The sequence below is a fragment of the Mycolicibacterium sp. XJ870 genome, from assembly GCF_053483975.1.
In genome coordinates, this window is the sequence record NZ_JBEFTI010000001.1 from 1,644,229 (window position 1) to 2,105,601 (window position 461,373).

Consider the following 461,373-nt stretch of genomic DNA (forward strand, 5'->3'; position numbering starts at 1 on the left):
GTGGCAATAAGGGCACGAATCATTTGGGGAATGCGTTCGACGCTGGTACAAAGCTCTGCTGCAAGGTTAGGGAGGGGACAGGACGATGGCTACCGACTACGACGCCCCGCGGCGCACCGAGACTGACGACGTTTCCGAGGACTCGCTCGAGGAGCTCAAAGCACGACGCAACGAGGCGCAATCCGCCGTGGTTGACGTCGACGAAACCGAGACCGCCGAGTCTTTCGAGTTGCCGGGTGCGGATCTGTCCGGCGAAGAGCTGTCCGTGCGGGTGGTTCCGAAGCAGGCTGACGAGTTCACGTGCTCCAGCTGCTTCTTGGTGCATCACCGCAGCCGGCTGGCGAGCGAGAAGAACGGCGTGATGATCTGCACGGACTGCGCGGCCTGAGCGAACTGCTCAGTCGCGCAGCGCCGCGAGCAAGCGGTCCGGATGACGGGTACTGATCAGCCAGTACGGGGTGGGATCGTCCGGATCGTCGAGTACGACCAGAACCATCGGGCCGACCCAGGCCCGGTGCACCACGTATGCGGCCGGATCCAGCTGACGGCCCAGCGCGGCCGATTTGGCCGACCGCGGCACCTCGGCGGTGCGGGCGATCGCGCTGGACGGCAGGTGCGCAGCACCGACCCAGACCTCGGTTTCGCCGGCTGTCGCGCCCACCACGCGCAACTCGGTCTTGCTGAACCACATCAGCACGGCCGCAGCGACCGGCAGCAGCACCGCGAACGGCAACCACATCGGTACTCCAGGGACCCCTTGGCCGACCTCGAGGGCGATCAGGGCCGCCAGCCCCGCTGCGGGCATGGTCCACCACCATGGCACCCACAACCGTTCGCGATAACGCACGGTTTGGGTGGTTGCGCGCGTGTCAGACACGCGGCTCAGAGTAATCTGTGACGTCGTGTCCAACTCTCTGGCGGTCGTCCGATTGGACCGCGACCTCCCGATGCCCAGCCGGGCCCACGATGGCGACGCGGGCGTCGACCTTTACAGCGCGCACGATGTCGAACTTGGCCCGGGACAGCGGGCGCTGGTGGGAACCGGGGTTGCGGTCGCCATTCCGTACGGAATGGTGGGCTTGGTCCACCCGCGGTCAGGTTTGGCTGCGCGGGTGGGGCTTTCGATCGTCAACAGTCCGGGCACGATCGACGCCGGCTACCGCGGTGAGATCAAGATTTCCCTGATCAACCTCGACCCGGACACACCGATCGTGGTGAACCGTGGTGACCGGATTGCCCAGCTGCTGGTGCAGCGGGTAGAACTGCCCGAACTGGTCGAGGTGACCTCTTTCGACGAGGCCGGCCTGGCTGACACCACCCGTGGCGCTGGTGGCCACGGTTCCTCCGGCGGACATGCGAGTTTGTGATGGCATTCGGAAAACGCAAGAACAACGACACAGATGACAAGAAGGCCGGTGCTGAGCCCTCGGCCGAGCCTGCTGCGACGGCAGCCGCGGATGCGGAGGTCGACGGCCCATTCGACATCGAGGACTTCGACGACGCGACGGTCGCGGCCCAGGGCCGGCTGGATCTGGGCTCAGTCCTGATCCCGATGCCCGACGGCGGACAGGTCCAGGTGGAGCTGAACGAGGCCGGAGCGCCCAGCGCCGTGTGGGTGGTGACCCCCAACGGCCGATTCACCATTGCCGCCTATGCCGCGCCGAAAACGTCCGGGCTGTGGCGTGAGGTGGCCGGTGAACTGGCGGACTCGCTGCGCAAGGACGCCACCTCGGTGAGCATTCAGGACGGGCCGTGGGGCCGCGAGGTGGTGGGTGTCGGCAACGGCGGCGTGGTGCGGTTCATCGGCGTCGACGGCTATCGGTGGATGGTGCGCTGCGTCGTCAACGGGGTGCCCGAGACGATCGACGCACTCACTGACGAGGCCCGGACATCTTTGGCGGACACGGTGATTCGGCGCGGTGACACACCGATGCCGGTCCGGACGCCGTTGCAGGTGCAATTGCCGGAGCCAATGGCCGCCCAATTGCGGGCCGCGGCGGAGGCTGCCGCACAGCAGGCCCAGCAGCCCCAGCCGGAGACGCAACAGCCAGCCGCGGAGCCGGTGGCCCGGCGCAGTGCGCAGGGTTCGGCGATGCAGCAGCTCCGCACCATCACGGGCGGGTAGATCACGCCGAGATCAACGGTATGGCTGGCGCCGCCGCGGCGGAGCGACCATTGCGTTGATCTCAGGGATGCGCGGCCCTGCGGCGCCCTCAGACCTCCTGCAGCGCGGCGAGACACGCCGCACCCAGCACGCCGGTGTCGACGCCCATCTGTTCCAGGGTGACGCTGCGCAGTGCCGCACGCGGCGCAGCGGCGACCCACTCGAATCCGACTTCCGCGGGGTGTACCGGGTCGTCGGTCGCCACGGCCACCCCCATCGGCACGGCGAGCCGCTCCAGTTCGGCGCAGCTCGGCGCGTGGTAGCCGGCCGCCTCATCCATCGCGTCGGGCAAGGTGGGCCACTGGCCTACCCACGAGCGCGTCAGTTCGTCGGCCAGCCACGGCGGGCTGGACTCCCGCATCTGTGCGACGGCCCCCGCAAGCCCGTCCCGGCGCAGCAGGTGGGCGGATTGGCGCGCCAGCAACGCCGCGGGGGCGTGCTGGGGGGATCCCATCCATGGGGGCAGAGCGGCCAGCACAGCGACGGCCAGGCTGGGGTGTGCAAGCGCCCACCTGGTGGCCACCACTGCGCCGATCGACACGCCGCCGACCGCGATGGGCCCTGACCGGGCCGCGTTGTCGAGAGCCTCCACGTACCCGGCGATCAGTCGGCCCGGTTGGGGCGACGGAGTCACCACCACGGCGTTGACCTCGTGCAGAGCGGTGGAAAACGCCCGGTAGACGTAGTCGTCGTCGGACCCGGTACCGGCAAGCAGAACGGTTGTGACACCGCGCAGGATGACGCCCATCACATGATCGTGCCTGGCCCGTCAAATCATCGGCGTGCCGACATACACCCCACGTGGCATTCGTCGAATAAGAGGTCTACCGTGGCGTTGGTTGGGTGGATCCACGGTGGATCCGCGGAAGGTCAGGAGAGCGCCATGGCTACGGCCGAAGGGTATTTGCGCCGGCTCACGCGACGCCTGACGGAGGACCCCGAGCAGCTCGATGTCGAACAGCTCAGTGACGAAGCGGCCAACACCGGCGCGCAGAAGGCGATCAACTGCCAGCGCGGCCAGGAAGTGACCATGGTCGGGACCCTGCGCAGTGTCGAATGTAACGGCAAGGGCTGTTCCGGCGGCGTCAAAGCGGAGCTGTTCGATGGGACGGACACGGTGATGCTGGTGTGGCTCGGGCAGCGCCGCATCCCCGGCATCGACTCGGGCCGGACCCTGCGGGTGCACGGCCGTGTCGGCAAGCTGGAGAACGGCACCAAAGCGATCTACAACCCTCACTACGAAATTCAGAAGTGAGCCACGCCGAAAAGAACGCAGGCAGCGCACCTCAACCCGCCGCGAGTGAGTCGGAGCTGACCCCTGCCCCGTCGCGTGGCGGTGGCCAGGCCGTGCTCGACCAGATGGGCGGAGTCAGCGGCCTCATCTACTCGTCGCTGCCGGTCGTCGTGTTCGTGCCGGTGTCGTCGGCGTTCGGCATGATGCCCGCCATTGCGGCTGCGCTCGGGGTGGCGACCCTCATCCTCATCTGGCGGCTGATCCGCCGCGACACCGTGCAGCCCGCGATTTCCGGCTTCTTTGCCGTCGGGGTCAGCGCGCTGATCGCCTATCTGGTGGGGGAGTCGAAAGGCTATTTCCTGCTTGGCATCTGGACGTCGCTGTTGTGGGCGGTGGTGTTCGGCGTCTCGGTGCTGATCCGCAGGCCCGTGGTCGGGTACGTCTGGGGCTGGGTGAATTCCCATGACCGGGCGTGGCGCGATGTGCGCAAGGCGGTAGTGGCGTTCGACATCGCCACAATGACCTGGGTGGTGGTGTTCGCCTCAAGGTTCGTCGTACAGGAGTACCTGTACGACTCTGACGAGACCAACTGGCTGGGTGTGGCCCGCATCGCGATGGGCTGGCCACTGACCGCGGTCGCCGCACTGGTGACCTATCTGGCCATCCGCACCGCACAGCGTGCGCTGCACGCGCATGAGGTGGCGCGAACCGTCGACTGACCGACGGCGCTCAGCGTGTCGCCGGGTGCAGGAGCCGCTCCCGCAGTTCGTCTTCGACCTCCGTGACTGCCACGAACAGCAGCTCATCGCCGCCCTCCAGGGGTTCATCGCCTTCCGGCACGATCACCCGGGCACCCCGCAGGATCGTCACCAGAGCGACGTCGCGGGGCAGTTCGAGGCGCTTGACCGGTCGGCCGCCCCACGGCGTGTCCTCGGGCAGGGTGATCTCCACCAGGTTGGCCTGTCCCTTCCGGAACTCCATGAGCCGCACCAGGTCGCCGACCGCGACGGCCTCCTCGACCAGTGAGGCCAGCATGCGCGGTGTCGACACCGCGACGTCGACGCCCCAATTCTCGTCGAACAGCCACTCATTGCGGGGATCGTTGACCCGCGCCACTACCCGAGGCACCGCGAACTCGGTCTTGGCCAGCAGACTGACGACGACGTTGACCTTGTCATCACCGGTGGCGGCGATCACGACGTCGAATTCCTCCAGCCGCACCGACTCCAGCAGCGTCAGTTCGCAGGCGTCGCCGAGCCGCCAGTGCGCCGCCGGAATGGCGTCGACGTCGATGTGGCCGAGGTTGCGTTCCAGCAGCGTCACCTCGTGATTGTTTTCGAGCAGTTCGCGGGCGATGGAGCGACCGACGGCACCGGCACCGGCGATGGCGACTTTCATTTGGACTCCAGGTCGTCGCTGGGCGGCAGCGCCCCGATGGCCAGCGCCTCGGCGATGTGGCCGGAAACCGCGGCCACGTACACCTGGTCGCCGGCTTGGATGACGGTTTTGGCGTCGGGCAGAAGACCCGTGCCGAACCGGATCATGAAAGCCACCCGCCCGCGAGTGGCGGCCTCCAGGTCGGTGATTCGATGCCCGGCCCAATTCTCGTGGAGCGGAATCTCGGCGACCCCGACACTGCCCGTCGGGTCACGCCATTTGGTGGTCTCGGTTTCCCGTGTCAGCACATTGAGCAGGCGGTCGGTGGTCCACGGCACGGTCGCCACCGTCGGGATGCCGAGCCGCTCGTACACGGCCGCACGTTTGGCGTCGTAGATGCGCGCGACGACACGTTCGACGCCGAAGGTCTCTCGGGCCACGCGCGCGGAGATGATGTTCGAGTTGTCGCCGGAGGACACCGCCGCGAAGGCGCCCGCCTCTTCGATTCCGGAGCGCAGCAGCACGTCGCGGTCGAACCCCATGCCCAGCACGCGTTCGCCGGGGAACTCTGGGGACAACCGGTGAAATGCCGTGCTGTCCCTGTCGATGATCGCGACGTCGTGGCCGATTCTGGCCAGGCTGTCTGCGAGCGATGCGCCCACCCGGCCGCATCCCATGACGACTACACGCACCAGACGTTCCTTTCCGGCGGCAGAAAGATTCAAGCTATCTCAACTTGTGCACTGACGAACGCTACAGCTTTGTGACGGCCATTCGTGTTCGGGCTTACTCTTGGCACTCGTGTCCAAGCTTTCGACCGCAGCACGCCGACTGGTCCTGGGGCGACCGTTCCGCAGTGACAAGCTGTCCCACACGTTGCTGCCCAAGCGGATCGCGCTGCCCGTCTTCGCCTCGGATGCGATGTCATCGGTCGCGTACGCGCCGGAAGAAATCTTCCTGGTGCTCTCGGTGGCCGGGCTGAGCGCCTACGCGATGGCGCCGTGGATCGGCCTGGCCGTCGCCGGTGTGATGCTCATCGTGATCGCCAGCTATCGGCAGAATGTGCATGCGTACCCTTCGGGTGGTGGTGACTACGAGGTGGTCACCACCAATCTCGGGCCGACGGCGGGCCTGACGGTGGCGAGCGCGCTCCTGGTGGACTACGTATTGACCGTAGCGGTGTCGATGTCCTCGGCAATGTCGAACATCGGCTCGGCAGTGCCGTTTGTCGCACAGCACAAGGTGATCTTCGCCGTCATCGCGATTCTGGTGTTGGCATCGATCAACCTGCGCGGCATCCGGGAATCCGGCACCGCATTCGCAATCCCCACCTACGCGTTCATGATTGGCATGTTCACCATGTTGGGCTGGGGCCTGTTCCAGATTTATGTGTTGGATCAACCGCTGCGCGCCGAGTCGGCCGGTTTCGAGATGCATTCCGAACACGGCGACGTGCTCGGCTTCGCGCTGGTGTTCCTGGTGGCGCGGGCGTTCTCGTCCGGTTCGGCGGCGCTGACCGGTGTCGAAGCCATCAGCAACGGTGTCCCAGCGTTCCGGAAACCCAAGTCGCGCAACGCAGCCACCACCCTGTTGTTGCTCGGCGTCATCGCGGTCACCCTCTTCATGGGCATGATCATGCTGGCCAAGGCGACCGGGGTGCAGATAGCCGAGCGCCCGCATGAACAGCTTGTCGGCGCGCCGCCCGACTACCACCAGAAGACGCTCGTCGCCCAGCTGGCCGACGCGGTGTTCCACGACTTCCCCGTGGGCCTTTTCCTCATCGCCGGCGTGACCGCGCTGATCCTGGTACTGGCCGCCAACACGGCATTCAACGGCTTTCCCGTGCTGGGATCGATTCTGGCCCAGGACCGGTTCCTGCCGCGGCAGTTGCACACCCGTGGTGACCGGTTGGCGTTCTCCAACGGAATCCTGTTCCTGGCGCTCGCGGCGATTGCATTCGTCGTCGCATTCCGGGCCGAGGTGACCGCCCTGATCCAGCTCTACATCGTCGGCGTGTTCGTATCGTTCACGCTCAGCCAGATCGGCATGGTGCGGCACTGGACCCGGCTGCTGCGCACGGAAACCGACCCCGCGGTCCGTCGGCGCATGATGCGCTCGCGGGTGATCAACTCGGTCGGTCTCACGGCGACCGGGTCCGTGCTCGTCGTGGTGGTGGTGACGAAGTTCGTCGCCGGGGCGTGGATCGCGATCCTGGCGATGGGCGGACTGTTCGTGCTCATGAAGCTCATCCGCAAGCACTACGACACCGTCGCACGCGAACTCGATGCCCAGGACGGCGAGGCGGGTGACATCGTGCTGCCGAGCCGTAACCACGCGGTGGTCCTGGTGTCCAAATTGCATCTGCCGACCAAGCGGGCGCTGGCCTACGCGCGTGCCACCCGTCCCGATGTGCTGGAGGCGATCACCGTCAGTGTCGACGACGCCGAGACCCGCGCTCTGGTTCACCAGTGGGAGGACAGCGATATCAGCGTGCCGCTCAAGGTGATTGCATCGCCGTACCGCGAAATCACCCGCCCGGTCCTCGATTACGTCAAGCGGGTCACCAAGGAGTCGCCGCGGACAGTGGTCACGGTGTTCATCCCCGAATACGTCGTCGGGCACTGGTGGGAGCAGGTGCTGCACAACCAGAGTGCACTGCGGCTCAAGGGCCGGCTCTTGTTCATGCCGAATGTCATGGTGACATCGGTGCCCTGGCAGCTCACCTCGTCGGAGCGGCTCAAAGCGCTGCAACCTCAGTCTGCACCGGGCGATGCACGCAGAGGATTCCTGGAATGACCGAGTTGATCCAGCCAACCCAGTTGACCCTCACCACCGGGCCCGCGGCCAACGGTGGCAGTTGCGTGGCCCGGCACGAGGGCCGGGTGGTGTTCGTCCGCTATGCCCTGCCCGGTGAGACAGTACGGGTGCGCGTGAATGATGAGCGCGGATCATATTGGCACGCAGAGGTTCTCGAAGTGTTGGAACCCTCCCCGGACCGGGTGGAGTCTCAGTGTCCGATTGCCGGAGTGGACGGGGCGGGGTGCTGTGATCTGGCATTCGCCGAACCGGAGGCGGCGCGCCGGCTCAAGGGTGCCGTTGTCGCCAACCAGTTGGCGCGGCTCGGCGGGTTTCAGTGGTGCGACGAGGATGCCGCGCGTGCCGAAGCCGTCGGTGCGTCCGGTACCACCGGTTGGCGCACCAGGGTGCGGCTGGACACCACCCCGGACGGCCGCGCCGGGTTTCACCGTTATCACAGCGCCGAGTTGGTCACCGATCTCGACTGTGCGCAGTTGCCGGACGGTCTGGTCGACGGGCTCGCCGAAGTCAGTTGGGCCGGCGGAGCGCAGCTACACGTAGCGCTGGACTCCGACGGGGTCAGGCACGTGGTGCAGTCAGGGCCCAAGAGCGGGCGCAAGAGCCCGACCCGGGTCGTCGAGGGCAACTACGAAGCGGTGCAACGCGTCGGGTCGCGGGTGTGGCGCGTGCCGGTGACGGCGTTCTGGCAGGCGCACCGGGACGCGGCGGGGCTGTACAGCGAGCTGGTCGCCGGCTGGGCGCAGCTGCAGCCCGGTATGACGGCGTGGGATTTGTACGGCGGTGCAGGGGTTTTCGCTGCGGCTCTGGCCGAAGGCGTGGGGGAGAACGGTCGCGTCGTCACCGTCGACACGTCACGCGGCGCATCCCGCTCGGCCCGCGCCGCGCTGGCCGACCTGCCCTGGGTCTCGGTGGTCACCGACTCGGTGCGCCGGGCGCTGTCCACGCAGGACGGGCGCGCTGACGTCGCCGTGTTGGATCCGCCGCGAACCGGGGCGGGTCGTGAGGTCATCGACCAGCTTGCCGCTGCGGATGTGCCGAGAATCATCCACATCGGATGTGAGGCGGCATCTTTCGCGCGCGACGTCGGACTGTACTTGCGGCACGGGTACGCGGTGGAGGAGCTTCGGGTGTACGACTCGTTCCCGCTCACCCATCACGTTGAGTGCGTTGCGGTGCTGACGCGATAGAGCCTCGGTGCTCAGTCCTGATTGTTGGGGCCGATGGTCGGGGTGGGGTAGTGCGCGTAGGTGGTCTGGTTGCCGCCCGCCGCCCTGGACTGGTTCATCGCGCGGACGGCCAGGTCGATAAGGGCGTCGATCACCTGCTCGACGGGCAATTCGATCAGCGGGCGCAGCGGACTGCAGGCGGTGCCGATGCTTGCCGTCAGCCGCATGGGGGTGGTGCTGATCGCGATCCTGATCCGGTCCACCAGGGGCGAGGGGTCGTTGGTCTTGAATACGTCGGCGATCAGGAATTCACTGTCGGAGACGTGTGCCAGCGGCACCCGGTGACGCACTGTTTCGCGCATCGCCTGCCCGACCGCGACCCGCGCATGGAAGGTGCTGTGGGTGCCGTCCATATCGCTCAGCAGGGGCATGTCGTCGATGCCGACGGCCACGATGACGAGGTACTGGTCATCGTGGCGGCTGTGCGAGCCCACCATCGTGGCGGCATGGATGTCGAAGGCTTCACGGTTGAGCAGCCCGGTCAGCGGATCGATCTCGTTCGGGTGCTGGACGTTGTCATGTTCGAGTAGCTCTACGGCCAGCCGGCACATCGCCGAGGTGGACACGATGACGAGCATTGCCATCGCGGCACCACACACAGCCAGCGCGATATCGGTGGCGGCGACCCGTGCGGCGAGTGCTGTGACGACGATCCCGGCGGCCAGCCACGACAACGCCAGCACTCGCCGGCTGTGCAGAAACGCCGCGTAATTGGTGACGAGGCTGAGCACGGCAGCGCTCAGCAAACCCACCACGGGGTTGGCCATCATGGCGCAGACCGCTGCGATGGCGACTGTGCCGATCGACACGACCAGCCAGGACTGGGTTCTGCTGGGCCATTGTCGACGCCACCACCACCAGGCCATGATCAGGCCGCAGGCGCTCACCGCGACCGCGGCATACCGCAACGTGCCTGCTGGGCCAGCGGGAGTGAAGATCAGGAGGAGCGGTACCCCGCTCACACAGGTGATCGTGAGAGCGACGAGTCGGCGCATCCTGGTGCGCTGCCCCTGCATCGCCAGCAGGGCCGTGCGCCCGTAGTAGTGATCAAATGGACTCAAATCCGCACCCCGGAATAATCGACGCCGCCCAACACCCTACGTAATCACGCCACGATCGGGCTATTGCAGGTTTTGCGTCGGTCAACTGATTCCGTAGGCACGGGCCGCACCGGCGGACGCCTGATCTTCCTCACGTGGCTTTGGCGGCGTTCAGTCCTTCACTGCCGATACAAAACGTTCGATGTCGATGGCCGCAAGGTCGCGACCGGCCGGCTTGAAATAGCAGGTGCGGTATTCCTCGTGACCGACCTGCTCGCGTTCGGTCCAGCCGTACCGTTGGAGGAAATCGCCGACCGTGTTCGGAGCCAGGCCGAACTGCCAGACCCTGTCGTTGACGACCCACTGCTTGTACGCCTTATCCCAGCCATCCAGCTTCTGACCGTCGAGGAAATCGCGCCGGATGTAGGTGAAGATCAGCCGGCTGGACGCCGGCGCAGTGGCCAGTGTGGTGAAGAGTCGGTCAATGGCGTCCTCGGTGAGGTATTGAGTGACCGCTTCGATGATGTACATTGTGGCGCGATCCGGCTGCAGTCCATGTGCCGCAAGGGAATCCGCGAGATCGTCGGTCTCGAAATCGACGGGGACCAGCTTGACGTGCTCGGGCACCCTGGTGAACAGCCGCTCCACAACCTGTCTTTTCCTGGCAATGTTGTCGGGTAGATCGACTTCGTACGCATCGGCGCCGGTCGGGGCGATGAGCCGGAATGCGCGGGTGTCGAATCCCGCGCCAAGGATCACGAACTGAGAGATGCCTGCGGCGAGCGCGTCCATGACCTGATCGTCCGCGTAGCGTTTGCGTGCCACCATGCCGCCCCAGAGTCCGGGCATCTGTTTGTTCAGTGACTTTTCGAGCAGGTTGCGCAACGGCTTTCGCCCGAGTGCGGGCACCGTCAGCCGCAAGGCGGGCGACAGCATCCGGGTGGCGAACTCATCCGAAATGATCCGTTGTCGTTGCGGGTAGTACATCTCCAACGCGGGAAACAACATCGGCCCATCGGCCGACCGTGCCTTGAATGGGCGTCGACGCATTCCGCTGGCCTCCAATCGATTTACGTGCGCGCATGGGGTAGAGGCGGCGCGCCCGCCAATGCCTGTTCCAGCCAGGTGAAGACTTCGATCGCGTCGCGCAACCGTTGCCCACGAGCAGTAGGCCCGGCCAGTTCCTCACCGCCCTGCAGGAGGCTCCGCAGCTGCGTCATCGACTCGATCTGCCGCTGGATCATCCGATCGAATGCCTGCGGGGCCGCCCGGTAGTAAACCGCGCGATCACCCGGTCTGGTGCGCTCCTCGAGAAACCCGGTCCCACTGAGGAGCCGGAGGTTGTTGGTCAGTGACGCCCGGCTGGCACCGATCGCTCGGGTGATCGCACCTGCGGTTTGCTCTGGCGGGTCGCAGATCATCAGCCAGGCGAAAATTCTGCCGGCGATCATCGGCATCCGATCCTGATCCCAGACATATTTGGCGACCTGTTCGACCCAGTCGAGCACGTCATCGTCGTCTGCCACGATCAATCATCCTAGTTCAGTTGTTGCAGTTATTACACTATCAACTGAAATCAATGCTCTGTTCAGATCGAGCACGCCAGGGCGGCGTCAAGGGTTATCGCGGACCTCGTTACACGTCGAAGCGAACCGGCTATGGCAGTGCCGAGAACTTCTCCACGAGATTGGTGGGGCCGGACACGATCAGCAGGTCTCCGCGCTCGACCATCGTCTCCGGACGTGCGTATGTGAAGTCGGTGCCGGGGCGTTTGATCCCGACGACGGTGATGCCGTATTTCGACCGTAACCCCGAGTCGGCGAGCGTCGCGCCCACGGCCTCCCGAGGTGTGCTGGTCTTGGCGATTGCAAATCCGTCGTCGAACTCAATGAAGTCGATCATTCGCCCGGTGACCAGATGAGCGACGCGTTCGCCCATCGCAGCCTCCGGGTACACGACATGATGCGCGCCAGTGCGCTCCAGGATCTGGCCATGCTTGGCCGTGATCGCCTTCGCCCAGATTTCGTCGACACCGAGTTCGTGAAGCGCGAGCACGGTGAGCACGCTGGCCTCGATATCGGTGCCGATGGCGACCACGCCACGCCTGAGGTCTTGGACGCCGAGCTGACGGAGCGCGTCGCTATCGGTCGAGTCCGCTTGCACGACGTGGGTGAGTTTGTCCGACCAGCGCTGCACCAAGTCGGCGTTCTCGTCGATCGCGAGCACTTCGTGTCCCAGACGGATGAGCGACTGCGCCACCGCACCGCCGAACCTGCCGAGGCCGATGACGACGATGGCGCCTTTGGACGTGGTGTTCCTAGCCAACGATCGGACGCTCCTCGGGGAAACGGTACAGCCTTTGCCTGCTGCGAAGTGCGAGCGCGGTGGCGACGGTGATACTACCCACCCGGCCGACGAACATCAGCACGATGAGGACACCCTGAGCCGGTGCCGGCAGGTCGGGTGTGATGCCGGTGGATAGTCCGACGGTGGCGAAGGCGGAGGCGGCCTCGAACAATACAACAGACAGTTCGAAGTCGGTGAGCGTCAGCAGGGCCATCGTGCCCAGTGCTACGAACGCGAGGCCCAGTAGGGCGACAGTCAGTGCCTGTCGTTGCGCGGCAACGGGAATACGTCGGCCGAAGGCGTTGGTGTCGGGGTCGCCGCGGATTTCAGCCCAGATCACGAACGCGAGTAGGAAGAAGGTCGTGACCTTGATGCCGCCCGCGGTGCCGGCGCTGCCGCCACCGATGAACATCAGCCCGTCGTGGACGACGAGCGTCTCGGTGGTGAATGCACCCACGTCGAGCGTGTTGAACCCGGCCGTCCGCGCGCTGACGGAGTGAAACGCGGACGCCAGCATTTTGTCACCGGTGCCGAGAGAGCCGAGCGTGCCCGGGTTGGTCCACTCCGACCACAGGATCGCGCCGAAGCCACCGACCAGCAGTAGGCCCGTCGCGGCCAGGGTGATCTTGGTGTGCACCGACCAGCGCGATGGCCGCCGTAAGTCGCGCCGCAGCTCGTAGAGCACGGGAAAGCCCAGCCCGCCCAGCACGATCGCCGCCATGATCGGTATCACGACCAGGGGATCAGCCACGAACCCCATCAAGCTGTCGGAGTACGTCGAGAAGCCTGCATTGTTGAAAGCCGATACTGCCTGAAACATGCCGTGCCACAAGGCCTCACCCCAGGTCTCGTGGTAGGCGGACCGGAGCCGCACAGTGAGGATCGCCATGACTGCCAACTCGACTGTCACGGTCGCCAGCAGTACGAGTCGGAGCACACTGGTCACGTTGCCGAGACCGAGGGTCTTGGTTTCCAGTTGCGCGACAAGTCGATCGCGGAGGCGGATCCGCTGAGTCACCAACAACCCGAGGAGAGTGGCACCGGTCATGATGCCGAAGCCTCCGATCTGGAACAGTCCCAGAATCACCGCCTGGCCAAACCCGGACCAGTACACCGGCGTGTCTTCGACGATCAGCCCGGTCACGCAGACAGCAGAGGTCGACGTGAACAGCGCGGTCATCGGTGGCGCCGATCCCTCGCCGGCCCGCGAAACCGGCAGCATCAGCAAAACCGTGCCTGCCGCAATCGCGACCAGGAACGCCAGTGGCACAAGTCGCGTCGGGTGCCGGAGAGAATCGCGCACGAGTGAGCATCCTCCCACTATCGGCAACCGGGGGAGGCACCTTGCGGACTGTTGCGCAAACGCGCGACATCGAAGGAAACTAACGCCGTGGCAGCCGAATCAGCCGTGGAACCCGGCGGCGGTAGTCGTCGTATTCAGCACCAAAGCGCCACTGCAGGCCCCGTTCTTCCAACGGCGATGCGATCGCCCAGATGCCGACGAATGCGGCCAAGCCTACAGAGACCGGGATACTGCCACAGCACGGCCCACCCCGCCCAGATCGTTGCCTGGCCAATGAACATCGGATTCCGCGACACCGCGTACGGGCCGTCCTGCAGCAGGTAGTCCGGCGTGATCTTGGCCTGGAGCCGCCAGCCATTCGGGATAGCGCGATAGTGACACGCAACGGTCGACGCGACCAACGCGCCGCCGGCTGTGATCGGTACCGCGCCAAGGAGATTGGCCGGGCCGGGCCGTCCGTTCTTCCAGCCGCGTCGCTTGCCCACCCGGGACAGCGCGACGGGCGCGCTGACGAAGAGCGGACCAAGTACCGCGTGCCAGACGACGATTGCCACCCTCCTGGGAACAGTGACGGTCATGAAGAATCGGGCCAGCCGAGAAGCCGCGCCCCGAACACGGCGACCTGCAGCGTGAAATTCTGTCGCGGCTCGTAAACCGAGTAACCCGTAAGTTGCTTGACCCGCTGCAGGCGGTAGGTGACCGTCCGGACACCCACGTGCAGGCGCTGGGCCGCAAAGGTCGCGGTGCCGCCCGCCATGAAGTACGCGGACAAGGTGTCCAGCAGCACAGCGGGACCGGTTCGCGCCGCCTGCAGCGGCTCGAGCACCGCCTCGACGAGATCCGCCAGCGCCGCGCTGTCGCGAATCAGCACCTGGTAGACGAGAAGATCGGAAGCGGAGTACACGGGACCGGGTAATTGCAGCCGATCACCGATGTCCAGAGCCTGCCGGGCCTGCTCGAACGATCGAACGGCGCCGCCGGGTCCACGCTGAGGGCGTCCGATACCCGCTCGCCAAGAGCTGCGCGGGCCCAATGCCTCGACGACCCGGTCAACGAACCTCTTCGGCACGTCCTGCGCGTCCGGGGCGACACAGACCAACAAGTCGTCCTTGGTCGTCACGAGGATGTCTCTGCTTGTCAGGCCGAAGTGCATCGCGGACTCGACCTGACGGGTGACCGGATCGCCGTCGACGAATGGGGGTGTGCCGGCCACCGCCACTACCACGTGGCTGTGCGCCAACCGCAGCCCATATCGTTCGGCTCGTTCCGCGAGGGTCTCGAGATTGCGGCCCTCGAGCAAGTCGTCGACGAATGCTCGCCGAAACGACTCCTCCTGGCGGACAGACCAGCGCTGCGCCTCCTCGTATCCGGTTGTCACCGCCATGACCGCGACTTCGGCTGCGCGGTAGACCGCCTCCCCGATGTCGCGAAGGGTATCGGTCCCTACGGCTGCCCGTACTCCGGGCAGCGACGGCCAAGCAACCCAGGTGGCACTCAGGTACAGCTCGATGAGCCCGCGCATAGGTACGCCCTGCTCGGCTGCTCGGGCACCCACGTCGCGTCGTTCCTGCAGGTCCTCTTGGCAAAGCCGGCCTCCCGCGCTGACCTTCGCAAGCACGGGCAGATATCCGTCCAGCAGCTCCGGTGGAGCGCTGTGAGCATGTTTGCCAGTGCGTGCGGTCAGCGCCGCGAGGTTTGGAAGCTCTGGGCCGGCTGAATTCATGTGCCTCCTTCGCGCCATTGACCCCCTTCTCCCTTTCCTGAGCTTCAGCCAGCTTGCGCGCTGCGCCACCACTGGCGGGGCAATAACTGGAAAATTCACATGGCAAACTGCCGACGATCGGCAATGAATCCCGACTTTCGCGGGCTGTGCCGAGCATTGGGCCCCGTCCTCCGATATCAGAGAATCGCGATCACAAGGTGAAAGAACTGGTGATCGTTTCGGCGACGGGAGAAGCTCGTGCACGCTGCAGACGTCACGGAATCGTTGCCCACAGTGCTGCCGAGCGACGACATCCTGGCCGCGATTCAGGTGGTCACGCAGCACCATCTGCCTGGTCTCGTGGTCGCCGATGAGCTGGGAGAAGTGGTCGGATGCATGTCGTCCGTCGACTTGCTCCGGCTGACGTTGCCGCGCTACGTGCAGGAAGGACCCGGCCTTGCCCGGGTTCTCGACGAGCGGCACGCTGACCGCATAGCCGCCGCGCTGACAGGCATCCGGGTGGGCGACGTCATAGGCGCGGGAAGCGCCCGCATTCCGATCGTCCGGCCGCAGGCGACGGTCATCGAACTCGCCGAACTGATGGCTGAGCGGGGTTGCCCGCTCGCCGTAGTGGCACGGGAGCGAGGCGGCACACTCGGCGTCGTCAGCGCAAACCATCTGCTTGAGCTGCTTATGGAGGCCATCGAGGGGACGACATGACCCGGGGAGACCAAGAGCGTTCGCGAGTGGAAGCACAGCGCCAACCCATCGGACGGATGATGCTGATGGTTCCACTGCTTGCCGCGTTCTGGCTCGTTCTCTCCGGCCATTTCGATCCGCTGATGCTGGCGCTCGGCGCCGTGTCGATAACCGTGGTGTGCGCGATGGCCTGGCGAGCGGAGCTGTCCCTGCACCGCGATCTGACGGTTCCGTTCATGCTGCGTCTACCGCGGTTCTTCGGGTGGCTGGGCGTACAGGTTCTCATCTCGTCGGTCGCCGTGGTGCGCAAGGTGTGGTCGCCTTGGCGCCCGCTATGCCCAGTGGTGGCAGCGACACCGGCGCAGGACCTACCGGAACTCACCCAGGTCGCGTACGCGAACGCGATCACTCTGACCCCCGGCACTTTGTCCCTGGATATCAGCGACAAGCTGATCCGGGTCCACAGCCTGGACCGGGCCGACATCGACGAGCTCCGGAACGGCGCGATGCTCGGCCGGGTGCCGCGACCGGGAGCGCGGCGATGATCGCCGCGGTAATGGCGGTGCTGCTGGCCACCATGGTTCTGGCACTGACCCGCGCGTTCGCGGGTCCCGGCCTGTACAACCGGATCTTGGCCATCAACACGTTCGGCACCAAGACCGTGCTTTTCGTGGCGGTGTCCGGCTTCCTCTTCGGCCGTCCGGAGTTCCTCGACATCGGAATCCTCTATGCGCTGGTCAATTTCGTGGCCGTCATCGCGGTACTCCGGTTGAGCCACTACCAGGACCTGGTGAGCGGCGGGCCAGAAGGTCCGAAAGGTGAGTCGACATGAACCCCATGGCGGTGGTCGGGTACGCGCTGATGGGTACCGGAGCCCTGTTCGTCTTCTCCGGCGGTATGGGTCTGCTGATCTTCCCGGACTTCTATACCCGCATCCACGCCGTCAGCGTCACCGACTCCGCCGGCGCCGGCCTCATCCTGGTCGGCCTGCTGCTGCTGCCGAGCGGTTGGGCGACAGAAGTCCGGCTGCTGATCATCCTGCTCTTCCTCATGCTCACCAGTCCGACCGCGACGCACGTCCTGGCGCACGCCGCACGCCGCGACGGAATCCAGATGTGGCGGGAGGGGGACCGACGCCGGTGACGACACCGCTATGACCGCCTTCACCCTGATCAACGTCACACTGCTCGCGATCCTCGCCGCGACGGCGCTGGCCATCGCGCGGGTACGCGCCCTTTACGAAGCCACCATGCTGGCCGCTCTGTTCAGCCTGGTCACCGCAACCCTTTTCGTGCTGCTGGACGCCCCAGACGTGGCATTCACCGAGGCGGCGGTCGGTGTCGGCATCAGCACCGTGCTGCTCCTCGGCGTACTCGCGCTGACCCGCTCACGGGAGGCCGTCACGCCGCCCCAACGGCGCCTGCCCGGGCTCGTCGCCGTAATCCTGGTCGGCGTCACGCTCGGCTACGCGGGCCAGGATCTGCCGTCCTTCGGCGCCGCCGGAAACCCCGTCCACGCTCACCCCGTGACAGACATCTACTTGTACCAATCCCAGGAGGATGTCGGGATACCCAACACGGTGACCTCGGTGCTGGCGAGTTACCGTGCGCTCGACACGCTGGGCGAGCTGGTCGTTGTCTTCACTGCGGGCGTCGCCGTCCTGTCGTTGCTCGGCCCGCTCGCGCGGCCGGAGGAGGCCCGGCCGGGAGCGGACTTCCACCTCGCCGACTACCGCGTCATTCGGGTGATCACCGCCCTGTTGCTTCCGTTCATCCTGCTGTTCGCGCTCTACGTGCTTTTCCACGGTGAGTATGGACCGGGCGGCGGCTTCCAGGCCGGCGTGATCTTCGCGTCGGGCGCTGTCCTATACAGCCTGGTGTTCGGGGTGGACCGGGCGCAGTATGTGGTGCCACGCCGGGCGTTGTGGTCTCTGGTGTCTCTCGGTCTGCTGGGGTATGTCGGGCTCGGCTTCGCGACGATGATGCTCGGCGGCTCATTTCTCGACTACGACGTGCTCGGCCCAGGCTCCGCCGAGTCCGGGCAACACCTCGGAATCGTGTTTGTGGAGGCAGCTGTCGGCGCCACCGTTTCCGCGGTGATGGCCGGAGTCTTCTTCGGCTTCGCGAGCTGGGGAGTCGCGAGCCGGGGCACGGCGTTGAGCGCGGAGTTGCCGCCGTGATCGCGACCCACTACATCTACTGGCTGCTGTTCGCCATCATGCTGACCGGCCTTTACGTAGTCATCAGCCACAGCAATCTGCTGAAGAAGCTCATCGGTCTCACCGTGTTCCAGGTCGGGATCCTGTTGTTCTTCATCAGCCTCGGAAAAGTCACCGGTGGAACCGCTCCAATCGTGTCGACCAGTTTCGAGACCTACTCCCATCCGTTGCCGCAAGTGCTGATGCTCACGGCGATCGTGGTCGGCGTCGCCACCCTCGGCGTAGGCCTCGCCCTGGCCGTTCGAATCTTCGAGGCGTACGGCACCGTGGAGGAGGACGAAATCCTCGAGCGTGACACTGCGGACGCGAGGAGCAAAACGGGTTCTGCGGGCGCGGACGACGACGTCACAGGTTGACTGATGACCGCCCAGCTACCGGCGCTGCAAGTGGCAATCCCGCTGATCTGCGCGCCGCTGTGCATGCTGTTGCGGTCCCGCGTCGTGGCGTGGCTGCTATTTCTCGTTGCCGCCGGCGGTTCGTTGATCTGTGCCGCCCTGCTCGCGCAGCGGGTGGCGCGTGACGGGACGTTCAGTTACGCGATGGGGGACTGGCCGGCGCCCGCGGGCATCGAGTTCGTGGTGAGTGGCTTCAACACTCCCATTCTGCTGTTGGTGTCGCTGATCGCCACCGTCACCGCGGTCTACGGCCGCTGCAGCGTCGGCGCCGAGATAGACGACAGGCGCACCGTGCTGCTCTACGCCTGCTTGTGCCTCACGCTGGCCGGGCTCCTGGGGTTGACCATCACCGCGGACGCCTTCAACGCGTTCGTGTTCCTTGAGATCAGCTCGCTGGCCACCTACACCATGATCGCCATGGGCCGCCGCCGGCACGCGCTGCTCGCCAGCTTCCACTACTTGGTGATCGGCACTGTCGGAGCGTTGTTCGTGTTGCTCGGGATCGGGTTCGCCTATGCGCTCACCGGCACGCTCAACATGCCTGATCTGGCCGAGCGGCTGGCGGACCACCACGGCAACCGCGCGCTGTACGCCGCCGTGGTGTTCGTCTTCGTCGGGCTCGCGATCAAGATGGCGCTCTTCCCGCTGCATGCCTGGCTGCCGGGGGCCTACGGGGAGGCGCCGTCGGCGGTGAGCATGTTCGTCGCCGCCACCGGAACCAAGGTCGCGATCTATGTGCTCTGTCGATTCGCCTTCACGGTGTTCGGGGCGGCGCTGGTATTCGGCGCGATGCCGATCGAGGAACTCGGCCTGGTGCTGGCCAGTCTGGCGATGCTCGTCGGATCTGCCGCAGCGTGCGTCCAAAGCGATTTCCGGTACCTGTTGGCCTGGTCGAGCGTCGCACAGATCGGTTACATCATCGCCGGCATCAGCCTTGCCACCGCGGCCGGCGTCTCGGCTGCGTACCTGCACGCGATCAACCATGCAATCACCAAGGCGGCACTGTTCGCTGGGGCCGGACTGCTGCTGATACGCCTCGGCTCGGTCCGGCTCTCCGCTCTGGCCGGTCTCGGCCGGCACATGCCCTGGACGTTCGCGGCGATCGTGGTGGCCGGGCTGGGGCTCGTTGGGGTGCCTCCGGCTGCAGGATTCGTCAGCAAGTGGGCCCTGGCGACGGCGCTGATCGAGCGCGGCGCGTGGCCCGTGCTGGTGGCGATGTTGGTCAGTTCACTGCTTGCGCTGATCTACATCGGCCGCGTCGTCGAGGTGGCCTGGTTCCGGGAACCACCTCCGGACGCCGAGCCCGCGCGCCCGCCGCCGTCCATGGCGGCGGCGACCTGGCTGCTCGTGATCCTGTCGGTGTACTTCGGCATCGACGCCACGCTGCCGGCCGGCCTCGCCGACGGCGCGGCGGCGGCGCTGCTGGGAGGTGGGTGACGTGCTCACCGACTGGACCACACCCGAGCCGGCCGTCGCGCTGCCGGTCGCGGTGACCCTTCCACTGCTGGCCTGCGGCACGGTGCTGCTCCTACGCAACCGGCCGATGGCACGGGACACGGCGTCAGTGATCTGGGGCGTGGCGCTGGCGGCCGTGGTGCTGTCCCTGTGGCCGGTGGCCAACGACGGTCTGCGCGTTGAACTGTGGACGTGGCTCCCCGGGTTCACTCTCGAGCTCACGCTCGAGCCGCTGGGCCTCATGTACGCCACGATCGCCGCGGTGCTCTGGCCGGTGACCACCGTCTTCGCGGCCGGCTACCTGCGCGCAAACCACGACAACGCCCAAGCGCGCTTTCACGTGTTCTTCGCGTTCACGATCGGCACCGCCATGTGGATTGCGTTGTCGGGCAACCTGATCACGCTGTTCATCGGGTACGAGGTGATGACACTGGCGACCTGGCCGCTGGTGGCGCACGAAGGTGGCGCGAACGCGCGCCGCGGCGCCCGGACCTACATTGTCGTGCTGCTGGCCACCTCCATCGGGCTGCTGTTGCCTGCGATCGTGTGGACATGGGTGCTGGCCGGCAGTACCGAGTTCACCCCCGGCGGGCTGCTCGCCGGCGCCGCCGGACCGGGGGTGCTGACCGCGCTGTTCGCGCTCTACCTGTTCGGTATCGGCAAGGCGGCATTGATGCCGGTGCACCGCTGGCTGCCGGCCGCCATGGTGGCGCCCACCCCGGTGTCGGCGCTGCTGCATGCGGTCGCCGTGGTCAAGGCCGGCGTGTTCGCGGTTCTCAAGATCGCCGTGTACGTCTTCGGTCTGGACACGCTGCGGGACACCGGCGCTGCGGCCCCGATGATGTGGGTGGCCGCGTTCACGCTGCTGGCGGCGGCGGTCATCGCGATCCGGTCGGACAACCTCAAGCGGCGGCTGGCCTACTCCACCGTCAGCCAGCTCGGGTACATCGTCCTGGCGGCCACCTTGGCCGACCGGGTCGCCGCGACGGGCGGTGCGCTGCACATGGTCACCCATGCGGCGGGCAAGATCACGCTGTTTCTGTGCGCGGGCGCCATCGCCGTCACCGCAGGCAAGACCCGGGTAAGCGAGCTCGACGGGCTCGGCCGCGCGATGCCGTGGACGTTCGCCGCGTTCTTGGTCGCCACGATCTCGATCATCGGCCTGCCGCCGCTCGGCGGCACCTGGAGCAAGTGGCTGTTGCTGCTCGGCACAGCCGACGCGGACCACGCAGTCATGTTCGTGGTCCTCGTGGTGGGCTCGCTGCTCGCAGTGGCCTACCTGATGCCGATCCCGGTGCGGGGGTTCCTGCGCCCATCCGCCGGACGACTGCTGCACGGTGAGGCCGCGCTCACCCTCACCGCCCCACTGATCTTGACCGCGTTCGGTTGTGTCGCACTGTTTTTCGGTGCCAACGCCGTGATCGCACCGCTGGCCGCGACCCTGGGACCGCCATGATCGATGACGAACGCCGCTGGCTGGACGAGCCGCGCACCGTGACCCGCATCGTGTACGGACTGACCGCGCTGTGTACGGCCGCGCTGATTGCCGACCTCTTCTACATCAAGCACCCGTACTTCGACATCGAGCGATGGCCAGGGTTCTACGCGGTGTACGGCTTCGTGGTAAGCCTGACGCTGGTTCTCACCGCCAAGCAACTACGGAAGGTGTTGCAGCGCAACGAGAATTACTACGAGTCACCCGAAGTTCCACCCGACCAGCCACCGCAGCGGGACGACGATGATCGCTAGTCCCGCTCTTCTGCTGATGCTCGGCGCGGTCGGCGTGCCGCTGCTGCGCGGCCGGGCGCGACAGGTGCTGATGGTGCTGTTACCGGTCGTCGCTCTGGCAGCCTTGTGGTCGCTGCCCGAGGGCGTCGGGGCCACCGTCGACATGTTCGGTCTTGAGCTGATCCTGTTACGGGTCGACGCGTTGTCCCGGGTGTTCGCAACCGGCTTCCTGATCGCCGCGTCTCTCACCGCGGTCTACGCGCTGCATCTGCGTGACTCCCTGCAGCAGACAGTGATTCTCGTCTACGCCGCGTCGGCGGTCGGCGGCTGCCTCGCCGGTGACCTGCTGACACTGTTCGTGTTCTGGGAGCTGGCCGGGCTCTCGTCGGCGTTCCTGATCTGGGCGGGCCGCACGGAGCGTAGCTACCGCGCCGGGATGCGCTACCTGATCGCGCAGGTGGTCTCCGGGCTGTTGATGCTGACCGGCATTGCGCTGCGGATCCACTTCGGCGCCGGCCTGGAGTTCGGTTATCTCGGGCTGGATGGTCCCGGCAGCGCGCTGATCTTGGCAGGCATCGGCGTCAAGTGCGCCTTCCCGGTGCTGCACGCGTGGCTGATCGACACATATCCGGAGTCGACAGTCGTCGGTGCGGTGGCATTGTCGGCGTTCACCACCAAGTTCGCGGTGTACACGTTGGCGCGCGGCTTCCCCGGCACGGAGCTGCTGATCTGGGTCGGCGTGGCCATGACGGTGTTCCCGATCTTCTATGCAGTCATCGAAAACGACCTGCGCCGGGTCCTCGCCTACAGCATGATCAACCAGCTCGGCTTCATGGTCGTCGGCATCGGCATCGGTGGCTCGCTCGGAATCAATGGTGCGAGTGCGCACGCCGTGGCCGACATCGTGTTCAAGGGCCTGCTGTTCATGGCGATCGGCGCGGTGTTACTGCGCACCGGCACCGCCAAAGGCTCAGAACTCGGCGGGCTGTACAAATCGATGCCGCAGACCACGGTGCTGTGCATCGTCGGCGCGGCGTCCATCTCCGCTTTCCCCCTGTTCTCTGGCTTTGCCACCAAATCCATGATCATGGAGGCGGCCGCGCAAGAGCACCGGACAGTGGTTTGGCTGCTGTTGTTATTCGCCTCAGCCGGCGTGTTCCACCATGCCGGGATCAAGATCCCCTACTTTGCGTTCTTCGCCCACGACCGAGGTCATCGGGTGGCAGAGGCGCCGCTGAACATGAGGGTCGCGATGGCGATCGCCGCGCTGATCTGTATCGGGATCGGGGTGGCGCCGGGCGTGTTGTACGGAATTCTGCCGTACGCGGTCGACTTCGTGCCCTACACGACGCCGCACGTGATCAACCAGTTGCAGCTCCTCCTGCTTGCCTCGATGGCGTTTACCGTTCTCATCCGCACCGGCCTATACCCGCCGGAGGTCCGATCAGTAAATCTCGACGCCGACGTCGTCTACCGTCGCCTTTTGCCGTCGACCTGGAATGCTTTGTCCCAGAGCGTGTTTCAGATGCGTGACAGGGTGGAACCACCGCTGCGTCGCGGCGCCGAGCGTGCATGGGCCGCTGGGCGAGCGTCCCTGCAGCCCGACGGGTGGCTGGCCACGCCGTGGTCCACCACCCGCATGGTTTGGTCGGCCACCACTGTGCTCGGCACCGTGCTCCTGCTGGCTCTGCTGTAATGCGGCCAGGTCGCGCTACCCGCCGGGATTCTCGTTCGCGTCAACAGCACGCTCCAGGCGCTCCAGTACGTCGCGTAGCTCTGTCAGAAGGCCCCGGAGTTCGTCCGGTGCCGGTACTGAATCGCCGGGCGGCGGCGCCGGGGGTACAGCAGCAGGCGGCGGCTGCTGTGCTGGTGCTCCGGTAGGTGTCGGTGGTGCGGACGCGGCGTCACCGCCAGGGGCCGTGGCGGCCCGCCCGGTGCCGGGGCCGAACACTTGGTCCAGCGCCTCGGCCAGGGTCGGCGCATAGCCGACCCGCACGCCGCCGCCGGCGCGGGGCTCTCGGACGCTCACCAGGACGCGGGACAACTGAGGGAACGTCGAGCTGTTCGGCGCCGTCGAAATCCGTTCGGTGTACAGCGGTTCCACGTAAAGCACGCCGCCGTCGGCTATCGGCAGCGTCAGGAGATTGCCGTAGTGGATCCGGTTGGACCGCTCCAGCAGCGTCCGCTCGGAGGCCACCCGGGTATCGGAGATCATCGAGTTCTGTATCTGCTGTGGCCCCTGGGTCAGGGTGTCGGTGGGCAGCTGCAACACCGTGAGTTTGCCGTAGTTCTCCGGATCCGACTGCGCCGAGATGTAGGCCGAGAGGAACTCCCGGTTGTAGCCGACCATCGCGGTGGCCAGCCGGAACGACGGCTTCGCGGTCTGCTGGTCGCCGACCAGGACGTAGAACGGCGGCTGAGTGGGGTTGGCGTCGTTGGTGGGATCGCTTGGCACGGACCAGAATGCGTTGGTGGTGAAGAACTCACGTGGTTCGTCGACGTGGTACTTCGCGAGCAGCTCGCGCTGCACCTCGAACAAGTCCTCGGGGTAGCGGAAATGGGCGCGTAGTTCGTCGGAAATCTCGGCTTCGGGTTGTACGGTGCCGGGGAACGCCCGCATCCACGCACGCAGCACCGGATCCTGCGGATCGAACTCATATAGCGTCACGGTGCCGTCGTAGGCGTCCACGGTGGCCTTGACGGAGTTGCGTACGTACGACACCTCTTTGCCGGGGCGCACGATGCCGGTGGCGGTGGTCACCAACCCTTCGAGCGAACTGCGCTGCGCGTAGGGATATGTGTCCAGCGTGGTGTATGCATCGACAATCCACACGATCCGCCCGTCCACCACGGCCGGGTAGGCGTTGTTGTCCGTCGTCAGCCACGGTGCGACCCGTTGCACGCGTTCGCGGGGATCGCGGTAGAGGAGCACTTTTGACTCCGAGCCGATTGCCCGGGAGAACAGGATCTTGTGTTGACCGAATATGGCGGCAAAGACCGTGCGGTTGAACCAATTTCCGATGGGCACACCGCCGGCGCCGGTGTAGGTGTACTTGTCTGTGTCGGTGTCGTACTCGCGGGGCCCGTTCGGGCCGCCGACGATGGCGTAGTCGGGATCGAATTGCGCGATCACCTCACCGAAATAGATGCGGGGTTGGTCGACCGGGATCAGTTGGCCCGACCCCTGCGTCGCGATGTCGCTGACGGTGTAGATCGGATAACCGCTGTTGCTCTCGGATGCCGCTGCGGCGTCGCGCACCGCTGCGTTCACCCGGTTCGCCGGAGCTGCCACGAAACCGTTGCCGTGGGTGTAGACGGTGTGCCGGTTGATCCAGTCCGTCTGATTTCCGGTGAGGCTGGTGGGGGACAGCTCCCGGACACCGACGACGTAGTCCCGCAACTCGCCGTCGATGCGGTACCGGTCGAGGTCCAAGTGGTCGGGGAAGCTGTAGAAATTCTTGAGCTGTTGTTGTTGGGTGAAGGTTCGCGAGAGCACATTCGGGTCGAGCAGCCGGGCGTTGGCGATGGTGGTCGCGTCCGCCGGAATGTCGCGGGGAGGTTTGGTGCCGATGCCCGGATACTCCCGGTATTCGACCCATTCGCCGCCGATCCGATACGCCTGACGGGTCGCGTCGATATTGCGTTGGATGTACGGGCGCTCGACGTCGGCAGCGTTCGGGCGCACCGAGAACTGCTCCATCAGCAGCGGCCATACGCCACCGACGAGAACCGCGGACAGCACGAGCAGCGCCGTCGCCATTGCCGGAATCCGCATGTCGTGCATGAAGATTGCCGCGAAGAACATTGCGGCACACAACACCGCGATCGCGAGCAACACGAGCTTGGCCGGCAACCCAGCATGGATATCGGTGTAGCCGGCACCGGTGAATGTCGGCTCCTTACGACTACCCGACAACAGCTGGTAGCGGTCGAACCAGTAGGCCAGTGCCTTGAGTAGCACCAGCGTGCCTGCCAGTGTCGCGAGTTGCACGCGGGCTGCCTGGGTGAGCATGCCCTTGCCGGTCATCAGCCTCAGGCCGCCGACCAGATAGTGCGTCACCAGATTCGCCACCAAGGCCAGGCACACGGCAACCAACAGCCAGGTGAGCACCGATCGGTAGAGAGGAAGCTCGAAGACGAAGAAGCCGATGTCGAGACCGAACTCCGGGTCGGTGATGCCGAACGAACCGCTGTGCAGGAAGAGTTGAACCGTCTCCCATTTCGACTGCGCGATCAAGCCACAGATGAGGCCGATACCGATTGGCACGCCCCAGCCCACCAGCCGCGGACGCCGCATCAGCTGGGTGCGGAACGACGAGATCGGATCATTCGGCGCTGCATGAACAAACGGGGGCCGCGCACGGTACGCCAACGTCAAGCCGAGCCCAACGATCCCGCCTACCACCAGAGTCACCGCGGCGAAAACTGAGAGTCGGGTGAGCACGACGGTGACCCATACCTCTCGGAAGCCGACCTCACCGAACCACAGCCAATCGACGTACGTGCTCAGAAGGGGCGGAACGACGAACAGCGATATCACTATGCACACGGCGATGCCGAGGAGTATGCGGGCGCGTCGCGATACCGTCGGGACCTTGTCGGGCGAACGTGTGCCCATAACATGCTCCGAAGCTCGGCAGCGCGGTTGCTCTGAGCGAGCAGCGGCGGGCCGACTCGTTGTCCGGTGTCACGGATTCTACGCTCCCGGACCCCGGGACACTCAGGCCAAGACGAAGTAGCGCAGCCACAAGTAGACCGCCGACAACGCGATCGACACCACGGTGACGAAGATGCCTTTGCGGGTGAACTCCCAGAACGAGATGGGATTGTCTGCCCGACGCGCGATTCCCAGCATCACGACGTTGGCGCTGGCGCCGATGGCGGTCATGTTGCCGCCGAAGTCCGCGCCCAGCGCGAGCGCCCACCACAGGACGTTCGGGTCGGTCGGACCGGTCAGGCCCGACGCCAGCTCCGCGACGATCGGCGTCATCGTCGCTGTGAAGGGAATGTTGTCGATGATTCCCGAGACCGGCGCGGAAATACCCAGTATCAGCATGACCGTCAGTAACGCGTCCCCGTCGGTGATCTCGGTTGCCGTCCTGGCCAGCTCTTCGACCACCCCGGTCTTGACCAGTGCGCCGACCATCACGAACAGGCCTGCGAAGAACAGCAGCGTCTCCCATTCGACGCTGCCGAGGTAATCGCGCTGCTCCAGCCGGGAGATCAGGATCAGGACACCGGCGCCGACCAGCGCGACGACGGAAGGCTCGATGTGGAGGAACGAGTGGCCGATGAATGCCGCGAAGACGCCGAGCAGGACGGCTCCGCACTTGATCAGCAACCTCGGATCGCGAATGGCCTCGCGTTCGTTCAGTGACATCACGTCCGCGACCCGTGAGGGGTCGACGGTGAACGATCCGCGAAAAAGAAGCGGCAGCATCGCGATGAACACCACCATGACGACTGCCACGATCGGCAGCATGTGGATGAGAAAGTCGTTGAAGCTCAACCCGCCACGGCTCGCGATGATGATGTTGGGCGGGTCGCCGACCAGCGTCGACGCCCCACCGATGTTGGACGCGAATACCTCCGCCATCAGGAACGGGATCGGGTTGATGGCAAGCCGTTCACACACCAGCAGCGTCACCGGTGCGATCAGCAGCACCGTGGTGACGTTGTCCAACATCGCGGACGCGACAGCCGTCACGATAACCAGCAGGATCATGATCTTCAGCGGAGAACCGTTGGCGCGCTTGGCAGCCCAGATCGCGATGTATTCGAATACGCCGGTCTGCCGCAGCACCCCGACGATGATCATCATCCCGAACAGCAGAAAGATGACGTTCCAGTCGATCCCGGTTTCGTGGGAGAAGAACGCGTCGTCGGCGTCGACGATGCCGAGCACAAGGATGATCGCGCCTCCGCAGAGCGCGACGAGTGTCTTGTTGATGCGGTCGCTGGCGATGAGAGCGTATGCCACCACGAATATGGTGACCGCGACGATTGCCATGGACCGATTAGTGTTTCAGCGCCGTTTCGAGCAGCCGTGAAGCGGTGATCACGCCGTGCAGTTTGCCTTCCTTCATCACGGCGATCAGCGGACTTCGGTACCGAGCCATGAGTGCGGACACCTCGACGATGGTGTCGTCTGCATTGGCGGCCGGCACGTCGGTCAGGTGTTCGGGCAGGACATCACGCACGGTCTTGCCGCCAAGTTTGTCGGCGACCCGGTCGGCCATCGACTCGTCGAGTACCCCGGCCAGCGACGGGTCGTCCTGGACGTACTGCGGGACGATGAATCTGACCACTTGTGAGGCGGGCAAGATCGCGTACGGTCGGCCGGAGTTGTCGGTGACGACGATGCCGGGCAACCGGTGCTGGGCGAGGGTGCGTGCGGCGTCCAGGGCATCGGAATCAACGGTGATCACCGGAAACTCCTCTGCCATCTCCTCGGCATGCATACCGCTACCCTACGACTCGCGCCGCGTCCGGATCGGGTTGTTCCCGCAGCAGCCGCTGAATAGGTCCGAGCACGGCCTCGACACTGATTGCCCGCATCGCGACCTCGCGGACCAGGGCGAGCATCCGACTGCGGTGAAACATCATCTTGGCCAGACTGCGTGAATTGTCTTGCGCGGCCTCGACGCGCGGGCGCTGCACGGTTTCGTAGGCACGCAGGAGATCGCCGAGCCGCGTGCGATCCGCGCGGCGCAACATGCGGGCGAGCACCCACGCCGATTCCATCGCCATTCCCGCACCAATCCCGGCGGTGGGAAGGAAACCGGCAGCCGCGTCGCCGAGCAGAATTGTCCGCCTGGTGGCCCAGACCGGCGAGCGGCAGTCGGTCAAGGACCAGAAGAAAGGGTCGGGGTCGTCGGCAACCGCTCGCAGCGCGTTGTCCATCCGGGGGTCAATCGTCTTGAGCGCCCGGCGGATCCGTCGCACAAACGTCGCCGGTCCGACCGTCATGTCCTCCCGCGGGCCGCCGACGAACACGCCGATCCGGCCGAGAACCGGGTATGTCCCGATGAAAAAGCCGGCACCCCAAAGCTCTTCGCCCAGGTGGGTATCGGAATCCTCTGGCGCCCATGCCACCCAACCGGCCCACTTTGAGTCGAATTCGCCGACCTGGCGCCCGTCCAGCACCAGATCGCGGGTGGTCGAACCGATTCCGTCGGCAATGATGACCAGGTCGAACTCCAACTCCTTCGCCACGCCGCCCGTTGTCACCGTCACGCAAGTCGCGTCGGAACCCTCGGTGAGGGCGGTGACCGTGGAGTCGAAGGTGATGGCGCAGGCGTCGCCGCTCAAGACGTCGATCAGGTCGCCGCGCGAGATGCCACGGTAGTCGCCGTAGCGCCCCAGGATGGTTTCCATCGAATCCACGCGCAGCATGCGGCCGGTGTGGGAACGCAGGCCGTACCGATCCAACGGAATGCTGGCGCAGCGGTAGCTTTCCCGCACCCCGAGATCGTCCAGGGCGACGTCCGCCATCGGCATCAACGCGAGCATGTACCCCGGGTGCGCGCCATCGACGGAGCGCTCGATGAGCACGGGATGGCGTCCGTGGATGCGCAGCAACTGCGCGGCGGTCAATCCAGCTATGCCTGCGCCGACCACGAGGATTCTCATATCGTCGGAAGCGGCCTGATCATATTGATCTTCGACGCTGGTCGGGCTGAACACTGGCGCTCCTTTCGACGCTTCTGCGCCGACGCTACCATTGGCTGGACCGGGTGGTCCACACTGTTATTATCGACGCATGCACATTGGGCGGCTCACGCGCATGCCTGCCGAGCGTCGGCAGCGATTGGTGCACGTAGCGGCGGCGGAGTTCGCATCGTCGGGATACCGGGACGCCTCGCTGAACAGGATTATCTCGCTTTGCGGCATGAGTAAGAGTTCGTTCTACTACGTGATCGATTCAAAGAGCGATCTGTTTGATTTTGTGGTGAGGGAGTTGCTCTCCGAAATCGGGCCCGATATCGGTGCAGACGGAGTAATTCCGGATCCGGAACAATTCGAGGGAGAGCATTTTTGGGCGCGGACCGCAGAGTTTTTCACGCACCTGGTCTCCATAGCGGAGAAACACCAGTCGTTCGCGATGCTGGGCCGCATGTTCTACAGCGATGCGCCCAACGATGCCAAGGATGCAATCAGTGGTGCGCTGAACGCGGTGCGGGACTGGGTTGAGCGCCTGCTGCGCGTCGGTCGGAGCTGCGGTGCGGTACGTGACGACCTGCCGGAAGCGTTGCAGTACCGGCTTGTTGTAGGCGTCCTACAGATCTTCGACGAGTGGACGGTGCAGCACTACGGCGACTTCACCCCGGCCGAATTGAACACCCTCGCCGACAGGCAATTCGCCACGTTGAAGCGGCTGGTGGCGGGTCCCGGCCCGACGGTGCACACAAGCATCGGCTAACTTGGACTGCGGTGTGCCGGGAAGTCTGGTCGGCGAAGTCAATCGCCGACCCCGGGAGTTTTTGAATGGTAGATCGTCGTGGTCCAATGGGCCGCCGGCTCCTCATCCGTACCTCATGGCCCGAGTGGCAACGGGTTTCGCAATTGCTGCGGATGGAGACCGTGGGTGGATCCCTGTTGCTGGCGGCCGCCGGCCTGGCGCTGGTGTGGGCAAATTCACCGTGGTCGCAGTCCTATCATCGGCTGTCTGGGTTCGTCGTCGGGCCGGAATCGCTGCACCTGAATCTCAGCCTTTCGGCATGGGCTGCCGATGGCCTGCTGGCCATCTTCTTCTTCGTCGTCGGGCTCGAACTCAAACGCGAGTTCGTCGCCGGCGATCTGCGGGATCCCGCCCGAGCGGCACTGCCCATCGCCGCCGCGATCGGTGGGATGGTTGTGCCCGCCGGAATCTTCATCGGGATCAACCTGCTCAGCGGCCACCCGGAGAACCTGGACGGCTGGGCTGTGCCGATCGCGACGGACATTGCGTTCGCGCTTGCGGTGTTGGCTGTCGTGTCAACGCATCTCCCATCGCCGCTGCGCATTTTCCTGCTCACGCTGGCGGTGGTCGATGACCTGCTTGCGATCACGATCATCGCCGCTTTCTACACCGACCACCTGGCCCCGGGGCCGTTGGCGGCGGCGTTGATCCCGATCGCCCTGTTCGCCGTGGCCGTGCAGCGCGGTCTGCGGCAGTGGTGGATCCTCCTGCCGCTTGCAGTGGCGGCATGGGCGCTGGTGCACGCCAGCGGCGTGCACGCGACCGTCGCCGGTGTGGTGCTCGGCTTCGTGGTGCCGGTGTTAGGGCCGCATGCGGCCGGCGAGCGGCTCGAGCACCGCTGGCAGCCGATATCGGCCGGCGTGGCGGTGCCGATGTTCGCGTTCTTCGCGGCCGGGGTGACGGTTGGGGGATGGTCCGGATTCGCTGAGGCCTTGTCGCATCCTCTGACCATCGGCGTGATCGTCGGCCTGGTGGTGGGCAAACCCATCGGCGTGTTCGCGACCACGTACCTGCTGGCCAGGTTTACCCACGCCACTCTCGACGAAGACCTGGCCTGGCGCGATGTGTTCGGCGTCGCCTTGCTGGCGGGGATCGGTTTCACCGTGTCGCTGTTGATCGGGGAACTCGCGTTCGAACAGAGCCCGGTTGCCGACGCCGATGTCAAGATTGCGGTGCTCATCGGCTCTGTTGTTGCCGCGGTGCTTGCTGCCGCGGTGCTGGTGTCCCGCAACGCGGTCTACCGTCGAATCCACCTCCTGGAGACCGTCGACACCGACCACGACGGTGTGCCGGATATCTATGAACCTCGGCAGGACTGAGCCCGCGGTCCGTGCGTACACTGACGGAATGCTTGAACAGGTCCGCGGTCCCGCAGATCTGCAGCACCTGTCGCAATCACAGCTAAGTGCATTGGCGCAGGAGATCCGTCAGTTCTTGATCCACAAGGTCGCTGCAACCGGTGGGCATCTCGGCCCGAATCTCGGGGTCGTCGAACTGACGCTTGCGCTGCATCGGGTGTTCGACTCGCCGCACGATCCGATCATCTTCGACACCGGGCATCAGTCCTACGTCCACAAGATGCTCACCGGCCGCAGCCAGGATTTCGACACCTTGCGGATGAAGGACGGGCTGTCCGGGTATCCCTCGCGCGCCGAGAGCGAGCACGACTGGGTCGAGTCCAGCCACGCCAGCTCGGCGTTGTCGTATGCCGACGGTCTGGCAAAGGCCTTCGAGCTCACCGGCCACCGCAACCGGCACGTGGTTGCCGTCGTGGGCGACGGCGCCCTGACCGGCGGCATGTGCTGGGAGGCTCTGAACAACATCGCCGCGGCGGGCCGCCCGGTGGTCGTCGTCGTCAACGACAACGGACGCAGTTACGCGCCGACGATCGGCGGGTTCGCCGACCATCTGGCCGGCCTGCGGCTGCAGCCCGCCTACGAGCGGCTGCTGGAGGAGGGCCGGAAGGCCGTCCGCGGCGTGCCCGTCATCGGCGAGTTCTGCTACCAGTGCATGCACAGCATCAAGGCCGGGATCAAGGACGCGGTTTCCCCGCAAGTGATGTTCACCGATCTCGGTCTGAAGTACGTCGGCCCGATCGACGGCCACGACGAGCACGCGGTGGAGAACGCGCTGCGCCACGCCCGTGGTTTCAACGCCCCCGTCATCGTGCATGTGGTGACCCGCAAGGGCATGGGCTATCCGCCGGCCGAGAACGACGAGGCCGACCAGATGCACTCGTGCGGCGTGATCGACCCGGAGACCGGGCTGGCCACGAAGGCCGCCGGGCCCGGTTGGACCTCGGTGTTCTCCGACGAGCTGATCAAGATTGCCGCCAAGCGTCGCGACGTCGTGGCGATCACCGCGGCCATGCCCGGTCCGACCGGGCTGAGCGCGTTCCGCGACCGGTTCCCCGATCGCTTCTTCGACGTGGGCATCGCCGAGCAGCATGCGATGACCTCAGCGGCCGGTCTGGCGATGGGCGGGCTGCATCCGGTGGTCGCGATCTATTCGACGTTCCTGAACCGGGCCTTCGACCAGCTGATGATGGATGTCGCCCTGCACAAGCTGCCGGTGACCATGGTGCTGGACCGGGCCGGTGTCACCGGTCCCGACGGCGCCAGCCACAACGGGATGTGGGATCTGTCGATGCTCGGCATTGTCCCCGGCATCCGGGTGGCGGCTCCGCGCGACGGATCGCGGCTGCGCGAGGAGCTCGGCGAGGCACTGGCCGTCAACGACGGTCCGACCGCCATCCGGTTCCCCAAAGGTGATGTAGGCGAGGACATTCCGGCCGTCGAACGTCGCGGTGGGGTCGACGTGCTCGCCGTGCCGGCGTCGGGGCTGAGCGACGATGTGCTGCTGGTCGCGGTGGGATCGTTCGCGGCGATGGCACTTGCCGTGGCCGAACGGCTGCGCAACCAGGGCATCGGTGTGACAGTGGTCGATCCGCGCTGGGTGCTTCCGGTTCCGGAGATGCTCGGCGAACTGGCCACGGCCCACAAGCTGGTGGTCACCGTTGAGGACAACGGGGTACACGGCGGCATCGGATCGTCGGTGTCGGCTGCGTTGCGCCATGCCGAGATCGACGTGCCGTGCCGCGACATCGGCGTGCCGCAGGAGTTCCAGGACCATGCGTCGCGCAGCGAGGTGCTCGGCGAGATCGGGCTCACCGACCGGAATATCGCGCGGCAGATCACCGGCTGGGTGGCCGCGATCGGTGCGCCGGTCGCTGAATCGCAGATCAGCCAGTAACTGCTGCACACACCCTCCTCGGGCGCCGAGTGTGCGGTTTGATCCGCGCGCATCGGCGAGCCGCGTACGAAACCGCACATCGACACAAAATTTTCATCCTCCACCACGGCAGTGATCTGTCTCACAATCAGGGCGTGCGTTGTCACAAACGAGGCGGCGCCGGGGTCTCAAGGGCACCACACGCAAATGAGCAGGAGATCCTCGTGACTGATCAGCGCACACACGTCGTCGTCATCGGTGGCGGCTATGCCGGAACACTGGCGGCCAACCGTCTGCTGCAGAACACCGACATCGACATCACCCTCGTCAACCCGCGCCCGAAGTTCGTCCAGCGCCTGCGGCTGCATCAGTTCGCGGCCGGGACCGGTGACGCCACGGCCGACTACGGCACGCTGCTCGGCGACGGCGTGCGCCTGGTTGTCGACAATGCCATCCGCATCGACGCAGCCGCACGGACCGTCCAGCTGGAATCGGGCGATGCGTTGGACTACGACTACGCCATCTACGCGGTCGGCAGCACCGGGACGACGCCGGCGTCTGTGCCCGGGGCAAGTGAATACGCTTATCCCATAGCCGAACTGGAGCAGGCGGCGCGGCTCCGCTCCGCCGTCGCCGCGTTACCCCCGCACGCCTGGATCACCGTTGTGGGCGGTGGGCTCACCGGGATCGAAACTGCCGCCGAGCTGGCCGAACAAGGCCGCAAGGTGGTTTTGGTCTGTGGAGGTCAGCTGGCTCCTTCGTTTTCAGAGCCCGCCCGGCGATCCGTGGCCAGGTGGTTGACCAAGCACGACGTCGCCGTGCTCGAAGCCGACGTGGTGGCCGAGGTTCGGCCGGATGCGGTGGTCTTTGGCGACGGCGCAGTGCGTCCGAGCGCGGTCACGATCTGGACGGCGGGGTTCGGCGTGCCCGAACTTGCCGCCCGGAGCGGCCTGCCCACCGATGCGTTGGGCCGGCTGCTCACCGACGAGACGCTGACCAGTGTTGGCAATGACCGCGTCATCGGCGCGGGGGACGCCATCGCGCCGTCGGGCCAGCCGCTGCGGATGGCCTGCTACACCGCCGGACCCACGGGTGCCACGGCCGCCGACACCGTCCTGAGCCTCATTGCCGGCGCGGAACCGGCCGTGCTCGACCTGGCGTACGCGGGGTCCTGCGTCGGCCTCGGCCGGCGGGCCGCCACGATGCAGTTCACCCGCACCGATGACACGCCCGTGAACGTCTATCTCGGCGGCCGGATCGCCGGCCGGATTGTCGGCTCATTCAAGGAGGCGGTGACCAAGGGGTCGCTGTGGGGCATCCGTCGCGAGGGCCGCAAACCTGGTTGCAGCGTCTGGTACAAGCGGGGTACACGACCCGAGCAGGTGGTGGCGCGCATGGAATTTGTCCCTAGTAGCTGAACAGGTAGAGCCGATCGAATCGTCGGACCCATGGCACCCAGCCGAGTATGCGGAACAGGTTGCGGTAGAAGCGAGGCGGGATCTCGGCGTGGTGCGTCCACGGAGGCGTGTCCTTGAGATGGCGCAGTCGCGGATTCCACTGCTCGACCTGCTCGCCGGTGCGCACTGCCGATTTGAACAGTTTCACCATCCGCGCCAATGACGGCGGCATGGCGTCAAAGGCGATTTCCCCGGCGGGGAACCGGTCGGTGACCCGTTGTAGCAGCGACCGAAACTCGGCCTCGGTGAGGAACATGACGAGCCCCTCGGCGATCACCAGTGTGGGCTTGTCCGTGGGTACTTCGTCGAGCCACTCTTCGTCGGTGACCGATGAGCCGACCATCCGGTATCGCGGGTTCTCGTCGATGAGTCGGCGCCGAAGTGCGATCACCTCGGGGGTGTCAACGTCGTACCAGCGTGCGGTGCTGGGGACGTCGAGCCGAAAGGCTCGGCTGTCCATTCCGCAGCCGAGGTGCAGCACCGTCGCGTCGGGATGACGGTTGAGAAAGTCCTGCGCCCACTCGTCAAGCTGGCGCGCTCGCAGCACGACGTTGAACTGATTGGCTGACGGATTGCAGCTGCGCTCAACGCGTTGCCAGTCGTACTCGATGCGCTCGACGAGTTCGGCAGCCGCGTGGTCACGCAATATCGAATGCTCTGAACGGCTTTCGTAGGCACGCAGGTACAGGGTGACGAGCATCGTCCAGGGCACGGAATTCCATTCGATCCCCGTGAAGTCGACTTTGGTCATTCTCCGCTCTCCTGGATGGCTTGGTTCTGCATGGCGGTCAGTTCGGCGCCCGAATTCACCAGCGATAGCGGACGATCCAGACGCCACGCCGGGCCTGGGCGCGCCAGTGCGCGAACCATCGGGCGACCATCCTTGTGGGCCAGGCAAACTGGTCAGCCTCGGGGGCCTGGGCACCGAGCTGCTCCTGGATGAACGTCAGCCGTGGATTGAGCCGCTCCACTTCGTGCGGATCGTCGAAACCGAAGCCCCGGTAGCCTTTTGGTATCCCCAGCGCCCGTAACATGCCGAATGCTCCGATCATCCGGGCGGCGATGCGGGTATACGCGACGAATGCCAGCTCACCGCCTGCGGTGAAGTAATCGGTCAGAGTGGTGAGGATCTGCTGGTTATCGGCCTCAGTGAGAAAACCGAGCACACCGTCGGCAACTGCGATCGTGGGTCGATCCCGCGGAATGCCGTCCAGCCAGCCAGGCTCAGTAAGTGACGCCGCGACCAGGTGCGAGCTCTGCAGTTCCGGAAGCGCACGTTGGCGCAACGCGATGACATTGGGCAAGTCGACGTCATACCAGTCGACCGTCGCCGGCGGCGCGATCCGGTGCAGTCGGGTTTCCAGACCACAACCAAGCTCGACGACGACGGCGTTCGGATGCGCGGCAATGAATCCGCCGACGATCCTGTCCAGCATCTTGCTACGCACTGCGGTTGCGATCGTGACGGTGCCCGACAGCTTTATGGCGTCGTAGGCGAGTCGGCCACGCACGGTGTCGGCCAAGCGATCTCCGAGCAGCGGTCTCTTTTTCCGGGCGTCCAGAGCGCGGCCCGTGAGCGTGACGAGCAACGTCTTCTCGATCGGCGTGAGGTGATCAATGGTCACCGTCATCGAGTGCCTTCCTTGTCGTCGTGATACTGGGCGACGGCTTCCGTCATCATCCGTCCGGTATCGGACGTCGCGAATTCGCCCATCGCGGCGTACAACTCGACCATCGCCAGGCCGATCCGGGTGGTATCGGGCCCGTCGAGATCTACATTCATCTGCCTGGCGAGCTGGTCGCGCAGCACGATGACACCTGTGTGCATCGCGCACATCACGGCCGCGGAGTCGCGGGCCTGCTGGCAGCCTGGGGGGAACCGCTTCGGCCAAGTGCGGCTGAGGAACTCCTCGGCACCCGACGCCAGTTCGTCGAGCACCGCTGCCGCCGCCGGCCCGCCGTCCACCGCTGCCCGTGCCAGGTAGCGGAGCAGTGGCGGGCTCGTCTCGTAGAGGTCGGCGATGAATTCCGGCCTGGTGATCGCGCCGGTGGCTGCGCCGTGGGTCGTCCGATGCCGGAACACTTCGATGACCATGTCGTCGCACGCCTGCCGCAGGTTCTCCTTGGTGCGGAAGTGGTGCTGCACCAAGCCGATCGAGACACTTGCGCGCGCGGCGATGCCCTTGAATGTCGCGCCAATGAATCCACGCTCACCGAATTCGAGCAATGCCGCATGCCTGATCCGCGCGCGCGTGCTGAGATCCGCCGCCGTAAACCCACCCGACGATATAGACATATTGGTAACAATACGCGCATATTGCCGAAGGTGGGGCTAACCGTCCTCGGGTTTGTCGCAAATGTGGTCGGCGCCGTTGCGCTGTAGCCGCAGCACGAAGATGGCGACCGCGAGGACGAGCACAAGGGCGCCGAGCACACCGACCGAAACGATGGCGCGGGCGAACTCCGGCCCCTTGTCGAGCAGCTTGGCCGCATCCACCGACAGCACCACGATCTCTTTGATGCAGGCCAGGATGCCGACGATCAGGAACGGCTCGGCGACGAGCTCACGGGACCGCAATGAGGTCCGCACCGCGTAGAGCAGCTCCACAAAGATGAAGACCAGCAGCAGGCCGTCGAGCACCTCCAGCATGATCTGGGCGGCCGGTGTGCTCCCCAACCGCAGCATGACGTTGACCTGCGCGACGATCAGCACGACACACCCGGCGAGCAGGAGCGCGGCGATCGACCAGTAGACCGCGTCCTCGGCGATGCTCACGGCACGGTCGGCGAACCGCTCCCGCTCTTTGTCGCCTTCGGTTTCTTTCTGCTGCGCCACCGCAATGACGTTAGGCGAGTCCAAGGTGACCAGACGCAAAATTGGCGTTCACGTCACTCGTCGACAACCGCTTTGGTGAGTGCTGTGGTCAGCACCGGCACCGTCAACTCCCGCTGCCACGGCCGCACCTGGTTTGCGACCAGGAATTCCTCGACCGCCGACGCGACGTCGGAAACCGGCTGCCAGTCCCAGCACAGCCGCCGCACCACCTCGGGCGTGATGAGGTTCTCGGTCGGTACCACCACCCGCGCGGACAGTTCGGCCAGGCCGGCCCGAGCAGCCTCGAGCCGGGCAGCGGCCTCCGGTTTGCGCCGCGCCCAACGGGCGGCCGGCGGTGGGCCGTTCGGAGTTTCGGCGGACTGCGGGGGGTCGGGATTGTCCCGGGCCCGGTTCAGCGCATCCAGCCAGATCTGTGCGCTGCGCCGTTGTTTGGCGCCACCGAAGACCGGCAGCGCGGTGAGCTCGTCGAGCGTCTTCGGGTCGACGGTGGCGGCATTGACGATCGCGGCATCGGGCAGGATCCGGCCCGGGGCGATGTCGCGGCCACGGGCGATGTTGTCGCGGGTGGTCCATAGTTCGCGCACCGCGGCCAGGGCGCGCGGGTCGCGTACCTTGTGGATGCCCGACGTGCGTCGCCAGCGATCCCGCCGGGTGGGCTGTGCGACGTAGGTCCGCAGGTACTCGAATTCCTGTGCCGCCCAATCGGATTTGCCCTGCTCATCGAGCACCGCGGCGATCGCGTCGCGCAACTCCAGCAGAACTTCGACGTCCAGCGCGGCGTAGTTCAGCCATTCCGGTGGCAGTGGGCGCATGGACCAGTCCGCCGCGCCGTGGCCCTTCATCAGTTGCAGTCCCAGTAGCCGTTGCACCATGGCGGCCAGATTGACCCGCTCGAATCCGGCGAGTCGGCCCGCCAGCTCGGTGTCGTACAGCTTGCCCGGCCGTAGACCGATCTCGGCCAGGCACGGCAGGTCCTGGTCTGCGGCGTGCAGTACCCATTCGTCGTCGGCCAGCGTCGCCGACACCGGGGCCAACGCGTCGATGGGGGAGCCACCATGATTCACCGGGTCGATCAGCACGGTGCCTGCCCCGGCCCGGCGAATCTGGACCAGGTAGGCCCGGTTGGAATAGCGGAAGCCCGACGCGCGTTCCGCGTCGATGGCGAACGGTCCGCTACCTCGGGCCAAAAGTGTTGCCGCAGAGGAGATTTCCTCGGCAGTAATGCACAACTCGGGCACCCCGTCGGCCGGTGCAAGAAGCGGAGTCGCCTCTTCCACCTCTTCCGCCTCGGCGGCATCGGTACGTTCTATGTCCCCGTCGGTCATCTCACGCGCGAGTGCGGGAACTCAGGTCGGTGACGCCGGCCGGTGGCAACCCGGCTGCGTGCTCGAGAACTTCGCAGAATGCCTCCACGTGCGGACCCAGCTCCAATGTGGTGGCTGTCCAGGACGCCCGCAGCTCCAGCTGGTGTGCCCGCGGCGGGCCGGAGATGTCGCCATAGCGCACCGAGGTGGTGGCGGTGACGGTGCCGCCCAGCGCGGTGACGTGCTCGGCGCGGGTCTCCAAGGCGTCCACCAGCCAGCTCCAGGCGACTTCGGGCAGCAGCGGATCGACGGCTTCGCTGGAATCGAGGTCGGCCTGGATGTAGGCGACCAGCCGCATGGTGCCGTCCCAGGCCTCGGCGCCCTCGGGGTCGTGCAGCAGAATCAGCCGGCCGAATGCGTCACCCTCGGAGCGTTCCGGGACGATTGCGGTTTCCGGATGTCGGACCTCGGCCCCCAGTGCGTAGCTGTAGGGCGCCAGCCGCTGCGGCGGGCGGATCGGGCCCAACTCGATTTCCGGCCGCACGGTGGTGGCATTCATCGCCGCCACCGCCGTCCGGAACTGAGCCGGTTCGGCAGAGGTCACGGCGTTTGACGCTAGTCGATCTGGCCAGGACAGGGGGCAGGCGCGCCGTAATGATGCCGCCATGCGCGCGCAACGCCGTCGCGGAAACCGCTCGTGGCACCATAGGAGCCGATGAATACCCGTCGTGACCTGCCTGAGTCGCCTTATCTGGCCGCCGCAAGTGGCCGCACCCCGCACCGAGTGCCGGTGTGGTTCATGCGGCAGGCCGGCCGCTCGCTGCCTGAATACCGGGCGCTGCGTGCCCAGCACCGGATGTTGCAGGCCTGCTTCGACCCGGAGCTGGTCTGCGAGATCACCCTCCAGCCCGTGCGCAGGCACGGCGTCGACGCAGCCATCCTGTTCTCCGACATCGTGGTGCCGCTGAAGGCTGCGGGCATCGAGCTGGACATCGTGCCCGATGTCGGGCCGGTCATCGACCACCCGATCCGCACCATCGGCGATGTTCAGGCGATGAAACCGCTTGACCCGGCCCAGGTTTCGCCGATATCCGATGCCGTGCGGCTGTTGGTCCCGGCGCTGGGCGAGGTACCGCTGATCGGTTTCGCCGGTGCACCGTTCACGCTGGCCTCCTACCTGGTGGAGGGCGGGCCCAGCCGTCACCACGATCGCACCAAGGCGATGATGCTGGGCGAGCCCGCCACCTGGCACGCGTTGATGACCGCGCTGACGGACCTGACGATCGCGTTTCTGCAGGCACAGGTCGACGCCGGCGTCGACGCCCTGCAGGTCTTCGACTCCTGGGCCGGCACGCTGTCGCTGGCCGATTACCGCGACTACGTGCTCCCGCACAGCAGTCGGGTGTTCGCCAGCATGGCCGCCGCCGGGGTGCCGATGACCCATTTCGGGGTGGGAACCGCCGAGCTGCTGGGCGCGATGTCCGAGGCCGTGGGGCCCGCGCCCGCCAAGGTGGTCGGGGTGGACTGGCGCACCGCACTGGCAGACGCGGCCCCCCGAGTCGCGCCGGGCACCGCCCTGCAGGGAAATCTCGATCCGGTGGTGCTGTTGGCCGGCTGGCCGGTGGCCGAGCCCGCAGTGCGCCGCGTAGTCGAAGACGGTCGCCGCGCCGTTGCCGCAGGGGCGGCCGGTCACATCTTCAACCTGGGCCACGGTGTGTTGCCTGCGACCGACCCGGGCATCATCACCGAGGCGGTGACGTTGGTGCACTCGCTGTGAGTGCCGCGTATTGCATTGTCGGCGGCGGCATTTCGGGCCTTGTCGCGGCATATCGACTGAGGGTGGCCGCCGGGCCGCACGCGGAGATCACGCTGCTGGACCCCGCCGACCGGCTCGGCGGGGTACTGCGCACCGAGCGGGTATGCGGGCAACCGCTCGACGTCGGGGCCGAGGCCTTCGTGACTCGTCGCCCCGAGATGCCTGCGCTGCTTGCCGAGCTGGGTCTGGCGAGCCGGCAGATCGGCACCACCGGGGTCCGCCCGCTCATCTACAGCGGGGCTCGGCTGCACCCAATGCCGCAGGGCACCCTGCAGGGCATTCCCGCGCAGGCGTCAGCGGTGCTCGGACTGGTCGACGACGCCACCGTCGCCCGCATCCTCGACGAACGCACCCGACCGCTGCGTTGGCGCCGCGGCGCCGATCCCACGGTCGCCGAACTCGTCGCCGACCGGTTCGGCGTGCAGGTCGTGGAACGGTCCGTCGACCCACTGCTGGCGGGGGTGTACGCCGGCTCGGCTGCCAGCATCGGGCTGCGATCGGCCGTTCCGACGTTGGCCGCCGCGCTCGATCGGGGCGCACGAAACCTCACCGAGGCTGTCCGCGAGGCATTGCCGCCGCCCAGTTCGGGATCGGTGTTCGGTGCGCTCGACGGTGGCTACACGGTGCTGCTGGAGGAACTGCGCCGCAGGGCCGCGGTGCGGTGGGCGCAGGTGGCCGCCGTGCGGGTGGACCGCGGGCCCAGGGGTTGGGAGGTCCTGGACGACGAGGGCACGCGATGGCGGGCCGACGCCGTGGTGCTTGCCGTGCCGGCGCCGCGGCTGCCCGACCTGATCGGGCACATCGCGCCACGCACCGCCGCAGCGGCCCGGCGCATCGAGGTGGCCTCGGTGGCGGTGGTGGCGGTGGCACTGCCCGGCGGCACACCGCTGCCGCAACAGTCGGGTGTGTTGGTGGCGGGCGGCGGACGCGAGGAGCAGAGAGGATCCGGCGGACGCCTCAACGCCAAGGCGGTGACACTGTCATCGCGCAAATGGGGGCGACGCGGAAACGTCGAACTCGTGCGGTTGTCGTTCGGCCGCTACGGCGACGCCCCCGAAACCAGCGCAGCCCGCAACACCGGCGACGAGGATCTGCTGGCCTGGTCCGCGCGCGACCTGGCCACTCTGTTCGGCGTCACCGTGGACCCGGTCGATTGGCACGTGCACCGGTGGATCGACGCGATGCCGCAGTACGGCCCCGGGCACGGGGATCTGGTCGCCGAATTGCGGGCGGGGCTGCCGCCGACGCTGGCGGTGGCGGGCGGTTACCTGGACGGCATCGGGGTGCCCGCATGCGTCGGGGCGGCTACCCGTGCGGTCGCGACGCTGGCGAAAAGCGGCGTGGCACGATAGGCGTATGGCCAAGCTCGACTTCGACGCACTGAACTCCACCATCCGCTACCTGATGTTCTCTGTGTTCTCGGTGAACCCGGGTGAACTGGGCGAAGATCGCGCCGAGGTCGTCGACGAGGCCGCGACCTTCTTCAAGACGCAGGAGGACCGCGGGGTCGTGGTCCGCGGCCTGTACGACGTGGCCGGTTTACGGGCGGACGCGGACTTCATGATCTGGACGCACGCCGAGACCGTGGAGGCGTTGCAGGCGACCTATTCCGACTTTCGGCGCACCACCACGCTGGGCCGTGTCAGCGACCCGGTGTGGAGCAGCGTCGCGCTGCACCGGCCCGCCGAGTTCAACAAGAGCCATATCCCGGCGTTCCTGGCCGGCGAGGAGCCGGGCAACTACATCTGTGTGTACCCGTTCGTGCGGTCACTGGACTGGTATCTGCTCGAGGACGACGAGCGTCGTCGCATGCTGTCCGAGCACGGCATGGCCGCCCGGGGTTACAAGGATGTGCGCGCCAACACCGTGCCGGCGTTCGCGCTCGGCGACTACGAGTGGATCCTGGCGTTCGAAGCGCCCGAGCTGCACCGGATCGTGGACCTCATGCGCGACTTGCGGGCGACCGATGCCCGGCGTCACGTTCGGGAGGAGACCCCGTTCTTCACCGGGCCGCGCGTCGGCGTCGAGGACCTCATCGCCAAGCTGCCCTGATTCGCGCGCGCCACCCGAGTCGACTGACCAACCGCGCTACTCGGCAGGCACCAGCCGTAGTGAGATCGAGTTGATGCAGTACCGCTGATCCGTGGGCGTGGGGTAGCCCTCACCTTCGAATACGTGTCCCAGGTGGCTGTGGCAGTTGGCGCACACCACCTCGACGCGGCGCATGCCCAGCGAGTCGTCGCTGCGCAGGATCACCGCGTCGGAGTTCGCGGGGTCGAAGAACGACGGCCACCCACAATGGGATTCGAACTTCTCGCTGCTGCGGAACAGCTCGGCACCACACGCCCGGCATTGGTACACACCCTCGGTCTTGGTGTCGGTGTACTCCCCGGTGAACGGCCGCTCGGTGCCCGCCTGGCGCAGCACCGCGAACTCCTGAGGGTTGAGCTTCTCGCGCCATTGGTCGTCGGTCAGTTCCAGCTTGGGACCTGGGGTCGTCATGTTTCCAAATTACGTGGTGTCCGCCGATGCGCGCCAGGTACGACGTTCGCCCCCAACACCGAAATTGAACTCAGGGACAAATCTGGCGCGGATTCTGTCCCTCAGTGCAATCTCGATGAGAACCATGACCGGGTTAGCCTGCAGTATGCGCGGTGCGTGGGTCAGTCGGCCCGGCCAAATGGTCGTGGCGGGGTCGTTCGGCGACATCGAGGCGCACCATCATCCTGCCGTCCAGGTCGCGGTCGGAATCGACGGTGCCCTGGAATTGGTCGCGGCCGACGGCACAGTCCAGCGGTGCGATGTGGCGGTGGTGGCCGGCGGTGTCAGGCACGCGCTGCGGACGCGAGGCGCGACTGCCGCATTGTCGATCTACGTCAGCCCCGAAACTCCAACGGCGACAGTGCTGCACACGCTCAGCATGGCTCGTGGTGCGGTGCCCGGTGTATGGGGAATCGATGATGCAGCTGCACTCGCAGAGGCGGTAACCGCGGCGGTGCAGGCCGAGGATCTGGCGGGTGCCGCAGACCTCGTCATCGATGATTTGCTCGGGAACGCACCGCACGGCACCTCAGTGCATCCGCAGTTGCGCCGGGCCATTGAACTCGTCGCGGCACGGATGCCCGGCCGCACCGATCTCGGCTCGATCGCCGAGGACGTCGCACTGTCGTCGGACTACCTCGGCCGGTTGTTCAAGCGCCAGACGGGGGCATCATTCGCGGCGACAACCCGGTGGGCACGGCTACTGACCGCACTTGAACACCTGGCACGAGGCGAATCGATCACCGATGCCGCGCATCTGGCCGGATTCGCCGACGGCGCGCACGCCGCCCGGGTATGCCGGGAGCTGACGGGGATCGCACCAAGCGAGCTGGCTCGCGTGCTCGGTTAGAACGGATCCGTACAAGCGCTGCGCGAATGCGCGCGGGATGCTCGGGGGAGTAACCGTACCCGGAAGAGGGAGTCCACATGCCAGCGATGTCTGCGGTCGAGCGCGCGTTCTGCAAGGGAGTGCTGTGGCGCGGCAGCACCGGCAACGCCGTCGTCGGGCTCCTGCCAGTCGAGCGGCTGGGCCACGATGTTCTCGAAATCGGCTCGGGCAGTGGTGATATCGCGGCCAGGTTGCGTAACGCTCAGCCGGGTTTGGCCATCACCGCGACCGACTTCGACCCGGCGATGGTCAAGGCGGCGTCCCGTCGCTTGCAGGCCTACCCCGATGTCACCGTGCTCGGTGCCGACGCCACCGACCTGCCGTTCGCCGACGACTCATTCGATTCGGTGGTGAGCTGCCTGATGCTGCATCACATCGTCGAGTGGGAGAAGGCGATCGCCGAGATCGCGCGGGTGCTCAGGCCGGGTGGCGTGTTCGCCGGCTACGACCTGGTGCGCAGCCCGTTGGCGACGGCGATTCACCGGCTCGACCGGTCCCCGTTCCGGTTGGTGAGCCCCGGCGAACTCGAAAACGCCTGCGCGCAGCACGGCTTGGAGCTACAGATCGGGGCCAAGCTGGCTGGTCAGGTCATGCATTTCGCGTCACACTGATTCGGCGACGCGCGGCCGGCTCAGCCACACCGGGTCGATGCCCTCATCGAGTCGCCCGTCGTCCTTCGCGTTGAGGTACCGGAAGTACAGCACGCAGAACACCACCACCAGCATCAGCGACCAGCCGTAGGTGATCTTCATGTACTCCAGGAACCGGCCCGTGGTCGGCCAGTGCCCCATCAGCCAGCGGTCCATCGTCATGAACCCGTAGATCGCCAGCCACGCCGGCCAGTTGCGGATCGCCGAGTTGGGCAGCACCACCGTCATGAGGAACGGGAAGAGCATCATCGAGTAGTAGCCCTGTCCAAGGGACAGCACCAGGAAGGACGCGATCAGCAGCACGCCCGAGGACGTCAGCATCCAGAACAGCGGGTCACGTTGCCGGTAGTAGCGATAGAGCAGCCACAAGCTGCCTGCCGTGAGCAGCAGGAAAATTACGCGCAACAACATGATCAGCCACATCGGCAGGCCGTAGTAGATGCCGTTGCCGAGGATCGAGCTGTTGAAGTAATCCCGGGTGGACAGGAAGTAGGGCACCGTGTTGCGGATGAATCCCATCGGATCCGACACCAGGAACCACCCGACCGCGTTGAAGACCAGAGGCACACCGAATGCCGTGATGAACGTGTAGAACTGGCGGTTCAGCAGCGGTAGTAGCAGAAGTGGCGCGAGCGAGGGTTTGATCACCAGGGTCAATCCGATCGCCGCCCCGGCGAGCAGTTCGTGGCTCACCCGTCCGTCGAGCATCCACCGGAAGAACAGCACGGCACCGAGCAGCATGCAGCCGTTGATGTTGGTGAACACCAGGGTGTTGGTCACCGATTCGGTGCAGAACATGGCCAGCAGCAGAGCGGGCATGGCCACCGAGGTGAACGAGTACTTGAACAACCGCACCAGGAAGTAGGCCGCCAGGATGATCGCGACGGTATTGATGAAGATGAACCAGTACCGCGACGCGTCCACCGGCAGGTAACCGAACGGGGCGAGCAGCAGCGTCCCGCCGGGTGAGTACAGGTAGTGCGGATCAACGTATTCGAAATGCTCGTTGTAGATGTCGAGCCCGAGCTTGAAGTTGACCACCGCGCGGTACACCGGCCCGAAGTCGTCGGTGATGTAGCCGTTGGTGCCCAGCACGTAGCTGCGATGAATGATCGAGAGGATCGCGACCGGCCACAGCACCGAGCGCAACACCGTGGCGATGCTGGGCGGGGAGGTGCGCGGACGGAATGCGTTGAGGAGACTGGTACTCACGCGATTTGCCGTGGAATCTGTCGCTGCCACCAGCGCACCGTACACCGACCGATATTCGGCGAGGCGTCAGGCAGGACAGTACGTGTCGGTCTCCGGTGGTTTGCCGTTCTCGAGGTATGTGGTCACCGGCGACAGCGCGCAGGGGGTGTAGATGCTGGCACCGTGGCCGATGCCCTGCCACATCACCCGCCGGTTGGTGGTGCCCGCGTTGATGATGGTGGCGGCGACGGCTGCGACGCCCTCGTTGCCGACGATCGGGTCGTTCTGCACACCGAGCAACAGCACCGGGATTCTCAGGTTTTGCGGATCCTTGGGGGCCGAACCGCTCGGCCAGTTGAGGCACTTGACGAGATCCAGCGCGGCGACGGTGCCGAATTGCGGGTAGAGCTTGCCCCACGCGACCACGAGTTCGCGGACCCGGTCGGGCGTGGGTCGGTTCAGGGCGTCGCTGCAGGAGTTCACGAACTGACCGTCGGTCTGCCGAAGGGTGTCGGACTGGGTGATCAGATTGGCGAGCAGATTGGGGTCGCCGTTGCGGGCCGCGGCCAGCGCCGCGGCCAGGTCGTTGGTGGACGCCACCCGGTCGCCCCGCGGGAAGCCCAGGGCGGTGGTGATCGCATCGGCCAAGGTGGCCAGCGACAGGCCGCCGGGACCGCGACCCGCCCTGGCGTCCGCCAGCAGGGCGTCGACCGCGCCCTTCGGGTCGGGACCCAGCGCGCAGTTGGTGGCGACGCACTGCGCGGCGAACGCGTCCAGCGCTGCCTGCTGACCCTTCACCCGTTGTTCGGCGGCGGCCTCGGCGCCGATGGCCAACGGCAGCGGGGAGTCGAGCACCAGGCGGGCCACCTTGTCCGGATGCGAGCCGGCGTAGGCCAGCGCCACCTGGGCGCCGTTGCCGATGCCGAGCAAGGCCAACGTCGGCACATCCCAGGTACTGCGGAGACGCTCCAGATCTTCGGCGGCATGCGCGTTGTCGTACGCGGAGTCGCCGGGGGCGATCGTGTCGGTGCAGCTCGTCGTGGCTGTCACGGTGATCGCGCTCAGATTGGCCACCGGATCGTCGCCGGCCTGGAATTGCGCCTGGTCGAGCATTTCCTGGCGGTCGTACAGGTCGCGACAGTCGATCGCGTCGGACATGCCGATACCGCGGCGGTCGACGGCGACGATGGGGTGCGCCTTGAGGACGTCGCTACCGGACCGGGACAACCACACCGGCAGTTGCGCCGAGGACGGGACGTCCGATCCCGTCGTCATCACCAGCGGACCGGCGTCGCCCGGGGTCTCAGCGGAACGCGCCCGCACCACGCCCACTCGCACCGTCCCGGTCGCGCCATCGATGGGATCGAGGTCGGCGTCGTAGCCGGTGCAATCCAGCGTGACTCCCGGCACCGGCTCAACGGCCGCATCGCTGAACACTCGGGAGGTGCAGTCCTGCCAGCCCGTCAGCTCGTTCTTGGGCGTCTCGATGGCAGGCGGCCCGGCCGGGGCGTCGGCGCTGGTCTCCGGTTGGCCCTGTGGGTGCGCGCCGGAATCGGTGGCGTACCTGGGGTCGGCGGCGAACATCGGCGTGCATGCGGTGAGCAGTGCCAGTGAAAGAACAGGGGCGGCGACAGTCGACTTGCTCAGGGCCCTCACCAGCTGATGACGCATGTTGACCACAGTAGCGACAGGTTCGGGTCGGCTAGCCCCGGCCGTAACGGGTGTACAGGTAGCCCTCGTCGTCGGTCAGCAGGTGGATCGGACGCATTCGGGTATGTGCCTGGCCGGGGCCGGTGGCAATGCGGCGGGCCACGCCGCCGACGAGGATGGGGGCCACGGTCAGGCACAGTTCGTCGAGCAGATCATTCTCGATCAGCAGGCTCAGGAGCTGCGGGCCTCCCTCGGTCAGTACCCGGAACAGCTTGCGCTCGGCCAGGATCCGCAGGGCCACGGCCGGGTCGACCCTGCCGGGGTCCGCACCGGATGCGTCGATCACCTCGGCAACCCCGCCAAGCCGGCGCCGCGCGTCTGCGACGGTGTTGCTACACGTCAGGATGAGTGGGGCCACCTCGGTGCGAGTGAAGAACTTGGCGTCGTGGTCGAGCTCGGCAGATGCGGTGATGACGGCGATGGGAGGCACCTCGGCCTGGCCGCGGCGCTGCCTGGCCTCGCGTTGAGCGACGGTGAGTTGCGCGCCCGAGTAGTTCTCGATCCGCACGGTTGCCGCTCCGACGAGGATGACGTCGGCGGCGTCGCGCATGAGATTGAACACAGCGCGGTCTCCCGCCCCGGCCAGCCCGCCTGCCTTACCGTCCTCGGTGGCACCGCCGTCCAGGCTGGCGATCATGTTGCCCCGCACCCAGCATTTCTGCAGGTCGTTCGGATATGCGTAGAGGTCGCCGAGCCGCCCGTCATCGATGTGATCGACCTGTCCAAGCACTGTGAGGTGGGTCCCAGCGGCGTCATCGGGCATAACCAGAATTTGAGCACGTGGCTACGCTGCCTGCATGCACGGGTCCAGCGGTGTCGCCCGCCTCGCCGATCGGCGTCCCACGGTCACGCCGGAGCGGTTGGTCGCCCAGCTGATCCCGCCGCCGACGTTTGCCGATGTCAGCTTCGACAGCTACCGGCCCGATCCGGCCGAGCCGTCGCAGGCTGCGGCGGTGCAATCATGCCGCCAGTTCTGTGAGCAGGCCGCGACGCGGCGGGCCGGCAAGAAGAAGTTGTTCGGCAAGCGTGAGGTGCTGCCGGGGGTCGGGCTGTACCTCGACGGCGGGTTCGGCGTCGGCAAGACCCACCTGCTGGCGTCGACGTACTACACGCTTTCGGAATCGGGTGACGCACCGACCGCGTTCGCGACGTTCGGCGAGCTGACCCAGCTGGCCGGGGTGTTCGGCTACAACGAGTGCATCGACCTGCTGGCCGGGTACGTGGTCGTGTGCATCGACGAATTCGAACTCGACGATCCGGGCAACACCACCCTGATCTCCCGCCTGTTGTCGGCACTGGTGGAGCGGGGAGTGTCCGTCGCGGCCACCTCGAACACATTGCCCGAGCAACTCGGTGAGGGCCGGTTCGCCGCCCAGGACTTCCTGCGGGAAATCCACACGCTCGCCGAGATTTTCACCACGGTGCGCATCGAGGGGCCCGATTACCGGCACCGCGACCTGCCGCCCGCACCCGAGCCGCTGACCGATGCGGAGGTGGCCGCCCACGCCGCCGCGGTCAGCGGCGCCACCCTCGATGACTTCGACGCGCTGTGCGAGCACCTGGCAACGATGCACCCGTCGCGCTATCACGCGCTGATCGAGGACGTGACCGAGGTGTTCATCACCGGCGTCCATCCGATCGAGGACCAGAGTGTGGCACTGCGGCTGGTAGCCCTGACCGACCGGCTCTACGACGCCGGTATCCCGGTTCTGGCTTCCGGCACGAAGCTCGACACCATCTTCAGTGCGGAGATGCTCGCCGGCGGGTTCCGCAAGAAGTATCTGCGGGCGACATCACGCTTGTTGGCGCTGACCGCCGCGGCTCAGTCTGCTCGCCGTCAAAGCGGGCGCACCATCACGTAGTCCTTCTCGATGCCGGCGCCGAGCTGAAATGTCTTGGTGCCGTTGATCCTGAAGCCGTGTTTGGCGTAGAAGCGCTGGGCCCGACGGTTCTCCTGGTTGACGCCGAGCCACAGGCAGCTGACACCGAGGTCGACGGCCCGTTGCAGCGCCGCATTCATCAATGCCGACGCCGCGCCGGCACCGTGGTGGTCGGGCAGCACGTAGATCTTCGACAGCTCTAGCGCCGGACGGCGGGGGACCGCGCGTTGTACGTCGTCGTCCTCGGGCAACCCATGAATCAGCATGGCGTAGCCGGTGATTGCGCCGGCGATCTCGCTCCTCGCGTGCGCGGCCTCGCGCGCAACAAGCACGATCCGCTCAGGGTCGCCCAGGTAGCCCCCGAACCGTTCCTCGGAGAGGTTCTCGGCGATGAATGCGGCGATGTTGTCCGGCGTTGCCGACGGGGGACAGGCAAGCGGGAAGGTGGTGGCCGCGACGGCGGCCAGTTCGGGTAGATCAGCCGGCAGCGCTACGTCGACAACCACTTCGGCTCCTCGCGTAAGCGCTCGTCGTTGCATGCGGCTTACGGTAGCGGCGCGCCCGGCTGCCACAGATTCCACTGGGCGAGGTGTTTACCGGTCTTGGGATTGATCAGCACCACGTTGGTGACCAGTGCGCGGTAGACGTCCCAGTACACGTCGCCGTTGACGGTGGCGCCGGGAGGTGCGTTGCGCAATGCATCCTCCAGCGCGTTGGGGGCGTCGGTGTGCTTGGACTGGTACGCGTCGGCGTACGGCGTGACGCCGCTGAAGCTGAACCCCACGGCCATCGCGTACGGGTTGGGAGCCTGGATGGTCGTGACCGTCACGGGTGCCCGCCACGGGCCGCCCTGAGCGCGCCAGCGCGGTGAGCCGTTCCAGCCCCAGCCGGGCGGGACTTCGCTGGGAAGCACGTCATGCACGGTCACGTCGGCGACGATGCCGTCGTAGTCGACGCGCAAGGTTTCCCCGATCCGGCCGATCGGGGTGCCGTCCGCCGCGGCCGCCTGGGGAGCCAGTAGGCCGGCGACAGCCGTCAGCGCGGAAACCAAGAGAACAAACCAGCGAGGCATGCCAGGCATGATCGCACAAACTGAAACGTGTTACAGCCGGTTGGCCGTCACGACACCCATGGTCCGACTCCGCCGACCTTGTCGATGCGGATCCGGGTGAGCCAACCCGGCGGCGCGCCGTCGGGCGGGAACTGTGCATCCGGGTGTGCCAGGGTCTGGGCCAAATCGCTGAGCAATTCGGGGGCGCCGCCCTCGACGATGCGGGCGGTGCCGTTGATCGCGAGGTACGGCCGCATCACCTGGCCGACCCGGCCCGGGTCGATGATCGTCACCGCGACTCGAGGATCACGGCGGACATTGCGCACCTTCTTGTGTTCGGAAAGGTGAGCGGTGACGAGTTCGTCCCCGTCCGGCGTCGACTGCAGTGCCACCCACACCAGGGTGACCTGTGGGCTGCCGTCCGGATTGAGCGTGACCAAGGTGGCGTCGGCACCTGATCCGATGAGTTCGCGCGCGGAATCGTCGAGTATCACGCCCAGATCTACGGTTGGGGCGACGTTTTCATTCCCCGCCGGTGTCCTGGTTTTTGGTGAACGGTTCCAGCGCGGCGGCCAGTTCCGTCTCGAACCGTTCGCGGTCTGCGCCGAGCCGGTGCAACGGCCCGTCCTCGGCCTCGGCTTCCAGCAGCGCCAGCAGTATGTGTTCGGTGCCGATGTAGTTGTGGCCCAGGCGAAGCGCCTGTCGGAACGTGAGTTCCAGGGCCTTCTTGCTTGCATTGTTGAAGGGGATGAGCGCGCCTGCGTCTCCGGTGGACGGCGGCAGGGTGACTGTGGCGCGGACGGTTTCGGCGTCGATGCCCTGGTTGCTCAGCAGTCGGGCCGCGAGGCCGTCGGGTTCGGCGAACAACGCCAGCAGCAGATGGTCCGGAGTGATCTCGGGATTGCCGGCGTCGTGGGCGGTGTTCTGTGCGACGACCACGACATTGCGGGCGCGCGGGGTGAACCGTCCGAAACCGGCGTTGGGGTCGATGGTGGTCGGGTCGAAGTCGGGAACCTTGGGGACGAAGCGCTTCTGGGCCGCCTGCTTGGTGACGCCCATGCACTTGCCGATCTCGGTCCAGGACGCCCCGGAGCGCCGGGCCTGGTCGACGAAATGCCCGATGAGGTGATCGGAGATCTCGCCGAGCGCGTCGGCGGCGATAACTGCGTCGATGAGCTGTTCGAGCGGCTCGGAGTGCGCCTTCTTGATGGCGCCGATGAGGTCGTCGAGTCGGACGGGGTTGCTGATCTTGACTGGCTCGGTCATATCGTCAACTTTAGGTTGACGATATCGAACCGTCAACCATCAGTTGACGATTGTGCGGCAGTCGGGCCCACCTATGCGCATCGGGCAAGATAGCGCCGGTGAACTTCGAAGAGCGCGTGATACAGCTGCTGAGGCCGGTGCTGCGACCGGTGATGCGGGTGTTGTCGCTGCGCACGATCGTCATCGTCGCTGCGCTTGCGGTGGTGGTCACTGTTCTCACGCTCGGGACCTGGGTGTGGATCGGCGTGACAAACGATCAATACAGCCAGCTCGACCGCCGGCTGGACTCGCTGAGCAGCCTGGGCGACGTGGGCACCCTGCTCAACAATCCCAAAGTCACCGCCGACGAATCCGCCCCCGACGACGGTGGGCTGGTGCGCACCGCGCGCATCGGCGGAGTCACCGTCTCGGTGCCCAGCGACATCGTGTTGCCGCAACTCGACAACGGCTACGCCGACACCACCATCGACGGCGTCGAGTATCGCGTCCGGACCTTCAACGCGGGGCCGGCCTCGATCGCGCTGGGCGCTCCACTGGCCGAAACCCAACGCCGGATCGACGAACTGCACCTTCGGGTGGTCCTGATCTGTGCCGGTGTCATCGGCAGCACCATCGTCGTGGGCTGGGTCATCTCGCTGGTGATGATCAACCCGTTCCGACTGCTGGCGCAGCAGGCGCGCGCCATCAACGCCCAGTCCAACCCCGACGAGGTGCAGGTGCGCGGCGTGCGGGAGGCGGTGGAGATCGCCGAGGCCGTGGAGGGCATGCTCGCCCGGATCGGCAATGAGCAGGAGCGTACGAAGGCTGCCCTGGAATCGGCCCGTGACTTCGCCGCGGTCGCCTCCCATGAGCTGCGGACGCCGTTGACCGCGATGCGCACCAACCTCGAAGTGCTCTACACCCTGGACATGACCGCCGACCAGCGCCAGGAGGTGATCGGCGACGTCATGCGCACCCAGACCCGCATCGAGGCCACGCTCACGGCGTTGGAGCGCCTTGCGCAAGGGGAGTTGACGACCATCGAGGACTTCGTGCCCATGGACGTCACCGAACTGTTGGATCGGGCCGCCCACGATGCCCTCCACACCTATCCGGGCCTGCGCGCCTCGCTGATGCCGTCGCCGACCGTGCTGATGTTGGGAATGCCTGCCGGGTTGCGGCTGGTGATCGACAACGCCATCGCCAACGCCGTCAAACATGGCGGCGCCACCGAAATAAGGCTCAGTGCGGTCAGTTCCGCAGACGACGTGCAGATCGTGGTCGACGACAACGGATCCGGGGTGCCCGAGATGGAGCGCGCCGAGGTGTTCGCGAGGTTCGCCCGCGGATCGACCGCATCCCGCTCAGGGTCCGGTCTGGGCCTGGCGTTGGTCGCGCAGCAAGCCGAATTGCACGGCGGCTCAGCATCTTTGGAAGCGAGCCCGCTCGGCGGCGCGCGGTTGCTGTTGCGGCTGCCGTTCCGGCGATCCCGGATGGAAGACGCCCCGTTCTGATCAGGGGTGCACGGGCTCAGCAGTCCTTGGCCGGGTTCTGTGCCAGCAATTCGTCGAGGAAGCCGCCTGCTTCGTGGCCGGCCCGCTCGACGTCGCCGGCGGCGATCGCGTCGACCAAGCCGTCGTGCGGGAACATTCCCGTCGGCATGGTGCTGGCGGTGGCGACGCTGGCGGTGATCGCCTCGATGAGTCCGCGGTAGAGCTCGATCAGCACGCTGTTGTGCGAGGCGCGCACCACGGCGAGGTGAAACTCGGTGTCGGTGCGGGCGAATTCGTTGCGGTCGGTGGTGTCGCGGCGGTCGAGGTAGGTACGCAGCCCGGCCAGATCCTGTTCGGTGCGGGCCGCGGCGGCCAGCCGGGCACCCTCCACCTCAAGGCATCGTCGTACCTGCAGCACCTCGCGCAGTTCCGATCCACACAACCGGCGCAGGGCGCCCGATACCTCGCTGGTGGCGCGCACGTAGGTGCCATCGCCCTGGCGTACCTCCAGGATGCCGCTGTGGGCCAGGGCGCGGACTGCTTCACGCACGGTGTTACGTCCGACGCCGAGCGCGTCGACCAATTCGGATTCGGTGGGAATCCTCGCGTCGACAGACCATTCGCCGGAGCTGACCAGCGCGCGCAGTTGATCGATCACCTGGTCGACAAGCCCGGTGCGTCGGGTAGTGACGAGCGGCACGTGAAAACCCTTTCATCCAATCATGGGATGTATGGCACCCTAGCTGAGTGAACCGGAACGCGCGCGTGGATGCACACGACAGCTACGAGCACGATCTCGAACTCGAGCTCGACGGCGCCACAGAGCTGCGTCCGGGTGCGATGGCCGCGGGCGGGGCTCTGCTCGTCGTCGCCGTGGTGCTCACCGCCCTCAACCTGCGCCCGGCGATCACGAGCGTCGGGCCGCTGTTGGGCGACATGCGCGAATCGCTCGGGGCTTCGGCCGTTTGGGCCGGCGCGCTGACCACACTTCCCGGGCTGTGTTTCGCCGCCGCCGGATTGGGCGCACCGTGGATGGCGCGGCGAATCGGCCTCGGTCATGCGATATCGGTGGCGATGGTCGTTCTCAGTGTCGGCCTGCTGCTGCGGGTGCTCGACGGCCCGTACGTGGTGATCGGTGGCACCTTGGTGGCCACGGCCGGCATCGCCTTGGTCAACGTGCTCATTCCGGTGGTGATCAAGGGCTCGTTCCCGGCCCAGATCGGTTTGATGACCGGCATCTACACGGCAGCCCTGCAAGGCGGCGGGGCACTCGGCTCCGCTGTGACCCCGGCGCTGGAATCGGCCCTCGGCGGATGGCGCTGGGCGCTGGGCAGTTGGGCCGCGTTGGCGGTCCTGGCGCTGGCGTTCTGGCTTGTCGCGGCGCGCGGTATCAACGATGCCCACGCAACAGGACCCTCGACTGCCGGCCGGGCTCGCTCGATGCTGCGCAGCCCACTGGCCTGGACGGTCACCCTGTTCTTCGGTTGCCAGGCATTTCTGGCCTACGTGGTGATGGGCTGGCTGCCTGAGGTGTTCATCGACAACGGCGTGAGCAAGGGCGACGCCGGATTGCTGGTCGGGTTGTCGTCCGTGCTGGCGGTGCCGATCAGCCTGTTCATCTCGCCGTTGGCGGCTCGGCAGAAGCATCAGAGCGGTTGGATCGTGGTTCTGGGCGTGATCGGCTTCGCCGGGATGATCGGTTTGTTGATCGATCCCGGGGCGGCACCGCTGCTGTGGACTGTGCTGGTCGGGCTCGGAATGAGCGTGTTCTCGTTGGCGCTCACCGTGATTGCGTTGCGCGCCCGCAACGCCGAGGACACCGCGCAGCTTTCCGGCATGGTGCAGGGTTTCGGTTATCTGCTCGCCGGGGTGGGCCCCTTCCTGTTCGGGCTGCTACACGAAGTCACCGGCGGCTGGACCGCGCCATGGACCATGGTGTTGGTCGTCTACCTGGTGCAGATGGTGGCCGGCGCCTTCGCGGGCCGCAGCCGCTACGTGTAGGGCGACGGCGCTCGCTCACAAGAGCGCCTTGTGACGCCACAAGGCGGTGACGGCTACCGGGGCCGGCGTCGAACCACCAGCATTGACCAGGTGAGCACATTCGTCGCCCCGCGGCCATTCCACACCGCGCTCTACACCGAACTGGACCGCACCGGCGTGACGTTCCGGCACATCACGCCCAACTGGTTCGCGTCGGTGATGGGCACGGGCATCGTCGCTACCGCGGCAGCCACCCTTCCGGTGCATGTGCCCGGCCTGCATGAATTCGCCACCGTCGTCTGGCTTCTCGCCGCGGTTGTGTTGGTCGCGCTGACCGGGGCGTTCGTCGTGCACTGGATTTGTCACCGCGAGCAGGCCAAAGCCTATGCCGCGCATCATGTGATGGGTCAGTTCTACGGTGCGCCCGCGATGGCATTGCTTACGGTCGGCGCAGGGGCGATGCTGCTCGGGCCGAGCGTCATCGGAGAGCCGGCGGCACTGGCCGTCGGGGTGGCGCTGTGGATCGCCGGCACGGTGTTGGGATTGGTTGTGAGCGTGTGGCTTCCGTTCGCGATGATCACCGGTCACGATCACGCCCAGGTGGACGCGGTGCCGGCCTGGATGATGCCGGTGGTCCCGCCAATGGTCTCAGCCTCCACGGGTTCGTTGCTCCTGGCACACCTGGCCGTCGGACAGGCGGGGATGACGCTGCTGGTGGCGTGTTACGCGATGTTCGGGCTGAGCCTGCTGGCCGGCCTGATCACCATGACCATGGTGTACTCGCGGTTGGTGCACGGCGGAATTGCCGAGGTGCAGGCGATTCCCACGGTCTGGATCGCGCTCGGCGTTGTCGGCCAATCGATCACCGCCGCCAATCTGCTGCCCGCACATGCCGGTTCGGTGTTGACCGATCCGGCGACCTTGTCGGCTTTGCACGCCTTCGGCGTCGTGTACGGGTTGGTGATGGGCGGGTTCGGCGCATTCGTGTTCTGCCTTGCGGCCGCACTGACCGTGCACGGCGCGAGGCGCGGGCTGTCGTTCACGCTGACGTGGTGGAGCTTCACGTTTCCCGTCGGCACGTGTGTCACCGGGGCGTCTGCACTGGGTGTGGCGACGGGGGCGCTTGCGGTGTCCTGGCTGGCGGTGGCGCTGTATGTCCTGCTGCTGGCGGCATGGGCAACCGTCGCCTCGCACACCTTCCGCGGAGTGTTGTCGGGCCGGCTGTTGCGGGGCTGAGGTCGCGCGAAGTCAACGGCCGGCGGCGATGTGGCTGAGCAGATCACGCACTGCTCCTGCGGGAGGGGTGCGGCCCCCACCCAGCCAGATGGCGCGCAGTTCGCGCTGAAGATCCAGCTCGGCGATCGGGACAGCGTGCAGCCGGCCCATGGTCAGATCGTCCTCGACCGCGAGTCGGCTCATCACCGCCGGACCGGCGCCGGCCAGGACCGCGGCCCGCATCGCGGTAGCCGACGACAGCTCGATCGCCGGATTTGCCTGGTGTGTCGCATCTCCCAGCACGTTGCGCAGCGCTGCGGTCAGCGCATCCCTGGTGCCGGAACCGATTTCCCGCGATACCAGCGGGGTGTTGTTGAGCTCGGTCGGGCTGACCGGGGCCGAACGGCGGGCCCACTTGTGGTTCGGTGGCACGACCGCCACCAGTTCGTCGTGCGCCACCACGCGGCTGTGCAAACCTCTTGGCGTACCGGGAGATTCGATGAAGCCCAGATCGGCGGAGCCGTCGCGCACTGCGGTGATCACCTGATCGCTGTTGGCGGCGGTGAGAATCACCTCCGCAGCAGGTGCGCCTCGCCGCTGCGCGTCGGCCTGCAGGGATACCAGCCAGCGGGGCATCAGTTGTTCGGCGATCGTCAGGCTGGCTGTGACGGTGATGCGCTTGGTGCTTTCGTTACGCATCGCCGCGAGTCCGGCGTCGACGCGCCGTGCCACATCGAGCAACTGATCGGCCCATTCGGCGACGACCATTCCGGCCGGCGTCAGCCGCGACCCTCGCGTGCTGCGCTGCACCAGCCGTACACCCGTCTGCGCCTCGATCGAGGCCAGCCGGGACGACACCGCTTGCTGCGTCAGGCCCAGTTCACGGCCCGCCGCGCCGAGGCTGCCGGTGCGCGCGATCGCCAGCAGCACCTCGAAGGCTGCCAACTCGGGCATCCGGGCAGTGAGCGGCATGGCTCGGATCGTAACCTCGGTCACAAACGCACCTTGTGAACGAGCCGATTGTGGGCGGCCGCGCGCGGTGGTGTAGCCTGGCCGCCGTGACTATCGGTGTGCGTGCCGGCTATTGGCGCTTTATCGAGGCTCCGGGCGGAGCCGATAAAGCGCTGCACTAAGCGCGCATCCACCCGGAGCCCAGGCAGTGACCATCAGGTCGCTGCCTTTTGTCATTCAAGGGCGCCGGAGTTGATACAGGTGCCCGTCACCAGGAAAGGCACCTGAACATGAATCTGGCGCAGATCGCCACCCCGCCCGCGACGTCCGACCGGCGAATCCGCAGTTTCAGCGCGATTCCCAGCCCGCATGACGTGCTCAGCGAGTTCCCGCTGGGCGCCCGCCGTGCTGAGCGGGTGGCCCGCGACCGCGATGAGGTCGCCGACATCCTGGCCGGTCGCGATGATCGGCTGTTGGTCGTGGTGGGACCCTGCTCGGTGCATGACCCCGCGGCCGCGCTGGACTACGCCAGCCGTCTGGCGAAGGTCGCCGACGAGCTGAAAGATCAGCTCAAGATCGTGATGCGCGTGTACTTCGAGAAGCCTCGCACCACCATCGGCTGGAAGGGCCTGATCAACGATCCCGGCATGGACGGCACCTTCGACGTGGCCCGTGGCTTGCGGATCTCCCGTCAACTGCTGCTCGATATCATCGACATCGGCCTTCCGGTGGGTTGTGAGTTCCTGGAACCGACCAGCCCGCAGTACATCGCCGACGCGGTGGCGTGGGGCGCGATCGGCGCTCGCACCACCGAATCGCAGGTGCACCGCCAGTTGGCGTCGGGACTGTCGATGCCGGTCGGTTTCAAGAACGGCACCGACGGCAACATTCAGGTGGCGGTCGATGGCGTGAAGGCTGCTGCAGCTCAGCACGTCTTCTTCGGCATGGACGACATGGGGCGCGGTGCCTTGGTGACCACGGAGGGCAATGAGGACTGCCATGTGATCCTGCGCGGCGGCACCGACGGGCCGAACTACGGCGGCGATTCAGTGCATGATGCCGCGGCCAAGCTGACGGCGGCCGGATTGCCGGGCCGGGTCGTGATCGACTGCAGCCACGCCAATTCCGGCAAGGACCATGTCCGGCAAGCCGGCGTCGCAGCAGAGGTTGCGCAGCTCGTGCGGGACGGGCTGCCGGTCAGCGGTGTGATGCTGGAGAGCTTCCTCGTCGCCGGGGCGCAGGCGCCCGAGGCGCGGCCACTGACCTACGGCCAGTCGGTCACCGACAAGTGCATGGATTGGGGCACTACGGATCTGGTGCTGCGGGAGCTCGCCAAGCGGGGTTAGTCCCCGGTCGGCTGCGAGTATTTCGCAGAGTTGCGGTCGAACTTGGGCTGTTTGGTGAAGTCGAGTTCGATCAGTACCTCGCCGTGCGGATCATGCGGTGCGCGCATGACCACCACGGCCGTCCCGGGGCGCGGTACCCGCTTCGTGGTGGTGACCATGTTGGCGGTGGCCCGTCGCGCGCCGGATTCGGTGGTGTACTCCACGATCACCCTGAACAGAGGCTGGCTGTCGTTCCACTGCTCGAGGAAGGTGACGTCGCGGAGGGCACCGGGTGATCGCTTGCCGTACTGGCGCATCGCGGCCATCCACGCCTGACGCTTTCGGGTGTACCGGATGCCCGCCCACGCAGCTATCGTGGCGATTCCCGCGCCGACCGAACTTGCGACGCTGGCCAAAGCGATCACCCCGCCGCGGAAACCGCCGACCCACAGCGCCACGATCAACAGCCCGACAGCGACTCCGGCGAACGGGGGGATCGCGGCAATACGGTTCGCTGTGGCTCGCTGACCGAATCTGTCGCGGGCCGCGTCGGCGGTGAGGCCGATGAGCATTGTCGGCAGAAAGGTGTACAGGATGGTGAGAACCCACTGCCACGCCGCCGGCGGGTTGTGCTCACTCACACCGTGAAAGAAAACCGCGGTGCCGATTGCGGACGGCATCCACAGCACAAACGTCACCACAGCGACAAAGCCGAACATCCCCGGCGTGTTGAGGGGCGGCGCGGTGATGCGGTTTCCCTTCTCGCTGACGGAGAAGTGCGGCAGGGTGTCCGCCCAGGTGGGAGCCTCGGTGGGGGTAGTCGTGGTTTCGCAGGTCACGCGCGGCTCCCTTGCAACCGATGGACGAATCCCCACAGTGCCAGCAGGTGGTGCGATAAGAGAGCGGAGACCGCCGATTCTCCGCGATTCTCACGAAATGCTCACAGGTTCAACAGAGTTCAACGTGCTGCGAGGTCAGTCGTCGGACGGGGTCGCCTCGGGTTCAGTAATCCAGGTGCCCGGCATCATCGGGACCGTCGTACCGCTGCCGAACGAATCGTCGGCCAGGGTGGTCAGCCCCGCCGGGTTGGCGACGGTGGCTTTGGCTGCGGTGCCGGTGAATCCGAGATTTCCGGCGCCCTTGTGTGAGGCGGCGGTGGCGGCGTGTTCCTGCGGCAGCGAGGCGGCCCCGTCATCCATGCTCATGTACTCGTAGCGGTAGCCATGCTCTTTGACGTCGGCGCCGCGTCGCTTGCGGCTCTTCGCCTTGCTGCGAGAGGCAGCCGACGCCGCGGCCGTCGCCGACGCCGCGGCGCTGCTCGAGGCATGTGACACATCGGCAGCACTGCTGCGCATCGTCGGGCCGAATCCGAAACCGGGACCGGCGCCGACCGCATAGCCGGCGGTCTCGGCTCCGGTGACCGCCGGGGTGGGGGCCGGCGCCGGTGCAGCGGCGGTGGATGTCGGCGCGGGAGACGTGGGTGCCGGTGCGCTGGCGACGGTGCTCGGGGAGCCGGATATCGGGGCTACCGCGGCCGGTTCGGTGGGCTGATTGACCGCGGCGGGCGCGGGTGCATCGATCGGGATGTTGTAGTTCTGCGCAAGGCCGATGATGCCGAGCAGGCCGAGCATGGCAGGGGACACCGCGCCGATCACCGCGGCATAGAGCGGAGTCCCGAGCAGGGCGAAGACTGCCGAGTACGCACCGAGGAAGAACACGTTGATATATGTCGTGAACAGCAACGACGGGTCGGCAATGATCTCGGCGAGGATCTGGGGAATCCTCCAAGGCTCCAGGATCAACTCCTTGAGTTGCACATACATCCCGTGGAAATGCTCGGAGTTCTCGGCGAGCCATTTCTCGATGGGATCTTCGAAGGTCAGGGCAAGGCCCGACTCCATTGCCCGCGCCTGCGCCGACGTCTGCATCAAAGTGACTGCCGCCGAGCTTGTTTCGCCGACGCCGGGTGCGAGAACCATCGGTGCGGGGGTGGACTGCGGCGCCGTTGTCAACGCTACTTCGGAGGTCGCCTGGTAGACCGTCATCGTGGTTGCGGCCTGGATCCACATCCGCATGTAGTCCGCCTCGTTGACCGCGATGGGGATGGTGTTGATGCCGAAGAAGTTGGTCGACACCAGGACACCGAGAGTGGTGCGGTTGGCCGCGAGCTCGGCAAGAGTCGGCATAGCCGCCAGGGCTGCGCTGTAGGACGCCGCCGCGGTCTCGATTTGAGCTGCTACGCCGGCACTGGATGCGCTCGTCTGCGCCAGCCACGCCAGGTAGGGCACATGTGCTGCGGTGTACCGTTCGGCGCTCGGCCCCTCCCACGCGCCGGCCTGCACTGTCCCCAGCACGGTGCTGAGTTCAGCTGCGGCCGAAGCATATTCGGTACTGAGCGAGCTCCAGGCGCCTGCGGCCGCCAGGAGCGGTCCGGGGCCCGGCCCGCTGCTGAGCAGGGTCGAATGCACCTCGGGCGGCAGGGCCATCCATACCGGTGCGGTCATCCCCGTCTCCTCTCGATAGATTCCTAGACTGACTCAGCAAAGTGTGGTTAGCATAAGCTAACTTACCGAAATTTGCGGGTGCGTTGTTTTCTACGCCGATGTGGATCTGCTCAGCGACGGTATGCAGGCAGGTTGTCGGTGAGTTCGTCGAACAATGCCTGGTTCAGGCCGAACGCCACTTTCACCTCATCGACCACGCGGTCGATCTCGTCGCCGTCGAGGCCCAGTCCGTCGAGGCGGGCGCGGTAGGCGTCCTTGTAGGGCTTGGCCCGTACCGGAAAGTCGTAAATCGCCAGGCCGGCGCCCGCGAGGCCGAACGTGCGGTCGAGTATGCGACCGATGGCCTGGCCGCCGGAGAGGTCGCCAAGGTAGCGGGTGTAGTGGTGGGCGAGAAGCGCGCCGCCCCACGTCGCCCCGGTGATCCGGGCGCAGTAGTCATGTGCCGCAGGGGAATTCAGCTCGCGCGCGGAGCTGGGCGCCCAGTGATCGAGGTCGGCGTCGATGGCGGCCAAGCGCTCCAGCTCCGGGTCGTACACGACGGCGACCACCGGGTCGTCCCGGCGCGCGCGCACGGCATCCTCCAATGCGCGATACACCGCGCGCAACCGCACGAGGTAATCGGCGTAGCCCTCGGCGTTGACCCGCCCGGCGAGCAGTTCCGACATGAACGACGACTGCTCGGCGGCGGCGTGCTCGGTTCTCGAGTCCTCTCGCATTGCGACGGACAAGGCTCGGATGGCCTGGGGGACAGCGGCGGCGCTCAACGGCATGCTTGGCTCCATGTGGTTTGACGACAGGTTGTCAACATGATGCCGACAACCTGTCAGAAAATCTAACACCGCCGCGCCGGTCGTGGGGTCCTACGGTTTGGCACCCAGCGCACGCAGGACGAATCGTTCGATCGCCGCCACCGGGAGGTGGCGTGGCGCGAGACACGCATGAATCAACGACATGGTCGCGGCCTCGTCCTCGACGACGAATTGCCGTACGGCCACACCGTCGCTCAAGATCTCCCGCAACACGTCTTCGACCACCACCACGTGCTCACGGATCGCCAGCATCGTGCCCTCCGACAGGGCGCCGTACAGCTGCATTCCCAGCCCCATGTGGAACTGCTGACCGGCGTCGAGTTGATGCCGGATATAGACCGCGAGGCGGCTGACCGGATCGCCGGCTTCGGCCAACGCAGCCCGCAGCCCATCCAGATAGCGACTCGTCTCGTGGGATGCGAACGCGACTACGACCGCTTCCTTGTCGGCGAAGTGGTGATAAATCGCGGTTCGCCCGATGCCGGCGACCGCAGCGAGCTTTGCCATCGTGATCGCGTCGAAGCTGTGGTCGGACATCAGCGTGGCGAAGGCGTCGAAGACCCGCTGTTGGACCTGCTCGCGGTGCTCCTCGACGGACGAAGCGCTGATCCTGGGCACGCCCGACTCTACCGCTGCCTTGGTATGCCGCTTGTACCGGCGCGCACCTTGTCGCGGTGCCCGTACGTCACCGAGAAATGAGGTAGTCGACTACCCCATCCGAGCGTGCTCGGCGGACTCGAAAATGTCCCCACAAGCGTAATGCCGACTGGCACCGGCCTCATGAAGGGAACACACATGTTCCGACTTTCGCGGTTCGCAATGACCCTGATCGCGTATAGCGGTCTTAGCCTGGCCGGCTTAGGCCTGGCTGCTGGTGCGGCCCAGGCGGCACCGCCTTCCGGGCCCTACACGTGGTGCCCGGGGGACGACCCTGGTGGCGGGCCCGGTGGCCCGTTCAATTCCCCAGGTCCACCGAATTGGGACTGGAATGTCTGCCACACCTTCTACACCGTGAACTGGGGCCAGGGGAACGTTTCCCTGACCATCTGGGACGGCCCGAACCCTCCACCCGACAACCGCGGCCCCATCTTGGGCTGCTCCCTCCTCGACACCAGGGGTTGTCGCTAGACCCGCCATGGAAGTGATTGCAGCAGAAGGATTCTCGCCAAGATGTCGGTAGTTCGCGCTCAGGGGGATTCCGTCATCCGGCGAGCTTCCGATTCAGTCCGCTTGATGAACTCCGCCATCAGCGCTGCTGCCCGTGCCGCGTGCGTCTCCAAGAGGAAGTGTCCGCCGTCGAGGACATGAGCTTCCATTCGCGGCAGAGCCTGCATCCACGACAGGGTTTCGGCGATGTCGAAGAAGGCATCATGACGGCCCCAGACCATCAACGCCGGCGGCTGCCGGGACTCGAGATAGTCCGCGATTTCATCGAACCGTGCCACGTGGTTGGCGTAGTCAGCGACCAGCGCCCGCTGGGTGTCCATCCGCCCCGGCAGGTTCATCACCCGCCAATCCTGCGCCCAAACGTTCGGGTCGATCCGGGCGGCCACTTCCGGCGGGACTCCGGCAATGTATTGGTCGCGAATCCCCTCGAACGTCAGATGCGCGGTGGCCGCAGCCTCGTTCTGCGGCGTGGGCTGCGAATAGTAGGCGAGGGTGTCGTTCCACCCCGGCCCGAATCCTGTCCTGTGCGCATTCGCGTTCTGGATGATCAGACCGGAGACGAGCTCGGGTGCGCTCATGGCGATTTCAAGGCCGACGGGCGCCCCGTAATCATGCAGATAGACGTAGCGCGGCCCGACGGAATAGCGGTCGAGCATCTCGGAAATCACAGCGCTCATCGCCGAGAAGGACGGAGAAGGCAGCACATCGGAGTGGCCGAAGCCGGGGAGGTCGGGCGCGATCACGTGAACCGTCTCCGCGAGAACCGGAATGATTTTTCGGAAGGTTCGCGCGGAACTCGGGAATCCGTGAAGGAGGAGCAAGGCTGGATTTGTGGGATCGCCCGCCGTCGTGACGGCGAGTTCCGTTCCATCCGACAGACGTAATCGTTGTTGAGTCGCTGGGTGCATAGACCGGTCCAGGGATTCGGTGGCTAGAGCAGAATCTATGAACAGGCTACCGGTGGGCGGTGCCCCGCCACGGCTCTGAACTGCAAAAATAATGGTGCGCGATACTGGGATTGAACCAGTGACCTCTTCCGTGTCAGGGAAGCGCTCTCCCGCTGAGCTAATCGCGCCGGTCGAAAACATGCTTGGAGGTGGAGACGGGAATCGAACCCGTGTGCACGGCTTTGCAGGCCGTTGCCTCACCACTCGGCCACTCCACCGCTGGGGTTGATGCCATTGCACCTTCGAGCGGATGACGGGATTCGAACCCGCGACCCTCACCTTGGCAAGGTGATGCGCTACCAACTGCGCTACATCCGCGCGCCACGGGCGAGATCGTCGCCCGTCGCGAAGCAGAACATTAGTCCACCGAGGTACAGGGACACAAATCCCCATGACGGGAGGGGAACGGGCGGCCAAAAACGGCGTTTGAGGACCCGGGCCAGCCGGTCGCAGGGATGGCAATTCTGGCCGCCGGGTCAACCGTGCTAGTCTTCGACGTCGTTCCCCGGTCTCGTAGCTCAGTGGGAGAGCGTCCGCCTCACACGCGGAAGGTCGCTGGTTCGAAACCAGCCGGGACCACCATCAGACAAGACGGCTTCGGAGTCATCCGGGGCCGTTTTTTCGTGGCCGGACACACAGTTCGTGGTGACCGCGGGTTGTCGGTCGGATTCGGTAGGGTCCTCCGACGTGACTCAGAACGTCAGTGCCGTGAAGTCCGTAACCGCCCGCCTGGCTGAAGAACTCGCTGTGGGCGAGGGGCAGGTGATTGCTACCGTCCGGCTGCTCGACGAGGGCTCGACCGTTCCGTTCATCGCCCGGTACCGCAAGGAGGTCACGGGCAGCCTCGACGACGGTCAACTGCGCACGCTGGAGGAGCGTCTCGGCTATCTGCGTGAGCTCGACCAGCGTCGTAACGCGGTCCTGGCCTCCATCGAGGAGCAGGGCAAGCTGACCGACGAGCTGCGCGCCGCGCTGATGGCGGCGGAGACGAAGTCGAGGGTCGAAGATATATACCTGCCGTACAAGCCGAAGCGGCGGACCAAGGCGCAGATCGCCCGTGAGGCAGGCCTGGAGCCCTTGGCCGACCGGCTGCTGGCCGATCCGACCGTGGTTCCCGACGAGGCGGCCGGGAAGTTCCTCAACGACGACGTCGCCGACGCGGCCGCAGCGTTGGAGGGCGCGCGGCACATCATCATCGAGCGGGTCTCCGAGGACGCCGAACTGGTCGGTGCCACCCGGGAGAAGTTCTGGGCCGACGGCGCCCTGCGCACCGCACCGTTGTCAGATGAGGCTGCGAAAAGCCCAGCCGCACAGAAGTTCCGCGACTACTTCGAGTTCTCCGAGCCTCTGGAGAACATGCCGTCACACCGGGTGCTCGCCGTCCTGCGCGGCGAGAAGGAAGAGGCGCTGTCACTCACCTTCGACGGCGGTGACGACGAGGCGTATCAGGCCATGATCGCCCAGTCCCTCGGTGTCGATATGACCTCGAAAGCCCCCGCGACACCATGGCTGGCCATGACCGTCCGGTTGGCGTGGCGCGCCAAGCTGATGATCTCCGCCTCGGTCGACGCCCGCATCCGGCTGCGCCAACGCGCCGAGGAAGACGCGGTGGCGGTGTTCGCTCGCAACCTCAAAGATCTGCTCCTGGCCGCGCCGGCCGGTACCCGCACCACCCTCGGGTTGGACCCGGGCTTCCGCACCGGGGTCAAGGTGGCCGTCGTCGACGCCACCGGCAAGGTCGTCGACACCTGCGCGATCTTCCCGCACCAGCCGCAGAAGCAATGGGATCAGGCCAAGGCGACGCTGGCGGCGCTGGTCGCGCGGCACAATGTCGAGTTGATCGCCGTCGGCAACGGCACGGCGTCCCGCGAGACCGACGCGCTCGCCGCCGAACTCATCGCCGACATCCGAACGGCGGGGGCCAAGGCCCCGGTCAAAGCCATGGTCAGCGAGGCGGGCGCGTCAGTGTACTCGGCCTCCGAGTACGCCTCGCACGAGTTGCCCGACCTCGACGTGACGCTGCGCGGCGCGGTCTCGATCGCACGACGGCTGCAGGATCCGCTGGCCGAACTGGTGAAGATCGACCCGAAGTCGATCGGGGTTGGGCAGTACCAGCACGACGTGACGCCGGGCTCGCTGGCCCGCAGCCTCAACGCCGTGGTCGAGGACGCCGTGAACGCGGTCGGCGTCGACCTCAACACGGCGTCGGTGCCGCTGCTCGCTCGCGTCTCCGGGGTCACCGAATCGTTGGCCGAGGCCATCGTCGCGCACCGCGAGAGCTCCGGCGCCTTCCGCAGCCGCAAGGCCCTGTTGAAGGTTCCCCGGCTGGGCCCCAAGGCATTCGAGCAATGCGCAGGCTTCCTGCGGATTCGGGGCGGGGAGGATCCGCTCGATGCTTCCGGTGTCCACCCCGAGTCATATCCCGTGGTCCGGCGCATCCTGGATCGCTCGAACGTCACCCTGGCCGAACTCATCGGCGACGAGCGGGCGTTGCGGTCGCTCAAGCCCGCCGACTTCGCCGACGACCAGTTCGGCATCCCCACCGTGACCGACATCCTCGCCGAGCTCGAGAAGCCGGGACGCGATCCGCGGCCTGCGTTCTCGACGGCCACGTTCGCCGCCGGTGTCGAGAAGGTCGGTGACCTGAAACCCGGCATGGTGCTCGAAGGCGTGGTGACCAACGTCGCGGCCTTCGGCGCATTCGTCGACGTGGGCGTGCACCAGGACGGCCTCGTGCACGTCTCGGCGATGGCCGATCGGTTTGTGTCCGACCCGCACGAGGTCGTGAAGTCCGGTCAGGTGGTCCGAGTGAAGGTCCTCGAGGTAGACGTGGACCGCCAACGGATCGGGCTGACCCTGCGTCTCAATGACGACCCGCAAGCCGGCAAGCGCCAGGACCGCGGGAACAGCCCAAAGCGTGACGGCGGAAACCAGGGCAAGGGAGATCGGCGAAACCAGAATCGCCCCAAGAACTCCGGCCGTCGGGAATCCAGCCAGCCCACCGGGTCGATGGCCGACGCACTACGTAACGCCGGCTTCGGGAAGTAGCCGTCTACGGGGTGGGCTCCGGGGCGCGATCGCGGTTACGCCAGGACCGGTAGCCGTGGTGCGCGGCGAACGCCCCGATCACGGCGGTCACGCACCACACCCCGATCGCCGTGTACGCCAGCGGTGCTGACAGATCGCCGATCGATGCGCCGAGTGCGGTGTAGACGAATGCGCGCGGCACCGACCCGATGAAGGCGCCGACGGCCATCTGCCACAACGGAACCCCGAACGCGCCGAAGGCGTACGAGGCGAGCGCGTCGGAGATGCCCGGGACGAACCGTTGTCCGACGACGGCCCACAGCCCGCCCCGTTCGATCTGACGGTCAAGCCGGTCGGCGCGTTCCGTCCCGAGCAGAGCCCGGGCGCTGTCTCGGCCCGCCCGACGGCCGATGAGGCTGGCGATCGTCGCCGTCCCGACCGTCGCACCCAGCGTGACGAAAGTCCCCAGAACCGGGCCGAACAACACGCCGCTGCCTGCGGCCAGCAGCGGCCCGGGCACGAACAGCGCACCCAGGCAGGCCGACACCACCACGTAAGCCGCCGGTGCCGCAGGCCCCGTGGCCGCGACCGCGCCGCGGATCTCCTCGACATCGACGACGCCTGCAACGGCGACCAGGTAGAACAACCCGAGCAGAAATGCCGCGAACACCGCGAGCCGCACGATGTGGGGCCGTCGGCTGGGAGAACCGTCGCTTTCACTCATATTGCCGACGATTGTCCCGTAGCTCCCGCGCACGTCCGAATCGAACCTTGAGGCCATCAGCGCCAGTCGCGGAACGCGTCAAGCAACCGAGCCCGGAATGCCGGGTCCAGATCGTCAGCAGCAACCCGTCCGAGGGTGGCGGCGGTGGCCCGCAGTTGCTGCAGATAGTTCTCGCAGCCGTCGCATTCGAGCAGGTGGGCGTCGAAGCGTGCTCTGGTGTCCAGATCGAGCGAACCCTCGAGGTAGGCCGTCACCAATTCGACCAGCTCGTTGCAGGCCATCGACTCAATTCCCGAGTTCACGCTGTCTCCTTCAGATAGTCCTCAAGCACCTGCCGCACCGTTGCCCGGCCCCGGTGCAGCAGCACCCGCTGATTGGCGGCGGTGATGTCGAGTAGTTCGCAGACCTCGGCGGAGTCGAAACCGAGCACATCGCGCAGGGTCACCACATCGCGTTGCCGGGCCGGAAGTTTGTCGAGTTGGCGGCGGACGACGCCGATCAGTTCGTCGCTGAGGACCGAGCCTTCCGGGGTATCGGGAAACGGTGCAGGCGCCTCCTGCTCCTTCCAATGCCCCGGCCATTCGTCGCCGGACTCCCGGAACCGGGCCGGGTCCACCGTGCCGCCCGTGGCCGCTAAGACCTGCAGGTCGGTGTTGCGTCGCTCCCGCACCCCGCGGGCCTTGGCGATATTGATCATGATCGTGAAAAGCCAAGTGCGTAGCGATGATCGGCCCTCGAACTTGTCGATGCCCTTCAGCAGTGCGATCCAGGTTTCCTGGACGACGTCTTCGGCCATCTCGTAGGTTGATACATACCCTCGAGCGACCCGGAGCATGGCAGGCGCGTGGCGGTCGACGAGACCGGCGAAGGCTGCCTCGTCACCTGCGCGCAGCGCAGCGACGAGGACGGCTTCATCTTGCGCCGAGGTGCTCATCCGGCTGAATCGTAACGGTTCAAGTATTTTTCGACCGGCGGGCGGCCAACGCATCGGCCAGGGTCCAAACCGAAATTCCCAGTAGCGGCACATCTTTGATGAGGAACAGGCCCGTTGCCGACAGCATCGGAAAACCGCCTGCGGCGTCATCGCCTATGCCGGGGGTGCTGAACAAGAAGGTGGTGGTGGCGATGAACAGGCCGATGGCCAGCACGCTGCCGATCGCCGACGCCCGCGGCAGCCACGGCTTGACGGCCAGCAGCACGGCGGCCGAGACTTCGAACACCCCGAGCAGCGTCGAGAACATGGTCACCGAGAAGATCCCGTACAGCCAACTCATCAGCGGACTGTTCGCCACCAACGGTTCAATCGCGTGTGCCTCGTACGCGGTGAACTTCATCAATCCGATCCACCCGATCACCAGCACGAGTCCGTACCGCATCAGGACCGCGCCTACAGACCTGGCGGTGGATTCGACGTGGAGGTCACGTGTCGTGAGCGACTTGTGAGTGATGCTCATCAGCGCCACATCCTTACTGAGTTCGTACCAATGGTTACCGAACTCAGTGCATGCTGGGCGGTCAGGCGTTACACGTGCGGTGTGGCCAGGCCGAGATGGTCGCGCAGGGTGGTTCCCTCGTAGTCGGCACGGAACACGCCACGCTCCTGCAGCAGCGGCACCACCTTGTCCACGAACGGGTCCAGACCGCCCGGCGTCACGTGCGGGACCAGGATGAACCCGTCGCTGGCGTCGGCCTGCACCAGGTGATTGATCGACTCGGCGACGGTGCTCGCTGACCCGATGAAGTTCTGCCGCCCGGTCACCTCGACGATCAGCTCACGGGTGGTCAGCTTCTCCGCCTCGGCCTTGGCCCGCCAATCGTTGGCGACGGCGATCGGGTCGCGGTGCATCCGCACACTGGCCCGGCCCCGCGCGATGGTGTTCTCACCGACGATCGGATCCACCGAGGGCAGCGGGCCGTCGGGGTCGTGGTCGGACAGGTCGCGGTTCCACAGCTGTTCGAGGAACTTGATGGCCGTCGCCGGTGACACCTGCGCCAGCCGGACATCGTGGGCGATGTCGGCGGCGTCGGCGTCGGTGTCGCCGAGCACGAACGTCGCGGCCGGCAGTATCAGCAGTTGGTCGTGACGGCGGCCGTACTTCGCGAGCCGTCCTTTGACGTCGTTGTAGAACGCTTGGCCGGCCCGCAGTGTGCTGTGCCGGGAGAAGATCGCGTCGGCTGCGCGGGCCGCGAAGTCGCGGCCTTGGTCGGAGTCGCCGGCCTGGAAGATCACCGGTCGGCCCTGCGGACTACGGGGGACGTTGAACTGGCCGGCGATGTCGAAATGGGCGTCGGCATAGGAGAATTTGCCCGCGCCTGGGTCGGACAGGAATACCCCGCGGTCTTTGTCGGCGACGATCTCGTCGCCGTGCCAGGAGTCGAACAGGGTGTGGGAGGCGGCGAGGAAGCTCTCGGCGCGTCCGTAGCGCTGGTCCTCGGCGAGGAAGCCGCCGCGACGGAAGTTCTCTCCAGTGAAGGCATCCCAGGACGTGACGACGTTCCAGGCGGCGCGGCCATCGGAGAGGTGGTCGAGAGAGGCGAATTGCCGTGCCACTTCGTAGGGTTCGTTGAACGTCGAGTTGATGGTCCCGGCGAGGCCGAGGCGGTCGGTCACTGCGGCCAGGGCGGCCAGCACAGTGAAGGTGTCGGGCCGTCCGACGACGTCGAGGTCGTAGATCTGACCGTTCTGCTCACGCAGGCGCAGTCCCTCGGCGAGGAACAGAAAGTCGAATTTGCCGCGCTCGGCGGTCTGCGCGAAGTGGACGAACGACGCGAATTCGATGTGGCTGCCCGAGGCCGGGTCGCTCCACACCGTGGTGTTGTTGACGCCGGGGAAATGTGCGGCGAGGTGAATTTGCTTGACGGGCTTGCTCATCGGGATTCCTGGGCGGTGGCGTACCGGTTGGTGGGGCGCGGCAGGCCGAGGAGCCCGCGCAGGGTGGTGGCCTCGTAGGTGTTGGGGAACGCCTGGCGGCGCTGCAGTTCGGGCACGAGTGCGTCGGTGATCTGGAGCAGATCGTGGGGGAGTGTGGCGGGCCGCAGCCGGAAACCCGACGCGCCGCCGGCCTGCCACTCTTGCAGCAGGTCGGCCAGATCTGTGGGAGTGCCGACGAAAACCTCGGCATCACTGCGGTATTCACGGCCGAGCCGGTTGTCGAGACGCTGCTTGCGGGTCTCGGCCGCGGCGACCGTGTCGCCGAGGAAAACCACCAGATCGACGAATACCTGTACGGGGGCGGCGATTTCGCCGGTGATGGCCGTGGTCTCGGCGGCACTGTGCGGGGTGATGAAGCCGATGTCTGCGCTTCCGGCGATCAAGCGGTAGGCGGTATCGACGTGCCCGAGAGCAGCAACGATCGGCTGGCCCTGCGGCGGCCGTGGGGTGATCGACGGGCCCTTGACCGAGAACTGAGCGCCCTCAAAGTCTATGTAATGCAGTTTGTTTCGGTCGATGAACCGTCCGGTGGCGACATCGCGGATCTCGGCGTCGTCCTCCCAGCTGTCCCACAGCCGCCGCAGTACCTCCACGTAGTCGGCAGCTTCGTCGAACAGCTGTTGAGTCAGGGCGCGGGAGTCCGCGGGGAAATCCCGTCGACCGAAATGCGCCGCCGCATCGCGCCGCGACGACACCTGGACCCGGATCCCGGCGCGGCCGGAGCTCACATAGTCGAGGGTGGCGATGGCTTTCGACAGGTGAAACGGCTCGGTGTGGGTGACGATCGCCGTGGGGATCAAGCCGATATGACGGGTACGGGGCGCCACGCGGGCGGCGATCAGCACCGCGTCCAGCCGGCCACGCGCCCGGTCCGTCCGGTCGTCGGCCCGCCACGGGCGGTCAGATTGCAGCGTGAATCCGTCCTCGAAGGTGATGAAGTCCAGGAGCCCGCGTTCAGCCTGCACGGCCAGATCAGTCCAGTAGCCGGGTTTGAGCAGGTCGGCCGGCCGGGCGTCGAGCTCACGCCAGGAAGCCGGATGCCAGCCCGTGCCGTCGAGTGCGACGGCCAGGTGGAGGTGTGCAGGTGCAACTGACACAGCCGTTTCTCACTTTCGTGCGTGGTCTCAGCGGCAACGTGTGCGCTTCTGTGCTCATTCCCACCGCGCGCGGCCGGCGGATATCAGTGTCACGCGTTACCCTGCGTGTTCAAGAGATCAACGCACGGCGATTCGGTCGACGGCGTCGTGGTGTGCTGACGCGGCGGCGCTCGACGCATTCCTCACCGCACCGTACTGGCCTTGCTCCGGCTCGTACGACAGACCGCATCCACGACCATTGCCTCTCGGCAGCGGGCGGAATACATTGCTGCACAGAATGGTAACGAACTCGGCGCAGTTTTCGGGTAACCCGCCCCGGTGAAGGCCTTGATCCTCAGCCATGGCACCCGTGGTGATGTCCAGCCGTATGCCGCGTTGGCCTACGCCCTGCGGGAGGCTGGGCACGAGACCCTGCTGGCCGCACCGAATGCCTCGGCGTCGCTCGCCGAGCCGTACGGCATCGCATTCGCTCCGCTGTCGGACGACATGAACACCGGCATGGACGATCCGAGAGTCCGGGAGGCCATCGAGACGAACTATCGCGGCCTGCGAGGCAAGCTCACCGCCATGCGGTTGATACGGCAGGCGAGAGCGGAGCTCCGGAAGCTGTACGACGAGATGACCGCGGTGGCCACAACCGACGTCGACGTCGTCGTCCATGCGATCAACTCGCCCATGCAACACCTCGCCGAGAAACTGGGCGTTCCCTCTGTGGCGGTCGGCCTGCAACCGGGTTGGGTACCCACCGCGTCGTTCCCGAGTCCGCTCGTTCCGTTTCAGATCCCGAAGGCGTTCAATCGCGCGAGTTATCAGTTGAACAAACCGATCTTGCGGGCACTCGTCGGCGCCGGTGGGCGCTGGCGTGAGGAGACGCTCGGGCTGCCCCGCCGTCGGCACCAGAACGACGCTCTGCGTACCCCGGACGGCCGGCCGGCCACGGTGCTGCAAGCGTTCAGCAGACATGTGCTGCCCACGCCATTGGAATACCCGAGCGGGACCTATACCACCGGTTACTGGTTCCTCCCGGCCGCGCACGACTGGACTCCGCCGACGTCGTTGTGCAGGTTCCTGGACGCCGGCGAGCCTCCGGTCTACGTCGGGTTCGGCAGCATGGCTGGTACTCAGCCGGATCGAGTCGGGCGCGCCGTCATCGAAGCTGCCCGACTCGCCGGGGTCCGCGTCGTTCTCGTCACGGGGTGGGGCGGCATCGACGCCGACAGCGACGCCGGCCGGATCCTCGTTCTGGACCAGGCACCGCACGACTGGCTTTTTCCCAGGGTTGCGGCCGTCGTCCACCACGGTGGCGGCGGTACGACCGGCGCGGCTCTGGCCTCGGGCCGGCCACAGGTTGTGTGCCCGTTCATCGCCGACCAGCCGTACTGGGCCCGCCGAATGCAGGCCGTCGGCGTAGCTCCTGAGCCGATTCGGCAGCGCCACCTCTCCGCCGACGCCCTGGCGGCAGCCCTCCGTCGGGCGGTAACCGACCGGGCGATGGCCAACCGGGCCGCCGAACTCGGCGCGAAGATTCGCGCGGAGAACGGTGTCGGCAATGCCGTCACACTGATAGAACGCTCGATCACCACGTGACCAGCCCTGGCACCACGCCGCTTACATCGCGAATCTGGAAGCTACGTTCACACCGCTCTTCAAAGTCATTCTCGACAACCGGGATTCGTTGTTCGGCGGCTCCGACCGGCGTGTCGCCTCGCTGATGACGTGGCATTTCGTGGAGGAGATCGAGCACCGCAGTTCGGGCCTCATCTTGTACCGGCACCTCAGCCCCGACCCGTGGTACCGCGTCCGGAACGTCCGGAAGACCTTCCAGCACATCGGTGAAGTGGCTGCAGCTATCGCGCGCACCGTCGACGAGGTCGTACCGTTCGAGGCGCGAGGTACGTCGGCAGAGGAATTGATGTCGATCGGCATGATCGTCGACGAATTCAAGTACCGCGGCCCGGGCGGCCGGGGAGGCAAGGTGCGGCGCGGCGGTCCGGCAACGCTGTTCGACGCGGTGCCCACCGGCGACCTCGCGAAGATGGTGTGGCGACTTGCGTTGTCCCAGATGCCCAATCACAACCCAACTGACCAGCCACTGCCGGCGTGGGCCGACACCTGGATGGCGGAGTACGAGCGGGGCACCGATATGACGGCGTTCGCGCCGCGATGAGACTGTTGCCTGGTCCGGGGTGCGCGACGAGCGGGCGGGTAGCTTCGTACCCGTGGACAAGCCGGTTGCCGTCGTCACAGGAGCGAGTCGCGGCGCAGGCCGCGGGATAGCCGCGGCGCTGATTGCGTGCGGTTGGCAGGTGTATGTCACCGGCAGAACGGTCACCGACCCGGGTGATGGAGCCATCCCCGTACGTGTTGACCATTCTGACGACGCAGCCGTGGCCGCGCTGTTCCGCCGGGTCGCCGACGAAGCCGGCCGGCTCGATCTGTTGGTCAACAATGCCGCCGCGGTCCATGACGACCTGGTCAATCCGAAACCGTTCTGGGAGAAGCCGATTGAGCTGGCCGATGTCCTCGACGTCGGTTTGCGTTCGGCCTATGTGGCGTCATGGCATGCCGCGCCTCTGCTGCTGGCCAACGAAAAGGGCCTGATCGCGTTCACGTCGTCACCCGGGTCGGTGTGTTATATGCACGGGCCGGCGTACGGCGCTCAAAAGGCAGGGGTGGACAAACTGGCCGCCGATATGGCCGTCGACTTCCGTGACACCGGGGTGTCCACCGTGTCGATCTGGATGGGCATCCTGCTGACCGAGAAACTGCGGGCCGCGTTCACCGGACATCCAGACGCTCTCGCCGAAACCGCCAAACACGCCGAAACCCCGGAATTCACCGGGCATCTGATCAACGCGCTGTACCACGATCCAAACCTCCCCGAGCTGTCCGGGCACACCGTCATCGGTGCTGAGCTCGCAAGCCGCTACGGCATCACCGACGAGGGTGGACGAATCCCGCCGTCACACCGGGAGATGCTGGGCGCACCACGCGAGCCCAGTGCGACCGTGGTGCGCTAGTCACCGGCGAAAGCCGGTGTGGCTGCGGATCAACGGCAGTGTCGCCAATGTGGCGAATCCCGGCTCGGCCTCGCACACCTCCGGCACCGCGTTGAGCACCTGCATCGCGGTCGCGACATTGGCCGACCGGACATGCTCGGCCATGGTGGCCTCGCGGGTGAAACTGGCCAGGCTGAAGAAGTGTGTCTGCATCGACGGGTCACCTTCGATGGTCAGCGTCCAGCCGTGCCGGGGCCGCGGCCAGTGATCGGGATACTCGTTGCCGACGGTCCACAGTGTCTCGATCTCGATGAGCGGCTCGCCGTCGCGCACTCCCACCCAGTTCCATCGCTGCCCGGCCGTGGTTCCGGCCTGCAGCACGCGATCGAAGATCTGATGGTCGGCCCGGGCGGTGACGGCGTCCACCGAGGACGTCACTTCGTCGATGTCCGCGCCGAGCGCATCGGCCAGTAGCCACACCTGCTCGGTGAACAGCTCGTTGTTGAACGCCAGGAACTCGGTGGCGTCGACCCTGATGTCCTCGACCGGCTGCCCAAACGACATGTTGTCAAACGTGATCGAGGTGCTGTCGTAATCCGACCAGTCGGCCCGTTCCTGCAGGGTGATCTTGTCGATGGTGCGGCTCATCCCGGACAGCACCAGGGGCAGAGCACCCGACAGATTGCCCGGGTTGATCCCGCTGCCGTGTACCGTCGTCGCACCCGCCTCACAGGCCGCCATCAGCCGGTTCCGGTCCGCCTCCGGGAGCCGCTGCGGGTGGAACAGGAACGCCGTCGTCACGACGTTCTTGCCGCTGGACAGAAGCGCGCACACGTCGTCCAAGCTGGTGATGCGCGGCGTGTAGATGACGCAGTCGGCCTCGGTGGCCATGATCGCGTCGACGTCGGTGGTGGCTTTGACGCCGACCGGTGCCCGGCCCAGCAGTTCGCCTGCGTCCACGCCGTCCTTGGCATCGGAGTACACGCGCACCCCGACGAGCTCCAGATCAGGGCGGTCATCGACGGTCGCCGCCAGCGTCTCCACGCCCACCGCGCCGGTGCCCCACTGAATCACCCGGTATGCCATACGTTTCCGCCTCCGATGTCGCCGCATTGCGATAGTTCGACACGCTAGCCAATTCGCCCACCCCGCGGTGGGGATCGCGACGATTACCTCCCAAGTAATCGAACGTGCAGCATCAAGGCGGGCATACTGGCGCGGTGACCGATAGCGCGGCAAAGCCCCCGATTCTGTTCCTGCACGGTGTGTTCGGCAGTCCCGCACTCTTGCAGCCATGGCTCGGATTCTTCGAAACGGCCGGCTATCAATGTCATGCTCCGACGTTGCCCGGTCGTGATCCCGCTGACGACGCGGTACTGGCCCGCACCGGCATCCAGGACTGCTACGAGGTGGCACTGGCCGCCTACGACGCGCTGCCCGAACCGCCCGTGGTGATCGGACACAGCATGGGCGGACTGCTGACGCAGAAGATCGCGGCGGCACGCACCCCACGCGCCGCGGTACTGCTGGCCTCGATCCCGCCCGGCACGTTGTGGCCGCAGCTACGCGCCTTGCCCCACCTGTTCCCGCTGCTACCGAAGATCCTGGCCGGAAAGCCGTTTCTGCCGTCGCCCAGAACGATGCGGGAAGTCCCGTTGAGCACGTTGCCTGCCGCCGAACAGAACGAACTGATCCCGCGACTGGTGCGGGATTCCGGTCGGGTGTTCCGGGAGATGTCGATGGGCGCGCCGGTGACCAAGGTCGACGCGCGCGCCGTCACCTGTCCGGTGCTATGCGTGAGCGCGGGCGAGGATCGCAATGTGGCGCAATGGATTTCGAGGCGTATCGCGGCCCGCTACCACGCCGAGCATCAGGTCCATCCGGAGAAGCCACACTGGATCATCGCGCAGTCCGCGCTCGACGAAGTGGCCCCGCCAGTCCTGGCGTGGCTGCAACGGGTCGTGAGCTGAGCGGCCCGAAGCCGGTCTCGTACCGGTAACGCGCGGCGGCGTAACGTCGAAAATATGGGTATGAACCGGATGACAATTGCTGTCGCTGCCGGCGCCGTCACCTTGAGTGCATTGTTCGTCGGCGCCACCGCCGCAGCAGGTACCGCCGACGCCGATCCGTGGAAGTGCGAATCCTGCGGGTTCCCGTTCCCGAAGATTCCGGGTCCGGGGGATATCCCGCACTGGGGTGGTGGACCAGGGTGGGGCAACATGGTGCCCTGGGGACATCTGCCGGAGGGCTGGCACTAACCGTACGGTGACCGGCGCGGCCGACGCGCGGGATACGGTAGGGATATGACAGGCCACGAGCTACTCGTGGGCCGCTACGAGCTGCGCCGCGTGCTGGGCTATGGCGGAATGGCCGAAGTCCGTGACGGCTGGGACCACCGCCTGGATCGCGCCGTCGCGGTGAAGTTGATGCATCGGGCGGTTGCCGCGCAGCCCGACACGCGGCGACGCTTCGAGAGCGAGGCGCGGGCGGCGGCCAAGTTGTCGCATCCCAACATCGTTGCGGTGCACGATTTCGGTGAGCACGAGGGCACACCCTTCATCGTGATGGAGCGCCTGCCCGGCCAGACCTTGGCTGATGTGATCGCCGAGGGCCCACTGCCGCAGGAGCGGGTACGGCCTGTGCTCAACGATGTGCTGGCTGCGCTGGCCGCTGCACACGCTGCCGGTGTGCTCCATCGCGACATCAAGCCGGGAAACATCCTCCTCACACCCAGCAGGAGTATGAAAGTCGCCGATTTCGGCATCGCCAAAACCGCTGGTGACGTGCAGACAATGGCGGGCCAGGTGCTGGGAACCATGGCCTACATGAGTCCCGAGCGCATCGCGGGCGCGCCCGCATCCGTCAGCGACGACCTGTACGCCGTTGGCGTGATGGGCTACGAAGCACTGCTGGGGGGCCGGGCGTTTCCGCAAGAAACACCCGGTGCACTGGCCCGCGCGATCATGGACGCCCCACCCCCGCCGCTGAGCGCGGTGCGCCCCGATGTGGACCCTGTCCTGGCCGGCGTGATCGACCGCGCCATGGCCCGCGATCCTGTTCATCGGTTCGGCAGCGCCGAGGATATGCGGTCGGCACTTGCCGGATATCCCATCCCAGCAGTCGTCGGCCCGGCTGTTCTCGGCGGACCACCCCGGCCGGCCACCAAGGTGTTCACCCACTCTGCGATAGCCCCGGCTGCCACCTACTTCGTCCCATCGGCACCGCGACACAGACTCGCCGGCCCGACCCGCAAGTTTCTGCTCGCGGCCGCGATCGTCGTGGCCTTCACCGTCGCGGTTCTGGCCGTCGCCATGGACCCGTCTTCCAAGACCCAGGTGCCCGACCCCGTGAGCACCAGTACCTCGGTGCCGACCCCGACCACCACCGCGCCGCCGGTCGTCCCGGTGGTCGAGGAGCCCGAGGAGAAGAAGGACAAAGAGAAGAAGGACGAAAAGAAAAAGGACAAGGAAGAGGACGAGGGCCGCGGCAACGGCAACGAAGGCAACAGGGGCCACGGTCAAGGAAACGGCAAGGGCGACAAGGACAAGCGCGAATGATGCGCCCTCAGCGCAGAATCAACGCGCCGACCGCTAGACCGCCTTCAGATATCGCTGGGTGACGGCACGCTGCGCCAACCGGGTGATCGGGCCACCCAACCTGCTCCACCACGTCGCCGGCCGGGAGAACGCCGCCACCTCGGCATGCACCGTGTCGCTGGCGGGGTCGTACCGCACCGAGAACAGTTCCTCACCCGACTCCGGATGGCCCGGCAAGGTTCCGTAGGCGAAGCCGCGCCGGTCGGGTTCGTCGAGCACGTACACCACCCGGCACGGCGCCGGGATGGGGCCGAGCCGGACAAGAAGTTCGGTGCCGATCGCCGCGACCTCGCTGGTCGCCTGTACCCGCAGGCCCGCACCTCGCTGCATGCCCCAGCGCAGGACCGCATCACCGGCTCCTTTGAATCGGTCCCGGCCGGTTCCGATCACCGCCGAGGCCCGCGCGTGGTGATAGCCGGCAGGCAGTTCCCCGGCTGTCGCGCCCACCTCCGGATACGTCAACGGCAGCGCCGCGAGATCACTCAGTTTCACGCCCACCACCATGGCATTTCCATCATCGTCGGCAACAGGCAATACGGTGGCCGCGTGGCCCCTGACAGCAACCAGCCCGGCAAGCACCCCGGCGGCGGGTTCAATCCACCCCAGCCCACCGACCGGGGCGGCCCCGATTACGGCCGATTCGTCGAGGCGGTGCGCACCCTGCAGGACCACGCCAGGGGAGCCGACGCACCTGACGAGGTGATCGCCGAGGCCGCTGACCTGATGGAAAAGGTTTCGGCGATGTTGGCCCCGTATGACGCCGACGAATGGAATTCACCGTCGGGACGACGCCTGGACCTACCGAACCGTGGCAACGTCAGCTCGGTTCCGGTTCAGTTGGATGTGACACCCGAGGGCCGGATCGCGGGAACCGCGTTGTTCCGGCGATTCCATCTCGGCCGCAACGGCGCAGTGCACGGTGGCGCGCTGGCTCTGTTGTTCGACTCGCTTCTGGGTTTCACCGCTGCCAAACTGACCCGCAGCCCGTATCAACGCACGGCGTATCTGCACGTCAACTACCGCAAGATCGCGCCAATCGAGAAGGAACTGCAGGTGGACGCTGGCATCGACCGGATCGAGGGACGCAAGATCTTCGTGACGGGACGACTGCGCGACGGAGATGACGTGCTCACCGAAGCCGACGCCCTGTTCCTGCGGCTCAAGCCGGGCCAACCGTGAACATCTCGGAGGCCAAGCGGGCCTGGGCCAGTTGGCGCGATCGGCTGCGGGAGCGGCGGATGGCCGATTTCGTGTACCGGATCGTCGTCGGCGTGGTCGGTACGGTCGTGCTCTGTGCCGGCATCGTCGCGATCCCGTACCCGGGCCCGGGGTGGGCGATCGTGTTCCTGGGCCTGGCCATCCTGGCCACCGAGTTTCGGTTCGCCCAAGTGGCGCTGCATCATGTCCGGCTGCGCTACGACACGGTGATGGCGTGGTTCGCCCGCCAGCACATCGCCGTCAAGGCGTTAAGCGCGGCCTTCACCACCTTGGTGGTGATCGCCAGCCTCTGGGGATTGGGTGCGCTTTACTTCGTGGGTGACCTGATCGGCTTCGAACCGCCCTGGCTGAAGAGTCCGTTGGGCATCGGGTCCTAGCGTTCCGGACCCGTCCACCCCGATAGCATGGTCGCGACCACCCGATCCTTTCAAAGTTCGCACACCGTACAGGAGAGTTTCCGATGACCGCCGCCGCCAGCCCAGCCCCCGCAGCCCCTATCCGGGTGCCTGCCGGGACCACCGCTGGCGCAGCGGTCCGCGAAGCCGAATTGCCAGGGCGTGGAGCCACCGACGCCATCGTGGTGGTCCGCGATGCCGAGGGCCGGTTACGTGACCTGTCCTGGACCCCTGAAACGGACGTCGAGGTCACGCCGGTGGCCGCCGACACCGACGACGGCCGCAGCGTCATTCGGCATTCCGCGGCGCACGTGCTGGCCCAGGCTGTGCAGGAACTGTTTCCCCAGGCCAAACTCGGTATCGGCCCGCCCATCGCCGACGGCTTCTACTACGACTTCGACGTCGCCGAGCCGTTCACCCCGGAGGATCTGGGAAAGCTCGAGAAGCGTATGCGCCAGATCGTCAAGGACGGTCAACTGTTCTCACGGCGGGTCTACGAGTCCAAAGACGAAGCGCGCGAAGAGCTTGCCAACGAGCCCTACAAGCTGGAACTCGTCGACGACAAGTCCGGCGCGGACGATCCGGAGGTCATGGAAGTCGGAGGCGACGAGCTGACGGCTTACGACAACCTCAACGCCCGCACCAAGGAACGGGTCTGGGGCGATCTGTGCCGCGGTCCGCACATCCCGACCACCAAGCACATCCCGGCGTTCAAGCTCACTCGCAGCTCTGCGGCCTACTGGCGTGGTAACCAGAACAACGCCAGCCTGCAACGCATTTACGGCACCGCATGGGAGTCGCAGGAGGCGCTGGACCGTCATCTCGAGCTGATCGAGGAGGCTCAGCGTCGCGACCACCGCAGGCTCGGCGTAGAGCTCGACCTGTTCAGCTTCCCCGACGAATTGGGTTCGGGCCTACCGGTTTTCCACCCCAAGGGCGGTGTGGTGCGCCGGGAACTGGAGGACTATTCGCGGCGCAAGCACCTGGAGGCGGGCTACGAGTTCGTCAACACCCCGCACATCACGAAGGAAAACCTGTACATCACCTCAGGTCACCTGGAGTGGTACGCCGACGGCATGTTCCCGCCGATGCACATCGACGCCGAGTACGACGCCAACGGCGAGGTGCGCAAGCCCGGGCAGGACTACTACCTCAAGCCGATGAACTGCCCGATGCACCACCTGATCTTCCGGTCGCGGGGCCGCTCATACCGGGAATTGCCGTTGCGGCTCTTCGAGTTCGGTTCGGTGTACCGCTACGAGAAGTCCGGCGTGATTCACGGCCTGACCCGGGTGCGCGGCATGACCCAGGACGACGCGCACATCTACACCACGCGCGAGCAGATGCGTGACGAGCTGACCTCGCTGTTGCGCTTCGTGCTGGACCTGTTGTCCGACTACGGCCTTGACGAGTACTACCTGGAGCTGTCCACAAAAGACCCGGAGAAGTACGTCGGCGACGACGACGTGTGGGACGAGGCAACCGAGACGCTGCGCGAGGTCGCCGAAGCGTCGGGCCTGGACCTTGTGCCCGACCCGGGCGGCGCGGCGTTCTACGGACCCAAGATCTCCGTGCAGGTCAAGGACGCGCTGGGCCGCAGCTGGCAGATGTCGACGATCCAGCTGGACTTCAACATGCCCGACCGGTTCGAGCTGGAATACACTGCCGCGGACGGGAGCCGGAAGCGCCCGGTCCTGATCCACCGGGCGCTGTTCGGATCGATCGAACGGTTCTTCGGGGTGCTCACCGAGCATTACGCGGGCGCGTTCCCGGCCTGGCTGGCCCCGGTTCAGGTGGTCGGCGTCCCGGTCGCCGACGCGCATGTTCCGTATCTGGAAGAGGTTGCCGCGCAATTGAAGTCGCGCGGTGTGCGAGTGGAAGTCGACATGAGCGACGACCGGATGGCGAAGAAGATCGTCAATCACACCCACCAGAAGGTGCCGTTCATGCTGCTCGCGGGCGACAAGGACGCCGAGGCGGGAGCGGTGAGCTTCCGGTTCGGTGACCGCACCCAGATCAACGGCGTGCCGCGCGATGAAGCCGTCGATGCCATCGTCAACTGGATCGCCAACCGGGAGAACGCCGTACCGACCGCCGAACTCGTGAAGGTGGCGCAGCGATGAGCGCTCGCGCGAAGAGCCAGTTGGTGGGCGAGTGACCGACTCGCCCTGGCGCGACGTGCCAACAGACGAGCCGGACGAGCGGAGCATCGTCGATCACGGCGTCGGCGACCCCGACCACCTTCAGCGCCTGTGGACCCCGCACCGGATGAGCTACATCGCCGAGGCCCCGATGAAAAAGCGGGACCAGGGCGGGTCGGCGGCGTCGTCAGAACCCTTCAGCGACATTCCCGAGATGTCCGATGAGGACGGCTTGATGGTTGCCCGCGGTGATCAGGTCTACGCCGTGCTCAACCTGTACCCGTACAACCCGGGACACCTGATGGTCGTGCCGTATCGCCGGGTCTCGGAGCTGGAGGATCTCACCGACGCCGAGAGCGCGGAGCTGATGGCGTTCACCCAGAAGGCGATTCGCGTGATCAAAGCGGTTTCCCGGCCGCACGGTTTCAACGTCGGTCTCAACCTCGGCACGTCCGCGGGCGGATCGCTGGCCGAGCACCTGCACATGCATGTGGTGCCGCGCTGGGGCGGTGACGCGAACTTCATCACCATCATCGGTGGCTCCAAGGTGATTCCGCAGTTGTTGCGGGAGACCCGGGAACTGCTCGCCACGGAGTGGGCTCGTCAGTCTGAGCGACGGGCAATGGACCCGTGAGCGACTTTTACCTCATGACCCGCGCGGCCTACGCGAAGCTCTCCAGGCCGATCGCCAAGGCCGCGTTGCGCGCCGGACTCACGCCGGACAGCGTCACCCTGCTGGGCACTGCGGGCACGGTGGTCTCCGCCCTCACCCTGTTCCCGATCGGACAGCTGTGGTGGGGCGCGTTCGCGGTGAGCATCTTTGTGCTCGCCGACATGCTCGACGGTGCGATGGCCCGGGAACGCGGCGGCGGCACCAGGTTCGGCGCGGTGTTCGACGCGACCTGCGACCGGATCGCCGACGGCGCGGTGTTCGCCGGGTTGCTGTGGTGGGCGGCATTCGGGTTGGACAGCGCCGCGCTTGTGGTCGCGACCATGATCTGTCTGATCGCCTCTCAGGTCATCTCCTACATCAAGGCGCGGGCCGAGGCTAGCGGCCTGCGTGGAGACGGCGGCATCATCGAACGGCCCGAGCGGTTGGTCATCGTGCTGGTCGGAGCCGGGCTCTCCGGGGTTCCGTTCCTACATGTGCCCTGGCTTCTGCACGTGGCGATGTGGCTGCTCGCGGCGACCAGCGTGGTGACGCTGCTGCAGCGGTTGCACACCGTGCGGACCTCTGAGGGCGCGATGGATCTCCTGCGGCGGGCGTCACCCGATAACGGCGAGAAGCCGGGGACGAGCGAGCCGTGATCGATCGCGGCCGCATGTCGCTCGGCGGGCAGCTGACGGACTTGGGCTATGCGGCCGGCTGGCGCCTGGTGCGGGCCGTGCCTGAGGTCATGGCGCGCAACATATTCGGTGCAGGCGCGCGCTACGCCTCCCGCAACGGCGGGCCCGATCAGCTGCGCCGGAATCTGGCCCGGGTGACCGGTGTGCCGCCGTCAGAGGTGCCCGACACGCTGGTTCATGATTCGCTGGCTTCCTACGCCCGATACTGGCGGGAGGCTTTCCGGTTGCCGGCCATGGATCACACGAAACTCGGCGAGCAACTCTGGGTGCAGGACATCGAACTGGTGTGGGCGGCGCTTGAGCAGGGCCGCGGTGCCGTGCTGGCCCTTCCGCACAGCGGCAACTGGGATATGGCCGGAGTGTGGCTGGTGCAGCACTACGGCACCTTCACCACCGTCGCCGAACGCCTGAAACCCGAGTCGCTGTACCGACGGTTCCTCGATTACCGGGAAAGCCTGGGTTTCGAGGTGCTACCGCTCAACGGCGGCGATCGACCCGCCTTCGAGGTGCTCGCCGAACGGCTGACCGACAACCGGCCGATCTGCCTGATGGCCGAACGCGATCTGACCCGCAACGGCGTGCCGGTCGATTTCTTCGGCGAACCCACCCGGATGCCCGCCGGACCCGCGAAACTGGCTATTCAAACCGGGGCGGCACTGCTACCGGTGCACTGCTGGTACGAGGGCGACGGGTGGGGGATGCGCGTCTACCCCGAAATTGACACCTCGTCGGGTGACGTCACCGCCGTCACCCAGGCGCTGGCCGACCGGTTCGCCCAGAACATCGCCGCATACCCCGCCGACTGGCACATGCTCCAACCGCAATGGCTGGCCGACCTATCCGATGAACGCCGCGCCCGGTTAGGCACCTGAGCGATGCGTATCGGGATGGTCTGCCCCTATTCGTTCGACGTGCCAGGCGGCGTGCAATCCCACGTACTGCAGCTTGCCGAGGTGATGCGCGCGGGCGGGCACCGCGTCAGCGTCCTGGCGCCCTCGTCACCACACGTCAAGCTGCCCGATTACGTGGTGTCGGGCGGCAAGGCCGTGCCCATCCCGTACAACGGTTCGGTGGCGCGCCTGCGATTCGGGCCGGCGACTCACCGCAAGGTCAAGAAGTGGATCGCCGAGGGTGAGTTCGACGTGCTACACCTGCACGAGCCCAACGCGCCGAGCCTTTCCATGCTCGCGCTGCAGGCCGCCGAGGGGCCGATCGTGGCGACCTTTCACACGTCGACGACAAAATCGTTGACGCTCAGCGTGTTTCAAGGGATCCTCCGCCCGTACCACGAGAAGATCGTCGGCCGAATCGCCGTGTCGGATCTGGCACGGCGGTGGCAGATGGAGGCTCTCGGCTCGGACGCGGTGGAAATCCCCAACGGTGTCGACGTGCGATCCTTCGCCGAGGCGCCGCTGCTGGAGGGCTACCCGCGCCCGGGGCGGTCGGTGTTGTTCCTGGGCCGATTCGACGAGTCACGCAAGGGCATGCCGGTCCTGTTGGGTGCACTGCCCAAACTGGTTCGGCAATTCCGCAACATCGAGATCCTGATCGTGGGGCGAGGCGAAGAGGACGAGTTGCGCGAGCAGGCCGGAGAGTATGCCGGACACCTGCGGTTCCTCGGCCAGGTCGACGACGCGACCAAGGCCGCGGCCATGCGCAGCGCCGACGTCTACTGCGCCCCCAACCTCGGTGGCGAGAGCTTCGGCATCGTGCTGGTCGAGGCGATGGCGGCCGGGACCGTCGTCGTCGCAAGTGACCTGGATGCATTCCGTCGCGTTCTCGACAACGGCAAGGCGGGCCGGTTGGTGCCCATCGACGACGCCGACAGCCTGGCCAGTGCCCTGATCGAGGTGCTGGACAACGACGAGGTGCGGCGACGCTATATCGAGGGCGCCGAAGCGTGCGTGCACCGCTACGACTGGTCGGTGGTCGCCGGCCAGATCATGCGGGTGTACGAGACCGTGGCCGGTTCCGGGACCAAGGTGCGGGTGGCGCCGTGAGCACCTGGATCCTGATCACCGCCCTGGTGGTACTGCTGGCGGTGTTGCTGTTGGTCGGCGGGTGGGCCTACCAGACCGCCAACCGGCTCGACCGGCTACACGTCCGCTACGACCTGTCCTGGCAGGCGCTGGACAGCGCACTGGCGCGCCGGGCGGTGGTGGCGCGCGCGGTCGCGGTCGACGCGTATGCCGGCGGGCCGCAGGGCAAGCGGTTGGCCGAACTGGCCGACGTTGCGGAACGCGCACCGCGGTCAACGCGCGAGACTGCCGAGAACGAATTGTCCGCGGCACTGGCCGCGGTCGACCCCGTAGCGCTGCCGGTAGCGCTCGTCGCCGAGCTGGCCGACGCCGAGGCCAGGGTGCTGCTGGCCCGCCGCTTCCACAACGACGCTGTCCGCGACACCTTGGCGCTGCGCGAACGGCCGGCGGTTCGCCTTCTACGTTTGGGCGGAACTGCCGCGTTGCCAAGCTATTTCGAGATCGTCGAGCGGGCCGACGCGCAGCCGGGGCCCACTCCGGTGAGCCGGCGGACGTCGGCACGGGTGGTGCTACTGGACGAAGCCGGCGCGGTGCTGCTGCTGTGCGGCAGCGACCCGGCGATCGACGATCCGCACAACCCCGCGCCGCGGTGGTGGTTCACCGTCGGCGGCGCCGTGCAGGAGGGCGAGGACCTGCCCGCAGCTGCGGGCCGTGAACTGGCCGAGGAGACCGGTCTGCGGGTCCAGCCGGAAGACTTGATCGGACCGGTGTGGCGGCGCGACGCCGTCATCGACTTCAACGCGTCGGTGATTCGCAGCGAAGAGTTCTTCTTCATCCACCGCACCCGGCGGTTCGAGCCGTCGGCCTCGGGTCGCACCGCACTCGAGCGGCACTACATTCACGGGCACCGCTGGTGCGATGCGACAATGATTGCTGAGCTGGTTGCCGGCGGCGAAACCGTGTATCCGCTTCAACTGGGAGAACTGTTGGCTCAGGCCAATGAACTGGCTGGACGGTCGGCAGGAATGCCGGCGAACGCGCGTGGACCCGTGTATCGCGAGCTGCAAGCCATCCGGTGATTGCGGATTTAATGGATTTGGCGGCTCCACTAGACTGAATCAGTAGGCATTTGGAGGAGATTGCGGTGGATATCGTCGGGCAGGAGCGTAGCGACCGGGGAATCGGCGGTGCAGCGCACAACGGTTCGCAGAACGGTTCGAGCAACCAGACCGGTACCGCGCGGGTGAAGCGTGGCATGGCGGAGATGCTCAAGGGCGGGGTGATCATGGATGTGGTCACCCCCGAGCAGGCGAAGATCGCCGAGGGTGCGGGTGCGGTGGCGGTGATGGCCCTGGAGCGGGTGCCTGCCGATATCCGGGCCCAGGGCGGGGTGTCGCGGATGAGTGATCCCGACATGATCGAGGGCATCATCTCCGCGGTCACCATCCCGGTGATGGCCAAGGCCCGGATCGGGCATTTCGTGGAGGCCCAGATTCTGCAGAGCCTCGGGGTGGATTACATCGACGAGTCCGAGGTACTGACCCCGGCCGATTACGCCAATCACATCGACAAGTGGCGCTTCACCGTGCCGTTCGTGTGTGGGGCGACCAATCTGGGTGAGGCGCTGCGCCGGCTCACCGAGGGCGCGGCGATGATCCGCTCCAAGGGCGAGGCCGGCACCGGTGACGTGTCCAATGCGACCACTCATATGCGCAAGATCGGCGGGGAGATCCGCAGGCTGACGTCGATGTCCGAGGATGAACTGTATGTGGCGGCCAAGGAGCTGCAGGCGCCCTACGAGCTGGTGGTCGAGGTGGCCCGGGCCGGCAAGTTGCCGGTGACGATGTTCACCGCGGGCGGTATCGCCACCCCGGCGGATGCGGCGATGATGATGCAGCTCGGTGCCGAGGGCGTGTTCGTGGGTTCGGGCATCTTCAAATCGGGCAATCCCGCCCAACGTGCGGCCGCGATCGTCAAGGCCACCACGTTCTACGACGATCCCGATGTGCTGGCCAAGGTGTCGCGCGGGCTGGGCGAGGCCATGGTCGGCATCAATGTCGAGGAGATCGCCGCGCCGCATCGGCTCGCCGAACGCGGCTGGTGATGAGCCGCTTGCGCGAAGAGCAAAGATAACCGCATGGCAATCGAGGAGATCCTTGATCTCGAGCAACTCGAGGTCAACATCTATCGCGGTGGGGTGTTCAGCCCCGAGTCCGGCTTCTTGCAGCGCACCTTCGGTGGGCACGTCGCCGGGCAGTCACTCGTCTCGGCGGTACGCACCGTCGACCCCACATTCCAAGTGCACTCGCTGCACGGCTATTTTTTGCGGCCGGGAGACGCCCGGGCGCCCTCGGTCTACACCGTCGAGCGCATTCGTGACGGCGGATCGTTCTGCACCCGCCGGGTGAGCGCGATTCAGCACGGGCAGACGATTTTCTCGATGTCGGCCTCGTTCCAAACCGACCAGACCGGCATCGAGCATCAGGACCCGATGCCCGTCGCACCGTTGCCCGACGATCTGCCGGGATTCCGGTCCGGAGGAGCGTTCGACGACGCCGGGTTCGCCCAGTTCGACGAATGGGATGTCCGGATCGTGCCGCGCGACCTGGTTCAGCGACTGCCGGGCAAGGCGTCCCAGCAGCAGGTTTGGTTCCGCCATCGCGACCCACTGCCCGACGACCATGTGCTGCACATCTGCGCGCTGGCCTACATGAGCGATCTGACGCTCCTGGGCTCGGCGCAGGTCAACCATCTCGACGTGCGCAAGCACCTGATGGTCGCGTCACTGGACCACGCCATGTGGTTCATGCGGCCGTTCCGTGCCGACGAGTGGTTGCTTTACGACCAGTCCTCACCGTCGGCGTGCGGCGGCCGCTCGCTGACCCAGGGCAAGATCTTCAACCAGTACGGCGAAATGGTTGCGGCGGTCATGCAGGAGGGACTGACCCGCTTCCAACGCGACTTCACCCCCGATGCGCAGTGAGCTCCCATGTGGGGGTGCTCGCTCTGCAAGGCGACACCCGAGAACACCTGGCTGCGCTGCGGGAGGCGGGGGCCGAAGCGTCGACCGTGCGCCGGTTGTCCGAACTCGACGCGGTCGATGCGCTGGTCATTCCCGGCGGGGAGTCCACCGCCATGAGTCATCTGCTGCGTGAATTCGATCTGCTCGAACCGTTGCGGGCGCGCATCGCCGACGGCTTGCCGTGTTACGGATCCTGCGCCGGGATGATCCTGCTCGCCACCGAGATCAAGGACGCCGGCACCGAAGGCCGGGTCGCCGTGCCGTTGAAGGGTATCGATATGACGGTGCGGCGCAACGCCTTTGGTCGTCAGGTCGACTCCTTCGAGGGCGACATCGACTTCGTGGGGCTCGACACCCCGGTGCACGCGGTTTTCATCCGGGCGCCGTGGGTGGAGCGGGTCGGGCCCGAGGTGCAGGTGCTGGCGCGCGCGGCCGATCACATCGTCGCCGTGCGCCAGGGCGCGATGCTGGCGACGTCATTCCACCCCGAGATGACCGGCGATCGTCGCATCCACAAGCTCTTCGTCGACTCGCTGTAGCTTCCCGCTCCGAAACAAAGGCGGTCCTCGTGATCGGTAGACGCCGTCGGGCTGAAGTATCGGCCTGGTGAACATGAGACGCTACGTCAGCGGCGGCAAGTACTACTGGAAGACGCCAGGGGAAGGCGCCTGGCTCCCGAAGGAGTGGGCCTACACGCCAAACGAACTCGATGCCGTGTCCACTTTCACCACGACGGAGCGGTCGAGCCGGTGGTTCATGAGAACGCTCCTTCGCGCAGACACCTTCGCCGAGCGCGTCGCCAGAGAGCGGCTCGCAATGACGGCGGTGCGCCGGTACGAGCAGGCCTATGCCCTCAACCTCGTAGGCGCTCCGACACGTACTGCCGCTGTCGTCGCCGTCCAGGACTCCGGGGTCTCCGTCGACGCCCGCTCGTCGCCCGGGGCGCATGTGATCGCTGACGCCTCGGTCGTCACGGTGCAGATCGACATCGACGGTGACCGGTGGGATGCGGTGACGCTTCTGCCCCGGACGGCTGTCATCACACCGGCGCAGGCGTTCCGCGTTGTCGATCACCCCGACGATCCGATCCCGATCTGGGCCGGCCGATAGCGTCGAACCCGACGCATTGGTCGATCCGCGCGCTTGGGACAGCCATTGCGTCGGTCTCGGCGAGTGCGCACGTAGACTGAACAGCCGGAGTTTGACCAGAAAGAGGGCGTACCTGCATGAGCGGCCATTCCAAGTGGGCCACCACCAAGCACCAGAAGGCCGTCAAAGATGCCCGCCGCGGCAAAGAGTTCGCCCGGCTGATCAAGAACATCGAGGTGGCGGCCCGTACCGGCGGCGGCGATCCGGCCGGAAACCCGACACTCTACGACGCCATCCAGAAGGCCAAGAAGACGTCGGTGCCCAACGACAACATCGAGCGCGCGCGCAAGCGTGGTGCCGGTGAAGAAGCCGGCGGGGCCGACTACCAGACCATCATGTACGAGGGCTACGGCCCCAACGGCGTCGCCGTGCTCATCGAATGCCTCACCGACAACCGCAACCGTGCTGCCGGTGAGGTCCGGGTCGCGATGACCCGCAACGGCGGCAACATGGCTGATCCGGGTTCGGTGGCCTACCTGTTCTCCCGTAAGGGAGTGGTGACACTGGAGAAGAACGGGCTGGCCGAGGACGACGTGTTGACGGCCGTGCTCGAGGCCGGGGCCGAGGAAGTCAACGATCTCGGCGACGCGTTCGAGGTGATCTCCGAGCCCACCGATCTGGTGGCGGTTCGTACGGCACTGCAGGACGCGGGCATCGACTATGACTCGGCGGAGGCCAGCTTCCAGCCGTCGGTGACTGTCCCCGTCGACCTCGAAGGCGCCCGCAAGGTCCTCAAGCTCGTCGACGCGCTGGAGGACAGCGACGACGTCCAGGACGTGTACACCAACATCGACATCCCGGACGACGTCGCAGCCCAGCTCGACGAAGACTAATTCCCTAGAGCGCCTCGGCAATCGGGGTGTCGCCGGCGATGACCTCGAAGGTCCGGCCTGCGGTATCCGGGTTGTCCAGTACCGCAAGCAGAACGTGCGCGACGTCGACGCGTGGAATGCTGCCGCGCCCGGTCGAATCGGCGATTTGCACCTTGCCCGTGCCCGGCTCGTTGGTCAGGCCGCCGGGGCGCACAATCGTCGTCCGCAGCCCACTGCGCTCCCGCACATTCGCGTCGGCATCGGCCTTGGCCCGGATGTAGGCCAGGAACACCTCGTCGTAGGAGTCGTCGAGGGAGCGGTCGTCGGCGGAAATCGCAGAGACCATCACGTAGCGGCCCACTCCCGCGGCTTCGGCCGCATCGGCCAGCAGGATCGCGGCATCGCGGTCGACGGTCTCCTTGCGGGCCACACCGCTGCCGGGACCGGCACCCGCCGCGAACACCACGGCATCGGCCCCGCGTACCGCCTCGGCCACCTCGGCGACCGAGGCCTGCTCAAGATCAAGCACGATGCCCTGGGCGCCGGCGGCTTCCAGGTCGGCGGTCTGTGCCGGATTACGGATGAGCCCGGACACCGAATCGCCCCGGTCGGCGAGCAGCCGCTCCAGGATGAGCGCGATCTTTCCGTGTCCACCGGCGATTACGACGCGCAATGTCTCTACCTCCTGTGAGGCCACCGTCAGGCGGCGAATACCTGGGAACGTTCGTAACCAACTGCCACAGCAGCAGCCTACGAGCCGATCCAGCGTTATGCCTTCGACAGGATCGCGAAGCCCTGTCCCTCGGTCCGCCGAACGGGTTCACCATGTGGTCCGTCGACGATCTCGCCGCGGGCGGGGTTACCGGATAATTCGGCAAACGCACCCGCCACCTGCTGCACAAACGCCCGATCGACGTCGGCGACGAGATTGTGGCCGACGAATGCCTTCACCACCGGTAGCTCTGCCAGCGATGCCAGCGACGCTGCGAACACTGACACATCACTGTCGGGGAGGTGGGCCCAATATGTCGTCGTCAGCAGGGTGTCACCGCAGAAGAGGATTCCGGTCCGCTCTTCCCACAGGCACAACGAATCCGGCACGTGGCCGGGAGTGTGCAAGGCGGTGAGCTGCCGGCCGCCGAGGTCGACGGTGTCACCGTGGTCGAGTCCGCGGGTAGGTGGCGTTGCCGGGATCGCCCAGGCGCTGAGGTCGGGGATCGGCCGCATGGTCAGGTCGTCGGGACTGAGGAAGAACTTGACCTTGTCCAGTTCTCGGAAGCGGCTGTAGGTGGCGAACGTTCGTTCCGCTCCGTCGAGATACGCTGCGAGCTCCGAAGCGGGAATCTCGCCGTAGAGGCCGAGACCCGATCGGTGACACATGAATTCCTCGGCATCGAGGTGCTGATTTCCGCCCCGGTGATCGAAATGGTGATGCGAGTTGACCACCACCAGCGGCAGCTCAGTGACGCGACGTATGACCTCGCTTATGTCGCTGATCCCCAGTCCGGTGTCGAAGAGCAACGCTCGCTCGGACCCGACGATCAGATAGCTGTTGACATGCCCCGGTTCGGAGATGAGGTAGACCCCGGAACCGTAGTCGCGCAAGGCAAACCATCCGACCGTCACGTCCACTCCTGGAAGTCGGCCTTGCGCATGACCGTGTGGCAGCCCTTCACCTGGTCCACGACCTGTGAGATCCGTACATCGGCCGCGGCACTGAGGTAGGCGTAGGCGAAATGCCGCGGAACCTCGTATCGATAAGCCAGGAGATCCAGTGCCGCCCGGACACTCTCACGGCATGCTTCATCCAGATCGGCGTCGAGACCGATGCTGATGAGCAGGTCGTCGGTCTCGGCGAACGGTCGTCCGTTCACGGTGCGGGCGGCTCCCGGCACAACGTCGACCCTCAGGGTGCTCCGCAGCGGGGCCTCGAATGCGGTCAGCGCGACCTCGCCATCGCCTTGCGCGTAGTGCGGGTCACCAACGTAGAGCAGTGCATCCGGCACCTGCACCGGCAGGTAGAGCGTCGCCCCGACCCCGAGAAGGGTGATGTCGAGATTTCCGCCGTACAGCCCCGGTGGCACGGAGTTGGGACGTACGGAGCCGGCTGCAGCGACGCCGATGATGCCTAGAAAGGGCTGGAGCGGAAACCGGATCGATCGGCCCGTACCCGCGTATGCCGATTCATTCTGCGCCAGTGGCAGAAAGCCGAGATCGCCCGCGGCCCTGCAGAACACACTGGTGATCTCTCCAGCGGGAAAGCTTTCGGGCAGTGCGCCTTTGCCGTGGCGCGACGACACGATCCCGTAATCGGCACGTCGTTTGAGATCTACGACGGTGATCGCAAGGAGGTCCCCGGGATTGGCGCCCCGCACTGCGATGGGGCCCGTCACCACATGCGGGCCGATATCGCTGCCCGCGCGCAGGGACGAGGCGGCGATATCGACGGAATCGGGCAAGACATCGCGGAAGGGGACGCCGAATTGGGCGAAGAACCGCCGCGGATCGCCGCCTTGGTCGGGAAGGATGCCCTCGTGGCTCACTGTATCGATCGTGACTAGCTCGCCGGGCCGCATGGCGGTGACCGGCGCGTCGTCAGCACACGGCAGTTCACCCCACAGCACCGTGTCGGGGGTCGATGCCAGGTGATGGGTGGTGGCGGTCCTCACTCGGCCGTGGCCCCGTACGAGGTGGCGAGCACGGCAACGTCGTCTGCGGTCAGATCCGTCGGGGTTCCGCGGAGGATGAGGTCCTCGAAGCCGCCGTCGTTCTCCATAACTGTGATGGTGTACATCTTCTCGTCGTCCGAGGTGTTGACGATGCGATGGACTGATCCGGGAGGGAGCACGATCACCGACCCGGCACTGAGTTTCGCAATATGTTCGTCGCTGTGCGCAACGCCATTGCCGCGCAGAACCACAAAGGTCTCGGTCGACTCGGGGTGTGAGTTGTCCGGCTGCGAGCCGCCCGGCTCCCAGATCTCGAAACATACGGTGGTGTCCGAACCCGATGTCTTGGGGCCGGACAATACGACGAGTACGACGGTGTCACTCGAACTGATCTTGTAAGCCATCAGACCGGCGACGTCGTGCACGATGGGGGCAGTGGTCACGATTCCTCGATTCCGGCCACCAACGCGTCGAGATGTGCTGTGAATCCGTAGCATTGGCGGACGTTGTAGACGGTGGCATCCATGCAGTACGACGGCGAGGTGGTCGCGACGGCGTCCTCGAGCATGATCACGTCGTAACCCAGGCAGGCCGCATCAACCAAAGTGGCGTAGACGCACTGATCGGCGTTGACGCCCCCGAACAGCAGGGTGTCGACCCGGAGATTTCGCAGGATCGACTCGAGCTCGGTGTCGAAGAAGCCGCTCATGCGGTATTTGTCGACGAAAACGTCATCGGCGTCGGGCTTCAGTTCCGACGTGACGGCTGCACCCCAACTCCCGCGAGTGAGAACGGCTTCGGACCTGTCAGCCTTGTCGCCGATCCCGCCTCCGACGCCCTCTGCGTCGTACACATGTAACACGCCGGGTGGAAGGTTTGCCCTGTCGATCCGGTTGCCCCAATTCACCCAGATCACCGGCACCCCGGCTCCCCGAAGTATCGGCAGCCCCTCGTTGAGTGCGTCCACCGCTCCTGCGGCGCCGGAGACGTCGACACCGATGGAATGCAACCATCCGCCTTCGGTGACGAAATCGTTCTGCATGTCGACGACTATCATCGCGGTCCGGGCGAGATCAATGGTGACGCTTGATGATTCCGCGGGAAAATTGAGCGGACACGGCGCACGGTCCTGGCGGCGGAGGTCGGCGTGGCCGGGTGTCAGCGTCCAGACGTTCCTGCTCATCACCGGGCCCGGGCAGGAAAGTTGAACGCACGGACCTCCAGCAGGGATTCGGCTAGTTGTTCGGCGGCGGACGCCAGAATCGCCTTGCCGACGTCGACGCTGGCGTTGGTCGGGTCGCCGATGGTCCCAGAATTCGAGATGTCATCAGTGAGCCACGCGGTCGGCAACACACCCTCCAACGTCAGATGCTTGTACTTTCCGAATTCGGCTGCGGCCGCCTGCCCGTCGGCGAAGGCGCGTTCGTGGTGGACGAGTTCGGGGGCGATCGCCATCATGATCGACGTCTCGCCATACCCACCGTGAATGTCGAATCCGTCTTCGTTGCGATCCACCTCGGGAGGGGTTGGGAAGCGCATCGGCATCACCGGGAAAACCTCCAAACCGGTCTGATGGCGGATGTCGCGGGCGACCACATCGAGCAGGCCGGGTTGTCCGCCGTGTCCATTGACGAAGACGAGCTTGCGGAAACCGCTGGCGGCAAGTGAATTGCCGAGATCCATGCAAACCGCCATCAACGTGGCAGCGGACATGGCGATGGTGCCGCAGCGGCCGAGGTGTTCGGTGGACTTGCCATAGTGCAGGGTCGGCAGCACCCAGATGTTGCAGTCGTCGGGGAGGCTTTCCACCGCAGTGGCGGTGATCACCTCGGCGTGCATGGCGTCGGTGATCAGCGGCAGATGCGGCCCGTGCTGTTCGACAGCCCCGATGGGCTGGACGACCACAGCATCGGACTTGTCGATCGCCTCGACATCGGTGGTGGTCAGGTGGGCGAGCTGGAAGATGCGTGTCATGTCAGTTCCTTATTCGTCATCGGGCAGAGCGGATTCGTGCCATCGAGACAGCAGCAGTCGTTCGAGCACCACCACGAACCCGAACAGCACCAACGACACCACGCTGGCCATAACCACGGCGACGAACAGTTGCGGGGTGCGAAGCTGCACGGCGCTCTGGGTGATGATGTAGCCGAGACCGCCCTCACCGCCGCCGACACCGGCGACGAACTCGCCGACGATCGCGCCGATCACCGATGACCCTGCGGCGATACGCATTCCGGTGAGGATCGACGGCGACGCTCCCGGCAGCCGCAACGAGAACATCGTCACCCGGGGCGGCGCCCCCGCCATCGAATAGAGCTGCACGAGGTTGCGGTCGACCGACTTGAGCCCGTGCAATGTGTTGGCGGCCACCGGGAACAGCGCGATCATGGCACCGACCAGCATGTTGGTGATCTGTCCCGGACCAATCCACACGACGAACAATGGTGCGATCGCAACGATGGGAATCGTCTGCAACACAATCAGATACGGGTAGAAACCGCGCTCGGTGATGTTCCAGCGCGCCATCACCAGCGCGATCGCCACGCCGGCGACGGTGGCCACCAAGAACGCCAGATAGGACTCCTGAACTGTCACCCAGGTCGGCTGCCAGATCGTCGTCCGTTCTTCCCAGAGCGTTTCGAGCAGCGCCCACGGCGAGGGCAACATGTACGACGGGATGTCGAAGACGACGATGATCAACTGCCACAGTGCGATGGCGAGAACGAACGCGCCCATCGGCGGGAGCGCCCGCCGTAGACGATCGCCCAGGGTGCGGGATTCGGTTGGCCTCGTGGTCGCTCTGGGTTTGACCATCTTCGTCAACAGTGAGGGTGAATCGATGACGGTCATTCGCGAAAGCTCCCTAGCTTGACGGAGATCTGTTCTTGCAGCGCTCGTAGAGCACGCTCGTCGCGCTCGACGTCCGGGTCGAGGGACGGGGGACTGGGCGATTTGATGACCTCGACGACGTGACCCGGGCCGGTGTTCATGATCGCGATCTGATGGCCCAGCGTGCATGCCTCGTAGATGGAGTGCGTGATGAACAAGACGCTGAATTGTTTTTCGCGCCACAGGCGGAGTAGTTCGGCGCCCATCTTCTCGCGAGTGAATTCGTCGAGCGCGGCGAAAGGTTCGTCCATCAGCAGTAGTTCGGGGTCGCTGGTCACCGATCTGGCCAGCGACGCCCGCATCTTCATGCCGCCGGAAAGTTCGCGCGGATAGGACTTCTGGAATCCGTCGAGTCCGACCATCTTGATCGCCTGATCGGCTCGTTCCCGTCGCTCCCGGCGCGGCACTTTCTGGAGTTTGGCGATCACCTCCACGTTGGCCTGCACGTTCCTCCAGGCCAGAAGAGTGGGATCCTGGAACACATACGACATCCGATCGGTGTCGCGGGTCATCGTCCCGGACGTGGGATCCGTGAGCCCCGCGGCCATCCTCAGCAGCGTCGTCTTGCCGCAGCCGGAGGGACCCACCAACACCGTGATCTCGCCCCGCCGTACCGACAGGTCGATGGGTGCCAACGCCCGGAACCCGTTGCCGTAGACCTTGTCCGCGGAGTGGAAGGCAACCAGGTCCTCGCCGGTCCGTTGTGAACCCGTTTCGGTCATCGTCATGGTCACCGATTCACCGCCATGTCCTCGTGGTTGATGATCGAGGCACGTCGTGCGCGCAGCGATCGATGGATGTCTCGCCGGTCTACGGTGAGCGCCTCGCCGTCTCGGATCACCTGCTCACCGTCGACCCACACACTTCGGACGTCGGCAGGGGTGCCGGCGAAGACCAGGCCGCGCCGCAACGTCGATGACCCGGAGTAGGCGGGGGACTCGACGTCGATGGTGACGAGGTCGGCTCGATACCCGGCGCTCACCGCGCCGAGCGCGTCGTCGAGACCGACGGCCCGGGCGCCGCCCCGCCACACCATGTCGAGTGCGTCGATCTCACTCATACGACTCGCATCGAGGGTGCGGAGGCGATCAGAGAGCACCGACCACTTCAGAGCCTCGAACATGTTCTGCCCGTTGTTGCTTCCGGGCCCGTCACAGCCGATCGCTACCGGTACGCCCAGCGCACGTAGCTCGGAGACGGGGGCCGGCCCTGATGCGAGATACGCGTTGGACGTCGGACAGGTCACGACGGTGGCGCCGAGTTCGGCGATCCGTTCGCGCTCGTCCTGCTCCAGCCACACGCAGTGGACGAGCTGAGTGGCAGGGCTCACGAGTCCGTGTGCGCGAAAATAGTCGACTTCTCGCAGCCCGTGGTTGTCCAGGGTGGAGCGCACACTGGCCCGGGTCTCGGCGCAATGTGCGTGCAGGCCGATTCCCGTGCGCGCGAGGTGGTCACCGACGCGGTCGCAGAGCTCACGAGAGGCGAGCCAGGTCGTCTGGATGGCGGCTTCACACCGGATCCGACCGGATGCGGCACCGTCCCATGCCGACGTGAATGCCGTCAGGTTCTCTAGGTATTCGTCGACAGTTTCCAGGCGGGACATCCGGACGCCGGTGGTGTCCATGTCAACCCCACCCCGTGCGATGAGGCCACGGATGCCGATATCCCGGAAGGCGCGAGCGACGTGGTCGGTGTTGTCGAGGTGATGGTGGACGTACTGGTTCTCCAGCACCGTGGTGACACCGGATCGCAGGTTCTCCAACAATCCCGACATGGCTGCCAGATACATGTCCTCGGGCCGGAGCCGGCCGGTGTACGGCCAGATGTCGTTGGCCAGCCAGTCCTCCAGACACTGTGAGGTGTTGATGCCTCGCAGCATCGACTGGAAGAGATGACAGTGGGCGTTGATGAAACCGGGTATCACCGCATGACCGAAGGTGTCGACGATGCGGTCGGCGGTCGCCAACAGATCCTGCGGAGCTTCTCCGCCGCCGACTTCGGTGATCACACCGCCGTCGACGACGACGAAGCCCGACGGCATCTCGGAGTAGGCGTCGACCACGATCGCGCCTCCAGTGAATACCGTTCTCATAGCCGATTTCCCAGTCATTCTCGGTGACCGCGCTCAGTTCGCTCCCGCGGGAGCGGGGGGCAGATCGGTGGGAGCTGCGATCGTGGGTAGCAGGCTCGCATCGAAGAGATCGGCGGGCGTGACGTCCTTCTGAATGTGGCCCAGCTTCTTGAGCTGATCGATCAGTGTTGACCAGCGCTGGTCGGTCATCGCACCGAGCTGTGCGGCGCCGTCACCGGAGACGACATATTTGCGCTGCGCATCCCACGCGTACCACACCGATTCCTTGGACTGCTCGTTGTTGGCCTTGAGGATCGCCTCGTTCGCCCGGGTCGCGACGTCCACGTCGGACATGTAGTCGTGCCAGCCTTGAATGCTGGTTTCCAGGAACGTCTTCAGTTCCGCTTTGTGGGATGCCAAGTAATCCCTGGAGGTGAAGACGACATCGTTGTACGGATTGAAACCGGATTCCGAGTAGGCGACGAAGTTCACCGGGACCCCGGCCTCCTCGGCCTGGCGCACCTCATTGGTCGGCCATCCCTGCTGCAGCAGCGTCGGATCTTTGAGGAAGTTGGCGATGGAGCCCTGATACTGCATCGTCTTCAGCGGAATGCCGAGCTCCTTGTCCAGCCACACCGGGTAGAGCGCGCCGGCCTGGCTGACCAGGGCGCGTCCCTTCATCGCGTCGAACGACGTGATGTTCTGGTCCTTGTGTGACACGATGCCGACGGGATTGTCCTGGTAGAGAGCGGCAATCGCGACAACCGGGATGCCCTGCTGCTGGGCCTGCACGATGCCGGCGGCGTCGGTGTGGCCGATCTGTGCCCGTCCGGATGCGACCAGCTGGGTGGCCGACACCTGGGGGCCACCTGGCTGCAGAGTGACGTCGAGATTCTTGTCCTTGTAGAGGTTCTCCGATTGCGCCGCAAAGTATCCGCCACCTTCGGGGTCGGCATACCACGGCAGCACCACGGTCATCGCGATGGCTCCCGAACCGGACGGCGAAGAGCCGGAGCCGCATGCGGCGGTGCCCAATGCCAAGGCGGACGCGACAGCCGCGACTGCCACGCGGCGCAGCCGCCGACGGGGACGTGCTTTCTCCATGGGACAACTTTCTGTGGGTGGTGGACGAATCGGTGATCGACGTTGATCAGAACGACGGATGGTGCGATCGGGTCATCTCGGCTACCTCGGAAAGGTGTTGCAGCATCGCCTGTCTCGCAGCCTTCGGGTCATGGTCGCGCAGCCGCAGGTAGATCCGCTGGTGCCCCTCCTGGGACAGGCGGCGCGAAGGCGCGTCGGCGTGCGAGAGTGCTCGTGTGGTTGCAGTCCATTCGTTGGCCAGCGTGCCGAGCGCCACGAGCAACCGATTCTGGGACGCCTGCGCCACCAACATGTGAAAAGCGATGTCCTGCTTAATCGATTCTTCCTGAGTGAGCGGTTGCCGCGATCCTTGGAGGACGGTTTCCAACGCGATAAGGGTCGAGTCGGTGATGCGGCGCGCCGCGAGTTCGGCGAAGCGCGGCTCGATGGTCTCGCGCAGTTCGGCGACATCCCGAAGCGTGCGTTCGGCGTCAGAAATACGTTCGTACAGGTCATTCGCCCTGCTGGTCGGCTCGGTGACGATGGTTCCCCGGCCGGGCCGCCGGGCCACCATGTTCTTGACTTCCAACTCGTGCATGGCCTCTCGCAGGGAGGTCCGGGAAACGTTGAGGGAGGAGGCCAGATCCCGCTCGGAGGGCAACCGAGTTCCCGGGGCCAGCTCGCCGGTGCAAATCAACCGCTCGAAGTGCGCGACGATCTCGACGCCGATCGACGTGGAGCGACGCGCGAAGCCGCCCAGCTGCGGAAGCTCAGTCACAGGGATCCCGTCGACGATTGAGTGGTTTGGTCTGATTGGTCGGACCATCTGATGAACGCATCGTATGGCGGCGATAAGTGCGTTCGCGCGGCGAGAAGCGGGATGCAACAAACTCTTGACGCGTGGAAATCTCGGCGTAACAGAAGAGCCCGCACCAGAGACGGTGCGGGCTCTTCGGATTGAGGGTCAGAGGTGGAATCGCAAGTGGTGGTTGGCGAATCGCAGGAGGGCGTGGTCGCCGTCCGGCGCTCCGATGGCACTGAGACCCGCCGGAGCGTCGCCAACGGCGAGACATGGGGCCGAGACTGCCGGGCGCCCCGACAGGCTGGCCACACAGGTCAGATGGAGGGTCGCGGTGCGGGCGCGTTCTGCCGACTCGCTCCTGCGCAACGGTGCGACGCTCGATGCGCTCGGCAACAGGAGTGCTGTGGTTGCACCGAGTTGTGATGACAGGTGGTCGCGAGCCGCGGCGATCACTGTGCGTGCGACATCGGCCTCGGGTGCGGTCACAGTCGACGCAGCCCGGAAACGTTCGGCCACGTCGCCGGTCACTGCGTCCGGATGTCTGGTCAGGAAGTTCCCGTGCGTCTGCCACGCCTCATAGGCCTGCACGGTGCGGAATGCTCGGAACCATTCCTCCAGTCGGCCCGCGGTGATGTCTCGTTGGGACACCGGCATGAACTCGGCGATCTTTCGTGTGCTCGACCAGAAGGCCTGAGCTACCTCGGGTTCCGCATAGGCGAGCAGCGTCGGATCGATGACGACCTCGTCGATGTCGTCTGCTGGTTGTGGCGGGACGAGCGCGTTGACCCCGAGCGTAAGGGTGTCGAGGCTGCGGGCGAGCAGTCCGACGGTGTCGAAGGATGGTGCCATCGGTAGCAGGCCCGTGGAGTCGATTACGCCATGGCTCGGGCGGAAGCCCCAGATGCCCTGGTAGGAGGCCGGGACGCGAATCGATCCCGCCGTGTCGGTACCGAGCCCCAGGTCGACCTCCCCAGCGGACACGGCAACCGCCGGCCCGCTCGATGATCCTCCCGGAATACGCTCGGGCGCAGCAGGGTTCGGAGGTGTCCCGTAGTATGGGTTGATCCCACCGAGGCTGTAGGCGAGTTCGTCGGTATGTGCGATCCCGGTCACCGAGGCGCCCTGGGCGAGTAGCGCAGCGACCGCGGCGGCGTGCTCGGACTCGATTGGTGAATGCTTCAGGTAATGAGGTGTGCCCCCGCCAACTGGCTCACCGGCAATGGAGTAGAGGTCCTTGACCGCCACTGACAGCCCCGTCAATGCGCCGTCACCGGTGGCATGTACTAATGGTGCGCCCACCTTGCGCCAGACTGTTGCGTCGCGTGCCGGCCCGGCACTGACGTGTGCGTAGGCCACCTTCCACCCGTCCTCGGTAAGCCGCCAAGCCTGGGTTTGCAGACCGCGCGCACCGTTGGGTCGACAGGTTTCCGCCAGGATCAAGGTGCTGCCCTCCGACAGCTCCCGAACATGCACCGCGGTGATGGTGCGGGCAGGGGCGCCCTGAGTGCGGGACGCTCGGAAGCGGGCGATCGCGTCATGACCGAGCAGAACTGCGGTGTGGTCGGCGCGAACGGTCTCCTCGTCATTCCAGAACAAATCATCCAAGGCTGCAACGTCATTGGCCATCAATGCTGACTCGTAGCGCCAAAAGGACTGCATGAGAGCGGGATTGGCGTCATCAACCGCCAGGACTGAGGATTCGACACTGGTGCTCATGAGCACAGAGTGCACCCCGATTGTTTCACCCGCGTGACAGATCCGTTCAACATGTCTGACATGTGCTAGCGTCGCCGGCATCGCATGTGGCTGGGAGGTGACCGATGAGTTCTGTTGTCTCGACACGGCAGATCCTGATCCAGACTCTTGCCGAGGAAGCGTTCGCGCCATTTGGTGCGGTGCTGTCCGCGGTTCCCGACGGTGAGGCTCCCCGCCCGGGCGAGCGCCTGCTCGACTTGTCACGAGGTCGGCCCCGCTTCTACGTGATGGCGCTGCAGAACCGCCCCGCACGCTTCACCTCCCTGACGCGACACCGGAGTGTCACGCAGACGTTGGCCGCGGTCGGAGGCGGAGAATGGATGATCGCCGTGGCACCCCCCGGCGCCGTCGATAAATCTGAGGCGCGGCCGGCAATCGAGCAAGTCGCGGTTTTTCGCGTTCCCGGGCACGTAGCGGTGCTGCTCCACAGAGGCACCTGGCATGCCGGCCCGTTCTTCGAAGGCGACGCCATGTCGTTCTTCAATCTTGAGCTGGAAGACACAAACGAGGTTGACCATCAGAATTATTCGTTCGAAGGAGTCGAATTCGTGGCGGTTGCGGAACCTCGCCCATGACGCGCGACGTGCCTGTCGGACTGCTGTATCAAATGTGGGAGACGCCCGACGTCTCCACGGCGGCCCTCGTGGATCGAGCCCTCGCTGACTTCGGGCTTGCGGCGGATTTGGGCTTCGACGCGGTGTGGGTCGGCGAACATCACTTCGTGCCGTCGGGGCGAAGCTTCTATGGGCGGATCGCGCACCCGGAGATGCTGCTCACCAAGGCGGCCACGCAGATACCGCGGATGCGGTTCGGCACTGGCGTGAAGGTGCTGCCCGACATCAGCGCGACTCGTGCTGCCGAGGAAATGTGCATGCTTGATCTGCTCACGGCTGGGCGTGCGGATTTCGGAATCGGGCAGGGGACTGGCTACGTGGGCGACGAGCGATCACGGCGTCAACATATCTTTCGGGCGAGGCTCGACGAGATCCTGCGGCTGCTCGATGGGGAAGCATCCGATGCTCTGCCGACACTCACGTTCGATGACGGTGCGCGTGTCAGGGCAAATCTGTGGGCGGCCTGCCGGGATGAGGCGTCGGTGGAGCATGCCGCCCGTAACGCACTGAACTTCGTTGTCGGGCAGGCAGAGAACGCCCACGCGCAGGCTGAACATATTCGTCGCTATCGGGCGGGCGGTGGCGTGGGTCAGATCCGCGGTGTGCGAGCCGTCCACATTGCGGAATCACGTGAGCGGGCCTGGGCAGAATTCGAAGCCGCCTTCGAGGTGTACAGCGTGTTGATCGCCGGACCGGATGCCAAGTACGCAAGGGAGGCCATCGCGGCCGGATTGCTGCTTGAACGGCCGCAGACGGTCGACGAGTGGCTGTACCAAGCCAATGTGATCCTCGGGACACCCGACCAAGTGGCTGAGGCGCTTTCAGCGTACGTGGACATCACGGGTGTGGATCGTCTCGATCTGTTGGTGCAGTTTCCGCGACTTCCGGCTGAGTGCACGCGCAGATCATTGCAGCTTTTCGCCACCGAGGTATGGCCCAAGCTCGAGCCGGTGCTGGTCGCGTCGTGAGGACGGCTATCTGCGAACAAGCCGGATCACGGTGTGCTGAAACGCATTTGTCGAATGAAGCTCAGATGCCCAGTAGGCGGTGAAGCCCGCGCGGTTGACCCCCACGACTTCCATGGTGAGCGCTGGGTTGCCTTCAGGCATGTCGAGCAGTGTCGAGTCGCGAGCTGAGACTGCGGTCGCTGACGGATAGACGATCTCCCATTCGGTGTCACCGAGGCCGAACTCCGCGGCGATGTCGAAGACCGGTCTGGTGGCGTCGATCTCAGCGGGAGCCGAGTCGGGTAGCACGATCGAGTCGTTGGCACGGATGACCGGCTTGCCGTCGGCATGCCACACTTTGGTGGTCCTCAGCACTCGAGCGTCGGCAGCGACCTCGTACTGCACGACTTCTTCGGGACAAGGGGAATCGATCCGGTTCTCCACCAACGTCATCGAAGCTTGTCGACCCGTGGATGCGATCAGCTCGGATCGGTCGATCTGTTCGTCGATCCGGGCAGAGACGTCCAACATCCGGCGGTTGATGGTGGTGTCGGCACCTTGGCGGCGACGGATGTAACCGCGTTCCTCTAGTCGGACGAGGGCTTCGCGGACGGCCGGTCGCGACACTGCCAGCCGCTCGGCGAGCGCCGGTTCGGCGGGCATGTATGAACCTGACCGGGCGGACTCCAGCCATACCTCCTCGAGACGTGCCCGCAGGCCGGTGCGGCCGTTCGGGGACGGACGAGGTGCCGGAGTCATGGCGGAAGTGTAGTTCTCGGTTGTCTGACAGGTAGTGGACAAGCGAAACGCTGCAGCCTACGCGTCGGTCAGGAACCGGCCGATCTCCCGCGCGGTACGTTCCGGCTGGTCGAGCATGACGAGCACGCTGGCGTCGTCGACGTAGCGCAGCTGTCCGCCGGTCAGTGTGGCGAGTCGTTCGGCATGGTCGTCGGGCATCACCCGGTTGCGGCCCCACAGGACGAGGACGTCGCCGGGAAACTCGGCCAGCCGGTTGGTGGCTCGGATCAGGTCGGCTTTGGCGAACGTGGTTCTGCTGTATTTCAACAGGTCGGCGCGGATTCGCCGGTCGGCGATACCGGCCGACAGCCAGCTCTCGGCAATGTCTTGTGGGATGGGCTTTTTCGTCATCATCCCGAAACCGAACCAGCGCCGCCGCACCCACGGGACACGCAGCTGACGCATGGCGAGTCCCAGCGTCCCGGTGGTTCTGGTCCCGAGCCACACCACCTTGCCCGGTAGTCCCGGCGGGAAGTTGTCGAAGGCCTCCGTCGGGCAGATCACCATCCGCGCGACCCGCTTGTCACGGCCCCTGTCGGTGAGGAAGAGCGGCCCGCCCCAGTCGGTGACCACCAGCGTGACGTCGGTGAGATCGAGCGCGTCGAGGAAATCCGCGACGACGCCGACCATCCCGTCGAGGGTGAGATCGGCGTCCTCCCGCATGGGGACTCGGTGTCCGCCCATCGGGAGGACGGGCAGTAGATAACGAAAGCCGTTGGGCAGCAACGGTAGTGCCAGGTCCCACTGGGTGTCGTTCATCAGCAGGCCGTGCAGGAGCACCACGGGTGGGTCCGCGGAGTCTCCTTCCTCGCGGTATTCGACGGTTCCGGCGTTGAGTTCGACGGATTTCATAGCAACCTTCCTGGGCTAGAACACTGATTCTAGAATATATGCTCTAGTCTGTCGGTAGGAGGTTCCCATGGCAAGGTCCACGCGAGAGGCAATCCTCACCGCCACGGCGGAGCTGATGCGGCACAAGGGTTACGCCGCGGTGGGCATGAAGGACATCGTGGCCGCCTCGGGCGCGCCGATCGGTTCGCTGTATCACCACTTCCGCGGCGGGAAGCTGCAGATTGCGCAGGAAACGCTGGTCAACTCGGGTGCCGCGTACGCGATGCTCATCCCGACGACCGTCGACAACTTCGACGACCTCGGCGACGCGATCGAAGGGGTGTTCCGTCAGGCTGCCGAGGACATGGCCGCGACCGGGTTCGCGAACATGTGCCCGGTGGGCACCGTCGCCGCCGAGACCGCCGATACCGTCGAGGATCTGCGGCAGACCGCTGCTGAGGTGTTCACCGGCTGGTTCGACGGGGGTGCCGCGTATTTCGAGCGGCGGGGCCTGGATCCCGCGGGCGCGAGAGAGGTCACCATCGCGTTGATCGCGGCACTCGAGGGCGCATTCATCCTGGCCCGCACTCTGCGTGACGTCGAACCGCTGCTGGTAGCCGGCCGGGCGCTTAGCCCGCGCTACCGGGGCGTGTCCCTGCGCGATCCCGTCGCCGCGGCGCGTTAGGCTATCGAACAGGTGTTCTGACGAAGGGGCTGGCGTGCGAGTGATGGGAGTCGATCCCGGGTTGACCCGCTGCGGCCTGTCGGTGATCGAGAGCGGTAAGGGCCGACAGGTCACCGCGCTCGATGTCGACGTGGTCCGTACACCTGCTGACGCGCCGCTTCAGAAGCGGCTGCTGGCGATCAGTGAGGCCGCCGAATACTGGATGGACACCCACCTTCCCGACGTCATCGCTATCGAGCGGGTGTTCTCGAATCAGAATGCCAACACCGCGATGGGCACCGGGCAGGCCGGTGGTGTCATCGCGTTGGCCGCGGCAAGACGCGATATCGACGTGCACTTCCACACCCCGTCGGAGGTCAAGGCCGCCGTCACCGGAAATGGCCGGGCCGACAAGGCACAGGTCACCACGATGGTCACGAAGATCCTTGGACTGCAAACGAAACCGACACCTGCCGACGCCGCGGACGCGTTGGCGCTCGCCATCTGTCACTGCTGGCGTGCTCCGATGATCGCGAGGATGGCCGTCGCCGAGGCCAAGGCAGCCGAACAGCTTCGCAAATACCAAGCCAAACTGAAGGCGGCAAGGGCATGATCGCCTCGGTTCGCGGTGAGGTCATCGACATCGCACTCGATCACGCCGTCATCGAAGCGGCCGGCGTCGGCTACAAGGTGATGGCGACTCCGTCGACACTGGCGAACCTGCGCCGCGGCTCTGAGTCCCGGTTGATCACCGCGATGATCGTCCGCGAGGATTCGATGACGCTCTACGGGTTCACCGACGGCGACGCCAGGGATCTGTTCCTGACGCTGCTGGGTGTGTCCGGTGTGGGCCCGAAGATCGCCTTGGCGACGCTGGCGGTCTACGACCCGCAGGCACTACGGCAGGCTCTTGCGGACGGCGATGTGACTGCGCTGACGCGAGTTCCGGGCATAGGCAAGCGTGGCGCCGAACGGATGGTGCTCGAACTGCGCGACAAGATCGGTCCGGTCACGCCGGGAGTGGGAGTCGGGTTCGGGGGCCATGCCGTGCGGGCGCCGGTCATCGAAGCGCTTGTTGGCCTTGGGTTTGCGGCAAAACAAGCCGAGGAAGCCACCGACAAGGTGCTCGCCAACGAACCTGAGGCCACCACCTCGAGCGCGTTGCGGGCCGCGCTGTCGATGCTTGGTAAGAAGTAGCGATGGGCCGGTTTGAGAACGACGCCGACGAACCCGACGACCAGTCTGACCGGGAGATGTCGCCGGCGCTCACGGTGGGCGAAGGCGATGTCGACGCCAGCCTGCGCCCCCGCTCGCTGGGGGAGTTCATCGGCCAGCCCCGGGTGCGGGAACAGCTCCAGCTGGTTCTCGAGGGCGCCAAAAACCGCGGCGGCACACCGGATCACATTCTGCTGTCCGGCCCGCCCGGGCTGGGCAAGACCTCGCTGGCGATGATCATCGCCGCTGAACTGGGCACCTCGCTGCGGGTCACCTCCGGCCCCGCGCTGGAACGGGCCGGGGACCTGGCGGCGATGCTTTCCAACTTGGTCGAACACGACGTGCTGTTCATCGACGAGATTCACCGCATCGCCCGCCCGGCCGAGGAGATGTTGTACCTGGCGATGGAGGATTTCCGCGTCGACGTGGTCGTGGGGAAAGGCCCTGGCGCCACCTCGATTCCGCTTGAGGTGGCCCCCTTCACCCTGGTCGGCGCCACGACCCGGTCCGGCGCGCTGACCGGTCCACTCCGAGACCGATTCGGGTTCACCGCGCACATGGATTTCTACGAACCGGTGGAGTTGGAGCGGGTGCTGACCCGGTCGGCGGGAATCCTCGGGATCGAACTCGGGACCGAGGCGGGCGTGGAGATCGCGCGGCGCTCCCGCGGCACACCACGCATCGCCAACCGGCTGCTGCGCCGGGTCCGCGATTACGCCGAGGTGCGCGCCGACGGCGTCATCACCCGCGACATCGCCAAGGCGGCCTTGGAGGTCTACGACGTGGACGAATTGGGCCTCGATCGGCTCGACCGCGCCGTACTTTCGGCGCTGACCCGCAGTTTCGGCGGCGGGCCCGTGGGGGTGTCGACGCTCGCGGTGGCGGTCGGGGAGGAGGCCGCCACGGTCGAGGAGGTCTGCGAGCCGTTTCTGGTTCGTGCGGGCATGGTCGCCCGCACCCCGCGGGGCCGGGTCGCCACACCGTTGGCCTGGACGCACCTGGGCATGCAGCCGCCGGTTACCGGGCTGGGCCAAACCGGACTGTTTGAATAAGCCGTTCTCCTGCCGAGCAGCTATCCGCGGGCTGCGCCCCGTGGTGGGGATGAAAAATCGTGTCGAGTGTGCGGTGACCGCCTCGCGCATCAGCTCGCGCAGCGTACTGATTGGCCGCGGTCCTGGTGGGACCGCGGCCGCTCAGGGGATCTTCCCTTGTGGGGAAGGCTTTTACAGCAGACCGAGCTGCTGCAGGTTGGTGATGTACTTGACGATGACCGGTGCCGTAATGTGCGGGATGTCCTTGTCGGGCCCGATCTTGGCTTCCTGCACTGCGGCACGGAACCGATCGGTCGGCGCACCGGCACCGAGCATCGGATGCGACGGCTGCTGGTAGTTGTGCAGCAGCGGCAGCAGCGAAACCTGGCGCTGCTTGTCCGGCAGAGCCCGCAACGCGGTCTCGAACCGCTGCAGCCAGGTGGCGTAGTCGTCGACCCGGTGCACCGGGTAACCGGCCTCGATCAGCCAGTCCACGAACTCGTCGAGTCCGATGCCGTCGTCGTACGGGTTCATCACGTGGTAGGTCTCGAAACCCTCGGTCACATGGGCACCCAGCGTCGAGATGGCTTCAGACACGAACTCCACTGGCAGCCCGTCATAGTGGGCGCGCTGCCGGTCGCCGTTGGCATGAAGTTCGTAGAACGATCCGGGCGCGATGCCGGTGGCGACCAGACTCATCATCATCCTGGTGAACATGTCAGGCAGGTTCAGCTGGCCGGAATACGTTGTGTCCGCAAGGATCATGTCGCAGCGGAACACCGAGACGGGCAGTCCGCAGAGGTCATGTGCCTCACGTAACAACACCTCACCGGCCCACTTGCTGTTGCCGTAGCCGTTGGCGTAGCTGTCGTCGACCTGGCGCGTCGAGCTGATCACCCGGATATCGGCATCCTCGACGAATTTGCCGGGCTCGATACCCCAACCCACACCGATCGTCGACACATAGACGAACGGCTTGATCTTCGTCGTCAGCGCGATGCGGATCAGTTCGGCGGTGCCCAGGGCATTGGGCCCGAACATCTGGCTGTAAGGCAGCATGTGGTTGACCAGGGCGGCCGGGTCGACGATCAGGTCGACGGTGTCGGCCAGTCGCTGCCAGGTGTCATGGTCGAGACCCAGATCGGCTTCACCCTTGTCGCCGGCGATGACCTCGAGGTGGTCGGCGGCCAATTCTTTGTAGTGGGCAAGGAGTTTCGCGTCGCCGACATCGAAGGTCTTGTCCAGGCGGGCCCGTGCCTCGTCATTGCTGCGGGCACGGACCAGGGCGATCACCTTGCCGTCGACGAGGTCCATGCGTTCTAGCCATTCCAGGGCCAGGTAGCGGCCCAGAAATCCGGTAGCGCCGGTGAGCAACACCGTGCGGATCTCGGTGCTCGCCTTCGGAAGGTTGGATGCGGCAGCCAGGGTGGCGCTGTCGATGAACTTGTCCAGCGTCAGATCCCGGGCATGCACCTCGGTGGCGCCCCGGCCGTGCACCGACGCGTACGTCGGACGCTTCGAACCGTGCCGCTCACCGTCGATGTAGGCGGCGACGCCGGCCAGATCGGTGGCCGGGCTGACGATCACGCCGACGGGCACGTCCACGTCGAAGATCTCGTGCAGCAGGTTGGAGAAGGTCAACGCGGACAACGAATCTCCACCGAGATCGGTGAAGTGGGCGTCGGGCTTCAGATCGCCGGCCGACGCCCCGAGCAGGGCTCCGGCGGCGCGGCTTACGGTGTCGATCACCGGTCCGGTGGCGCCGTTGCGGCGCAGCTCACGCAGTTCATCGGCCTGGCTGTCGGCCAGCTCGGTGTAGAGCTGCTCCAATTGAGCGCTGTAGTGCGCCTTCAGTTTCGGCCGGGCCAGCTTGCGGATCCCGGTGAGCAGACCGTTCTCCAACGTGAACGGTGTTGTCTCCACGAGGAAATCGCGGGGGATCTCGTAGGACTGCAGGCCGGCGGCACGTGCCGCGTCCTGCAACGAATCGCTGATGGCTTGCTTCGACGCGGTGGGATCGGTCGGCACCACCACGGCCAGCAGATACGACCGGGCGCTGTTGCCGTAAATGTAGATCTGCCCGACCAGTGGGCTGTCGCCGAACACCGCCTCCAGCTTGGAGACCGTGACGAACTCGCCCTGCGACAGCTTCAAGACGTTGTTGCGGCGATCCAGATACTCGACCTGATCGGGGCCGAGCTCGGCCACGATGTCGCCGGTGCGGTAGAAGCCGTCCTCGTCGAACATCTCGGCGGTGATCTCCGGACGCTTGTAGTAACCAGGGAACATCTGCTCCGACTTGACCAGGAGTTCGCCGCGCGGATGCGGCTGATCGGTGTGGAAGTAGCCCAGGTCCGGGACGTCGACGAGTTTGTAGTCGATCACCGGCGGGCGTTGGATGTGTCCGTCGACGAACACCGAGCCGGCCTCGGTCGAGCCATAGCCTTCCAGCAGGTGCATGTCGAGCAGGTTCTCCACCCAGCTCTTCATCTCCGCGGAGATCGGCGCCGAACCCGTCATCGCGGACACGAACCGGCCGCCCAGCAGATCCTGGCGGATTTCGGCGAGCACCTCGTCCTCGGGCGCTCCGCTGCGGTCGACACGGCTCTGGTACTCCTGAAACAGCATGTCCCAGATGCGGGGCACGAAACTCAGCTGAGTGGGCCGGACCAGGGCGAGGTCCTCCAGGAAAGTGGACAGGTCGCTGCGTGCCGCGAAGTAGGCGGTGCCGCCGCTGCTGATGGTGGCGTACAGAATCCCGCGGCCCATCACGTGACTCATCGGCAGGAAGTTCAGCGTGATCGCGGGCAGCACGCTTTGGTTCTCATCCCAGCTGGCCTTCGAGGCGATGCGCCACATGTTGGCGACTTTGCTCTCCGGGTACATCGCACCCTTCGGCGTACCGGTGCTGCCGGAGGTGTAGATCAACAGGGTCAGCGGATCGGCTTGGCCGGTCACGTACAGCGGCGCGTCGGCGAGCGACCTGCCGCGGTCCAGCACGTCGGCCATGGATTCGACGACCACTTCGGTGTCCGCCAGTGCGATCCTGGCCGATTCGAGAGCTTCTCGCTGATCATCGACCTCGGACCGGTAGTCGAACACCACCAGGCGGGCCGGCGCAGGCCCGGACTTGATCAATTCGATTGCCTCATCGAGGAAGTCGATACTCGAGGCGATCAGCTTCGGCTCGGTTTCAGCGAGGATGGGGCGAAGCTGGGCGAGCTGTGCGCTGGTCTGCAGCGGCACCGACACCGCGCCGAGTTCGATGAGCGCGACATCGATGGTCGTGTAGTCGACGCTGGTGAAGCCGAGGATGGCGACGCGGTCACCGGGCTTGACCGGATGGTTGTGCCAGGCGTTGGTCACGGCCTGAACGCGGCTCCCGAGCTGGCGGTAGGTGATGGTCTCGAACCGGGGGAGCAGCTCGGCCGATGTACGGCCGTTGGCGTCGGTGACGAGCTCGACGGCGCGCTGCCCGAGCGCAGGGCGATCGGCATAGCCGACCATGACCTCTTTGACGACCGCGGGTAGGCGCAAGTCCGGGTTGGCGGTCTTGGCGTTCACGGCATCGCTGGGTCGGGCATCGGCGAACTGCTGATCGGTGGCGTAAAGGTTTGCGATCCGGCGTTCGTACCGGTCATCGCGTGTTTCGGTCGACATAATTGGTCCCCTGAGCAAATCAAATCTTCTATGTCGGCGCTCGACGGCGCCTAGAAAATACTACGTTAGTAAAACTAAATAGATTCCCGATATGCCGGCTGAACCGCTGCGAGATGCATCACGCCGCCGACGCCCTGATGCGTTGGCTCTGCGTTCTGGGCGCAGAAGTGCGAGTGGGATGCGCCGCAGACGCAGAGCCAACGGAAAGCCGGAACGGCTGAATCACTCAGAGCAGCCCGAGCTGCTCCAGGTTGGTGACGTACTGCACGATGATCGGCGCCGTGACGTGCGGAATGTCCTTGTCAGGACCGATCTTGGCGTCCTGCACCGCGGCGCGGAACCGGTCGGTTGGGGCCAGCGCGCCCAGCATCGGCCGTTCCGGCTTCTGGTAGTTGTGCAGCAACGGCAGCAGCGATGCCTGCCGCTGCTTGTCCGGCAACGCTCGCAGGGTGTTCTCGAAACGCCGTACCCACTCGCGGTAATCGGCGATCCGCTCGATCGCGTAGCCCGCGTCGGTCAGCCAATCGACGAACTCGTCCATCCCGATGCCGTCGTCATACGGGTTCATCACGTGATACGTCTCGAAATCCTCGACCGAATGCGCCCCGAGGGTGGACACCGCCTCGGCGATGAACTCGACGGGCAGCCCGTCGTAGTGCGCGCGTTGCCGGTTGCCGTCAGCGTCGAGCTCGTAAAACGAGCCGGGGGCAATGCCGCCGGCCACCAGGCTCAGCATCATCCTGGTGAACATGTCCGGAAGGTTCAGCTGACCCGAGTAGGTCGTGTCGGCCAGGATCATGTCGCAGCGGAAAACCGCCACGGGCAACCCGCACAGCCCGTTGGCCTCGCGCAGCAGAACCTCGCCGGCCCACTTGCTGTTGCCATAGCCGTTCGCGTAGCCGTCGTTGACCTGGCGTGTTGCACTCATGACGCGGACGTCGGCATCTTCGACGAATGTGCCCGGCTGGATCTGGTCGCCCACGCCGATCGTCGACACGTAGGTGTACGGCTTGATCTTGGTGGTCAGCGCAATCCGGATCAGCTCGGCGGTGCCGACAACGTTGGGGCCGAACAGCTCGCGGTAGGGCAGCACATGGTTGACCAGCGCCGCCGGGTCGACGATCAGGTCGACGGTGTCGGCCAGCCGCTGCCAGGTCTGCCGATCCAGGCCGAGGTCAGCCTCACCCTTGTCTCCGGCGATCACTTCGAGGTGGCCCGCGGCCAATTCCTGGTAGTGCGCAAGGAGTTTCGCGTCGCCGCCGCTGTTAGATCCAGCACTGTCGAACGTGGCGTCCAGCCGGCGGCGGGCGTCCGCATCGGATTTGGCCCGCACGAGGCAGATCACCTTGCCGTCGACCAGGTCCATCCGCTCCAACCATTCCAGAGCGAGGTAGCGGCCCAGGAATCCCGTTGCGCCGGTGAGCAATACTGTCCGTACCTCGGCGCTTGCCTTCGGCAGGTTCGGTGCCGCGGCGAGAGTCTGCTCGTCGATGAACTTGTCCAATGTGAGGTCGGCTGCGCTGACCTCGCCGGCATGCCGGCCGTGTACCGATGCGTAGGTCGGGCGCTTGGAACCCGGCTGACGTTGCGCCTCGATGTAGGCGGCGATCGCGCTCAGGTCATTCGCCGGGCTGACGATCACGCCGACGGGCACGTCGACGTCGAAGACTTCACGTAGCAGATTGCCGAATGTCAACGCGGACAACGAATCGCCGCCGAGGTCGGTGAAGTGGGCGTCGGGCTGCAGGTCGCCTGCGGAGGCGCCGAGCAGGGCGCCCGCGGCGCGGCCGACCGTCTCGAGCACCGAGGTGTCGGCGCCGTGTGCGCGCAGCACCTGCAGTTCGCGAGCCTGGCTTTCGGCCAGCTCGGTGTAGAGCTGCTCAAGTCGAACGCCATAGTGCGCCTTGAGTTTCGGCCAGGCCAACTTGCGGATGCCGGTGAGCAGACCGTTCTCCAATGTGAAAGGTTCTGTCTCCACAAGAAAGTCGCGGGGGATCTCATAGGACTGCAGGCCGGCATCTCGAGCCACCTTCTGCAGGGACTCGGCTATCTGGCTCTTGAGCTCGGCGGCCGGCCACCGCTTCAGAGCATCATCGGTAGGCACCACGACCGCAAGCAGATACGGCTGAGCGCTGTTGCCGTAGACGTAGATCTGGCGCACCAGGGGGCTGTTGCCGAACACGGCCTCGAGCTTTGCCACGGTGACGAATTCGCCCTGCGCGAGCTTGAGCACGTTGTTGCGTCGATCAACGTATTTGAGTTGATCCGGGCCGATCTCGGCGACGATATCGCCGGTCTTGTAGAAGCCGTCCTCGTCGAACACCGCGGCGGTGACTTCCGGCCGCTTGTAGTAGCCGGGAAACAGATTCTCGGTCTTGACCAGCAGCTCGCCACGTGGATGCGGCTTGTCGGTGCCGAAGTAGCCGAGATCAGGCACGTCGACGAGCTTGTAGTCGATCACCGGGGGACGCTGTACCTGATCGTCGAAGAACACCATGCCGGCCTCGGTCGAGCCGTAGCCCTCCAGCACGTGGAGGTCGAGGAACTGTTCCAGCCAAGCGCGAAGGTCGGCCGAGATCGGTGCCGACCCGGTCATCGCCGAGATGAACCGGCCGCCGAGCAGGTTCCGGCGCAGATCGGCCATCACCTCGGCTTCGACGGCGGCGCGATCGGAGTCCGCGGTGACAAGGTGGTCCACCCGGCTCTGGAACTCACCGAAGATCATCTCCCACACCCGTGGCACGAAGTTCAGCTCGGTGGGCCGCGTCAGGGCAAGGTCTTCCAACAAGGTGGAGAGGTCGCTGCGGGCGGCGAAGTAGCAGGTGCCGCCGGCTGCGAGCGACGCGTAGAGGATGCCGCGGCCCATCACATGGCTCATCGGCATGAAACTGAGGTTGATGGATGCGGTCGTCGGCGCCAACCATGCCGCGCTGTTGCGGCGCCAGAACTTGGCGACCGCACTCTGCAGGTACATCGCGCCCTTGGGGGCGCCCGTGCTGCCCGACGTGTAGACCAGCAACGCAAGCTGGTCGGCCTCGTCGGTCTGCGGGGCAGGCGCCTGCGGAAGGTCCCTGCCCTGATCCAGCAGGTCGGCGAAGGTGTCGATGAGCACCGGGGAGCCGGCTTCGGTCAGCTTGACGTTGGCCGCTGCCAGCGCGTCGCGATGGTCGTCGAGCTCAGGATGGTGATCGAACACGATCACCCGGGCCGGGGCATGGGCGGTCAGGGCCAGTTCGACGGCGTCGGCGAGGTAGTCGACGCTCGCGGCGATCACGGTGGGTTCTGTCTCCGCCACGATGGGTGCCAGCGCGCCGGCCGACGAGCTCGTCTGCAAGGGCACCGACACCGCTCCCAACTGACCCAGCGCGGTGTCGATCGTGGCGTAGTCGGCGCTGGTGAATCCCAAGATCGCGACCCGATCGCCGGCGGCCACGCCCGATTCGTACAGCGCGCTGGTCAGTGCCCGCACCCGTTCCCACAGCTGTCCGTAGGTGATGGTGTCGAAGCGGGGGAGCAGCCGCGCCGTGGTCCTGCCGGTCGCGGGGTCGACGACGAACTCGACGGCCCGCTCGCCGAGAGCCGGGCGGTCCGCATAACCCTGCAGTACGGCCTGCACTATCTGCGGCAGCCGGAGGCCGGGTTCGTCGACCGCCGCGGTAACCGCCTCGCTGGGGATCGCGGCCGCGAACTGCGGATCGTTGGCGGTCAATTCGGCGATGCGGCGCGCTAGCCGCTCTTCACGCGTATCAGTCGACATCAGATGGTTCCTCTTGGCGATAGCTAAGTATTTGCGGCGCTACGCTGCACCCGGCAACTACTACGTTAGTAAATCTAAACTTATTTCCCGATCGCCAGTTCTGCAGCTGCCAATATGCTGTGAATCCGCTGAATCAGCTCACAAGAATGTCTGAAGTGCTGTAGCCCAACGGAATTCGCATTGCCGCCGAGCTGGTCAGCGGATTGTCGGAACGGCAGCGCTCGGCTCTCTGCGGCCGGCCAGCACCTCTACCGCCGCCGTCGGGTCGGGTACTGCGATCAGCAGATCGCGGGTCGCCGCTAATGCCGGAGCGGAAGGTGCCACACCGCCCACCGCATCGGCGAAGTCCAGCAGATGCACTGTCGCCTCCATGAGCGCGAGCTCGGCCACCACGGCCAGGGTGGTGCTGTCGACGATCGGGTACCGGATCACGGTCTCGCGGGCCGACGTCATTTCCGGCAGTCGACGCATCCGCGTCGCGCATTCCCGGAATCGGGCCGCTGCCGTCTCCGCGGTCAGCTCGGTCGCCTCCGATACCGCACGTTCCGCGATCTGGTCGGCGGTGGTGTTCGCCACGCCGTCGGGTTCGTTGAAGATGCGCAGCATCGCAGCCGCGTCGGTAACCGCCGCCGGGCCGTCCAGTCTCGCGACGGCCAGCTCGTCGAACATCGTCGGCTCAGGACAGAGATGGGCCACGAGAGCCTGCACATTCCACGCATCGAGCCGGGTATCGGCAGCCCACTCGCGGGCGGTGAGTTCGGCGCATCTTCGCGCCCACCGCTCCCATGCGTCGGCCAGCACATCGCGAAGCATGCCGTCATCGAGACGCATTACTTCAGCTTAGAAGCGTTACGCCTCGTCTCGATCTGGGTACCCGTTCCCCGACCAAAGGAGGCGTCATGACTGAAATCGATACCCGCCGTCGCGGCGGCAGGATGCGGATGCCGCGAAGCCGCGGGGCAGCCAGTGGGCTCCTGCTCGTACTGCTCGGAATCTGGGGTGCCCTGATTCCATTCGTCGGGCCGTACTTCGACTTCGCGTTGTCCCCGGATCAACCGTGGGTGTGGACGGCCGCGCGGGGCTGGCTTGAGGTCTTGCCGGGCGCCGTCACCGTGCTCGGTGGCCTTCTCGTGCTCGGCTCACGCAACCGCGCCACGGCGATGCTCGGCGGTTGGCTGGCGGTAGTGGCCGGCGCCTGGTTCGTTGTGGGCCGGGCGGTGTCGGCGACCACGGCCATCGGTGACCCCGGGATACCGGTAGCCGTCACCGACGCCAAACGAGTGGCGATCGAGCTGGCGTACTTCTCAGGCCTGGGCGCGGTGATCGTGTTTCTCGGTGCGATGGCGCTGGGTCGGCTGTCGATCCGTGCCGCGCGCGACGTGGAGTTCGCCGAGCGGCCGGTGATGACAGAGCCGGCTCCGGCGACAGTCGCTCCGGCGTCAGCAACGGCCGCCGACGCTCCGACCACGGAGGTCCCGGCTGCGCCGAAGCATCGGGGCATGGGCGGGCTGTTCGGCCGGCGCCACACCCACGCGCACTAAACGGACAGGTCGCGGAGGATCAGTTCGAGCACGTCGAGACCCTCGACGAGCAGTTCGTCGCTGATCGTCAACGGAGGTAGGAAGCGCAGCACGTTGCCGTAGGTGCCACAGGACAGCACGATCACCCCGGCAGCGTGCGCGCCCGCGCACAGCGCCTTCGTCAGCTCGGCATCGGGTTCGGTGGTGCCGGGCTTGACGAGTTCCATCGCGATCATCGCACCGCGGCCGCGCACGTCGCCGACGCGATCGTCCTCGGCCTGCAGCCGTCCCAACCGGTCCTTCATCAACACTTCGATTTGGGCAGCCCGCTCGACCAAACCGTCGGCCTCGATGGTCTCGATCGTGGCCAGGGCCGCCGCGCAGGCGATCGGATTGCCCCCGTAAGTGCCGCCGAGTCCCGAAACGTGCGGGGAATCCATGATTTCGGCGCGACCGGTCACCGCCGACAGCGGCAGCCCGTCGGCGATACCTTTCGCCGTCACGATCAGGTCTGGATCGACTCCTTCGTGCTCGCAGGCGAACATCGCGCCGGTCCGGGCGAAACCGGTCTGCACCTCGTCGGCGATGAACACCACGTCGTTGCTGCGGCACCAGTCCAGCAGCGTGGACAGGAAACCGTCGGCCGGAACGATGAAGCCGCCCTCACCCTGGATGGGCTCGATGATGACCGCGGCCAGATTGTCGGCGCCGATCTGCTTGTCGATCACATTGATCGCGCGCCGGGCCGCGAGCTCGCCGTCCGTGGCCATCTCCTTGCCGAACTCGGCGTCGCGGAACGGATAGGACAGCGGGGCGCGGTAGATCTCGGGTGCGAACGGCCCGAAGCCGTGCTTGTAGGGCATCACCTTGGCGGTCAACGCCATGGTGAGGTTGGTGCGGCCGTGATAGGCGTGATCGAACGCGACGACCGCGGATTTGTGGGTGTACGAGCGGGCGATCTTGATGGCGTTCTCGACGGCCTCGGAGCCGGAGTTGAACAGTGCCGACCGCTTCTCGCCGTGCACCGGAGTGAGACGGTTGAGATGTTCACAGACCGCGACGTACTCCTCGTACGGCGTGACCATGAAGCAGGTATGGGTGAACTTGGAAGCTTGAGTCGCCACGGCGTCCACCACCCGCGGGGAGGCGTTGCCGATCGTGGTCACGGCAATCCCGGAGCCGAGATCGATCAACCGGTTACCGTCGACGTCCTCGACGATGCCCCCGCCGGCCCGCGCTGTGTAGACCGGCATGGTGGTGCCGACACCGCGGGAAACTGCTGCGGATTTCCGATCGATCAGGGCCTGGGAATTGGGGCCCGGGATGGCGGTGGCCAGATGACGGCTCTGCTCTGGATGGCTCAACACTGACTCCTGCGAACGTATTGCGGCGCGGCGAAACAGTCCGTATTTGAGACTAGTCGGCCCGGTACGGGGTCAATTGGTTTTGCGTTCGATCGTTGATGCGCACCGGCCAGGTGCGGCGTTTAGTTGGGCTAATTGCTGCGTGGGACGACCGGGCCCGCGGGTCCGCACCGGTGCAATGGCAGACTGGACAACTATGAGGTGCCGCGGCCGTGTGGCCGGACACCGTGACAACGACTCGATACGAAAGACAGTGCTGCCATGGATCTGGTCATCTTCCTGCCCCTACTGATCATCATGGGCGCATTCATGTTCTTTGCGTCGCGTCGCCAGAAGAAGGCGATGCAGGCCACGATCGACCTGCACAACTCGCTGCAGGTCGGTGACAGGATTCACACCACGTCGGGCCTGCAGGGCACGATCGCCGGAATCTCGGACGACAACGTCGACCTGGAGATCGCACCCGGCGTCGTCACCACCTGGATGAAGCTGGCGGTGCGCGACCGCATCGAAGCCGACACCGACGACGATGACGATGACATCGAAGACGACGCACTCGGCGCCACCGAACTGACCGAGAGCACCGGCGTGACGGACCAGGACGGTCTGAAGAAAGACTGACAGCAAGACCACCCAGGAAAAGCACGTACCCTTTGCGGTGCTGACGAACTGATCTCAAGGAGACCCAAGCAACGTGGCATCGTCTTCGGCGCCGGTGCATCCTGCCCGCTACCTGACGCTCTTTCTGGTGCTGCTTGTCGGCGTCTACCTACTGGTGTTCCTCACCGGTGACAAGCAGGCCACCCCCAAACTCGGCATCGACCTGGAGGGTGGCACGCGGGTGACGCTGACGGCGCGCACCCCCGATGGCTCGGCACCCACCACCGAGGCCCTCAACCAAGCCCAGCAGATCATCAGTTCCCGGGTGGACGGCCTCGGCGTCTCCGGCTCGGAGGTCGTCATCGACGGCGACAACCTGGTCATCACCGTGCCCGGCGACGGCGGCAACGAGGCGCGCGCCCTTGGCCAGACGGCGCGTCTGTACATCCGTCCGGTCATCCATGCGATGCCTGCCAAACCCGCTGCTCCACAGGACGGTCAGCCACCGGCGGAGGCGCCGGCAGCACCTGGTGTGCCTGGTGTACCGGGTGTCCCCGCAATCCCGGGTGCCCCGGGCGCGCCGGGTGCGCCGGCAGTTCCAGGACTTCCGGGCCTGCCCGGCATGATCCCGCCGGGAGCCCCGCAAGAAGCGCCGCCCGCGGCCCCGCCGGCCGGTGAGCAGCCCACACCTCAGCCCCGGCCCTATCCGTTGGAACCGCCACCGACTCCGGGTCAGCCGGCTCCGGGTGAGCCCACTCCGGCACCGGCTCCGGGCGAGCCTGCACCTGCCACACCCGGGCAGAACCCGGACGGCCCGGAGCCCGCGCTGGCCGACCGCATCGCCGACGAGAAGGAACTCCGGCAGAGCACCAATCCGTCGGTTCAGATCCTGGCCCTGCAGTACCAGGCCACCCGCTGTGGCGAAGACGATGTGCTGGCAGGCAATGACGACCCGAATCTGCCGTTGATCACCTGCTCGACCGACGGGCAGACGGTGTACCTGCTCAACAAGTCGATCATGAGCGGTGAAGAGATCCAGAACGCCAGCTCAGGGCTGGATCAGCAGCAAGGCCAGTATGTGGTCGATGTGGAGTTCAAGAGCGGCGGCGCGACGACCTGGGCGGACTTCACCGCCGCCAACGTGGGCACCCAAACGGCGTTCACCCTGGACTCGCGTGTCGTCAGCGCCCCGGAGATCCGTGAGGCCATCCCGGGCGGCAACACCCAGATCACCGGTCAGTTCACCGCGGACTCGGCGAAGGAACTGGCCAACGTGCTCAAGTACGGTTCGCTGCCGTTGTCGTTCGAATCCTCGGAGGCTGAAACCGTTTCGGCGACCCTGGGATTGGCGTCATTGAAAGCGGGCTTGATCGCAGGTGCCATCGGACTGGCCGCCGTGCTGATCTATTCGCTGCTGTACTACCGCGTGCTCGGACTGCTGGTGGCGTTGTCACTGGTGGCCGCCGGCGCTGTCGTCTACGCCATGCTGGTGCTGCTCGGCAGATACATCGGCTACACGCTGGATCTGGCCGGCATCGCCGGTCTGATTATCGGCATCGGCACCACGGCAGACTCGTTCGTGGTGTTCTTCGAACGCATCAAGGACGAGATCCGCGAAGGACGTTCGTTCCGGTCGGCAGTGCCGCGAGGCTGGGCGCGCGCCCGCAAGACCATCGTGTCCGGCAATGCGGTGACCTTCCTGGCCGCCGCCGTGCTCTACGTCCTGGCGATCGGGCAGGTGAAGGGCTTCGCGTTCACCACGGGCCTGACCACCATCCTCGATATCGTCGTGGTGTTCCTGGTGACCTGGCCGTTGGTGTTCCTGGCGTCCAAGTCCGCGTTGATGGCCAAGCCGGCGTTGAACGGACTCGGCGCGGTGCAACAGATCGCGCGAGAACGTCGGGAAACCGCACATGCGACCGCGGGACGGGGATAGCCACATGGCCGCGAGAAACAAAGAACACACAGAATCGACCACTGCCGTCGAGGCCGACAGCATCGAATCGGCGACTGCGGCCGGGGCGAACCCGCTGCAACACGGGTTCTTCGTCCGGCTCTACACAGGAACCGGCGCGTTTGAGGTCATCGGTCGCCGCAAGCTCTGGTACGCGGTCAGCGGCGTCATCTTCGCCATCGCCATCGCCAGCATCCTGCTGCGCGGCTTCACCTTCGGTATCGACTTCGAGGGCGGCACCAAGGTGTCCATGCCGGCGGCGGGAGCCAACGGCACCGTCTCCGTGCAGCAGGTCGAGGACGTGTTCAGCCGGACGCTGGGGCGTGGACCCGACTCGGTGGTGACAGTCGGTAGCGGGGGATCGGCGACGGTACAGATCCGGTCAGAAACGCTGACGAACGACGAGACCGAGAAACTGCGCACCGCGCTGTTCGACGCGTTCCAGCCCAAGGGCAGTGACGGGCAGCCCAGCAAGCTGGCCATCAGCGACTCCGCGGTGTCGGAGACCTGGGGCGGCCAGATCACGCAGAAGATGCTGATCGCGCTGGTGGTGTTCCTCGTGTTGGCGGCCATTTACATCGCCTGGCGATACGAGCGGTACATGGCGATCGCGGCGCTGACGGCGATGTTCTTCACCGTCATCAGCACCGCAGGCATCTACTCCCTGGTCGGGTGGGAGGTAACCCCTGCCACCGTGATCGGGTTGCTCACGATTCTGGGCTTCTCGATCTACGACACCGTCATCGTGTTCGACAAGGTCGAGGAGAACACCAACGGTTTCGAGCACACAACCAGGCGAACGTTCGCCGAACAGGCGAACCTTGCGGTCAACCAGACCTTCATGCGGTCGATCAACACGAGCGTGATCTCCGTGCTGCCCATCATCGCTCTGATCGTGATCGCGGTCTGGCTGCTCGGCGTCGGCACGCTGAAGGATCTTGCCCTGGTTCAGCTGGTCGGCGTCTTCACCGGCGCCTACTCGTCGATCTTCTTTGCTACACCGTTGCTCGTGTCGCTGCGGGAACGCACCGACCTGGTGCGCAAGCACAGCCAGCGGGTGCTCAATCGGCGCGACAAGTCCAGTGCCAAGGTCACTGCCCCGACCGACACCTCGGGTTCCGACGAGGTCGCTGACGCCGAGACCGAAACCGTCTCGGCCGCGGCCACGAGCGAGCCCGCACCCGCCAAACCCGCTCCGGGAGTGCGGCCTTCGCGTCCGTCGGCCGCCAAGACGGGCCGTCCGTCCGGCAAACGGGCCCCGCGGCGGTAAACCGGATGGCTCAAGGCGGGGCCATCGCCCGAGTGCGCACAACAGTGCTCGTAGCGACCCTGTGTCTGTTGGCGGGTATCGGTCTGTCGAGTTGTGCCGGTGGCTCAGCCGAGGAGATCGACTATGCGGTTGACGGTGCGCTGAGCACCTATAACACCAACACCGTCGCGGGTGCGGCGTCTGGCGGGCCGCAGGCCTTCGCCCGTGCGCTGACCGGTTTCACCTACCACGGTCCGGACGGTCAGGCCGTCGCAGACCACGACTTCGGCTCGGTCGCTGTGGTGGGGCGCGCTCCGCTGATACTGGATTACGTGATCAGCGACAAGGCGGTGTACTCCGACGGCAAGCCGATCACCTGTGACGATCTGGTGCTGGCCTGGGCCGCGCAGTCCGGTCGGTTCCCCGGGTTCGATTCGGCCAGCCGCGCCGGCTACCGCGACATCGGATCCGTCGACTGTGCACCGGGGGAGAAGCGGGCCAGGGTGTCGTTCGCCCAGGACCGCGGATTTCTCGACTACGGCCACCTGTTCTCCGCGACATCGCTGATGCCCTCGCATGTCATCTCCGACGAACTCGGCCTCGGGGACGGCGGGGTGGCCACCGCGTTGCAGACCGCCGACCTCAACGGGATCGAGCGCATCGCGAAGGCCTGGAACACTATCTGGGACCTCAAGCCCGATGCGGACCTCAAACGGTTCCCGTCGTCGGGTCCCTACCGGCTCGAATCGGTCTCCGAAGACGGCTCGGTCGTGCTGGTGGCCAACGACAAGTGGTGGGGCACCATGCCCGTCACCAACAAGATCACCGTCTGGCCACGTGGCGCAGACATCCAGGAACGGGTCAACGAGGGCTCGTTCGACGTCGTGGACATCGCCGCAGGTTCCTCGGGTCTGCTCAATCTCCCCGACGACTACGTCAGCACCGACTCCCCGTCGGCAGGCATCGAACAGCTCATCTTCGCCCCTGGTGGTCCGCTGGGAGCCACCCCGGGGCGACGCGCGGTGGCGTTGTGCACCCCGCGCGACATCATCGCCCGCAACGCCGAGATGCCGATCGCCAACGTGCGGCTGAGCCCGGTCGCCGACGACGCCTACAGCGCTGCCGAGGGCGCCGCGGAAGGCGGCCAGTTCAGCGTCGCCAATCCCGGCGCCGCCAGGGCGGCGATCAACAACGAGCCGTTGACCGTCCGCATCGGATACCAGACCCCGAATGCCCGGTTGGCGGCGACGGTCGGTGCGATCGCGAAATCGTGCGCCGCGGCCGGGATCACCGTGGAGGACGCCGGGTCGGAGACTGCCGGGCCGGTTGCGCTGCGCAACAACGAATTCGACGCTCTGCTGGCCAGTACCGGCGGTGCGGCCGGCAGTGGGTCCTCGGGCTCGTCGGCGATCGATGCGTACACGTTGCGCGTCGGCAACGGCAACAATCTGTCCGCTTACAGCAACGAGCGGATCGACGGCATCATCGACGCCCAGGCTGTCACATCGGATCCAAAGGAGCTGGCCCGGCTGCTGGGCGAGGGTGCCCCGATTCTGTGGGCGGACATGCCGACCCTGCCGCTGTACCGGCAGCAACGCACGGTGCTGCAGTCGACCAAGATGTATGCCGTGAGCAGTAACCCGACCCGATGGGGCGCCGGCTGGAACATGGACCGCTGGAAGCTGTCGGAATGACCGCAAAAGAGGCCGACATCACCGATATCTCAAGGTTGATCGCATCGATGACCCGGGAGGTTGCCGATTTCCCAGAGCCAGGTGTGCAGTTCAAGGACCTGACCCCGCTGCTCGCCGACGCGCACGGCCTGCGCGCCGTGACCGATGCGCTTGCGGCCACGGCCGCAGGCGCTGACCTGGTCGCCGGTCTGGACGCTCGCGGTTTCCTGCTGGGTGCGGCGGTGGCCACCAGGTTGGGCACCGGCGTACTGGCGGTCCGCAAGGGCGGGAAACTGCCGCCGCCGGTGCGCAGCGCGACATATCAGCTGGAGTACGGCACGGCCACCCTGGAGATCCCGGCCGAGGGGATTGATATCGCCGGGCGCAACGTTGTGATCATTGACGATGTGCTGGCGACGGGAGGAACCCTGGCCGCGGCGGCGAAGCTGCTGAGAGAGGGCGGAGCCAACGTGACAAGTGCCGCCGTGGTGCTCGAGTTGACCGCCCTGGGTGGTCGCGACGTCGTCGCACCGCTGGCCGTTAGCAGCTTGCACACGGTGTGAGGGATAAGCTCGAAATCTGACAGGTAGCAGGAGGTGACGACGGTGGCCGACGATCCGGGTACGGGCCAGGCCGTGCAGTCACCCCCGACGCTGCCCGAGGCGGCTTCGCCCGACATCGCCAAGACCAGCGCGTCGCGTCGGGTGCGGGCCCGGTTGGCCAGGCGGATGACCGCCCAGCGCAGCGCTTTGAATCCGGTCCTCGAACCGCTGGTTGCCGTCCACCGGGAGATCTATCCGAAGGCCGATCTGCAACTTTTGCAGCGCGCATACGACGTGGCCGAGCAGCGGCACTCCGACCAGCTGCGCAAGTCGGGCGATCCCTACATCACCCACCCGCTGGCCGTGGCGAACATCCTGGCTGAACTGGGCATGGACACCACCACGCTGGTCGCCGCCCTCCTGCACGACACCGTCGAGGACACCGGCTACACGCTGGAGGCGCTGACCGCGGAGTTCGGCAGCGAGGTCGGCCACCTGGTCGACGGCGTCACCAAGCTGGACAAGGTGGTGCTGGGTTCGGCCGCCGAGGGCGAAACCATCCGCAAGATGATCATCGCGATGGCCCGTGATCCGCGGGTGCTGGTGATCAAGGTGGCCGACCGGCTGCACAACATGCGCACCATGCGGTTCCTGCCGCCTGAGAAGCAGGCGCGAAAGGCCCGCGAAACGCTGGAAGTCATTGCGCCGCTTGCGCATCGGCTCGGGATGGCGACGGTCAAGTGGGAGTTGGAGGATCTGTCCTTCGCGATCCTGCACCCCAAGAAGTACGAGGAGATCGTGCGGCTGGTCGCTGACCGGGCACCGTCGCGTGACACCTACCTTGCCAAGGTGCGGGCTGAGATCGGGGTGGCGCTGAGCTCCATGAAGATCAACGCCGTGGTGGAGGGCCGGCCCAAGCATTACTGGTCGATCTACCAGAAGATGATCGTCAAGGGCCGGGACTTCGACGACATCCATGATCTGGTCGGAGTGCGGATCCTGTGCGACGAGATCCGCGACTGTTACGCCGCGGTGGGCGTGGTCCATTCGCTGTGGCAACCGATGGCGGGGCGGTTCAAGGACTACATCGCTCAGCCGCGCTACGGGGTTTACCAGTCATTGCACACCACGGTTGTCGGCCCGGAGGGCAAACCGCTGGAGGTGCAGATCCGTACCCGCGAGATGCACCGCACCGCCGAGTACGGCATCGCCGCGCACTGGCGTTACAAGGAAGCCAAGGGGCGCAACGGCATTCCGCACAGCCACGCCGCCGCCGAGATCGACGACATGGCCTGGATGCGCCAGTTGCTGGACTGGCAGCGGGAGGCCGCCGACCCGGGTGAGTTCCTGGAGTCGTTGCGTTACGACCTTGCGGTAAAAGAGATCTTCGTGTTCACCCCCAAGGGGGACGTGATCACCCTGCCGACGGGCTCCACCCCGGTCGACTTCGCGTACGCGGTGCACACCGAGGTCGGCCACCGCTGCATCGGGGCGCGGGTCAACGGCCGGCTGGTGGCGCTGGAACGCAAACTTGAGAACGGCGAAGTGGTCGAGGTTTTCACCTCGAAGGCGCACAACGCCGGGCCGTCGCGGGACTGGCAGACCTTCGTGGTGTCGCCGCGTGCCAAGGCCAAGATCCGGCAGTGGTTCGCCAAGGAGCGCCGCGAGGAAGCTCTCGAATCGGGCAAGGATGCGATCGCCCGAGAGGTGCGCCGTGGCGGACTTCCGTTGCAGCGCTTGATAAACGCCGAAACCATGGGAGCGTTGGCCCGGGAACTTCGGTTCACCGACGTGTCAGCGCTCTACACCGCGGTCGGCGAGGGCCACGTGTCGGCCCGGCATGTGGTGCAGCGGCTGCTCGCCCAGTTCGGCGGCGATGACGCCGCGGAGGATGAACTCGCCGAGCGGTCCACGCCCGCGAACATGCCGGTACGCCAGCGCAGCACCGACGACACCGGGGTCGCGGTGCCGGGTGCGCCCGGCACGTTGACCAAGCTCGCCAAATGCTGCACCCCTGTCCCGGGCGACACCATCATGGGTTTCGTCACGCGCGGCGGGGGAGTCAGCGTGCACCGCACCGACTGCACGAATGCGGAGTCGCTGCAACAACAATCGGAACGCATCATCGAGGTGGAGTGGGCACCGTCGCCGTCGTCGGTGTTCCTGGTGGCGATCCAAGTGGAGGCACTCGATCGGCACCGGTTGCTGTCGGATGTGACGCGTGTGCTCGCCGACGAGAAGGTCAACATCCTCTCGGCTTCGGTCACGACGTCCAACGACCGGGTGGCGGTCAGCCGGTTCACCTTCGAGATGGGCGATCCCAAACATCTCGGGCATCTGCTGAGCGTGGTGCGCAACGTCGAAGGCGTCTACGACGTCTACCGCGTCACCAGCGCGGCCTAGCCCCGCTCCAGCACGGCACGCAGGAACGTGCGGGTCCGCTCGTTCTCCGGATCGGTGAACAGTTTCTCCGGCGGGGCATCCTCCACGATCTTGCCGTTGTCGAACATCATCACCCGGTCGGAAACATCGCGGGCAAAGTCCATTTCGTGCGTCACGCACAGGAAGGTGATGTCGGTGGTGTTCGCGATGTCCCGCAGCAACGCGAGCACCCCGGCGATCAGCTCCGGGTCCAGCGCCGAGGTCACCTCGTCGAGCAGTAGCACCTCCGGCTGCATGGCCAGGGCGCGGGCAATGGCGACGCGCTGCTGCTGCCCGCCGGAGAGTTCGGACGGGTGCGCGTCGGCCTTGTCGGAGAGCCCGACAAGGTCGAGCAACCGGTGCGCGGCCTCCTCGGCCTGCGCGCGGGACTGACCGAGCGAATGGATGGGCGCCTCGGTGATGTTCTGCAGCACACGCATATTGGGGAACAGATTGAACTGTTGGAATACCATGCCGATCCGCTTACGCACCTGCCGCAGGTACTTCTCGTCGGCGGGCACCTCCCGATCGCCACGCGGCATGTGGCTGAGGCACTGACCGTCCACGTAGATGCGTCCCTCGCTGACCTTTTCCAACGTCATCAGCAGGCGCAGAATTGTCGTCTTGCCCGATCCGCTGGGCCCGATCAGAGTGACGAATTCGCCGGGCTGCACTGCAAAGTCCAGTCCATCGAGCACGACGTGCTCGCCGAACCGCTTGACGACACGAGAGAAGCGGATCATCTCAGTTGTGGATTGCGACACGCCTCTCCAACCATCGAACCAATAGGGACGCTGAGTAACTCAGCACCAGAAACAGGACGCCCGCGATCGTGATCGGCTCGACGTAGCGGAACGCGCGGGAGCCGACCTGATTGGCTGCACCCACGATGTCCAGCACGCCGATCATGAGCAGCAGCGGCGTTTCCTTGAGCATGGAGATCGTGTAGTTGCCGAGGGCAGGCAGAACTCGCGGAATCGCCTGCGGCAGGATCACCGCGGTCCATGTGCGCCTGGACGGCAGGTTGAGCGCGACGGCGGCTTCCCACTGCCCGGCGGGTACCGCCTCGATACCGGCCCGGTACACCTCGGCGGTGTACGTCGAGTAGTGCAGGCCGATAGCGATGATACCGGTGGTCAGTGGATCGAACTTCAGCCCGAAGCTGGGCAGTACGAAGAAGAAAAAGAAGATCTGCACCAAAAGCGGTGTACTGCGGATGAATTCGATAAAGCCCCAGGCCGCGGTGCTGACCACGGCGATGCGCGACCGGCGTAACAGGGCCAGGGCCAAACCGAGGGTATAGGCCAGCAGCGAGCCGAAAACCGTTGCCACCAGCGTGACCCGCAGTCCGTCCACCACGATCTTGGGCAGGATCTCCCAGGCGAACTCCCAATCCCAGATCACCCCCGGGCCCCCTGACCGAGCATGGCCAGCATGCCCCGGCGCCGCAGTGGCGTACGGCCCACCAGTTTGGCGGCCCGGCGTTCCAGGGCCCGCATACCGACAGTGATGAGGACTGCCAGTGCCAGATAGAACAGCAGGACGATGGTCCAGATGACGGCTGCCTGCGAGATGAAGTTGTTGATCAGTACCTCACGTGCCTGATAGGTCATCTCGTGCACGGTGATCATGGTCAGCAGCGCGCTGCTCTTGAGCAGCTGGATGAACAGATTGTTGAACGGCGGCACCATCTCCACCAGCGCCTGTGGCAGGATGACCCGCCGCATCCGTTGAGCGGGAGTGAAGTTGAGCGCGACGCAACCGTCGTACTGAGCTCGGGGGACCGCCAGGATGGCGCCGCGCACGATCTCGGCACCATACGCCCCGTGGTTCAGTCCCAACACGGCGATACCCGCGACCAGCGGCACGATCTGGTATCCCACCAGCACCGGCAGCACGAAGTAGATCCACATGAGCTGGACCACCTCGGAGGTGCCGCGCCAGACCTCAACGTAGATCCGGGCCAGCGCCCGCACGATCCGTGACCGTGACAGCATCGCCAGCCCGGCGACGAACGACAGCACGGCAGCGATCAGGATGCCCCCGGCTGTCGCCTCAACGGTCAGCAGTAGGCCCCGGGAGATGGTCTCGACGAACAACCCGACGTTGTCGAACATTCAAGGCCGGCTCTCAGGCGGCCTCACACAGCTGCTCGGTCGTCACGTCGTCCGGCACCAGGTTGTCCTCGGTGAAGCCGAACGGGGCGACGATATCCAGCCACGCACCTGAGTCCTGCAGCTTCTTCAATTCGGTGTTGAACTGCTCGACGAGTTCGTCGTCACCGTTGCGGAACACGAAACCGCCCGCCTGAATCTGCTTCTGGCCGTCGACCACCGGGACGAAGCCCTCGGTGACTTCCAATGGGGCGGTCGGGTTGTCGGCCACCATGCGGCGTAGCGAGATGTCGGTCAATGCCCCGCAGTAGGCCCGCTGGTCGAGCAGGGCCTGGAACATCTCCGGCTGGCCGGCATAGGGCTGGATCTTGTCGGCGGGGATGCCGAGCGCGTGGGCGACCGACTCCTCGACTGTGCCCGACAGCACGGCAAGGGCGAGGCCCTTGGCCTTGACGTCGTCGAAGTTGTTGATCTGCTGCGGGTTTCCCTTGGGAACCAGCAACGCAGTGGGGGTCACGTAGTCGACCGCGGAGAACTGAGCGTTCTGGCACCGCTCCGGCAGTATCGCCATGCCGGCGGCCACCATGTCGTACTGGCTGGCGTTCAGCGCGGGTATCAGCTGGCTGAATTCCACCTGAGTCGCCTCGACCTGGTTGATGCCCATGGCCTTGAACACTGCCTTGGCGACTTCGGGTGCCTCGCCGGTGACCCTGCCGTCCGCGGTGTAGCCATAGGGCACCTCGCCGGCGATGCCGATTTTGATCGAGCCGGCATCCTTGATCCGTTGCAGGGTGCCGCCCTCGCCGGCGTCAGGCACTTTCGAACAACCCGCCAGCAGTGCCGGTGCGCCGAGCGCGACAGCCCCGGCCGCCGCCCCCGCGTGCAAGAAATCCCGTCGTGTCCAGTTTCTCATCGTCAGTCCTTGTCGTATCCACGTTCACACCAGTAGCGACCAAAGTTCGATCTGAACGTATGCGGATAGTCCGGACAGGTCAAAACTTTGGCGGATCCACGACGGCACGTGCAGGGTCGGACCCGCGGCGCGTCAGGTACACCACCGCGCCGAGCACAAGGAGAGCCAGTCCGATTCCGGCTGCGATGACCAGGACCCGAAGGACGATGGAAATGGTTGTGGCGGGTAGTTTTTCAGATCTCGACGACTCGTAGGCCAACGACACCGGCAATGAGCCCGACGCGAGCATGCTCGCCATTTCGCGCGCCGAATCAGCATCGAAGGTTCCGCTGATCTGGGTCCGGCCGTCGGGAATCGCCTCCCTGATCTCCGGGGCAGCGGCAACCTTGGTGTCCAGCGAGAAAGCCGTCTGTGTGCCGATGTTCGCGGCCGTGAAGTTCGCCCAGGTGCGTGCGGCGTCGTCGTCGAACTGCAGGTCCACCACATACCGGTCGCCCTGGGACTCCCGGTCGGAGGAGGCGTCGCGGATCTGCGCGCCGCTGAGGATCGACTTGTTGAGCAGGTACACCGTCGACCCGTCGGCCGAGCAGGTGACCAGCGGCAGTTTCGGGTCGTCGTAGCCGGCCAGCACATCGTCTTCACCGCAGCGGGTGGCCTGGAACTGCAGGGCAAGGATCTGGATCGATGCGTCCGTGCTCTGCCGGAGTTGTTTCTCGTCCGCGATCCGCTGATTCTGATCGCTGGGCGGCGGCCCTTGCGATGCCGCCGGCGGCGGCGCCGAGGGGGTCTGCACCGGCATCGCGTGAATCACCGGGCGCACGTACAGCTGTCCTGTTCTGAACAGGACACCCACCGCGTCGACGTCGAGATCGTGGCCGGGAACTGTGACGGTGACACTGGTGTCGTCGGCGGCGGCCTCGGCGCCGGAGAGACCCAGTCCGTCCAGCCGTTCCTCGATGATGGCCGGCACCTGCGCGACGACATCAGGCGATGGCGTTGAGCCGTCAAGCATCCGCGCCGCGAACGTCACCTGTGTGCCGTCGCGCTCAGCCCAGATGTCCCTGGTGAGGAAGACGGCCAGTAGGTAAGCGAGTAAGAGCAGCGCCAGCACCAACGCCACCACGAGTCGGACCGCGGCCGTGGATGGGCTGCGGTGCGGGACCGGTGGGAATTCCTGCTGGGGGATCGCCACGGAGTCTCCTCAGTCCAGCCCGGCAGAGATGATCCTCACCGGCGTCGCCGGTTCGCCGTCCTGGCTGCCACCGGCGACGCCGCCCTCGGCGATCCGATCCAGGGTGGCCAGGCCGGTGTTGTCGACGGTGCCGAAGACCGTATAGGCGGGTGGTAGCAGCGAATCCTCGTACACCAGGAAGAACTGGCTGCCGTTGGTCCCCGGGCCGGCATTGGCCATGGCGAGTGTGCCGCGCGGGTACACCACCGGCGTCAGCTGCGCCGAATCCGAGAGCTGGTTGGTGGGGTACTCGTTGGCGAACTGGTAGCCGGGCCCGCCGGTGCCGCTCCCCGACGGATCGCCGCACTGCAGCACCGACAGCGATCCCGTGGTGAGCCGGTGGCACGGCGTGTCATCGAAGAAACCCTGCTGGGCCAGGCTGGCGAAATTGTTGACGGTGCACGGCGCCTGCCCGTTGGCCAACTCCAGTCCGATGTTGCCGCGGTCGGCGGTGATGCTGGCGGTGACGGTCGCGGGATCGGTCGGCACCCTGCCCGTTCTCGGTGGCTTCGCGGGCTTGGCGGCCGTTCCTTCGGCCGGATACTGACAGTTGGCGCCGAGGTTGGCCGGCGGGTCGAAGGCAGGAAGTGAGCCGTCGGATTGTGGTGCCGCGCTGTATGTTTCGGTATCCGGACGGCGTTCCTCAGTCTTGTCCCCCGCCGCCACAACGAACAGCGCGAGGACGACCGCGACCACCACCGACACCGCCGTCATCACGTAGCTCAAGACCAGACCGGCCATCGCCATGCCGCGGCCCTGCTCCCCGCTGCGGTTGATCTGCGACAGCGAGACGTGCCCGAACACGATGCCAAGGGGCGCGAACAGGAACGCGCACACCAGCGACGCGACCGCCATGCCGTTCGTGCGCGGCGGCGGAAGGCCGGGCTGATAACCAGCCGGATATCCGGAGTGCTCCGGTTGGTATCCGCCGTACGGCGGTGGGAAGGTCACCGGTCCGATCAGTCCAGCGCGACTGACTTCAGTTGGACGTCGAGCGCGGGCTTCCCGTCAGGCGCGCCGTCGACGGCGCCGGCCGCGGCGATCTTGTCCAGGGTGGCCAGGCCGGTTTCGTCGATCTTGCCGAACGCCGTGTAGTTGGGCGGCAACTGCGAGTCCTGATACACCAGGAAGAACTGGCTGCCGTTGGTGCCGGCCCCGGCATTGGCCATGGCCACGGTGCCGCGCGGGTAAAGCACCGGCTCGTTCAGCGCCGGGTTGTCCGGCTGGTACTGATTGGTGGGGTACTCGTTGGCGAACTGGTAGCCGGGCCCGCCGGTACCGGTGCCCGTCGGGTCACCGCACTGCAACACCGAGAGACCGCCGGTGGTCAACCGGTGGCACGGGGTGTCGTTGAAGTAGTTCTGTCCGGCGAGGCTCGCGAAGCTGTTCACGGTGCACGGCGCCTTGGCGTTGTCGAGCTGCAGCCCGATGTTGCCCTGGGTGGTGACCATGCTGACGCTGACGGTGGCCGGATCGGTGGGGACCTTGCCGGTGCGTGGCGGATTGACCTGCTTGCTGGCCGCGGCTGCCGCCGGGTACTGGCAGTCGGCGCCGAGATCGGCCGGGGCCACGAACGCCGGCAGCTGCCCCGGCGCGGAGGGCTCGGCGGGCGACGTGGTCGACGCCGAGGCCGTGGTGCTGTTGGAGTCCTTATTGGTGATCACATACGTGGCCACGACGGCGCCGATGACGACGACGGCGGCCAGGGCCGAGCCGGCGATGGTCATGATGCGCCGTTTGCGTGCCTGCGCTGCGCGACGCTCCAGCTGGCGTTCCAGCTTGCGCTTGGCCGTCGCACGCCGTTGTTCGTTGGTCGGCATTGCGGCAGTCCTCCTCGTGTGTTAGGTCGGCAACGAGTGTGCCAGGCGATGCTGAGTGTGGCCTAACGACCCGCGCGAACCGCAGACGGCAACTCGGCCATGGGAAACTGGCACTGTGTTCATCGCCGGATTTCCTGCCGGGATGTTGGCATGCAACTGCTACGTCCTGGCACAGCGCCCGGGAGCCGACGCGATCGTCGTCGACCCCGGACAGCGCGCGATGGGTCCGTTGCGCAAGATCCTCGACGAGAACCGCCTCACCCCGGCGGCGGTCCTGCTGACCCACGGACATATCGATCACATCTGGTCGGCGCAGAAGGTCGCCGATACCTACGGCTGCCCGGCCTACGTCCATCCCGAGGACCGTTTCATGCTGACCGACCCGATCAAGGGGTTCGGGCCCCGCCTCGCGCAGATCGCGTTCGGGGTGCTGTTCTCCGAACCAAGGCAATTGGTCGAGCTCGACCGTGATGGCGACAAAGTCGAGCTCGGCGGGATGAGCATCGCCGTCGACCACACACCCGGGCACACCCGTGGGTCGGTGGTGTTCAGAGTTGCCAATGGGCCTTCTGACGTCGTCTTTACGGGCGATACGCTGTTCCGGTCCTCGGTGGGACGCACTGACCTGCCCGGCGGCAGCGGACGTGACCTGCTCGGGTCGATCGTGACAAAACTGTTGGTGCTCGACGACGACACCGTGGTACTACCGGGGCACGGTCCGCGCTCGACGATCGGGCACGAACGCCGCACCAACCCATTTCTCGAAGGTTTGACTCTGTGACTGAGTTCTCCGCATTCCAGGCGCCCAAGGGCGTACCCGACTACCTGCCGCCGGAGTCGGCGCAGTTCGTCGCGGTCCGCGACGGCCTGCTGGCAGCTGCGCGTCGCGCCGGCTACGGCGATATCGAGCTGCCCATCTTCGAGGACACCGCGCTGTTCGCCCGCGGGGTGGGGGAGTCCACCGACGTGGTCTCCAAGGAGATGTACACGTTCGCCGACCGCGGCGACCGGTCGGTGACACTACGGCCCGAAGGCACCGCCGGGGTGATCCGGGCGGTCATCCAGCACCGCTTGGACCGCGGGGCGCTGCCGGTCAAGCTCTGCTACGCCGGGCCGTTCTTCCGGTATGAGCGACCGCAGGCCGGCCGCTACCGCCAGCTGCAGCAGGTGGGGATCGAGGCGATCGGCGTCGATGATCCCGCGCTGGACGCCGAGGTGATCGCGGTGGCCGATGCGGGCTTCCGGTCCCTGGGCCTGGACGGGTTCCGGTTGGAGATCACCTCGCTGGGCGACGACACCTGCCGCCCGGCGTACCGGGAGCTGCTGCAGGAGTTCCTGTTCAAGCTCGACTTGGACGATGAGACCCGGCGCCGCGCGGAGATCAATCCACTGCGGGTGCTCGACGACAAGCGGCCACACATCCGCGAGATGACCGCCGACGCGCCGCTGATGCTGGACCACCTGTCCGACACCGCCAAGGCGCATTTCGAGGTGGTGCAGGCACATCTCGACGCGCTCGGCGTGCCGTATGTGATCAATCCGCGGATGGTGCGTGGGCTGGACTACTACACCAAGACGACGTTCGAGTTCGTGCACGATGGCCTGGGCGCGCAGTCCGGAATCGGCGGCGGTGGCCGCTACGACGGGCTCATGCGTGAGCTCGGCGGCCAGGACGTGTCCGGTATCGGCTTCGGGCTCGGGGTAGATCGCACGCTGTTGGCGCTGCAGGCCGAGGGCAAATCTGTTGCGGGCGTGGGCGGGGTTCAGGTCTTCGGGGTGCCGCTCGGCGACGCCGCCAAACTGGAACTGGCCAAACTGGCAGCGCAACTGCGGGCCGGCGGGGCTCGGGTGGATCTGGCCTATGGCGACCGCGGGCTCAAGGGTGCGATGAAGGCCGCCGACCGGTCGGGTGCGAAGTTCGCCCTTGTGGCCGGCGACCGCGACATCGAGGCAGGCACCGTCGGTCTCAAGGATTTGTCGACCGGCGAGCAGGTCGATGTTGCCGCGGGTTCCGTTGTCACCGAGGTCCTTTCCCGGTTGAGCCGGTAGGGATCGGCCTCACCCAGCACCGCGAGCGTGCGGGTCTGCTGCCCGACACGCCGTGATTGGGCAGCATTTTGCGCACGCTCGCGCGGTGCCCGGTGGGCTTCGATCGACACGGGTTGGGGAGGAACGACAATGTCGGCGGATGACGACGAAGCCCGGATAGCCGATCTGCCCGGGCTGCGGTGAACCTTCAGTGGGAACCGTTGGTGCAGGCCGACTCTCAGCCGACCTGTTGATCGCCGTTCTCGGCGTCGACCAGCTGTACTGACCGTGAAGGACGGCTGCGCCGCGAGCGTGCGCAAACTGCTGCTGTTTGACGGCGTGTCGGGCAACAGACCCGCACGTTCGCGGTGCAGGGGGACCAGGCAGGGGACACGTGCAGGGGGACCAGGCAGGGGCGGCGACCTAAATGGCCATGGCGGCGCGGACGTCGGCCTCCGACGCCGAACCGCCGGTGCCGCTGGACGTGATCCGTCCGGATTCCAGGATGTAGTAGCGCTGCGCGGATTCCAGCGCGAACCCGATGTGCTGCTCCACCAACAGCACGCCGAGATCACCGCGAGCGGTCAGCGCCGTGATCGCCGCCTCGATCTCGGCGACCACCGACGGCTGGATGCCCTCGGTCGGCTCGTCGAGGATGAGCGTCTTGGGGCTGGTGATCAGGGCCCGGGCGATGGCCAACTGCTGGCGTTGTCCGCCTGACAGCAGGCCGGCGCGGCGCGTCAACAATTCTTTCAAAGCCGGGAACAGATCGAGCTGCTCGTCGATCAGCGTCTTGCCGTTCTTGCGGCCATCGGCGACGACTTGCAGATTCTCCGCGGTGGTCAGCTGGCCGAATGACTGTTGACCCTGCGGCACGTATGCCAGTCCGCGTGCCACCCGGGCGCTCGGTCGCAGTTTGGTGATGTCCTCGCCGTCGAAAAGCACTTTGCCCGCAGTGCATTTGAGCAGCCCGACGGCCGCCCGCAGCAGCGTGGTCTTGCCGGCGCCGTTGTGTCCCATCACCGCGGCGACACCGTCGGACGGCACCTCGACGCTGGCGCCGTGAATGACTTCCGACCGGCCGTAACCGGTACGCACGTCGACGAGTTCGAGCATCAGGCGATTCCTTCCACGCCGGCGGCGGCAGTGCCCAGATAGACCTCTTGCACCTTCGGATTGGCCTGCACCTCTGCCACCGAACCCTCGGCGATGACCTGGCCGCGCGCCAGCACGGTCACCGACGTGGCGAACGCCCGCATGAAATCCATGTCGTGTTCGACGACGACCACGGTGCGCGCTCCACCGATGCGACGCAACAGGTTTCCGGTCTCCTCACGCTCCTCGTGGCTCATACCGGCCACCGGTTCGTCGAGCAGCAACACGTCGGCGTTCTGCACCAACAACATGCCGATCTCGAGCCACTGCTTCTGTCCGTGCGCCAGCACGCCGGCCGGCTTGTCGGCAAGGTCGGTGAGCCCGGTGGTCTCCAGCGCCTCTTCGATCGACGGCAGGATGCCACGCCTGCGACGCAGCAGCGTCCATGGCGATCGGCCGGCGCCCGCGGCGATGTCGAGGTTCTGCAACACGGACAGCTGCTCAAACACGCTGGCAGTCTGGAAGGTACGCCCAACGCCGAGCCGGGCGATCTGGTGCACCTTCTTGCCGAGCAGTTCCGCCCCCGACTTGTTCACCGAACCGGTGGCCGGCACCAGCCCGGTGATCGCGTCGATCACCGTGGTCTTCCCCGCGCCGTTGGGGCCGATGAGAAAACGCAGGTCACCCTGAAACAGGGTCAGGTTGACGTCGCTGACGGCTTTGAACCCATCGAAATCGACGGTGAGGCCCTGTACTTCGAGGTATTCGGCGCCCATGCCGGCGTTGCCGCCTGCTACCGGTTCCGGTGTCTGCTCTCGCTCGGTCACGGTGTGGCACCCACTTTCTCGGCGTCGGAATCTGTGTCCGGTGCGGGCGCGGTGTCCGCCGGCTCGGGCGGCGGTCGTTTCGGTCGTCTGCGCCGCCGGTGCAGCAGCACGCCCAGACCGGCCAGACCGGCGGGAAAGAAGCCGACGACGACGATGAACAACAGGCCCTGCGCATAGGTCCACTCCGACGGAAAGCGTTCGGAGAACAGGGTTTGCGCCCACGCAACGCCGATTGCGCCGAGCACCGGGCCCAGCAGGGTGGTGCGTCCGCCGATGGCCACGCCGATCAGGAACGCGATGGACGGCACGATACCCACCTGCGAGGGCGCGATGAAGCCGACGATCGGTGCGAACAGTGCGCCGGCGATGCTGGCGAACAAGGCCGCCAGCGTGTAGGCGACGACCTTGATGTTGGCCGGGTCGTAGCCCAGGAACCGGACGCGTTCCTCACCGTCGCGCACCGCCACCAGCAATTCGCCGTAACGGCTGTTCATCAGCTGACGCACCACGGCTACCACGATGAGCAGGGTGGCGGCGGCGATGAAGTACAGCATCTGTTTGTTCACCGGGTCGTTGAGGGTGAACCCGAAGAACGTGCGGAAGTTGGTCAGCCCGTTGCTGCCCCCGATGCTGGTCTGGCCGACCAGCAGGATCGCCAGCGCCGCGGCCAGGGCCTGCGACAAGATCGCGAAATAGGCGCCTTTGACACGTCGTTTGAACACGCCGAAGCCCAGCAGGGCGGCAATCCCCGCGGGTATCACCAGGATTGCGAACAAGGTGAAAGCGGGGGACGCGAACGGTGCCCAGTAGCCGGGCAGTTCGCGCACACCCGCGATCTGCATGAAGTCAGGCACATCATCGCCGCGGATCTGGGCGTCGGCGATCTTGAGGTGCATGCCCATCATGTAGCCGCCGAGGCCGAAGAAGACGCCTTGGCCCAGAACCAGCATTCCGCCTCGGCCCCAAGCCAATCCGATGCCGACGGCGACGATCGCGAAGCACAGGAACTTGCCGAGCAGGCTCAGCCGGAAATCCGACAGCACTGCCGGTGCCACTCCGAAAAGCAGCACCGCAGCGACACCGAAGCCGGCCAGCGTAACAACCTGAGTCTGCCAGCGTCCAAGGATGGTCATACGAGACTCCTTGTCCTCACGGTGAACAACCCCTGCGGACGCACCTGCAGGAAGATCACGATGATCACGAACACGATCACCTTCGCCAGCGACGCAGTGGTGCTGTACTCGATGAACGAATTCAGGAAACCCAGCGCCAGCGCCGCGATGACAGTGCCCTTGATCTGGCCGAGCCCACCGACCACCACCACCAGGAACGCGTCGATCAGGAAACTCTGACCGATAGTCGGGCTGGTCGAGCCGATCAGCGTCAGCGCCACACCGGCGACGGACGCCAAACCCGATCCGATGAAGAAGGTCGTGATGTCGGTCTTGCGAGAGGAAATACCGCTGGTTTCAGCCAGATCCCGGTTGGCCACCACAGCCCGGATCCGTCTGCCCATCGGGCTGGTCTTGAGCACTGTGGCCAGCACCGCCACGCACACGATGGCGAGCACCAGGATTAAGATGCGGGTCTTGGGGACGACAGCGCCCAGGATTTCGACACCGCCCGACAGCCAGGCCGGCGCCACCACGTTGACGGCAGGGGCGCCGAAGATGTCGCGGGCGATCTGCTGCAGGACCAGGCCGACACCGAAGGTCACCAGCAGCGTGTCCAGCGGCCGATCGTACATTCGCTGGATCAGGGTGACCTCCAGCAGCGCACCCATCGCACCGCCGACCACAAAACCCACCACCAGTGAAATCAGCAGTGAGGCACCGGCGTCGGAGATGACCTGTTGCACCACGTAGGCGGTGTAACAGCCGGCCATGATGAATTCGCCGTGCGCCATGTTGATGACGCCCATCTGGCCGAAGGTGAGGGACAAGCCCAGTGCCGCGAGCAACAGGATTGAGCCGAGACTCAATCCCGTTGCCAGCTGGCCGATCAGAATATCCATCCGCTACGTGATTCCCGTCGCTTCGCTCGCCCCGGCTTCAGCCGGACAGCCCGGCGGCCCACGGGTAGGACTTCAGGTACGGATCCGGATCGATCGCCCCCTTCGACTCCCAGACGGTGTAGATCAGGCCGTCGGGACGGATCTCGCCGATGCGGGCGGTCTTGGTGATGTGGTGGTTCTCGCCGTCGATGGTGACCTTGCCCTCGGGGGCATCGAAGCTCACGCCGTCGGCATTGTCCTGAATTGCCTTGACGTCGAATGACTTCGCCTTCTCGACGGTGTTCTTCCACAGGTACACCGACACGTAGGCCGCTTCCATCGGATCCGAGGTCGGCTTCTTGGGATCCTTGACGAAGTCCTTGTATGCCTTGACGAACGCCTTGTTGACCGGGGTGTCGATCGTCTCGTAGTAGTTCCAGGCGGTCAGCTGCCCGGTGACGTTCTGCACGCCGATACCGCCGACCTCTTCTTCGGCGATGGACACCGAGACCACCGGCATCTCCTGTGGTGTCAGGCCCACATTCTTGTACTCCCGGAAGAACGCCACGTTGGAGTCGCCGTTCAGGGTGTTGAACACGGCGTCGGCGTTCGCGCCGCGGACCTTGTTGACGATGGTGGAGAAGTCCGTCGAGCCCAGCGGGGTGTAGTCCTCGCCCTTGATCTCGATGCCGTTGGACTCTGCGTACGCCTTGATGATCCGGTTGGCGGTCTGCGGGAAGACGTAGTCGCTGCCCACCAGGTAGAGCGATTTGATGCCCTTCTCCTTGAGGTAGTCCAGGGCGGGCACGATCTGCTGGTTGGTGGTGGCACCGGTGTAGAAGATGTTCTTGCTCGACTCCAGGCCCTCGTACTGCACCGGGTAGTACAGCAGTGAGTTGGCGCTTTCGAACACCGGCAACATGGCCTTGCGGCTCGAGGACGTCCAGCCGCCGAACACTGCTGCGACACAGTCGCTGCTGATCAGCTTCTCCGCCTTCTCGGCGAACACGGTCGGCTCGGACGCGCCGTCTTCACCGATGAGCTCGATCTGCTTGCCCAGCACGCCGCCCTCGGCGTTGATCTCCTCGACCGCCAGTTTGATGGAGTCGCGGACCGTAACCTCGGAGATCGCCATGGTGCCCGACAACGAGTTCAGCGAGCCGACCTTGATCGTGGCGCCGGACGTGTCCACGCACGACTCTGCATTTGCTGCCTCGGTATCGCTTGCCCTGCTGCCGCATCCCGCCAACAGCAGGCTCGCAACTGTGATCACGCTTCCGGTGGCCAACGCCGACTTTCGGAATGTGGCGGGTACTGGTACTCGCATGAACAACCTTTCCCTTTAATTGCAGCGCTTATCGGCCGATCACCATCGGGGGCGGCGCCGGAGGCTAAACACACTGTGCGGGTGTCGAATCGGGACGTTAGAGCGCCGGTGTTACTGCGAAATGTCTGTATGTGACGAACAAATTAACGCTATGGCCAGGCTGCGTTCGTTTGCCGTTCGGCGGACATCCCATCACCCATTCGTCGCAGCTGTAACAAGCCGGTAGCCTGCGTCGATATGACAAACATGCGAAAAATGACAACCAGGGTCGGTGGGATCGCCGGGGCGGCGGCGATGGTGGTCGGCATGGGTGTGAGCCTCGGTTCCGCGACGGCGAGCGCGGACCCGGCGGGCCAGCACGTCAGGTACACGGTCACCTCAGGCGCTCCTTACGATTTCGACCTCTACTACTTGGCGACGCAGCCTCCGAGCAAGGAGGCCTACGACGCAGACCCGTACGCGTTCCTGCAGAAGGCCGAGGTGAACGTCGCGCCGGGCGCCCCGTGGGTGTTCGAGACGACGCTCGCGGACCCGCAGTGGGCGATCCTCACCGTCGCCAGCACCACGCACGGCGGACGGGGCGCGCCGAATGCCCACTGTGATATCGCCGTCGACGGTCAAGTGGCTGTCCAGAACGATCACCCCTACAGCCCGAGGTGTCAGCTCGGCCAGTGGTAGGTGGCCCGGACTTCTGCGGGTTGACAAACGGGTCGAACAATTGTTCGATATGAGCAGCGTGATGATGCGGCAACGAACCATCGCGATGTGCTTCGTATCGGACCGCCACCGCAGGTGGCTCGGTACGGATTGACTGGGCGAGCGCCCACGGCGAGCGCCGGTGCCGTACCCGAAACCGCGGCATCGGCGCACCCAGTCTGTCGTTCGAACCCGTCGGAGAGGCACTCGACTCCGACACGCGTGGAATTACCTTGACAGCACCATCGAACGGATGTTCGATAGGTGCATGCGGTGGGATGGGCAGGCTGTCGACGTCGATGACGGTGCCCTGCCCGGCTTGCAGCGGGTGGGCTTCGTCCGCACTGTGCGGTCACCGCAGTTCGACGGCATCACGTTCCATGAGGTGCTGTGCAAGTCTGCGCTGAACAAGGTGCCTGCGGCTTCGGCGTTGCCGTTTCGTTTTACGGTCAATGGCTACCGCGGTTGTAGTCACGCGTGCCGGTACTGCTTCGCCCGCCCGACGCACGAGTATCTGGATCTGGATTGCGGTGCGGACTTCGACACGCAGATCGTGGTGAAGACCAACGTCGCCGAGGTCTTGGGCCGGGAGCTTCGCCGGCGGTCCTGGACGCATGAGACGGTGGCTCTCGGGACCAACACCGATCCCTATCAGCGGGCCGAGGGCAGATATGCCCTCATGCCGGGAATTATTGGGGCGCTGGCTGATTCGTATACGCCGTTCTCCATCCTCACCAAAGGCACGCTGCTGCGCCGGGATCTGGGACTGATCGCCGAGGCGTCGCGCCGGGTGAATGTGAGCATTGCGATCTCGCTGGCCATCGGAGATGCGGACCTGCACCGCGACGTCGAGCCGGGCACCCCGTCGCCGCAGGCGCGGCTGGGATTGATTTCTGCGGTCCGTGATGCCGGTCTGGACTGCCATGTGATGGTCGCACCGGTCCTGCCATATCTGACCGATTCCGTCGATCAACTCGACTCGTTGCTCGGCCGGATCGCTGCTGCGGGCGCCACCGGGGCGACCGTATTCGGACTGCACCTTCGCGGCTCGACCAGGGGCTGGTTCATGTCGTGGCTCGCACGTTCGCATCCCGAACTCACGTGGCGTTACCGTCAGTTGTACCGGCGCGGCGCATATCTGCCTGCTGACTATCGCGACATGCTGCGGGACCGGGTACGGCCGTTGATCGCTCGATATGGGCTGGTGGGGCCGTCGAGGATGGAGGCGCCGCCTGCGAGTCCCGCCGCCAAGAAGTCCGTGCAGCCCACGTTGTTCTAATGCCGAAGCACACGTGACCGCGATAGGTTGGCCCCTGTGGACTCACAGACCGGAGGTCGCGTTCTGATCACCGGTGGTCGCGGCTTTATCGGCCGTGCTGTCGTGAATGGGTTCCAACACAGGGGGATTCCCGTCACGGTCGTCGACCGGCAGGCTCCCGACGGGGCGTGTGACGGCGTGACCTCCGTCATCGGAGACCTCCGCGAAAACCATGTCCGTGAAATGGCGGTGGCGCCCGGCACGGTCGGCATCGTCCACCTTGCGGCGTCGACATCGGTTCTGCGCTCGGTGGAGCGGCCCACGCAGACGTACGCCGACAATGTCGCCGTGACCCAGGAGCTGCTCGAACTGGCCCGTAGCAGGGGGGTGAGTAGGTTTCTGCTCGCGTCGACGAACGCGGTGGTGGGCGACGTGGGTACCTCGACGATCACGGAACAGCTGCCGTTGCGGCCACTTACGCCCTACGGCGCCACCAAGGCTGCCTGTGAGATGCTGCTGTCCGGTTATGCGGGCGCATACGGGATGGCGACGTGCGCGCTGCGGTTCAGCAACGTGTACGGACCGGGTATGGCGCACAAGGACAGCTTCGTTCCGAGACTGATGCGCGCGGCGCTGTCAGGATCGACGGTGCGGATCTTCGGAGACGGAACGCAGCGCCGCGACCTCGTCCACGTCGACGACGTCGTACGCGGTGTGCTGCTCGGTTGGGAGAGCCGCTACACCGGCAGCGCGATCATCGGATCCGGGCGCTCGGTGTCGGTGCTCGAACTGGTCGATACCGTTCGCCGTGTCACCGGCCGGCCGCTGCCGGTAGAACATTCTGCGGCACAACAGGGTGAGATGCCTGCGGTCGTACTCGACCTTTCACACAGCGCGGATGCCATCGGTTACCGGCCGACCGTCGACCTCGCGGACGGGCTCGCGAGCACGTGGCGCTACTTCCGCGACGAGGTCCCGGGCGCGACTGCGTGAGGCTGCTTGCCGACTACCCCGATGAGGTCGACGCCGTCGCCGTCGCGGAGTTCCACCGGCACTATCGGCACCCGCGTCACTCGGGGTTGGTGGTGGTGATCGCCGCGTACAACGAAGCCGCCGGTATCGGCGCGGTGTTGCAGGACTTGCCGAATCAGTGCTGCGGCATGCGGGTGGATGTGCTGGTCGTGGTCGACGGAGCCACCGACGACACCGCCGAGATCGCGCGCCGCCACGGCGCCTACACCTGCGTCGCAGCGCGCAACCGGGGGCAGGGCGCGGCGCTGCGGCTGGGCTACCGGCTTGCCGCGGACTGCGGGGCACGCTACATAGTGACCACCGACGGCGACGGGCAGTACGACAATGCGGAGCTGGATACCCTCGTCCGGCCGTTGGTCGAGGACCGCGCCGATTTCGTGACCGGGTCACGCAGGCTGGGCCGCCACGAGGTGGACAGCCGGCTGCGCTGGATCGGCGTGCGGGTCTTCGCGGCGTTGGCTTCCCTGCTGACGTGGCGGCGAATCACGGACACGTCGTTCGGATTTCGGGCCATGCGGGCCGATCTCGCTTGCTCTGTACGACTTTTCGAGCCGCAATACCAGTCCTCGGAGCTGCTGCTGGGGGTGATGGCCCACGGCGCGCGCGTACTCGAGGTGCCCATGACGATGCGACGACGGCGCCACGGCGCCAGCAAAAAGGGCGGTGACCTGGTCTACGGCATGCGTTACGCGCGTGTCATGGTGCGGACGTGGTGTCGGGAGTATCTGCTGCGCGGTCGACGAAAATGAAGCGGTCGAAAAGCACGAACTTCAGCACGAACATGGCGCCGTACGTCGCCAGGAATGCGGCACCGACGAGGGCAACCTGCCAACCATGTGCGGCCACATGGTCACGAACCCAGTGGTCGGCGACCGTGGTGACGACGATCGCGGTGAGCGCGGTGACGACGATGATCACGATGTACGGCAGGATCTCCCTGGTGCCGTGCGGGCGTCCGCGGCGCTGCCACGCCCAGTAGCGGTTCATCAGATAGTTCGGAACCGCGCCCGCGATGAACGCGAGCAGGCTCGCCAGCACGGGGACGGCGCTCAACCAGTAGGTGACGAGGAAAACGACCTCGCTGATGATCCCGGCGACCACGGACGCGCCGGCGTAGCGCCTCCACAGCAGAAATCGTTTGCGCGACAGTGGGATCAAGGCTCACCCCGCTTGCGGGCCACACACAGCACCGATTGGCCGAACGGAATCCGCACCAGGCGCTCCAACGCCTTGGTCACCGGCACGACGCAGCGATCGAAGACCGCGGCCAACCGCGAGTTCGGTGATGTGCTGCCGCCCTTGCGAACCACCAACCACCAGGCAATGCCACCAAGCAGGTTCACCGGTTTCACCAGTTCGACGTCGAGTCCCGATCGGCTGACGACGTCGGCGAGAGAGTTCGGCGTATAGCGGCGGACATGGCCGACTCTGCGGTCGAACTCGCCGTACAACTGCTGGTAACCGGGCACCCAGAGGACCAGGCTGCCGCCGATCTCGATGGCCTTGGCCAGCGATCGCAGCGCACCGACATCGTCGTCGATGTGTTCGAGCACGTTGATTGCCACCACCGATGCAACGGGGTACTCAAGATCCGGCGGTTTTCCCAGATCGAGTTGGGTCACCTGCACTTCGGGACGCCCGGCGAAGCGACGCGCCATGACCGCGACGGCGGCCGGGTCGGCATCGGTGACTATGAGTCGGTCCAGATCGCCGAACTGCTCCGCGAATTCGCCAAGTCCCGCACCGACTTCGAGGATCGACCTCCCGCAGTGCGGCGCGATCAACTCGTACTGGTAGCGGCGATACTGAGGTTTGTCGTGACCTGCTAACTCGAGCTGGCGACCGGTGGCCGCGCTGAACGCGCCGCTGTGATCGTGCATGTGTCAATTGTGCACGCCGCGATTGGCAAGTCTTACGCTCATCGCGATCATCACATGGTTAAGGTGTGGTGGATGCGAGTAATGGTTCTCGGCGGAGACGGATACCTCGGCTGGCCCACCGCTCTGCATCTTTCCGACCGCGGGCACGATGCGGCGGTGCTCGACAACTTCGCACGGCGCGGTTACGACGAGGAACTCGGCGTGTGCAGCCTGGTCCCGATCGAAGACCTCGACGTGCGAGTGGCGGCGTGGCAGGACACGTCCGGTAAGCACATCGCCACGTATGTCGGCGACTTGCTCGACGCGGACTTCGTATACGCCACGCTGCGCGATTTCCGCCCCGATGCGATCGTGCACTTCGCCGAACAGCGGGCGGCTCCATATTCGATGATCGACCGTGCGCACGCCGTGTACACCCAGCACAACAACGTCATCGGAACGCTCAATCTGTTGTTCGGCATCGCCGAGACCAACCGCGATATCCACCTGGTCAAGCTGGGCACCATGGGGGAGTACGGGACTCCCAATATCGATATCGACGAGGGTTGGCTCGACATCGAACACAACGGACGCAAGGACCGTGTCCTCTTCCCGAAGCGCCCCGGGTCGTTTTATCACCTGACCAAGGTGCACGACTCGCACAACATCGAGTTCGCCTGCCGGAACTGGGGTTTGCGCGCGACCGATCTCAACCAGGGCGTCGTGTACGGACAACAAACCCCGCAGACCGCACTGGATCCGCGGTTGTCGACCCGCTTCGACTACGACAGCGTGTTCGGAACCGTACTGAACCGATTCGTCATTCAAGCCGTGCTCGGCGAGCCGCTGACGGTATACGGAACCGGGGGGCAGACCAGGGGACTGATCGATATCCGGGACACCGTGGAGTGCATCAGGCTGGCAGTCGAGAATCCGGCCGAGCCCGGTGAGTTCCGGGTGTACAACCAGTTGACCGAAACCATGTCCGTACGCGACATCGCAGACGTGGTCGCCAGGCAGTTCCCCGGCCCGGTTCAGATCGAGCACCTGGACAACCCGCGCACCGAGGCCGCCGAGCACTACTACAACGTCAAGCACACTGGCCTGGTCGAATTGGGGCTCCAACCCCATCTGCTGTCGGACACGTTGATCGAGTCGATGTTCGGCATCGTGGAGGCCAACAAGCACCGGGTCGACGTCGAAAAGTTGTACCCCACCGTGCAGTGGTCGCGCGCCAACAACGCCTGACCGGCATGGCCAGGCTCGCGCGCGCGGCTGGAAGGCTGGTGGTGCGGCACTGGTTGTTCGTCGTGCTGGTGGTCGTCGGCGTGACGCTGAGGGTGCTGGCTTGGTTCGCGTACCAGCCCGCGTTGATGTTCGGCGATTCGTTCCGATATCTCACCAATGTCGGCACATACGACCCCGGCGGCCTGCACCCCGTCGGGTACGAGCTGTTCGTCTTGACGCCCACGCTCGCGGTGGACGGGTTGGAACTGGTGACGGCGGTTCAGCACATTGCGGGAGTGGGCGCGGCGGTCGCGTTGTACGCATTGGCGTTGCGGCACGGGGCAAACCGGTGGCTGGCCTCGGTTGCCGCCGCACCGCTGCTGCTCGACGGATACCAGATTCAGATCGAGCAGCTCATCATGTCCGATACCTGGCAGCAGGTGCTCCTTGTCGCACTCCTGTGGGTGCTGCTCGGCGTCGGGGCGCCGAACCCGCGCCGGGCCGCGCTTGCCGGGCTGCTGCTCGGTGTGGCGGTGATGTTCCGGCTGGTGGCGATTGTGCTGGTGGTACCGGCGTTGTGTTACCTCGTCATTGCCGGCGGGATATGGCGAACCTGGGCGGGTTGGCGCACAGTGGGAGCGCGCACGCTCGCGTTTGCCGCGGCGTTCGGCATCGTCATCGTCGGCTACGGCTGGTACTTCCACGCGCAGACCGGCCAGTGGGGCCTGACCCGCACGACGGCCAACGTGCTCTACGGCCGCGCCGCCGTCGTCGCGGATTGCGACAGGCTGGAACTCGATCGGCTGACGGCGCTGGCCTGCCCGGAGGAGCCGTTGGGACAGCGTAGGAAGCTGGACGACTACGCCCACATCCAGCGTGAGGCGGGCTGGCGCGCGCGCTTTCCCGCCGGCACTGACTTGTTCGCGGTGCAGCGGGAGTTCGGCAGGGCCGTGATAGAGCAGCAGCCGCTGGATGTCGCCCGCGCCGTTGCGCTGGACTTTCTGAAGGGATTCCGCCCCGTACGGACCGATGCCCCCGGCGATACCAGCGTGGCTCGATGGCAGTTCAAGTCCGAGTATCCCGCCGTCGATCTGGATCACAGCACCAACGCCTCGCGCGAGTTCAGCGGGCGAGACCCTACTGCCGTGCTCCCACTCGCCGCGTTCCTTCGCGGCTACCAGCTCAGCGTCGGCTACACCCCCGGAACGTTGTTGGGGATGTTCGGCGTCGTGGCCCTGCTGGCCGGACTCGGGCTTGGACGTGCCCGGACCAGTGGCATCCGGTCGGCAACGCTGCTGGCCGTCGGCATGGCGGTGACGATCCTGCTCGCGTCGGCCGCGTTCGAGTTCTCGTGGCGCTATCAACTGCCGGGCCTGGTGCTCCTGCCATTCGCCGGTGTACTGGGGATCACCGCACTAAGGGGACGACGACGGGCCTCGACCTATCAGTGATCGTGCACTCCTGTCACGTCCCGGTATCCCGCGATTGCTCGCGATAAGAGTTACCCCTTGTTGCGCTTGACCTGATTGAACGGGACACCGCGGTCGGCGGCGAACTCGCGCGGGAAACCAAGGATCCGTTCGCTGATGACGTTGCGGGCCATCTCTGAGCTGCCGCCCCCCAAAGACCCGGTCTGCCGGGACAGGTAACGCACGCCGATCTCCTGCAGGCCGTCCAGATCGCCACCTTCGTCGACGACGCCGGCCGTGCCGGCGATGGCCAGCGCGGTGTCGACTTCGAGTTCGGTGGTTTCGGCGTGGAACAGCCGGATCAATGTGCCTGCATTCGGCGGCAGCGAGCCGTTGCCGATGGCGCTGCCCACGTGGTCGATGAGCTGTTTCTTGACGATGCGCCGCACGAGGGCCCGTCCGGCCAGGTCCTGCACCCTGGCATCGTCACCCTGCCCGGTGGCCTCGGCCAGCCCGATGTGGTCGGGCGGCATTTCGTTCGCGTTCTCGGCGCCGGTGCCGCTGGCGAACTCGGAACCGCCACCGACAGCGCGGCGTTCGTGGTGGAGCTGGCGGGAAGCAACGGTCCAGCCGTCGTTGACTTCGCCCACCACGGCATCCGCGGGAAGCTCAAGGTTGTCGAAGAATTCCTCGCAGAACTCTTCGTTACCGTTCACCTCGGTGATGCGCCGCATGGTGATACCCGGGGAGTTCAGCGGCACCAGGAACATGGTCAGGCCCTCGTGTTTGGGCACGGTCCAGTCGGTGCGGGCCAGCATCAGCCCGTAGTCGGCGGCGAATGCACTGGTGCTCCAGGTCTTGGCGCCGTTGATGATCCACGTGTCGCCGCGGAGCTCAGCCTTGGTGATCACTCCGGCCAGGTCCGACCCGCCACTGGGTTCGGACAACAACTGGCAGAGAACTTCATCGCCGCGGATCGCCGCCGAAATGCGTTCGCGCTTCTGTTTTTCGCTACCCACGTCGAGAATGGTCGCGGCGCAGATGGTGAACGACGGTGTGTTGAGGATCAGCGGCATCTCGTAGTGAACGCACTCATCGTTGAATGCCTTCTGGTAGGCATAGTCCAGGCCCAGGCCGCCGTATTCCCGCGGAAAGCAGATGCCTGCGAAGCCACCTTCGTAGAGCCGCTGCTGGAGTTCCTTGGCGCGCTCCCACGACTCGATTTCTGCGCGAACCGCGAACGGCGGATTATCCCGGTCGATCGCAGGCAGGTTGTCGGCCAACCACTTCCGGGCACGGAGGACGAACTCCTCGACCGACTCTGTAGTTGCGCTCGTGCTCACGGTCTCGGTCATGCCCCAACCTCCTCGAGTGCGCGGGTCTTGCTGATCGCGTACACGGCGCGATGGTGATCCTCGGGTGAGCCGTACATCGCCCGGTACAGCGCGACCCGTCGCAGGTACATGTGCAGATCGTGTTCCCACGTCACGCCGATGCCGCCGTGCAACTGCACGCAGTCCTGCAACATCACTGGCGCACGTTCGGCCACATAGGCTTTCGCGACGCTGACGAGCTTAGGTGCTTCCGGTGAGCGTTCTGAAACCGCAACCGCGGCTCCCGCGGTGGTGCCGCGTGCCGCCTCGAACCACATCTTCATGTCGGCGGCGCGATGCTTGAGGGCTTGGTAGGAGGCCAGTGGGCGACCGAAGCTGTGGCGGTCGGACAGCCACTGGTTGGTCATCGCCAGCACCGCGTCGAGGATCCCGACAATCTCGGCGCACTGCAGGAGCAGGGCCACCTGGCGCTGGCGTTCGATGCAGGCAGTGGTCTGCTCGACGGTACCCACAACGGCCGCCCCGTCGACCTCGACACCATCGAATCGCACACGGGCGTAACGCTTGACCATGTCGACAGAACCCTGAGCTTCGACGCTGACCCCGGGCGCGTCGGTCGGGACCACGAACTGGCGAACCGCGCCCTCGCACCTGGCGACCACCAACAGCAACGTACTTTCCGCACCTGCCTCAACCCGGTCCTTGGCCCCGTCGATGCGATATCCGGTCGCGGTCGGGGTTGCGGTCAGTCCGGGGTCCAACGGCGCCCAGGCCTTGCCCGGCTCGTAGACGGCCCATGATGCGACGGCTTCGCCGGAGACAAGCGATTCGATTGTCGCCTCATGATTTTCGGGCGCCTCGACCAGCCCGGCCAGTACCACGCTGACCGGGTGCAGCGGGCCGGGCGCGACGGTACGACCGCCCTGTTCGGCGAGAAGCGCCAAATCGGCAACGCCATCCCCGGACGGGCTGCCGCCGCCGAGTTCCTCGGGCACCAGCAGGCTGGCCCAACCGAGCTCGGCCGCACGGCGCCACCATGCGGGGTCGAAGGAGACGCCGTCGGCGTGCAGTTGACGCACCCTGCTCAGCGGCACTTCCTTCTCCAGGAACGCCTGCGCCGTCGAGGCGAACAACATCTGTTCCGGATTTGCCACATCAGTCATGAAATCGACTCAGCCTCTTTGTGGTTGAAGGTGCTCGAAACAACGGGTTGTGATCAGCTCAGGACAAGCGCGGGAACGTCAGGCTTGTAGACCACCTTGTTCTCGACCTTGAACAGGTCGACCATGTTGCGGCCCATCACCTTTCGGACGCCTTCTGCGTCGAGGCCGTGGGCCTCGAGGTCGGCGACCAGATTGATCGGATCGGCCAGACCCTCCGGGTGCGGCCAGTCCGAGCCGAAGATGATGCGGTCGATGCCGCACAGCTCGGCCATCTGCTTGAAGTTGTCCTCCCAGAACGGGGCGACGTACACGCAGCGTTTGAAAGCCTCGATCGGGTCTTCCGGGAACTCCTGCGGCATCTTCGAGTAGACGTCCTTGAACTGGTAGTGCAGGTAGGGAACCCACGATGCACCGTTCTCGATGGACAGGATGCGCAAGTCCGGGTTGCGGGTCAGAGCACCGTGGCAGACCAGTGCGGCCATGGTGTCCTCGATCGGACGCTTGCCCATCGCCACCATTCGGAATGACGTCGGCTTGAACGGCAGGAACTCGTCGGCAGGCTCCCAGTCGTTGAGGTACTGGGCGTATCCGCTGTCGGAGGCGTGCATCGCGACCGGGATGCCGGCCTTGACGCAGGCGTCCCAGAACGGGTCGAACTCGGGCAGGCCCATCGAGCGGGTGCCGCGGTAGCCGGGCACCGGCGCGGGCCGCACGAGCACGGTCTTGGCGCCGCGTTCCAGGCACCACTCGAGTTCTTCGAGCGCTCGGTCGACGTTCGGCAGGGTGATGACCGGCGTGGAGAAGATCCGGTCCTCATAGTTGAACTGCCAAGTCTCATACATCCATTGGTTGAGCGCGTGGATGATGTCGTGGATGAGGTCGGGGTCGTCCTTCAACCGTTCCTCGACGAGCGAGGCCAGCGTCGGGAACATCAGCGTGTAGTCCAGGCCGAGCCCGTCCATCACCTCGAGGCGGGCCTCCGGGTTGCGGAACGCCGGGATCGCCTTCATGGGCTTGCCCATCACCTCGCGGTAGCTCTTGCCGCCGCTGCCGTGGCGGAAGTACTCCTCCTGGGCGCCGGGACGGGCGACCACCTCGAAAGTCGGGTTGGGGATGTAGTCGCTGATGTGGTTACGGACCATGATCTTGGTCCGCCCGCGGACGTCGATGTAGTCGATAACGCCCTTGCGGTTGTCCGGAAGGAATTGCGTCAGCGCTTCCTTGGGCTCGTAGAAGTGATTGTCGGCGTCGAACACCGGGTAATCGAGGATGCGCGAGGGCATGTTCGCCTCCTGGGAGAGTGCGGTTATCGAAACTGGTAATGACGTTACCACGGTTTGGCCAGCGCAGACGAGCCCCTTGGCGGGCCCGGCGACGGAACGGAAAAGTGCAGGTCAGAATGCTTGGGAAGGGTTTGCCAACCCGCGCACGCAGAAGTCGTAGATGTGATCGCCGTCGATGGGCACACCGTTGAGTTCGGCGCCTAGCGAGCGCAGCCGCATGCAGCCCAGTACCAATTGCATGATCAGCGCCGCGGTGCTCGGTACGTCCATGCCCTCACGGAGGGTTCCCTCACTGATGCCGCGCCGGAGAATGTCCTGCAAGAGGTGATGGAGCGGAGCCAGGACCCGGGCATATTCGCGGGGCAGTGACTCAGCCAGATGATCGTTGTAGAACGTCAGGCCGCGGTTGATGCTGTCCTGCGTGCTCGAGGCCGGTGCCACGGTGATCCGGTCGATCAGCGCCCGGAGCGCCTGCGGCCCCGGCAGGTCGGCGGTCTCGGAGCGCCAACGCTGCGTGGACTCGGCCATGATCTTCTCGATGAGCGCGAGCAGCAGCTCGTCCTTGGTGGAAAAGTGCTGGTAGAACGATCGCAGTGAGGTTTTGGACCGCTCGACGACCTCCAGCACGGTGAAGTCGGTGCGTCCGGTTTCACCAAGGATCGCCAGTGCCGATTTCATGAACCGGCTGGCGCGCTCCCCGGCTTCGGCGCGCGCGCCGTCCGACGGTCGTCCGGCTGGCCTGGCCATTGCGGCACCACCTCCGTCATGCTGCACTTGTGGAGAATGACGTTACCGTTTCTGTAGAAGCAATAGGTGGCTAGTGATTACTGTGTTGCTCCGATGAGCGAATGGTTTCTGTTTCTCCCGCAGGTACGGCTGCAGATCGGCGACATCGTCGAGCGGGCGCGGGTCGCCGAGGACGGCGGGTTCGATGGCATTGCGTTCATCGACCACCTTGAGCCGCCCGGCGCGACGCACCAAAGCATTTGGGAGGCAATGACCGTCGCCACGTGGGTGGCGGCGCGCACCGAGCGGCTGCGGATCGGCCACCTCGTGCTGTGCGACGCGTTCCGGCATCCCGCGGTGTTGGCCAAGCAGGCTGTCACGTTGTCGGAGGCGTGCGACGGCCGATTCGAACTTGGATTGGGCTCGGGCTCGTGGCCGCAGGAGTTCACCAGGTTCGGCATCGAGGGCGGTGACGACGCCGCGGCGCGGGTGAGCAGACTCGGCGAGGATCTGGCGTTGCTTCGCCAGTACTGGGATGACGGCGACGCCGCGCAGCTGCCGCGTCCGGAGCACCGAATTCCCTTGGTGCTGGGGGGAACCGGTAAGCGCATGATGGAACTGGTCCGCACTTATGCGGACTGGTGGAATGTCCCCTCGCATCAGCTCGACCGCTTGCCGCGGCTGTTGCCGACAGTGGGATCGGCGCGGGTGTCGCTGCAGCAGATGGTCGGTTTCGTGGGCCGAGATGCAGATCGCGCGGCGGTCACCGAGCGCAGCACTCGGCTGTTCGGGCATCTCGGCGACGGTTTGGTATGTGGCGACGCCTCACAGCTTGCCGATCACTTCGCCGGGCTGAGCGCACAAGGCGTCGAACGCTTCTACGTCTGGTTCTCCGATTTCGCAGCCCCGCAAACACTTTCCGAATTCGCCGACACCGTCATCAATGCGTGACAGAGAGGAAGATCAATGACCACCGAATCAAAAGAGGCATCCACCGAGGCAGCAGAATCCACGTGGACGTTGCAGATGCTGCTGGACCTGTTCGATGCCGAACCGGCCGGGGAGAACCGCTACACCGTACCGACCGGTATCGCCGGCGCTGACGAGCGTCAGGTCGTCGAGGGCACTCAGATCCTCGCGGGTGCGATCGTCGCGGTGGCCAAACGCTTCCCGGAGAAATCGATACGTTCGGCGCACGCCGTGTTCGCCAGGGCTGTTGTGGTGGGCCCGCCGGTCGAACTCGACATCGATGTCATCAGTGAAGGGCGGTCCACCGCCACCGCCGTGGTGGCGGCCTCGCAGAACGGCAAGCGCTGCATCACGATCACGGTGTTCACCGATGTGCCGTCGGGCGACGTGATCCGCCATCACCTGCCGCGGCCGCAGGTCGCCGGACCCGCCGACTCGAACCCGTCACCGATGCCGATGACCGGCCGGGAGTTGCGGCTCGTCGACGTCCTCGACGTGAACAGCCCCGACGAGGTCGGCCCGCCGGAACTGTATGCCTGGCTGCACTACGACCCGATCCCCACGCGCGACGACCTGGCCAAGGCGTTGATCGCGTATTTCACTGGGCACCTCGGGATTTCGACCACCATGCGGGCACATGCCGGCATCGGCACCGCGCAGGCGCATCTGACGGTCTCGACCGCTCCCATGACGGTCACGGTGAGCTTTCACGAACCGGTCCGCTGGGACGGCTGGGTCCTGTACAGCCACGAGAGCACCCAGGTCGGCTCGGGCATGTCCTACGTGCGAGGCGCGGTCCACACGGAAGAGGGCGAGCTCATCGCGTCGTTCAGTCAAGACGGGTTGATCCGCCCGCTGCGTACCACCGACACGAACATTTCGGAGCACTCGCGGCTGTAGCGGCTCAGATCTTCAGATAGCCCTTGTCCGCCGGAATCTGTGCGGCCGTCACCAGCGACGACGCATCGCCGGCCAGCCACACCACGATGTCGGAGATGGTGTCCGGTGGGGTCAGAGAATCCGTCGGTAGCGCGCCGGGGGAGAAGCTGTGGATGTAATGCGGGTGATCCTGGAACACCTGGTACATCGACAGGTCGTTGCCCATCGGAGTGTCGGTGCCGTACGGGTGGATGGAGTTCACCCGGATTCCGAACTCGCCCAACTCGACTGCGAGTGAGTTGGTCAGCCCGACGACGCCGAACTTGCTGGCGCAGTAGTGCCCACAGCCGGGCACGGCCTTGATGCCTGCCGCCGAACTGATGGTGATGATCGACCCGCCGTTGCCTGCCGCGATCATCGGTGGCACCACCGCCTGCACGGTGTTGAACACCCCGGTGAGGTTGACATCGAGGATGTCCTGCCACTGCTGGGCCGAGATCTCCCACAGCCGACCCCAGTTGAGCACGCCGGCATTGGCGACGACGATGTCAAGGCGCCCGAACTGTTCGACCGCGTCGGCCACCACGCGGCGCTGTCCCGCGGCGTCACGGACGTCAACTTGCGCGGCCAGGATCTTGCGACCCTCACCTTCGACGAGGGCTACCGTCTCGGCCAAGTCGTCCGGGGTGGCGGCCGGGTAGCCGTTGTGTTCGGCGACGGGTGCGCAGGCGTCGATCGCGACGACATCCGCTCCGGCCCGGGCGAGCCTCACACAGTGCGAGCGGCCCTGTCCGCGGGCCGCGCCCGTCACGTAGGCGACCCGCCCGGCCAGTGGGGTATCGGCGCTCATGCAGACTGCTCCTCGCGTATGGAAACGGAATGTGTTCGGAGCCGGGAGAACCGGTAGTCCGTGAGTGCGGAGTGGCGCGCGAACCGGCGGGAACCGGTGATCGTCTGCGGCCGGTAATACGGGGTCTCGTGCTGTGAATTCACGAAGTAGGTGTTCAGGCCGGACGTGGCCGTGTAGTAGAGGTGCGCGACTCGGCCATCCCGTCGCATCCGCTCGTTCCATGCGTTGAAGGCGTCCTGACCGACCTCCACCACACCGGCGCCGCGGTGCCTGGCCTCGTCGATGATCCGCACCGCGTGCGCGGCCATGGTCTCGACGTAATCAAGCCAGGCGAATCCGACGAACCCGAGCGGCCCGACGATCTCCCATCGGTTGGGCAACCGCGGATGCGCGGTCCCTGCATAGCTGTGCAGGCCGTGCGCGCGATAGTACTGGGCGAGATCGAATCCGTTGGGCCCCAGGACGGTTCCCGGGCGGTACGTTTCCGGATCGATCCACAGCTCGTAACCGGTGGCCGGCACCAGGAGGTCGGCGGGACGTTCGACACCGTCGGCGGTGAGGATGCCGGTCGGGGTGATCCGTTCGATGGGCGTGGTGATCAGATGGGTGTTGGGGTTGTTCAGCGCGGGTAGGAACGCACTCGAGATCACCGGCCGCTTCGCCAGGATTCCATAGCGCGGGACCAGCTTCCGTCGAGTCTGCGGATCGTGGACGACGGTGCGCAGCAGCAACCGGTAGAGCAGCCTGCACCAGGCGTCGTACAGCGGCATGATCCGCATGAGCACTTTGTCGGGCAGTCGGGCGAATACATGCACGATGGGCGCGACCATGAAGATGTCCATGGCAAGCCGGCCCGCTGCGTCAACGGCACGCAGAACGCCGGGCAGTCGCAGGACGCCCCGCATCAAGGGCGGGATGTCGAAGTCGACTTTCGGAAGCACCCACGCCGGGGTGCGTTGGTAGACGTCCAGGCCGGCCGCCTCGGCGGACAACGCGGCGGCGATCTGAACCCCGGACGATCCCGTCCCGATCACCGCGACCCGCTTGCTGCGGGTGTCGTAGGAATCGTCCCACGCGTTGGGCCGCAGGATGGTTCCGGCGAAGTCGTCGAAACCCTCGATGTCGACCGTGGGTTTGGCGTTCACATATCCGCCGACCGAGCTGATCACGAACCGCGCGGTGATCGGCGACCGGTTCCGGATCCGCAACTGCCAGAGCCCGTCTTCGTCGTCCCACTGTTGTTGGGTCACTTCGGCATTGGCTTGCAGGTGTTCGTACAGACCCAGCGTGGTCGCCGTGTCCTGAAGGTAGCGGTGGATCTCCGGACCCGGCGCGAACAGCCGCGTCCAGTGCGGGTTCGGCGCGAAGGACAGCTGATACCACAGTGTCGGGATGTCGACCGCGAGCCCGGGGTAGTGGTTGTCCCGCCAGGTGCCGCCGAAGTCGGCGCCGCGCTCGATGATGACGAAGTCCTCGATACCTTTCTGGCGCAATAGATGCGCGGCCGCGATCCCGCCGGGGCCCGCACCGATGATGGCTACTTCGTAATCAGGTTGAGGCATCGTTACCTTTCAAGTCCGCTGACAATGTGTTCGGACACGAACCGTTTGACCGCGCGTGGGCTGTTGAGGTTCACGCCCATCGGCGGCAACAGTTCGAAGCTGAACAAAAGGCGGACGATCCATTCGGCGGCCCGCGCGGGGGCTACCCCGGCGCCCACCTCGCCGCGCTTCTGCGCTGCACGCACCAGTGGTTTCCACAGATCGATCGAGCGCTGCATCAAGTCGTCTCCGGTGTTCCGCAGCAACAACACCAGAATGCTCTCGTTGATGCCGCCCGGGGTAACCGAGTCGGAATGCCTGCGATGGGCGCAGATCACCACCGCGGCCTCGGCGACCTGATCGGCCAGGCTGTCCGCACGGTGGACTTGGGTGGCCAGCGCCTCGATGAACCCTGCGGCGAGCTGTTCCAGCGCTGTCTCGATGGCGTTGTCCCGGCTGCCCAGTGCGTTGTGGACGGTGCCGCGGGATACGCCGGCGGCTTCCGCCACCGCGGTGAGGCTGAATTGCCGGGGCCCTAAACGCCTTAACGTGTCAACCGTGGCAGCGAGCAGCGCGGGGGACACGGTGCGGCCCGGCTCGCTCATTTGCACACATTAGCGATATGTGTTCAAGCTGGTCAATGGCTGAGGCCGGTCGATCAGTCGGCGGCCAATGCCGAGGTGAGCACATCGAGTGGCAGACCACCCAGATCGAGTGCCCGGCTGTGGAACTCCCGCAACGACGCGCCACGGAGCAAAGTCTCCTCGCGCAACTGGTGCCAGATCCGCTGCCCGATGGCATACGAGGGTGCTTGTCCGGGCCAGCCCAGGTAGCGGTCGAGCTCGAAGCGGAGATGCTCCTCGGACATGGCCGAATGGGAGACCAGGAAGTTCCATGCCCGTTCGGCGTCCCACACTTCGCCGTCCGGTGCGGTCAGTCCGCAGTGCACACCGATGTCGAGGACCACGCGGGCAGCTCGGAAGCGTTGCGCATCAAGCATTCCCATTCGGTTGGCGGCATCGTCGAGCCAGCCAAGGTCGGCCATCAGCCGTTCGGCGTAGAGCGCCCAGCCTTCGCCGTGTCCGGAGACCCAGCACCCCAGCCGTCGCCAGCGGTTGAGCTGGCCGGCCAAAGCCACGGCGCGGCCGATCTGCAGATGATGGCCGGGAACACCTTCGTGGAAGACGGTCGTCGTCTCCTGCCAGGTGTGGAACGTCTCGACACCGGCCGGCACCGACCACCACATCCGCCCGGGCCTGCTCCAGTCCTCGGAAGGACCGGTGTAGTAGATGCCGCCGGTATGGGTGGGCGCGATCCGGCACTCCAAGTTCCGGAGCGGACCGTCGATGTCGAAGTGTGTGCCTGCCAACGAGTCCACGGCCCGGTCCGACAGGTCCTGCATCCAGGCCTGCAGCGCATCGGTGCCGGTGACGATGTAGCGGGGGTCCTCGTTGAGTCGGCGCAAAGTCTCGGCCACCGTCGCCCCGGGATACAGCTGCTGCGCGATCGATTCCTGCTCGGCAACAACGGCGTCGAGAAGCCCCAGACCCCAGTCGTAGGCCTCGTCAAGGTCCACGCTGGTGCCGAGGAACGACCGTGACAACAATTGATAGGCGTCGCGTCCGCAGGCATCGGACACGCCGGCGCGCGGCGCGATATCGTCGTGAAGCACATCGCCGAGGCGTCGGTACGCTTCGGCGGCAGCCGCGGTGCGCTGTCGTAATTCTGCGTGCAGCGCCGAATTTCCGGCCGCTGTCTCGATGACCATGTCGGTGAACAACTGGGCGGTCTGCCGGGCCTGGGCGATGCCGCGGCTGACCTGACGGATCGCCGGGGGATGTGCCCCGGCCACTGCGGCCCGCAGCGCCCGCGCGTAGCCGTCGGCACGGTCAGGCACTTTGGCCAGCCGGGCGGCGATCAGTGCCCAGTCGTCCTCGGTGTCGGTGGCCATCAGGTCGAACACGTCGCGCATCGTCTGCAGCGGGGAGGCGATCACGTTGAGCTCGCCCAGATCCAATCCGGCATCGTGTAATTCGACGGTCACGCCCAGGCGTTCGCGCATCGCGGCGACCGTCACCACATCCACGTCGTCAGCCGGGCTGACGGTGTCCAGTTCGCGCAGCGCGGTGCGAGCCGCGTCGGCGCGGGCGGCAACGCCTTCCTGCGAGTAGTCGGTGACGTCGTCGTCGTAGCCGGTGATGCCGAGTTCGGTTGCGGCGCACGGGTCCAGGCGGGCGTAGGTCTCGAGGTAGCGCTCGGCTACCGCGTCAACCTGAGTCTGGGTCCTACCCAAGGTCATTCGTCGCGAAGGTGTCGCACTTGTTGGGATCGCCGGTCCGGTATCCCTCGGTGAACCACTTCTGCCGTTGCTCGGATGAGCCGTGTGTCCACGCCTCCGGGTTCACCCGGCCGGTGGCCGCGGCCTGGATCCGGTCGTCGCCGACCGACGATGCGGCCGACAGGGCATCGGCGATGTCCTTGTCGCTCAATGGTTCCAGGAATGGCACGCCGGTGCTCTCCTGGCGCGTGATGGAGGCGTAGTGCGCCCAGACACCCGCGTAGCAGTCGGCTTGAAGCTCGGTACGGACGCCGCCGCCGGTCGCGCCCTCGGGATCCTGCTGCGCGCGGCCGAGCACACCCAGCAGGTTCTGCACGTGGTGGCCGAACTCGTGGGCCACCACGTACTCCTGCGCGAGCGGCCCTCCACTGGAGCCGAACTGAGTCTTCAGAACATCGAAGAAGTCGGTGTCGAAGTACGCGGTCTGGTCCACCGGGCAGTAGAACGGGCCGACATCACTGGTGGCAGGACCGCACCCGGTTTGGACCTGACCGGAGAACAACCGGACGTGCGGGCGTTGGTAGCCCTTCAGAAGCTGTTGCCACACACCGTCGACGGAGTTACCGGTCGCGACCACTCGACACTGCACGATTTCGTTGGCGTCCGCGCCGGTCTTGCACTGGCTCAGATCGAAGCCCTCGGCCTCGGCGCCCTGGGTGTTGATCTGCTGCTGCTGCGGCATGACCGTGCCGGGGTCGATGCCGAGGAACAGCGCGAGCACCAGGACCACCAGACCACCGAGACCGCCGCCGATCGCGATCCCCCGGCCCGGGCCGCGACCCCCACCACTGCTCGATGTGGTGCTCGTGTCGATCTGCATACCCTCGTTGAAGGTCATCGCGTCGCTCCATCGCATTCGCCGGTAGGTCGTGCTCGACAGCCCGTTTAGCTTCCCACACTACGATTCAGGACGTGTCCGTCGTCGCGGAACGTTCGACTATCGCCCACACGTCGCTGGGGCGACTACGCGGCACGCTCGAGGGCGGTGTCGGGGTGTGGCGGGGTGTCCACTACGCCCAGCAACCGGTTGGGGCACTGCGCTTCGTCGCGCCGCAGCCGTTGACTGCCTGGGACGGCGTGCGCGACGCGAGGGACCACGGTCCGTTGCCGCCGCAGGGCCGGTCGTTCGTCGGAGGTGGGCGCGACGATCCGAAGATCCGTGACGAGGCCTGCCTGACGGTCACCGTGTGGTCCCCGGACACAGCCGGGTCATTGCCCGTCATGGTGTGGATTCCCGGTGGCGCCTTCGTCTACGGCGCCGGCCAGCTGCAGCTCTACAACGGATCGCGGCTGGCGGCCAACGGCAATGTGGTGGTCGTCAACGTCACGTATCGCCTCGGCGTGTTCGGCGGTTTCGAATTGGGTGATCTGGGCTCGGGATTCGATGACAATCTCTGCCTACGGGATCAGATCGCGGCGTTGCGCTGGGTTCGCGACAACATCGCGGCGTTCGGCGGCGATCCGGAACGGGTGACGGTGTTCGGTGAATCCGCGGGTGCGACCTCGGTGTTGGCGTTGCTGGCCAGCCCGGCCGCCGAAGGTTTGTTCGCCCGGGCCATCGCGCAGAGCCCGGCGTTGCCGTTGATCGCCGATCGCGAGACCCGGGCGCGTCAATCGCGCCGGTTCATGAACTTGCTCGGGGTCGGGGCCGAGCAACTCAAGGTGCTGCCGCAGCGGCAACTGCGTCGCGCCGCGGGACAGCTGCAGCTGGAAAGCGCGCAGCAGACGCCGACGTTGGCGTACGGATTGACCCACGGTGTCGACCTGCTACCGATGCACCCGATCGACGCCGCGAGGGCCGGCGCGGTGCTGCCGGTGCCTCTCATCGTCGGCACCAACAGTCACGAGGCAACGATGTTCGCGTGGGGTAAGCCGCCGATGCTGCCGACCACGCTCGAGGGCGTGGAGGGTTACTTCCGTCGCCGGGCACCGCAGGCGCGCGACCGGGTGCTGTCCGCGTATCCGGCGTTCCCGCGTCGCGGGGCGCTGGTCGCCTTCGGTTCCGACGTCATGTTCGGCGCGCCGACATGGGCGTTCTCCGACGCCTACAGCGCGCACGCGCCAACGCACGTGTACCGGTTCGACCACACCACCTGGACGCTCAAAGCGCTGGGTCTCGGCGCCACCCACGGCAGCGAGATCGTGCACATCCAACACAGCTACAGCTCGTATCTGGGCCGCAAGATTCACCCGCTGGGCCGGCGGGTACAGCCGTCGGTCGGTCGGCGCATGCAACGCACCTGGCTGGATTTCGCCGGCGCCGAAGTGGCCGACTGGCCGCGCTACGACATCGAACGGCGGCTGACCAGGGTGATCCGGTCAGCCCGCGATGAGACGGTGGAGGATCCCGACGCGGTCAGGCGGATGGCCTGGGAGGGCCTGTACTAAGCCGCGAAGCGCTCGTCTGTATAGCGGCGCAGGTTGTGCAGGAACCGCTGGAACAACCACGCCATCACCGGCTTGCCCAGCGTCATCCCGAGCCGCCCGGCCAGGCCGTTTGGCTTCATCGCCATCACCCACGTCAGGTGGCAGCCCTGTCCGGTCTCGACGACGCGGTAATCCTCGGCGAATGCCGAGATCGCGTTCGACGTGCTGGTGTTGAAGCGGAAAGCCATGTGGGAGAAGGGTTCCCAAGCCAAGAATTCCTCGTCGCCGACGATGTTTCCGCGCATCGTGACGGTGCGGGTGGTGCCGATGCCGCGGGGTTCGGGGCTGGTCCACTCGACGTTGGTGATGACCGTCGCCCAATGCGGCCACGATGTCTCGTCGGCCAGCACCTCGAAGAGCTGTTCGGGCGTGATCGCCAGGTCGACAGTGCTGACGAAGCGGAACGGTGCGCGGTCGATGAAATCCAGCTCGACGCGCTCGCACTCATAGATCCTGGCCACGGGTAGACACTCTAGGTCAGAGTGTCTACTGGCGCGTCAGCCCGGGCCCTCGCTGGCCGCCGCCAGCAGCGGCACGACGACATCGCTGATCGGTGTGGGCAGGCCGTAGGCGGCGGCCTTGCGGCGGATGACCCCATTACGGATGTCCCACTCCAATGGTCGACCCGCCTCGCGGTCGGCCAAGATCGAGGTTCCTGTGTCGGCAGGTACGCCGGCGAGCAAACCGGTGATCTTGTCGATGTCCGCGTCGCTCAGATCTGCACCGTCGGCCCGGCCCACCGCCACACATTCGGCGACGTAATCGCGGGCCAGCGCGGCGACGTCGTCGCGGCTGAACATCCCCGCGCGACGGCCCGTCAGGACCAGCAGTCCGAACACGGCGTTCACCAGCAGCTTGCGCCACGCCTCGGTGAGGTACTCCGGGGTGGTCTGCACCGTCATGGCCGGAACGTCCAGTAGCGGAACCAGGTTGCGGGCCGCGTCATTGTCGGGTAGCACCATGCGGACGTCGGTGCGCAGCCACACCCATCCCGGTGGCTGGGTCTCCGCCGTGAACCACAGGACTGCGGGAACGACCGTCGCGGATGGGCAGTACGGGCTCAGACGCTCCACCTGTTCCACGCCGTTCTGGAGCGCGCACACCACGGTGCGCCCGTCGCACAGCCGGTCCAGCCAGCCGGCAGCGTCTGCGTACTGGGTGTCTTTGACCGCGAGCAACACCACATCAACCGGACCGTCCACATCGGTGGGGTCGGTGTGCACCGGGCCGGGCACCACGATCGGATCTCGATCGTCGGGTCGCACCTCGATCGCACTACGGGGAGTCCGTCCGCATAGGAGTACGGGCCGTTCGGCAGCGTGCAAGAGTGCCGCAACGGTGGACCCGATGGCGCCGGGGCCGACGACCGCGATCGTGGAGTTCACGATCGCCAAACTACCGGCGACGATGCTCCCTCTACACTTGTCACTCGTTCCACACCTCTTCCATTAGGAGTTTTCGTGCTGCGCACTCACGCCGCCGGTTCGTTGCGGCCCGCCGATGCCGGACACACGGTGACGCTGGCGGGATGGGTGGCGCGCCGTCGTGACCACGGCGGCGTGATCTTCATCGATCTACGCGATGCGTCGGGAGTGTCGCAGGTGGTGTTCCGTGAGGGCGACGTGCTGGCCGCCGCGCATCGGCTGCGCGCCGAATTTTGTGTCGCGGTAACCGGTGTCGTCGAGGCTCGCCCGGAGGGCAACGAGAACGCCGAGATTCCCACCGGGCAGATCGAGGTGAATGCGACGTCGCTGACCGTGCTGGCGGAGAGCGCTCCGCTGCCGTTCCAGCTCGATGAGACTGCCGGCGAGGAAGCGCGGCTGAAATACCGCTACCTTGACCTTCGCCGGGACGGCCCGGGTAACGCAATCCGGTTGCGGTCCAAGGTGAGTGCGGCCGCTCGGGGAGTGCTGGCAAGCCACGACTTCGTCGAGATCGAGACGCCGACGCTGACGCGGTCGACGCCGGAGGGCGCCCGCGACTTCCTGGTGCCTGCGCGGTTGCAGCCGGGCTCGTTCTACGCGCTGCCGCAGAGCCCGCAGCTGTTCAAACAGCTGCTGATGGTCGCCGGGATGGAGCGCTACTACCAGATCGCCCGGTGCTACCGCGACGAGGATTTCCGCGCCGACCGCCAGCCGGAGTTCACCCAGCTGGACATGGAGATGAGCTTCGTCGACACCGAGGACGTCATCGCGATTTCTGAGGAGATCATCACCGCGCTGTGGGCGCTGATCGGTTACGACGTTCCCACGCCGCTGCCGCGGATGACGTACGACGACGCGATGCGCCGGTTCGGGTCGGACAAGCCAGACCTGCGGTTCGGCCTGGAACTCGTCGAGTGCACCGAGTACTTCAAGGACACCACCTTCCGGGTGTTCCAGGCGCCGTACGTGGGCGCTGTGGTCATGCCCGGCGGTGCGTCGCAACCGCGGCGCACGCTGGACGGCTGGCAGGAGTTCGCCAAGCAGCGCGGGCACCGCGGCCTGGCCTATGTACTGATCGGCGACGACGGGACCCTGGGCGGTCCCGTCGCGAAGAACTTGACGGATGCCGAGCGTGACGGGTTGGCCGCACATGTCGGCGCGTCGCCGGGGGACTGCGTGTTCTTCTCGGCGGGCCCGGCGAAGCCCTCGCGCGCCCTGCTCGGCGCGGCCCGGATCGAGATCGCCAAACGGCTCGACATGATCGATCCCAATGCCTGGGCGTTCACCTGGGTGATCGATCCGCCATTGTTCGAACCCGCCGACGAGGCGACCGCTTCCGGTGACGTGGCCGTCGGTTCCGGGGCATGGACCGCGGTGCACCACGCGTTCACCGCGCCCAAGCCCGAGTTCGCCGACCGGATCGACACCGATCCGGGTGCGGTGTTGGCCGACGCTTACGACATCGTGTGCAATGGCAACGAGATCGGTGGCGGGTCGATCCGTATCCACCGCCGCGACATCCAGGAGCGGGTGTTCGCGATCATGGGCATCGACCATGACGAGGCGCAGGAAAAGTTCGGCTTCCTGTTGGAGGCCTTCGCTTTCGGTGCTCCGCCGCACGGTGGCATCGCTTTCGGCTGGGATCGCATCACCGCGCTGTTGGCCGGCGTTGACTCGATCCGCGAGGTGATCGCGTTCCCGAAGTCCGGTGGCGGCGTCGACCCGCTGACCGACGCACCCGCGCCGATCACCCCGCAGCAGCGCAAGGAGTCGGGTATCGACGCAAAGCCGAAAGAAGCCGGCAAGTCCTAGGCGGACACCAGCCCGTGCCGAGATTGAACGCAGGGACAGAAGCTGCGTCGAATCTGTCCCTGGCTGCAATATCGGGAATAGACCGCACGATTGAGAGGCTGGTCCACACATGTCAGATATCGACAAGGACAAGATGGTCGCCGCCACCAAGGAGCTCGAGGACTTCAACCGCCGCATCACCGAGGAATTCCGCGCCAACGGTGGCAAGGTCGACGGCTTCGGCGCGAACCTGCTCTTGCTGCACACCACCGGCGCCAAAACGGGGCAGCCTCGGATGTCACCGCTGGCGTTTCTGACGATCGACGGCAAGACGATCATCTTCGGCTCCTACGCCGGCGGGCCGAAACATCCGGCGTGGGTGCACAACGTGCGGGCCAATCCCAAGGCCCGTATCGAGGTGGGCACCGAGTCCTACGACGTCACCCTGCGTGAGCTTGCGGACGATGAGCGGGCGGCGCTGCTGCCGAAAGTCATCGAGCTGGCGCCAGTATTCGCCGAGTACCAGGCGAAGACCACACGGACCATCCCGCTCTTCGAGCTGACCCGCGTCTGACTTTCACCGGAATAGCATTCCCGGTCGTTAAACGCTCGCGTTTACGACCGGGAATGCTATTCCGCGGCTGGTTAGAGCCGTTCGATGATGGTCGCGTTGGCCATTCCGCCGCCTTCGCACATGGTTTGCAGTCCGTAGCGTCCACCGCGCTGCTCCAGGGCATTGACCAACGTCGTCATGATTCGCGCCCCGCTGGCGCCGAGCGGGTGCCCGATCGCTATCGCCCCGCCGTTGACGTTGGTGCGTGCGAGGTCAGCGCCCGTTTCCAAAGCCCAGCTGAGCACCACTGGCGCGAACGCCTCGTTGACCTCGAACAGGTCGATGTCCGCCAACGTCAAACCTGCGCGCGCCAGGACCTTTTCGGTGGCCGGGATGACTCCGGTCAACATGTACAGCGGGTCAGAGCCCACGACGGTGGTGGTGTGAATACGTGCGAGCGGGCGCAGACCGAGCTTCTTGGCGGTCTCGCCGCCGGTGATCATCACGGCCGCGCTGCCGTCGGACAGCGGTGAGGAGTTGCCCGGGGTGATGTCCCAGTTGATCTGGGGAAAGCGCGTCGCGTACGCCTCGTTGTAGAACGCCGGCTTGAGCCCGGCCAGGCTCTCCACCGAGGTACCGGGACGGACGATCTCGTCGGTCGACAGCCCGGCGATCGGCGCCAGCTCGGTGTCGAACAGCCCGTCTTTGGTTGCGCGCGCCGCCTTTTCGTGGCTCGCGGCGGAGAACTCGTCGAGCTGGGTGCGTGACAAGCCCCATTTGGCGGCGATCAGCTCAGCGCTGATGCCCTGTGGAACAAGGCCTTCGGAGTAGCGTTCGGCGAACGCGAGCCCGAACGGATCGCTGCCGGGGAGTACGGAGGTGCCCATCGGGACCCGTGACATGGACTCCACTCCAGCGGCGATCACGATGTCGTACGCGCCGGCGAGCACCCCCTGGGCGGCGAAACTGATTGCCTGCTGCGAACTTCCGCACTGGCGGTCCACGGTGGTCCCGGGAACGGACTCAGGGAAGCCGGCGCCCAGCAGGGCATTGCGGGCGATGTTGACGGCTTGGTCGCCGACCTGCGTCACCGCGCCGGCGATGACGTCGTCGACCTGAGCGGGGTCCACGCCGGTGCGCTCGATCAACTCGCGAAGACTGTGTGCGAGCAGGTCTGCGGGCAGCACGCCGTGCAACGCTCCGTTCGCCTTGCCCTTGCCGACCGGGGTGCGAACCGCTCCCACGATGACTGCATCCCGACCTGCATATCCGGCCATCTCTGCCTCCTGAAGCTCAACGCTGAGTATTATGATGTAAACCCAGCTATACCACCTGGGTATAGTTAAAACAACTCAGGGGCGAGGTTGATTCCGTGGGAATGCTGCAGGGCGCACTGGCCGACCGTGACTCCTGGTCGGCGGTCGGGCACTGCCCGATCGAGAAGGCGATGACGCTCGTCGGAACCAAATCGGCGATGCTGATCATGCGGGAGGCCTATTACGGCACCACTCGGTTCGAGGATTTCTGGCGCCGGGTCGGCGTCACGAAAGCCGCGGCGTCGGCCCGGCTGACCGATCTCGTGGAGGCCGGGCTGCTCGAACGTCGGCCCTACCAGGAGCCCGGGCAGCGAAGCCGCGACGAATACGTGCTGACCGAGGCCGGCGTCGATTTCATGCCCGTGGTGTGGGGACTGTTCGAGTGGGGCCGGCGGCACGTGCCCAACCGTTCGCCGCTGCGGTTGGCGCACGACGGTTGTGGCGCGCGCGCGACAGTCGAAATACGTTGTGACGAAGGGCACCTCGTGCCTGCCGATGAACTGGTCGTGAAGGTGGATCGGCGGGACTCAGTGTGAGTCTGCGTCGTCGAGGTACTGCTTCGCCACGGTCTTGGGTGCCTGCGCCAGCCACGCTTCGGTGATCAGTTCGGTCAACTCGGGAACGCCGATCGTGGCGAGCTTGACCAGAACCGCCGGGTAGCCGTCGAAATGCGGCGTGGTGAAGTACACCGACGGATCGTCGGCGATCAGCGCGAACTTGACTCCTTCGTCGGGTACGTGAGCTCCGAGAACGTCGCCGTCGGGCGCGTTCTCGCCCAGCGCCTCGTAGTCGGCCTTGCGCAGCGGGCGTTCCCACACCACGAGCTTCTTGCGCACCCGCCATGTCCGGGGCGTTGCCTCGCTGGTTTCGGGAAGAGCCGCGGTAATGCGGGCCACGTCATCCCAGTTCGCCACGTGCTGAACGTTACTCTCGGCCCGTGCTGCACCTACGTGTGATCGCGCCGGCCGAGCTACGGAATCCGATCCTCAACGTGTTGGACCGCGAGCCCGGGGTGACCCACATCGTGATGCATCCCGGTGCGGCAGTGGAACCTGCCGGCGATGAGATCACCGCCGACATCGCGAGGGAGGCCGCAAACGGCGTCGTGGAGCGTCTCAAGGCACTTGACGTCCATCACTACGGCGCGATCACCATGGAACCGCTCGACACCGTGCTGTCGTCTTCGGCCTACCACGCCGAGGACGAAGCCGCCGGTGATGCCGCCGACGCGGTCATCTGGGACGAACTGGTCTCGCGGACCCGCGAGGAATCCCATCTGAACGTGACGTTCGTGATGTTCCTCTGCATCGCCTGCATGCTCGCGGCAGTCGGCGTGCTCACCGATTCCCCGGTCACCGTGGTCGGGGCGATGGTGGTCGGTCCGGAGTTCGGGCCACTCGCCGCGCTGGCCGTCGCGCTCGTGCAACGCCGGATGTCGCTGGCGCGTCGCGCCGCGGCGGCTCTGGTGATCGGATTCCCGCTGGCAATGGTGGTGACCGCAGCCGCCACGCTGGCATTCGAGGCGGCGGGCTGGGTGATGTTGACCAGCACCAGCCAACTGAGCCATGTCGACTTCATCTTCCGCGTCGGCCCATTCTCGTTCGTCGTCGCGTTGCTCGCGGGCGCCGCCGGAATGTTGTCACTGGTATCGGCGAAGTCAGCGGCGCTGGTGGGTGTGTTCATTTCGGTGACAACGGTGCCCGCGGCTGGTTTCGCGGTGGTCGCCGCGACCGTCGGGGAGTGGGACGTCGCGGGCTGGTCCTTCCTGCAGCTCGGCGTGAACCTGGTGGGCATCACACTGGCCGGGGTGCTTGTGTTGGTTGTCTACCAGCGGACCAGGGTTTCCAGACCGGTCAGAGGTGGCTGATTCCCAGCCCGACGAAGAACACGCCGACCGCACCGGCGATGACAGCCACCACCAGCCGATGGTGGATCCGCATCCAGCTGTAGATCCGCTCGACACCCGAGCGGGTGGCGTCAGGAGCGACCCAGAAACTGATGATCGGAATCAGGGCCGCGCCGAATCCCACCAGATTGAAGACGACGAGCGCGGCCAACTGTTGGCCGACGGAGACACCCGCCGTGATTGCCGCCGCCATCGCTGCCAGGTAGTACGGGGTGGGAATCCCGTTGCTCAGGCCGAGCAATCCGGCGGCCCATGCGGCTTCGCCCCGAAGCGCCGCCTTGATGCTCTCCGGCAGCTTCGCGACGATCGGCAAGGAGTCCAGCGTCGGCGGCGCGACGTGCCCGGTTGCCTGCTCACCGACCCCAGCGCCGACGACGGCGCGTCGGCCTCGGACCCGCCGGACCATCCGCTCCAGCGAACCCGTCGCCGACAGCACCGCGATCAGCAGCGCGAGCCCGCCGATCGCGATCTCGACCGCCGGAGGGATCGCGCCGCCGCCGACGGCGGTGTTGCGCAGGACGAACACCACCACCGCCCCCACTACGAGGTTGACGGTGAATCCGACGACGAAGAACGGGAGCAGCAGCCGTACCGGCCGTCGACGCGACACCATGTAGGCGACCACACCGATGCGCAGGGGATCGGTTCCGGCGACTACCGCCATCACCAGCACCGTGCTCCACATGGCGGTGTCCACATCCCTTCGGCCAGTTATCTCAATGCTGAATTGAACCAGCGCTGCCGGGGTCCGGCCCGCGCGGCATGTCTGGAACGCGGCGCCGTGGGTGGAGTGCGTACCGTTCTGTCCTGATGGTTCTTCGTGCGAACAGCTCACTCGACGCCGACGGCGTTCTGGCGGCGTACCGCCGTATCAGGGCACAGCAGTCGCTGTTCGACGTCCGGGACTCCCGCCCCGGGTCGGGCTATGACGAGTTCGTCGACGCCGCCGGAAACGTCCGGCCGGCCTGGCGCGAACTCGCCCAATGCATCGACGAGCGGGGCCGAGCCGGCCTCGACCGGTTGCGCGCCCAGGTACGCGGCCTGGTCGACAACGACGGGATCACCTATATCCAGGTGGACCGGCACGGCGAAATGATCACCGACGGCGACGGCACCGCTGTACCGGGGCCGTGGCATCTCGACGCGCTTCCCCTGATCATCTCGGCCGAGGATTGGGACGTCCTGGAATCGGGACTGGTGCAGCGCTCCCGGCTGCTCGATGCGGTGCTCACCGACCTGTACGGGCCGCGGCGCTCGATCATCAGCGGGGTGCTGCCGGCCAAACTGCTGTTCACCCATCCCGGGTACCTGCGCGCCGCGCAGGGGATCGTCGTACCCGGCCGCCACCAGCTGTTCCTGCACGGCTGCGACATCAGTCGCAGCGACGACGGGTCGTTTCTCGTCAACGCGGATTGGACGCAGGCACCGTCGGGGGCGGGTTACGCCCTGGCAGACCGCCGCGTCATCGCCCATGCCATCCCCGACCTGTACGAGCAGATCAGCCCCCGGCCGGCCTCGCCGTGGGCGCAGGCGCTGCGGCTGGCGCTCATCGATGCCGCGCCCGAAGCCGCCGAGGAACCGGTGGTCGTGGTGCTCAGCCCCGGGAGCCAGTCCGAAACCGCCTTCGACCAGGCCTATCTGGCCGGCGTTCTGGGCTTTCCGTTGGTGGAGAGCGCGGACCTGGTGGTGCGGGACGGCAAGCTGTGGATGCGATCACTGGGCACCCTCAAACGCGTCGACGTGGTGCTGCGCCGGGTCGACGCCCACTACGTCGACCCGCTGGACCTGCGACCCGATTCCCGTCTCGGCGTCGTCGGGCTCGTCGAGGTGCTGCGGCGCGGCGCGGTGACCGTGGTCAACACGCTGGGCAGCGGTGTGCTGGAAAGTCCCGGGCTGCAGCGGTTTCTGCCGCAGTTGGCGGAATTGCTGCTCGACGAAACCCCGCGGTTGGAGACGGTTCCGCTGTACTGGGGCGGCATCGACATCGAGCGCTCGCATCTGCTCACCAAGTTGGAGTCACTGTTGATCCGGCCTGTCGATGGCGGCGCGCCGATCGTGGGGCCGGAGCTATCGGCGGCGCAGCGCGAGGCGCTGGCGGCGCGGATCGAGGCCGACCCGTGGCAGTGGGTGGGCCAGGAACTACCTCAATTCTCCACCGCACCTACCGATTACCGGTCGGGGGGACTGTCGGCGGGTAGCTTCGGGATGCGGTTGTTCACCGTCGCGCAACGCGGCGGCTATGCACCGATGGTCGGTGGGCTGGGCTACCTGATGGCACCCGGAACCGCCGCATATCGGATGAACAGTGTTGCCGCCAAAGATATCTGGGTGCGAATGTCGACGCGGGTGACTGCCGAGCGGATCCCGCCTCCCGTCGAGTTGATCTCCCCGGCGATGACGCCGAGCCCCACCCGATCGGTCAGCTCCCCGCGCGTGCTGTCGGACCTGTTCTGGATGGGCCGCTACTCGGAGCGTGCCGAGGGCATGGCGCGGTTGCTCAGCGTCACCCGGGAGCGCTATCACGAATACCGCTACCGGCAGGACGTCGAGGAGAGCCAATGCGTGCCGGTACTGCTGGCCGCGATCGGTGCCATCACCGGCACCGATATGGGCACAGCCGGCGACGATCACGAGATGATCGCCATCGCTCCGACCACGCTGTGGGCGGTCACCGCCGACCGGCACCGGCCCGGCTCGCTCGCGCAATCGGTCGAACGCCTGGGCTTGGCAGCCCGCGCGGTCCGCGACCAGATGTCCAACGACACCTGGATGGTGCTTGCCGGCGTGGAACGAGCAGTCCTGCGGCCGACTGCTGCACCGGCGGAGTCACAGCCCGCCGGTGAGGCCTATCTTGCGACTGCCCACAACCAGGCGCTGGCCGGCATGCTCGCGCTGTCAGGGCTGGCCGCCGAGTCGATGGTGCAGGACGTCGGCTGGACGATGATGGACATCGGCAAGCGCATCGAGCGCGGCCTCGCGCTGACTGCGCTGCTGCGCGCCACGCTCACAGAGGCGCGCACCGCAGCCGCCGAGCGCACCGTCACCGAGTCGGCCCTGGTGGCCTGTGAATCGTCGGTGATCTACCGGCGGCGCAACCCGGGCCGGGTCAGCGTGGCCGCGGTCACCGAACTGATGTTGTTCGACGCCGAGAACCCGAGATCGCTGATCTATCAACTGGAGCGACTGCGCGCCAAGCTCAAAGCGCTGCCCGGATCGTCCGGATCGTCGAAACCTGAGCGTCTGGTCGACGAGCTCGCGACCCGACTGAGGCGGCTCGTCCCGGCCGACCTCGAGAAGGTCACCGACGGTAAGCGCGCCGAACTGGCCGATTTGCTGGATGGCATGCAGACGGGCTTGCGCGACCTGTCGGGCGTCATCACGGCCGCACACCTGTTGCTGCCCGGTGGGATGCAACCGCTGTGGGGCCCCGACAAACGCCGGGTCGTGCCGTGACCGGCCCTGACGCAGGCACCGGGACCCGGTGTTACGAGATCACCCATCGCACTGTGTACCGCTACTCCGACGATGTCGCCAGCTCCTACGGTCGCGGCTTTCTGACGCCCCGTGATCTGGCCTGGCAACGCTGCCTGGCCCACGAACTGGTGCTCGATCCGGAAGCAGCCGACAGCTCCACCAGCCGCGACGTCTACGGCAACGTCAGCTCGTACTTTCACATCACCGAGCGCCACCGCAGGTTGAGCGTCACCAGTCATTCGGTGGTGGAGGTCGACCCGCCGCCGCCCAACGGTGCCTCGGCCAAGGCGCCGTGGGAGCTGGCCCGCCCGGTCGGTGCCGATGGTGCGCTGGCCGCCGAGTTCGCTCTTGACCTGCAGCCGCCGGAGATCACCGACGCGGTGCGCGCCTACGCGGCGCCGAGTTTCGTCGCAGGCCGGCCGCTGGTCGAGGTGCTGCGTGACCTCACGTCGCGCATCTATTCCGATTTCACGTACCGGTCCGGGTCGACGACGGTGTCCACCCAGGTCGCCGAGGTGCTGCAGGCGCGGGAGGGGGTGTGTCAGGACTTCGCGCGGTTGGCCATCGCATGCCTGCGCGCGAATGGCCTGGCGGCCGGTTACGTTTCGGGCTACCTGGCGACCGACCCGCCGCCCGGCAAGGAACGCATGATCGGTGTCGACGCGACACACGCCTGGGCGTCGGTGTGGACCCCGCAGAACCAGTGGCTGGCGTTGGATCCCACCAACAACCAGATGGTCGACGAGCGCTACATCGTGGCCGGTTACGGCCGGGATTACGCCGATGTGCCACCGTTGCGGGGCATCATCTACACAGACTCGAAAAGCAGCGCGATCGAGGTTTCGGTGGATGTGGCGCCATTCGAGCGCAGGGAAGGGGGGCTCCTGCATGCGTGATTTCAACTGCCCCAACTGCGGTCAGCGCCTGGCGTTCGAGAATTCACGCTGCCTGTCGTGCCGCAGCGCATTGGGTTTCTCGCTCGACGATATGGCGCTGCTGGTCATCGCCGAGACCGACCAGAGCAACCATGCCGGCGCCGTCGATCAAGATCGGTATCAATTGTGTGCGAATCTGTATGCCGCAGAATGCAATTGGCTGGTGCGTATCGGTCCGGGCGAACAGCTGTGCGCATCCTGTGCGCTCACTCGCACCCGGCCGGCCGATGCCGATGTGACGGCCATGGTGTCGTTCGCCGAGGCGGAGCGGGCCAAGCGCAGGCTGATCGCCGAATTGCACGAACTGAAGCTGCCGATGGTCGGCCGCGATGAGGACCGGCAGTTCGGCCTGGCCTTCGACCTGCTGTCGAGTGCGACCGACAAGGTGTTCACCGGCCACCAGAACGGCGTCATCACACTGGATCTCGCCGAAGGTGACGATGTGCACCGGGAGCAGTTGCGGGTCGCGATGGCCGAGCCGTACCGCACACTGCTGGGCCACTTCCGGCATGAGATCGGGCACTACTACTTCTACCGCCTGGTGTCACCGTCGGCCGACTACACCGCGCGGTTCGGGGAACTGTTCGGCGACCCGGACACCGACTACCAGGCTGCGCTCGACCGCCACTACGCCGACGGGCCGCCGCCCGGCTGGGAGGACACCTTCGTCTCCTCCTACGCCAGCATGCACGCCGCCGAGGACTGGGCTGAAACCTTCGCCCACTATCTGCATATCCGCGACACCCTGGACACCGCTGCGGCATTCGGCTTCGCGCCCGCCGGGGCCACGCTCGGCCGGCGCGTGCTGGGCCCCAGCGGATTCGACACGATCATCGAGATGTGGCTGCCGCTGGCGTGGGCGCTGAACATGGTGAACCGCTCGATGGGTCACAGCGACCTGTATCCCTTCGTGCTGGCGCCGGCCGTGCTGAAGAAGATGAAGTTCGTCCACACGGTCATCGACGAGACCACCGCCTGACTTGACCCCGCGAGCAGACACAAACTCGCACTGCAGACGCCTGATTTGTGCGAGTTTGCGTCTGCTCGCGCTACGTTGTGGCCCGCAGGTATGCCCGCCCGCGTGGGGAGATCCGGTAGCCGACGTCAAGGCTGATGGTCAGGCCCAGGCCCTTCAGTTGGCGCACCCGGCGCTTGAACCGCGGCACATCCAACCCCACCCGGTCCGCCAGGTCCGGTGCCCGCACCGCCTCATTGGCCGCGATCATCGCCAGGTACTGCCGCGTCCACGGCTCGGTGGTGGCCGCATCCCAGCGATCCAATCGTGCACTGATTGTGGCGACGTCGGCCTTGCTCAGCGCGTCGTCGGCGGCCAAGTCGGGCCGTTCGTCAGGCGCCAGGTAGGACACGGTGATGACGTAGGTGTGCTGCGCGGGCCTGCGGTCCAGGTCGGCCTGTGCGGCCTGGGCGTCGGGATACCCGGCGGCGCGGGCATGTGCGGCGCTGACCCGGTAGTCGCCCGGATGCTCGGCGACGTCGTCGATACGGACCGTCCCCGTCGAGGTCCGCTGCGTCCCACCGGCCTTTGCGCGGGGCGCGTCCCACCGTCGCAACACCAGGGTGATGGTGCCGTTCGCGATGCCTTCCGCGGTCGGGCGGTTTAACAGCACGATCACGATCGTATGTCGCAACACCGATGTGGCCGTCGGCGTTCTTAGGATCGGCCGGTGACTGATCGCTACGGTTCCGACATATTGGCCCGAAACCCGCACACCCCCAAGAGGACCCGCTCGACCGAGCAGCCCGTGGAGATGGGCATGGTCGTCGAAGACGCCCAGAGCGGCTATGTCGGTGCGGTGATTCGGATGGAGCAGGGCCGCGTCGAACTGGAGGACCGTCGCGGCAAGGTCCGGGCCTTCCCGATGGGACCGGGTTTTCTTCTCGACGGTAAGCCGGTCATCCTCACCGCCCCGAAACGCTCGAACGCACCGGCCCGCACGGCGTCGGGTTCGGTGGCGGTAGCCGGTGCGAAAGCCCGGGTGGCGCTGGCCAGTCGGATCTATGTCGAGGGCCGCCATGACGCGGAGCTCGTCGAACAAGTGTGGGGCGCCGATCTGCGAATCGAGGGTGTTGTCGTCGAATACCTCGGCGGGGTCGATGACCTGGCCGGCATCGTGGCGGAATTCCAGCCGGGCCCCGGCCGTCGGCTGGGAGTCCTGGTCGATCACCTGGTTGCGGGCTCCAAGGAATCTCGTATTGCCGACGCCGTGCGCCGCGGACCCTGCGGTGAGCACACGCTCGTGGTCGGGCATCCGTTCGTCGACATCTGGCAGGCCGTGAAACCGGCCAGGCTCGGCATCCAAGCCTGGCCGGTCGTCCCGCGCAGCGTCGAGTGGAAGCACGGCATCTGCGACGCGTTGGGCTGGCCGCACAGCTCACAGGCCGACATCGCACGGGCCTGGCAACGGATCCGGGGCCGGGTACGTGACTGGAACGACCTGGAGCCGGCACTGATCGGGCGGGTCGAGGAGCTGATCGACTTTGTGACGGCGCCTGCGTAGCCGACGGTCGTTGTCGTGTCGGCGTGGTATGCCTGAATCGTGTCCGACAGCTTGTTCGACGTGCCCGGCGACGCCACCCCAACGGGACCCGGCGCCGGGGTTCCTGCGTCGGCGCCGCTGGCGGTTCGCATGCGTCCGGCCAGTCTGGAGGAAGTCGTCGGGCAGTCTCACCTGTTGCAGACGGGCTCGCCGCTGCGCCGGCTGGTCGAGGGGTCGGGCGCAGCATCGGTCATCCTCTACGGGCCACCCGGCACCGGTAAGACCACGCTCGCCTCGCTGATCTCGCAGGCGACGGGGCGGCGGTTCGAGGCGCTGTCGGCCTTGTCGGCGGGTGTCAAAGAAGTCCGCGCAGTGATCGACACCGCCAGGCGTGCAGCCATGCACGGTGGTCAGACCGTGTTGTTCATCGACGAGGTGCACCGGTTCTCCAAGACTCAGCAGGACGCGCTGCTCGCGGCGGTGGAGAACCGCGTGGTGCTACTGGTCGCGGCCACCACCGAGAATCCGTCGTTCTCGGTGGTGGCTCCGCTGCTGTCGCGATCGCTGATCCTGCAGTTGCAGCCGCTGACCGCCGCGGACGTGGAAACCGTGGTGCGCCGGGCCGTTGCCGACCCTCGGGGCCTGGGCGGCAAGGTCGAGGTCACCGACGAGGCCGTCGACCTGCTGGTGCAATTGTCGGCCGGTGATGCGCGGCGCGCGCTGACCGCCCTTGAGGTGGCCGCTGAAACAGGTGACAAAGTCACTGTCGAGACCATCGAGCAGTCGCTGGACCAGGCCGCGGTGCGCTACGACCGCGATGGCGACCAGCACTATGACGTGGTCAGCGCATTCATCAAGTCGGTGCGCGGCTCCGATGTCGATGCAGCCCTGCATTATCTGGCCCGCATGCTGGTGGCGGGGGAGGATCCGCGGTTCGTGGCGCGCCGCCTGATGATCCTGGCCAGCGAGGACATCGGGATGGCGGACCCGAGCGCCCTGCAGACGGCGGTGGCCGCCGCGCAGACAGTGCAGTTGATCGGCATGCCCGAAGCCCAACTGACACTGGCGCACGCGACCGTGCACCTGGCCACCGCGCCCAAATCCAACGCGGTGACGACCGCGCTCGGTGCCGCGATGAGCGACATCAGAGCGGGTAAGGCCGGGCTGGTGCCGCCGCACCTGCGCGACGGCCACTACTCGGGAGCCCAGAAGCTCGGCAACGCCGTGGGCTATCGCTACTCCCACGATCACCCCGATGGCGTTGTACCGCAACAGTATCCGCCCGATGAGCTCGTAGGCGTCGACTATTACACGCCGACCGGGCGTGGGCTGGAACGCGAGATCACCACCCGGCTGGACAAGCTGCGCGCCATTATCCGCCGCAAACGCTGAATCAACCGTTGACACCCTCGGCACCGTCTTCTACATTGGTAATCAACCAAATCATTGATCAAGTAAAAGGTTGACTATTGGAGAGTGATGACGGTGCCGATACGAGACTGGACCGCGCCTTCATGGCCCTGGCCGACCCGGTGCGACGGGCGATCGTGGCACGGTTGTCGCGGGGTCCGGCCACCGTCAATGAGTTGGCTGCGCCGTTCGACATCACGAAACAGGCTGTCTCCAAACACATTCAGGTGCTCGAACAGGCGGGCCTTGTCACCAGGACCCGCGATGCGCAGCGTCGGCCGGTCCATCTCGACGCCGCCGCGTTGGAAGGGCTGACCGCCTGGATCGACCGATATCGGCTCAATGCCGAACGGAGCTACCGCCGGCTGGACGACCTGCTGGCTCGAATTTCGCCGAACACCACTCAGGAGGAAGAGAAATGACGAACGCACTGGATCTACGCGCGCCGGTCGACACGCTGGCCATGGAGTTCACCCGGGACTTCGATGCCCCGGCCGCGGCGCTGTTCCGCGCCCACGCGGAACCCGATCTGGTCAAGCAGTGGCTGGGTCCGCATGGCCTGGAGATGCTGATCGACCGGTGGGATTTCGAGACCGGAGGCGGCTACCGCTATCAGCATTCAGACGAGTCCGGCTCCTACAGCTTCAACGGGGTGTTTCACACCGTGCGCCCCGGCGAACTGATCATTCAGACTTTCGAGTTCGAAGGTGCCCCGGACATGGTGAACATCGAGTTCATGTGGTTCGAAGACCTGGGCGGTGGTCGAAGCCGGCTGCGTGGTCGGTCGATCTGTCCGAACACCGAGGCCCGCGATGCACTGCTGTCCTCGGGCATGGAGGGCGGCATGACCGAGGGCTACGACAAGCTCGACGCGCTGCTGGCCACGTTGTAGGACACCCCAACGGTCCCGGCCGCAATGCGAGCCGGGACCGTTGGGGATGCGACGTCAGTGGGTCAGGCCGGAGCGCCGGCCACCCGTCAGTCCAGTGCGCCGACGTCCCATCAGAGCCGCCACCAGTGCCACGCCGATGACCGCGACGACGAGCTGGACAAGCAGCTCGAGCCAGTCGATGCCGCTGGTCATCGTGGGGATGCCCAGCGCGCGTGCGATGGCGCTGCCAATGAACGCAGAGACGATTCCGACGAGGATCGTCACCAGGATCCCGATTGATTGTCTGCCGGGAACAATCAACCGGGCGATCACGCCGACGACGATGCCGATGAGAATCGCGCTGATAATGCCGGTGATGGTCATTTTTCCTCCAAGACTTGTTGGCTGGAAGTTGAAGTACCCAACGTGGTTGCCGCGCAAACGGAGCCGTCAATTGCTCCTTGTGCTCCGCGGAAGCGGGTGGGTCAGGCCATTTCCGGAACCCGCAGGTGGGCAAGGGCCAACTCGAACTCGCCGACATCGAGTTGGTCGGCGCCCAGATCGCGTAACCGGGCCGTACGCAGCGACCGGGCCTGGTCCCGATTGCGTTCCATCGCGGCCATGCTGTCGAACGTCGCGGAGGACACCGCCCGGCCCGAATTCCGGTCCAGCATCAGGCTGGCACTGCAGAAGCCTTCGAGTTCTTCCATCGACGGCAGCACCGATGTCCGGTAGAACTCGACCGCGCGGTCGAACTGCTCGGGCCGGGCGCGCAGCCAGGTGGCCCGCACGCAGGCGCCCGGCCCGGTGTACTGCTCCCGATGCACCAGTGCGATCTCCCATTCGTCGACTGTGGCGCTGCCGGCGAACACTTCGACCGCGCGATGCCGAACCGGCTCGAGAATGGGCTCACTGGCGTGCATGGCCTCCTCTGAGTGCCAGGCTGTGGTGGCGATGCATCGGCCCGATTCCCGGTCAACCATCAATGACAGGCCGACACATCCGTCTATGCCCTCGAGGGCGGGCATGGCCTCGTCGCGGATGTGCGCGATGCCGGCGTTGATCGCCTCGGTATGCGCCGCGATCGTGGTAGAGCGTGCGAACACGATCCACCCCTTCCTGTCGGGGCGGCGCCCCGGTGGCGCCACCGGTTCATTCACTACCTTCCTCCGCTGCTTCGCAGCTGGCAATGGGTGCGGGCAGGCCTCGTAGGCTGGGGAGATGGACAGCAATGTGATCGACGTCGACACCGCTCGACGCCGCATCGTCGATCTCACCGACGCAGTGCGCCAGTTCTGCGGCGGGTATCGGGACGGGCTGTGCAACGTCTTCGTCCCACATGCCACGGCAGGTGTGGCGATCATCGAGACCGGCGCGGGCTCTGATGACGATCTGGTCGACACCCTGGAGCGGTTGTTGCCGCGCGATGACCGCTACCGCCACGCCCACGGGTCGGCCGGTCACGGCGCAGACCATGTGCTGCCCGCCCTGGTGTCACCGTCGGTGACGCTGCCGGTGCAGGCAGGCCGGCCGCTGTTGGGAACCTGGCAGAGCGTCGTGCTGGTCGACCTCAACCGGGACAACCCGCAGCGCTCGGTCCGGCTGAGTTTCCTGGGAGCGTGATGTGCGCCTGTTCAGTGTGAAAGCGCTGACCGGTAATGTAAGGCGGTCGAATTAGTGTCGCCGTTCGGCAGCAGGACGACTATTTCTTCGAGACGACTCAGACCATCGCGACCATCTACGACCACGAGGACACAAGCGACGTGCAGACACACGAGATCAGGAAACGCTTCCTCGATCATTTCGTGAAGGCGGGCCACACCGAGGTACCCAGTGCTTCGGTGATCCTCGACGACCCCAATCTGCTGTTCGTCAATGCGGGCATGGTGCAGTTCGTGCCGTACTTCCTTGGCCAGCGGACCCCGCCCTGGAACCGGGCCACCAGCGTCCAGAAGTGCATCCGCACACCGGACATCGACGAGGTGGGCATCACCACCCGGCACAACACGTTCTTCCAGATGGCCGGCAACTTCTCGTTCGGCGACTACTTCAAGCGTGGTGCGATCGAGCTGGCCTGGACCCTGTTGACCAATCCGGTCGCCGAGGGCGGGTACGGGTTCGACCCGGAAAAGATCTGGGCCACGGTCTATCTCGACGATGACGAGGCGATCGGCCTGTGGCAGGAAGTTGCCGGCCTGCCCACTGAGCGGATCCAGCGCCGCGGGATGGCCGACAACTACTGGTCGATGGGTATCCCGGGGCCCTGTGGCCCGTCGTCGGAAATCTATTACGACCGGGGACCGGAGTACGGCGTCGACGGCGGCCCGGTGGCCAACGAGGACCGCTACATCGAGATCTGGAATCTCGTCTTCATGCAGAACGAGCGCGGTGAGGGCACCTCCAAGGAGGACTTCGAAATCCTTGGCCCGTTGCCGCGCCAGAACATCGACACCGGCATGGGTATCGAACGGGTGGCGTGCCTGTTGCAGGGTGTGGACAACGTCTACGAGACCGACCTGCTGCGGCCTGTCATCGACGTGGTGGCCGCGGTCGCTCCCCGTCACTACGGCGCGGGCAACCATGACGACGATGTGCGGTACCGCATCATCGCCGACCACACCCGCACCGCGGCCATCATCATCGGCGACGGCGTCAGCCCCGGCAACGAGGGGCGCGGCTACGTACTGCGGCGGCTGCTGCGACGCATCATCCGGGCCGCCAAACTGCTGGGTGTCGATCAGCCCGTGATGGGTGAACTGATGGTCACGGTCCGCGACGCGATGAGCCCGTCCTACCCGGAACTGGCCACTGACTTCGAGCGCATCCAGCGCATCGCCGTGGCCGAGGAGACGGCGTTCAACCGCACTCTGGCGTCGGGCTCACGGCTGTTCGACGAAGCCGCCGCGAAAACGAAGCGCGCGGGAGTGTCCAGGCTCTCCGGCTCCGACGCGTTCACCCTGCACGACACCTACGGTTTCCCGATCGACCTGACCCTGGAGATGGCGGCCGAGGCCGGCCTGTCCGTCGACGAGGCCGGCTTCCGGACCTTGATGGCCGAGCAGCGCAAACGCGCCAAGGCCGACGCCGCGGCTCGCAAGCAGGCCCACACCGACCTGACCGCCTACCGGGAGCTTGTCGACTCTGGCCCCACCGAATTCACCGGATTCGATGAATTGGCTTCCGAGGCAAAGATTCTCGGGATATTTGTGGACGGTAAGCGGGTTCCCGTGGTGTCGCACGAGAGCGTGGAAGCCGAGCGGGTCGAGCTGATCCTGGACCGCACCCCGTTCTACGCCGAGTCCGGCGGTCAGATCGCCGACGAAGGCGCCATCAGCGGGACGGGATCCTCGGCGACTGCCAGAGCCGCCGTCACCGACGTCCAGAAGATCGCGAAAACGTTGTGGGCACACCGCGTCAACGTCGAATCCGGCGAGTTCGTCGAGGGCGACACCGTCACCGCGGCCGTCGACCCCCAGTGGCGCCAAGGCGCTACCCAGGGCCATTCCGGTACTCATATGGTGCACGCTGCCCTGCGACAGGTGCTGGGGCCCAATGCAGTTCAGGCCGGTTCGCTCAACCGTCCCGGCTATCTGCGGTTCGACTTCAACTGGCAGGGGGCGCTGAGCGAAGACCAGCGTTCGCAGATAGAAGAAGTCACCAACGAAGCCGTCGTCGCCGACTACGAGGTGCACACGTTCAACACCGCGCTGGACAAGGCAAAGGCCATGGGCGCGATGGCGTTGTTCGGAGAGAACTATCCCGACGAGGTGCGGGTGGTCGAGATCGGTGGCCCGTTCTCGCTGGAACTGTGCGGCGGTACGCACGTACACAATTCGGCCCAGATCGGCCCGGTGACCATTCTCGGGGAGTCGTCTGTCGGGTCCGGCGTGCGCCGGGTGGAGGCTTATGTCGGTCTGGAGTCGTTCCGGCACCTGGCGAAGGAACGCGCGCTGATGGCCGGGCTCGCTTCGACTCTGAAGGTGCCTTCGGAAGAGGTGCCCGCCCGCGTCGCCAATCTGGTGGACCGGCTCAAGGCGGCTGAAAAAGAGCTCGATCGTGTCCGGTTGGCCAATGCCCGGGCAGCGGCGGCGAATGCCGCTGCCGGAGCCGAGGTAATCGGAAAGGTCAGGGTGGTCGCACAGCGAATGGCCGCCGGTGTTTCGGCCGGCGATCTGCGCAGCCTCGTCGGCGATATCCGGGGCAAGCTCGGCGCCGAACCCGCGGTGGTCGCACTGATCGCCGAGGGCGAGGGGGATTCGGTGCCCTTCGTGATAGCAGTCAACCCGGCCGCGCAGGATCTCGGATTGCGCGCCAACGAACTGGTGAAGCAATTCGGCGCCGCGGTCAACGGCCGCGGTGGCGGCAAGGCCGATCTGGCACAAGGGTCCGGTAAGGGGGCGGCGGGTATCGACGCGGCATTGTCCGCGCTACGCGCTGAGATCGGCCGGGGATAGTTCGTGGCTGAAACCCCTTCCCGCTCTGCTCGTCTCGACACCGACGAGCGGCTGCCCGACCGTCCCGGTGACGATGATCCGGGACGGGGTCGGCGGATCGGCATCGACGTCGGAACCGTCCGGATCGGGGTGGCCTCGAGCGATCCCGACGGCATCCTGGCCACGCCGGTCGAGACGGTGATGCGGGACAAGCGCGACAAATCCGGCAGGCATCTGCGCAGGCTGGCCGCGCTGGTCGAGGAGTACGACGCGATCGAGGTCGTGGTCGGGTTGCCTCGGACGTTGGCCGACCGGGCCGGAACCTCGGCTCACGATGCCGTCGACCTGGCCGATCGGCTGGCCCACCGGATTGCGCCGACACCGGTACGGCTGGCCGATGAGAGGCTCACTACTGTTTCCGCACAGCGGTCGCTGCGGGAAGCCGGGGTTCGGGCAAAAGGACAGAAATCGATGATCGACCAGGTTGCTGCGGTCGGCATCCTGCAGAACTGGCTGGATCAGCGGCGTGCGGCCCTGGGCGCACGCGGAGAGGGCACGGATGGCTGACGACTGGAGTGCCGACCGAGCGCAACCGGTGGCGGTGGGTCCACCGCGACGCGGGATGAGCCGAGGTGACCGGGTCCGGCGGTCCCGCGCCAATCGAAAGCGACGTATCGCCCGCGGGCTGTCGCTGATGTTGCTCATCGTGGTGGCCGTCGGCGCCGTCTTCCTCGGCTCCAAACTGTGGCACAGCATGTCCGGCAGCGGCAGCGACTACGCCGGTGAGGGGGTGACCGACGTGGTGATCCAGGTACGCGATGGTGACTCCACGACGGCCATCGGTGAGACGCTGCAGGACCACAAGGTCGTGGCCACCGTCAAAGCGTTTGTCGACGCCGCGCAGGGCAACGATGCGATCTCGGCGATCCAACCCGGTTTCTACAAGGTGCGTACCGAGATTCCCGCAGCGAACGCCGTTGAGCGGCTTGTTGATCCGGGCAGCAGGGTGGGCAAGCTGACCATCCCGGAGGGGCGTCAGCTCGATGACATCGCCGACGTCAAGACCAACGCCGTCACCGATGGAGTTTTCAGTCTGATCTCGAAGGCGTCGTGTGTCGAACTCGACGGCGAGCAGCGCTGTGTGTCGGCGGAGGACCTGAAGGCGGCCGCCGGATCGGCGCCACCGGCCGCATTGGCGGTGCCGGACTGGGCGGCCGGGCCAGTCGTCGCGATGGGTGCCGACCACCGCAGGCTGGAAGGACTGATTGCGCCGGGGACCTGGAACGTCGACCCCGCGGCCTCCGCTCAGGACATCCTCTCGACACTGATTGCCGGCAGCTCGGCCGTGTACACCCAAGGCGGGCTTCTCGATACCGCCGCGGCGATGAGCATGTCGCCGTACCAAATCCTCACGGTGGCCTCACTGGTACAGCGTGAGTCCAAGCCGCAGGACTTCGCCAAGGTGGCACGGGTGATCTACAACCGGCTGGCCGAGCACCGCAAGCTCGAGTTCGACTCCACCGTGAACTACTCGTTGGACCGCCAAGAAGTAGCGACCACCGACGCCGACCGGGCGCAGGTGACGCCGTGGAACACCTATGCGAGCGAAGGCCTTCCACAAACGCCGATCTGCTCGCCCGGCGCTGACGCGCTGGCCGCCGCCGAACATCCGGAGCCGGGGGACTGGTTGTACTTCGTGACGATCGACCTGCAGGGCACCACCCTGTTCACCCGGGATTACGACGAGCACCTGGCGAACATCGAACAGGCTCAGAACAACGGTGTCCTGGACAGTGCCCGATAGGCGGCCCGCCGCGGTACCCGATAGCGCCCGCAAGGCCGCGGTGCTCGGCTCGCCCATCGCCCACTCACGTTCGCCGCAGCTGCATCTGGCCGCATACCGGGCGCTGGGTCTGCCGGCGTGGACCTACGAGCGCATCGAGTGCACTGCGGAGCAGCTTCCTGCCCTGGTAGGCGGCCTGGGGCCGGAGTGGGTAGGGCTGTCGGTGACCATGCCAGGGAAGTTCGCCGCACTGCAGTTCGCCGATCAGCACACTGACCGTGCCAAGCTCGTGGGCTCGGCCAACACCCTGGTGCGGCTCCCGGCCGGTGGATGGCGCGCCGACAACACCGATGTGGACGGGGTGGTCGGGGCGCTCGGGGCTGCAGGCGACGCGGCACTGGTGGTCGGCTCCGGCGGCACCGCGCCGGCCGCCGTGGTCGGCCTGACAGAGCTTGGCGTGCAACGGATTACCGTCGTGGCGCGCGATCCGGGCAAGGCGAGCCGGCTGGTCGAACTCGCGGAAAGCTGTGGCGCGCACAGCAAATGGTGCGATATCGGCAGCCCGCAGCTGGCCGAGGCGGTGGCTGAGGCGACCGTGGCGGTCAACACGATTCCAGCCGACGCGGCCGCGGTCTACGCACCGACGCTGGCCGCGGTACCGCGACTACTCGATTCCATCTACGACCCGTGGCCGACGCCGTTGGCGAAAGCGGTTCAGTCGACCGGTGGTGAGGTGATCAGCGGACTGCACATGCTGCTGAACCAGGCCTTCACCCAAGTCGAGCAGTTCACCGGGATGCCCGCGCCCAAAGAGGCGATGAGGGCGGCCCTCCTGGGGGCTTAGCCTCGGATCGTGGGGGCGGCGGTCGCTGGGATTGTCTGGCTCGGGGCGCTGAGTGCATACGACATTCGGCAGCGCCGGCTGCCCAACTGGCTGACCCTTCCTGGCGCGGCCGTGATATTCGTCGTCGCAGCACTGTCGGAACGCGGTGGGGCTGCCTTGGCCGGGGCGGCAGCGCTGGCGGCGCTGTACGCCGTCATGCATCTGGCCTCGCCGCGGTCGCTGGGAGGCGGCGACGTCAAACTCGCACTCGGCGTCGGCGCGATGACCGGGGCCTTCGGGCCCGACGTCTGGCTGCTGGCGGCGATCGGTGCGCCGCTGTTGACCTCGATGCTCGCGCTTGTCGCGGCGATGCGCGGCGTGACGACCGTGCCGCACGGCCCGTCGATGTGTCTGGCCAGTGCGGCGGCTGTGGCGTTGGTGGTGGTTTAGTCGACGTCGATGACCACGGATTTCAGCCGGCAAACCGTGACGTGGGAGAATGGCGTCCGTGTTGCGTTGGACCACAGCAGGTGAATCCCACGGCCGCGCCCTGGTGGCCATGCTCGAAGGGATGGTTGCCGGCGTGCCCATCACTTCCGACGACATCGGGGCGCAGCTCAAGCGTCGTCGTCTCGGATATGGCCGCGGCGCCCGGATGAAGTTCGAGCAGGACCAGGTCACCATGCTGGCGGGGGTCCGCCACGGCCGCACCCTCGGTGGGCCGATCGCCATCGAGATCGGGAACACCGAGTGGCCGAAATGGGAGACCGTGATGGCTCCCGACCCCGTCGATCAAGCCGAACTCGACGTCGCGCGCAACGCCCCGCTGACCCGGCCGCGACCTGGCCACGCCGACTACGCGGGCATGCTCAAGTACGGCTTCGACGATGCCCGCCCGGTGCTGGAGCGCGCCAGCGCCCGGGAAACCGCGGCGCGCGTGGCGGCAGGCACCATTGCCAGGGCGTTCCTGCGCGAGGCGCTCGGGGTCGAAGTCATCTCACACGTCATCTCGATCGGCGCGTCCAAGCCCTACGACGGTCCGCCGCCGCAGGCCGCCGATCTCGCTGCCATCGACGACAGCCCGGTCCGGGCGTTCGACAAGGCCGCCGAAGAAGCGATGATCGCCGAGATCGAGGCTGCCAAGAAGGACGGCGACACCCTCGGCGGTGTCGTCGAAGTGGTCGTCGAAGGCCTGCCGATCGGGCTGGGCTCCTTCACCAGTGGCGAGAACCGCCTCGACAGTCAGTTGGCCGGTGCCGTGATGGGCATCCAGGCGATCAAAGGTGTGGAGATCGGCGACGGCTTCGAGACCGCCCGCCGCCGCGGCACCGTGGCCCATGACGAGATGTACCCGGGCCCGGACGGTGTGCTGCGTTCGACTAACCGGGCCGGCGGCCTGGAAGGCGGCATGACCAACGGCCAGGCCCTGCGGGTACGTGCCGCGATGAAACCCATCTCGACCGTGCCGCGGGCACTGGCCACGGTCGACATGGCCACCGGCGACGAGGCCGTCGCGATTCACCAGCGCTCCGACGTGTGCGCGGTACCGGCTGCCGGCGTGGTGGTCGAGACCATGGTCGCCCTCGTGCTGGCACGCGCCGCCCTGGAGAAGTTCGGCGGGGATTCACTGGCCGAGACGAGGGCCAACATCGACGCCTACCTGCGCGCGGTGCACACGCGAGGGGCCAATCCGCCGGACGGCCACCGCGAGCCGGCGGCACAGGCGCTGGGCTGATGGCTCCCCGGGCGGTACTGATCGGCCTGCCGGGTTCGGGCAAGTCGACAATCGGTCGTCGCCTGGCCAAGGCCCTGGACCTGACCATGCTCGACACCGATGCCGTGATCGAGGAGACCACCGGCCGCACCATCGCCGACATCTTCTCCAATGACGGGGAACAGGAGTTCCGCCGGATAGAGGAAGAGGTCGTCCGCGCGGCGCTGGAGTCCCATGACGGTGTGTTGTCGCTCGGCGGCGGCGCAGTCATCACGCCGGGGGTACGGGAAGCCCTGGCCGGGCACACGGTCATCTACCTGGAGATCAGCGCCGCCGAAGGTGTGCGTCGCACCGGTGGGACCACGGTGCGCCCGTTGCTGGCCGGCGACCGGGCCGAGAGATTTCGCACCCTGATGGCACAGCGGGTGCCGATCTACCGGCGGGTGGCCACCATGCGGATCAACACCAATCGCCGCAACCCGGGCGCGGTGGTGCGGACGATCGTTGCGCGGCTGGAGAATCCGCAGCCGCCGAAGCCCACCCCGAACAAGCCACGCCGACGCCGCCGCCCACCGTGGCGGCGCGGTCCGGCAGACTCCGACAGCACTGCCGGAGCAAACCCCATACCCACCCCCGCGGCCCTGGCCGCCCGCAACGCGGAGCGACACATTGACTGACCCGGTAATCGTCGAGGTTCTCGTTGACCGTCCCTACCCGGTCATCATCGGTACCGGGCTGCTGGGGGAGTTGGGCCGCACACTGGCGGGCCGGCACAAGGTCGCGATCCTGCATCAGCCGGTGCTCGCGCAGACCGCCGAAGCCATCCGAAACCACCTCGCCGACAACGGAATCGACGCCCACCGCATCGAGATCCCCGATGCCGAATCGGGCAAGGAGCTGCCGGTCGTCGGGTTCATCTGGGAAGTACTGGGCCGCATCGGCATTGGGCGCAGGGACGCCGTCGTCAGCCTCGGCGGGGGAGCGGCCACCGACGTCGCGGGTTTCGCCGCCGCCACCTGGCTGCGCGGAGTGGACATCGTGCACGTGCCCACCACCCTGCTCGGCATGGTCGACGCAGCGGTCGGCGGCAAGACCGGTATCAACACCGACGCCGGCAAGAACCTGGTCGGCGCGTTCCACCAGCCCGCCGCGGTGCTCGTCGACCTTGCCACGCTGGAAACCTTGCCGCGCAACGAGATTGTCGCGGGGATGGCCGAAATCGTGAAGGCCGGGTTCATCGCCGATCCGGTGATCCTCGACCTCATCGAAGCCGACCCGGAAGCCGCGCTCGACCCGGCCGGGACGGTGCTGCCCGAACTCATCCGCCGCGCGATCGCCGTCAAGGCCGAGGTCGTCGCCGCGGACGAGAAAGAGTCGCAGCTGCGCGAGATCCTCAACTACGGCCACACACTCGCTCACGCCATCGAGCGGCGTGAGCGGTACAAGTGGCGGCATGGTGCAGCCGTGTCGGTGGGGCTGGTGTTCGCCGCTGAGCTGGGCCGGCTTGCCGGCCGGCTGGACGACAAGACCGCAGATCGCCATCGCTCGGTGCTGACCGCGCTGGGCCTACCGGTCAGCTACGACGGCGACGCGCTGCCGCAGCTGCTGGAGTACATGGCCGGCGACAAGAAGAACCGGTCCGGGGTGTTGCGATTCGTCGTGCTCGACGGGCTGGGCAAGCCGGGACGGCTGGAAGGTCCAGATCCGTCACTGCTGGCCGCGGCGTACGCGGAAGTGGCGCGGGACTGATTCCCGCGCCACCTGCGCTCATACGCTTTTACTGACGCGGTTGCTCTGGATAATCCACGGGCGTGGTCTGCGTGTTGTCCTCGGCGCCGTTGGCGCTCACCGCGGCGAACACATCGGTGTCGGCCCGCTCGTCGGTGGCGTGGCTGCCGTGATGCCGAACGACCTGGGGCGTATGGCGATCGATCATCCAGCGGCCGATCGTCACACCGGCCACCGCGACCAGGAACACCAACAACGCGGTGAACGCGGCGAACGTCGTGACCTCGTTGAGCAGCGCCTCGGTGTAGATGCTCTTGTAGAACAAGCCGATGAACCACGACACCACGCCGCTGAGGATGCCGGCGCACAGCCCGGCCAGCAGCCACGTCATGGCCAGATCGCTGCGGCGATCCGGGTCGGGGTTGTTGCGGGCGTCAGCGCGGCCGTCGAGCAGACCCCAAATCGCCACCCCGATCCCGAACACCACAAGCAGCGCCACGCTGAACAATATGGCGTTGGCCGGCGACGCGTTGATCAATGCTCCCTGCAGTAAGCGCACTATGACCATCGCTGTTGCGAACACCACTCCGCGCAGTAACCACTTGCTCATGGGGGCACAGCGTAGCGAGTAGCGTCACAAACTGTGACTATTTCCCAGCGCAGAGACCGGCTACGGCAGCGGCTGGCAGCTGCGGACTTGGACGCCATGCTGGTAACAGACCTGGTCAACGTGCGTTATCTGGCCGGATTCACCGGATCGAACGCGGCACTTTTGATACGTGTTTCCGACGCCACACCGGTGCTGGCGACCGATGGGCGCTATCGAACGCAGGCCGCGCAGCAGTGCCCGGACGCCGAAATCGTGATTGAACGAGCCTGCGGTCCGCATCTGGCCGGACGGGCCGCATGCGACGGCGTCCGCCGGCTGGGCTTCGAAAGCCACGTGGTGACCGTCGACGCCTATACGGCCTTGACGAAGGCCGCCGGTGAACGCGTTGAACTGGTACGGGCGGCGGGCACTGTGGAAGCACTGCGCGAGGTCAAGGACGCCGGTGAGATCGCGATGCTGCGGCTGGCGTGCGAGGCCGCCGACGCCGCCCTTGCCGATCTCTTGGAACGCGGTGGGCTTCGGCCGGGGCGCACCGAGCAGGAGGTGCGCCGCGATCTGGAAGCGCTGATGCTCGACCACGGCGCCGATGGCCCGTCGTTCGAGACGATCGTCGCGACCGGAGCCAACTCGGCCATACCGCACCACCGGCCCACCGATGCGGTGCTGGCTGTCGGTGACTTCGTGAAGATCGACTTCGGCGCCCTCGTGGAGGGCTATCACTCCGATATGACGCGGACCTTTGTGCTGGGCCAGGCCGCGCAGTGGCAGCGGGAGGTCTACGACCTGGTGGCCACCGCCCAGCGGGCGGGTCGGGAGGCATTGGCGCCCGGCGTGGCGCTCAGCGCCGTCGACGCGGCATCCCGCCAGGTCATCGCCGACGCCGGCTATGCGGAGTACTTCGGCCACGGACTCGGACACGGCGTCGGACTGCAGATCCATGAAGCGCCGGGAATCAACTCCGCTGCCGCCGGTACACTGCTTGCTGGCTCTGCGGTGACCGTTGAGCCAGGTGTCTATCTGCCAGACCGCGGCGGCGTCCGAATCGAGGACACGCTGGTCGTGACTGGCGGCGAATACGCCGCGAACCACGCCGAATACAACACGGCGGAACCTGAGCTGCTTACCCGGTTCCCGAAGGAACTGGCCATCGTGTGACAGAAAGCTAGGAGCTATACCGACCATGGCATCGACTGCCGACTTCAAGAACGGACTCGTCCTGCAGATCGACGGCCAACTGTGGCAGATCGTCGAATTCCAGCACGTCAAGCCCGGCAAAGGCCCGGCCTTCGTGCGGACGAAGCTGAAGAACGTGGTGTCCGGCAAGGTGGTCGACAAGACCTACAACGCCGGCGTCAAGGTGGAGACCGCCACCGTCGACCGACGCGACGCGACCTACCTGTATCGCGACGGCAGCGACTTCGTGTTCATGGATTCCGAGGACTTCAATCAGCACCCGTTGCCCGAGGCGCTCGTCGGCCGCGCGGCGGGCTTCCTGCTGGAGAGCCTGCCCGTGCAGATCGCCTTCCACGACGGTGTTCCGCTGTACCTGGAACTGCCGGTCTCGGTCGAACTCCTGGTCAGCCACACCGAGCCCGGCCTGCAGGGTGACCGGTCCAGCGCGGGCACCAAGCCCGCCACCATGGAGTCCGGTGCCGAGATCCAGGTTCCGTTGTTCATCAACACCGGCGACAAGCTCAAGGTCGATACCCGCGACGGCAGCTATCTGGGTCGGGTGAATGCCTGACCGTCGTGGTGACCGGGGCCGTCACCAGGCCCGCAAACGCGCAGTCGACCTGCTGTTCGAGGCCGAGGCACGTGGCCTGACCCCGGAGGCGATCGCCGATTCGCGATCCGCGCTCGCCGAGGACGAGACCGACATTTCGCCGCTGAATCCGTACACCATCGTGGTGGCCCGCGGAGTGACCGAACATGCCGCCCACATCGACGATCTGATCTCCGCGCACCTGCAGGGGTGGACGCTGGAACGGCTGCCTGCGGTGGACCGGGCGATCCTGCGCGTTGCCGTGTGGGAGTTGCTCCATGCCGAGGACGTTCCCGAGCCCGTCGCGGTGGACGAAGCCGTCGAGTTGGCAAAGCAACTGTCAACCGATGACTCACCCGGATTCGTCAACGGCGTGCTCGGACAGGTGATGCTGGTGACCCCGCAGATCCGGGCCGCATCGCAGGCAGTGCGCGGTACGTCGGACGGCTAAAGCGTGTCGAACGACTCTGGTGAGTGTTGGGCACCGCCCTTCTCGGGCGTCTTCGGTTCAGGCCGCGGGTGCGGTGTGAACGTCGGTTCCCGCGTCTTTCGGTCTGGTTTCACCACACACACGAGGGTGTTGGTCAGAGCCGTCCCGTCGGCGGGCATTGGTGGCCCGGCCTGCTGCTTGGGGGTCCGGGGATCGAGGAAGGTCATGGGTGTGGCCCCAGCGGGCCAGATTTACCGCGGCGTTGGTGTCGCGGTCGGCGCAATGCCCGCACGCACAGGTGAACACGCGGTCGGCCAGCGTCATCTCAGTGTTGACCGTCCCGCAGTGGGGACACAGGCGAGTCGAGGGATACCAGCGGTCGGCTTCGACGAGCCGCCCGCCGCGCCACGCCTGCTTGTAGGTGAGCATCCGGGCGAACTCCGACCAGCCCGCATCGGAGATAGCCCGAGCCAGCCGATGGTTGGCCAGCATGCCTGCCACGTTGAGGTTTTCGATGACGAGCCGGTCGTGGGTCTTGACCAGCTCGCCTGATATCTGGTGCAGGAAATGGCGTCGAATGTTGGCGACACGGTGATGATGGCGGCCCAGCCGGGCGGCGGCATCCTTGCGGTGCTGTGATCCTTTCTGCTTGCGGGACAACGACTTGGCTAACCGTCGCTGCTGTTTGAGCCCAGCAGCCAGGGCTTTGGGTGCATCGCTGATGCGGGCGACTTCGGTGCCGTCGGCGGTGGCGGCGACCAGGAACGCCGATAGGCCGCGGTCCACCCCCGCCCAACCGCCGGCATCGTCGGTGCGGGTCGGGTGCTGCTGGAGCGGGTGCAGGTCGGCGGCCTCGACATTCAGCGATATCCACCACCGGCCGCCGTGGTAGCTGATCGTGGCGAACAAGATTTTTGCCCGACCCTTGGCGAGCATCCGCCGCAGAGGGCGGGTGTCGTCATGCACCCCGATCAACCCGATGCCGGGCAGCGTGACCGAGCGTGGCCGGTTGTCATCGCCGACCCGGATCGCCGGCGGTCTGCCCTGGGAATGCTTGTTGCGCAGCCGAAACGACGGGATGTTCCCGGTCTTCTTTTTGAATCTCGGGAAGCCGACACGGCGGCCTTTGCGTGTGCCGGATCGGGAATCCGACCAGGCTTTCAATCCTTTACCGAGGTCGACGGCGGCTTCCTCGAACACCTGCTGACACACCTCACGCCGCCAGGACAGGCCCGTCACCGCCACCTCGACGCCGCCGTGGGCGTCGACGGTGAAGACCCGGCCGGCGGCCTCGGTTTTCTTCCACGCGTTGAAAGCGTTGATCAGATCAAAACCGGTCCACGGCACCGCCGCGCCCGGATCGGTGCGACGTTGTGTCAGCGCGGTTTTCACGATGCGTAGGCACTGGTTGAACGCGAACCGGGCCGCCCCGGCATGCCGGGCCACCACCTCACGCTGCTCGACCGTCGGGTCGAGACAGAAACGGAATGTGGTGTGCCGCGCCATCAACGATCAGCGTCACACACGCCACCGACAAGTGCGGTGGCCAGCGCAGATGTGGCGGCACCCATCATCACTACGAATAGTCAGGTGACCCGAAACCAGGTCAACGGCGCCGACGGTACCGTTGCGATCTGTCCGACACCGCGGGCACGCACATCACCGGCTTCCTTCTCCCACGCACCGCAAGGGCCGGCGGCGCTGGCCGACCGCAGGCGAAGCCGATCGCGCCCACCATCAGCCACGTGTGGGTGGACGAGGGCTACACCGGGCAGGCTGTCACCACCGCAGCGGCCAAGGCCGGTGTCACCGTCGACGTGGTCTGCGGGCCGAAACCCGGCCACGGCTTCATCGCCCCACCGAGACGTTGGGTGGTCGAACGCACCAACGGCGCGATCAACCACTGCCGCCGCATCGACCGCCACTACGAAACCACACCGGCGGCCTACGAAGGCTTCGACTACCACAGCCAATCGGCCTAACACTCCGCAGACTCGACCGCAACCAGTTGTTCGACACGCTCTAGTCGCGCCACACCTCGTCGACCACGTCGAGGAACCGCTGTGCCGTCGGCGGCGGCTGTTCCCCGGGCCAGGCGATGGCCATCGGAACTCCCGGTGTCCCAACGACTTCACGGAACACCACGCCGGGACGGGTGGCCAAAGCCACTCCCCGGGTGACGAATCCGATGCCGGCGCCGGCGGCAACCAATCCCGCCAGTGTCGTCACCGGTGTGGCTTCCTGCACGACGTCGGGTTCGACACCCGCGCTTCGGAAACAGCCGATCAATTTGTCGAACAACACCGGGCCAACGCTCCGCGGCGCCGTCAATAGCGATTCGCCGGTCAGATCACCGAACGTGACGGATGCGTGTTCGCAGAGTCGATGGCCGACCGGCATGGCCAGCATGAGTGGTTCATCGGGGAGTGCTCGACACCGCAATTGCGTTCGCGCCAGAGGGGGGTGCAGCAGACCGATGTCGATCTCGCCACGATCGAGCGCCTCTTCGACTGCGGGAGAGTTGATTTCGACCAGGTCGATCGTGATGTCGGGGAAGTCGCCGCGGAATCGCTTTACGGCCCGCGGTAAGTGGGTGTACGACGCGATAACGGTGAACCCGAGCCGCAGCCGCCCGTGCAGTCCGTGTTCCGCTCGCCGGGCGATATCGATCGCATGGCCGCCATGGGCAAGCATGGCGCGAGCGGGTCCCTGGAACGCCAACCCGGCCGCGGTGAGCCGGACACCGCGCCGGTCTCGGTCGAGCAGAGTGGCACCCACGTCGCGTTCCAGCGTCCGGATGCGCTGGCTCAGCGCGGGCTGGCTGAGGTGCAGGTCAGTAGCGGCCCGGCCGAAATGCAGCGTTTCGGCTACGCGGAGGAAGCATTCGACCGACCGCAGATCCATACCTGTGATCGTATTTCACTATCACACATATCCAACTACCGATTGATCCTGAATCAGCACTCGTCGAGGCTCATGGCATGACCGCAATGCGTACGTGTGCCATCTGCCTCACGGCCCTCCTCGCCGTCTCTGCCTGCGCTGCCCCGCAGGGTGAGCCGTCAGGGGTGACGATCGAACGACTCGTGACACTCTCGGACGGAGACCATCTCGCGAGCACCTACGCCGACGGAATCTTGGCCCCCGCTCAGGCCAACCATCGCGATCTGTTGAGCACCGTCAGTGTGCGCGACGGCGTGGTGACCGCCGGTCAGGTCGAGGTGTCGAACTCGGTGACTGCTGCGCCGGAAGTACTGGCGTTATCACCCGACGGCGCAACTGCATTCGTCGCCGAGAGGCTGAAGCAACGCGGCCCTGGCGACATGCGGGCGCAGCAACTGGTGGCGGGTGATCAGCTGTTCGCGGTGGATATCTCGGATTGGCAGAACCCGGTGATCGCCGACGTCGCCACGATCGGGCAATCGCCAGAGGCGCTGGCCGTGCACCCGGACGGCACTTATGTTGCCGTGGTGTCGAATACCGCCGACGCATCGATGTTGCAACTCGTGGAATGGGGCGCAGACGGATTCGGCGAAGTCGAACAGTTCGATCTGGCCGGACTGGGGGTGAGCGGTGAGGCGGGGATGCCCCGCGGCGGTGTTACGGCGACCAATGTGCACTGGCATCCGAGCGGCCGTGCGCTGGCTGTCAATGTCAACACCCGGGACCTGGTGGCGTTCTTCACCGTCGACACTTCACAGCCGGGTGGTGTGCAGCCGTGGGGTGCGCCGGTGGTCACCGGAGCGGATCCGTTCGTGGGCCGGTTCACGCCGGACGGGCGCCACTACGTCACGTCGGACTGGGGCCGCGACCTCAACGCGACCGACCTGGCCGGGCGGTTACCGACGGAACCGTCGAGACTCACGGTGATTCGGGTCGGTGAACCTGGCGGCGAACCGCCGCGGGCGGTCGGTTCGGCGGAGTCCGACAAGTCGGCGGAGGGGTTGGCGATCAGTCCTGACGGCCGGTGGGTGGCGACAGTGAATATGCGTGGCACCGCGATACCAACCGGCTCACCAGGATACGACGACCATGCAACCGTGAGTTTATTGCAACTGGATGAGCACAGCGGTCGGCTGTCGAAGGTCGGCGACTACCGTTTGGACGGAGTGCTACCGGAAGGTGGCGCCTTCGATAGCAGCGGACAGTACTTCATGGCGACGGTGTTCGAGGGCGGGCTCGGCTCCGGGGTTCAGGTCTACCGCGTCGGCTCGGATGAATCCCCGGGTCTGACTGCAGTGCAACATATTCCGCTGCCGCACGGCGTACACCACGTGGTGGTGGGCTGACCCGCTACGTGCCCCGCTCAGCTTCGCGAGGCCGTCGTCTGGTCCGGAACACGCTTGAGGCCGCCGGCCGTCGGAGCCGATGTCCGATCGCGCATATCCTCCGCGTGCCGATCAGAACGTAAGGGCACCAACCGAAATTTGGAGTAGGCGACTACGCGTGTCGCCGTGCCTGCGCATTCGTAGCGTTTCCTGCATGACTGCGGCGAAACGGCTGCAGGCTCCTTGCCGAACAGAAAGTGGAACAACTACATGACGATCAACTTGAAACACCAGACAATGCTGCCGTTGACGGTACTCGCGCTTGCCGCACTCGGAGTCATCGCCGGTCCTGTGTCGGCACATGCCGATCCACTACGAGCCGAGCAAGGCACCTGTCTGGAGGGCGAGGTCGAACTCCGACAAGTTTCGCCCGACGGGAAGGTGTCCTTCAAATGCCTTTCCGGAAGGCAGAATACCTGTCTGGAAGGCGAGGTCGAACTCCGCCAAAGTTCTCCCGATGGGAGGGCGTCTTTCAAATGTCTACCTGGAAGACAGGCTCCCGCACAGCAGGCTCCTGCGAAGGCAACCGCAACCGTCGCCGGCGACGTGGATGTGTACAACGCCAAGAATGAACCGGACGGTGCCGGACAGGTTGTCGGCATTCTGCGTGTCGGCCAGGAAGTTGGGCTGGTGGGAAATTGCTCGCCTGAGGCGTGGTGTCAGGTCACCGGCGACACCGTTCCCGGTGGTACCGGTTGGGTGTGGGGGCATCTCCAACTGCCGTAGGTGAGTAAGCACCCGTCCACGCGTCCCACTTGCCGTCGTAACGGGATATCCTTACTTGAGGGGACAGGTAAGGAGCCTTGATGGACGTTGCGGCGAAGGTGACTTCAAAAGGTCAGGTCACGGTCCCGAAGCCGGTGCGCGACGCGCTCGGCATCAAGGAGGGTGACGAGATCATTTTTCGGGTGGAGGGCCAGCGAGCCGTGTTGGCCCGGACACCCAACTTCCTCAGCCTTGCCGGCACGATCCGGGTACCCGCGGCGAAGCGCAATGTCGCGTGGGACGAGGTGCTGCAGCGCACGAGGTCGGAGCGGTTGGCGAATCGGCGTTGAGCGCATTCGTTGACACCAACGTGCTCGTGCGTCATTTGACCGGCGATCCACCGGCGACGGCGGCGCGGGCAACCGCCTATCTCGGTACCGAACGCGACATATTGCTAACCGACCTCGTGTTGGCAGAGACGGTTTACGTTTTGGAGTCGTTCTACGAAGTGCCCCGCGCCCAAGTCGCCGAAGCGATGCGGTCGCTGGTTGCTTTCGACTCGATTGTCTGCGTCGACCCTGCACTTCTGTTGCGCTCCATCGAGGTCTACGAAACCGACCGCATCGACTTCGCCGAGGCGTATCTGGTGGCGTGCGCCGAGACCACAGCGGTCGGCAAGGTTGTCTCGTTCGACCGGTCGATCGACCGGGTCAACACCATCGAGCGGATCGAGCCACCACCTGTGACGAGTTGACCCTGCGGTGAGGGCACAGGGCACTCGCACTTTCCCGCCCGCACCGCAGGATCAACGCTCTAAAGGTCGAGCGCCTGATACGTCCGGCGGACGAACTTCGGTTGCGCCGTCTGCAGTTTCGCCAGTGAGGTGTTGCCGGAGATCGCGGCGGCATCCACCGACATTTCCGGATGGTTCTGGATCAGATAGATCAGGATCATGTCCGCCGACGGGTCGGCCTGCCACCAGGTGCCGTAGGCGCCCGGCCAGCTGAACGTGCCAAGCCCGCCGGGACCGAACAGCTGCCGCGACTTCGCGGGATCGGTCACCACCGACAGGTTGAGCCCGAAGCCGCGACCCATCCAGAACGGTGCGCCCAGGAACGGGTACTGCTTCTGCTCAACGGTCAACCGGTCGGTGCGCATCAACCGCGCCGACTCCTCCGACAGCACACGGACGCCGTCGACCGTGCCGCCGCCCAACAACATTCGGGCGAACTTCAAATAATCGTCGGCGGTGGAGAACAGTCCCGAGCCGCCGGTGCAGAACGGCGGATCGGTGATCGGCGGCGGGCCCATGACGTCGTGGGTCAACTTGTTCTCGGCGGTGAGCTTGTACATCGTCGCGGCCCGACGCCGGCCCGCGGCATCGACGGAGAAGCCAGTGTCGGTCATGCCCAGTGGCTCGAAGATCCGCTCGGCCAGCACCTGTGCCAGCGGCTTGCCCTCGATGCGGGACACGGCTATACCCAGCACATCGGTGGCGTGGCTGTAGGTGAGGCGCTCGCCGGGCTGATGTGCCAGCGGCAGCCTGGCCACCTCGGCCAGCCACCGGTCCTGGTCCTGGCGCAGCGACAACTTCCCGTACGCCGATGCCAGCGGCCCCAGCACCGAGAACACGTACGCCAGGCCACTGCGGTGGGTCATGAGGTCGTCGAACGTGATGGGCCGCCGTGCCGGTTCGGTCTGATCAAGCGAACCGCGTGGTTCGCGCAGCACCCGCATATCGGACAGCTCCGGCAGCCACTTGGTGACCGGATCGGTGAGCGCCAGCTTGCCTTCCTCGACCAACGCCATCGCCGCGGCCACCGTGACCGGTTTCGTCATCGACGCGATGCGGAAGACGGTGTCGCGCTCCATCGGCAATCCGGCGTCGACGTCGCGGTTGCCCAGCGCGTTGACCTGCAGAACTTTGCCCGCCTGCCACACCAGGGTGACCGCACCGGCGAGCAGGCCGGCGTCGATCGCATCCCGGATGGACGTCTGATTGCCATCGAGGTTCACTCGGTCAGGGTAGTCAGCGGCGCCGGTGCAGGGGTCCAGTGGTGGCCGATGCCGCGCTGCAGTCCGGAAATGTCGAGTTGTCTGCCGAAGATCGGTCGACACCTCTACGGTGCGAATAGCGATTTACATCTCACCTCGCCCGCGCTGTGTCGAACTGTGTACGGGGGAGTGCGTATGACGTGCCAGCGGACCGAAGGGGTATATCGAATGCAGAACCACGACAGCAACTACATTGACGGCAAGTGGACCGTGTCGAGCGGAACCACCCGCATTCCCGTCACCAACCCGGCCAATGACGAGGTGATCGCTGAGGTTGTGGCAGGCACGGCCGCCGATGTCGACGCTGCGGTCGCTGCCGCCCGCGCAGCCTTCCCGGCCTGGTCGGCCACTCCCGCCGGCCAGCGCGCCGATTACCTCACCGCGATCGCAGGCAAGCTGGCCGAGCGCGCCGAGGACGTGGCCCGCATCATCACCTCCGAGATGGGTTGCCCGATCTCGATTGCCCGCAAGATCCAGTTGCCGCTGCCGATGAACAGTTTCGCCGAGGCGGCGAACATCGTGCGCGAGTACGAGTTCGAAAGCGAATACCGGGGTTCGACGATCGTGCGGGAGCCGTTCGGTGTCCTCGGTGCGATCACGCCGTGGAACTACCCCCTGCACCAGATCGCGCTGAAGGTCGGCTACGGGCTGGCCGCGGGCAACACCGTGGTGGTCAAACCGAGCGAGGTCACTCCGCTGTGCGCGATCGCGCTGACCGAGATCGTCGACGAGATCGGCCTTCCCCCAGGGGTGTTCAACGTCGTGTTCGGTACCGGTGCGGATGTCGGGGAGGCGATCGCCGGGCATGACGACGTCGATATCGTCAGCTTCACCGGATCCACCAGGGCCGGCAGGCGAGTGCAGGAGGTGGCCGCCCGCACGGTCAAGCGAGTCTCGTTGGAACTCGGCGGCAAGAGTCCCAACATCATTCTCGACGACGCCGACCTGGAAAAGGTGGTACCTGCGTCGGTGAAGTCGATGATGCTCAACTCCGGGCAGACGTGCTCGGCGCTGACCCGCATGATCGTTCCGCGCGACAAGCTGGCTGAAGTGGAGGCACTCGCGAAGGCGACCGCCGACAGGCTGCCAGTCGGCGATCCTGCCGACGACGGAACTGCGCTGGGCCCGCTGTCGTCTCGGGCGCAGCAGAAGCGCGTGCTCGGCTACATCCGTACGGCGATGGACGAAGGTGCGCGGCTCGTCACCGGCGGCGACACCGACACCGACGCCCCTGGCGCCTTCGTCCGGCCAACCGTGTTCTCCGATGTCACCGAAGACATGACGATCCACAAGGAGGAGGTCTTCGGCCCGGTTCTGGCTATCGAGCCCTACGACTCCGAGGAGGACGCGGTCCGCATCGCCAACTCCACGGATTACGGCCTGGCAGGCGCAGTCTGGTCGGGGTCGCAAGATCGGGCCGAGAAGATCGCCCGCCGGATCCGTGCCGGCCAGGTCCAGGTCAATGCGGGCGGATTCAACGCCAACGCACCGTTCGGCGGATACAAGCAATCGGGCAACGGGCGCGAGGCCGGCGTGTTCGGGCTCGAGGAATTCCTCGAGGTCAAGTCGATCCAGCGCTGATCCGCTCGGCCTGCAGCAGCCAGAAGGTGGCTTCCGCACCGTTGTGCGGGAGGGTGGTCACCTCGGTCGTGAGTGAGGTGATGTCCCAGCCGGCCTCACCGAGCGTGGTGCGCAGCGTCTCTTCGGACACCGCGGGCGCCTCCCAGTCCGGCTGCGCCAGGTTGGCGTCGGAGAACGCCCCGAGCAACAAGGTGGCGCCGGGCCTGGTGGCGCGGTGCACGGCGGCGGCGTAACTGCGCTTCCCGTTGTCGTCGAGGCAGTGGTACATCCCGCTGTCGATCACCGTGTCGAAGGCGCCGTCATATCCGTCGAGCCGAGTCGCGTCGGCAACGGCGAACGTGACTTTCACCCCGGCATCGGCCGCGCGGCGCTCGGCGGTGATCAGCGCGGTCGGGGAGATGTCGAGGGCGGTCACCGGGTAACCCTGCTGTGCGAGGTACACCGCGTTGTCACCGAGCCCGCATCCGATATCGAGAACCTTGCCGTGGACCAGGCCGGCTTCTTGCCAGGCGACCACATTCTCCTTGGGTGCCTTCGTGTCCCACGGCGCAGAGGTGACGGCCGGCACACCTTCGGCAGGACTTTCGCCGCGGTACAGGGCGTCGAAGTCGAAGTCGGAACCAGTGGGGCCTGTCATTGGATGCTTGCGGCGTGGATTTACCAGCCCTGGTCGAGGGGGGACGCCGCATCTCCTTTCGGTGTCGGTGGTAGCCGTTATGTTGCCAGGGTGTCGCGCTTTCGGTTGCTTCCTACTGCTGAGCAGGCGGTGGTGTTGGCCGAGCATTGTCGTCACGCGCGGTATGTGTGGAATCTGGCTGTCGAGCAGCAGCTGCATTGGGGGCCGGGACGCCGCGCGCCTGGCTATAACGAGCAGTGTGCTCAGTTGACCGCGGTCCGCGCTGAGCATGATTGGTTGGCGGCTGGGTCGCAGACGGTGCAGCAGCAGGCGTTGCGGGATTTCGCCCGGGCTATGCGCAACTTTTTCGTCGGTACGCACCGTCGTCCGACGTGGCGTAAGGCGGGTGTGCATGAGGGTTTCAGACAGGTCGGCGTCAAACCGCATCAAGTTGAACGTGTGAATCACCGGTTGGCTCGGGTATGGGTGCCCAAGGTTGGCTGGGTGCGTTTTCGTCTGTCGCGCCCGGCGCCGCAGGGGGTGAAGTCCTACCGGGTCACTTGTGATCGAGCGGGACGGTGGCATATTGCGTTCGCACACGTCCCTGATCCGATCGCCGGTCCGGGTGACGGCTCCGTGGTGGGTATCGATCGTGGGGTTGCGGTGTCGGCGGCCTTGTCGACCGGCGAGTTGCTGCACGTCCCGGGGTTGAGTCCAGGTGAGGCCAAGCGGTTGCGGGTGTTGCAGCAGCGGTTGGCCCGGGCAGAGCGCGGTTCCAAGCGGCGGGCGCGCACCAAGCGCGCGATCGCCAGGTTGAAGGCCCGTGAGGCCGATCGGCGCAAGGACTGGGTGGAAAAGGCCAGCACGGACATCGCGCGGCGCTTCGACACGATCCGCATTGAAGCCCTTAACGTGAGGGCGATGACGCGCAGCGCCCGTGGCACGGTCAAGCAGCCCGGCGTGCGGGTGGCGCAAAAGCGGGGTCTCAACCGGGGCATCCGGCGCAGTGGATGGGGATTGCTAGCTGCGCGCTTGCAGCACAAGGCTTCTGGTCGGGTCGAGCAGGTCCCGGCCGCGTGCACGTCGCAACGCTGCTCGGCGTGTGGGCACCTCGCTCCCGGAAACCGCAAGAGCCAAGCGGTGTTCGAGTGCGAAGCTTGCACCGCGGGGCCGTGCAACGCCGACGTGAACGCTGCACGCAACATCGCCGCCGGGCGGGCGGTGACAGCACGGGGAGACCTCGGCGCTAGCCGGTCTGCGAACCGTGAACCTCAACCCCCTCCTGTCGCATCGGTAGTGGGTGGGGTTGAAATTCTCCGGATTCAGGGGGAGGACGCCAATTTCGCCAGGGTAGTCCGGCTCTGTTAAGCTGCCCGGCAGTTCGACGTCCTTTAACGATCCGTCCCGAGAGGCGGAGAAGGAGGTCAGAGTCACATCATGGGCTCTTCAGGTTCCGACCGGGAATTGCTGTCTGCGGCGGACGTCGGCCGCACCATTTCCCGGATCGCGCATCAGATCATCGAGAAGACGGCGCTGGACGATCCCGCGGAGCGGGCCCACGTCGTATTGCTGGGCATCCCGACCCGCGGCGTGATACTGGCCTCCCGTTTGGCCGAGAAGATCAACGAGTTCGCCGGTGTCGAGCTGCCGCACGGCGCACTGGATATCACGCTCTATCGCGACGACCTCAACTTCAAGCCGCCCCGGCCGCTGGCCTCCACTTCGATTCCCGCCGGCGGCATCGACGATGCCGTGGTGATCCTCGTCGACGACGTGCTCTACTCCGGGCGCTCGGTGCGCTCGGCCCTCGACGCGCTGCGCGACATCGGCCGCCCGCGCAGTGTGCAGTTGGCGGTGCTCGTCGACCGGGGCCACCGGGAGCTGCCCATCCGCGCCGACTACGTCGGCAAGAACGTGCCGACCTCCCGCAGTGAGAGCGTTCACGTGTTGCTTTCCGAACATGACGACCGTGACGGAGTAGTGATATCAAAGTGACGACGCGCCACCTCCTGTCGGCAGCGGATCTGTCCCGCGACGACGCGACCGCGATCCTCGACGATGCCGATCGGTTCCGGGAGGCGCTGTTGGGCCGCGAGGTCAAGAAACTGCCCACCCTGCGCGGCCGCACGATCATCACGATGTTCTACGAGAACTCAACGCGTACCCGGGTGTCGTTCGAGGTGGCCGGCAAGTGGATGAGCGCCGACGTGATCAACGTCAGCTCCTCGGGATCCTCGGTGGCCAAAGGCGAATCGCTGCGCGATACCGCACTGACCTTGCGGGCCGCAGGGGCCGACGCGCTGATCATCCGCCACCCCGCATCGGGTGCCGCGCAGCAGCTGGCGGAGTGGACTCTGGAGGGCGAAGGCGACGGACCCAGCGTGATCAACGCCGGCGACGGCACACATGAGCATCCGACCCAGGCCCTGCTCGACGCGCTGACCATCCGCCAACGCCTCGGTGAGATCGAGGGCAAGCGGGTGGTCATCGTCGGGGACGTGCTGCACAGCCGGGTGGCCCGGTCGAATGTGACGCTGCTGGCGACCTTGGGGGCCGAGGTGGTGCTCGTGGCGCCGCCGACGCTCCTGCCGGTGGGAGTCGACGGCTGGCCGGTGTCGGTCTCGTACAACCTCGACGCTGAACTGCCGGCCGCCGACGCGGTGCTGATGTTGCGCGTACAGGCCGAACGGATGAACGGCGCGTTCTTCCCGTCCGCACGCGAATACTCAGTGCGGTACGGACTGTCCGAGAAGCGGCAGGCCATGCTGCCGGACCGCGCCGTGGTGCTCCATCCCGGCCCGATGCTGCGCGGCATGGAGATCGCATTCCCGGTGGCCGATTCATCGCAATCCGCGGTACTGCAACAGGTTTCCAATGGCGTGCATGTACGGATGGCGGTGCTGTTCCATCTGCTCGTGGGCGCAGACCGGGAGGCGATCAGCGTATGAAGCAACAGGTACTGATCCGCGGAGTGCGGCTCTACGGCGAAGGTGACGCCGTCGACGTATTGATCGACGACGGGCAGATCGCCGAAATCGGTTCCGGGCTAGCGATTCCCGACACCGCCGACGTGATCGACGCCGCCGGTCAGGTGCTGCTTCCCGGGTTCGTCGATCTGCACACCCACCTGCGTGAGCCTGGCCGGGAGTATGCCGAGGACATCGAGACTGGTTCGGCGGCAGCGGCGTTGGGCGGCTACACCGCGGTGTTCGCGATGGCCAACACCGATCCGGTCGCCGATTCCGCAGTCGTCACCGACCATGTCTGGAACCGCGGCCAGCAGGTCGGTCTGGTCGACGTGCATCCGGTGGGCGCGGTCACCGTGGGGCTGGAAGGCAAGCAGCTCACCGAAATGGGCCTGATGGCAGCCGGAGTCGGGCAGGTGCGGATGTTCTCCGACGACGGACTGTGCGTGCACGACCCGCTTGTGATGCGTCGCGCGCTGGAATACGCGACGGGCCTCGGGGTGCTGATCGCCCAGCACGCCGAGGAACCGAGGCTGACAGTCGGTGCTGTCGCGCACGAGGGCCCCCACGCCGCCAAGCTCGGTCTTTCGGGCTGGCCGCGCTCGGCCGAGGAGTCGATCGTCGCCCGCGATGCGATCCTGGCCCGTGACGCAGGCGCCCGGGTTCATATCTGCCACGCCTCCACCGCGGGCACCGTCGAACTCCTGAAATGGGCCAAGGCGCAGGGCATTTCGATCACCGCCGAGGTCACCCCGCACCACCTGCTGCTGGACGACACCCGCCTGGCCTCCTACGACGGCCGCAACCGGGTCAATCCGCCGCTGCGGGAGGCGGGAGACGCGCAGGCACTACGCCAGGCGCTCGCGGACGGTGTCATCGACTGTGTGGCAACCGACCACGCGCCGCACGCCGAACACGAGAAGTGCTGTGAGTTCTCGGTAGCCCGGCCCGGCATGCTGGGACTGCAGACTGCGTTGTCGGTGGTGGTGGACACCATGGTGCGCCCCGGGCGCCTCACCTGGCGCGGCGTGGCCAAGGTGATGAGTGAGGCCCCGGCGGCCATCGTGGGCCTGCCCGATCAGGGCCGGCCGCTGGAGGTCGGCGAGCCGGCCAACCTGACGGTGGTCGATCCGGAGGCGACGTGGACGGTGGCCGGCACCGAGCTGGCCAGCCGCTCCGACAACACCCCGTTCGAATCGATGGAGTTGCCCGCCACGGTGACTGCGACCCTGCTGCGTGGTCGGATCACCGCGTTGGACGGGAAGTGCAAACCGTGAACACGCCTACGCTGATCGCGTCGCTGGTGATGGCTGCGTTGATCGCGGTCCTGATCGCGGTCCTGATCCGCCAGATGATGCGCGGCTGGCTGCGCCGTGCGCAGCGCCAGGCGGAGTTGATCGGCAGTTTGCCTGCGCTGCCCGACACAGTCAGTGCGCCGACAGTTGGAGCCACCAAGGGGCTCTACGTCGGCAGCACACTCGTCCCGCACTGGAACGACAAGGTCGCGGCCGGCGACCTCGGGTTTCGGGCCAAGGCGGTGCTGACGCGTTATCCCGAGGGAATCATGATGCAGCGCAGCGGCGCCGGGCCGATCTGGATTCCCGCCGATTCGATCACCGCGATCCGGACCGAACGGGGCATCGCGGGCAAGGCACTCACACATGACGGCATTCTGGCGATCCGATGGCGGCTGCCGTCGGGCGCCGAGATCGACACAGGTTTCCGCGCTGACGACCGCGCAGAGTACGACCGCTGGTTGGAGGAGAAGGCATGACGAACAGCGAGAAGCGGAGCGGATCGCGCATCAGCTCTGTGGCTGTCCTGGTACTTGAGGACGGTCGCGTCTTCACTGGCACCACATTCGGGGCGATCGGTCAGACGCTCGGCGAGGCAGTGTTCTCCACCGGCATGTCGGGCTATCAGGAAACGCTCACCGACCCCAGCTACCACGGCCAGATCGTGGTCGCGACCGCACCGCAGATCGGCAACACCGGGTGGAACCGTGAAGACGGCGAAAGTCGGGACGACAAGATCTGGGTGGCCGGCTATGCGGTGCGTGATCCGTCACCGCGGGCATCGAATTGGCGGGCCAGCGGCACGCTAGACGACGAGCTGGTGGCCCAAGGCGTCGTCGGCATTGCCGGCATCGACACCAGGGCCGTGGTGCGCCACCTGCGCACCCGCGGATCGATGAAGGCCGGGGTGTTCAGTGGGGTTGCTGCAGAAGCTTCCGCTGACGAGCTGCTGGCCCGGGTGCGCAGCCAGCCTTCCATGCTGGGGGCGAATCTGGCCGGGCAGGTCAGCACCAGTACGCCCTATATCGTTGAAGCAGAAGGCGCGCAACGCTTCACGGTCGCCGCCATCGATCTGGGCATCAAGACCAATACGCCGCGGAATTTCGCCCGCCGCGGCATCCGCAGCCACGTGCTGCCGTCGGCGGTGGAATTCGAGCAGATCGCCGACCTCAAACCTGACGGAGTGTTTCTGTCCAACGGGCCGGGAGACCCCGCGACGGCCGATCACATCGTCGGCGTGACCCGCGAGGTGCTCGGCGCGGGAATCCCGTTGTTCGGCATTTGTTTCGGCAACCAGATCCTCGGTCGGGCGCTCGGCCGGTCCACCTACAAGATGACGTTCGGTCACCGCGGCATCAACATCCCCGTCATCGACCACATCACCGGCCGCGTCGCGATCACCGCGCAGAACCATGGGTTTGCCTTGGAAGGAGAAGCGGGGGAGTCCTTCAACACCCCGTTCGGCACCGCAGAAGTCAGCCACACCTGCGCGAACGACGGTGTGGTGGAAGGTGTCCGGCTCGTCGGCGGCCGAGCCTTCTCGGTGCAGTACCACCCGGAGGCCGCGGCGGGCCCGCACGACGCCAACTACCTGTTCGACCAGTTCGTCGACCTGATGTCTGAGAGCAAGGCGGGAAAGAAGTGATACGTCCCACCGCGACCGTGCGTGTCTGTTGCCCGACGCGCCGTAATTCCACCTGCAAATGCGCACGTTCGCGCCGGACTGGAGGTGCGCACAATGCCACGTCGCTCTGATCTCAATCACGTACTGGTCATCGGATCGGGCCCGATCGTCATCGGCCAGGCCTGCGAGTTCGACTACTCCGGAACCCAGGCCTGCCGGGTGCTGCGCGCCGAGGGGCTGCAGGTCAGCCTCGTCAACTCGAACCCGGCCACGATCATGACCGACCCCGAGTACGCCGACCACACCTACGTCGAGCCCATCACACCGGCGTTCGTCGAGAAGATCTTCGCCCAGCAGGCCGAGCGTGGGAACAAGATCGACGCGGTGCTGGCCACATTGGGCGGGCAGACCGCGCTGAACACCGCGGTCGCGTTGCATGAGTTGGGTGTCTTGGAGAAGTACGGCGTAGAGATGATCGGCGCCGATTTCGAGGCCATCCAGCGCGGCGAGGATCGGCAGAGGTTCAAGGACATCGTTGCCAAGGTCGGCGGCGAGTCCGCCAAGTCCCGGGTCTGCTTCACGATGGACGAGGTGCGCGAGACCGTCGCAGACCTCGGTCTTCCGGTGGTCGTTCGGCCCTCCTTCACGATGGGTGGGCTGGGCTCCGGCATGGCGTACTCGATCGAGGACGTGGAGCGAATGGCAGGTGAGGGCCTGGCGGCGTCGCCGACGGCCAACGTGCTGATCGAGGAATCCATCTACGGCTGGAAGGAATTCGAGCTCGAGCTGATGCGTGATCACCGCGACAACGTCGTGGTGGTCTGCTCGATCGAGAACTTCGACCCGATGGGTGTGCACACCGGCGATTCGGTGACCGTCGCGCCCGCGATGACCCTGACCGATCGCGAATACCAGCGGATGCGCGATCTCGGCATCGCGATCCTGCGTGAGGTCGGCGTCGACACCGGCGGCTGCAACATCCAGTTCGCGATCGACCCGAAAGACGGCCGGCTCATCGTCATCGAGATGAACCCGCGGGTTTCCCGGTCCAGTGCACTGGCCTCGAAAGCCACCGGTTTCCCGATTGCGAAGATCGCCGCCAAGCTGGCCATCGGCTACACGCTGGACGAGATTCTCAACGACATCACCAAGGAAACCCCGGCCTGCTTCGAGCCGACCCTGGACTATGTCGTGGTCAAGGCACCGCGGTTCGCGTTCGAGAAGTTCCCAGGCGCCGACGCCACCCTGACCACCACGATGAAGTCGGTCGGTGAGGCGATGTCGTTGGGCCGCAACTTCATCGAAGCGCTCGGCAAGGTCATGCGGTCACTGGAGACCAGCCGCGCCGGATTCTGGACCGCGCCGGACCCCGACGTCACCGTCGAACAGCTGCTGACGAACCTGCGGACGCCGATGGACGGCAGGCTCTACGACATCGAGCACGCCCTGCGGTTGGGCGCCGGTGTCGAGCAGGTTGCTGAGGCCTCCGGCGTCGACCCGTGGTTCATCGAGCAGATCGCCGGTCTCGTCGGGTTGCGCGCCGAGCTGCTCGACGCACCGGTCCTCGACGAGGAGTTGTTGCGGCGGGCCAAGCACAGCGGTCTGTCCGATCGCCAGGTCTCGGCCCTGCGGCCGGAACTGGCCGGGGAATCCGGTGTGCGGGCATTGCGCCAGCGGCTCGGCATCCACCCGGTGTTCAAGACCGTCGACACCTGCGCGGCGGAATTCGACGCCAAGACGCCGTATCACTACAGCAGCTACGAACTCGATCCGGCGGCCGAAACCGAAGTTGCCCCGCAGGCCGAGAAGCCCAAGGTGCTGATCCTCGGCTCCGGCCCGAACCGTATCGGCCAGGGCATCGAATTCGATTACAGCTGCGTACATGCCGCGACCACGTTGAGCCAGACCGGTTTCGAAACGGTGATGGTCAACTGCAACCCCGAGACGGTGTCCACCGACTACGACACCGCAGACCGCCTGTACTTCGAGCCGCTGACGTTCGAGGACGTTCTGGAGGTCTACCACGCCGAATCCGCTTCGGGCGCCGGCGGTCCCGGCGTCGTCGGCGTGATCGTTCAGCTCGGCGGCCAGACTCCGCTGGGGCTGGCGAAACGCCTGGAAGAAGCGGGTGTGCCGATCGTCGGCACCAGCCCCAACGCCATCGACCTGGCCGAGGACCGCGGCGCCTTCGGCGAGGTTCTCACCACGGCCGGTTTGCCCGCGCCGCGATTCGGCACGGCGACGAGTTTCGAACAGGCCCGCCGGATCGCCGCCGACATCGGTTACCCGGTGCTGGTCCGGCCGTCGTACGTCCTCGGCGGCCGCGGTATGGAGATCGTTTACGACGAGAAGACCCTAGAGGGCTACATCACCCGCGCCACGCAACTGTCGCCCGAGCATCCGGTGCTCGTCGACCGCTTTCTCGAAGACGCCATCGAGATCGACGTCGACGCGCTCTGCGACGGTGCCGAGGTGTACATCGGCGGCATCATGGAGCACATCGAGGAAGCCGGCATCCACTCCGGGGACTCGGCGTGTGCACTACCGCCAGTGACCTTGGGCCGCAGTGACATCGAGGCGGTGCGCCGCGCCACCGAAGCGATCGCACACGGCATCGGGGTGGTCGGGTTGCTCAACGTCCAGTACGCGCTCAAAGACGACGTGCTCTACGTGCTGGAGGCCAATCCGCGGGCAAGCCGGACCGTGCCCTTCGTCTCGAAGGCCACCGCGGTTCCGCTGGCGAAGGCCTGTGCCCGGGTGATGCTGGGCGCCACCATCGCCCAGTTGCGCGACGAGGGTCTGCTGGCCAAGACCGGTGACGGCGCCCATGTCGCACGCAACGCCCCGGTCGCCGTGAAGGAGGCTGTCCTGCCCTTCCACCGGTTCCGCAGAGCCGATGGTGCACAAGTTGATTCACTGCTCGGCCCGGAGATGAAGTCGACGGGCGAGGTGATGGGCATCGACCACGATTTCGGTACGGCATTCGCCAAGAGTCAGACTGCCGCGTACGGATCGTTGCCCGCCGAGGGCACGGTGTTCGTCTCGGTGGCCAACCGGGACAAGCGTTCGTTGGTGTTCCCGGTCAAGCGCCTCGCCGATCTCGGCTTCCGGGTCCTGGCGACCGAAGGAACCGCGGAAATGCTGCGCCGCAACGGTATTCCGTGTGACGAGGTACGCAAGCACTCCGAAGAACCCAGTGAAACCGATCGTCGGCCGTCGGCGGTGGACGCCATCCGTGCCGGGGAGATCAACATGGTGATCAACACGCCGTACGGCAACTCCGGCCCGCGCGTCGACGGTTACGAGATCCGTTCGGCCGCCGTCTCGATGAACATCCCCTGCGTCACGACCGTGCAGGGAGCGGCGGCTGCGGTGCAGGGCATCGAGGCGGGCATTCGCGGCGACATCGGCGTGATGTCACTGCAGGAGCTGCACAGCGAGCTGGAATCCCGCTAGCCATGATCGGGTTCGGGCAACGGCTGGCGGACGCGGTTTCGGCCAGGGGACCGCTGTGTCCCGGTATCGACCCACATCCGGAGCTGTTGCGCGCGTGGGGCCTCGGCACCGACCCCGACGGCCTGCGGGCATTCTGCGACATCTGCGTGAGCGCGTTCGCCGGCTTCGCGATCGTCAAGCCGCAGGTGGCTTTCTTCGAGGCATACGGGACGGCGGGTTTCGCTGTACTGGAGCACACGATCGCCGCGTTGCGCGACGCCGGCGTGCTGGTGCTGGCCGATGCCAAACGTGGCGACATCGGCTCGACGATGGCCGCCTACGCCGCAGCATGGGCGGGTGCGGGCCCGCTGGCAGCTGACGCGGTGACCGCTTCGCCGTATCTCGGGTTCGGTTCGCTGCAACCACTCCTGGACACCGCAGCGGCACACGGCCGCGGAGTCTTCGTCCTGGCCGCAACCTCCAACCCCGAGGGCGCCGGTGTGCAGCGCGCCATGGCAGGGCCCCGCACAGTCGCACAGTCGATCGTCGACGCCGTCTCGGAGGTCAACCGCACCGCGGCCCAGGCCACGGGGTCCGTCGGCGTCGTTGTCGGTGCCACGGTGACCGAACCGCCCGATCTCAGCATGCTGGGCGGTCCGGTGCTGGTGCCCGGCGTCGGCGCCCAGGGCGGCCGCCCCGACCAGCTGGGTGGCCTGGGCGGCGCCAAACTGCTCTTGCCCGCGGTGTCGCGCGAGGTGCTGCGAGCGGGGCCGGCCATACCGGATCTGCGCGCCGCGGCGGAACGCCTGCGCGACGCCGTTGCCTACTTGGCCTGAGGTCGCACGGCCCCACGCCCGACGGCCCAGGGCGCTCCCGTCTCCCGTGTGTAGCGCCAGGGCGGTAAATCGGCTGGAAAATCACCCTGGCGCTACGTGCGCGAAACCGGGCTGTCGATTGAATAGTGCGCGCTCACTAAAACATTGAGTACTTCGACGCCGGATCGCTCACAGCGGAATCCAGATGCCGAACAGCCAGAAGCCCCAGTTGTTGAACCCCGGATCGAATATCGGGGTCACCCAGTGTCCGTTGTAGTTGAACGGCTGATGGTCGAAGCGTCCCTGGTCCATCCCACGCCATCCCAGGCCTGGCGGCGGGGGAGGTGGTGCGTCCCAGTGACCGCCGGGCCCGCCCGGCCTACCCGGACCGCCCGGCCCACCGGGCCGATCCGGAGCGCCGGGACCACCGGGCCCACCCGGACCACCCTGCCCACCTGGACCGCCTGGGCCTCCACCGGGACCTCCAGGCCCCTGGCAGTTGCCGAAGTCACATGACGGCGGCCCGGGTTTAGCGGCCGCCACTCCGACTCCGGCGCTCAAGGTGGCTGTTCCGATGGCGACGGCAACCGCGGATGCGCAGGTCAGACGCTTGATATTCATATCCGGCTTCCCTTCGAACGGGCTGGTACCCGACCCGAGAAGGCTATTTAGCTCAGCTGTGTATTCACTATGCATGCGTTAGGTGGCCGCTGGGCGCCGGAAGGCGCTGATATTGACGTGTTCGTCATCGCTCGACACGCCCGACACGCCGTGACCAGCGAAAATTTTCTCGGTGGGCCCGTGGCCACGGTCGTCGTCGGTGGTTGCCGGGGAGTCGCATTTTGTGACGATGGGCCAGCGGTGCCCCGAAAACCGTTGACATGCAGGGATATCCGAATCAGCCAGGTGCTTTGAGCGTGCCCGCGGGGCGCCGGCGGCGACTTTGCGCTGGGCGCCTGGGCGCACTACACGCTGGGCTTTTAGCGCCGCAACCAGGGGGTGGGGTTAGCTTTCGTCAGCCTGCGTGGGTACGGTCGTCGTCGCTGGCTGGTTGTGCTCCAGCCGAGACAAAACAAGTGATGGCCGAAGAAAAAATTGCCAGGAGACGGAGGAACCCGTGGCCCTTCCCCAGTTGACCGACGAACAGCGCGCGGCAGCGTTGGAGAAGGCTGCTGCCGCACGTCGAGCGCGAGCTGAACTCAAAGATCGGCTCAAGCGTGGCGGCACCAACCTCAAGCAGGTGCTCACCGACGCCGAGACCGATGAGGTCTTGGGCAAGATGAAGGTTTCCGCACTGCTGGAAGCCCTGCCCAAGGTCGGCAAGGTCAAGGCGCAGGAAATCATGACAGAGCTGGAGATCGCCCCGACCCGCCGTCTGCGCGGCCTCGGCGATCGTCAGCGCAAGGCCCTCCTGGAGAAGTTCGACCAGTAGAGACGCCCGCATTGTGCGCAGGTAGAGGGGCTGGGCAACACACCGCGACGGCTCCCGTCGTCGTGTTGTCCGGTCCCTCCGCCGTCGGGAAGTCGACGGTGGTGCGTTGCCTCCGGGAGCGGATTCCCGACCTGTATTTCTCCGTGTCGGTCACCACCAGGGCCCCACGGCCCGGGGAGGTCGACGGAGTCGACTACACGTTCGTCTCCGCTGAACAGTTCCAACAGCTGATCGACGACGGGGCCCTGCTGGAGTGGGCCGACATCCACGGCGGTCTACACCGTTCAGGAACGCCTGCCCAGCCTGTACGGGACGCGACGCGACAAGGACATCCGGTTCTGATCGAGGTCGATCTGGCCGGCGCGAAGGCGGTCAAGCAGGCCATGCCGGAGGTGATCTCCGTCTTCCTGGCCCCGCCGAGCTGGGAAGAACTGGTCAGCAGATTGTCCGGCCGGGGCACCGAGACGCCCGAGGTGATGGCCAGGAGACTGGAGACCGCCCGGGCCGAAATGGCCGCCCAGTCTGACTTCGACCAGGTGGTGGTGAACCGTCAGTTGGATTCGGCATGCGCCGAATTGGTATCCTTGCTGGTGCGCAGCAGATGACTCATAGTGCCGGGACCGAACCGATCGGGTCCGCGAGCCACCAGCACGCTGTTCACCACTGCATTCAGGGCATTCGTGCCATCAACCGCCAGGAGACTTTTTCGTGAGCACCCCGCATGCCGATGCGCAGCTGACCGCTGTGGACGACCTGGGTATCGATTCGTCCGCTGCCAGCGCCTACGACACGCCGCTGGGCATCACCAACCCGCCTATCGACGAGTTGCTGGACCGCGCGTCGAGCAAATACGCCCTGGTGATCTACGCCGCCAAGCGTGCACGCCAGATCAACGACTACTACAACCAACTCGGCGACGGCATCCTCGAGTATGTCGGCCCGCTGGTCGAGCCCGGCCTGCAGGAGAAGCCGCTCTCGATCGCGCTCCGGGAGATCCACGAGGACCTGCTCGAGCACACCGAGGGCGAATAGTCAGGCTAGGGCCCGCCCGTGAGCGCGCGTAAGCGAATCGTCGTTGGTGTGGCCGGCGGCATTGCCGCCTACAAGGCGTGCACCGTGGTCCGCCAGCTCACCGAGGCCGGGCACTCCGTGCGGGTCGTCCCCACCGAGTCGGCGCTGCGCTTCGTCGGGGGCGCCACGTTCGAAGCGCTGTCGGGCAACCCGGTTCACACCGGGGTTTTCGAGGACGTCCATGAAGTGCCGCACGTCCGGATCGGGCAGGAAGCCGATCTGGTCGTCGTCGCGCCGGCCACCGCGGATCTCCTCGCGCGGGCAGTCGCCGGCCGGGCCGATGATCTGCTGACCGCGACACTGCTGACCGCGCGATGTCCGGTGCTGTTCGCTCCGGCCATGCACACCGAGATGTGGTTCCACCCCGCAACCGTCGACAACGTCACCACACTGCGCCGCCGTGGCGCCGTCGTGCTCGAGCCCGCGTCGGGCCGGCTCACCGGCTCGGACAGCGGTGCGGGCAGGCTGCCGGAAGCCGAAGAGATCACCACCATGGCGCAGTTGCTGCTTGAGCGCGGCGACGCATTGCCCTACGACCTGGCCGGGGTGAAGGCGCTGGTGACCGCCGGCGGGACCCGCGAGCCGATCGATCCAGTGCGGTTCATCGGCAATCGCAGCTCCGGCAAGCAGGGCTACGCGATGGCTCGGGTGATGGCTCAGCGCGGCGCCGAGGTCACGTTGATCGCCGGCAATACCGCCGGGCTCATCGACCCTGCCGGTGTCGAGGTCGTGCACATCGGCTCGGCAACGCAGCTGCGGGACGCGGTATCCAAGCACGCCCCCGCCGCGAATGTTCTGGTGATGGCCGCCGCGGTCGCCGATTTCCGGCCCTCTCAGGTGGCGACCAGCAAGATCAAGAAGGGCGCATCCGAGCCGAGCTCGATCGACCTCACCCGTACCGACGACGTGCTGGCCGGCACGGTGCGGGCCCGCACCGATGGTCAACTGCCCAACATGCGGGCGATCGTCGGGTTCGCCGCCGAGACCGGTGACGACAACGGCGACGTGTTGTTCCACGCCAGGGCGAAGCTCAAACGCAAGGGCTGCGACCTGCTGGTGGTCAACGCGGTGGGGGAGAACCGCGCGTTCGAGGTGGACCACAACGACGGCTGGTTGCTGAGCGCCGACGGAACCGAGTCCGCACTCGAACACGGTTCGAAGACATTGATGGCCACCCGTATCGTGGACTCGATCGCGGCCTTCCTGCAGAACCGTGGCGGGTGATCGGCGAACGCATCCCGGTGCGGGTAAGGCTTGCGCGACGGCGTCCCACACGCTTGGGTTCAACAGGGCAGCGATATAATTCGCCTAACTAAGTAGTCTCCATAGGTTGTTTCAAGGAAGGATGCGGACCGTGAGCAAAGGTCGCCTGTTTACCAGTGAGTCGGTAACCGAGGGGCACCCCGACAAGATCTGTGATGCGATCAGCGACTCTGTGCTCGACGCGCTGCTCGCGCAGGATCCCAAGTCGCGCGTCGCGGTGGAGACCTTGGTCACCACGGGCCAGGTGCATGTCGCCGGTGAGGTCACAACCTCCGCGTATGCCGACATCCCGAAGATCGTGCGGGATCGCATCCTGGAGATCGGTTACGACTCCTCCACCAAGGGTTTCGACGGTGCATCCTGCGGCGTCAACATCGCCATCGGCGCCCAGTCGCCCGATATCGCGCAGGGCGTCGACACCGCACACGAGACCCGCGTCGAAGGCAAGGCCGACCCGCTGGACCTGCAGGGCGCAGGCGACCAGGGCCTGATGTTCGGCTACGCCATCGGCGACACCCCTGAACTGATGCCGCTGCCGATCGCGCTGGCGCATCGGCTGGCCCGCAGGCTCACCGAGGTCCGCAAGAACGGGGTGCTGGACTACCTGCGCCCTGACGGCAAGACCCAGGTCACGATCCAGTACGACGGCAGGACGCCGGTGCGCCTGGACACCGTGGTGCTGTCCACTCAGCACGCCGACGGTATCGACCTGGAGGCCACGCTCACGCCGGACATCCGCGAGAAGGTCGTCAACACCGTGCTCGCCGACCTGGGCCACCAGACGCTCGACACTTCCGACTACCGGCTGTTGGTCAACCCGACCGGCAAGTTCGTGTTGGGTGGGCCGATGGGCGACGCCGGCCTGACCGGCCGCAAGATCATCGTCGACACCTACGGCGGCTGGGCCCGCCACGGCGGCGGCGCCTTCTCCGGCAAGGATCCGTCCAAGGTGGACCGTTCGGCCGCGTACGCGATGCGCTGGGTGGCAAAGAACGTGGTTGCCGCAGGTTTGGCGGAGCGCGTCGAGGTGCAGGTTGCCTACGCAATCGGCAAGGCCGCCCCGGTGGGCCTGTTCGTCGAGACCTTCGGCAGCGAGACGGTTGACCCGGCCCGCATCGAGAAGGCCATCAACACCGTGTTCGACCTCCGTCCCGGCGCGATCATCCGCGATCTGGACCTGTTGCGGCCGATCTACGCGCAGACCGCGGCCTATGGCCACTTCGGGCGCACCGACATCGAACTGCCGTGGGAGCAGACCAACAAGGTCGACGAGCTCAAGGCGTCCGTCTAGTTCCGTCTAGTTCCATCGCCGAGCAGACGCAAAAGTCCCCCGGAATGCGCATTCCGGGGGACTTTTGCGTCTGCTGGCGCTAGGAACTGAACGCGTAATCGTCGAGAGGGAACCGGCGGCTGCGCCAATACGCCTCGAGCGTGGTGGACGGCCGCAGCGGCACATCCCCGTTGCGATCGAAGTAGTAGCTGTTGGCCAATGAACAGCTGTCCTGCCAGAAGATCTGCCGGTGACGCTTGCGCATCATCTCGGCGAAGTAGCGGTCGTTGGCCTCCTGCCGAACCTCGACGCGTCGGGCGGCGCGGCGGTCGGCGCGCTCGATGCAGCGCACCAGATGGTGGGTCTGTGCCTCGATCAGCGCGAAATATGACGACCCGACATAACCGTAGGGGCCCATCACACTGAAGAAGTTTGGGAATCCCGGGACGCTGACCCCCTCGTAGGCCTGCATCCGGTGGTGTTCCCAAAACTCACTCAGCGACTGCCCATTCGACCCGACGATGTCGAAGGTCAGGGCGTCGACATCCATCACCTTGAACCCAGTGGCCAGGATCAGCACGTCGACGTCATGGCTCTCGCCGTCGGTGGTGGCGACGCCGGAACCGGTGACCTTGTCGATCGGCTCGGTCACCAACCGCACGTTGTCGCGATTGAACGTCGCCAGATACGTGTTGTGGAAGCCTGGCCGCTTACACCCGACGGCGTAGCGGGGCGTGAGCTTGTCGCGCACCTCTGGATCGCGGACCTGTTGGCGTAGGTAGGCCCGGCCGGCCGCGCCGGCGCGCTTGGCGAACGGGTTGATCGTGAAGTACTGCGCGGCCAGCGGGAAGGTGAACTCCACGTACGCCTGGCTGATCAGGCGATGTAGCGTCCGGCCGCCCGGCAGCCGCATCAGCCTGCGGGCGATCGGCGGGATCGGCACGTCCAACTTCGGGAAACACCAGATCGGTGTGCGCTGAAAAACGGTGAGCTGCTTGACCTTCGGCGCGATCTCGGGAATCACCTGGACCGCCGAGGCTCCGGTGCCGATGATCGCGACCCGCTTGCCGGCCAGCTGCTGGGTGTGGTCCCAGCGCGCGGTGTGGATGGTGACGCCGGCGAACGAGTCGACGCCGTCGATGTCGGGAAGCTTCGGGATGGTCAGCACTCCGCTGGCGTTGACCAGGAAGCGCGCCGTCAGTGAATCTCCCGTCTCGAGATCAACCCGCCACAGATCCTCGGCATCGTCGAACACCGCGCGGGCGACTGTGGTGTTGAACTGAATCCGGGGCCGCAGGCCGTACTTGTCCACGCAGGTGTTGGCATAGTCCCGTAGCTCACGGCCTGGCGCGTAGGTGCGCGACCAGTCCCGTGACTGCTCGAAGGAGAACTGATAGGAGAACGACGGAATATCCACCGCCACACCGGGATAGGTGTTCCAGTACCAGGTGCCCCCCGCGCCGTCACCGGCCTCGACGATGAGGTAGTCACCAAGACCGGCCTCGTCGAGCTTGATCGCGGTGCCGATGCCGGAGAAGCCGGCACCGACGATGAGGGTGTGATAGTCCGGCATCTACGCCGCCTCCCGTCGGTGTGCGATGACGTGGAGCCCGTTCTTGGGACGCAACGTCAGTGTCGCCTCGAGTTCTACCGGATGGTCGGCGCATACGTCGAACGTGAAGCGCTGGCTCATGATCGCTGCCATCAGCACCATCTCCATCAGCGCGAAGCTCTGTCCGATGCAGATGCGTCGTCCGCCGCCGAACGGCAGATAGGCGGACCGCGGCCGGTCCTTGGCAGCCTCACCGAGGAAACGATTCGGGTCGAATGTCTCCGGGTCGGGCCACCAGCGCTCGTCGTGGTGGATGTGGTGGATCGGGATCAGTACCGTTGTGCCCGGGCGGATGTGGTGGCCGTCGATGAGGTCGTCCTCGATCGCCTCGCGCGCCAGCATCCACACCGCGGAGTAGTAGCGCTGCGATTCCTGAATGCAGGCGGTGGTCCACGGCAACCGGGCCAGGTCGGCTGCGACCGGACGATTGCCGCCGAGTACCTCGTCGATCTCGGCGATCATCGCGTCCCGCGCATGAGGATTTCGCGACATCAGGTACCAGAACCACGACATTCCGTTTGCGGTGGTCTCGTGGCCGGCAAGCATGAACGTCAACGCCTCGTCGCGGACACGCTGCCGTGGCCAGGTGCCGTTGTCGGCGTTGAACAGAACGTTCAGCAGGTCTGGGGATTGGGTGGGATGCGCGATGCGCTCGTCGAGCAGCGTGTTCACCGCGTCATCGAGGGCCAGGGCGATCTTCTGGCCTTCCCGCACCGGCGGTGGCAGGGGCACGCCGGAAAACGTGCACCAGGTCAGCGCGTCGTAGACGGGCCGTGGCATCAACCCCCAAAGCCCGAGACGGGCCAGTCGTTCGGTGCGGCGCAGGCCCCGGGTGGTGAGGTCTTTCATGGAGTGCACGAGCGGGCCGAAATCTTGGCTGAACAACGCATTGGCGACGACGCGCAGCGTGGCCTCGACCATCGCCGTGTGCATGTCGAACTCGGTTTCCGGCACCACCTCGGCGGTCACCTGCTCGATCGGATCGATCATCAGATCGACGATCTCGTTGAGGTGACGCCGTGCGAAGGTGGGGTTCAATGTGCCGCGATGGGCGGCCCATGAGTCGCCTTCGTCGGTCAACAGATTGATGCCCGCCGCGGCCCGGATGGCCTCGTACTCGTTGGACTTGACGTACTTCAGCCTGGCCCGATGCAGTACGTGGTCGACAAAGTCGGGGTGAGCAACGGAAACGAAACGTCTTCCACCACAACGAAATCGGGCTATATCGTGACCGCTTACGTGGCCCATGAACCCACCGGTGGCGTCGAAACCGACGGTGATGGCGTCGCGCGTCATCGTCCAGGTGCTCAGCCGCTGCGCTGGTGCTGACATGAATCAACGGTATGGCTGACGAATCGCATCTGGAATGGGATTATCGGACACAGAGTTGGGAGTTTGGGACATGGCGCATAGTCAGGCAGCGACGAAGTGGTCACCTGATCTCAGGCGTCCGGTGTATACGACACGCGTGCTGTGCGAGGTCGCGAGCGAGCGCGGCGTCGCCCCACCTGACATTCTGGAGGGCACCGGCATCGACGTGCGTGACCTCGACGACCCCGACGGCGTCGTCGCGGCCTCCGATGAGATCGTCGCGGTGCGCAGGCTGCTGGCCGCGGTGCCTGACAACGTGGGTCTAGGCATCGACGTCGGTAGCAGATTCCGGCTGACTCATCTCGGCTTGTTCGGATTCGCGGTGATGTCCTGCGCCACCCTGCGGGAACTCTTCGGCATATCGATGCGCTACTTCTCGCTGACAATGCTCAACATCGGCGTGAACCTGTTCGAAGGCCCGGACAACTGCCTGTTGGAGTTCGAGGTCGACCACCTGCCTGCCGACGTCCGGGGCTTCTTCCTCGAGCGCGACGTGGCCGGAATCGTCATGACCGTACGTGATTTCGCGCTGACGGTCCTCGCCCGGTATGCCGATCAGGTGCGCGTCGAGGCGACCCTTGACAGCGAGGTCGTCACGCCGCTGTTGGACCTTCTGCCGGACGTGAATAGAGAGTTCGGCCGCGCACACAACCGCCTGCACTTCCCGCGCTCCATGCTCGACGAGCCACTGCCACAAGCGGACCCGCACACTCTGAAGCTATGCGTGGCCCAGTGCGACCTACTGATGCAGCGCTCTGAAAGCCGACAAGGCATCACGGCGGTGGTGCGCTCCAAGCTGTTTCGCGATACCGGGCAGTTCCCGGCGTTGCCGGAGGTGGCCGCCGAACTCGACATGCATCCGCGGACTCTGCGCAGGCAACTCGCCGACGAAGGCACCTCATTTCGCGCACTGGTCAACGAGGCGCGGTCGGCCCTCGCGGTCGATCTGCTGTGCCAGGTCGGGCTGACCGTCGACGAGGTATCGCGGCGGCTGGGCTACACCGAGACATCCACGTTCTGCCACGCGTTCAAACGCTGGCACGGTATGCCGCCCAGTCAATATCAGCGGTTCAGCGCCTCCCGCAACGCCGAAAGCCCGCGGTCGAACGCCTCGGTGGCGGCGGGCACCACCCCGGAGTAACCGAGGTAGCCGTGTACGAGTGTTTCGGCGTTGTGTAGTTCCACCGGAACGCCGGCGGCGGCCAGCAGCTCGGCGTAGCGGCTGCCGTCATCACGTAGCGGGTCGTGGCCGGCGACCGCGATATAGGCCGGTGGCAGGCCGGCGAGCTCCTTCGCCCGGGCGGGGACCAGTGTGGGCGGGGGATCGGACAGGTCGACGTGACCGGCGTACCAGCGGGAGAACCCCTTGACCGCATCGAGCGCCAAGATCGGCGCCTCGGCGTTCTCGATAAACGACGGCAGGGTGGTGTCCCACGTGGTGGCCGGGTACCAGAGCAGCTGGAACCGCAGGGCTGGCCCGCCTGCGTCGCGCGCCAACAATGCGGTCACCGCGGCCAGATTGCCGCCTGCCGAATCCCCGGCGACGGCCATCCGGTCGGCGTCGGCCCCCAATTCGGCGGCGTTTGCGGCCACCCACTGGGTCGCCGCCCACACGTCGTCGACTGCCGCCGGGTACGGATGTTCGGGTGCCAGACGGTAATCCACCGACACCACGACCGCCTCGGCGCCGACGGCGTGTCGCCGTGCGGTGCTGTCGTAGCTGTCGAGGTCGCCGACTGACCAGCCACCACCGTGGATGAACACCACGATCGGCAGGGTCACCCCGGCGGGGGTCGGGGGTCGGTACACTCGGACCGGGATAGGCCCGGCCGGGCCGTCGACCACCCGATCCTCGACGCGCAGTTCGGGATGGATCTCGACACGTGGCAGCTCAGAGAACCGCCGCCGGGCCTCCTCGACACCGTCGTTGGTTGACAGTTGGAACGGGACCACCTGCAGTACCTTCAGCAGAATGGCATCGACAGCCGGCTTGGCAACAGACACACCGACACCGTACGCACCGCGGTGGACGCTGCGGCTGTGGGTGGCCGCTGCCGCCGTCGCCGCCTGCTACGGCGTCTTTCTGGTCGTCACGGCGCTGCGCCTCCCGGCGGGCGCGGACCTCACCGGCCAGTTTTTCGGGCAGCCCGCGGTCAAGGCGCTGGCCGCGGTGCTGCTGGCCGCCGCCGCGTTCACCCATCCGATCGTGCGGGAGCGCCGCTGGCTGATCGGTGCTCTGCTGTTCTCCGCGGCGGGTGACTTCCTGCTGGCGATGCCGTGGTGGCAGCCGTCGTTCGTGCTCGGCCTGGCCGCGTTCCTGGTTGCCCATCTGTGCTTCCTGGCGGCGTTGCTGCCGCTGGCGCGCCGCTCTACGCCCCGGCTGATCGCCGTTGCCGTCACCGTCCTGGCGTGTGTGGGTCTGTTGGCGTGGTTCTGGCCCCGGCTGGTCGAGCAGGGGATGGCGGTACCGGTGACGGCCTACATCGCGGTCCTCGGCGCGATGGTGTGCACTGCACTGCTGGCCCGGCTGCCCACCGCGTGGACGGCGCTGGGCGCGGTGTGTTTCGCGGTGTCGGACGCGATGATCGGGATCAGCGAGTTCGTCCGGGGCGACCAACTTTTGGCAGTGCCGATCTGGTGGGCCTACGCCGCCTCGTTGTTGCTCATCACGGCGGGATTGTTCTTCGGCCGCCATAAAGCGCCGTAACCTGACGCACCATCGGCACTAACACGACTGAAACGTCGCAGCGCTAGCTTCCCGCAAGAACATTGGGCAGCGACAGGAGCGCAGGTGACCGAAGTATCCGGCATGGGACGCAGGGGATTTCTACAGACGGCAGCTGTGGGGTTTGGCGTAACCGCGGTCGCGGCGGCGTGTTCGAGAGACTCACCGCCTGCGGTAGCCGCCGCTGAGGTGCCGTATTCGACGATCACCGTGCTGCAGCCCGGACAAGGCGATCGCAGCGGTGATCACTATCTGTCCTCGCTGCCCGATCAGGTGCTGTGGGGCTACGTGCCGACGGTCCACGCTGCGCCGGTGCTGCGCATGCGGTCCGGGCAGACCGTCACGATCGACACCGTCTCCCACGAAGGCATCCTCGAAGATCAGGGCCGCAACCCGGTGGAGTACTTCGGCACCAACGGGATCCGGGCTTCTGATGTGCTCGAGGACGCGAAAAACATTGCAGCCGAATATGATCGGACTGCCAGAGATTTCGTCAAGGACGGGCCGCACGTGGTCACCGGGCCGATCTTCGTCGAGGGTGCCGAGCCCGGTGACGTCCTCAAGATCGAAACCCTTGAGGCAGTTCCGCGGGTTCCCTACGGTGTGGTGTCGAGCCGTCACGGAAAGGGCGCCCTGGCGCTGACCGGGGACAAGGCCGCGCCGGCGGGTATCGATCTCGCCGAGGTGATGCCGCTGGCAGCCACCGACGGACGCTCCCGCCCCGACCCCACCACCTGGGGCAACGTGTCAGTATTCACACCGATCGAAGAAGGCCGGGGCGTGTTGCCCGTCGGCGCCAGCGGCGCTGCGCGGTTTCCGCTGAACCCGTTCATGGGCATGATGGGCGTCGCGTACGCGCAGGACCCCGGCCTGACCTCACCTAACGCGAATTCGGTCCCGCCCACGATCGGCGGCGGCAACATCGACATCAAACTCCTGGGTGTCGGCTCGACGTTTTACCTGCCGGTGTTCGCACCCGGCGCGCTTTTCTACGTCGGCGACCCGCACATGGCCATGGGCGACGGGGAGGTGGCGCTGACGGCGATGGAGGGCTCGCTGCGCGGCACTTTCCGGCTCACCGTTTGCAAGAGGGGTTCCGGCGACGCGCCCAGTGTGGCCTTCAAATATCCGTTCGCCGAAACCCCGGACTCGTGGATTCCGATCGGCCTGTCCGACCCCGACGGTGCCGTGGGCGGGCAAGGCAGCGATCTCGACGTCGCCATGCGGCGCGCGGTCGTCAATGCGCTGGACTATCTGGAGCACGATCGTGGGATGGATCGGGCCACCGCCTACGCTTATCTGTCCGCAGCCTCCGACTTCACGGTCTCGCAAGTGGTCGACAAGACCGTCGGCGTCCACGGCCAAATCTACAAAGAACATTTCTCGCTGTAGACCTGCGACCGGTCCCCGTCGGGTGACTCTGCTAAACCTGGCGAGTGACCATCACCCGGCGTGCCGCCGAGCACGAACCCATCGCGCGGGTGCTGCCGATGCTTTCGGTGCCGCATCTGGACCGGGAGTTCGACTATCTAGTGTCGGCCGAGCAGTCCGATGACGCGCAGCCCGGGGTGCGGGCGCGCGTGCGCTTTCACGGCCGGCTCGTCGACGCGTTCATCCTGGAACGGCGCTCCGACACCGACCACGTCGGCAAGCTGGGCTGGCTGGAGAAGGTGGTCTCGGCCGAGCCCGTTCTCACCACCGAGGTGCGGCGCCTGGTCGACGCGGTCGCTGCCCGCTACGCAGGCACCCGGCCCGACGTGCTGCGGCTCGCGGTCCCGCCGCGGCATGCCACGGTCGAAAAGCAGGTGCCCCCGGATCCGGAAGAGATCCAGGTGGCCGACGTCGACGCGACCGGATGGGCGCGGTACGGCGGTGGTGAGCAGTATCTGAAAGCGCTCGGTGAGGGGCGCGCGGCCCGTGCGGTGTGGCAGGTGCTGCCCGGTGAGGACTGGCCGCAGCGATTGTCCGAGGCTGCCGCGGTGACGGTCAACGCGGGCCATGGCGTGCTCGCGATCATGCCGGACCAGCGCGACGTGGACGCGTTGTACGCGGCCACCGTCAGCAGTGTTCCAGAGTCGCGGGTGGTGGCGTTGTCGGCGGGTCTTGGTCCGGCGCAGCGGTATCGGCGTTGGCTGGCGGTGTTGCGCGGGCACGCTCGGGTGGTGATCGGCACCCGCAGCGCGGTGTTCGCCCCAGTTGCCGACCTCGGGTTGATCCTGGTGTGGGACGACGGCGACGACAACCTCGCCGAACCGCGAGCGCCATACCCGCATGCTCGTGAGGTGGCCATGCTGCGCGCCCACCAATTGCGTTGTGCCGCAATAATCGGCGGCTACTCCCGCACCGCGGAAGGCCAGGCGTTGGTGCGGACCCGCTGGGCGCATGACCTGGTCGCGACGCGGTCGGTGGTTCGGGCCGCGGCGCCGCGCGTCGTCGCGCTGGAGGACAGCGGGTACGCCCAGGAACGTGACCCGGCGGCGCGCACCGCGCGGCTGCCGTCGATGGCGCTGCAGGCCGCCCGCTCGGCACTGCAGGCCGGGCGTCCCGTGCTCATTCAGGTACCCCGACGCGGGTACGTGCCCGCGCTGGCCTGCGCCAAGTGCCGCACCGTCACTCGGTGCCGGCACTGCACCGGACCCCTGGCGCTGGCCGGCGACAGCTCCGCCGCGGAATGTCGGTGGTGCGGTCGCGCCGAACCCGCATTGCGTTGCGCTCGTTGCGGTTCCGACGCCGTGCGGGCCGTCGTGGTCGGGGCGCGGCGCACCGCCGAGGAGCTCGGCCGCGCGTTTCCCGGCACGACGGTGATCACGTCGGGTGGGGACGCCATGGTGGCCACGGTGGAGGACGGGCCGGCGCTGGTGGTCTGCACCCCCGGCGCGGAACCGGCCGCCGACGGTGGTTACGGCGCGGCGCTGCTGCTCGACGGCTGGGCGTTGCTGGGCCGCCAAGATCTGCGCGCCGCCGAGGACACGCTGCGCCGGTGGATGGCTGCGGCGGCCCTGGTGCGGCCGGGCAGCGACGGCGGTGTGGTGGCCGTCGTCGCAGAATCCGCCATCCCTACTGTGCAAGCGCTGATCCGCTGGGACCCGGTCGGCCACGCCGACATCGAGCTCGACGGCCGCGGCGAGGTGGGCTTGCCGCCGGCTGTCCACATGGCCGCCGTCGACGGCGCCTCGGAGGCGGTCAAGGCGCTGTTGGAGACCGCGCAGCTACCGGAGGCCGCCGAACAGCTCGGGCCGGTGGAGTTGCCGCCCGGGGCCCGCAGACCGCCGGGTGTGGCCGCCGAGGCCGAGGTCAGCCGGATGCTTGTGCGAGCGCCGCGCGACGGGGGCCTGGCGCTCGCGGCCGCGTTGCGACGGGCAAGCGCGGTGCTGAGCGCCCGCCACGATCAGGAGCCGTCCCGCGTGCAGATCGACCCGCTGCACATCGGGTAGGGGAACAGGGCAGACGGTACCGGTGGGTGTGTCCCACTGTGCATCCATAGACTGGGCCGGTGCGTCTCGTCTTCGCTGGTACACCCGAGCCGGCAGTGCCGGCCCTACGGCGACTGATCGAATCTCCCAACCACGATGTGGTGGCGGTGCTGACCCGCCCGGATGCGGCGGCCGGTCGGCGCGGCAAACCCGCACCGTCACCAGTGGCGCGGCTGGCCATCGAACATGACATCCCGCTCCTGCGTCCCGCCCGGCCCAACGGCGACGAGTTCGTTGCCGAGCTGACCGACCTGGCGCCGGACTGCTGCGCCGTGGTGGCCTACGGTGCGCTGCTGAGCAAACGCCTGCTGGCGGTTCCCCGGCACGGTTGGGTCAATCTGCACTTCTCGTTGCTACCTGCCTGGCGCGGGGCGGCGCCGGTGCAGGCCGCCATCGCAGCCGGTGATTCGGTCACCGGGGCGACAACGTTCCAGATCGAACCGGCGCTGGACTCCGGCCCGGTATACGGCGTTGTCACCGAAACCGTCCGGGGTACCGATACTGCGGGCGATCTTCTTGACCGGCTTGCCGTTTCAGGGGCTGCGCTACTGGAGGCCACGTTGGACGGCATCGCTGACGGGTCGTTGACGGCGGTGCCGCAGCCCGTGGACGGGGTCACCGTGGCGCCGAAGATCACCGTCGAGGAGGCCAGGGTGCGCTGGGATCTGCCCGCACATGTCGTCGATCGTCGCATTCGCTCGGTGACCCCTAATCCCGGAGCCTGGACGATGATCGGCGACCTTCGCGTCAAGATCGGCCCGGTCACCGTGGAGGAGTCGGCAAATCCCTTGCCGCCCGGTGTGATTCAGGTGGACCGGAACATCGTCCAGGTCGGAACCGGCTCGCATCCGGTGCGGCTGGGTCAGATCCAGCCGCCGGGGAAGAAGCTGATGAACGCCGCCGACTGGGCTCGCGGCGCTCGTCTTGAGGAAACGGTGCGAGCGTCATGACCAGACCTTCTGATCGGCGGCCGGGCAAACGTCCGACCCGGCGAAAGCCGCTCGATCCGGCCAGGCAGGCGGCGTTCGACGTGCTGCGCGCCGTCTCGGAACGGGACTCGTACGCCAACCTGGCGCTGCCCGCGCTGCTGCGGGAACGCGGCATCGAGGGCCGGGACGCCGCCTTCGCCACCGAGTTGACCTACGGCGCGTGCCGGACCAAGGGCCTTCTCGACGCAGTCATCGAACGGGCTGCCGGTCGTCCGGTCGAACGGATCGACCCGGTGCTGCTCGAACTGCTTCGGCTCGGCACCTATCAGTTGCTGCGCACCCGGGTCGAGCCACACGCCGCGGTGTCCACCACCGTCGAGCAAGCCGGCATCGAATTCGATTCCGTCCGTGCGGGTTTCGTAAACGGTGTACTGCGCACCATCGCGTCGCGCGACGAGCAGTCGTGGACTGAGGAGTTGGCCCCGTCCTCCGCCACCGACCCGGTCGGGCACGCCGCATTCGTGCACGCGCATCCGCGGTGGATCGCCCAGGCATTCACCGATGCGCTCGGTGCTCAAGCCGGACAGCTCGACGCCCTCCTGGCCAGTGATGACGAACGGCCCGTCGTGCACCTTGCGGCCCGGCCCACCGCGATGTCCGCCGACGAGTTGGCGGCGCAGACGGACGGCACCGTCGGCCGGTATTCGCCCTACGCGGTGTACCTGTCCGGAGGGGATCCGGGGCGGCTGCAGGCTGTTCGCGAGGGCGCCGCTTTGGTCCAGGACGAGGGCAGCCAGTTGGTGGCGCGGGCGCTCACGATGGCCGAAGTCGACGGGCCGGACAACGGCCGCTGGCTGGACCTGTGCGCCGGACCGGGCGGCAAGACAGCGCTGCTGGCCGCTATCGGCGCAGCCTCGGGAGCAGGGGTGACCGCGGTCGAACCGGGGGATCGGCGCGCCGACATGGTCGAGGAGAACACCCGCGGGCTCGACGTGGACGTGCATCGGGTCGATGGCCGCGAATCCGGGCTTGAGCCGGGCTTCGACCGGGTGTTGGTGGATGCGCCCTGCACCGGGCTGGGAGCGTTGCGCCGCCGCCCGGAGGCACGCTGGCGTCGACAGCCCGGCGACGTTCCGGGGCTGGCGAAATTGCAGCGTGAGCTTCTGGCCGCTGCCATCGAACTGACTCGCCCGGGTGGTGTGGTGCTGTATGCCACCTGCTCACCGCACTTGGCCGAGACCGTTGGCGTGCTGGCTGATGCGGTCCGCCGCCACCCGGTGACGCAGGTGGATGCGCGACCGTTGTTCGCTCCGGTGGATGGGCTCGGAGACGGGCCCCACGTCCAGTTGTGGCCGCACCTGCACGGGACCGATGCGATGTTCGCTGCCGCGCTGCGGGTCCAGTGAGCGTAGGCCCGAAGATCAGAACGATAGGCTGAGCGCCATGGCAGAAACCCGCGCACGCCAGGAGCGAAAGACTCCGCTGATCGCGCCCTCCATCCTGTCCGCGGACTTCGCGCGGCTCGCCGACGAGGTTGCCGTGGTGGGCGGCGCCGACTGGCTGCACGTCGACGTGATGGACAACCACTTCGTCCCCAACCTGACACTCGGCCTGCCGGTCGTCGAATCGCTGCTCAAGGTCACCGATATTCCGATGGACTGCCATCTGATGATCGAGGATCCGGAGCGCTGGGCACCGCCGTACGCCGAGGCTGGCGCATACAACGTCACGTTCCACGCCGAGGCCACCGACAATCCGGTCGGGGTGGCGCGTGACATCCGCGCTGCCGGTGCCAAGGCGGGTCTGTCGGTGAAACCCGGCACGCCGCTGGAGCCGTACCTGGAGATTTTGCGGGAGTTCGACACCTTGCTGGTGATGTCGGTGGAGCCAGGTTTCGGTGGGCAGAGTTTCATCCCCGAAGTGCTCGCGAAGGTGGGCACCGCACGCCGGCTCGTGGATTCCGGTGAACTCACCGTTGTGGTGGAAATCGACGGTGGCGTGAACACCGATACCATCGAGCAGGCCGCCGAAGCTGGGGTCGACTGCTTCGTCGCCGGGTCGGCTGTGTACAGCGCGGCGGATCCGGCCGCGGCGGTGAAATCGCTGCGCCAGCAGGCCGCGAGCGCATCCAAGCACCTGACATTGTGACCGCTGAACCCGAGGCCGTGATGCGGCTGGCCATCGAGCAGGCCGAGCGGGTCAAGGGTTCTACATACCCCAATCCACCAGTCGGCGCGGTGATTCTAGACCGCGATGGGCAGGTCGCCGGAGTAGGCGGGACGCAGCCGACGGGCGGGCCGCACGCCGAGGTGATGGCATTACGGGAGGCAGGTCGGCGCGCCACCGGTGGCACCGCAGTCGTCACCCTGGAACCGTGCAACCATCACGGCCGGACTCCGCCTTGCGTGAAAGCCCTTGTCGAGGCAGGGGTTTCGAAAGTGGTCTACGCCTGCAGCGATCCGAACCCGGTCGCGGCAGGCGGCACAGCGCGGCTGGCCGAAGCGGGCATCGAGATCGTCTCCGGGATGTTGGCCGACGAGGTGGCGCGTGGCCCGCTGCGGGAATGGCTGCACAAGCAACGCACCGGACTGCCGCATGTCACGTGGAAGTTCGCCACCAGTGTGGACGGCCGAAGCGCCGCCGCTGACGGCTCAAGTCAATGGATCACCAGCGAAGCCGCCCGAGCGGACGTGCACCGCCGGCGTGCGGTTGCCGACGCCATCGTGGTTGGTACCGGAACCGTCTTCTTCGATGATCCGTCCCTGACCGCACGGCTCGCCGACGGCAGTTTGGCGCAGCGGCAGCCGCTGCGCGTCGTGGTGGGCGAGCGGGAAATCTCTTCGGACGCAAGGGTACTCAACGACGACTCGCGTACCATGGTGATCCGCACCCACGACCCGCGCGAAGTGATGAGGTCACTCGCCGACCGCACCGACGTCGTGTTGGAGGGCGGGCCCACGTTGGCGGGTGCCTTCCTGCGCGCAGGACTGGTTGACCGCATCCTGGCGTACGTGGCGCCGATCCTGTTGGGGGGACCGATAACTGCGGTCAACGACGTCGGGGTCCTCAGCATCGTGCACGCTCAGCGCTGGCGGTTCGACGGTATCGAGTCGCTCGGTCCGGATGTGTTGTTGAGCCTGGTGCCCAACTGACCTGTCCGGTCAGCGGGGGGCGTCGAACAACGACCTGTTGAACGCTTGGTGAACCGTGGGTTACCCACTGCCCAACGCGAACAGCCGGATTCACGCTCCACGCTTGCGGCCGACATCTCGGTACACTCGTGCCAAAGCGCGTTCACTGCTGAATTTGCGCTAAGTGAACACGAGCAAAGGACCACCACCATGACTGCACTGCAGGACTGGCTCAGTACATCTCCGCTGACGCCGCGTGCTGTTCGGACACTGGTGTGCGCGCCGCTGCGCATCGCGTTTCCCGACAGGCCGCCGCAGCCCGAACAAGAACTGCGGCGGCTACGCCCCGGGGTGGAACGCTGCTGACCTCACCGAGCGCGGTGCCGGCCCGGCGGTTCCTGTTCAGGTAGCTGAACCGTGTCGTCCGCGGCGTGTGACGGAAGTACCTGCGTCGGCAGATCCAGCAGCTCGGTCGGCGGGTCCTGATCGACGGCGAGCGGGCCCGTGCGCGGTGGCAGGGCCTCGTCGTCGGCGTGCTCGTGCCGCCCACTGATCAACAATCCCAAGAGCGCGCCGACGATACAGACGACGGCGGCGATAGTGAAGATGTCGCCGTACATCATCACGTAGGCCTCGCGATACCGCCCGGCCTGAGCGGACAGCCGCTCGGCCAGCGACATGCTGCCCGTGTTGCTCGCGGCGGCCAGACTCGCCAGATGCTGATTGAACCGGTACAGGCCCCATGCGGACAGTGCGGCGATGCCGATCAGCATGCCGATCATCCGTGAGACCACCACGGCCGCCGAAGCGATGCCGTGCTCCGCGGCGGGCACCACCCGCAGTGTGGCCGAGGTGAGCGGACCGATCACAAGACCCAGCCCCAGACCCACGATCGCCAGATCCGTGTCGAGCACCGGGAGGCTGAACAGGCCGAGATCGTGGCGCGCGGCCAGGACGTCCACCGTCCATTTCGAGACAAGCCAGAAGCCGCCTGCGGCGATCATCAATCCGAGGAACGTGACGATCCGATCGCCGATCCGGGTGGCCAGCCAACCGCCGATCAGCGCGCCGATGGGCAGCGCGATCAGGAAACGCAGCAGCAGGAAGGCAGCGTGGTTCTGGTCCTGACCGAGCACGCCCTGCCCGAACAGTTCGACGTTGACCAACGTGACCATCAACGCCGCACCGGCGCACAGCGACGCGGCCAGCGCCGCCAGGAAGGGTCGGAAATGCACACCCGCGGGGTCGATCAGCCGGGTCTTGGCGACCTTCTCCCACGCGAAGAACGCCACCGCGGCGACCAGCGCACCGATCAGTACCGGCAGGCCCCAGCTGGGCAGCACCTGCTTGCCGTCCGGGGCCGGGTTGTACAGGCCCACGACGGCCAACCCCAGCGCGACCGCGAGTAGCAGGCCGCCTACGACATCGACCTTCTCCGCTGGCCGGTCCTTGTCCCTGGGCGGCAGGCTGAAGTGGATCATCACCATCGCGACGACGGCCAGCGGCACGTTGACCCAGAACACCGCCTGCCAATGGTTGAACAGCCACACCAGCGCGATGCCGTACACCGGGCCCAGCACGGCGCCCAACTCCTGGGCGGCACCAACCCCGCCCAGCACGCCGGCGCGGTTGCGGGCCGACCACAGATCGGCGGCCAGCGCCAACGTGACGGGCAGCAGGGCACCGCTGGCGGTGCCCTGGATGACGCGGCCGATGACCAGCATCGTCAAGTCGCCCGACAGGGCGGTGACGATCGAGCCGATCGCGAATCCGGCCAGGCCCACCTGGATCAGCATCTTGCGCCCGAACCGATCCGATGCCCGGCCAAGCAGCGGCATGGCCGCGATGTAACCGAGCAGGTAACCCGTGATGATCGGGGTCACCTTCTGAATCTGGTTTATCGCGATGCCGACGTCTTTCATGATGTCGACCATGATCGTGATCACGACATAGGTGTCGAGGGCGCCGAGCAGCACCGCAAGGCTGCCTGCGCTGATCGCGATCGTGCGGTTCCCGCGGGATGTCACCGCTTCAGCGGCACGCATCAGGGAGCGGGCTTGGTGACGGTGACCTGCTTACCCCAGTCGGACAGCGTCATGGTGACGCTGTTGCCGGGCGACGGCTCCAGCTTGGCCTGCAGCAGCGTGTGGTCCCCGTCCTCGGTGATCCATGCCGCTGCGGGGACCGGGCCGGTCGCCTCCAGCTGCGGGGCGATCTTGTTCACGGCATCAGCGCTCACATTGCCGGTCACGCGGACCGCCTCGGTGCCGTTGATGGCTTCGCGGCCGTCGGATTTGGCATCGGAGAAGTTCGCCAACACATTGGCCAGACCGGTATCGGGGTTCAGGATCGCCGAGACGTCGTAGATATTGGCGGCCGGCCCGTAGTTGGACAGCGGATCACCGGGCGTCAGCGCCGCGTACAGGTCACCTTCGGCGACCACGAACTGCGCGTCGGCGATCCGCTGGCCGAACGCGATGAGGTCCGCGGTGCCCTGCGCAGCGACAGCCGGGGCGTTGGTCAGGTCACCGTCGAGCTTCTCGACCGGCAGTCCGTCGATCTTTCCCTGCACGGTGAGCAGCAGGTGAACGCTCTGATGGCTCTTGGTCGTCGCCGTGGAATCCTGCAGCAGCGTGGCGGCGTCAGGCAGCGGGGCGTCGGACGTCTCCGAGGACGACGAACACCCGGCGACCAGCGCAACGGCGGTGAACATGATGGCGAGTAAGGACTGGACTGCGAAGCGTGGGCGCGTCTGCATGACTGCATCGTAGAGGCTTCCTACGACCGACTGTTTTCTCCAACCGGTCGCCCACTGAATACTCTGGTCGGCGTGTTCACCGGAATCGTTGAAGAGCTGGGTGTCCTGGTCGACAAGACAGAGTTGGCCGACGCCGCCCGTTTCACCATCCGCGGGCCCGTCGTCACGGCCGACGCCGGCCACGGCGATTCGATCGCGGTGAACGGCGTCTGTCTGACCGTCGTGGAGGTCTTGCCCGACGGTGCGTTCACCGCCGACGTGATGGGGGAGACCCTCAATCGTTCCAGCCTGGCCGATGTCGGGGTGGGTAGCCGGGTCAACTTGGAGCGGGCCGCGGCCGTCAACAGCCGGCTCGGTGGTCACATCGTCCAGGGCCACGTCGACGGTACCGGCACTGTGATTTCGCGCACGCCCTTCGAGCACTGGGAAGTGGTGCGGATTGGGCTTTCGCCCAGCCTGTCGCGCTATGTGGTGGAGAAGGGCTCGATCACCGTCGACGGAGTGTCGCTGACGGTCTCTGCGGTCGGTGGCGATTGGTTTGAGGTGTCGTTGATTCCGACGACGCGTGAGCTCACCACACTCGGTCAGGCGTCGGTGGATACGACCGTGAACCTCGAGGTCGACATCATCGCGAAGTACGTCGAGCGGTTGATGGCCGGTCCCGGTCAGTAAGAGCTGGCAATAACCACGGGTTTTCGGTGGTTCATACTGGAGTCGATGGCGAGGGTTCCACGATGGAATCCGGCAGTGAAACAAGCAAGGTGGCAAACATGACCAGGCTCGATTCCGTCGAGAGGGCGATAGCCGACATCGCGGCGGGCAAGGCCGTGGTCGTGATCGATGACGAGGACCGCGAGAACGAGGGCGATCTCATCTTCGCCGCGGAAAAGGCTACCCCCGAACTGGTTGCGTTCATGGTGCGCTACACGTCGGGATATCTGTGCGTGCCGCTCGACGGCGAGATCTGTGACCGGCTGGGCCTGCTGCCGATGTATGCGGTCAACCAGGACAAGCACGGCACCGCCTACACCGTCACCGTGGATGCGAAAAAGGGTGTGGGGACTGGTATTTCGGCCTCCGACCGGGCCACAACCATGCGGGCACTGGCTGATCCGGCCGCCGTCGTCGAGGACTTCAGCAAGCCTGGTCACGTGGTTCCCTTGCGCGCCAAGGACGGTGGAGTACTGCGCCGCCCGGGCCACACCGAAGCCGCGGTCGACCTGGCGCGGTTGGCGGGGCTGCAGCCTGCGGGGGCGATCTGCGAGATCGTCAGCCAGAAGGACGAAGGCGACATGGCCCGCACCGATGAATTGCGGGTGTTCGCCGATGACCACGATCTGGCGTTGATCTCGATTGCCGACCTGATCGAATGGCGGCGCAAGCACGAGAAGCACGTCGAGCGCATCGCCGAGGCGCGGATCCCCACCCGGCACGGTGAGTTCCGTGCGGTGGGATACAAGAGCATCTACGAGGACGTCGAGCATGTCGCGTTGGTCCGTGGCGAGATCGCCGGGCCGCACAGCGACGGTCACGACGTTTTGGTGCGGGTGCACTCCGAATGCCTGACCGGTGACGTGTTCGGATCGCGGCGCTGCGACTGCGGGCCGCAGTTGGATGCGGCGATGGCGATGGTGGCCCGGGAGGGCCGCGGCGTGGTGCTCTACATGCGCGGGCACGAAGGGCGCGGCATCGGCCTGATGCACAAGTTGCAGGCCTACCAATTGCAGGACGCCGGTGACGACACCGTCGACGCCAACCTCAAACTCGGATTGCCTGCCGATGCGCGCGATTACGGCATCGGTGCACAGATACTCGTCGATCTCGGTATCCGGTCGATGCGCCTGCTGACCAACAACCCTGCCAAACGGGTTGGGCTGGACGGATACGGCCTGCACATCATCGAACGGGTGGCGTTGCCGGTGCGGGCCAATGCGGACAACATTCGTTACCTGATGACCAAACGGGATCGGATGGGCCATGACCTCGTGGGCCTGGACGACTACGACGAAGCGGTGAGCATGGACGACTACGACGAGGCCGTGTACCTACTCGGTGACCGGCGGCCGCAGAGCCCGACGGATTCCGAGGGAACGGCGAGCGGCGTCGTCGGAGACGACAAATGAGTGGAGGCGCAGGAGTTCCCGATCTGCCTCAGCTCGACGCGGCGAATGTGAAGCTGGCGATCGTGGCCAGCACCTGGCACACCCAGATCTGCGATGCCCTGCTCGACGGTGCGCGCAAGGTCGCCGCCGATGCCGGTATCGCTGAGCCGACCGTGGTGCGGGTTCTGGGTGCGATCGAAATTCCGGTGGTGGCACAGGCTTTGGCGGCAACTCATGACGCGGTGGTGGCGCTGGGTGTGGTGATCCGCGGTCAGACACCACACTTCGACTATGTGTGTGACGCGGTCACCCAGGGCCTGACCCGAGTGTCGCTGGATGCGTCCACCCCGGTCGCCAACGGGGTATTGACCACCGACAACGAGCAGCAGGCGCTCGACCGGGCAGGTCTGCCCGCGTCGACCGAGGACAAGGGTGCGCAGGCGGCAGCGGCGGCGCTGTCGACCGCGCTGACGTTGCGCGAACTGCGCGCACGCGCGTGACCGGTCAGATGACGGAAGAAACCTGGGACGTCGAGATCCGGCCATACCGCACACCGTTTTTCGCGTACGGCGCGGCGCTGGTCATCTTCGCGGCGCACGTCACTGTGGGGGCGCTGCTGAAAGTCGGATCCAGCGGTGTCGTCTTTCAGACTGCCGATCAGGTGGCGATCGCATTGCTCGGGGCAATCATCGCCTGTGCGGTGACGATGTTCGCCCGACCGCGGTTGCGGGTGGGGCCGTCCGGGGTGTCGGTGCGGAATCTCGTGAGCTACCGGCTGATTCCGTGGCCCGATGTCGTCGGCGTGTCATTTCCACAGGGCGCACGCTGGGCCCGCGTCGATCTTCCGGATGACGAGTACATCCCGGTGATGGCGATCCAGGCGATCGACAAAGGGCGTGCGGTGGAGGCGATGAACCGGGTCCGAGAGTTGATCGGCCGGTACCGGTCTGACCTCAGCTGACCTTCAGCGTCATCGCCAGTTCTTCGGCCGTTGTTGATGTCTGAGCATCGGACACGCCGAAGCCCAGGCTTTCGTACACCCAGCGGGCGACCGTATTGGCGCTGGCGACCCGCAGTCGCACGGTATGGGCGTGGCGCCCGCGCGCCCATTCCACCGCGGCGTTGATCAGCTGGCGAGCCAGGCCGTAGCCGCGGGCCGTCGGATCGACCCAGAGCGAGTAGAGGTAGATCGTCTCGGCCTCCTGCTGCTGGGCGCCGATGAGGCCCACCGCCCTCCCGTTGACCATCACGGCGAACTGGGCGTGGTCGCGTAGCCGCCTGCGCCATTGCGCCGCAGTGAATCTGGCTTCCTGCCGATAATGCGGATCCTTGATGGTCAAGGAATCTGCCAGGGCACGCAAGCGAAGGTGGGAGAACAGGCGCCAGTCCGCCTCGGTCAGTCGTGTCACCTGTGTGATCGGGCGGGCGTGCATCAACCGGGATCGCCCATCACCAGTCCCTCGCGACGCGGGTCGGCTCCGCCCACCCAACCTGGTTGGGCGCGCACGATCACCGAGAGTCCGCTGGACTGGTCGGCGAGGTCGACATCGTGGCCGAGGGCACGCAGACCCTGTACCAGCGGGTCGTGGTTCCCGTTGTCGGCGGTGTTGACGATCGGATGTTCGCCACCGACATTCGTCTTGGGCGTGTTGGCGGCACCGAAGTCGACCATGGAGACCGCCTGCTGCGGGTCGAGCCCCCAATCCACGAGGCCGACAATGGTTTTGACGACGAACTGGATGATGACCGAGCCGCCCGGCGAACCCAGCACCGCATACAGCGGGCCCCTGGACCCGGGCGGGTGGGCCGCTCCCTTGTCGAAAACCAACGTGGGGGCCATGGTGCTGCGCGGTCGTTTGCCGGGTTCCACCCGGTTGGGGACGGGAGTGCCTTCCGGGCTGATCGGCTCGGCGGCGAAGTCGGTGAGTTGATTGTTCAGCAGGAATCCGTCCACCATGTGGAACGAGCCGAACGCGGATTCGACGGTGGTGGTCAGGGCTGCCGCGTTGCCGTAGCTGTCGACGATGCTCACGTGGCTCGTGCCGTGTTCGGGCGGTGGAGGAGCGGTGATCGGGGGGCCGAAGTCGCCCGGCTGCGCGACGCCCATCGTGTGTTGCTCGGATATCAGCGCGGCGCGCCCGGTGAGGTAGGCGTTGCTCAGCAGAGTCTCGGGCGATCCGCCTGGCAGCGGGACGAAGTCGGTGTCGGCGACAAAACGGTCCCGGTCGGCGTAGGCGAGGCGTTCGGCTTCGGAGATCAGATGCACGCCCAGAACGTCGGGCCGTCCGCCGTTGAGGTCGATGTCGGTGGGCTTGTGTTCGCTCATCGCGAAGTGCTCCAGCATCCCGAGGGTCGCGGCCACCGCTATGCCTCCGGACGATGGTGGTGGCATCCCGCAGAGCTCGCGCCCGCGGTAGGTGGTGCACAACGGGTCACGCCGTTTGACGGTGTAGCCGGCGAGGTCTTGCTCGGTCAGAAGCCCAGGGGTCCGTCCGCCCGCCGTGTCGCCGGCCGACGCAATGATCGCCTGCGCGATGTCGCCGGTGTAGAACGCTCGGGCCCCTTCGGATGCGATGGCGCCCAGGGTCTTTGAGTACGCCGGGTTGGTCAGGCGGGTGCCTACCGGCTTGGGGGATCCGTCCGGGTTCAGGAAGAATTCGGCCGCGGCCGGATCCAGCCGAAGTTGGGCTGCGGCATCTTCGATCGCGGCGGCCAGGCGCGGGCTGACGTCAAAGCCGCGATCGGCGATCGTCACGGCTGGAGAGAACAGGTCACGCCACGTTTTCTTGCCGAACTGTCGATGCACCTCGTCGAGCAAACGCACGATGCCCGGCACCCCGATCGAGCGTCCCGACGCCCTGGCATCGGGCCGCGGTGCGGTGCGGTCGGTGTCGGAGATCCACCGGAGGTAGTTCTCGGTGGCGGCGGCGGGGGCGGTCTCACGGCCGTCGTAGGCGTGTACCTCGCCCGCCGCGGCGTCGAAGTACAGCAGGAAGCCACCGCCGCCGATTCCGGACGCTTGCGGCTCCACCAGTCCGAGCATCGCCTGCGCGGTCACCAGCGCGTCGGCCGCGGTGCCGCCATCGCGCAGCACCTTGCAGGCCGCCTCGGTGGCCAGCGGGTTGGCGGTGGCGACTGCGTATCTGGACGTCCGCACCGCGGTCATATCGCTGCGGTAGCCGGTGGCGACTTCGGGTTTGGTAGCCAGGTCGCGTGACGTCGGCGGTGCCGACAATTCGGGAGGTGTCGGCGGTGCCGACAATTCGGGAGGTGTCGGCGGTGCCGACATTGGGGGTGGTGTCGTGGGTGCCGACAATTCGGGTGGCTTGGGTATGGGGGTGCCGTTGGACGCGATCTCGCACGGGCCCGCAACGGTCCTGGTAGGACGCTGGGGGCTGTCGGCGCACCCCCCGGCGATCAGGACCAGACCACTGAGCAGGGCGATGACCGAACGTGTGGACGCCAGCAATCGCACTCTTCGACGGTAGCGGAGTTCCGTCGGATCGCGGCAGTAACCTGGAAACCGTGCCCGATCCAGCGACGTACCGGCCGGCGCCCGGATCGATACCGGTGCAGCCGGGTGTGTACCGGTTCCGGGATCCACACGGGCGGGTCATCTATGTCGGGAAGGCCAAGAGTCTGCGAAGCAGGCTGACGTCGTACTTCGCCGACCTCGCGGGCCTGGCGCCGCGCACCAGGCAAATGGTGATGACCGCGGGCAGTGTCGAGTGGACGGTGGTCAACACCGAAGTCGAGGCGCTGCAGCTTGAGTACAACTGGATCAAGGAGTTCGATCCGCGATTCAATATCCGCTACCGCGACGACAAGTCGTATCCGGTGCTGGCCGTGACCCTCAACGAGGAGTATCCCCGGTTGATGGTGTATCGCGGTCCGCGCCGCAAGGGGGTCCGGTACTTCGGGCCGTACTCGCACGCCTGGGCCATCCGCGAGACACTTGACCTGCTCACCCGAGTGTTTCCTGCGCGGACGTGCTCGGCTGGAGTGTTCAAGCGGCACAAGCAGATCGACCGGCCCTGTCTGCTCGGCTACATCGACAAGTGCTCGGCACCGTGCGTCGGCCGGGTCACTGCCCAGGAGCACCGCCGGATTGTTCTGGACTTCTGCGATTTCCTGGCGGGCAAGACCGACCGGCTGGCCCGCGATATGGAAACTCAGATGGTCGCTGCGGCTGAGGAATTGGACTTCGAACGGGCGGCGCGCCTGCGGGACAACATCTCTGCGCTGAAGCGGGCCCTGGAGAAGCAGGCGGTGGTGTTCGGCGACGGCACTGACGCGGACGTGGTGGCGTTTGCCGACGATGAGCTTGAGGCGGCCGTGCAGGTGTTCCACGTCCGCGGCGGCCGGGTGCGCGGCCAGCGCGGCTGGATCGTCGAAAAGTCCGGTGACCCGGAGCAATCGGGGCAGGAGCAGTTGGTCGAGCAGTTTCTCACCCAGTTCTACGGTGAGCAGGCTGAACTCGGCGGCGCCGCAGACGAGGCCACCAATCCGGTGCCGCGTCAGGTGCTGGTTCCGGTGTTGCCGCCCAATGCCGAAGAGTTGGCCACGTGGCTGTCGGGGCTGCGTGGTTCGCGGGTCAACTTGCGCGTCCCGGTGCGTGGGGACAAGCGTGCATTGGCGGAGACGGTGCAGCGCAATGCGCATGAGGCGTTGACGCAGCACAAGCTCAAGCGTGCTGGAGATTTCAACGCGAGATCGGAAGCATTGCAGAGCATTCAGGATTCACTCGGCCTCGCCGCCGCGCCACTGCGCATCGAGTGTGTGGACATCAGCCATGTGCAGGGCACCGACGTGGTGGCGTCCCTGGTGGTGTTCGAGGACGGGTTGCCACGCAAGTCGGATTACCGCCATTACGCGATCCGCGAAGCGGCCGGCAGCGGCCGGTCCGATGACGTCGCCTCGATCGCGGAGGTGACCCGGCGGCGCTTTCTGCGGCATGTTTCAGACACACAGCCCGACGTCAGCGCTGAGCACCGTCCCCGACGGTTCGCCTATCCGCCGAACCTGTTCGTGGTCGACGGCGGCGCCCCTCAGGTCAATGCGGCGGCGGCAGTGCTCGACGAACTCGGCGTGGACGATGTCGCGGTTATCGGTCTGGCGAAACGGCTCGAGGAGGTGTGGGTACCCTCTGAGCCGGATCCGGTGATTTTCCCGCGCAACAGTGAAGGCTTGTATTTGTTGCAGCGGGTGCGCGACGAGGCGCACCGGTTCGCGATCAGCTACCACCGCAGCAAACGGTCGAAGCGAATGACGGCGTCTGTGCTCGATTCGGTTCGCGGGCTGGGGGAACATCGCCGCAAGGCGCTGGTGGTGCATTTCGGGTCGGTTGCCCGGCTCAAGGAGGCCACAGTGGAGGAGATAACCGCAGTGCCGGGTATCGGGGTGGCGACGGCACGGGCCGTCCTCGCGGCGCTCGGCGGCGAGCCGCCAATCGAGCCGAGCGGCGAGCCGCCGATCGAGCCGCAGGCAGGCCAGGACGACGGGCTGAGCGATTCAGGGGCGCCCGCAACGGTTATCGAGGATGATCGACTCAGGGTTATGACAGGTTCGGGGATGAACGACGGCGAGCAGGCCGATCGCGCATGACCGGAAATTTGCACGGCGGCAGCCACGACAGGGGCATTGACAGCGGCATGGCCAACGGCGACGAGGAGTCGGGTATCGACGTTGTGCTGGTGACCGGACTGTCTGGTGCCGGGCGCGGTACGGCGGCCAAAGTACTGGAGGACCTCGGCTGGTATGTCGCAGACAATCTGCCGCCGGAACTGATCGCCCGCATGGTGGAACTTGGATTGGCGGCCGGATCCCGCATCACTCAGCTGGCGGTGGTGATGGACGTGCGGTCGCGGGGATTCACCGGTGACCTGGACTGGGTGCGCAATGATCTGGCGACCAAGAACATCGCACCGCGGGTGCTGTTTCTGGAGGCTTCCGACGACATCCTGGTGCGCCGATACGAGCAGAACCGGCGGAGTCATCCGCTGCAGGGCAATCAGACCCTGGCCGAGGGGATTGCTGCCGAGCGGGCGATGCTGGCGCCGGTGCGCGCGGCGGCGGACCTGGTGATCGACACCTCGAAATTGTCGGTGCCCGCGTTGCGGGAGAGCATCGAGCGGGCTTTCGGCGGTGAGACCGTTGCCTATACGAATGTGACGGTGGAGTCGTTCGGCTACAAGTACGGCTTGCCGATGGACGCCGACACGGTGATGGATGTGCGGTTTCTGCCGAACCCGCATTGGGTCGATGAACTGCGCCCGCATACCGGCCAGCATCCCGATGTGCGGGCGTACGTGCTCGGTCAGCCGGGCGCCGGGGAGTTTCTTGCCACCTACCATCGGCTGTTGGACGTTGTGATCGCCGGATATCGCCGAGAAGGGAAGCGCTATATGACCGTCGCCATCGGCTGCACCGGCGGCAAACATCGCAGCGTCGCGATCGCGGAAGCGCTGGCGGAGCAGTTGGAGGGTGGAGACGGACTTACGGTGCGGGTGCTGCACCGGGACCTGGGCCGCGAATGAGCCCACGAATCGTCGCTCTGGGTGGTGGGCACGGGTTGTACGCCACGTTGTCGGCCGCCCGTCGGCTGACTCCCCATGTGACCGCTGTGGTGACAGTCGCCGATGACGGCGGCTCGTCGGGGCGGCTGCGCGGTGAGCTTGACATCGTGCCGCCGGGTGATCTGCGAATGGCGTTGGCGGCGTTGGCGTCTGACAGTCCGCACGGTCAATTGTGGGCGACTATCATCCAGCATCGGTTCGGTGGCAGCGGTGCGCTTGCCGGCCATCCGATCGGGAACCTGATGCTGGCCGGTCTCAACGAGGTACTGGCCGATCCGGTTGCCGCCCTCGATGAGTTGGGGCGCATCTTGGGCGTGAAGGGCCGGGTGCTGCCGATGTGCCCTATCGCACTGCAGATCGAGGCGGACGTCGCGGGGCTGGAGTCCGACCCGCGGATGAGCCGGGTGATTCGCGGTCAGGTGGCGATCGCGACGACGGTCGGCAAGGTGCGCCGGGTGCGGCTGCTGCCGGGTGATCCACCGGCCACCCGACAGGCGGTGGAGGCGATCATGGCCGCGGATCTTGTGATCCTCGGCCCCGGATCATGGTTCACCAGCGTCATTCCGCATGTGCTCGTGCCGCAGTTGGTGGCGGCGCTACGGGCAACCACCGCCCGGCGTGCACTGGTGCTCAATCTGGCAGCGGAGCCGGGTGAGACCGCCGGATTCTCAGCTGAGCGGCATATTCACGTGCTCGCGCAGCATGCCCCCGAGTTCACCGTGCATGACATCATCGTCGATGCCAGCCGGGTCCCCAGTGATCGCGAGCGTGAGCAGCTCAGCAGAACGGCGAACATTTTGGAGGCCCGCGTCGAGTTTGCTGACGTATCGAGACCTGGTACACCTTTACATGACCCGGCGAGGTTGGCCGCGGCTCTGGAGGGGGTCCGGCTGCGTGCGATGGCGCCCGGTCGGACCGTGCAGGAGCCCACCGTTCCCACGCCCGCCGCCAGATCGGTCGACGTCCCGCGTCAGGAGCCGGCACCGAACAGATCGAGAGGGGACGACCCGTGGCGATGACAGCCGAGGTGAAGGACGAGCTGAGCCGCCTCGTGGTCAATTCGGTCACCGCGCGTCGCGCCGAGGTGGCGTCGCTGTTGCGCTTTGCCGGCGGGTTGCACATCGTCGCAGGCCGGGTGGTCGTCGAGGCGGAGGTGGACCTCGGCATCATCGCGCGCCGGCTGCGTAAGGATATTTACGACCTGTACGGCTACAACGCCGTCGTGCATGTGCTGTCCGCCAGCGGGATTCGCAAGAACACCCGCTATGTGGTGCGGGTGGCCAACGACGGTGAGGCGCTGGCCCGACAGACCGGTCTGCTCGATCTGCGCGGGCGCCCGGTGCGGGGATTGCCCGCGCAGGTTGTCGGCGGAAGTGTCGGCGATGCCGAGGCCGCGTGGCGCGGGGCATTCCTGGCGCACGGCTCGTTGACCGAGCCGGGACGTTCGTCGGCGTTGGAGGTCAGCTGCCCCGGCCCGGAGGCCGCGCTGGCTCTGGTTGGTGCGGCGCGCCGGCTGGGGGTCAGTGCCAAGGCCCGTGAAGTGCGGGGTAGTGATCGCGTGGTGGTGCGCGACGGCGAGGCGATCGGCGCATTGCTGACCCGGATGGGCGCCCAGGACACCCGGTTGACGTGGGAGGAACGGCGGATGCGCCGTGAGGTGCGCGCAACCGCCAATCGACTGGCCAACTTCGATGACGCGAACCTGCGTCGTTCGGCACGCGCCGCGGTGGCAGCAGCGGCGCGGGTGGAACGGGCGCTGGACATCCTCGGCGACGGAGTGCCCGACCATCTCGCCGCTGCGGGCAAGTTGCGGGTCGAGCACCGTCAGGCGTCTCTGGAGGAACTTGGCCGGCTTGCCGATCCGCCGATGACCAAAGACGCTGTGGCAGGACGGATCAGAAGGCTCCTGTCGATGGCCGACCGCAAGGCGAAACAAGATGGAATTCCCGATACCGAGTCGGCTGTCACCGCGGATCTGCTCGACGACGCGTAATCCGGACCGCGAGTCGTGCCGCCCAGTGTGAAAGCGAAAGCGCCCCAACGGGTGTTCTCGACGGTGATCGACGCACCGCGCGACGAGGTGTTCGCCTGGCATTCCCGGCCGGGAGCGTTCCTGCGGCTCGCCCCGCCGTGGCAGCCGGTACGAGTGGCTGCGGAGGCCGAGTCGCTCGCGGACGGTATCGCCCGCCTTGCGCTGCCGGCTGGCCTCAGCTGGGTGGCTCGCCACGAGCCTGATTCCTATGATCCGCCAAGGCAGTTCGTGGACACGATCGGCAGCGACGGCCTGACCTCACTGCCGGTGCGCATCGTGGTGAGGTGGCGGCACACGCACGAGTTCGACGAGGTTGGCGACGATCGGACCCGGATGACCGACCGAGTCGAGACGCCCGTGCCTACGTCGGCGCTTCGGCCCATGTTCGTCTATCGGCATCGCCAGTTGGCCGACGACCTTGCGGCACACCGGCAGGCCCGGGCCCGGGGTCTCGCCCCGCTGACCGTCGCCATCACCGGATCTTCCGGACTCGTCGGTTCCGCGCTGGCAGCATTTTTGAGCACCGGCGGCCACCGAGTCGTCAAACTCGTGCGCCATCCGACGGCCAAACCGAATGAACGCCAATGGGATCCAGCCGATCCCAGCCCGGATCTGCTCGCCGGGGTGGATGCGGTCATTCACCTTGCCGGTGCGTCGATCGCGGGCCGGTTCAGCCACGCTCATCAGCGCGCGATCCGCGACAGCCGGATCGGCCCGACGCGGCGGCTGGCCGAACTCGCCGCTCGGACTGCCGGCGGACCTTCGGTGCTGGTCTGCGCGTCCGCGGTCGGGTTCTACGGCAACAACTCCGGGGAGCGACCGGTGACCGAGGACAGCGAGCGGGGCGACGGCTTTCTCGCCGATGTGGTCGCCGAGTGGGAGGGTGCGACGGTGCCCGCCGAACATGCCGGGCTGCGGACCGTGCGGGTGCGCACCGGCATCGTGCAGTCGCCCCGCGGTGGGGTCCTTCGGGTGCTGTACCCCCTGTTCAGGCTTGGCCTCGGCGGCCGGATCGGCGACGGGACGCAGTGGCTGTCGTGGATCGGCGTCGATGACCTTCTCGACGTCTACCTCCGCGCGCTGTGGGATACCGACTTGTGGGGAGCAGTCAACGCCGTGGCTCCCGAACCTGTTCGCAACATCGAGTACACCCGCGTACTCGGTCGGGTTCTGCACCGGCCGACGGTGCTGACGGTGCCGGCACTGGCTCCCCGGCTTCTGCTGGGGGAGAAGGGCGCCCGCGAACTGGCCGTTGCCAGCCAACGCGTCGTCCCGGCCCGTCTTCACCAACAGGGGCATCGATTCCGGCACCCCACGCTGGTCGATGCGTTGCGGCACGTGCTCGGCCGCGCACGTTGACGCTGAGCAGAGCGCGTTACGGTGATCTCATGAGCACGCTGCGGGTTGGTGTGGCGGCACCGGAACCACCGTTCAACGGCATGGCCGACGGCGGGGGACTGGACGTCGACCTGATCACCGCGATCGCGGAAAAACTGGGCGACACAGTCGAGTTCGTCGAGTACGCCGGAACCGACTTCGAGGGCATCTTCGAAGGCTTGGGTCCAGGGGTCTACGACTGTGTCATCTCCGGCACCACGGTCACCCCGCAGCGGCAGCGCATGTCGGCGTTCGCGCCGCCGTACCTGGTCACCGGGCAAGCCCTGGCCGTGGATACCAACCGGCTGCCGCATGTGCGGTCAGTTGATGATCTGGTCGGACTGACCGTCGGCGTCGAGCGGGGCACTACCAGCCAGCCGATCGCCGAACGGCTCGTCGCCCGGGGCGGGGCAGCCCGGGTGCGGGTGTACGACTACGGCAGCGTCCGCGACGCGCTGCGGGATCTGAGGACCGGTGGCTGTGATGCGGTGATCAAGCTGACTCCGGTGCTCAACGAGCTGGTCAAGCCGCTTCCCGGGGTGGAGATCGTGCAACGCAGACTGTCCACCGAGGACATCGCGGTCGCGGTGGCGGCTCCTGCCACCGAGCTGCTGGAGCGGATCACCGCTGCACAGGCCGATTTGGAAGCCGACGGCACGCTGCAGCGGATCCGCCGGAACTGGCTGGGCAACCCGTTCACCGACCAGCACCTGGCCGCGCTTTGACCGGGGCAATGACCAGCCCGCACGTGCCCGCAACGGCACTACTAGGCTGACTGACGAGCAGTTACCGGCAACTTTCCCTCGACGTTTAGGAGAGACACGTGACCATCCGGGTGGGCGTTAACGGCTTCGGCCGCATCGGGCGCAACTTCTACCGGGCCCTGGCGACGCAGAAGGCCGAGGGCAAGAACACCGACATCGAGATCGTGGCGGTCAACGACCTCACCGACAACGCCACTCTGGCGCATCTGCTGAAGTTCGACTCCATCCTCGGCCGGCTGCCGCAGGACGTCAGCCTCGAGGGCGACGACACCATCGTCATCGGCGACACCAAGATCAAGTCGCTCGAGGTCAAGGAAGGCCCGGCGGCCCTGCCCTGGGGCGACCTCGGCGTCGACGTCGTCGTCGAGTCGACCGGCATCTTCACCAACGCCGCCAAGGCCAAGGGCCACCTCGACGCGGGCGCCAAGAAGGTCATCATCTCCGCGCCGGCCACCGACGAGGACATCACCATCGTGCTCGGCGTGAACGACGACAAGTACGACGGCAGCCAGAACATCATCTCCAACGCCTCCTGCACCACGAACTGCCTGGGCCCGCTGGCCAAGGTGCTCAACGACGAGTTCGGCATCGTCAAGGGCCTGATGACCACCATCCACGCCTACACGCAGGACCAGAACCTGCAGGACGGCCCGCACAAGGATCTGCGCCGCGCCCGCGCCGCGGCGATCAATATTGTGCCGACCTCCACGGGCGCCGCCAAGGCCATCGGCCTGGTGCTGCCGGAACTGAAGGGCAAGCTCGACGGCTATGCGCTGCGGGTGCCGATCCCCACGGGGTCGGTGACCGACCTGACCGCCGAGCTGAGGAAGTCGGCCACCGCGGCCGAGATCAACGCCGCGTTCCAGGCCGCCGCGGAGGGTCCGCTCAAGGGCATCCTCAAGTACTACGACGCGCCGATCGTGTCGAGCGACATCGTCACCGACCCGCACAGCTCGCTGTTCGATTCGGGTCTGACAAAGGTCATCGACAACCAGGCCAAGGTCGTCTCCTGGTACGACAACGAGTGGGGCTACTCCAACCGCCTCGCCGATCTGGTCGCACTCGTCGGTAAGTCGCTCTAGTCCTCATGGCTGTCAAGACGCTCGCCGACCTGTTGGCCGAGGGCGTAGAGGGTCGGGGCGTGTTGGTGCGCTCCGACCTGAATGTCCCGCTCGACGACAACGGCGACATCACTGATCCGGGTCGCATCATCGCGTCGGTTCCGACGCTGAAGGCGCTCGCAGAGGCCGGTGCCAAAGTCGTCGTCACCGCACATCTCGGCCGCCCGAAGGGCGGACCGGACCCCAAGTTCTCGTTGGCGCCGGTCGCTGCGGCGTTGGCGGAGAATCTGGGCCGGCACGTGCAGTTGGCCGGTGACGTGGTCGGCACCGACGCGCTGGCCCGCGCCGAGGGCCTGACCGACGGTGACGTGCTGTTGCTGGAGAACATCCGGTTCGACCCGCGTGAGACCAGCAAGGACGACACCGAGCGGCTGGCCCTGGCCCGGGAATTGGCCGGCCTCGTCGAGGGCGCCGACGGTTCGCCGGGCGCGTTCGTGTCCGACGGCTTCGGCGTCGTGCACCGCAAGCAGGCGTCGGTGTATGACGTTGCCACGATCCTGCCGCACTACGCGGGAACCCTGGTGGCCACCGAGGTCAAGGTGCTCGAACAGCTGACCAGCTCAACCGAGCGCCCGTACGCCGTGGTGCTCGGCGGGTCCAAGGTGTCGGACAAGCTCGCGGTCATCGAGAACCTGGCCACCAAAGCCGACAGCCTCATCATCGGCGGCGGCATGTGTTTCACGTTCCTTGCCGCACAAGGGGTTTCGGTCGGAACGTCGTTGTTGCAGGAGGAGATGATCGAGACCTGCAAGAAGCTTCTCGACGACTACGGTGACGTCATCCACCTGCCGGTGGACATCGTGGTGGCGGACAAGTTCGCCGCAGACGCCGAGTCCGAGACGGTGGCCGCCGACCGCATCCCCGACGGCAAGATGGGTCTGGACATCGGACCGGAGTCGGTCAAGCGGTTCAGCGTTCTGCTGTCCAACGCCAAGACGGTGTTCTGGAACGGTCCGATGGGCGTGTTCGAGTTCCCGGCATTCGCCGCAGGCACCAAGGGTGTCGCCGAGGCCATCATCGGCGCGACCGCCAAGGGCGCCTTCAGCGTCGTCGGCGGCGGTGATTCGGCTGCGGCCGTGCGCCAACTCGGCCTGCCCGAGGACGGCTTCTCGCACATCTCCACCGGCGGTGGGGCGTCGCTGGAATACCTTGAGGGCAAAGATCTGCCCGGCATTGACGTACTCAACTAGGAGGGGTTCGTGTCGAAAGCCGCACGGAAGCCATTGATAGCCGGCAACTGGAAGATGAACCTCAACCACTTCGAGGCCATCGCGCTGGTGCAGAAGATCGCATTTGCGTTGCCGGACAAGTACTTCGACAAAGTCGACGTCACGGTCATCCCGCCGTTCACCGATCTGCGCAGTGTGCAGACGCTGGTCGACGGGGACAGGCTGCGTCTCACCTACGGCGCCCAGGACGTGTCACAGCACGATTCGGGTGCCTACACCGGTGAGATCAGCGGGGCGTTCCTGGCCAAGCTGGGTTGCAGCTACGTCGTCGTCGGGCACTCCGAGCGGCGCACCTATCACCACGAGGACGACGCGCTGGTCGCCGCCAAGGCGGCCGCGGCGTTCAAGCACGGCATCACCCCGATCGTGTGCATCGGTGAGCACCTCGATGTCAGGGAGGCCGGCAACCACGTCGAGCACAACGTCGAGCAGTTGCGGGGTTCTCTGGCCGGACTGTCGGCCGAGCAGATCGGGCAGGCCGTCATCGCCTACGAGCCGGTGTGGGCGATCGGCACCGGCCGGGTGGCCAGCGCGGCCGACGCTCAGGAGGTCTGCAAGGCCATCCGGGACGAACTCGGGAACCTGGCGACGCCGCAGATCGCCGCGGGCGTGCGGGTGCTCTACGGCGGGTCGGTCAACGCCAAGAACGTCGGTGAGATCGTCGCCCAGGGTGACGTGGACGGCGCCCTGGTGGGCGGGGCATCGCTGGACGGGGAGCAGTTCGCGACGCTGTCGGCCATCGCCGCCGGTGGACCGCTGCCGTAACCCCGAGCCAGGGAGGCCAGCCTGACCAGGTAGTCTTGCGGCCATGGAATTTGCGCTGCAGATCGTCCTGGTCGTGACCAGTGTGCTGGTCGTGCTCTTGGTCCTGCTGCATCGCGCCAAGGGTGGCGGCCTGTCCACCCTGTTCGGCGGTGGCGTTCAGTCCAGCCTGTCCGGCTCCACGGTGGTCGAGAAAAACCTGGACCGGCTCACCTATTTCGTGACCGGGATCTGGGTGGTGTCGATCATCGGCGTGGCGCTGCAGATCAAGTACGGCTAAACAAGCGCACCGCCTCGTCAACGGTGTTCGAGGCGAAAAATCGGGATCTGACGGCCGACTGACGCCGTCATGACGCGATAGTCGCGCCACCCCGCGTACACCCGCTCGGCGAGCGCGAACAAGCGGGCGTACTCGTCCGGATCCGTGACCTCGGCCGCGGAAAAGGGTTCGCCGCCCAGCTCGCAATCCGGATGAGCGATCAGGTTGTAGTACCACTGCGGATGTTTCGCGCCACCGTAATTCGAGGCAACCGCGATCGCATCGCGCCCATCGTGAAAATAGGTGATCTGCACCTCGCGCGGCTGACCCGACTTTGCGCCTGTGGTCGTGAGTGGCGCCGTCACGATGGTCCCCAACGTTGTCGCGAAGCGTCCACCGGTTATGCGGTACAACCACGGGTCGATCCGAGCCGCCACATGCCGGACGAACAACTGACCGGTGCGAGAACGCCCAAACCGCACCATCGCCCCATACACCGGACCCCGCTTCTTATGCGGATCGACGTGACGCAGCATGTGCCTATCCCACAGGACCCGGGAGGATGGCAGTCGGCAGCGGAGCCCGTGGCACCTTCGGCCAACCACGCGTCGGCTCTTTCATGATGTCGTCCTTGCCCTCGTGGTTGTAAGCAGCGTGCGCTTTAACTGCAGGTCAGGTCAAGGCCGGACGCCCCTCGCGATGCGGCCCGTTCGGCATGCGTCGATACTTGAGGGCATGGCTGACGGTCCGGACACCGCACTAGAACCGATCGGATCGGTGCATCGCACGCCTGTTGGGCGCGAAGCCACCGAGCCGATGCGTGAAGACATCCGGCTGCTGGGTGCGATCCTCGGCGATACCGTGCGCGAGCAGAACGGCGAGGCGATCTTCGACCTCGTCGAGCGTGCCCGGGTGGAATCCTTCCGGGTGCGCCGCTCCGAGATCGACCGTGGCGAACTGGCTGGGTTGTTCGCCGGTATCGACGTCCACCAGGCCATCCCGGTGATCCGGGCGTTCACCCACTTCGCGCTGCTCGCCAACGTCGCCGAGGACATCCACCGTGAGCGCCGCCGGGCGGTGCATGTGGCGGCCGGGGAACCGCCGCAGAACAGCAGCCTTGCCGCAACGTATCTCAAGCTTGATTCCGCTGAGCTCGATACGGCCGCCGTCCGCGACGCCCTGACGGGTGCCCTGGTCTCGCCGGTCATCACGGCCCACCCCACCGAGACCCGACGCCGCACGGTCTTCGACACCCAGCACCGCATCACCGAACTCATGCGGCTGCGCATGCGCGGGCACACCCATACCGACGACGGCCGCGACATCGAAGTGGAGCTGCGCAGGCACATCCTCACGTTGTGGCAGACCGCGCTGGTGCGGTTGTCCCGGCTGAAGATCTCCGACGAGATCGAAACCGGCCTTCGCTACTATCCGGCGGCATTCCTCGAGGTGATCCCGCAGGTCAATGCGGAGGTGCGTGGTGCGCTGCAGGCACTCTGGCCCGGCGACGGACTGCTGGAGGAGCCGATCCTGCGACCGGGTTCCTGGATCGGCGGTGACCGCGATGGCAACCCGAACGTCACCGCCGACGTGGTGCGACTCGCCACCGGCAGCGCCGCGTATGTCGCGCTGGCGCACTACTTCGCACAGCTCACCGCCCTGGAGGAAGAGCTGTCCATGTCGGCACGGCTGGTGAAGGTCACCGATGGGCTGACCGCGCTGGCCGACGCCTGCCATGAACCGGCACGGGCCGACGAACCGTACCGGCGGGCGCTGCGGGTTATCCACGCCAGGCTCACCGCCACCGCGGGCGAAATTCTCGACGAGCAACCCGAACACGAACTGGATCTGGGTCTCGAGCGCTATCAGACGCCTGCCGAATTGCTGGCCGACCTCGACACCGTCGACGCCTCACTGCGCGCCAACGGCAGCGCGGTGCTGGCCGATGACCGGCTGGCGTCACTGCGGGAAGCGGTGCGGGTCTTCGGGTTTCATCTGTGCGGCCTGGACATGCGGCAGAACTCGGACGTGCACGAGCAGGTGGTCGCCGAGCTGCTGGCCTGGGCCGGTGTGCACTCCGACTACGCGTCGCTGCCGGAACCGGAGCGGGTCGAACTGCTGTCCGGCGAGATCTCCACGCGCCGTCCGCTGATCGGCGACGGTGCGGAACTGTCGGAACTGGCACGCAAGGAACTGGGGATCGTCGCAGCCGCGGCGCGGGCCGTCAAGGTGTTCGGGCCGCAGGCGGTGCCCAACTACATCATCTCGATGTGCCAATCCGTTTCAGACATGCTGGAAGCTGCGGTTCTGCTCAAAGAGGTCGGCCTGCTGGACGTTTCGGGCGATCCCTATGCGCCGGTCGGCATCGTGCCGCTGTTCGAGACGATCGATGACCTGCAGCGCGGATCGTCGATCCTGGAGGCGGCACTGGACCTGCCGGTCTACCGGCGCATGGTGGCCGCGCGGGGTCAACAACAGGAAGTGATGCTGGGCTACTCGGACTCGAACAAGGACGGCGGCTATCTCGCCGCCAACTGGGCGCTGTACCGGGCCGAGCTCGATCTCGTCGAATCGGCGCGCAAGACCGGAATCCGGTTGCGGCTCTTCCATGGCCGCGGCGGCACGGTGGGCCGCGGTGGCGGCCCCAGCTACGACGCCATCCTCGCCCAGCCGCCGGGTGCGGTAAACGGTTCGCTGCGGATCACCGAGCAGGGTGAAGTGATCGCCGCCAAGTACGCCGAGCCCAGAATCGCCCACCGCAATCTGGAGACGCTGCTGGCCGCGACGCTGGAATCCACCCTGCTCGACGTCGAGGGGCTCGGAGTCCAGGCCGGCCCGGCCTATCAGGTGCTCGACGAGCTGGCCGACCTGGCGCAGCGCGCGTACGCCGAATTGGTCCATGACACACCGGGTTTCGTCGAATACTTCAAGGCGTCGACACCGGTCAGCGAGATCGGTGCTCTCAACATCGGCAGCCGTCCGACCTCACGCAAACCCACCACGTCGATCGCTGATCTGCGTGCCATCCCGTGGGTGCTGGCCTGGAGCCAGTCACGGGTCATGCTTCCGGGTTGGTACGGCACCGGAACAGCGTTCGAGGAGTGGATCGCCGAGGACCCGGAGAACGAGGGAGCGCGGCTGGCCGTCCTTCAGGATCTCTACGAGCGCTGGCCGTTCTTCCGTACGGTGCTGTCCAACATGGCTCAGGTGCTGGCCAAATCGGATATGGGGCTGGCAGCGCGCTATTCGGAGTTGGTCGGCGACGAAGATCTTCGGTCGCGGGTGTTCGACAAAATCGTCGCCGAGCATGATCGGACGATCCGGATGCACCGTCTGATCACCGGCCAGGACGATCTGCTGGCTGACAATCCTGCTTTGGCGCGGTCGGTGTTCAACCGGTTCCCCTATCTCGAACCGCTCAACCATCTGCAGGTTGAACTGTTGCGGCAGTACCGGTCCGGGGACACCGACGAGCTCGTGCAGCGGGGCATCCTGCTCACCATGAGCGGGTTGGCCACCGCGCTGCGCAACAGTGGCTGAATTGTTGCTGTCGCAACGGTGGCCGAATTGTTGCTGTCGCAACGGTGGCCGAGACAGTCGATCACGCGATCGCCGCGGCGAATCGGCGGCGGAACATGACCAACAACATGATCGCGGCGGTGGCGAGGCCCGCCGACAAGCCCAGCCACATCCCCAATGCCTTGAGGTCGGCGACGTAGGCCAGCAGCAGGCCGACGGGCAGGCCGACCACCCAGTAGCCCACGATCGTGATCAGGAAGCTCGACGACGTGTCGTGCAGACCCCGCAGCAGTCCGATCCCGATGTTCTGGGCAGAGTCGACGAACTGCTGGAATGCCGCCACCGCGAGCAACGACAGGGCGATGGCCAGTGCGGCCCGGTCATCGGTGTCCATGAACAGGCCGAGCACCTCCTTCGGAATCGCCGCGTAGACGAGGGCGACCACGCCTGCCACAGCCGCACCCTGGCCGTACGCGAGCCAGGCGATCAGGCGGCTCTGTGCGGCCTCACCGAGTTCCACCAACCGGCTCACCAGGATCGACGCACCGTGCGAAATCCCGACAGACACCTGAAAGACGATGTAACTCAATTGGTTCACCACGGAATGGGCGGCCAACGCCGGCGCGCCGAATGTGCCGATCACGATTGCGGTGACCGAGAACAACCCGGCCTCACTGCCGTAGGTGCCGGCGATCGGAATGCCCAGGCGCAGGATCTGCTTCACCGCGGACAGCGGCGCACGGTGCACTGCGACACTGAAGAACGGCGACAGTTCGGGGTCGGCCCGAACCATTACGGCGAATGCCATGAACGTCAGTAGGTACACCAGCGACGTCGCAGCGCCGATACCGGCCAGACCCATCTCCGGCAGTGGGCCGGGGCCGTAGATGAGGGCGGCGTTGAGCACGATGTTGAGGGCGACTGACGCCAGTGTGATGAGCAGAAGCGCCTTCGGCCGTCGCATCCCGACGGTGAATTGCCGGACCACCTGAAACCACAGGCACGGCACCAGTCCCGGGGCGAGCGCCGCCAACATCGGCAGCGTGCCGTCGAGGACAGCGGCGTCCTGGCCCAGCCACCGCAGTACGAAACCCAGCCCCACGAGCAGCAGCCCACCGACAATCCCCGCGACGGTCGCCACAAGGAAGCTGGCGCGCACCAGGTCGCGAGTCTCGCGCACGGACGCGTCCCCGGTGATCTGATCGCGTTCGGACCGGCTCGCGGCGGCCGACACCAAATTGCCCACCGAGGTGAGCAGGCCCACGCCCATCGTGCGGAGCTGATTGAACAAGGTGATCGACAGACCGCCCGCGGCCAGCGCGGCCACACCCAACGGTCCCATCATCACGAGGTCGGTGGTGGTGAGCGCGACCTGCGCGAGTTGTGTCAGCGCGATCGGCCCCGCGAGGCGGGTGAGTTCGCGTCCCGTCGCGGCGACCGTCATCGAATAACACCGTATAACCCGGGCGCCGCAACGCGAATCACCCCGTCGGCGCGCCGAGGTTAGGCGAACTTAAGCTAGGGGTACAGCACTGCAGCCAACGCGGGCGAATCGGCGAGGGGGAACCAGGTGCCGCAGTTGAACCGCAGGTCGTTTCTCGGGGCATCACTGGGGTTGGGCGCGACGGTGACCCTCGCTGCGTGCGGGGCAAACTCGCCGAGCTCCAGTTCCGGTGCAGGCGAACCCAAACCCGGTGGGACGTTGCGTATCGGCGCACTCGGCCAGGCTTCGAACGTGGTCTCGGATCCATTCGGGCTTCTCGCCAACGACTCCGACATGCTCATCATGTCGCTCGTATACGACCCGTTGACAGTGCCGGCGAAATCGCCGAACGTGACGGGCCGGCTGGCAGCCTCATGGGACACCGACGAACGACAGCAGGGCTGGACGTTCACCCTCGCCGAAGGGGCTACCTTCCACGACGGCAGCCCCGTGCGTCCCGCCGATGTCGCGTGGTCGCTGAAAACCCTCGGAGAGATGACGCCGTGGAAGGTTCCGGTCGATCTGACCTCGATCCAACCGTCAGGTCCCAGCTCGGTGGCCATGCGCGCGACGACACCCAACAGCCAACTTCCGCTGCTCCTGCGCCTGATGACGTTCACGGTCAAAGAGGGCAGCACCGACCGGTCGGATTTCGTCGGCACCGGACCGTTCCGGATGGAGGCAGGCAGCTACCGCGACGGCAACGCGACGCTGGTGCGCAACGACACCTGGCACGGCGACAAACCGCTGCTGGACCGCATCGTGGTGACGCGATTCGAATCCACCGATGCACTGGCGAACGCGATCATGGGTGGGGAGATCGATGTGGCCTCCAGCGTCGGGCCGCTGGCCGCGCGCAGCGCATCGGCCAGACCGGATCTCATCCTGGTTCGCAGGCCCAACGACCTGTCGATGCCGATTGCCATCCGTACCTCCGACGGACCGTTCACCGACGCCCGCGTACGCGAGGCGATCCGACTGGGAATCGATCGGCAGGCGATGGTCGAGCAGGTTCTGTCCGGTTACGGCAGCGTCGGCAACGATGTTCTGGGGACCGGAGATCCGACATTCGTCGACCGGCCGCAGCGGGTCCGCGACGTGACGCGGGCCAGGAAACTGTTGGCCGACGCCCGCTTCGACACGTCGCAGAGTTATCCGCTGATCACCAAGCGTGAGGTCTTCAATGAGGTCGAGGCAGCGCAACTGTTCGCCGCGCAGTTGCAGGACATCGGACTCAAGATCGCCGTCGAGGTCAAAGAATCGGCCGACTTCTACGACAACTTCTGGGCGAAACCGTCGGCGCCGTTGGCGACCGCCAGCTGGCCGACCAACGATTCGGTGATGTTCTTCGCCAGCAAGGTTCTCAACTCCGAATCCACAAGCAACGAAACCGCGTTCAAGGACCCCGATTTCGACGCGGCATACCACGCGGGCCTTGCCGCCGCCCCGGATTCGACCGACTACCGCGACGCTTCGGCGGACCTTCAGCGTATTCAGTTCGACCGTGGCGGTTACGTGCTGTGGGGGATGGCCGACGGAATCGACGTGGCCCGGTCGAACGTGCGCGGCCTGCCTGAGTTGCCGGGCTGGGGGCGGGCCCAGCTCGAGAACACGTGGCTCGAAAGCTGACCCGCGCGGCGCGGCCGGCCGCCGCAGTGCTCAACCGTACTGCGATGCTCGTGGTCGCGTTGTTCGCGGTGATGCTGGCGATGGCGCTGTTGCCGGGCAACGGCGTGCGTGCGCTGCTCGGCCGCGACGCCACCGAGGACCAGGTGCGTTTGCGGGAACAGGAACTCGGGCTGGACCGTCCGGTCGTGGTGCGGTTCTGGGAGTGGCTGTCGGGGCTGGTGCGCGGGGACTTCGGGACCACACTGCGCGGTGAACCGGTGAGCGACCTGTTGGCGGCGAAGGTGCCGAACACCTTGATCCTGACGGGCGCGGCGCTGCTGGTGACGGTTGTGGCGGCAACACTTTTGGCGGTCTATTGGACCAGCGGCGATCGTCCGGTGTTCGGGCGCATCGCGTCGGTCGGGTCGATCGTGGTGATCGCGCTGCCGGAGTTCGTGGTCGCGACGGTTGCGGTGCTGGTGTTCGCGCTCGCACTAGACGTGCTGCCCGCCGTGACGGTGCAGGACTCCTCCGGTGCGCCTCGTGATCCGTCGATGTACATCCTGCCGGTGATCGCCCTTGCGCTACCGCAGATCGGTTGGAATACAAGGGTATTCGTGGCCGCGATCCGGGAGGCGCGGGCCGTGCCGTATGTGCATTCCGCGGAGCTCGACGGTGTGGGCGAGGCGGCACTGTTTCTCCGGTATATCGCGCCTCGGGCACTTCCGACGATGATCGCCTCCCTCGCAACGACGGTGGGCATGATCGTCGGTGGTTCGGTGGTGGTGGAATCGCTGTTCAACTTCCCCGGTGTGGGTGCCGTGGTTGCCGGCTCGGTCAGTACCCGTGATGTCAATGTCGTTGCGGCCGTAGTCGCCTGTACCGGCGTGGTGATCCTGCTGATGCTGCTCGTCGCCGATGCCACGCGAGCCTGGGCCAAGGCGCGTGCCGAATGACGCGGCAGCGCTGGGTTCTGGTCATACCCGCCGTGACGGTGCTGATCGTGGTGGCAGCGGGCCGACTGATCGCACCCGATGTCGAGGGACAGGGTTCCGGTGTGCCGTTCGCGTCGCCGTCGTCTGCGCACTGGCTCGGAACCGACGCGCGCAGCGAAGACGTACTGGCCAAGCTCGCCGCCGGCGGTTGGACATTGGCGTGGATCGCCGCCGTCATCGCGGTCGGCGTGACGGTGCTGGCGGCCACCCTGGGCGGTCTGGTCGCGCTGAGGCCGCGTCATGCCGCGACCGTCGGCTGGTTCACCGATGTGACCATGCTCGTGCCGCCGGTTCTGTTCATTCTCCTGGTTTTGGTGTCTTGGCCACAGGGCGGGATCTGGGCCCTGATCGTGCTCGCGGTGGTGATCGGCACGCCCTACACGACTCGCGTTCTCGCCGGTGCGGCCTCGTCGGTCGCGGCGAGCGGCTACGTCCAGGTTGCCGAGGCGGCAGGCGAACGGCTGCCATATCTCGTCTTCGGTCAGGTGCTGCCCAACTTGCGCGACACCATCGCAACGCAGTTCGGGCTGCGGTATGTCGAGGCCATCTACGTGGTGAGTACGGCAGCCTTCCTGCAGCTCATTCCCGCTGTGGGCGCGTCGAACTGGGCGGTCATGGTCCGCGAGAATGCGGCGGGGGTTCTTCTCAACCCGGCCTCGGTGGTCGCCCCGGCGCTCGCGATCGCCGTGCTCGCGGTGTCGGTCAATATCGCTGTTCTCGGCAGGAATTCGCAGCCGGGGACGCAGCGGTGAGCGTCGTTGTCGCGCGGGCGCTCACCGTCGTCGCGGACTCGGGAAAGACACTCGCGGGACCCGTCGATCTGGATCTCGAGGCGTCGACGGTTACCGCGTTGGTCGCCCCCTCGGGCGGCGGCAAGTCACTGGTGTGTCGCAGCCTGGTCGGCGATCTGCCTGCAGGCACGACGCTGACCGGTGGTCCGCATGTCGGTGGCGTCGACGTCGCCGCGCTGGATCGTCGTGGTCTGCGGCGGTTGCGTCGGGATCAGGTCGCCTATGTGGGGCAAGATCCCGGGTCCGCGCTCAACCCCGCCGCGACGGTGGAAAGCCTGCTCACCGAGCTCGCGCACCCCGATGCTCCGTCGGTGCACGAACTGTTGGACATGGTCGAACTGGATCATGGGCTGGCGACACGTCGTGCGGCACGGCTCTCGGGCGGCCAGCAGCGCCGGGTGGCCCTCGCGCGTGCCATGTCGCGGCTGACCCCGGTGCTGGTGCTCGACGAACCTTTTGCCGGGCTACACGAATCACTGCGCGCCGACATCGCCACGATCATCCGCGCTTGGGCGAGTCACCGGCAGGTTGCCGTCCTCGTCACGGCGCATACGACCCGCACGGCAGGGACCGTCGCCGACCACGTCATCGAACTCGCGTCCTCCCCGGCGCTGCCCGGACCTTCGACGAGCACACGCGAGCGCGGGCATGTCGGTCAGGACGTCCTGGACGTACGCCGCCTTACCGTGACGTTCGGCGCACACCGTGTGCTCGACGAGGCAGACCTGCGCCTCATGTCCGGTTCGGCTGTCGCGCTGATGGGGGACTCGGGCGCGGGGAAGTCGACGTTCGCACGGGCGTTGACCGGCCAGGTTGTCGCCGACAGCGGCGAGATCATCCTGGGCGGATCTGCGCTGGCGCAGCCGCTGAGCCGTCGCTCGCGCTCGGACAAGATGGCGATTCAGCTTGTGCCGCAAGATCCGTCGTCCACGCTCAATCCGAGGCGTACCGTCGGCGCAACCCTCAGTAGGGCGTTACGCAGCAACGGCAATCGCGGCGCGGTGGCCGATGTGCTGGCCAGGGTGGGGTTGGCCGAAGACTACGCACAGCGCTATCCGCACGCGCTGTCCGGTGGGCAGCGCCAGCGCGCCGCCATCGCGCGTGCGCTCGCGTACTCGCCAAAGGTGTTGGTGTGTGACGAGATCACCTCGGCGCTGGACCCGGTTGCGGCCACGCTGGTGATGGAGGTGCTGGAGCGCGAGATGGATCGAGGCCTGGCCGTCCTGGTCATCACCCACGACGCCGAACTGGCCGCCAACTCCTGTGCCCGAACGCTTCGGCTGGCAGATGGCCGCTTGTCTACAGGTGAGCCCGATCGCGAATCGCCTTGACCGCGCCGCGAACCGCGTTCTCGGTCACTGCGATCGGCGACATCACGGCTTCGCCGATCCCGACCATGGCCTCGACGCGGTCGACGATGGCCTCCAGGCGTTCGACCACGCCGATCAACCGGGGCGCGAGTTCGTCGATACGGGTGATGGTGGCGTTGAACCGGTCGAGGGTGTCGTCCAGACCGCTGGTCGACTTGTTCAGATCGACCAGGGTGCTGCTGAGGTCGGTGAGGATGGTTTCGACCTGCTCGACCGTCATATCGGCATTGAGTGCGGCCTGCGTCAGTGTCTTGATGCGCTGTCGTCCGGATACCGGACGGGCTCGACCGTCTCCTTTGTCTGCCATGTCAACAGTGTGACAGGTAGGCTGCTGACGGTCGGCCACCAACCGGCGTGGTCAGGCTTCGATCGTTTCCACACCCACGGTGCTTAGGTGCTCGCGCCAAGTGGCGTCGAGTTGATTGGTGACGAAGAGGTCGATGTCGGTCCAGGGGGTCGACCCGGCGATCGCACGCTGACCGATCTTCGACGCGTCAGCGAGAATCGCCACCCGCCGCCCCTGCCGGGCCATCGCACTGGCGATCTCAGCGTCCATCAGGCTGTTGAATCGCACACCCAGATCGAGATCGACCCCATCGCAACTGAGGAACGTGATGTCCACGCTCAGTTGGGATATCGCGGTGGTAGCCAACGGGCCGCTGGTGCCGAAGGAGGACGCGCGCAGTGCACCGCCGATCACGATCACCTCGAAGGACGGAACACTCGCAAGCCGTTCTCCGATGTTGAGTCCGGACGTGGCGACCCATAGCGGCTGGGCCTGCGATGCGAGTTCCTCGGCCAGTGCAAGCGTGGTGCTGCCGTCGTTGAGCAACAGCGACGAGCGGGGTTTCACCAGGCCGGCTGCCGCAACTGCGATGGCGCCCTTCTCCCGTGCGTTACGGCGCCGCCGGAGATCGAACGCCTCATCCAGGGTGCTCGACGCTGCGGCCAGCGAGGCCCCTCCGCGGACTCGTCTGATCAGTCCGCGGCGTTCGAGCTGGGACAGGTCGCGCCGGATCGTCGGCGTGCTGGCACCCGTCGCCCGCTGCATGTCGTCGAGCGATGCGAAAGGCTGACGCGACAGCAGGTCGAGCAAGTGAGCGTGACGTTCCTCGGCGTGTTGTTCCGGCACAGCCAAACACTGTACTGAGAATCAATTTCGATCATAAGGTTGTTATAACTGATCGATTATGATTCGATCTGTTGTCGTTATCTCTTCGCGGTGGAGGTTGTTGGTGGCATCACAAGAATTCCCGGCAGCAGAGGCGTTGGTAACGCCGACGCCGCTGACGCGTCACGGTCGGGTGACCCGGGTATGGGCCGGAATCGACCAGGGCACCACGAGTACCCGCACAAACCTGTACGACGATGCCGGACAGTGTGTCGCAACCGCCCGGCGGCAATCGATCACCACGCACCCGTTTCCCGGCTGGGACGAGCAGGATGGCAATGCGCTGGTCTGCGCCATTGACGAGACTGTGCGCGAAGCGATGGCCTCGGTGCCCGGGGCGGACCTGGCCGGCATCGGCCTGGCCAATCAGGGCGAGTCCATCATCGCCTTCGACAGGCGCACAGGGGAACCGCTCTCGAAGGCGATCTTGTGGTCGGACCGCCGTGCCGGAGCCATTGTCGAGGGGTTCGCCACCACTGCGGCAGCATCGCGCGTCGAAGAGATCACCGGGCTGCGACCTGATCCTTACTACTCGGCTCCCAAGATCGCCTGGGCACTGCTCAACGAGCCTGCGGTCACCGCCGCGGCCGCCGCCGGCACACTCGCAATCGGAACACTGGACGCGTTCTTCATCTTCCGGCTCGCGCATGGCGTGTATGTGACCGATCCATCCACGGGCAGTCGGACGCAGTTGATGGCCCTCGACGAATTGCAGTTCGACGACACGTGCGCGGCGGCATTCGGCATCGACGTCAATGTGCTTCCGAAGATGGTCGACACCGTCTTCGCCGAGGGTCTGCCGACGACCTTGGGGGCACCGCTGTATGCGACCGCGACCGACCAGTTGGCCGCGATGGCCGCATTAGGCGCAGTCGCACCTGGTGACACCAAGATGACCTACGGCACAGGATGTTTCATCGACACCAACGTCGGGCCGAATCCACGTCGCCCCCGCCACGGACTTATGCCGACCTATGGCTGGACCATCCCCGGCGAACCCAAGGCGTGGGCCATCGAGGGGGGTGTGTTCAGCGTCGCCACCGCCGTCGACTGGTTGGTGGGCTTGGGCATCGCTGAACGAGCCTCACAGGTAGGCGATCTCGCCGCGACGAGCGCCGCGGCGTCGAACTTCGATCTGCGCATGCAGCACCCGCTCTTCCTGCCCAGCTTCACCGGTATCGGGGCGCCGTGGTGGCGTTCGGAGGCAGCAGGCGTATTCGCCGGCCTACGGGCCTCCACGGACCGGCACGACATGTCGTTTGCGGTCCTCGACGGCATAGCCCAGCGAGTGTGCGACGTGGTCAGCGCCGTCGACGCCGAACTCCAGACGCCGGCGAGCCTACGTGCCGACGGGGGACTGAGCGTCAACAAGACCCTCATGCAGCGGCAAGCGGATTTGTGCGGGCGGCCGATCGCCATCGCCGATCACCACGACAACACCGCCGCAGGCGCCGCCGGTCTGGCTGCAATCGGTGCCGGTGAACTCGACCTGGCCGGCCTGGCATCGCGAAGCAAGTTCACTCATACCGTGGAGCCGAATCTGCCCGATCGGTATCGCGAACTCGAGCGCGCTCGCTGGATCGAATTCCTGGAATCCACATCGGCACTCGAACCACCGGCGTTGACCGAAGCCGCCCACCGGCGAACCGAGGAACAGAAGTGATGAGCTCACAGCGCTATGACATCGCGATCATCGGAGCCGGCGTCATCGGCGCGGCGATCGCCTCCGAACTATCAAGGCACTCAGTCAGAGTTGGATGGTTCGAAGCCGCCCACGACGTCGCCGAAGGCGCCAGCAAGGCCAATTCGGCGATCGCCTGTAGTGGCTACGATCTGCCACCAGGCAGTTTGGAATCGGACCTCATTCTGGAAACCAGCCCGCAGTGGGAGACGATCTGCCAGGCGCTCGACGTCCCGTTCCGACGCATCGGCGCCTTGTCACTGGCCTTCGACGACAGCGAAACTGAATCGCTGACGCAGCTGATGGCACAAGCTGCCGACGCCGGAGTCGACGCGGAAATGGTATCTGGCCAGGCGTTGCGCCGACTGGCTCAGACAGCAGCACCTACTGCCGTCGACGGGTTGCACGTACCGGCCGAGGGCATTATCGATCCGATCAGACTGACGATCGGATTGGCAAAGCTCGCCGTTCGCAACGGAGTAGACCTGCGCCGATCGACGCCCGTCACTGGCTTCTGGCACCACTCGTCCGGTGAGATCAGCCATGTCGTCACCCCTTCCGGCGCCATCGCGGTTGGCGCTGTGATTAACGCGGCCGGCGTGAACGCAGACCTCATCACCGATGCCGCTGCCGCTGAACCGTTCACGATGTGGCCCCGAAAAGGGCAGTTCCTATTGCTGGATCGCGCAGTGGGCCATCTGGTGCCCAAAGTCATATGCACCGCGCCGACCCCGCACACTCGTGGAATCTATGCCGTGCCGACCACGAATCGGACGGTGCTTGTGGGGCCGACCGCTGATGATGGGCAGGACCGCACAGACAAGTCCACCGACGGGGACACCCTTGACCGGGTGTGGGAGCGGGCCAGGCGGCTGCTGCCCGACGGCATCGACCGCCGCTACGTGACTAAGGCGTTCTCGGGTCTACGGCCGGCCAGCGACCGCACCTACCGGCTCGAGGTATCGCCGAAGACACCGAATTTGGTGCACGCCGCGGGCATTCGATCGACCGGTGTCTCTGCTGCACCAGCGGTTGCTCGCTATATCGCGAACCTCGTCTCCACCGAAGTCATGGCGCTGAATCCGAAACCGCGTGCAACCGAGTCGATTCCGGCGCTACCCAGATTGGCCGAGGCGACCACCGACGGCGCGGCCGATGAGTTTGCGAGCAGGCCGGGTGCTTCGCCCGACCAGCACCCAATGGTGGTGTGCGCGTGTGAACACGTGACGGCTGCCGAGATCGCAGCCGAATGCCGCGGACCAGTGCCGGCGACATCAATTGACGGCGTACGCAAACGTACGCGAGCGACCGCTGGCCGTTGTCAGGGCGCGTACTGCTCGGTGGGCGTCAGCTTCATTCTCTCGGCGGCCACCGGCGAAAAACCCGGTGAAATCCGTCAGGGCGAACCCGGATCACAGTGGGAGACCGGTGCCGAATGACCACAACCAGACCGCGCATCGCCATCGCCGGTTCGGGGCTCGCAGGCCTGAACTGTGCGGTGGGCCTCGCTCCATCGGCAGATGTGATCGTCTACGAACGACTGCCCCTCGCAGGTGGTGAGCACTGGGAAGAACCGCATCACCGCACGCTCGTTCGGCAGGCTCGCCTCGATGGCGTCCGATTCGCCGCGGGCACCCAGGTCGTGCGGTGGGAAGGCGACCGGCTGCTGGCGGTGGGCGAAGGCGGCGGAATCGCAGCCGCAGACGCGCTCGTCGTTGCCACCGGTCACCGGCCGCCCACCCGTACAGAATTGCGCATCGATGGCAACCGATGTGCCGGGGTGGTCCCCGCCACGCTCGCACTGCATCTGCTCCAACAACGGGTCCGCCTTGGACGTCACGTCGTTATCATCGGCGACTCGCCGTGGGCGGCTGAATGCATTGCAACGATGAAGTCCGGCACGAACTGTGATGTCCAGATCGCGTGGGTCGGCGGCCCGCGTCGATCTACGCATCCGGATGTGACTGTCATGCCGGAGGCCAGAGTGAGCGCAACCCATGGAATGCCGCGAATCACGGGTGTCACCGTCGGGTCCGCGACCACGGCCGAGCACCTCATTTGCGACAGCTTGATTCTCGCTGGACCGGCAGTCCCGTACCGGAACATCGACGGTGCCGTCCTGGACGACGAACCCGCGATCTATGCGCAGGGAAGCCCAGCCGTCATGGCGAATCCCGCTCAGATCGGCATGATGGCTGCCCGCCGTGCACTGGAATACGCCCAGGCTGAACCCCATTCCCACATACCCGTGCTTCCCAGGATTGGACTGCCCCAATGAAAGTAACCTCACCCGTCGGCGAGTTCCCCTACACCTTTGAGCGGATCCGCTTCGAAGGAACACGCATCGTGGCCGAAGGGCGAATGGGAACTTGGCCTGCTCGGATCGAAGCGGGGGTGTCGGACATTCCTCGTGCGATCCGGATCGGTGCCGCCGCCACCGCACTCGGCGTTCTGATCGGCGGAGGCATCCGGCGACGCCGAAATTTTAAGAGGCTCAATGGGTAGCCGATCGAATCCGGCGCCTACCTCCCAGATCCCTCCCTGGTCGACCTTTCAGAAAGAACAACGTCAATGGCCACATTAGGAAACATCGTCATCTATCTCATGATGGCGTTCGTCGTGATCGGTGCATGCGCGCTGGCCTTCCGCGGTGATCGAGGAATCGGCGGAGAATTCCGCGAGGGCATCTACGCACTCGGCCCGCTTTTCGTTCCGGTCGCGGGAATCATGGCCGGGCTGCCGTACCTGTCCTGGTTCGTCGAACATGTACTCGGCAAGGTCTATGCCCCCTTCGGTGCGGACGCCGCCATGGCGGCAAGCACGCTGATCGCCAGCGATATGGGCGGTTATCAACTCGCGCACGCGACGGCGGATTCCACTGGGGCCTGGATGACGGCCTCGATCACCGGCTTCCTCTCCGGAGCCACCATCTCGTTCATCATCCCGGTGGGCCTGGCCATCTTGAACGTACGTGACCACAAGTACTTCGCCCTCGGCATCATGAGCGGCATCCTGACCGTTCCGATCGGCGTGCTGGTCACCATGACGATCCTGATCACCACCCACTCGCCGGTGCGTGACTCGGTCACCACAGACGGCGCATCGACAGCGTCCCTCGACGGTTTCGGTATCGGTGACGTTCTGATCAACATGCTGCCGGTCATCATCGTCACCGTGGCCATCGCGGCCGGACTGTATTTCGCGACTCGTGCCATGATCACCGGGTTCATCTGGTTCGGGCGCGTCCTCAACGCCGCGATCTATCTGGTGCTGGCCGTCTCCATTGTCGATCACGTCACTGGGGTCTTCAGCTCGTGGTTCAGCTGGTGGGGATTCGAACCGATCATCGCGACAGCGGATGATCAGATGCGGGCGCTCGAGGTCGTCGGCAACATCGCCATCATGTTGGCCGGGGCGTTCCCACTGGTCTATGCGATCCGCACATACGTGGACAAGCCACTCACGGCGATCGGCAAGCGGCTGGGCATCAGTACCGAGGGCACGGCCGCCCTGCTGGCCGCCACCACCAACATGCTCGCGGCATTCCATCTCATCCGCAGAATGCCGGCCAAAGACAAGGTGCTCGTGGTGGCCTTCGGCACGACATGCTCGGCACTGATCGGCGACCACCTCGCGTTCACCGCCAACTTCCAGCCAAACCTGATCGCGCCGTTGATGATCGGCAAGATCGTAGCGGGTATCACAGCAATGCTGCTGGCGCTGTGGATAGCGGTGCCGACGGCGAAGCGACTGGAGCGTGAGGAGGCCGAAGCCGAAGGTGTCGATCTTGACGGAGGTGCGCCACTCAGTGATGACGACGAAATCCAAGCGCCTGAGCCCGCCCAGTCTTAGCGGCGCTCGGGAACCAAACCGCCCTGCGGTGCGTCTGAATGATTGTGCGGCAATTCTGTGAACCCCCAGCCCGGTCGGCCGTTGCGGCCGACCGAGATTCCGCCAACCGAATGTTGGCTGACTACATGGCCGGCTATGCCGAGGCGCTCGCGGACAGCCAGCCCGACCGGCAGCGCGGCGTGGTCACCGACGATTGAGCGGTCCGCTCAGAGCTTGCCGGCAGCAGCCTCGTCGAGCAGCCACACGGTCTTCTCACGGCCGGCTGCGCCTGCGGCGGGCACGTCCTTCGGATCGGCGCCGCCGATCGCGGCGGCCACCGCATCTGCCTTGGCCTCGCCCGACACCACGAGCCACACCTCACGCGAGTTATGGATGGCGGGCAGCGTCAAGGTAATTCGCCGGGGCGGTGGTTTGGGGGAGTCGGAAACGCCTACGACCAGACGACTGGTCTCCCGCACGGCCGGGGTGTCTGGGAAAAGCGAATTGATGTGTCCCTCGCCGCCCATGCCGAGCAGGTGTACGTCGAACTCGGGCCCCGGAGCGTCGAAATTGGCGACCAGGACCTGCGCGTACCCGTCGGCGGCCGCGTCGAGGTCGTCTCCGAACTCGCCGTCGCTGGCGGCCATCGCATGCACGTTGACGTCCGGTATCTCGACGTGGTCAAACAGCGCCTCACGGGCCTGCTTGTCGTTGCGTTCGTCGTCATCTTGCGGCACGAAACGCTCGTCGCCCCAGTAGATGTGGACCTTGTCCCAGTTGATCTCGGCGCTGCGCTCTCGGACGCGTTTGAGCAGGCCGACGCCGGTGCCGCCACCGGTCACCACGATCGCCGCCTGACCGCGCGCGTCGATCGCAGATTTGATGGCGTCCACCAGTCGGTCACCGGCGGCCGCCACCAGCGCCGCGCTGTCGGGATAGCGTTCGATCTGCGTGCTCATGCGTACCGGACCTTGTCGATGCCTTGCAGTGCCTCGTGAAAAATCTCGTCGGCGTCCAGCCGTCGGAGGTCCTCGGCCAAACATTCCTTGGCTTCTCGCCGCGCCAACGGCAGCAACGCGTCGGGCCTTCCGGTACGGGACAGGGTCGCGGTGATCCCGGTCTGCGGACGCGCCAGCGTCACGGTTTCGCTGGCCCGGTTGAGTTCCACCTTCAACTCGCCGACCGCACGCGTCACCGGCCCGTCGATCCGGCTGGCCAGCCAGCCGGCAAGGAGGTCAAGGGCGGGTTCCTCTTTCAACCCAGACACCACCGCGGACGAGATCGGCTCGTAGGGCGGCTGGTCGATCGTCGAGGCCAGCAGCGCCCGCCAATAGGTGATGCGACTCCATGCCAGATCGGTGTCGCCCGCGGTGTAGCCGGTGCGGCGGCTCTTGATGCTGGCGAGCGGATCGGCGCCGTTGGTGGCGTCGCTGATCCGCCGAATCGCCAGCTTCCCCAACGGATCCTGCGCCGGAACCGCCGGTGCGGTCGCGGGCCACCAGGCCACCACCGGGGTGTCCGGCAGTAAGAACGGCAGCACCACGCTGCTGGCGTGATCGGCCAGTTCGCCGGACAACCGCAGCACGACCACCTCGCCGGCACCCGCGTCATGGCCCACTCGCAGTTGCGCGTCGAGACGTGGTGCGGCGGCCTCCCGGTCCCCGGCCACCACGACGATCACCCGGCACGGGTGTTCGCGGCTCGCGAAATTGGCGGCCTCGACGGAATCCTCGACTATCTCCTCCGAGTCGGCGGCGATGACGAGCGTCAGGACCCGGCTCAGCGTGAGTGCGCCACCCTCTTCACGCAGGCCGGTGATCTTCTTGTTGACCTTGTTCGTGGTGGTATCGGGCAAGTCGACGATCATTGCTCGACTCCTCCTCGCTCGTCCCTCGCTGCGATGCTCACTCGTCGTCGCCTTCGCGGCATCACGGACGCCTCCATTCGCGGCCCGTGCGGTGCAGCATCTCGTCTGCCGACGCCGGACCCCAGGTGCCCGATTCATACTGCTCGGGCTTGCCATCGGCGGCCCAGTAGTCGAGTACGGGATCAAGGATCTCCCAAGATAATTCGACTTCGGCGTTGACCGGGAAGAGCGACGGCTCCCCGAGCAGCACATCGAGGATGAGCCGCTCGTAGGCCTCGGGAGAATCTTCGGCGAAGGCCGAACCGTAGGAGAAGTCCATGTTGACGTCACGGACTTCCATCGCACTGCCAGGCACTTTTGAGCCGAACCGCAGGGTGATGCCTTCGTCGGGCTGTACCCGGATCACCAGCGCGTTCTGGCCCAGTTCCTCGGTCATGGTGGCGTCGAACGGCAGATGCGGTGCCCGCTTGAACACCAGGGCGATCTCGGTGACCCTGCGGCCCAAGCGTTTTCCGGTGCGCAGGTAGAACGGCACGCCGGCCCAGCGGCGAGTGTCGACCTCGAGTGTGATCGCGGCATAGGTTTCGGTGGTGGAATCGTGGGCGAAGCCCTCCTCGTCGAGCAGCCCCACCACCTTCTCGCCGCCCTGCCAGCCGGCGGCGTACTGACCGCGGGCTGTCGTTTCATCCAGGGGCTCGGCCAGTTTCACCGCGGAAAGGATCTTGATCTTCTCCGACTGCAGCTGGTGCGGGCCGAAGTTGACCGGCTCCTCCAGCGTGGTGAGCGCCAGTAGTTGCAAGAGGTGGTTCTGGATCACGTCGCGTGCGGCACCGATGCCGTCGTAGTACCCGGCTCGGCCACCCAGGCCGATGTCCTCGGCCATGGTGATCTGCACGTGATCGACGTAATTGTTGTTCCAGATCGGTTCGTACAGTTCATTCGCGAACCGCAGCGCCAGGATGTTCTGGACGGTTTCCTTCCCGAGGTAGTGGTCGATGCGGAACACCGACTCCTCGGGGAAGACGCTGTTCACCACGGCGTTGAGCTCGCGTGCGCTCTTGAGGTCGTGGCCGAACGGCTTCTCGATGACCACCCGGCTCCACCGGTGGTCGCGGGGCTGGGCCAGGCCCGACTTACGCAGCTGCTCGCACACCACAGGGAACGCATTCGGCGGAATCGACAGGTAGAACGCGTGATTGCCGCCGGTTCCACGCTCCACGTCGAGTTTGTCGAGCGTCTCCGCCAGCCGCCCGAACGCTGCCTCGTCGTCGAATGTGCCCTGAACGAACCGGAATCCCTCGGCCAGGCGGTCCCACACCTCCTGGCGGAACGGGGTGCGGGCGTGTTGCTTGACCGCGTCGTAGACGACCTGGCCGAAATCCTCGTCAGCCCAGTCCCTGCGGGCGAAGCCGACGAGTGCGAACGAGGCGGGCAGCAGCCCGCGGTTGGCCAGGTCGTAGATCGCCGGCATCAGCTTCTTGCGCGCGAGATCGCCTGTGACACCGAAGATCACCACACCGCAGGGGCCGGCGATGCGCGGCATCCGCTTGTCCCGTTTATCGCGGAGCGGGTTACGCCAGGCAGTCGCCGGCCGGTTGCTGACCGCGGTCATCGCCATCCTCGGCTCTTCGCGCAAGCGCTCATCGCGCGGCGGCAGCGAGTTGACCCTGCGTCGCGTCGAGCAGTTCCTGCCACGACTTCTCGAACTTCTCGACACCCTCGTCTTCGAGCACCTTGAACACGTCCGGCAGGTCGATGCCGATCGCAGCGAGCTTGTCGAAGACCTCCTGGGCTGCGCCCGCGGTGCCGCTGACGGTGTCACCGGTGATTTCACCGTGGTCGGCGACGGCCTCAAGGGTCTTCTCCGGCATGGTGTTCACGGTGTCGGGAGCGACAAGCTCGGTCACGTACAGCGTGTCGGAGTAGTCCGGGTTCTTCACCCCGGTCGATGCCCACAGCACGCGCTGCACGCGTGCGCCGTCGGTCTTGAGCGCGGCGAACTGGTCGCCGCCGAAGACCTCTTCGTAGGCGGCGTAGGCGAGCCGCGAGTTGGCGACGCCGGCCTGCCCGCGCAGCGCCAGCGCATCCTGGCTGCCGAGCTTGTCCAGCCGCGCATCGATCTCGGTGTCCACCCGGGACACGAAGAACGATGCGACAGAATGGATCTTGGCCAGGTCGTGGCCCGCCTCCCTGGCTTTCTCCAGGCCCGCGAGGTAGGCGTCCATCACCGCGCGGTGCCGCTCCACCGAGAAGATCAACGTGACGTTCACCGAAATGCCTTCGGCGATGACGGCGGTGATCGCAGGCAGGCCGGCCAGCGTCGCGGGGATCTTGATCAGCAGGTTGGGCCGGTCGACGATCTTCCACAGCTCGATGGCCTGGAGGATCGTCTTGTCGGTGTCGTGTGCGAGGCGGGGATCCACCTCGATCGACACCCGGCCGTCGACGCCGCCGGAGGCCTCGTACTGCTTGGCCAGCACGTCGCAGGCATTGCGAACGTCGTCGGTGGTCACGGTACGGATGGTGGCGTCCACGTCGGCACCGCGCTCGGCGAGTTCTTTGACCTGCGCGTCGTAGGCGGTGCCCTTGGACAGCGCGGCCTGGAAGATCGACGGGTTGGTGGTGACGCCGACGACGCTGCGGGTGTCAATCAGGTTCTGCAGATTGCCGGTCTGCAGCCGCTCGCGCGACAGGTCGTCGAGCCACACGGACACGCCCGCGGCACTCAGCGCCGCGAGATTCGGGTTCTGAGTCATGATTCGCCTTCTCTACTAGTTCTCGAGTTGTCGGTTAGTTCTCGAGCGATCGCTCCGCTGCGGCTGCCACGGCGTCCGGGGTGAAACCGAACTCGCGGAACAACGTCTTGTCGTCGGCGGAGGCACCGTAGTGCTCGATCGACACGATCTCCCCGGTGTCACCGACCAGCTTGTACCAACTCTGCGCCACCGCGGCCTCAACCGCCACCCGGGCGGACACCGCGGGCGGCAGCACCGAGTCGCGGTAGGACGTCGGCTGCGATTCGAACCACTCCACGCACGGCATCGACACCACGCTGGCGGTGATTCCCTTGTCCGCCAAAATCTTCTGAGCCGCAACCGCAAGCTGCAGCTCGGAACCGGTGCCGATGATGAGCACGTCCGGGTTCTGGTCCGGGGTGCCGCCGAGCACGTAGCCGCCACGGGCCACGCCCTCGGCGCTGGTGCCTTCCAGCACCGGGATGCCCTGGCGGGTCAGGATCATCCCGACCGGGCCGCTGCTGGAGCCGCGCTCAATCACCGTCCGCCATGCGTAGGCGGTTTCGTTGGGATCGCCAGGGCGCACCACCGACAGGTTCGGGATGGCCCGCAGCGCTGCCAGATGCTCGATCGGCTGGTGCGTCGGACCGTCCTCGCCCAGGCCGATCGAATCGTGCGTCCACACGTAGATCGGGTCGATGTCCATCAGGGAGGCCAACCGCACGGCCGGCCGCATGTAATCCGAGAACTGCAGGAACGTCCCGCCGTAGGCGCGGGTCGGGCCGTGCATCACGATGCCGGACAGGATTGCGCCCATCGCGTGTTCACGAACGCCGAAGTGCAGGGTGCGGCCGTACCAGGTGGCGTTCCAGTCGTCGGTGGAGATCGAGGGCGGGCCGAACGAGTTGGCGCCCTTGATCGTGGTGTTGTTGCTGCCTGCGAGGTCGGCTGAACCACCCCACAGCTCGGGCAGTTTCGGTCCGACCGCCGCCAGAACCGCTCCGGAGGCGGCGCGCGTCGCCACCGGCTTGGAATCGATCTCCCAGTGCGGCAGATCGGCGTCCCAGCCCTCGGGCAGCTCGTTCGCGATCAGGCGATCGAGGAGCTTCTTGCGCTCCGGCTCACGCTTGGCCCACGCATCGAAGTCGACCTGCCATTCATCGTGGGCCTGCTTGCCGCGAGCCACGAGCTCACGGGTGTGGGCGATGACCTCGTCACGGACCTCGAAGTTCTTGTCCGGATCGAAGCCGAGCACCTTCTTGGTTGCCGCGACCTCGTCGGCGCCCAGGGCCGAGCCGTGCACCCCGCCGGTGTTCATCTTGGTCGGTGCCGGGTAGCCGATGATGGTGCGCAGTGAGATGAACGACGGTTTGTCGGTCACCTTCTTGGCTTTGGCGATGGCCGCTTCGATGCCGACGACGTTCTCGCCGCTCTCGACTTCCTGGACGTGCCAGCCGTATGCGCGATAGCGGGCGGGAACGTCTTCGCTCAGCGCGATGTCGGTGTTGTGCTCGATCGAGATGTTGTTGTTGTCGTAGAACACGATCAGGTTGCCGAGCTGCTGGGTGCCCGCCAGCGAGGACGCCTCGCTGGTGACACCTTCCTCGATGTCGCCGTCGGAGGCGACGACGTAGATGTAGTGGTCGAACGGGCTGGTGCCCGGAGCGGCATCCGGATCGAAAAGGCCGCGCTCATAGCGGGCGGCCATCGCCATGCCGACCGCCGACGCCAGCCCCTGGCCCAGCGGTCCGGTGGTGATCTCCACACCGTCGGTGTGCCGGAACTCGGGATGCCCGGGTGTCTTCGAGCCCCAGGTGCGCAGCGCTTCGATGTCGGAGAGTTCCAGTCCGAACCCACCGAGATAGAGCTGGATGTAGAGGGTCAGGCTGGAATGCCCGCACGACAGCACGAACCGGTCGCGGCCCAGCCAGTGGGTGTCGCTGGGGTCGTGGCGCAGTTGCCGCTGGAACAGCGTGTAGGCAAGGGGGGCCAGGCTCATCGCCGTTCCGGGATGGCCGTTGCCGACCTTCTGCACCGCGTCGGCCGCGAGCACGCGGACGGTGTCGACCGCAAGGCTGTCGAGCTCGGTCCAATCGTCTGGATGGTTGGGCTGCGTGAGAGCGGTGATCTCTTCGGCAGTGGTCACGAGCTCGCTCCTAAAGTTCTGCTGATGTCTGCACGCTTGACTTGCTGCTACTCCAAACACCCTAATGGGGGCGACTCATCCAATGCAGACAGGTTGGGCACGATTACCGCTTCGTTCACCCAGGGCGGCGACCCGATCGGACCCTGCGATGTGGAGTCTGTCCGGCCGCCGTCTACCATCGTGTGTAGTAGAAGCCGCGTGCCGCCATCCGAGGAGTTAATTGCGTGAGCATTCGCGAGCGCTGGCAGATCAGCGGGGCGCCGAGTCACCTACGCGGCAAATTCCTGGCGTATCTGGCATTGACGAAGCCGCGAGTGATCGAGCTGTTGCTGGTCACCGCAATTCCGGCGATGCTGCTCGCCGATCGGGGCACTGTTGACCCGCTGCTGATCCTCAACACATTGATCGGCGGCATGCTGGCTGCGGCCGGGGCCAACACCCTCAACTGCGTCGCCGACGCGGACATCGACAAGATGATGAAGCGCACCGCCAAGCGGCCGTTGGCCCGGGACTCGGTGCCCACTCGACATGCCCTGATCTTCGGTTTGGTGCTGTCGGTGACGTCGTTCTGCTGGCTGTGGTGGACCACCAACCTGTTGTCGGGTGTGCTCGCGATCGCGACCATCCTTTTCTACGTCTTCGTCTACACGCTGCTGCTCAAGCGCCGTACCTCTCAGAACGTCGTGTGGGGCGGGGCTGCCGGGTGCATGCCGGTGATGATCGGCTGGTCGGCGGTCACCGGGACGATTCAGTGGCCCGCCCTGGTGATGTTCGCGATCATCTTCTTCTGGACGCCGCCACATACCTGGGCGCTGGCGATGCGTTACAAGGACGACTACAAGGCCGCCGGGGTGCCGATGCTGCCCACGGTTGCCACCGAACGCCAGGTCACCAAGCAGATCCTGATCTACACCTGGCTGACCGTGATCACCACCCTGGTGCTGGCACTGGCCACCGGTTGGCTGTACGGATCAGTCGCGCTGCTGGCCGGTGCCTGGTTCCTGGTGATGGCCCACCAGCTGTACTCCGGGGTGAAGCGCGGTGAGCCGGTGAAGCCGCTGCGGCTGTTCCTGCAGTCGAACAACTACCTGGCGGTCGTGTTCTGCGCACTGGCCATCGACTCTGCCCTGGCGTTGCCGACCCTTCTCTAGCCGCGAGCAGCTATCCGGGGCTGCGCCCGTGGTGGGATGAAAATCGTGTCGAGTGTGCGGTTTCATACGTGACTCGCCGCTGCGCGCGTATGAAACCGCACACTCGCTCGGCAGTTGTCAGGGCACCAGCACGATCGAGCCGAATGTCTTGCGGCCCTGCAGGTCGGTGTGGGCCTGAGCCGCCTCGGCCAGCGGGTAGCGGCCACCCACCGTGATGGTGATCGAGCCGTCGGCGATGGCATTGATCAACTCACCTGCCCGCCACGAGAACTCGTCGGGAGTGCGGGTGTGGTGCGCCAACGTCGGCCGGGTCAAGAAGACGGATCCGGCCGAGTTGAGCCGCTGCGGATCGACCGGGGGAACCGGTCCGCTTGCCGCGCCGAACAATGCCAGCGTGCCACGCACGGCCAGGCTGGCCATGCTCGCGTCGAACGTCGACGCCCCGACCCCGTCGTACACCGCTGCGACGCCTGCGCCTCCGGTGAGGTCGCGGATCTTCGCCGCGAAGTCCTCTGGGTCTTCGGGGTAATCGAGTACCTCAACCGCGCCGGCCTGCCGCGACAGTTCTGCTTTCTCCGGCGTCGACGCTGTGGTGATCACCCTGGTCCCCAGGCTGGTGGCCCACTGCGTCAGGATCAGCCCGACCCCGCCGGCTCCGGCGTGTACGAGGATGGTGTCCGATGGCTGCACCGCATAGGTGGACTTGATCAGGTAGTGCGCCGTCATGCCTTTGAGCAGGGCTGAAGCGATCGCTTCGGGCGCAACTTCGTCGGGCACGTAAGCCGCGAAATCGGCTGGGGCGACGCAGAAGTCGGCATAGGCACCGACCGCGTTGGCGGTCACCACCCGGTCCCCGACCGCCAGCGCCGCCACATCGTTGCCGACGGCGGCCACCGTGCCGCAGACTTCGGTGCCGACGATGAACGGCACCTCGCGCGGGTAGAGCCCCGATCGGAAATAGGTGTCGATGAAATTCACGCCGATCGCGTCGGCCTTGATCAGCACCTCACCGGGCCCGGGGGAGGGCTCGGGGCGCTCGACATAACTGAGGACTTCGGGTCCGCCGGTCTCGGCGACTTCGATGGCATACACGCCCCCTATCATCCACAACGTGAAGCTCGCCCGTCCGGATGTGTTCCATCCCCGCATCGTGTTCGCCGGTTGCGCGGCCCTGCCGGAGGGGGACGGCGACGACGACGGACTGCTGACCGCTCTGCGAAACCGCGGTCTGCACGCCAGCTGGTTGCCCTGGGACGACCCGGCCACACTCGATGCCGACCTGGTGGTTCTGCGAGCCACCTGGGACTACACCGACCGGCTCGACGGATTCCTCACCTGGACCCGGTCGGTGCGTAACCTCCTCAACGCGCCGGAGCTGGTGGACTGGAACACCGACAAGCGATACCTCGACGATCTGCGGCGCCTCGGCGTGCCGGTGGTTCCGACCCGGTATTTCGAGGTCGACGAGCCGGTGCGGGTGCCTGCCGGCGAAGTGGTGGTGAAACCTGCAGTAGGGGCCGGTTCGACCGGTGCCCAACGCTTCGTGGACGCGACGGCTGCCGCTGCCCATGCCGCGGGGCTGCAGGCCCAGGGCAAGGCTGTGCTGGTTCAGCCCTACGACCCGAGGATCGCCGACGGGGAGACGGCGCTGGTCTTTCTGCGCGGCGAGGAGTCGCACGCGTTCACGAAGGGCCCGATGCTGCCGCCGCCGGGGGACACCGCTGCGTTCGACGAAACCGGCACCTATGCCGAGGAGTCGCTGTCCCCGGCCGATCCCGACGACGAGGTGTGGCGCGTCGGCCGGCTCGCAGTGTGGGCGGTGACCCGGTTGTTCGACATCGAGCCCGACGAACTGCTGTACGCGCGGGTGGACGTGATCGGTGGGCCGGATGATCCGCGGCTGCTCGAGCTGGAACTCGTCGAGCCGTCCCTGGGATTCCGCCAGCTCGGCGAGCCGGCGCGCGAGCACGCCGAGCGGCAATTCGCGATCGGCGTGGAATCAGCCCTGGAGCGGTTCGGGCTCGGTCCGCTCTCGCATCGACGCCCATAGCGCGGCGGTCGCCGCCGTGCAGAGCGCGGCACCGGCGACGTGCACGGCCACCAGCGCGGCAGGCACACCGGTGAAGAACTGCACTGTGCCCACCAGGCCTTGTGCGCACACGAGGGCAACGAGCACGCCCAGCCTCACCATGATCGGCCGGGCAGCCCGCACCGCCATCAGCGCGAAGCCCAGCGCAATCACCACCGACAGGTAGGCGATCAAGAGCGACGAATGCAGATGCACCAGCGTCGTGATCTCGATCTGCAGGCGCGGCACCGGGGCGTCGATGCTCTTGTCGCCGGCGTGCGGGCCGGCACCGGTCACCAGGGTTCCCGTGACGAGGACCGCGGCGAGAGCGATGCCGCTGAGAACGGTCAACTGGCGCAACGGCTTAGGTACCACGGCGGCGGTGACGCCAGTATCTGGCTGGCCCACCTTGACGTAGAGCAGCACCGCCAACCACACCATCGCCATCGAAGCCAGCAGATGGATGGCAACCGTCCACCACAGCAGGCCCGTCAACACCGTGATGCCGCCGATGACGGCCTGCACGACCGTCGAGGCCGGCATCAGCCAGGCGTAGATCAGCACTTCGCGGCGGCGTCGGGCCCGGGTCACTGCCAACACCGCAGCGGCTGCGGTCAGCACCACCAGGAAGGTGATCATCCGGTTGCCGAACTCGACCACCTGATGGACCACGGCGACCTCGGCGTGGGGGACCGGTGTGAAACTGCCGGGGAAGCATTGGGGCCAGGTCGGGCAGCCCAGGCCGGATGCGGTGACCCGCACGATCGCGCCGGTGACGGCGATGCCGCCCTGGGTGAGGATCACAAGGAACGCGATGATCCGCTGGACCCGGAGACTGGGCATGGGCAGCAGGTCGACCAGACGCAGGAAAAGTCGTCCGACGGGCACGGCCTGATCGTAGATGACCCGGAACTACAGCGCGTAGTAGGGCTGCCACTCCCTCGGTGATCGGGTCAGGTGAAGCGGAACCAGCGCAGCGCGCACACCGCCGCGACAGCGCCCCAGACCGCCAGCACCGCAAGGCCGAACCAGTCCACCGACAGCGTCATCGCCTGTGTCAGGGATTCGGTGAGCGCACCCGACGGCGTCAACCTGGCCGCCCACGCCACCGCGGACGGCACCGCGGGACCGTCGTGTCCCTGCACGGTCAGCGCACCCAGCCCGGCGAAGACGAACCACAGGAGGTTGGCCAGCGCCAGCACGATCTCCGAGCGCAGGGTGCCGCCGAGCAGTAGGCCCAGCGCGGCGAACCCCGCGGTGCCGAGGGCAATGATCAGGGCGCCCAGCGCCAGACCCGCCAACGGGGGACGCCATCCCAGTGCCACGCCGATTGCGCCGAGTAGCAGTGCCTGCAGAAAAACCACGGTGACCACGGCCAGCGACTTGCCCGCGATGATTCCCCAGACCGGAAGTGCCGTGGCGCCAAGCCTTTTGAGCGCACCGTACCGGCGATCGAAGGCCACCGCGATGGCCTGTCCGGTGAACGCGGTCGAGATGACCGCCAGCGCCATGATGGCCGGTGTGAAGGTGCCCGCACGATCGTCGCCGAATGCGCCCAGCGGTAGCAGCGTGAGGCCGATCAGCAGCGTGATCGGGATGAACATGGTCAGAAGCAGCTGCTCGCCGTTGCGCAGCAGCAGCCGCAGTTCCAGGCCGAACTGCGCGGTCAGCATCTTGGGCACCGTCGCAGGCCGCGGATCGGGGGAGAAGGTCCCCGGCGCGAATCGATTGGTCATGCCGCGGCACCCCTCGCTGGATGTGCATCCAGATCGCAATTCCGGCCGAAATCTCGATCTGGGCGCACCGTCGATGTACGTGGCGTCATGACCGCAGCTCCCGTCCGGTCAGCTCGAGGAACACGTCCTCAAGGCTGCGTTGCTCGACGCGCATATCGGTGGCGAGCACGTTGACGCGGGCGCACCAGGCCGTCACGGTGGCCAGCACCTGCGGGTCGATGTGGCCCTCGACCAGGTACTCACCCGGCGCGGTCTCGGTCGCCTTGTAGTCCTCGGGCAGCGCCGAGACCAGTAGCGACAGATCGAGTTTGCGCGGGGCGCTGAACCGCAGCTGGTTCTCGGCTCCGCTGCGCATCAACTCCGCGGGCGTACCGGAGGCGACCGCAACGCCATGGTCGATGATGACGATTCGGTCTGCGAGCTCCTCGGCCTCGGTGAGCTGATGGGTGGTGAGCACCACCGTCACACCATCGCGGCGCAGCGCATCGATCAACTCCCACACCACAATTCGGGCGTGCGCATCCATCCCCGCGGTGGGTTCGTCGAGGAAGACCAGTTCCGGGCGCCCGACGACGGCACACGCCAGCGCGAGCCGCTGCTGCTGACCGCCGGAAAGCCGCCGGTAGGTCGTGCGCGCGGAATCGGTCAGGCCCAGAGTGTCCATGAGCCAGGCCGGGTCGAGCGGATTGGCCGCATACGATGCGACCAGGTTGAGCATTTCGCCGGCCCGGGCCGCGGGGTAGCCGCCGCCGCCTTGCAGCATCACCCCGATCCGTTCGCGCAACCGGGCGTTGTCGGTGACCGGATCGAGCCCAAGGATCGTGATGCTGCCGGCGTCGGGGCGGATGAAGCCTTCGCACATCTCCACGGTGGTGGTCTTGCCGGCACCGTTGGGCCCGAGCAGGGCCAGCACTTCGGCGTGCTGCACATCGAGGTCGAGTCCGGACACCGCCGTCGTCGACCCGTACTGCTTACTGACCCCGCTCAGCAACACGGGGACGGAACGCGAGGTCACGGGGATTCAGCGTAGGCGTCGGTGGATTCGGCCGGTGCCGCCGGTGGCCGTGCGGGGGCCCGGGGTGGCGCACGCCACGGCAGCCGGCGGTAGGTCAAGCCCATCAGGATCAGAACTATGCCCGCGCTGGCGAGGGTGGCCATGACGATCTGGAACAGGGTGAACCTGTCGCCGTTCGCGGTCGGACCGAAGATGCCGACCACGAGCGTGATGGCGATCGTCGCGCCGCGGAACCCCGGCCGGGTGGCCCACGCCGCCAGCGGAATGATCGCCCACAGCAGGTACCAGGGCTGCACCACGGGGAACAGCAGCACAGTGCCGCCCAGCGCGACCCCCAGTCCGCCGACCGGGTGCAGGCGGCCGCGAAGAACGGCGAACAGCAGCCAGCTGACCAGGATCGCGATCATGAACACGCCGATCGCACGGGTCAGGGCGAGCACGGCGGTGGTGTGATCGCCCAGCCCGAGCAGTATGCCGACCTGCCCGGTGCCCAGGGCGAGCAGCGTCGGCGGCGACATCCAGCTGCGCACCACGTTGGCGGTGCCCAACGTGTAGATCCAGCCGAAGCCCAGGCCGCTGGCCCAGCCGATCACCGCCATCACCGCGAGCGACACCGCACCCAGGGACGTGCCGGCCAGCAAGAGGGCCTTGATCGTTCCGCCCAGACGCCAGGCCAGAGCCATGGCGACGAACCCGAGCGCCAGCAGCGATGGCAGTTTCACCTGGCTCGACAGGGTGATCAGCACGGTGCCTAGCAACAGCATGCCGACCGGGTGCCACGGCCCCCATTCGGTGCTGTTGCGGGGCCAGGTCAAGGGTCTGGGCAGCAGCGGCCTCGCCGAATCTATGCCGCGCAGAGCGAATTCCGTGCCGGCGAGCATGAGGCCGAGCATCAGGGCTTCGTTGTGGATCCCCGCCACCAGGTGCATGAACAGCAGCGGATTACATGGCCCAAGCCACAGTGCGCTGACTTCGGCGACGCCGCACCGCTGGGCCAGCCGCGGAGTGGCCCACACGATCAGCCCGACGCCCACCAACACGACAAGTCGATGACACAGCACCGCGGCGACGATGTTGTCGCCGGTCAGCGCCGATATGCCCTGGCCGATCCACAGGAACAGTGGACCGTACGGCGCAGGGGTTTCACGCCAGAGGTTGGGCACCGACAGGGTGAACACATGGTCGAGACCCAGTCCGGTCGCCGGGCCGACTCGGTATGGGTCGAGTCCGAGCAGCGCGATCTCGCTCTGCGCCAGATACGAGTACACGTCGCGGCTGTACATCGGCGGCGCGATGAGCAGAGGCAGCGCCCACAGCAGGAGGGTGCGGTCCACCTGACTGCGCGACATGCGTCGCGGGCCCAAGGCGAACCGGCCGAGCATCAGCCAGGCCAGCGCCATCATCACCGCACCGGTGGTGGTCATGGTCAGCGAGACGGTCTGGATGCGGGACGGCAGATTGAGCAGCCGCACCCCGAACGTCGGATCCTGTACCACCGGGCGGGCACCCGCGCCGAGCGCACCGATCGCCATCAGCACTGTTCCCGTTGCCCCGAATAGCCGAGTGCGCCGCATGGCAACGACTTCGGCATCGTTGAGGGGGGACCCGACCGCGCGTTCGTCGCCGTGCCACCGGGCGATCGACGAGCTGAAGGACGACAGGCGGCTGGCCATCACAGCAGCGTAACGGTCGGCGATCGCGGCTCCCGCCGGGCAACGGTGGCCCAGGTCACGTAAGGGTGCCCTTGCTAGAACCCGGCGGGGAATTCCGTCACAATGGTGTTGTGAAAATACGTCGGGAGACCGCGGGCTCGGTGTCGAGCTCAGCTTCGGCCAGGGTGCCGAAGCCGGTCAACGACGTCGTACCCGTGACCGACGGGCAGACTCGCCGAGCCATTATCCAGCTGTTGCTGGAGGGTCCGATCACTGCGGGTCAGATCGGCGAGCGGCTTGGTATTTCGGCGGCCGGGGTGCGCAGGCACCTCGACGCCCTGATCGACGCCGGCGACGCGCAGGCCAGCGCCGCTGCAGCCTGGCAGCACAACGGCAGAGGCCGGCCGGCGAAGCGTTACCGGTTGACGGCAGCGGGCCGGGCGAAGCTCGGCCATACCTACGATGACCTGGCGGTCGCCGCGATCCGGCAGTTGCGGGAGATCGGCGGCAAGGATGCCGTACGGACCTTCGCGCGGCGCCGTATCGACACGATCCTGGCGGGAGTAACCGACGGGGGCGATGACGTTGAACAGACTGCCGATAGGGTGGCTGCCGCCCTGACCAAGGCCGGATATGCGACCACCACGACACCGGTGAGCGGGCCGATCCACGGTGTGCAGATCTGCCAGCACCACTGCCCGGTGTCGCATGTCGCCGAGGAGTTCCCCGAGCTGTGTGAGACGGAGAGCGAGGCGTTCGCCGAGATTCTCGGCACGCACGTGCAGCGTCTGGCCACCATCGTCAACGGTGACTGCGCCTGCACCACCCACGTTCCACTCGATCCAGATAACCCAACAGCTGTTCGGGATGCAGCCCATCCCAGAGCGACCACCGCAATCAACCAAGGAGCGGCGAAATGACCATCACGCCCGAAACGCCATTGACCCAGGAAGAGACGATCGCCTCGCTGGGCAAATACGGCTACGGCTGGTCGGACTCTGACGTCGCGGGCGCCAGCGCGCAGCGTGGCCTGTCCGAGGCCGTCGTGCGTGACATCTCGGCGAAGAAGAGCGAGCCCGAGTGGATGCTCGAGATGCGCCTCAAGGCCCTGCGCACGTTCGACAAGAAGCCGATGCCGAACTGGGGCTCCAATCTCGAGGGCATCTACTTCGACAACATCAAGTACTTCGTCCGCTCCAGCGAGAAGCAGGCCGCCACGTGGGACGACCTGCCCGAGGACATCAAGAACACCTACGACAAGCTCGGCATCCCCGAGGCGGAGAAGCAGCGCCTGGTCTCCGGTGTCGCCGCGCAGTACGAGTCCGAGGTGGTCTACCACTCGATCCGTGAGGATCTCGAGGCGCAGGGCGTCATCTTCCTGGACACCGACACCGCGCTGAAGGAGCACCCGGAGCTGTTCCGGCAGTACTTCGGCACCGTGATCCCGGCCGGCGACAACAAGTTCTCCGCGCTGAACACCGCGGTGTGGTCGGGCGGTTCGTTCATCTATGTGCCGCCGGGCGTGCACGTCGACATCCCGCTGCAGGCATACTTCCGGATCAACACCGAGAACATGGGTCAGTTCGAGCGGACGCTGATCATCGTCGACGAAGGTGCCTACGTGCACTACGTCGAGGGATGTACTGCGCCGATCTACAAGAGCGACTCGCTGCACTCGGCGGTCGTGGAGATCATCGTCAAGCCCGGTGGCCGCTGCCGCTACACGACCATTCAGAACTGGTCCAACAACGTCTACAACCTGGTCACGAAACGAGCGCGGGCGGAAGCCGGCGCAACCATGGAGTGGGTTGACGGCAACATCGGCTCCAAGGTCACCATGAAGTACCCGGCCGTGTGGATGACCGGTGAGCACGCCAAGGGCGAGGTGCTCTCGGTGGCGTTCGCCGGTGCGGGTCAGCACCAGGACACCGGTGCGAAGATGCTGCACCTGGCACCGAATACGTCGTCCAACATCGTCTCGAAGTCGGTGGCCCGCGGTGGCGGCCGGGCGTCCTACCGCGGCCTGGTTCAGGTGAACAAGGGTGCGCACGGATCCCGCTCCAGCGTGAAATGTGATGCGCTGCTTGTCGATACGATCAGCCGTTCGGACACCTACCCGTACGTCGACATCCGTGAGGACGACGTCACGATGGGTCACGAGGCCACCGTGTCCAAGGTCAGTGCGGATCAGCTGTTCTATCTGATGAGCCGCGGTATGACCGAGGACGAGGCCATGGCGATGGTGGTGCGCGGGTTCGTCGAGCCCATTGCCAAGGAGCTGCCCATGGAATACGCCCTGGAGCTCAATCGGCTCATTGAGCTTCAGATGGAAGGCGCGGTCGGCTGATGGGGAACCACAGCCTGACAACGGCCGTCGAAGGCCAGAACAAGGGCGAGGTGTTCACGTCGTTCGACGTCGACGCCTTCGAGGTGCCCGGCGGCCGCGACGAGATTTGGCGGTTCACCCCGCTGAAGCGGTTGCGTGGCCTGCACAACGGCACGGCGCCGGTTACCGGAAGTGCGTTGATCGAGGTCTCCGAACGTCCCGGCGTGACGGTTGAGACCGTGCAGCGCGGCGACGAGCGCCTCGGACAGGCCGGGGTACCCGCGGACCGGGTTGCCGCCCAGGCCTTTTCGTCGTTCGGGCACGCCACGATCGTCACAGTCGGCCGCGACACCCAGGTCGGCGAGCCCATCGAGATCACCGTCAGCGGTCCGGGCGAAGGATCCACTGCCTACGGCCACCTGCAGGTGCGGGTGGAGGAACTCGGTGAGGCCGTGGTGGTCATCGACCAGCGGGGCAGCGGAACGTACGCCGACAACATCGAATTCGTCGTCGGGGACGCGGCACAACTCAAAGTGGTGTCGATCGCCGACTGGGCCGACGATGCGGTGCACGTCAGCATGCATCACGCCGCGCTCGGCAAGGACGCGGTACTGCGCCACTTCGCGGTGACCCTCGGCGGCGACGTCGCGCGGTTGACCGGTCGGGTGCGGTTCTGCGCGCCGGGCGGGGACGCTGAACTGCTCGGTCTGTACTTCGCCGACGACGGCCAGCACTTCGAATCGCGCCTGCTGGTCGACCATGCGCAACCGAAATGTCGCTCACATGTGACGTACAAGGGTGCGCTGCAAGGGGATCCGGAGTCGGAACAGCCCGACACCCACACCGTGTGGATCGGTGACGTGCTGATTCGCGCCGAAGCCGAGGGCACCGACACCTACGAGGTCAACCGTAATCTGGTGCTGACCGACGGGGCGCGGGCCGACTCGGTTCCCAACCTGGAGATCGAGACCGGGGAGATCGTCGGCGCCGGGCATGCCAGCGCGACCGGCCGATTCGACGACGAGCAGCTGTTCTACCTGCAGGCGCGCGGTATCCCCGAGGACCAGGCGCGCCGCCTGGTGGTTCGTGGATTCTTCGGAGAGATCATCCAGAAGATCACCGTGCCCGCCGTGCGTGAACGCCTCACCGCCGCCATCGAACACGAACTTGAGCTAACTGAAGGAATCAAGCACCAATGAGCACACTGGAAATCAAGGATCTGCACGTCAGCGTCGCCGCAACCGATGCCGCTGAGGCGATTCCGATCCTCAAGGGCGTCGACCTCACCGTGAAGTCGGGGGAGACCCACGCATTGATGGGCCCCAACGGATCCGGTAAGTCCACGCTGTCCTACGCCGTCGCCGGTCACCCCAAGTACGCCGTCACCTCGGGCTCGATCACGCTCGACGGGCAGGACGTGCTGGAGATGAGCATCGACGAAAGGGCGAGGGCCGGACTCTTCCTGGCGATGCAGTACCCGGTCGAGGTGCCCGGCGTGTCGATGTCGAACTTCCTGCGCACCGCGGCCACCGCGGTCCGCGGCGAGGCCCCGAAGCTTCGCCACTGGATCAAGGAAGTCAAGGGCGCGATGGACGAACTCGACATCGACCCGGCGTTCGGCGAACGCAGCGTGAACGAGGGCTTTTCCGGCGGTGAGAAGAAGCGCCACGAGATCCTCCAGCTGTCGCTGCTCAAGCCCAAGATCGCGATCCTCGACGAGACCGACTCCGGTCTGGACGTCGACGCCTTGCGAGTCGTCAGCCAGGGCGTCAACCGCTACGCCGAGGAAACCCACGGCGGTGTCCTGCTGATTACGCACTACACCCGCATCCTGCGTTACATCGCACCGCAGTTCGTGCATGTGTTCGTCGGTGGCCGGATCGTCGAATCGGGTGGGCCCGAACTGGCTGACGAACTCGAAGAGAACGGATACGTGCGCTTCACCCAAGCCGTCGGAGCGTGATATGACGCGGACGCGAGGAGCAAGACGATGACTGCCTCTGCGCAGACGTTGGATCTCGTGAGCATCCGGGCCGACTTCCCGATCCTGAGCCGGGTCATGCGTGGCGGAAAACAGTTGGCATACCTGGACTCCGGGGCGACATCGCAGAAGCCGCTGCAAGTGCTCGACGCCGAACGCAACTTCCTGACCACTTCCAACGGCGCGGTGCACCGTGGTGCGCACCAGCTGATGGAGGAGTCCACCGACGCCTACGAGCAGGGCCGCGCCGGTATCGCGGCTTTCGTGGGCGCCGACACCGATGAGCTGGTGTTCACCAAGAATGCCACCGAGGCCATCAACCTGGTCTCGTATGTCTTGGGCGACAAGCGTTTCGACCGTGCCGTCGGTCCCGGCGATGTCATCGTGACCACCGAACTGGAACACCACGCCAATCTGATTCCGTGGCAGGAACTGGCTGAGCGCACCGGGGCGACCCTGCGCTGGTATTCGGTCACCGATGACGGCCGGATCGACCTGGATTCGCTGCAGCTCGACGAGCGCGTGAAACTGGTGGCGTTCAGCCATCATTCGAATGTCACCGGCGCAGTCGCCCCCGTCACTGAGCTGGTTGCGCGGGCCCAGGCGGTCGGCGCCCTCACCCTGCTGGATGCTTGCCAGTCGGTGCCCCATCAGCCGATCGATTTCCACGCTCTGGATGTCGACTTCGCCGCGTTCTCCGGTCATAAAATGCTCGGCCCCACCGGAATCGGCGTGCTTTACGGCCGTCGTCAGCTGCTGGACGCGATGCCCCCGTTCATCACCGGCGGGTCCATGATCGAGACCGTCACGATGGAGAAGACCACCTACGCACCCGCGCCCCAGCGGTTCGAGGCCGGTACTCCGATGACTTCGCAGGTGGTCGGGTTGGCAGCTGCGGCACGGTATTTGACCGACCTCGGCATGGCCGCGGTCGAGGCGCAGGAAGCCGAACTGGTCGAGGCTGCGCTGACCGGCCTGCGGGAGGTGCCGGGCGTGCGCGTCATCGGTCCGAAGTCGATGGAACACCGGGGATCCCCCGTGAGTTTCGTTGTCGACGGCATCCACGCCCACGACGTCGGGCAGGTGCTCGACGACGAGGGCGTCGCCGTGCGCGTCGGGCATCACTGCGCCTGGCCGCTGCACCGTCGGTTCGGCATCGCGGCCACCGCGCGCGCGTCGTTCGCCGTGTACAACACGCTCGACGAGGTCGATCGACTGGTCGCCGGCGTCAAACGGGCTGTGGAGTTCTTTGCGTGAGGCTCGAGCAGATGTACCAGGAAGTGATCCTGGACCACTACAAGCATCCCCACCATCGCGGGCTGCGCGAACCGTTCGGTGCCCAGGTACATCACGTCAATCCGACTTGCGGGGATGAGGTGACGCTGCGGGTCGCGCTGTCCGAGGACGGCGAGACCGTCAGCGACATCTCCTACGACGGGCAGGGTTGTTCGATAAGCCAGGCCTCGACGTCCGTGCTGACCGATCAGGTGATCGGTCAGAGTGTGGGCGATGCGCTCAAAACCGTCGCGGCATTCACCGAGATGATTTCCTCGCGCGGCAACGTTGTGGGGGACGAAGATGTCATCGGGGACGGCATCGCGTTCGCCGGTGTCGCCAAGTACCCGGCACGGGTGAAATGCGCGCTGCTGGGCTGGATGGCTTTCAAAGATGCTTTGGCGCAAGCCAGTGAGGAGACAGACGATGAGCGACACCGAAGCGCCTGATCAGGAGCTGCTGGCCGATCTGGAAGAGGCGATGCGCGACGTCGTGGACCCCGAGCTCGGCATCAACGTGGTCGACCTTGGACTGGTGTACGGGCTGAACGTCGAGGACGGTGACGCCGGGACCGTCGCGCTGATCGACATGACCCTGACATCGGCGGCCTGCCCGCTCACAGATGTGATCGAGGATCAGTCGCGCACCGCGTTGGTGGGTGCCGGCCTGGTCAATGAGATCAAGATCAACTGGGTGTGGAACCCGCCGTGGGGCCCGGACAAGATCACCGACGACGGACGCGAACAGCTGCGGGCGCTCGGTTTCACGGTGTAGGCGCCGCGGGACGTCGACAATGACCGTGTGGTCACGGTCCCTGCTCCTGTGTGGCGAGGCGGTTCTTTTAGTCGTGCGTTGATCACCGGCACCAGTGCGGGGCTCTTTTTCGGTGTGCTGGCGTGGCTGGATTCCGGGTTCTTCCTGGCCGGTGTCGTTGTCCTCGTGATTGTCGGCGTCTTCTACGGCATCTGGATGGCGCGGCGGATGGTCCGGTACTGGCCGGCAGCCAAGCGACTCGGCGGCCCCGATCGGATCGCGGTCGTGCGCGCGGCCCGACAGGGCGAACGCCTCGATGACCCGCGGCTCGCACAGGCCGTCGTCGACTACACCCGCGGCATGCATGCCGCAGCGGAGACCGCCCGCCCTTTGCGCTGGGTGTTGGTGATCGTCCTTGGCGTCGCGGTGGTTACGGCAGTGTGGGATGCCGCCTTCGGTTCGATCGGCAACGCAGTGGTGTCTTGCATCTACCTGGCGCTGCTGGCGATCGAGCTGTTCTGGTGGCCGAAAAAGCAGGCGCAGCTGTTGGCCAATTGCGACCGGGCCTGTGGATAACTTCCCGATTCGGGGTCTTTTCGGGGCCGGTTTGTCGGAGTGGCGCCGTTAGCTTCTGCTCGACGGGGGACAGCCGAGTCGCCCGCACGATCAGAAAGAAGCCTCCGATGAACACCGACATTGAACTCTTGCGCGCCGCGTGTGACCACGACTTGGGTGACCCCGCATTCTGGTTCAGCCCCGACGGTTATCCAAATTCCCTGGCGCTGTGCGCGATTGACGCGATCTACTCGACCGGGGCGCGATATGGGATGGTCGGGAAGGTGATCGGTCGGTACCGCAGTTATCGGGCCGAGCAGGGTGGCGACGCCGACACGGACGGCATCCCAGAGCTTCTGGCCACCATTCACGAGCTGGGCGGACCGGACCCGTGGGCATCGCAGATCGGCAACCGGCGGCCCACCTCCACCGCGGCGAACGCGCCTTTGAGATCCGTTGCCATCTTCCAGGTCGCGGAAGCGCTTGCCGCTCTGGAGATCCACACCACCGAGAATCTGCGCGCTGTTGCCGACGATGATGAGCGCCGGGACCGGGCCGAAGCGGCGTGGTGTGCCGCACCAGGTCAACGGTCCGGAATCACTTGGGATTACGCGCAGATGCTCGCGCAGATCCCCGGCGGCAACGCCGACCGCGTGGTGGTTGGCTACGTGGCCCGGGTGATCGGACCGGTCGATGCGGGCCGGGCGGCAGAGTTGGTGCGTGGTGTGGCGGACGCCGCGGGCTGGAGTGCGACTGCGCTGGACCACGCGATCTGGCGGTTCGAGTCGGGACGGCCCCATCAGCGGGCGGCCTGACCTCTGGTCGTCGCGATCAAAGACTTCCAGTGAGTAGAAAGGAATCCTCCTGGTACGCGAGGCGTTGCACCGTCTTGTGACCGATTGCCGAAACGACTTGTTCAGCCCGCTCACGGTGGGCTCGCTGCAGATCCCGAACCGCTTCGCGATGGCTCCCATGACGCGGCAGGCATCGCCGGGCGGAGTTCCCGGGGCGGACGTCGGCGCCTATTACGCGCGGCGTGCCGAGGGTGGTGTCGGCCTGATAATCACCGAGGGAGTGCGGTTGGCCGATCCGGTCGCCGGGTGGCCATTCGGCATTCCGACACTGGCCGGCGCCGACGCGTTGGCCGGCTGGCGCATCGTGACCGACGCCGTGCACGCCCACGGCTCGGTCATCGCCGCGCAGCTGTGGCACCAGGGCGCCGAACGGGACGACAGCGATGGACTGGTCCCGGTGAGCCCGTCCGGAGTCAACAGCCTCGGGGTGGCGAAGGGCCGGGCGTTGCAGACCGCCGAACTCTCGGGCATCGCAGCCCAATACGCCGAGGTGGCGCGCAACGCCACGGATGTCGGCTTCGACGCGGTCGAACTGCACGGTGCGCACGGCTATCTGCTCGACGAGTTCCTCTGGGAGAAAACGAATCAGCGCACCGACGGGTATGGCGGTTCGGTCGCCGGCCGGACACGGTTTCCGGCCGAGGTGGTGGCGGCTGTGCGTGAGGCCGTGGGACCCGGTTTTCCGATCATCTACCGGTTCTCGCAGTGGAAGGCCAACGCCTACGATGCGCAATTGGCCAGTACCCCAACCGAATTGGAGGCTGTGCTGCGGCCACTGGTGGAGGCAGGGGTGGACGTCCTGCATCCGTCGACAAGGCGACACTACCTACCGGCGTTTCCCGGATCCGAACTGAGCCTGGCCGGCTGGACCAAGAAGATCACCGGTCTGCCGGTCATCGGCGTCGGCTCGGTCGGTCTGGCCACCGAATTCAAGCCGGGACGGGCCGACGGCAATGTCATCACCGCCGCGCCGGTGGACCGACTGCTGGAACAGTTCGCGGCCGGCGAGTTCGACCTGGTGGCCATCGGCCGGGCACTGCTGGCCGATCCGGCCTGGGTGAACAGGTTTCGTAACGGCACCCTTGACGGGTTCGCCGGGTACCACGCTGAAACTGCGCTTGCCGGCCTGCGTTGACCTACCGTGGGAACAGGCCGCATCACCAAGACGTTAGGAAGACTGTGAGCACGCAAGACATCACCGCAGACCAGTTCAACGACATTGTCACCGGCAACGAGATCGTGCTGGTCGACTTCTGGGCGTCGTGGTGTGGTCCGTGCCGCGCGTTCGCCCCGACGTTCGCCGCATCCTCCGACAAGCACCCCGACGTGGTGCACGCGAAGGTGGACACCGAGGCCGAGCAGGGTCTGGCCGCCGCTGCCGAGATCATGTCGATCCCGACGTTGATGGCCTTCAAGAAGGGCAAGTTGGTCTTCAACCAGGCCGGGGCGCTGCCGCCGGCGGCGCTGGAAGACCTGGTGCAGAAGATCAAGGAGTTCGACGTCGATGCGGCCATGAAGGCGCAGGACGCGCAGGACGACGGCCAGCCAGAGTGAGATGGCGCACGCGATAGCGTGCTGTCCGTGACTGACGACAAGCAATTCGTCCTGGTCGATCGTCCCCGGCCGGACGTCGCCCTGGTGACTCTCAACCGGCCCGAGCGGATGAACTCGATGGCGTTCGACGTCATGGTCCCGCTCAAGCGGATTCTCGAAGAGCTTCGGTACGACAACTCGGTGCGCGTCGTGGTGCTGACCGGTGCGGGCCGGGGCTTCTCGTCGGGTGCCGATCACAAGTCGGCGGGTTCGGTGCCGAACGTCGACGGACTGACCCGGCCGACGTTCGCACTGCGCTCGATGGAAGTGCTCGACGATGTGATCCTGGCCCTGCGCCGGTTGCACCAACCCGTCATCGCCGCGGTCAACGGCGCCGCGATCGGCGGCGGTCTCTGCTTGTCGCTCGCCTGCGACATCCGGGTGGCGGCCGACAGTGCGTACTTCCGCGCAGCGGGTATCAACAACGGTCTGACCGCCAGCGAATTGGGACTGTCTTACCTGTTGCCACGGGCGATCGGCGCCTCCCGGGCATTCGAGATCATGCTGACGGGCCGTGACGTCGACGCCGACGAGGCGCAGCGGATCGGCTTGGTCTCCCGCTCAGTGCCGGACAGTGAACTGCTCGACACCTGCTATCAGATGGCCGAGGCCATGGCGGCGTTCTCGCGGCCTGGAATCGAGCTGACCAAGCGCACATTGTGGAGCGGGCTGGACGCCGCGAGCCTGGAGGGGCACATGCAGGCCGAGGGCCTGGGCCAGCTCTACGTGCGCCTGCTCACGGCCAACTTCGAGGAAGCCGTGGCCGCCCGAGCCGAAAAGCGCGATCCGGTTTTCACCGACGAGCGTTAGCGCCCGACGGCGCTAGCGAAAGCCGTTGTGTGTTCTCGGTCCCGTCCGGCACCACCGGTGAGATTTGTCTCAGGAGGGCGCTAGCGCGTTGTCTGGACCGTTATCAAGTTGACCCAACGCACGCTATGGAGTGGACTGGACGCCGCTAGCCTGTAAGGGCAGGCCGAGGGCTTGGGACGGTTCGTGCTCTGCTCGCCACCAAGTTCGCCGGTGGCGGTTGTCGGGCGCGAACACCGGGTTTGGACTCCACCTTTCGCACCAGCTATCAACATTTAGGAGTAGAGCAGCGTGATCACCGCAACGGACCTCGAGGTCCGCGCCGGCGCGCGCACTCTCCTGTCCACCGACGGGTCCGCGCTGCGGATTCAGCCGGGTGACCGCATCGGGCTGGTCGGGCGCAACGGCGCCGGCAAGACCACGACGATGCGCATCCTCGCCGGGGAAGGCGAGCCGTACGCGGGAAGCGTCGCTCGCACCGGTGAGATCGGTTATCTGCCACAGGATCCCAAAGAGGGTGACCTCGACATGCTGGCCCGGGACCGGGTGCTCTCGGCGCGAGGTCTGGACACCCTGCTGTCCGACCTGGAAAAGCAACAGGCGTTGATGGCCGAGGTCGCCGACGACGCCGCCCGCGACAAAGCTGTGCGGCGCTACGGCGTCCTCGAGGAGCGTTTCGCCGCACTCGGCGGTTACGCGGCCGAAAGTGAGGCCGGCCGGATCTGCGCCAGCCTCGGCCTGCCCGACCGCGTTCTCGGGCAGCCGCTGCGCACCCTTTCCGGTGGTCAGCGCCGTCGCGTCGAGCTGGCTCGCATCCTCTTCGCGGCCTCGGACACCGGATCCGGTTCGGACACGACGCTCCTGCTGGACGAGCCGACCAACCACCTCGACGCCGACTCCATCGGCTGGCTGCGGACATTCTTGATGAATCACAGCGGCGGTCTCGTCGTCATCAGCCACAACGTGGAGCTGCTCGCCGACGTCGTCAACAGGGTGTGGTTCCTCGACGCCGTCCGCGGTGAGGCCGATGTCTACAACATGGGCTGGCAGAGATATCTCGATGCCCGTGCCACCGACGAGCAGCGCAGGCGCCGGGAACGCGCGAACGCCGAGAAGAAGGCAGCCGCGCTGCGCACCCAGGCCGCCAAGATGGGCGCCAAAGCCACCAAAGCGGTTGCAGCACAGAACATGTTGCGCCGTGCGGATCGGATGATCGCCTCGCTGGATGCCGAGCGGGTCGCCGACCGCGTCGCCAAGATCAGGTTCCCCACGCCCGCCGTGTGTGGCCGCACCCCGCTGGTGGGGAAGGGCCTGACCAAGACCTACGGCTCGCTGGAAGTGTTCACCGGCGTCGACCTGGCCATCGACAAGGGGTCCCGCGTCGTCATCCTCGGGCTCAACGGTGCAGGCAAGACCACACTGCTGCGCATCCTTGCCGGAGCCGAGTCGCCCGATGCCGGCCAGATCGAGCCAGGTCACGGCCTCAAGCTCGGGTACTTCGCCCAGGAGCACGACACCATCGACGGGATGGCGACAGTCTGGGAGAACATCCGCCACGCCGCTCCGGACACCGGAGAACAGGACCTGCGGGGCTTACTCGGTGCGTTCATGTTCAGCGGGCCGCAGTTGGACCAACCGGCAGGCACGCTGTCGGGCGGTGAGAAGACCCGGTTGGCCCTGGCCGGTCTGGTGGCCTCGACGGCCAACGTGCTGCTGTTGGACGAGCCGACCAACAACCTCGACCCCGCGTCGCGCGAGCAGGTGCTCGACGCGCTGCGCAGTTACGTCGGCGCGGTGGTACTGGTGACCCACGACCCGGGCGCTGCCGAGGCGCTCGACCCGCAGCGGGTCGTGCTGCTTCCAGACGGCACAGAGGACTTCTGGTCCGACGAATACCGGGATCTGATCGAACTCGCCTGACCGAAAACGTAAGCAGTGTCCTATTTTCGGGTACGTAAATCTAAGACCTTGGACAAATCCTGCTATCGGCGTGTGACTGGTTTCTACTCTGGGTATGCGTCGGGAGATCCACAGCGGGGAGATGTCGATGAAGGAAATGAACAAGACTCGAGATGAGCTGTTGACCGAGTTGCGCAGCGCCTACGAAGGAGGCGCCAGCATCCGCTCGCTGGTCGAACGAACCGGGCGCTCCTACGGGTCGATACACAGCTTGCTGCGCGAGTCGGGCACCACGATGCGCAGCCGCGGCGGACCGAACCATCGGACCAAATCGCGGGCTTGACGGAAACCGGTTGCCGGTTTCAGTTTTCGGTGCTCGGCGGGTTCTGCTGCCGCACGGAGGCCTCGACGAGGTCGAGGACCGCGCTGAGATTTTTCGGATCCTCACCGGCGGCCAGGCGCGCGACCAGGCCGTCGAGCACCAGGTCCAGGTAAATGTGCAGCACCGCGCTCGGCACGTCGTCGCGTAGCCGGCCCGCCTGCTTCTGTCGGCGCAGCCGTTCAGTCGTCGCCGCCGACAACTCGGCCGACCGCTCTGCCCAGCCCTGGTGAAAAGCGGGATCATTGCGGAGTTTTCGGGCGATCTCGAGCCGAGTGGCCAGCCAGTCGTACTGCTCGGGCGCGGCGAGCAGATCCCGCATCACCTGGATCAGGCCTTCGCGGGCGGCCACATCGGCCATCCGCTCGGCATCTTCACGGGCCAGTTCGAAGAACAGGGTGTCCTTGTCCCGGAAGTGATGAAAGATTGCGCCGCGCGACAGCCCGATGGTTTGTTCGAGCCGCCGCACGGTCGCACTCTCGTACCCGTACTGGGCGAAGCAGCGCCGGGCGCCGTCAAGTATCTGACGGCGCCGGGACGCGAGATGATCGTCGGTTACCCGGGGCACTGGTGTCCCTGCGCTGCTTCGATCGGTCCGGCCGGTCTACTTCGACTTCAGCATGTTGCGCAGTACGTACTGCAGGATGCCGCCGTTGCGGTAGTAGTCGGCCTCGCCGGGGGTGTCGATGCGGACGACCGCGTCGAACTCGACTTTGGAACCGTCTTCCTTCGTCGCCGTCACGTGCACGGTCTTGGGAGTCTTGCCCTCATTGAGTGCCTCGATGCCCGTGATGTCGTACGTCTCGGTGCCGTCGAGCTTGAGGCTCGCGGCCGACTCTCCGGCCGGGAACTGCAGCGGGATGACGCCCATGCCGATGAGGTTCGACCGGTGGATGCGCTCGAACGACTCGGTGATCACGGCCTTCACCCCCAACAGCACCGTGCCCTTGGCCGCCCAGTCCCGCGACGAACCCGATCCGTACTCCTTGCCACCGAGGACCACCAGCGGGATGCCGGCCTCCTTGTAGTTGACCGACGCGTCGTAGATGAACGCCTGCGGCGCGTCTTTGGCACTAGCCGACTGGGTGAAGTCGCGGGTGTAGCCGCCGGACACGTCATCGAGCAACTGGTTCTTGAGGCGGATGTTGGCGAAGGTGCCGCGGATCATCACCTCGTGGTTGCCGCGCCGTGAGCCCAGCGAGTTGTAGTCCTTGCGTTCCACGCCGTTGGCGTCGAGGTACTGCGCGGCCGGGGTGCCCGGTTTGATCGCACCGGCCGGGCTGATGTGGTCGGTGGTAACCGAATCACCCAGCAGAGCAAGCACTCTGGCGCCCTTGATGTCGGCGACAGGTTCCGGATCGGCCGGCATGCCGTCGAAATACGGTGCCTTGCGCACGTAGGTGGACGAGTCGTCCCACTCGAAGGTGTTGCCTTCGGGTGTCGACAGCGACCGCCAGCGGTCGTCGCCCTTGAACACATCGGCGTACGAGTCGGTGAACATCTCCCGGTTGATCGACGAGGCGATCGTCTCCTCGATCTCCGCGGCCGTCGGCCAGATGTCTTTCAGGAAAACGTCGTTGCCCTCGTTGTCCTGGCCCAGCGGGTCGGTCTCGAAGTCGAAGTCCATGGTTCCTGCGATGCCGTATGCGATGACGAGCGGCGGCGACGCCAGATAGTTCATCTTGACGTCGGGGGAGATGCGGCCCTCGAAGTTGCGGTTGCCCGAGAGCACCGCGGTGACCGAAAGATCATTCTCGTTGATGGCCTTGCTGATCTCGTCGGGCAGCGGGCCGGTGTTGCCGATGCACGTCGTGCAGCCGTAGCCACCGAGGTAGTAGCCCAACTTCTCCAGGTAGGGCCACAGGCCGGCCTTGTTGTAGTAGTCGGTGACCACCTGCGAGCCCGGCGCCATGTTGGTCTTCACCCACGGCTTGCTGGTCAGACCCTTCTCGACAGCCTTCTTGGCGAGCAGGGCCGCACCGAGCATCACAGTCGGATTGGAGGTGTTGGTGCACGAGGTGATTCCGGCGACGACGACCGCACCGTGGTCGAGCACGAACTCGCCGCGTTCCTCGGAGGTGACCTTCACCGGCTTGGACGGACGTCCCTCGGCACCGTTGGCTGCCGACGGGCGCGCGTCGACCGCACCGTCATCGGCGAAGGACAGCGTCGCCGGGTCGCTGGCCGGAAAGGACTCCTCGACGGCCTCGTCGAGCTGGGTGTGCTCGGCCGGGTGGTTTTCCTCGACGTAGTTGTGAATGTCCTTGCGGAACGCGTTCTTCGCGTCGGACAGCTCGATGCGGTCCTGCGGGCGCTTCGGACCGGAGATCGACGGCACCACGGTGGACAGGTCGAGTTCCAGGTACTCGGAGAAGACGGGTTCCTTCTCGGGTTCGTGCCACATGCCCTGCGCCTTGGCATAGGCCTCCACCAGCGCCAGCTGATCATCGCTGCGCCCGGTCAGCCGCAGGTAGTTGATGGTCTCCTCGTCGATGGGGAAAATCGCTGCGGTGGAACCGAATTCGGGGCTCATGTTGCCCAGGGTCGCGCGGTTGGCCAGCGGGACCTCCGCCACGCCCTTGCCGTAGAACTCGACAAACTTGCCGACCACGCCGTGGCGGCGCAGCATGTCGGTGACGGTGAGCACCACGTCGGTGGCGGTCACGCCCGGCTTGATCTCACCGCTGAGCTTGAAGCCGACGACGCGGGGGATGAGCATCGAGACGGGCTGGCCGAGCATGGCCGCCTCGGCCTCGATACCTCCGACTCCCCAGCCCAGCACACCCAGGCCGTTGACCATGGTGGTGTGGCTGTCGGTGCCCACACAGGTGTCGGGATAGGCCTTACCGTTGCGAACCATGACGGTGGGGGCGAGGTATTCGATGTTGACCTGGTGCACGATGCCGGTGCCCGGCGGCACGACCTTGAAGTCGTCGAAGGCGCCCTGGCCCCAGCGCAGGAACTGGTAGCGCTCGGAATTGCGCTCGTATTCGAGTTCGACGTTGCGCTCGAATGCGCCGGCGTTGCCGAACACGTCGAGGATCACCGAGTGGTCGATGACCAGCTCGGCCGGCGAGAGCGGATTCACCTTGTCGGCGTCGCCGCCGAGGGCGGCGACAGCCTCACGCATGGTCGCGAGGTCCACGATGCACGGCACACCGGTGAAGTCCTGCATGATCACGCGCGCCGGCGTGAACTGGATCTCGATGCTCGGATCGGCGGACGGATCCCAGTTGGCGATCGCCTCGATGTGTTCTTTGGTGATGTTGGCGCCGTCCTCGGTGCGCAGGAGATTCTCCGCGAGCACCTTGAGGCTGTAGGGAAGTTTCTCGGTACCGGGTACCGCATCCAGACGGTAGATCTCGTAGCTTTGGTCCCCGACTGTCAGGGTGTCGCGGGCACCAAATGAGTTAAGGGCCGAATTCTTCGTATTTTCGCTGCTCACATCAACTCCCGGCTCAATCTCGCCGCGACGGGCTGTGTCGACGGCGTTCCGATGCTAACAGTACGCTTGTCCTGCAAGACGCTCCAGGCCGGGGTCGATTCTTATTCGGATTCTGCGATCCCACCCGGTCGGCCGTCACGCCGGAGTGGCGTGCGGGGCACGGGACGATGACGATGCCGGTTTCGACCGGCAGTGTCGATTCCACACATATTGCGGGACGGGTACCGTGCCGGTGTGACCGGACCGCATGTCATCCCGTTCCTGCCGGCCTACATCCCCGTGGAGGTATGCGGCACGGTTGGTATCGACCCAGCCCAACCCGACGCGGTGCGCAAGTGCATGGACGCCGTACAGACCGATGTGCGTGACGACGGCGTGAGTGCGCCGGCAGGTGACGTCGCTGCTCTGCGCCAGGTGGTCAGCAACGCGCGCCAAGAAGGCATCGACCTCAAGATCGTGGTGGTGCCGACAAATCCGGGAATCGACACACCTCTGCGGGATATCGCCACAGAGGTGGGGCATGCCAATCCCGGATCGACCGTGCTGGCACTGAGTCCGTCATTCGCCGGTACGTACAGTCCGGCGATCGATCGGGTGACTTTGGAGGCCGGCCAAGACGTGGCCAAGACCGGGAACCCGGTGCTGTCCGCGCAGAACTTCGTCGGTGAGATAAGAACCCCGGATTTCCCCTGGATGACGCTGACGATCCTGCTGACTCTGGGAGTCGCCGCGGCGGCTGTCCTCACCCGGATGCTGCAGGTACGCAGCAAACGTTCTCTCTCGCCGAAGGCTGCGCCGGCCGCATCAACTGCCGCGGACAATTCCCTCGAACATTAGTTCGGTATTTCGCGCGAATATTACTAATCGGTCACGCTACCTGCAATTACATTATTGTAATTTGTGACTAAAGTTTCTTTAGCTTCAGATGTGACGTACGGTGCAGTCGGTGCCAATTGTTGTAGTTGTGCTTCTTGTGACTCCTGCGCATAGGCACTGAGCAAATCTGCCGGGCCTCGTTGAGCCATAGGAGACTTGAGTCGAATGAGACGCACCATTCGGGCTTTGCGAACGCGAGGAGCCCAGCGCGCTTCGCGGACGCGAGGAGCAGATTGGGTCTCTGCGTCCCGACTGTGCGGACGCATCTTCGCCGTACCGGTGATACTCGGGATGCTCATGGCCACGGCGTTGGTGGGCGGTGGTCCCGCGGTCGCCGACCCGGGTAGCCCCGATCACGTTGCGTCGCTCGTCGCTGCCGTCGCCAACGCCGATCAGAAGTTGCAGGATCTCGGAGCGGCCATCCAAACGCAGCAGGAAAGCGTCAACAAGGCGATCGTCGACGTCCAGAATGCGCGTGACGCCGCCGCGACGGCGCAGCGTGAAGTGGATGAGAGTCAGCGCGGCCTTGCGGATGCCAACGCGGCGATTACCGCCGCGCAGAAGCGTTTTGACACGTTCGCCGCGGCAACCTATGTCAGCGGCCCCTCCAGTTCGTACCTCACGGCGTCGGATCCCGCTGACATCGTCAACGCCACTGCCACCGGTCAGGCCCTCGCCGCGAGTGCCGATCAGGTGATGGCCGGGCTGCAGCGGGCCCGGACAGAGCAGGTCAACCGGGAGTCGAACGCCCGGTTGATGAAGCAGAAGGCCGATCAGGCCGCGGTGGACGCGCAAACCAGCCAGGACACCGCGGTGTCGGCGTTGCAGGATGCTCAGCGGACCTTCGGCGCGCAGCAGGCCGACCTGCAGCGGCTGACCGCCGAACGCGCCGCCGCGCAAACCCAGCTCAACCAGGTACGCAAGGCTTCGGCCCCAGCCGCGCCGCAGTCCGGACCACGGCCCGCGCCCGCACCGCAAGCGGCGGCAGGGGATTGGGATCGCGCGCCGGACGCCCCGGTCCAGACGGGGCAGAACTGGGACACCGCTTGGGATCCCACGCTTCCGGCGATTCCCAGCGCATTCGTCAGCGGTGACCCGATCGCGATCATCAACGCCGTACTCGGCATTACCTCGACCTCTGCTCAGGTCACTGCGAACATGGGCCGGACCTTCCTGCAGAAGATGGGAATCCTGCCCACGCCCACCGGCTTCACCAACGGGGCGATTCCGCGCGTGTACGGACGGCAGGCGGTCGAATACGTCATCCAGCGAGCCGGGTCGCAAATGGGTGTTCCCTATTCATGGGGCGGCGGGAACGCGGCCGGGCCCAGCCGCGGTATCGATTCGGGCGCAGGCACCGTCGGCTTCGACTGCTCGGGTCTGATGCTGTACGCCTTCGCGGGTGTCGGCATCAAGCTCGAGCATTACTCAGGTTCGCAATACAACGCAGGACGCAAGATTCCGTCCTCGCAGATGCGCCGCGGCGACATGATCTTCTACGGACCCAACGCCAGCCAGCACGTCGCGCTGTACCTCGGTAACGGGCAGATGCTCGAGGCGCCCTACACCGGCTCGCACGTCAAGGTCTCACCTGTCCGCACCAGCGGCATGACGCCATACGTGACCCGCCTGATCGAATACTGATGGGATTACCTTGCGTTCCTTCCTCTTACGTTGCCTGACTGTTATCGCGGCACTCGCCGTGGCGGCGATCGGGTTGGTTGCCCCGGTCGGGGCCGCCCCCGATGACGGGCAGTGGGACCCGACGCTGCCCAAGCTGATCAGCGCGGGCGCACCGGGCGATCCGCTGGCCATTGCGAACGCATCGCTTCAAGCGACCGCACAGGCCACCGAGGTCACCATGGGCTTGGGGCGCAAGTTCTTGGCCAGCATCGGCCTCGTCGACGAAGCGCCCGCCGCTGTGGCGGCCGGGCGGGTGCGTGGCCCTCAGGCGATCGAGTACGTGATCCGGCGCGGCGGTTCGCAGCTCGGAGTGCCGTACTCCTGGGGCGGCGGCAAGCCCTCCGGACCGAGCCGCGGCATCGACTCCGGAGCCAACATCGTCGGCTTCGACTGTTCGGGGTTCACGCAGTTCGCCTACGCGGGTGTCGGCGTGCTGATCCCCAAGTATTCCGGCGATCAGTACAACGCCGGCCGCAAGGTCCCGGTCGCGCAGGCCAAGCGCGGAGATCTGCTGTTCTGGGGGCCCGGCGGTAGCCAGCACGTGGCGATGTACCTGGGCGGCGGAAAGATGATCGAAGCTGCCGGAAGTGCGGACAAAGTCACGGTCAGCCCGGTGCGTAACGCGGGGATTCAGCCCTACGCGGCCAGGATCATCGAATCCTGAGGGGAACCTGAGCACATCCGGCCAGCGTCGACGGATTCCGAAGTGCCTGGAATAGTTGACTGCGGGCACCCGATTGCCCGGCTACGACCAGCGTTTGCAGAGGACCATTGCTGCAGTTGAAATATGTGGGAGGAAGTTGATGACGTCACCGAGTGGACCGCCGCAGGGCGCCGGAGGGTATCCCGGCTCGAGCCCAGCGCCGGGCTTTCCGCCCGGGCCGACCGGCTCCCATGCCGCCGCGGCCGCACCGCAGCCCGCCAACAACGGCGGGCTACAGGCTGAGGTGCACACCCTTGAGCGGGCGATCTTCGAGGTCAAGCGCATCATCGTCGGCCAGGACCAGCTCGTGGAGCGGATGCTGGTCGGGCTGCTCGCCAAGGGTCACGTGCTGCTGGAAGGGGTGCCCGGCGTCGCCAAGACGCTTGCAGTGGAGACCTTCGCCAAGGTGGTCGGCGGAACTTTCGCCCGCATCCAGTTCACGCCCGACCTGGTCCCCACCGACATCGTCGGTACGCGGATCTACCGGCAGGGCAAGGAAGATTTCGACATCGAGCTGGGTCCCGTGGTGGTGAACTTCCTGCTCGCCGACGAGATCAACCGTGCGCCCGCCAAGGTGCAGTCGGCCCTGCTCGAGGTGATGGCGGAGCGCAAGATCTCCATCGGTGGCAAGACGTTCCCGCTGCCCAGCCCATTCCTGGTGATGGCCACCCAGAACCCGATCGAGCAGGAGGGCGTCTACGCGCTTCCCGAAGCCCAGCGCGACCGCTTCCTGTTCAAGCTCAACATCGACTACCCGACCCCCGAGGAAGAGCGCGAGATCATCTACCGGATGGGCGTCAAGCCACCGGAACCCAAGCAGATCCTGCAGACCGGTGATCTGCTGCGGCTGCAAGATGTCGCTGCCAACAACTTCGTGCACCACGCGCTGGTGGACTACGTGGTGCGGATCGTCACGGCGACGCGCGAGCCCGAGAAGTTCGGCATGCCCGACGCCAAGGCGTGGATCGCCTACGGCGCCTCACCGCGTGCCTCGCTCGGCATCATCGCCGCATCGAGGGCGCTGGCGCTGATCCGAGGCCGCGACTATGTGGTTCCGCAGGACGTCGTCGAGGTCATCCCGGATGTGCTGCGGCACCGCCTGGTGCTGACCTATGACGCGCTGGCCGATGAGATCTCCGCCGAGACCGTGGTGAACCGGATCTTGCAGACCGTGGCCCTGCCTCAGGTGAATGCGCTTCCGCAGCAAGGGCATTCGGTTCCGTCCGCCGTTCCCGCCGCGGCTGGCGCGGCCAGCGGTCGGTGACCAGTTCCCGACGCACCGTCGACCTGCCATCGTTGAAGCGCGGGGAGATCCGTGACCCCGCGTTGACAGCGGCGCTGCGCAAGCTGGAGCTGACGGTGCGCCGCAAGCTCGACGGCGTACTCCACGGTGACCATCTCGGCCTGCTGCCTGGCCCGGGATCAGAGCCGGGGGAGTCGCGGATCTACCAGCCCGGTGACGATGTGCGCCGAATGGACTGGTCGGTGACTGCCCGCACGACGCATCCGCACGTCCGGCAGATGATCGCCGACCGGGAACTGGAGACGTGGCTGGTGGTTGACATGTCGGCCAGCCTGGACTTCGGTACCGCGGGCTGCGAGAAGCGTGACCTGGCGGTGGCTGCCGCGGCCGCGATCACGTTCCTCAACAGCGGCGGAGGCAACCGGATCGGCGCGATCATCGCCAACGGCGAGTCGGTGCGACGTGTCCCGGCGTTGTCGGGCCGCATGCACGAGCAGGAAATGCTGCGCACGATTGCCACGATGCCCAAGGCGCCGACGGGCGTGCGTGGCGATCTGGCCGAGGCCATCGACGCGCTGCGCCGTCCCGAGCGCCGGCGCGGTATGGCGGTGATCATCAGCGATTTCCTCGGACCCATCAATTGGATGCGCCCCCTGCGGGCGATCGCCGGCCGCCACGAGGTGCTCGGCATCGAGGTGCTGGACCCGCGGGACGTCGAACTGCCCGATGTCGGCGAGGTCATCCTGCAGGACACCGAATCCGGAGTCACCCGGGAGTTCACCATCGACGCCCAGCTGCGCAGCGATTTCGAGCAAGCCGCGGCCGCGCACCGCCAAGAAGTGGCCCGCACCCTGCGTCGCTGTGACGCCCCGCTGCTGAGCCTGCGCACCGACCGGGACTGGATCGCCGATGTGGTCCGGTTCGTTGCGACCCGGAGGCGCGGCGCCCTGGCCGGCCGGTAGATGCCAATACAACCTGAAATGACAAGTAGCACATGACTTTACCGTTACTCGGACCGATGAGCCTGTCGGGCTTCGCGCACGCGTGGTGGTTCTTGTTCCTCCTCGTGGTGGCGGGCCTTGTGGTGCTGTACATCTTGGTGCAGCGAGCGCGCCAGCAGCGGATCCTGCGGTTCGCCAACATGGAGTTGTTGGAGAGCGTGGCCCCCAAGCAGCCGACGCGCTGGCGGCATCTGCCCGCGATCCTGATGGTGGCTTCTCTGCTGCTGTTCACCGTCGCGATGGCCGGTCCTACCAATGACGTCCGCATTCCCCGCAACCGGGCAGTGGTGATGCTGGTCGTCGACGTGTCGCAGTCGATGCGCGCCACCGATGTCTCGCCCAGCCGCCTGGTCGCCGCGCAGGAGGCCGCCAAGCAGTTCGCCGACCAGCTCACACCGGGTATCAATCTCGGATTGATCGCCTATGCGGGCACCGCGACCGTGCTGGTGCAGCCGACGACCAATCGTGAGGCCACCAAGACCGGCCTGGACAAGCTCCAGTTGGCCGACCGCACTGCCACCGGTGAGGGCATCTTCACCGCACTGCAGGCGATTGCCACCGTCGGTGCGGTGATCGGTGGCGGCGACGAGCCGCCGCCGGCGCGAATCGTGCTGATGTCCGACGGCAAGGAGACCGTGCCGTCCAATCCGGACAACCCCAAGGGTGCCTTCACCGCGGCGCGGACCGCTCACGATCAGGGCGTGCCGATCTCCACGGTGTCCTTCGGTACCCCGTACGGCTTTGTCGAGATCAACGATCAGCGCCAGCCGGTGCCGGTCGACGACGAGATGCTCAAGAAGATCGCGCAGCTCTCCGGCGGTGACGCCTTCACCGCGTCCAGCCTGGAGCAGCTCAAGGCGGTGTTCACCTCGCTGCAGCAGCAGATCGGGTACGAGACCATCAAGGGTGACGCAAGTCTCGGCTGGCTCCGCCTCGGCGCGGTCGTGTTGGCGTTGGCCGGGGTGGCGGCGCTACTGATCAACCGCCGGTTGCCTGGCTGAGCGGACGACGAGAGTGACGTCAGGGTCATGAATTCGCGCGGACAGCAGCCCTGGTGTCGATTTCGGCGATCAATGGGCGACACGTTAAGTTGACGGGCATGACTGAAACGCCTGGCGGTCGACCGGCCTTCGTTTCCCGTTCCGTTCTGGTCACCGGTGGGAACCGGGGGATCGGTCTGGCGATCGCGCAGCGGCTGGCCGCCGACGGCCACAAGGTGGCCGTCACTCACCGCGGATCCGGGGCGCCTGACGGTTTGTTCGGCGTCGTGTGCGACGTGACCGACAACGAGGCCGTCGACCGCGCCTTCAAAGAGGTTGAGGAGCATCAGGGTCCGGTCGAGGTGCTGGTCTCCAACGCAGGCATTTCGCAGGATGCTTTCCTCATGCGGATGACAGAGGAGCGGTTCGTGAACGTCATCGACGCGAACCTCACCGGCGCGTTCCGGGTGGCCCAGCGTGCCTCGCGGAGCATGCAGCGCAAGCGCTTCGGCCGGATCATCTTCATCGGTTCGGTGTCCGGCATGTGGGGCATCGGCAACCAGGCCAACTATGCGGCCGCCAAGGCCGGCCTGATCGGCATGGCCCGCTCGATCTCCCGGGAACTGTCGAAGGCCGGCGTCACCGCGAACGTCGTCGCCCCCGGTTACATCGACACCGAGATGACCCGCGCGCTCGATGAGCGGATCCAGGCCGGAGCCCTGGAATTCATCCCGGCCAAGCGGGTGGGCACCGCCGAGGAAGTCGCCGGGGCGGTCAGCTTCCTGGCGTCCGAGGACGCGAGCTACATCGCCGGCGCGGTCATCCCCGTCGACGGCGGCATGGGCATGGGCCACTAAGAGAGAGAAGGATTTTCACATGGCAGGTCTGCTCGAGGGTAAGCGCATCCTCGTCACCGGGATCATCACCGATTCGTCGATTGCGTTCCACATCGCCAAGGTTGCACAGGAGGCGGGCGCCGAGCTGGTGCTGACCGGCTTCGACCGGATGAAGCTGATCCAGCGCATCGCCGACCGGCTGCCGAACCCGGCGCCGCTGTTGGAGCTGGACGTGCAGAACGAGGAGCACCTCTCGACGCTGGCCAACCGCATCACCGAGGTGATCGGCGAGGGCAACAAGATCGACGGCGTGGTGCACTCCATCGGTTTCATGCCGCAGACCGGGATGGGTGTGAACCCGTTCTTCGACGCGCCGTATGAGGACGTCGCCAAGGGCATCCACATCTCGGCATACTCCTACGCATCGCTGGCCAAGGCGGTCCTGCCGATCATGAATCCCGGCGGTGGGATCGTCGGCATGGACTTCGACCCCACCCGGGCGATGCCGGCATACAACTGGATGACGGTGGCCAAGAGCGCGCTGGAGTCGGTGAACCGGTTCGTCGCGCGCGAGGCCGGCCAGGTCGGTGTCCGGTCGAATCTCGTTGCAGCCGGCCCGATCCGGACACTTGCGATGAGCGCGATCGTCGGCGGCGCTCTTGGTGACGAGGCCGGTGCGCAGATGCAGCTGCTGGAAGAGGGCTGGGATCAGCGTGCGCCGCTCGGCTGGAACATGAAGGATCCGACGCCGGTCGCCAAAACGGTGTGCGCCCTGCTGTCGGACTGGCTGCCTGCCACCACCGGCACCATCATCTACGCCGACGGCGGCGCCAGCACCCAGCTGTTGTAAGCGGAATGAACTGCTCGGATCCTTTTGAGGCCGTCCTGCTGCTGTCGTTCGGCGGTCCGGAGGGCCCCGAGCAGGTGATGCCGTTTCTGGAGAACGTCACGCGTGGGCGTGGCATCCCCCCGGAACGGCTCGCGGACGTCGCCGAGCACTACCTGCACTTCGGTGGGGTTTCCCCGATCAACGGCATCAACCGCGCGCTGATCGAGCAACTGCGGGCCGAGTTGCCCGGTGTGCCCGTATATTTCGGTAACCGCAACTGGGATCCGTTCGTTGAGGACACGGTTGCGGCGATGCGTGACAACGGAATTCGTCGTGCGGCCGTGTTCACCACGTCAGCCTGGGGCGGGTACTCCAGTTGCCGGCAGTACGTCGAGGACATCGCGCGCGCTCGTTCAGCGGTGGGATCGGGCGCACCGGAACTGGTCAAGCTGCGGCAGTATTTCGACCACCCGCTGCTGGTGGAGATGTTCGCCGACGCGATAGGTGCGGCCGCACAATCGCTGCCCGCCGAGCTGCGTCGCGAGGCCAGGCTGGTGTTCACCGCGCATTCCGTGCCGATCGCAGCCGACGAGCGGCACGGCCCCCGGCTCTACAGCCGGCAGGTCGGTTACGCGACCCGGTTGGTGGCCGCCGCGGCGGGTTACCGGGATTTCGATCAGGTCTGGCAGTCGCGGTCGGGACCGCCGCGCATTCCGTGGCTCGAACCCGACGTCGCCGACCACTTGAACGGGTTGTCCGAGAAGGGGACCCGTGCGGTCATCGTGTGCCCGATCGGTTTCGTCGCCGACCACATCGAGGTGGTGTGGGACCTCGACTACGAGCTGCGGACCCAGGCCGAGCAGGCGGGCATCGCGTTCGCGCGGGCCGCGACCCCCAACGCGGACCCGCGGTTCGCGCGACTGGCGGCGGGGCTGATCGACGAGGTGTGCAACGGCACGCCGCAACAGCGAGTCACTGGCCCAGATCCGGTGCCCGGCTATGGCTTCAGCGTGAACGGCGCACCGTGTTCGCCGAACTGCTGCGGTTCGTAGGATTGCGGCCCCGGGTCTAGGCGGGCCAGGGCGAGCGCAGGATCGCGCCGAGCGCGGCCAGCCGTGCCGAGCGGACCACCTGTGCCAACGGCCGTAGCGCGTCGCCGGCCAGTTGCACGTCCGACGAGCTCTGCAGCCCGATCGGCATCAAGCCCGCGCTCACGGCGATGATCGCGTCGACGTGGGCCGCGTTCTCCAGTACCCGCACCGCGCGGGTGGGCGCGTGGTCGGGGATCCGGTGCAGCCGGTTGGCCTCGAGTATCTGCTCGACCATCCCGCGTGGATCGTCGACGTCGATTCCCACCCCGGCGCGTAGCGCGCCCAGGGCTTCGGCCGCGGATCGGACGGCCGAGCGCAGTTCGTACTCTGCCTCGCCGAGGTCGAAATGCTCGACAACCGGCATCTCCGGTACCGAGTACACGGTCCAGGACAGCGCCCGAGGCTCCGGCTCGAACGTCGAACTCGTATCCGCGTCGTCGAATTCGAAGTATTCGAACTCGGGCACCAGCCCGACGGCGTCCAGGTCGTCGTGCGTCACGATCACGGCTTCACCGACGGCAAGTGCGTCCCGCTGGAACTGCGTGCCGGCGGGCAGCCCTCGGACGTCGCCCGGAACCGGCTGTGCAACGGTGATCGCGGGCTTCGCCGTCGAGCGCCCCACCGCGGTGCGCAGCGTCTGCAGCAGCGACACCGAGCCGGAATCCTCCAGTTCCGGCCAGGGCAACCCGGTTCGGGCAGCCGCCCCGGAATCGTATGCAGTCACAGAATGCATTGGCGCCCACTGCGATAGCGCGTCGAGAACATCATCGGGCGCGGCGGCACCGGCGAGCCAGGCATTGGCCCACACCGACAGCGTTGCACTTGGACACCACATGATGCTGGCAGTGTAGTTGTCGCTCGCGAACCCGGCTGGATTCGCTAGGGTGGGAATATGCCTGTTCCGCTGATCTGGCTCATTCTGGCGCTGGTACTGGCCGGGGCAGAGGCGCTGACGGGCGACCTGTTCTTGCTGATGTTGGCCGGCGGCGCGCTGGCGGCAACCGGCTCCAGTTGGCTGCTGGACTGGCCGATCTGGGCCGACGGTTTGGTATTCCTTGTGGTTTCGGTGTTGCTGCTGGCTTTGGTCCGCCCCGCGCTGCGGCGACGGTTCGAGGTGGGCAAGGGCCTGCCGGAGCCGGTCAAGGCGCTCGAGGGTAAGTCCGCGCTGGTGCTCGATCGAGTCGCGCAACACGAGGGCCAGGTCAACTTGGACGGTGAAGTCTGGACGGCGCGACCGCTCAACGACCACGATGTGTACGAACCGGGTGATCACGTGACAGTGATGCGGATCGACGGTGCCACCGCGGTTGTTTTCAAAGCTCTGTAACCCTCAGGAAGGGATTCACCATGGAAGGCGCTGTAGCCGGCCTGATCTTTCTCATTGTGCTGGTGGTCTTTGCCATCATCATCGTGGCCAAATCGGTCGCGCTCATACCCCAGGCCGAGGCGGCGGTGATCGAGCGGCTCGGTCGTTACAGCCGGACCGTGAGCGGCCAGCTGACCCTGCTGATCCCGTTCATCGACAAGATCCGGGCTCGGGTCGACCTGCGTGAGCGAGTGGTGTCCTTTCCGCCGCAGCCGGTGATCACCGAGGACAACCTGACGCTCAACATCGACACCGTCGTCTACTTCCAGGTCACCACCCCGCAGGCGGCCGTGTACTCGATCAGCAACTACATCGTCGGTGTTGAACAGCTGACCACCACCACGCTGCGCAACGTGGTCGGCGGCATGACGCTGGAACAGACGCTGACCTCGCGCGACCAGATCAACGGCCAACTGCGGGGAGTGCTCGACGAGGCCACCAACAAGTGGGGGCTGCGCGTCGCCCGGGTGGAACTGCGCTCGATCGACCCGCCGCCGTCGATCCAGGAGTCGATGGAGAAGCAGATGAAGGCCGACCGCGAGAAGCGGGCGATGATCCTGACCGCCGAAGGTGTGCGGGAGTCCTCCATCAAACAGGCCGAGGGCCAGAAGCAGTCCCAGATCCTGGCCGCCGAGGGCGCCAAGCAGGCGGCGATTCTGGCGGCCGAGGCCGACCGGCAGTCCCGGATGCTGCGAGCTCAGGGCGAGCGGGCGGCCCAGTACCTGCAGGCGCAGGGCCAAGCCAAGGCGATCGAGAAGACCTTCGCCGCGATCAAGGCGGGCCGGCCAACACCGGAGATGCTGGCCTACCAGTATCTGCAGACGCTGCCGCAGATGGCCAAGGGCGAGGCCAACAAAGTCTGGCTGGTGCCCAGCGATTTCGGTTCGGCACTACAGGGATTCACGAAGATGCTGGGGGCTCCGGGCGAGGACGGGGTGTTCCGCTACACGCCGTCACCGGTGGAGGAGGACCTGCCCAAGCCGGAAGACGATTCCGACGAGGTCGCCGATTGGTTCAACACCGAAACCGATCCGGAGATTGCCCGGGCTGTCGCAAAGGCGGAGGCCGAGGCGCGGAAGACGACCCCGCCGCTGGGCGCGCCGACTCCGGAGGCACCATCCTCGCTGGAGGAGCCGTATTCGCCGCAGGGGTTGCCCGGTGGGACCCATCGCGCGCAATAGGTGTTGACGTCGGGCCGTGCCTCATTAGCGTAGGGGCATGGCGCTCCCCAAAACCTATGCCGTGCTCGCCGCGATCCAGGCCGGCGATGCGGTGGCATGCGCGATCCCGTTGGCATCGATCACCAAATCTCTGGATACCGTTGGCCTGCCGCCGAAGATCCGGTGGGTGCTGCCAGTGGTGAAGACGGCGTCCGCGGTTGGGCTGTTGTCCGCCGGGCGGTATCCGGCGCTGGCGAGGCTGACCACGTTGCTTCTGACGGTGTACTTCACGCTGGCGTTGGGTGCCCACATCCGGGTGAAGGACAAACCGGTCAATGCCCTTCCCGCGGCCGGGTTTCTGGTCACATTTGCGGTGTTGACGGCCAAGGGCCCTGGGGGCAGCGAGGCGTCGCCTGCAGGACCATGATCCCGCGCGTCGATTGAGCACCACATAACCTGTGCCTGCCCGGTCGGTATTCGCCCAGCAGGACAACGCATTTCGACGTCACGACCCACGCTCGCACCCAACCGTGCGGTGGGCGTCGGCCGTGACGTCGAGAATCACCCCGGCGCAGGCACCGAAAAGTTTGCGCAGGCACGCGTTCGACGAAAACCCCGCCGCGATAGTCGATAAGTGTGCCCACATCGCGGCATACGTCCCAGCCTGTCCGCCATCGCTTTGGTAACGCTTCTGCGAGGTGGAGCTTGTGATCCGGCTCTCAGTTGCTATTCTCACCCGACAACTTCACGCAACGGATCGAGAAAATGACAGCGGTCAGCGACGCGGACGGCATACGAGAGGACCTCTACATCGACAAGGTGGAGGCCCTCTCTCGTGCGACGGCTCGATTGCGTTTCGATCCGGACGTCGATATCGACTGGGACGCCCCAGAAAACGCCTTGGACGTGGACGACCCGCGTTGGCAGCTGGACCCAGACAGCGCTCCGCTCGCCGCTACCCAGTGGTACTCCGAGCAACCGTTGAGCAAGCGCATCGAGATGGGCCGCTGGGTTACCGCGAACACCCTCAAGGTCACATTGCAGTTCGAGATGATGTTGATCCGCGGAGTGGTCCATTACGCGGGCAAGTTGCCCAACGGCTCCCCGGTGTTTCGGTATCTCATCCACGAACTGGTCGACGAATGCAACCACATTCAGATGTTCCAGGAATTCGTCAACCGCAGCGGCGAGAATGTTCCAGGAATGCGGCGAGGCGCCCGGTTCATCGGGCCGATCCTCGGCTTTATCGGGGGCTACGCCAACGTCATTCACTTCATCGGGGTGCTCTGTGGTGAACAGCCGCTGCACTTCCAGCAGACTCTGCAACACCGTGGCGCGGCTCAGGTACCCCCGCTGCTCAACAAGATCACCTACATTCACCTGGCCGAAGAAGCCCGGCACATATCATTTGCCGACGACCATCTGAACCAGCGCTTGCAAAGCACTGGGCGTTTGAAACGGGCGTGGTACGCGTTTCTTTTCCCCTTCTTTCTCCGGTGGTTGATCGGCGAGATGATGGGACAGCCACGCACTTTCGCCCGGCAGTTCGGGGTTCCACGACGTGTCTTCAAGGACGCGTACTGGAGGAGCGCCCAATCGCGCGGGATGATGGCCGAGTCGGCCGCCGACGTTCGACGAGTCGCCGAGGACCTCGGTCTGCGGACGGCATGGTCGCGTTGGATATGGAGACTGCTTGGTATCGACGGGCGGTTGCCGCGGTACCGCGGTGAGCCGGACCGCAGCCCCTCGGCCCCGCGCGTGGCCCAGCTTCGAACTGTGGTGGCTGCGCGCGTCATGGCCGTAGCGATCATGGCCGGCGTCGCCCTGCTGGCGACGCCGGACGGATTGCGGATCATCGCCGCCGCCGCAGCCGGGGCGGGCGTGTGGGCGCTCTACCACACTGTCCGGGAACGTCGCGGTGGCGTGATGGGCCACCAGCCATTTGAATGGCCGAGATTTTTCATCTGGTTGACGGTCTGCCTGATCATGATTCCCGTCGGTGGGTTGATCGGGCTCGCGCTGGTGGTGTTCATGATTCTTGCGCTTGCCGAATTCATGCCCACGCTGTGACCGGGTCCTCGGCGCCCGCGGGTAGGGCGATCAAAACCAACTTCAGGCTGCCGCCATCGATATCGAGCCGGTTCGTGATAGCGTCCGCGGATGCCTGACCTCCCTTACTTTGACCTGCTGTTGGACGAACGGCAGGAGGGTGGCGAGACCGGACAGCTGTGGGAAGCCCAGGTGCACTGGGGCTATTGGGAAGATCCCAAGGCCGCCGAGGGCACTCGAGCCGACTACGTCGCGGCCATGGAGCAGATGAACGCCGTGCTGTTCGAGGCTGGCAAGGTCGCTGACGGGCAACGGCTGTTGGACGTCGGCTGCGGGTTCGGCGGGACGATCCAACAGATCAACGGCACGCATTCCGACATGGACCTCACCGGACTGAACATCGACCCGCGTCAGCTCGCTGCCGCGGAGGCTCAGACCAAGGCCACCAACGGCAACCGCATCGCCTGGGTCGAAGCCGACGCATGTCAGCTGCCCTTCGAGGACAACTCCTTCGACCGCGTTCTGGCCGTCGAGTGCATTTTCCACTTCCCGTCCCGTGAGCGGTTCCTCGCGGAGGCCATGCGGGTGCTCAAGCCGGGTGGCTACCTGGCGGTGTCCGATTTCGTTCCGGCCGTTGCGTTGTTCGGTAAGACCCCGTTCTGGTGGGCGATTCGAACCCGGATCGCGAAGTCATACGGAACGCTCGGCAATGTGCCCCTCAGGTCTTATAAATCGATGGGCAAACGCGCGGGCCTTCAGCTCGACGCGAACCGCAATATCCGGAAGAACACGTTGCCGACGTACCCTTTCCTGATCAAATTCTTCCGCGAGCAGGGGTCCGCGGATGCCCAGAAGGTCATGATCGTGGGCACCCGATGGATGAAATGGCTGTCCAAGCTCGGCCTCATTCAGTACCGGGTGTACAGATTCCAGAAACCCGCCTGACGTTCTCGGGGCAGTGACGAGTGTCCGCCCGTTGAAAGAGACGCCATGCCTGACGACCGCCTCAAGAACTACGTCCTGACTCGTGCCGATGCGGACGCCGCGTTGACTGAGCAAGCGCGCTTGGTGGTGCTCGCGGCGTTGGAAAGTGCCGGTGATCTCGTCGACGTGCTCGGCGAGAGCGAGACCTCCGCGGCGGTCATCGAATCGCTCACCACCACCGTCGATCACGGCGCCGTCGAACCCGTCGGCGCCTACCTGAGCGCCATCACCGTGCAGAGTTTTCGCGGCATCGGTCCGAAGGTGACACTGGCGATCCCGCCCGGCCCGGGCCTGGTGGTCATCGCCGGCCGAAACGGATCGGGTAAGTCGACGCTGGCCGAAGCACTCGAACTGGCCTTGACCGGAACCAACTCTCGGTGGAATGACAAGGCCGCAGTCTGGTCGCGCACTTGGCGCAACCTGCACGAGTCGCTGCCGGCCCAGATCCGGATCGGGCTCACCGAGGAGGGAGCGGGTTCGTCGACCATCGGAGTGGATTGGCCGGCCGGGGCCGACGTGGCGGTCACCGAGCTGAAAAGCTGGGTACAACGCGATGGGCAGAAGCGTCAGGACATCGACGTACTGGGCTGGTCGGCGGCTCTCGAAATGTACCGGCCGCTACTGAGTTACGACGAACTGGGCTCCATCCTGGAGGGCCGGCCGAGTGATTTCTACGATCAGCTCTACAAGTTGCTGGGGCTGGAGCAGCTCACCACGGCGATGACGCGGCTGGACGCCGAGGTGAAGCGGCTCAAGCAGCCGGCCGTCGAACTGCGCAAGGCACGGGACGCGTTGAAACCGGTCCTCGAAGCTCACGGTGATCCCCGGGCCGCAACGGCATTGGCCCAAGTGAAGAAGATCAAACCCGATCTCGAGACCGTGAGGCCGTTGATCACCGAAGGCGGGGCGTCGGTCGCGGCGGCTTGGCGGCAGGCCGAGCGCCTCACCGCACCCGCGTATGACGCCATCTCGCCCGGATGCGAAGCGCTGCGCGCGGCTGCTGCTCGAGAACGCGAGGAGTCGGCCCGGATGGACGGCCTGGTGGCCGATCGAGCCCGACTTCTTGAGTACGGCTTGACATTTCATGAGCAGCACCCGGGCCGGCAGTGCCCGCTGTGCGGGCAGGGCGTCCTGGATGACAGCTGGGCCGGGGCCGCCCGGGCCGCGCTGGAGCGCGACCAGGCGGCGGCTCAGGACCTCACCACCGCTCGGGCGGCGACCCACGAGGCGCGGTCTGCACTCATCGCCGCGGTGCGCGACGTTGCGCCACCTCCGCAGGCCGATGCGGATCTGACGACGCTGGCCGACGCATGGAGAGCCCATCAGCGGTTCGCAGCGCTGCCGCCCGACGGAGATCTCGCCCTGGCATACCACGTCGAGGAAACCTTGCCTGCCCTTCATCAGGCGTATGCCGCACTGCGGCAGGAGGCGTCGGCCTTGATCCGTCAGCGTGAGGACGCCTGGAGCCCGGTCGCCTTACAGCTCGCCGACTGGCTGCGCAAGGCCGACGACGCCGCGCGGGCCGACCCGCAGTTGACTGTCGCAGCCGAGGCGCAGAAGTGGTTGCAGGCCAACGCCGGTGAGCTCCGCAACCAGCGCATCGCGCCCCTGGCCGACCAGGCCAGGCAGATCTGGTCGACGCTGCGCCAAGAGAGCAATGTCGAGCTGGGCAAGATCCGGCTGGAGGGCCAGAAGACCAGCCGCCGCGTCGTGTTGGAAGCCGCTGTCGACGGTTCTGACACCGAAGCGTTCGGCGTCATGAGCCAGGGCGAACTGCAGGCCTTGGCGTTGTCCATCTTCATTCCGCGGGCGACCGCGCCGGAAAGCCCATTCCGGTTCCTGGTGCTCGACGATCCGATCCAGGCCATGGACCCGTCGAAGATCGACGGCTTCCTGCAGGTGCTCACCGCTCTGGCCGCCGATCGGCAGGTCATCGTGTTCACTCACGACGACCGGTTGCCGTCGGCGATCCGCCGTTCCAACGCACCGGCTCGAATCGTCACCGTCTGCCGCGGGGCCAACTCCGCGGTGACCGTTTCCGAGGGCAGCCACCCGGCTACGCGGCTGCTCGACGATGCCTTCGCCATCGCCGCCGATGATGCCGTGCCCGCAGAGATCAAGCGCGCCGCTATCCCGGTGCTCTGCCGTGAGGCCCTCGAAGCCGCAGCGTGGGATGTGTTCGCCGCCAAGGCGTTTGCGCAAGGGTGGACCCGCAGCGCGGTCGAGGAGGACTGGGAGGAGGCGGCAGGCACCAAACGACGGATGGCACTGGCATTGCACCCGCAGGACAGCGCGGCCGTCGACAAATGGGTTTCAGGCGGCCCGGCCCGCAAGGCCACGATGGCCGTCGTCACCAAGGGTGTGCACTCTGGGGTATCCGACTTCAAGGCTGCGGTGAACGCGGCCCGGCTGACCGTCGACGATCTGCGGCGGGTCGCACCATGACCGACCGGGCCGCGTTGCTCGACCATGCCGATCAGCTGCTGGACGGGAAGGTCGACCTCGGTATGCGCGGCGCCCGGACCGCGGCTCTGCTCGCCCGGTGCGCACTCGAGGACTGGCTCGACGACCACAGTGCGAGCTGGCCGAAAGTGCCAGGGAAACGCCCGACCACCCGATCCAAGCTCGTGGCGCTCGGTGCGCAACGGGACGCGGACACCCGCGAACGGGCGAAACGGGCATGGCATGACCTCAGCCGCGCCTGCCACCACCATGCGTATGAACTGCAGCCGTCGGTCAGCGAGGTGCGTCTGCTGGTTGCGCAGGTACGTCAGCTCAGCCGGTGACAACTGGTTCGGCGCTGGATTCGGCTGCCTCGGCGGCCAGACGTTCGCGGCGGTGACTGCGGATCTCGAACACCAGCCCGGCCGCCCCAAGCCCGGCAGTGCACAGCGACACCACGAACAGCAGCGGGCTCACGTTGCCTGTCAACGCATCACCGAGGATCACCACGGCAGCGGTGCCGGGCAGGAGGCCGGCGATCGTGGCCAGCGTGTACGGCAGCACCCGCACGGCCGACGCCCCGGCCGCATAGTTGAGAACCGAGAACGGCACGGCCGGGATCATGCGCATCGACATCACCACCGGCCAGCCCCGCTGCTGCAACCGGCCATCCACCAAATCGACGCGTGGGTGGGAGACCAGCCGGTTGAGCTGCCAGCCGGCGGCCCGGATCAACAGCAGCGCGAGCACGGCGCTGACCGTGCTGGCCACCACGGCTATGGCCACCCCGAGCGCCGGTCCGAACAGCAGGCCCGCTGCCAGGGTGAACGCCGTGCGAGGGAACGGAAAGACGGTGACGACGATGTGGGCGCAGAGGAATGCCAGCGGGAACCACGGACCCACCGAGGTGGCCCAATCGCGCAGCTGCATGGCAGTCGGAAGCGGAATGAGCAACGCGACTGCGACGAGAATCACAATGCCCGTCAGGATGGCGATGATTCGCCGCGGAGGTAACTGCGAAGCCGTCGCGATTACCGCAGCGCGCACGGTACGCAGGGTGCTGACGACGGGTTTCACGATTACCAAGAGTACGGGCGCCGGGTGACCAAGACCGCTTTGCCGCGGTGTGAGTCCGATGCCCACCGGTCAGCGCGGTGATGGCGATCATTTAGCCTGAGGGGCAAGTGGGTAGGTCACACGCTGCGACAACAGGAGATGCGGGTGTCATTACAGGGGTCCAGTACGGTCGAATCGGACCGCCAGAGGTGGCGCACGGCTGTCGCCGGGGTGCTGGCCAAGAGCAGCAGGCGCGATCCGGCGGAGCTGCCGCCCGAGCCGGAACGATTGCTGGATTCGCCGACGTATGAGGGGTTCGGGATCCGGCCGCTCTACACGAGCCTGGACGCTGTGGCCGAGCTCGCCCTGCCCGGCCAGTGGCCATTCGTTCGTGGCGGTGACGCACTGCGCGATGTGAAGTCCGGATGGAAGGTGGTCGAGGGGTTCCCGCAGATCCCCGGCACCGGGGTGGACACCGTCAACGGTGCGGTGTTGGTGGCGCTCACCGAAGGAGCCAGTGCGCTCGCGCTGCGGATCGGCGGCGACGACGGGATCAACCCCGACGAGCTCGACCGGCTGCTGGACGGTGTGTTCCTGGATCTGGTGCCCGTGCTTTTCGACAGCGGCGCGGACTTGCGGGCAACCGCCGATGCGGTGCTGCCGCTGCTGACCGGTCTCGACGAGGACCAGCGCGCACGGCTGTCCATCGATCTCGGCGCGGACCCGCTGACGGCCCCGCTGTCCGGACGGGCCACCAGCGCGGAGCTGCTCGACACCGTCGCCGAACTGACCGAATACTCCGGCCGGGTACGCGCCATCACCGTCGACGGCCCGGCGTTCCACAACCTCGGCGCCGGCGCCGCCTGGGAGCTCGCCGCGTCGGTGGCGGCTGCCGTCGGCTACCTGCGCCTCCTCGATGACGGCGGCATCGCGGTGGCGGATGCGCTGCGCCAGATCAGTTTCCGGTATGCCGCCGACGACGATCAGTTCATGACCATCGCGAAACTGCGCGCGGCGCGGCAACTGTGGGCCCGGGTGGCGGAGGTGGTCGGTGAGCCCTCGACCGGCGCGGCCACCGTGCACGCCGTGACGTCTTTGCCGATGATGACCCAACGTGACCCCTGGGTGAACATGCTGCGCACCACGCTTGCCGCGTTCTCGGCGGGCGTCGGGGGAGCCGACACCGTGCAGGTGCTTCCGTTCGACGTGGCGATCCCGGGTGGATTGGACGGCACCTCGGCGACTTTCGCGCGGCGCATCGCCCGCAACACCCAGCTGTTGCTGCTGGAGGAGTCCCACATCGGGCAGGTGCTCGACCCGGCAGGCGGGTCGTGGTTCGTCGAGGACCTCACCGCCGAACTCGCCCGGCAGGCCTGGGCGCACTTCCAGGACATCGAGGCACGCGGCGGGTTCGTCGCAGCCCGCGACTACATCGCGGGCCAGATCGCGGAAGTCGCTGCGCGCCGCAGCGAAGACATCGCGCAGCGCCGCACCGCGATCACCGGTGTCAACGAATACCCGAACCTGGCTGAAAAGCCTTTGGTGCAAGGGCTTTCGAGCGCTACCGTCGCGCGCTACGCCGCCGGATTCGAGGCGCTGCGGGACCGCTCGGATGCCTTCCTGGCCAACTCCGGGGCGCGGCCGCGGGTTCTGCTGCTGCCGCTGGGACCTCTCGCCGAGCACAACATCCGTGCGACCTTCGCGTCGAATCTGTTGGCGTCGGGCGGGATCGAGGCGGTCAACCCGGGCACCGTCGACGCTGCCGATATCGGTAAAGCCGTCTCGGACGCTGGGTCGCCCAACGTCGCGGTGTTGTGCGGCACCGACGCCCGCTACGGCACCGATGCCTCTGCGGCGGTGGCCGCCGCCCGCGCCGCCGGCGTCGGCCAGGTTCTGCTGGCCGGGCCGGAGAAGGCTGTGGCAGAGGCAGATTCAAAACCCGACGGATATCTGACCGCGAAGATCGACGCGGTCGAAGCCCTGTCGAACCTGCTCACCGGACTGGGAGCCTGATATGACCACCACAACCGGCACCGGAATCGGCAGCTTCGCCGACGTACCCCTGAACGGAGACGGTGCGGGGCAGCCCGCGACTCCTGACGCGGTCGAAGCCCACGTCGCTGCGGCCGCAGCAGCACACGGCTACACCGCAGACCAGCTGACCTGGGCCACTCCCGAGGGCATCGACGTCAAGCCGGTGTACGTCGGCGCCGACCGTGACGCCGCGGTCGAGGCCGGGTATCCGCTGGACAGTTTTCCGGGTGCGCCGCCGTTCGTGCGCGGGCCCTACCCGACGATGTACGTCAACCAGCCGTGGACCATCCGGCAGTACGCCGGATTCTCCACCGCCGCGGAATCGAACGCCTTCTACCGGCGCAACCTGGCCGCCGGCCAGAAGGGCCTGTCAGTGGCGTTCGATCTGGCCACCCACCGCGGCTATGACTCCGATCATCCGCGGGTCCAGGGCGATGTCGGCATGGCCGGTGTCGCCATCGATTCCATCCTCGACATGCGCCAGCTGTTCGACGGGATCGACCTGTCGACGGTGTCGGTGTCGATGACCATGAACGGCGCGGTGCTGCCGATCCTGGCGCTGTATGTGGTGGCCGCCGAGGAGCAGGGCGTGCCGCCGGAGAAGCTCGCCGGGACCATCCAGAACGACATCCTCAAAGAGTTCATGGTCCGCAACACCTACATCTATCCGCCCAAGGCGTCGATGCGGATCATCTCCGATATCTTCGGCTACACGAGCGTCAAGATGCCGAAGTTCAACTCCATCTCGATCTCCGGCTATCACATCCAAGAAGCCGGGGCCACAGCGGATTTGGAGCTCGCCTACACGCTGGCCGATGGTGTCGAGTACATCAAGGCCGGCCTGGCTGCCGGCCTGGACATCGACAAGTTCGCCCCGCGGCTGTCCTTCTTCTGGGGCATCGGCATGAACTTCTTCATGGAGGTCGCCAAGCTGCGTGCCGGTCGGCTGCTGTGGAGTGAACTCGTCGCGCAGTTCGACCCCAAGGACGCCAAATCGCTGTCTCTGCGCACACATTCGCAGACCTCAGGTTGGTCGCTCACCGCTCAGGACCCGTTCAACAACGTGGCCCGCACCTGTATCGAGGCGATGGCTGCCACCCAGGGCCACACACAGTCGTTGCACACCAATGCATTGGACGAGGCGCTGGCACTGCCCACCGACTTCTCCGCCCGTATCGCCCGCAACACCCAGCTGCTGTTGCAGCAGGAGTCGGGCACCACCCGGCCCATCGACCCGTGGGGCGGCTCGTATTACGTGGAGTGGCTGACGCACCAACTCGCCGAGAAGGTCCGTGCCCACTTCCGCGAGGTCGACGAGCACGGCGGCATGGCGCAGGCCATCGACGACGGCATTCCCAAGCTGCGCATCGAGGAGGCCGCCGCACGCACCCAGGCGCGCATCGACTCCGGTCAGCAGACGGTGATCGGCGTCAACAAGTACGTGGTCGATGAGGACCAGGAGATCGAGGTCCTCAAAGTCGAGAACAGCCGCGTGCGCGCCGAGCAGATCGCCAAGCTGCAGCAGCTGCGTGCCGACCGTGACGAGGCCGCCACTCAGGCGGCACTGGCAGAACTGACCCGCGCGGCCGAGGCAACCGGGCATGCGGGCGCAGATGGACTGGGCAACAACCTGTTGGCCCTGGCCATCAACGCGGCGCGGGCCAAGGCAACGGTCGGGGAGATCTCCGACGCGCTGGAGAAGGTTTACGGGCGCCACCAGGCTGAGATCCGTACCATCTCCGGGGTCTACCGCGACGAAGTCGGAAAGGGCAGCAACATCGCAAGTGCGACGGAGCTGGTGGGGAAGTTCGCCGAGGCCGATGGCCGCCGGCCGCGCATCCTGGTGGCCAAGATGGGGCAGGACGGGCACGACCGCGGTCAGAAGGTGATCGCGACGGCGTTCGCCGACATCGGTTTCGACGTCGACGTGGGCTCACTGTTCTCCACGCCGGAGGAGGTGGCCCGCCAGGCCGCCGACAACGACGTGCACGTGGTGGGGGTGTCGTCGCTGGCCGCCGGACATCTGACCCTGGTGCCCGCGCTGCGCGACGCCTTGGCGGAAGTGGGCAGGCCCGACATCATGATCGTCGTCGGCGGCGTCATCCCGCCCGGAGATTTCGATGAGCTGTACGAGGCGGGGGCGACCGCGATCTTCCCGCCCGGCACAGTGATCGCCGACGCCGCGATCGGCCTGCTGCACAAGCTGGCCGGTCGGCTCGGCTATCAGTTGAGCTGATGAGCCGATCGGTTCTCGAACTCGCGGCGGCCATCCGTGGCGGGGACCGCGCCGCGCTGGCGCGGGCCATCACCCTGGTCGAGTCGACGCGGGCGGACCACCGGGACCAGGCTCAGCGGTTGCTGCTGGAGTTGATGCCCGACGCCGGCTCGGGGCTGCACGTCGGTATCACCGGAGTGCCGGGCGTCGGCAAGTCGACCGCCATCGAAGCGCTGGGTATGTATCTGATCGAGGCCGGCCACCGGGTCGCGGTGCTGGCCGTGGACCCGTCGTCGACCCGGACCGGCGGTTCGATCCTGGGTGACAAGACCCGGATGGCCCGGTTGGCGGTGCACCCCGATGCCTATATTCGACCGTCACCCACCTCGGGCACACTCGGCGGGGTCGCCAAGGCCACCCGCGAGACCATCGTGTTGCTCGAAGCAGCTGGTTACGACGTCATCCTCGTCGAGACGGTGGGCGTGGGACAGTCCGAGGTCACGGTTTCGAACATGGTGGACACCTTCGTGTTCCTCACCCTGGCGCGCACCGGCGACCAGCTGCAGGGCATCAAGAAGGGCGTGCTGGAACTCGCCGACATCATCGTGGTGAACAAGGCTGACGGCGAGCACGCAATCGAGGCGAAGTCGGCCGCACGTGAGCTGACCGGTGCGATCCGGCTGATCTATCCCCGCGAAACACTTTGGCGCCCACCAGTTCTCACTATGAGCGCGGTGGAGGGTACCGGCCTGGTCGAGCTGTGGGACACGGTGCTCAAGCATCGGCAGGTGCTCAGCGAGGCGGGGGAGTTCGACGCCCGTCGCCGCGCACAGCAGGTGGACTGGACCTGGTCCATGGTCCGCGACGCGGTGCTGGACCGGTTGATGTCGCATCCCGACGTCCGCAGCATCCGTGCCGACGTGGAACGCCGGGTGCGCGACGGCGAACTCACCCCGGCGCTCGCGGCGCAGCAGATTCTCGACGCGGCGAACTGATAACCGAAAGGCTGGACGAATGCGGATGAGGGATACGAAATCGAGACTCCGCGTGTTGATCGTCGGCGCCGCGGTCGTGGGCACCTTGCTGACCGGCTGCGGGGGTGCGTCCGACGTCGGTAGCCATCAGGTGGTCGCCAAGGCGAAACTGCAGGCGATGGTCAAGGAGGAACTGCAGGCCGCAGCTGGGCGCAAGGTCAAAAAGGTGGAGTGTCAGGACGACATCGCCGGCGAAGTCGGCGCCACCCAGCGTTGCGAGCTGACGGCCAACGACGGCTCCAGGATTGGGCTCACAGCGACGGTCAAAGCCGTCGAGGGCGAAGGCAGGGACGCCAACGTCAACATCGACGTCAAGGTCGACGACAAGCCGGTGGGGTGACGTTGCGGCTGAGTGGTCTTAACGGATCGGTAACGCATAGAAAATTTGCCGGGGATCCAGGTAAATTCAAAGTGTGACCGGTCCCAGCCGGGGGCGCAACGTGGCGCTCCCACACGGTGTCGAGGGCGCGGCGGACGGAAATTTCTCCTGTACCGTCCGCGGCTTCTCGCAGCTGTTCCCCGGTCGCCGCTTCGGCGGCGGGGCATTGACGATCTACCAGGACGGTCAGCCGGTCGTCGACGTGTGGACGGGCTACTCCGACCGGGCCGGAACCATGCCGTGGACCGCCGATACCGCCGCTATGGTTTTCTCGGCGACAAAGGGAATGGCCTCGACAGTCATCCACCGCCTCGTCGACCGCGGGCTGATCGATTACGACACCCCGGTGTGCGTTTACTGGCCGGAGTTCGGGGACAAGGGCAAGGCGGCAATCACCGTCCGTCAGGTCATGCAGCACCAGGCCGGTTTGTCCCAGCTGAACGGCGTGAGTAAGGCGGACTTGCTCGACCACCGCTTGATGGAAGCCCGGATCGCGGCCACCCCCGTCAACCGTCTGCTCTACGGCAGATCGGCCTACCATGCGTTGACCTACGGCTGGTTGTTGTCCGGCCTGGCTCGGGCAGTGACCGGTCAGGGCATGCGCGAGCTCTTCCGCACCGAACTTGCCGAGCCCCTGCGCACCGACGGCATTCATCTGGGCCGCCCAGCATTGGGCGCACCCACCCGGACTGCTCAGATACTGATGCCTCAGCGCACCTGGCCCAATCACCTGTTCGATTTCGTCGCGCCGAAGATCGCCGCGCTGGAGTTCTCCGGTTTCTTCGGATCCCTGTACTTCCCAGGCGTGATGTCCCTGGTGCAGGGCGAGACACCGTTCCTGGATGCCGAGGTGCCCGCCGCGAACGGGGTCGCCACCGCCCGCGGGCTGGCCAAGATGTACGGGGCGATCGCCAACGGTGGACGGTTCGACGGCGCGCAGTTCCTTTCCGCGCCGACAGTCGCCGGCCTCAGCGGCAAGCCGAACCTGCGTCCGGATCGGAACCTGGTGGTGCCGTTGGCTTTCCACCTCGGGTATCACTCGGTGCCGTTCGGGGTCATGCCCGGGTTCGGGCACGTGGGCCTCGGCGGTTCGGTGGGCTGGGCGGACCCGGCCAGCGGGCTCGCGATCGGATTCGTGCACAACCGGCTACTGACCCCGATGCTGCTCGACATGGGTACGTTCGTCGGTCTCAACGCGCTGATCCGCAACGATGCGGCCCGCGCCCGCAAGCGCGGCTATGAAGCGGTGCCCGACCTGGGAGCGCCCCCGAGCGAGATTTCCAAGCCGGTCGCCGGCTAGTCGCTGTACCCGCTCAGCCGCTCGATGTGTCTCGCAGCGAACTGCCCTTTCGGCCTCAGCTACTTTCCGAGCGAGCCGTACCCGCCCCGAAACCGCACGACAGTGATCTACATCACGTGCATGTCGGTTTTGGGACAGTGGTCCCGTTTTTGGCAAACGAGCTGCTCGCTAAGAGGGGCGAATTTGCCGCTTGCGTAAATTGTGGCCCGGGCCACTCGATCCGTTGCGTTGTGGGCTGCATCCCTGGAGGCGGTCGATTGGCAAGGTGGTTTCACTGAGGCGGGGCACCGCGGATAGCGTGCCGTACATGTGGTCGCGCATCTACTGAGGTCATACAACTATTGCATGCCGTAATGAGTTAGCTAGAAGGGTTTGCGTTGACCGTTCGCAAAAGTAATGAAATGGCCGAGTAATTAAAGTTGACAGTAGTTCTTCCACTGGTCGCGTTGTTTGCGTCCCGCTGGTCAGCTAACTATCAATGCAACGCCGCCGGAGCGGCTGTATGCCACATGAGAATCGGCATTCGGCATGCGAAGGTAATCACAATTTGACAGTGGCTATTGTCAGATCGGCAAGGGAGCACGAGGCCGCCAGGTATGTTGTGGAGGCCTGGACGGATGTCGTGTCAGTATCTATTGTGCTGTGCTGCAACCGTTGTCGCGTTGAGTAGGCAGGTGCAATCCGCGCCTCGCGTGGCCACGGCGCCGAAATGGCACACCCAACTGTGGCCATGAGATGAACGTGTAGTAAGAGCTTGGCCACAATTGTGCGATCAGATGTTTCCAACATCGGTGCTGGGGGAGCGCTACGCTACGCACGCGAGTTGGCAACAACTCTGACCGGATACGGGGATCCGGTAGCGTACTTCGACGTCGACGTGGCGCACATTAATTTCCGCGTTTTGTTTGTTCATCGATGCTTTGCCCATCGATCACATCGAAAGAGGTGAGCCGACTTGGCCGATACTTCTGCCACCCCGATTGCTGTGATCGGTATGGCCTGCCGGCTGCCGGGCGGGATTGAATCCCCTGACCAGCTGTGGGAGGCACTGCTGCGCGGTGCGGACCTGGTAACCGAGGTGCCGGCTGACCGGTGGGACGTCGAGGAGTACTACGACCCCGAACCGGGAGTCGCAGGCCGCTCGGTGTCCAAGTGCGGCGCTTTCCTCGACGACGTCGGCGGATTCGACGCGGACTTCTTCGGTATCAGTGAACGCGAAGCCATCGCCATCGACCCTCAGCACCGCGTGCTGTTGGAGACCGCGTGGGAGGCTGTTGAGCGGGCCGGGCTCGACCCTGCATCGCTTGCCGGTTCCAAGACCGGCGTGTTCGCCGGCGTGACGCACAACGACTACGCCTACCTCGCGGCCGATACCGGATCGCTCGAGGGGCCCTACGGCTTCACGGGGACGAGCTTCTCCCTGGCGTCGGGGCGGATCGCCTACGCGCTCGGCGCCCACGGACCCGCGGTGAGCGTCGACACCGCATGTTCGTCGGGGCTGACGGCGGTGCACCTGGCGTGCCACAGCCTTCTCGACGGGGAGAGCGACATGGCCCTCGCCGGTGGAGTGTCGGTCCTGCTTGAGCCCCGCAAAGCCGCGTCTGGTTCAGCGGCAGGCATGCTGTCCCCCAGCGGGCGCTGCCGCGCGTTCGACGTCGACGCTGACGGTTTCGTCTCCGCCGAGGGCTCCATCGTCGTGGTGCTCAAGCGGTTGTCCGACGCACAGCGAGACGGCGATCGGGTTCTTGCCGTTATCCGCGGTGTGGCGAGCAACCAGGACGGCCACACGGTCAACATCGCGACCCCGTCGCGAGACGCACAGGAGTCGGTCTACCGGGCCGCCCTCGACGTTGCCGGAGTCGATGCGGCGACCGTCGGAATGGTGGAGGCTCACGGCACCGGAACACCGGTCGGTGACCCACTGGAGTACGCCAGCGTCGCGGCGGTTTACGGGACCGCCGGGCCATGTGCACTGACTTCGATCAAGACGAACTTCGGACACCTGCAGTCCGCCGCAGGCACCTTGGGTCTGATGAAGGCGGTGCTGGCCGTCCAGCACGGCATCGTGCCGCAGAACCTCCATTTCACCGCGCTGCCCGACGAGATGGCTGCGCTGGAGACGAAACTGTTCGTGCCCCAGACAGCGACAAAATGGCCGACGAACGGTGGTGCGCCGCGCCGCGCCGCGGTGTCGTCCTACGGCCTGTCCGGGACGAATGTGCACGCCATCGTCGAGCAAGCTCCGGAGGAATCCACGGCAGACCCGGTGCAGGCGGCGCCCACGACCGCAGAACCGATGGTCTTTCCGATTTCGGCGAGTTCGGCGGAGGAACTGAAGCGAACCGCTCGGCAACTGGCCGACTGGGTGACGGACAAACGCGTCGGAACCGCCGACGGCCCCGCGCTGGCCGACCTGGGCTACACCTTGACCCGCAGGCGGGGCCATCGCACGGTGCGGGCCATGCTGACTGCCACCGATGCGAACGGGCTGGTGGCGGCGCTGAATCAGGTCGCAGAAGGCGACACCGTGAGCGAGCCGGCGGTCGGACAGGGCGACCGCGGACCGGTATGGGTGTTCTCGGGCCAGGGTTCGCAGTGGGCCGGCATGGGCAGCGAACTGCTCGCCAAAGAACCCGTGTTCGCCGCCACTGTCGCACAACTGGAACCGCTGATCGAGGCGGAATCAGGGTTCTCCGTCACCGAAGCGATGTCGGCAAGCGAGACGGTCACCGGAATCGATCGCATCCAGCCGACCATCTTCGCCGTGCAGGTGGCCCTCGCGACGACCATGAAGTCGTACGGTGTCGTGCCGGGAGCCGTCATCGGCCACTCCATGGGCGAGGTGGCGGCCGCCGTCGTTTCGGGCGCTCTATCTCTCGAAGACGGCGTGCGGGTCATCTGCCGGCGGTCCAAGCTGATGCTTCGACTGGCCGGCGGCGGCGCCATGGCCTCCGTCGAACTGCCTGCCGCACAGGTACTTTCCGAGCTCGCCGCACGTGGTATCGCCGATGTGAATCTCGCGGTCGTCGCGTCACCGCAGTCGACGGTCCTGGGTGGGAACGCAGAATCGATCCGCAACTTGGTCGCCGCGTGGGAGGAACGCGGCGTGATGGCGCGCGAGATTGCGGTCGACGTGGCATCGCACTCCGCCCAAGTCGATCCCATCCTCGACGAGTTGGGGGAACAGCTCGAGGAGCTCACCCCGACCGCACCGAAAGTGCCCTACTACTCGGCCACGTCCTACGATCCCCGCGACGTCATCGAGCTCGACAGCTGGTACTGGGCCGACAACCTGCGCCACACAGTGCGGTTCGCGGCCGCCGTCCAGGCCGCGCTTGAAGACGGCCACCGCGTCTTCGCCGAGCTGTCACCGCATCCGCTTCTCAACCACGCGGTCGACCAAACCGCCCGCAGCCTGGACATTCCGCTCACGGTGTTGGCCGCGATGCGGCGTGAACAGGAACTACCGTTCGGGATGCGTGGATTGCTGGCAGACCTGCACAGTGCCGGCGCCGCAGTCGATTTCTCGATGCTGTACCCGGCCGGGCGTGTGACGGATGCGCCGCTGCCGACTTGGACCCATCGCACGCTGTTGCTCGATCGGGACGGCCATGAGTCCGGTCGCGGAGCCGCCAGCGTTGTGGTGCATCCCTTGCTCGGCTCGCATGTCGTGTTGCCCGAAGAGCCGGAACGCCATGTGTGGCAGGGCGAGGTCGGTACGGAGGCCCAGCCATGGCTTGCCGATCACCAGGTCCACAATGTCGCCGTGCTGCCCGGCGCAGCGTATTGCGAAATGGCATTGGCGGCCGCCCACAGCGTGCTCGGCGACTCCGGTGAGGTCCACGACATCACCTTCGAAGAGATGCTGCTGCTCGACGAGGAGACGCCTTTGTCCGCGGCAGCAACCGTGGTCTCCGAAGGCGTCGTCGAGTTCGCCGTACAGACCTACCTCGCCGGCCAACTGAGCCAGCGGGCCACCGCGACCCTGCGCGCCGGCGCATCCGACGAAGACGCGCCGGTCCGCGACATCCAGCGGCTCCGGGACGCCCACCCGGCGCGGGTCGAGGGTGAGGACCTGAGGTCAGCGTTCCGAGCTGTCGGCGTTCATCACGGTGCAGCGTTCGCCGGACTCGCGGCCGCTCACACCGGAGACGGTGGGACCGTCCTGGCCGAGGTCGCCCTGCCTGGCCCACTGCGTTCTCAGCAGGGTGGCTACGGTGCGCACCCCGCGGTGCTGGATGCCTGCTTCCAGGCTGTAGTGGCCGATGCCGGCGTGCAGGCGGTTGCCAACGGCAGCCTCTTGCTGCCGCTCGGCGTGCGACGGCTTCGGCTGTACAACACGACCCGGCACGCGGCGTTCTGTCTGGTTCGCGTGACCGGCACCGACACCTCTGGGGTGGAGGCCGATCTCGAGGTGCTCGACGAGAACGGCACCGTCCTGATCGAGGCGCAGGGCCTGCGGCTCGGTACCGGAATGTCGGAGGGTGGCCGCGCTGATCAGGTGCTCAACGAACGGTTGCTGACGGTCGACTGGCTGCAGCGAGATCTGAAGGAACCCGAGCATGACCAGCCTGGCGCCTGGTTGCTGATCGACCGCGCCGGTGATCGAGATCCATTGACCGCCAATCTTGTTGCTGCATTGAAGGCAAACGGTGCCGATTGCACTGTGGTGCCGTGGACGGAGGCGGACAAGCAGGCGACCGCACACCAGATCACCGCGCTGCTGGGTGAGCATCTCACCGGTGTGGTCATCGTGGCGGGTCCGGCCTCGACAGAGGTCGACTGGCAGGCCTGCCGTCGCGGCGAGCAATCCGTCCACGATCTTGTGCACATCGCACAGGCCCTGGTCGGCGTGCACGATGAACTGCCGCGGATGGTCGTACTGACACGCAACGCGCAGCACGTGACGGATGGCGACGTCGTCAACATGGAGCAGGCGGCGTTGCGCGGCATGATGCGAGTCATGGCGATGGAGTATCCGCACAGCCGCCTCACCCAGGTCGATGTCGACGCCGACACCGACGTGGATCTGGTGGCCAAGCAGGTGCTGAGTGACTCCGCGGAGGACGAAACCGCCTGGCGCCAAGGGAAGTCGTATGTAGCCCGGCTGTGCCCAGCGCCGCTGCAGGCCGACGAGCGTCGGGACAAGGTGATCGAGAACGACCGCGCGGGCATGCGCCTGCACGTTCGGAATCCGGGCGACCTCGAGTCCCTGGAACTGGTGTCATTCGATCGGGAAGAACCGGGTCCCGGCCAGATTGAGGTGGCGGTCAGCACCTCCAGCATCAACTTCGCCGACGTCCTCGTCGCCTTTGGGCAGTGCCCGAGCTTCGAAGGCCGCCTGCCCGAGCTGGGGACAGATTTCGCGGGCGTGGTGACCGCAGTGGGGCCGGGCGTGACGCGACACAAGGTCGGCGACCGCGTCGGCGGCGTCTCCGGAAACGGTTGCTGGGGAACCTTTGTCACCTGCGATGCCGATTTGGCCGTCACGCTCCCCGAAGGATTGACCGAGGCGCAGGCAGCGGCAGTGGCCACAGCAGCAGCCACAGCGTGGTACAGCCTGCACGACCTGGCCCGGATCGCTGAGGGCGACAAGGTGTTGATCCATTCGGGCACAGGAGGCGTCGGACAGGCGGCGATCGCGATCGCCAAGGCCGCCGGTGCGCAGATCTACGCCACGGCTGGCAGCGAAAAGCGTCGACAGTTGTTGCGCGACTGGGGAGTCGAGCATGTTTACGACTCACGCTCGGTCTCGTTCGCCGAGGAGATCCGCCGCGATACCGACGGATACGGTGTGGACATCGTGCTCAACTCGGTGGTGGGTCAGCTACAGCGCGCGGGTATCGAACTGCTTGCATTCAACGGGCGATTCGTCGAGATCGGCAAGCGCGACATCTACGGCGACACCCGGGTCGGGTTGTTCCCATTCCGGCGCAACCTGACCTTCTACGCGGTCGATCTGGCGTTGATGTCGGTGACACACCCCGCCGTCATGCGAGCACTGCTGGAAAAGGTCTTCCAACTGACTGCGGACGGTTACCTGCCGATGCCGCGCAACACGCACTACCCGCTTACCGACGCGGCTACCGCAATCCGCGCGATGGGCGGTGCCCAACACACCGGGAAACTTCTGCTCGACGTTCCCCGGACCGGGCAGAGCACGGTCGTCGTTGCACCCCAGGATGTTCCGGTCTTTCGGGAGGACGGCGCCTACATCCTCACGGGCGGTCTCGGCGGCCTGGGTCTGTTCCTGGCCGAGAAGATGGCTGCGGCCGGGTGCGGCCGAATCGTGCTGAGCTCGCGCAGTCGGCCGACCGACCACGCACTCGGGATCATCGAGTTGATCCGCGCTGCGGGTGGCGACATCGTGGTCGAGTGCGGTGACATCGCCGAGGACGGGACGGCGGAGCGTCTGGTCGAAGCCGCGACAGCCACGGGGCTGCCGCTGCGTGGAGTGGTGCACGCGGCCGCAGTGGTCGAGGACGCCACGCTGACGAACATCACCGACGACATCATCGAACGGGACTGGGCGCCCAAGGTTTACGGTGTGTGGAACCTGCACGAGGCCACCGCAAAGCTACCGCTCGACTGGTTCTGCGTGTTCTCGTCCGCGGCGCCCTTGGTCGGTTCGCCCGGGCAGGGTGCCTATGCGGCGGCCAACAGCTGGGTCGATGCATTCACCTTCTGGCGGCGGTCGCAGGGTCTGCCCGCCACGACGATCGCCTGGGGTGCCTGGGCCGAGATCGGCCGCGGTGTGGCGATGGCGGCAGGGGACAACTCGATAGCACCCGACGAAGGCGCCTACGCGTTCGAGTCTCTGCTGCGCTATGAGCGCCCCTACACCGGATACGCGCCGATCATGGGTGCCCCGTGGCTGGTGGCATTCGCCGAAAGGACGCCATTCGCCGAGATGTTCAAGCCGGCGGCGCAAAGTGGTTCCCAGGGATCCAAACTGCGGGCCGAACTGAACACCTTGCCGACCGACGAGTGGCCGACCCACCTTCGGCGGGTGATCTCCGAACAGGTCAGCCTGCTGCTTCGCCGGGCGGTCGACCCTGACCGTCCCCTGCCGGAGTACGGGTTGGATTCCTTGGGCAACCTCGAACTGCGTACCCGCATCGAGGCCGAGACCGGCGTGCGGATCAACTCGATGGACATCACCACGATCCGGGGTTTGGCCGATCACTTGTGTGAGAAGCTCGCCGGCCAGGAACCCGCGGTGGCTGTCTCGTGATCGCCGTGGGCTGTGAGGCGTTGATGACCATTCGGCGGGGGCCGGACCTCGGGAGTCGCGAATGCTGTTAGGCCCAGTAGAGATCGCATCTATCGAAGAATGGTCACCTGAGCCGGGTTCGCTGATTTCCTGGCAGCCGACTGAGGCCGCTGTGGCCAAAGCGCTTCAGGCGCCGGAGAGCCCGGTGCCCGCGAGCTACATACAGACGCGGCACTTGCGCAGTTTCGTCGATCAGGGCAGCCGGGGAGTTGATCACTCGCGCCTGTTCATCGCTGCCTGCGATATGCCGGGCCGCTGCGACATCCGGGCGATGACGTACGTGATCAACGCACACCTGCGGCGCCACAGCACCTATCGAAGCTGGTTCGACTACCGCCGAGCCGACGACGGGGACACCGTTGTCCGGCATACCCTCACCGATCCCGCCGACATCGAATTCGTGCCCATGCGTCACGGTTCGTCCGACGCCGAGAAACTGCGCAGTCACGTGGTGGCTACGCCGGATTCGTTGCAGTGGGACAGCTTTCGGTTCGGGGTGATCCAACGTGAGGACATGTTCACGTTCTGGTCCAGCATCGACCACCTCCATGTCGACGGCCAGTTCGTCGGCGTCGGGCTGCTGGAATTCCAGGCGATGTACTCCGCCCTGATCTCCGGTGCGCCGCCGCTGCAGCTTCCCGATGCGGGCAGCTACGACGAGTACTGCCTGCGGCAGCGTGAGGTCACGTCCTCACTCACGCTCGATACACCAGAAGTGCAGACCTGGATGTCGTTCGCAGAGAAGAACAATGGGACATTTCCGGTGTTCCCGCTGCCGCTCGATGACGGATCTGCTTCTACTGGTGGCGATCTCGTGGCGGTGAAGCTGATGGATCGGCAGCAGACCGAGCGATTCGAAGACCTTTGTGTGGCGGCTGGTTCCCGCTTCATCGGCGGGCTGTTCGCACTGGTGGCTCATGCCCTCCACGAACTGACCGGGCTCGAGACCTACTACGGGCTGACGCCGATCGATACGCGTACGCCGGAGGAGTTGACGACACAGGGTTGGTTCACCGGTCTGATACCCGTCGTCGTACCCGTCGCCGGTACCTCGTTCACCGACAGCATCCGCGCCGCCCAACATGACTTCGATACCGGCAGATCCGCGGCGATGGTGCCGTTCGAGCGGGTTGTCGAGCTGGCGCCGCACCTGGTGCCGCCGCGGCCGCTGTTCCCGATGTTGAACTTCTTCGACGCCAGTTCCGGTCCGATGGCACCGCTGCTCACCAATCTGCAGGACGGCGTCAGGATCGCCACGCTGAGCGATGGCCGGGTCACCTATCCGCTGAGCACCCTTGTCGGTCGGTTCAACGAGACCTTCGCAACCGTCGTTTTCCCCAAGAATCCGGTGGCCCGAGACTCTGTCGACCGATACGTGGCTGCACTTCGACAGGTCTGCGACCGTGTCACCGGAGGCCGTGAGTCGATGGTGCCTGCTAGTCGAAACGGGGCTGCGCGCCACCCCGTGCACTGACCAGTGCAACTGGATGCAAGAGCACGTCGGCGTACTATTTTGAGGGTCAGCAGAGTTATCAGGCGGTTTCGAGTGGCGCGGCGAAGGGATCCGGCCGACGCAGGCATCGGTGTCTTCGCCCGTCTCGGCGACGTCATCGTGCGGTTCCCCTGGCTCGTGATCGCGCTGTGGCTCGCCCTTGCGGTATGCCTGCCTGCCGTGTCCCCGACGTTGAAGGAAATGGCCGAAAGACGGCCGGTCGCAATCCTTCCTGACGACGCTCCGGCGATGGTCGCCAGCAAGCAGATGCTGACGGCCTTCCAACAATCCGGGACGGACAGTTTCGTCGTGGTCGTCTTGACCAACGACGACGTTCTGAGCCAGTCCGACGAGGCGGTGTACCGAAAACTCGTCGACGCGTTGCAACGCGACACCGGCGACGTGACAAAGCTGCAGGACTTTTTGAGCGCACCGCCGCTGCGCGAGGTGATGACGAGCAAGGACAACAAGGCGTGGCTGTTGCCGATCACCTTGCCCGGCACCCTCGGCACACCACAGTCGAAAGAGGCCTACGCACGGGTCGCCGAGGTGGTCGAGCGCGAAGTCACCGGAACCACCCTGACCCCGCACATGACGGGTCCCGCGGCCACCGTGGCCGATCTGAACGTCGTGGGGGAGCGGGACCTCAAGGTGATCGAACTCGCGATCACCATCCTGGTGCTGTTCATTCTGCTGATCATCTATCGCAACCCGGTGACCATGGTGGTGCCGCTGGCGTCGATCGGCGTCGCCGTGGTGGTGGCGCAGGCCGTGGTGGCCTGTGCGGCGTTGTTGGGTCTGGGCATCGCCAACCAGACGATCGTGTTCATGAGCGGCATGATGGTGGGCGCAGGCATCGACTATGCCGTGTTCCTGATCAGTCGATATCACGATTACCTGCGCCTGGGTGAGAACTCCGACAACGCGGTCCGAAACGCGCTGACATCCATCGGCAAAGTGATCGCGGCGTCCGCGGCCACCGTCGCTGTGACATTCCTCGGCATGTCGTTCACCAAACTCGCGCTTTTCTCCTCTGTGGGACCGGCTCTCGCCATAGCAATCACAGTGGCGTTCTTGGGAGCGGTGACACTGCTGCCCGCGGTCTTGACGATCGTGGGACGTCGGGGTTGGATCGCGCCGCGACGCGATCTCACGACCCAATTCTGGCGACGCTCCGGTGTCCGGATCGTGCGTAGGCCGGTGGCTCATCTGATGGCGAGCCTGATCATCTTGGCCATCTTGTCCGGCTTCGTCCTGGTGACGTCGTACAACTACGACGATCGCAAGGCACTGCCCGCCAACGCGACCAGTTCGTTGGGATACGCCGCGCTGGAACAGCACTTCCCGCTGAACTCAATCATTCCCCAGTACCTGGTCATCAACTCCACGAAAGACCTCCGCGAACCGCAGGCCCTTGCCGACCTCGAACAGATGGCCCAGCGGGTCAACCAGCTGCCGGGAATGGGACCGGTCCGGGGCATCACCCGTCCCACAGGCGAGCCGCTGGAGCAGGCGAAGGTCTCATATCAGGCTGGCGAGGTGGGCAAGCAGCTCGGCGCGGGATCCGAGCAGATCGTCGAGCGGACACAAGATCTCACCCGGCTCAACTCCGGGGCCGATGAGCTCGCCGACAGCCTCAGCACGGTTAGAGGACAGGTGAACCAGGCGATCACCCGAGCCCGGGGCATGCTCGACACGCTCTCCGCAGTCCAGAACACCCTGGGTGGCAGCAAGACGCTCCGTGATCTCGACAACGCGACCAAGTTCGTCGCCAACATGCGGTCGCTGGGCGAGTCCATCGGGGTGAACGTGACCAACCTGTCGCAGAGCTTCGAATGGATCGCGCCGGTGCTCAATGCGTTGAACGCGAGCCCTGTGTGCGATGCCGACCCCGGTTGTGTCACCGCCCGAGATCAGTTGGTGCGGCTGTCTGTGGCGCGCACCGACGGGACATTCGACCGACTCGCTGAGCTGGGCCGGCAGTTGCAATCCACGCAGGCCGCACAGTCGTTGGAGAGCACGACGGCGGGATTGCGGCGTGCTATCGACACGGCGTCGACTGCGATGCGTTCGTTGGGATTGAACAATCCGAGTGGTGTCGACTCGCGGTTGTCCAGCGTGGCGGACGGGGCCGACAAGCTGGCAGACGCCAGCCGGCAGGTGGCTGACGGCGTGCAGCAGCTGGTGGGCGAGACCCTGAAGATGAGCGGCAGCCTCGCGGAGGCGTCGGCGTTCCTGATGACTCTCAAACAGGATGCCGACACTCCGGCGATGGCCGGATTCTATGTTCCGCCAACAAGTTTCGGTGTCGAGGATTTCAAAAAGGCAGCGCAGCTCTTCATCTCACCCGACGGGCACTCGGTCAGATACCTGCTTCAGACGGATCTGAACCCGTTCAGCGTCGAGGCGATGGACCAGGTGAACGCCATCATGGACACCGCCCGTGGGGCACAACCGAATACCGAACTGGCGGATGCCTCTGTGTCAGTGGTGGGGTTCCCCGTGGTACTTCGAGACACCCGCGACTTCTACAACCACGACATTCGGTTCATCGTGGTGGTGACCATCCTGGTGGTGTTGCTGATCCTGGTCTTGCTTCTGCGGGCGGTCGTGGCGCCGATCTACTTGATCCTGTCGGTGGTGATCTCATACCTGGCGGCCCTGGGAGTTGGCACTCTATTCTTCCAGTTCCTATTGGGGCAGGAATTGCATTGGAGCGTACCGGGATTGACGTTCATCATCCTGGTGGCGGTCGGAGCCGACTACAACATGCTGTTGATATCGCGGATCCGCGAGGAGTCCGGACCTGGTCTGCGACTCGGTGTCATCCGTACGGTCGGGGCGACGGGCGGCGTGATCACCGCGGCCGGGCTGATCTTCGCCGCCACGATGTTCGGCCTGGTGTTCAGCAGCATCAGCACCATGGTGCAGTCGGGATTCGTGGTCGGTGTGGGACTGCTGATCGACACGTTCCTGGTGCGGACCATCACAGTGCCCGCCGCAGCGACATTGGTCGGGAAGGCCAACTGGTGGCCGTCACGCGCAGACGCAGTGGGTCCGGGGCACGGCCACTGACCGAGGCGCGGTGGCCGTCAGCGCTTCTTCTTGCCCTTCGGCAGTAGCGGAATTCCGTTCTTCGGCAGCGGAATACCCTTCTTCGGCAACTGAATGCCGTTCTTGGGAAGCAGTTTGCGCGCCTGGTTTGCGATGTTGACCGCGTTGACGGCGTTGGAGGCAACATTGGTGGCGGTCGAAACGGCGTTGATCGGAACCGAGATCGGGGTGGCGATGTTGCCGGGGTTGATACCGCGAAGGTCTGCCAGTTGCACTCCCGGTTGCGCCGGGGGCGGTGGCGGGCCGTAGGCGCGATTGACCATCGGCGTCAGGACTCGGTTGAGCTCGGCAGCCGCTCCCGGTGAGATGCTTCCGTTCTGACTCAAGTATTCGATCAGCGGAAGTTGCTCTGCCGGAAAGAAATAGGTTGTGGTGGTGGCACCTCGGCTGTTGGTGGTCACTGTCACGTTCTGCGGCGGGGCGCCTGCGGGATTCGAGAATGCGGTCGCGGTGTGGTCGGTGCCGCCGGCTACCACTGCGTTGGCAAGCGCCAAGAGGTTTCCGGGTCGATCCAGCGGATCGCTGAAGATGTCGTACTGGGCAACGACTTCCACGGTGTCGTACTGGCTCTCCACCGGGGTCGGGACGGTGTAATCGAGAACCGGGACAGTGGTGCCGGGTCGGAACCACTTGGTGAACAGGCGATCGGGGTTGCCGGTTTTGACGAAGGTCAGCTCGTCGGCGGCCGGAGCGGTGGGGTCGTTGGCGAGGCGCGCCTGCTCGGCGTTGAGCGCCAGTACACCCTGCGACAGTCCGGTCACGGTGACACTGCCGTCCGTGTTGCGAATTCGTGTGTCCAGATTGTTGGTGCCCTCATTGACGGACTGCCCGAGCGTCAGCGAGTTCTCACCCGTGATCGGCCACAGGCTCCCCGGGTACGGAACGACTTCACGCGTCGCGCCGGCGCTGTCGTAGTAGTTTGCGCCGATTGCCGTTCGGGTCTCCGGATCGAAGTGATACAACGCGCGCAGAGCGGGATACGGTGACGGCGCTGTGCCCGGAACGATGAACGCTGTCTCCGCCGACGCCACAGCGGTGCCGAAGGTGGTCAGCGAACCGACCATTCCCGCGGCGACGGCCGCCACGAACAGTCTGTTCATACATCCTCCTGCCAGCGGGCAACGGCAATCGCCCGGCACATCCGCGTCTTGGTGATCGTAACCTGTACGAGCAGCAGGATCGAGTCCTCGTCGTCAACGGACGGGCCGTCGTGGTCGAGGTGCCCGGAGGTGAGATGCGCCGAATCGGGCGGGATTTCGACATCGACAGTTTCAGCAAACTTCGTCGGCACAGCGGGGTACAGCGGTCAGGGCCGGAACGTCGCCGTTACAGGTGTACAAGCCCCATTGCCAGCATCAGACATCCCCCAGCGGCGACCACGACGGCCATGTCGCGCCGTGGTCGCTTCTGCAGCCATTCGTGCAGCGACGACAGCAGTGTCTGAGTTCTCTTGGGTGCGGCGATGTATGCGATCAGCGGAATCTCGACCAGGGTGAAGGCAACGATATTGAACAGCAGCAGTGCCTGGGCCTGGGCGACCGGAGTCTCACCGGAGGCCAGGATCACCGCCATTGCGCCCATGAAATTCGCTGACGGCAATGCGGTTCCAAGGCCGCTCACCCACGCGACCCACAGTGAATCACCCGCCAGTAACCGGCGCAGTCGGGTCGACATGTGATCGCGGCGCCTTGTCGGATCCGCCTCGGGTGAAATCACTGCCGGTCCGGCGGCGACCGCCGGGCGCCGGCGAAGCCTGCTCATCGAGATGTTCGAGGCCAGCGCCGCAGCAACCAGCAGAGCGATGACACCGACGGTGATCTGCACCGACGGGAGCGTGAAGCGTCCTGCCGCCAGGGGCGTGGAACGCAGGAGGAACAGGACGATGAGGCCGACACCCATTCCCATGGTGAAACCGCCGCACAGGAACGCCAGCAGTTGCAGCAGAGGGCGCGGCCGATTGAGCATCAGGACAGCGAGTCCGATGCGAATCGGTTCGAAGATCACCGCGAAGGCCATGACCAACACGGTTGCCCACATGAGCAAGCACCGTACCCTCCGGCTCGGCGACGTGCCTTATGTTGCCAAACGGTACGAATGAACCTTCGGACCGCAACACAGTTGCGGGATTCGCACGCCTGTGACGCTGTGAGAGCGCATTCGGTGCGCCTTCACATGGTTTGTCCAGCGTACGAGCCCAATGGCCACCTGCAGCGGAAGCCGTTCGTGCAACGTCGAATTCGTTGCGCTCACCGTGCGGTGCCGACAAAGACGGCGGAAAGTTCGATCGAGGGTTGGGCGAGATTCTGGTTGCTGCCCTAGGGTGGTTTGCGGTCCGGTCGCGCTCTCGGGGAGTTGCGCATGTGCCAATGCGGATGAAGGAGACGAGTGTTCGGCGAAGACCTGCGCATATCGTGCGTTGATGGTGGCAAGAGCAATCACGATGCCGTCAAAACGTGATGCCACACCAAAGTAGAAGCATGGGCGTCGCACGCTCGGTTGCGGCGGTTCGTTGTGTCGGATAATCCGTCCTCATATCTGGTCCTGGCCTCCCAGCGCAGCGGCAGCACCCTGCTGGTCGAGTCGCTGCGCTCAACCGGACTTGCCGGAGATCCCGAGGAGTACTTCCAGTATCAACCGTGGACGAGTCGGGCTCCGCAGCCGCGAGAATGGTTCGCCGGCGTCGAGGACGACTCGATATTGCGCCTGCTCGATCCGTTCGATCCTGGAACACCAGACCTTGCCCCGGCCCAGATCTGGCGGGACTACGTCCGCACGGTGGGCAGAACTCCCAACGGAGTTTGGGGCGGCAAGTTGATGTGGAATCAGACCTCGTTGCTGCTCAACCGCGCCAAGGATCTTCCTGACCGGTCGGGGGACGGGCTGCGGGCTGCGATCCGCGATGTGCTCGGCGAGGAACCGATATTCGTGCATGTTCATCGCCCTGACGTGGTGTCGCAGGCGGTGTCGTTCTGGCGTGCTGTGCAGACCAAGGTCTGGCGGGGAAAACCGGAGCCCATCCGCGACGCGCACGCCCAGTATCACGCCGGCGCGATCGCCCACCTGGTGCGCATGCTGCGCGCGCAGGAGGAAGGTTGGCGCGGCTGGTTCGCCGAGGAGGACATCACTCCCATCGACGTCGCATATCCCGTACTGTGCAGCGATTTCACGGGTGTGGCCGGTTCCGTGATGTCTGCGCTCGGGCTTGATCCACGGTTGGCGCCGGATCCGGTGTTGGAACGGCAAGCTGATCGCCGCTCGGACGAGTGGGCGAATCTGTACCGGGCCGATGCCGAAAAGCAAGGCCTGCCGACCTGATCCTGCTGCGAACTGGCAGCGGAAGCCACTTGCCGGATCCGGCACATCTTTGCCGAATTGCTCTGTGGCCGTTGCGCGAACGTCGATGTACAGCGCGCCGGACGTGGCCGACAGCGGGAAACGATATTTGACGTTGGCGTCACGCGACTGGCTGTGCGGTGCGCATTCTCTGCGCAATTCTGTGCTCCCATTCTCGGTTCATGCCGGCGCCGTCGGCCCGCGGTCCCGACGTCTTCGGCTCCCTTGCTTCGGGAACGCATATTCGAGTTGTCCTCGAAATGCCTTCATTGGAGGCCGATGAACGACACTCGGGCATGTCCGGACGAACTCCGCCAGGGTGCGAATCAACGTGATTCTCGCTGTTGCGGCGGCGAGGATTCGATGGCGATCAGACATGGCACCCGCAATCGCGGCCGTGTCAGGTCTGGCACAGGACCGACGAGTATTCGCGCCCAGCGGTGCTGTGGCTAGCCCGTGGAGGAGGCCCAGTAGCAAAGTGGTGTGGGGTGTGTCCGCGACAGGGATGTTTTGTCAGGCCACGCGGCACGGTACGTATTCGTACTTCACTCCGCCGGCCGAATTCTATTTCCGCCCGAAGGTGCGCACTATGTGTCCTTGCGCCGCGGCGTACACACTCAATTGCTTCCACTCGTATTGCCCACCGTGGAATTGGCTGTGCCAATGATCGAGAATTTCTCCTGCCGCTTATTCGTGAACGAGTCGAAATGGCGTAGGGGATTCTCAATCCTGCTCTCCTGCTATATGCATGTCAGTCGACGACTGAATTGGTCGACAGTTCCGGGAAAAGGGCTTGGTGGCGCAGTACGCGCGGGGGTGCGGTCGATCGCCGGTGCTCAGAGCCCTGCTTTGCCCGGATCGGACCGGCGTCGTCGGCGGGCGGCCACAATTTCTGGTGCCAGATGTAATGGGCCGAAGTTGAGAACCGGAGTTGTCATTTATGCGGGGCAAACACGATTCGGTCCGAACGCCCGCTCGCTATGCCGTCGCGAACCCTACGTAACATCGACGCAAGCAACAGCCTGTAGGCTCCCAAATTCTATAGTCCTCTGGTTAGGTGTGACACAGTGAGAACTTCGCGCCACAACGAAGTGCGTGGATCCACGGAACAGCAGGAGAGGCAGAGGCTGGCACGTGCCGGATCAGATGGCTAGATCGGTGTCCCTGCTGACATCTGCTGAGCGAAGAGTCGTCGTGGGCCTGCAGCGGCATGGTGCGGCCCCCGGCCTGTCGGGCATGTGCGCCGGTCGTTTGGATGCCTGTTCGAAGGAGGCTGTGTGTTTGGGATAGCGACGATTGACGAGTGGGAACCGAGCACGGGTTCTGTCGTGTGTTGGCATGCGTCGCCCGCGTCCTGCGCCAAGGCGAAGAAGGCACCGGTCAACGCTGTCCCGCCGAGCTATCAACAGACACAGCACTTACGCCGCTTCGCCGACCACGCCGCGCGTGGGCTCGATATGTCCCGGCTGATGATCTTCACGTGGGATATGCCCGGCAAGTGTGACGTTCGAGCGATGACATACGTTCTCAACACCCACCTTCGCCGCCATGACACCTATCGCAGTTGGTTCGAGTTCGACGACCCTGAGCGCATCGTTCGCCACACCATCGGCGATCCTGCGGATATCGCGGTGGCGCCGCAGCGGCACGGCGATCTGAGCGCTGCCGAATTGCGCGAACACATCCTGACAACACCGGATCCGCGGCACTGGGATGGCTTCCGCTTCGGGGTGATCCAGCGTCGGGATCACTTCACGTTCTATGCCAGCATCGCTCACCTCTACATCGATCCGATGATCATGGGGGTTCTGTTCGGCGAGATCTACATGATGTACGGCGCGTTGGTACAAGGCGCTGCGCCAGTACAACTTCCGCAGGCGGGCAGCTACGAGGAGTACTGCCTGCGGCAACGCGACTACACAGCAGCACTCACCGCGGAATCCCCGGAGATTCGCGCGTGGCTCGACTTCGCGGCGAACAATGACGGAACCCTGCCGGCATTCCCGTTGCCTCTCGGCGATCTGTCTGTGCCGTGTGATGGTGACACGATGACCGTCACGGTGCTCGACTCGAGCCAGACCGAGCGGTTCGAAACTGCTTGTGTTGCAGGCGGAGCTCGATTCAGCGGTGGTGTGTTCGCGTGTGCGGCGCTGGCCAAGCGGGAACTCACCGGCGCGGACTCCTTCTATGTGATCACCCCCACCGACACTCGCACGACCCCGACGGAACTGGTCACCACAGGTTGGTTCACCGGCCTCGTCCCGGTGAGCGTCCCGGTCCCGTCGATGTCTTTCCCGGATGCCGCACGAGCGGCCCAGGATTCGTTCGACTCGGACACCCAGCTCGCCAAGGTGCCCTTCGACAGGGTCATGCAGCTGGCCCCACCGAATCGGGGAGTCAAGAGTCCTCGGCCCGGCAACTTCGTGATGTCGTTCCTGGACGCCAGCATCGCACCCCTGTCCACCGTCGCGAGCTCTGATCTGAACTTCCAGATTTACAACGAAGGCCGTGCGTCACACCAAGTTTCGATGTGGGTGACGCGGCTGAAGAACGAGACGGTGGTGACCGCGTTGTTCCCGGGAAACTCGACTGCCCGCAAGTCGGTCAGCCAGTTCATCGAGACCATGCGATCGGTATACGTACGCGTCGCTGACGGCCGGCCGAGCACCGCCTACGCCCAGAACGTCGCCGTATAAAGGTTTTCGCAGGCGCCGGGGCAGGTCAGGACCCGCCCCGGCGTCGTCTCAAGCGTCCAGTCGTGCGAACTCATCCTGGCGGTACTGCTCGACGCAGGATGCTCTGCGCACCTTACCGCTGGTTGTGATCGGGATGGATCCCGGCGGAACCATCACCAGGTCGGTGATTTTGAGCCCGTGTGATTTCGAAATCGCCGACGTGACTTCCCGTTTGACGGAATCCAGCCTTTCCAGGGCTTCCACTTCGGAGTCGCCGCGCTTCTTGTGTTCGATGATCACCACAAGATGTTCCGTTCGGTCATCCGGCACGGATATGGCAGCCACCCGGCCGCGGCTGATCTCCTGAACGGTCGCCTCGATGTCGTCAGGGGAGTGATTGCGGCCGTACACGATCAGCAGATCCTTGATGCGGCCCAAGATGTAGAGTTCCCCGTCTGCCACGAAGCCCAAATCGCCGGTGCGCAGCCACGGGCCCTCGGGTGTTCCTTCGGAAGGGTTGTCCATCGTTGCCCGGAACACCCGTTCACTGTCCTCGGGTTTCTGCCAATAGCCCAGTGCGACATTGTTGCCGTGCACCCAGATTTCGCCCGTGGCACCGTCCGGTCGCTCGGTTCGGGTATCCGGGTCGACGATTCGCACAATGGGCGACGTCGGTAGGCCGTATGCGACAAGCGGGCTGCCACTTGAGGTTTCGGTCGAAACGGCGTGGCCTTCCGACAACTTGTCCGGATCGAAATTGACGATGAGCGGTGGCTCGCTCGGCTTACGTGTCGCCACGTACACCACGGCCTCCGCGAGACCGTATGACGGTTGAATGGCCGCGGCGGGGAAGTTCAGGGACGCAAAGCGGTCGGTGAAGCGCCGCACAGTCGCTGCATGGACCCGTTCTGCGCCGCTCATCAAATACATCACGTTGCCGAGATCCAGACCGGCCATGTCTTCGTCCGACGTGCGTGCAAGCGCCAGTTCGAATGCGAAATTGGGCCCGGCGGACAGAGTTCTGGGATGAGCGGCCAGCAGTTGCATCCATCGGGCCGGGCGCTGCAGAAAGGCGACAGGGCTGGTCAAGACCGTTCGAATGCCACCGAGAATCGGCACACAGATGCCAAGCATCAGGCCCATGTCGTGATAGAAGGGCAACCACGACACGAATGTGGTGTCCGGCGGCGCCACGTTTCCATGATCGCCGAAGAATGCGGCCATCATCTGCTCGAAGTTGGTGGACAGGTTTCCATGTGAGATCTCGACACCGGCGGGACGGCGTGTTGAACCCGACGTGTACTGCAGGTAGGCGATCTCGGGGCGTCGCACCCGAGCGGGGCGTGCGCCCTTCTGATCGAGGTCGAGCTTGTCCACTTCGATCACGACGGACTGATGGCCGTTCGCATTGGCATACTCGCTGACCGTTGCCGACATCGCGGATGTGGTCAGGATGATCGCGGGTGCAGTGTCGTCGATCACCGATGTGGTGCGCTCGTCGTGGGCTCCGCCGTGTGGCGCCGAGAGCGGCACCGCAATGACGCCCGCCTCCAGCGCAGCGACGAACGCGATGAGGTAGTCGAGGCTCTGGGGCGCCAGGATCACTGCGCGGTCGCCGACGGCGGCGTTGGCGCCGATTACCTGGGCGAGGTTCAGAGTCCTGCGATATAGCTGAGCCCAGGTGAGCGTTTGCTCGACGCCGTTCCAATCCTGCTCGTAGTCGACAAATGTGAACGCGACATCGTTGGGTTGAAGACTTGCCCGCTCACGCAACACGGCCGGGATGGATGACTGACTCATTCGCGCCCTCTCGAAAACTCCTGCTCGGAAACGAATAGCCGAGCGTAGGCGCATCGGAGCTTACCGGTTACCCACTACACATGGGCACGCTGCCGGGTTGCCGGCCCTAGAGGCGACTGGCGACGAAGTCGGCCGCCTCTGTCGTTGCGCCCACTTGGACATACGCCCCGTGTACCGGGAGATTGACTCCATTCGAGCAGATGGGATCGCCGATCGCGCACAAGTCGATGCTCTTCGATCCATAGAGGGAGTTCGTCTGCGCGAACGGACCTCTGCCGGATTTCCGGGACGGATTGCCGAACAGTGCGACGGCGGCGACGTGATCGGCGACTGTGACGGGCAACGGCGCGAAGTAGCCCCAGGCGGCACTCTCGGTGCCGGTGACGAGTTCGATGACGTTCGCTCCCTGCGAGAAGCCGCCCAGAACCAACTCGGTTCCGGGGCACTCGGCCACCATGGTTTGTAGATGTGCGCCGGCGTCATTCGCGCCAAGGGTCGAGGAGTTGTTGAACGCGATGCCCGCGGGATAGTCGACTGCGTAAACCCCGATCGTCTTCGTCGGCACCTGCTTCCTCAGTGAATCGACGAACGCCTGCCCGACGACGCCGATACCGGGCGCAGCGCCAGTTCCCCGAGCAAACACGACCTCGACATCGGGGCAGGAATCGGCATGGGCCAACGGCTGATTTGCTGTGAGCCCGACGGACAGAAGGAGCGAAACGGCGCCGGTGAGCAGCAACCCGGTTGCCGTGATCTTCCTGCGGTTCCTGGACACCCGATGATCGTCACACACGCGAACATCCGATGGCGGGTCGGCAGCGGGTCAGTTCCGGCTGGGTGTCAGCCACTTCGTCTTGATGCGCCAGGAATGCGCCGCCGCCAGCGCGAACACGGCGCCACAGATGCACGCGAAAATCCATACCAGCCGGCCGTTCTCGATCGTCTGGAGCTGTGGCACAAAGGCCGTCACGACTCGAACGACGCAGGCCAGAATCCCGCTGACCGAGGCGAACAGGTAGATATTGGCGATCTTGCGTGACCGTGGATCCTTGCGGAGCACCAACATCGCCCGCACGCCGTAACAGAGGAGATAGATCAGGATGCCGCAGAGCAGCAGCCAGTAGACGTTCAGCCAGAAATCGGTGGGCACCTGGAAGAAGTCAGGTCGGTAGATCGCCGCGCCGTTGCCGAGCGAGAACGCGGCCAGCAGCAGCGGGATGCAGACCGTGGCCGGGCGCTCGACGTACTGCTTGAACGTCTGTTGCATCGCGTGGTCGTCCTGCAACCGGCCCAGCGCGTTGTAGACGACCGCAGACGCCGCGACGATGTAGCAGTCGTGGCCGATGTAGTCCTCGAGGTTCCATTTTCCGGTCAGCTGATACAGCAGCTGACCGATGGTTTCGGACGCAATGGGTGACATCAGCAACACTGCCAGGCCCTGAAGTGCGATGTTGAGGGTGGCGGCGACCTCCCACCGGCACGTCCAGGTGACACGCCGGATCCACAAGCTCCACGCAATGCAGAGCAACGTGATGGCGATGAGTATGGCTACGGACATCAGATTTCGCTTCGGGCGGGTTTGCGTTCGGCAAGCACTCGACTAGAGGGGTGGGGCATCGGGGCGCGGTGTCAGCTCCGAGAGTTTCTTGGGCCGGCTCACGCGGGTCGCGGTCTCGACCGGCGCCACCGTCACCGGAGCCGACTCCATGTAGTGCCAGACCTCCTGCCGACTCATCAGGCCGAACCTGATCTGCAGGTCGGGATAGCTGAGGTGGAATCGGTCGGCGACTTGTCGCAGCTCCTCGGCATTGGGGTAGTCGGCTTCTTTGATGCGCCGGTAATAGGTGCTGCTCGACACACCGAGGGCGGTGTAAATCGCCTTGGCGTCGATCTCGCCGTCCAGCAGATAGTCCAAGAGGGCTTTCAGCTGCCTGCCATTCTCGTCGGTGCGCGGCACCCCAACACCATAAACCCGATTGCTGGAAGCGGGAACCGCTAACCATGCCGATCAATTCTCTTCCCAAATTGACAGTGATGTCAGACTTTTGGCACTCCTCTCCCATTTCTGGGACATCATGGCTACGGTGGGGCCCATGGCTGCTCCCTTGATGACCAGTGTGTCGGGCGTTACCTGCTGGATTGCCGATCACGCCACCAGTGCGCCGCCGCGTCCGTCCGACGTGACGACACTGTCGGAGTCCCTCGACAGTGTTTTGGCTGCCGAACTGGATGGCGCACCGATCGCGTTGGGATGCAGCACCGAAGATCTGCTGCTCGCGGCGCTCGGCCGGACTGTCGCGCGAACGATCGGCGACGGAATGCTGGTCGTGGAACTGGATGCCACCAGCGCGGCGCCCTGCTGCGTCGCGATTCCCTGCGTGTCGAAACGTCAGCTGTCGGGGTCTGAACTCCTGGCGGCCACCCGTTCGGGCGCCGGCAACAGCACCGGATACTCCAGGGCCGATGTGGCCTTCGGATACAGCGAGGGTGCTGTTCGGCCGGCAGTGGGGCAGCACGTGCTGGCGGTCCACGTGCATCGCGGCTCCGATGACGACGTGCGCGTGGACTGGTCATACGACGCGCGTAGCTTCGACCGTTACACAGTGGCGGAGTTGGCCGAACAGTTTCCGCTGGCCCTGATCGAGGTCACCTCCGGCTAGGCGATGCCTATCTGATTTGCATCAGTAACTAGAATCGACACATCGGCGCTGATCCGGCCATCACCGGGGAGCCTTCGGAAGAACGGCTGCGATAGCCCAGTAGAACCGAACGGATGGGCCCGTCATCGCCCGATAGTTGAGCGGCGCGCGGATTCCCGCGCGCAAGCGGGGTGGTACCGCGGCGCTCGCGCACCTGCGCAGCGTCGTCCCCGTGCCTGAACAGACGTGGCTTCCGAGGCCGGAAGCCGACACAGGGCACAGGAGACGAGACGCACGTGACCGCTTATCCCAAGCCGGCCGCCCCGAATTTTCCCGAGCGGGAACTTGAGGTCCTGGACTACTGGGCCGGCGACGACACCTTCCGCGCCAGCATCGCGCGACGTGACGGCGCCGAAGAATATGTCTTCTACGACGGGCCGCCGTTCGCCAACGGCTTGCCGCACTACGGTCACCTGCTCACCGGCTACGTCAAAGACATCGTTCCCCGCTACCGCACCATGCGTGGATACAAAGTCGAGCGTCGCTTCGGCTGGGACACTCACGGGCTGCCGGCCGAACTCGAGGTACAGCGCCAGCTCGGCATCACCGAGAAGGCCCAGATCGAAGAGATGGGCATCGAGAAGTTCAACGACGCTTGTCGCGCCTCGGTGCTCAAGTACACCGGCGAATGGCAGGCTTACGTCACCAGGCAGGCCCGCTGGGTGGACTTCGACAACGACTACAAGACGCTGGACCCGGGCTTCATGGAGTCGGTGATCTGGGCGTTCAAACAGCTGTGGGACAAGGGCCTGGCCTATGAGGGCTATCGCGTGCTCCCGTACTGCTGGAATGACGAGACCCCGCTGTCCAGCCACGAGCTGCGGATGGACGACGACGTCTACCAGAGCCGCCAGGATCCGGCGCTGACGGTCGGGTTCACCGTTGTGGAAGGCCCGCTGAAGGGCGCCCACGTGCTGATCTGGACGACGACCCCGTGGACCCTGCCGTCGAACCAGGCCGTCGCTGTCAATCCCGACGTCACCTACGTCGAGGTGGCTGCCCCCGACGGCCGGCGTTATGTGCTGGCGCAGGCCCGCCTTGCCGCCTATGCCCGTGAACTCGGTGAAGAGCCCGAGATCCTGGCCTCCTTCACCGGACGGGATCTCATCGGTACGCGCTACCTGCCGCCGTTCCCGTATTTCATGGACTCGCCCAACGCTTTTCAGGTGCTTGCCGCAGATTTCGTCAGTACCGAGGACGGCACCGGCATCGTGCACATGTCGCCTGCCTACGGCGAGGACGACAAGGCCGTCGCCGACACCGCCGACATCGTGGCCGTCACCCCGGTCGACTCCAAGGGCCGGTTCGACGACACCGTGCCGGACTACGCGGGCCAGCATGTCTTCGACGCCAACCCGCAGATCATCCGTGACCTGAAGAACGGCGACGGGGCGGCGGCCCCCAACGGCGCGGTGCTGTTGCGCCACGAGACCTACGAACACTCCTACCCGCATTGCTGGCGATGCCGTAACCCGTTGATCTACCGGGCCGTATCGTCGTGGTTCGTCCGGGTCACCGAGTTCCGCGACCGCATGGTCGAACTCAACCAGCAGATCACCTGGTATCCCGAGCACGTCAAGGATGGGCAGTTCGGCAAGTGGCTGCAGGGCGCCCGGGACTGGTCGATCTCACGAAACCGCTACTGGGGCACCCCGATTCCGGTATGGAAGTCCGATGACCCGGCCTACCCGCGGGTCGATGTGTACGGCAGCCTCGACGAGTTGGAGCGCGACTTCGGGGTCCGGCCGACGAACTTGCATCGGCCGTACATCGACGAGCTGACCCGGCCCAATCCCGATGACCCGACCGGGCGCTCGACGATGCGGCGCATCGAGGACGTGCTCGACGTGTGGTTCGACTCGGGTTCCATGCCGTACGCGCAGGTGCACTATCCGTTCGAGAACACCGAATGGTTCGACACGCACTTCCCGGGCGACTTCATCGTGGAGTACATCGGCCAGACCCGCGGCTGGTTCTACACCCTGCACGTGCTGGCCACCGCGCTGTTCGACAAGCCTGCGTTCAAAACCTGTGTGTCGCACGGGATCGTGTTGGGCAATGACGGCCAGAAGATGAGCAAGTCGCTGCGCAACTATCCGGACGTGACCGAGGTCTTCGACCGCGACGGTTCGGACGCCATGCGGTGGTTCCTGATGGCGTCACCGATCCTGCGCGGCGGCAACCTCGTGGTGACCGAACAGGGCATCCGCGAGGGAGTGCGCCAAGTGCTGCTCCCACTGTGGAACGCCTACACGTTCCTGGCGCTCTATGCACCGAAAAAGGGTACGTGGCGCACTGATTCGGCGAACGTGCTTGACCGGTACATCCTGGCCAAGCTCGCCCAGCTGCGCGACGATCTCACGGCTTCACTGGACGTCTGCGACATCTCCGGTGCCTGTGACCAGTTGCGGCAGTTCACCGAGGCGTTGACGAACTGGTATGTGCGCCGGTCCCGTTCGCGGTTCTGGGAGGAGGATGCCGACGCCATCGACACGCTGCACACCGTGCTGGAGGTGACGTGCCGGCTCGCCGCTCCGCTGCTGCCGCTGGCGACAGAGGTGATCTGGCGTGGTTTGACCGGTGAACGCTCGGTTCATCTGACCGATTGGCCCGAGGCCGACGTGTTGCCGAAGGTTCCCGACCTGGTGGCTGCGATGGACCAGGTTCGCGAGGTGTGTTCGGTGGGTTCCTCGCTGCGCAAGGCCAAGAAGCTCCGAGTGCGTCTACCTTTGCCGAAACTCACTGTGGCAGTCAATAATCCGGATGCGTTGGCGCCTTTTACCGATCTGATCGCCGACGAGCTCAACGTCAAGCAGGTCGAGCTCACGGACGACGTACCGGCTTACGGCCGGTTCGACCTGGCGGTGAACGCCCGGGTAGCCGGTCCGCGCATCGGCAAGGACGTCCAGGCGGCCATCAAGGCGGTCAAGGCGGGGGAGGGCGTGGTGAACCCAGACGGCACCCTGACCGCCGGACCGGTGGTGCTGCAACCGGAGGAGTACACCTCCAAGCTCGTGGCGGCCGATCCTCCGGAGACGGAGCGCAGCGGAGCTCGACCGACGATTCAGTGGACTGCGGCGCTGCCGGACGGTGCGGGTCTGGTGGTGCTCGACGGCACGGTGACCGAGGAACTGGAAGCCGAGGGTTGGGCCAAGGACCGGATCCGCGAGTTGCAGGAGCTGCGCAAGTCGACCGGGCTGGAGGTGTCAGACCGGATCGTCGTGCGGATGTCGGTGCCGGCGCAGCATGACGCCTGGGCACGCGCGCACCGAGATCTGATCGCCGGCGAGATCCTGGCCACCAGTTTCGAATTCGCCGATGTCACCGACGGAGCCGAGATCGGCGACGGCGTTCGGGTGGCGATCGCCAAGGCCTGATACGCCCAGGTGTCAGCCGCCCGCGACGACGCGGGCGCTGCGACCGCCCAGCGAAACCTCGTCGCCGGGGTGTAGTTGCCTGCCGCGCCGAAGGTCGACCTCGCCGTTGACGGTCACCAGACCGTCTGCGATCACGGTTTTGGCGTCCGATCCGGTGTCGATCAGGTCGGCCAGTTTGAGAAACTGGCCCAGCCGGATCGAAGCATCTCTGATCGGCACCTCGTCCACGTGCGTCGCCATGTGGTCAGGATGTCACGGCAAATAGCATTTGGGTGTGCGCTGGGTTCTGCATCTCGACATGGACGCGTTCTTCGCGTCGGTCGAGCAGCTGACCCGGCCGACGCTGCGCGGCCGACCGGTGCTGGTCGGCGGCATGGGTGGTCGCGGCGTGGTGGCCGGCGCGAGCTACGAGGCACGGCGATACGGCGCCCGCTCGGCGATGCCGATGCATCAGGCCCGCCGCCTGGTGGGCGCCCCCGCGGTGGTGCTCCCGCCCCGCGGGGTGGTCTACGGCGTCGCCAGCCGTCGCGCACTGGAGACCGTGCGCAGCATCGTCCCGGTGCTTGAGCAACTGTCGTTCGACGAAGCATTCGGCGAACCAGCGGAACTGGTCGGGGCTACCGCGACCGACGTCGAGGTGTTCTGCCAGCGGCTGCGCGCCGAGGTGGCCGAACAGACCGGTCTGGTGGCATCGGTCGGAGCGGGTTCGGGCAAGCAGATCGCCAAGATCGCCTCCGGTCTGGCCAAACCCGACGGAATCCGGGTGGTCCGCCGTGAGGAGGAGGCGGTGCTGCTCGACGGGTTGCCGGTGCGACGGCTGTGGGGGATAGGGCCGGTGGCCGAGGAGAAACTGCACCGGCTCGGCATCGCCACCGTCGGTTCGCTCGCGGCGCTGTCCGACGCCGAAGCGGCCAGCGTGCTCGGCACAACCATTGGGCCCGCACTGCACCGGCTTGCCCGCGGCATCGATGACCGGCCCGTCGCAGAACGCGCGGAAGCCAAACAGATCAGCGCGGAATCGACGTTCCCGGAAGACCTCACCACGCTGGCCCAGCTGCAGGACGCCATCGGCCCGATCGGTGAACACGCGCATCGGCGCCTGGAGAAAGACGGCCGCGGCGCACGCACTGTCACGGTCAAGCTCAAGAAGTCCGATATGAGCACCCTCACCCGTTCCGCCACGCTGGCCTATGCCACCACCGAGGCCGCCACCCTGATCGGAACCGCCCGGCGACTGTTGCTCGACCCCGTCGAAGTCGGCCCGATTCGTCTTGTCGGCGTCGGGTTTGCGGGACTCTCCGACACCAGGCAAGAATCGCTGTTTCCGGATCTGGAGCAGCTGCAGGAGGTGTCGGACACTCAACAGTCGGCGTCCTCAGCCGAGCCGGCCGCCCCGGCCGCCCCGGCCGCCCCGGCCGCACATTCGATATGGCGTATCGGAGACGACGTGGTGCACCCCGACCACGGGCACGGCTGGGTCCAGGGAGCCGGACACGGGGTCATGACCGTGCGGTTCGAGACCAGGGCGTCCGGACCGGGGCCGGCACGCACCTTCGGCGAGGAAACTCCCGGGTTCCGCCTGGCCGATCCGGTCGACAGTCTGGACTGGGCCGATTACCTCAGCGGACTGACGGACTACCAGAGCACGCCGTAGCCACCGGCAACTGTAAACCCGTGGTGCCCATAGGTTTTGCACGTCACCGTGCCTTGGTAGCCGACCCCGCAGCTGGCGCCCCAGTTCTCCAACCGGTGCCCTTCGGCCAGGACGTCGACGTCACGGGTGAACGACGGATTGTCGGAGAACCGGTAGGCGGCCGGTGATCCGCTGGTGACCACGGTCTGGTTGGTGCCCGGCGGCGCGTCCATCGGCACGGCGTCACAACCGACGGGGCCGCCGTTGGGCCCGATCCCGCATGCCCGGCCGTCGGGAGTCTTGAAGAACACCCAGTAGAAGTCGGTCGGCGAAGTGTAATTGCCCTGGGCGATCGGGAAGCGGTCGATCGCGTCGGCTCCTGGTGGCGGCTCGGCAGCGGCAGTCGGGGTGGCCGCGAAGGCCACTATCCCGGCCGCGATGAACGTCGCGCTGCGATACCGCATGTTTTCCATTGAACCGACTCGGTCAAGCCCACTGGTCGACGACGTCGGCGGGCCGGTTCGCGGGCTGGAGCACAGGCCACATTGTCCTGCACCGGCTGTTTGGGATGATGGGGGAGTGACTGATGAAACGTCAGGCCCGGCCGAGCCGGTAACCGACGCACCCGGGGACGCAAAATCCCCCGCACCACGGCGGCGGCTGCGCCTGTTACTCACAGTCGCCGCAGTGGTGCTGCTCGTCGACGTCGTGACCAAGGTGCTTGCGGTTCGGCTACTGACGCCGGGTCAGCCGGTGTCCATCATCGGCGACACCGTGACCTGGACGTTGGTGCGCAACTCGGGGGCCGCGTTCTCCATGGCCACGGGTTACACGTGGGTTCTGACGCTGATCGCCACCGGTGTGGTGATCGGGATCGTCTGGATGGGGCGCCGGTTGGTGTCGCCATGGTGGGCGCTCGGGCTCGGCATGATTCTGGGCGGCGCGACGGGCAACCTGATCGACCGATTCTTCCGGTCGCCCGGCCCGCTGCACGGCCACGTGGTGGATTTCTTTTCCGTGGGCTGGTGGCCGGTGTTCAACGTGGCCGATCCGGCCGTGGTGTGCGGGGCGATCCTGCTGGTGGCACTCTCGTTGTTCGGCTTCGACTTCGATACCGTCGGCCGCCGTCGACCGGACACCTCGTCCGGCGGGGAAGGGCAGGCGCCGGACCCGCCGGCCGATGACACCGCCCCGGCCTCCGACGATCCGAGCGCGGTCGGCCGCCAGGCCGAGCCGTCATAGTGGCGACCCGGTCGATGCCGGTCCCGGAAGGACTGGCCGGGATGAGGGTCGACGCCGGGTTGGCCCGGTTGCTCGGCCTGTCCCGCACCGTGGTGGCGGCACTGGCAGAGGCAGGCGGGGTCGACCTCGACGGCGCACCGGCCGGCAAGTCCGACAAGCTGGTCGCCGGGGCGTGGCTGGAGGTCCGACTGCCGGAGGCCCCGGCACCCGTCGAGAACACCCCGGTCGACATCGAGGGCATGGCGATCCTGTACTCGGACGACGATCTCGTCGCTGTCGACAAACCGCCCGGGGTCGCGGCGCACGCAACGGTCGGCTGGCATGGGCCGACCGTGCTGGGTGGGCTGGCGGCCGCCGGATACCGGATCAGCACGTCGGGCATCCACGAGCGTCAGGGCATCGTGCACCGACTCGACGTGGGCACCTCCGGCGTCATGATCGTCGCGCTGTCGGAGCGGGCGTACACGGTACTCAAACGAGCGTTCAAGCAGCGCACCATGGAGAAGCGCTATCACGCGTTGATTCAGGGACACCCTGATCCGTCGAGCGGAACCATCGACGCACCGATCGGCCGGCACCGCGGCCACGACTGGAAGTTCGCGGTCATCGAGGACGGCAGGCACAGCGTCACCCACTACGACACCATCGAGGCGTTCCAGGCGGCCAGCCTTCTCGACATCGAACTGGAGACCGGGCGCACCCACCAGATCCGCGTGCACTTTGCCGCGCTGCATCACCCCTGCTGCGGCGATCTCACCTATGGCGCCGACCCGACACTGGCGAAAAAGCTCGGGCTGGAACGGCAATGGTTGCATGCGCGATCGTTGGCCTTTGCCCACCCTGCCGACGGGCGCCGCGTCGAGATCACCAGCCCGTACCCGGCCGACCTCCAGCACGCACTCGACAAACTGCGCCGTCACGAGCTGTGAGCGAACACCCCCGGTCCGGAGTGCTGTACGGCGCTGGCGCCTACATCTGGTGGGGGCTCTGCCCGGGGTTCTTCCTGCTGCTTCTGCCCGCGGGTGCCCTCGAGATATTGGCGCACCGCATCGTGTGGAGCGCGGTGTTCCTGCTGCTTGTACTCGCAGTGGCGCGCCGCCTCGGTGACCTGCGGAGGCTGACGCTACGGGCCTGGCTGCAGTTGCTGGCCGCGGCGGCGCTGATCTCAATCAACTGGGGCACCTATATCTACGCCGTAACCACCGGACACGTCGTCGACGCAGCCCTTGGATACTTCATCAACCCGCTGGTCAGCGTGGCGCTCGGGATCGTGGTGTTTCGGGAACGCATCAACCGCTGGCAGGCGGTAGCCCTGACAATCGCCGTGGTGGCAGTGGCGATACTCACTGCCGAGGTGGGTGCGCCGCCCTATATCGCGGTGGTGCTGGCGCTGTCCTTCGGCGTCTACGGTCTGATCAAGAAGGTGGTCCAGGCCGACCCCCGGGTGAGCGTCGCTGTCGAGACACTGCTTGCGTTGCCGGTGGCCGCGGGTTACCTCATCACACTGGAGCTACTCGGGCGCGGACACTTCCTCAACCACGGCACCTGGCACACAGTGCTGTTGCTGCTGGCCGGACCGGTCACCGCGATCCCATTGCTGTTGTTCGCCACGGCCGCGCAGCGGCTTCCGATGGTGACACTCGGCCTGTTGTTCTACCTGAACCCGGCGTTGCAGATGGCCTGGGGAGTCTTCATCGGGCATGAACCGATGCCGGTCGGACGCTGGATCGGGTTCTCGCTCATCTGGTTCGCGCTGGTGATCATGACGCTCGGTGCGTTCAGGGGGAAAGCCGCGGAATCCGTGCCGGGAACTGTCGATCGAGTGGAGCCGGAATCGTCATCACGGTGACAAGCTGTCATCGACCACCGGGAGGACACCATGCAGTACTGCCTGCTCATGCACTACCAGGAAGGCCCGGACGCCGGCCTGACGGACGAAGACATGGCGGCCGGGCGGGCCGCGTTCGACCAATATGCCAACGATCTCGACGAGGCGGGCGTGCTCATCGCCACCCATGTGCTCCAATCAGCATCGGCGACAACCACTTACAGTGCGCGCACCGGTAACCCGGAGATCCAGGACGGGCCGTTCGCCGACACCAAGGAGCGGCTGGGCGGCGTGTTCGTCCTCGACGTGCCCGACCTTGATGCCGCGCTCGCGTGGGCCAAGCGCTGCCCCGCCGCGCAGTGGGGTTCGGTTGAGATCCGCCCTGTCGCGGTGACGTATCGCAGCGGCCATGGCTGGTACGCACCCTGACCGCCGCCGACCGGATCGCACAGATCACCCGGGAGTCCTACGGGCGGCTGCTGGCGATACTCGCGGCGCCGGGCCGCGATATCGCCGCGGCCGAGGATGCGTTGGCCGACGCATTGGAACGCGCGTTGCAACGCTGGCCACGAGACGGTGTGCCCGACAATGCCGAGGCGTGGATCCTCACCGTTGCCCGCAACCGGCTGCGAGATCTGTGGAAGTCCTCGGCGTATCGGCTCACCGACCCGCTGCCGGTCGACTACGACGAAGACGCATTCTCCGTCGACCCGAGCGACCTACCGGACCGACGGCTGGAACTCATGCTGGTGTGCGCGCATCCCGCGATCGCCGCAGACATCCGTACCCCGTTGATGCTGCAGGCCGTCCTCGGGGTGAACGCAAGTGATATCGCCGCGGCGTTCGTCGTCGCCCCCGCCACCATGGCGCAGCGCCTGGTGCGGGCGAAAAAACGTATCCGCGACGCGGGCATCCCGTTCGTCGTCCCGGAACGGGCCGATCTGGCTGAGCGGCTACCGGCTGTGACGGAGGCGATCTACGGCGCGTATGCCATCGACTGGCAACTGCTGCCTGCGGGTACGGCGATCGAATCGCTGTCGGGCGAGGCGCTGCGGCTGGCGCTGATCCTGGCGGACCTGCTGCCGGACGAGCCCGAAGTGCTGGGTTTGGCTGCGCTGCTCTGCCTCTGCGAGGGGCGCCGTCCCGCGCGGCGGGCCCTCGACAGCACGTTCATTCCGCTCGACGAACAGGACACGAACTACTGGGATGGCGATCTGATCGATCGGGGTGAGCGATTACTTCGACGCGCACATGCATTCGGCCGGCCCGGCCGGTTCCAGTACGAGGCGGCGATCTCCTCGGCGCACTGCGTCAGACCGGTTGATCGGCCCGCGCTGCGCAAGTTGCACCGCGCGCTGCTGCGCGTGGCGCCGTCCCTGGGCGCAGCGGTGGCGCTCGCCGCCCTCGACGGCGAGGTCGACGGACCCGAAGCGGGATTGAACGCGCTGGACGGGATCTCGAACCGGTCGATCGATCGCTTCCAGCCGGCATGGGTCACCCGCGCACACCTGTTGGCCGCCGCCGGCCGGGTCGATCAGGCGGCCGAGGCCTATCAGAGGGCGATCGCACTGACGAGTGACGCCGGCGTGGCTGATCATCTGAGCCGGCAGCTTTCGGCCCTCCGGCCGTGATGCCGACGAGCCTCACCGTTTGTCGATCGCCTCGGTGCGTGCACTCGTGGAGCGGCCGAGCGCGGTGACTTCGGCATCCATTCTGGGAAGCAGGTCCTCGGCGGATTTGCGCATCGCGGTCTCACCTATCCGGCTGGTCAGCAGCGGCTTGAGCCAGCGGAACAGACCGACCCAGCCCGGGCAGTAGATCCGGTCCTTACGTCCTTCGATGCCCTTCACGAACGCCTCGGCACACTCGGCCACCGACGTGGTCTTCTTGAGGGGCCCGGTGGCCAGCATCTCCCGGAACACCGGTAAGTCATCCTTGGTGTCGCGGATGAGCGCCGTGTCGATCCAGGACATGTGGGCGGAACCGACATCGACGCCGCGGTAGGCGACTTCGAGCCGCAGCGCATTGGCGAGGTGCTCGACGCCGGCCTTCGACGCGTCGTACGAAGCCATCCCGGGGGCGGCGGCGAAGGCCGCCAGCGACGAGACGATCAGCACATAGCCGCGACGCTCGATCACCGACGGCAGTGTGGCGCGCACGGTGTTGAACGCGCCGACCACGTTGACCTCGATCACCCGCTTGAAAGCATCGGGATCGACTGCCAGCACCGACCCGTAGCTGGCGATGCCGGCGTTGGCCACGACGACGTCGATGCCGCCGAAGCACTCGATCGCCTTATCGGCGGCCCGCTGCATCGCCGGCAGATCGCGGACATCCGCGGTCACTGCCAATGCTGTTGCGTCGCCCCCGAGTTCGGCGGCCAACGCGGTCAACGACACGTCGTCCACATCGGTCAGGACAAGCCTGGCCCCCTTTGCGTGGAGCAGCCGGGCGACCGCGGCCCCGATCCCGCAGGCGGCACCGGTTACGAATACGACTTGCGATTTCAGGGATGTCATCGGCCACCTTCGTGCTGGGCGATCCGGCGTTCGATATCACCGACCAGTTCAGCCACGTCGCTCGTGACGTAGAAGTGATCGCCGGGAAGGACGCGGATCGCGAATTCGGACGTCGTGAAGTTCGACCACTGCGCCACACTGTCGTAACTGACCGCCGTGTCGTCCGCGGCGGCGTAGGCGTAGATGGGGCAGGAAACCGTTGTCCCCGGGGGACAGTCGTACTCTGTGATGGCGCCGTAGTTCCGCAGCGTCCGCAGAATCGTCGAACCGAATCGGTCGCCGAGGAAGTCGGAGTCCGTGCCCGTCATGTCGGCGACCATCTTCAAGAGCTCACCGTCGGAGCCCTGGTGCAGCTGTTCATAACCACCGTGGCCCGGCGCCGGTGATGCCGACAGGAACAGCGCAGCGATCTGATTCCCCGCCGCCTCGAACCGGCGGGCGACCTCGAATGCGATCAGCCCGCCCATACTGTGGCCGAAGAATGCCACCGGACGGTCGGGCGGATTTGCCGGGGCCAGCATCTTGTACACATCTTCGGCGAGCGCAGCGACGCTGCTGATCTCGGGTACGTCGTGTCGTTCGGGATGGCCCGGGTACTGGACCGCGATTCGCTTCACGTCGGTGGAAAACGCTCGGGCGAACGGTATGTAGGAGCGGGCAGACCCCCCGGCATGCGGGAAGATGTAGAGCACCACGACGCCCATTAGTTGCTCCCACCACCCGGATCCGAAGTGGATCATCGCGGTCAATCATCGTGGATGAGAACTGATTGGGTGGGGCAATCGCCGAATATGCCAACGCATTTCCGATAGCCAGACTATCGACTTGATCTAGTTCTGCGCACGGGTCGCGCGTCCTTCGGAATTCGTTGCCGGAATCAACTGACCACGTCTGATGTCAAAACAACGCCGACGGGGAACGGAATCCGTTGTCGGCTCGTGGGATCCGCGCGGTGGCGGCCGGCGCCGGTACAGCCACGGGGCGTCGTTACCGTAGCTTCACCGAAACGATATGCGTTGGGGATCAGAGAGTTTCGTTCTCCGGTCATGGTAGCGAACCTCGCACTCCATCGGTTGTAGCGCCTGCTGCGGTATCCGCAGCAAATTACGCCGGTGCCGTTGCGCCCGCCGCGTCTCTGGCTGGGTGTACTCATCATGATCGGCTGCCAGCTACCTTGCGACTGCAAACAAACACTGCCAAGTCGAGACGCAAGTGCCGAAAGTTGCTGACACTGGGCAACAGCTGGCGTAAATTTTCGCCATACACGCAGCCGGGGGCTGTCCACGCAGGCCAGTGCGGGTCTGAGTGCGATACAGGGCGTGGTTTCCGCCGCCACAAGTGGTCGGGAGCCGGCCTGCGGGGGCTAACCAGAGCCTGATCTTGAGAAGACCGAATCTGACCGCAACGAGCATCATCCAGCGAACAGGTAGTGCACTACTCGTGCGCATGGAACGTCGCGCTGAAAACATGAACCGGAGCTAATGAAGGGAACCGCTCATGGTGGGACTTTCTCTGCCGGCGCTGCTTCAGGAGCGAGCGAATCAGCGACCTGACAGCACCGCGTACACGTTCGTCGACTATTCGATAGACCCGAATGGGTTTGCTGAACACCTCACATGGGCGGAAATCCACCGCAGATCCTGCGCTGTCGCCGATGAGCTGAGGATGTGCGGGGCGAGCGGAGACCGGGCCGCAATCCTTGCGCCGCAAGGGCTTGAGTACATCGTCGCGTTCCTTGGCGCCATGCAGGCCGGCTTCATCGCCGTCCCGCTCTCGGTACCGCAGTTCGGCGTTCACGACGAACGGGCGTCCTCGGTACTACGAGACTGTGCGCCGTCGGTCATCCTGACGACGTCGGCGGAGGTCGGCGGTGTCGCTCCGTATGCACGAAGTGAAGGCGGCGCCCCCGCACCGGTCATTGTCGAGATCGACGCGCTGGACCTCGAATCGCCCCGGGAGCCGACTCGGGTTCCGTCTCACACTCCACGAATTGCGTACCTGCAATACACGTCGGGCTCGACCCGCACGCCTGCCGGCGTGATTGTCACGCACCGGAACGTAATAGTGAACGTCGAACAGGCGCTACACGACTACTTCGGGCAGGAAATGCCGGCTGAAACGGTATTCGTGTCCTGGTTGCCCTTCTATCACGACATGGGGTTGATCAAGGGAATCTGTTCGCCGCTGGTCTCCGACCGCAGTGCGGTTTTGATGAGTCCGATGTCATTCTTGCAGCGGCCCGCGCGCTGGATCCAAATGTTGGCTACCAACAAGGGGGCTTTTTCGGCCGCGCCGAACTTTGCTTTTGAACTTTCTGCCCGCAGAACTTCCGACGCCGATATCGACGGCCTGGACCTCGGTGATGTGCGGGCGATCTGCAGCGGAAGCGAACGCGTCCACGCCGCGACGATCAAACGCTTCACCGAGCGATTCGCGCGCTTCGGCCTGAAGGGCTCGGTAGTCCGGCCGTCTTACGGTCTGGCCGAGGCGACCGTTTATGTCGCGACTTCCGACCGCGGCGCGTCACCCTCCATCACCCCGTTCGATTACGAAAAGCTCTCAAGTGGTCATGCCAGGCGATGCGAGGAGGAGGCCGTCGGCAGCACCGAGCTGATGGGGCACGGAACCGCCCGCTCTACCACATTGCGGATCGTTGATCCCGAGGCCAGAACGGAGAATCCGGCGGGGCAGGTCGGCGAAATCTGGGTACACGGGGACAACGTCGCTACCGGGTACTGGCACAAGCCCGAAGAAACCCAACGGGTTTTCGGTGGACGACTCGTGAACCCCTCAGCCGGCACCCCAGATGGCCCATGGCTGAAAACCGGGGACCTGGGCGTCATTTCCGATGGCGAGCTGTACATCATCGGTCGGATCAAGGACCTGCTGATCGTCGACGGTTCCAATCACTATCCCGACGATATCGAGGCGACGATCCTGGAGATCAGCAACGGCAGGACCGCGGCGATATCGGTGCAGAAGGATCGGACTGAACAGCTGGTGGTGATCGTAGAAGTCAAACGCCGCGGTGAATCCGATGACGAGCATATCCAGAAACTCCGCTCGCTAAAGCGGGAAATCGTTTCTGCGGTATCAAATATCCATCGGCTGCGCGTCGCTGATCTTGTCTTCGTCGCTCCTGGCTCCATACCGATCACTACCAGCGGTAAGGTCCGGCGCTCTACATGCTCCGATCTGTACCGGCAGGATGAATTCGAGCGGTGGGAAAGAAAATATGAATTCAGCCGTTCCTGATGGCGCGGGGCTCAGAAACTGGTTGGTCGATTATCTGATCGCCAATATCGGCTGCAATCCCGAGGAGATCGATTTCGATCTGTCGCTCAACGATCTCGGGGTCGGTTCGCGGGATGCGGTGGTCTTGTCGGGTGAGCTTGGTGAGCTGCTCGGCCGACCAATCTCACCGGTCGATTTCTGGCAGCACCCGACGATCAACGCTCTGGTGGAGTTCCTCACCACGGCGGCCGCGGACTGCGGTGCCGATCTGGGGTCCTCGACGGATCGAGGTTCGATCGACGAGCCGGTCGCGGTGATCGGTCTGGGATGCCGTTTCCCCGGTGGCATCTCGGGGCCTGAGGCGCTCTGGCAGTTCCTGTGGGATGGCCACTGCGCGGTCGGTGAAGTTCCTGTCGATCGCTGGTCGCCGTTCGATGACAACTCGCCCGAGGTGGCCGCTGCGCTCGCCCGCACGACGCGATGGGGTTCGTTCCTCAGCGACATCGACGGCTTCGATGCCGAGTTCTTCGAGATCTCGCTTCGGGAAGCCGCAAAGATGGACCCGCAGCAGCGGCTGCTGCTGGAAGTGGCCTGGGAGGCGCTCGAACACGCTGGGATTCCGCCGAATTCACTGCGACGGTCGCAAACCGGGGTTTTCACCGGCGCCTGCTCCACGGAGTACGGCTACCTGGCCTCTACAGATCTTCCTGCCGTCGATGCGTGGAGTAACACCGGTGGTGCGCTGAGCATCATCGCGAACCGGCTGTCGTATTTCCTGGATCTGCGCGGTCCGTCGGTGACCGTGGACACGGCCTGTTCGTCGTCGTTGGTGGCGATTCATCTCGCGTGTCAGAGCCTGCGCATGCGGGATTCCGACATGGCGCTGGCAGCCGGCGTGAACATGCTGTTGTCACCCGCGGTTTTCCACGGATTCGACCAGGCCGGTGCGCTGTCGCCCACCGGACGCTGCCACGCATTCGACGCCGGTGCGGACGGGTTCGTGCGGGGCGAGGGTTGCGGCGTGGTGGTACTCAAGCGACTCAATGATGCACTGCGCGACCATGATCGGATCCTGGCGGTGGTGCGGGGTTCGGCGATCAACCAGGACGGCCGATCGAACGGACTGATGGCACCCAACCCGGCCGCGCAGATGGCCGTGTTGCGGGCGGCGTATGCGAACGCGGGAGTTCAGCCGCACGAGGTGGACTATGTGGAAGCCCACGGGACCGGAACGTTCCTCGGTGACCCGATAGAGGCTCGCGCGCTGGGGACCACACTGGGGCGTGGACGCCCCGAGCAGTCGCCGCTGTTGGTCGGCGCCGTCAAGTCCAACCTGGGCCACCTGGAGGCCGCGGCGGGCATCGCGGGGTTCATGAAAGCGGTCTTGGCCGTGCAGCGGGCACAGATTCCGGCGAACCTCGGCTATCAGACGCCGAATCCGCACATCCCGTTCGATGAGCTGCGATTGAAAGTCGTGGCCGACAACTCGGACTGGCCGTCCACGGGGCGTTCCCGGCGGGCCGGCGTGTCGTCGTTCGGTTTCGGCGGGACGAACGCTCACGTGGTGATCGAACAGGTACCTGAACCCGCTGCCGTCGCCCCGCCACAAGACTCGGCGGTGAGCACCCTGGTGGTCTCGGGGAAAAACGCGGATCGGATCGCATTGACAGCCGCGGTGTTGTCCGACTGGATGTCCGGTGCCGGCTCCGGTGTGGGTTTGGCCGACGTGGCGCACACCTTGAATCACCACCGTGCCCGACATTCCACTTTCGCCACCGTATGTGCCCGTGATCGTGCTCAGGCCATCGCCGGCTTGCAGGCGTTGGCCGACGGTCTGCCTGCAGACGGGCTGGTCGGCCCGCACGAAGGCGTGTGCGGGTCGGGCACGGTCTTCGTGTATTCGGGGCAGGGCTCGCAGTGGGCCGGTATGGGTCGCCAGTTGTTGACCGACGAACCGGCGTTCGCTGCGGCAGTGGCCGACCTCGAGCCGCTGTTCGTCGAGCGGATCGGCTTCTCGCTCCGGGCCGCCCTGGCCGGCGGTGATCCGGTGTGCGGCGATGCCCGGGTACAGCCCGTCATCATGGGTCTGCAGCTGGCGCTCACGGAGTTGTGGCGGTCGTACGGGGTTGAGCCGGATGCGGTGATCGGGCATTCGATGGGGGAGGTCAGTGCGGCGGTGGTCGCCGGGGCACTGACCGTCGACGAGGGTCTGCGGGTGATCTCTGTCCGCTCCCGGTTGATGTCACGGCTGGCCGGTCAGGGCGCCGTCGCGCTGCTCACGCTGGACGCAGAGCGGGCCGCGGCGATGGCCGCCGACTACCCGGGAGTTGACCTCGCCGGATTCCTGTCACCGCGCCAGACGGTCGTGGCGGGCCCGCCCGCGCATGTCGATGCCCTTATCGCCGCGGTCCAGCAGCAGAGCCGCTTCGCCCGTCGGGTCAACATGGAGGTGGCGTCGCACAACGTGCTGATGGATCCGATCCTGCCCGAGTTGCGCGCTGCGCTAGCCGATTTGAGGCCGTCAAGCCCGGCGATACCGTTCCTGTCCACGGTGGACAATGGCGCCACAACTGCTCTGCTCGACGCTGACTACTGGGCCGCCAACGTCCGTCAACCGGTGCGGTTGAAAGATGCCGTCACCGCCGCCGCGGCTGAGCACACGACATTCGTCGAGATCAGTCCGCATCCTGTGCTGGCCGGCGCGATCACCGAAACGCTGGGGGACAGCCATCACCACAGCGTCGGCACACTGTGGCGCGAGGGCGACGACGCGGTGAGTTTTCACACCAACCTGAACAGGACACACACCGCCCAACCCCCGAACACCGCACACCCACCGGGTCCGCACCCCGAGCTACCGACCACACCGTGGGTGCACACCCGGCACTGGGTAGCCCTCGCACCGCTGGCACGTCGCGCAGAAAACGTTGGCAGGTGCGATGTTTCGCCGGCATCTTCGGCCGGCGAAATCCCGGCCGAATGGTACTGCGAACTGCGCTGGCCGGCCCAGGAGCTCGCGGCCGAACCGGCCGGCTTGAGAAGTTCCTGGCTGGTCGTCGGCGACGACGCACTGGGTGCGCAGATCCGGCTTCTGGAGGGGGTGGGCGCTCAGGTCACGGCCGTGGCCGAGAACGCCGACGAGGCCACCGTCACGGATGCGCTGACCGGCGTGGACTATGTGCTCTACGCACCCGACGCGGTCGACCCGTTCGATGACGGAGCGGGATATCGGCTGTTCAACACCGCCAGACGGCTGAGTGTCGTGCTGGCCGGGATGGCCTCGCCGGCAAAGCTGTTCATGCTCACGAGGAATGCCCAGCCGCTCGGCGAGGGGGACCGCGCGAATCCGGGGCACGCCACGCTCTGGGGCCTGGGCCGGACAATTGCTCTGGAACACCCCGAGATCTGGGGTGCGGTGATCGACGTCGACGAGTCGGTACCCACGCAGCTGGTTGCCCGCTACCTGGTCGCCGAAGCTCATAGCGATGCCGGAGAGGACCAGATCGTGTACCGCGCCGGCGTTCGGCGCGTTGCCCGGCTACAACCGACAACACCACCGGCTGCGTCGGCGGATGAACTGGACCCGCAGACCTGCTATCTGGTTGTCGGCGCAACAGGCAACATCGGCCCTTACCTGATCCAGCAGCTCGCCGATATGGGCGCCGCGACCATCGTCGCGGTCTCGCGGAATCCCGGATCCCGACTGCAGGAATTGACCAAGTCGCTTGCGGACCAATCCACGACGTTGGTGACAGTGGCCGCGGACGCGTCCGACGAAGCGTCCATGACGGAGTTGTTCGGCCGCTTCGGCGCTGATCTGCCTCCGCTCGGTGGAATCTACCTCGCGGCATTCGGCGGCGGCCCGATCACGCTGGCGGACATGACCGATGACGACGTGGCGTCCATGTTCACGCCGAAGCTGAATGCTGCCCTGGTACTGCACAAGCTGTCGTTGACGTCGACTCTGCGTCAGTTCGTGTTGTTCTCGTCGATCTCCGGGCTGCTGGGCTCACGGTGGCTCGCGCACTACACCGCCACCACCACATTCCTGGACACCTTCGCCTACGCACGACGTGCGGCCGGTCTGCCGGCGACGACCGTCAACTGGGGTCTGTGGAAATCTCTGGCGGACAACCAAAGCGAAGACGAGCGCCAGGTCACGCTAGGTTCCGGACTCGAACCGATGCCCGATGAGGTCGCCATCCAAGCACTGTGGTCGGTGGCTGGACCGAACGCGCCGGTCCGCTCCACCGTGGTGGCTGCCGACTGGGCCGGTCTGGCCGCCGCCTACCGCACCCGCACCGCGCTGCATATCGTCGACGACTTACTGCCCACCGACAACACCGACGAGGTCGACGCCGCGGGCAGCCCATCATCGTTGCCCAAGACCGAATTCCGGCAGAGGTTAGGCGTTTGCGAACTCGCCGGACGCCATGGTCTGCTCGCTGAGCACGTATGTGAGCTGGTTTCCAAGGTGATGGGGCTGGCCTCACCGCAATTGCTGGATACCTCGGCGGGTTTCTTCCAGTTCGGGATGGACTCGCTGATGAGCGTGACGCTTCAACGCGCCTTGTCCGAGAGCCTCGGTCAGCCGATGCCGGCTTCCGTGGTGTTCGACTATCCCACGGCAGACGCGCTCACCGAATATCTGGCCACCATCCTCCCAGAACTGATCGAGGCTTCCGAAGACGAAGAAGTCGACGAGTACGACGACTTCACGGAAGCCGAACTCTTGCAACAACTGTCGGAAAGGCTGAGCTGAGCCTGATGACTGCTGCACCCTCTGATCGCCGGGCGATCATCACTGAAGCACTGCACAAGATCGATGAGTTGAGCGCGCGTCTGGAGATTGCCGAGAAGGGGGAGACCGAGCCGATTGCTGTGGTGGGCATGGGTTGTCGGTTGCCCGGCGGGGTGAACAGTGCCGATGAGTACTGGCGGTTGTTGCAGGACGGGCGTAGTGGAATCGTCCGCGTTCCGCCGGAGCGGTGGGATGCCGAATCGTTCTATTCCGACGACTATTCAGTGCCGGGCACGATTTGTACGCGGGATGGTGGTTTCATCACGTCGTGGCGGCCTGATGAGTTTGATGCGGAGTTTTTCGGGATTGCGCCGCGGGAAGCGGCGGCGATGGATCCGCAGCAGCGGTTGTTGCTCGAAGTCGCTTGGGAGGCCTTGGAGAACGCCGGCATCGCCCCGCACACCATCCGCGGCACCCAGGCCTCTGTTTTCATCGGCATGACCACCAACGATTACTCCCTGACCTTCGCCGGACGAATGCGGCGAGAGGACATCGACGCCTACGTCCCGTTCGGGAACGCGGCGAATTTCGCTGCCGGGCGATTGTCCTACTTCCTCGGCGTGCGCGGTCCTGCCGTCGTCGTCGACACGGCCTGCTCATCGTCGTTGGTGTCGGTGCATCTGGCTTGCCAGAGCCTGCGTCGGCGGGAAAGTGACACCGCACTGGCCGCCGGCGTGAATCTGATACTGAGCCCCGAGAACAGCATTGCCTGCTCCCGGTTCGGGATGCTGTCGCCGGATGGCCAGTGCAAGACCTTCGATGCCGGCGCGAACGGGTATGTGCGCAGCGAGGGTTGCGGGGTGGTGGTGCTCAAGCGCCTGAGCGATGCACTGCACGATGCCGACCACATCTTGGCCGTGGTCCGTGGTTCTGCGGTCAATCAGGATGGTGCCAGCAGTGGGCAGACGGTGCCCAACGGGCCGGCGCAGCAGGCGTTGATGCGTCAGGCGTTGGCATCGTCGCGGCTGCAACCGTCGGACATCGACTACATCGAGGCCCACGGCACCGGCACCGGGCTGGGCGACCCGATCGAACTCGACGCTCTGAGTGAGGTTTTCGGCGACCGGGGCGATTCGGCGCCGTTGGTGCTGGGCTCGGTCAAGACCAATCTGGGGCACCTGGAATCCGGGGCCGGTATCGCCGGGTTCATCAAGACCGTGCTCAGCGTGCGGCACGGCCACATCCCCAAGCATCTCAACTTCAAGACGTTGACCCCACATGCCGGCGAGGGTGCGTCTCGCTTCGCCATCGCGGCCCAGGCGATGGAGTGGCCCGCGGTGAGTCGGGCACGCCGGGCCGGCGTGTCGTCGTTCGGCGTCAGCGGTACCAACGCCCATGTGGTGATTGAACAGGCGCCCGCACCGGAACCACTTATGTGGGAACCTGATCCGCCGGTCAGCACGCTGGTGGTCTCGGCCAAGACGCCGGAGCGGATCGCGACGCTGGCGGGTTCGCTCGCAGACTGGATGGCGGGACCGGGCACAGGGGTGACTTTGCCCGATGTGGCCCACACGCTCAACCACCATCGAGCCAGATACCCCAAGTTCGCCACCGTATGCGCTCGCGACCGCGCTCAGGCCATCGACGGCCTGCGCGCCTTGGCCGACGGCCAGGCAGCGGTGGGCGTGGTTGGCGCCCATGAGGGAACGTGTCGCCCGGGCACGGTGTTCGTGTATTCGGGGCAGGGCTCGCAGTGGGCCGGAATGGGCCGCCAATTGCTCACTGACGAACCGGCTTTCGCCGCTGCGATTGCCGAGCTGGAACCGACATTCGTCACCGAGGTCGGCTTCTCCCTGCATCGTGTACTCGCCGAAGGGCAACTCCCGGTTGGCATTCACCGTATTCAGCCGGTACTCACAGGACTTCAGCTGGCGCTGACCGAACTGTGGCGGGAGTACGGAGTGATCCCGGATGCGGTGATCGGGCACTCGATGGGGGAGGTCGGAGCCGCGGTCGTCGCCGGCGCCCTGACCGCAGCCGAGGGACTGCGGGTGATCGCCACCCGGTCACGGCTGATGTCGCGGTTGGCCGGTCAAGGTGCGATGGCGTTGGTCGAGCTGGATGCGGAATCCACCGCCGAACTGATCGCCGGATATCCCGCCGTCACGCTCGCGGTTTATGCATCGCCGGGGCAAACCGTCATCGCCGGCCCTCCCGGCGACATTGACGCCCTGATCGGCGTGGTGGCCCGGCAGAGCCGATTGGCCCGACGCATCGACGTTGACGTCGCCTCGCACCACCCCACCATCGACCCGATCTTGCCGGAGCTGCGCTCCGCCTTGGCCGGCCTGGCGCCCAAACCGCCTGCGGTTCCGATCATCACCACCACATACGACCGTACCTGCACGCCCGCACCGACTTTCGACGCCGATCACTGGGTCGCAAATCTGCGCCAACCCGTGCGGTTTACCCAGGCTGTCACCGCTGCCGCCGACGACCACGCCACCTTCATCGAGATCAGCCCGCACCCGATGCTGACGCACGCCATCGACGATGCGCTTTCCGGTACCCATCACCACTGTGTGGCCACCTTGCAGCGGGACGCGCACGACACCCACGCATTCCACACCGCTCTCAACGCCACCCACACCATCTACCCCCCGCAGACCCCGCATCTCCCTGAACCCCACCCGGTGCTGCCCGCAACGCCCTGGCATCACACCAGCCTGTGGATCAATGTGCCGGCGCGGCGGTTCGGCCATGCGCTCAGTGGCGGGAACGATGACCTGTCCCGTCCATTGAGTGCCGCAGAGGCCGTGGGAGACGGCTCCTGGCTGTTGATCGCCGACGACATTCTCGCCGCGGAGTTCGGACGCGCTCTGGGCGAGCAACCTGCCGTCACCGTCCTGTCACCGTCGGTGCTGGCGGACGACACCGGCAGAACCGCACTGGCGGACGCCCTCGGACAGGTGGCCAATGTGGGCTACCCGCTGGACGTCTCGTTGACCGACTTCGACACAGAGGCAGGTTGCCGCTTGTTCAGCGGAGCGAGGCGACTCACCGCAGCCATGGCAACGATGGCATGCCCGCCGCGGTTGTTCATCCTGACTCACTCGGAAGCTTCTGATGATGAACGAGTGGCACCGGCTCACGCGGTCCTGTGGGGCCTGGGTCGCGCGCTGGCCCTCGAGCATCCCGACATCTGGGGCGGCATCCTCGATGTCGACGACTCCGGCCTGGCCGAACCCGAAACCGCCTGCGACACAAATACAGCAGTCGCGGGCGAAATCAAAGATGTGTGGCGGATGTGCGATCCCGAGCAGCGCCGCGCCCTACTGCGCGATCACGTAGGCATGTTGGTCGCCGCAGTGATGGGGTTGGGCTCGCCCCAGGCGCTGAATCCGTCCGCAGACTTCTTCGACCTCGGGATGGACTCGCTGATGAGCGTCATACTTCAGCGCGCACTCGCCGAAACCCTTGGCGAGATCCTGCCGCAAACCATTGTTTTCGACTACCCCACGGTCGAGGAGCTCGCCGAACACCTCGCCGAAATCGGGGACGCCGAGCAGACGTCTCTTGACACATACGACCTCATCGAGGCCGATCTCTCGGAAAAGGTGGGTTGAGCTTATGACTGCTGCACCGTCTGATCGCCGGGCGATTATCGCTGAAGCATTGCACAGGATCGATGAGTTGAGCGCGCGTCTGGAGATTGCGGAGAGGGGGGAGACGGAGCCGATTGCGGTGGTGGGCATGGGTTGTCGGTTGCCTGGCGGGGTGAGCAGCGCCGATGAGTTTTGGCGGTTGTTGCGGGAGGGGCGTAGTGGGATTGTGCGGGTTCCGCCGGAGCGGTGGGATGCCGATGCGTTTTATTCCGAGGATTATTCGGTGCCGGGGACGATTTGTACGCGGGATGGTGGTTTCATCACGTCGTGGCGGCCTGATGAGTTTGATGCGGAGTTTTTTGGGATTGCGCCGCGGGAGGCGGCGGCGATGGATCCGCAGCAGCGGTTGTTGCTCGAAGTGGCTTGGGAGGCCTTGGAGAACGCCGGTATCGCGCCGCACACCATCCGCGGCACCCAGGCCTCCGTCTTCGTCGGTATGACCGCATATGACTACATGCTCACCCTGAGCGACAAGCTTCGGCCCGAAGACTACGACGCCTATGTCCCGTTCGGGAACGCGGCGAATTTCGCTGCCGGGCGGTTGTCCTATTTCCTGGGTGTGCGCGGTCCGGCCCTGGTGGTTGACACGGCCTGCTCGTCGTCGTTGGTGTCGGTGCATCTTGCTTGTCAGAGCTTGCGTCGGCGGGAAAGTGACACCGCACTGGCCGCCGGAGTCAACCTGATGCTCAAACCTGAAGCCAACATCGCGCTCACCCGGTTCGGCATGCTGTCGCCAGACGGCCAGTGCAAGACCTTCGATGCCGCTGCCAACGGGTATGTGCGCAGCGAGGGTTGCGGCGTAGTGGTGCTCAAGCGCGTGAGTGACGCGCTGCGTGATGGGGATCGGGTGCTGGCGACGGTGCGTGGTTCTGCGGTCAACCAGGATGGTGCCAGTAGTGGGCAGACGGTGCCCAATGGGCCGGCGCAGCAGGCGTTGATGCGTCAGGCGTTGGCATCGTCAAGACTGCAACCGTCGGACATCGACTACATCGAGGCCCACGGCACCGGCACCGGGTTGGGCGATCCGATCGAACTCGACGCTTTGAGTGAGGTTTTCGGGGACCGGGGGGATTCGGCGCCGTTGGTGCTGGGCTCGGTCAAGACCAATCTGGGGCATCTGGAGTCCGCTGCCGGTATCGCGGGCTTCATCAAGACGGTGCTCAGCGTGCGGTACGGCCACATCCCCAGGCATCTCAACTTCGAGACGTTGACCCCACATGCCGGCGAGGGTGCGTCTCGCTTCACGATCGCCGCCCAGGCAATGGAGTGGCCCACGGTCGGCCGTCCTCGTCGGGCCGGCGTGTCCTCGTTCGGGGCCAGTGGCACCAATGCCCATCTGATCATCGAGCAGCCGCCCGTGGCGGAACCTGTTGTCCGCCAGCCTGACCCGGTGGTCTGCACCTTCGTCGTCTCGGGCAAGAATTCGGAGCGGATCGCGTCGACCGCGCGTGAGCTGGCCGGGTGGATGGAGGGCGACGGCTCCGGTGTGGGGTTGGCGGATGTGGCGCACACCTTGAATCATCACCGAGCGCGCCATCCCAAGTTCGCCACCGTTTGTGCTCGCGACCGCGCTCAGGCCATCGACGGTCTGCGGGCGTTGGCCGACGGGCGGCCCGCCGACGGGGTGGTACGGCCGCACGAAGGCGTGTGCGGATCGGGCACGGTGTTCGTGTATTCGGGGCAGGGTTCGCAGTGGGCCGGCATGGGCCGCCAGTTGTTGACCGACGAACCGGCTTTCGCCGCTGCGATCGCCGAGCTGGAACCGACATTCGCGACCGAGGTCGGCTTCTCACTGCATCGTGTACTCACCAAGGGGCAGCCGGTCAGCGGAGATGCGTGGGTACAGCCGGTGATCATGGGTCTGCAGTTGGCGCTCACGGAGTTGTGGCGGTCGTACGGGGTCGAGCCGGATGCGGTGATCGGGCATTCGATGGGGGAGGTCAGTGCGGCGGTGGTCGCCGGGGCACTGACCGTCGTCGAAGGTCTGCGGGTCATCTCGGCACGGTCGCAATTGATGTCGGTGCTGGCCGGTCAAGGTGCCGTGGCTCTTTTGGAGCTCGATGCCGACGCGACGGGGGCGTTGGTCGGTGACTATCCGGGGGTTGACCTCGCCGGGTATCTCTCGCCGCGCCAGACGGTGATCGCCGGGCCACGTGCGCAGGTGGACGCGCTGATCGCCGAGATGCAACGGCGCGACCGGTTCGCCCGTCGGGTCAATATGGAGGTGGCGTCGCACAACGCGCTGATGGATCCGATCCTGCTGGAGTTGGCCATTCAGCTGGAGGATCTGACGCCCAGGACGCCGGCGATCCCGTTCCTGTCGACTGTCGTGGACAGTGCCGCGTCGCCACCGGTCCTCGACGCGGACTATTGGGTGGCCAATGTGCGTCGACCGGTTCGGTTGAGCCAGGCGGTCATCATCGCGGCCGAGAAACACACGACGTTCGTCGAGATCAGCCCGCATCCTGTGTTGACCCACGCGATCACCGAGACGTTGGGCGAGGCCCACCACCACACCGTGGGGACGCTGCGGCGTGATGCTGACGACACGGTCAGCTTCCATACCAATCTCAACGCGACCCATGCCGTCGAGGCCCCGTCGACGCCGCACCCGCCCGGCCCGCATCCGGTACTTCCCAGCACGCCGTGGCACCACACCAGCCACTGGATCAACGCGTCCGCCGAGCGCAGCCGGGAAACTGTGGAGCGCCAGTCGGATTCACCGGAATCGATCGCCGGGGTGATTCCACCGGAGTGGTTGTGCGCACTTACCTGGCCGGCTCGTCGACTCCCTGCCCTGGACACCACCGTGGAGTCATCGTGGTTGGTGGTTTCCGATGGCGATGTGGGCGCAGCGATCGGTGCCACGCTCGGCGACGACTCGCACGTCACGGTGCTGCCTTCCGCGGTGCTCTTCGACGACGCCAGTGCGGAATTGTCCGATGTGCTCACCGGGGTCCAGAATGTGGTGTTCGCACCGGAGGTCCCGATGCGCAGCCTGGACCCCGCTGCGGGCTTCCGGCTCTTCAACGCGGTCCGGATGCTGACGGCATCTCTGGTCGCCATGCCGGGGCCGGTGCGGTTGCATCTGTTGACCCGCAACGCTCAGCCGATCTCGGAGGGGGATCGGGCCAACCCCGCTCATGCGGTGCTGTGGGGCCTTGGCCGGACACTCGCGCTCGAACATCCCGAAATCTGGGGAACTGTCATCGATGTCGACGAGTCGGTGTCTGCCGAACGCGCGGCAAGCTATCTACTGGCCGAGGCCAACGGTGGCGACGGAGATGACCAGGTCGTCTATCGGGCCGGCATTCGTCATGTCCCGCGCCTGGAAAGGCGGAGCCCCGTGTCGACGGGCCGCGCCGAGATCGACGAGCACAGCAGCCAACTGGTGATCGGCGCCACCGGAAACATCGGACCCCATCTCGTCCAGCAGTTGGCCGATATGGGCGCCAGGACGATTGTCGCGGTATCCCGGAATCCGGGTTCGCGACTCGACGAACTGGCCGCCAAGGTGTCCGCCGACGGAACCAAATTGATCACGGTGGCAGCCGATGCGGCCGATCCGACCGCGATGACGGCGCTGTTCGAGCGGTTCGGCGCGGACCTTCCGCCCCTTGGTGGCGTCTATCTGGCGGCATTCGGCGGTGGGCCGGTGACGCTCACCGACATGACCGACACCGACGTGCAGATGATGTTCCGGCCGAAGATCGACGCGGCGACGTTGCTGCACACCCTGTCGATGAAACAGCCGGTACGCCACTTTGTTCTCTTCGCGTCGATCTCCGGGCTGCTGGGGTCACGGTGGCTCGGTCACTACGCCGCCACCACGACGTTTCTGGACGCCCTTGCCTATGCCCGGCGAGCAGCCGGATTGGCAGCCAGCACCGTGAACTGGGGATGGTGGAAATCGTTGGCGGACAGTCAATCCGACGAGTACCAGCGGGTGACGATCGATTCCGGCCTTGAACCGATGCCCGATGAAGTGGCCATCCAGGCACTGTGGTCGGTGATGGGTGCAGACGCGCCCGTCCGCTCCACCGTTGTGGCCGCCGACTGGACACGGTTGGCCGACGCGTATCGGACCCGGGCGTCGCTGCACATCGTGGACGAGCTACTGCCCGTCGACGAACCGGAGGATCCGTCCGGCAGCGTGGACGACTGGGCAGGCATGGAGGGACTTGCTGACCTGGAACCCCTTGACGCCGAGCGCATCATCGGCGATCGACTGTGCACGCGCCTCGCCACCATCATGGGGTACGTCGACCGTTCGGCCCTCAGCCCGTCGACGCCGTTGATCGAACTCGGGATGGACTCCCTGATGGCGGTGCGGATCCGGAACACGACGCAGGCGGACTTCGGTGTCGAACCGCCGGTGGCCCTCCTGCTGCAGGGTGCCTGCCTGAACGACATCACCGCGGACGTCATGTGCCAGCTGGAAATCACCGAGGAAGGCAACGCGACCGTCGACGCTGTTCGATCGAACGCCAATCGCCGGGCCGCCGCGCGCCAAGGTGCCGTACATCGCCGTAAGAGAGGACAGCGAGCGTGAACAACTCTTCGTCAACGGATACGCTGCCGCCCAACGCCATTGCGGTCATCGGCATGGCCGCCCGGTTCCCCGGAGCCGACTCGATTTCGGCGTTCTGGGACAACCTCCGCCGTGGCGAGGAGTCGATCGTCACGTTGTCGGAGGAGCGGCTGGCTGCGGCGGGTATCACCGAGGAGGCTCTCGCCGATCCGGCCTACGTCCGACGTGCGCCCACCCTCGACGGGATCGACGAGTTCGACGCGGAGTTCTTCGGATTCCCACCGCAGGTCGCGCGGATGATGGATCCGCAGCATCGGCTGTTTCTGCAGACCGCATGGCACGCACTGGAGGATGCCGGATGCGACCCGATGAATTTCGGCGGTGCGATCGGCGTCTACGCCACCAGCGGCGGCAGCATCTACATGCTGCACAACCTGCTCTCGCACCACGATCCGCACGCGATCCTGGGACAGGGCGCCACCTTCGACCTGATCAACATGTCCCTGCAGAACGACAAGGACTATCTCGCCACCCGCGTCTCCCATCAGTTCAACCTGCGCGGGCCGAGCATCACGGTTCAAACCGCCTGCTCGTCATCGATGGTCGCCATCCATTCGGCATGCCAGAGCCTTCTCAACGGTGAATGCGAAGTTGCCCTCGCCGGTGGCGTGTCGATCCGGATCCCGCACCACGTCGGCTACTGGCACGAGCCAGGATCGATGGTGTCAGGGCTCGGGCATTGCCGGCCGTTTGACGCGAAAGCGGACGGCACGGTCTTCGGCAGTGGAGTCGCCGCGTTGGTGCTCAAACCGTTGGAAGCAGCCGTCGAGGAGGGGGACCGGATCCACGCTGTCATCAGGGGATCGGCGATCAACAACGACGGATCGAAGAAGATGACCTATGCGGCGCCCAACGGCGCTGCCCAGGCCGATGTCATCGCCGAGGCGCACGCGGTGGCGGGTGTCGACCCGTCGAGCATCAGTTACGTCGAGGCCCACGGCACCGGAACGCCGCTCGGTGACCCCATCGAGATGGACGCCTTGAGAAAGGCGTTCAGCGTCACCGATTCAATCAGACCCGGCCCGTGCGCCGTGGGTTCGGTCAAGTCGAACATCGGTCACCTGGCAGAGGCCTCCGGAATCGCCGGCCTGATCAAGACCATTCTGTGCTTGAAGCACCGAGCCATCCCCGCCACGCTGCATTTCACGGAACCCAACCCTGCGCTGGACCTTGACCGGGGGCCGTTCATCGTCCAGAGCCGGTACGCACCGTGGGACTGGGACGGAATTCGCCGGGCCGGAGTGAGCTCGTTCGGAGTCGGTGGCACAAACGTTCACGTTGTCTTAGAAGAGGGCCCATCGGAAGCACCAGAAGAGGCCCCGGTGGCGGCGCCCCAGGACCGGCCCGGTCCTCAAGTGCTGCGGCTGTCGGCCCGAACCAGCGAGGCGCTCGACGACTACCGATCGGCGATGGCAGCCGAGCTGGAACGCGATGCGGCAGTGGACATCGCGGACGTCGCGTTCACCCTTGCCGGCCGCCGGACCGAGAACGTTCGGCTGGCCGCAGTCGTACACGATCAGCAGAATGCCGCCGATGTGCTGCGGACACCGGAGAGCGACAACGTGTTCATCGGCGAGTCGGTCGAGAATGCCGGGCCGGACACCGACAGGGTCGTCTTCCTGTTTCCCGGTCAAGGGGCCCAGCACGCCGAAATGGCGCGCGGTCTGTACGAAACCGAGCGGGTTTTCACGGAGAGTTTCGATCGATGTGCGGACGGTTTCCGTGACGAGCTCGACATCGATCTGCGCACAGAACTCTTCGGCGCGACCGATTCGAATCTGGAACGTACCGACCGCGCCCAACCCGCGCTGTTCGCAGTGGAATACGCATTGGGAAAGCTGATCGAGTCCTACGGCGTTCGAGCGGGCGCATACGCCGGACACAGCATCGGGGAGTACGCCGCGGCGACCTTGGCGGGCGTGTTCGATCTGCCCACCGGAATCCAGGTCGTGGCGCGGCGCGCCCGCCTGATGCATGCGTCGGCACCGGGCGCGATGGCAGCCGTGGCGATGGCCCCCGAAGCTCTCGCTGAGCATCTTTCCCCTGGCCTGGATCTTGCTGCTGTCAACGATCCCGGAAACTGTGTTGTCGCAGGGTCACAGCAAGACATCCTCGACTTCCAGAATCGTCTTCGCCGGCAAGGCATCGTCGCGCGCCGCGTGCGGACATCCCATGCCTTTCATTCGTATCTGATGGATCCGGTGATCCCGGAGTTCGCCGGCTATCTCTCGACACTGACTCTCCACCGGCCGCTGACCCCGATGCTCTCCAACGTCACCGGATCATGGATGACCGATGACGAGGCAACGGATCCCGCCATGTGGGCGAGTCAGATCCGGTCCACCGTCAAATTCGCCGACGAGCTCGATCTGATCCTTGACGACCCGACCCGCATTGTGGTCGAGGTCGGGCCTGGTGCGGCCCTGTCCGGTTCGGCAATCCGGCATCCGAAGTGGTCGACAAGTCACCGCGCGGTTCGCCTCATGCGCCACCAGGTTCAGAACAGGTCTGATCGGGACACCTTCCTACTCGCTATCGGACAACTCTGGGCGGCGGGGCTCGAGGTCGATTGGACGCCGTTGTCAGCGGATCGGCCGACTCGGATCACGTTGCCGGGATATCCCTTCGCCAGGCAACGGCATTGGGTTGATCCGAATGAGAACGTCTCGTGGACGCAAGCTTCCACGCCGACCAGCGTGAACGGCGCCAACGGACATTCCGGCGCGGTCACCAACGGCTCAAGCCCTACCAAGACGGGGCGGTCGGACATCGAGGCGACGCTACGCCGCATCTGCGCCGAGTGCCTCGGCGTCAACTCCGTCGCACCGACCGACAACTTCTTTGAGATCGGCGGCGATTCGCTCATCGCCATCGGTGTGGCAATGAGCGCGAGCAACCAAGGTCTGGACCTCACACCGCAAGACCTGTACGACAATCCGACGGTGTCGGCGTTGGCCGCTGCACTGGGCTCTCGGTACGCCACGGGCGGGTTGGCGACCGCGCCCTCCGGCGACGAGCTGCGTCAACCGGTCCCGCCGACCGCGGCGGACTTCCTTGAGCACGGGTTGCGTGAGGCCGGCCGTTGGCGGGTGCCACTGCTGTTGGGCCTCGACGCCAACGTCGGTGTGGGCGATGTCGCCTCCGTGTTGACCGCCGTCATCAATCATCACGACGCGCTGCGGGTGAATATGGCTGACCACGGCGGCATCTGGGGCCAGCAATTCACCCCGCCACGCGAGTCCGTCGAGGTCGGCTCACGGGCGCTCCCGCCGGATATCGAACCGGGAAGCGCGCAGGAGCGCTCGGCCGCACTCGACATCATCACCGACGAGATACAGCGTTGCGATTTGTCGAGCCCACCGCTGAGCGCCACCTATATCGTCGACTCCCAGGGGTCTGCGCGATACCTCGGTATCACCGTGCTGGAGTTGATGGTCGACAGCACCTCGCGCGAGATCCTGTTGACAGACATGCTCACGGCATTCGGGCAGCAGTTCGCGGGCGAGGACATCGTTCTGCCCCCGGTAAGCGCTACCTGGCAAGAGTGGTCGCAGCGCTGCACAGCGCTCACAGCCCATCCTGCCGTACTCGAAAGTGCCGGATACTGGTTCGACAACGTGGGGAAGCCAAGCCTGCGTCTTGCCGAGCATGGCATGGCCGATCAGCCCGGCACTGCCGATCTCGCACGACTGCAGTCGACGCTGACTGTCGAGCAGATCACGGATATCGACCGCCTGCGCCGCCGGTTCGAATGCGGCGTCGACGAAGTTCTGCTTGCCGCGTTGAGTCGGACGGTCGCACAGACTCTCGGCGACGGCATTGTCGCGGTAAGCCTGGCCGGGGACGGCCGATCGGTCTTCAAACCCGACATCGACCCGCGCCGAACCGTCGGCGGGTTCGCGGCCATCTATCCGATCCCGCTGAGGTGCGTCGGTGAAGACGGCGCGATGCAGATATTGGACGATGTGCGCGAGGTCCTCGCGAGCGTGCCCCACCACGGAATCGGGTACGGGGTGCTGCGTCATCTCTACGCACCGTCGGCCGCGAAGCTTGCTGCCATCCCGACGCCCGACATCTTCATGTCCAACCAAGGGGTGATCCCAGACCTGCCCCCCGGTCAGGGCCCGGTCCATTTCGACCTCGACGCGGCAATGCCGGTGCGTGACAAGGTTCCTGGGCTCGGACATGCCATAGAGATGCGGGTCTATCGCTCCTCAGGTGGGCTGCATGTCGACTGGTGGTATGACACCCGGCGGGTGCAGCCGTCGACGCTGGCGACGCTGGTCGAACGTTATCCGGCAGCCGTCACCGAACTGACCGCCGACGTGCTCGCCGCGGGCCGGGCAGATGGCGAATCAGGCGGAGCCATCGAAGAACTCGGCCTGGTGGACTTGTCCGCGGAATGACTCTTGGCCCGATCTACCCGTAACGACGAAGAGAGACCTCATGCAGCACAACGGATCGTCTGCCTCCGACGCGAGTGTGATCGTCAGCGGAATCAGCAAATCGTTCGGCGCAGTGAAGGCGTTGCGCGACGTGAGTTTCGAAGTTGGCCGGGGCGAAGTGGTCGGATTGCTCGGCCCCAACGGTGCCGGCAAGACGACGATGGTCGACGTTCTGTCGACGCTCACACGGCCGGACCGGGGTAGCGCATGCATCGCCGGATTCGACGTGACATCGGCTCCGGCGAGCGTGCGGCGATCCATCATGCTCACCGGGCAACAGGTTGCGCTCGACGACGTGTTGACCGGGCGGGAAAACCTACTCCTGTTCGGGCGGTTACAGGGATTGCGCAAGCCCGCGGCACGGTCACGGGCTGAGGAACTTCTCCACACCTTCGATCTCGACACGGCGGCGGATCGGCGGGTGGGCACGTACTCGGGTGGAATGCGGCGGCGGATCGACATCGCGTGCGGGCTGGTGGTTCGGCCGGAGGTGGTGTTTCTCGACGAACCGACGACCGGGCTCGATCCGCGGAGCAGGCAGACCATCTGGGATCTGGTGGCCGGCTTCAAAAACCTCGGCATCACCACGTTGCTGACAACGCAGTATCTCGAGGAGGCCGATGCGCTCAGCGACCGGATCATCGTCATCGACCATGGTGTGATCGTCGCCGAAGGCACAGCAGATGAACTCAAGGAGCGTACCGGCGGCAGCTATTGCGAGATCGTTCCGCGGGATCTCAACGATCTGCCTGCCGTCGCGGAAGCGCTCGGATCGCTCCTGCCGGAGCAGAACCGGGCTGCCTTGACTGCGACATCGGATCGGATCGCGATGCCGGCGCCGCGCGGTCCGAGCACCCTTGTCGAGGCGCTGTCGCGGCTCAACTCCGCGAATATCGAGTTGACCGACATCGCGCTGCGGCGCCCCTCACTCGATGACGTATTCCTGGCGTTGACACAGGATTCCATCGGTGTGCCCGCCGATGTCGCGGTCGCCTCGACGAACGGTAACGGCGAAGGCAGACACCGCGTCGATCGCCGATCAGAGCGTGGCGCGGACGTGATGTCATGACGGCTGCGCTCGCTGCGGCCCGGCCCGCACCATCGACCGTGCGTCAATGGTGGGTCCTCACCCACCGGCTGGTCGCACCGACGCTGCGAAACGGTGACGTCGCCACCACCATCGTCGCGGTGGTGGTGTTCGCGGCAGGTTGGTACATCCCGTTGAACAACTTGATGGGTGCCAGGTCGGGGATGAGCAGCTATGCGCAGTTCCTGATGCCTCTGATCGCATTGCAAGGCATCTCGTTCGCGGCGATCACCGGTGCGCTCCACGCGGCGACCGACTCGGTGAAGGGCATCAATCGCCGATTCGGCTCCATGCCGATCTCGCCGTTGACACCGCTGGTCGCCCGCATGTCGGCCGGTGTCTACCGTTGCGCGGTTGGGACGACGGCCGCCCTTACCACCGGTTATGTCATCGGGTTCCGGTTCTACGGCGGTCTGCTGCACGCGATGGCGTTCTGTGTGCTGCTGCTTCTCATCGGAATGGTGCTGTCGTTCATGTCGGACCTGCTGGGCAGCTTCTCCCGCAATCCGGAAGCGACGACGCAATGGCTGATGCTGCCGCAGTTGATCTTCGGGCTGCTGTCGGTCGGTATCCAGCCCGCCGAGCACTTCCCGGAATGGATTCAGCCGATCGTGCGTAACCAGCCGATATCTCAATTCATTTACGCATTGCGCGCATTGGGCGGTGACTCGACCCCCGGCGCCGGTGAGGTGACGTGGTCGGTTATCGGGCCGTCGGTCGCTTGGTTGGTCGGCGTGACGACCGTGATGGTCCCGTTGTCGCTGATTCTCTTGCTGAGGAGGTCGCGATGACTGTGGCAGACCACGACACCCCCGCCGGCACTGCCGTCCTGTGTGACACCGAGTTTCCTGTCCTCGACCGACGGTTCGGGGAGAACTCGCTGCGCGTGCTCATCCCGCAGACCTGGATACAGACCCAGCGATCACTGATCCGCCTACTACGTGATCCGATGACCTTCGTCTTCGGGCTGGCATTGCCGATCTTCTTTCTCGTCGTGATGAACATCGTGTTGGGCGATGCGATTTCGTCGGTGACCGGCCACAGCGCGTTGTACGGGAGTGTTCCGCTGGTGACTTTGATCGGGGCGATGAACGGCGCCTCGGTCGGTGTCGTCGGGATCACGTCCGAACGCGCCAACGGCTTGCTCGCCCGGTTGTGGGTGGTGCCGGTACACCGGGCATCGGGACTGCTCGCGCGGCTGGCCTCCGAAGCGATCCGCGTTGTCATCAATTCCTTTGTGCTGCTGTGTGTCGGAGTGCTGATGGGAATGCGGCTCGAGCAGGGCTGGTGGGCCGGCCTGGCGTGGCTGTGTGTGCCGATGCTGTTCGGGATGGCCTTCGCGATGCTGGCGCTCACGGTAGCCGTGTTCTGGCCCACCACGACGCTGGTGGAGGTGATCACCTTGGTGTCGGCACTGTTGCTGTTCTTCTGCACCGGCTTCGTGCCGTTGGCCCAATACCCGCAATGGGTCCAGCCACTCGTCGAACATCAACCGTTGTCCTATGCGACCGAGGCGATGCGCGGACTGACCCTCGGTGGCCCGGTGCTGAACCCCCTCGTCGGGACCCTGCTCTGGTCCGGCGGCGTCATCATCGCGTGCGTGGTGCCGATGGTGTTCGGCTATCGACGGGCCAGCACCCGTGGCTGAGAACCCGCTCACAGCGCAGACCTTCGAGGAGTCGTGATGGTGTTTCCCACATCCGTCATTCGAAAGCTGGCACCGAGCGAGGACTTCTTCGCGGAGACACAGACATTCACCTCTGTCACCCTGGACCTGACCGGTCCGTTCGATGTCGGCGCGATGTCAATGGCGTTCGACACGCTGCTGGAGATATACCCGGTGTACGCGGGACACCTCGAGCAGGGCAAGGATGGCCGGTTCCAGATTCTGGCCGACGATCTGCTCCATCCAGGGATGTGGATCGCCGACGAAGACGGACCAGGCCCGGGAATGGAACTGGACCAAAGCGTTTCACTGATCAATCTCTTGGTGCAGCCCGGCGACGGTCGCGTCGAACTCACCCTGTACGTCCATCACAGTCTCGCGGACGGCAACCACATCGCCGGACTCCTCTTCGAGCTGCTCACCAGGTACACCAACATCGTCACCACCGGTGATCCCGGCTCGGTCTGCCCACAGCCTGCCCCCGAGCCGATCGAGGTACTGCTCGAACAGCGAGGTATCCGCAAGCAGCAGCGGTCCGGACTCGACCGGTTCATTCCGGCGATGTTCGCCCACGAGCTGCCACCGCGGCGATCGACCAGCATGACCAAGTTCGAGCGACCGGTCGCGGTTCCGACCGCACGTGGTCGGCTGAGCAAGGCGGAGACGACGGCGTTGACGCGGTTCGGCCGCAAACACCGGCTCTTCGTCAACAACCTGGTGTCTGCCGCCGTCCTGCTCGCCGAGTGGCAGGTACGCGAAACCCCGCATATTCCAATTCCCTACGTGTACAACGTCAATCTGCGTCCGCTGCTCGAGCCTCCGGTGACGCCTACGGGATGCACTCTCGCGTTGGGTGTGGCCACATACTTGGCCCAGATCACCTCGGACACCAGCATGATTGACCTGGCCAGTGACATCGCGGCACTTCTGCAGGCCGACCTGGCCGACGGCGTCGTACAGCAATCACTGCTGCACTTCAATCTGCAATACGAGGGCACGGTCCCCGGTCTGGCCGATGTCGTGCTGTCCACCAACATCGGCAACGTCGCAGCCATGCCCACGCCGCCGGGTGTGGAAATCGTCGGCTTCCAATCCCAGTTCCATCGGGCATCCTCCGCGGTGATCGACATCTATGGGTTCGGAGTGGTCGGCGGCGAGCTGGTTCTCGAGCACCACGTCGATGCGGACGCGCCGGAGCGGTCGATGGAGTTGATTCTCTCGCTGCTTCGCGCAGCCGCGCTGGAATACCAACACTGAAGGGTGGTTCTACCAATGACTGCAAAGGTTCACGTCGATCTCAGCGGGCCGCCGCAGACCATGCTGGACATGGTGTACGCCAAGGCGCTGGATGCCGATTCCGCACAACCAGTGCTGGGAGACACCTACGCAAAGCAACTCATGGACCAACTCGACTACGACTGGGCCAAGAGTCCCGTCCTGCGGCAGCGCCGCCGCCAGGTGACCTCGATCGCTGTCCGTGGAGCCCAATTCGATCTGTGGGCAGGGCGATTCCTGGCCGCCCATCCTCACGCTGTGGTGCTCCATCTCGGTTGCGGCTTGGACAGCCGGGCCTTCCGGCTGGACTCGGGTCCCGATGTCGAGTGGTACGACGTCGACTATCCGGATGTGATCGCCCTCCGTGAGCGGCTCTATCCCGCCCGCAAGCACTACCACCTGGTCTCGAGTTCGGTCACCGACCCGGCGTGGCTCGACGCGATCCCGACGGATCGTCCGGCGCTGCTGCTCGCTGAAGGAGTGAGCATGTACCTTCCGCCGGATGAGGGGATCGGTCTGCTGCGCCGGGTGGTCGACCGGTTTCCCGCCGGAGAGCTGCAATTGGACTTCTGGAATCGGTTCGGAATGCGGGCACAGCAGAAGTCCAACAAGGTGGTGCGCTGGTCGGGCTCCGAGCTGGGGTGGGCGGTGGATGGTCCGGACGAGATCGTTGCGCTCGTGCCCGGAGTTCGTTCGACGGCAGCGATTTCGGTGTTCGAGGCCGAGACCGTGCAACGGCTCACCCTGGGGTATCAGCGGTTCGCCAAACTGGCGTCTCACACTCCGGCGCTGCGGGGAATCGTGCAATTCCACCGCTACGCCTTCTGAAGTGATCAGGTGAAGTGATAGTCCGTCAACGGAAATCGCATCGACTCGCGGATGGCATTGCGCCGCGAGGTCGGTCGGGTGATCGTTGCGTCGCCACGGAAGTAGTACGACCGGGACGAGGCGCAGTTGCCTCGGAAGAACACCATGTCGCCAAGCCGGTCGGACATGCGCGCGAGGAACTGTCCACTCGCTTCCTCGGTGATCTCGAAGGTTCCGGCGCCCCGTCGACGCATCTCACCGAACAGTCGGTCCATGTGCCGCATCTGGTACTCGGTCTGTGTGAAGAACGATGCCCCGGTGAAGGCGTACGGACTCGCCAGGTTCAGGAAGTTCGGGAACGACGGGATCGACACACCCTGGTAGGTCTGGAACCTGTTTTCCCGCCACCATTTTCCGAGATTGCGCCCGCCGCGGCCCACCACTTCGATCGCCGGGAAGTTGGCGTCCCACAGGTCGAAGCCGGTTGCGAGGATCAAGGTGTCGGTGAGTGCCTTGCGACCGTCGGCGCTGACGATACCGTCGGCTTCGATCCGGTCGATCCCGGCTGTCTCCAGGTGCACATGCCGCCGAGCGAAGGTTCGGTAGTACACGTTGGAGAACGTCGTGCGCTTGCAGCCGAAATCGTAATCGGGGGTGAGCTTTCGACGCAGCGCCTTGTCCCGTATCGAGGTGAACATGTGCATCTTCGACACCTTCGCCGCGGCGATGTTCAGCGGCTTGGACCAGTTGTAGTGCACCACGGCAGTGAAGATGCCGACCTCCGCAATGGCGTCGGTGACCAACCGGAGCAGGCGCTGCAACTCCGGGAACCGCGCGAACAGCCGTTGCACGGTCGGCGGGATCGCGAAGTCCACCCTGGGCACAACCCAAATCGGGGTGCGCTGATAGACAGTCAGCTCGGAGGCCTTTTCGGCCAATTCGGGGATCAGCTGCACGGCTGTCACTCCCGTACCGATGATGCCGACTCGGCGGCCCTCGAGCGGATAACTGTGATCCCACTTGGCGCTGTGAATCATCTTGCCGGCGAAGCTCATGATGCCTGGGATGTCAGGGATTCGGGGCTGGGAGAGGTACCCGGTGGCGGTGATGAGAAACCGGGCGCTAAGCGTGGCTCCATCGGCGAGCGCGACGCGCCACACCTGAGCGTCCTCATCCCAGCGAGCGCCTTCCACGGTGGTGCCAAACCGCATGTAACGGCGCAGATCATATTTCTCTGCCACATGATCGGCATAGCGCTTCAGCTCGGCGCCGGGGGCGTGCAGCCGAGACCAGTACGGATTGGGTTCGAACCAGTACGAGTACGTCGTGGTCGGGATATCGACTGTCAGCCTCGGGTAGCGATTGACATGCCAAGTCCCGCCAAGGTCGTCCTCGCGGTCGAGGATCGCGATCTTGTCGTATCCGACGCGATTGAGTTGAATCGCCGCGCCCATTCCGGCGAAGCCGGCCCCAACGACGATTGCGTCTAATTGCTCCGCACCCACGATCACACCGTACCCGGATACAACGCCAGAAAGGATAGGAAACGACAGCTAGACCCGAACATCGATTGCGTTTCGGAGGCAGTTCTCGAAAGCGGGCTGTCAAACACTTTAGTGTGCGAACCGGACGAAATGCTGATGGCGTCAATAATTGAAACAGAAGGTTTGCTTTGAGATTCTCGCGCTGTGGCCGGGCAGATCCCATTCGGACCGCGCATCACGGCTCTTGGCTAATAGTTGCGCGAGCAACCAGGTAGGCCTCTCTGGTGCTGACAGATGCCAACCGCGCGGCGGTCCGGACCGGCAAAGATATATCACACCAGTGTCTTTCACCGTGCTGATATCGATGCGCGCCCCGGGGCCCGGCCGATGCTTCGCTGATTTCTCAGTGGCGCTGGGCGAATCGACACGGCATGGCCACTTGGACTGAAGGTTGCGTACTCAAGTATTTGCCATGCGAATCGCAGAATTGTGCACTGAGTCATTTACCGCGTGGTGGGGGAGCGTTAAGCTACGCAGAGAATTGGGCCGATTTGTTCGCCCACGGTTCCACATATCAGGGCGGAGGACGCCATGGGGAAACATCGAAAAGTCGAGACGGTCGAGACGGTCGCGAACAAGACGACCGTGAACAAGCCAGTCGCGAACAAAAGGACTGCGTCATACGTGACGGCCAGCGTGGCGATTCCACTCGCCAGCCTCTTCGGCTTCACGTACGCCATTGACTCCACTGCCCCCCTGGTTCGGCTCCTGGCGGCGACGAGCATCTTCATCGACGGCACCAAGGACATCCTGCCTACCAACGATTCCCAGCTGCCGGACCGGATGAAGAACGCTGTCGCCGGGAAGTACGACCAGTGTGCGGTTTCTTCATGTGCCAACAACGTCCACATCAACTATTCGCGCGACTTCGGCATCTTGACCGGTGGCCTTCCCTATGAGGAATCCAAAGCCGAAGCAACGGCGAAGACTATCCAGGCCATCAAGCACGCACAGACGCAAAACCCAGGCGAGGCAGTCTATGTCGTCGGCTATTCCCAGGGCGCCAACGCTGCTTCCGACGTCATCGCTCAGATACAGCACGAGAACGCCACGAATGGCCCGGGGGATCCAGACGTAGACCTGACCAAGGTCACGTTTGTCATGCTGGGCAACGGAGCTCGCAATGACGGCGGCCTCTGGGCGCGGCTTCCCGCGGCGGTCTACGTACCGTTGATCGGTCTCAGGTTCGGAGCTTCCACCAATCCGAGTACCGATCCGAACGCGCCGCAGGTCATTCAGATCAGCAAGCAGTACGACGGCGCCTCCGACGTGCCCAAGTACGTGATGAATCCGGTGGCGTGGGCAAACGCTGCTTTGGGCTTCGTCTATGTGCACAATGGTTACTACCAAGATGTCAACATCAACGATCTGGACACGGACCTCGACGGCAATATCAGCCAGGTGGAAATCGACAACGCGCCAGACCACTACATCATCACGAAGAACGGAAACATCGTCGACGTCGTGATCAAGAACAAGGTTGGCGAGCTGCCGCTGACCCGGCCACTGCTGGACCTGGGTGTGCCCAAAGAAGTGGTCGAAGCGTTGGATCCGGTGTTGAGGGCCATGATCGAGATGGGGTATGACCGTCCGACTGATGGCAAGTATCCGGATGAGCCAGTGCATCTCAGGCTGATTCCGGGGCCGTCTCAGTGGTTCGCCGACCTCCAGGCGCTGGCGGATGCTTTCGAACAGACCGAGGACAACCTCGATGCGCTCAACCAGACCAACATGATTCAGGCTGCCCAGTCGGTGGATCCGCCACCGGGGCCCGCCGTTAGTCCATTGGGCGCAACGGTAGGGGAGCTGTCTCCAGGGGCGGAGTCTCAGGGCAACAACAGTATTCAGGTGGCAACGGTGCCGGATGATCCGCCGGCACCCATCGTGGAGGTTCCGCCGCCACCCCCGCCGCCACCGCCGGCCGATCCCGTAGGTGCCACCACTGATCCGGTGCCGACCGGTGCACCGACGACCACAGCGCCGCGGAACATCATTCGCGGCCCCATCGGCGGGTCGCCGGTACGCCAAGGCCTCAAGGACATCCATTCTGCGATCAACGGGGTGGTGACCAACACGGTCAACACCGTCACCGGTCTTCTGGGCGGGAAGCGGCCGAGCACTGGCGGTTCGACCGGCGGCACGACCGATCCTGACCCAGGAACAGGCACAGGCACAGGCACAGGCACAGCGGGTCCCGATCCCGCCGGTGGCGGTGACACCGATCCGGGCTCCGAAGGCGGCACGCCCTAGCAACATACTTTGGCCGCAGTGACCGACGGCGAATGGTACTGCAATGCCCACTGATTCGGATACCCGGTGAGCGTTCATCTGGAATAGTGATGGCGATGGTGTGCTGCTCTTGAGGGGAGAAGGCAGATGGCGATCGCGGTTCTTGTTGTCACCATCGCTCTGGCGATATACCTGGGAGTCGCGGCCGTACTGAACATCTTCTACCTGGAGGAGGCCAGGAAGAACGGGCAGCGGCTCGGTCTTTCGCCGGCGCGGAGTCGGTTCATCGGCTACTGCCAACTGGCCGGTGTCATTGGCCTCGTCGGCGGACTGTTCTGGCGACCACTGGCCATCGCCGCCGCGATCGGCTTCCTGGTGATGATGGTCCTAGCGGTGCTGGCGCACCGGCGCGTCGGTGACTCCTTCGCGCTCACCGTTCCGGCAATAGTGATTTTTCTGCTGACGGCGTTTGTTCTCGGCGGGCACATCGCACAGCTGGCGCGGTGACGCAACCGTTCAGTGCTCGCGAGAGGCTTCTGCCAGCCGGGCGATACGTGAAGTTGTTGCGGCGAAATCTGTTTCAAGACGCCGACCGATCAACCGTGCGGTCGCTGCTGCGAGCACGCCGCTCATCGTGACGCGTTCGGTCGACACCGTGCCGGCGTCGGTGGGCTCGATCAGGTGCTCGGATGTCAACGTCAGACCGGGGAACTTCGAGACGCCCACCCACTTCCGGGGTGGGTCCACCTCAGTGATCGTTGCCTTTGTGGTCGGGCCGCCGGTGGCCTTCACCGTGACCTTGGCGCCGACGGCGAAATCACCGTCGATGGTGGCGTTTTCGATGATGCCTCCCGGCCACCGCGGAGGGTCGGTCCACGCCGACCACGCCGCCGTTGCCGGTGACGAGCACATCGACGATCCTTCGAACTGTCGTTCGCCATGTCACGATCATCCCACTGCGGCAAGGTCTCTCGGGTCGTTACGGCGGGTTGAGTTCGACCAGCGGAACGGAATACCCCTTCAGTGACGCTACCCGAGGGGATACCGGTCATTCAGCGCTTCACCATCGAGTGGATTGCGAAAAACCCTGGGCGCTAATGGGGTACTGCCGGCAGGTCGATGCGAGAGGCGTGCATCCTGGTGCGATGGATGCGTATGGTCGGCGGTGGGCCGGGAAGGATCGCGAAGTGGCTTGAGTCTGCACCCGCAATGGCGACGCGGATGCGATGCCCCGGCCGGAACAGGTACGAAGTCGGCAGCAGATCGAACCTCAACTCGGCGATCTCACCGGGGACGAGTGGCTGTGCGTCGGCGCGGTTGAACGTCCGGTACGGGATGACCTGGCGGTATGGCGGCGGCGCGTCGCTGAGCCGCCGGTGCAAGGCGCGCAACTGACCTTCGGTGACGTAGGCGACGTGACCGCGGGCATCGACATCTTCGAGATAGACGAAGAAGGTCCCGTCGGTGGCCGTGGAGCTGACGAACAGTGTGACGACCGGATGTCCCGTCACTTCGACGGGTCGGTCGAGGGCCGGCGAGGTGTAGGTGAGTAGCCGCGCATCCTGGGCGACGCGGTCGGGGTAGCGGACAGCTTCCCCGATGGCCACCTGGGTGCGCCAGCGGGAGTGCTCGCCGGTTCCGACCGTGTGATCGACCGTGTAGGCATCCACGCCGGCCTCGGAATCCGCCGGGTCGGACCCTAGTTCGCGGTCGGCCAGCAGGTAGTAGCTCAACGTGGTGGCTGGCGGAGGCCAGGTGTCGGCTGACTTCCACCGATCCTCCACCATGGTGAAGTAATGGACCCGTGGCTCCGAATCGATGCCCGTATCGCTGTCCTTGAGGTGACGGTCGAAAAAGCGGATGAGTTCGGCGTCATGATCGAAGCTCGACTTGCTGGGTTCGTCGAAAGGGTCGATGTGCCAACGCCCTCCGTGATTCCAGGGGCCGAGAATCAACCGGCTCCCAGTCGTGGAGATCGTGAGGAAGCGCTTGATCGCGGAATGCTGATACGCCCCGTCGAACCAACCGCCGTAGCTGTAGATCGCCGCGTCCGATGCCTCGACGTCATGCCAGTAGCTGTGTGGACTGAACCGGTTGATACTGCCGGCTTCGTTGACCGGCGCGCCGTTCGGCTCTGGCCGCCCGGCGAGTTCGAGGTGCGGATCCGACGGGGCCAGATCGTCGCGGAAGGTCAACGACAAAGCCTGTTCGTGGACGTCGTAGTTGTCGCGGTGTGCGGCGATGGCTCCGGCGCGCAGCGAGCGGGCGTGATCACCTTGAACTGGCTGTGCACCGGTCACCAGCAGCCTGACCCACCGGCCGGCGACCTCGTGCGGGCAATTGCGGTCGAGCGCGTCGTTGAAGCGACCCCAGGTCTGGGTGAACCACGCACCGTGGATGCCGCCCGGGAACGCGATATCGCTGTACGCGTCGAACACGGCGAACCTGGGCGCGCAGGCCCGCACGGCCGGATGGCGATTGACGAGCAGGAATTCGGCAGTGGCGCCTGCGTAAGACGTTCCCAACGCGCCGACTGCTCCGCTGGACCAGGGCTGGCGCACGATCCAGTCGACAACTTCGGCGCCGTCGCGGATCTCGTCCGCCGACCACTCGGATATGCGGTGGCCATAGGATGCTCCCGACCCACGTACATCGACATCCACCCATGCGTAACCGTTGCCGACGAAGCGTTTGCGGGACTTCGCGGTGGCAGGAATGTGATGAAAGGGCCTGCCGCCGAGGAATGTTCGCAGTGGCCGCCGTAGTTCCATCGCTCGGTAATAGCGCGTCTGGTGCAGGATGGTCGGCAGGCGGGCGCCGGTCACGAGACTTGCGGGAAGGTACACGTTGACGGCGATCTGCGTCCCATCGCGCATCATCAAATAGCAAGAGGTATAACGCATCCCCCGATAGACCGGCGGCGCCGTCGGCACGTCATACCACGCTGCGTCCGAGCCGATTTCCACCACAATCCTCCACGCCCGAGGGGCCACGCCGGCGTCTGTCGTCAGCATAGGTAGCCGCGGGCGGCCGCGGGCCGAATCACCAAGGAACTGTGCCGATTCCTGAGTTCGCAACTACTTTGCAGGCCTGCCCGGCCGATGTCGCGCCGGGGTGATCCGTTCGAGCCTAGGGCGCGTCCACAACCGGTATCGTCCATCGTGTCAACGATTGGCGGGGAATCGATGTGGGGGAACCTGCGATGAGAAACTTCTCGGGTGCCGTCGCACTGGTAACCGGCGGGGGAAACGGGATCGGTGCGGCTGAGGTGAAGCTGCTCACCGACCGGGGAGCGCACGTGTGCGCGGTCGACATCGATGAGGACGCCGCCCGCCGCAGCGGGGCGGCCCTGGCCATCGGTGCCGACGTCACCGACCAAGAAGCGATGGCAGCCGCGGTGGGCCGCGTCGTCGAGCGGTTCGGCAAGTTGGACTATGTCTTCTGCACCGCCGGGATCACCCATCGGCCCGCGACGATACGCACGTTGAAGCCCGGGGAGGCGCAACACGTCATCGACGTGAATCTGATCGGCACGCTCAACACGATTCAGCCCGCGATCGAACCCTTGATCGCCTCCCGCGGGCACATCGTGGTGGTTTCTTCGATGGGCTGGCCGGCGAACACCGAGTACGGAACGCTGCTGCCGGCAGTGGGTGGCGTCGCATATTCGACGAGCAAGACGGCCGTCGAGATGCTCGGCCGCGGCCTACGGATGGAATTGTCCCCGCACGGCGTCGGGGTGACGATCACGTACTTCGGACCGGTCGACACCGCGATGGTGCGGTTGACGAACGTTGCGCCCACAAAGGCCGCCCAGCGGCTACGCATCAGCCCTGAGAAAGCGGCGGCCGCGGTCCTCAAGGCCGTCGAGCGCGAAAAGGTGCGGGCGATCATCCCGGCCCGATGGAACTTTCTCAACATCGTTCGCCCGCTCGGCGTCCACCTGGACAACCTGCTGCTTCGCAGCAAACGCCAGCGCGATTTCATCCGCACCTACGATTCGGACTGAGTCGACTGTCACGGACCGCCCTACCGCTGTGATGGCGGCACGGTCGACCTGGGCTGATGGAACCACGCAACCCGCGGTCAAGGACACGCGCAACGACACGCGCGGAATGTGTCGGCCCCCGGCAATAGACTGGCCACCCTATGAGCGGCTCATCTTCGCGGTCCTTCGTGCACCTGCATAACCACACCGAATACTCAATGCTCGACGGTGCCGCGAAGATCAGCCCGATGCTGGCCGAGGCGCAGCGATTGAACATGTCCGCGATCGGGATGACCGACCACGGGAACATGTTCGGTGCCAGTGAGTTCTACAACTCGGCAACCAAGGCCGGTATAAAGCCGATCATCGGGGTCGAGGCGTACATCGCGCCCGCTTCGCGGTTCGACACCAAGCGCATCCTGTGGGGTGATCCGAGCCAGAAGAGCGACGACGTCTCCGGTAGCGGGTCCTACACCCATATGACGATGGTCGCCGAGAACGCGACGGGCCTGCGCAACCTCTTCAAGTTGTCCTCACTGGCCTCGTTCGAGGGGCAGCTCGGCAAATGGTCCCGAATGGACGCCGAGATCATCGCCGAGCACGCCGAAGGCATCATCGCGACGACCGGCTGCCCGTCTGGCGAGGTGCAGACCCGGCTGCGGCTCGGCCACGATCGTGAGGCGCTGGAGGCGGCCGCGAAATGGCGGGAGATCTTCGGGCCGGAGAACTTCTTCCTGGAGTTGATGGACCACGGTCTCGATATCGAGCGCCGAGTACGTGAAGGCTTGCTTGAGGTCGGGAAGAAGCTCGGTATCCCGCCGCTTGCCACCAACGACTGCCACTACGTGACGCGCGAGGCCTCGCAAAATCACGAGGCGCTGCTGTGCATCCAGACCGGCAAGACGCTGTCGGATCCGAACCGGTTCAAGTTCGACGGCGACGGCTACTTCCTCAAGTCGGCGGAGGAGATGCGCGCGCTCTGGGACGGTCAGGTCCCCGGAGCGTGCGATTCCACCCTGCTGATCGCCGAACGGGTGCAGTCCTACGCCGATGTGTGGGAGCCGCGGGACCGGATGCCGGTCTTCCCGGTGCCCGACGGACACGACCAGGGGACGTGGCTCACCCATGAGGTCACTGCGGGGCTGAAGCGGCGTTTCCGTGGCGGTGCCGTGCCCGCCGAGTACACGGAACGTGCGGCGTACGAGATCAAAGTCATCTGCGACAAGGGTTTTCCGTCGTACTTCCTCATCGTCGCCGACCTGATCAACTATGCGCGCTCGGTGGATATCCGGGTGGGGCCGGGGCGTGGGTCGGCAGCGGGTTCGCTGGTGGCCTACTCGCTGGGCATCACCAACATCGACCCGATCCCGCACGGGCTGCTCTTCGAGCGCTTCCTCAACCCGGAACGCCCGTCGGCTCCCGATATCGACATCGACTTCGACGACCGTCGCCGCGGTGAGATGCTGCGGTACGCCGCCAACAAGTGGGGCAGCGACCGGGTCGCCCAGGTGATCACCTTCGGCACGATCAAGACCAAAGCAGCGCTGAAGGATTCGGCCCGGGTGCACTATGGCCAGCCCGGTTTCGCGATCGCGGACCGGATCACCAAGGCGCTGCCACCGCCGATCATGGCCAAGGACATCCCGGTCTCGGGAATCACCGACCCCAACCACGAGCGTTATAAGGAGGCCGCTGAGGTCCGCGCGCTGATCGACACCGATCCGGACGTCCGCACGATCTACCAGACGGCGCTCGGTCTGGAAGGGCTGGTCCGCAACGCGGGCGTGCACGCCTGCGCGGTGATCATGAGCTCCGAGCCGCTCGTCGACGCCATCCCGCTGTGGCGTCGCCCCCAGGACGGCGCAATCATCACCGGTTGGGACTATCCCTCGTGCGAGGCCATCGGCCTGCTCAAGATGGACTTCCTTGGCCTGCGCAACCTGACGATCATCGGCGACTGCCTGGAGAACATCAAAGCCAACCGGGGGATCGACCTCGACCTCGACTCGGTGCCACTCGACGACACGGCGGCCTATGAACTGCTGGGCCGCGGTGACACCCTGGGTGTGTTCCAGTTGGACGGCGGTCCAATGCGCGACCTGCTGCGGCGCATGCAGCCGACCGGGTTCGAAGACGTCGTCGCCGTCATCGCCCTGTACCGCCCCGGGCCGATGGGCATGAACGCGCACAACGACTATGCCGACCGCAAGAACGGTAGGCAGGCCATCAAGCCGATCCACCCCGAACTTGAGGAACCGCTGAGCGAGATCCTCTCCGAGACCTACGGTCTGATCGTCTACCAAGAGCAGATCATGCGCATCGCCCAGAAGGTCGCGTCCTACACGATGGGCAAGGCCGATGCGCTGCGTAAGGCCATGGGCAAGAAGAAACTTGAAGTGCTCGAGGCCGAGTACAAGGGCTTCAAAGAGGGCATGACCGCCAACGGGTTCTCCGAAGCCGCGGTGAAAGCGTTGTGGGACACCATTCTTCCGTTCGCCGGGTACGCGTTCAACAAGTCGCACGCGGCCGGCTACGGGCTGGTGTCCTACTGGACGGCCTACCTCAAGGCCAACTATCCGGCGGAGTACATGGCGGGCCTGCTCACCTCGGTGGGCGACGACAAGGACAAGGCAGCGGTCTACCTGGCAGATTGTCGGCGCCTGGGCATCACGGTGCTGCCGCCCGACGTCAACGAGTCGGTGCAGAACTTCGCCTCGGTCGGCGACGACATCCGCTTCGGCCTCGGCGCCATCCGCAACGTCGGCGCGAATGTCGTTGCGTCGCTGATCAATACCCGTACCGAGAAGAGCAAGTACACCGACTTCTCCGACTACCTCAACAAGATCGACATCGCCGCCTGCAACAAGAAGGTCACCGAGTCGCTGATCAAGGCAGGCGCGTTCGATTCGCTCGGCCACCCGCGCAAGGGGCTCTTCCTGGTGCACACCGATGCCGTCGACTCGGTGCTCGGAACCAAGAAGGCCGAGGCCATGGGCCAGTTCGACCTGTTCGGCGGTACCGATACCGCGGCCGACGCGGTGTTCACCATCAAGGTGCCCGACGAGGAGTGGGAGGACAAGCACAAGCTGGCCCTCGAGCGCGAGATGCTGGGCCTGTACGTGTCCGGCCACCCGCTCAACGGCGTGGCGCATCTGCTGAACGCGCAGGTGGACACGCAGATCCCGGCGATCCTCGATGGCGACGTCTCCAACGACGCTCAGGTGCTCGTCGGTGGGATCCTCGCGTCGGTCAATCGGCGCGTCAACAAGAACGGGCTGCCCTGGGCTTCAGCGCAATTGGAAGACCTCACCGGTGGCATCGAAGTGCTGTTCTTCCCGCAGACCTATTCGCTTTTCGGCGCCGAGATCGCCGACGACGTGGTCGTACTGGTCAAGGCGAAGGTCGCAGCACGCGACGACCGGATCGCATTGATCGCCCATGAACTCGTGGTGCCCGATTTCAGCAGCGCACAGGTGGACCGCCCGCTGGCGGTCAGCCTGCCCACGCGCCAGTGCACTGTCGACAAGGTGAGTGCACTCAAATCGGTTCTCGCGAACCATCCGGGTACCTCGCAGGTGCATTTGCGATTGATCAGCGGCGAGCGGATCACCACGCTCGAACTCGATCAGGCGCTGCGGGTGACTCCCTCGTCGGCATTGATGGGTGATCTGAAGGCGCTGTTGGGCCCTGGCTGCCTGGGCTAGTCTCGGCGCCTCACCCGTCGAGGTCGACGCGCACGATCGCAGAGTCCGGCCACAGCGTCCGGTCACGGGCGCGCCGCAGCTTCTCGCGCATCGGCAGATCGCTGTGCACGTTGGTCACCCCGGGGATCTTCAAGAGCGGCAAGATGTTCCACTGCCATCCGTAACGCTGATGCAAGGCGCGGTTGGCGCGTTGCGCCTCGTCGCCGGTCAGCACTTTCGCGTCGCCCGTGAGAGTCACCTCGCCGGTGATCCGCCCCTGGTGATCGCAGGCCACCAATTCCACCTGAGGCTGGGCGGCAAGTCGACGGGTTTTGGGCCCGATCTTGGTACGGAACAGCACCGTTCGGCCGTCCAGCACGAACCAGATCGGGGTGTCGACGGCGCTGCCGTCCCGGCGATAGGAGCGCAGCAGGGCGTAGCGGGAACGGCGCAATGTCTCAAGCGTGGTGTCGGTGAGTGGCATGCCATCAAGTCAACGACTTAGAGTTGACTCTAAGTCAAGCCCCGAATCGGAGGAGACGCGATGACCGCACGCCTGACGATCGGTGACGTGGCGCGTCGCACCGGTGTCGCCCAGACCGCGCTGCGCTACTACGAGCAGGTCGGGCTGATCCCGCCGCCGGATCGGGTGGGCGGTCAGCGGCGCTACCCGGAGTCGATCCTGGTGCGGCTGGAAGTGATCCGGTTGTGCAAGGCGGCCGGGTTCGCGCTGGAAGAGATCACCGTGCTGATGGACGACGACACCCCGGGCAGGCCGGTTGCGCGCACGCTGGCCGCGGCCAAGCTCGCCGAGATCGACGCGCAGATGGAGTCGCTGGCTCGGGCCCGGGAGATCATCGAATGGGGCATGCGGTGCACGTGCCCGTCGATCGACGCGTGCACGTGCGGGATTCACGATGCAGTCCCGGCGCGAGGTCCGAAGCGGTAGCGCAAGATTCGCGCTTTACGGGCTGCCGACTTGCTCTTCGCGCTGAGCTTGGTGGCGACCCGAACCCAGCCGGGAAACCGGTCTACCTCCGGCGCCCGGGTCAGGCTTGACTCCTCAACCAGTTGCATCCTCGGGTTCCAGGTTTCCGGATGATGTGCGTCCTTGAAACCCGGGTAGCCCCATTGGCTTCCGACGTCTTTGAACATCTTCTGCGGATAGAGCTTGATCGCTACCCGGCTCACCCAGCCGATCCGTCCGTAGTCGTTGAAGGCCAGTTCCCCAGAACCGAAGTGGTCGGTGATCCTGCGGAAGACGCCGACGATCACCGGCTCGGGTAGGAAGGCGAACAGACCGTCGGCGACCAACATCGTGGGGCGATCGGCGGGAATGTCTGCGGGCCATCTCTCGTCGGCCAGCGACGCGGCGACGTTGTGTGCCCCCGGATGCGGCGGAAGCACCTGTTCCCGTAGTGCGCTGATGCCAGGCAGATCGACGTTGTACCAGTCGACTGTGCCGGGCGGAGCCACCCGATAGAGACCGCTGTCGAGACCGCCTCCGAGATCGACGACCACGGCGTCAGGGTGTTCGGCGATGAAGGCGCGCACCCGGTCGTCGAGCATCTTTGCGCGCAGCGCGGTTTGGCATATCACACTGGTTTGCACGCCGAGACCGGCGAAGTCGTAGTCGATTTGGCCGACGACATCCTCGGCGAATGTGTCGCCGAGGATCGGGCGCGGCCACCGGCTGTCCAACGCCCGGGCATACACAGTGAGGAACGCTGTTTGTTCCACCGGTGTCAAGTGAGCCGTGGCAAGTCCCATAGATGCGAACTTACACCCCAACTGTTCGCTGAACGGGAAGCCCAAAACGTTCACCGCCCTTGGCATTACACGTCAGTACCGAAGCGCGAGCAGACGTGTAGGTACCCGAGAACGCACGTCCTGCGGTACCTACGCGTCTGTTCGCGAGGGAAAAGGTGAGCCTCGCCCCCTACGCTGGGTTCATGCGCAGTCGACATGTGAGCGTCTGGATCGATGTCCCGCCCGAGGTGGCATACGCATTCGCAGCGGACCCTCATCAGTTGCCCCGCTGGGCTGCCGGTCTGGCCGACGGCGGGCTACGCCAGAGCGCCGACGGATGGGTGGCGGATTCCGCGATGGGTGTGGTGGGCGTGGAGTTCACGCCGGCCAATGCCCACGGAGTACTGGACCACGTGGTGCGGCTACCGACCGGCGAGGTGGTTTACAACCCCATGCGGGTGCTTCCCGCCGGTGTGGGGGAGTCGCGTTGTGAGGTCGTGTTCACGGTCCGTCAGCGGCCGGGAATGTCCGACGAGGAGTTCGAGGCAGACGTCGCTGCGGTGGCCGCTGATCTTTCGACCCTGCGCGGCCTGCTCGAAAGCTAGTGGTCGGACGACGAGAACGCGCCCAGGACCAGCCACACCAGGGTCGTCATGGCGGCGGCCGTCAACACAGCGGGCGCGGCACTCATCGTGACGACGCCGACGCCGACCAGCACGATCGCGCCGACGGCGAGGGCGATCAGCTTGTACGCAGGCCACGGCACCCCGGCGATGGGGATGTCGTGTTCACCTCGGGAGACGGTGCTCCGGAAGTTCCCGGCTGCGGTCATGTAGACAACGATAGCTCTCAAGAATGATTTCGGCCAGCCGAAACACCGAATGAGGCGAATGCTGTCAGCAATCGGCAGTGATCCTGAACTCCGCGTCGGCTGATTCGCTGAAGTCGCTGGCAAAAGTTCCGTGCGCAGTCCCGCTGACGGTGAAGTCGGACCCGTCCATGCTGGCTTCGGACCCGGGCGACGGCCCGAAGGACGTCGTGCCCGTGAAACCTGCCAGGTCGCGGATCGTCACCAACTCGGGGGTCGCCGGACCGCCTGTTCGGATCACCGCGGTGAAACCCGGTTCTTCCGGCAAGGTCTCGATGGTCCACAGCCAGCGCAGCTGGTTGCAGCGCACCGGATATGACCTCGATGTGTCCTGGCCGTTGATGGCGACGCGCGCAGTCGTGTTTCCGAGCAGGTCACTATTGGCCGTCGAACACGCGGATAGCACGGTGAGCAGCGCCGCCGCCGTCACGGTGACCAGCCGCCGGCGTCGACTGCGCTGAACTGATCGGGCGGTGTGCCTCATTCCGGTTGGTTTCCCGTTCTAGGCTGGCGTCATGCCTCTGACCGGAGAATATGAACCAAGTGCATCGGATTGGGTCCGGGAGAACGCCGAGACCTATATGGCCTCAGGGGGCACCGAAGGCACCGAGATGCAGGGGAGGCCGGTGGTACTGCTGACCACGGTGGGTGCCAAGACCGGCAAGCTCCGCAAGACTCCGTTGATGCGGGTCGAACATGACGGTGAATACGCGGTGGTGGCATCGCTGGGCGGTGCCCCGAAGAATCCGGTCTGGTACTACAACGTCAAGAAGAATCCGCACGTCGAACTGCAGGACGGCCCGGTTTCCGGGGACTACCAGGCGCGGGAGGTTCTCGGGGAGGAAAGAGCGCTGTGGTGGGAGCGCGCGGTGGCCGCCTTCCCCGACTACGCGGACTACCAGACCAAGACTGAACGCCAGATTCCGGTGTTTGTCCTAACCCCGGTTAAGTGAAACCGCTGGCCGGTGGCACCATTGATCGGTGACTGCCGAACTGAGCCCCAATTCGAGGACGCCGCTGACCTCACGTCTTTCAGCGGCTGACATCGATGAGGCTGCCCAGCGAATTGCCGGCGTGGTCACCCGCAGCCCGCTGCAGATCAGCGAGCGACTGTCCGAAGCCACCGGCGCGACGGTCTATCTGAAGCGCGAGGATCTGCAGGCCGTGCGGTCCTACAAGCTGCGCGGTGCGTTCAATCTGATGGCCCAATTGTCGCCCGAGGAGCTTGCCGCCGGCGTGGTGTGTTCCTCGGCGGGCAACCATGCGCAGGGCTTCGCGATGGCCTGCCGTGCGATGCGCACCCATGGCCGGGTCTACGTACCGGCCAAGACGCCCAAGCAGAAGCGCGACCGCATCCGCTACCACGGTCGTGAGTTCATCGAGCTCATCGCCGTGGGGTCGACATATGACCTGGCCGCGGCTGCCGCACTGGAGGACGTGGCGCGTACCGGGGCGACCTTGGTACCGCCGTACGACGACCTGCGCACGATGGCAGGTCAAGGCACCATCGCCGCCGAACTGCTCGACCAACTCGACGAGGAACCGGATCGGGTGATCGTGCCGGTCGGCGGCGGCGGGTGCATCGCCGGAATCACCACCTACCTCGCCGAGCGCACCAACGGCACGTCGGTGCTGGGCGTGGAACCCGCCGGCGCCGCATCGATGATCGCCGCGCTCGCCGCCGGTGAGCCCGTGACGCTGGAGCACGTCGACCAGTTCGTCGATGGGGCAGCGGTCGCGCGCGCTGGAGCCTGGCCGTATGCGGCGCTGGCCGCCGCAGGTGACATGGTGTCGATCACCACGGTCGACGAGGGCGCGGTGTGCACCGCCATGCTCGACCTCTATCAGAACGAGGGGATCATCGCCGAGCCGGCCGGTGCGCTGTCGGTCGCCGCGTTGCTGGAGGCCGACATCGAACCCGGCTCCACCGTGGTGTGCCTGATCTCCGGCGGCAACAACGACGTCTCCCGCTACAACGAGGTGCTGGAGCGTTCATTGGTGCACCTGGGCCTCAAGCACTACTTCCTGGTCGACTTCCCTCAGGAGCCGGGGGCGTTGCGCCGGTTCCTGGACGATGTTCTCGGCCCCGGCGACGACATCACGCTGTTCGAATACGTCAAGCGCAACAACCGGGAGACAGGCGAGGCGCTGTGTGGTGTCGAGCTGAGCTCGGCGGCGGACCTGGAGGGGCTGCTGGCCCGCATGGAAGCGTCCGACATTCACGTCGAACTGCTCGAGCCGGGTTCCCCGACATATCGCTACCTGACCTGAGCCTCAACCGGTCAGTCTCAGTCTGGGCCTGACCTCGACCAGAGCCTCGTCGTTGGCGCGGAAGATCGGCTCGAGCGGCACCCCGTACGCCGCCGCACTGCGAGTGAGTATCGAAGCCCAGTCGCGATCGACGATCGAGACCGGACCGTGGCCCGGGCGGGTCAGCAACAGCGCGACACTGCTGCCGGGCTCGAGGGCGGCCAGGATCCGCGGCAGGCGGGATACGACGTACTCGACCAGGCCGGGTTGGGGATCGGCCCGCACCGGAACCTGGCTCATGGTCTTGTACATGCGCCGGTCGGCGCCGAGGAATCCAACCCACAGCAGGCGTTCGCTGAACCCGAGTTGTCCCATGAGGGCGCGCCATCGCTCACCCATGTCGTGGGCCGAATGTACGGGATCGGTCGCGGTTTCGATCGGCGGAATGGGCACGCGTTCACGGTCACTCATGGCCGAATCATCGCCCGCTCGTGCGTTATCCGGGTAACGCGTTATCCACAACCAATCAGTCTGTGGACAACGGGTTGACAGTTCGCAGAATTACGAAAGAATGCCCGCCCAGCACGGTGGCCCCGGACTCGTGGCCGGGTTCGTCCCAGGCCAGTACCACCTCGCCGGTGACGGGAATCTTCACCGGTTCGGTGCCGAGGTTGCACGCGACGGCCAGGGCGCCGCGGTGCATGACGATCCAGTGCTGTGCCTCGTCGAACTCGATCCTCATATGGTCGAGCCAAGGGTCGGCCAGATCAGGCTCGGTGCGCCGCAGGGCGATCAGTTCGCGGTAGATCCGGTGCAACCGAGCGTGATCGCCCGCATTGACCTCATCCCAGTTCAGCTTGGAACGCTGGAAGGTCGCCGGGTCCTGTGGATCCGGTATCTCGTCGGCATCCCATCCGTGTTCGGCGAACTCCGCTTTGCGTCCCTCGGCGGTGGCGCGGGCCAACTCGGGTTCGGGATGCGAGCTGAAGAACTGGAATGGCGATGACGAACCCCACTCCTCACCCATGAAAAGCATTGCCGTGTAGGGGGATCCGAGAGCCAAAGCGGCCTTGACGGCGAGCTGGCCGAAGTCCAGCCGCTGGGACGGACGATCGCCCACCGCACGGTTGCCGACCTGGTCGTGGGTAAGGGTGTATGCCAACAACCGGGTCGCGGGGATCGCGGTGGTGTCCAGCGGGCGGCCGTGTCGGCGGTGCCGGAACGACGAATAAGTGCCCGCGTGGAAATACCCGCCTTTGAGCGTGCCGGCGAGCGTCTGCATCGAGCCGAAATCAGCGTAGTAACCCTGTTGTTCGCCGGATACCGCGGCGTGGATGGCATGGTGGATATCGTCATCCCATTGCGCCGTCAGGCCGTATCCACCGCGGTCCCGCGGGGTGATCAAGCGGGGATCGTTGAGGTCACTCTCCGCGATCAGTGACAGGGGCCTGCCGAGTTCTTCTGCCAGCGCGTCGGTTTCGGCGGACAGTTCTTCGAGCACGTGGATGGCCGTGTTGTCCATCAGGGCGTGCACGGCATCCAGGCGCAACCCGTCGGCATGGAAGTCGCGCATCCAGCGCAGCGCGCAATCGAGAATGTAGGTGCGTACCTCGTCGGCCCCGGCATCGGACAGGTTGATCGAACTGCCCCAGGGATTGGTGCCGGCCGACAGGTACGGACCGAACCGCGGTAGGTAGTTTCCCGACGGGCCGAGATGGTTGAACACCGTGTCGATCAGCACACCGAGGCCCCGGGCATGGCATGCGTCGATCAGTCTGATCAAACCGTCTGGGCCGCCGTAGGGTTCGTGGACCGCGTACCACAGCACGCCGTCGTAACCCCAGCCGTGAGTGCCGCTGAACGCGTTGACGGGCATCAACTCGACGAAGTCCACGCCGAGATCCACCAGATAGTCGAGCTTCTCGATAGCGGACTCGAACGTCCCCCCCGGGGTGAACGTGCCGGTGTGCAGTTCGTAGATCACCGCGCCGGCGACGGATTTGCCCCGCCAGTCGGTGTCGGTCCAGGCCCCGGGCGCCGGCTGCCACAGCTGTGAGCGTTCGTGCACACCATCGGGCTGGCGCGGCGAGCGGGGGTCGGGCAGCACCTGGGGATCGTCGTCGAGAACGAATCCGTACCGGGCATCGTCGGGGCATGCGACCTCGGCGTGCCACCATCCATCATCGGTTCGACGCATGTCGTGCAATGTGCCGTGGACGTCGAGTCGCACTCGCTCGGGTACTGGTGCCCACACGGCGAATTCAGTCATCGCTGGCGCTCCAGCAGTGCCACCGGAAGCTCTGCGAACAAGCCGGCGGCCGGTACCGGCCCAGCCCATCGCCGATCGGTGATGCGGTCCACCCAGTTGCCCTCCGGCAGCGGCAGAACCGTTTCGCCCCAGCCGGTTTCGGACAGACGGACCGTCCAGCGGCTGACCGCGACCAAGACGTTCTCGCCGCGCTGGTAGGCCACGAGGTGAGACGCAGTGGCACCGGCGGCCGACACCGGGGTGTACCCGCCGGACAGAAAGGCATCCGGGTGCGCGCGGCGCAGCCGCAACGCGGCACCGGTCACCCGGATCTTGGCATCGGTCCACTCCCGCAACGCATTACGCCGGGTGTCATAGTCGACGGGGCGGCGATTGTCCGGATCGACCAGACTGTCCTCGGCCAGTTCGGTGCCCTGGTAGACGTCGGGCACACCCGGCGCGGTCAGCGCAATGAGCTTCTGGCACAGGCTGTCGTTGCGGGCGTGTTCGTCGAGTTGGGCGACCAGCGACGTCAACCCAGCGGCGACCTGTCCGTCGAGCACGGTGTCCAACCACCGATGCACATCGTCTTCGAACGTGGTGTCGGGGTCGTGCCACGACGTTCTGGTGGCCGCCTCCCTGATGGCCTTCTCGGCGTATGCGTGCAGTCGGCTGCGCAGCTCGGAAGTCACCTCACCGCTTGCCGGCCATACGCCGAAGATGTTCTGCAACAGAAACAATGCCGTGGCAGCGTCCGGTAGAGGGGCAAGTGCAGTCCACTGCCCGATCAGCTCCGACCACAACGTCGGGACTTGCGACAACACGCCGATGCGGGCACGCACGTCCTCACCGCGTTTGGTGTCGTGAGTGGTCAGCGTGGTCATCGCCGCGGGCCACAGCCGAGCCCTGGTCGCCGCCCGCTGGTGGAACTCGGCGGATGTGACGCCGAACAGTTCCGGTGCGCCGCCGACTTCGTTGAGTGACACCAGCCGGGCATCCCGGTAGAACAGGCAATCCTCGATCGCCTTCGCGGTGGCCGCACCACACAGCTGGCCGAACCGGGCCACCGCTTCGGTGCTGGTGGCCAGTGCCATCGCGACAAGGGTCAGCGGCTCAGCGAGTTCCGGTGCTGCGGAAGCGGTTTGGCCGATGGCGGAGGGAAGCACTGCTGCGAGCGCGGGATAGTCGCTCCGGTACACCCCGATTCTGCTGACGAGTGCCGCGACTGCGTCGGCCAGCTTCGGGTCACGATGCGCCGTGACACCGGAGATCACCCGACACAGCCGGGCCAGCTCGCTGCCCAGGGTGTCGGTGACCGTGGCGCTCTTGAGTTGCTGTTCGGATCCCGGATCGACATCGGCGCACAGTGCGCTCAGCGGCGGAGCCCCTGCGGGGTCGATGAACAGGCCGCCGATCTCGCGTAGCGCGTCGTAGCCGGTGGTGCCCGCTACCGGTAGCGATGCGTCCAGCGCCTCGTCGGCGGCCAGGATCTTCTCCGCCACGATCCATGCCGACGGTCCGACCAGCTCACGCAACCACGTCAGATATCCGGCGGGATCGGACAATCCGTCCGGATGGTCGATCCGCAGGCCGTCGACCAGGCCTTCGTCGAACCAGCGTTTGACCTCGATGTGGGTGGCGTCGAAAACGGCCCGGTCTTCCTGGCGCAGCGCTGCCAGCGAGGTGATGGAGAAGAACCGGCGATATCCACAGATACCGCGTCGCCATCCGGTCAACCGGTAATGCTGGCGGTCATGCACCTGCGAGCCACTACCCGAACCCGTGCCCGGCGCGATCGGCAGCGCCAGGTCGCCAAGGCGCAGCACATCCCCGTCGACCACGAGATCGGCGATGTCATCGTCAGAACCCAGGATGGGCAATACAATTCGGCCACCGTCGAGATCCCAGTCGATGTCGAAACAGCCGGCGTACACCGATGAGGGACCATGGGTGAGAATATCCCACCACCAGCGGTTCTGCTGGGGATCGTCGACCCCGACATGGTTGGGGACGATGTCAACGATGAGGCCCATCCCGCGGTTGTGCGCGGCGTCGGAGAGCCGGCGCAGCCCCTCGGGGCCGCCGAGCGCAGCCGAAACCGTGGTGGGGTCGGTGACGTCGTAGCCGTGGGTGGAACCCTCGGCCGCGGTCAGGATGGGGGACAGGTATACATGCGAGACACCGAGGTCATCGAGATAGTCCAGTAGATTCACCGCATCGTCGAATGTGCAGCAATCCCCGCGCATCTGGAGCCGATACGTCGAGAGCACCGGAGCGGTCACGGGTCAGGCCGTCTTGCGAAGGACGAGAAGTGACCGGGCCTGCAGTGAAATCTTCTCGCCGGCGGCCACCACAAAGTCCGAATCGCCGGTCGGGTTTGCGGTGTCGAGGTCGGCGGTCCACTCCGTGGCGTAGTCGCCGTTGGGTGTGACGAAATCCTGTGCGTGGTCATTCGAGTTGAAACACAACAGGAATGAGTCGTCGATCACCCTCTCGCCACGGGCGTTGGGGGCCGGGATGGCGTCGCCGTTGAGGAAGACCGCGACGCAGGTGCCAAGTCCGGTGTTCCAGTCCTCGGGGGTCATTTCCACGCCGGCCGGGGTCAGCCAGGCGATGTCACGGACCTGATCCCCGCTGCGGATCGGTTTACCCTCGAAGAATCGGCGCTGCCGGAAAACCGGATGCCGCTTGCGGAAGTCGACCACCTTGCGGGTGAATTCGAGTTGGTCGGCGTTCGTCTCGCACAGCGACCAGTCCATCCACGACAGTTCCGAGTCCTGGCAGTACACATTGTTGTTGCCGAGCTGCGTCCGGCCGATCTCGTCACCGTGGGCGATCATCGGCGTGCCCTGCGAGAGCATCAGGGTGCACACGATGTTGCGCATCTGCTTGCCCCGCAGCGCCAGGATGTCGGCATCGTCGGTGGGGCCCTCTACGCCGCAGTTCCAGGACCGGTTGTGGTTCTCGCCGTCGCGATTGTCCTCACCGTTGGCGTCGTTGTGCTTCTCGTTGTAGGACACCAGATCGTTGAGAGTGAACCCGTCATGACAGGTCACGAAGTTGATGCTGGCGCTCGGCCGTCGTCCGGTCGCCTCGTAGAGGTCCGACGAACCCGTCAGCCGGGAGGCGAACTCGCCCAGGGTTGCGGGTTCTCCCCGCCAGTAATCGCGCACAGTGTCGCGATATTTCCCGTTCCATTCAGTCCATAAACCTGGGAAGTTGCCGACCTGGTATCCGCCCTCACCGACATCCCACGGTTCGGCGATCAGTTTCACCTGGCTGACCACCGGATCCTGCTGCACCAGATCGAAGAATGCCGAAAGCCGGTCGACGTCATAGAATTCCCGCGCCAGGGTGGAGGCCAGATCGAAACGGAACCCGTCGACGTGCATCTCCATCACCCAGTACCGCAACGAATCCATGATGAGTTGCAGGGTGTGTGGATGGCGCGCATTGAGGCTGTTGCCGGTTCCGGTGAAGTCCTTGTAGAACTCGGGCTGGCCGTCCAGGAGCCGGTAGTAGGCGGCGTTGTCGATGCCCCGGAAGTTGATGGTCGGCCCCAGGTGGTTGCCTTCTGCGGTGTGGTTGTAGACGACGTCGAGGATGACCTCGATGCCCGCGTCGTGGAACGCCTTGACCATCGTCTTGAACTCGGCCACCGCACCGCCCGCGTGCCGGGTCGCGGCGTACTGGAAGTGCGGCGCGAAGAAGCCAATGGTGTTGTAGCCCCAGTAGTTTCGCAGGCCCAGGTCCAGCAGTCGGTGATCGTGCATGAACTGGTGCACCGGCATCAACTCGATCGCGGTGACGTTGAGCGACTTGAGGTGATCGATGATGACCGGGTGGCTCAGCCCGGCGTAGGTGCCGCGCAGTTCCTCGGGGATGCCGGGATGAGTCTGGGTCATGCCCTTGACGTGGGCCTCGTAGATCACGGTGTCGTGGTACGGCGTCTTGGGGGCGCGGTCGGAGCCCCACTGGAAGAACGGGTTGATCACCACGCTGGTCATCGTGTGGCCCAGCGAGTCGATCCGGGGTGGGGTGCCGCTGCCAGGCGGGTCGGCGGTCAGGTCGTAGGAGAACAGCGCCTGGGTGAAGTCGAAGTCACCGTGGAACGACTTCCCGTAAGGGTCCAGCAGCAGCTTGCTCGGGTCGCAGCGGTGCCCGGCACCGGGATCCCAGGGGCCGTGCACGCGGTATCCGTACCGCTGCCCGGGCGTCACGGTGGGCAGGTAGGCGTGCCAGACGTACCCGTCGACCTCTTCGAGGTTGATCCGCTCTTCGGAACCGTCCTTGGCGACGAGGCACAGCTCGACGCGTTCGGCGACCTCGGAGAACAGCGAGAAGTTGGTCCCTGCGCCGTCATAGGTGGCGCCGAGCGGGTAGGCCTCACCGGGCCACACCGTCGACATCGTCGTGGGGAGCGGAGGGCGCGGGGACATCTGCGATGTCACGGCGTTCACCACCAGCCGGTGGCTGCCGCCAACTGGCGGCCGAGCTCGTTGGTCATGGTCCGCATATAGGTCGTCGAGATGTGGTGAGAATCGTGATAGAGCAACACATTTCCCTCCACCACGCGGCAGTAGTCCTCACGGCACACCGCATCGCTCATGTCGAGTGGCTTCAACAGCGGGAACCTCCCGACGTAATCCAGTGTCGGGTTGTGGTCGGACAGTACCTTGGACCGGTCGATGCCGCATGAGATGGCGTCGCCTCCGTTGGCCAGACAGTCAGCCGGGAAGTACGGCTCGCCGTTGCGCACCAGCCACGGCGTATCGCGCATCGCAAGAATGGGAATGTTGTTCTGCGACAAGGTGTCCCATATTCCGAGGTAAGTGCTCGGCATCACGTCGCCGGGCTTGATGTTCCATGGTCGCGTCGAGGTGGTGAACACGAAATCGGGCTGGTCGGAGATCAGCTTGGCCATCACCCGCTGGTTCCAGTCGCGGCATTTCGGATACGGCCGGTTGTCGCCCATCACGAGTGGCATCGGCTCGGTCGTCAGCGGGCAGCCCATCTTGAGGTAGGTCACCACTTTGAAGTTCTGCAATCGGCCGAGCAGGTCGAGCGCGGTGATCCAGTGCTCGGCGTGTGAGCCGCCGGCCAGCGCGATGGTGCGTGTTGCGGCCTTGTCGCCGTAGGTGCAGTTGATTACGTCGATATTGCCGAAGTCGCTGATGCAGCCCTCGTTCGTGGAGGCCGGCAGGTCGTCTTCGGCTTCCAACACCGTCGGGCGCATCGGCAACTTGGGCACTCGCACGTTGTTGATCAGTGCCCGCGCACCCGGGTAGTCACGGGCTGAAAGCCCGGACAACTCTTTGCCGTTCGCCCGTTGCACCGTGACGTGTTCGCGCCAGGTGAAGGAGGTCGCCGTCAACGCAACGCCCAGCAGAGCGACGATCGAGCCCAGCACGATCGTCGGGCGGCGCAGCCGCGCCCGCAGCGGGATCGCCGGGGCTGGTGCCTTGACCGACTGTGCGCGCAGCGGTTCCTCGATGTAGCGCGTAGTGAGCCAGGCCAGCACGCCCGACACCAGCAGCACGATGGCGCCTTCGAGGAAATTGGCGTGCCCGTGGCCTGAGTACGACAACCAGAAGATGAGCAGCGGCCAGTGCCACAGATACAACGAGTAGGCCATCGCGCCCAGCGACACGAACGGTTTCGTCGCCAGCATCCGGTTGGGCGCCGGGAGTCGTTCGCCGGCCGGTCGGTTGGCCGCCGACAGGATGAACAGCACTGTCGCACCCACCGGTACCAATGCCCACGGCCCGGGGAACTCCTTGACGCCGTCGATGAACGCGCCACAGGACAGGATCGCGGCCAGTGAGACGAAGGCGACGACCGTGCGCAGCCACATCGGCCACCGGACAAACGACACGACCGCGCCGGCAAGCGCCCCGAGGAGCAGCTCCCAAGCCCGCGCGAAGCTGTTGTAGTACGCGGTGGCCTGATCAGCGTTGTGCGCGATGATCGCGTACACGAAGGACGCGATGGTCAAGGCGCCCAGCACCACGATGAAAACCGTCCGCAGGTGCCGGCCGAACAGTCGGCGGCACAGGAAGCCGAGCCCGAAAATCAGCGCGAGAAACGCGATGTAGAACTGTCCCTGGATCGACATCGACCAGATGTGCTGGAGCGGACTGACCGCCTCACCGGCGCGCAGGTAATCCGCTGCGGTGTTGGCCAATTCCCAGTTCTGGTAGTAGCCGAGACTCGCCAGGCTCTGGTCGGCAAACGTTTCCCACCGTGTTTCGGGCTGGATCAGAATGGTCAGCACCGCCGATGCCGCGAGCACTACCACCAACGCAGGTAGGAGGCGTCGTACAAGGCGGACCACTTCGGACACCGGCCACAGCGAAGCCCCCGGGGTCAGGACCGTCCGCAGGATCTTGCCGCCGAAAAAGAACCCCGACAAGGCCAGGAACACGTCCACACCACCGGAAACCCGGCCGAACCACACATGAAACACCGCGACCAGCGCGATAGCTATCCCGCGCAGGCCGTCGAGATCGTGCCGGTAGAAACCCGACTTCCGGGTGCCCAAAGACACGGGTTTGGCGCGCGAATCGTCGGTTACTGGCGCCGGCCGCGGCGGGGCAAGGGTCATCATGATCGGAGGTCAATTTACCTAAGAACAGCCTGGCGCTCATATTTCGGATGCCGTCATCACCTTCTATGAGCAAAGGGCTAGGCTGCCGGTCTGTGGCCGATCTGACTCCAGCGCAGATCAGTGCCATCGATACGGCTCACATCTGGCACCCCTACAGCACGATCGGGGCCGAGGCATTGCCGCCGGTGGTGGCGGTCGGAGCCAAGGGCGCGTGGCTGACGGTGATCGATCCCGCTGACAGCGATGGACGGCCGATCCAGGTGCTCGATGCGATGGCGTCGTGGTGGACGGCCGTGCATGGTCACGGGCACCCCGTCCTGGACCAAGCCATCAACAACCAGATGGCCACCATGAACCACGTCATGTTCGGCGGTTTGACGCATGGGCCGGCGGCACGGCTGGCGCAACTGCTCGTGGAGCTCACCCCGGACGGCCTGGAAACCGTGTTCTTCAGCGACTCCGGTTCGGTGTCTGTCGAGGTCGCGGTCAAGATGGCACTGCAGTACTGGCGCAGCCTGGGCCGCGGTGCCAAACACCGGCTGATGACCTGGCGTGGCGGTTACCACGGCGACACGTTCACCCCGATGAGCGTGTGCGACCCCGACGGCGGCATGCACTCGCTGTGGACCGACGTCCTCATCGCGCAGGAGTTCGCGCCCCAGGTTCCCGCCAACTACGACCCGGCTTACAGCGCGGCATTCGAGAAACAGCTTGCCCGGCAGGCCGACGAACTCGCTGCCGTGATCGTGGAACCAGTCGTGCAGGGCGCGGGCGGGATGCGGTTTCACGATCCGCGCTATCTGTCCGATCTGCGCGCCATCTGCGATCGCCACGACGTCCTGCTGATCTTCGACGAGATCGCCACCGGCTTCGGGAGGACCGGTGAGCTTTTCGCCGCGGAACACGCCGGGGTCAGTCCGGACATCATGTGCGTCGGCAAGGCGCTCACCGGTGGATACATCACCCTGGCTGCCACGCTGTGTACCGGGCGGATCGCCCAGACCATCAGCTCAGGGCAGCCCGGCGCACTCATGCACGGACCCACCTTCATGGCCAACGCGCTGGCATGCGCCGTTGGCGTGGCGGCCGTTGAGCTTCTGGTCACCAGCGACTGGCGCGCGCAGGTGCAGGCCATCGAAGCGGGTTTGCGAGAGGGACTCGAACCGGCCCGTGCGCTGCCCGGTGTCGCCGATGTCCGGGTGCTGGGCGCGATCGGCGTCGTCGAGATGGCCGAGCCCGTGGACATGCGGGTGGCGACTGCGGCCGCATTGCGGCACGGGGTCTGGCTGCGCCCGTTCCGCAATCTGGTGTACGCGATGCCGCCGTATATCTGCACGCCTGATGAGATCGGCCAGATAACCGCGGCGATGGTCGGCGTCGCGCGTGCATTAACCTGAACGGTGTTCAATTGTCCCGTTAGGAGCTCACGTGACACGCACCGGTCTTTCGCCACTGGCCTGGCTGGCCGACGTCGAACAACAGCGCCGTGACGCTGGACTACGCCGCGAGCTGCGCGCCCGGCCACCGGTAGGCGCCGAACTCGATCTGGCGTCCAACGACTACCTGGGGTTGTCCCAGCACCCCGAGGTGCTCGACGGCGGCGTCGAAGCGTTGCGCACCTGGGGCGCCGGTGCCGGTGGCTCTCGCCTCGTCACCGGAAACACCGAGCTGCACGAAGGGTTCGAGACGGCGTTGGCGTCCTTCGTCGGAGCCGAATCGGCGCTCGTCTTCTCATCGGGTTACACCGCGAACCTCGGCGCCGTCGTGGCGCTGTCCGGCCCCGGATCCCTCGTGGTGTCCGACGCGCTCACTCACGCCTCGCTCGTCGACGCCTGCCGGCTGTCGCGGGCCAGGGTGACGGTCACGCCGCACCGAGACGTCGCCGCGGTCGAAGCAGCCCTGGCTGCACGCACCGAGGACCGGGCCGTGGTCCTGACCGAATCGGTGTTCAGTGCCGACGGCGTCCTGGCCCCGCTGCGCGAACTGCATTCGGTGTGTCGACGCCACGGTGCGCTGCTGATCGTGGACGAGGCGCACGGTCTCGGGGTGCGTGGGCCCTGTGGGCAGGGTCTGCTCTACGAGGTCGGTCTCGCCGGGGCGCCGGACGTGGTGATGACCACGACGCTGTCGAAGGCGTTGGGCAGCCAGGGCGGCGTGGTTCTGGGTCCGGATGCCGTGCGGGCGCACCTCATCGACGCTGCCCGGCCGTTCATTTTCGACACCGGCCTGGCGCCTGCCGCTGTCGGTGCGGCATGGGCGGCACTGCGTGTGCTGATTTCCGAGCCGCATCGTGCCGGCGCCGTGCTGTCCCGGGCCGCCGAGCTGGCCCGGATATCGGGTGTCGCCGCAGAGCCCGACTCGGCGGTGGTGTCGGTGATCCTGGGTGAACCCGAAGTCGCGGTGGCAGCGGCGGCGGCCTGTCTTGAACGTGGTGTGCGGGTCGGTTGCTTCCGCCCGCCGACTGTTCCCGCCGGGACGTCGCGGTTGCGGTTGACCGCGCGGGCCTCGCTGTCGGATGACGAGATGGAACTGGCCGGCAGGGTGCTGACCGAAGTGCTCGCCACCGCACGAACATGAGCGTTCTCACCGTGACCGGCACCGATACCGGCGTCGGGAAGACAGTGACCACCGCGGCACTGGCCTGCGCAGCCCGCCTGGCCGGGTTGGACGTCGCGGTGTGCAAGCCCGTGCAGACCGGGACCATCGACGGTGACGACGATCTCGGCGAGGTCCGCCGGCTGTCCGGGGCCGTCGAACTGCACGGCGGCTGGCGCTATCCCGAACCGCTGGCGCCGGTCGCGGCCGCCGGCCGTGCTGGACTGGCGCTGCCGTCCCGCACCGACCTGGTCGCGGCGGTGCGGACGGTCGACGCGCCGGGCCGGCTGACACTCGTTGAGGGGGCGGGGGGTCTGCTGGTGGAACTTGGTGCCGACGGAGTTACCCTGCGCGATCTCGCAGCGGACCTTTCGGCTCCGGTACTGGTGGTGGTCTCACCCGGCCTGGGTACCCTCAACCACACCGCGTTGACGTTGGAATCACTTGCCGGACAAGGGATTCCATGTGCGGGATTGGTGATCGGCGCGTGGCCTGCTGAACCGGGCATCGCCGAGCAGGGCAATCGGGAGGCGCTTGCCGAGCTGGCGCCGGTGCGTGCGGCGCTGCCCGCGGGCGCCGGCAGCGCCAACCCCGAAGAGTTCGCGGCACTCAGCGCTGCGGCATTCGATGGTGACTGGATTGCAGGCTTGGTCTGAATGGTCCATTCCGTCGAGCTCGTCTTCGATGCGGACACCGAAGCGGCCGTCCGCCACATCTGGGATGGATTGCGCGAGGCGGGGATTCCCAGTCAGGCCCCGGCCGGCCGGCCACACGCCACCTTGACCGTCGCCCAGTACATCGACCCACAGGTGGAGACTCTGCTGCTGCCGACGCTCGACCGGTTACCGCTGCCGTGCCGGCTCGGGGCCACCCTGATCTTCGGCCGGTCGGCCGGGGTGCTGGCCCGGCTGCTGGTGCCGTCACCGGAGCTCCTCGAGGTGCAGGCCGAGGTGTACCGGTCGTGTCTGCCGTACACGGAACCGGCCCCGATGCCGCATGCCGAGACCGGGCAATGGACGCCGCACGTCACCTTGGCGCGGCGGCTGCCACCCACGAAACTGGCGCTCGCCCTGCGCATCGCCGGGCGGCCGGCCGAGATCGCCGGCCGTGTCGTCGGGTTGCGACGCTGGGACGGCGACAAACGTGTGGAGCACCCGATCGGCTGACATGCTGGTCGAATGGAACGTGTTGCGATCATCCGTGCCGAGTCGCAGCGGCTCGCCGACGTCCTGGCGGGAATCCCGCCAGACGGCCGCTGCCCGACGTGTCCTGAGTGGAGCGCCGCAGATCTACTGTGGCACCTGACCGAGGTGCACTTTTTCTGGGCCGGCGTGCTGGCCCGGAACGCCCGCACCGACGATGACCTGCCCGCCGTCGAACAAGCCAAACCTGCTCGCCCCGGCGCCGTCAGCGACATGCTGGCATTGCGTGAGCGAGCGACGACCCTGCTGCTGGAACAACTTCGGCGGCTTGATGACAGCGAGCCACGGTGGTCGTGGTGGCCGCCGGATCAGACGGTCGGCTTCACCCGGCGGATGCAGACCTACGAGGCGACCATGCACCGCGTCGACGCCGAGCTGGCCGCAGCCGTGCCGATCGGACCCATCGATGCCGAGGTCGCGGCGGGCGCCGTCGATCACGCGGTGGACGTGATGTGGGGCTGGCAGCCCGAGGGCACGATGTATGAGCCGGCCGCTGTGGTCGAGTTCGTCGCTCCCGATGTCGGGCAGCGCTGGCTGGTCGAGGTCGGCGTGGCGGGTGAGTTGCCACGAGCGACACGGGCGACCGGCGGTGAACCGACCGCGCGGGCCACAGCTCCGGTGGCCGAGCTCGCCCTGTGGGCGTGGACGCGGGTTGGTTCGGTAGACATCTCCGGCGTGCCGGCGTCCGTCGCGGCGCTGGAGGCGATCGTCAACCGCGGGATGCCGTAATAGCACTCACATCTGCCACATGTCCCGGCAGCCGCGTGCGTGTCGCGGTGGGGCGCGACGGGTCGGGCAAGCGCGGGGCTTGCCTAGCTCGTCAGGGACCGCGCACTGTTGTGCCGCTGAGGGCGTGGTCGTTGATGGGTTCGCATGGGTCGGGGTCGGCGTATGGGTATGTGTCCTGGCGAGTTTCGTTCGAGGGTGGGCTGTCGTCGAGCAGAATCCAGCCGGGCGGAAGCCCGGGGTCGAACGGCTCTGGGCCGGACGCATCTGGGTTCCAGAGGTGTTCGACATTGGGTGGGATCGGTGTGGATTCGTCGAAGTCGGTGTCCCAGTCCAGGTCCCACTGCGGGTCCTGGTTCACGTGCTGTTTCGAGTCCTCGTCTGATACCCACTCCGGATCCTGTTTCAGGTCCCGCTCGTTGCCCGGCGCCGGGTTCTGCGTCGATTCCTGCTCTGGTACCGGTTCGGGGTCCGGCGTGAGTTCCCCGTCGGGTTCCTCGGGTGGGGTGAGGAGCAGTTCGGGCCGGTGGTGGTAGTTGATGCGCTGTTGGCTGTGGTCCAACTCGGGTGGTGGGTGCCATTCGACGTCGCCGCGGGCGTTGATGGTGGTGGTGTAGCCGTTATCGCTGTTGACGAGGCGGTTGTCGGGGCCGCAGGCCAGGGTCATCTCGTCGACGTTGGTGTTGCCGCCGTCGGACCAATCGGCGGCGGCGTGATGCACCTGGCAGCCGTAGGCGCCGACGGTGCAGCCCGGTTTGGTGCAGCCGCCGTCGCGGGCGATGAGCATGATCCGCTGGGCCGCGCTGGCGGTGCGCCGCGCCCGGTAGTAGTCCAGGGCCGCTCCGGTGGCCTGGTCGAAGATCGCCAGGTGGTGGTTGGCGTGCCCGCCCATCCGGATGACATCTGTGATGGGAAGCTTCTTTCCGCCGCCGGTGACCCCGATCCCGGCGCGCGATTCCAAATCTTGCAGCGTGGTGCGGATGATCACCGACACCGGTAGGCCGTTGAGTTGCCCGAGGTCCCCGCTCATCAACGCGATGCGTCCGATGACCAGCAGGGCGTCGTGTTGGCGTTGGGCCAGGGTGCGGTGATCGTTGTCGATCTGGGCCTGGGTGGGGGTGCCGGTGGTGCAGGGTTCGTCGTCGTCGGGGTTGCACATGCCGGGCGCGGCGAATTTGGCGAGCAGTACCTCCCAGACGGCGGCGGCTTCGGGGGTGAGGTTGGCGGTCAGACCGGTCATCGCGTCGCGGCCCTGTTTGGCCATGTTGACGCCGCGTTTGCGGGCGCGTTCGGTGTCGTCGGGTTCGGGTCCGTCCTGATCGAGCAGGAACAACCGCAGCTCGGCGGTTTCCTTGAGTTCCTTGGGGCCCACCCCGACGGCGACCCGGACCAGGTCGAGTTCGAACTGTTCCCGCGTCGTGGTGTCCACCCACTCCGGTAGGTGATGGACTGCGTCGCGCAGGACCTTGACGTGATCGGTGTTGATCAGCCCGGCGCGTTGGGCGGCGGCCACCGCAGGCAGCACCGCCGGCAGCACCTCACCGGTCAGGGCTTGGCGCGGCCCCAGCTCGCCAGCCTCAGCCAAGCGCCGACCGGCCTCGGCGGTGGACAGCCGCCACCGGATCCGTAGCACCTCGTTCCACGACTTGGCGCCCAGCTCCTTGGCCGTGGCGCCAGCCTGCAGCTGGGCCAGCAGCCGATGCCACACGGCCGGCGTCTGACAGGTCAGGGTCTCGTACTCGTCGAGCACCGCGAGCAGCTCGGCCCGGGTCAACGACGCGAAATCGCAGGAGGCGAACGTGTCGAAGGCGGCCCGCAACCCCGCCACCGCCTCACCACCCGCCTGCATGTTTCGAACATACATTCGACCACCGACAAAAATGGCGCTTTCCGCCCACAAGGTTTAGCGAGATTGCGAGGGCGGAGGCCGGGTAATCGCTGTGGCGGAAAATTCGCCTCGGACCGCCGTGCCGTTACTGGCGCGGTTGCGCTTCAAGCCGACTTATCAAGTCGAGATTGCAGTCAGATCAAGTGGGCTTACGAGCCAGATTTCGGCGTTTACTCGACGGGAAGCCGACGTTCGGCGCTGCCGTGCACGGACAAGCCGTCGACGAGCAGGTCGAGCCCGAAGGTGAAGCGCGCAGAGGGGTCTTCGGCCATTACCGACTGCTCGTCGGTCAGCGCGCCGGCGGCGTCCCACTGCAACCGGGACTGTTCGTCGACGGTGAACCCGAGCACGTAGTAGATCACCGTCCGAGCGGCCAGTTCGGCGTCGTCGGAATCAATCCCCGCATCGCGCGCCGCGTCGGTCAGTTGCGCGAGGAGTCCGACGACGGCCGTCGATTGCCCGGCCGCGAAGCTCGACGACACGAGTTCGGCGCCGTCGGTGTGGGACAGCAGCGCGTCGCGCAACGCGCGGCAGATGTCATGAATCCGTTCGCGCCAGCCCAACGCCGCGGCATCGGTGCGGGCGGACGCCAAGATGTGGTCCGCCACTGCCCCCAGCAGCTCCTGCTTGTTGGCGAAGTGCCAGTACAGAGCGCCCGGGCTGACGTTGAGCTCACGGCCAAGGCGCCGCATTGTCAGGTCGCCGATGCCGTAGTTGTCGAGGATCACCGTCGCCGCTGCCACCACGTCCGGTTTGTGGAGTTGCACACCGCTACCCTAACCTGAACGGTGTTCAATTGTCGGCCCGCCGACGTGTTCAATTGTCGGCACGGCCGACAGGTTGAAATCAACGATCCAGGAGGACATTCGTGACGCAGGCAGCCGTGGACGTATTGGGTGTGGCCCGCGAGCAGGTGCTGGAGCGCGGCGTCGGCCTCGATCAGGACCAGACGCTGCAGGTGCTGCAACTGCCCGACGATCGGCTCGACGCCCTGCTCGAACTGGCTCATGACGTCCGGATGAAGTGGTGTGGCCCCGATGTCGAGGTCGAGGGCATCATCAGCCTCAAGACCGGCGGTTGCCCCGAGGACTGCCACTTCTGTTCACAGTCAGGGCTTTTCGCGTCGCCGGTGCGCAGCGCGTGGCTGGACATTCCGAGCTTGGTCGAGGCGGCCAAGCAGACCGCCAAGACCGGCGCCACCGAGTTCTGCATCGTCGCCGCGGTCCGCGGCCCGGACGAGCGCCTGCTGTCTCAGGTGGCCGCGGGCATCGAGGCCATCCGCAATGAGGTCGACATTCAGATCGCCTGCTCGCTGGGCATGCTCACCGAGGAACAGGTCCAGCGCCTCGCCGATATGGGCGTGCACCGCTACAACCACAACCTGGAGACGGCGCGGTCCTTCTTCACCAACGTGGTGACCACCCACACCTGGGAAGAGCGCTGGGACACGCTGCGCATGGTCCGCGAAGCCGGCATGGAGGTGTGCTGCGGCGGCATCCTCGGCATGGGGGAGACGCTGGAGCAGCGCGCCGAGTTCGCGGCCAATCTCGCCGAACTCAACCCGCACGAGGTTCCGCTGAACTTCCTCAACCCTCGCCCGGGCACCCCGTTCGGTGACCTGGAGGTGCTGCCCGCTTCCGACGCGCTGCGGGCCGTCGCGGCGTTCCGGCTGGCCCTGCCGCGCACCATGCTGCGGTTCGCGGGTGGTCGCGAGATCACCCTCGGCGACCTCGGCGCCAAGCAGGGCATCCTGGGCGGCATCAACGCCGTCATCGTCGGCAACTACCTCACCACGCTGGGGCGGCCGGCCGAGGCCGACCTGGAACTGCTCGACGATCTGCAGATGCCGATCAAGGCGCTCAACGCAACCCTGTAGAACGGGGTGGTGATGATCGAGGAAGTTCCGGCGCTGCCCGCGCCCGTCGGCGCCGGCCTTTACAACGTCTACACCGGTGGCCCGGCGGGTAGCACCATGCCGACGGCCGCTCAGCTCGGTCTCGAACCCCCGCGGTTCTGTGCCGAATGTGGTCGCCGGATGATTGTCCAGGTGCGCCCGGACGGTTGGTGGGCCAAATGCGCGCGGCATGGACAGGTGGATTCCACGGAACTCGAGACGAAGCGATGAGCATTTCGAACGACGAGCAGGACACGGCAGTCGCTGTGCCCGCCAATGTTCCGGGCGGCCCGCGTATCTCGCGCTCTCGCGCGGTGGTGATCGTGGTGGTGGCGCTGACCATTGCCGGCGCGCTGTTCGGCGTGCTGTGGGCCTGGCTGGCCCCACCGATTCGCGGCGTGGTCGCATTAACTCGCAGCGGGGAGCGGATCCACGCCTACCTCGGCAGTGAATCCGACCATTTCTTCACCGCGGCGTTCATGTTCGTCGGGCTGCTGGTGGTCCTTGCGGTGGTATCCGCCGTGGCGCTGTGGCAGTGGCGGGCGCATCGCGGACCCGTGCTCCTGACCGCGCTGGCAGTGGGTTGCGCGGCTGCCGCGGCCGCGGCAGCCGGTGTAGGCGCGGCACTGGTGCACCGGCGTTACGGCACCCTCGACATCGCCGGTGCTCCGGTGACGCCCGAAGATCGGGTCCATTACGTCGTGGAGGCAGCCCCGGTGTTCTTCGGGCATACACCGCTGCAGCTGGCGGCCACCATCCTGTTCCCGGCTGCGATGGCGGCTCTCGCATACGCGCTGATCGCCGTGTCGACGCCCCGCGACGATCTCGGCGCGTGGCCACCTGCTGAGACACCGGTTTACCCGGCGTTGCCGCCTGCGGTCAGCCCGCCGATGGCCTGACGGCTGCCGGTTCGAAGACTTCGATCGGATTGCCGTCAGGATCGCTGATCTGGATCTGCCGGCCGCCCGGACCCTCCTCGACCGTATTGCGGAACACCACGCCGCGCCCGCGCAAATCGGCGATCCCTGCGTCGAGGTCGTCGACCTCGAGCACAAACCGGTTGAAGCCTCCGGGTGTCTGCCGACTTCCGTCAGGCATCGGACGCGCACCTGAACTATCCGGGCCGCTCAGCCACAGGGTGAGGTCACCGTTGACGACAGCGGCGAACGCACCTCGACCCTGCAGTGCCAGCTCGAATCCGAGGCGTTCGGTGTAGAAGGCGATTGCCCGCGCAACGTCGGTGACCTGGTAGCGGACCGCGCCGGTTCGGTAAGCAACGTGACCAGACATGCCCGCATTGTGCGATACCTGTTCGACGATGTATTGAACAAAATTGACTACGGTTCGAGCGCGATATGGTCGTCCTTGGCGACGCGCGTACGCCTACGGAGATAGTCGGCGGGCGTCATCCCGGAGAAATCCTGGAATTCGCGGATCAGGTGTGATTGGTCGGCGTAGCCGTGTTCAACGGCGAAGCGTGACCAGTCCGGCGATTGCGCGGATCCGACGGCATGGTGTGCGCGCCGGAACCGCCGTACCCGGAAGAATCGCTTTGGCGTCATCCCCACCCTGGCGCTGAAGGCCTCGATGAACGTGCGATGGCTGAGCCCGGCCCGTCGTGCCATCGCCTCCATCGGCGGATGAGTGCACCCTGGCTCCAGGGCTTTCACGATGTCGGTCATTGCCGCGGGTGCCGGATGATCCGTGCGGAGCCTGGTCAGCAGCGCAGACTCGATCAGCGCGATGCGTTCCGACGCCGAAGTAGCTTCACAGACTCTAGACCGAAGGGTGTCGGCCTCGGAGTGCCACAACTCCGCGAGATCGATGTGGCGGTCGAGCAATTCCAATGGGGGTACACCCAGGATTGCCTGTGTGCCATCCGGTTTGAAGTGAACACCGACCATCGCGGCGTGCCGTCGAGCGTCGATGTCGAACGAACAACGGTACGGTCCGGATACTGCGGCGCCCGAGAGGTGTTGTCCTGCTGGGTCTTTCACGATGTGAATGGCATCGTCGCCAAGGTTGATGACCAGTTCGGTTGTGCCGGAGGGGAGTATTCGCTCAGCGGTCGCAGGGCCGTCGGTGATGCACCACAGGTGGTCGACGTACTCGCGCAGTGGCGCCGCGGGTGTGCGACTGGTGTAGATCATCGGAACCCGATTCGGGGCGGGCCGGATCCAACTGGTCAGAGCGGACGCCGCCCGATTGCCCGCCCGGTAGCCACTTTAATCGCGATCCCGGCGAGTCGGGCCATACCGGTATAGGTCATCGGGTTGAGCAGCGTCGGCCATTTTGTACGCATCAAGTGCTCGCTGAGCGGGCGGTCGGCGAACCGGTCGGTCAGCCAGCGCAAGGCCATCGGGGCTGACATGGGGTGAAGCAGCAGGTGTTCGCTGAACAGGTCGCGGTGATAGGTCACGTGGGAGCCGCCGCTGATGTAGGCGTCGGCCAGTTCGTCGATGACGTCCACTGAGATCAGCTCGTCATGGACCGCCTGGATGATCAGCACCGGCGGGTTCGGTGCGGCCACGCCGAGCTTGATGTCGTCGAACACCCGGGTCACTTCGGGGTCGTCGAGAATCTGTTCCAGGGGCAGGTCGACCAGATCGTCCATGTCGGTTCGCGCCAACCGCAGCACGGCTTCGACAGTGCTCATCGTGTGCAGCCGATCCAGTAGCTTGCGGCCCTCGACGGTGACATGCTCGGCGATCACCCGGTTGAGCCCGGGATAGATGTCGGCGAGCGCGGCAACCACGAGCGCCGGCAGCCCGGAGAACACCGTCCCGTTGAGCTTGCGGAACGTATGTCCGAGGTCGCCGACGGGTGAGCCGAGCACGGCGCCGACGATGTTGAGCTCGGGTGCGTAGGAACCGCTCATCTCGGCGGCCCACGCGCTGGCCAGCCCGCCGCCGGAATAACCCCACAAACCTATGGGCGCTGACGCCGACAGGGGCAGGCGTTCGCAGTTCAGCGCGGCCCGCAGGCCGTCGAGAACGTGGTACCCGGGTTGGTACGGCGCGCCCCACATGCCGTCGATGCCCTCGTGGTCGGGGACCGAGACGGCCCAGCCCTCGGCGAGTGCGGCGGTGATCAGGAGGAACTCGAATTGAGCCAGCGCCCCGGGTGCGGTCGCGCGGCGGCGCAGGGCGTAGGAGGGAAAGCAGCGCCCTGAGATTGCGTCGATTGCGCACTGGTAGGAGACGATCGGGCAGTTCGGCTTCGGGTCGGGCGGCATGATCATCGTGGTCGTGGCGGCCTCGGCGACGCCGTTGCGGTCGGTAGAGCGATACAGCAACTGGGTGGCATGGAAGCGTTGGGGAATCAGGCCGAGGAAAGCGACCTCGACGTCGCGGGTGCGCAGGACCGTGCCGGGTTCGGCGTGTTGAAAGCCCGCAGGAGGCACGTAGAACGCGTCATCGCTGGGCAACTGGGGCCGGGCGTTTCGATCGAGCTCTTCGTGTGGCGCGCACCCGATCCACTCGGCTCCGCTTCTGCTGGCGGCAGTGCCCAAGTCCATCGGGGCATTCTTGCTTAAGAAGGGTCTAAGAAGCCAGTCGACTCACCCGGGCGGCCGTAATGCTGCGAACTCGTCGGTGACTCGATAGCGCGACTCGGTGAAGCGGTACAGGGCTGCGGGGCGGCCTCCGCTGCGGCCGGACCGCGCGGTGGTGCCGGTGCGGGTGATGACGTTGCGGCGTTCCAGCACGCGCTGCAGGTTGGTCGCGTCGACTTGGTAGCCGAGCGCCGCGCTGTACACATCACGCAGTGACGAGAGCGCGAATTCTTTTGGAGCCAACGCAAACCCGATATTGGTGTAGGACAGTTTGGCGGCCAGCCGGGTACGCGCGTGCTCGACCATGGGCGCGTGGTCGAACGCCATCGGGGGCAGTTCGTTGACCGGGTGCCAGTGGGTGTCCGCCGGCAGGGCTGGGACGGCGGGGGAGGGCACCAGTCCCAGGAATGTCGACGCGATCGTACGCACACCGGGCGTCCGGGCAGGGTCGGAGAACACCTCGAGCTGCTCCAGGTGAGCCAACTGGCGCAGGTCGACCTTCTCTGCCAATTGGCGCCGGACCGAGCTCGTCAGATCTTCGTCGTCGCCCAGCCGGCCACCGGGGAGCGACCACATGCCGCGCTCGGGCTCAAGCGCACGTTGCCATAACAGCACGTTAAGCGCGGGTTGCTTGGAGCTGAGATCGCGAACCTGGAACACGACGGCGAGCACCTCGTGCGCGGTGTTACCATATTGCATGTTTTCGATTATAAGTCGAAAACCTGACTTCGATGAGGAGGCCGCCGTGACGGTGCTCAACGGAATGCGCGCAGGGGATCTCGCGGACCGGATTGTCGATGGTCCCGACGGCTATTCGGGAGTCGTGGGCGACGAGGAATGGGCCGCTGAAATCCGTCGCCTCGCAGAACTGCGCGGCGCGACGCTCCTTGCCCACAACTATCAGCTGCCGGCCATCCAGGACGTCGCCGACCACGTCGGAGACTCGCTGGCGCTGTCGCGGATCGCCGCGGAGGCGCAGGAAGACACCATCGTGTTCTGCGGCGTGCATTTCATGGCCGAGACGGCCAAGATCCTCAGCCCCGACAAGACGGTGCTGATCCCCGATCAGCGCGCCGGTTGCTCGCTGGCCGATTCGATCAGCGCCCAGGAGCTTCAGGAGTGGAAAGACGAGCATCCAGGTGCCGTCGTCGTCTCCTACGTCAACACCACCGCCGCGGTGAAGGCGCTCACCGACGTCTGCTGCACGTCGTCGAACGCCGTCGAGGTGGTCGCGTCGATTCCCGAGGACCGCGAGGTGCTGTTCTGCCCTGACCAGTTCCTCGGTGCGCACGTCCGGCGCGTCACCGGACGCAAGAACCTGCATGTGTGGGCCGGCGAATGCCACGTACACGCCGGAATCAACGGCGATGAACTGGCCGCGCAGGCCAGGTCGCACCCCGACGCCGAGCTGTTCGTGCACCCCGAATGCGGTTGCGCCACTTCGGCGCTGTACCTCGCCGGTGAGGGCGCCGTCCCCGAGGACAGGGTGAAGATCCTGTCCACGGGCGGCATGCTCGACGCCGCGAGGGAGACTCGCGCCCGGCAGGTGCTGGTGGCCACCGAGGTCGGCATGTTGCACCAACTACGCAGGGCCGCACCGGAAGTCGACTTCCTCGCGGTCAATGACCGGGCTTCGTGCACGTACATGAAGATGATCACGCCCGCGGCATTGCTGCGCTGCCTCGTCGAGGGGGCCGATGAAGTTCATGTCGACCCCGAAACCGCCCGGCTGGGCCGTGCCAGCGTGCAGCGGATGATCGCGATCGGACAGCCCGGCGGCGGCGAATGACCACCTCGAGCTTCGCCTGTGGCGCGTCGCGGCTGTGGCAGCAGCGTGCCGACGTCGTGGTGATCGGCACCGGGGTAGCCGGGCTGGTGGCGGCGCTGGCCGCGCGCAACCAGGGGCGGCGCGTCGTGGTCTTGAGCAAGGCTGCCGAAACCGCAACGTTCTATGCCCAGGGCGGTATCGCGGTCGTGTTGCCCGGCAACGACGATTCCGTCGACGCCCATGTGGCCGACACGATCTCGGCCGGGGGCAACCTGTGCGACCCGGATGCCGTGCGGTCGATCGTGGCCGACGGACACGCGGCGGTTGCCGACCTGGTGGCGAGCGGCGCTCGCTTCGACGAGTTGACACCGGGGCGCTGGGCACTGACCCGCGAGGGCGGGCACACCCGCCGCCGGATCATCCACTCCGGCGGCGACGCGACCGGAGCCGAGGTGCAACGTGCTCTGGATCTGGCTGCAGCCAATCTCGACATCCGGCGTGACCACATCGCGCTGCAGATCCTGCGCGACGAGGCCGCGGTGACCGGCGTCCTGGTGCGAAACGCGGACGGTCCCGGCATCGTGCACGCGCCGGCGGTCATCCTCGCCACCGGCGGTCTCGGGCATTTGTATGCCGCCACCACCAACCCGGCCGGTTCGACCGGTGACGGCGTCGCACTGGCCCTGTGGGCCGGCGTCGCGGTCAGCGATATCGAGTTCATCCAGTTCCATCCCACCATGCTGTTCGACGCCGACGCCGGCGGTCGACGACCGCTGATCACCGAAGCGTTACGTGGTGAGGGAGCAGTTCTTGTTGACTCACAAGGGAATTCGGTAACCGACGGCGTGCATCCCATGGGCGACCTGGCGCCGCGCGATGTCGTTGCCGCGGCGATCGATGCACGGCTGTCGGCAACCGGTGAGAAATGTGTGTATCTCGACGCCCGGCGCATCGCCGACTTCGGTGACCGGTTTCCCACTGTGGCGGCGGCCTGTGCGGACGCCGGCATCGACCCGACCCGGCATCCGATCCCGGTGGTGCCGGGTGCGCATTACAGCTGCGGTGGCGTGCTCACCGATGTGCACGGCCGGACCGAACTGCCCGGCCTGTTCGCAGCCGGTGAGGTGGCCCGCACCGGCATGCACGGGGCGAACCGGCTCGCCTCCAACAGCCTGCTGGAGGGGTTGGTTGTGGGCGGACGCGCGGGCCGCGCAGCGGCCGACCATGCGATGCAGGTCGGTTCGGTACGTGCCCGTGCTCCGCAGGACCGTCGGCACGAGGTGGTCGACCGCGACGTTCTGCAACGCGCGATGTCCGCGCATGCCTCGGTAGTCCGCGACGCGACCGGGTTGGGATTGTTGGCCGAGACTCTGGACGGGGCGGGAGCCCTAGAACCGCTCAGCCGCAAGAGTTTTGAAGACGCCGCGCTCACCGTCACCGCGCGTGCGGTGGCCACGTCCGCGGTGGCCAGGAGCGAAAGTCGGGGCTGTCACCACCGTGGCGACTTTCCCGATGTCGACTTGGCCCAAGAGCATTCGTCCACGATTCGTTATAACGGCGGCCGGATCGCCGTCGACACGCCATCGGCGGTGTGCTGATGGCGCTTTCGGAAGCTGAGCGCAGCGAAGCCCGCGCCACGGTTGCCCGCGCGCTCGAGGAGGATCTGCGCTACGGCCCCGACATCACCACGTTGGCCACCGTCGGCGCGGACGCGATGACCACCGCCTCGATGGTCAACCGGGAACCCGGGGTGATCGCCGGCGTCGACATCGCGCTGCTGGTGCTCGACGAAGTGATCGGCACCGATGCCTACCGGGTGATCCACCGCGTCGACGATGGTGCCCGGCTGGACGCAAAGTCGCCGGTGCTGACCATCGAAGCGCCGACACGTGAGCTTCTCACCGCCGAGCGCACCATGCTCAACCTGGTATGCCATTTGTCCGGCATCTCGACCGCGACGGCCGCCTGGGTCGATGCGGTAGCGGGGACCAACGCCAAGATTCGCGACACCCGCAAGACGCTGCCAGGACTGCGGGCCCTGCAGAAATACGCGGTGCGGGTCGGTGGCGGTGTCAACCACCGGATGGGCCTGGGGGACGCGGCGCTGATCAAGGACAACCACGTCGCCGCGGCCGGATCGGTACTGGCGGCGCTCAAGGCCGTCCGCGCCGAAGCGCCCGACCTGCAGTGCGAGGTCGAAGTGGATTCCCTCGAACAGCTCGACGAGGTGCTGTCCGCGGACGTCGAGCTCGTGCTGCTGGACAACTTCCCGGTCTGGCAAACCCAGATCGCCGTGCAGCGCCGGGACACCCGATCACCCAAGACACTGCTGGAATCCTCCGGTGGGCTGACCCTGGACAGCGCCGCGGGGTACGCCGGCACTGGCGTCGACTACCTCGCGATCGGCGCGCTCACCCATTCGGTGCGGGTGCTCGACATCGGGCTGGACATCTAACCGTCGTTGTCCAAGCTCGCTACGCCGGCGCGCTGCGGCGTACCAGGGACAAGACCACTGCTGCGGCCGCGAACAACCCGGAGAACACCTGGTTGAGCACGGTCTGTTGGCGAGGCGTGTGCAGCCACTGCAGCAGACGGGCTGCGAGCCCGGTGTAGAGACCCATCACGATGAGATCGACGACGATCATCGTGACGCCGATCGCCAGGTATTGAGGCAGCAGGGGAGCCGTCGGCACGACGAACTGGGGAAGCACCGCCAGGAAGAACACCAAACCCTTGGGGTTCGTGGCGTTTACCAGGAACCCGCGCGCGACCAGGGCCAGGCGGCTGCCGTCGACGGCTTTACCAACCTGTTCGCGCAGGTCGATCGTCGCAGTCCGCCACTGGCGGATGGCCAGGTAGACGAGGTAGGCCACGCCGATCCACTTGATGATGTTGAAGGCCAGGACTGAGCTTGCCACCGCCGCACCGAGGCCGACGGCCACCAGCACCAGTTGCAGCATCAGGCCGATCTCCAGGCCGAGGATGTTCCAGTAGCCCCGTCGTACACCATGGGTGAGGCCGGTGGCCATCGACTGGATGGCCCCGGCTCCCGGGGAGACGCTGATCGCGATCGCAGCACCGAAAAACGCCAACCAGACCTGCCACGCCATACGTGCAGTCTGGCAGGGGCGTCAAACGATATCGGCGACGAAGACCCCGGTCCGGCGGGCGCCCATGCGGGCGATCCGCGGGAGGTTGGGGTCGTCGGAACCGGCAGGGAGCACTCTCGGGTTGGTGACCTTGACCTCGCCGCGGAACAGATGCACGTCCGCTTCACCCGCCGCGAGCACGTTCTTCACCCAGTTCGTCTTGCCGTGCGCAAGCAGGACCGCCAGTACATTGTCCTTGCGGTAGCTGGTGACGATGGTCTCGTAGGGCGTGCCTGACGTGCGACCGCGGTGCTTGATCACCGTGAAACCGGGCAGTCGTTTCGACAGCGGCCGCAGGGCCGGATTGATGTACTTGATCTGCAGGCGTTCGAGCCACGGCGGAAAGAGCATCGGTACGCCGGGTGCATTGTTGGGGTGGTCTTTTGCGGACAAGTCAGGCTCCATTCGCTGGTCTGGAACCACCCTAAGGGTGACGTGGCTCGCCGGATTTTTATTCAGCTGGACTGATCAGGGACAATTGTGGCGATGGCCGAGTTTCAGATGTCCCGTATCGACCTGCGTAACCGCGTCCTGAACGCGGCGCAGCTGCGTGCTGCGCTGCCGCGAGGCGGGGTCGACGTGGACGCCGTGGTGCCCAAGGTTCGCCCGATCGTCGACGCGGTCGCCGAGCGCGGTGCCGTCGCGGCGCTGGACTACGGCGAGTCCTTCGACGGTGTCCGTCCGGAAACCGTCCGAGTACCGCCCGCCGTTCTGACTCAGGCGCTCGCCGAACTCGACGCCGACGTGCGTGCCGCACTGCAGGTGTCCATCGACCGTGCCCGCGCCGTCCATGCCGATCAGCGCCGCACCGACACCACCACCACGCTGGCGCCGGGCGCCACCGTCACCGAACGATGGGTCCCCGTCGAGCGGGTCGGGCTGTATGTGCCGGGCGGAAACGCGGTCTATCCGTCGAGCGTTGTGATGAACGTGGTGCCTGCCCAGACTGCGGGAGTGGAGTCGCTGGTGATCGCCAGCCCTCCGCAGGCTCAGTTCGACGGACTGCCACACCCGACGATTCTCGCCGCCGCTGCGCTGCTCGGTGTCGACGACGTGTGGGCAGTGGGCGGTGCGCAGGCCGTGGCGCTGCTGGCTTACGGCGGCACCGACACAGATGGCGATGGGGCAAGCGGAGCGCCGGGAAATGGCACCGAGCTCGCACCGGTCGACATGATCACCGGGCCCGGCAACATCTATGTGACCGCCGCCAAGCGGATCTGCCGTTCGCAGGTGGGGATCGACGCCGAGGCCGGCCCGACCGAGATCGCCATCCTCGCCGACCACACCGCAGACCCGGTGCACGTCGCGGCAGACCTGATCAGCCAGGCCGAGCACGACGAGATGGCGGCCAGCGTCCTGGTCACCGACAGCGTGGCGCTCGCCGAGGCCACCGACCGTGAACTGACCGGACAACTGGCCACCACCGTGCACGTCGAGAGGGTGACGGCCGCGTTGTCCGGCAAGCAGTCGGCGATCGTGCTCGTCGACGATGTGGAGGCAGGGGTGCGGGTCGTCAACGCCTACGCCGCCGAGCACCTGGAGATCCAGACCGTCGACGCGGCCGAGGTGGCCGGCCGGATCCGTTCTGCCGGAGCGATTTTCGTCGGGGCATGGTCACCGGTGAGCCTCGGTGACTACTGCGCAGGCTCCAATCACGTGCTGCCTACCGCGGGGTGCGCTCGGCACTCCAGCGGCTTGTCGGTGCAGACCTTCCTGCGCGGCATCCACGTGGTCGAGTACGACGAGGCCGCACTCAAAGACGTGTCCGGCCACGTGATCACATTGTCCAAGGCCGAGAATCTGCCCGCCCATGGTGAGGCCGTACGAAGGAGATTCGAGAGGCCATGAGTGCACGCGATGTGACGCTGGCCGATCTGCCGCTGCGCGAGAACCTGCGCGGCAAATCACCTTATGGCGCACCGCAGTTGGTGGTCCCGGTCCGGCTGAACACCAACGAGAACCCGCACCCGCCGACCCAGGCGCTCGTCGACGACGTGGCGGCATCGGTTCGAGAAGCCGCTGCCGAGTTGCACCGCTATCCGGACCGCGACGCGGTGGCGCTGCGCACCGACCTCGCCGCCTACCTCGCTGCGGCGACCGGGGTGCCGCTCACCAAGGACAATCTGTGGGCCGCCAACGGTTCCAACGAGATCCTGCAGCAGCTGCTGCAGGCGTTCGGTGGGCCTGGGCGCAGTGCGATCGGGTTCGTACCGTCGTACTCGATGCATCCCATCATCTCCGATGGCACCCAGACCGAATGGCTGCAGGCGGCCAGGGCCGACGATTTCAGCCTCGACGTGGCCGTCGCGGTGGCGGCGATCACCGACCGGCGCCCCGATATCGTGTTCGTGGCCAGCCCCAATAATCCATCGGGACAAAGTGTTCCGCTCGACGAGCTGCGCCGTCTGCTGGACGCCCTTTCGTCTCGGTCGGGCGGCATCATGATCGTCGACGAGGCCTACGGTGAATTCTCGTCGCAGCCCAGCGCCGTCGAGCTGCTCGACGAATATCCGGCGAAGCTCGTCGTCACCCGCACGATGAGCAAGGCATTCGCGTTCGCAGGAGGCCGACTCGGCTATCTGGCGGCCGCCCCGGCGGTGATCGACGCGCTGCTGCTGGTGCGGTTGCCCTACCACCTGTCGGTGCTCACGCAGGCCGCGGCCCGGGCAGCGCTGCGCCATGCCGACGACACCCTCGGCAGCGTTGCCAAACTCGCCGCCGAACGTGACCGGGTCACGGCCGAGCTGATTCGGCTGGGGTTCCGGGTGATTCCGAGCGATGCCAACTTCGTCCTGTTCGGCGAATTCGCCGATGCCCCGGCGACCTGGCAGCGCTATCTGGACGCGGGTGTCCTCATCCGCGATGTCGGTATCCCCGGCTACCTGAGGACCACGGTCGGCCTGGCAGAAGAGAACGACGCGTTCCTGGCCGCCAGCTCCGATCTGGCCGCAACCGAACTTCAGTCACCCGCCAACAGCCCGGTAGGAGCATCATGACCCGTCGCGCGAAGGTCGAACGCAAGACCAAGGAATCCGACATTGTCGTCGAGCTCGACCTCGACGGCACGGGCATCGTCGACATCGACACCGGCGTGCCGTTCTTCGACCACATGCTGACTTCGCTGGGCACCCATGCCAGCTTCGATCTCACCGTTGCGGCCAAGGGCGACATCGAGATCGAGGGACACCACACCGTCGAGGACACCGCGATCGTGCTGGGCCAGGCGCTCGGCGAGGCGCTGGGGGACAAGAAGGGCATCCGCCGGTTCGGTGACGCGTTCATTCCCATGGACGAGTCGCTGGCGCACGCCGCCGTCGACGTGTCGGGGCGCCCGTACTTCGTGCACACCGGTGAGCCGGAATTCATGGTCGAGTTCACGATCGCAGGTTCCAGCGCGCCATACCACACAGTCATCAACCGGCACGTGTTCGAGTCGCTTGCCTTCAACGCCCGCATCGCCCTGCACGTGCGCACGCTCTACGGTCGCGATCCGCACCACATCACCGAGGCGCAGTACAAGGCGGTGGCGCGGGCACTGCGCCAGGCCGTCGAGTACGACGCCCGTGTTACCGGCGTCCCGTCGACCAAAGGCACTCTGTGACAAGCAAAGTCGTCGTTCTCGACTATGGGTCGGGGAATCTGCGCTCGGCGCAGCGGGCGCTGGAACGCGTCGGCGCCGACGTCGAGGTGACTGCAGATCCCGCGGCCGCGGCGGACGCGGACGGTCTGGTGGTTCCGGGCGTCGGGGCGTTCGAGGCCTGCATGACCGGACTGCGGGCGATCGGTGGCGAGAAGATCATCGCCGATCGGCTGCAGCATGGCCGCCCGGTGCTGGGCGTGTGCGTCGGCATGCAGATCCTGTTCGCTCGCGGCGTGGAGTTCGGAGTCGAGTCCACGGGTTGCGGGCAATGGCCGGGGTCGGTGACGCGGCTGGACGCGCCGGTGATCCCACACATGGGGTGGAACGTCGTCGACGCACCGGCGGGCAGCACGCTGTTCAAGGGTCTCGACGCCGATACGCGCTTCTATTTCGTGCATTCCTATGCCGCCCAGGAATGGTCAGGGCGGTCTGAGGCCCTGGTGACCTGGGCGACGCATCACGTACCGTTCATCGCCGCTGTGGAAGACGGCGCGTTGGCGGCCACGCAATTTCATCCGGAGAAGAGCGGCGACGCCGGTGCGACGCTGCTCGCGAATTGGGTTGAGGGACTGTGAGTTTAATTCTGTTGCCGGCCGTCGATGTGGTCGACGGCAAGGCCGTGCGTCTGGTGCAGGGCAAGGCAGGCAGCGAGACGGACTACGGTTCGGCGCTGGAAGCTGCCGAGGCATGGCAGGGCGACGGCGCCGAGTGGATTCACCTGGTCGACCTGGACGCCGCGTTCGGCCGGGGCAGCAATCGCGAACTGCTGGCCGATCTGGTCGGTAAACTCGACGTGAAAGTCGAACTGTCCGGCGGCATCCGGGACGACGACTCGCTCAAGGCGGCCATGGACACCGGCTGCGCTCGGGTGAACATCGGCACCGCTGCGCTGGAAAGTCCCGAGTGGTGCCGCCATGCCATCGCCGAATACGGCGACCGCGTAGCAGTCGGGCTGGACGTGCAGTTCGAGAATGGCAGCTGGCGTCTGCGCGGCCGCGGCTGGGAGACCGACGGCGGTGACCTGTGGGATGTTCTGGATCGTCTTGACCGTGAAGGCTGTTCGCGGTTTGTCGTCACCGACGTCACCAAGGACGGGACCCTGACCGGTCCCAACCTGGAACTGTTGTCAGCGGTCGCGGCGCGTACCGACGCCCCGGTGATCGCCTCGGGCGGCGTGTCGAGCCTCGACGATCTGCGGGCCATCGCGACGCTCACCGGCAGCGGTGTGGAGGGTGCGATCGTCGGCAAGGCGCTCTACGCCGGGCGATTCACGTTGCCGCAGGCGTTGGCTGCGGTCAGCGGATAACGGCGGTGGGAGAACTGGAGACCTCGAAGCTTGCCGCACTGGTCGCCTCCGCGGCCGAGATTCTCGACGCCGCGGCGGTGCCGTTCGTCGCCGGGCACCGCGCCGACTCTGCGGTTCGTAAGCAGGGCAACGATTTCGCGACCGAGGTCGATCTGGCGATCGAGCGGCAGGTGGTACGCGCACTGACCGAGGCGACCGGAATCGGAGTGCACGGCGAGGAGTTCGGCGGTGAGCCGATCGACTCGTCGCTGGTGTGGGTGCTCGACCCGATCGACGGAACCTTCAACTACGCCGCCGGCTCTCCGATGGCCGCCATCCTGCTCGGGCTGCTGGCCGACGGCGAGCCGGTCGCCGGCCTGACCTGGCTGCCGTTCACCGGCCAGCGGTACTCGGCAATCGTCGGAGGTCCCTTGCGGGACAATGATATTGAGCAGCCACTGCTGGGCTCGCCCACCCTCGCCGATTCCATCATCGGCATCCAGACTTTCAACATCGACTCCCGTGGCCGGTTCCCGGGCCGGTACCGGGCGGCTGTGCTCGCCAACCTCAGCCGGGTGAGTTCCCGGGTGCGGATGCATGGTGCCACCGGCGTCGACCTGGCCTATGTGAGTGCGGGAATCCTCGGTGGCGCCATCAGTTTCGGGCACCACATCTGGGATCACGCAGCCGGGGTCGCGCTGGTGCGCGCTGCCGGCGGCATCGTGACAGACCTGGCGGGTGAGCCGTGGACTGTCGAGTCGAAGTCGGCACTTGCCGCCGCTCCGGGCGTGCACGAGAAGATGTTGGAGATCGTGAAATCCGCTGGCAATCCGGAGGATTACCTGTGAGTGTCAAGACCGATGTCGCGACGAGGGTCATTCCCTGCCTGGATGTCGACGACGGCCGGGTGGTCAAAGGCGTTAACTTCGAGAACCTGCGCGATGCCGGCGATCCCGTCGAACTTGCCGCCGCCTATGACGCCGAAGGCGCTGACGAGTTGACCTTCCTGGACGTGACCGCCTCCTCATCGGGCCGGGCCACCATGCTGGAAGTGGTGAAACGCACCGCCGAGCAGGTGTTCATCCCGCTGACCGTCGGTGGCGGCGTGCGTTCTGTCGACGACGTGGATGTCCTGCTGCGCGCCGGGGCCGACAAGGTTTCGGTGAACACCGCCGCGATCGCCCGGCCCGAACTGCTCGCCGAGATGGCCCGCCACTTCGGCTCGCAGTGCATCGTGCTGAGCGTGGATGCCAGGACCGTGCCCGCCGGTGACCCACCCACGCCGTCGGGCTGGGAAGTGACCACCCACGGCGGCCGGCGCGGCACCGGCATCGACGCCATCGAGTGGGCCGCCCGCGGCGCCGAACTCGGCGTCGGTGAGATTCTGCTCAACTCGATGGACCGGGACGGCACGAAGGCCGGCTTCGACCTCGAAATGTTGCGGGCTGTCCGCGCTGCGGTGACGGTGCCGGTGATCGCCAGCGGTGGAGCGGGGGCCGTGGAACATTTCGCGCCCGCAGTTGTTGCAGGAGCCGACGCCGTGTTGGCGGCCAGCGTGTTTCACTTCCGCGAACTGACCGTCGGCCAGGTCAAGGCTGCGATGGCGGCGGAAGGGATCGTGGTGCGGTAATGCCTCTCGACGCAGACATCGCAGCACGCCTGAAGCGCAACGCCGACGGGTTGTTCACCGCAGTGGCACAGGAACGCGGCACCGGCAAGGTGCTGATGGTGGCCTGGATGGACGACGATGCATTGGCCCGCACCCTGGAAACCCGTGAAGCGACGTACTTCTCGCGGTCGCGGGGCGAGCAGTGGGTCAAAGGTGCGACGTCCGGGCACACCCAGCATGTGCACTCGGTGCGGCTGGACTGCGACGGCGACACCGTGCTGCTGGAGGTCGACCAGGTCGGCGCGGCCTGCCACACCGGCGCCCACACCTGTTTTGACGCGGACCTGATTCTTCCGCCCGAAGAGTAGCCGAGACTGCACTCGGGGACACGATCGGCCAGATTCTTGTCCCTGGCTTCAGTCTCGGTGATAGTCGGAGGGGCCGAACCGCGTTGCGGTCCGCGGGCTTGTCGGTGGCGTCGTTGACAATGGCGGAGTGACTGACATCGTGCTGTACGCGGACGGCGATTCCGCCGGCGCCCGCAAAGCGCGCGGTGCGTTCTTCACGCCGCCCGAGATCACCCGCTACCTCACGCAGTGGGCGGTGCGGTCCCCGGAGGACCGCATCTTCGAGCCCTCGGCGGGAGAGGCCGCGTTCCTGGTGGAGGCCACCACCCGGCTGACCGAACTCGGGGCCGACGCGCCGCAGGTCGACGGGGTGGAGATCCACGCAGACAGTGCTGCGCAAGCCCGCCGGATGGTCAGGGCCGCCGGTGGGACGCCGCGCATCACCGTCAGGGATTTCTTCACGGTCACACCGCAGCCGCGGTATACCGCCGTGATCGGCAATCCGCCCTACATCCGCTACCAGGATTTCCGCGGCCATGTCCGGGCGCAGTCGCGGCGGGCGGCGCTCAAAGCCGGTGTCACGCTGTCCGGGCTGGCGTCAAGTTGGGCGGCGTTCACCGTGCACGCCGCGCTGTTCCTGGAACCCGGCGGGCGGATGGCGCTCGTGCTGCCCGCCGAGTTGCTCAGCGTCAATTACGCGGCGGCGGTGCGCAAGTTCCTCTTCGACCGGTTCGCCAGCGTCGAATTGGTGATGTTCGATGAGCAGGTCTTCCCGGGGGCCGAGGCCGACGTGGTGCTGCTGCTCGCCGACGGCTTCGGCACCGGCCCGTCCGGCCATGCCGTCATTCATCGGGCCCGTAACGCCGCGGCGCTGACATCGGAACTGGTGCAACGGAGTTGGTCACCACGCGACCCGGCGGACAAGTGGATCAGCGGCCTCATCGGCGCTGCGCCGGTCGATGCACTCAACACGCTGCACGCGGGCGGCGAATTCACGCTGCTGGAACAGTGGGCTGACACCACGCTGGGAATGGTCACCGGCAACAACGGCTACTTCGCACTGTCCCCGGAACGAGTACGCGAATTGGGGCTGCGGCGCAGCGATCTGTTGCCACTGTCCCCGCCGGGCAGCGCGCACTTGCGCGGGCTCACGCTGTCGCCTGAGCAACTCGCCCGGCTGGGGGAGGACGGCAAGTCGATCCACCTGTTCCGGCCGGTCGGCAAGCTCTCGGCTGCCGCGCAGCGGTACGTTGACGCCGGTCACGCTGCCGGGGTCCATCTGGCCTACAAGTGCCGGGTGCGCAGGCCCTGGTACCTGGTGCCGCTGCTGGAGCCCGCCGACCTCCTGCTCACGTGCATGAATGCCGATACGCCGCGGCTGGTCACCAACCGGGCCGGGGCCCACCACCTCAACTCGGTACACGGAATCTATCTGCGTGACGGGCTCACCGCGCTCGGCTGCGACCTGCTGCCGCTGGCATCGCTGAACTCGGTCACGGTGCTGCACGCCGAGATGGTCGGCCGCTCCTACGGCGGCGGGATTTTGAAAATCGAACCGCGCGAAGCAGATCGGTGGCTGGTGCCGGCACCGGAATTGATCAGCGCCCGGGCAAGCCGGCTGCGGGGAGTCCGGCGCCGGGTTGCGTCGTTGCTGGGACATGGCAAGCTGCTCGACGCGGTCGCCATCGTCGACGAGGCGCTTGGCCTGGAACCGAAAGTAGCTCTCGAACCTGTTCGGGCAGCGCGTCATTCGTTGGCCACGCGACGGACGGTAAGGTCGCGTCGTGCCCGCTGAACCGTCGACAAAGGCCACCGCCTGGGCCATCTTCGACCGGATCGTCGCCGACGCGGCGCCCGCCGGCCAGCACACCAACCCCTGGCTGCGCACCAACGGCGAGCTGACCTATGTGCCCGATTTCCGGGTTCTGCGCAAGCTGCTCGGGGTGCCGCTGCATCTGAACGCGCCGTCGACCACCGGGGTACCGGCACTGGCACTCGATGTGTGGTTGTCCTACGAGTTGCGCCGCGCAGGGTTCAATTCCGACGCGGTCTGGCCGCGCCCGACCGATCCGCGGATCATGCCCGGTGCGATCGCCAGTCTGCTCGACGCGCTGCCGCAGCGGGAGCGGCAGCTGATCGAGCAGCGGCTGCGGCGCTCGATGAAGGGTGTGTCCGGCTCAAGCGCAAGTGTTCTCGGCAAGCACTACATGAAACAGGTCGACGTGGTGATCTCGGACTGGGATACCGGACCCGAGCTGCTCATCAGCACGAAACGGATGGACTCCAGCTTCGGCAAGAATGCCGCCAACCGAGTTGAGGAGAGCTACGGGGACGCCAAGAACCTGCGGCTGCGGCACCCGCTGGCCGCCCTCGGTTTCGTCTACGGCCTGCGGTCGACGATCCTGAGCACCGAACCTGACAAGGCCGAATGGTTGATCGACCTGCTGCAGAAGCTCGGCACCGAGGACGACGCCTATCACGCCGTTGCGCTGGTCATGATCGACTACGACGCCGATGCGCCCGCGGAGTTCGACGAGGTGGACAGCATCGAAAAAGCGGAGCCCGACGCACTTTTCGAGATCGTCGACGTGGCTACGGCCGCCGTCGACGAGGCGCTGGCCAAACTGCCGGACATCGCGATCCGGCACGACACCGTTCCACCTGCGTTACAGCCCTCGCGGTTCCTGGCGGCCATGGTGTCGCGTGCCATCGACATCGCGCCCGTGACCCGTCACCGTGAGGCGCGCAGGCGTCGCAACACCGCACCGCTGGCCTGACCTCGCTAGGTGATCCGCGGACCGGGCTTGGCCCGCGCCGTCCATCGGCCGTCCTGGTGGCCCACCGTCACCGGGTACGCGAAGGCCGTCGTCACATGATCGGTGGTCACGGTGTCGCGGGCCGGACCGCTGGCCACCGTGCGTCCCTCGGCGATCAACAACGCGTGTGTGGTGCTGGTCGGCAGTTCCTCCAGGTGGTGCGTCACCAGGATCGAGGCCATGCCGGGATGCGTATCATCCAGTGTGTCAAGGGTTTCGAGCAGCTGTTCGCGAGCCGCCACGTCCAGGCCGGTGGTGGGTTCGTCGAGCAGCAGCAGCTGTGGATCCGCTATCAGCGCCCGGGCGATCAGGGCGCGCCCCCGCTCGCCTTGCGACAGCGTCGGCCACACCGCTTCGACGCGCGCCGAAAGGCCCACGGTGTCGATCAATTCCTCCGCCCGCCGCACCTGCTCGGGCGACGGGGTCCAGCGGGCGGCGGTGTCGACCGTGGCGGTGACCCCGGTCAGCACGACCTCGCGGACGGTGAGCGGATACTGCAGGCGGTGGCGGGGGTTGACGTGACCGATCGAGCGTCGCAATGCGGTCAGGTCCGTGCGCCCCATCTGTTCGCCGAGCACCCGCACCGTGCCGGAGGTGGGAAACGTCACGGCCGCACAGAATCCCAGCAGCGTGCTCTTGCCGGCACCGTTCGGACCGAGCAGCGCCCAATGTTCACCCGCGTGCACCGTCAGCGATATGCCGTCGATGATCTGCTTGCCGTTGCGGCGGAACGTCACGTCGGCGATGTCCAACACGGGCGTCATAGGAATGACTCCTTCAATGCACTCAAGTGGGTTCGGCTGGACGCCGCCGCGGCGGCGGGATCGCGGGCCAGGATGGCATCGGCCAGTTGCTGATGCAGGGCGTGGTCGCATGGTTCTGACGCGATCGGTCGGATTTTGAGCATGTCGATCATTGCCGGCCGCAGCCTGGGGAGGAACGCGTCGAACAGTTGCGTCAGCACGTCATTGTGGGCTGCCGCAATGACGGCGCGGTGAAACGCCATATCGGCGTCCACGTGGTCGGGCGCAGGCTGGCCTACTACGCCGCGGGCCGCCAGGGTACGACGGATGTCGCGCAGGTCCGCAGGGGTGCGCCGAGTGGCGGCCAGCGCGGCGGCCTCGGCCTCGATCGCGATGCGCGCCTCGATCACCGCCACGATGGTGGCGCGGCGCAGCACAATGTCCCATTCCTCGGTGACGTCGACTGCCGTTACGAAGACCCCGGCACCCTGACGGCTCTCCAGGACGCCCCTGCCGGCCAGTTCGCGGATCGCCTCGCGCAGGGTGGATCGACCCACGCCGAGCTGCGCGGCAAGCGTCGTCTCACCGGGCAGTCGGTGCCCGAGCGGCCATTCACCGTCGCGGATGCGGGCTAGCAGCACCTGGGCCGCCTGCGCCGCGAGCGGGTGCCGCTCAATCTGCGGAATCATCGCAACCTCTCTACTTGTCTGAGGAGTTGGGGTACAGTCTAGCCATCATGACGCGCATGCTTCTGCTTAGCCGCCGCGGCGGGGCCTGACCGACCGGCCCCCTGCCGTGGGGCTCTGTCGCGCCGGTCGAATTCCCCCTGACCGAAAGCGGCCATCATGACCTCTGCTTTTCCCACGATCGCCACCCCAGCCGGCGACGTCCCGGCTACCGCACCGGCATGGAACCGGCAGCGACAGTCCCGAATGCCCTCATACCGTTACGCCGGCGTCTACGATCGCGTCGAAGTCCCACTCACCCAACGTAATTGGCCCGCCGCCCGGATTGTCACCGCACCGCTGTGGGTTCCGGTCGACCTGCGCGACGGAAATCAGGCCCTGGCCGAACCGATGGATCCGCACCGCAAACGCCGGTTCTTCGAGCTGCTGGTGGCCATGGGATACAAGGAGATCGAGGTCGGCTATCCATCCGCCTCACAGACGGATTTCGATTTCGTCCGATTGTTGGCCGAATCCGACATCGCTCCGCCGGACGTGACCATTGTGGTGTTCACCCCGGCCCGCCGTGACCTGATCGAGCGCACCGTGGATTCGGTTCGCGGTATGCGCAACGAAGTCGTCATCCACATGTACACCGCGACCGCGCCGACGTGGCGAAACGTGGTGCTGCACAAAGACAGAAACGAGCTGAGCCAGCTCATCCAGGCCGGAGGGCGTGACGTTCTCGAACTCGCCGGTGACCTGGCCAACGTCCGGTTCGAGTTCTCGCCGGAGGTCTTCAATCTCACCGAGCCGGACTACGTGCTCGACTTGTGCGACGCGATGACCGAACTGTGGCAGGCCGGCCCGCAACGACCGGTGATCCTCAATCTGCCCGCCACCGTCGAGGTCGCCACGCCGAACGTGTACGCCGACCAGATCGAGTACATGCACCGGAACCTGTCGCGGCGCGACAGCGTCATCTTGTCGGTGCATCCGCACAACGACCGGGGGACCGGCATCGCATGCGCGGAACTGGCCGTCCTGGCCGGTGCACAGCGAGTCGAGGGATGCGTCTTCGGCAACGGCGAAAGGACCGGAAACGTCGACATCGCCACCCTGGCACTGAATCTGCACGCCCAGGGGATTGATCCGATGATCGACTTCTCCGATATCGACGAGATCGCCCGCACCGTCGCATATTGCACCCGGATGCCCATCCACGAACGCCACCCGTACGTCGGGGACCTGGTGCACACGGCGTTCTCCGGCACCCACCAGGACGCAATCAAGAAAGGGCTGGCCGAGCACCGCGAGCGCGCGGCGGCTTCCGGTCGTCCGGAGAATGAAACCGATTGGCGGGTACCGTATCTGCCGATCGACCCCGCGGACATCGGACGCACCTACGATGCGGTGATCCGGGTGAACTCGCAGTCCGGTAAGGGCGGTATCGCCTACCTGCTGCTCACGGAGTACGGACTGGAACTGCCCAGGCGGCTGCAGATCGACTTCGCTCGCCACGTTCAGGGGCACACCGATGAAACGGGGGCCGAGATCACCGCTGCCGAGCTGTACGACCTGTTCGAGGAGGCCTATTTGACGTCCGGTGGCCCGGTCGAACTCAAGGAGTGGCACACCGGTGGCGACGGGGCCGAGGCCGTCACCGAGCTGACATTGGCCGCCGAGGGCGCCACGGTCACCAGCACACACCGCGCCGTCGGTCCGGTCGACGCGCTGACCGCCGCGCTGGCTGACATCGGGAGGCCGATCGAGGTGCTGAGCCTTACTCAGCAGTCGATCGGCAGCACGGCGATCACCTATCTGGAGTACCGCTCGGGCGGCGTCACCGGCTGGGTGTGCGGCCGCAGCGATTCGGTGCTCGCGGCTTCGATGGCGGCGGTGCTGCGGGCAGTCAACGCGCCTTGAGAACCGCCAGCGCCTTGTCGGCGTGGGTGGCCATGTTGACCTCGCTGGAGATCACCTCGAGCACGGTGCGGTCGGTGTCGATGACGAACGTGGTCCGCTTGACCGGCATGAGCTTGCCGAGCAGGCCTCGTTTGACACCGAACTGGCTGGCGACCTTCCCGTCGGCATCCGACAGCAACGGGTAGTCGAAGCGCTGGATGTCGGCGAACTTGGCCTGCTTGGCGACCGGATCGGTGCTGATGCCGACCCGGGTCGCGCCGGCTGCGGCGAACTCGCCGGCGAGGTCCCGAAAATGGCAGGCCTCTTTGGTGCATCCGGGAGTCATCGCGGCAGGGTAGAAGAACAGCACAACGGGGCCGTCGGCCAGCAAACTCGTCAGGCTGCGGATTGTGCCGGTCTGATCCGGCAGTTCAAACTCGGCAACGGTGTCACCACGGTTCATAGGGGGCCACGCTACGCCGTCTGGATTCGGGCTTCGTGCGGGCGGTCTGGGAGGATTGACACGTGCAAACCACTGCCAACCTCGCCTTCACCACATCGCGCGAGGACTTCCGGGCGCTGGCCGCAGAGCACCGCGTGGTGCCGGTGACGCGCAAGGTGCTCGCCGACAGCGAGACGCCGTTGTCCGCCTACCGCAAGCTGGCGGCCAACCGTCCCGGGACGTTCCTGCTCGAATCGGCCGAGAACGGCCGTTCATGGTCGCGCTGGTCGTTCATCGGGGCCGGAGCGCCATCCGCGCTGACGATCCGCGACAACCAGGCGGTGTGGCTGGGCACGGCGCCCCAGGGCGCGCCCAGCGGGGGCGATCCGCTGGAGGCGTTGCGGGAGACGCTGGAGTTGCTGCAGACCGAGGCGATGGCAGGCCTGCCGCCGCTGTCGTCGGGACTCGTCGGATTCTTCGCCTACGACATGGTGCGGCGGTTGGAACGGCTTCCGGAACTCGCGGTCGACGATCTGGGACTGCCCGACATGCTGCTGCTGTTGGCAACCGATATCGCCGCGGTCGACCACCACGAGGGCACGATCACGCTGATCGCCAATGCGGTCAACTGGAACGGCACCGACGAGCGCGTGGACTGGGCCTACGACGATGCGGTGCGACGCCTCGATGTGATGACCAAGGCGCTCGCGCAGCCGCTGGGCTCCACGGTGGCGACCTTCAGCAGACCCGAGCCGCTGCACCGCGCGCAGCGCACGGTCGAGGAGTACACCGCGATCGTGGACAAGCTGGTCGGCGATATCGAGGCCGGGGAAGCGTTCCAAGTCGTGCCGTCACAGCGGTTCGAGATGGACACCGACGCCGATCCGATCGATGTCTACCGCATGCTTCGGGTCACCAATCCCAGCCCGTACATGTACCTGCTGAACGTGCCCGATGCCGAAGGCGGACTGGACTTCTCGGTCGTCGGATCAAGCCCGGAAGCCCTCGTCACGGTCAAGGACGGCCGCGCCACGACGCATCCGATCGCCGGGACGCGGTGGCGTGGCGCGACCGACGAAGAAGATGTCCTGCTCGAGAAGGAACTGCTGGCAGACGAAAAGGAACGCGCAGAGCACCTGATGCTCGTCGACCTCGGCCGCAACGACCTGGGCCGGGTATGCCGTCCCGGTTCGGTGCGGGTGGAGGACTACAGCCACATCGAGCGCTACAGCCACGTCATGCACCTGGTGTCGACCGTGATCGGCGAACTGGCCGACGGAAAGACGGCGCTGGACGCGGTGACGGCATGCTTCCCGGCCGGGACGCTGTCGGGCGCGCCGAAGGTGCGCGCCATGGAGCTCATCGAAGAGGTCGAGAAGACCCGCCGCGGGCTGTACGGAGGGGTGCTCGGCTATCTCGACTTCGCGGGTAACGCCGATTTCGCCATCGCGATCCGCACCGCGCTGATGCGCAACGGCACCGCCTACGTGCAGTCGGGCGGGGGTGTCGTGGCCGATTCCAACGGGCCCTACGAGTACACCGAGGCGTCCAACAAAGCGAAAGCAGTGCTCAACGCGATCGCCGCTGCCGACACCCTGGCCGAACCGTGATGCGGGCGGCGCAGGCACTGCTCGTCGCCGCGGCGGTGGCGCTGTGGGTGGCGTCCCGGATGACGTGGGTACAGGTGAGCTCGTTCGACGGGCTCGGCCAGCCGAAGAGCACCGCGTTGACGGGTGCTTCATGGTCGACGGCGTTGATCCCGCTTGCGTTGCTCGTGCTGGCGGCCGCGGTGGCGGCCCTGGCGGTACGCGGTTGGCCGCTGCGGTTGCTGGCAATGCTGGTAGCAGCGTCCAGCGCGGGAATGGGGTACCTGGCGATCAGCCTGTGGGTGATCAAGGACGTCGCCCCCCGGGCCGCTGACCTTGCGCTGGTGCCGGTGGCTCAGTTGACCGGCACCCAGCGGTCTTATGCCGGTGCGGTGGTCACCCTGGTCGCCGCGGTGTGCGCGCTGGTCGGCGCCGTGTTGCTGATGCGGTCGGCAAGCGGGGCGCGGCGGAGCGTTGCGACGCGCTATGCCGCGCCGGCGGCCCGCCGGGCAGCCGCAAAACACAACGACGCCGGCGAATCCATGTCGGAGCGAATGATCTGGGATGCGCTGGACGAAGGACAGGATCCGACCGGCGACCGGACCGATCCGGACAACAAGGGTCGGTGACAGATGGAGGTGCGACGGCGGTTACCCTTCCAGGGAGGTCAACCGGGATCGGCCCGGGCACACCGGAAAGGAATCGACGGGCGATGAGTTCGGCCACAGTGCTCGACTCCATTATCGAAGGAGTCCGCGCCGACGTTGCCGCCCGCGAGGCCGTCGTAAGCCTTGCCGAGATCAAGGAGCGGGCCCAAAACGCAGCACCTCCGCTCAACGTGATGGCCGCATTGCGGGAGCCGGGCATCGGAGTCATCGCCGAGGTGAAGCGGGCCAGCCCGTCACGCGGCGAACTCGCCAACATCACCAACCCGGCCCAGCTGGCGCAGGCATACCAGAACGGCGGCGCGAGGGTGATCAGCGTGCTCACCGAGCAGCGGCGGTTCAACGGTTCCCTCGATGACCTCGACGCGGTACGGGCAGCAGTGTCAATACCCGTGCTGCGCAAAGACTTTATCGTCAAGCCCTACCAGATCCACGAGGCGCGCGCCCACGGTGCGGATATGTTGCTGCTGATTGTCGCGGCGCTGGAACAGTCGGTTCTGGAGTCGCTGCTGGAGCGCACCGAATCTCTGGGCATGACTGCGCTCGTCGAGGTGCACACCGAAGAGGAGGCCGACCGGGCTTTGCAGGCCGGCGCCACCGTCATCGGAGTCAATGCACGGGATCTCAAGACGCTTGAGGTCGATCGCAACTGCTTCAGCCGGATCGCTCCCGGTCTGCCGAGCAATGTCATCCGGGTGGCGGAGTCCGGTGTCCGCGGTACCGCGGATCTGTTGGCGTACGCAGGCGCGGGCGCAGACGCGGTCCTCGTCGGTGAGGGCCTGGTGACCAGTGGCGATCCTCGCAGCGCGGTTGCCGATCTGGTCACCGCCGGCACACATCCGTCCTGCCCGAAACCGGCCCGCTGAATCGGCAATGAGCCGCTTGGACGAAGAGACAAACTGATGGCGGATCTCGCCGGCCCCGAACTGCCGCGCTCCAGCGCAGGCGTCGCCGAACGCACTGTCCATGATCCCGACGCGCGCGGGCATTTCGGTTCCTACGGCGGGCGCCTGGTGCCGGAGGCTCTGATGGCGGTGATCGAGGAGGTCACCGCGGCCTACGAGAAGTCGCGCGGAGACCAGACTTTCCTCGAAGAACTCGATCGACTGCAACGCCACTACAGCGGACGCCCGTCGCCCCTGTACGAGGCGGCCCGGTTGTCCGAGCACGCCGGTGGTGCGCGGATCTTCCTCAAGCGGGAAGACCTGAACCACACCGGTTCCCACAAGATCAACAATGTCCTCGGTCAGGCACTGCTGGCCAAGCAGATGGGCAAGACCCGGGTCATCGCCGAGACCGGAGCCGGGCAGCACGGCGTGGCCACCGCGACTGCTTGTGCGCTGCTGGGCTTGGACTGTGTGGTCTACATGGGCGCCGTCGACACCGCCCGGCAGGCGCTCAACGTCGCCAGAATGCGACTGCTCGGCGCGACGGTGGTCTCGGTGCAGGCCGGTTCGAAGACCCTCAAGGACGCGATCAACGAAGCCTTCCGGGACTGGGTGACCAACGCCGACGAGACGTACTACTGCTTCGGCACCGCGGCGGGGCCACATCCGTTCCCGCTCATGGTGCGTGACTTTCAGCGGATCATCGGGCTGGAGGCACGCGTGCAGATCCAGGAGCAGGCTGGTCGGCTGCCGGACGCGGTCACCGCATGTGTCGGTGGTGGGTCCAACGCGATCGGCATCTTCCACGCCTTCATCGACGATCCGGGTGTCCGACTGGTCGGCTACGAGGCGGCCGGCGACGGCGTCGAAACCGGTCGGCATGCGGCGACGTTCACCGGCGGCTCACCAGGTGCGTTCCAGGGTTCGTTCTCCTATCTGCTGCAGGATGAGGACGGCCAGACCATCGAGTCGCATTCGATCTCGGCCGGCCTCGACTATCCCGGGGTCGGGCCTGAGCACGCATACCTCAAAGACCTCGGCCGGGCCGAGTACCGACCGGTCACAGACACCGAAGCGATGGACGCGTTCGCGCTCCTGTGTCGCACCGAGGGAATCATCCCGGCAATCGAGTCGGCGCATGCGCTGGGCGGTGCGCTCAAGCTCGGCGCGGAACTGGGCCCCGGGTCGATCATCGTGGTGAACTTGTCCGGGCGCGGTGACAAGGATGTCGAGACGGCGGCCAAGTGGTTCGGCCTGCTCGATGAGGGGGACGCCTGATGAGCCGGCTGGCCGAGATGTTCGACACTTGCCGCGCGGAGGGTCGCGCGGCGTTGATCGGTTACCTGCCGACCGGGTTCCCCGATGTGCCGACGTCGATCGCGGCGATGACCGCGATGGTCGAATCAGGTTGCGACCTGGTGGAAGTCGGTGTGCCCTACTCGGATCCTGGGATGGATGGGCCGACTATCGCCGCAGCCGCCGAAGCCGCGCTGGCAGGCGGTGTCAGGGTACGCGACACGCTGGCCGCAGTGGAGGCCATCAGCAACGCCGGCGGGCGCGCAGTCGTGATGACTTACTGGAATCCGGTGCTGCGCAAGGGGGTTGATGCCTTCGCGCGGGACCTGGCCTCGGCAGGCGGGTACGGCTTGATCACCCCGGACCTCATTCCCGAGGAAGCCGACGATTGGCTGGCGGCCTCCGATGCCCATCAGTTGGACCGCATCTTCCTGGTGGCGCCGTCGTCCACCCCGGAACGACTGACGGCCACGGTGCGGGCGTCTCGTGGTTTCGTCTACGCGGCTTCGACCATGGGTGTGACTGGTGCACGCGACGCGGTCTCCTCGGCTGCGCCGGAGTTGGTGCGCCGGGTCAGAGAAATATCGGACATTCCCGTCGGCGTCGGACTGGGGGTGCGCTCCGGGGCGCAGGCCGCCCAGATCGGTTCGTACGCAAACGGTGTCATCGTCGGCTCGGCCCTCGTCTCGGCCCTGCAGGACGGACTCGACTCGGTGCGCAGCCTCACCGAGGAACTGGCCAGCGGTGTTAGGCAAAGGATTTCGGCTTGACCACAACCGTGCTCGCATACTTGCCCAGTCCCGCACAAGGCGTCTGGCATTTGGGGCCGGTACCGCTCCGGGCGTACGCGCTGTGCATCATCGTCGGCATCGTCGCGGCACTGATCATCGGTGACCGCCGTTGGCAGGCGCGTGGCGGGGAACCCGGCGTCATCTACGACATTGCGCTGTGGGCAGTGCCGTTCGGCTTGATCGGCGGCCGGCTCTATCACGTGCTGACCGACTGGAGCACCTATTTCGGTCCGGGCGGCAAAGGTCTGGGCGCGGCCTTCCAGGTGTGGGAAGGCGGCCTGGGCATTTGGGGTGCGGTCGCCCTTGGTGCGGTGGGTGCATGGATCGCCTGCCGCCTACGCGGAATCCCGTTGCCCGCCTTCGGTGATGCGATCGCGCCGGGCATCATCCTGGCTCAAGCGATCGGCCGGTTGGGCAACTACTTCAACCAAGAGTTGTACGGCCGCGAGACGACGCTTCCCTGGGGCCTCGAGATCTACCAACGCGTGAACGCCGCCGGACAGGAAGACGTGCTCAACGGCGTGTCCACCGGTCAGGTGGAGGCGGTCGTGCATCCCACGTTCCTCTACGAACTGTTGTGGAACGTCCTCATTTTCGGCTTGTTGATCTGGGCGGACCGCAAGTTCAAGCTGGGCCACGGCCGACTGTTCGCGCTGTATGTGGCGGGTTACTGCGCCGGCCGGTTCTGGATCGAGTTGATGCGCAGCGACCTCGCCACGGAGTTCGCCGGCATCCGCGTCAACACCTTCACCTCGACATTCGTATTCATCGGCGCCGTCGTTTACGTCATGCTCGCGCCGAAGGGCCGCGAGGATCCGGCCACGTTGGCCGGCAAGCCGCGTGACGAGGACACCGACGAGGAGTCGCCGGTCGACGAGGTCGGCAAAGAATTTGTCACCGCCGCGGCGACGACCGGGGTTGTCGCGGCAGCCAAGGTTGCGGGCGAGTCGGAAGCCGAAGACGCTGAGGCCGTCGACGGCACTGACGCCGATCACATGCACGTGGACGAGGTTGCCTCCGATGAGAGTGCTGACGCGGCGGCCGCCATTGAACTGAAGGCCATAGCCCCGGATGCCGCTGACGGCGAGGACGAGGAATCCGACGCCGCGGTTGATGAAGCGGCGGAAGACAAGGAAGACGCCGTCGCCGAGGCCGAGGTGGAGCCCGAATCGGTCGATGCGACTGTCGAGGCAGAGGCCGAGGCAGAGGCAGAGGCCGAGGAGTTGGCGTCCGATCTTGAGGTCGAGCCTGAGGCTGAGGCGGTTACGACCGCGGCCGAGGTCGAGGAGCTGGCTGCCGATCTCGAGGCCGCAGCTGACTCTGCTGAGCCGGTTGACGCCGAGGTTGAGCCGGAGCCGCAGGCGCCAGCTGACGGGGAGACTGCCCCACAGGAGCCGGAACCGGTCGAGACTGAGCCCGTAAGTGCTGACGACGACGCGCGGACGACTGAGGCTGAAGCCGAGGAATCAGCGGCCGATCTTGAGGTCGAACCTGAGTCTGTTGAGTCCGGTGACGTCGCGCCCGAGCCCGAGCCCGAGCCCGAGCCGGCGGAGGAGGCTGAGGTCCCCGAAGCGGTGGAGTCGGAAGGTCTGCCCGAGGTAGCGGCCGAGGATGGCGCGCGGACGACTGAGGCTGAAGCCGAGGAATCAGCGGCCGATCTTGAGGTCGAACCTGAGTCTGTTGAGTCCGGTGACGTCGCGCCCGCGCCCGAGCCCGAGCCCGAGCCGGCGGAGGAGGCTGAGGTCCCCGAAGCGGTGGAGTCGGAAAATCTGCCCGAGGTAGCGGCCGAGGATGGCGCGCGTACGACTGAGGCTGAAGCCGAGGAATCAGCGGCCGATCTTGAGGTCGAGCCTGAGTCTGTTGAGTCCGGTGATGCAGAGCCCGAGCCCGAGGTGGCTGATGAGGCTGAGGTCCCCGAAGCAGTCGAGTCGGAAGAGCAGCCGGAGGCAGAGGCCGAAGCCGAGGTCGATTCCGACACTGATGAATCCGGAGACACTGATGAATCCGGAGACACTGATGAATCCGGAGACGCAGAGGTGGAGGCCGAGCCGGAGGCGGCTGATGAGGCTGAGGCCCCTGAGGCAGTCGAGTCGGAAGAGCAGCCTGCGCAGGAGCCCGAGCCGACAGCTGGGGATGAGGTGACCGAACCAACTGAGTCCGAAGATCAGCCTGAGGACAGCTCAGATACCGCAGACGATGGTGAAACTGCCGCCGAAGAGCCGGAAGCCACCACGGTCGTCGAACAGCCCGCACAGCAGCAGCCGGTCCGCGGGCGCCTGCGTAGGTTACTGCGCCGCAACCGCTGACCTCACGCGCTCTGGCATGCTGGGAAGATGACTGATCCAACGCAGTCCGGTGGCACCGCAGACAGTGCGTCGCGGCCTCCCTTTCCTCCACCTGCGGGTTATCCGCCGCCGCCCGGCCCTCCGCCGGCATACGCCGACGTGTCGGCCCCGTACGGGCGCCACCCGGTGACCGGCGAGCCGTACTCGGGCAAGTCCAAGGTCATCGCCGGCGTGCTTCAGCTGATCGGGTTGGTCGGTTTCGTCGGGTTCGGGCGCATCTATCTGGGCCAGGTCGCATTTGGCGTCGTCCAGCTGCTCGTCGGGCTCGTCACCTTCGGGGTCGGTGCCTTCATCTGGGGCCTCATCGACGCGATTCTCATTCTCAGCGGCAGGGTTCGCGACCCGCAGGGACGTCCGCTGCGCGATGGAACCTAGCACCGGCCTGCGGAGCCGGACGGTGCGTTACAGCGCACTGGGAACCGGCGCGGTGCTCGCCGGCGGACTCGCCTACATCGGCATGGCCGATCCGCATCGGCCCGGCTTCCTGGTCCCGCTGTGCCCGTTCAAGGCGATCACCGGATGGAACTGTCCGGCCTGCGGCGGCCTGCGGATGACGCACGATCTGCTGCACGGTGACATCGGCGCCGCAGTTGTCGACAACGTGTTTGTACTGGTCGGGCTGCCGCTGCTGGCTGCGTGGATCGTTCTGCGGTGGCGGCTGGGCAGGCGACTGTTTCCCGTGTCGGCCGTGGTGGCCATTGTGGTCCTCAGCGTTGCCTGGACCGTCGTGCGCAATCTTCCCGGGTTCCCGCTGGTGCCCACTTTCGTCGATGGGTAGTCGCCTACCTGCGCTGATACACTAGAAATTCGGGCCGGTGCAGTCCCGGGACCAGGATGTTCCGGACTGCGGAGGTGCGATCCAGTGCTCTTCTCGGCATTGCCAGGCGTGCAGGGGCTCTACGACCCTGACAACGAGGCTGACTCCTGCGGCGTTGCCATGATCACCGATATCCAGGGCCGCCGCTCTCACAGCATCGTCTCCGACGCGTTGATTGCGCTGGAACATCTCGAACATCGCGGGGCGGCGGGAGCCGAACCCAACAGCGGCGACGGTGCCGGGATCCTGCTTCAACTGCCAGTCGAACTGCTACGCGAGGTGGTCGAGTTCGACCTACCGGAGCCGGCCGCCGACGGCGCCAGCACGTTCGCCGCCGGCATCTGTTTCATGCCCCGGGACTCGATCGCGCGCGACGCTGCCCGCGACCGGATCGAGGCGATTGCAGCCGAGGAAGGCCTTGAGGTGCTGGGCTGGCGTGCGGTGCCGGTCGATCCGGATGGCGCCGGGATCGGTATAACTGCGCTGGGTTGTATGCCCTACATGACCCAGTTGTTCGTCGCCGCGCCCGAAGCCGAAGACGGTCGGCCGAGCGGTATCGATCTGGAATGCCGGATCTATCCGTTGCGCAAGCGGGCAGAGAAATCCGACGTGTACTTCCCATCGCTGTCCAGCCGGACCATGGTGTACAAGGGCATGTTGACGACAATGCAACTGCCCCAATACTTTCCGGATCTTCGTGATGAGCGCTGCCAGAGCGCCATCGCGATCGTGCACAGCCGGTTCTCGACCAACACGTTCCCGTCCTGGCCGTTGGCGCATCCGTTCCGGTTCGTCGCCCACAACGGTGAGATCAACACCGTCCGGGGGAACCGCAACCGCATGCACGCTCGCGAGGCAATGCTGGCGAGCTCGCGAATTCCGGGTGACCTGAGCCGGATATCACCGATCTGCAGCCCCGAGTCCTCCGACTCGGCGTCATTCGACGAAGTGCTCGAACTACTCCACCTCGGCGGCCGAAGCCTGCCGCACGCGGTGTTGATGATGATCCCGGAGGCGTGGGAGAACAACACCACGATGGATCCGGCCGAGCGGGCGTTCTGGCAGTTCCACGCGTCGTTGATGGAACCGTGGGACGGCCCGGCCTGCGTCACCTTCACCGATGGCACCGTGGTCGGAGCAGTGTTGGACCGCAACGGTTTACGGCCGGGCCGGTGGTGGCGCACGGTCGATGACCGGATCATCCTGGCCAGCGAGAGCGGCGTGCTCGACGTGCCGTCGGGCGAGATCGTCGCCAAGGGGCGGTTGCAGCCCGGCAAGATGTTGCTGATCGACACCGCGGCGGGCCGCATCATCACCGATGACGAACTCAAGGAGCAGTTGGCGTCGGACAAGCCCTACGGGGAGTGGCTGCATGCAGGGCTGCTCGACCTCAAGACTCTGCCGGACCGCACTCGGATCCAGCCGAACCACGAATCGGTGGTGCAGCGCCAGGTCGCGTTCGGCTACACCGAAGAAGAACTGCGGATACTGCTGACTCCGATGGCGGCATCGGGTGGCGAGCCGCTCGGTTCGATGGGTACCGACACCCCCGCAGCGGTGCTCTCGTCGCGGTCCCGGCTGCTCTACGACTACTTCGTCGAACTGTTCGCGCAGGTGACCAACCCGCCCCTGGACGCCATCCGCGAGGAGGTGGTCACCTCGATGGCCCGGGTGATGGGGCCCGAAGTAAATCTCCTGGAACCTACGGCCGCATCCTGTCGTCAGATCGTCCTGCGCTGGCCGGTGCTCGACAACGACGAACTCGGCAAGATCGTCCACATCAACGACGACGGTGAGCATCCCGGCCTGCGCACCGCGGTCCTGCGCGCCCTCTACGAGGTCGAAGCCGGTGGCGAGGGGTTGGCCGAGGCGCTCGACGAGCTGCGCGGTAGGGCATCGGAGGCAATCACCAAAGGTGCCCGCACACTGGTGATCTCGGACCGCGACTCTGATCACACGCGCGCGCCGATACCGTCGCTGTTGGCGGTCTCAGCGGTGCACCACCACCTGGTGCGGACCAAGGAACGCACCAAGGTTGCGCTGGTGGTGGAGAGCGGCGACGCCCGCGAGGTACATCACATCGCGATGCTCATCGGATTCGGCGCCGCCGCGGTCAACCCGTATCTGGCCTTCGAGACGATCGAGGACCTGATCCGGGAGGGCGAGCTCACCGGTATCGAATCTGCAACTGCGGTACGCAATTACGTCAAGGCGCTCGGCAAGGGCGTGGTCAAGGTGATGAGCAAGATGGGCATCTCCACGGTCGCTTCCTACACCGGTGCCCAGGTCTTCGAGGCAATCGGGCTGGACCGCGACGTCGTCAGCGAGTATTTCACCGGCACCACCAGCCAGCTCGGCGGCGTGGGCCTGGATGTGCTTGCCGAGGAGGTCAAACTGCGGCACCGTCGCGCCTACCCGGAGAATCCGACCGAACGGGTGCACCGCAGGCTCGAGGTGGGCGGCGAGTATGCGTTCCGCCGGGAAGGCGAGCTGCACCTGTTCACCCCGGAAGTCGTTTTCCTGCTTCAGCATTCGACCCGTACCGGTCGTCAAGACATCTTCGCCGAGTACTCGGATGAGGTGAACCGGTTGGCCCGCGAGGGCGGCGCGTTGCGAGGCTTGTTCGAGTTCAAGAAGGGCCTGCGTCCCCCGGTGCCGCTGGACGAGGTCGAACCCGTCGAGGCGATCGTCACCCGATTCAACACCGGCGCCATGAGTTACGGCTCGATCTCCGCCGAAGCCCACGAGACGATGGCCATCGCCATGAACAACCTGGGCGGGCGGTCCAACAGCGGCGAGGGTGGGGAAGATGTCGATCGGCTCTATGACCCGCGCCGGCGCAGTGCCGTCAAGCAGGTCGCCTCGGGACGGTTCGGTGTCACCAGCGATTACCTGGTCAACGCCACCGACATCCAGATCAAGATGGCTCAGGGCGCCAAACCCGGCGAAGGCGGCCAGCTACCGGGCTACAAGGTGTACCCCAACATCGCCAAGACGCGGCACTCCACCCCGGGTGTCGGGCTCATTTCGCCTCCGCCGCACCACGACATCTACTCGATCGAGGATCTCGCTCAGCTGATCCACGATCTGAAGAACGCCAACGCCGACGCGCGCATCCACGTCAAACTGGTCAGCAGCGTCGGCGTGGGGACGGTGGCGGCGGGGGTCTCCAAGGCGCATGCCGATGTGGTGTTGATCTCCGGCTATGACGGCGGCACCGGCGCCGCACCGCTCACGAGCCTCAAGCACGCCGGCGCACCGTGGGAGATCGGGCTGGCCGACACTCAGCAGACACTGGTGCTCAACGGATTACGCGACCGCATCACCGTGCAGTGCGACGGCGGCATGCGGACCGCCCGTGACGTCATCGTGGCCGCACTGCTGGGTGCGGAGGAGTTCGGTTTCGCCACCGCACCGCTGGTGGTTTCCGGTTGCATCATGATGCGCGTCTGCCATCTCGATACCTGCCCGGTGGGTGTGGCCACCCAGAATCCCGAACTGCGCGCCCGGTTCAACGGCAAGCCGGAGTTCGTGGAGAGCTTCTTCACGTTCATCGCCGAGGACATTCGTCGCTACCTGGCCGAGCTCGGCTTCCGCAGTATCGACGAGGCCGTCGGGCACGCCGAGGTGCTAGACACCGCACCGGGCGTGGCGCACTGGAAGAGTCGCGGATTGGATCTCAGCCCGATTTTTGCGGTGCCGACCGACGGACACGGCGGCGAGCTCACCCAGCGGCGACGGTCGCGTGGCCAGGAGCACGGCCTCGAACTGGCGCTGGACCGCACGTTGATTCAGCTCGCCGAAGGCGCGCTGGAAGATGCCCACCCGGTGCGCCTGGAGCTGCCGATCCGAAACGTCAACCGCACCGTCGGCACCCTGCTCGGCTCCGAGGTCACCCGCCGCTACGGCGCGGCCGGCCTGCCGGACAACACCATCCACGTCGCCCTGACCGGGTCCGCAGGCCAGTCGATCGGCGCCTTCCTGCCGCCAGGGATCACCCTCGAGTTGATCGGAGACGCCAACGACTATGTCGGCAAAGGACTTTCCGGCGGCCGGGTGACCGTGCGGCCACCTGACGACGTGCTGTTCCTGCCCGAGGACAACGTGATCGCGGGCAACACCCTGCTGTACGGCGCGACCTCGGGCGAGGTGTTCCTGCGCGGTCGGGTCGGGGAGCGGTTCTGCGCCCGTAACTCTGGCGCACTGGCCGTCGTGGAAGGCGTCGGAGACCATGCGTGCGAGTACATGACGGGCGGCCGGGTGGTGATCTTGGGCAGGACCGGACGCAATATGGCCGCCGGCATGTCGGGCGGTATCGCCTTCGTCCTCGGTCTGAACCCGGCGAGGGTCAACACCGAAATGGTGCAACTGCAGCGCCTGGAGCCCGAGGATCTGGCGTGGCTGCACGATGTGGTCGCCAGGCACGCCCAGTACACCGGAAGCACCGTGGCCACCTCAATATTGTCCGATTGGCCAAGGCGCAGCGCACAATTCACGAAAGTCATGCCCACCGACTACCAACGTGTCCTGCTGGCCACCTTGACGGCCAAGCGTGAGGGCCGCGACGTCGACACAGCGATTATGGAGGCCAGCCGTGGCTGATCCGACCGGATTCCTGCGAGTGCCCAAGGTCGAGGCCGCCAAGCGGCCGGTCGACGAACGGGTGGGCGACTGGCGCGAGGTGTATGAACGCCAGGACCCGCACGAGCGGGCGGGCGAGGTGTCGCAGCAGGCGCGGCGCTGCATGGATTGCGGAATTCCGTTCTGCCACTCCGGCAGTGCGGGATGCCCACTGGGCAATCTGATCCCGGAGTGGAATGACCTGGTGCGCCGTGGGCGTTGGGACGCGGCCAGTGATCGGCTGCACGCCACCAACAACTTCCCGGAGTTCACCGGGCGGTTGTGCCCGGCGCCGTGTGAGGCGGCCTGCGTGTTGTCGATCGGCGAGGAGCAGACCGGCGGCAGCGTGACGATCAAACGTATCGAGCAGACAATTGCGGATCAGGCCTGGATGGACGGCACCGTCGAGCCTGCACCTGCCGCCATCCGGACCGGCAAGAGCGTCGCGGTAGTGGGGTCAGGTCCGGCAGGATTGGCTGCAGCGCAACAACTTACCCGCGCCGGCCACGAGGTGACCGTCTATGAGCGCGACGACCGACTGGGCGGGCTGCTGCGCTACGGCATCCCGGAGTTCAAGCTGGAGAAGTCGACGCTCAACCAGCGGTTGGCGCAGATGCGGGCGGAGGGCACCCGGTTCGTCACCGAGTGCGAGGTCGGGGTCGACCTGAGCGTCGAGCAGCTACGCAACCGGCACGAGGCCGTTGTGCTGGCGGTCGGTGCGCTGCGGGCCCGTGACAACGACGTGCCGGGACGCGACCTGGAAGGTGTGCACCTGGCTATGGAGCATCTGGTGCCCGCCAACCGCGAATGCGAGGGAGACGGGCCGTCGACGCTGTCCGCGGTGGGCAGGCATGTGGTGATCATCGGCGGCGGTGACACCGGCGCCGACTGCCTGGGCACCGCGCACCGCCAAGGCGCGGCCTCGGTAACCCAACTCGACTACAACCCCGAACCGCCCGAGGTTCGCGACGACGAGCGGTCCCCGTGGCCGACCTGGCCACTGGTGCTGCGCACGTCCCCGGCTCACGCCGAAGGCGGTGCACGGCACTACGAGGTGGCGGTGCAACGCTTCATCGGCGACGACAAAGGGCACGTGCGGGCGATGGAGATCGCCGAGGTTCAGGTCACCCGCGACGCCGACGGACGTCGCCAGATCACCCCGGTCGGCAACGCCCTGGAGATTCCCTGCGACATGGCGTTACTGGCCATCGGTTTCGAGGGTGTGGAGCACATGGCGCTGCTCGATGAGCTGGGGCTGACGCTCAACCGCCGTGGCGCGTTGGGATGCGGATCGGACTGGCAGACCGACGCGCCAGGCGTGTTCGTCTGCGGTGACGCACACCGCGGCGCCTCACTTGTCGTCTGGGCCATCGCGGAGGGCCGCAGTGCCGCGCACGCCGTCGACAGCTACCTCATGGGTGAGTCGGATCTGCCCTCGCCGGTGCGGCCCGGCGCCCTTCCGCTTGCCGTCGTCTGAATCGATTACGGACTATGCTCAGACAACGTGAGCAGACGCGGAAAGATCGTTTGTACCCTTGGCCCCGCTACCGGCACTGATGAGACCGTCAGGGCGCTGGTCGAGGCCGGGATGGATGTGGCCCGGCTGAACTTCAGCCATGGCGACTACAGCGACCACGAGGCCGCCTACAAGCGGGTACGGGCAGCTTCAGACACCACCGGCCACGCCGTCGGCATCCTCGCTGACCTGCAAGGTCCCAAGATCCGGTTGGGACGGTTCGCGGACGGTCCGACCTACTGGGCCACGGGTGAAACGGTGCGCATCACGGTCGAGGACTGTGAGGGAACTCACGACCGGGTGTCGACCACCTACAAACAACTGGCGGCCGACGCCGCGCCGGGGGACCGATTACTGGTCGACGACGGCAAGGTCGGTCTGGTGGTCGAGGAGATCGACGGCAACGACGTGGTGTGCGAGGTCACCGAAGGCGGGCCGGTCAGCAACAACAAGGGGTTGTCGCTGCCGGGCATGAACGTGTCGGTCCCGGCCATGTCCGAGAAGGACATCGACGATCTGGAGTTCGCGCTCCGGCTCGGTGTGGACCTCATCGCGCTGTCGTTCGTGCGCTCGCCCGCCGACATCGAACTCGTCCACGAGGTGATGGACCGAGTCGGCCGCCGTGTTCCGGTGATCGCCAAGCTGGAAAAGCCCGAGGCGGTCGAGAACCTCGAGGCGATCGTGCTGGCGTTCGACGCGGTGATGGTCGCCCGCGGCGACCTGGGCGTCGAACTGCCCCTGGAGGAAGTGCCGCTGGTGCAGAAGCGCGCCATCCAGATGGCCAGAGAGAACGCCAAGCCCGTCATCGTCGCCACCCAAATGCTGGAATCGATGATCGAGAACTCGCGCCCCACAAGGGCCGAGGCGTCCGATGTGGCCAACGCCGTGCTCGACGGCGCCGACGCGGTGATGCTGTCGGGCGAAACCTCGGTGGGCAAATACCCGTTGGAGGTCGTCAAGACGATGGCCCGCATCATCGTTGCGGTCGAGGAGAACTCGGTGGTGGTTCCTCCGCTGACGCACACGCCACGCACCAAGCGAGGCGTGATCTCCTACGCGGCCCGTGACATCGGGGAACGGCTGGACGCCAAGGCGTTGGTCGCATTCACCCAGTCCGGCGACACGGTGCGCCGGCTGGCCCGCCTGCACACGCCGCTGCCGGTGCTCGCGTTCACCGCGCTTCCCGAGGTCCGCAGTCAGTTGGCGCTGACGTGGGGCACCGAGACGTTCATCGTGGCGCAGATGCGCAGCACCGACGACATGATCCGGCAGGTCGACAAATCGCTGCTTGACCTGGGCCGGTACAAGCGCGGCGAGCTGGTGGTCATCGTCGCGGGCGCTCCTCCGGGCACAGTAGGATCCACCAATCTGATCCATGTGCACCGCATCGGGGAGGACGACGTCTAAGCGCTGGGCAAGCGCGCACGAAAAGGAGCTCAGTGTCACACTCGGATTTCGAGGAGCTGCTGGCGGTTCTCGACCTCAACCGCATCGACGACAACCTGTTCATCGGCGCGCATCCGAGCAAAAACCCGGTGCGCACCTTCGGCGGCCAGATGACCGCGCAGGCCTTCGTCGCGGGTGCCCGGTCACTCGAGCACAAGCTGCAGCCCAGTGCGTTGTCCGCGCATTTCGTCGCCGGTGGGGATCCGGAGAAGGATCTGGAGTTCCACGTCGTCCGACTGCGCGACGAACGACGGTTCGCCAACCGCCGGGTGGACGTCATGCAGGACGGCCAGCTGCTGACCACCGTGATGATCTCCTATATGAACGGCGGGCGCGGGCTGGAACACAGCGTGGCGGCGCCGGATGTGCCGCATCCGGACACGCTGCCCAAGATCGACGAGTTGCTGCGCGGCTATGAGAAAACCGTGCCGCTGTTCGTCGAGGCGTTGCGACCGATCGAATGGCGGTACACCAACGACCCGGCGTGGGTGATGCGCGACAAGGGCGGCACGCTCGACCACAATCGGGTGTGGCTCAAGGCGGAAGGGCCAATGCCCGGCGATCCGGTCCTGCATGCCGCAGCGCTCGTGTACGCGTCGGACACCACGGTGCTCGATTCGATCATCACCACGCACGGACTGTCCTGGGGTTTCGACCGGATTTTTGCGGTGACGATGAATCACTCAGTCTGGTTTCACCGGACGATCATGTTCGATGAGTGGGTGCTCTACTCGACCACATCGCCGGTGGCCGCCGAGTCACGCGGGCTGGGGACCGGGCACTTCTTTGATACATCGGGCGGGTTACTGGCCACCGTTGTGCAGGAAGGCATCGTCAAGTACTTCCCTGGCGCTTAGCGTGTCGGGGTTGGCGTGACGCCGAATTCATCCTCGAGGCGGTCCTGAAAGGTCTCCTCGCACTGCTGCTGTGCGGCTTGGTCGCCGCCGGCTTCCTGCATGCAGCTGAGGTAATCCTGGCCGCCGATATCGTTGAACCAGCGCACGCCGAGGCTGACCCAGATGGCGATGAAGACGACCGACAGCAATACGGCCAGGGATCCCAGCACGATTCCGCTGATGGCGACTCCGGCGTTCGTCGCCTCGCCACGTTTGCACCGGCCGTGCGCGATGAAGCCGAGGATCACTGCCGCCGCACCGAGCACCAGACCGCCGATGACCGACCACACCAGCAGCAGGCCGATGATGGCTGTGACGAGCGCAGCGATGCCCAAGCCGTTGCTGGGTCCCCGCGCGGCGCGAAACTGCTGCGGAGCATAGCCCGACTGCTGCGGAGGGTAACCCGACTGTGGCGGAGGGTAGCCCGCGTACGGCGACGGGGGCGGATAACCGCCGGGATATGTCCCGTACGGGTATGGCGGCGGCGTCGGGGCCGGCTGGGGCGGCTGGGGCGGCGGTTCATCCGACCCGGGCGTGTTGCCTCGCTCGTCGGTCATGACCGTGAGGCTACTCGCCGACGGCGGCGGCGAGTCCCGGACAGTGAATGATCGGGCAATCGATGTGTGCCGGCAGGTGGTGGGTGGCCACCACGACCGTCCGGTCGGGCGCGAACAGCGCACCCGGGGTGAGCAGGTCGGTCAGGATCCGTTGACCGTCATCGGCATCCAGATTCTCCGTCGGTTCGTCGAGCAGGACGATGGGGAAAGTTGAGAGCAGTGACCTGGCCAGGAGCAAGCGTCGACGCTGACCGGCAGACACCGCGGCGGCGCCACCGACGAGCACGGTGGACAGTCCATCGGGCAGTCCGGCGAGCCAGTCGTTGAGGCCGACGCGCTGCAGCGCCGTGTGCAGTTCGGCGTCGGTGGCGTCGCCGCGGACCACAAGGAGGTTGTCGCGCACGGTGGTGTCGAACAAGTGCGCATCCTCGGCGAAAAATGCTGCGCGCCGCGATGTCTGACCATACTTCTCGGCCAGTGCCATCAGCAGCGTGGTCTTTCCGGATCCGCTCGGACCTATGACGGCCAGCCGACCGCCGGGCGGAAGTTCGATCGATTGCACCGGCGGCCGTGGGCGCGCCTGGCTGTCGGGCGCAGTGAGATCCAGCAGTCGGCGGGCGGCGATCCTGGACCGGGTGAGTTGCACCGCGGCATCGGGCAGCGCAGTGGTGGCCTCGAATGCCGACAGCGGCAACAACATCAGGATGGCGACGGTGGTCGGCGCGACCGCAGGTGCCAGCGCGATTCCGGCGATCGCGGCGCCCAGCACGCTGACCCCGATGGCCGCGCTCGGCATGGCGGCCGCGATCGCCGCGGGTCGCGCGCTGCGGTCGATGGCACGTCCCCAATCACGGTGGCGCCGTTCGGCTTCGGCAATGACATCCGCCAGACGGCCGCTCACCCGTAGTTCCGGGGCATGGTCGAGGGCCAGCATCGTCGCACTGTCCCGGTGCGAATGCTGCTGTGCAGCGAGGGTTTCTGCGTCGGTGACGGCCCGGGCGGCGAGGGTGGGCGCCAGCACACCTGCGATGAGCAGGCACGCGGCCAGAACCGCGGCGGCCGCGGGGGAGATGACCGCGATGACGCCGACCGCGGCCGGACCCAACACCGCCGCGACCGCGATGGGTAGCACCGCCCGCACCAGCACGTCGGACAACTCGTCGACGGAATCGCCGACGCGGGCCACCAGATCACCGCTGGGCAAGCGCATCGCCACGTCGGCCGGTGCGTCGGCCATCCGGCGGTACAACCCGACACGGGCATTCTCGGCAGCCCGTAGCGCAGTGTCGTGTGACGCCAGCCGTTGGCAATAGCCCAGAACGCCGCGAGAAATGCCGAGCGCACGCACCGCGACTGCCGCCACCGTCAGGTGCAGCACGGGCGGCATCTGCCATGCCCTGGCGATCAACCACGCGGCGACCCCGGCCAACGCCAGGGCACTGCCCAGCGCCAGGACACCCAGGACGATGGCCAGCAGCAGCCGGGGCAATCTCGGCCGCAGTAGAGCGATGGTGGCCGGCAGCGGGTCATTGCGCAACAAGCTCACCTCCGAGTCGCACGACGTGGTCGCCGATCGCCAGCACCGGTTCCCGGTGCCCGACCACTACGACGGCTGCGCCGGCACGTGCCCGGTCGACGATCGCCGCCAGCACCTGCGATTCGAGTTGTGCATCCAGGTGTGCGGTGGGCTCGTCCAGCAGCAGTACCGGTGCACCCGAACCCAGCACCCGGGCCAATCCGAGGCGTTGGCGTTGGCCCAGTGACAACCCGACGCCGTCGCGGCCGATGACGGTGTCCAGCCCCTGCGGTAGCTCGGCAAGCACCTCGTCGAAACCCGCTTCTCGGCAGGCACTGTCGAGATCGGCCAGCGGTCCGAACAGTTCGAGGTTGGCGCGTACGGTGCCGGGAATCAGCACCGGACGGTGTGCCAGCCATGCCACCTGACGCCACCAGGACGGCAGGTCGATATCGGCGAGGTCGATATCGCCGACAAGGATGTGACCACGCGACGGTACGGTCAGCCCCAGGATCGCCTGCAGCATGGTGGTCTTGCCGCAGCCATTGGGACCGGTGAGTACGGTCACCCGGCCGGTTTCGATGTCGGCGCCCAGTGCAGCGACGTGGATGGACGCGCCGGGCGCCGGCACAGCCCGAGCGTCGCCGGCCGCCGCGGGTAACTCATCGAGCAGTGCAAAAGCCTTGTCGGCAGCGGTCTTTCCGTCCTGTGCGGCATGGAATTCCATGCCGACGCGACGCAACGGCCAGAACACCTCCGGCGCCAGCAGTAGCGCGGTCAGCCCGGCAGACAGCGTGATCTCCCCGTACACCAACCGCAGCCCGACGCTGACCGCGACAAGCGCGACACCGAGCGTGGCCAGGAGCTCCAGCGCGAACGCGGACAGGAACGCGATGCGCAGCGTGGACATGGCCGAACGCCTGTGAGCGGCCCCGAGTTCGGCGATGCGGTCGGCCGAGCCGCCGACCCGGCCGAGCGCCCGCAGGGTGGGCAGGCCCGCGACCAGATCGAGCATCCGCGATTGCAGGGTCGTCATGGCGCTCAGTGCGGCCTTCGATCGGTCGGCGGTGACCAGCCCGATCAGCACCATGAAGAGGGGGATCAGGGGCAGTGCGATCAGCACGATGACCGTCGAGGGCAGATCGTATGCCGCGATCGCGATCACTGCGGCCGGGGTGAGGATGGCGGCCAGGAATACAGCGGGAAGGTAGGCGGTGAAGTAGGGCCGCAGGTCGTCGAGACCGCGGGTGATCACTGCGGCGGCGTCATCGCGTTCGGCGGCGAGCCGCCGTGGCGGCAGCGCGGTCACCGCATGCAGCAGGCGCCCGGACAGTTCGGCGATCACGGCGGTGGCGCCGCGCTGGGAGAGCCGTCCTTGCAACCACTGTGCCAGGGTGCGAATCACCCACAGCCCCAGCAGGATCCACAGTGGGCCGGCCCAGTGCGCGACGGTGCGCGACGCCGGGTCGGTGATGACGCCGGAAACCATGCGGGCCAGTACCACGGCCGCTGCGATGGTGGCAGCGGCGATGACCACCCCACAGGCCACCGATGCGGCCAGGTAGCGGCGCATGACCGCCGATGAGCGCCAGAGTCTCAGCTCCACCGTCGTGACAATCCGATCGACTCCGGAATGCGGTCGGCAGAGATTCGCTTCCGGAACACCCAGTACGTCCAACCCTGGTAGATCAGCACCAACGGCAGCAGCGTCAGCGACGCCCACGACATGATCTTCAACGTGTAGGGGGTCGAGGACCCGTTGTAGATCGTGACGCCCCAGTCCGCATTGAGTGTCGAGGGCAGCAGATGCGGATACATGGAACCGAAGATCAGCACCACGACGGCGGCCACGACGGTGACAGTCGCGGCGAACGCCCAACCCTCCAGGCGACCGGACCACATGATGCCCACCGCGGCAAGCAGCGCGACGACCGCGATGCCCAACGCCAACCAGGTCCAGGGTTTGCCGTGGGCCAGCTGCGTCCACAGTCCGAAGCCACCCGCGAACACGACCGCAGGCACGGTCAGCGCACGGGCGAACCGGAAGGCGTCCTGACGCACTGTCCCTTCGGTTTTCAGCGCGATGTACACCGAACCATAGAAGGCGAACAGCGAGGCGGTGGCCAGCCCGCCGAGCAGGGTGTAGGCGTTCAGGATGTCTCCGATCCCCGCGTGCACGCGCTGCTCTTCGTCAATGGGCAAGCCCCGCAACAGGATCGCGAACGCGACACCCCACAGGATCGCGGGTAGCCATGACCCGACCGCGATTCCGGCGTCGGCCCAATAGCGCCACTTGGTGTCATCGATCTTGCCGCGCCACTCGATGCCGACGATGCGCAGGATCATGCCGAAAAGGATCGCCAGCAATGGCAGATAGAGCGCGGAGAACAGCGTCGCATACCAGTTCGGAAACGCAGCGAACATCGAGGCGCCCGCGGTGATGAGCCAGACCTCGTTGGCGTCCCAGACCGGACCGATGGTGTTCAGTACCGTGCGGCGGCGTTTCTCCGGATCACCCTCACCGGCTGCAGCGAGTGGCACCATCAACATGCCGACGCCGAAATCGAAACCCTCCAGGATGACGAATCCCAGGAACAGCACAGCGATCAGGACGAACCACAGTTCTTGGAGTCCCATCAGCGATCACGACCTTTCAGTACGCGAAGCTCAGCGGTGCCACCTCGTCATCGCCGGGCGGCTTGGGCGGGGCGGGCTCTGAGTCGTGCTCCTGCGGACCCTCTACGACATAGCGGCGCATCAACCAGAACCAGATGACGGCCAGCACGCCGTACAGCAGGGTGAACACCCCGAGCGAGAAGAACACCGTGCCGGCCGCGTGGTCGGACACGCCCTCCTGCACGGTCATGCGCACCAGTTGATCGCCGGTCGGATTGGGCACCACCACCCACGGTTGGCGGCCCATTTCGGTGAATACCCAGCCGGCCGAATGGGCCAGGAACGGTGTGGGGAGGGTGACGAGGCTGAACGTGCCGAACCAGCGTTGATGCGGGATGCGGCGGCCGCGGGTGAGCCAGAGTGCGACGAGCGCGAACGCCAGCGGGATGAACATCAGCCCGATCATGGCCCGGAATGACCAGTAGGTGACGAACAGGTTGGGTCGGTAGTCGCCGGGGCCGAACCGCTCCTCGAACTGCTGCTGCAGGTCGTTGACGCCTTCCAAGGTGACCCCGCTGAAGGTGCCCTCGGCCAGGAACGGCAAGACGTACGGCACTTCGATGACGTGGATGACGCTGTCGCAGTTGTTGTGGGTGCCGACCGTCAAAACGGAGAACTTCGGGTCGGTTTCGGTGTCGCACAACGACTCCGCGGATGCCATCTTCATCGGCTGCTGGTCGAACATCAGCTTGCCCTGTATGTCGCCGGTGTAGAACAGCACCACCGAGGCCACCAACGCCACCCAGCTGCCGAGAATCGTCGCGGGCCGGTACATGGTGGGAGATTCGACTGCAACGCTCTCGTCATCGCCTCTGCGGTGCGCACGAACCATCAGCCACGCGCAGATCGCCGCGACGAAAGTGCCTGCGACAAAGAATGATCCGGCAACCACATGGAGGAACGCCCAGATCGCGGTGTTGTTGGACAACAGGGCGCCGAAGTCGATGAGTTCGGCCCGCCCGCTGTCCGGATTGAACCGGGCGCCCACGGGGTGCTGCATGAACGAGTTCGCCGCGATGATGAAGAACGCCGAGGCGTTGACCGCCAGGGCGACCAACCAGATGCACGCGAGGTGCACCAGTCGCGGGAGCCGGCTCCAGCCGAAGATCCACAGTCCGATGAAGGTGGACTCGACGAAGAACGCGACCAGCCCTTCGAACGCCAGTGGGGCGCCGAAGATGTCGCCGACGAACTTGGAGTACTCGCTCCAGTTCATGCCGAACTGGAACTCCTGCACGATTCCGGTGGCCACCCCGATCGCGAAGTTGATCAAGAACAGCTTGCCGAAGAACCGGGTCAGCCGATACCAACTGTCGTTGCCGGTGACCACCCACGCCGTCTGCATGACGGCGATGAGCGGCGCCAACCCGATGGTCAGCGGAACGAAGATGAAGTGGTAGACGGTGGTGATTCCGAACTGCCACCGTGACACATCCAGAGCGTCCATCTGACCCTACTTCCGAGGTCGCTAGGTCAATCTACGACAGAGTGTAGTAGAGATTCGGGCCGGCAACCAGCATCTCGGCATGGAGATCGCCGGTGTCCTACGTCACCGGTGGCGACGACGGCGGGGCGAGCAGCGAGCTCAACTTCTTGGCGTCCTTGCGGATGCCGAACGCCGAAACGATTTCGAACGCCCCCAGCACGATCAGGATGATGCCGGTGACCTGGGTGAGCGCAACCAGTCCTTCGATGGGGATCACGAACATGATGATGCCGGCGATCACGCTGACGATGCCCATGATGATCTCCCAGATCCGTCCGGGTAGGGACGGATCGCCGACAGCCGACATCGCTGTCGCCACACCGCGAAAGATGAATCCGACACCGATCCAGATGGCCAGGAGGTCGATCGAGTTCTGCATATTGACGAAGCAGAGCACGGCTAGAACCAGCGCGGCCGCACCGCTGATGAACAGCAGCACACGTCCACCGACCGAGGACCGCAGACTGAACGCGAGGACGACCTGCCAGATGCCGGTCACCAGCAGATAGGCGCCGAAGAAGATCGCGGTGACGATGATGGCGGCACCGGGCCGCAGAAACACGAGTATTCCCAATATGACTGCGATGACGCCGGCCGCCAGCGTCCACTTCCACAGATGCGGCAACAAGCTTGGGGGAGCAGTGGTTTCCATGTTCGCAGTTTGGCACACAGAATGGTGCGGATCGTGGATTTTACGGTACGGCTGTGATGTCGTACCAGGGTCGTTAATGTTCGGTTACCGGCAGTGCGCGCTGGGTCCATGGTCGTTAACGTGATCGCCTGCAAGCAGACGGAGACGGCCCGATGCAGAAAGAAGAGGCAACCGTGGAAAGTGGATGTCAAAGTCGTCGGGGGAAGTTCTGGCGCGTCGCGGCGGTGTTTGCCGCGAGTGCCGCACTGACGTTATCGGGTTGTGCGAGTGGCACGGACAGCGGCGAATCGGCACCCGAAACCACCGGGGTGGCGGCCGAGAAGGTCGATGACATCGCCAACACTGTGCCGGAGCCGATCCGGCAGTCCGGGAAGCTGATTATCGGAGTCAACATTCCCTACCCTCCCAATGAGTTCAAAGATGCAAGCGGCAAGATCGTCGGCTTCGACGTCGACCTGATGAATGCGGTCGCCGCGACGCTCGGACTCACGCCGGAGTACCGCGAGGCGGACTTCGCCAAGATCATCCCCGCCATCCAGGGCGGTACTTACAACGTCGGCATGTCGTCGTTCACCGACACCAAGGAGCGGCAGCAAACGGTCGACTTCGTCGATTACTTCAACGTCGGCATCTTGTGGGCCCAGCGGCCCGGGTCGGCGATCGATCCGAACAATGCTTGCGGAAAGAAGGTCTCCGTCCAGGCGACTACGCGGGAGGAAACCGACGAACTTCCGGCCAAGAGCAAGGCGTGCACTGACGCGGGCCAGCCGCCGATCGAAATCATTCCGTTCGATGGGCAGGACGCAGCGACCAACGCCGTTGTACTGGGCCAGGCTGACGCCATGTCGGCGGATTTGCCGATTACCACCTATGCCATCCAGCAGAGCAACGGCAAGTTGGAAGCAGCGGGTGAGACGTTCGACCCCCAACCGTACGGCTGGCCCGTGCAGAAGGGCTCAGCGTTGGCGCAATCCCTGCAGCAGGCGCTTCAGCATCTGATCGATACGGGTGCCTACAAGGAGATTGCCGCCAACTGGGGCCTCGAAGACGGTGTTATCGACAAACCGGTGATCAACGGCGCGGTCAACTGACAACGAGGGCCGCCAAATGACTGATGTCGACACGTCGTCACCTGCCAGCCCGGAAGCGATTGACGCTGTCCCGCTGCGTCACCCGTGGCGGTGGGTGACGGCGGTCGTCATCGTTATTCTGGTCGTGCTGTTTCTCTACGGCGCGGCCACCAACGATGCATATCGCTGGACCATCTACTGGGACTACCTGTTCAACGAGCGGGTCTTGACGGTCGGTCTCGTAAACACCTTGCAGCTCACCATCTACTCGATGGTGCTGGCGATCATGCTCGGCGTGATTCTCGCGGTGATGCGCCTGTCACCCAACCCGGTGTTCCGGTGGGTCTCCTGGACATATCTGTGGATCTTTCGTGGCACGCCGATCTACGTGCAGCTGGTGTTCTGGGGTCTACTCCCGACGATCTACAAGAACATTCAGTTGGGTGTGCCGTTCGGGCCGTCGTTCTTTCACCTCGACCTGCAGAGTCTGTCCATCTTCTTTCTGCTGGCGATACTCGGGTTGGCGCTCAACGAGGCCGCGTATATGGCCGAGATCATCCGCGCGGGAATCAGTTCCGTTCCGGAGGGCCAAATGGAGGCGTCGACCGCATTGGGCATGTCTTGGGGATTGGCAATGCGCCGGACGGTGCTCCCGCAGGCGATGCGAGTGATCATCCCACCGACCGGCAACGAGGTCATCAGCATGTTGAAGACCACCTCGTTGGTTACCGCGGTGCCTTTCACGCTGGATTTGTATGGCATCACCTCCCGGGAGATCGCCGCGCGCACCTTCGAGCCGGTCCCGCTACTGATGGTGGCGGCGACGTGGTACTTGGTGATCACCAGCGTCCTGATGGTCGGCCAGTTCTACCTTGAGCGGTATTTCTCGCGGGGGGTGTCCCGCAAGCTGACCACCAAGCAGCTGGAGGCGCTGGCCAAGGCACAGATAGCAAACCCGGGGGTATGAGCATGACGCCGATGGTGAAGGCCGAGAGCGTCTGCAAGAGCTTCGGCGCCCTGGAGGTCCTCAAAGGCGTGACGCTGGAGGTCGGCAAGGGTGAGGTGCTGTGCATGGTGGGCCCCTCGGGCTCGGGCAAGTCGACGTTCCTGCGCTGCATCAACCATCTGGAGCAGGTCAACGCAGGGCGCCTGTACGTCGACGGCGAGCTGATCGGCTACCGCGAACGCGGCGCCAAGCTGCATGAGATGCCGCCTCGCGAAGCCGCCAAGCAGCGCCGCGACATCGGCATGGTGTTCCAGCATTTCAACCTGTTCCCGCATCGCACCGCGCTGGGGAACATCATCGAGGCACCGGTCCACGTCAAGCGGGCGAAGAAGAAGGACGCGGTGGCCCGGGCCAGGGATCTGCTCGACCAGGTGGGGTTGTCGGCCAAGACCGACGCCTATCCGGCGCAGCTGTCCGGCGGCCAACAGCAACGGGTGGCGATCGCCAGGGCGCTCGCGATGAGCCCCAAGCTGATGCTGTTCGACGAGCCGACCTCGGCGCTGGACCCTGAACTCGTCGGCGAAGTCCTCGGCGTGATGAAGAAGCTCGCCTCCGAGGGCATGACGATGATCGTGGTCACCCACGAGATGGGGTTCGCGCGCGAGGTCGCCGACAAGCTCGTGTTCATGGACGCCGGCGTCATCGTGGAGAGCGGGAATCCGCGGGAGATGATGAGTAACCCGAAACATGAACGTACAAAAGCGTTTCTGTCGAAGGTGATGTAGCTTCGATCGGGTGCGATCAGAGGTATTTGTCACCGCCGACGAACTCGCTGAGCGCATCGACGGAGGCGCTCAGATCACGCTTCTTGACGTGCGGTGGACACTTGCCGAGCCCGACGGCGAACAGGCGTATCTGCGCGGGCATCTGCCGGGAGCCGTGTACGTATCGCTGGAGAACGACCTGACCGATCACCGGGTGAGTGGGCGTGGTCGCCACCCGCTGCCGTCGGGACGCGACCTGGAGGCGGCGGCCCGCCGTTGGGGCGTTCGGAACGGTGCCCCGATTGTGGTCTACGACGACTGGAACCGGGCGGGGTCGGCCCGGGCCTGGTGGGTGCTGACCGCGGCCGGGATCGCCGACGTGCGCATCCTCGATGGCGGGCTGGCGGCGTGGATCGCCGCAGGCGGGGCGTTGCAGACCGGTGCAGTCACCCCGGCGCCGGGCGATGTGCAGGTCGTGCACGACGACTTGTACAACGGCGCACGCCGCACGCTGACCTCTGAGCAGGCGTTCGCCGGCGTGGATGTGCTGCTCGATGCGCGGGCGCCCGAGCGGTTCCGCGGTGACGTCGAACCGGTGGACCCGGTCGCCGGACATATCCCGGGCGCGACGAACCTCGCCGGTACCGGTCTGCTGAACAGCGACGGCTCACTGCTCAGCGACTCGGAGCTGCAGGCCTTGCTGACCGATCACGGTGTCTCCGGCGCTGCCGAGGTGGGTGCCTACTGCGGGTCGGGTGTGACGGCCGCGCTGGCCGTCGCGGGCCTGGCTGCCGCGGGCGTGGACGCTGCGTTGTATCCCGGCTCGTGGTCCGAGTGGATCTCCGATCCGAGCCGGCCCGTCGCGCGGGGAGCGTAATAGCCCACGCAGCCCGCTTATGCTGGGCAAATGCAGCCCCGCCCCGACCCGGTGACGCCGTTATGGCGGGCCGCCCAGGTCTTTCGGCTGCTGAGCTGTATCTATGCGCTGGGATTCCAGTTCGCGGTGAACGACGATCTGCAGCGTCCCGTGCTGGCCTGGACGTTGTGTGTGGCCCTGCTCGGGTGGAGCGCAGCGTGCGCGGTCGCCTATCTGAAGGGTTTTGGGCGGCGCCCGGCCTGGGTGATCGCCGAGATCGTGGTGGTGGTCGCGCTGATGCTGTCCACCGAGCTGGTCGCTGCCGACCAGTGGGTCGCCGACAACCAGTCGTGGCCAACCACGCTGTGGGCCACCAACGCAACGATCTCGGCGGCCCTGCAGTTCGGTCCGATCGGGGGCATGGCGACGGGTCTGGCGGTGATGGCGGCCGCCGCGGCGTTGAAGGGCTATATCAGCGTGAACCTGGGCCGCAATGCGACCATCGTCATCGAGTTGGCCGTCGGGCTGGCGATCGGTATGGCGGCACAAACCGCGCGCCGTGCGCACGCGGAACTCGAGCGTGCGGCCCAGCTGGCGGCGGCGCTCGAGGAACGCGAGCGACTGTCCCGACGCGTCCATGACGGAGCGATTCAGGTGCTGGCTCTGGTCTCTCGCAAGGGCCGTGAAATCGGTGGCGAGACAGCGCAATTGGCTGAGCTTGCCGGTGAGCAAGAGCGGGCGCTGCGCCGCCTGGTGAGTGCTTCGGACG

General features: G+C 66.0%; 421 protein-coding genes and 4 tRNA genes (1 of these 425 only partly in view). 258 read left to right on the top strand and 167 right to left on the bottom strand.

The genetic code is table 11. The features are described 5' to 3' along the window. Window positions 1-85: 85 nt before the first annotated feature. Window positions 86-388, top strand: coding sequence for a DUF4193 domain-containing protein (locus ABQF30_RS08220; RefSeq protein ID WP_448462288.1), 303 nt, complete (start codon window positions 86-88; stop codon window positions 386-388). A 9-nt stretch (window positions 389-397) separates the two neighbouring features. On the opposite strand, the gene ABQF30_RS08225 is transcribed toward ABQF30_RS08220, so the two are convergent. Continuing rightward, the gene (locus ABQF30_RS08225) at window positions 398-877 is read right to left on the bottom strand and encodes a DUF3093 domain-containing protein (RefSeq protein WP_448462289.1); all 480 of its coding nucleotides are present in this window, start codon (window positions 875-877) and stop codon (window positions 398-400) included. A 25-nt stretch (window positions 878-902) separates the two neighbouring features. Here ABQF30_RS08225 and dut point away from each other — a divergent pair, with 25 nt between their 5' ends. Together dut and ABQF30_RS08235 are read left to right on the top strand one after the other, a co-directional pair. Next, a complete protein-coding gene (dut, locus tag ABQF30_RS08230) occupies window positions 903-1,367 on the top strand; it encodes a dUTP diphosphatase (RefSeq protein ID WP_448462290.1) in 465 nt (154 codons plus the stop codon). Then, on the top strand, window positions 1,367-2,125 hold the full coding sequence (locus ABQF30_RS08235; RefSeq protein ID WP_448462291.1) for a DUF3710 domain-containing protein: 759 nt from the start codon (window positions 1,367-1,369) through the stop codon (window positions 2,123-2,125). The genes dut and ABQF30_RS08235 overlap by 1 nt, the downstream gene beginning before the upstream one ends. 88 nt (window positions 2,126-2,213) lie before the next feature. Here the strand turns inward: ABQF30_RS08235 and ABQF30_RS08240 are convergent, their stop codons facing one another. Beyond that, window positions 2,214-2,912 (bottom strand): alpha/beta hydrolase family protein, encoded by a 699-nt coding sequence (locus tag ABQF30_RS08240; protein WP_448462292.1) that lies wholly within the window; start codon window positions 2,910-2,912, stop codon window positions 2,214-2,216. 135 nt (window positions 2,913-3,047) lie between these two features. On the opposite strand from ABQF30_RS08240, the gene ABQF30_RS08245 reads away from it, so the two are divergent. Continuing rightward, window positions 3,048-3,419, top strand: a complete 372-nt coding sequence (locus tag ABQF30_RS08245; RefSeq protein WP_448462293.1) for an OB-fold nucleic acid binding domain-containing protein — start codon at window positions 3,048-3,050, stop codon at window positions 3,417-3,419. A gap of 56 nt (window positions 3,420-3,475) precedes the next feature. Continuing rightward, window positions 3,476-4,117, top strand: coding sequence for a DUF3159 domain-containing protein (locus ABQF30_RS08250; RefSeq protein WP_448463536.1), 642 nt, complete (start codon window positions 3,476-3,478; stop codon window positions 4,115-4,117). Window positions 4,118-4,127: 10 nt separating this feature from the next. On the opposite strand, the gene ABQF30_RS08255 is transcribed toward ABQF30_RS08250, so the two are convergent. Together ABQF30_RS08255 and ABQF30_RS08260 are read right to left on the bottom strand one after the other, a co-directional pair. Next, window positions 4,128-4,796 carry a potassium channel family protein gene (locus tag ABQF30_RS08255; RefSeq protein WP_448462294.1) on the bottom strand — a complete coding sequence of 223 codons (669 nt, stop codon included), beginning with the start codon at window positions 4,794-4,796 and terminating at the stop codon, window positions 4,128-4,130. Next, a complete protein-coding gene (locus ABQF30_RS08260; RefSeq protein WP_448462295.1) occupies window positions 4,793-5,467 on the bottom strand; it encodes a potassium channel family protein in 675 nt (224 codons plus the stop codon). The genes ABQF30_RS08255 and ABQF30_RS08260 overlap by 4 nt, the downstream gene beginning before the upstream one ends. 100 nt (window positions 5,468-5,567) lie before the next feature. Between ABQF30_RS08260 and ABQF30_RS08265 the strand changes: the two genes are divergently transcribed. Together ABQF30_RS08265 and ABQF30_RS08270 are read left to right on the top strand one after the other, a co-directional pair. Beyond that, complete coding sequence (locus ABQF30_RS08265) at window positions 5,568-7,571, top strand: APC family permease (protein WP_448462296.1); 2,004 nt, start codon at window positions 5,568-5,570, stop codon at window positions 7,569-7,571. Continuing rightward, window positions 7,568-8,779 (top strand): class I SAM-dependent RNA methyltransferase, encoded by a 1,212-nt coding sequence (locus ABQF30_RS08270; RefSeq protein WP_448462297.1) that lies wholly within the window; start codon window positions 7,568-7,570, stop codon window positions 8,777-8,779. Before ABQF30_RS08265 ends, ABQF30_RS08270 begins: the two co-directional genes overlap by 4 nt. 11 nt (window positions 8,780-8,790) lie before the next feature. On the opposite strand, the gene ABQF30_RS08275 is transcribed toward ABQF30_RS08270, so the two are convergent. The 7 genes from ABQF30_RS08275 to ABQF30_RS08305 all read right to left on the bottom strand — a co-directional run bounded on the left by ABQF30_RS08275 (window position 8,791) and on the right by ABQF30_RS08305 (window position 15,230). Next, on the bottom strand, window positions 8,791-9,879 hold the full coding sequence (locus ABQF30_RS08275) for a GGDEF domain-containing protein (protein ID WP_448462298.1): 1,089 nt from the start codon (window positions 9,877-9,879) through the stop codon (window positions 8,791-8,793). A gap of 150 nt (window positions 9,880-10,029) precedes the next feature. After that, a complete protein-coding gene (locus ABQF30_RS08280; protein ID WP_448462299.1) occupies window positions 10,030-10,908 on the bottom strand; it encodes a class I SAM-dependent methyltransferase in 879 nt (292 codons plus the stop codon). Between the two features lie 20 nt (window positions 10,909-10,928). After that, entirely contained in the window at window positions 10,929-11,384 is a 456-nt protein-coding gene (locus tag ABQF30_RS08285) for a GbsR/MarR family transcriptional regulator (protein WP_448462300.1), read from the bottom strand. Window positions 11,385-11,514: 130 nt separating this feature from the next. Beyond that, a complete protein-coding gene (locus ABQF30_RS08290; RefSeq protein ID WP_448462301.1) occupies window positions 11,515-12,183 on the bottom strand; it encodes a potassium channel family protein in 669 nt (222 codons plus the stop codon). Continuing rightward, window positions 12,176-13,507: a TrkH family potassium uptake protein gene (locus ABQF30_RS08295; RefSeq protein ID WP_448462302.1), complete on the bottom strand. Its 1,332-nt coding sequence runs from the start codon at window positions 13,505-13,507 to the stop codon at window positions 12,176-12,178. The genes ABQF30_RS08290 and ABQF30_RS08295 overlap by 8 nt, the downstream gene beginning before the upstream one ends. A gap of 134 nt (window positions 13,508-13,641) precedes the next feature. After that, a complete protein-coding gene (locus tag ABQF30_RS08300) occupies window positions 13,642-14,061 on the bottom strand; it encodes a hypothetical protein (RefSeq protein WP_448462303.1) in 420 nt (139 codons plus the stop codon). 20 nt (window positions 14,062-14,081) lie between these two features. After that, window positions 14,082-15,230, bottom strand: coding sequence for a PucR family transcriptional regulator (locus ABQF30_RS08305; RefSeq protein ID WP_448462304.1), 1,149 nt, complete (start codon window positions 15,228-15,230; stop codon window positions 14,082-14,084). Between the two features lie 237 nt (window positions 15,231-15,467). Here ABQF30_RS08305 and ABQF30_RS08310 point away from each other — a divergent pair, with 237 nt between their 5' ends. The 10 genes from ABQF30_RS08310 to ABQF30_RS08355 are packed head-to-tail and all read left to right on the top strand — an operon-like array spanning window position 15,468 to window position 23,400. Beyond that, window positions 15,468-15,929: a CBS domain-containing protein gene (locus ABQF30_RS08310; RefSeq protein ID WP_448462305.1), complete on the top strand. Its 462-nt coding sequence runs from the start codon at window positions 15,468-15,470 to the stop codon at window positions 15,927-15,929. Further along, a complete protein-coding gene (locus ABQF30_RS08315) occupies window positions 15,926-16,453 on the top strand; it encodes a Na+/H+ antiporter subunit E (protein ID WP_448462306.1) in 528 nt (175 codons plus the stop codon). The genes ABQF30_RS08310 and ABQF30_RS08315 overlap by 4 nt, the downstream gene beginning before the upstream one ends. Further along, entirely contained in the window at window positions 16,450-16,740 is a 291-nt protein-coding gene (locus ABQF30_RS08320; RefSeq protein WP_448462307.1) for an MrpF/PhaF family protein, read from the top strand. The genes ABQF30_RS08315 and ABQF30_RS08320 overlap by 4 nt, the downstream gene beginning before the upstream one ends. Then, window positions 16,737-17,051, top strand: a complete 315-nt coding sequence (mnhG, locus tag ABQF30_RS08325; RefSeq protein ID WP_448462308.1) for a monovalent cation/H(+) antiporter subunit G — start codon at window positions 16,737-16,739, stop codon at window positions 17,049-17,051. Before ABQF30_RS08320 ends, mnhG begins: the two co-directional genes overlap by 4 nt. Before the next feature lie 10 nt (window positions 17,052-17,061). Further along, window positions 17,062-18,087, top strand: a complete 1,026-nt coding sequence (locus ABQF30_RS08330; RefSeq protein ID WP_448462309.1) for a DUF4040 domain-containing protein — start codon at window positions 17,062-17,064, stop codon at window positions 18,085-18,087. Continuing rightward, the gene (locus tag ABQF30_RS08335) at window positions 18,084-18,482 is read left to right on the top strand and encodes a cation:proton antiporter subunit C (RefSeq protein ID WP_448462310.1); all 399 of its coding nucleotides are present in this window, start codon (window positions 18,084-18,086) and stop codon (window positions 18,480-18,482) included. The genes ABQF30_RS08330 and ABQF30_RS08335 overlap by 4 nt, the downstream gene beginning before the upstream one ends. 3 nt (window positions 18,483-18,485) lie before the next feature. After that, window positions 18,486-19,958 (top strand): monovalent cation/H+ antiporter subunit D family protein, encoded by a 1,473-nt coding sequence (locus ABQF30_RS08340; protein ID WP_448462311.1) that lies wholly within the window; start codon window positions 18,486-18,488, stop codon window positions 19,956-19,958. 1 nt (window position 19,959) lies between these two features. Then, a complete protein-coding gene (locus ABQF30_RS08345) occupies window positions 19,960-21,432 on the top strand; it encodes a complex I subunit 5 family protein (protein ID WP_448462312.1) in 1,473 nt (490 codons plus the stop codon). Next, on the top strand, window positions 21,429-21,725 hold the full coding sequence (locus ABQF30_RS08350; protein WP_448462313.1) for a hypothetical protein: 297 nt from the start codon (window positions 21,429-21,431) through the stop codon (window positions 21,723-21,725). The genes ABQF30_RS08345 and ABQF30_RS08350 overlap by 4 nt, the downstream gene beginning before the upstream one ends. Further along, window positions 21,715-23,400: a Na(+)/H(+) antiporter subunit D gene (locus tag ABQF30_RS08355; RefSeq protein ID WP_448462314.1), complete on the top strand. Its 1,686-nt coding sequence runs from the start codon at window positions 21,715-21,717 to the stop codon at window positions 23,398-23,400. The genes ABQF30_RS08350 and ABQF30_RS08355 overlap by 11 nt, the downstream gene beginning before the upstream one ends. Before the next feature lie 15 nt (window positions 23,401-23,415). Here ABQF30_RS08355 and ABQF30_RS08360 read toward each other — a convergent pair whose 3' ends face one another. From ABQF30_RS08360 to ABQF30_RS08375, 4 genes are all read right to left on the bottom strand, one after another. Then, on the bottom strand, window positions 23,416-26,322 hold the full coding sequence (locus ABQF30_RS08360) for a UPF0182 family protein (protein ID WP_448462315.1): 2,907 nt from the start codon (window positions 26,320-26,322) through the stop codon (window positions 23,416-23,418). A 102-nt stretch (window positions 26,323-26,424) separates the two neighbouring features. Beyond that, window positions 26,425-27,714: an ArsB/NhaD family transporter gene (locus ABQF30_RS08365; protein WP_448462316.1), complete on the bottom strand. Its 1,290-nt coding sequence runs from the start codon at window positions 27,712-27,714 to the stop codon at window positions 26,425-26,427. Between the two features lie 7 nt (window positions 27,715-27,721). Continuing rightward, window positions 27,722-28,165 carry a CBS domain-containing protein gene (locus ABQF30_RS08370; RefSeq protein ID WP_448462317.1) on the bottom strand — a complete coding sequence of 148 codons (444 nt, stop codon included), beginning with the start codon at window positions 28,163-28,165 and terminating at the stop codon, window positions 27,722-27,724. Between the two features lie 4 nt (window positions 28,166-28,169). After that, the gene (locus tag ABQF30_RS08375; protein WP_448462318.1) at window positions 28,170-29,390 is read right to left on the bottom strand and encodes an FAD-dependent oxidoreductase; all 1,221 of its coding nucleotides are present in this window, start codon (window positions 29,388-29,390) and stop codon (window positions 28,170-28,172) included. 76 nt (window positions 29,391-29,466) lie between these two features. Here ABQF30_RS08375 and ABQF30_RS08380 point away from each other — a divergent pair, with 76 nt between their 5' ends. From ABQF30_RS08380 to ABQF30_RS08395, 4 genes are all read left to right on the top strand, one after another. Next, the gene (locus tag ABQF30_RS08380; RefSeq protein WP_448462319.1) at window positions 29,467-30,126 is read left to right on the top strand and encodes a TetR/AcrR family transcriptional regulator; all 660 of its coding nucleotides are present in this window, start codon (window positions 29,467-29,469) and stop codon (window positions 30,124-30,126) included. Window positions 30,127-30,212: 86 nt separating this feature from the next. Continuing rightward, the gene (gene nhaA, locus ABQF30_RS08385; protein ID WP_448462320.1) at window positions 30,213-31,484 is read left to right on the top strand and encodes a Na+/H+ antiporter NhaA; all 1,272 of its coding nucleotides are present in this window, start codon (window positions 30,213-30,215) and stop codon (window positions 31,482-31,484) included. A gap of 28 nt (window positions 31,485-31,512) precedes the next feature. Continuing rightward, window positions 31,513-33,417 (top strand): 1-deoxy-D-xylulose-5-phosphate synthase, encoded by a 1,905-nt coding sequence (dxs, locus tag ABQF30_RS08390; protein ID WP_448462321.1) that lies wholly within the window; start codon window positions 31,513-31,515, stop codon window positions 33,415-33,417. Window positions 33,418-33,620: 203 nt separating this feature from the next. Further along, window positions 33,621-34,814 (top strand): NAD(P)/FAD-dependent oxidoreductase, encoded by a 1,194-nt coding sequence (locus ABQF30_RS08395; protein WP_448462322.1) that lies wholly within the window; start codon window positions 33,621-33,623, stop codon window positions 34,812-34,814. Here ABQF30_RS08395 and ABQF30_RS08400 read toward each other — a convergent pair. From ABQF30_RS08400 to ABQF30_RS08425, 6 genes are read right to left on the bottom strand one after another with little or no spacing between them, the layout of a single operon-like run. Continuing rightward, window positions 34,804-35,604: a class I SAM-dependent methyltransferase gene (locus ABQF30_RS08400; RefSeq protein ID WP_448462323.1), complete on the bottom strand. Its 801-nt coding sequence runs from the start codon at window positions 35,602-35,604 to the stop codon at window positions 34,804-34,806. The two genes, ABQF30_RS08395 and ABQF30_RS08400, sit on opposite strands and share 11 nt — an antisense overlap. Window positions 35,605-35,659: 55 nt before the next feature. Continuing rightward, window positions 35,660-36,484, bottom strand: a complete 825-nt coding sequence (locus tag ABQF30_RS08405) for a class I SAM-dependent methyltransferase (RefSeq protein WP_448462324.1) — start codon at window positions 36,482-36,484, stop codon at window positions 35,660-35,662. Then, on the bottom strand, window positions 36,481-37,149 hold the full coding sequence (locus ABQF30_RS08410) for a TetR/AcrR family transcriptional regulator (protein ID WP_448462325.1): 669 nt from the start codon (window positions 37,147-37,149) through the stop codon (window positions 36,481-36,483). The genes ABQF30_RS08405 and ABQF30_RS08410 overlap by 4 nt, the downstream gene beginning before the upstream one ends. Before the next feature lie 36 nt (window positions 37,150-37,185). Further along, complete coding sequence (locus tag ABQF30_RS08415; RefSeq protein WP_448462326.1) at window positions 37,186-37,689, bottom strand: phosphate-starvation-inducible PsiE family protein; 504 nt, start codon at window positions 37,687-37,689, stop codon at window positions 37,186-37,188. Between the two features lie 53 nt (window positions 37,690-37,742). Next, window positions 37,743-39,014 (bottom strand): HRDC domain-containing protein, encoded by a 1,272-nt coding sequence (locus ABQF30_RS08420; protein ID WP_448462327.1) that lies wholly within the window; start codon window positions 39,012-39,014, stop codon window positions 37,743-37,745. A gap of 1 nt (window position 39,015) precedes the next feature. Beyond that, a complete protein-coding gene (locus ABQF30_RS08425; protein ID WP_448463538.1) occupies window positions 39,016-39,552 on the bottom strand; it encodes a DUF3000 domain-containing protein in 537 nt (178 codons plus the stop codon). A gap of 156 nt (window positions 39,553-39,708) precedes the next feature. Here ABQF30_RS08425 and hemE point away from each other — a divergent pair, with 156 nt between their 5' ends. Genes hemE through hemQ form a run of 3 tightly spaced genes read left to right on the top strand, consistent with a single transcriptional unit; the run spans window position 39,709 to window position 42,861 of the window. Continuing rightward, entirely contained in the window at window positions 39,709-40,770 is a 1,062-nt protein-coding gene (hemE, locus tag ABQF30_RS08430; RefSeq protein ID WP_448462328.1) for a uroporphyrinogen decarboxylase, read from the top strand. Next, on the top strand, window positions 40,767-42,161 hold the full coding sequence (locus ABQF30_RS08435; RefSeq protein ID WP_448462329.1) for a protoporphyrinogen oxidase: 1,395 nt from the start codon (window positions 40,767-40,769) through the stop codon (window positions 42,159-42,161). The genes hemE and ABQF30_RS08435 overlap by 4 nt, the downstream gene beginning before the upstream one ends. A gap of 4 nt (window positions 42,162-42,165) precedes the next feature. Then, on the top strand, window positions 42,166-42,861 hold the full coding sequence (gene hemQ / locus ABQF30_RS08440) for a hydrogen peroxide-dependent heme synthase (RefSeq protein WP_448462330.1): 696 nt from the start codon (window positions 42,166-42,168) through the stop codon (window positions 42,859-42,861). Between the two features lie 36 nt (window positions 42,862-42,897). On the opposite strand, the gene msrB is transcribed toward hemQ, so the two are convergent. Next, entirely contained in the window at window positions 42,898-43,311 is a 414-nt protein-coding gene (msrB, locus tag ABQF30_RS08445; protein ID WP_448462331.1) for a peptide-methionine (R)-S-oxide reductase MsrB, read from the bottom strand. Between the two features lie 145 nt (window positions 43,312-43,456). Between msrB and ABQF30_RS08450 the strand changes: the two genes are divergently transcribed. Then, complete coding sequence (locus ABQF30_RS08450; protein WP_448462332.1) at window positions 43,457-44,200, top strand: helix-turn-helix transcriptional regulator; 744 nt, start codon at window positions 43,457-43,459, stop codon at window positions 44,198-44,200. Between the two features lie 77 nt (window positions 44,201-44,277). Beyond that, window positions 44,278-44,850, top strand: coding sequence for a class I SAM-dependent methyltransferase (locus tag ABQF30_RS08455; RefSeq protein ID WP_448462333.1), 573 nt, complete (start codon window positions 44,278-44,280; stop codon window positions 44,848-44,850). On the opposite strand, the gene aftC is transcribed toward ABQF30_RS08455, so the two are convergent. Genes aftC through ABQF30_RS08470 form a run of 3 tightly spaced genes read right to left on the bottom strand, consistent with a single transcriptional unit; the run spans window position 44,842 to window position 48,553 of the window. Beyond that, window positions 44,842-46,146 (bottom strand): arabinofuranan 3-O-arabinosyltransferase, encoded by a 1,305-nt coding sequence (gene aftC / locus ABQF30_RS08460; protein ID WP_448462334.1) that lies wholly within the window; start codon window positions 46,144-46,146, stop codon window positions 44,842-44,844. The two genes, ABQF30_RS08455 and aftC, sit on opposite strands and share 9 nt — an antisense overlap. A 21-nt stretch (window positions 46,147-46,167) precedes the next feature. After that, window positions 46,168-47,751: an alpha/beta hydrolase gene (locus ABQF30_RS08465; protein ID WP_448462335.1), complete on the bottom strand. Its 1,584-nt coding sequence runs from the start codon at window positions 47,749-47,751 to the stop codon at window positions 46,168-46,170. A gap of 31 nt (window positions 47,752-47,782) precedes the next feature. Next, on the bottom strand, window positions 47,783-48,553 hold the full coding sequence (locus ABQF30_RS08470) for a pyrimidine reductase family protein (RefSeq protein ID WP_448462336.1): 771 nt from the start codon (window positions 48,551-48,553) through the stop codon (window positions 47,783-47,785). Window positions 48,554-48,587: 34 nt separating this feature from the next. Here ABQF30_RS08470 and zapE point away from each other — a divergent pair, with 34 nt between their 5' ends. Further along, window positions 48,588-49,652, top strand: coding sequence for a cell division protein ZapE (gene zapE / locus ABQF30_RS08475; protein ID WP_448462337.1), 1,065 nt, complete (start codon window positions 48,588-48,590; stop codon window positions 49,650-49,652). On the opposite strand, the gene ABQF30_RS08480 is transcribed toward zapE, so the two are convergent. Genes ABQF30_RS08480 through ABQF30_RS08495 form a run of 4 tightly spaced genes read right to left on the bottom strand, consistent with a single transcriptional unit; the run spans window position 49,628 to window position 51,987 of the window. After that, window positions 49,628-50,209, bottom strand: a complete 582-nt coding sequence (locus tag ABQF30_RS08480) for a GNAT family N-acetyltransferase (RefSeq protein WP_448462338.1) — start codon at window positions 50,207-50,209, stop codon at window positions 49,628-49,630. The two genes, zapE and ABQF30_RS08480, sit on opposite strands and share 25 nt — an antisense overlap. 5 nt (window positions 50,210-50,214) lie before the next feature. Further along, complete coding sequence (locus tag ABQF30_RS08485; RefSeq protein ID WP_448462339.1) at window positions 50,215-50,742, bottom strand: hypothetical protein; 528 nt, start codon at window positions 50,740-50,742, stop codon at window positions 50,215-50,217. 47 nt (window positions 50,743-50,789) lie between these two features. Further along, a complete protein-coding gene (locus ABQF30_RS08490; RefSeq protein ID WP_448462340.1) occupies window positions 50,790-51,215 on the bottom strand; it encodes a PPOX class F420-dependent oxidoreductase in 426 nt (141 codons plus the stop codon). 28 nt (window positions 51,216-51,243) lie between these two features. Next, complete coding sequence (locus tag ABQF30_RS08495) at window positions 51,244-51,987, bottom strand: Clp protease N-terminal domain-containing protein (RefSeq protein WP_448462341.1); 744 nt, start codon at window positions 51,985-51,987, stop codon at window positions 51,244-51,246. A 152-nt stretch (window positions 51,988-52,139) separates the two neighbouring features. Between ABQF30_RS08495 and ABQF30_RS08500 the strand changes: the two genes are divergently transcribed. Continuing rightward, on the top strand, window positions 52,140-53,480 hold the full coding sequence (locus ABQF30_RS08500) for a sensor histidine kinase (protein ID WP_448463540.1): 1,341 nt from the start codon (window positions 52,140-52,142) through the stop codon (window positions 53,478-53,480). 16 nt (window positions 53,481-53,496) lie between these two features. On the opposite strand, the gene ABQF30_RS08505 is transcribed toward ABQF30_RS08500, so the two are convergent. Further along, the gene (locus tag ABQF30_RS08505; RefSeq protein WP_448462342.1) at window positions 53,497-54,159 is read right to left on the bottom strand and encodes a FadR/GntR family transcriptional regulator; all 663 of its coding nucleotides are present in this window, start codon (window positions 54,157-54,159) and stop codon (window positions 53,497-53,499) included. Window positions 54,160-54,299: 140 nt separating this feature from the next. On the opposite strand from ABQF30_RS08505, the gene ABQF30_RS08510 reads away from it, so the two are divergent. Together ABQF30_RS08510 and ABQF30_RS08515 are read left to right on the top strand one after the other, a co-directional pair. Further along, window positions 54,300-55,460, top strand: a complete 1,161-nt coding sequence (locus tag ABQF30_RS08510; protein ID WP_448463542.1) for a CynX/NimT family MFS transporter — start codon at window positions 54,300-54,302, stop codon at window positions 55,458-55,460. A 90-nt stretch (window positions 55,461-55,550) separates the two neighbouring features. Next, a complete protein-coding gene (locus ABQF30_RS08515; protein ID WP_448462343.1) occupies window positions 55,551-56,675 on the top strand; it encodes a TDT family transporter in 1,125 nt (374 codons plus the stop codon). Window positions 56,676-56,687: 12 nt separating this feature from the next. Here ABQF30_RS08515 and ABQF30_RS08520 read toward each other — a convergent pair whose 3' ends face one another. Further along, window positions 56,688-57,626 (bottom strand): LysR family transcriptional regulator, encoded by a 939-nt coding sequence (locus ABQF30_RS08520; RefSeq protein ID WP_448462344.1) that lies wholly within the window; start codon window positions 57,624-57,626, stop codon window positions 56,688-56,690. Between the two features lie 269 nt (window positions 57,627-57,895). On the opposite strand from ABQF30_RS08520, the gene ABQF30_RS08525 reads away from it, so the two are divergent. Continuing rightward, the gene (locus ABQF30_RS08525; RefSeq protein WP_448462345.1) at window positions 57,896-58,951 is read left to right on the top strand and encodes a 3-deoxy-7-phosphoheptulonate synthase; all 1,056 of its coding nucleotides are present in this window, start codon (window positions 57,896-57,898) and stop codon (window positions 58,949-58,951) included. Here the strand turns inward: ABQF30_RS08525 and ABQF30_RS08530 are convergent. From ABQF30_RS08530 to ABQF30_RS08565, 8 genes are all read right to left on the bottom strand, one after another. Continuing rightward, window positions 58,948-59,769 carry a hypothetical protein gene (locus ABQF30_RS08530; protein ID WP_448462346.1) on the bottom strand — a complete coding sequence of 274 codons (822 nt, stop codon included), beginning with the start codon at window positions 59,767-59,769 and terminating at the stop codon, window positions 58,948-58,950. The genes ABQF30_RS08525 and ABQF30_RS08530 overlap by 4 nt on opposite strands. A 135-nt stretch (window positions 59,770-59,904) precedes the next feature. Then, window positions 59,905-61,434 carry a PPE family protein gene (locus ABQF30_RS08535; protein ID WP_448462347.1) on the bottom strand — a complete coding sequence of 510 codons (1,530 nt, stop codon included), beginning with the start codon at window positions 61,432-61,434 and terminating at the stop codon, window positions 59,905-59,907. A 110-nt stretch (window positions 61,435-61,544) separates the two neighbouring features. Next, window positions 61,545-62,204, bottom strand: a complete 660-nt coding sequence (locus ABQF30_RS08540) for a biliverdin-producing heme oxygenase (RefSeq protein ID WP_448462348.1) — start codon at window positions 62,202-62,204, stop codon at window positions 61,545-61,547. A gap of 90 nt (window positions 62,205-62,294) precedes the next feature. Further along, window positions 62,295-62,861 carry a TetR/AcrR family transcriptional regulator gene (locus tag ABQF30_RS08545; protein WP_448462349.1) on the bottom strand — a complete coding sequence of 189 codons (567 nt, stop codon included), beginning with the start codon at window positions 62,859-62,861 and terminating at the stop codon, window positions 62,295-62,297. 569 nt (window positions 62,862-63,430) lie between these two features. Continuing rightward, window positions 63,431-64,318 carry an alpha/beta fold hydrolase gene (locus ABQF30_RS08550; protein WP_448462350.1) on the bottom strand — a complete coding sequence of 296 codons (888 nt, stop codon included), beginning with the start codon at window positions 64,316-64,318 and terminating at the stop codon, window positions 63,431-63,433. Window positions 64,319-64,410: 92 nt separating this feature from the next. Then, window positions 64,411-64,485 (bottom strand) — tRNA-Val (locus ABQF30_RS08555). Window positions 64,486-64,501: 16 nt separating this feature from the next. Further along, window positions 64,502-64,575, bottom strand: a tRNA-Cys gene (locus ABQF30_RS08560). A gap of 27 nt (window positions 64,576-64,602) precedes the next feature. After that, window positions 64,603-64,675 (bottom strand) — tRNA-Gly (locus ABQF30_RS08565). A gap of 189 nt (window positions 64,676-64,864) precedes the next feature. Between ABQF30_RS08565 and ABQF30_RS08570 the strand changes: the two genes are divergently transcribed. Together ABQF30_RS08570 and ABQF30_RS08575 are read left to right on the top strand one after the other, a co-directional pair. Beyond that, a tRNA-Val gene (locus ABQF30_RS08570) sits at window positions 64,865-64,939 on the top strand. 105 nt (window positions 64,940-65,044) lie between these two features. Beyond that, window positions 65,045-67,405: a Tex family protein gene (locus ABQF30_RS08575; protein WP_448462351.1), complete on the top strand. Its 2,361-nt coding sequence runs from the start codon at window positions 65,045-65,047 to the stop codon at window positions 67,403-67,405. A 4-nt stretch (window positions 67,406-67,409) separates the two neighbouring features. Here ABQF30_RS08575 and ABQF30_RS08580 read toward each other — a convergent pair whose 3' ends face one another. From ABQF30_RS08580 to ABQF30_RS08605, 6 genes are all read right to left on the bottom strand, one after another. Continuing rightward, window positions 67,410-68,108, bottom strand: coding sequence for a TVP38/TMEM64 family protein (locus tag ABQF30_RS08580; protein WP_448462352.1), 699 nt, complete (start codon window positions 68,106-68,108; stop codon window positions 67,410-67,412). Window positions 68,109-68,164: 56 nt separating this feature from the next. Further along, window positions 68,165-68,389 (bottom strand): anti-sigma factor family protein, encoded by a 225-nt coding sequence (locus ABQF30_RS08585; protein WP_448463544.1) that lies wholly within the window; start codon window positions 68,387-68,389, stop codon window positions 68,165-68,167. A gap of 17 nt (window positions 68,390-68,406) precedes the next feature. Continuing rightward, window positions 68,407-69,042 carry an RNA polymerase sigma factor gene (locus tag ABQF30_RS08590; RefSeq protein WP_448462353.1) on the bottom strand — a complete coding sequence of 212 codons (636 nt, stop codon included), beginning with the start codon at window positions 69,040-69,042 and terminating at the stop codon, window positions 68,407-68,409. 19 nt (window positions 69,043-69,061) lie between these two features. Further along, complete coding sequence (locus tag ABQF30_RS08595) at window positions 69,062-69,562, bottom strand: YkgB family protein (protein ID WP_448462354.1); 501 nt, start codon at window positions 69,560-69,562, stop codon at window positions 69,062-69,064. Between the two features lie 68 nt (window positions 69,563-69,630). Next, a complete protein-coding gene (locus tag ABQF30_RS08600; protein ID WP_448462355.1) occupies window positions 69,631-70,980 on the bottom strand; it encodes an NtaA/DmoA family FMN-dependent monooxygenase in 1,350 nt (449 codons plus the stop codon). After that, window positions 70,977-72,137: an LLM class flavin-dependent oxidoreductase gene (locus ABQF30_RS08605; protein ID WP_448462356.1), complete on the bottom strand. Its 1,161-nt coding sequence runs from the start codon at window positions 72,135-72,137 to the stop codon at window positions 70,977-70,979. Before ABQF30_RS08605 ends, ABQF30_RS08600 begins: the two co-directional genes overlap by 4 nt. 318 nt (window positions 72,138-72,455) lie before the next feature. Here ABQF30_RS08605 and ABQF30_RS08610 point away from each other — a divergent pair, with 318 nt between their 5' ends. The 3 genes from ABQF30_RS08610 (at window position 72,456) to ABQF30_RS08620 (ending at window position 75,157) form a co-directional block, all read left to right on the top strand. Further along, a complete protein-coding gene (locus ABQF30_RS08610) occupies window positions 72,456-73,724 on the top strand; it encodes a glycosyltransferase (protein WP_448462357.1) in 1,269 nt (422 codons plus the stop codon). Window positions 73,725-73,791: 67 nt separating this feature from the next. Continuing rightward, entirely contained in the window at window positions 73,792-74,304 is a 513-nt protein-coding gene (locus ABQF30_RS08615) for a hypothetical protein (protein WP_448463546.1), read from the top strand. A gap of 52 nt (window positions 74,305-74,356) precedes the next feature. Then, window positions 74,357-75,157 (top strand): SDR family NAD(P)-dependent oxidoreductase, encoded by an 801-nt coding sequence (locus ABQF30_RS08620; protein ID WP_448462358.1) that lies wholly within the window; start codon window positions 74,357-74,359, stop codon window positions 75,155-75,157. Here ABQF30_RS08620 and ABQF30_RS08625 read toward each other — a convergent pair whose 3' ends face one another. Beyond that, window positions 75,158-76,222 carry an NAD(P)H-dependent amine dehydrogenase family protein gene (locus ABQF30_RS08625; protein WP_448462359.1) on the bottom strand — a complete coding sequence of 355 codons (1,065 nt, stop codon included), beginning with the start codon at window positions 76,220-76,222 and terminating at the stop codon, window positions 75,158-75,160. Between the two features lie 134 nt (window positions 76,223-76,356). Between ABQF30_RS08625 and ABQF30_RS08630 the strand changes: the two genes are divergently transcribed. Genes ABQF30_RS08630 through ABQF30_RS08640 form a run of 3 tightly spaced genes read left to right on the top strand, consistent with a single transcriptional unit; the run spans window position 76,357 to window position 78,693 of the window. Next, on the top strand, window positions 76,357-77,106 hold the full coding sequence (locus ABQF30_RS08630; protein WP_448462360.1) for an alpha/beta hydrolase: 750 nt from the start codon (window positions 76,357-76,359) through the stop codon (window positions 77,104-77,106). A 60-nt stretch (window positions 77,107-77,166) separates the two neighbouring features. Beyond that, complete coding sequence (locus ABQF30_RS08635; RefSeq protein WP_448462361.1) at window positions 77,167-77,394, top strand: hypothetical protein; 228 nt, start codon at window positions 77,167-77,169, stop codon at window positions 77,392-77,394. A gap of 45 nt (window positions 77,395-77,439) precedes the next feature. Continuing rightward, complete coding sequence (locus tag ABQF30_RS08640; protein WP_448462362.1) at window positions 77,440-78,693, top strand: serine/threonine-protein kinase; 1,254 nt, start codon at window positions 77,440-77,442, stop codon at window positions 78,691-78,693. 33 nt (window positions 78,694-78,726) lie between these two features. On the opposite strand, the gene ABQF30_RS08645 is transcribed toward ABQF30_RS08640, so the two are convergent. Continuing rightward, complete coding sequence (locus tag ABQF30_RS08645; protein WP_448462363.1) at window positions 78,727-79,224, bottom strand: DUF1990 domain-containing protein; 498 nt, start codon at window positions 79,222-79,224, stop codon at window positions 78,727-78,729. A gap of 54 nt (window positions 79,225-79,278) precedes the next feature. On the opposite strand from ABQF30_RS08645, the gene ABQF30_RS08650 reads away from it, so the two are divergent. From ABQF30_RS08650 to ABQF30_RS08710, 13 genes are all read left to right on the top strand, one after another. Then, on the top strand, window positions 79,279-79,911 hold the full coding sequence (locus tag ABQF30_RS08650) for a PaaI family thioesterase (protein ID WP_448462364.1): 633 nt from the start codon (window positions 79,279-79,281) through the stop codon (window positions 79,909-79,911). A gap of 59 nt (window positions 79,912-79,970) precedes the next feature. Next, complete coding sequence (locus tag ABQF30_RS08655) at window positions 79,971-80,327, top strand: TIGR02611 family protein (protein ID WP_448463548.1); 357 nt, start codon at window positions 79,971-79,973, stop codon at window positions 80,325-80,327. A gap of 83 nt (window positions 80,328-80,410) precedes the next feature. Then, on the top strand, window positions 80,411-82,468 hold the full coding sequence (gene thrS, locus ABQF30_RS08660; RefSeq protein WP_448462365.1) for a threonine--tRNA ligase: 2,058 nt from the start codon (window positions 80,411-80,413) through the stop codon (window positions 82,466-82,468). Between the two features lie 55 nt (window positions 82,469-82,523). Next, entirely contained in the window at window positions 82,524-83,120 is a 597-nt protein-coding gene (locus tag ABQF30_RS08665; protein ID WP_448463550.1) for an ATP adenylyltransferase, read from the top strand. Further along, entirely contained in the window at window positions 83,117-83,794 is a 678-nt protein-coding gene (gene pgsA / locus ABQF30_RS08670) for a phosphatidylinositol phosphate synthase (RefSeq protein ID WP_448462366.1), read from the top strand. The genes ABQF30_RS08665 and pgsA overlap by 4 nt, the downstream gene beginning before the upstream one ends. Window positions 83,795-83,808: 14 nt before the next feature. Next, window positions 83,809-84,705: a phosphatidylinositol mannoside acyltransferase gene (locus ABQF30_RS08675; RefSeq protein WP_448463552.1), complete on the top strand. Its 897-nt coding sequence runs from the start codon at window positions 83,809-83,811 to the stop codon at window positions 84,703-84,705. Between the two features lie 3 nt (window positions 84,706-84,708). Beyond that, window positions 84,709-85,833 carry a glycosyltransferase family 4 protein gene (locus ABQF30_RS08680; protein ID WP_448462367.1) on the top strand — a complete coding sequence of 375 codons (1,125 nt, stop codon included), beginning with the start codon at window positions 84,709-84,711 and terminating at the stop codon, window positions 85,831-85,833. Beyond that, window positions 85,830-86,891, top strand: a complete 1,062-nt coding sequence (locus ABQF30_RS08685; protein WP_448462368.1) for an NUDIX hydrolase — start codon at window positions 85,830-85,832, stop codon at window positions 86,889-86,891. The genes ABQF30_RS08680 and ABQF30_RS08685 overlap by 4 nt, the downstream gene beginning before the upstream one ends. A 176-nt stretch (window positions 86,892-87,067) precedes the next feature. Next, on the top strand, window positions 87,068-87,916 hold the full coding sequence (pdxS, locus tag ABQF30_RS08690; RefSeq protein ID WP_448463554.1) for a pyridoxal 5'-phosphate synthase lyase subunit PdxS: 849 nt from the start codon (window positions 87,068-87,070) through the stop codon (window positions 87,914-87,916). 33 nt (window positions 87,917-87,949) lie between these two features. Further along, window positions 87,950-88,795, top strand: a complete 846-nt coding sequence (tesB, locus tag ABQF30_RS08695) for an acyl-CoA thioesterase II (RefSeq protein WP_448462369.1) — start codon at window positions 87,950-87,952, stop codon at window positions 88,793-88,795. Further along, window positions 88,792-89,373, top strand: a complete 582-nt coding sequence (gene pdxT / locus ABQF30_RS08700; RefSeq protein ID WP_448462370.1) for a pyridoxal 5'-phosphate synthase glutaminase subunit PdxT — start codon at window positions 88,792-88,794, stop codon at window positions 89,371-89,373. Before tesB ends, pdxT begins: the two co-directional genes overlap by 4 nt. 67 nt (window positions 89,374-89,440) lie before the next feature. Then, a complete protein-coding gene (locus ABQF30_RS08705; RefSeq protein ID WP_448462371.1) occupies window positions 89,441-89,944 on the top strand; it encodes a hypothetical protein in 504 nt (167 codons plus the stop codon). Window positions 89,945-90,060: 116 nt separating this feature from the next. Next, window positions 90,061-90,816 (top strand): YebC/PmpR family DNA-binding transcriptional regulator, encoded by a 756-nt coding sequence (locus ABQF30_RS08710; RefSeq protein ID WP_448462372.1) that lies wholly within the window; start codon window positions 90,061-90,063, stop codon window positions 90,814-90,816. A gap of 4 nt (window positions 90,817-90,820) precedes the next feature. On the opposite strand, the gene ABQF30_RS08715 is transcribed toward ABQF30_RS08710, so the two are convergent. From ABQF30_RS08715 to ABQF30_RS08770, 12 genes are all read right to left on the bottom strand, one after another. Beyond that, the gene (locus tag ABQF30_RS08715; protein WP_448462373.1) at window positions 90,821-91,468 is read right to left on the bottom strand and encodes an SDR family oxidoreductase; all 648 of its coding nucleotides are present in this window, start codon (window positions 91,466-91,468) and stop codon (window positions 90,821-90,823) included. Window positions 91,469-91,563: 95 nt separating this feature from the next. Then, window positions 91,564-92,421 (bottom strand): MBL fold metallo-hydrolase, encoded by an 858-nt coding sequence (locus ABQF30_RS08720; protein ID WP_448462374.1) that lies wholly within the window; start codon window positions 92,419-92,421, stop codon window positions 91,564-91,566. Beyond that, window positions 92,418-93,464: an acetamidase/formamidase family protein gene (locus ABQF30_RS08725; protein ID WP_448462375.1), complete on the bottom strand. Its 1,047-nt coding sequence runs from the start codon at window positions 93,462-93,464 to the stop codon at window positions 92,418-92,420. The genes ABQF30_RS08720 and ABQF30_RS08725 overlap by 4 nt, the downstream gene beginning before the upstream one ends. Then, window positions 93,461-93,907, bottom strand: coding sequence for a cupin domain-containing protein (locus ABQF30_RS08730; RefSeq protein WP_448462376.1), 447 nt, complete (start codon window positions 93,905-93,907; stop codon window positions 93,461-93,463). Before ABQF30_RS08730 ends, ABQF30_RS08725 begins: the two co-directional genes overlap by 4 nt. Further along, window positions 93,904-94,647 carry a cysteine hydrolase family protein gene (locus tag ABQF30_RS08735; protein WP_448462377.1) on the bottom strand — a complete coding sequence of 248 codons (744 nt, stop codon included), beginning with the start codon at window positions 94,645-94,647 and terminating at the stop codon, window positions 93,904-93,906. The genes ABQF30_RS08730 and ABQF30_RS08735 overlap by 4 nt, the downstream gene beginning before the upstream one ends. Then, window positions 94,647-95,438: a creatininase family protein gene (locus tag ABQF30_RS08740; RefSeq protein ID WP_448462378.1), complete on the bottom strand. Its 792-nt coding sequence runs from the start codon at window positions 95,436-95,438 to the stop codon at window positions 94,647-94,649. The genes ABQF30_RS08735 and ABQF30_RS08740 overlap by 1 nt, the downstream gene beginning before the upstream one ends. A 9-nt stretch (window positions 95,439-95,447) precedes the next feature. After that, window positions 95,448-96,314: an ABC transporter permease gene (locus tag ABQF30_RS08745; protein ID WP_448462379.1), complete on the bottom strand. Its 867-nt coding sequence runs from the start codon at window positions 96,312-96,314 to the stop codon at window positions 95,448-95,450. Next, window positions 96,311-97,081: an ABC transporter ATP-binding protein gene (locus ABQF30_RS08750; RefSeq protein ID WP_448462380.1), complete on the bottom strand. Its 771-nt coding sequence runs from the start codon at window positions 97,079-97,081 to the stop codon at window positions 96,311-96,313. The genes ABQF30_RS08745 and ABQF30_RS08750 overlap by 4 nt, the downstream gene beginning before the upstream one ends. Window positions 97,082-97,083: 2 nt before the next feature. Continuing rightward, window positions 97,084-98,445, bottom strand: coding sequence for an amidohydrolase family protein (locus ABQF30_RS08755; protein ID WP_448462381.1), 1,362 nt, complete (start codon window positions 98,443-98,445; stop codon window positions 97,084-97,086). Between the two features lie 33 nt (window positions 98,446-98,478). Then, on the bottom strand, window positions 98,479-99,528 hold the full coding sequence (locus ABQF30_RS08760; RefSeq protein ID WP_448462382.1) for an ABC transporter substrate-binding protein: 1,050 nt from the start codon (window positions 99,526-99,528) through the stop codon (window positions 98,479-98,481). Between the two features lie 46 nt (window positions 99,529-99,574). Further along, the gene (locus ABQF30_RS08765; protein WP_448462383.1) at window positions 99,575-100,285 is read right to left on the bottom strand and encodes a FadR/GntR family transcriptional regulator; all 711 of its coding nucleotides are present in this window, start codon (window positions 100,283-100,285) and stop codon (window positions 99,575-99,577) included. A 186-nt stretch (window positions 100,286-100,471) separates the two neighbouring features. After that, window positions 100,472-102,025, bottom strand: coding sequence for an AtzH-like domain-containing protein (locus ABQF30_RS08770; protein ID WP_448462384.1), 1,554 nt, complete (start codon window positions 102,023-102,025; stop codon window positions 100,472-100,474). A 104-nt stretch (window positions 102,026-102,129) separates the two neighbouring features. Here ABQF30_RS08770 and ABQF30_RS08775 point away from each other — a divergent pair, with 104 nt between their 5' ends. Continuing rightward, complete coding sequence (locus tag ABQF30_RS08775) at window positions 102,130-102,639, top strand: ureidoglycolate lyase (protein WP_448462385.1); 510 nt, start codon at window positions 102,130-102,132, stop codon at window positions 102,637-102,639. Continuing rightward, window positions 102,636-103,646, top strand: a complete 1,011-nt coding sequence (locus tag ABQF30_RS08780; RefSeq protein ID WP_448462386.1) for an LLM class flavin-dependent oxidoreductase — start codon at window positions 102,636-102,638, stop codon at window positions 103,644-103,646. Before ABQF30_RS08775 ends, ABQF30_RS08780 begins: the two co-directional genes overlap by 4 nt. Window positions 103,647-103,652: 6 nt before the next feature. Here the strand turns inward: ABQF30_RS08780 and ABQF30_RS08785 are convergent, their stop codons facing one another. Together ABQF30_RS08785 and ABQF30_RS08790 are read right to left on the bottom strand one after the other, a co-directional pair. Further along, a complete protein-coding gene (locus tag ABQF30_RS08785; protein ID WP_448462388.1) occupies window positions 103,653-104,384 on the bottom strand; it encodes a GntR family transcriptional regulator in 732 nt (243 codons plus the stop codon). Between the two features lie 57 nt (window positions 104,385-104,441). After that, window positions 104,442-105,275 (bottom strand): alpha/beta fold hydrolase, encoded by an 834-nt coding sequence (locus tag ABQF30_RS08790; protein ID WP_448462390.1) that lies wholly within the window; start codon window positions 105,273-105,275, stop codon window positions 104,442-104,444. A gap of 67 nt (window positions 105,276-105,342) precedes the next feature. Between ABQF30_RS08790 and ABQF30_RS08795 the strand changes: the two genes are divergently transcribed. From ABQF30_RS08795 to ruvB, 4 genes are read left to right on the top strand one after another with little or no spacing between them, the layout of a single operon-like run. Then, a complete protein-coding gene (locus ABQF30_RS08795; RefSeq protein WP_448462392.1) occupies window positions 105,343-105,939 on the top strand; it encodes a TetR/AcrR family transcriptional regulator in 597 nt (198 codons plus the stop codon). Window positions 105,940-105,973: 34 nt separating this feature from the next. Then, window positions 105,974-106,531, top strand: coding sequence for a crossover junction endodeoxyribonuclease RuvC (gene ruvC / locus ABQF30_RS08800; RefSeq protein WP_448462394.1), 558 nt, complete (start codon window positions 105,974-105,976; stop codon window positions 106,529-106,531). Next, on the top strand, window positions 106,528-107,115 hold the full coding sequence (gene ruvA / locus ABQF30_RS08805; protein ID WP_448462396.1) for a Holliday junction branch migration protein RuvA: 588 nt from the start codon (window positions 106,528-106,530) through the stop codon (window positions 107,113-107,115). The genes ruvC and ruvA overlap by 4 nt, the downstream gene beginning before the upstream one ends. Window positions 107,116-107,117: 2 nt before the next feature. Next, window positions 107,118-108,185, top strand: a complete 1,068-nt coding sequence (gene ruvB, locus ABQF30_RS08810; protein WP_448462398.1) for a Holliday junction branch migration DNA helicase RuvB — start codon at window positions 107,118-107,120, stop codon at window positions 108,183-108,185. A gap of 171 nt (window positions 108,186-108,356) precedes the next feature. Here the strand turns inward: ruvB and car (ABQF30_RS08815) are convergent, their stop codons facing one another. From car (ABQF30_RS08815) to ABQF30_RS08825, 3 genes are all read right to left on the bottom strand, one after another. Continuing rightward, complete coding sequence (car, locus tag ABQF30_RS08815; protein ID WP_448462400.1) at window positions 108,357-111,824, bottom strand: carboxylic acid reductase; 3,468 nt, start codon at window positions 111,822-111,824, stop codon at window positions 108,357-108,359. Window positions 111,825-112,050: 226 nt separating this feature from the next. Continuing rightward, window positions 112,051-115,581, bottom strand: a complete 3,531-nt coding sequence (gene car, locus ABQF30_RS08820) for a carboxylic acid reductase (protein WP_448462402.1) — start codon at window positions 115,579-115,581, stop codon at window positions 112,051-112,053. Between the two features lie 195 nt (window positions 115,582-115,776). Next, window positions 115,777-116,412 carry a maleylpyruvate isomerase N-terminal domain-containing protein gene (locus ABQF30_RS08825; protein WP_448462403.1) on the bottom strand — a complete coding sequence of 212 codons (636 nt, stop codon included), beginning with the start codon at window positions 116,410-116,412 and terminating at the stop codon, window positions 115,777-115,779. 68 nt (window positions 116,413-116,480) lie between these two features. Between ABQF30_RS08825 and ABQF30_RS08830 the strand changes: the two genes are divergently transcribed. Next, window positions 116,481-117,122, top strand: a complete 642-nt coding sequence (locus ABQF30_RS08830) for a hypothetical protein (RefSeq protein WP_448462405.1) — start codon at window positions 116,481-116,483, stop codon at window positions 117,120-117,122. Here the strand turns inward: ABQF30_RS08830 and gabT are convergent. Next, window positions 117,119-118,465, bottom strand: coding sequence for a 4-aminobutyrate--2-oxoglutarate transaminase (gabT, locus tag ABQF30_RS08835; protein ID WP_448462407.1), 1,347 nt, complete (start codon window positions 118,463-118,465; stop codon window positions 117,119-117,121). The genes ABQF30_RS08830 and gabT overlap by 4 nt on opposite strands. 261 nt (window positions 118,466-118,726) lie before the next feature. On the opposite strand from gabT, the gene yajC reads away from it, so the two are divergent. From yajC to ABQF30_RS08865, 6 genes are all read left to right on the top strand, one after another. Further along, window positions 118,727-119,086: a preprotein translocase subunit YajC gene (gene yajC, locus ABQF30_RS08840; protein WP_448462409.1), complete on the top strand. Its 360-nt coding sequence runs from the start codon at window positions 118,727-118,729 to the stop codon at window positions 119,084-119,086. A gap of 73 nt (window positions 119,087-119,159) precedes the next feature. Then, the gene (secD, locus tag ABQF30_RS08845; RefSeq protein WP_448462411.1) at window positions 119,160-121,001 is read left to right on the top strand and encodes a protein translocase subunit SecD; all 1,842 of its coding nucleotides are present in this window, start codon (window positions 119,160-119,162) and stop codon (window positions 120,999-121,001) included. Between the two features lie 4 nt (window positions 121,002-121,005). Further along, window positions 121,006-122,289, top strand: a complete 1,284-nt coding sequence (gene secF, locus ABQF30_RS08850) for a protein translocase subunit SecF (protein WP_448462413.1) — start codon at window positions 121,006-121,008, stop codon at window positions 122,287-122,289. Window positions 122,290-122,294: 5 nt separating this feature from the next. Next, window positions 122,295-123,962, top strand: a complete 1,668-nt coding sequence (locus ABQF30_RS08855; RefSeq protein ID WP_448462415.1) for an ABC transporter substrate-binding protein — start codon at window positions 122,295-122,297, stop codon at window positions 123,960-123,962. Window positions 123,963-123,979: 17 nt separating this feature from the next. Further along, the gene (locus ABQF30_RS08860) at window positions 123,980-124,504 is read left to right on the top strand and encodes an adenine phosphoribosyltransferase (protein ID WP_448463556.1); all 525 of its coding nucleotides are present in this window, start codon (window positions 123,980-123,982) and stop codon (window positions 124,502-124,504) included. Window positions 124,505-124,546: 42 nt separating this feature from the next. Continuing rightward, entirely contained in the window at window positions 124,547-126,886 is a 2,340-nt protein-coding gene (locus tag ABQF30_RS08865) for a RelA/SpoT family protein (RefSeq protein ID WP_448462417.1), read from the top strand. Here ABQF30_RS08865 and ehuA read toward each other — a convergent pair. The 7 genes from ehuA to ABQF30_RS08900 form a co-directional block, all read right to left on the bottom strand. Continuing rightward, complete coding sequence (ehuA, locus tag ABQF30_RS08870) at window positions 126,883-127,647, bottom strand: ectoine/hydroxyectoine ABC transporter ATP-binding protein EhuA (RefSeq protein ID WP_448462419.1); 765 nt, start codon at window positions 127,645-127,647, stop codon at window positions 126,883-126,885. The genes ABQF30_RS08865 and ehuA overlap by 4 nt on opposite strands. Before the next feature lies 1 nt (window position 127,648). Then, window positions 127,649-128,308 (bottom strand): ectoine/hydroxyectoine ABC transporter permease subunit EhuD, encoded by a 660-nt coding sequence (ehuD, locus tag ABQF30_RS08875; RefSeq protein WP_448462421.1) that lies wholly within the window; start codon window positions 128,306-128,308, stop codon window positions 127,649-127,651. Beyond that, window positions 128,305-129,021, bottom strand: a complete 717-nt coding sequence (gene ehuC, locus ABQF30_RS08880) for an ectoine/hydroxyectoine ABC transporter permease subunit EhuC (protein WP_448462423.1) — start codon at window positions 129,019-129,021, stop codon at window positions 128,305-128,307. The genes ehuD and ehuC overlap by 4 nt, the downstream gene beginning before the upstream one ends. A gap of 13 nt (window positions 129,022-129,034) precedes the next feature. Continuing rightward, complete coding sequence (gene ehuB / locus ABQF30_RS08885) at window positions 129,035-129,931, bottom strand: ectoine/hydroxyectoine ABC transporter substrate-binding protein EhuB (protein ID WP_448462425.1); 897 nt, start codon at window positions 129,929-129,931, stop codon at window positions 129,035-129,037. Between the two features lie 79 nt (window positions 129,932-130,010). Beyond that, a complete protein-coding gene (locus tag ABQF30_RS08890; protein WP_448462427.1) occupies window positions 130,011-131,123 on the bottom strand; it encodes a preprotein translocase subunit SecD in 1,113 nt (370 codons plus the stop codon). A 9-nt stretch (window positions 131,124-131,132) separates the two neighbouring features. After that, window positions 131,133-132,113 (bottom strand): peptidylprolyl isomerase, encoded by a 981-nt coding sequence (locus tag ABQF30_RS08895; protein ID WP_448462429.1) that lies wholly within the window; start codon window positions 132,111-132,113, stop codon window positions 131,133-131,135. 8 nt (window positions 132,114-132,121) lie between these two features. Then, window positions 132,122-132,982, bottom strand: coding sequence for a peptidylprolyl isomerase (locus tag ABQF30_RS08900; RefSeq protein WP_448462431.1), 861 nt, complete (start codon window positions 132,980-132,982; stop codon window positions 132,122-132,124). Window positions 132,983-133,097: 115 nt separating this feature from the next. On the opposite strand from ABQF30_RS08900, the gene ABQF30_RS08905 reads away from it, so the two are divergent. Beyond that, window positions 133,098-133,763, top strand: a complete 666-nt coding sequence (locus tag ABQF30_RS08905; protein ID WP_448462433.1) for an MBL fold metallo-hydrolase — start codon at window positions 133,098-133,100, stop codon at window positions 133,761-133,763. Beyond that, window positions 133,760-135,031: a histidine--tRNA ligase gene (gene hisS, locus ABQF30_RS08910; protein ID WP_448462435.1), complete on the top strand. Its 1,272-nt coding sequence runs from the start codon at window positions 133,760-133,762 to the stop codon at window positions 135,029-135,031. Before ABQF30_RS08905 ends, hisS begins: the two co-directional genes overlap by 4 nt. Before the next feature lie 402 nt (window positions 135,032-135,433). On the opposite strand, the gene urtE is transcribed toward hisS, so the two are convergent. Genes urtE through urtA form a run of 5 tightly spaced genes read right to left on the bottom strand, consistent with a single transcriptional unit; the run spans window position 135,434 to window position 140,252 of the window. Continuing rightward, entirely contained in the window at window positions 135,434-136,126 is a 693-nt protein-coding gene (gene urtE / locus ABQF30_RS08915) for an urea ABC transporter ATP-binding subunit UrtE (RefSeq protein WP_448462437.1), read from the bottom strand. Further along, window positions 136,126-136,881 (bottom strand): urea ABC transporter ATP-binding protein UrtD, encoded by a 756-nt coding sequence (gene urtD, locus ABQF30_RS08920; RefSeq protein WP_448463558.1) that lies wholly within the window; start codon window positions 136,879-136,881, stop codon window positions 136,126-136,128. The genes urtE and urtD overlap by 1 nt, the downstream gene beginning before the upstream one ends. Window positions 136,882-136,928: 47 nt before the next feature. Then, window positions 136,929-138,065, bottom strand: a complete 1,137-nt coding sequence (gene urtC / locus ABQF30_RS08925) for an urea ABC transporter permease subunit UrtC (protein ID WP_448462439.1) — start codon at window positions 138,063-138,065, stop codon at window positions 136,929-136,931. After that, window positions 138,062-138,946 carry an urea ABC transporter permease subunit UrtB gene (urtB, locus tag ABQF30_RS08930; RefSeq protein WP_448462441.1) on the bottom strand — a complete coding sequence of 295 codons (885 nt, stop codon included), beginning with the start codon at window positions 138,944-138,946 and terminating at the stop codon, window positions 138,062-138,064. Before urtB ends, urtC begins: the two co-directional genes overlap by 4 nt. 37 nt (window positions 138,947-138,983) lie before the next feature. Next, window positions 138,984-140,252 (bottom strand): urea ABC transporter substrate-binding protein, encoded by a 1,269-nt coding sequence (gene urtA, locus ABQF30_RS08935; protein ID WP_448462443.1) that lies wholly within the window; start codon window positions 140,250-140,252, stop codon window positions 138,984-138,986. Between the two features lie 246 nt (window positions 140,253-140,498). Here urtA and ABQF30_RS08940 point away from each other — a divergent pair, with 246 nt between their 5' ends. The 4 genes from ABQF30_RS08940 to ABQF30_RS08955 all read left to right on the top strand — a co-directional run bounded on the left by ABQF30_RS08940 (window position 140,499) and on the right by ABQF30_RS08955 (window position 143,987). Then, the gene (locus ABQF30_RS08940) at window positions 140,499-140,930 is read left to right on the top strand and encodes an Rv2576c family protein (RefSeq protein WP_448463560.1); all 432 of its coding nucleotides are present in this window, start codon (window positions 140,499-140,501) and stop codon (window positions 140,928-140,930) included. Between the two features lie 286 nt (window positions 140,931-141,216). Further along, entirely contained in the window at window positions 141,217-142,227 is a 1,011-nt protein-coding gene (locus ABQF30_RS08945) for an Rv2578c family radical SAM protein (RefSeq protein WP_448463562.1), read from the top strand. A 36-nt stretch (window positions 142,228-142,263) separates the two neighbouring features. After that, complete coding sequence (locus tag ABQF30_RS08950) at window positions 142,264-143,199, top strand: NAD-dependent epimerase/dehydratase family protein (RefSeq protein WP_448462445.1); 936 nt, start codon at window positions 142,264-142,266, stop codon at window positions 143,197-143,199. Continuing rightward, a complete protein-coding gene (locus ABQF30_RS08955) occupies window positions 143,196-143,987 on the top strand; it encodes a glycosyltransferase family 2 protein (protein WP_448462447.1) in 792 nt (263 codons plus the stop codon). The genes ABQF30_RS08950 and ABQF30_RS08955 overlap by 4 nt, the downstream gene beginning before the upstream one ends. On the opposite strand, the gene ABQF30_RS08960 is transcribed toward ABQF30_RS08955, so the two are convergent. Next, window positions 143,935-144,396, bottom strand: a complete 462-nt coding sequence (locus tag ABQF30_RS08960) for a GtrA family protein (protein ID WP_448462449.1) — start codon at window positions 144,394-144,396, stop codon at window positions 143,935-143,937. The two genes, ABQF30_RS08955 and ABQF30_RS08960, sit on opposite strands and share 53 nt — an antisense overlap. Continuing rightward, complete coding sequence (locus ABQF30_RS08965) at window positions 144,393-145,118, bottom strand: class I SAM-dependent methyltransferase (RefSeq protein WP_448462451.1); 726 nt, start codon at window positions 145,116-145,118, stop codon at window positions 144,393-144,395. Before ABQF30_RS08965 ends, ABQF30_RS08960 begins: the two co-directional genes overlap by 4 nt. Window positions 145,119-145,190: 72 nt before the next feature. Here ABQF30_RS08965 and ABQF30_RS08970 point away from each other — a divergent pair, with 72 nt between their 5' ends. Both ABQF30_RS08970 and ABQF30_RS08975 read left to right on the top strand, forming a co-directional pair. Further along, window positions 145,191-146,345, top strand: coding sequence for an NAD-dependent epimerase/dehydratase family protein (locus ABQF30_RS08970; RefSeq protein WP_448462453.1), 1,155 nt, complete (start codon window positions 145,191-145,193; stop codon window positions 146,343-146,345). Window positions 146,346-146,350: 5 nt separating this feature from the next. Further along, window positions 146,351-147,775, top strand: coding sequence for a hypothetical protein (locus tag ABQF30_RS08975; RefSeq protein ID WP_448462455.1), 1,425 nt, complete (start codon window positions 146,351-146,353; stop codon window positions 147,773-147,775). A 50-nt stretch (window positions 147,776-147,825) separates the two neighbouring features. On the opposite strand, the gene ABQF30_RS08980 is transcribed toward ABQF30_RS08975, so the two are convergent. The 4 genes from ABQF30_RS08980 to ABQF30_RS08995 all read right to left on the bottom strand — a co-directional run bounded on the left by ABQF30_RS08980 (window position 147,826) and on the right by ABQF30_RS08995 (window position 152,260). Beyond that, the gene (locus tag ABQF30_RS08980) at window positions 147,826-149,088 is read right to left on the bottom strand and encodes an acyl-CoA dehydrogenase family protein (protein WP_448462457.1); all 1,263 of its coding nucleotides are present in this window, start codon (window positions 149,086-149,088) and stop codon (window positions 147,826-147,828) included. After that, entirely contained in the window at window positions 149,085-150,230 is a 1,146-nt protein-coding gene (locus tag ABQF30_RS08985) for an acyl-CoA dehydrogenase family protein (protein ID WP_448462459.1), read from the bottom strand. Before ABQF30_RS08985 ends, ABQF30_RS08980 begins: the two co-directional genes overlap by 4 nt. Before the next feature lie 53 nt (window positions 150,231-150,283). After that, window positions 150,284-151,513: an amidohydrolase family protein gene (locus tag ABQF30_RS08990; RefSeq protein WP_448462461.1), complete on the bottom strand. Its 1,230-nt coding sequence runs from the start codon at window positions 151,511-151,513 to the stop codon at window positions 150,284-150,286. 111 nt (window positions 151,514-151,624) lie between these two features. Further along, a complete protein-coding gene (locus ABQF30_RS08995; protein WP_448462463.1) occupies window positions 151,625-152,260 on the bottom strand; it encodes a TetR/AcrR family transcriptional regulator in 636 nt (211 codons plus the stop codon). Window positions 152,261-152,353: 93 nt separating this feature from the next. Between ABQF30_RS08995 and ABQF30_RS09000 the strand changes: the two genes are divergently transcribed. Both ABQF30_RS09000 and ABQF30_RS09005 read left to right on the top strand, forming a co-directional pair. After that, window positions 152,354-153,190 carry an LLM class flavin-dependent oxidoreductase gene (locus ABQF30_RS09000; protein WP_448462465.1) on the top strand — a complete coding sequence of 279 codons (837 nt, stop codon included), beginning with the start codon at window positions 152,354-152,356 and terminating at the stop codon, window positions 153,188-153,190. Window positions 153,191-153,205: 15 nt separating this feature from the next. Beyond that, the gene (locus ABQF30_RS09005; protein ID WP_448462467.1) at window positions 153,206-154,108 is read left to right on the top strand and encodes an acyl-CoA thioesterase; all 903 of its coding nucleotides are present in this window, start codon (window positions 153,206-153,208) and stop codon (window positions 154,106-154,108) included. A gap of 4 nt (window positions 154,109-154,112) precedes the next feature. On the opposite strand, the gene ABQF30_RS09010 is transcribed toward ABQF30_RS09005, so the two are convergent. The 5 genes from ABQF30_RS09010 to ypfJ are packed head-to-tail and all read right to left on the bottom strand — an operon-like array spanning window position 154,113 to window position 159,654. After that, window positions 154,113-154,937, bottom strand: coding sequence for a mycofactocin-coupled SDR family oxidoreductase (locus ABQF30_RS09010; protein WP_448462469.1), 825 nt, complete (start codon window positions 154,935-154,937; stop codon window positions 154,113-154,115). Continuing rightward, complete coding sequence (locus tag ABQF30_RS09015; protein ID WP_448462471.1) at window positions 154,934-156,499, bottom strand: flavin-containing monooxygenase; 1,566 nt, start codon at window positions 156,497-156,499, stop codon at window positions 154,934-154,936. The genes ABQF30_RS09010 and ABQF30_RS09015 overlap by 4 nt, the downstream gene beginning before the upstream one ends. Window positions 156,500-156,501: 2 nt before the next feature. After that, the gene (locus ABQF30_RS09020; protein ID WP_448462473.1) at window positions 156,502-157,083 is read right to left on the bottom strand and encodes a TetR/AcrR family transcriptional regulator; all 582 of its coding nucleotides are present in this window, start codon (window positions 157,081-157,083) and stop codon (window positions 156,502-156,504) included. 53 nt (window positions 157,084-157,136) lie between these two features. After that, entirely contained in the window at window positions 157,137-158,777 is a 1,641-nt protein-coding gene (locus ABQF30_RS09025; RefSeq protein WP_448462475.1) for a DUF885 domain-containing protein, read from the bottom strand. Continuing rightward, window positions 158,764-159,654 carry a KPN_02809 family neutral zinc metallopeptidase gene (ypfJ, locus tag ABQF30_RS09030; RefSeq protein WP_448462477.1) on the bottom strand — a complete coding sequence of 297 codons (891 nt, stop codon included), beginning with the start codon at window positions 159,652-159,654 and terminating at the stop codon, window positions 158,764-158,766. The genes ABQF30_RS09025 and ypfJ overlap by 14 nt, the downstream gene beginning before the upstream one ends. A 74-nt stretch (window positions 159,655-159,728) precedes the next feature. On the opposite strand from ypfJ, the gene ABQF30_RS09035 reads away from it, so the two are divergent. After that, complete coding sequence (locus ABQF30_RS09035; RefSeq protein WP_448462479.1) at window positions 159,729-161,204, top strand: carboxylesterase/lipase family protein; 1,476 nt, start codon at window positions 159,729-159,731, stop codon at window positions 161,202-161,204. Here the strand turns inward: ABQF30_RS09035 and ABQF30_RS09040 are convergent. Together ABQF30_RS09040 and ABQF30_RS09045 are read right to left on the bottom strand one after the other, a co-directional pair. Further along, window positions 161,201-161,704 (bottom strand): SRPBCC family protein, encoded by a 504-nt coding sequence (locus tag ABQF30_RS09040; RefSeq protein ID WP_448462481.1) that lies wholly within the window; start codon window positions 161,702-161,704, stop codon window positions 161,201-161,203. The two genes, ABQF30_RS09035 and ABQF30_RS09040, sit on opposite strands and share 4 nt — an antisense overlap. A 36-nt stretch (window positions 161,705-161,740) precedes the next feature. Further along, entirely contained in the window at window positions 161,741-162,628 is an 888-nt protein-coding gene (locus tag ABQF30_RS09045) for an oxidoreductase (RefSeq protein ID WP_448462483.1), read from the bottom strand. 75 nt (window positions 162,629-162,703) lie between these two features. On the opposite strand from ABQF30_RS09045, the gene aspS reads away from it, so the two are divergent. Both aspS and ABQF30_RS09055 read left to right on the top strand, forming a co-directional pair. Beyond that, window positions 162,704-164,479, top strand: coding sequence for an aspartate--tRNA ligase (gene aspS, locus ABQF30_RS09050; protein ID WP_448462485.1), 1,776 nt, complete (start codon window positions 162,704-162,706; stop codon window positions 164,477-164,479). A gap of 109 nt (window positions 164,480-164,588) precedes the next feature. After that, window positions 164,589-165,032: a nitroreductase family deazaflavin-dependent oxidoreductase gene (locus ABQF30_RS09055; protein WP_448462487.1), complete on the top strand. Its 444-nt coding sequence runs from the start codon at window positions 164,589-164,591 to the stop codon at window positions 165,030-165,032. Between the two features lie 71 nt (window positions 165,033-165,103). Here ABQF30_RS09055 and ABQF30_RS09060 read toward each other — a convergent pair whose 3' ends face one another. Continuing rightward, window positions 165,104-166,288 carry a thiolase family protein gene (locus ABQF30_RS09060; protein WP_448462489.1) on the bottom strand — a complete coding sequence of 395 codons (1,185 nt, stop codon included), beginning with the start codon at window positions 166,286-166,288 and terminating at the stop codon, window positions 165,104-165,106. Window positions 166,289-166,389: 101 nt separating this feature from the next. On the opposite strand from ABQF30_RS09060, the gene ABQF30_RS09065 reads away from it, so the two are divergent. Next, window positions 166,390-166,863, top strand: a complete 474-nt coding sequence (locus ABQF30_RS09065) for a winged helix-turn-helix transcriptional regulator (protein WP_448463564.1) — start codon at window positions 166,390-166,392, stop codon at window positions 166,861-166,863. Here the strand turns inward: ABQF30_RS09065 and ABQF30_RS09070 are convergent. Beyond that, window positions 166,855-167,241: an MmcQ/YjbR family DNA-binding protein gene (locus tag ABQF30_RS09070; protein WP_448462491.1), complete on the bottom strand. Its 387-nt coding sequence runs from the start codon at window positions 167,239-167,241 to the stop codon at window positions 166,855-166,857. The two genes, ABQF30_RS09065 and ABQF30_RS09070, sit on opposite strands and share 9 nt — an antisense overlap. Before the next feature lie 23 nt (window positions 167,242-167,264). Here ABQF30_RS09070 and ABQF30_RS09075 point away from each other — a divergent pair, with 23 nt between their 5' ends. Beyond that, window positions 167,265-168,194, top strand: a complete 930-nt coding sequence (locus tag ABQF30_RS09075) for a DUF389 domain-containing protein (RefSeq protein ID WP_448462493.1) — start codon at window positions 167,265-167,267, stop codon at window positions 168,192-168,194. Here the strand turns inward: ABQF30_RS09075 and ABQF30_RS09080 are convergent. After that, on the bottom strand, window positions 168,181-168,930 hold the full coding sequence (locus ABQF30_RS09080) for a GAP family protein (RefSeq protein WP_448462495.1): 750 nt from the start codon (window positions 168,928-168,930) through the stop codon (window positions 168,181-168,183). The two genes, ABQF30_RS09075 and ABQF30_RS09080, sit on opposite strands and share 14 nt — an antisense overlap. 113 nt (window positions 168,931-169,043) lie before the next feature. Here ABQF30_RS09080 and ABQF30_RS09085 point away from each other — a divergent pair, with 113 nt between their 5' ends. From ABQF30_RS09085 to ABQF30_RS09095, 3 genes are read left to right on the top strand one after another with little or no spacing between them, the layout of a single operon-like run. Then, window positions 169,044-171,686 (top strand): circularly permuted type 2 ATP-grasp protein, encoded by a 2,643-nt coding sequence (locus tag ABQF30_RS09085; protein ID WP_448462497.1) that lies wholly within the window; start codon window positions 169,044-169,046, stop codon window positions 171,684-171,686. Then, window positions 171,683-172,603 carry a transglutaminase family protein gene (locus ABQF30_RS09090; protein WP_448462499.1) on the top strand — a complete coding sequence of 307 codons (921 nt, stop codon included), beginning with the start codon at window positions 171,683-171,685 and terminating at the stop codon, window positions 172,601-172,603. The genes ABQF30_RS09085 and ABQF30_RS09090 overlap by 4 nt, the downstream gene beginning before the upstream one ends. Beyond that, the gene (locus ABQF30_RS09095; RefSeq protein ID WP_448462501.1) at window positions 172,596-173,621 is read left to right on the top strand and encodes a zinc-binding metallopeptidase family protein; all 1,026 of its coding nucleotides are present in this window, start codon (window positions 172,596-172,598) and stop codon (window positions 173,619-173,621) included. Before ABQF30_RS09090 ends, ABQF30_RS09095 begins: the two co-directional genes overlap by 8 nt. Window positions 173,622-173,691: 70 nt before the next feature. On the opposite strand, the gene ABQF30_RS09100 is transcribed toward ABQF30_RS09095, so the two are convergent. Then, window positions 173,692-174,270 carry a hypothetical protein gene (locus ABQF30_RS09100; RefSeq protein WP_448462503.1) on the bottom strand — a complete coding sequence of 193 codons (579 nt, stop codon included), beginning with the start codon at window positions 174,268-174,270 and terminating at the stop codon, window positions 173,692-173,694. Window positions 174,271-174,327: 57 nt separating this feature from the next. Between ABQF30_RS09100 and ABQF30_RS09105 the strand changes: the two genes are divergently transcribed. From ABQF30_RS09105 to ABQF30_RS09120, 4 genes are all read left to right on the top strand, one after another. Next, window positions 174,328-175,161 carry a DUF3097 domain-containing protein gene (locus ABQF30_RS09105; RefSeq protein ID WP_448462504.1) on the top strand — a complete coding sequence of 278 codons (834 nt, stop codon included), beginning with the start codon at window positions 174,328-174,330 and terminating at the stop codon, window positions 175,159-175,161. Window positions 175,162-175,200: 39 nt separating this feature from the next. Further along, window positions 175,201-176,532 (top strand): replication-associated recombination protein A, encoded by a 1,332-nt coding sequence (locus ABQF30_RS09110; protein ID WP_448462506.1) that lies wholly within the window; start codon window positions 175,201-175,203, stop codon window positions 176,530-176,532. Window positions 176,533-176,654: 122 nt separating this feature from the next. Next, window positions 176,655-176,972: an ArsR/SmtB family transcription factor gene (locus tag ABQF30_RS09115; protein ID WP_448463566.1), complete on the top strand. Its 318-nt coding sequence runs from the start codon at window positions 176,655-176,657 to the stop codon at window positions 176,970-176,972. After that, a complete protein-coding gene (locus tag ABQF30_RS09120; RefSeq protein ID WP_448462508.1) occupies window positions 176,969-177,442 on the top strand; it encodes an SRPBCC family protein in 474 nt (157 codons plus the stop codon). The genes ABQF30_RS09115 and ABQF30_RS09120 overlap by 4 nt, the downstream gene beginning before the upstream one ends. 54 nt (window positions 177,443-177,496) lie before the next feature. Here the strand turns inward: ABQF30_RS09120 and ABQF30_RS09125 are convergent, their stop codons facing one another. Both ABQF30_RS09125 and ABQF30_RS09130 read right to left on the bottom strand, forming a co-directional pair. Beyond that, window positions 177,497-177,805, bottom strand: coding sequence for a GlsB/YeaQ/YmgE family stress response membrane protein (locus ABQF30_RS09125; protein WP_448462510.1), 309 nt, complete (start codon window positions 177,803-177,805; stop codon window positions 177,497-177,499). A 101-nt stretch (window positions 177,806-177,906) separates the two neighbouring features. Next, on the bottom strand, window positions 177,907-178,527 hold the full coding sequence (locus ABQF30_RS09130; RefSeq protein ID WP_448462512.1) for a hypothetical protein: 621 nt from the start codon (window positions 178,525-178,527) through the stop codon (window positions 177,907-177,909). Between the two features lie 115 nt (window positions 178,528-178,642). Between ABQF30_RS09130 and ABQF30_RS09135 the strand changes: the two genes are divergently transcribed. From ABQF30_RS09135 to aroB, 9 genes are all read left to right on the top strand, one after another. Continuing rightward, window positions 178,643-179,044 (top strand): secondary thiamine-phosphate synthase enzyme YjbQ, encoded by a 402-nt coding sequence (locus ABQF30_RS09135; protein WP_448462514.1) that lies wholly within the window; start codon window positions 178,643-178,645, stop codon window positions 179,042-179,044. 140 nt (window positions 179,045-179,184) lie between these two features. Next, window positions 179,185-181,875: an alanine--tRNA ligase gene (gene alaS / locus ABQF30_RS09140; RefSeq protein ID WP_448462516.1), complete on the top strand. Its 2,691-nt coding sequence runs from the start codon at window positions 179,185-179,187 to the stop codon at window positions 181,873-181,875. 3 nt (window positions 181,876-181,878) lie between these two features. Then, a complete protein-coding gene (gene ruvX / locus ABQF30_RS09145; protein ID WP_448462518.1) occupies window positions 181,879-182,421 on the top strand; it encodes a Holliday junction resolvase RuvX in 543 nt (180 codons plus the stop codon). Next, the gene (locus ABQF30_RS09150; protein WP_448462520.1) at window positions 182,414-183,658 is read left to right on the top strand and encodes an endolytic transglycosylase MltG; all 1,245 of its coding nucleotides are present in this window, start codon (window positions 182,414-182,416) and stop codon (window positions 183,656-183,658) included. Before ruvX ends, ABQF30_RS09150 begins: the two co-directional genes overlap by 8 nt. Further along, complete coding sequence (locus tag ABQF30_RS09155) at window positions 183,648-184,481, top strand: shikimate dehydrogenase (RefSeq protein ID WP_448462522.1); 834 nt, start codon at window positions 183,648-183,650, stop codon at window positions 184,479-184,481. Before ABQF30_RS09150 ends, ABQF30_RS09155 begins: the two co-directional genes overlap by 11 nt. Before the next feature lie 9 nt (window positions 184,482-184,490). Continuing rightward, the gene (locus ABQF30_RS09160; protein ID WP_448462524.1) at window positions 184,491-184,910 is read left to right on the top strand and encodes a prepilin peptidase; all 420 of its coding nucleotides are present in this window, start codon (window positions 184,491-184,493) and stop codon (window positions 184,908-184,910) included. Between the two features lie 58 nt (window positions 184,911-184,968). Further along, entirely contained in the window at window positions 184,969-186,195 is a 1,227-nt protein-coding gene (gene aroC, locus ABQF30_RS09165) for a chorismate synthase (RefSeq protein WP_448463568.1), read from the top strand. Continuing rightward, on the top strand, window positions 186,195-186,851 hold the full coding sequence (locus tag ABQF30_RS09170; RefSeq protein WP_448462526.1) for a shikimate kinase: 657 nt from the start codon (window positions 186,195-186,197) through the stop codon (window positions 186,849-186,851). The genes aroC and ABQF30_RS09170 overlap by 1 nt, the downstream gene beginning before the upstream one ends. Continuing rightward, complete coding sequence (gene aroB, locus ABQF30_RS09175; protein ID WP_448462528.1) at window positions 186,844-187,923, top strand: 3-dehydroquinate synthase; 1,080 nt, start codon at window positions 186,844-186,846, stop codon at window positions 187,921-187,923. Before ABQF30_RS09170 ends, aroB begins: the two co-directional genes overlap by 8 nt. A 28-nt stretch (window positions 187,924-187,951) precedes the next feature. On the opposite strand, the gene ABQF30_RS09180 is transcribed toward aroB, so the two are convergent. Next, window positions 187,952-188,512, bottom strand: coding sequence for a B-4DMT family transporter (locus ABQF30_RS09180; protein ID WP_448462530.1), 561 nt, complete (start codon window positions 188,510-188,512; stop codon window positions 187,952-187,954). 33 nt (window positions 188,513-188,545) lie between these two features. Between ABQF30_RS09180 and ABQF30_RS09185 the strand changes: the two genes are divergently transcribed. From ABQF30_RS09185 to nusB, 3 genes are read left to right on the top strand one after another with little or no spacing between them, the layout of a single operon-like run. Further along, the gene (locus ABQF30_RS09185) at window positions 188,546-189,667 is read left to right on the top strand and encodes an aminopeptidase P family protein (protein WP_448462532.1); all 1,122 of its coding nucleotides are present in this window, start codon (window positions 188,546-188,548) and stop codon (window positions 189,665-189,667) included. A 25-nt stretch (window positions 189,668-189,692) separates the two neighbouring features. Beyond that, window positions 189,693-190,256 (top strand): elongation factor P, encoded by a 564-nt coding sequence (gene efp / locus ABQF30_RS09190; protein WP_448462534.1) that lies wholly within the window; start codon window positions 189,693-189,695, stop codon window positions 190,254-190,256. Then, complete coding sequence (gene nusB / locus ABQF30_RS09195; protein ID WP_448462536.1) at window positions 190,249-190,725, top strand: transcription antitermination factor NusB; 477 nt, start codon at window positions 190,249-190,251, stop codon at window positions 190,723-190,725. The genes efp and nusB overlap by 8 nt, the downstream gene beginning before the upstream one ends. Window positions 190,726-190,782: 57 nt before the next feature. Here the strand turns inward: nusB and ABQF30_RS09200 are convergent, their stop codons facing one another. Continuing rightward, window positions 190,783-192,210 carry an RNA-guided endonuclease InsQ/TnpB family protein gene (locus tag ABQF30_RS09200; RefSeq protein WP_448462538.1) on the bottom strand — a complete coding sequence of 476 codons (1,428 nt, stop codon included), beginning with the start codon at window positions 192,208-192,210 and terminating at the stop codon, window positions 190,783-190,785. 239 nt (window positions 192,211-192,449) lie between these two features. Here ABQF30_RS09200 and ABQF30_RS09205 point away from each other — a divergent pair, with 239 nt between their 5' ends. After that, entirely contained in the window at window positions 192,450-192,686 is a 237-nt protein-coding gene (locus ABQF30_RS09205) for a hypothetical protein (protein ID WP_448462540.1), read from the top strand. Window positions 192,687-192,726: 40 nt separating this feature from the next. Here the strand turns inward: ABQF30_RS09205 and ABQF30_RS09210 are convergent, their stop codons facing one another. Then, the gene (locus ABQF30_RS09210) at window positions 192,727-193,608 is read right to left on the bottom strand and encodes a LysR family transcriptional regulator (RefSeq protein ID WP_448462542.1); all 882 of its coding nucleotides are present in this window, start codon (window positions 193,606-193,608) and stop codon (window positions 192,727-192,729) included. Between the two features lie 164 nt (window positions 193,609-193,772). Between ABQF30_RS09210 and ABQF30_RS09215 the strand changes: the two genes are divergently transcribed. From ABQF30_RS09215 to ABQF30_RS09230, 4 genes are all read left to right on the top strand, one after another. Beyond that, window positions 193,773-194,993 carry a lactonase family protein gene (locus tag ABQF30_RS09215; protein ID WP_448462544.1) on the top strand — a complete coding sequence of 407 codons (1,221 nt, stop codon included), beginning with the start codon at window positions 193,773-193,775 and terminating at the stop codon, window positions 194,991-194,993. Between the two features lie 249 nt (window positions 194,994-195,242). Continuing rightward, window positions 195,243-195,758, top strand: a complete 516-nt coding sequence (locus ABQF30_RS09220; protein ID WP_448462546.1) for an SH3 domain-containing protein — start codon at window positions 195,243-195,245, stop codon at window positions 195,756-195,758. A gap of 80 nt (window positions 195,759-195,838) precedes the next feature. Continuing rightward, complete coding sequence (locus tag ABQF30_RS09225; RefSeq protein ID WP_448462548.1) at window positions 195,839-196,087, top strand: AbrB/MazE/SpoVT family DNA-binding domain-containing protein; 249 nt, start codon at window positions 195,839-195,841, stop codon at window positions 196,085-196,087. Beyond that, a complete protein-coding gene (locus ABQF30_RS09230) occupies window positions 196,084-196,491 on the top strand; it encodes a type II toxin-antitoxin system VapC family toxin (RefSeq protein WP_448462550.1) in 408 nt (135 codons plus the stop codon). Before ABQF30_RS09225 ends, ABQF30_RS09230 begins: the two co-directional genes overlap by 4 nt. 59 nt (window positions 196,492-196,550) lie before the next feature. Here ABQF30_RS09230 and ABQF30_RS09235 read toward each other — a convergent pair whose 3' ends face one another. Continuing rightward, entirely contained in the window at window positions 196,551-197,753 is a 1,203-nt protein-coding gene (locus ABQF30_RS09235; protein ID WP_448462552.1) for a serine hydrolase domain-containing protein, read from the bottom strand. 207 nt (window positions 197,754-197,960) lie between these two features. On the opposite strand from ABQF30_RS09235, the gene ABQF30_RS09240 reads away from it, so the two are divergent. Next, the gene (locus tag ABQF30_RS09240) at window positions 197,961-199,373 is read left to right on the top strand and encodes an aldehyde dehydrogenase family protein (RefSeq protein WP_448462554.1); all 1,413 of its coding nucleotides are present in this window, start codon (window positions 197,961-197,963) and stop codon (window positions 199,371-199,373) included. Here ABQF30_RS09240 and ABQF30_RS09245 read toward each other — a convergent pair. Continuing rightward, window positions 199,354-200,010, bottom strand: coding sequence for a class I SAM-dependent methyltransferase (locus ABQF30_RS09245; protein WP_448462556.1), 657 nt, complete (start codon window positions 200,008-200,010; stop codon window positions 199,354-199,356). The genes ABQF30_RS09240 and ABQF30_RS09245 overlap by 20 nt on opposite strands. Before the next feature lie 90 nt (window positions 200,011-200,100). Here ABQF30_RS09245 and ABQF30_RS09250 point away from each other — a divergent pair, with 90 nt between their 5' ends. The 8 genes from ABQF30_RS09250 (at window position 200,101) to pyrF (ending at window position 210,145) form a co-directional block, all read left to right on the top strand. Beyond that, the gene (locus ABQF30_RS09250; RefSeq protein ID WP_448462558.1) at window positions 200,101-201,357 is read left to right on the top strand and encodes an RNA-guided endonuclease InsQ/TnpB family protein; all 1,257 of its coding nucleotides are present in this window, start codon (window positions 200,101-200,103) and stop codon (window positions 201,355-201,357) included. Between the two features lie 69 nt (window positions 201,358-201,426). After that, window positions 201,427-201,984 (top strand): bifunctional pyr operon transcriptional regulator/uracil phosphoribosyltransferase PyrR, encoded by a 558-nt coding sequence (gene pyrR, locus ABQF30_RS09255; RefSeq protein ID WP_448462560.1) that lies wholly within the window; start codon window positions 201,427-201,429, stop codon window positions 201,982-201,984. Next, window positions 201,981-202,937: an aspartate carbamoyltransferase catalytic subunit gene (locus tag ABQF30_RS09260; RefSeq protein ID WP_448462562.1), complete on the top strand. Its 957-nt coding sequence runs from the start codon at window positions 201,981-201,983 to the stop codon at window positions 202,935-202,937. Before pyrR ends, ABQF30_RS09260 begins: the two co-directional genes overlap by 4 nt. Further along, a complete protein-coding gene (locus tag ABQF30_RS09265; RefSeq protein WP_448462564.1) occupies window positions 202,934-204,232 on the top strand; it encodes a dihydroorotase in 1,299 nt (432 codons plus the stop codon). Before ABQF30_RS09260 ends, ABQF30_RS09265 begins: the two co-directional genes overlap by 4 nt. Further along, entirely contained in the window at window positions 204,229-204,729 is a 501-nt protein-coding gene (locus ABQF30_RS09270) for a PH-like domain-containing protein (RefSeq protein ID WP_448462566.1), read from the top strand. The genes ABQF30_RS09265 and ABQF30_RS09270 overlap by 4 nt, the downstream gene beginning before the upstream one ends. Continuing rightward, window positions 204,726-205,895, top strand: coding sequence for a glutamine-hydrolyzing carbamoyl-phosphate synthase small subunit (gene carA, locus ABQF30_RS09275; RefSeq protein WP_448462568.1), 1,170 nt, complete (start codon window positions 204,726-204,728; stop codon window positions 205,893-205,895). The genes ABQF30_RS09270 and carA overlap by 4 nt, the downstream gene beginning before the upstream one ends. A gap of 93 nt (window positions 205,896-205,988) precedes the next feature. Next, window positions 205,989-209,330 (top strand): carbamoyl-phosphate synthase large subunit, encoded by a 3,342-nt coding sequence (gene carB, locus ABQF30_RS09280; RefSeq protein ID WP_448462570.1) that lies wholly within the window; start codon window positions 205,989-205,991, stop codon window positions 209,328-209,330. Window positions 209,331-209,332: 2 nt separating this feature from the next. Next, entirely contained in the window at window positions 209,333-210,145 is an 813-nt protein-coding gene (gene pyrF, locus ABQF30_RS09285) for an orotidine-5'-phosphate decarboxylase (protein WP_448462572.1), read from the top strand. A 168-nt stretch (window positions 210,146-210,313) separates the two neighbouring features. Here pyrF and ABQF30_RS09290 read toward each other — a convergent pair whose 3' ends face one another. After that, on the bottom strand, window positions 210,314-210,745 hold the full coding sequence (locus ABQF30_RS09290) for a hypothetical protein (RefSeq protein ID WP_448462574.1): 432 nt from the start codon (window positions 210,743-210,745) through the stop codon (window positions 210,314-210,316). Window positions 210,746-211,241: 496 nt separating this feature from the next. Here ABQF30_RS09290 and mihF point away from each other — a divergent pair, with 496 nt between their 5' ends. The 5 genes from mihF to metK all read left to right on the top strand — a co-directional run bounded on the left by mihF (window position 211,242) and on the right by metK (window position 215,181). Next, complete coding sequence (mihF, locus tag ABQF30_RS09295; protein ID WP_003880790.1) at window positions 211,242-211,556, top strand: integration host factor, actinobacterial type; 315 nt, start codon at window positions 211,242-211,244, stop codon at window positions 211,554-211,556. A gap of 11 nt (window positions 211,557-211,567) precedes the next feature. After that, complete coding sequence (gmk, locus tag ABQF30_RS09300) at window positions 211,568-212,161, top strand: guanylate kinase (protein WP_448462576.1); 594 nt, start codon at window positions 211,568-211,570, stop codon at window positions 212,159-212,161. Window positions 212,162-212,264: 103 nt separating this feature from the next. Further along, window positions 212,265-212,588 (top strand): DNA-directed RNA polymerase subunit omega, encoded by a 324-nt coding sequence (gene rpoZ / locus ABQF30_RS09305; RefSeq protein WP_448462577.1) that lies wholly within the window; start codon window positions 212,265-212,267, stop codon window positions 212,586-212,588. Between the two features lie 18 nt (window positions 212,589-212,606). Further along, window positions 212,607-213,851, top strand: a complete 1,245-nt coding sequence (gene coaBC, locus ABQF30_RS09310) for a bifunctional phosphopantothenoylcysteine decarboxylase/phosphopantothenate--cysteine ligase CoaBC (RefSeq protein WP_448462579.1) — start codon at window positions 212,607-212,609, stop codon at window positions 213,849-213,851. Window positions 213,852-213,981: 130 nt separating this feature from the next. Further along, a complete protein-coding gene (gene metK, locus ABQF30_RS09315; protein WP_448462581.1) occupies window positions 213,982-215,181 on the top strand; it encodes a methionine adenosyltransferase in 1,200 nt (399 codons plus the stop codon). Window positions 215,182-215,260: 79 nt separating this feature from the next. Here metK and ABQF30_RS09320 read toward each other — a convergent pair whose 3' ends face one another. After that, on the bottom strand, window positions 215,261-216,733 hold the full coding sequence (locus ABQF30_RS09320; protein ID WP_448462583.1) for a flavin-containing monooxygenase: 1,473 nt from the start codon (window positions 216,731-216,733) through the stop codon (window positions 215,261-215,263). Continuing rightward, window positions 216,734-218,104, bottom strand: coding sequence for a cytochrome P450 (locus ABQF30_RS09325; protein ID WP_448462584.1), 1,371 nt, complete (start codon window positions 218,102-218,104; stop codon window positions 216,734-216,736). It abuts the gene before it with no gap. Window positions 218,105-218,174: 70 nt separating this feature from the next. Between ABQF30_RS09325 and ABQF30_RS09330 the strand changes: the two genes are divergently transcribed. Beyond that, window positions 218,175-219,284 carry a helix-turn-helix domain-containing protein gene (locus ABQF30_RS09330; RefSeq protein WP_448462586.1) on the top strand — a complete coding sequence of 370 codons (1,110 nt, stop codon included), beginning with the start codon at window positions 218,175-218,177 and terminating at the stop codon, window positions 219,282-219,284. On the opposite strand, the gene ABQF30_RS09335 is transcribed toward ABQF30_RS09330, so the two are convergent. Beyond that, the gene (locus ABQF30_RS09335) at window positions 219,206-220,147 is read right to left on the bottom strand and encodes an alpha/beta hydrolase (RefSeq protein ID WP_448462588.1); all 942 of its coding nucleotides are present in this window, start codon (window positions 220,145-220,147) and stop codon (window positions 219,206-219,208) included. The two genes, ABQF30_RS09330 and ABQF30_RS09335, sit on opposite strands and share 79 nt — an antisense overlap. Between ABQF30_RS09335 and ABQF30_RS09340 the strand changes: the two genes are divergently transcribed. The 8 genes from ABQF30_RS09340 (at window position 220,116) to ABQF30_RS09375 (ending at window position 228,767) form a co-directional block, all read left to right on the top strand. Then, a complete protein-coding gene (locus tag ABQF30_RS09340) occupies window positions 220,116-220,850 on the top strand; it encodes a lysoplasmalogenase (protein ID WP_448462590.1) in 735 nt (244 codons plus the stop codon). The two genes, ABQF30_RS09335 and ABQF30_RS09340, sit on opposite strands and share 32 nt — an antisense overlap. A 102-nt stretch (window positions 220,851-220,952) precedes the next feature. Then, window positions 220,953-222,260, top strand: a complete 1,308-nt coding sequence (locus ABQF30_RS09345) for an acetamidase/formamidase family protein (protein WP_448463570.1) — start codon at window positions 220,953-220,955, stop codon at window positions 222,258-222,260. Window positions 222,261-222,304: 44 nt separating this feature from the next. Beyond that, complete coding sequence (locus ABQF30_RS09350; protein ID WP_448462592.1) at window positions 222,305-224,302, top strand: primosomal protein N'; 1,998 nt, start codon at window positions 222,305-222,307, stop codon at window positions 224,300-224,302. Window positions 224,303-224,361: 59 nt separating this feature from the next. Continuing rightward, the gene (gene fmt, locus ABQF30_RS09355) at window positions 224,362-225,291 is read left to right on the top strand and encodes a methionyl-tRNA formyltransferase (RefSeq protein ID WP_448462594.1); all 930 of its coding nucleotides are present in this window, start codon (window positions 224,362-224,364) and stop codon (window positions 225,289-225,291) included. Beyond that, window positions 225,288-226,676, top strand: coding sequence for an RsmB/NOP family class I SAM-dependent RNA methyltransferase (locus ABQF30_RS09360; protein ID WP_448462596.1), 1,389 nt, complete (start codon window positions 225,288-225,290; stop codon window positions 226,674-226,676). The genes fmt and ABQF30_RS09360 overlap by 4 nt, the downstream gene beginning before the upstream one ends. A gap of 37 nt (window positions 226,677-226,713) precedes the next feature. Next, window positions 226,714-227,418: a ribulose-phosphate 3-epimerase gene (rpe, locus tag ABQF30_RS09365; protein WP_448462598.1), complete on the top strand. Its 705-nt coding sequence runs from the start codon at window positions 226,714-226,716 to the stop codon at window positions 227,416-227,418. 20 nt (window positions 227,419-227,438) lie between these two features. After that, a complete protein-coding gene (gene ribD, locus ABQF30_RS09370) occupies window positions 227,439-228,422 on the top strand; it encodes a bifunctional diaminohydroxyphosphoribosylaminopyrimidine deaminase/5-amino-6-(5-phosphoribosylamino)uracil reductase RibD (protein ID WP_448463572.1) in 984 nt (327 codons plus the stop codon). A gap of 189 nt (window positions 228,423-228,611) precedes the next feature. Beyond that, a complete protein-coding gene (locus ABQF30_RS09375) occupies window positions 228,612-228,767 on the top strand; it encodes a hypothetical protein (protein WP_448462600.1) in 156 nt (51 codons plus the stop codon). Window positions 228,768-228,769: 2 nt separating this feature from the next. Here ABQF30_RS09375 and ABQF30_RS09380 read toward each other — a convergent pair whose 3' ends face one another. After that, a complete protein-coding gene (locus tag ABQF30_RS09380; RefSeq protein WP_448462602.1) occupies window positions 228,770-230,446 on the bottom strand; it encodes an MFS transporter in 1,677 nt (558 codons plus the stop codon). Beyond that, entirely contained in the window at window positions 230,446-231,159 is a 714-nt protein-coding gene (locus tag ABQF30_RS09385) for an LppX_LprAFG lipoprotein (RefSeq protein ID WP_448462604.1), read from the bottom strand. The genes ABQF30_RS09380 and ABQF30_RS09385 overlap by 1 nt, the downstream gene beginning before the upstream one ends. A gap of 72 nt (window positions 231,160-231,231) precedes the next feature. Between ABQF30_RS09385 and ABQF30_RS09390 the strand changes: the two genes are divergently transcribed. The 4 genes from ABQF30_RS09390 (at window position 231,232) to ABQF30_RS09405 (ending at window position 234,222) form a co-directional block, all read left to right on the top strand. Next, complete coding sequence (locus tag ABQF30_RS09390) at window positions 231,232-231,831, top strand: riboflavin synthase (protein ID WP_448462606.1); 600 nt, start codon at window positions 231,232-231,234, stop codon at window positions 231,829-231,831. A 98-nt stretch (window positions 231,832-231,929) separates the two neighbouring features. Further along, window positions 231,930-233,282, top strand: a complete 1,353-nt coding sequence (locus ABQF30_RS09395; protein ID WP_448462608.1) for a bifunctional 3,4-dihydroxy-2-butanone-4-phosphate synthase/GTP cyclohydrolase II — start codon at window positions 231,930-231,932, stop codon at window positions 233,280-233,282. Next, the gene (ribH, locus tag ABQF30_RS09400; protein WP_448462610.1) at window positions 233,279-233,761 is read left to right on the top strand and encodes a 6,7-dimethyl-8-ribityllumazine synthase; all 483 of its coding nucleotides are present in this window, start codon (window positions 233,279-233,281) and stop codon (window positions 233,759-233,761) included. Before ABQF30_RS09395 ends, ribH begins: the two co-directional genes overlap by 4 nt. Window positions 233,762-233,769: 8 nt before the next feature. Beyond that, a complete protein-coding gene (locus ABQF30_RS09405) occupies window positions 233,770-234,222 on the top strand; it encodes a PH domain-containing protein (protein WP_448462612.1) in 453 nt (150 codons plus the stop codon). Here the strand turns inward: ABQF30_RS09405 and ABQF30_RS09410 are convergent. Beyond that, on the bottom strand, window positions 234,215-234,694 hold the full coding sequence (locus ABQF30_RS09410) for a GNAT family N-acetyltransferase (protein ID WP_448462614.1): 480 nt from the start codon (window positions 234,692-234,694) through the stop codon (window positions 234,215-234,217). The two genes, ABQF30_RS09405 and ABQF30_RS09410, sit on opposite strands and share 8 nt — an antisense overlap. Beyond that, on the bottom strand, window positions 234,694-236,736 hold the full coding sequence (locus ABQF30_RS09415) for a gamma-glutamyltransferase family protein (RefSeq protein WP_448462616.1): 2,043 nt from the start codon (window positions 236,734-236,736) through the stop codon (window positions 234,694-234,696). Before ABQF30_RS09415 ends, ABQF30_RS09410 begins: the two co-directional genes overlap by 1 nt. A gap of 50 nt (window positions 236,737-236,786) precedes the next feature. On the opposite strand from ABQF30_RS09415, the gene uvrC reads away from it, so the two are divergent. The 10 genes from uvrC to secG all read left to right on the top strand — a co-directional run bounded on the left by uvrC (window position 236,787) and on the right by secG (window position 247,401). Beyond that, complete coding sequence (gene uvrC, locus ABQF30_RS09420; RefSeq protein WP_448462618.1) at window positions 236,787-238,865, top strand: excinuclease ABC subunit UvrC; 2,079 nt, start codon at window positions 236,787-236,789, stop codon at window positions 238,863-238,865. Window positions 238,866-238,912: 47 nt separating this feature from the next. Next, the gene (rapZ, locus tag ABQF30_RS09425; RefSeq protein ID WP_448463574.1) at window positions 238,913-239,797 is read left to right on the top strand and encodes an RNase adapter RapZ; all 885 of its coding nucleotides are present in this window, start codon (window positions 238,913-238,915) and stop codon (window positions 239,795-239,797) included. Further along, window positions 239,794-240,855, top strand: coding sequence for a gluconeogenesis factor YvcK family protein (locus tag ABQF30_RS09430; protein ID WP_448462620.1), 1,062 nt, complete (start codon window positions 239,794-239,796; stop codon window positions 240,853-240,855). Before rapZ ends, ABQF30_RS09430 begins: the two co-directional genes overlap by 4 nt. Then, window positions 240,852-241,829, top strand: coding sequence for a DNA-binding protein WhiA (whiA, locus tag ABQF30_RS09435; protein WP_448463576.1), 978 nt, complete (start codon window positions 240,852-240,854; stop codon window positions 241,827-241,829). Before ABQF30_RS09430 ends, whiA begins: the two co-directional genes overlap by 4 nt. 27 nt (window positions 241,830-241,856) lie before the next feature. Beyond that, on the top strand, window positions 241,857-243,227 hold the full coding sequence (locus tag ABQF30_RS09440) for a TIGR01777 family oxidoreductase (protein ID WP_448462621.1): 1,371 nt from the start codon (window positions 241,857-241,859) through the stop codon (window positions 243,225-243,227). 29 nt (window positions 243,228-243,256) lie between these two features. Next, a complete protein-coding gene (locus ABQF30_RS09445; protein WP_448462623.1) occupies window positions 243,257-243,970 on the top strand; it encodes an ABC transporter substrate-binding protein in 714 nt (237 codons plus the stop codon). 98 nt (window positions 243,971-244,068) lie between these two features. Continuing rightward, window positions 244,069-245,091: a type I glyceraldehyde-3-phosphate dehydrogenase gene (gene gap, locus ABQF30_RS09450; protein ID WP_448462625.1), complete on the top strand. Its 1,023-nt coding sequence runs from the start codon at window positions 244,069-244,071 to the stop codon at window positions 245,089-245,091. A gap of 5 nt (window positions 245,092-245,096) precedes the next feature. Continuing rightward, entirely contained in the window at window positions 245,097-246,320 is a 1,224-nt protein-coding gene (locus ABQF30_RS09455) for a phosphoglycerate kinase (RefSeq protein WP_448462627.1), read from the top strand. Window positions 246,321-246,329: 9 nt separating this feature from the next. Next, the gene (gene tpiA / locus ABQF30_RS09460) at window positions 246,330-247,124 is read left to right on the top strand and encodes a triose-phosphate isomerase (protein ID WP_448462629.1); all 795 of its coding nucleotides are present in this window, start codon (window positions 246,330-246,332) and stop codon (window positions 247,122-247,124) included. Window positions 247,125-247,167: 43 nt separating this feature from the next. Next, window positions 247,168-247,401, top strand: coding sequence for a preprotein translocase subunit SecG (gene secG / locus ABQF30_RS09465; RefSeq protein WP_448462631.1), 234 nt, complete (start codon window positions 247,168-247,170; stop codon window positions 247,399-247,401). 17 nt (window positions 247,402-247,418) lie between these two features. On the opposite strand, the gene ABQF30_RS09470 is transcribed toward secG, so the two are convergent. Beyond that, entirely contained in the window at window positions 247,419-247,916 is a 498-nt protein-coding gene (locus tag ABQF30_RS09470; RefSeq protein WP_448462633.1) for a nitroreductase/quinone reductase family protein, read from the bottom strand. Between the two features lie 199 nt (window positions 247,917-248,115). Here ABQF30_RS09470 and ppc point away from each other — a divergent pair, with 199 nt between their 5' ends. After that, complete coding sequence (gene ppc / locus ABQF30_RS09475; protein ID WP_448462635.1) at window positions 248,116-250,920, top strand: phosphoenolpyruvate carboxylase; 2,805 nt, start codon at window positions 248,116-248,118, stop codon at window positions 250,918-250,920. Between the two features lie 61 nt (window positions 250,921-250,981). Here ppc and ABQF30_RS09480 read toward each other — a convergent pair whose 3' ends face one another. Continuing rightward, the gene (locus tag ABQF30_RS09480) at window positions 250,982-252,343 is read right to left on the bottom strand and encodes an MATE family efflux transporter (protein ID WP_448462637.1); all 1,362 of its coding nucleotides are present in this window, start codon (window positions 252,341-252,343) and stop codon (window positions 250,982-250,984) included. 126 nt (window positions 252,344-252,469) lie between these two features. On the opposite strand from ABQF30_RS09480, the gene ABQF30_RS09485 reads away from it, so the two are divergent. The 4 genes from ABQF30_RS09485 to ABQF30_RS09500 are packed head-to-tail and all read left to right on the top strand — an operon-like array spanning window position 252,470 to window position 257,107. Next, the gene (locus ABQF30_RS09485; RefSeq protein WP_448462639.1) at window positions 252,470-254,011 is read left to right on the top strand and encodes an ABC transporter substrate-binding protein; all 1,542 of its coding nucleotides are present in this window, start codon (window positions 252,470-252,472) and stop codon (window positions 254,009-254,011) included. Beyond that, entirely contained in the window at window positions 253,996-254,946 is a 951-nt protein-coding gene (locus ABQF30_RS09490) for an ABC transporter permease (protein ID WP_448462641.1), read from the top strand. Before ABQF30_RS09485 ends, ABQF30_RS09490 begins: the two co-directional genes overlap by 16 nt. Beyond that, window positions 254,943-255,737, top strand: coding sequence for an ABC transporter permease (locus tag ABQF30_RS09495; RefSeq protein ID WP_448462643.1), 795 nt, complete (start codon window positions 254,943-254,945; stop codon window positions 255,735-255,737). The genes ABQF30_RS09490 and ABQF30_RS09495 overlap by 4 nt, the downstream gene beginning before the upstream one ends. After that, on the top strand, window positions 255,734-257,107 hold the full coding sequence (locus ABQF30_RS09500; RefSeq protein ID WP_448462645.1) for an ABC transporter ATP-binding protein: 1,374 nt from the start codon (window positions 255,734-255,736) through the stop codon (window positions 257,105-257,107). Before ABQF30_RS09495 ends, ABQF30_RS09500 begins: the two co-directional genes overlap by 4 nt. On the opposite strand, the gene ABQF30_RS09505 is transcribed toward ABQF30_RS09500, so the two are convergent. Together ABQF30_RS09505 and ABQF30_RS09510 are read right to left on the bottom strand one after the other, a co-directional pair. Beyond that, window positions 257,076-257,453 (bottom strand): ATPase, encoded by a 378-nt coding sequence (locus tag ABQF30_RS09505; protein WP_448462647.1) that lies wholly within the window; start codon window positions 257,451-257,453, stop codon window positions 257,076-257,078. The two genes, ABQF30_RS09500 and ABQF30_RS09505, sit on opposite strands and share 32 nt — an antisense overlap. A 51-nt stretch (window positions 257,454-257,504) precedes the next feature. Next, window positions 257,505-258,278: a DeoR/GlpR family DNA-binding transcription regulator gene (locus ABQF30_RS09510; RefSeq protein WP_448462649.1), complete on the bottom strand. Its 774-nt coding sequence runs from the start codon at window positions 258,276-258,278 to the stop codon at window positions 257,505-257,507. A gap of 103 nt (window positions 258,279-258,381) precedes the next feature. Between ABQF30_RS09510 and ABQF30_RS09515 the strand changes: the two genes are divergently transcribed. The 5 genes from ABQF30_RS09515 to ABQF30_RS09535 all read left to right on the top strand — a co-directional run bounded on the left by ABQF30_RS09515 (window position 258,382) and on the right by ABQF30_RS09535 (window position 264,047). Next, window positions 258,382-259,980, top strand: coding sequence for an FGGY family carbohydrate kinase (locus ABQF30_RS09515; protein WP_448462651.1), 1,599 nt, complete (start codon window positions 258,382-258,384; stop codon window positions 259,978-259,980). Further along, a complete protein-coding gene (locus tag ABQF30_RS09520) occupies window positions 259,980-261,437 on the top strand; it encodes an NAD(P)/FAD-dependent oxidoreductase (RefSeq protein ID WP_448462653.1) in 1,458 nt (485 codons plus the stop codon). The genes ABQF30_RS09515 and ABQF30_RS09520 overlap by 1 nt, the downstream gene beginning before the upstream one ends. After that, entirely contained in the window at window positions 261,434-262,276 is an 843-nt protein-coding gene (locus ABQF30_RS09525) for an FAD-dependent oxidoreductase (protein WP_448462655.1), read from the top strand. The genes ABQF30_RS09520 and ABQF30_RS09525 overlap by 4 nt, the downstream gene beginning before the upstream one ends. A gap of 293 nt (window positions 262,277-262,569) precedes the next feature. Continuing rightward, window positions 262,570-263,850: an ethanolamine utilization protein EutH gene (locus ABQF30_RS09530; RefSeq protein ID WP_448462657.1), complete on the top strand. Its 1,281-nt coding sequence runs from the start codon at window positions 262,570-262,572 to the stop codon at window positions 263,848-263,850. Between the two features lie 38 nt (window positions 263,851-263,888). Beyond that, window positions 263,889-264,047 (top strand): hypothetical protein, encoded by a 159-nt coding sequence (locus tag ABQF30_RS09535; RefSeq protein WP_448462659.1) that lies wholly within the window; start codon window positions 263,889-263,891, stop codon window positions 264,045-264,047. 9 nt (window positions 264,048-264,056) lie between these two features. Here the strand turns inward: ABQF30_RS09535 and pgl are convergent, their stop codons facing one another. From pgl to tkt, 5 genes are all read right to left on the bottom strand, one after another. Continuing rightward, on the bottom strand, window positions 264,057-264,788 hold the full coding sequence (gene pgl, locus ABQF30_RS09540; RefSeq protein ID WP_448462661.1) for a 6-phosphogluconolactonase: 732 nt from the start codon (window positions 264,786-264,788) through the stop codon (window positions 264,057-264,059). After that, a complete protein-coding gene (gene opcA / locus ABQF30_RS09545; protein WP_448462663.1) occupies window positions 264,785-265,696 on the bottom strand; it encodes a glucose-6-phosphate dehydrogenase assembly protein OpcA in 912 nt (303 codons plus the stop codon). Before opcA ends, pgl begins: the two co-directional genes overlap by 4 nt. Before the next feature lie 61 nt (window positions 265,697-265,757). Further along, window positions 265,758-267,308 (bottom strand): glucose-6-phosphate dehydrogenase, encoded by a 1,551-nt coding sequence (gene zwf, locus ABQF30_RS09550; RefSeq protein ID WP_448463578.1) that lies wholly within the window; start codon window positions 267,306-267,308, stop codon window positions 265,758-265,760. Between the two features lie 28 nt (window positions 267,309-267,336). Further along, on the bottom strand, window positions 267,337-268,452 hold the full coding sequence (gene tal, locus ABQF30_RS09555) for a transaldolase (protein ID WP_448462664.1): 1,116 nt from the start codon (window positions 268,450-268,452) through the stop codon (window positions 267,337-267,339). A gap of 34 nt (window positions 268,453-268,486) precedes the next feature. After that, window positions 268,487-270,577: a transketolase gene (tkt, locus tag ABQF30_RS09560; protein WP_448462666.1), complete on the bottom strand. Its 2,091-nt coding sequence runs from the start codon at window positions 270,575-270,577 to the stop codon at window positions 268,487-268,489. A gap of 224 nt (window positions 270,578-270,801) precedes the next feature. On the opposite strand from tkt, the gene ABQF30_RS09565 reads away from it, so the two are divergent. Continuing rightward, window positions 270,802-271,728, top strand: a complete 927-nt coding sequence (locus ABQF30_RS09565; RefSeq protein WP_448462668.1) for a heme o synthase — start codon at window positions 270,802-270,804, stop codon at window positions 271,726-271,728. 117 nt (window positions 271,729-271,845) lie between these two features. Here the strand turns inward: ABQF30_RS09565 and ABQF30_RS09570 are convergent, their stop codons facing one another. Further along, the gene (locus ABQF30_RS09570; protein ID WP_448462670.1) at window positions 271,846-272,820 is read right to left on the bottom strand and encodes a quinone oxidoreductase family protein; all 975 of its coding nucleotides are present in this window, start codon (window positions 272,818-272,820) and stop codon (window positions 271,846-271,848) included. A 19-nt stretch (window positions 272,821-272,839) separates the two neighbouring features. Between ABQF30_RS09570 and ABQF30_RS09575 the strand changes: the two genes are divergently transcribed. Continuing rightward, a complete protein-coding gene (locus ABQF30_RS09575; protein WP_448462672.1) occupies window positions 272,840-273,778 on the top strand; it encodes an ATP-grasp domain-containing protein in 939 nt (312 codons plus the stop codon). On the opposite strand, the gene ABQF30_RS09580 is transcribed toward ABQF30_RS09575, so the two are convergent. From ABQF30_RS09580 to mptB, 4 genes are all read right to left on the bottom strand, one after another. Continuing rightward, window positions 273,728-274,684: a COX15/CtaA family protein gene (locus tag ABQF30_RS09580; protein WP_448462674.1), complete on the bottom strand. Its 957-nt coding sequence runs from the start codon at window positions 274,682-274,684 to the stop codon at window positions 273,728-273,730. The genes ABQF30_RS09575 and ABQF30_RS09580 overlap by 51 nt on opposite strands. Before the next feature lie 65 nt (window positions 274,685-274,749). After that, entirely contained in the window at window positions 274,750-275,532 is a 783-nt protein-coding gene (locus ABQF30_RS09585) for an ABC transporter permease (protein WP_448462676.1), read from the bottom strand. 85 nt (window positions 275,533-275,617) lie between these two features. After that, window positions 275,618-276,547 (bottom strand): ABC transporter ATP-binding protein, encoded by a 930-nt coding sequence (locus ABQF30_RS09590; protein WP_448462679.1) that lies wholly within the window; start codon window positions 276,545-276,547, stop codon window positions 275,618-275,620. Then, entirely contained in the window at window positions 276,544-278,220 is a 1,677-nt protein-coding gene (gene mptB, locus ABQF30_RS09595) for a polyprenol phosphomannose-dependent alpha 1,6 mannosyltransferase MptB (protein ID WP_448462681.1), read from the bottom strand. Before mptB ends, ABQF30_RS09590 begins: the two co-directional genes overlap by 4 nt. A gap of 110 nt (window positions 278,221-278,330) precedes the next feature. Here mptB and ABQF30_RS09600 point away from each other — a divergent pair, with 110 nt between their 5' ends. The 14 genes from ABQF30_RS09600 (at window position 278,331) to ABQF30_RS09665 (ending at window position 290,585) form a co-directional block, all read left to right on the top strand. Next, complete coding sequence (locus ABQF30_RS09600; protein ID WP_448462683.1) at window positions 278,331-279,119, top strand: helix-turn-helix transcriptional regulator; 789 nt, start codon at window positions 278,331-278,333, stop codon at window positions 279,117-279,119. Then, window positions 279,116-280,546, top strand: coding sequence for a Fe-S cluster assembly protein SufB (gene sufB, locus ABQF30_RS09605; protein WP_448462685.1), 1,431 nt, complete (start codon window positions 279,116-279,118; stop codon window positions 280,544-280,546). Before ABQF30_RS09600 ends, sufB begins: the two co-directional genes overlap by 4 nt. Further along, entirely contained in the window at window positions 280,546-281,724 is a 1,179-nt protein-coding gene (sufD, locus tag ABQF30_RS09610; RefSeq protein ID WP_448462687.1) for a Fe-S cluster assembly protein SufD, read from the top strand. Before sufB ends, sufD begins: the two co-directional genes overlap by 1 nt. After that, window positions 281,721-282,488: a Fe-S cluster assembly ATPase SufC gene (gene sufC, locus ABQF30_RS09615; RefSeq protein ID WP_448462689.1), complete on the top strand. Its 768-nt coding sequence runs from the start codon at window positions 281,721-281,723 to the stop codon at window positions 282,486-282,488. Before sufD ends, sufC begins: the two co-directional genes overlap by 4 nt. 27 nt (window positions 282,489-282,515) lie before the next feature. After that, window positions 282,516-283,763: a cysteine desulfurase gene (locus ABQF30_RS09620; protein WP_448462691.1), complete on the top strand. Its 1,248-nt coding sequence runs from the start codon at window positions 282,516-282,518 to the stop codon at window positions 283,761-283,763. Continuing rightward, window positions 283,760-284,230, top strand: coding sequence for a Fe-S cluster assembly sulfur transfer protein SufU (gene sufU, locus ABQF30_RS09625; RefSeq protein WP_448462693.1), 471 nt, complete (start codon window positions 283,760-283,762; stop codon window positions 284,228-284,230). The genes ABQF30_RS09620 and sufU overlap by 4 nt, the downstream gene beginning before the upstream one ends. After that, a complete protein-coding gene (locus ABQF30_RS09630; RefSeq protein ID WP_448462695.1) occupies window positions 284,208-284,555 on the top strand; it encodes a metal-sulfur cluster assembly factor in 348 nt (115 codons plus the stop codon). The genes sufU and ABQF30_RS09630 overlap by 23 nt, the downstream gene beginning before the upstream one ends. Before the next feature lie 78 nt (window positions 284,556-284,633). Beyond that, window positions 284,634-285,110, top strand: a complete 477-nt coding sequence (locus ABQF30_RS09635; RefSeq protein WP_448462697.1) for a hypothetical protein — start codon at window positions 284,634-284,636, stop codon at window positions 285,108-285,110. Window positions 285,111-285,217: 107 nt separating this feature from the next. Beyond that, the gene (locus tag ABQF30_RS09640; RefSeq protein WP_448462699.1) at window positions 285,218-285,904 is read left to right on the top strand and encodes a DUF8548 family protein; all 687 of its coding nucleotides are present in this window, start codon (window positions 285,218-285,220) and stop codon (window positions 285,902-285,904) included. A 76-nt stretch (window positions 285,905-285,980) separates the two neighbouring features. Continuing rightward, a complete protein-coding gene (locus ABQF30_RS09645; RefSeq protein WP_448462701.1) occupies window positions 285,981-287,078 on the top strand; it encodes an NADH:flavin oxidoreductase in 1,098 nt (365 codons plus the stop codon). A gap of 44 nt (window positions 287,079-287,122) precedes the next feature. Further along, window positions 287,123-287,497 carry a thioredoxin gene (gene trxA / locus ABQF30_RS09650; RefSeq protein ID WP_448462703.1) on the top strand — a complete coding sequence of 125 codons (375 nt, stop codon included), beginning with the start codon at window positions 287,123-287,125 and terminating at the stop codon, window positions 287,495-287,497. 18 nt (window positions 287,498-287,515) lie between these two features. Continuing rightward, complete coding sequence (locus ABQF30_RS09655) at window positions 287,516-288,346, top strand: enoyl-CoA hydratase (protein WP_448462705.1); 831 nt, start codon at window positions 287,516-287,518, stop codon at window positions 288,344-288,346. Window positions 288,347-288,634: 288 nt separating this feature from the next. Continuing rightward, complete coding sequence (locus ABQF30_RS09660; protein WP_448462707.1) at window positions 288,635-290,263, top strand: ABC-F family ATP-binding cassette domain-containing protein; 1,629 nt, start codon at window positions 288,635-288,637, stop codon at window positions 290,261-290,263. Window positions 290,264-290,390: 127 nt separating this feature from the next. Next, window positions 290,391-290,585: a helix-turn-helix domain-containing protein gene (locus tag ABQF30_RS09665; protein ID WP_448462709.1), complete on the top strand. Its 195-nt coding sequence runs from the start codon at window positions 290,391-290,393 to the stop codon at window positions 290,583-290,585. 19 nt (window positions 290,586-290,604) lie between these two features. Here the strand turns inward: ABQF30_RS09665 and ABQF30_RS09670 are convergent, their stop codons facing one another. Together ABQF30_RS09670 and ABQF30_RS09675 are read right to left on the bottom strand one after the other, a co-directional pair. Continuing rightward, window positions 290,605-291,189: a TetR/AcrR family transcriptional regulator gene (locus tag ABQF30_RS09670; RefSeq protein ID WP_448462711.1), complete on the bottom strand. Its 585-nt coding sequence runs from the start codon at window positions 291,187-291,189 to the stop codon at window positions 290,605-290,607. 36 nt (window positions 291,190-291,225) lie between these two features. Then, a complete protein-coding gene (locus ABQF30_RS09675; protein WP_448462713.1) occupies window positions 291,226-294,066 on the bottom strand; it encodes an aconitate hydratase in 2,841 nt (946 codons plus the stop codon). Window positions 294,067-294,300: 234 nt separating this feature from the next. Between ABQF30_RS09675 and ABQF30_RS09680 the strand changes: the two genes are divergently transcribed. From ABQF30_RS09680 to ABQF30_RS09720, 9 genes are all read left to right on the top strand, one after another. Beyond that, the gene (locus ABQF30_RS09680) at window positions 294,301-294,903 is read left to right on the top strand and encodes an Rv1476 family membrane protein (RefSeq protein WP_448462715.1); all 603 of its coding nucleotides are present in this window, start codon (window positions 294,301-294,303) and stop codon (window positions 294,901-294,903) included. A gap of 204 nt (window positions 294,904-295,107) precedes the next feature. Next, on the top strand, window positions 295,108-296,586 hold the full coding sequence (gene ripA, locus ABQF30_RS09685; protein WP_448462717.1) for an NlpC/P60 family peptidoglycan endopeptidase RipA: 1,479 nt from the start codon (window positions 295,108-295,110) through the stop codon (window positions 296,584-296,586). A gap of 10 nt (window positions 296,587-296,596) precedes the next feature. Continuing rightward, the gene (gene ripB / locus ABQF30_RS09690; RefSeq protein ID WP_448462719.1) at window positions 296,597-297,289 is read left to right on the top strand and encodes an NlpC/P60 family peptidoglycan endopeptidase RipB; all 693 of its coding nucleotides are present in this window, start codon (window positions 296,597-296,599) and stop codon (window positions 297,287-297,289) included. Window positions 297,290-297,428: 139 nt separating this feature from the next. Then, window positions 297,429-298,592, top strand: a complete 1,164-nt coding sequence (gene moxR1, locus ABQF30_RS09695; protein WP_448462721.1) for a chaperone MoxR1 — start codon at window positions 297,429-297,431, stop codon at window positions 298,590-298,592. Then, window positions 298,589-299,533: a DUF58 domain-containing protein gene (locus ABQF30_RS09700; RefSeq protein ID WP_448462723.1), complete on the top strand. Its 945-nt coding sequence runs from the start codon at window positions 298,589-298,591 to the stop codon at window positions 299,531-299,533. Before moxR1 ends, ABQF30_RS09700 begins: the two co-directional genes overlap by 4 nt. Before the next feature lie 32 nt (window positions 299,534-299,565). Next, the gene (locus tag ABQF30_RS09705; protein ID WP_448462725.1) at window positions 299,566-300,573 is read left to right on the top strand and encodes a VWA domain-containing protein; all 1,008 of its coding nucleotides are present in this window, start codon (window positions 299,566-299,568) and stop codon (window positions 300,571-300,573) included. Window positions 300,574-300,671: 98 nt separating this feature from the next. Next, window positions 300,672-301,409, top strand: a complete 738-nt coding sequence (gene fabG1 / locus ABQF30_RS09710; protein WP_448462727.1) for a 3-oxoacyl-ACP reductase FabG1 — start codon at window positions 300,672-300,674, stop codon at window positions 301,407-301,409. Window positions 301,410-301,428: 19 nt separating this feature from the next. Further along, window positions 301,429-302,238: an NADH-dependent enoyl-ACP reductase InhA gene (gene inhA / locus ABQF30_RS09715; protein WP_448462729.1), complete on the top strand. Its 810-nt coding sequence runs from the start codon at window positions 301,429-301,431 to the stop codon at window positions 302,236-302,238. Window positions 302,239-302,243: 5 nt separating this feature from the next. Beyond that, window positions 302,244-303,269, top strand: coding sequence for a ferrochelatase (locus ABQF30_RS09720; protein ID WP_448462731.1), 1,026 nt, complete (start codon window positions 302,244-302,246; stop codon window positions 303,267-303,269). A gap of 16 nt (window positions 303,270-303,285) precedes the next feature. Here the strand turns inward: ABQF30_RS09720 and ABQF30_RS09725 are convergent, their stop codons facing one another. Then, window positions 303,286-304,143: an Rv1486c family protein gene (locus ABQF30_RS09725; protein ID WP_448462733.1), complete on the bottom strand. Its 858-nt coding sequence runs from the start codon at window positions 304,141-304,143 to the stop codon at window positions 303,286-303,288. A 57-nt stretch (window positions 304,144-304,200) separates the two neighbouring features. Between ABQF30_RS09725 and ABQF30_RS09730 the strand changes: the two genes are divergently transcribed. The 7 genes from ABQF30_RS09730 (at window position 304,201) to ABQF30_RS09760 (ending at window position 311,653) form a co-directional block, all read left to right on the top strand. After that, entirely contained in the window at window positions 304,201-304,635 is a 435-nt protein-coding gene (locus tag ABQF30_RS09730) for an NfeD family protein (RefSeq protein ID WP_448462735.1), read from the top strand. 20 nt (window positions 304,636-304,655) lie between these two features. Beyond that, window positions 304,656-305,855, top strand: a complete 1,200-nt coding sequence (locus tag ABQF30_RS09735; protein WP_448462737.1) for an SPFH domain-containing protein — start codon at window positions 304,656-304,658, stop codon at window positions 305,853-305,855. Between the two features lie 37 nt (window positions 305,856-305,892). After that, window positions 305,893-306,261 (top strand): DoxX family protein, encoded by a 369-nt coding sequence (locus tag ABQF30_RS09740; protein WP_448462739.1) that lies wholly within the window; start codon window positions 305,893-305,895, stop codon window positions 306,259-306,261. Between the two features lie 338 nt (window positions 306,262-306,599). Further along, complete coding sequence (locus tag ABQF30_RS09745) at window positions 306,600-307,904, top strand: AurF N-oxygenase family protein (RefSeq protein ID WP_448462741.1); 1,305 nt, start codon at window positions 306,600-306,602, stop codon at window positions 307,902-307,904. 90 nt (window positions 307,905-307,994) lie between these two features. Then, window positions 307,995-308,828: a class I SAM-dependent methyltransferase gene (locus tag ABQF30_RS09750; RefSeq protein WP_448462743.1), complete on the top strand. Its 834-nt coding sequence runs from the start codon at window positions 307,995-307,997 to the stop codon at window positions 308,826-308,828. 45 nt (window positions 308,829-308,873) lie between these two features. After that, on the top strand, window positions 308,874-311,312 hold the full coding sequence (locus tag ABQF30_RS09755; RefSeq protein WP_448462745.1) for an AAA family ATPase: 2,439 nt from the start codon (window positions 308,874-308,876) through the stop codon (window positions 311,310-311,312). Next, window positions 311,309-311,653, top strand: coding sequence for a hypothetical protein (locus ABQF30_RS09760; RefSeq protein WP_448462747.1), 345 nt, complete (start codon window positions 311,309-311,311; stop codon window positions 311,651-311,653). The genes ABQF30_RS09755 and ABQF30_RS09760 overlap by 4 nt, the downstream gene beginning before the upstream one ends. On the opposite strand, the gene ABQF30_RS09765 is transcribed toward ABQF30_RS09760, so the two are convergent. Next, entirely contained in the window at window positions 311,643-312,386 is a 744-nt protein-coding gene (locus ABQF30_RS09765; protein ID WP_448462749.1) for a TVP38/TMEM64 family protein, read from the bottom strand. The genes ABQF30_RS09760 and ABQF30_RS09765 overlap by 11 nt on opposite strands. A gap of 138 nt (window positions 312,387-312,524) precedes the next feature. Here ABQF30_RS09765 and mutA point away from each other — a divergent pair, with 138 nt between their 5' ends. The 8 genes from mutA to ABQF30_RS09805 all read left to right on the top strand — a co-directional run bounded on the left by mutA (window position 312,525) and on the right by ABQF30_RS09805 (window position 331,167). Continuing rightward, window positions 312,525-314,378 carry a methylmalonyl-CoA mutase small subunit gene (gene mutA / locus ABQF30_RS09770; protein ID WP_448462751.1) on the top strand — a complete coding sequence of 618 codons (1,854 nt, stop codon included), beginning with the start codon at window positions 312,525-312,527 and terminating at the stop codon, window positions 314,376-314,378. Between the two features lies 1 nt (window position 314,379). Beyond that, a complete protein-coding gene (gene scpA / locus ABQF30_RS09775) occupies window positions 314,380-316,635 on the top strand; it encodes a methylmalonyl-CoA mutase (protein ID WP_448462753.1) in 2,256 nt (751 codons plus the stop codon). Next, window positions 316,635-317,609, top strand: coding sequence for a methylmalonyl Co-A mutase-associated GTPase MeaB (gene meaB / locus ABQF30_RS09780; RefSeq protein ID WP_448462755.1), 975 nt, complete (start codon window positions 316,635-316,637; stop codon window positions 317,607-317,609). Before scpA ends, meaB begins: the two co-directional genes overlap by 1 nt. 25 nt (window positions 317,610-317,634) lie before the next feature. Continuing rightward, window positions 317,635-317,988, top strand: coding sequence for a DUF4333 domain-containing protein (locus ABQF30_RS09785; RefSeq protein ID WP_448462757.1), 354 nt, complete (start codon window positions 317,635-317,637; stop codon window positions 317,986-317,988). Between the two features lie 73 nt (window positions 317,989-318,061). Next, window positions 318,062-319,327: an esterase/beta-lactamase LipL gene (gene lipL, locus ABQF30_RS09790; protein WP_448462759.1), complete on the top strand. Its 1,266-nt coding sequence runs from the start codon at window positions 318,062-318,064 to the stop codon at window positions 319,325-319,327. Window positions 319,328-320,282: 955 nt separating this feature from the next. Next, window positions 320,283-326,561: a sulfolipid-1 biosynthesis phthioceranic/hydroxyphthioceranic acid synthase gene (gene pks2 / locus ABQF30_RS09795; RefSeq protein WP_448462761.1), complete on the top strand. Its 6,279-nt coding sequence runs from the start codon at window positions 320,283-320,285 to the stop codon at window positions 326,559-326,561. Between the two features lie 61 nt (window positions 326,562-326,622). Continuing rightward, window positions 326,623-328,074 (top strand): condensation domain-containing protein, encoded by a 1,452-nt coding sequence (locus tag ABQF30_RS09800; protein WP_448462763.1) that lies wholly within the window; start codon window positions 326,623-326,625, stop codon window positions 328,072-328,074. A 72-nt stretch (window positions 328,075-328,146) separates the two neighbouring features. Further along, window positions 328,147-331,167 (top strand): MMPL/RND family transporter, encoded by a 3,021-nt coding sequence (locus ABQF30_RS09805; protein ID WP_448462765.1) that lies wholly within the window; start codon window positions 328,147-328,149, stop codon window positions 331,165-331,167. 17 nt (window positions 331,168-331,184) lie between these two features. Here ABQF30_RS09805 and ABQF30_RS09810 read toward each other — a convergent pair whose 3' ends face one another. From ABQF30_RS09810 to ABQF30_RS09820, 3 genes are read right to left on the bottom strand one after another with little or no spacing between them, the layout of a single operon-like run. Next, on the bottom strand, window positions 331,185-332,306 hold the full coding sequence (locus tag ABQF30_RS09810) for a PE-PPE domain-containing protein (RefSeq protein ID WP_448462767.1): 1,122 nt from the start codon (window positions 332,304-332,306) through the stop codon (window positions 331,185-331,187). Beyond that, window positions 332,303-332,497, bottom strand: a complete 195-nt coding sequence (locus tag ABQF30_RS09815) for a hypothetical protein (protein WP_448462769.1) — start codon at window positions 332,495-332,497, stop codon at window positions 332,303-332,305. Before ABQF30_RS09815 ends, ABQF30_RS09810 begins: the two co-directional genes overlap by 4 nt. 35 nt (window positions 332,498-332,532) lie before the next feature. Then, a complete protein-coding gene (locus ABQF30_RS09820; protein WP_448462771.1) occupies window positions 332,533-333,243 on the bottom strand; it encodes a GAP family protein in 711 nt (236 codons plus the stop codon). 474 nt (window positions 333,244-333,717) lie between these two features. On the opposite strand from ABQF30_RS09820, the gene stf0 reads away from it, so the two are divergent. Continuing rightward, window positions 333,718-334,521, top strand: coding sequence for a trehalose 2-sulfotransferase (gene stf0 / locus ABQF30_RS09825; protein WP_448462773.1), 804 nt, complete (start codon window positions 333,718-333,720; stop codon window positions 334,519-334,521). A 1,295-nt stretch (window positions 334,522-335,816) separates the two neighbouring features. Then, window positions 335,817-337,235 (top strand): condensation domain-containing protein, encoded by a 1,419-nt coding sequence (locus ABQF30_RS09830; protein ID WP_448462775.1) that lies wholly within the window; start codon window positions 335,817-335,819, stop codon window positions 337,233-337,235. 48 nt (window positions 337,236-337,283) lie between these two features. Here the strand turns inward: ABQF30_RS09830 and ABQF30_RS09835 are convergent, their stop codons facing one another. The 4 genes from ABQF30_RS09835 to ABQF30_RS09850 all read right to left on the bottom strand — a co-directional run bounded on the left by ABQF30_RS09835 (window position 337,284) and on the right by ABQF30_RS09850 (window position 340,971). Continuing rightward, window positions 337,284-339,014, bottom strand: a complete 1,731-nt coding sequence (locus ABQF30_RS09835; protein ID WP_448462777.1) for an AMP-binding protein — start codon at window positions 339,012-339,014, stop codon at window positions 337,284-337,286. Window positions 339,015-339,120: 106 nt separating this feature from the next. Beyond that, on the bottom strand, window positions 339,121-339,789 hold the full coding sequence (locus tag ABQF30_RS09840) for a cutinase family protein (RefSeq protein ID WP_448462779.1): 669 nt from the start codon (window positions 339,787-339,789) through the stop codon (window positions 339,121-339,123). Window positions 339,790-339,837: 48 nt separating this feature from the next. Further along, on the bottom strand, window positions 339,838-340,572 hold the full coding sequence (locus ABQF30_RS09845) for a hypothetical protein (protein WP_448462781.1): 735 nt from the start codon (window positions 340,570-340,572) through the stop codon (window positions 339,838-339,840). A 42-nt stretch (window positions 340,573-340,614) separates the two neighbouring features. After that, window positions 340,615-340,971 (bottom strand): XRE family transcriptional regulator, encoded by a 357-nt coding sequence (locus tag ABQF30_RS09850; RefSeq protein WP_448462783.1) that lies wholly within the window; start codon window positions 340,969-340,971, stop codon window positions 340,615-340,617. Between the two features lie 136 nt (window positions 340,972-341,107). Here ABQF30_RS09850 and ABQF30_RS09855 point away from each other — a divergent pair, with 136 nt between their 5' ends. Then, window positions 341,108-341,674 carry a polyketide synthase gene (locus tag ABQF30_RS09855; protein WP_448462785.1) on the top strand — a complete coding sequence of 189 codons (567 nt, stop codon included), beginning with the start codon at window positions 341,108-341,110 and terminating at the stop codon, window positions 341,672-341,674. A gap of 275 nt (window positions 341,675-341,949) precedes the next feature. Next, on the top strand, window positions 341,950-345,090 hold the full coding sequence (ileS, locus tag ABQF30_RS09860; protein WP_448462787.1) for an isoleucine--tRNA ligase: 3,141 nt from the start codon (window positions 341,950-341,952) through the stop codon (window positions 345,088-345,090). A gap of 12 nt (window positions 345,091-345,102) precedes the next feature. Here the strand turns inward: ileS and ABQF30_RS09865 are convergent, their stop codons facing one another. Then, window positions 345,103-345,330, bottom strand: coding sequence for an RNA-binding S4 domain-containing protein (locus ABQF30_RS09865; protein WP_448462789.1), 228 nt, complete (start codon window positions 345,328-345,330; stop codon window positions 345,103-345,105). A 28-nt stretch (window positions 345,331-345,358) separates the two neighbouring features. Here ABQF30_RS09865 and ABQF30_RS09870 point away from each other — a divergent pair, with 28 nt between their 5' ends. Continuing rightward, on the top strand, window positions 345,359-346,744 hold the full coding sequence (locus tag ABQF30_RS09870) for a DNA polymerase IV (RefSeq protein WP_448462791.1): 1,386 nt from the start codon (window positions 345,359-345,361) through the stop codon (window positions 346,742-346,744). Here ABQF30_RS09870 and ABQF30_RS09875 read toward each other — a convergent pair. Next, entirely contained in the window at window positions 346,726-347,187 is a 462-nt protein-coding gene (locus tag ABQF30_RS09875) for a hypothetical protein (protein ID WP_448462793.1), read from the bottom strand. The two genes, ABQF30_RS09870 and ABQF30_RS09875, sit on opposite strands and share 19 nt — an antisense overlap. A 115-nt stretch (window positions 347,188-347,302) precedes the next feature. On the opposite strand from ABQF30_RS09875, the gene lspA reads away from it, so the two are divergent. Genes lspA through ABQF30_RS09900 form a run of 5 tightly spaced genes read left to right on the top strand, consistent with a single transcriptional unit; the run spans window position 347,303 to window position 351,424 of the window. Beyond that, complete coding sequence (gene lspA, locus ABQF30_RS09880) at window positions 347,303-347,965, top strand: signal peptidase II (protein WP_448462795.1); 663 nt, start codon at window positions 347,303-347,305, stop codon at window positions 347,963-347,965. Continuing rightward, on the top strand, window positions 347,965-348,894 hold the full coding sequence (locus tag ABQF30_RS09885) for an RluA family pseudouridine synthase (RefSeq protein ID WP_448462797.1): 930 nt from the start codon (window positions 347,965-347,967) through the stop codon (window positions 348,892-348,894). The genes lspA and ABQF30_RS09885 overlap by 1 nt, the downstream gene beginning before the upstream one ends. 20 nt (window positions 348,895-348,914) lie before the next feature. Continuing rightward, entirely contained in the window at window positions 348,915-349,814 is a 900-nt protein-coding gene (gene rarD, locus ABQF30_RS09890) for an EamA family transporter RarD (RefSeq protein WP_448463580.1), read from the top strand. Window positions 349,815-349,844: 30 nt separating this feature from the next. Next, window positions 349,845-350,222: a YciI family protein gene (locus tag ABQF30_RS09895; protein ID WP_448462799.1), complete on the top strand. Its 378-nt coding sequence runs from the start codon at window positions 349,845-349,847 to the stop codon at window positions 350,220-350,222. A gap of 47 nt (window positions 350,223-350,269) precedes the next feature. Further along, entirely contained in the window at window positions 350,270-351,424 is a 1,155-nt protein-coding gene (locus tag ABQF30_RS09900; protein ID WP_448463582.1) for an RNA polymerase sigma factor, read from the top strand. A 12-nt stretch (window positions 351,425-351,436) separates the two neighbouring features. Here ABQF30_RS09900 and ABQF30_RS09905 read toward each other — a convergent pair whose 3' ends face one another. Together ABQF30_RS09905 and ABQF30_RS09910 are read right to left on the bottom strand one after the other, a co-directional pair. Next, window positions 351,437-352,312, bottom strand: a complete 876-nt coding sequence (locus ABQF30_RS09905) for an SDR family oxidoreductase (RefSeq protein WP_448462800.1) — start codon at window positions 352,310-352,312, stop codon at window positions 351,437-351,439. Further along, window positions 352,309-353,052: a thioesterase II family protein gene (locus tag ABQF30_RS09910; RefSeq protein WP_448462802.1), complete on the bottom strand. Its 744-nt coding sequence runs from the start codon at window positions 353,050-353,052 to the stop codon at window positions 352,309-352,311. The genes ABQF30_RS09905 and ABQF30_RS09910 overlap by 4 nt, the downstream gene beginning before the upstream one ends. Window positions 353,053-353,809: 757 nt before the next feature. On the opposite strand from ABQF30_RS09910, the gene ABQF30_RS09915 reads away from it, so the two are divergent. From ABQF30_RS09915 to ABQF30_RS09960, 10 genes are read left to right on the top strand one after another with little or no spacing between them, the layout of a single operon-like run. Beyond that, complete coding sequence (locus tag ABQF30_RS09915; protein ID WP_448462804.1) at window positions 353,810-355,567, top strand: AMP-binding protein; 1,758 nt, start codon at window positions 353,810-353,812, stop codon at window positions 355,565-355,567. Next, window positions 355,548-360,308 carry an SDR family NAD(P)-dependent oxidoreductase gene (locus ABQF30_RS09920; RefSeq protein WP_448462806.1) on the top strand — a complete coding sequence of 1,587 codons (4,761 nt, stop codon included), beginning with the start codon at window positions 355,548-355,550 and terminating at the stop codon, window positions 360,306-360,308. Before ABQF30_RS09915 ends, ABQF30_RS09920 begins: the two co-directional genes overlap by 20 nt. Window positions 360,309-360,313: 5 nt before the next feature. After that, the gene (locus tag ABQF30_RS09925) at window positions 360,314-363,913 is read left to right on the top strand and encodes a type I polyketide synthase (protein ID WP_448462808.1); all 3,600 of its coding nucleotides are present in this window, start codon (window positions 360,314-360,316) and stop codon (window positions 363,911-363,913) included. A 4-nt stretch (window positions 363,914-363,917) separates the two neighbouring features. Continuing rightward, on the top strand, window positions 363,918-368,504 hold the full coding sequence (locus ABQF30_RS09930) for a type I polyketide synthase (protein ID WP_448462810.1): 4,587 nt from the start codon (window positions 363,918-363,920) through the stop codon (window positions 368,502-368,504). Further along, on the top strand, window positions 368,501-372,949 hold the full coding sequence (locus tag ABQF30_RS09935; RefSeq protein ID WP_448462812.1) for a beta-ketoacyl synthase N-terminal-like domain-containing protein: 4,449 nt from the start codon (window positions 368,501-368,503) through the stop codon (window positions 372,947-372,949). Before ABQF30_RS09930 ends, ABQF30_RS09935 begins: the two co-directional genes overlap by 4 nt. A gap of 40 nt (window positions 372,950-372,989) precedes the next feature. Then, entirely contained in the window at window positions 372,990-374,057 is a 1,068-nt protein-coding gene (locus ABQF30_RS09940) for an efflux ABC transporter ATPase subunit, DrrA-related (protein ID WP_448462814.1), read from the top strand. After that, window positions 374,054-374,866: an ABC transporter permease gene (locus tag ABQF30_RS09945; protein ID WP_448462816.1), complete on the top strand. Its 813-nt coding sequence runs from the start codon at window positions 374,054-374,056 to the stop codon at window positions 374,864-374,866. Before ABQF30_RS09940 ends, ABQF30_RS09945 begins: the two co-directional genes overlap by 4 nt. Continuing rightward, window positions 374,863-375,723: an ABC transporter permease gene (locus ABQF30_RS09950; RefSeq protein ID WP_448462818.1), complete on the top strand. Its 861-nt coding sequence runs from the start codon at window positions 374,863-374,865 to the stop codon at window positions 375,721-375,723. Before ABQF30_RS09945 ends, ABQF30_RS09950 begins: the two co-directional genes overlap by 4 nt. Window positions 375,724-375,759: 36 nt before the next feature. Further along, on the top strand, window positions 375,760-376,998 hold the full coding sequence (locus tag ABQF30_RS09955) for a phthiocerol/phthiodiolone dimycocerosyl transferase family protein (RefSeq protein ID WP_448462820.1): 1,239 nt from the start codon (window positions 375,760-375,762) through the stop codon (window positions 376,996-376,998). A gap of 15 nt (window positions 376,999-377,013) precedes the next feature. Further along, complete coding sequence (locus ABQF30_RS09960) at window positions 377,014-377,844, top strand: class I SAM-dependent methyltransferase (RefSeq protein WP_448462822.1); 831 nt, start codon at window positions 377,014-377,016, stop codon at window positions 377,842-377,844. Window positions 377,845-377,849: 5 nt separating this feature from the next. Here the strand turns inward: ABQF30_RS09960 and ABQF30_RS09965 are convergent, their stop codons facing one another. Beyond that, window positions 377,850-379,328, bottom strand: coding sequence for a flavin-containing monooxygenase (locus tag ABQF30_RS09965; protein ID WP_448462824.1), 1,479 nt, complete (start codon window positions 379,326-379,328; stop codon window positions 377,850-377,852). A 663-nt stretch (window positions 379,329-379,991) separates the two neighbouring features. Here ABQF30_RS09965 and ABQF30_RS09970 point away from each other — a divergent pair. Both ABQF30_RS09970 and ABQF30_RS09975 read left to right on the top strand, forming a co-directional pair. Beyond that, on the top strand, window positions 379,992-381,617 hold the full coding sequence (locus tag ABQF30_RS09970) for a PE-PPE domain-containing protein (protein ID WP_448462826.1): 1,626 nt from the start codon (window positions 379,992-379,994) through the stop codon (window positions 381,615-381,617). Window positions 381,618-381,743: 126 nt separating this feature from the next. Continuing rightward, window positions 381,744-382,103, top strand: a complete 360-nt coding sequence (locus ABQF30_RS09975) for a DoxX family protein (RefSeq protein ID WP_448462828.1) — start codon at window positions 381,744-381,746, stop codon at window positions 382,101-382,103. 9 nt (window positions 382,104-382,112) lie between these two features. Here the strand turns inward: ABQF30_RS09975 and ABQF30_RS09980 are convergent, their stop codons facing one another. Both ABQF30_RS09980 and ABQF30_RS09985 read right to left on the bottom strand, forming a co-directional pair. After that, window positions 382,113-382,508 carry an SRPBCC family protein gene (locus ABQF30_RS09980; RefSeq protein WP_448462830.1) on the bottom strand — a complete coding sequence of 132 codons (396 nt, stop codon included), beginning with the start codon at window positions 382,506-382,508 and terminating at the stop codon, window positions 382,113-382,115. Between the two features lie 182 nt (window positions 382,509-382,690). After that, window positions 382,691-384,499: a CocE/NonD family hydrolase gene (locus tag ABQF30_RS09985; RefSeq protein WP_448463584.1), complete on the bottom strand. Its 1,809-nt coding sequence runs from the start codon at window positions 384,497-384,499 to the stop codon at window positions 382,691-382,693. A 299-nt stretch (window positions 384,500-384,798) separates the two neighbouring features. Between ABQF30_RS09985 and ABQF30_RS09990 the strand changes: the two genes are divergently transcribed. Next, a complete protein-coding gene (locus ABQF30_RS09990; protein WP_448462832.1) occupies window positions 384,799-385,605 on the top strand; it encodes an SDR family NAD(P)-dependent oxidoreductase in 807 nt (268 codons plus the stop codon). 140 nt (window positions 385,606-385,745) lie between these two features. Then, a complete protein-coding gene (dnaE, locus tag ABQF30_RS09995; RefSeq protein WP_448462834.1) occupies window positions 385,746-389,288 on the top strand; it encodes a DNA polymerase III subunit alpha in 3,543 nt (1,180 codons plus the stop codon). A 10-nt stretch (window positions 389,289-389,298) separates the two neighbouring features. On the opposite strand, the gene ABQF30_RS10000 is transcribed toward dnaE, so the two are convergent. Beyond that, complete coding sequence (locus ABQF30_RS10000; protein ID WP_448462836.1) at window positions 389,299-389,751, bottom strand: PPOX class F420-dependent oxidoreductase; 453 nt, start codon at window positions 389,749-389,751, stop codon at window positions 389,299-389,301. A 60-nt stretch (window positions 389,752-389,811) separates the two neighbouring features. Between ABQF30_RS10000 and ABQF30_RS10005 the strand changes: the two genes are divergently transcribed. Beyond that, window positions 389,812-390,216, top strand: a complete 405-nt coding sequence (locus tag ABQF30_RS10005) for a MerR family transcriptional regulator (RefSeq protein WP_448462838.1) — start codon at window positions 389,812-389,814, stop codon at window positions 390,214-390,216. Here ABQF30_RS10005 and ABQF30_RS10010 read toward each other — a convergent pair. After that, the gene (locus ABQF30_RS10010; protein ID WP_448462840.1) at window positions 390,180-391,037 is read right to left on the bottom strand and encodes a class I SAM-dependent methyltransferase; all 858 of its coding nucleotides are present in this window, start codon (window positions 391,035-391,037) and stop codon (window positions 390,180-390,182) included. The two genes, ABQF30_RS10005 and ABQF30_RS10010, sit on opposite strands and share 37 nt — an antisense overlap. A gap of 182 nt (window positions 391,038-391,219) precedes the next feature. Between ABQF30_RS10010 and ABQF30_RS10015 the strand changes: the two genes are divergently transcribed. After that, window positions 391,220-391,621, top strand: coding sequence for an SRPBCC family protein (locus ABQF30_RS10015; protein WP_448462842.1), 402 nt, complete (start codon window positions 391,220-391,222; stop codon window positions 391,619-391,621). On the opposite strand, the gene ABQF30_RS10020 is transcribed toward ABQF30_RS10015, so the two are convergent. Then, entirely contained in the window at window positions 391,618-391,848 is a 231-nt protein-coding gene (locus tag ABQF30_RS10020; protein ID WP_448462844.1) for a hypothetical protein, read from the bottom strand. The genes ABQF30_RS10015 and ABQF30_RS10020 overlap by 4 nt on opposite strands. A gap of 64 nt (window positions 391,849-391,912) precedes the next feature. Next, window positions 391,913-392,368, bottom strand: a complete 456-nt coding sequence (locus ABQF30_RS10025; RefSeq protein ID WP_448462846.1) for a lipoprotein LpqH — start codon at window positions 392,366-392,368, stop codon at window positions 391,913-391,915. Between the two features lie 31 nt (window positions 392,369-392,399). On the opposite strand from ABQF30_RS10025, the gene ABQF30_RS10030 reads away from it, so the two are divergent. Together ABQF30_RS10030 and ilvA are read left to right on the top strand one after the other, a co-directional pair. Next, the gene (locus ABQF30_RS10030) at window positions 392,400-392,837 is read left to right on the top strand and encodes a nitroreductase family deazaflavin-dependent oxidoreductase (RefSeq protein ID WP_448462848.1); all 438 of its coding nucleotides are present in this window, start codon (window positions 392,400-392,402) and stop codon (window positions 392,835-392,837) included. Window positions 392,838-392,865: 28 nt separating this feature from the next. Further along, complete coding sequence (gene ilvA, locus ABQF30_RS10035; RefSeq protein ID WP_448462850.1) at window positions 392,866-394,155, top strand: threonine ammonia-lyase IlvA; 1,290 nt, start codon at window positions 392,866-392,868, stop codon at window positions 394,153-394,155. Between the two features lie 3 nt (window positions 394,156-394,158). Here ilvA and ABQF30_RS10040 read toward each other — a convergent pair whose 3' ends face one another. Genes ABQF30_RS10040 through ABQF30_RS10060 form a run of 5 tightly spaced genes read right to left on the bottom strand, consistent with a single transcriptional unit; the run spans window position 394,159 to window position 402,989 of the window. After that, on the bottom strand, window positions 394,159-394,605 hold the full coding sequence (locus ABQF30_RS10040) for a hypothetical protein (RefSeq protein WP_448462852.1): 447 nt from the start codon (window positions 394,603-394,605) through the stop codon (window positions 394,159-394,161). Window positions 394,606-394,660: 55 nt separating this feature from the next. Next, the gene (treZ, locus tag ABQF30_RS10045; protein ID WP_448462854.1) at window positions 394,661-396,403 is read right to left on the bottom strand and encodes a malto-oligosyltrehalose trehalohydrolase; all 1,743 of its coding nucleotides are present in this window, start codon (window positions 396,401-396,403) and stop codon (window positions 394,661-394,663) included. Then, window positions 396,400-398,664 (bottom strand): malto-oligosyltrehalose synthase, encoded by a 2,265-nt coding sequence (gene treY / locus ABQF30_RS10050; protein ID WP_448462856.1) that lies wholly within the window; start codon window positions 398,662-398,664, stop codon window positions 396,400-396,402. Before treY ends, treZ begins: the two co-directional genes overlap by 4 nt. Window positions 398,665-398,667: 3 nt before the next feature. Continuing rightward, the gene (glgX, locus tag ABQF30_RS10055) at window positions 398,668-400,821 is read right to left on the bottom strand and encodes a glycogen debranching protein GlgX (RefSeq protein ID WP_448463586.1); all 2,154 of its coding nucleotides are present in this window, start codon (window positions 400,819-400,821) and stop codon (window positions 398,668-398,670) included. A gap of 17 nt (window positions 400,822-400,838) precedes the next feature. Beyond that, window positions 400,839-402,989 carry an acetyltransferase SucT gene (locus ABQF30_RS10060; protein ID WP_448462858.1) on the bottom strand — a complete coding sequence of 717 codons (2,151 nt, stop codon included), beginning with the start codon at window positions 402,987-402,989 and terminating at the stop codon, window positions 400,839-400,841. Between the two features lie 92 nt (window positions 402,990-403,081). Here ABQF30_RS10060 and ABQF30_RS10065 point away from each other — a divergent pair, with 92 nt between their 5' ends. The 5 genes from ABQF30_RS10065 to ABQF30_RS10085 are packed head-to-tail and all read left to right on the top strand — an operon-like array spanning window position 403,082 to window position 407,515. Beyond that, the gene (locus tag ABQF30_RS10065) at window positions 403,082-404,386 is read left to right on the top strand and encodes an adenosylmethionine--8-amino-7-oxononanoate transaminase (protein ID WP_448462860.1); all 1,305 of its coding nucleotides are present in this window, start codon (window positions 403,082-403,084) and stop codon (window positions 404,384-404,386) included. Window positions 404,387-404,417: 31 nt separating this feature from the next. Beyond that, window positions 404,418-405,566, top strand: a complete 1,149-nt coding sequence (locus tag ABQF30_RS10070) for an 8-amino-7-oxononanoate synthase (RefSeq protein WP_448462862.1) — start codon at window positions 404,418-404,420, stop codon at window positions 405,564-405,566. Next, window positions 405,563-406,240: a dethiobiotin synthase gene (gene bioD / locus ABQF30_RS10075; protein WP_448462864.1), complete on the top strand. Its 678-nt coding sequence runs from the start codon at window positions 405,563-405,565 to the stop codon at window positions 406,238-406,240. Before ABQF30_RS10070 ends, bioD begins: the two co-directional genes overlap by 4 nt. Beyond that, on the top strand, window positions 406,241-406,750 hold the full coding sequence (locus ABQF30_RS10080; RefSeq protein ID WP_448462866.1) for a 2'-5' RNA ligase family protein: 510 nt from the start codon (window positions 406,241-406,243) through the stop codon (window positions 406,748-406,750). 12 nt (window positions 406,751-406,762) lie between these two features. After that, window positions 406,763-407,515, top strand: coding sequence for a maleylpyruvate isomerase family mycothiol-dependent enzyme (locus tag ABQF30_RS10085; RefSeq protein WP_448462868.1), 753 nt, complete (start codon window positions 406,763-406,765; stop codon window positions 407,513-407,515). A 91-nt stretch (window positions 407,516-407,606) separates the two neighbouring features. Here the strand turns inward: ABQF30_RS10085 and ABQF30_RS10090 are convergent, their stop codons facing one another. Beyond that, the gene (locus tag ABQF30_RS10090; protein WP_448462870.1) at window positions 407,607-409,376 is read right to left on the bottom strand and encodes an HNH endonuclease signature motif containing protein; all 1,770 of its coding nucleotides are present in this window, start codon (window positions 409,374-409,376) and stop codon (window positions 407,607-407,609) included. Between the two features lie 194 nt (window positions 409,377-409,570). Then, window positions 409,571-410,167, bottom strand: coding sequence for a TetR/AcrR family transcriptional regulator C-terminal domain-containing protein (locus ABQF30_RS10095; RefSeq protein ID WP_448462872.1), 597 nt, complete (start codon window positions 410,165-410,167; stop codon window positions 409,571-409,573). Window positions 410,168-410,283: 116 nt separating this feature from the next. Here ABQF30_RS10095 and bioB point away from each other — a divergent pair, with 116 nt between their 5' ends. The 3 genes from bioB to ABQF30_RS10110 are packed head-to-tail and all read left to right on the top strand — an operon-like array spanning window position 410,284 to window position 412,193. Next, entirely contained in the window at window positions 410,284-411,276 is a 993-nt protein-coding gene (gene bioB / locus ABQF30_RS10100) for a biotin synthase BioB (RefSeq protein WP_448463588.1), read from the top strand. 12 nt (window positions 411,277-411,288) lie between these two features. Beyond that, window positions 411,289-411,525: a biotin synthase auxiliary protein BsaP gene (gene bsaP, locus ABQF30_RS10105; RefSeq protein WP_448462874.1), complete on the top strand. Its 237-nt coding sequence runs from the start codon at window positions 411,289-411,291 to the stop codon at window positions 411,523-411,525. Beyond that, a complete protein-coding gene (locus ABQF30_RS10110; RefSeq protein WP_448462876.1) occupies window positions 411,522-412,193 on the top strand; it encodes a DUF2567 domain-containing protein in 672 nt (223 codons plus the stop codon). Before bsaP ends, ABQF30_RS10110 begins: the two co-directional genes overlap by 4 nt. Here ABQF30_RS10110 and ABQF30_RS10115 read toward each other — a convergent pair. From ABQF30_RS10115 to ABQF30_RS10130, 4 genes are read right to left on the bottom strand one after another with little or no spacing between them, the layout of a single operon-like run. Next, window positions 412,174-412,584 (bottom strand): VOC family protein, encoded by a 411-nt coding sequence (locus tag ABQF30_RS10115; RefSeq protein WP_448462878.1) that lies wholly within the window; start codon window positions 412,582-412,584, stop codon window positions 412,174-412,176. The genes ABQF30_RS10110 and ABQF30_RS10115 overlap by 20 nt on opposite strands. A 47-nt stretch (window positions 412,585-412,631) precedes the next feature. After that, complete coding sequence (locus ABQF30_RS10120) at window positions 412,632-413,444, bottom strand: AraC family transcriptional regulator (protein WP_448462880.1); 813 nt, start codon at window positions 413,442-413,444, stop codon at window positions 412,632-412,634. A gap of 35 nt (window positions 413,445-413,479) precedes the next feature. Then, entirely contained in the window at window positions 413,480-414,811 is a 1,332-nt protein-coding gene (locus ABQF30_RS10125; protein WP_448462882.1) for a lipase family protein, read from the bottom strand. Between the two features lie 42 nt (window positions 414,812-414,853). Then, window positions 414,854-415,519 (bottom strand): NUDIX hydrolase, encoded by a 666-nt coding sequence (locus tag ABQF30_RS10130; protein WP_448463590.1) that lies wholly within the window; start codon window positions 415,517-415,519, stop codon window positions 414,854-414,856. A gap of 91 nt (window positions 415,520-415,610) precedes the next feature. Here ABQF30_RS10130 and nadA point away from each other — a divergent pair, with 91 nt between their 5' ends. From nadA to nadC, 3 genes are read left to right on the top strand one after another with little or no spacing between them, the layout of a single operon-like run. Then, window positions 415,611-416,636, top strand: a complete 1,026-nt coding sequence (gene nadA / locus ABQF30_RS10135) for a quinolinate synthase NadA (RefSeq protein ID WP_448463592.1) — start codon at window positions 415,611-415,613, stop codon at window positions 416,634-416,636. Then, a complete protein-coding gene (locus ABQF30_RS10140) occupies window positions 416,633-418,213 on the top strand; it encodes an L-aspartate oxidase (RefSeq protein ID WP_448462883.1) in 1,581 nt (526 codons plus the stop codon). The genes nadA and ABQF30_RS10140 overlap by 4 nt, the downstream gene beginning before the upstream one ends. Beyond that, on the top strand, window positions 418,213-419,070 hold the full coding sequence (gene nadC, locus ABQF30_RS10145; RefSeq protein ID WP_448462885.1) for a carboxylating nicotinate-nucleotide diphosphorylase: 858 nt from the start codon (window positions 418,213-418,215) through the stop codon (window positions 419,068-419,070). Before ABQF30_RS10140 ends, nadC begins: the two co-directional genes overlap by 1 nt. Window positions 419,071-419,089: 19 nt before the next feature. Here the strand turns inward: nadC and ABQF30_RS10150 are convergent, their stop codons facing one another. Both ABQF30_RS10150 and ABQF30_RS10155 read right to left on the bottom strand, forming a co-directional pair. Next, window positions 419,090-419,725 carry a LysE family transporter gene (locus ABQF30_RS10150; RefSeq protein ID WP_448462887.1) on the bottom strand — a complete coding sequence of 212 codons (636 nt, stop codon included), beginning with the start codon at window positions 419,723-419,725 and terminating at the stop codon, window positions 419,090-419,092. A gap of 21 nt (window positions 419,726-419,746) precedes the next feature. Next, entirely contained in the window at window positions 419,747-420,157 is a 411-nt protein-coding gene (locus tag ABQF30_RS10155; RefSeq protein WP_448462889.1) for a nitroreductase family deazaflavin-dependent oxidoreductase, read from the bottom strand. Between the two features lie 93 nt (window positions 420,158-420,250). Between ABQF30_RS10155 and hisD the strand changes: the two genes are divergently transcribed. The 10 genes from hisD to ABQF30_RS10205 all read left to right on the top strand — a co-directional run bounded on the left by hisD (window position 420,251) and on the right by ABQF30_RS10205 (window position 429,422). Continuing rightward, window positions 420,251-421,612, top strand: coding sequence for a histidinol dehydrogenase (gene hisD, locus ABQF30_RS10160; RefSeq protein WP_448462891.1), 1,362 nt, complete (start codon window positions 420,251-420,253; stop codon window positions 421,610-421,612). After that, the gene (locus ABQF30_RS10165; RefSeq protein ID WP_448462893.1) at window positions 421,609-422,760 is read left to right on the top strand and encodes a histidinol-phosphate transaminase; all 1,152 of its coding nucleotides are present in this window, start codon (window positions 421,609-421,611) and stop codon (window positions 422,758-422,760) included. Before hisD ends, ABQF30_RS10165 begins: the two co-directional genes overlap by 4 nt. Next, window positions 422,757-423,365 carry an imidazoleglycerol-phosphate dehydratase HisB gene (gene hisB, locus ABQF30_RS10170; RefSeq protein WP_448462894.1) on the top strand — a complete coding sequence of 203 codons (609 nt, stop codon included), beginning with the start codon at window positions 422,757-422,759 and terminating at the stop codon, window positions 423,363-423,365. The genes ABQF30_RS10165 and hisB overlap by 4 nt, the downstream gene beginning before the upstream one ends. After that, window positions 423,362-423,979 carry an imidazole glycerol phosphate synthase subunit HisH gene (gene hisH, locus ABQF30_RS10175; protein WP_448462896.1) on the top strand — a complete coding sequence of 206 codons (618 nt, stop codon included), beginning with the start codon at window positions 423,362-423,364 and terminating at the stop codon, window positions 423,977-423,979. Before hisB ends, hisH begins: the two co-directional genes overlap by 4 nt. Continuing rightward, a complete protein-coding gene (priA, locus tag ABQF30_RS10180) occupies window positions 423,976-424,710 on the top strand; it encodes a bifunctional 1-(5-phosphoribosyl)-5-((5-phosphoribosylamino)methylideneamino)imidazole-4-carboxamide isomerase/phosphoribosylanthranilate isomerase PriA (RefSeq protein ID WP_448462898.1) in 735 nt (244 codons plus the stop codon). Before hisH ends, priA begins: the two co-directional genes overlap by 4 nt. Next, window positions 424,707-425,537 carry an inositol monophosphatase family protein gene (locus ABQF30_RS10185; protein WP_448463594.1) on the top strand — a complete coding sequence of 277 codons (831 nt, stop codon included), beginning with the start codon at window positions 424,707-424,709 and terminating at the stop codon, window positions 425,535-425,537. Before priA ends, ABQF30_RS10185 begins: the two co-directional genes overlap by 4 nt. Continuing rightward, on the top strand, window positions 425,534-426,319 hold the full coding sequence (hisF, locus tag ABQF30_RS10190; RefSeq protein WP_448462900.1) for an imidazole glycerol phosphate synthase subunit HisF: 786 nt from the start codon (window positions 425,534-425,536) through the stop codon (window positions 426,317-426,319). The genes ABQF30_RS10185 and hisF overlap by 4 nt, the downstream gene beginning before the upstream one ends. Then, on the top strand, window positions 426,319-426,666 hold the full coding sequence (hisI, locus tag ABQF30_RS10195) for a phosphoribosyl-AMP cyclohydrolase (RefSeq protein WP_448462902.1): 348 nt from the start codon (window positions 426,319-426,321) through the stop codon (window positions 426,664-426,666). The genes hisF and hisI overlap by 1 nt, the downstream gene beginning before the upstream one ends. 127 nt (window positions 426,667-426,793) lie before the next feature. After that, window positions 426,794-428,440, top strand: coding sequence for an N-6 DNA methylase (locus tag ABQF30_RS10200; protein ID WP_448462904.1), 1,647 nt, complete (start codon window positions 426,794-426,796; stop codon window positions 428,438-428,440). Continuing rightward, window positions 428,430-429,422, top strand: a complete 993-nt coding sequence (locus ABQF30_RS10205) for a hypothetical protein (RefSeq protein ID WP_448462906.1) — start codon at window positions 428,430-428,432, stop codon at window positions 429,420-429,422. Before ABQF30_RS10200 ends, ABQF30_RS10205 begins: the two co-directional genes overlap by 11 nt. Before the next feature lie 5 nt (window positions 429,423-429,427). Here ABQF30_RS10205 and ABQF30_RS10210 read toward each other — a convergent pair whose 3' ends face one another. Together ABQF30_RS10210 and ABQF30_RS10215 are read right to left on the bottom strand one after the other, a co-directional pair. Further along, on the bottom strand, window positions 429,428-430,225 hold the full coding sequence (locus tag ABQF30_RS10210; RefSeq protein ID WP_448462908.1) for an ABC transporter ATP-binding protein: 798 nt from the start codon (window positions 430,223-430,225) through the stop codon (window positions 429,428-429,430). Further along, entirely contained in the window at window positions 430,222-430,893 is a 672-nt protein-coding gene (locus tag ABQF30_RS10215) for a FadR/GntR family transcriptional regulator (protein WP_448462910.1), read from the bottom strand. Before ABQF30_RS10215 ends, ABQF30_RS10210 begins: the two co-directional genes overlap by 4 nt. 243 nt (window positions 430,894-431,136) lie before the next feature. Between ABQF30_RS10215 and ABQF30_RS10220 the strand changes: the two genes are divergently transcribed. Beyond that, window positions 431,137-432,795, top strand: coding sequence for a 2-isopropylmalate synthase (locus ABQF30_RS10220; protein WP_448463596.1), 1,659 nt, complete (start codon window positions 431,137-431,139; stop codon window positions 432,793-432,795). Here the strand turns inward: ABQF30_RS10220 and ABQF30_RS10225 are convergent. After that, complete coding sequence (locus tag ABQF30_RS10225) at window positions 432,782-433,237, bottom strand: peroxiredoxin (protein WP_448462912.1); 456 nt, start codon at window positions 433,235-433,237, stop codon at window positions 432,782-432,784. The genes ABQF30_RS10220 and ABQF30_RS10225 overlap by 14 nt on opposite strands. A 62-nt stretch (window positions 433,238-433,299) precedes the next feature. On the opposite strand from ABQF30_RS10225, the gene ABQF30_RS10230 reads away from it, so the two are divergent. The 12 genes from ABQF30_RS10230 (at window position 433,300) to ABQF30_RS10285 (ending at window position 450,042) form a co-directional block, all read left to right on the top strand. Continuing rightward, window positions 433,300-434,826, top strand: a complete 1,527-nt coding sequence (locus tag ABQF30_RS10230; RefSeq protein WP_448462914.1) for an anthranilate synthase component I — start codon at window positions 433,300-433,302, stop codon at window positions 434,824-434,826. After that, window positions 434,823-435,431 carry a TIGR02234 family membrane protein gene (locus tag ABQF30_RS10235; RefSeq protein ID WP_448462916.1) on the top strand — a complete coding sequence of 203 codons (609 nt, stop codon included), beginning with the start codon at window positions 434,823-434,825 and terminating at the stop codon, window positions 435,429-435,431. Before ABQF30_RS10230 ends, ABQF30_RS10235 begins: the two co-directional genes overlap by 4 nt. 83 nt (window positions 435,432-435,514) lie before the next feature. Next, window positions 435,515-436,333 carry an indole-3-glycerol phosphate synthase TrpC gene (trpC, locus tag ABQF30_RS10240; RefSeq protein ID WP_448462918.1) on the top strand — a complete coding sequence of 273 codons (819 nt, stop codon included), beginning with the start codon at window positions 435,515-435,517 and terminating at the stop codon, window positions 436,331-436,333. 36 nt (window positions 436,334-436,369) lie between these two features. Continuing rightward, window positions 436,370-437,632 carry a tryptophan synthase subunit beta gene (trpB, locus tag ABQF30_RS10245; protein WP_448462920.1) on the top strand — a complete coding sequence of 421 codons (1,263 nt, stop codon included), beginning with the start codon at window positions 436,370-436,372 and terminating at the stop codon, window positions 437,630-437,632. Further along, on the top strand, window positions 437,632-438,420 hold the full coding sequence (gene trpA / locus ABQF30_RS10250; protein WP_448462922.1) for a tryptophan synthase subunit alpha: 789 nt from the start codon (window positions 437,632-437,634) through the stop codon (window positions 438,418-438,420). The genes trpB and trpA overlap by 1 nt, the downstream gene beginning before the upstream one ends. Beyond that, window positions 438,417-440,747, top strand: coding sequence for a prolipoprotein diacylglyceryl transferase (lgt, locus tag ABQF30_RS10255; protein ID WP_448462923.1), 2,331 nt, complete (start codon window positions 438,417-438,419; stop codon window positions 440,745-440,747). Before trpA ends, lgt begins: the two co-directional genes overlap by 4 nt. 27 nt (window positions 440,748-440,774) lie before the next feature. Further along, on the top strand, window positions 440,775-441,161 hold the full coding sequence (locus tag ABQF30_RS10260; protein WP_448462924.1) for a TM2 domain-containing protein: 387 nt from the start codon (window positions 440,775-440,777) through the stop codon (window positions 441,159-441,161). After that, window positions 441,151-441,564 carry a DUF2752 domain-containing protein gene (locus ABQF30_RS10265; protein WP_448462926.1) on the top strand — a complete coding sequence of 138 codons (414 nt, stop codon included), beginning with the start codon at window positions 441,151-441,153 and terminating at the stop codon, window positions 441,562-441,564. The genes ABQF30_RS10260 and ABQF30_RS10265 overlap by 11 nt, the downstream gene beginning before the upstream one ends. A gap of 84 nt (window positions 441,565-441,648) precedes the next feature. After that, window positions 441,649-446,205 carry a glutamate synthase large subunit gene (gene gltB / locus ABQF30_RS10270; RefSeq protein ID WP_448462928.1) on the top strand — a complete coding sequence of 1,519 codons (4,557 nt, stop codon included), beginning with the start codon at window positions 441,649-441,651 and terminating at the stop codon, window positions 446,203-446,205. Next, entirely contained in the window at window positions 446,198-447,700 is a 1,503-nt protein-coding gene (locus ABQF30_RS10275) for a glutamate synthase subunit beta (RefSeq protein ID WP_448462930.1), read from the top strand. Before gltB ends, ABQF30_RS10275 begins: the two co-directional genes overlap by 8 nt. A 27-nt stretch (window positions 447,701-447,727) precedes the next feature. Further along, the gene (gene pyk / locus ABQF30_RS10280; RefSeq protein WP_448462932.1) at window positions 447,728-449,146 is read left to right on the top strand and encodes a pyruvate kinase; all 1,419 of its coding nucleotides are present in this window, start codon (window positions 447,728-447,730) and stop codon (window positions 449,144-449,146) included. Between the two features lie 32 nt (window positions 449,147-449,178). Continuing rightward, the gene (locus ABQF30_RS10285; RefSeq protein WP_448462934.1) at window positions 449,179-450,042 is read left to right on the top strand and encodes an acyl-CoA thioesterase II; all 864 of its coding nucleotides are present in this window, start codon (window positions 449,179-449,181) and stop codon (window positions 450,040-450,042) included. On the opposite strand, the gene ABQF30_RS10290 is transcribed toward ABQF30_RS10285, so the two are convergent. From ABQF30_RS10290 to ABQF30_RS10315, 6 genes are all read right to left on the bottom strand, one after another. Continuing rightward, a complete protein-coding gene (locus tag ABQF30_RS10290) occupies window positions 450,039-450,638 on the bottom strand; it encodes a DUF4190 domain-containing protein (protein WP_448462936.1) in 600 nt (199 codons plus the stop codon). The two genes, ABQF30_RS10285 and ABQF30_RS10290, sit on opposite strands and share 4 nt — an antisense overlap. Before the next feature lie 10 nt (window positions 450,639-450,648). Next, window positions 450,649-452,178 carry an ATP-binding cassette domain-containing protein gene (locus ABQF30_RS10295; protein ID WP_448462937.1) on the bottom strand — a complete coding sequence of 510 codons (1,530 nt, stop codon included), beginning with the start codon at window positions 452,176-452,178 and terminating at the stop codon, window positions 450,649-450,651. Then, complete coding sequence (cydD, locus tag ABQF30_RS10300; protein WP_448463598.1) at window positions 452,165-453,727, bottom strand: thiol reductant ABC exporter subunit CydD; 1,563 nt, start codon at window positions 453,725-453,727, stop codon at window positions 452,165-452,167. Before cydD ends, ABQF30_RS10295 begins: the two co-directional genes overlap by 14 nt. 23 nt (window positions 453,728-453,750) lie before the next feature. Then, window positions 453,751-454,791, bottom strand: a complete 1,041-nt coding sequence (cydB, locus tag ABQF30_RS10305; RefSeq protein ID WP_448462939.1) for a cytochrome d ubiquinol oxidase subunit II — start codon at window positions 454,789-454,791, stop codon at window positions 453,751-453,753. A 16-nt stretch (window positions 454,792-454,807) separates the two neighbouring features. Then, complete coding sequence (locus tag ABQF30_RS10310; protein ID WP_448462941.1) at window positions 454,808-456,277, bottom strand: cytochrome ubiquinol oxidase subunit I; 1,470 nt, start codon at window positions 456,275-456,277, stop codon at window positions 454,808-454,810. A gap of 97 nt (window positions 456,278-456,374) precedes the next feature. Continuing rightward, window positions 456,375-456,968 carry an HdeD family acid-resistance protein gene (locus ABQF30_RS10315; RefSeq protein WP_448462943.1) on the bottom strand — a complete coding sequence of 198 codons (594 nt, stop codon included), beginning with the start codon at window positions 456,966-456,968 and terminating at the stop codon, window positions 456,375-456,377. A 152-nt stretch (window positions 456,969-457,120) separates the two neighbouring features. Between ABQF30_RS10315 and ABQF30_RS10320 the strand changes: the two genes are divergently transcribed. The 5 genes in view from ABQF30_RS10320 to macS are tightly spaced (at most 30 nt apart) and all read left to right on the top strand, a layout consistent with a single transcriptional unit that may run on beyond the window. Next, on the top strand, window positions 457,121-458,059 hold the full coding sequence (locus tag ABQF30_RS10320; RefSeq protein WP_448462945.1) for an ABC transporter substrate-binding protein: 939 nt from the start codon (window positions 457,121-457,123) through the stop codon (window positions 458,057-458,059). Window positions 458,060-458,075: 16 nt separating this feature from the next. Next, entirely contained in the window at window positions 458,076-459,005 is a 930-nt protein-coding gene (locus tag ABQF30_RS10325) for an amino acid ABC transporter permease (protein WP_448462947.1), read from the top strand. Window positions 459,006-459,016: 11 nt separating this feature from the next. Further along, window positions 459,017-459,769 carry an amino acid ABC transporter ATP-binding protein gene (locus ABQF30_RS10330; protein ID WP_448463600.1) on the top strand — a complete coding sequence of 251 codons (753 nt, stop codon included), beginning with the start codon at window positions 459,017-459,019 and terminating at the stop codon, window positions 459,767-459,769. Between the two features lie 10 nt (window positions 459,770-459,779). Beyond that, window positions 459,780-460,625, top strand: a complete 846-nt coding sequence (locus tag ABQF30_RS10335) for a sulfurtransferase (protein WP_448462949.1) — start codon at window positions 459,780-459,782, stop codon at window positions 460,623-460,625. 30 nt (window positions 460,626-460,655) lie between these two features. Next, window positions 460,656-461,373: the 5' portion of a MacS family sensor histidine kinase gene (macS, locus tag ABQF30_RS10340; RefSeq protein ID WP_448462951.1), read on the top strand. The gene runs 428 nt beyond the window's last position; only the first 718 of its 1,146 coding nucleotides appear in the window; the start codon lies at window positions 460,656-460,658; its stop codon lies beyond the right edge, outside the window.

Bases quoted from the DNA above. Each gene is read 5' to 3' on its own strand.
- ABQF30_RS09735 (WP_448462737.1), top strand. From the start codon at position 304,656: ATGGAAGGCGCTGTAGCCGGCCTGATCTTTCTCATTGTGCTGGTGGTC.
- zapE (WP_448462337.1), top strand. From the start codon at position 48,588: ATGCACGGGTCCAGCGGTGTCGCCCGCCTCGCCGATCGGCGTCCCACG.
- ABQF30_RS08990 (WP_448462461.1), bottom strand. From the start codon at position 151,513: ATGCCCTCGCGCATCCTCGATTACCCGGTGTTCGACGCCGACAATCAC.
- nadC (WP_448462885.1), top strand. From the start codon at position 418,213: ATGGCGCTTTCGGAAGCTGAGCGCAGCGAAGCCCGCGCCACGGTTGCC.
- ABQF30_RS09940 (WP_448462814.1), top strand. From the start codon at position 372,990: ATGCAGCACAACGGATCGTCTGCCTCCGACGCGAGTGTGATCGTCAGC.
- ABQF30_RS10115 (WP_448462878.1), bottom strand. From the start codon at position 412,584: ATGTCTGGTCACGTTGCTTACCGAACCGGCGCGGTCCGCTACCAGGTC.
- ABQF30_RS09990 (WP_448462832.1), top strand. From the start codon at position 384,799: ATGAGAAACTTCTCGGGTGCCGTCGCACTGGTAACCGGCGGGGGAAAC.
- carB (WP_448462570.1), top strand. From the start codon at position 205,989: ATGCCACGTCGCTCTGATCTCAATCACGTACTGGTCATCGGATCGGGC.
- ABQF30_RS08750 (WP_448462380.1), bottom strand. From the start codon at position 97,081: ATGACGATGACCGAAACGGGTTCACAACGGACCGGCGAGGACCTGGTT.
- ABQF30_RS09720 (WP_448462731.1), top strand. From the start codon at position 302,244: ATGAACTGCTCGGATCCTTTTGAGGCCGTCCTGCTGCTGTCGTTCGGC.
- ABQF30_RS08510 (WP_448463542.1), top strand. From the start codon at position 54,300: ATGGCCGCGGGCGGGGCTCTGCTCGTCGTCGCCGTGGTGCTCACCGCC.
- meaB (WP_448462755.1), top strand. From the start codon at position 316,635: ATGAGCCGATCGGTTCTCGAACTCGCGGCGGCCATCCGTGGCGGGGAC.
- urtD (WP_448463558.1), bottom strand. From the start codon at position 136,881: ATGGGCGCCGAATACCTCGAAGTACAGGGCCTCACCGTCGATTTCGAT.
- nhaA (WP_448462320.1), top strand. From the start codon at position 30,213: ATGGGCCGCCGGCTCCTCATCCGTACCTCATGGCCCGAGTGGCAACGG.
- ABQF30_RS08450 (WP_448462332.1), top strand. From the start codon at position 43,457: ATGCGCGGTGCGTGGGTCAGTCGGCCCGGCCAAATGGTCGTGGCGGGG.
- ABQF30_RS08965 (WP_448462451.1), bottom strand. From the start codon at position 145,118: ATGCACGATCACAGCGGCGCGTTCAGCGCGGCCACCGGTCGCCAGCTC.
- car (WP_448462402.1), bottom strand. From the start codon at position 115,581: ATGTCGACTGATACGCGTGAAGAGCGGCTAGCGCGCCGCATCGCCGAA.
- hemQ (WP_448462330.1), top strand. From the start codon at position 42,166: ATGGCCAAGCTCGACTTCGACGCACTGAACTCCACCATCCGCTACCTG.
- ehuB (WP_448462425.1), bottom strand. From the start codon at position 129,931: ATGAGAAACTGGACACGACGGGATTTCTTGCACGCGGGGGCGGCGGCC.
- ABQF30_RS08940 (WP_448463560.1), top strand. From the start codon at position 140,499: ATGCGAAAAATGACAACCAGGGTCGGTGGGATCGCCGGGGCGGCGGCG.
- ABQF30_RS09245 (WP_448462556.1), bottom strand. From the start codon at position 200,010: ATGACAGGCCCCACTGGTTCCGACTTCGACTTCGACGCCCTGTACCGC.
- ABQF30_RS08970 (WP_448462453.1), top strand. From the start codon at position 145,191: ATGCGAGTAATGGTTCTCGGCGGAGACGGATACCTCGGCTGGCCCACC.
- ABQF30_RS08350 (WP_448462313.1), top strand. From the start codon at position 21,429: ATGATCGATGACGAACGCCGCTGGCTGGACGAGCCGCGCACCGTGACC.
- ABQF30_RS08640 (WP_448462362.1), top strand. From the start codon at position 77,440: ATGACAGGCCACGAGCTACTCGTGGGCCGCTACGAGCTGCGCCGCGTG.
- scpA (WP_448462753.1), top strand. From the start codon at position 314,380: ATGACCACCACAACCGGCACCGGAATCGGCAGCTTCGCCGACGTACCC.
- ABQF30_RS09920 (WP_448462806.1), top strand. From the start codon at position 355,548: ATGAATTCAGCCGTTCCTGATGGCGCGGGGCTCAGAAACTGGTTGGTC.
- ehuA (WP_448462419.1), bottom strand. From the start codon at position 127,647: ATGATCCGCTTCTCTCGTGTCGTCAAGCGGTTCGGCGAGCACGTCGTG.
- ABQF30_RS08240 (WP_448462292.1), bottom strand. From the start codon at position 2,912: ATGGGCGTCATCCTGCGCGGTGTCACAACCGTTCTGCTTGCCGGTACC.
- ABQF30_RS10080 (WP_448462866.1), top strand. From the start codon at position 406,241: ATGGTCCATTCCGTCGAGCTCGTCTTCGATGCGGACACCGAAGCGGCC.
- ABQF30_RS09505 (WP_448462647.1), bottom strand. From the start codon at position 257,453: ATGGCAGACAAAGGAGACGGTCGAGCCCGTCCGGTATCCGGACGACAG.
- ABQF30_RS08380 (WP_448462319.1), top strand. From the start codon at position 29,467: ATGCACATTGGGCGGCTCACGCGCATGCCTGCCGAGCGTCGGCAGCGA.
- ABQF30_RS08370 (WP_448462317.1), bottom strand. From the start codon at position 28,165: ATGCATGCCGAGGAGATGGCAGAGGAGTTTCCGGTGATCACCGTTGAT.
- ABQF30_RS08355 (WP_448462314.1), top strand. From the start codon at position 21,715: ATGATCGCTAGTCCCGCTCTTCTGCTGATGCTCGGCGCGGTCGGCGTG.
- rpe (WP_448462598.1), top strand. From the start codon at position 226,714: ATGGCAGAAACCCGCGCACGCCAGGAGCGAAAGACTCCGCTGATCGCG.
- pyrR (WP_448462560.1), top strand. From the start codon at position 201,427: ATGGGCTCTTCAGGTTCCGACCGGGAATTGCTGTCTGCGGCGGACGTC.
- ABQF30_RS09180 (WP_448462530.1), bottom strand. From the start codon at position 188,512: ATGAGCAAGTGGTTACTGCGCGGAGTGGTGTTCGCAACAGCGATGGTC.
- ABQF30_RS08365 (WP_448462316.1), bottom strand. From the start codon at position 27,714: ATGGCAATCGTCGCGGTCACCATATTCGTGGTGGCATACGCTCTCATC.
- ABQF30_RS08945 (WP_448463562.1), top strand. From the start codon at position 141,217: ATGCGGTGGGATGGGCAGGCTGTCGACGTCGATGACGGTGCCCTGCCC.
- ABQF30_RS09345 (WP_448463570.1), top strand. From the start codon at position 220,953: ATGGGACGCAGGGGATTTCTACAGACGGCAGCTGTGGGGTTTGGCGTA.
- ribD (WP_448463572.1), top strand. From the start codon at position 227,439: ATGCGGCTGGCCATCGAGCAGGCCGAGCGGGTCAAGGGTTCTACATAC.
- ABQF30_RS08600 (WP_448462355.1), bottom strand. From the start codon at position 70,980: ATGAGCAAGCCCGTCAAGCAAATTCACCTCGCCGCACATTTCCCCGGC.
- ABQF30_RS10010 (WP_448462840.1), bottom strand. From the start codon at position 391,037: ATGGGACTTGCCACGGCTCACTTGACACCGGTGGAACAAACAGCGTTC.
- ABQF30_RS09985 (WP_448463584.1), bottom strand. From the start codon at position 384,499: ATGCGTTATACCTCTTGCTATTTGATGATGCGCGATGGGACGCAGATC.
- ABQF30_RS09375 (WP_448462600.1), top strand. From the start codon at position 228,612: ATGACTGCACTGCAGGACTGGCTCAGTACATCTCCGCTGACGCCGCGT.
- ABQF30_RS08710 (WP_448462372.1), top strand. From the start codon at position 90,061: ATGAGCGGCCATTCCAAGTGGGCCACCACCAAGCACCAGAAGGCCGTC.
- ABQF30_RS09330 (WP_448462586.1), top strand. From the start codon at position 218,175: ATGGCGCATAGTCAGGCAGCGACGAAGTGGTCACCTGATCTCAGGCGT.
- ABQF30_RS08540 (WP_448462348.1), bottom strand. From the start codon at position 62,204: ATGCCGTTGAGCGCCGCCGCTGTCCCCCAGGCCATCCGAGCCTTGTCC.
- rapZ (WP_448463574.1), top strand. From the start codon at position 238,913: ATGGCCAACGGCGACGAGGAGTCGGGTATCGACGTTGTGCTGGTGACC.
- ABQF30_RS09380 (WP_448462602.1), bottom strand. From the start codon at position 230,446: ATGCGTGCCGCTGAAGCGGTGACATCCCGCGGGAACCGCACGATCGCG.
- treZ (WP_448462854.1), bottom strand. From the start codon at position 396,403: ATGACTGAATTCGCCGTGTGGGCACCAGTACCCGAGCGAGTGCGACTC.
- ABQF30_RS09640 (WP_448462699.1), top strand. From the start codon at position 285,218: ATGAACACCGACATTGAACTCTTGCGCGCCGCGTGTGACCACGACTTG.
- pdxS (WP_448463554.1), top strand. From the start codon at position 87,068: ATGGCGGAGATGCTCAAGGGCGGGGTGATCATGGATGTGGTCACCCCC.
- zwf (WP_448463578.1), bottom strand. From the start codon at position 267,308: ATGACCGCGGTCAGCAACCGGCCGGCGACTGCCTGGCGTAACCCGCTC.
- ABQF30_RS08795 (WP_448462392.1), top strand. From the start codon at position 105,343: ATGGCAAGGTCCACGCGAGAGGCAATCCTCACCGCCACGGCGGAGCTG.
- ABQF30_RS08305 (WP_448462304.1), bottom strand. From the start codon at position 15,230: ATGAATTCAGCCGGCCCAGAGCTTCCAAACCTCGCGGCGCTGACCGCA.
- ABQF30_RS09055 (WP_448462487.1), top strand. From the start codon at position 164,589: ATGTCAGATATCGACAAGGACAAGATGGTCGCCGCCACCAAGGAGCTC.
- ABQF30_RS09950 (WP_448462818.1), top strand. From the start codon at position 374,863: ATGACTGTGGCAGACCACGACACCCCCGCCGGCACTGCCGTCCTGTGT.
- ABQF30_RS09930 (WP_448462810.1), top strand. From the start codon at position 363,918: ATGACTGCTGCACCGTCTGATCGCCGGGCGATTATCGCTGAAGCATTG.
- ABQF30_RS09665 (WP_448462709.1), top strand. From the start codon at position 290,391: ATGAAGGAAATGAACAAGACTCGAGATGAGCTGTTGACCGAGTTGCGC.
- ABQF30_RS08985 (WP_448462459.1), bottom strand. From the start codon at position 150,230: ATGACTGATGTGGCAAATCCGGAACAGATGTTGTTCGCCTCGACGGCG.
- ABQF30_RS09925 (WP_448462808.1), top strand. From the start codon at position 360,314: ATGACTGCTGCACCCTCTGATCGCCGGGCGATCATCACTGAAGCACTG.
- opcA (WP_448462663.1), bottom strand. From the start codon at position 265,696: ATGATCGTCGACTTGCCCGATACCACCACGAACAAGGTCAACAAGAAG.
- dxs (WP_448462321.1), top strand. From the start codon at position 31,513: ATGCTTGAACAGGTCCGCGGTCCCGCAGATCTGCAGCACCTGTCGCAA.
- ABQF30_RS09705 (WP_448462725.1), top strand. From the start codon at position 299,566: ATGACTTTACCGTTACTCGGACCGATGAGCCTGTCGGGCTTCGCGCAC.
- ABQF30_RS08975 (WP_448462455.1), top strand. From the start codon at position 146,351: ATGGCCAGGCTCGCGCGCGCGGCTGGAAGGCTGGTGGTGCGGCACTGG.
- ABQF30_RS09520 (WP_448462653.1), top strand. From the start codon at position 259,980: ATGAGCTCACAGCGCTATGACATCGCGATCATCGGAGCCGGCGTCATC.
- hisI (WP_448462902.1), top strand. From the start codon at position 426,319: ATGCCTCTCGACGCAGACATCGCAGCACGCCTGAAGCGCAACGCCGAC.
- ABQF30_RS09210 (WP_448462542.1), bottom strand. From the start codon at position 193,608: ATGGATCTGCGGTCGGTCGAATGCTTCCTCCGCGTAGCCGAAACGCTG.
- ABQF30_RS09150 (WP_448462520.1), top strand. From the start codon at position 182,414: ATGGCTGACGACTGGAGTGCCGACCGAGCGCAACCGGTGGCGGTGGGT.
- ABQF30_RS10125 (WP_448462882.1), bottom strand. From the start codon at position 414,811: ATGGACTTGGGCACTGCCGCCAGCAGAAGCGGAGCCGAGTGGATCGGG.
- ABQF30_RS10120 (WP_448462880.1), bottom strand. From the start codon at position 413,444: ATGATCTACACCAGTCGCACACCCGCGGCGCCACTGCGCGAGTACGTC.
- ypfJ (WP_448462477.1), bottom strand. From the start codon at position 159,654: ATGACCTTCAACGAGGGTATGCAGATCGACACGAGCACCACATCGAGC.
- ABQF30_RS09755 (WP_448462745.1), top strand. From the start codon at position 308,874: ATGCCTGACGACCGCCTCAAGAACTACGTCCTGACTCGTGCCGATGCG.
- ABQF30_RS09725 (WP_448462733.1), bottom strand. From the start codon at position 304,143: ATGTGGTGTCCAAGTGCAACGCTGTCGGTGTGGGCCAATGCCTGGCTC.
- ruvB (WP_448462398.1), top strand. From the start codon at position 107,118: ATGGGCCGGTTTGAGAACGACGCCGACGAACCCGACGACCAGTCTGAC.
- ABQF30_RS09120 (WP_448462508.1), top strand. From the start codon at position 176,969: ATGACGAACGCACTGGATCTACGCGCGCCGGTCGACACGCTGGCCATG.
- ABQF30_RS09915 (WP_448462804.1), top strand. From the start codon at position 353,810: ATGGTGGGACTTTCTCTGCCGGCGCTGCTTCAGGAGCGAGCGAATCAG.
- ABQF30_RS08590 (WP_448462353.1), bottom strand. From the start codon at position 69,042: ATGAGCACCTCGGCGCAAGATGAAGCCGTCCTCGTCGCTGCGCTGCGC.
- ABQF30_RS08280 (WP_448462299.1), bottom strand. From the start codon at position 10,908: ATGCGTCGACGCCCATTCAAGGCACGGTCGGCCGATGGGCCGATGTTG.
- ABQF30_RS09025 (WP_448462475.1), bottom strand. From the start codon at position 158,777: ATGACCTTGGGTAGGACCCAGACTCAGGTTGACGCGGTAGCCGAGCGC.
- ABQF30_RS09455 (WP_448462627.1), top strand. From the start codon at position 245,097: ATGGCTGTCAAGACGCTCGCCGACCTGTTGGCCGAGGGCGTAGAGGGT.
- inhA (WP_448462729.1), top strand. From the start codon at position 301,429: ATGGCAGGTCTGCTCGAGGGTAAGCGCATCCTCGTCACCGGGATCATC.
- ABQF30_RS10110 (WP_448462876.1), top strand. From the start codon at position 411,522: ATGAGCATTTCGAACGACGAGCAGGACACGGCAGTCGCTGTGCCCGCC.
- ABQF30_RS08580 (WP_448462352.1), bottom strand. From the start codon at position 68,108: ATGAGTGAAAGCGACGGTTCTCCCAGCCGACGGCCCCACATCGTGCGG.
- ABQF30_RS09875 (WP_448462793.1), bottom strand. From the start codon at position 347,187: ATGCGGTATCGCAGCGCGACGTTCATCGCGGCCGGGATAGTGGCCTTC.
- ABQF30_RS08775 (WP_448462385.1), top strand. From the start codon at position 102,130: ATGAGTTCTGTTGTCTCGACACGGCAGATCCTGATCCAGACTCTTGCC.
- ABQF30_RS09170 (WP_448462526.1), top strand. From the start codon at position 186,195: ATGGCTCCCCGGGCGGTACTGATCGGCCTGCCGGGTTCGGGCAAGTCG.
- ABQF30_RS09430 (WP_448462620.1), top strand. From the start codon at position 239,794: ATGAGCCCACGAATCGTCGCTCTGGGTGGTGGGCACGGGTTGTACGCC.
- ABQF30_RS09010 (WP_448462469.1), bottom strand. From the start codon at position 154,937: ATGAGCGCCGATACCCCACTGGCCGGGCGGGTCGCCTACGTGACGGGC.
- urtC (WP_448462439.1), bottom strand. From the start codon at position 138,065: ATGACCATCCTTGGACGCTGGCAGACTCAGGTTGTTACGCTGGCCGGC.
- ABQF30_RS10030 (WP_448462848.1), top strand. From the start codon at position 392,400: ATGCCTCTGACCGGAGAATATGAACCAAGTGCATCGGATTGGGTCCGG.
- ABQF30_RS08770 (WP_448462384.1), bottom strand. From the start codon at position 102,025: ATGAGCACCAGTGTCGAATCCTCAGTCCTGGCGGTTGATGACGCCAAT.
- ABQF30_RS10315 (WP_448462943.1), bottom strand. From the start codon at position 456,968: ATGGAAACCACTGCTCCCCCAAGCTTGTTGCCGCATCTGTGGAAGTGG.
- ABQF30_RS09585 (WP_448462676.1), bottom strand. From the start codon at position 275,532: ATGACCAATCGATTCGCGCCGGGGACCTTCTCCCCCGATCCGCGGCCT.
- ABQF30_RS08470 (WP_448462336.1), bottom strand. From the start codon at position 48,553: ATGCCCGATGACGCCGCTGGGACCCACCTCACAGTGCTTGGACAGGTC.
- ABQF30_RS08830 (WP_448462405.1), top strand. From the start codon at position 116,481: ATGACTGAAATCGATACCCGCCGTCGCGGCGGCAGGATGCGGATGCCG.
- ABQF30_RS10265 (WP_448462926.1), top strand. From the start codon at position 441,151: ATGGAACCTAGCACCGGCCTGCGGAGCCGGACGGTGCGTTACAGCGCA.
- ABQF30_RS08735 (WP_448462377.1), bottom strand. From the start codon at position 94,647: ATGAGCAGGAACGTCTGGACGCTGACACCCGGCCACGCCGACCTCCGC.
- ABQF30_RS09740 (WP_448462739.1), top strand. From the start codon at position 305,893: ATGGCGCTCCCCAAAACCTATGCCGTGCTCGCCGCGATCCAGGCCGGC.
- cydD (WP_448463598.1), bottom strand. From the start codon at position 453,727: ATGCGCCGCTACCTGGCCGCATCGGTGGCCTGTGGGGTGGTCATCGCC.
- ABQF30_RS08235 (WP_448462291.1), top strand. From the start codon at position 1,367: ATGGCATTCGGAAAACGCAAGAACAACGACACAGATGACAAGAAGGCC.
- ABQF30_RS09785 (WP_448462757.1), top strand. From the start codon at position 317,635: ATGAGGGATACGAAATCGAGACTCCGCGTGTTGATCGTCGGCGCCGCG.
- ABQF30_RS08255 (WP_448462294.1), bottom strand. From the start codon at position 4,796: ATGAAAGTCGCCATCGCCGGTGCCGGTGCCGTCGGTCGCTCCATCGCC.
- ABQF30_RS09955 (WP_448462820.1), top strand. From the start codon at position 375,760: ATGGTGTTTCCCACATCCGTCATTCGAAAGCTGGCACCGAGCGAGGAC.
- ABQF30_RS09000 (WP_448462465.1), top strand. From the start codon at position 152,354: ATGAGCGAATGGTTTCTGTTTCTCCCGCAGGTACGGCTGCAGATCGGC.
- ABQF30_RS09115 (WP_448463566.1), top strand. From the start codon at position 176,655: ATGGCCCTGGCCGACCCGGTGCGACGGGCGATCGTGGCACGGTTGTCG.
- ABQF30_RS09445 (WP_448462623.1), top strand. From the start codon at position 243,257: ATGAGCACGCTGCGGGTTGGTGTGGCGGCACCGGAACCACCGTTCAAC.
- ABQF30_RS09835 (WP_448462777.1), bottom strand. From the start codon at position 339,014: ATGAGTCAGTCATCCATCCCGGCCGTGTTGCGTGAGCGGGCAAGTCTT.
- ABQF30_RS09855 (WP_448462785.1), top strand. From the start codon at position 341,108: ATGGCTGCTCCCTTGATGACCAGTGTGTCGGGCGTTACCTGCTGGATT.
- ABQF30_RS09820 (WP_448462771.1), bottom strand. From the start codon at position 333,243: ATGTGGGCAACCGTGTTGGTCATGGCCTTCGCGGTGATCTTCGAACCG.
- ABQF30_RS09360 (WP_448462596.1), top strand. From the start codon at position 225,288: ATGACCAGACCTTCTGATCGGCGGCCGGGCAAACGTCCGACCCGGCGA.
- tal (WP_448462664.1), bottom strand. From the start codon at position 268,452: ATGACTCAGAACCCGAATCTCGCGGCGCTGAGTGCCGCGGGCGTGTCC.
- ABQF30_RS08855 (WP_448462415.1), top strand. From the start codon at position 122,295: ATGGCTCAAGGCGGGGCCATCGCCCGAGTGCGCACAACAGTGCTCGTA.
- ABQF30_RS09535 (WP_448462659.1), top strand. From the start codon at position 263,889: ATGATTGTGCGGCAATTCTGTGAACCCCCAGCCCGGTCGGCCGTTGCG.
- ABQF30_RS08495 (WP_448462341.1), bottom strand. From the start codon at position 51,987: ATGACCGAGCCAGTCAAGATCAGCAACCCCGTCCGACTCGACGACCTC.
- ABQF30_RS10085 (WP_448462868.1), top strand. From the start codon at position 406,763: ATGGAACGTGTTGCGATCATCCGTGCCGAGTCGCAGCGGCTCGCCGAC.
- ABQF30_RS10225 (WP_448462912.1), bottom strand. From the start codon at position 433,237: ATGAACCGTGGTGACACCGTTGCCGAGTTTGAACTGCCGGATCAGACC.
- hemE (WP_448462328.1), top strand. From the start codon at position 39,709: ATGAATACCCGTCGTGACCTGCCTGAGTCGCCTTATCTGGCCGCCGCA.
- yajC (WP_448462409.1), top strand. From the start codon at position 118,727: ATGGATCTGGTCATCTTCCTGCCCCTACTGATCATCATGGGCGCATTC.
- ABQF30_RS10150 (WP_448462887.1), bottom strand. From the start codon at position 419,725: ATGGCGTGGCAGGTCTGGTTGGCGTTTTTCGGTGCTGCGATCGCGATC.
- hisB (WP_448462894.1), top strand. From the start codon at position 422,757: ATGACCCGTCGCGCGAAGGTCGAACGCAAGACCAAGGAATCCGACATT.
- ABQF30_RS08270 (WP_448462297.1), top strand. From the start codon at position 7,568: ATGACCGAGTTGATCCAGCCAACCCAGTTGACCCTCACCACCGGGCCC.
- trpA (WP_448462922.1), top strand. From the start codon at position 437,632: ATGAGCCGGCTGGCCGAGATGTTCGACACTTGCCGCGCGGAGGGTCGC.
- ABQF30_RS08595 (WP_448462354.1), bottom strand. From the start codon at position 69,562: ATGAGCATCACTCACAAGTCGCTCACGACACGTGACCTCCACGTCGAA.
- ehuC (WP_448462423.1), bottom strand. From the start codon at position 129,021: ATGTTCGACAACGTCGGGTTGTTCGTCGAGACCATCTCCCGGGGCCTA.
- ABQF30_RS09945 (WP_448462816.1), top strand. From the start codon at position 374,054: ATGACGGCTGCGCTCGCTGCGGCCCGGCCCGCACCATCGACCGTGCGT.
- nadA (WP_448463592.1), top strand. From the start codon at position 415,611: ATGCGCGCAGGGGATCTCGCGGACCGGATTGTCGATGGTCCCGACGGC.
- ABQF30_RS10310 (WP_448462941.1), bottom strand. From the start codon at position 456,277: ATGGACGCTCTGGATGTGTCACGGTGGCAGTTCGGAATCACCACCGTC.
- ABQF30_RS09910 (WP_448462802.1), bottom strand. From the start codon at position 353,052: ATGATCCACTTCGGATCCGGGTGGTGGGAGCAACTAATGGGCGTCGTG.
- ABQF30_RS10210 (WP_448462908.1), bottom strand. From the start codon at position 430,225: ATGACGCCCGTGTTGGACATCGCCGACGTGACGTTCCGCCGCAACGGC.
- ABQF30_RS09810 (WP_448462767.1), bottom strand. From the start codon at position 332,306: ATGAACAGACTGTTCGTGGCGGCCGTCGCCGCGGGAATGGTCGGTTCG.
- ABQF30_RS09495 (WP_448462643.1), top strand. From the start codon at position 254,943: ATGACGCGGCAGCGCTGGGTTCTGGTCATACCCGCCGTGACGGTGCTG.
- ABQF30_RS10215 (WP_448462910.1), bottom strand. From the start codon at position 430,893: ATGATTCCGCAGATTGAGCGGCACCCGCTCGCGGCGCAGGCGGCCCAG.
- ABQF30_RS09060 (WP_448462489.1), bottom strand. From the start codon at position 166,288: ATGGCCGGATATGCAGGTCGGGATGCAGTCATCGTGGGAGCGGTTCGC.
- ABQF30_RS10325 (WP_448462947.1), top strand. From the start codon at position 458,076: ATGACTGATGTCGACACGTCGTCACCTGCCAGCCCGGAAGCGATTGAC.
- ABQF30_RS09620 (WP_448462691.1), top strand. From the start codon at position 282,516: ATGACTGCCTCTGCGCAGACGTTGGATCTCGTGAGCATCCGGGCCGAC.
- ruvA (WP_448462396.1), top strand. From the start codon at position 106,528: ATGATCGCCTCGGTTCGCGGTGAGGTCATCGACATCGCACTCGATCAC.
- ABQF30_RS08520 (WP_448462344.1), bottom strand. From the start codon at position 57,626: ATGCCGCTCACTGCCCGGATGCCCGAGTTGGCAGCCTTCGAGGTGCTG.
- ABQF30_RS09200 (WP_448462538.1), bottom strand. From the start codon at position 192,210: ATGGCGCGGCACACCACATTCCGTTTCTGTCTCGACCCGACGGTCGAG.
- ABQF30_RS08420 (WP_448462327.1), bottom strand. From the start codon at position 39,014: ATGACCGACGGGGACATAGAACGTACCGATGCCGCCGAGGCGGAAGAG.
- nusB (WP_448462536.1), top strand. From the start codon at position 190,249: ATGCCTGACCGTCGTGGTGACCGGGGCCGTCACCAGGCCCGCAAACGC.
- ABQF30_RS09750 (WP_448462743.1), top strand. From the start codon at position 307,995: ATGCCTGACCTCCCTTACTTTGACCTGCTGTTGGACGAACGGCAGGAG.
- ABQF30_RS09265 (WP_448462564.1), top strand. From the start codon at position 202,934: ATGAAGCAACAGGTACTGATCCGCGGAGTGCGGCTCTACGGCGAAGGT.
- dnaE (WP_448462834.1), top strand. From the start codon at position 385,746: ATGAGCGGCTCATCTTCGCGGTCCTTCGTGCACCTGCATAACCACACC.
- ABQF30_RS09240 (WP_448462554.1), top strand. From the start codon at position 197,961: ATGCAGAACCACGACAGCAACTACATTGACGGCAAGTGGACCGTGTCG.
- ABQF30_RS10060 (WP_448462858.1), bottom strand. From the start codon at position 402,989: ATGATGACCCTTGCCCCGCCGCGGCCGGCGCCAGTAACCGACGATTCG.
- ABQF30_RS08400 (WP_448462323.1), bottom strand. From the start codon at position 35,604: ATGACCAAAGTCGACTTCACGGGGATCGAATGGAATTCCGTGCCCTGG.
- mnhG (WP_448462308.1), top strand. From the start codon at position 16,737: ATGAACCCCATGGCGGTGGTCGGGTACGCGCTGATGGGTACCGGAGCC.
- ABQF30_RS10140 (WP_448462883.1), top strand. From the start codon at position 416,633: ATGACCACCTCGAGCTTCGCCTGTGGCGCGTCGCGGCTGTGGCAGCAG.
- ABQF30_RS09290 (WP_448462574.1), bottom strand. From the start codon at position 210,745: ATGAATATCAAGCGTCTGACCTGCGCATCCGCGGTTGCCGTCGCCATC.
- ABQF30_RS09745 (WP_448462741.1), top strand. From the start codon at position 306,600: ATGACAGCGGTCAGCGACGCGGACGGCATACGAGAGGACCTCTACATC.
- ABQF30_RS09340 (WP_448462590.1), top strand. From the start codon at position 220,116: ATGGCATCGACAGCCGGCTTGGCAACAGACACACCGACACCGTACGCA.
- ABQF30_RS09320 (WP_448462583.1), bottom strand. From the start codon at position 216,733: ATGCCGGACTATCACACCCTCATCGTCGGTGCCGGCTTCTCCGGCATC.
- ABQF30_RS08340 (WP_448462311.1), top strand. From the start codon at position 18,486: ATGACCGCCCAGCTACCGGCGCTGCAAGTGGCAATCCCGCTGATCTGC.
- ABQF30_RS08680 (WP_448462367.1), top strand. From the start codon at position 84,709: ATGCGTATCGGGATGGTCTGCCCCTATTCGTTCGACGTGCCAGGCGGC.
- whiA (WP_448463576.1), top strand. From the start codon at position 240,852: ATGACAGCCGAGGTGAAGGACGAGCTGAGCCGCCTCGTGGTCAATTCG.
- ABQF30_RS08760 (WP_448462382.1), bottom strand. From the start codon at position 99,528: ATGGAGAAAGCACGTCCCCGTCGGCGGCTGCGCCGCGTGGCAGTCGCG.
- ABQF30_RS08480 (WP_448462338.1), bottom strand. From the start codon at position 50,209: ATGCAACGACGAGCGCTTACGCGAGGAGCCGAAGTGGTTGTCGACGTA.
- ABQF30_RS09480 (WP_448462637.1), bottom strand. From the start codon at position 252,343: ATGACGGTCGCCGCGACGGGACGCGAACTCACCCGCCTCGCGGGGCCG.
- ABQF30_RS09065 (WP_448463564.1), top strand. From the start codon at position 166,390: ATGCTGCAGGGCGCACTGGCCGACCGTGACTCCTGGTCGGCGGTCGGG.
- ABQF30_RS09135 (WP_448462514.1), top strand. From the start codon at position 178,643: ATGGACAGCAATGTGATCGACGTCGACACCGCTCGACGCCGCATCGTC.
- ABQF30_RS08655 (WP_448463548.1), top strand. From the start codon at position 79,971: ATGGCCGATTTCGTGTACCGGATCGTCGTCGGCGTGGTCGGTACGGTC.
- ppc (WP_448462635.1), top strand. From the start codon at position 248,116: ATGGCTGACGGTCCGGACACCGCACTAGAACCGATCGGATCGGTGCAT.
- ABQF30_RS09960 (WP_448462822.1), top strand. From the start codon at position 377,014: ATGACTGCAAAGGTTCACGTCGATCTCAGCGGGCCGCCGCAGACCATG.
- ABQF30_RS09730 (WP_448462735.1), top strand. From the start codon at position 304,201: ATGCCTGTTCCGCTGATCTGGCTCATTCTGGCGCTGGTACTGGCCGGG.
- ABQF30_RS08425 (WP_448463538.1), bottom strand. From the start codon at position 39,552: ATGAATGCCACCACCGTGCGGCCGGAAATCGAGTTGGGCCCGATCCGC.
- pyrF (WP_448462572.1), top strand. From the start codon at position 209,333: ATGATCGGGTTCGGGCAACGGCTGGCGGACGCGGTTTCGGCCAGGGGA.
- ABQF30_RS09095 (WP_448462501.1), top strand. From the start codon at position 172,596: ATGCGTGATTTCAACTGCCCCAACTGCGGTCAGCGCCTGGCGTTCGAG.
- tesB (WP_448462369.1), top strand. From the start codon at position 87,950: ATGGCAATCGAGGAGATCCTTGATCTCGAGCAACTCGAGGTCAACATC.
- ABQF30_RS08675 (WP_448463552.1), top strand. From the start codon at position 83,809: ATGTCGCTCGGCGGGCAGCTGACGGACTTGGGCTATGCGGCCGGCTGG.
- ABQF30_RS09005 (WP_448462467.1), top strand. From the start codon at position 153,206: ATGACCACCGAATCAAAAGAGGCATCCACCGAGGCAGCAGAATCCACG.
- ABQF30_RS08625 (WP_448462359.1), bottom strand. From the start codon at position 76,222: ATGGCATACCGGGTGATTCAGTGGGGCACCGGCGCGGTGGGCGTGGAG.
- ABQF30_RS08330 (WP_448462309.1), top strand. From the start codon at position 17,062: ATGACCGCCTTCACCCTGATCAACGTCACACTGCTCGCGATCCTCGCC.
- ABQF30_RS08900 (WP_448462431.1), bottom strand. From the start codon at position 132,982: ATGCCGACCAACGAACAACGGCGTGCGACGGCCAAGCGCAAGCTGGAA.
- car (WP_448462400.1), bottom strand. From the start codon at position 111,824: ATGTCGACCGAAACACGCGATGACCGGTACGAACGCCGGATCGCAAAC.
- ABQF30_RS08410 (WP_448462325.1), bottom strand. From the start codon at position 37,149: ATGTCTATATCGTCGGGTGGGTTTACGGCGGCGGATCTCAGCACGCGC.
- ABQF30_RS09125 (WP_448462510.1), bottom strand. From the start codon at position 177,805: ATGACCATCACCGGCATTATCAGCGCGATTCTCATCGGCATCGTCGTC.
- urtA (WP_448462443.1), bottom strand. From the start codon at position 140,252: ATGCGAGTACCAGTACCCGCCACATTCCGAAAGTCGGCGTTGGCCACC.
- glgX (WP_448463586.1), bottom strand. From the start codon at position 400,821: ATGTCCCCGCGCCCTCCGCTCCCCACGACGATGTCGACGGTGTGGCCC.
- ABQF30_RS09385 (WP_448462604.1), bottom strand. From the start codon at position 231,159: ATGCAGACGCGCCCACGCTTCGCAGTCCAGTCCTTACTCGCCATCATG.
- ABQF30_RS10040 (WP_448462852.1), bottom strand. From the start codon at position 394,605: ATGAGTGACCGTGAACGCGTGCCCATTCCGCCGATCGAAACCGCGACC.
- secF (WP_448462413.1), top strand. From the start codon at position 121,006: ATGGCCGCGAGAAACAAAGAACACACAGAATCGACCACTGCCGTCGAG.
- ABQF30_RS09895 (WP_448462799.1), top strand. From the start codon at position 349,845: ATGCAGTACTGCCTGCTCATGCACTACCAGGAAGGCCCGGACGCCGGC.
- ABQF30_RS08485 (WP_448462339.1), bottom strand. From the start codon at position 50,742: ATGCCTCGCTGGTTTGTTCTCTTGGTTTCCGCGCTGACGGCTGTCGCC.
- ABQF30_RS10090 (WP_448462870.1), bottom strand. From the start codon at position 409,376: ATGTATGTTCGAAACATGCAGGCGGGTGGTGAGGCGGTGGCGGGGTTG.
- thrS (WP_448462365.1), top strand. From the start codon at position 80,411: ATGACCGCCGCCGCCAGCCCAGCCCCCGCAGCCCCTATCCGGGTGCCT.
- ABQF30_RS09905 (WP_448462800.1), bottom strand. From the start codon at position 352,312: ATGACATCCCTGAAATCGCAAGTCGTATTCGTAACCGGTGCCGCCTGC.
- urtE (WP_448462437.1), bottom strand. From the start codon at position 136,126: ATGCTCGAACTCGTCGACGTGCGTACCGGTTACGGCCGGTCGGAAGTC.
- ABQF30_RS08405 (WP_448462324.1), bottom strand. From the start codon at position 36,484: ATGACGGTGACCATTGATCACCTCACGCCGATCGAGAAGACGTTGCTC.
- ABQF30_RS10005 (WP_448462838.1), top strand. From the start codon at position 389,812: ATGACCGCACGCCTGACGATCGGTGACGTGGCGCGTCGCACCGGTGTC.
- mptB (WP_448462681.1), bottom strand. From the start codon at position 278,220: ATGGCCAGCCGCCTGTCGTCCTTCAGCTCGTCGATCGCCCGGTGGCAC.
- ABQF30_RS08220 (WP_448462288.1), top strand. From the start codon at position 86: ATGGCTACCGACTACGACGCCCCGCGGCGCACCGAGACTGACGACGTT.
- ABQF30_RS10220 (WP_448463596.1), top strand. From the start codon at position 431,137: ATGCCCTCATACCGTTACGCCGGCGTCTACGATCGCGTCGAAGTCCCA.
- secG (WP_448462631.1), top strand. From the start codon at position 247,168: ATGGAATTTGCGCTGCAGATCGTCCTGGTCGTGACCAGTGTGCTGGTC.
- ABQF30_RS09530 (WP_448462657.1), top strand. From the start codon at position 262,570: ATGGCCACATTAGGAAACATCGTCATCTATCTCATGATGGCGTTCGTC.
- ABQF30_RS10020 (WP_448462844.1), bottom strand. From the start codon at position 391,848: ATGACCGCAGCCGGGAACTTCCGGAGCACCGTCTCCCGAGGTGAACAC.
- sufB (WP_448462685.1), top strand. From the start codon at position 279,116: ATGACCATCACGCCCGAAACGCCATTGACCCAGGAAGAGACGATCGCC.
- ABQF30_RS08980 (WP_448462457.1), bottom strand. From the start codon at position 149,088: ATGACCGAGACCGTGAGCACGAGCGCAACTACAGAGTCGGTCGAGGAG.
- ABQF30_RS10260 (WP_448462924.1), top strand. From the start codon at position 440,775: ATGACTGATCCAACGCAGTCCGGTGGCACCGCAGACAGTGCGTCGCGG.
- ABQF30_RS08500 (WP_448463540.1), top strand. From the start codon at position 52,140: ATGCGGGTGTTGTCGCTGCGCACGATCGTCATCGTCGCTGCGCTTGCG.
- bsaP (WP_448462874.1), top strand. From the start codon at position 411,289: ATGATCGAGGAAGTTCCGGCGCTGCCCGCGCCCGTCGGCGCCGGCCTT.
- ABQF30_RS08315 (WP_448462306.1), top strand. From the start codon at position 15,926: ATGACCCGGGGAGACCAAGAGCGTTCGCGAGTGGAAGCACAGCGCCAA.
- ABQF30_RS09845 (WP_448462781.1), bottom strand. From the start codon at position 340,572: ATGTCCGTAGCCATACTCATCGCCATCACGTTGCTCTGCATTGCGTGG.
- ABQF30_RS10000 (WP_448462836.1), bottom strand. From the start codon at position 389,751: ATGCCACTCACCGACACCACGCTTGAGACATTGCGCCGTTCCCGCTAC.
- trpB (WP_448462920.1), top strand. From the start codon at position 436,370: ATGGCGGATCTCGCCGGCCCCGAACTGCCGCGCTCCAGCGCAGGCGTC.
- ABQF30_RS10290 (WP_448462936.1), bottom strand. From the start codon at position 450,638: ATGACCGACGAGCGAGGCAACACGCCCGGGTCGGATGAACCGCCGCCC.
- ABQF30_RS08465 (WP_448462335.1), bottom strand. From the start codon at position 47,751: ATGCGTCATCAGCTGGTGAGGGCCCTGAGCAAGTCGACTGTCGCCGCC.
- ABQF30_RS08780 (WP_448462386.1), top strand. From the start codon at position 102,636: ATGACGCGCGACGTGCCTGTCGGACTGCTGTATCAAATGTGGGAGACG.
- ABQF30_RS09975 (WP_448462828.1), top strand. From the start codon at position 381,744: ATGGCGATCGCGGTTCTTGTTGTCACCATCGCTCTGGCGATATACCTG.
- ABQF30_RS08635 (WP_448462361.1), top strand. From the start codon at position 77,167: ATGAACCGGATGACAATTGCTGTCGCTGCCGGCGCCGTCACCTTGAGT.
- ABQF30_RS08740 (WP_448462378.1), bottom strand. From the start codon at position 95,438: ATGACACGCATCTTCCAGCTCGCCCACCTGACCACCACCGATGTCGAG.
- ABQF30_RS09015 (WP_448462471.1), bottom strand. From the start codon at position 156,499: ATGCCTCAACCTGATTACGAAGTAGCCATCATCGGTGCGGGCCCCGGC.
- ABQF30_RS09220 (WP_448462546.1), top strand. From the start codon at position 195,243: ATGACGATCAACTTGAAACACCAGACAATGCTGCCGTTGACGGTACTC.
- ABQF30_RS08825 (WP_448462403.1), bottom strand. From the start codon at position 116,412: ATGCGTCTCGATGACGGCATGCTTCGCGATGTGCTGGCCGACGCATGG.
- ABQF30_RS09325 (WP_448462584.1), bottom strand. From the start codon at position 218,104: ATGTCAGCACCAGCGCAGCGGCTGAGCACCTGGACGATGACGCGCGAC.
- ABQF30_RS08785 (WP_448462388.1), bottom strand. From the start codon at position 104,384: ATGACTCCGGCACCTCGTCCGTCCCCGAACGGCCGCACCGGCCTGCGG.
- ABQF30_RS08525 (WP_448462345.1), top strand. From the start codon at position 57,896: ATGAATCTGGCGCAGATCGCCACCCCGCCCGCGACGTCCGACCGGCGA.
- urtB (WP_448462441.1), bottom strand. From the start codon at position 138,946: ATGGATATTCTGATCGGCCAGCTGGCAACGGGATTGAGTCTCGGCTCA.
- ABQF30_RS08585 (WP_448463544.1), bottom strand. From the start codon at position 68,389: ATGGCCTGCAACGAGCTGGTCGAATTGGTGACGGCCTACCTCGAGGGT.
- ABQF30_RS08535 (WP_448462347.1), bottom strand. From the start codon at position 61,434: ATGACCGCACCGGTATGGATGGCCCTGCCGCCCGAGGTGCATTCGACC.
- ABQF30_RS08790 (WP_448462390.1), bottom strand. From the start codon at position 105,275: ATGAAATCCGTCGAACTCAACGCCGGAACCGTCGAATACCGCGAGGAA.
- mutA (WP_448462751.1), top strand. From the start codon at position 312,525: ATGCGGGTGTCATTACAGGGGTCCAGTACGGTCGAATCGGACCGCCAG.
- carA (WP_448462568.1), top strand. From the start codon at position 204,726: ATGACGAACAGCGAGAAGCGGAGCGGATCGCGCATCAGCTCTGTGGCT.
- ABQF30_RS09470 (WP_448462633.1), bottom strand. From the start codon at position 247,916: ATGCTGCGTCACGTCGATCCGCATAAGAAGCGGGGTCCGGTGTATGGG.
- moxR1 (WP_448462721.1), top strand. From the start codon at position 297,429: ATGACGTCACCGAGTGGACCGCCGCAGGGCGCCGGAGGGTATCCCGGC.
- ABQF30_RS10025 (WP_448462846.1), bottom strand. From the start codon at position 392,368: ATGAGGCACACCGCCCGATCAGTTCAGCGCAGTCGACGCCGGCGGCTG.
- ABQF30_RS08995 (WP_448462463.1), bottom strand. From the start codon at position 152,260: ATGGCCAGGCCAGCCGGACGACCGTCGGACGGCGCGCGCGCCGAAGCC.
- ABQF30_RS09760 (WP_448462747.1), top strand. From the start codon at position 311,309: ATGACCGACCGGGCCGCGTTGCTCGACCATGCCGATCAGCTGCTGGAC.
- ABQF30_RS09630 (WP_448462695.1), top strand. From the start codon at position 284,208: ATGAGCGACACCGAAGCGCCTGATCAGGAGCTGCTGGCCGATCTGGAA.
- ABQF30_RS09020 (WP_448462473.1), bottom strand. From the start codon at position 157,083: ATGAGCGAGCCGGGCCGCACCGTGTCCCCCGCGCTGCTCGCTGCCACG.
- bioD (WP_448462864.1), top strand. From the start codon at position 405,563: ATGAGCGTTCTCACCGTGACCGGCACCGATACCGGCGTCGGGAAGACA.
- ABQF30_RS10320 (WP_448462945.1), top strand. From the start codon at position 457,121: ATGCAGAAAGAAGAGGCAACCGTGGAAAGTGGATGTCAAAGTCGTCGG.
- ABQF30_RS10330 (WP_448463600.1), top strand. From the start codon at position 459,017: ATGGTGAAGGCCGAGAGCGTCTGCAAGAGCTTCGGCGCCCTGGAGGTC.
- ABQF30_RS09980 (WP_448462830.1), bottom strand. From the start codon at position 382,508: ATGTGCTCGTCACCGGCAACGGCGGCGTGGTCGGCGTGGACCGACCCT.
- ABQF30_RS08455 (WP_448462333.1), top strand. From the start codon at position 44,278: ATGCCAGCGATGTCTGCGGTCGAGCGCGCGTTCTGCAAGGGAGTGCTG.
- ABQF30_RS09865 (WP_448462789.1), bottom strand. From the start codon at position 345,330: ATGGCGACGCACGTGGACGAGGTGCCGATCAGAGATGCTTCGATCCGG.
- hisD (WP_448462891.1), top strand. From the start codon at position 420,251: ATGGCCGAGTTTCAGATGTCCCGTATCGACCTGCGTAACCGCGTCCTG.
- ABQF30_RS09525 (WP_448462655.1), top strand. From the start codon at position 261,434: ATGACCACAACCAGACCGCGCATCGCCATCGCCGGTTCGGGGCTCGCA.
- ripA (WP_448462717.1), top strand. From the start codon at position 295,108: ATGAGACGCACCATTCGGGCTTTGCGAACGCGAGGAGCCCAGCGCGCT.
- ABQF30_RS09085 (WP_448462497.1), top strand. From the start codon at position 169,044: ATGGTTCTTCGTGCGAACAGCTCACTCGACGCCGACGGCGTTCTGGCG.
- ABQF30_RS08320 (WP_448462307.1), top strand. From the start codon at position 16,450: ATGATCGCCGCGGTAATGGCGGTGCTGCTGGCCACCATGGTTCTGGCA.
- msrB (WP_448462331.1), bottom strand. From the start codon at position 43,311: ATGACGACCCCAGGTCCCAAGCTGGAACTGACCGACGACCAATGGCGC.
- efp (WP_448462534.1), top strand. From the start codon at position 189,693: ATGGCATCGACTGCCGACTTCAAGAACGGACTCGTCCTGCAGATCGAC.
- ABQF30_RS09225 (WP_448462548.1), top strand. From the start codon at position 195,839: ATGGACGTTGCGGCGAAGGTGACTTCAAAAGGTCAGGTCACGGTCCCG.
- ABQF30_RS09405 (WP_448462612.1), top strand. From the start codon at position 233,770: ATGACGGAAGAAACCTGGGACGTCGAGATCCGGCCATACCGCACACCG.
- ABQF30_RS08360 (WP_448462315.1), bottom strand. From the start codon at position 26,322: ATGGGCACACGTTCGCCCGACAAGGTCCCGACGGTATCGCGACGCGCC.
- ABQF30_RS08245 (WP_448462293.1), top strand. From the start codon at position 3,048: ATGGCTACGGCCGAAGGGTATTTGCGCCGGCTCACGCGACGCCTGACG.
- ABQF30_RS10165 (WP_448462893.1), top strand. From the start codon at position 421,609: ATGAGTGCACGCGATGTGACGCTGGCCGATCTGCCGCTGCGCGAGAAC.
- sufD (WP_448462687.1), top strand. From the start codon at position 280,546: ATGGGGAACCACAGCCTGACAACGGCCGTCGAAGGCCAGAACAAGGGC.
- ABQF30_RS09800 (WP_448462763.1), top strand. From the start codon at position 326,623: ATGCTGTTAGGCCCAGTAGAGATCGCATCTATCGAAGAATGGTCACCT.
- ABQF30_RS08550 (WP_448462350.1), bottom strand. From the start codon at position 64,318: ATGCACCCAGCGACTCAACAACGATTACGTCTGTCGGATGGAACGGAA.
- ABQF30_RS08745 (WP_448462379.1), bottom strand. From the start codon at position 96,314: ATGACCGTCATCGATTCACCCTCACTGTTGACGAAGATGGTCAAACCC.
- ribH (WP_448462610.1), top strand. From the start codon at position 233,279: ATGAGTGGAGGCGCAGGAGTTCCCGATCTGCCTCAGCTCGACGCGGCG.
- cydB (WP_448462939.1), bottom strand. From the start codon at position 454,791: ATGGGACTCCAAGAACTGTGGTTCGTCCTGATCGCTGTGCTGTTCCTG.
- trpC (WP_448462918.1), top strand. From the start codon at position 435,515: ATGAGTTCGGCCACAGTGCTCGACTCCATTATCGAAGGAGTCCGCGCC.
- ABQF30_RS08755 (WP_448462381.1), bottom strand. From the start codon at position 98,445: ATGAGAACGGTATTCACTGGAGGCGCGATCGTGGTCGACGCCTACTCC.
- ABQF30_RS10015 (WP_448462842.1), top strand. From the start codon at position 391,220: ATGCGCAGTCGACATGTGAGCGTCTGGATCGATGTCCCGCCCGAGGTG.
- pgl (WP_448462661.1), bottom strand. From the start codon at position 264,788: ATGAGCACGCAGATCGAACGCTATCCCGACAGCGCGGCGCTGGTGGCG.
- sufC (WP_448462689.1), top strand. From the start codon at position 281,721: ATGAGCACACTGGAAATCAAGGATCTGCACGTCAGCGTCGCCGCAACC.
- ABQF30_RS09410 (WP_448462614.1), bottom strand. From the start codon at position 234,694: ATGCACGCCCGCCCGATCACACAGGTGACACGACTGACCGAGGCGGAC.
- ABQF30_RS09395 (WP_448462608.1), top strand. From the start codon at position 231,930: ATGACCAGGCTCGATTCCGTCGAGAGGGCGATAGCCGACATCGCGGCG.
- fabG1 (WP_448462727.1), top strand. From the start codon at position 300,672: ATGACTGAAACGCCTGGCGGTCGACCGGCCTTCGTTTCCCGTTCCGTT.